This is a genomic window from Paludibaculum fermentans (genome assembly GCF_015277775.1).
Taxonomy (GTDB): domain Bacteria; phylum Acidobacteriota; class Terriglobia; order Bryobacterales; family Bryobacteraceae; genus Paludibaculum; species Paludibaculum fermentans.
Genome location: NZ_CP063849.1, coordinates 2,881,942 through 3,343,314 on the forward strand (window position 1 = coordinate 2,881,942; position 461,373 = coordinate 3,343,314).

At 63.1% G+C, this 461,373-nt stretch carries 346 protein-coding genes and 5 pseudogenes (1 of these 351 only partly in view); 171 read left to right on the forward strand and 180 right to left on the reverse strand.

The genetic code is table 11. The features are described from left to right. The 6 genes from IRI77_RS11295 to IRI77_RS11320 all read right to left on the reverse strand — a co-directional run. A protein-coding gene (locus tag IRI77_RS11295) for an MFS transporter (RefSeq protein WP_194452169.1) crosses the window boundary here: on the reverse strand, positions 1 to 920 show its 5' portion. Its footprint begins 367 nt before the window's first position; only the first 920 of its 1,287 coding nucleotides appear in the window; it begins with the start codon at positions 918 to 920; its stop codon lies off the left edge, out of view. Continuing rightward, a complete protein-coding gene (locus IRI77_RS11300) occupies positions 907 to 1,242 on the reverse strand; it encodes a carboxymuconolactone decarboxylase family protein (RefSeq protein ID WP_228486684.1) in 336 nt (111 codons plus the stop codon). Before IRI77_RS11300 ends, IRI77_RS11295 begins: the two co-directional genes overlap by 14 nt. Before the next feature lie 30 nt (positions 1,243 to 1,272). Next, positions 1,273 to 1,554 carry a peroxidase gene (locus IRI77_RS11305; protein ID WP_228486685.1) on the reverse strand — a complete coding sequence of 94 codons (282 nt, stop codon included), beginning with the start codon at positions 1,552 to 1,554 and terminating at the stop codon, positions 1,273 to 1,275. Positions 1,555 to 1,569: 15 nt separating this feature from the next. Continuing rightward, the gene (locus IRI77_RS11310; RefSeq protein ID WP_228486686.1) at positions 1,570 to 4,833 is read right to left on the reverse strand and encodes a TonB-dependent receptor; all 3,264 of its coding nucleotides are present in this window, start codon (positions 4,831 to 4,833) and stop codon (positions 1,570 to 1,572) included. A gap of 173 nt (positions 4,834 to 5,006) precedes the next feature. Then, on the reverse strand, positions 5,007 to 5,741 hold the full coding sequence (locus IRI77_RS37980; RefSeq protein WP_228486687.1) for a PEP-CTERM sorting domain-containing protein: 735 nt from the start codon (positions 5,739 to 5,741) through the stop codon (positions 5,007 to 5,009). A gap of 239 nt (positions 5,742 to 5,980) precedes the next feature. Beyond that, positions 5,981 to 7,948, reverse strand: a complete 1,968-nt coding sequence (locus tag IRI77_RS11320; protein WP_194452171.1) for an arginine--tRNA ligase — start codon at positions 7,946 to 7,948, stop codon at positions 5,981 to 5,983. An 89-nt stretch (positions 7,949 to 8,037) separates the two neighbouring features. Between IRI77_RS11320 and IRI77_RS11325 the strand changes: the two genes are divergently transcribed. After that, entirely contained in the window at positions 8,038 to 8,433 is a 396-nt protein-coding gene (locus tag IRI77_RS11325) for a 2Fe-2S iron-sulfur cluster-binding protein (protein WP_194452172.1), read from the forward strand. Between the two features lie 3 nt (positions 8,434 to 8,436). Here the strand turns inward: IRI77_RS11325 and IRI77_RS11330 are convergent, their stop codons facing one another. From IRI77_RS11330 to IRI77_RS11355, 6 genes are read right to left on the reverse strand one after another with little or no spacing between them, the layout of a single operon-like run. Then, complete coding sequence (locus IRI77_RS11330; protein WP_194452173.1) at positions 8,437 to 9,369, reverse strand: hypothetical protein; 933 nt, start codon at positions 9,367 to 9,369, stop codon at positions 8,437 to 8,439. Between the two features lie 36 nt (positions 9,370 to 9,405). Continuing rightward, positions 9,406 to 10,032, reverse strand: coding sequence for a 3-keto-disaccharide hydrolase (locus IRI77_RS11335; protein ID WP_194452174.1), 627 nt, complete (start codon positions 10,030 to 10,032; stop codon positions 9,406 to 9,408). Continuing rightward, complete coding sequence (locus IRI77_RS11340) at positions 10,029 to 11,174, reverse strand: S1C family serine protease (protein ID WP_194452175.1); 1,146 nt, start codon at positions 11,172 to 11,174, stop codon at positions 10,029 to 10,031. Before IRI77_RS11340 ends, IRI77_RS11335 begins: the two co-directional genes overlap by 4 nt. Next, entirely contained in the window at positions 11,171 to 11,776 is a 606-nt protein-coding gene (coaE, locus tag IRI77_RS11345) for a dephospho-CoA kinase (protein ID WP_194452176.1), read from the reverse strand. The genes IRI77_RS11340 and coaE overlap by 4 nt, the downstream gene beginning before the upstream one ends. Before the next feature lie 5 nt (positions 11,777 to 11,781). Then, positions 11,782 to 13,371, reverse strand: coding sequence for a bifunctional methylenetetrahydrofolate dehydrogenase/methenyltetrahydrofolate cyclohydrolase FolD (gene folD, locus IRI77_RS38345; RefSeq protein ID WP_267239378.1), 1,590 nt, complete (start codon positions 13,369 to 13,371; stop codon positions 11,782 to 11,784). Between the two features lie 37 nt (positions 13,372 to 13,408). Then, positions 13,409 to 13,888: a hypothetical protein gene (locus IRI77_RS11355; protein ID WP_194452177.1), complete on the reverse strand. Its 480-nt coding sequence runs from the start codon at positions 13,886 to 13,888 to the stop codon at positions 13,409 to 13,411. Between the two features lie 1,076 nt (positions 13,889 to 14,964). Here IRI77_RS11355 and IRI77_RS11360 point away from each other — a divergent pair. The 3 genes from IRI77_RS11360 to IRI77_RS11370 all read left to right on the forward strand — a co-directional run bounded on the left by IRI77_RS11360 (position 14,965) and on the right by IRI77_RS11370 (position 22,714). Then, positions 14,965 to 18,246, forward strand: coding sequence for an InlB B-repeat-containing protein (locus IRI77_RS11360; RefSeq protein ID WP_194452178.1), 3,282 nt, complete (start codon positions 14,965 to 14,967; stop codon positions 18,244 to 18,246). Further along, entirely contained in the window at positions 18,246 to 19,019 is a 774-nt protein-coding gene (locus IRI77_RS11365) for an InlB B-repeat-containing protein (RefSeq protein WP_194452179.1), read from the forward strand. The genes IRI77_RS11360 and IRI77_RS11365 overlap by 1 nt, the downstream gene beginning before the upstream one ends. A gap of 245 nt (positions 19,020 to 19,264) precedes the next feature. Further along, complete coding sequence (locus IRI77_RS11370) at positions 19,265 to 22,714, forward strand: InlB B-repeat-containing protein (protein WP_194452180.1); 3,450 nt, start codon at positions 19,265 to 19,267, stop codon at positions 22,712 to 22,714. Between the two features lie 408 nt (positions 22,715 to 23,122). Here the strand turns inward: IRI77_RS11370 and IRI77_RS11375 are convergent, their stop codons facing one another. The 3 genes from IRI77_RS11375 to IRI77_RS11385 form a co-directional block, all read right to left on the reverse strand. Continuing rightward, a complete protein-coding gene (locus tag IRI77_RS11375) occupies positions 23,123 to 23,347 on the reverse strand; it encodes a cytochrome c3 family protein (protein WP_194452181.1) in 225 nt (74 codons plus the stop codon). A 597-nt stretch (positions 23,348 to 23,944) separates the two neighbouring features. After that, a complete protein-coding gene (locus IRI77_RS11380; RefSeq protein ID WP_228486229.1) occupies positions 23,945 to 25,126 on the reverse strand; it encodes an IS481 family transposase in 1,182 nt (393 codons plus the stop codon). A 108-nt stretch (positions 25,127 to 25,234) separates the two neighbouring features. Then, positions 25,235 to 25,462 carry an InlB B-repeat-containing protein gene (locus IRI77_RS11385; protein WP_194452182.1) on the reverse strand — a complete coding sequence of 76 codons (228 nt, stop codon included), beginning with the start codon at positions 25,460 to 25,462 and terminating at the stop codon, positions 25,235 to 25,237. A gap of 637 nt (positions 25,463 to 26,099) precedes the next feature. Between IRI77_RS11385 and IRI77_RS11390 the strand changes: the two genes are divergently transcribed. Continuing rightward, positions 26,100 to 26,486, forward strand: coding sequence for a M24 family metallopeptidase (locus tag IRI77_RS11390; RefSeq protein ID WP_228486688.1), 387 nt, complete (start codon positions 26,100 to 26,102; stop codon positions 26,484 to 26,486). 288 nt (positions 26,487 to 26,774) lie between these two features. On the opposite strand, the gene IRI77_RS11395 is transcribed toward IRI77_RS11390, so the two are convergent. The 6 genes from IRI77_RS11395 to IRI77_RS11420 form a co-directional block, all read right to left on the reverse strand. Next, on the reverse strand, positions 26,775 to 30,110 hold the full coding sequence (locus IRI77_RS11395; RefSeq protein WP_194452184.1) for a TonB-dependent receptor: 3,336 nt from the start codon (positions 30,108 to 30,110) through the stop codon (positions 26,775 to 26,777). 80 nt (positions 30,111 to 30,190) lie between these two features. Then, a complete protein-coding gene (locus tag IRI77_RS11400) occupies positions 30,191 to 31,342 on the reverse strand; it encodes an MBL fold metallo-hydrolase (protein WP_194452185.1) in 1,152 nt (383 codons plus the stop codon). 161 nt (positions 31,343 to 31,503) lie between these two features. Beyond that, entirely contained in the window at positions 31,504 to 32,868 is a 1,365-nt protein-coding gene (locus tag IRI77_RS11405) for a cytochrome B6 (protein WP_407674113.1), read from the reverse strand. Positions 32,869 to 32,973: 105 nt separating this feature from the next. Continuing rightward, positions 32,974 to 33,714, reverse strand: a complete 741-nt coding sequence (locus tag IRI77_RS11410) for a ferredoxin--NADP reductase (RefSeq protein ID WP_194452186.1) — start codon at positions 33,712 to 33,714, stop codon at positions 32,974 to 32,976. Between the two features lie 19 nt (positions 33,715 to 33,733). Then, a complete protein-coding gene (locus IRI77_RS11415; RefSeq protein ID WP_194452187.1) occupies positions 33,734 to 34,171 on the reverse strand; it encodes a hypothetical protein in 438 nt (145 codons plus the stop codon). Between the two features lie 495 nt (positions 34,172 to 34,666). Further along, positions 34,667 to 35,503 (reverse strand): helix-turn-helix domain-containing protein, encoded by an 837-nt coding sequence (locus IRI77_RS11420; RefSeq protein ID WP_194452188.1) that lies wholly within the window; start codon positions 35,501 to 35,503, stop codon positions 34,667 to 34,669. Between the two features lie 248 nt (positions 35,504 to 35,751). Here IRI77_RS11420 and IRI77_RS11425 point away from each other — a divergent pair, with 248 nt between their 5' ends. Then, the gene (locus IRI77_RS11425; RefSeq protein ID WP_194452189.1) at positions 35,752 to 36,708 is read left to right on the forward strand and encodes a rhodanese-like domain-containing protein; all 957 of its coding nucleotides are present in this window, start codon (positions 35,752 to 35,754) and stop codon (positions 36,706 to 36,708) included. Between the two features lie 87 nt (positions 36,709 to 36,795). Here the strand turns inward: IRI77_RS11425 and IRI77_RS11430 are convergent, their stop codons facing one another. Continuing rightward, entirely contained in the window at positions 36,796 to 37,602 is an 807-nt protein-coding gene (locus IRI77_RS11430) for a hypothetical protein (RefSeq protein ID WP_194452190.1), read from the reverse strand. A gap of 1,148 nt (positions 37,603 to 38,750) precedes the next feature. Here IRI77_RS11430 and IRI77_RS11435 point away from each other — a divergent pair. Continuing rightward, positions 38,751 to 39,248, forward strand: a complete 498-nt coding sequence (locus IRI77_RS11435) for a PEP-CTERM sorting domain-containing protein (protein WP_194452191.1) — start codon at positions 38,751 to 38,753, stop codon at positions 39,246 to 39,248. Positions 39,249 to 39,296: 48 nt separating this feature from the next. Here the strand turns inward: IRI77_RS11435 and IRI77_RS11440 are convergent, their stop codons facing one another. From IRI77_RS11440 to IRI77_RS11450, 3 genes are all read right to left on the reverse strand, one after another. Then, positions 39,297 to 39,773 carry a DinB family protein gene (locus IRI77_RS11440; RefSeq protein WP_194452192.1) on the reverse strand — a complete coding sequence of 159 codons (477 nt, stop codon included), beginning with the start codon at positions 39,771 to 39,773 and terminating at the stop codon, positions 39,297 to 39,299. Positions 39,774 to 39,940: 167 nt separating this feature from the next. Next, complete coding sequence (locus IRI77_RS11445) at positions 39,941 to 40,957, reverse strand: alcohol dehydrogenase (RefSeq protein WP_194452193.1); 1,017 nt, start codon at positions 40,955 to 40,957, stop codon at positions 39,941 to 39,943. A gap of 132 nt (positions 40,958 to 41,089) precedes the next feature. Next, positions 41,090 to 42,700 carry a tetratricopeptide repeat protein gene (locus IRI77_RS11450; RefSeq protein WP_194452194.1) on the reverse strand — a complete coding sequence of 537 codons (1,611 nt, stop codon included), beginning with the start codon at positions 42,698 to 42,700 and terminating at the stop codon, positions 41,090 to 41,092. A 449-nt stretch (positions 42,701 to 43,149) separates the two neighbouring features. On the opposite strand from IRI77_RS11450, the gene IRI77_RS11455 reads away from it, so the two are divergent. From IRI77_RS11455 to IRI77_RS11485, 7 genes are all read left to right on the forward strand, one after another. Next, entirely contained in the window at positions 43,150 to 43,608 is a 459-nt protein-coding gene (locus IRI77_RS11455; RefSeq protein ID WP_194452195.1) for a MarR family winged helix-turn-helix transcriptional regulator, read from the forward strand. A 102-nt stretch (positions 43,609 to 43,710) separates the two neighbouring features. Beyond that, on the forward strand, positions 43,711 to 44,862 hold the full coding sequence (locus IRI77_RS11460) for an ABC transporter permease (RefSeq protein ID WP_194452196.1): 1,152 nt from the start codon (positions 43,711 to 43,713) through the stop codon (positions 44,860 to 44,862). Positions 44,863 to 44,864: 2 nt separating this feature from the next. Next, positions 44,865 to 45,596 carry an ABC transporter ATP-binding protein gene (locus IRI77_RS11465; protein ID WP_194452197.1) on the forward strand — a complete coding sequence of 244 codons (732 nt, stop codon included), beginning with the start codon at positions 44,865 to 44,867 and terminating at the stop codon, positions 45,594 to 45,596. Then, positions 45,593 to 46,708: an HlyD family secretion protein gene (locus IRI77_RS11470; protein WP_194452198.1), complete on the forward strand. Its 1,116-nt coding sequence runs from the start codon at positions 45,593 to 45,595 to the stop codon at positions 46,706 to 46,708. Before IRI77_RS11465 ends, IRI77_RS11470 begins: the two co-directional genes overlap by 4 nt. Continuing rightward, the gene (locus IRI77_RS11475) at positions 46,705 to 48,183 is read left to right on the forward strand and encodes an efflux transporter outer membrane subunit (protein WP_194452199.1); all 1,479 of its coding nucleotides are present in this window, start codon (positions 46,705 to 46,707) and stop codon (positions 48,181 to 48,183) included. Before IRI77_RS11470 ends, IRI77_RS11475 begins: the two co-directional genes overlap by 4 nt. 165 nt (positions 48,184 to 48,348) lie before the next feature. Next, positions 48,349 to 48,693 (forward strand): hypothetical protein, encoded by a 345-nt coding sequence (locus tag IRI77_RS11480; protein WP_194452200.1) that lies wholly within the window; start codon positions 48,349 to 48,351, stop codon positions 48,691 to 48,693. Positions 48,694 to 48,706: 13 nt separating this feature from the next. Then, the gene (locus tag IRI77_RS11485; RefSeq protein WP_194452201.1) at positions 48,707 to 50,281 is read left to right on the forward strand and encodes a glycoside hydrolase family 27 protein; all 1,575 of its coding nucleotides are present in this window, start codon (positions 48,707 to 48,709) and stop codon (positions 50,279 to 50,281) included. Between the two features lie 134 nt (positions 50,282 to 50,415). On the opposite strand, the gene IRI77_RS11490 is transcribed toward IRI77_RS11485, so the two are convergent. Further along, positions 50,416 to 51,138 carry a zinc-binding dehydrogenase gene (locus tag IRI77_RS11490; protein ID WP_194452202.1) on the reverse strand — a complete coding sequence of 241 codons (723 nt, stop codon included), beginning with the start codon at positions 51,136 to 51,138 and terminating at the stop codon, positions 50,416 to 50,418. 27 nt (positions 51,139 to 51,165) lie between these two features. Beyond that, on the reverse strand, positions 51,166 to 54,012 hold the full coding sequence (locus tag IRI77_RS11495) for a vitamin B12-dependent ribonucleotide reductase (RefSeq protein ID WP_194452203.1): 2,847 nt from the start codon (positions 54,010 to 54,012) through the stop codon (positions 51,166 to 51,168). Positions 54,013 to 54,568: 556 nt separating this feature from the next. On the opposite strand from IRI77_RS11495, the gene IRI77_RS11500 reads away from it, so the two are divergent. Both IRI77_RS11500 and IRI77_RS11505 read left to right on the forward strand, forming a co-directional pair. After that, the gene (locus tag IRI77_RS11500; protein WP_194452204.1) at positions 54,569 to 55,198 is read left to right on the forward strand and encodes a response regulator transcription factor; all 630 of its coding nucleotides are present in this window, start codon (positions 54,569 to 54,571) and stop codon (positions 55,196 to 55,198) included. Between the two features lie 92 nt (positions 55,199 to 55,290). Next, positions 55,291 to 58,335 (forward strand): sensor histidine kinase, encoded by a 3,045-nt coding sequence (locus IRI77_RS11505; protein ID WP_194452205.1) that lies wholly within the window; start codon positions 55,291 to 55,293, stop codon positions 58,333 to 58,335. A 12-nt stretch (positions 58,336 to 58,347) separates the two neighbouring features. On the opposite strand, the gene IRI77_RS11510 is transcribed toward IRI77_RS11505, so the two are convergent. The 3 genes from IRI77_RS11510 to IRI77_RS11520 are packed head-to-tail and all read right to left on the reverse strand — an operon-like array spanning position 58,348 to position 63,129. Continuing rightward, entirely contained in the window at positions 58,348 to 59,412 is a 1,065-nt protein-coding gene (locus tag IRI77_RS11510) for a nucleoside hydrolase (RefSeq protein WP_194452206.1), read from the reverse strand. A 7-nt stretch (positions 59,413 to 59,419) separates the two neighbouring features. Further along, positions 59,420 to 60,772 (reverse strand): DUF1552 domain-containing protein, encoded by a 1,353-nt coding sequence (locus IRI77_RS11515; protein ID WP_228486690.1) that lies wholly within the window; start codon positions 60,770 to 60,772, stop codon positions 59,420 to 59,422. Beyond that, the gene (locus tag IRI77_RS11520; protein WP_194452207.1) at positions 60,769 to 63,129 is read right to left on the reverse strand and encodes a DUF1592 domain-containing protein; all 2,361 of its coding nucleotides are present in this window, start codon (positions 63,127 to 63,129) and stop codon (positions 60,769 to 60,771) included. Before IRI77_RS11520 ends, IRI77_RS11515 begins: the two co-directional genes overlap by 4 nt. Before the next feature lie 110 nt (positions 63,130 to 63,239). On the opposite strand from IRI77_RS11520, the gene IRI77_RS11525 reads away from it, so the two are divergent. Both IRI77_RS11525 and IRI77_RS11530 read left to right on the forward strand, forming a co-directional pair. Further along, the gene (locus IRI77_RS11525; RefSeq protein ID WP_194452208.1) at positions 63,240 to 64,262 is read left to right on the forward strand and encodes an alpha/beta hydrolase; all 1,023 of its coding nucleotides are present in this window, start codon (positions 63,240 to 63,242) and stop codon (positions 64,260 to 64,262) included. A 63-nt stretch (positions 64,263 to 64,325) separates the two neighbouring features. Beyond that, a complete protein-coding gene (locus tag IRI77_RS11530) occupies positions 64,326 to 65,261 on the forward strand; it encodes a hypothetical protein (RefSeq protein WP_194452209.1) in 936 nt (311 codons plus the stop codon). Positions 65,262 to 65,273: 12 nt separating this feature from the next. Here the strand turns inward: IRI77_RS11530 and IRI77_RS11535 are convergent, their stop codons facing one another. From IRI77_RS11535 to IRI77_RS11550, 4 genes are read right to left on the reverse strand one after another with little or no spacing between them, the layout of a single operon-like run. Next, positions 65,274 to 66,524, reverse strand: coding sequence for an ABC transporter permease (locus tag IRI77_RS11535; RefSeq protein ID WP_194452210.1), 1,251 nt, complete (start codon positions 66,522 to 66,524; stop codon positions 65,274 to 65,276). Further along, the gene (locus tag IRI77_RS11540) at positions 66,521 to 67,846 is read right to left on the reverse strand and encodes an efflux RND transporter periplasmic adaptor subunit (protein WP_228486691.1); all 1,326 of its coding nucleotides are present in this window, start codon (positions 67,844 to 67,846) and stop codon (positions 66,521 to 66,523) included. Before IRI77_RS11540 ends, IRI77_RS11535 begins: the two co-directional genes overlap by 4 nt. Next, entirely contained in the window at positions 67,843 to 69,108 is a 1,266-nt protein-coding gene (locus tag IRI77_RS11545) for an efflux RND transporter periplasmic adaptor subunit (RefSeq protein ID WP_194452211.1), read from the reverse strand. The genes IRI77_RS11540 and IRI77_RS11545 overlap by 4 nt, the downstream gene beginning before the upstream one ends. Next, positions 69,105 to 69,992, reverse strand: a complete 888-nt coding sequence (locus IRI77_RS11550) for an HlyD family secretion protein (protein ID WP_228486692.1) — start codon at positions 69,990 to 69,992, stop codon at positions 69,105 to 69,107. The genes IRI77_RS11545 and IRI77_RS11550 overlap by 4 nt, the downstream gene beginning before the upstream one ends. 386 nt (positions 69,993 to 70,378) lie before the next feature. Here IRI77_RS11550 and IRI77_RS11555 point away from each other — a divergent pair, with 386 nt between their 5' ends. Beyond that, positions 70,379 to 71,215, forward strand: a complete 837-nt coding sequence (locus IRI77_RS11555; protein WP_194452213.1) for an alpha/beta hydrolase — start codon at positions 70,379 to 70,381, stop codon at positions 71,213 to 71,215. Between the two features lie 2 nt (positions 71,216 to 71,217). After that, on the forward strand, positions 71,218 to 72,117 hold the full coding sequence (locus IRI77_RS11560) for a formylglycine-generating enzyme family protein (RefSeq protein WP_194452214.1): 900 nt from the start codon (positions 71,218 to 71,220) through the stop codon (positions 72,115 to 72,117). A 3-nt stretch (positions 72,118 to 72,120) separates the two neighbouring features. Here the strand turns inward: IRI77_RS11560 and IRI77_RS11565 are convergent, their stop codons facing one another. Together IRI77_RS11565 and soxR are read right to left on the reverse strand one after the other, a co-directional pair. Then, positions 72,121 to 72,687: a J domain-containing protein gene (locus IRI77_RS11565; RefSeq protein ID WP_194452215.1), complete on the reverse strand. Its 567-nt coding sequence runs from the start codon at positions 72,685 to 72,687 to the stop codon at positions 72,121 to 72,123. A 68-nt stretch (positions 72,688 to 72,755) separates the two neighbouring features. Then, on the reverse strand, positions 72,756 to 73,196 hold the full coding sequence (soxR, locus tag IRI77_RS11570) for a redox-sensitive transcriptional activator SoxR (RefSeq protein WP_194452216.1): 441 nt from the start codon (positions 73,194 to 73,196) through the stop codon (positions 72,756 to 72,758). A 50-nt stretch (positions 73,197 to 73,246) separates the two neighbouring features. On the opposite strand from soxR, the gene IRI77_RS11575 reads away from it, so the two are divergent. From IRI77_RS11575 to IRI77_RS11590, 4 genes are all read left to right on the forward strand, one after another. Then, positions 73,247 to 73,819, forward strand: a complete 573-nt coding sequence (locus IRI77_RS11575; RefSeq protein WP_194452217.1) for an NADPH-dependent FMN reductase — start codon at positions 73,247 to 73,249, stop codon at positions 73,817 to 73,819. A gap of 66 nt (positions 73,820 to 73,885) precedes the next feature. Beyond that, positions 73,886 to 74,530 (forward strand): hypothetical protein, encoded by a 645-nt coding sequence (locus tag IRI77_RS11580; protein WP_194452218.1) that lies wholly within the window; start codon positions 73,886 to 73,888, stop codon positions 74,528 to 74,530. A 31-nt stretch (positions 74,531 to 74,561) separates the two neighbouring features. Next, the gene (locus IRI77_RS11585; RefSeq protein ID WP_194452219.1) at positions 74,562 to 75,164 is read left to right on the forward strand and encodes an ArsR/SmtB family transcription factor; all 603 of its coding nucleotides are present in this window, start codon (positions 74,562 to 74,564) and stop codon (positions 75,162 to 75,164) included. A gap of 62 nt (positions 75,165 to 75,226) precedes the next feature. Then, on the forward strand, positions 75,227 to 76,048 hold the full coding sequence (locus IRI77_RS11590) for an SRPBCC family protein (RefSeq protein WP_194452220.1): 822 nt from the start codon (positions 75,227 to 75,229) through the stop codon (positions 76,046 to 76,048). A 213-nt stretch (positions 76,049 to 76,261) separates the two neighbouring features. Here the strand turns inward: IRI77_RS11590 and IRI77_RS38615 are convergent. Next, positions 76,262 to 76,540, reverse strand: a pseudogene (locus IRI77_RS38615) (IS4 family transposase); the annotation flags it as partial. A gap of 38 nt (positions 76,541 to 76,578) precedes the next feature. Here IRI77_RS38615 and IRI77_RS38620 point away from each other — a divergent pair. From IRI77_RS38620 to IRI77_RS11605, 3 genes and pseudogenes are all read left to right on the forward strand, one after another. Next, positions 76,579 to 76,755: pseudogene (locus IRI77_RS38620) on the forward strand (DUF5372 family protein); the annotation flags it as partial. Between the two features lie 85 nt (positions 76,756 to 76,840). Then, positions 76,841 to 77,008: a hypothetical protein gene (locus tag IRI77_RS11600; RefSeq protein WP_194448468.1), complete on the forward strand. Its 168-nt coding sequence runs from the start codon at positions 76,841 to 76,843 to the stop codon at positions 77,006 to 77,008. After that, positions 77,001 to 79,055: a recombinase family protein gene (locus tag IRI77_RS11605; protein ID WP_194448469.1), complete on the forward strand. Its 2,055-nt coding sequence runs from the start codon at positions 77,001 to 77,003 to the stop codon at positions 79,053 to 79,055. The genes IRI77_RS11600 and IRI77_RS11605 overlap by 8 nt, the downstream gene beginning before the upstream one ends. A 40-nt stretch (positions 79,056 to 79,095) precedes the next feature. Here IRI77_RS11605 and IRI77_RS37990 read toward each other — a convergent pair. Next, positions 79,096 to 79,986, reverse strand: a pseudogene (locus tag IRI77_RS37990) (IS4 family transposase); the annotation flags it as partial. Positions 79,987 to 80,289: 303 nt separating this feature from the next. Here IRI77_RS37990 and IRI77_RS11610 point away from each other — a divergent pair. Continuing rightward, a complete protein-coding gene (locus IRI77_RS11610; RefSeq protein ID WP_194452222.1) occupies positions 80,290 to 86,238 on the forward strand; it encodes an Ig-like domain-containing protein in 5,949 nt (1,982 codons plus the stop codon). 41 nt (positions 86,239 to 86,279) lie between these two features. Next, positions 86,280 to 86,723: a DUF5990 family protein gene (locus IRI77_RS11615; RefSeq protein ID WP_194452223.1), complete on the forward strand. Its 444-nt coding sequence runs from the start codon at positions 86,280 to 86,282 to the stop codon at positions 86,721 to 86,723. 6 nt (positions 86,724 to 86,729) lie between these two features. Here IRI77_RS11615 and IRI77_RS11620 read toward each other — a convergent pair whose 3' ends face one another. Further along, positions 86,730 to 87,374, reverse strand: coding sequence for a class I SAM-dependent methyltransferase (locus IRI77_RS11620; RefSeq protein ID WP_228486693.1), 645 nt, complete (start codon positions 87,372 to 87,374; stop codon positions 86,730 to 86,732). A gap of 99 nt (positions 87,375 to 87,473) precedes the next feature. On the opposite strand from IRI77_RS11620, the gene IRI77_RS11625 reads away from it, so the two are divergent. Together IRI77_RS11625 and IRI77_RS11630 are read left to right on the forward strand one after the other, a co-directional pair. Beyond that, entirely contained in the window at positions 87,474 to 87,848 is a 375-nt protein-coding gene (locus tag IRI77_RS11625) for a VOC family protein (RefSeq protein ID WP_194452224.1), read from the forward strand. Positions 87,849 to 87,856: 8 nt separating this feature from the next. Further along, complete coding sequence (locus tag IRI77_RS11630) at positions 87,857 to 88,537, forward strand: helix-turn-helix transcriptional regulator (protein ID WP_194452225.1); 681 nt, start codon at positions 87,857 to 87,859, stop codon at positions 88,535 to 88,537. Between the two features lie 58 nt (positions 88,538 to 88,595). Here the strand turns inward: IRI77_RS11630 and IRI77_RS11635 are convergent, their stop codons facing one another. Both IRI77_RS11635 and IRI77_RS11640 read right to left on the reverse strand, forming a co-directional pair. After that, positions 88,596 to 89,987 (reverse strand): ROK family protein, encoded by a 1,392-nt coding sequence (locus tag IRI77_RS11635; RefSeq protein ID WP_194452226.1) that lies wholly within the window; start codon positions 89,985 to 89,987, stop codon positions 88,596 to 88,598. Positions 89,988 to 90,000: 13 nt separating this feature from the next. Continuing rightward, positions 90,001 to 91,023 carry a hypothetical protein gene (locus IRI77_RS11640; protein ID WP_194452227.1) on the reverse strand — a complete coding sequence of 341 codons (1,023 nt, stop codon included), beginning with the start codon at positions 91,021 to 91,023 and terminating at the stop codon, positions 90,001 to 90,003. A gap of 186 nt (positions 91,024 to 91,209) precedes the next feature. On the opposite strand from IRI77_RS11640, the gene IRI77_RS11645 reads away from it, so the two are divergent. The 3 genes from IRI77_RS11645 (at position 91,210) to IRI77_RS11655 (ending at position 93,919) form a co-directional block, all read left to right on the forward strand. Further along, entirely contained in the window at positions 91,210 to 92,307 is a 1,098-nt protein-coding gene (locus tag IRI77_RS11645; protein ID WP_194452228.1) for an NAD(P)H-dependent flavin oxidoreductase, read from the forward strand. Between the two features lie 104 nt (positions 92,308 to 92,411). Beyond that, positions 92,412 to 93,164 carry a cytochrome b/b6 domain-containing protein gene (locus IRI77_RS11650; RefSeq protein WP_228486694.1) on the forward strand — a complete coding sequence of 251 codons (753 nt, stop codon included), beginning with the start codon at positions 92,412 to 92,414 and terminating at the stop codon, positions 93,162 to 93,164. Further along, complete coding sequence (locus tag IRI77_RS11655) at positions 93,161 to 93,919, forward strand: molybdopterin-dependent oxidoreductase (protein WP_194452229.1); 759 nt, start codon at positions 93,161 to 93,163, stop codon at positions 93,917 to 93,919. Before IRI77_RS11650 ends, IRI77_RS11655 begins: the two co-directional genes overlap by 4 nt. 33 nt (positions 93,920 to 93,952) lie before the next feature. Here IRI77_RS11655 and IRI77_RS11660 read toward each other — a convergent pair whose 3' ends face one another. The 3 genes from IRI77_RS11660 to IRI77_RS11670 form a co-directional block, all read right to left on the reverse strand. Continuing rightward, positions 93,953 to 95,764 (reverse strand): outer membrane protein assembly factor BamB family protein, encoded by a 1,812-nt coding sequence (locus tag IRI77_RS11660; RefSeq protein WP_228486695.1) that lies wholly within the window; start codon positions 95,762 to 95,764, stop codon positions 93,953 to 93,955. Positions 95,765 to 95,817: 53 nt separating this feature from the next. After that, positions 95,818 to 97,125 (reverse strand): Gfo/Idh/MocA family protein, encoded by a 1,308-nt coding sequence (locus IRI77_RS11665; RefSeq protein WP_194452230.1) that lies wholly within the window; start codon positions 97,123 to 97,125, stop codon positions 95,818 to 95,820. Positions 97,126 to 98,110: 985 nt separating this feature from the next. Next, positions 98,111 to 98,818, reverse strand: coding sequence for a hypothetical protein (locus tag IRI77_RS11670; protein ID WP_194452231.1), 708 nt, complete (start codon positions 98,816 to 98,818; stop codon positions 98,111 to 98,113). 556 nt (positions 98,819 to 99,374) lie between these two features. Here IRI77_RS11670 and IRI77_RS37995 point away from each other — a divergent pair. After that, the gene (locus tag IRI77_RS37995; protein WP_228486696.1) at positions 99,375 to 99,623 is read left to right on the forward strand and encodes a DUF503 family protein; all 249 of its coding nucleotides are present in this window, start codon (positions 99,375 to 99,377) and stop codon (positions 99,621 to 99,623) included. Here IRI77_RS37995 and IRI77_RS11680 read toward each other — a convergent pair. Further along, positions 99,595 to 99,993: a transposase gene (locus IRI77_RS11680; RefSeq protein WP_194452232.1), complete on the reverse strand. Its 399-nt coding sequence runs from the start codon at positions 99,991 to 99,993 to the stop codon at positions 99,595 to 99,597. The genes IRI77_RS37995 and IRI77_RS11680 overlap by 29 nt on opposite strands. A gap of 338 nt (positions 99,994 to 100,331) precedes the next feature. After that, positions 100,332 to 102,776, reverse strand: a complete 2,445-nt coding sequence (locus IRI77_RS11685) for an ABC transporter permease (RefSeq protein ID WP_194452233.1) — start codon at positions 102,774 to 102,776, stop codon at positions 100,332 to 100,334. A 300-nt stretch (positions 102,777 to 103,076) separates the two neighbouring features. Here IRI77_RS11685 and IRI77_RS11690 point away from each other — a divergent pair, with 300 nt between their 5' ends. The 4 genes and pseudogenes from IRI77_RS11690 to IRI77_RS38625 form a co-directional block, all read left to right on the forward strand. Beyond that, positions 103,077 to 103,421: a PadR family transcriptional regulator gene (locus IRI77_RS11690; protein WP_194452234.1), complete on the forward strand. Its 345-nt coding sequence runs from the start codon at positions 103,077 to 103,079 to the stop codon at positions 103,419 to 103,421. Next, the gene (locus tag IRI77_RS11695) at positions 103,418 to 106,084 is read left to right on the forward strand and encodes an ABC transporter permease (protein ID WP_194452235.1); all 2,667 of its coding nucleotides are present in this window, start codon (positions 103,418 to 103,420) and stop codon (positions 106,082 to 106,084) included. Before IRI77_RS11690 ends, IRI77_RS11695 begins: the two co-directional genes overlap by 4 nt. Before the next feature lie 297 nt (positions 106,085 to 106,381). Beyond that, a complete protein-coding gene (locus tag IRI77_RS11700) occupies positions 106,382 to 107,158 on the forward strand; it encodes a BPL-N domain-containing protein (protein ID WP_228486697.1) in 777 nt (258 codons plus the stop codon). A 28-nt stretch (positions 107,159 to 107,186) separates the two neighbouring features. Next, a pseudogene (locus tag IRI77_RS38625) lies at positions 107,187 to 107,523 on the forward strand (alpha/beta fold hydrolase); the annotation flags it as partial. A 260-nt stretch (positions 107,524 to 107,783) separates the two neighbouring features. Here the strand turns inward: IRI77_RS38625 and IRI77_RS11705 are convergent. The 5 genes from IRI77_RS11705 to IRI77_RS11725 form a co-directional block, all read right to left on the reverse strand. Continuing rightward, positions 107,784 to 108,425 carry a methyltransferase domain-containing protein gene (locus tag IRI77_RS11705; protein ID WP_194452237.1) on the reverse strand — a complete coding sequence of 214 codons (642 nt, stop codon included), beginning with the start codon at positions 108,423 to 108,425 and terminating at the stop codon, positions 107,784 to 107,786. A gap of 99 nt (positions 108,426 to 108,524) precedes the next feature. Further along, positions 108,525 to 111,158: an ABC transporter permease gene (locus IRI77_RS11710; RefSeq protein WP_194452238.1), complete on the reverse strand. Its 2,634-nt coding sequence runs from the start codon at positions 111,156 to 111,158 to the stop codon at positions 108,525 to 108,527. A gap of 227 nt (positions 111,159 to 111,385) precedes the next feature. Continuing rightward, on the reverse strand, positions 111,386 to 112,621 hold the full coding sequence (locus IRI77_RS11715) for an ABC transporter permease (RefSeq protein ID WP_194452239.1): 1,236 nt from the start codon (positions 112,619 to 112,621) through the stop codon (positions 111,386 to 111,388). After that, positions 112,618 to 113,376: an ABC transporter ATP-binding protein gene (locus IRI77_RS11720; RefSeq protein WP_194452240.1), complete on the reverse strand. Its 759-nt coding sequence runs from the start codon at positions 113,374 to 113,376 to the stop codon at positions 112,618 to 112,620. The genes IRI77_RS11715 and IRI77_RS11720 overlap by 4 nt, the downstream gene beginning before the upstream one ends. An 8-nt stretch (positions 113,377 to 113,384) precedes the next feature. Further along, a complete protein-coding gene (locus IRI77_RS11725) occupies positions 113,385 to 114,926 on the reverse strand; it encodes an efflux RND transporter periplasmic adaptor subunit (protein WP_194452241.1) in 1,542 nt (513 codons plus the stop codon). A 563-nt stretch (positions 114,927 to 115,489) separates the two neighbouring features. On the opposite strand from IRI77_RS11725, the gene glgP reads away from it, so the two are divergent. From glgP to IRI77_RS11740, 3 genes are all read left to right on the forward strand, one after another. After that, the gene (gene glgP / locus IRI77_RS11730; RefSeq protein ID WP_194452242.1) at positions 115,490 to 117,193 is read left to right on the forward strand and encodes an alpha-glucan family phosphorylase; all 1,704 of its coding nucleotides are present in this window, start codon (positions 115,490 to 115,492) and stop codon (positions 117,191 to 117,193) included. A 105-nt stretch (positions 117,194 to 117,298) separates the two neighbouring features. Next, positions 117,299 to 119,842 (forward strand): magnesium-translocating P-type ATPase, encoded by a 2,544-nt coding sequence (mgtA, locus tag IRI77_RS11735; RefSeq protein ID WP_194452243.1) that lies wholly within the window; start codon positions 117,299 to 117,301, stop codon positions 119,840 to 119,842. A gap of 7 nt (positions 119,843 to 119,849) precedes the next feature. Next, positions 119,850 to 122,684 (forward strand): cation-translocating P-type ATPase, encoded by a 2,835-nt coding sequence (locus tag IRI77_RS11740; RefSeq protein ID WP_194452244.1) that lies wholly within the window; start codon positions 119,850 to 119,852, stop codon positions 122,682 to 122,684. A gap of 95 nt (positions 122,685 to 122,779) precedes the next feature. On the opposite strand, the gene IRI77_RS11745 is transcribed toward IRI77_RS11740, so the two are convergent. Further along, entirely contained in the window at positions 122,780 to 123,658 is an 879-nt protein-coding gene (locus IRI77_RS11745; RefSeq protein WP_194452245.1) for an alpha/beta hydrolase, read from the reverse strand. 134 nt (positions 123,659 to 123,792) lie between these two features. Here IRI77_RS11745 and IRI77_RS11750 point away from each other — a divergent pair, with 134 nt between their 5' ends. The 5 genes from IRI77_RS11750 to IRI77_RS11770 all read left to right on the forward strand — a co-directional run bounded on the left by IRI77_RS11750 (position 123,793) and on the right by IRI77_RS11770 (position 130,997). After that, positions 123,793 to 124,083: a hypothetical protein gene (locus tag IRI77_RS11750; RefSeq protein ID WP_194452246.1), complete on the forward strand. Its 291-nt coding sequence runs from the start codon at positions 123,793 to 123,795 to the stop codon at positions 124,081 to 124,083. Between the two features lie 158 nt (positions 124,084 to 124,241). Beyond that, on the forward strand, positions 124,242 to 125,534 hold the full coding sequence (locus IRI77_RS11755; RefSeq protein WP_194452247.1) for a TolC family protein: 1,293 nt from the start codon (positions 124,242 to 124,244) through the stop codon (positions 125,532 to 125,534). Then, entirely contained in the window at positions 125,531 to 126,703 is a 1,173-nt protein-coding gene (locus tag IRI77_RS11760) for an efflux RND transporter periplasmic adaptor subunit (protein WP_194452248.1), read from the forward strand. Before IRI77_RS11755 ends, IRI77_RS11760 begins: the two co-directional genes overlap by 4 nt. A 1-nt stretch (position 126,704) precedes the next feature. After that, entirely contained in the window at positions 126,705 to 129,806 is a 3,102-nt protein-coding gene (locus IRI77_RS11765) for an efflux RND transporter permease subunit (protein ID WP_194452249.1), read from the forward strand. A 171-nt stretch (positions 129,807 to 129,977) separates the two neighbouring features. After that, a complete protein-coding gene (locus tag IRI77_RS11770; RefSeq protein WP_194452250.1) occupies positions 129,978 to 130,997 on the forward strand; it encodes a hypothetical protein in 1,020 nt (339 codons plus the stop codon). Between the two features lie 56 nt (positions 130,998 to 131,053). On the opposite strand, the gene IRI77_RS11775 is transcribed toward IRI77_RS11770, so the two are convergent. From IRI77_RS11775 to IRI77_RS11805, 7 genes are all read right to left on the reverse strand, one after another. Beyond that, positions 131,054 to 133,654 carry a TonB-dependent receptor gene (locus IRI77_RS11775; RefSeq protein WP_194452251.1) on the reverse strand — a complete coding sequence of 867 codons (2,601 nt, stop codon included), beginning with the start codon at positions 133,652 to 133,654 and terminating at the stop codon, positions 131,054 to 131,056. Positions 133,655 to 133,998: 344 nt separating this feature from the next. Continuing rightward, positions 133,999 to 137,493 (reverse strand): TonB-dependent receptor, encoded by a 3,495-nt coding sequence (locus tag IRI77_RS11780; RefSeq protein ID WP_194452252.1) that lies wholly within the window; start codon positions 137,491 to 137,493, stop codon positions 133,999 to 134,001. Between the two features lie 275 nt (positions 137,494 to 137,768). Next, complete coding sequence (locus IRI77_RS11785) at positions 137,769 to 140,258, reverse strand: ADOP family duplicated permease (protein ID WP_194452253.1); 2,490 nt, start codon at positions 140,256 to 140,258, stop codon at positions 137,769 to 137,771. A gap of 23 nt (positions 140,259 to 140,281) precedes the next feature. Next, positions 140,282 to 141,142 carry a hypothetical protein gene (locus tag IRI77_RS11790; RefSeq protein WP_194452254.1) on the reverse strand — a complete coding sequence of 287 codons (861 nt, stop codon included), beginning with the start codon at positions 141,140 to 141,142 and terminating at the stop codon, positions 140,282 to 140,284. A 153-nt stretch (positions 141,143 to 141,295) separates the two neighbouring features. Then, the gene (locus IRI77_RS11795; protein WP_194452255.1) at positions 141,296 to 142,693 is read right to left on the reverse strand and encodes a TolC family protein; all 1,398 of its coding nucleotides are present in this window, start codon (positions 142,691 to 142,693) and stop codon (positions 141,296 to 141,298) included. Continuing rightward, positions 142,690 to 143,994: an HlyD family secretion protein gene (locus IRI77_RS11800; protein ID WP_194452256.1), complete on the reverse strand. Its 1,305-nt coding sequence runs from the start codon at positions 143,992 to 143,994 to the stop codon at positions 142,690 to 142,692. Before IRI77_RS11800 ends, IRI77_RS11795 begins: the two co-directional genes overlap by 4 nt. Continuing rightward, positions 143,994 to 145,616: a peptidase domain-containing ABC transporter gene (locus tag IRI77_RS11805; RefSeq protein ID WP_194452257.1), complete on the reverse strand. Its 1,623-nt coding sequence runs from the start codon at positions 145,614 to 145,616 to the stop codon at positions 143,994 to 143,996. The genes IRI77_RS11800 and IRI77_RS11805 overlap by 1 nt, the downstream gene beginning before the upstream one ends. A 151-nt stretch (positions 145,617 to 145,767) precedes the next feature. Here IRI77_RS11805 and IRI77_RS11810 point away from each other — a divergent pair, with 151 nt between their 5' ends. Both IRI77_RS11810 and IRI77_RS11815 read left to right on the forward strand, forming a co-directional pair. Further along, complete coding sequence (locus tag IRI77_RS11810) at positions 145,768 to 146,100, forward strand: ArsR/SmtB family transcription factor (protein WP_228486698.1); 333 nt, start codon at positions 145,768 to 145,770, stop codon at positions 146,098 to 146,100. A gap of 138 nt (positions 146,101 to 146,238) precedes the next feature. After that, complete coding sequence (locus tag IRI77_RS11815; protein ID WP_194452259.1) at positions 146,239 to 147,243, forward strand: tetratricopeptide repeat protein; 1,005 nt, start codon at positions 146,239 to 146,241, stop codon at positions 147,241 to 147,243. Between the two features lie 6 nt (positions 147,244 to 147,249). Here the strand turns inward: IRI77_RS11815 and IRI77_RS11820 are convergent, their stop codons facing one another. Next, on the reverse strand, positions 147,250 to 149,085 hold the full coding sequence (locus IRI77_RS11820; protein WP_194452260.1) for a CocE/NonD family hydrolase: 1,836 nt from the start codon (positions 149,083 to 149,085) through the stop codon (positions 147,250 to 147,252). A gap of 244 nt (positions 149,086 to 149,329) precedes the next feature. Here IRI77_RS11820 and IRI77_RS11825 point away from each other — a divergent pair, with 244 nt between their 5' ends. Next, positions 149,330 to 150,676 carry a tryptophanase gene (locus IRI77_RS11825; RefSeq protein ID WP_194452261.1) on the forward strand — a complete coding sequence of 449 codons (1,347 nt, stop codon included), beginning with the start codon at positions 149,330 to 149,332 and terminating at the stop codon, positions 150,674 to 150,676. Here IRI77_RS11825 and IRI77_RS11830 read toward each other — a convergent pair whose 3' ends face one another. The 9 genes from IRI77_RS11830 to IRI77_RS11870 all read right to left on the reverse strand — a co-directional run bounded on the left by IRI77_RS11830 (position 150,677) and on the right by IRI77_RS11870 (position 162,599). Continuing rightward, positions 150,677 to 151,609: a VOC family protein gene (locus IRI77_RS11830; protein WP_194452262.1), complete on the reverse strand. Its 933-nt coding sequence runs from the start codon at positions 151,607 to 151,609 to the stop codon at positions 150,677 to 150,679. A gap of 95 nt (positions 151,610 to 151,704) precedes the next feature. Beyond that, complete coding sequence (locus IRI77_RS11835; protein ID WP_194452263.1) at positions 151,705 to 154,350, reverse strand: ABC transporter permease; 2,646 nt, start codon at positions 154,348 to 154,350, stop codon at positions 151,705 to 151,707. Between the two features lie 9 nt (positions 154,351 to 154,359). Continuing rightward, positions 154,360 to 154,689: a PadR family transcriptional regulator gene (locus tag IRI77_RS11840; protein WP_194452264.1), complete on the reverse strand. Its 330-nt coding sequence runs from the start codon at positions 154,687 to 154,689 to the stop codon at positions 154,360 to 154,362. A gap of 106 nt (positions 154,690 to 154,795) precedes the next feature. Further along, positions 154,796 to 155,398, reverse strand: coding sequence for a DNA-3-methyladenine glycosylase I (locus IRI77_RS11845; protein ID WP_228486699.1), 603 nt, complete (start codon positions 155,396 to 155,398; stop codon positions 154,796 to 154,798). 24 nt (positions 155,399 to 155,422) lie between these two features. Next, positions 155,423 to 158,098, reverse strand: a complete 2,676-nt coding sequence (locus IRI77_RS11850; RefSeq protein WP_194452265.1) for an ABC transporter permease — start codon at positions 158,096 to 158,098, stop codon at positions 155,423 to 155,425. Next, a complete protein-coding gene (locus IRI77_RS11855; protein WP_194452266.1) occupies positions 158,098 to 158,454 on the reverse strand; it encodes a PadR family transcriptional regulator in 357 nt (118 codons plus the stop codon). Before IRI77_RS11855 ends, IRI77_RS11850 begins: the two co-directional genes overlap by 1 nt. Positions 158,455 to 158,535: 81 nt before the next feature. Next, entirely contained in the window at positions 158,536 to 158,934 is a 399-nt protein-coding gene (locus IRI77_RS11860) for an ester cyclase (protein ID WP_194452267.1), read from the reverse strand. 178 nt (positions 158,935 to 159,112) lie between these two features. Next, positions 159,113 to 161,845, reverse strand: a complete 2,733-nt coding sequence (locus tag IRI77_RS11865; RefSeq protein ID WP_194452268.1) for a serine/threonine protein kinase — start codon at positions 161,843 to 161,845, stop codon at positions 159,113 to 159,115. A gap of 175 nt (positions 161,846 to 162,020) precedes the next feature. Then, complete coding sequence (locus IRI77_RS11870) at positions 162,021 to 162,599, reverse strand: sigma-70 family RNA polymerase sigma factor (protein WP_228486700.1); 579 nt, start codon at positions 162,597 to 162,599, stop codon at positions 162,021 to 162,023. Between the two features lie 228 nt (positions 162,600 to 162,827). On the opposite strand from IRI77_RS11870, the gene IRI77_RS11875 reads away from it, so the two are divergent. Beyond that, positions 162,828 to 164,885 (forward strand): zinc metalloprotease, encoded by a 2,058-nt coding sequence (locus tag IRI77_RS11875; protein ID WP_194452270.1) that lies wholly within the window; start codon positions 162,828 to 162,830, stop codon positions 164,883 to 164,885. A 6-nt stretch (positions 164,886 to 164,891) separates the two neighbouring features. Then, positions 164,892 to 165,701: a tetratricopeptide repeat protein gene (locus tag IRI77_RS11880; protein WP_194452271.1), complete on the forward strand. Its 810-nt coding sequence runs from the start codon at positions 164,892 to 164,894 to the stop codon at positions 165,699 to 165,701. A gap of 43 nt (positions 165,702 to 165,744) precedes the next feature. On the opposite strand, the gene IRI77_RS11885 is transcribed toward IRI77_RS11880, so the two are convergent. From IRI77_RS11885 to IRI77_RS11895, 3 genes are all read right to left on the reverse strand, one after another. After that, positions 165,745 to 166,515 carry an SGNH/GDSL hydrolase family protein gene (locus IRI77_RS11885; protein ID WP_194452272.1) on the reverse strand — a complete coding sequence of 257 codons (771 nt, stop codon included), beginning with the start codon at positions 166,513 to 166,515 and terminating at the stop codon, positions 165,745 to 165,747. Positions 166,516 to 166,619: 104 nt separating this feature from the next. Continuing rightward, on the reverse strand, positions 166,620 to 167,612 hold the full coding sequence (locus tag IRI77_RS11890) for an NAD-dependent epimerase/dehydratase family protein (protein WP_194452273.1): 993 nt from the start codon (positions 167,610 to 167,612) through the stop codon (positions 166,620 to 166,622). A 21-nt stretch (positions 167,613 to 167,633) separates the two neighbouring features. After that, positions 167,634 to 168,956, reverse strand: a complete 1,323-nt coding sequence (locus IRI77_RS11895; RefSeq protein WP_407674114.1) for an inositol-3-phosphate synthase — start codon at positions 168,954 to 168,956, stop codon at positions 167,634 to 167,636. Positions 168,957 to 169,326: 370 nt separating this feature from the next. Between IRI77_RS11895 and IRI77_RS11900 the strand changes: the two genes are divergently transcribed. Together IRI77_RS11900 and IRI77_RS11905 are read left to right on the forward strand one after the other, a co-directional pair. Then, positions 169,327 to 170,973: a hypothetical protein gene (locus tag IRI77_RS11900; protein ID WP_194452275.1), complete on the forward strand. Its 1,647-nt coding sequence runs from the start codon at positions 169,327 to 169,329 to the stop codon at positions 170,971 to 170,973. A gap of 7 nt (positions 170,974 to 170,980) precedes the next feature. Then, on the forward strand, positions 170,981 to 171,796 hold the full coding sequence (locus tag IRI77_RS11905) for a LytR/AlgR family response regulator transcription factor (protein WP_194452276.1): 816 nt from the start codon (positions 170,981 to 170,983) through the stop codon (positions 171,794 to 171,796). Positions 171,797 to 171,864: 68 nt separating this feature from the next. Here the strand turns inward: IRI77_RS11905 and dgoD are convergent, their stop codons facing one another. Continuing rightward, on the reverse strand, positions 171,865 to 173,091 hold the full coding sequence (dgoD, locus tag IRI77_RS11910) for a galactonate dehydratase (protein ID WP_194452277.1): 1,227 nt from the start codon (positions 173,089 to 173,091) through the stop codon (positions 171,865 to 171,867). Positions 173,092 to 173,191: 100 nt separating this feature from the next. Here dgoD and IRI77_RS11915 point away from each other — a divergent pair, with 100 nt between their 5' ends. Together IRI77_RS11915 and IRI77_RS11920 are read left to right on the forward strand one after the other, a co-directional pair. Then, complete coding sequence (locus IRI77_RS11915; RefSeq protein ID WP_194452278.1) at positions 173,192 to 175,573, forward strand: ABC transporter permease; 2,382 nt, start codon at positions 173,192 to 173,194, stop codon at positions 175,571 to 175,573. 66 nt (positions 175,574 to 175,639) lie between these two features. Then, positions 175,640 to 176,458 carry a tyrosine-protein phosphatase gene (locus IRI77_RS11920; protein WP_194452279.1) on the forward strand — a complete coding sequence of 273 codons (819 nt, stop codon included), beginning with the start codon at positions 175,640 to 175,642 and terminating at the stop codon, positions 176,456 to 176,458. On the opposite strand, the gene IRI77_RS11925 is transcribed toward IRI77_RS11920, so the two are convergent. Beyond that, positions 176,421 to 179,945, reverse strand: a complete 3,525-nt coding sequence (locus IRI77_RS11925) for an ATP-binding protein (protein ID WP_194452280.1) — start codon at positions 179,943 to 179,945, stop codon at positions 176,421 to 176,423. The two genes, IRI77_RS11920 and IRI77_RS11925, sit on opposite strands and share 38 nt — an antisense overlap. Beyond that, a complete protein-coding gene (locus tag IRI77_RS11930; protein WP_194452281.1) occupies positions 179,942 to 181,195 on the reverse strand; it encodes a metallophosphoesterase family protein in 1,254 nt (417 codons plus the stop codon). The genes IRI77_RS11925 and IRI77_RS11930 overlap by 4 nt, the downstream gene beginning before the upstream one ends. Before the next feature lie 105 nt (positions 181,196 to 181,300). Here IRI77_RS11930 and IRI77_RS11935 point away from each other — a divergent pair, with 105 nt between their 5' ends. Further along, entirely contained in the window at positions 181,301 to 182,443 is a 1,143-nt protein-coding gene (locus IRI77_RS11935; RefSeq protein WP_194452282.1) for a uroporphyrinogen decarboxylase family protein, read from the forward strand. A gap of 21 nt (positions 182,444 to 182,464) precedes the next feature. Here IRI77_RS11935 and IRI77_RS11940 read toward each other — a convergent pair whose 3' ends face one another. Beyond that, entirely contained in the window at positions 182,465 to 183,568 is a 1,104-nt protein-coding gene (locus tag IRI77_RS11940) for a mechanosensitive ion channel family protein (protein ID WP_194452283.1), read from the reverse strand. A gap of 275 nt (positions 183,569 to 183,843) precedes the next feature. On the opposite strand from IRI77_RS11940, the gene IRI77_RS11945 reads away from it, so the two are divergent. The 6 genes from IRI77_RS11945 to IRI77_RS11970 all read left to right on the forward strand — a co-directional run bounded on the left by IRI77_RS11945 (position 183,844) and on the right by IRI77_RS11970 (position 189,351). Then, positions 183,844 to 184,221: an MmcQ/YjbR family DNA-binding protein gene (locus IRI77_RS11945; RefSeq protein ID WP_194452284.1), complete on the forward strand. Its 378-nt coding sequence runs from the start codon at positions 183,844 to 183,846 to the stop codon at positions 184,219 to 184,221. A 154-nt stretch (positions 184,222 to 184,375) separates the two neighbouring features. Beyond that, positions 184,376 to 185,944: a thiamine pyrophosphate-dependent enzyme gene (locus IRI77_RS11950; protein WP_228486702.1), complete on the forward strand. Its 1,569-nt coding sequence runs from the start codon at positions 184,376 to 184,378 to the stop codon at positions 185,942 to 185,944. Beyond that, positions 185,934 to 186,407 (forward strand): indolepyruvate oxidoreductase subunit beta, encoded by a 474-nt coding sequence (locus IRI77_RS11955; protein ID WP_194452286.1) that lies wholly within the window; start codon positions 185,934 to 185,936, stop codon positions 186,405 to 186,407. The genes IRI77_RS11950 and IRI77_RS11955 overlap by 11 nt, the downstream gene beginning before the upstream one ends. Then, positions 186,404 to 187,735 carry a phenylacetate--CoA ligase family protein gene (locus tag IRI77_RS11960; protein WP_194452287.1) on the forward strand — a complete coding sequence of 444 codons (1,332 nt, stop codon included), beginning with the start codon at positions 186,404 to 186,406 and terminating at the stop codon, positions 187,733 to 187,735. Before IRI77_RS11955 ends, IRI77_RS11960 begins: the two co-directional genes overlap by 4 nt. After that, complete coding sequence (locus IRI77_RS11965; protein WP_194452288.1) at positions 187,732 to 188,163, forward strand: amino acid-binding protein; 432 nt, start codon at positions 187,732 to 187,734, stop codon at positions 188,161 to 188,163. The genes IRI77_RS11960 and IRI77_RS11965 overlap by 4 nt, the downstream gene beginning before the upstream one ends. 9 nt (positions 188,164 to 188,172) lie before the next feature. Continuing rightward, a complete protein-coding gene (locus tag IRI77_RS11970; protein ID WP_194452289.1) occupies positions 188,173 to 189,351 on the forward strand; it encodes a pyridoxal phosphate-dependent aminotransferase in 1,179 nt (392 codons plus the stop codon). On the opposite strand, the gene IRI77_RS11975 is transcribed toward IRI77_RS11970, so the two are convergent. Together IRI77_RS11975 and IRI77_RS11980 are read right to left on the reverse strand one after the other, a co-directional pair. Continuing rightward, positions 189,348 to 190,655 carry an alginate export family protein gene (locus IRI77_RS11975; RefSeq protein WP_194452290.1) on the reverse strand — a complete coding sequence of 436 codons (1,308 nt, stop codon included), beginning with the start codon at positions 190,653 to 190,655 and terminating at the stop codon, positions 189,348 to 189,350. The two genes, IRI77_RS11970 and IRI77_RS11975, sit on opposite strands and share 4 nt — an antisense overlap. A 186-nt stretch (positions 190,656 to 190,841) precedes the next feature. Further along, positions 190,842 to 191,726: an SDR family oxidoreductase gene (locus IRI77_RS11980; protein ID WP_194452291.1), complete on the reverse strand. Its 885-nt coding sequence runs from the start codon at positions 191,724 to 191,726 to the stop codon at positions 190,842 to 190,844. 49 nt (positions 191,727 to 191,775) lie between these two features. Between IRI77_RS11980 and IRI77_RS11985 the strand changes: the two genes are divergently transcribed. Continuing rightward, the gene (locus IRI77_RS11985; RefSeq protein WP_194452292.1) at positions 191,776 to 192,999 is read left to right on the forward strand and encodes a uroporphyrinogen decarboxylase family protein; all 1,224 of its coding nucleotides are present in this window, start codon (positions 191,776 to 191,778) and stop codon (positions 192,997 to 192,999) included. Here IRI77_RS11985 and IRI77_RS11990 read toward each other — a convergent pair. From IRI77_RS11990 to IRI77_RS12015, 6 genes are all read right to left on the reverse strand, one after another. After that, positions 192,990 to 193,658, reverse strand: a complete 669-nt coding sequence (locus tag IRI77_RS11990) for an RraA family protein (protein WP_194452293.1) — start codon at positions 193,656 to 193,658, stop codon at positions 192,990 to 192,992. The genes IRI77_RS11985 and IRI77_RS11990 overlap by 10 nt on opposite strands. 14 nt (positions 193,659 to 193,672) lie before the next feature. After that, entirely contained in the window at positions 193,673 to 195,298 is a 1,626-nt protein-coding gene (locus IRI77_RS11995) for a hypothetical protein (RefSeq protein ID WP_194452294.1), read from the reverse strand. A gap of 14 nt (positions 195,299 to 195,312) precedes the next feature. Then, positions 195,313 to 196,449: a 3-keto-disaccharide hydrolase gene (locus IRI77_RS12000; RefSeq protein WP_194452295.1), complete on the reverse strand. Its 1,137-nt coding sequence runs from the start codon at positions 196,447 to 196,449 to the stop codon at positions 195,313 to 195,315. A 45-nt stretch (positions 196,450 to 196,494) separates the two neighbouring features. After that, on the reverse strand, positions 196,495 to 197,019 hold the full coding sequence (locus IRI77_RS12005) for a carboxymuconolactone decarboxylase family protein (RefSeq protein WP_194452296.1): 525 nt from the start codon (positions 197,017 to 197,019) through the stop codon (positions 196,495 to 196,497). Between the two features lie 136 nt (positions 197,020 to 197,155). Continuing rightward, complete coding sequence (locus tag IRI77_RS12010; protein ID WP_194452297.1) at positions 197,156 to 197,692, reverse strand: peroxiredoxin; 537 nt, start codon at positions 197,690 to 197,692, stop codon at positions 197,156 to 197,158. Between the two features lie 24 nt (positions 197,693 to 197,716). After that, positions 197,717 to 198,166 (reverse strand): Fur family transcriptional regulator, encoded by a 450-nt coding sequence (locus IRI77_RS12015; protein ID WP_194452298.1) that lies wholly within the window; start codon positions 198,164 to 198,166, stop codon positions 197,717 to 197,719. A gap of 202 nt (positions 198,167 to 198,368) precedes the next feature. On the opposite strand from IRI77_RS12015, the gene IRI77_RS12020 reads away from it, so the two are divergent. Both IRI77_RS12020 and IRI77_RS12025 read left to right on the forward strand, forming a co-directional pair. Beyond that, positions 198,369 to 199,337, forward strand: coding sequence for an alpha/beta hydrolase (locus IRI77_RS12020; RefSeq protein WP_194452299.1), 969 nt, complete (start codon positions 198,369 to 198,371; stop codon positions 199,335 to 199,337). Between the two features lie 12 nt (positions 199,338 to 199,349). Continuing rightward, the gene (locus tag IRI77_RS12025; RefSeq protein WP_194452300.1) at positions 199,350 to 200,102 is read left to right on the forward strand and encodes an SDR family NAD(P)-dependent oxidoreductase; all 753 of its coding nucleotides are present in this window, start codon (positions 199,350 to 199,352) and stop codon (positions 200,100 to 200,102) included. Between the two features lie 132 nt (positions 200,103 to 200,234). Here IRI77_RS12025 and IRI77_RS12030 read toward each other — a convergent pair whose 3' ends face one another. The 3 genes from IRI77_RS12030 to IRI77_RS12040 form a co-directional block, all read right to left on the reverse strand. Further along, on the reverse strand, positions 200,235 to 200,837 hold the full coding sequence (locus tag IRI77_RS12030) for an HD domain-containing protein (RefSeq protein ID WP_194452301.1): 603 nt from the start codon (positions 200,835 to 200,837) through the stop codon (positions 200,235 to 200,237). A 9-nt stretch (positions 200,838 to 200,846) separates the two neighbouring features. Next, the gene (locus IRI77_RS12035) at positions 200,847 to 202,496 is read right to left on the reverse strand and encodes an OmpA family protein (RefSeq protein WP_194452302.1); all 1,650 of its coding nucleotides are present in this window, start codon (positions 202,494 to 202,496) and stop codon (positions 200,847 to 200,849) included. A gap of 141 nt (positions 202,497 to 202,637) precedes the next feature. Next, complete coding sequence (locus IRI77_RS12040; RefSeq protein WP_194452303.1) at positions 202,638 to 204,047, reverse strand: hypothetical protein; 1,410 nt, start codon at positions 204,045 to 204,047, stop codon at positions 202,638 to 202,640. Between the two features lie 119 nt (positions 204,048 to 204,166). On the opposite strand from IRI77_RS12040, the gene IRI77_RS12045 reads away from it, so the two are divergent. After that, entirely contained in the window at positions 204,167 to 204,475 is a 309-nt protein-coding gene (locus IRI77_RS12045; protein ID WP_194452304.1) for a hypothetical protein, read from the forward strand. Between the two features lie 11 nt (positions 204,476 to 204,486). Continuing rightward, on the forward strand, positions 204,487 to 205,020 hold the full coding sequence (locus IRI77_RS12050) for a TlpA family protein disulfide reductase (RefSeq protein ID WP_194452305.1): 534 nt from the start codon (positions 204,487 to 204,489) through the stop codon (positions 205,018 to 205,020). A 4-nt stretch (positions 205,021 to 205,024) separates the two neighbouring features. Here the strand turns inward: IRI77_RS12050 and IRI77_RS12055 are convergent, their stop codons facing one another. After that, positions 205,025 to 205,933 (reverse strand): hypothetical protein, encoded by a 909-nt coding sequence (locus IRI77_RS12055; protein WP_194452306.1) that lies wholly within the window; start codon positions 205,931 to 205,933, stop codon positions 205,025 to 205,027. 26 nt (positions 205,934 to 205,959) lie between these two features. Continuing rightward, complete coding sequence (gene aroF, locus IRI77_RS12060) at positions 205,960 to 206,997, reverse strand: 3-deoxy-7-phosphoheptulonate synthase (protein ID WP_194452307.1); 1,038 nt, start codon at positions 206,995 to 206,997, stop codon at positions 205,960 to 205,962. 169 nt (positions 206,998 to 207,166) lie between these two features. On the opposite strand from aroF, the gene IRI77_RS12065 reads away from it, so the two are divergent. Both IRI77_RS12065 and IRI77_RS12070 read left to right on the forward strand, forming a co-directional pair. Next, positions 207,167 to 207,982, forward strand: coding sequence for a C40 family peptidase (locus tag IRI77_RS12065; RefSeq protein WP_194452308.1), 816 nt, complete (start codon positions 207,167 to 207,169; stop codon positions 207,980 to 207,982). Next, positions 207,979 to 209,064, forward strand: a complete 1,086-nt coding sequence (locus IRI77_RS12070) for a dipeptide epimerase (RefSeq protein WP_228486703.1) — start codon at positions 207,979 to 207,981, stop codon at positions 209,062 to 209,064. Before IRI77_RS12065 ends, IRI77_RS12070 begins: the two co-directional genes overlap by 4 nt. 168 nt (positions 209,065 to 209,232) lie before the next feature. Here the strand turns inward: IRI77_RS12070 and IRI77_RS12075 are convergent, their stop codons facing one another. The 14 genes from IRI77_RS12075 to IRI77_RS12140 form a co-directional block, all read right to left on the reverse strand. Next, positions 209,233 to 211,854: an ADOP family duplicated permease gene (locus tag IRI77_RS12075; RefSeq protein ID WP_194452309.1), complete on the reverse strand. Its 2,622-nt coding sequence runs from the start codon at positions 211,852 to 211,854 to the stop codon at positions 209,233 to 209,235. Between the two features lie 12 nt (positions 211,855 to 211,866). Beyond that, positions 211,867 to 212,208, reverse strand: coding sequence for a PadR family transcriptional regulator (locus IRI77_RS12080; RefSeq protein ID WP_228486704.1), 342 nt, complete (start codon positions 212,206 to 212,208; stop codon positions 211,867 to 211,869). Between the two features lie 350 nt (positions 212,209 to 212,558). After that, entirely contained in the window at positions 212,559 to 215,009 is a 2,451-nt protein-coding gene (locus tag IRI77_RS12085) for an ABC transporter permease (RefSeq protein WP_194452310.1), read from the reverse strand. 467 nt (positions 215,010 to 215,476) lie between these two features. Continuing rightward, positions 215,477 to 216,658 carry an IS481 family transposase gene (locus IRI77_RS12090; RefSeq protein WP_228486229.1) on the reverse strand — a complete coding sequence of 394 codons (1,182 nt, stop codon included), beginning with the start codon at positions 216,656 to 216,658 and terminating at the stop codon, positions 215,477 to 215,479. A 1,901-nt stretch (positions 216,659 to 218,559) separates the two neighbouring features. Then, the gene (locus IRI77_RS12095) at positions 218,560 to 219,018 is read right to left on the reverse strand and encodes a hypothetical protein (RefSeq protein WP_194452311.1); all 459 of its coding nucleotides are present in this window, start codon (positions 219,016 to 219,018) and stop codon (positions 218,560 to 218,562) included. Next, positions 219,015 to 220,826 (reverse strand): RHS repeat domain-containing protein, encoded by a 1,812-nt coding sequence (locus IRI77_RS12100; protein WP_194452312.1) that lies wholly within the window; start codon positions 220,824 to 220,826, stop codon positions 219,015 to 219,017. The genes IRI77_RS12095 and IRI77_RS12100 overlap by 4 nt, the downstream gene beginning before the upstream one ends. A gap of 987 nt (positions 220,827 to 221,813) precedes the next feature. Continuing rightward, a complete protein-coding gene (locus IRI77_RS12105) occupies positions 221,814 to 222,134 on the reverse strand; it encodes a hypothetical protein (protein WP_194452313.1) in 321 nt (106 codons plus the stop codon). 601 nt (positions 222,135 to 222,735) lie between these two features. Then, a complete protein-coding gene (locus IRI77_RS12110) occupies positions 222,736 to 223,638 on the reverse strand; it encodes an RHS repeat-associated core domain-containing protein (RefSeq protein WP_194452314.1) in 903 nt (300 codons plus the stop codon). A gap of 289 nt (positions 223,639 to 223,927) precedes the next feature. After that, positions 223,928 to 224,437 carry a GyrI-like domain-containing protein gene (locus tag IRI77_RS12115; protein ID WP_194452315.1) on the reverse strand — a complete coding sequence of 170 codons (510 nt, stop codon included), beginning with the start codon at positions 224,435 to 224,437 and terminating at the stop codon, positions 223,928 to 223,930. Positions 224,438 to 224,841: 404 nt separating this feature from the next. Further along, entirely contained in the window at positions 224,842 to 225,303 is a 462-nt protein-coding gene (locus IRI77_RS12120) for a type II secretion system protein GspG (protein ID WP_194452316.1), read from the reverse strand. 254 nt (positions 225,304 to 225,557) lie between these two features. Beyond that, positions 225,558 to 226,181: a hypothetical protein gene (locus IRI77_RS12125; protein ID WP_194452317.1), complete on the reverse strand. Its 624-nt coding sequence runs from the start codon at positions 226,179 to 226,181 to the stop codon at positions 225,558 to 225,560. A gap of 120 nt (positions 226,182 to 226,301) precedes the next feature. Continuing rightward, positions 226,302 to 227,117 (reverse strand): hypothetical protein, encoded by an 816-nt coding sequence (locus IRI77_RS12130; protein WP_194452318.1) that lies wholly within the window; start codon positions 227,115 to 227,117, stop codon positions 226,302 to 226,304. A gap of 463 nt (positions 227,118 to 227,580) precedes the next feature. After that, positions 227,581 to 228,720 carry a carboxypeptidase-like regulatory domain-containing protein gene (locus tag IRI77_RS12135; RefSeq protein ID WP_194452319.1) on the reverse strand — a complete coding sequence of 380 codons (1,140 nt, stop codon included), beginning with the start codon at positions 228,718 to 228,720 and terminating at the stop codon, positions 227,581 to 227,583. 377 nt (positions 228,721 to 229,097) lie between these two features. Continuing rightward, entirely contained in the window at positions 229,098 to 230,549 is a 1,452-nt protein-coding gene (locus IRI77_RS12140; protein WP_194452320.1) for a hypothetical protein, read from the reverse strand. A 429-nt stretch (positions 230,550 to 230,978) separates the two neighbouring features. On the opposite strand from IRI77_RS12140, the gene IRI77_RS12145 reads away from it, so the two are divergent. Together IRI77_RS12145 and IRI77_RS12150 are read left to right on the forward strand one after the other, a co-directional pair. Beyond that, a complete protein-coding gene (locus IRI77_RS12145; RefSeq protein WP_194452321.1) occupies positions 230,979 to 231,314 on the forward strand; it encodes a PadR family transcriptional regulator in 336 nt (111 codons plus the stop codon). Beyond that, positions 231,311 to 233,950, forward strand: a complete 2,640-nt coding sequence (locus IRI77_RS12150) for an ABC transporter permease (RefSeq protein ID WP_194452322.1) — start codon at positions 231,311 to 231,313, stop codon at positions 233,948 to 233,950. The genes IRI77_RS12145 and IRI77_RS12150 overlap by 4 nt, the downstream gene beginning before the upstream one ends. Positions 233,951 to 233,973: 23 nt before the next feature. Here the strand turns inward: IRI77_RS12150 and IRI77_RS12155 are convergent, their stop codons facing one another. From IRI77_RS12155 to IRI77_RS12175, 5 genes are all read right to left on the reverse strand, one after another. After that, the gene (locus IRI77_RS12155; protein ID WP_228486705.1) at positions 233,974 to 235,227 is read right to left on the reverse strand and encodes an MFS transporter; all 1,254 of its coding nucleotides are present in this window, start codon (positions 235,225 to 235,227) and stop codon (positions 233,974 to 233,976) included. Between the two features lie 358 nt (positions 235,228 to 235,585). After that, on the reverse strand, positions 235,586 to 236,098 hold the full coding sequence (locus IRI77_RS12160; RefSeq protein ID WP_194452323.1) for a PEP-CTERM sorting domain-containing protein: 513 nt from the start codon (positions 236,096 to 236,098) through the stop codon (positions 235,586 to 235,588). A gap of 565 nt (positions 236,099 to 236,663) precedes the next feature. Next, positions 236,664 to 237,704: a 4Fe-4S dicluster domain-containing protein gene (locus IRI77_RS12165; protein ID WP_194452324.1), complete on the reverse strand. Its 1,041-nt coding sequence runs from the start codon at positions 237,702 to 237,704 to the stop codon at positions 236,664 to 236,666. 89 nt (positions 237,705 to 237,793) lie between these two features. After that, positions 237,794 to 238,372, reverse strand: coding sequence for a carboxymuconolactone decarboxylase family protein (locus IRI77_RS12170; protein ID WP_194452325.1), 579 nt, complete (start codon positions 238,370 to 238,372; stop codon positions 237,794 to 237,796). 11 nt (positions 238,373 to 238,383) lie between these two features. Continuing rightward, complete coding sequence (locus IRI77_RS12175; protein ID WP_194452326.1) at positions 238,384 to 238,944, reverse strand: carboxymuconolactone decarboxylase family protein; 561 nt, start codon at positions 238,942 to 238,944, stop codon at positions 238,384 to 238,386. Between the two features lie 261 nt (positions 238,945 to 239,205). On the opposite strand from IRI77_RS12175, the gene IRI77_RS12180 reads away from it, so the two are divergent. Together IRI77_RS12180 and IRI77_RS38000 are read left to right on the forward strand one after the other, a co-directional pair. Beyond that, entirely contained in the window at positions 239,206 to 240,789 is a 1,584-nt protein-coding gene (locus IRI77_RS12180; RefSeq protein ID WP_194452327.1) for a Gfo/Idh/MocA family protein, read from the forward strand. 448 nt (positions 240,790 to 241,237) lie between these two features. Next, positions 241,238 to 241,843: a sugar phosphate isomerase/epimerase family protein gene (locus IRI77_RS38000; RefSeq protein ID WP_228486706.1), complete on the forward strand. Its 606-nt coding sequence runs from the start codon at positions 241,238 to 241,240 to the stop codon at positions 241,841 to 241,843. A gap of 63 nt (positions 241,844 to 241,906) precedes the next feature. On the opposite strand, the gene IRI77_RS12190 is transcribed toward IRI77_RS38000, so the two are convergent. The 3 genes from IRI77_RS12190 to IRI77_RS12200 form a co-directional block, all read right to left on the reverse strand. Continuing rightward, on the reverse strand, positions 241,907 to 242,521 hold the full coding sequence (locus IRI77_RS12190) for a YybH family protein (protein ID WP_194452328.1): 615 nt from the start codon (positions 242,519 to 242,521) through the stop codon (positions 241,907 to 241,909). A gap of 234 nt (positions 242,522 to 242,755) precedes the next feature. Further along, positions 242,756 to 244,114 (reverse strand): hypothetical protein, encoded by a 1,359-nt coding sequence (locus IRI77_RS12195; RefSeq protein ID WP_194452329.1) that lies wholly within the window; start codon positions 244,112 to 244,114, stop codon positions 242,756 to 242,758. 30 nt (positions 244,115 to 244,144) lie between these two features. Then, positions 244,145 to 245,056 (reverse strand): VOC family protein, encoded by a 912-nt coding sequence (locus tag IRI77_RS12200; RefSeq protein ID WP_194452330.1) that lies wholly within the window; start codon positions 245,054 to 245,056, stop codon positions 244,145 to 244,147. A 58-nt stretch (positions 245,057 to 245,114) separates the two neighbouring features. Between IRI77_RS12200 and IRI77_RS38005 the strand changes: the two genes are divergently transcribed. The 4 genes from IRI77_RS38005 (at position 245,115) to IRI77_RS12220 (ending at position 251,940) form a co-directional block, all read left to right on the forward strand. Beyond that, the gene (locus tag IRI77_RS38005; protein WP_228486707.1) at positions 245,115 to 245,888 is read left to right on the forward strand and encodes a hypothetical protein; all 774 of its coding nucleotides are present in this window, start codon (positions 245,115 to 245,117) and stop codon (positions 245,886 to 245,888) included. Positions 245,889 to 246,001: 113 nt separating this feature from the next. Further along, on the forward strand, positions 246,002 to 246,847 hold the full coding sequence (locus IRI77_RS12210; RefSeq protein ID WP_228486708.1) for a dienelactone hydrolase family protein: 846 nt from the start codon (positions 246,002 to 246,004) through the stop codon (positions 246,845 to 246,847). A gap of 198 nt (positions 246,848 to 247,045) precedes the next feature. After that, positions 247,046 to 247,810 (forward strand): ABC transporter ATP-binding protein, encoded by a 765-nt coding sequence (locus IRI77_RS12215; protein WP_194452331.1) that lies wholly within the window; start codon positions 247,046 to 247,048, stop codon positions 247,808 to 247,810. Then, complete coding sequence (locus tag IRI77_RS12220; protein WP_194452332.1) at positions 247,807 to 251,940, forward strand: ABC transporter permease; 4,134 nt, start codon at positions 247,807 to 247,809, stop codon at positions 251,938 to 251,940. The genes IRI77_RS12215 and IRI77_RS12220 overlap by 4 nt, the downstream gene beginning before the upstream one ends. A 101-nt stretch (positions 251,941 to 252,041) precedes the next feature. On the opposite strand, the gene ltrA is transcribed toward IRI77_RS12220, so the two are convergent. Next, positions 252,042 to 253,487 carry a group II intron reverse transcriptase/maturase gene (gene ltrA, locus IRI77_RS12225; protein WP_228486824.1) on the reverse strand — a complete coding sequence of 482 codons (1,446 nt, stop codon included), beginning with the start codon at positions 253,485 to 253,487 and terminating at the stop codon, positions 252,042 to 252,044. Positions 253,488 to 254,018: 531 nt separating this feature from the next. On the opposite strand from ltrA, the gene IRI77_RS12230 reads away from it, so the two are divergent. Then, a complete protein-coding gene (locus IRI77_RS12230) occupies positions 254,019 to 254,861 on the forward strand; it encodes a hypothetical protein (RefSeq protein WP_194452333.1) in 843 nt (280 codons plus the stop codon). A 107-nt stretch (positions 254,862 to 254,968) separates the two neighbouring features. On the opposite strand, the gene IRI77_RS12235 is transcribed toward IRI77_RS12230, so the two are convergent. Both IRI77_RS12235 and IRI77_RS12240 read right to left on the reverse strand, forming a co-directional pair. Beyond that, positions 254,969 to 255,547 (reverse strand): hypothetical protein, encoded by a 579-nt coding sequence (locus tag IRI77_RS12235; RefSeq protein WP_228486709.1) that lies wholly within the window; start codon positions 255,545 to 255,547, stop codon positions 254,969 to 254,971. A 506-nt stretch (positions 255,548 to 256,053) separates the two neighbouring features. Beyond that, entirely contained in the window at positions 256,054 to 256,572 is a 519-nt protein-coding gene (locus IRI77_RS12240; protein WP_194452334.1) for an ECF-type sigma factor, read from the reverse strand. A 100-nt stretch (positions 256,573 to 256,672) separates the two neighbouring features. Here IRI77_RS12240 and IRI77_RS12245 point away from each other — a divergent pair, with 100 nt between their 5' ends. Then, complete coding sequence (locus tag IRI77_RS12245; protein WP_194452335.1) at positions 256,673 to 259,309, forward strand: serine/threonine-protein kinase; 2,637 nt, start codon at positions 256,673 to 256,675, stop codon at positions 259,307 to 259,309. Positions 259,310 to 259,492: 183 nt separating this feature from the next. On the opposite strand, the gene IRI77_RS12250 is transcribed toward IRI77_RS12245, so the two are convergent. The 3 genes from IRI77_RS12250 to IRI77_RS12260 form a co-directional block, all read right to left on the reverse strand. Then, positions 259,493 to 260,383, reverse strand: a complete 891-nt coding sequence (locus IRI77_RS12250) for an ice-binding family protein (RefSeq protein ID WP_194452336.1) — start codon at positions 260,381 to 260,383, stop codon at positions 259,493 to 259,495. 182 nt (positions 260,384 to 260,565) lie between these two features. After that, complete coding sequence (locus tag IRI77_RS12255; protein WP_194452337.1) at positions 260,566 to 260,937, reverse strand: hypothetical protein; 372 nt, start codon at positions 260,935 to 260,937, stop codon at positions 260,566 to 260,568. A gap of 35 nt (positions 260,938 to 260,972) precedes the next feature. Further along, positions 260,973 to 261,980, reverse strand: coding sequence for an isocitrate dehydrogenase (NAD(+)) (locus IRI77_RS12260; RefSeq protein WP_194452338.1), 1,008 nt, complete (start codon positions 261,978 to 261,980; stop codon positions 260,973 to 260,975). A 45-nt stretch (positions 261,981 to 262,025) separates the two neighbouring features. Between IRI77_RS12260 and purH the strand changes: the two genes are divergently transcribed. The 5 genes from purH (at position 262,026) to IRI77_RS12285 (ending at position 270,969) form a co-directional block, all read left to right on the forward strand. Further along, positions 262,026 to 263,582 (forward strand): bifunctional phosphoribosylaminoimidazolecarboxamide formyltransferase/IMP cyclohydrolase, encoded by a 1,557-nt coding sequence (gene purH, locus IRI77_RS12265; protein ID WP_194452339.1) that lies wholly within the window; start codon positions 262,026 to 262,028, stop codon positions 263,580 to 263,582. A 194-nt stretch (positions 263,583 to 263,776) separates the two neighbouring features. Further along, positions 263,777 to 265,015 (forward strand): helix-turn-helix domain-containing protein, encoded by a 1,239-nt coding sequence (locus IRI77_RS12270; protein WP_194452340.1) that lies wholly within the window; start codon positions 263,777 to 263,779, stop codon positions 265,013 to 265,015. A gap of 444 nt (positions 265,016 to 265,459) precedes the next feature. Further along, positions 265,460 to 268,708: a TonB-dependent receptor gene (locus IRI77_RS12275; protein WP_228486710.1), complete on the forward strand. Its 3,249-nt coding sequence runs from the start codon at positions 265,460 to 265,462 to the stop codon at positions 268,706 to 268,708. A 185-nt stretch (positions 268,709 to 268,893) separates the two neighbouring features. Continuing rightward, positions 268,894 to 270,111, forward strand: coding sequence for a hypothetical protein (locus tag IRI77_RS12280; RefSeq protein ID WP_194452342.1), 1,218 nt, complete (start codon positions 268,894 to 268,896; stop codon positions 270,109 to 270,111). A 24-nt stretch (positions 270,112 to 270,135) separates the two neighbouring features. Continuing rightward, complete coding sequence (locus IRI77_RS12285) at positions 270,136 to 270,969, forward strand: PIG-L deacetylase family protein (protein ID WP_194452343.1); 834 nt, start codon at positions 270,136 to 270,138, stop codon at positions 270,967 to 270,969. Positions 270,970 to 271,032: 63 nt separating this feature from the next. Here IRI77_RS12285 and IRI77_RS12290 read toward each other — a convergent pair whose 3' ends face one another. The 7 genes from IRI77_RS12290 to IRI77_RS12320 all read right to left on the reverse strand — a co-directional run bounded on the left by IRI77_RS12290 (position 271,033) and on the right by IRI77_RS12320 (position 280,185). Then, the gene (locus tag IRI77_RS12290) at positions 271,033 to 273,504 is read right to left on the reverse strand and encodes a DUF4838 domain-containing protein (RefSeq protein ID WP_194452344.1); all 2,472 of its coding nucleotides are present in this window, start codon (positions 273,502 to 273,504) and stop codon (positions 271,033 to 271,035) included. Next, positions 273,501 to 274,769 carry a neutral/alkaline non-lysosomal ceramidase N-terminal domain-containing protein gene (locus IRI77_RS12295; protein ID WP_194452345.1) on the reverse strand — a complete coding sequence of 423 codons (1,269 nt, stop codon included), beginning with the start codon at positions 274,767 to 274,769 and terminating at the stop codon, positions 273,501 to 273,503. The genes IRI77_RS12290 and IRI77_RS12295 overlap by 4 nt, the downstream gene beginning before the upstream one ends. A 63-nt stretch (positions 274,770 to 274,832) precedes the next feature. Further along, the gene (locus IRI77_RS12300) at positions 274,833 to 275,741 is read right to left on the reverse strand and encodes an ATP-grasp domain-containing protein (protein ID WP_194452346.1); all 909 of its coding nucleotides are present in this window, start codon (positions 275,739 to 275,741) and stop codon (positions 274,833 to 274,835) included. Further along, positions 275,741 to 276,457, reverse strand: a complete 717-nt coding sequence (locus IRI77_RS12305; RefSeq protein WP_194452347.1) for an ABC transporter ATP-binding protein — start codon at positions 276,455 to 276,457, stop codon at positions 275,741 to 275,743. Before IRI77_RS12305 ends, IRI77_RS12300 begins: the two co-directional genes overlap by 1 nt. 12 nt (positions 276,458 to 276,469) lie before the next feature. Next, positions 276,470 to 277,816, reverse strand: a complete 1,347-nt coding sequence (locus IRI77_RS12310) for an efflux RND transporter periplasmic adaptor subunit (RefSeq protein WP_194452348.1) — start codon at positions 277,814 to 277,816, stop codon at positions 276,470 to 276,472. A 26-nt stretch (positions 277,817 to 277,842) separates the two neighbouring features. Continuing rightward, complete coding sequence (locus IRI77_RS12315) at positions 277,843 to 279,009, reverse strand: ABC transporter permease (RefSeq protein WP_194452349.1); 1,167 nt, start codon at positions 279,007 to 279,009, stop codon at positions 277,843 to 277,845. A 15-nt stretch (positions 279,010 to 279,024) separates the two neighbouring features. After that, a complete protein-coding gene (locus IRI77_RS12320) occupies positions 279,025 to 280,185 on the reverse strand; it encodes an ABC transporter permease (protein ID WP_194452350.1) in 1,161 nt (386 codons plus the stop codon). Between the two features lie 67 nt (positions 280,186 to 280,252). On the opposite strand from IRI77_RS12320, the gene tadA reads away from it, so the two are divergent. After that, positions 280,253 to 280,717: a tRNA adenosine(34) deaminase TadA gene (gene tadA, locus IRI77_RS12325; RefSeq protein WP_194452351.1), complete on the forward strand. Its 465-nt coding sequence runs from the start codon at positions 280,253 to 280,255 to the stop codon at positions 280,715 to 280,717. On the opposite strand, the gene IRI77_RS12330 is transcribed toward tadA, so the two are convergent. Both IRI77_RS12330 and IRI77_RS12335 read right to left on the reverse strand, forming a co-directional pair. Next, positions 280,714 to 282,699 (reverse strand): glycoside hydrolase family 65, encoded by a 1,986-nt coding sequence (locus IRI77_RS12330; protein ID WP_228486711.1) that lies wholly within the window; start codon positions 282,697 to 282,699, stop codon positions 280,714 to 280,716. The two genes, tadA and IRI77_RS12330, sit on opposite strands and share 4 nt — an antisense overlap. Before the next feature lie 199 nt (positions 282,700 to 282,898). After that, positions 282,899 to 283,480, reverse strand: a complete 582-nt coding sequence (locus IRI77_RS12335; RefSeq protein WP_194452352.1) for a hypothetical protein — start codon at positions 283,478 to 283,480, stop codon at positions 282,899 to 282,901. Between the two features lie 394 nt (positions 283,481 to 283,874). Here IRI77_RS12335 and IRI77_RS12340 point away from each other — a divergent pair, with 394 nt between their 5' ends. Next, positions 283,875 to 284,468, forward strand: coding sequence for a hypothetical protein (locus tag IRI77_RS12340; protein WP_194452353.1), 594 nt, complete (start codon positions 283,875 to 283,877; stop codon positions 284,466 to 284,468). On the opposite strand, the gene IRI77_RS12345 is transcribed toward IRI77_RS12340, so the two are convergent. From IRI77_RS12345 to rpiB, 3 genes are read right to left on the reverse strand one after another with little or no spacing between them, the layout of a single operon-like run. After that, a complete protein-coding gene (locus tag IRI77_RS12345) occupies positions 284,465 to 285,640 on the reverse strand; it encodes a glycosyltransferase family 4 protein (protein ID WP_194452354.1) in 1,176 nt (391 codons plus the stop codon). The genes IRI77_RS12340 and IRI77_RS12345 overlap by 4 nt on opposite strands. Before the next feature lie 23 nt (positions 285,641 to 285,663). After that, on the reverse strand, positions 285,664 to 286,944 hold the full coding sequence (gene glyA, locus IRI77_RS12350) for a serine hydroxymethyltransferase (protein ID WP_323745346.1): 1,281 nt from the start codon (positions 286,942 to 286,944) through the stop codon (positions 285,664 to 285,666). Then, a complete protein-coding gene (rpiB, locus tag IRI77_RS12355; RefSeq protein WP_194452355.1) occupies positions 286,941 to 287,405 on the reverse strand; it encodes a ribose 5-phosphate isomerase B in 465 nt (154 codons plus the stop codon). The genes glyA and rpiB overlap by 4 nt, the downstream gene beginning before the upstream one ends. Positions 287,406 to 287,609: 204 nt before the next feature. On the opposite strand from rpiB, the gene IRI77_RS12360 reads away from it, so the two are divergent. After that, a complete protein-coding gene (locus IRI77_RS12360; RefSeq protein ID WP_194452356.1) occupies positions 287,610 to 288,671 on the forward strand; it encodes a photosynthetic reaction center cytochrome c subunit family protein in 1,062 nt (353 codons plus the stop codon). 74 nt (positions 288,672 to 288,745) lie between these two features. On the opposite strand, the gene IRI77_RS12365 is transcribed toward IRI77_RS12360, so the two are convergent. Further along, a complete protein-coding gene (locus IRI77_RS12365; RefSeq protein ID WP_194452357.1) occupies positions 288,746 to 290,680 on the reverse strand; it encodes an ankyrin repeat domain-containing protein in 1,935 nt (644 codons plus the stop codon). Positions 290,681 to 291,085: 405 nt separating this feature from the next. Here IRI77_RS12365 and IRI77_RS12370 point away from each other — a divergent pair, with 405 nt between their 5' ends. Further along, positions 291,086 to 292,750: a S8 family peptidase gene (locus IRI77_RS12370; protein WP_194452358.1), complete on the forward strand. Its 1,665-nt coding sequence runs from the start codon at positions 291,086 to 291,088 to the stop codon at positions 292,748 to 292,750. 32 nt (positions 292,751 to 292,782) lie between these two features. Next, positions 292,783 to 293,463, forward strand: a complete 681-nt coding sequence (locus IRI77_RS12375) for a hypothetical protein (protein WP_194452359.1) — start codon at positions 292,783 to 292,785, stop codon at positions 293,461 to 293,463. A gap of 176 nt (positions 293,464 to 293,639) precedes the next feature. Here IRI77_RS12375 and IRI77_RS12380 read toward each other — a convergent pair whose 3' ends face one another. After that, a complete protein-coding gene (locus IRI77_RS12380; protein ID WP_194452360.1) occupies positions 293,640 to 294,656 on the reverse strand; it encodes a cytochrome-c peroxidase in 1,017 nt (338 codons plus the stop codon). A 586-nt stretch (positions 294,657 to 295,242) separates the two neighbouring features. Between IRI77_RS12380 and IRI77_RS12385 the strand changes: the two genes are divergently transcribed. Both IRI77_RS12385 and IRI77_RS12390 read left to right on the forward strand, forming a co-directional pair. Further along, positions 295,243 to 298,842, forward strand: a complete 3,600-nt coding sequence (locus tag IRI77_RS12385; RefSeq protein ID WP_194452361.1) for a hybrid sensor histidine kinase/response regulator — start codon at positions 295,243 to 295,245, stop codon at positions 298,840 to 298,842. Positions 298,843 to 299,118: 276 nt separating this feature from the next. After that, positions 299,119 to 300,435 carry a zinc dependent phospholipase C family protein gene (locus IRI77_RS12390; protein ID WP_194452362.1) on the forward strand — a complete coding sequence of 439 codons (1,317 nt, stop codon included), beginning with the start codon at positions 299,119 to 299,121 and terminating at the stop codon, positions 300,433 to 300,435. A 56-nt stretch (positions 300,436 to 300,491) separates the two neighbouring features. On the opposite strand, the gene IRI77_RS12395 is transcribed toward IRI77_RS12390, so the two are convergent. Continuing rightward, entirely contained in the window at positions 300,492 to 302,165 is a 1,674-nt protein-coding gene (locus IRI77_RS12395; RefSeq protein ID WP_194452363.1) for a S8 family peptidase, read from the reverse strand. A gap of 249 nt (positions 302,166 to 302,414) precedes the next feature. On the opposite strand from IRI77_RS12395, the gene IRI77_RS12400 reads away from it, so the two are divergent. After that, on the forward strand, positions 302,415 to 304,370 hold the full coding sequence (locus IRI77_RS12400) for an HD domain-containing phosphohydrolase (protein ID WP_194452364.1): 1,956 nt from the start codon (positions 302,415 to 302,417) through the stop codon (positions 304,368 to 304,370). On the opposite strand, the gene IRI77_RS12405 is transcribed toward IRI77_RS12400, so the two are convergent. The 4 genes from IRI77_RS12405 to IRI77_RS12420 are packed head-to-tail and all read right to left on the reverse strand — an operon-like array spanning position 304,350 to position 308,477. After that, positions 304,350 to 305,216 (reverse strand): ATP-binding cassette domain-containing protein, encoded by an 867-nt coding sequence (locus IRI77_RS12405; RefSeq protein ID WP_194452365.1) that lies wholly within the window; start codon positions 305,214 to 305,216, stop codon positions 304,350 to 304,352. The two genes, IRI77_RS12400 and IRI77_RS12405, sit on opposite strands and share 21 nt — an antisense overlap. A gap of 8 nt (positions 305,217 to 305,224) precedes the next feature. Beyond that, a complete protein-coding gene (locus IRI77_RS12410) occupies positions 305,225 to 306,817 on the reverse strand; it encodes an ABC transporter substrate-binding protein (protein ID WP_194452366.1) in 1,593 nt (530 codons plus the stop codon). Continuing rightward, positions 306,814 to 307,617 (reverse strand): ABC transporter permease, encoded by an 804-nt coding sequence (locus IRI77_RS12415; protein ID WP_194452367.1) that lies wholly within the window; start codon positions 307,615 to 307,617, stop codon positions 306,814 to 306,816. Before IRI77_RS12415 ends, IRI77_RS12410 begins: the two co-directional genes overlap by 4 nt. Continuing rightward, positions 307,614 to 308,477, reverse strand: a complete 864-nt coding sequence (locus tag IRI77_RS12420) for an ABC transporter permease subunit (RefSeq protein ID WP_194452368.1) — start codon at positions 308,475 to 308,477, stop codon at positions 307,614 to 307,616. The genes IRI77_RS12415 and IRI77_RS12420 overlap by 4 nt, the downstream gene beginning before the upstream one ends. Positions 308,478 to 308,674: 197 nt before the next feature. On the opposite strand from IRI77_RS12420, the gene IRI77_RS38350 reads away from it, so the two are divergent. The 3 genes from IRI77_RS38350 to IRI77_RS12435 all read left to right on the forward strand — a co-directional run bounded on the left by IRI77_RS38350 (position 308,675) and on the right by IRI77_RS12435 (position 312,679). Further along, complete coding sequence (locus tag IRI77_RS38350) at positions 308,675 to 309,658, forward strand: sigma-54 interaction domain-containing protein (RefSeq protein WP_194452369.1); 984 nt, start codon at positions 308,675 to 308,677, stop codon at positions 309,656 to 309,658. Then, on the forward strand, positions 309,648 to 309,917 hold the full coding sequence (locus tag IRI77_RS12430) for a PilZ domain-containing protein (RefSeq protein WP_194452370.1): 270 nt from the start codon (positions 309,648 to 309,650) through the stop codon (positions 309,915 to 309,917). The genes IRI77_RS38350 and IRI77_RS12430 overlap by 11 nt, the downstream gene beginning before the upstream one ends. Before the next feature lie 146 nt (positions 309,918 to 310,063). After that, complete coding sequence (locus IRI77_RS12435) at positions 310,064 to 312,679, forward strand: glycoside hydrolase family 2 TIM barrel-domain containing protein (RefSeq protein ID WP_194452371.1); 2,616 nt, start codon at positions 310,064 to 310,066, stop codon at positions 312,677 to 312,679. Here the strand turns inward: IRI77_RS12435 and IRI77_RS12440 are convergent. The 3 genes from IRI77_RS12440 to IRI77_RS12450 all read right to left on the reverse strand — a co-directional run bounded on the left by IRI77_RS12440 (position 312,662) and on the right by IRI77_RS12450 (position 314,760). Continuing rightward, a complete protein-coding gene (locus IRI77_RS12440) occupies positions 312,662 to 313,966 on the reverse strand; it encodes an RNA polymerase sigma factor (protein WP_194452372.1) in 1,305 nt (434 codons plus the stop codon). The two genes, IRI77_RS12435 and IRI77_RS12440, sit on opposite strands and share 18 nt — an antisense overlap. Next, complete coding sequence (locus IRI77_RS12445; protein ID WP_194452373.1) at positions 313,966 to 314,367, reverse strand: YciI family protein; 402 nt, start codon at positions 314,365 to 314,367, stop codon at positions 313,966 to 313,968. The genes IRI77_RS12440 and IRI77_RS12445 overlap by 1 nt, the downstream gene beginning before the upstream one ends. 183 nt (positions 314,368 to 314,550) lie before the next feature. Further along, positions 314,551 to 314,760 (reverse strand): hypothetical protein, encoded by a 210-nt coding sequence (locus IRI77_RS12450; RefSeq protein WP_194452374.1) that lies wholly within the window; start codon positions 314,758 to 314,760, stop codon positions 314,551 to 314,553. A gap of 126 nt (positions 314,761 to 314,886) precedes the next feature. Between IRI77_RS12450 and IRI77_RS12455 the strand changes: the two genes are divergently transcribed. From IRI77_RS12455 to IRI77_RS12495, 9 genes are all read left to right on the forward strand, one after another. Continuing rightward, positions 314,887 to 315,990, forward strand: coding sequence for a glycoside hydrolase family 130 protein (locus tag IRI77_RS12455; protein WP_194452375.1), 1,104 nt, complete (start codon positions 314,887 to 314,889; stop codon positions 315,988 to 315,990). Positions 315,991 to 316,188: 198 nt separating this feature from the next. Continuing rightward, positions 316,189 to 316,515 (forward strand): RNA recognition motif domain-containing protein, encoded by a 327-nt coding sequence (locus IRI77_RS12460; protein ID WP_194452376.1) that lies wholly within the window; start codon positions 316,189 to 316,191, stop codon positions 316,513 to 316,515. Between the two features lie 153 nt (positions 316,516 to 316,668). After that, complete coding sequence (locus tag IRI77_RS12465) at positions 316,669 to 319,710, forward strand: sensor histidine kinase (RefSeq protein ID WP_194452377.1); 3,042 nt, start codon at positions 316,669 to 316,671, stop codon at positions 319,708 to 319,710. Positions 319,711 to 319,760: 50 nt separating this feature from the next. Next, positions 319,761 to 320,411, forward strand: coding sequence for a response regulator transcription factor (locus tag IRI77_RS12470; protein WP_194452378.1), 651 nt, complete (start codon positions 319,761 to 319,763; stop codon positions 320,409 to 320,411). 102 nt (positions 320,412 to 320,513) lie between these two features. Continuing rightward, positions 320,514 to 322,034: a di-heme oxidoredictase family protein gene (locus tag IRI77_RS12475; protein WP_194452379.1), complete on the forward strand. Its 1,521-nt coding sequence runs from the start codon at positions 320,514 to 320,516 to the stop codon at positions 322,032 to 322,034. A 101-nt stretch (positions 322,035 to 322,135) separates the two neighbouring features. After that, positions 322,136 to 323,848, forward strand: a complete 1,713-nt coding sequence (locus tag IRI77_RS12480) for a proline--tRNA ligase (protein WP_194452380.1) — start codon at positions 322,136 to 322,138, stop codon at positions 323,846 to 323,848. Then, the gene (locus IRI77_RS12485) at positions 323,845 to 324,957 is read left to right on the forward strand and encodes an aminotransferase class V-fold PLP-dependent enzyme (RefSeq protein ID WP_194452381.1); all 1,113 of its coding nucleotides are present in this window, start codon (positions 323,845 to 323,847) and stop codon (positions 324,955 to 324,957) included. The genes IRI77_RS12480 and IRI77_RS12485 overlap by 4 nt, the downstream gene beginning before the upstream one ends. Positions 324,958 to 324,999: 42 nt before the next feature. Then, a complete protein-coding gene (locus IRI77_RS12490) occupies positions 325,000 to 325,731 on the forward strand; it encodes a DUF6454 family protein (protein ID WP_194452382.1) in 732 nt (243 codons plus the stop codon). A 192-nt stretch (positions 325,732 to 325,923) separates the two neighbouring features. Continuing rightward, positions 325,924 to 326,451, forward strand: a complete 528-nt coding sequence (locus IRI77_RS12495) for a hypothetical protein (RefSeq protein WP_194452383.1) — start codon at positions 325,924 to 325,926, stop codon at positions 326,449 to 326,451. 632 nt (positions 326,452 to 327,083) lie between these two features. Here IRI77_RS12495 and IRI77_RS12500 read toward each other — a convergent pair. The 5 genes and pseudogenes from IRI77_RS12500 to IRI77_RS12520 all read right to left on the reverse strand — a co-directional run bounded on the left by IRI77_RS12500 (position 327,084) and on the right by IRI77_RS12520 (position 332,833). Continuing rightward, positions 327,084 to 328,265 (reverse strand): IS481 family transposase, encoded by a 1,182-nt coding sequence (locus IRI77_RS12500; RefSeq protein ID WP_228486229.1) that lies wholly within the window; start codon positions 328,263 to 328,265, stop codon positions 327,084 to 327,086. 1,347 nt (positions 328,266 to 329,612) lie between these two features. Continuing rightward, on the reverse strand, positions 329,613 to 329,894 hold the full coding sequence (locus IRI77_RS12505; protein WP_194452384.1) for a helix-turn-helix domain-containing protein: 282 nt from the start codon (positions 329,892 to 329,894) through the stop codon (positions 329,613 to 329,615). Beyond that, positions 329,891 to 330,217 (reverse strand): annotated as a pseudogene (locus IRI77_RS12510) (type II toxin-antitoxin system RelE/ParE family toxin). The gene IRI77_RS12505 and the pseudogene IRI77_RS12510 overlap by 4 nt, the downstream one beginning before the upstream one ends. Positions 330,218 to 330,716: 499 nt before the next feature. After that, positions 330,717 to 331,124 carry a hypothetical protein gene (locus IRI77_RS12515; protein WP_194452385.1) on the reverse strand — a complete coding sequence of 136 codons (408 nt, stop codon included), beginning with the start codon at positions 331,122 to 331,124 and terminating at the stop codon, positions 330,717 to 330,719. Next, positions 331,121 to 332,833 (reverse strand): RHS repeat domain-containing protein, encoded by a 1,713-nt coding sequence (locus IRI77_RS12520; protein WP_194452386.1) that lies wholly within the window; start codon positions 332,831 to 332,833, stop codon positions 331,121 to 331,123. Before IRI77_RS12520 ends, IRI77_RS12515 begins: the two co-directional genes overlap by 4 nt. A 422-nt stretch (positions 332,834 to 333,255) precedes the next feature. On the opposite strand from IRI77_RS12520, the gene IRI77_RS12525 reads away from it, so the two are divergent. Together IRI77_RS12525 and IRI77_RS12530 are read left to right on the forward strand one after the other, a co-directional pair. After that, positions 333,256 to 334,326 carry an IS110 family RNA-guided transposase gene (locus IRI77_RS12525; protein WP_194452387.1) on the forward strand — a complete coding sequence of 357 codons (1,071 nt, stop codon included), beginning with the start codon at positions 333,256 to 333,258 and terminating at the stop codon, positions 334,324 to 334,326. Between the two features lie 712 nt (positions 334,327 to 335,038). Continuing rightward, on the forward strand, positions 335,039 to 337,099 hold the full coding sequence (locus IRI77_RS12530; protein ID WP_194452388.1) for a hypothetical protein: 2,061 nt from the start codon (positions 335,039 to 335,041) through the stop codon (positions 337,097 to 337,099). A gap of 91 nt (positions 337,100 to 337,190) precedes the next feature. Here IRI77_RS12530 and IRI77_RS12535 read toward each other — a convergent pair whose 3' ends face one another. Next, entirely contained in the window at positions 337,191 to 337,943 is a 753-nt protein-coding gene (locus IRI77_RS12535; protein ID WP_194452389.1) for an SDR family oxidoreductase, read from the reverse strand. Between the two features lie 390 nt (positions 337,944 to 338,333). On the opposite strand from IRI77_RS12535, the gene IRI77_RS12540 reads away from it, so the two are divergent. Continuing rightward, positions 338,334 to 338,636: a type II toxin-antitoxin system RelE/ParE family toxin gene (locus IRI77_RS12540; protein ID WP_194452390.1), complete on the forward strand. Its 303-nt coding sequence runs from the start codon at positions 338,334 to 338,336 to the stop codon at positions 338,634 to 338,636. 1 nt (position 338,637) lies between these two features. Next, a complete protein-coding gene (locus IRI77_RS12545; RefSeq protein WP_194452391.1) occupies positions 338,638 to 339,747 on the forward strand; it encodes a HigA family addiction module antitoxin in 1,110 nt (369 codons plus the stop codon). A 90-nt stretch (positions 339,748 to 339,837) separates the two neighbouring features. Here the strand turns inward: IRI77_RS12545 and IRI77_RS12550 are convergent, their stop codons facing one another. Together IRI77_RS12550 and IRI77_RS12555 are read right to left on the reverse strand one after the other, a co-directional pair. Further along, the gene (locus IRI77_RS12550) at positions 339,838 to 340,911 is read right to left on the reverse strand and encodes a TonB family protein (RefSeq protein ID WP_194452392.1); all 1,074 of its coding nucleotides are present in this window, start codon (positions 340,909 to 340,911) and stop codon (positions 339,838 to 339,840) included. Then, positions 340,889 to 342,175: a POTRA domain-containing protein gene (locus IRI77_RS12555; RefSeq protein WP_194452393.1), complete on the reverse strand. Its 1,287-nt coding sequence runs from the start codon at positions 342,173 to 342,175 to the stop codon at positions 340,889 to 340,891. Before IRI77_RS12555 ends, IRI77_RS12550 begins: the two co-directional genes overlap by 23 nt. A gap of 273 nt (positions 342,176 to 342,448) precedes the next feature. Here IRI77_RS12555 and IRI77_RS12560 point away from each other — a divergent pair, with 273 nt between their 5' ends. From IRI77_RS12560 to IRI77_RS12570, 3 genes are all read left to right on the forward strand, one after another. Next, entirely contained in the window at positions 342,449 to 342,835 is a 387-nt protein-coding gene (locus IRI77_RS12560; RefSeq protein WP_194452394.1) for a YciI family protein, read from the forward strand. Positions 342,836 to 342,840: 5 nt separating this feature from the next. After that, the gene (locus tag IRI77_RS12565; protein ID WP_228486712.1) at positions 342,841 to 343,728 is read left to right on the forward strand and encodes an alpha/beta fold hydrolase; all 888 of its coding nucleotides are present in this window, start codon (positions 342,841 to 342,843) and stop codon (positions 343,726 to 343,728) included. Positions 343,729 to 344,004: 276 nt separating this feature from the next. After that, positions 344,005 to 345,504: an amidase gene (locus IRI77_RS12570; protein WP_194452395.1), complete on the forward strand. Its 1,500-nt coding sequence runs from the start codon at positions 344,005 to 344,007 to the stop codon at positions 345,502 to 345,504. A gap of 75 nt (positions 345,505 to 345,579) precedes the next feature. Here the strand turns inward: IRI77_RS12570 and IRI77_RS12575 are convergent, their stop codons facing one another. Continuing rightward, complete coding sequence (locus IRI77_RS12575; protein WP_194452396.1) at positions 345,580 to 348,609, reverse strand: PKD domain-containing protein; 3,030 nt, start codon at positions 348,607 to 348,609, stop codon at positions 345,580 to 345,582. A gap of 177 nt (positions 348,610 to 348,786) precedes the next feature. On the opposite strand from IRI77_RS12575, the gene IRI77_RS12580 reads away from it, so the two are divergent. From IRI77_RS12580 to IRI77_RS12650, 15 genes are all read left to right on the forward strand, one after another. Next, the gene (locus tag IRI77_RS12580; protein WP_194452397.1) at positions 348,787 to 349,209 is read left to right on the forward strand and encodes a hypothetical protein; all 423 of its coding nucleotides are present in this window, start codon (positions 348,787 to 348,789) and stop codon (positions 349,207 to 349,209) included. Positions 349,210 to 349,506: 297 nt separating this feature from the next. After that, positions 349,507 to 350,214 (forward strand): hypothetical protein, encoded by a 708-nt coding sequence (locus IRI77_RS12585; RefSeq protein WP_194452398.1) that lies wholly within the window; start codon positions 349,507 to 349,509, stop codon positions 350,212 to 350,214. A 20-nt stretch (positions 350,215 to 350,234) separates the two neighbouring features. Next, entirely contained in the window at positions 350,235 to 350,966 is a 732-nt protein-coding gene (locus IRI77_RS12590; RefSeq protein WP_194452399.1) for a PspA/IM30 family protein, read from the forward strand. A 27-nt stretch (positions 350,967 to 350,993) separates the two neighbouring features. Further along, positions 350,994 to 352,562 (forward strand): phosphate ABC transporter substrate-binding/OmpA family protein, encoded by a 1,569-nt coding sequence (locus IRI77_RS12595; protein ID WP_194452400.1) that lies wholly within the window; start codon positions 350,994 to 350,996, stop codon positions 352,560 to 352,562. After that, positions 352,562 to 353,395, forward strand: coding sequence for an ABC transporter permease (locus IRI77_RS12600; RefSeq protein WP_194452401.1), 834 nt, complete (start codon positions 352,562 to 352,564; stop codon positions 353,393 to 353,395). Before IRI77_RS12595 ends, IRI77_RS12600 begins: the two co-directional genes overlap by 1 nt. Beyond that, the gene (locus IRI77_RS12605) at positions 353,379 to 354,203 is read left to right on the forward strand and encodes an ABC transporter ATP-binding protein (RefSeq protein WP_194452402.1); all 825 of its coding nucleotides are present in this window, start codon (positions 353,379 to 353,381) and stop codon (positions 354,201 to 354,203) included. The genes IRI77_RS12600 and IRI77_RS12605 overlap by 17 nt, the downstream gene beginning before the upstream one ends. A gap of 61 nt (positions 354,204 to 354,264) precedes the next feature. After that, complete coding sequence (locus tag IRI77_RS12610; protein ID WP_194452403.1) at positions 354,265 to 355,170, forward strand: hypothetical protein; 906 nt, start codon at positions 354,265 to 354,267, stop codon at positions 355,168 to 355,170. A 2-nt stretch (positions 355,171 to 355,172) separates the two neighbouring features. Continuing rightward, a complete protein-coding gene (locus IRI77_RS12615; protein WP_194452404.1) occupies positions 355,173 to 356,909 on the forward strand; it encodes an ATP-binding protein in 1,737 nt (578 codons plus the stop codon). Positions 356,910 to 357,138: 229 nt separating this feature from the next. Continuing rightward, positions 357,139 to 357,870: an aquaporin Z gene (gene aqpZ / locus IRI77_RS12620; RefSeq protein WP_194452405.1), complete on the forward strand. Its 732-nt coding sequence runs from the start codon at positions 357,139 to 357,141 to the stop codon at positions 357,868 to 357,870. Positions 357,871 to 357,911: 41 nt separating this feature from the next. Continuing rightward, complete coding sequence (locus IRI77_RS12625; protein ID WP_194452406.1) at positions 357,912 to 358,229, forward strand: ComEA family DNA-binding protein; 318 nt, start codon at positions 357,912 to 357,914, stop codon at positions 358,227 to 358,229. Between the two features lie 58 nt (positions 358,230 to 358,287). After that, positions 358,288 to 358,722: a large conductance mechanosensitive channel protein MscL gene (gene mscL, locus IRI77_RS12630; protein WP_194452407.1), complete on the forward strand. Its 435-nt coding sequence runs from the start codon at positions 358,288 to 358,290 to the stop codon at positions 358,720 to 358,722. Between the two features lie 20 nt (positions 358,723 to 358,742). Beyond that, positions 358,743 to 359,816 carry a DUF481 domain-containing protein gene (locus IRI77_RS12635; RefSeq protein ID WP_194452408.1) on the forward strand — a complete coding sequence of 358 codons (1,074 nt, stop codon included), beginning with the start codon at positions 358,743 to 358,745 and terminating at the stop codon, positions 359,814 to 359,816. Positions 359,817 to 360,028: 212 nt separating this feature from the next. Beyond that, positions 360,029 to 360,643 (forward strand): RNA polymerase sigma factor, encoded by a 615-nt coding sequence (locus tag IRI77_RS12640; protein WP_194452409.1) that lies wholly within the window; start codon positions 360,029 to 360,031, stop codon positions 360,641 to 360,643. Further along, entirely contained in the window at positions 360,640 to 360,894 is a 255-nt protein-coding gene (locus IRI77_RS12645) for a hypothetical protein (RefSeq protein ID WP_194452410.1), read from the forward strand. Before IRI77_RS12640 ends, IRI77_RS12645 begins: the two co-directional genes overlap by 4 nt. 5 nt (positions 360,895 to 360,899) lie before the next feature. Further along, on the forward strand, positions 360,900 to 361,703 hold the full coding sequence (locus IRI77_RS12650; protein WP_194452411.1) for a mechanosensitive ion channel family protein: 804 nt from the start codon (positions 360,900 to 360,902) through the stop codon (positions 361,701 to 361,703). A gap of 105 nt (positions 361,704 to 361,808) precedes the next feature. Here the strand turns inward: IRI77_RS12650 and IRI77_RS12655 are convergent, their stop codons facing one another. Continuing rightward, positions 361,809 to 362,201 (reverse strand): hypothetical protein, encoded by a 393-nt coding sequence (locus tag IRI77_RS12655; RefSeq protein WP_194452412.1) that lies wholly within the window; start codon positions 362,199 to 362,201, stop codon positions 361,809 to 361,811. Here IRI77_RS12655 and IRI77_RS12660 point away from each other — a divergent pair. From IRI77_RS12660 to IRI77_RS12680, 5 genes are all read left to right on the forward strand, one after another. Then, positions 362,166 to 362,756: a hypothetical protein gene (locus IRI77_RS12660; protein WP_194452413.1), complete on the forward strand. Its 591-nt coding sequence runs from the start codon at positions 362,166 to 362,168 to the stop codon at positions 362,754 to 362,756. The genes IRI77_RS12655 and IRI77_RS12660 overlap by 36 nt on opposite strands. A gap of 703 nt (positions 362,757 to 363,459) precedes the next feature. Continuing rightward, entirely contained in the window at positions 363,460 to 363,639 is a 180-nt protein-coding gene (locus IRI77_RS12665; protein ID WP_194452414.1) for a CsbD family protein, read from the forward strand. 99 nt (positions 363,640 to 363,738) lie between these two features. Next, a complete protein-coding gene (locus IRI77_RS12670; protein WP_194452415.1) occupies positions 363,739 to 363,951 on the forward strand; it encodes a DUF3185 domain-containing protein in 213 nt (70 codons plus the stop codon). Between the two features lie 45 nt (positions 363,952 to 363,996). Next, on the forward strand, positions 363,997 to 364,152 hold the full coding sequence (locus IRI77_RS12675; protein ID WP_194452416.1) for a DUF3309 family protein: 156 nt from the start codon (positions 363,997 to 363,999) through the stop codon (positions 364,150 to 364,152). Positions 364,153 to 364,245: 93 nt separating this feature from the next. Further along, positions 364,246 to 365,253, forward strand: a complete 1,008-nt coding sequence (locus tag IRI77_RS12680) for an NADP-dependent oxidoreductase (protein ID WP_194452417.1) — start codon at positions 364,246 to 364,248, stop codon at positions 365,251 to 365,253. Positions 365,254 to 365,281: 28 nt separating this feature from the next. Here the strand turns inward: IRI77_RS12680 and IRI77_RS12685 are convergent, their stop codons facing one another. Then, entirely contained in the window at positions 365,282 to 366,184 is a 903-nt protein-coding gene (locus IRI77_RS12685) for a hypothetical protein (RefSeq protein WP_194452418.1), read from the reverse strand. A 148-nt stretch (positions 366,185 to 366,332) separates the two neighbouring features. On the opposite strand from IRI77_RS12685, the gene IRI77_RS12690 reads away from it, so the two are divergent. Continuing rightward, positions 366,333 to 366,902: a YeeE/YedE thiosulfate transporter family protein gene (locus IRI77_RS12690; protein WP_407674115.1), complete on the forward strand. Its 570-nt coding sequence runs from the start codon at positions 366,333 to 366,335 to the stop codon at positions 366,900 to 366,902. Beyond that, positions 366,895 to 367,431 (forward strand): YeeE/YedE thiosulfate transporter family protein, encoded by a 537-nt coding sequence (locus IRI77_RS12695; RefSeq protein ID WP_194452420.1) that lies wholly within the window; start codon positions 366,895 to 366,897, stop codon positions 367,429 to 367,431. The genes IRI77_RS12690 and IRI77_RS12695 overlap by 8 nt, the downstream gene beginning before the upstream one ends. 55 nt (positions 367,432 to 367,486) lie before the next feature. On the opposite strand, the gene msrA is transcribed toward IRI77_RS12695, so the two are convergent. Next, positions 367,487 to 368,158: a peptide-methionine (S)-S-oxide reductase MsrA gene (gene msrA / locus IRI77_RS12700; RefSeq protein WP_194452421.1), complete on the reverse strand. Its 672-nt coding sequence runs from the start codon at positions 368,156 to 368,158 to the stop codon at positions 367,487 to 367,489. 163 nt (positions 368,159 to 368,321) lie between these two features. Here msrA and IRI77_RS12705 point away from each other — a divergent pair, with 163 nt between their 5' ends. Next, positions 368,322 to 371,087, forward strand: a complete 2,766-nt coding sequence (locus IRI77_RS12705) for a glycoside hydrolase family 2 protein (protein ID WP_194452422.1) — start codon at positions 368,322 to 368,324, stop codon at positions 371,085 to 371,087. Positions 371,088 to 371,097: 10 nt separating this feature from the next. On the opposite strand, the gene IRI77_RS12710 is transcribed toward IRI77_RS12705, so the two are convergent. Continuing rightward, positions 371,098 to 371,721, reverse strand: coding sequence for a GNAT family N-acetyltransferase (locus tag IRI77_RS12710; RefSeq protein WP_194452423.1), 624 nt, complete (start codon positions 371,719 to 371,721; stop codon positions 371,098 to 371,100). 64 nt (positions 371,722 to 371,785) lie between these two features. Then, positions 371,786 to 372,472 (reverse strand): adenylate kinase family protein, encoded by a 687-nt coding sequence (locus tag IRI77_RS12715; protein ID WP_194452424.1) that lies wholly within the window; start codon positions 372,470 to 372,472, stop codon positions 371,786 to 371,788. A gap of 134 nt (positions 372,473 to 372,606) precedes the next feature. On the opposite strand from IRI77_RS12715, the gene IRI77_RS12720 reads away from it, so the two are divergent. Continuing rightward, positions 372,607 to 372,936 carry a PadR family transcriptional regulator gene (locus IRI77_RS12720; RefSeq protein ID WP_194452425.1) on the forward strand — a complete coding sequence of 110 codons (330 nt, stop codon included), beginning with the start codon at positions 372,607 to 372,609 and terminating at the stop codon, positions 372,934 to 372,936. 11 nt (positions 372,937 to 372,947) lie between these two features. Next, a complete protein-coding gene (locus IRI77_RS12725; protein ID WP_194452426.1) occupies positions 372,948 to 375,533 on the forward strand; it encodes an ADOP family duplicated permease in 2,586 nt (861 codons plus the stop codon). Between the two features lie 100 nt (positions 375,534 to 375,633). Here the strand turns inward: IRI77_RS12725 and IRI77_RS12730 are convergent, their stop codons facing one another. Continuing rightward, a complete protein-coding gene (locus tag IRI77_RS12730) occupies positions 375,634 to 375,825 on the reverse strand; it encodes a hypothetical protein (protein ID WP_194452427.1) in 192 nt (63 codons plus the stop codon). A gap of 288 nt (positions 375,826 to 376,113) precedes the next feature. On the opposite strand from IRI77_RS12730, the gene IRI77_RS12735 reads away from it, so the two are divergent. Together IRI77_RS12735 and IRI77_RS12740 are read left to right on the forward strand one after the other, a co-directional pair. Next, on the forward strand, positions 376,114 to 379,551 hold the full coding sequence (locus IRI77_RS12735) for a glycosyl hydrolase 2 galactose-binding domain-containing protein (RefSeq protein WP_228486713.1): 3,438 nt from the start codon (positions 376,114 to 376,116) through the stop codon (positions 379,549 to 379,551). Between the two features lie 140 nt (positions 379,552 to 379,691). Further along, positions 379,692 to 379,967 carry a CCHC-type zinc finger protein gene (locus IRI77_RS12740; protein WP_194452429.1) on the forward strand — a complete coding sequence of 92 codons (276 nt, stop codon included), beginning with the start codon at positions 379,692 to 379,694 and terminating at the stop codon, positions 379,965 to 379,967. 766 nt (positions 379,968 to 380,733) lie between these two features. Here the strand turns inward: IRI77_RS12740 and IRI77_RS12745 are convergent. Continuing rightward, positions 380,734 to 384,966 carry a beta strand repeat-containing protein gene (locus tag IRI77_RS12745; RefSeq protein ID WP_194452430.1) on the reverse strand — a complete coding sequence of 1,411 codons (4,233 nt, stop codon included), beginning with the start codon at positions 384,964 to 384,966 and terminating at the stop codon, positions 380,734 to 380,736. A 237-nt stretch (positions 384,967 to 385,203) separates the two neighbouring features. On the opposite strand from IRI77_RS12745, the gene IRI77_RS12750 reads away from it, so the two are divergent. Further along, positions 385,204 to 385,818, forward strand: a complete 615-nt coding sequence (locus IRI77_RS12750; RefSeq protein ID WP_194452431.1) for a hypothetical protein — start codon at positions 385,204 to 385,206, stop codon at positions 385,816 to 385,818. Here IRI77_RS12750 and pckA read toward each other — a convergent pair whose 3' ends face one another. From pckA to IRI77_RS12765, 3 genes are all read right to left on the reverse strand, one after another. Continuing rightward, positions 385,819 to 387,468, reverse strand: a complete 1,650-nt coding sequence (gene pckA / locus IRI77_RS12755; protein WP_194452432.1) for a phosphoenolpyruvate carboxykinase (ATP) — start codon at positions 387,466 to 387,468, stop codon at positions 385,819 to 385,821. A 10-nt stretch (positions 387,469 to 387,478) separates the two neighbouring features. Next, entirely contained in the window at positions 387,479 to 388,696 is a 1,218-nt protein-coding gene (locus IRI77_RS12760; RefSeq protein WP_194452433.1) for a pyridoxal phosphate-dependent aminotransferase, read from the reverse strand. 140 nt (positions 388,697 to 388,836) lie between these two features. Beyond that, entirely contained in the window at positions 388,837 to 389,616 is a 780-nt protein-coding gene (locus IRI77_RS12765; RefSeq protein WP_194452434.1) for an ABC transporter ATP-binding protein, read from the reverse strand. A 55-nt stretch (positions 389,617 to 389,671) separates the two neighbouring features. On the opposite strand from IRI77_RS12765, the gene IRI77_RS12770 reads away from it, so the two are divergent. Next, positions 389,672 to 391,120 carry a glycosyltransferase family 39 protein gene (locus IRI77_RS12770; RefSeq protein ID WP_194452435.1) on the forward strand — a complete coding sequence of 483 codons (1,449 nt, stop codon included), beginning with the start codon at positions 389,672 to 389,674 and terminating at the stop codon, positions 391,118 to 391,120. A gap of 7 nt (positions 391,121 to 391,127) precedes the next feature. Here the strand turns inward: IRI77_RS12770 and IRI77_RS12775 are convergent, their stop codons facing one another. Further along, positions 391,128 to 393,851: a serine/threonine-protein kinase gene (locus IRI77_RS12775; protein ID WP_194452436.1), complete on the reverse strand. Its 2,724-nt coding sequence runs from the start codon at positions 393,849 to 393,851 to the stop codon at positions 391,128 to 391,130. Between the two features lie 18 nt (positions 393,852 to 393,869). Between IRI77_RS12775 and IRI77_RS12780 the strand changes: the two genes are divergently transcribed. Beyond that, the gene (locus IRI77_RS12780; RefSeq protein ID WP_194452437.1) at positions 393,870 to 394,514 is read left to right on the forward strand and encodes a sigma-70 family RNA polymerase sigma factor; all 645 of its coding nucleotides are present in this window, start codon (positions 393,870 to 393,872) and stop codon (positions 394,512 to 394,514) included. A 4-nt stretch (positions 394,515 to 394,518) separates the two neighbouring features. Here the strand turns inward: IRI77_RS12780 and IRI77_RS12785 are convergent, their stop codons facing one another. Further along, positions 394,519 to 397,848 (reverse strand): M4 family metallopeptidase, encoded by a 3,330-nt coding sequence (locus IRI77_RS12785; RefSeq protein WP_194452438.1) that lies wholly within the window; start codon positions 397,846 to 397,848, stop codon positions 394,519 to 394,521. A gap of 198 nt (positions 397,849 to 398,046) precedes the next feature. Here IRI77_RS12785 and IRI77_RS12790 point away from each other — a divergent pair, with 198 nt between their 5' ends. From IRI77_RS12790 to IRI77_RS12830, 9 genes are all read left to right on the forward strand, one after another. Beyond that, a complete protein-coding gene (locus IRI77_RS12790) occupies positions 398,047 to 399,309 on the forward strand; it encodes a M24 family metallopeptidase (protein ID WP_228486714.1) in 1,263 nt (420 codons plus the stop codon). A gap of 1,768 nt (positions 399,310 to 401,077) precedes the next feature. After that, a complete protein-coding gene (locus IRI77_RS12795) occupies positions 401,078 to 401,689 on the forward strand; it encodes a hypothetical protein (protein WP_194452439.1) in 612 nt (203 codons plus the stop codon). Between the two features lie 2 nt (positions 401,690 to 401,691). Further along, positions 401,692 to 402,771 carry an ImmA/IrrE family metallo-endopeptidase gene (locus tag IRI77_RS12800; RefSeq protein ID WP_194452440.1) on the forward strand — a complete coding sequence of 360 codons (1,080 nt, stop codon included), beginning with the start codon at positions 401,692 to 401,694 and terminating at the stop codon, positions 402,769 to 402,771. A gap of 833 nt (positions 402,772 to 403,604) precedes the next feature. Then, entirely contained in the window at positions 403,605 to 404,126 is a 522-nt protein-coding gene (locus IRI77_RS12805; protein WP_194452441.1) for a hypothetical protein, read from the forward strand. A 221-nt stretch (positions 404,127 to 404,347) separates the two neighbouring features. Continuing rightward, complete coding sequence (locus IRI77_RS12810; protein WP_194452442.1) at positions 404,348 to 407,287, forward strand: caspase family protein; 2,940 nt, start codon at positions 404,348 to 404,350, stop codon at positions 407,285 to 407,287. Between the two features lie 979 nt (positions 407,288 to 408,266). Next, positions 408,267 to 408,437: a hypothetical protein gene (locus tag IRI77_RS12815; protein WP_194452443.1), complete on the forward strand. Its 171-nt coding sequence runs from the start codon at positions 408,267 to 408,269 to the stop codon at positions 408,435 to 408,437. 812 nt (positions 408,438 to 409,249) lie between these two features. Next, positions 409,250 to 410,974, forward strand: coding sequence for a reverse transcriptase domain-containing protein (locus IRI77_RS12820; protein WP_194452444.1), 1,725 nt, complete (start codon positions 409,250 to 409,252; stop codon positions 410,972 to 410,974). A gap of 64 nt (positions 410,975 to 411,038) precedes the next feature. Then, positions 411,039 to 411,335: a hypothetical protein gene (locus IRI77_RS12825; RefSeq protein ID WP_194452445.1), complete on the forward strand. Its 297-nt coding sequence runs from the start codon at positions 411,039 to 411,041 to the stop codon at positions 411,333 to 411,335. Between the two features lie 490 nt (positions 411,336 to 411,825). After that, a complete protein-coding gene (locus tag IRI77_RS12830; protein WP_194452446.1) occupies positions 411,826 to 413,280 on the forward strand; it encodes a serine hydrolase domain-containing protein in 1,455 nt (484 codons plus the stop codon). 379 nt (positions 413,281 to 413,659) lie between these two features. Here the strand turns inward: IRI77_RS12830 and IRI77_RS12835 are convergent, their stop codons facing one another. From IRI77_RS12835 to IRI77_RS12850, 4 genes are all read right to left on the reverse strand, one after another. Then, on the reverse strand, positions 413,660 to 414,877 hold the full coding sequence (locus IRI77_RS12835) for an alpha/beta hydrolase family protein (RefSeq protein ID WP_194452447.1): 1,218 nt from the start codon (positions 414,875 to 414,877) through the stop codon (positions 413,660 to 413,662). A 554-nt stretch (positions 414,878 to 415,431) separates the two neighbouring features. Then, positions 415,432 to 415,989, reverse strand: coding sequence for a dihydrofolate reductase family protein (locus tag IRI77_RS12840; RefSeq protein ID WP_194452448.1), 558 nt, complete (start codon positions 415,987 to 415,989; stop codon positions 415,432 to 415,434). A gap of 196 nt (positions 415,990 to 416,185) precedes the next feature. After that, positions 416,186 to 417,448 (reverse strand): RNA polymerase sigma factor, encoded by a 1,263-nt coding sequence (locus IRI77_RS12845; RefSeq protein WP_194452449.1) that lies wholly within the window; start codon positions 417,446 to 417,448, stop codon positions 416,186 to 416,188. Positions 417,449 to 417,557: 109 nt separating this feature from the next. Beyond that, positions 417,558 to 417,905, reverse strand: coding sequence for a YciI family protein (locus IRI77_RS12850; RefSeq protein WP_194452450.1), 348 nt, complete (start codon positions 417,903 to 417,905; stop codon positions 417,558 to 417,560). 425 nt (positions 417,906 to 418,330) lie between these two features. Here IRI77_RS12850 and IRI77_RS12855 point away from each other — a divergent pair, with 425 nt between their 5' ends. The 3 genes from IRI77_RS12855 to IRI77_RS12865 all read left to right on the forward strand — a co-directional run bounded on the left by IRI77_RS12855 (position 418,331) and on the right by IRI77_RS12865 (position 420,594). After that, positions 418,331 to 418,765, forward strand: a complete 435-nt coding sequence (locus tag IRI77_RS12855) for a type II toxin-antitoxin system HicB family antitoxin (RefSeq protein WP_194452451.1) — start codon at positions 418,331 to 418,333, stop codon at positions 418,763 to 418,765. A gap of 103 nt (positions 418,766 to 418,868) precedes the next feature. Then, entirely contained in the window at positions 418,869 to 419,150 is a 282-nt protein-coding gene (locus IRI77_RS12860; RefSeq protein ID WP_194452452.1) for a helix-turn-helix domain-containing protein, read from the forward strand. A 754-nt stretch (positions 419,151 to 419,904) separates the two neighbouring features. Continuing rightward, the gene (locus IRI77_RS12865) at positions 419,905 to 420,594 is read left to right on the forward strand and encodes a hypothetical protein (RefSeq protein ID WP_194452453.1); all 690 of its coding nucleotides are present in this window, start codon (positions 419,905 to 419,907) and stop codon (positions 420,592 to 420,594) included. Between the two features lie 35 nt (positions 420,595 to 420,629). Here the strand turns inward: IRI77_RS12865 and IRI77_RS12870 are convergent, their stop codons facing one another. The 3 genes from IRI77_RS12870 to IRI77_RS12880 all read right to left on the reverse strand — a co-directional run bounded on the left by IRI77_RS12870 (position 420,630) and on the right by IRI77_RS12880 (position 424,850). After that, positions 420,630 to 421,382 (reverse strand): hypothetical protein, encoded by a 753-nt coding sequence (locus tag IRI77_RS12870; protein ID WP_194452454.1) that lies wholly within the window; start codon positions 421,380 to 421,382, stop codon positions 420,630 to 420,632. A 345-nt stretch (positions 421,383 to 421,727) separates the two neighbouring features. Continuing rightward, positions 421,728 to 423,218 (reverse strand): alpha-L-fucosidase, encoded by a 1,491-nt coding sequence (locus IRI77_RS12875; protein WP_194452455.1) that lies wholly within the window; start codon positions 423,216 to 423,218, stop codon positions 421,728 to 421,730. 12 nt (positions 423,219 to 423,230) lie between these two features. Then, positions 423,231 to 424,850 (reverse strand): alpha-L-fucosidase, encoded by a 1,620-nt coding sequence (locus tag IRI77_RS12880; RefSeq protein ID WP_194452456.1) that lies wholly within the window; start codon positions 424,848 to 424,850, stop codon positions 423,231 to 423,233. A gap of 122 nt (positions 424,851 to 424,972) precedes the next feature. Here IRI77_RS12880 and IRI77_RS12885 point away from each other — a divergent pair, with 122 nt between their 5' ends. Continuing rightward, positions 424,973 to 427,294, forward strand: a complete 2,322-nt coding sequence (locus IRI77_RS12885; RefSeq protein ID WP_194452457.1) for a tetratricopeptide repeat protein — start codon at positions 424,973 to 424,975, stop codon at positions 427,292 to 427,294. 73 nt (positions 427,295 to 427,367) lie between these two features. Here the strand turns inward: IRI77_RS12885 and IRI77_RS12890 are convergent, their stop codons facing one another. Beyond that, positions 427,368 to 429,422, reverse strand: coding sequence for a glutaminase family protein (locus tag IRI77_RS12890; protein ID WP_194452458.1), 2,055 nt, complete (start codon positions 429,420 to 429,422; stop codon positions 427,368 to 427,370). A 163-nt stretch (positions 429,423 to 429,585) separates the two neighbouring features. Here IRI77_RS12890 and IRI77_RS12895 point away from each other — a divergent pair, with 163 nt between their 5' ends. Both IRI77_RS12895 and IRI77_RS12900 read left to right on the forward strand, forming a co-directional pair. Then, positions 429,586 to 431,718, forward strand: coding sequence for a hypothetical protein (locus IRI77_RS12895; RefSeq protein WP_194452459.1), 2,133 nt, complete (start codon positions 429,586 to 429,588; stop codon positions 431,716 to 431,718). 66 nt (positions 431,719 to 431,784) lie between these two features. Then, positions 431,785 to 432,417 carry a hypothetical protein gene (locus IRI77_RS12900; RefSeq protein ID WP_194452460.1) on the forward strand — a complete coding sequence of 211 codons (633 nt, stop codon included), beginning with the start codon at positions 431,785 to 431,787 and terminating at the stop codon, positions 432,415 to 432,417. A gap of 71 nt (positions 432,418 to 432,488) precedes the next feature. Here IRI77_RS12900 and IRI77_RS12905 read toward each other — a convergent pair whose 3' ends face one another. After that, entirely contained in the window at positions 432,489 to 432,908 is a 420-nt protein-coding gene (locus IRI77_RS12905) for an iron chaperone (RefSeq protein ID WP_194452461.1), read from the reverse strand. A gap of 10 nt (positions 432,909 to 432,918) precedes the next feature. After that, positions 432,919 to 433,998 carry a mannonate dehydratase gene (locus tag IRI77_RS12910; protein WP_228486716.1) on the reverse strand — a complete coding sequence of 360 codons (1,080 nt, stop codon included), beginning with the start codon at positions 433,996 to 433,998 and terminating at the stop codon, positions 432,919 to 432,921. 567 nt (positions 433,999 to 434,565) lie between these two features. Here IRI77_RS12910 and IRI77_RS12915 point away from each other — a divergent pair. Both IRI77_RS12915 and IRI77_RS12920 read left to right on the forward strand, forming a co-directional pair. After that, entirely contained in the window at positions 434,566 to 434,808 is a 243-nt protein-coding gene (locus IRI77_RS12915; protein ID WP_194452462.1) for a hypothetical protein, read from the forward strand. 118 nt (positions 434,809 to 434,926) lie between these two features. Then, entirely contained in the window at positions 434,927 to 437,068 is a 2,142-nt protein-coding gene (locus IRI77_RS12920; protein ID WP_194452463.1) for a carboxypeptidase-like regulatory domain-containing protein, read from the forward strand. A 62-nt stretch (positions 437,069 to 437,130) separates the two neighbouring features. Here IRI77_RS12920 and IRI77_RS12925 read toward each other — a convergent pair whose 3' ends face one another. Further along, positions 437,131 to 437,757: a TetR/AcrR family transcriptional regulator gene (locus tag IRI77_RS12925; RefSeq protein ID WP_194452464.1), complete on the reverse strand. Its 627-nt coding sequence runs from the start codon at positions 437,755 to 437,757 to the stop codon at positions 437,131 to 437,133. 81 nt (positions 437,758 to 437,838) lie between these two features. On the opposite strand from IRI77_RS12925, the gene hpnH reads away from it, so the two are divergent. From hpnH to IRI77_RS12945, 4 genes are all read left to right on the forward strand, one after another. Beyond that, entirely contained in the window at positions 437,839 to 438,933 is a 1,095-nt protein-coding gene (hpnH, locus tag IRI77_RS12930; RefSeq protein WP_194452465.1) for an adenosyl-hopene transferase HpnH, read from the forward strand. Between the two features lie 23 nt (positions 438,934 to 438,956). Then, positions 438,957 to 439,286 (forward strand): hypothetical protein, encoded by a 330-nt coding sequence (locus IRI77_RS12935; RefSeq protein ID WP_228486717.1) that lies wholly within the window; start codon positions 438,957 to 438,959, stop codon positions 439,284 to 439,286. Between the two features lie 66 nt (positions 439,287 to 439,352). Next, positions 439,353 to 439,634 carry a BrnT family toxin gene (locus IRI77_RS12940; protein WP_228486718.1) on the forward strand — a complete coding sequence of 94 codons (282 nt, stop codon included), beginning with the start codon at positions 439,353 to 439,355 and terminating at the stop codon, positions 439,632 to 439,634. Beyond that, positions 439,618 to 439,872, forward strand: coding sequence for a BrnA antitoxin family protein (locus IRI77_RS12945; protein WP_194452467.1), 255 nt, complete (start codon positions 439,618 to 439,620; stop codon positions 439,870 to 439,872). The genes IRI77_RS12940 and IRI77_RS12945 overlap by 17 nt, the downstream gene beginning before the upstream one ends. Positions 439,873 to 440,049: 177 nt before the next feature. On the opposite strand, the gene IRI77_RS12950 is transcribed toward IRI77_RS12945, so the two are convergent. Next, complete coding sequence (locus tag IRI77_RS12950; protein ID WP_194452468.1) at positions 440,050 to 440,823, reverse strand: hypothetical protein; 774 nt, start codon at positions 440,821 to 440,823, stop codon at positions 440,050 to 440,052. Between the two features lie 352 nt (positions 440,824 to 441,175). Beyond that, positions 441,176 to 441,934, reverse strand: coding sequence for a class I SAM-dependent methyltransferase (locus IRI77_RS12955; protein ID WP_194452469.1), 759 nt, complete (start codon positions 441,932 to 441,934; stop codon positions 441,176 to 441,178). Between the two features lie 92 nt (positions 441,935 to 442,026). Here IRI77_RS12955 and IRI77_RS12960 point away from each other — a divergent pair, with 92 nt between their 5' ends. Together IRI77_RS12960 and IRI77_RS12965 are read left to right on the forward strand one after the other, a co-directional pair. Then, positions 442,027 to 442,686 (forward strand): response regulator, encoded by a 660-nt coding sequence (locus IRI77_RS12960; protein WP_194452470.1) that lies wholly within the window; start codon positions 442,027 to 442,029, stop codon positions 442,684 to 442,686. Positions 442,687 to 442,688: 2 nt separating this feature from the next. Next, positions 442,689 to 443,663, forward strand: coding sequence for an ATP-binding protein (locus IRI77_RS12965; protein WP_194452471.1), 975 nt, complete (start codon positions 442,689 to 442,691; stop codon positions 443,661 to 443,663). Positions 443,664 to 443,746: 83 nt separating this feature from the next. Here IRI77_RS12965 and IRI77_RS38630 read toward each other — a convergent pair whose 3' ends face one another. The 7 genes from IRI77_RS38630 to IRI77_RS12995 form a co-directional block, all read right to left on the reverse strand. Next, complete coding sequence (locus IRI77_RS38630) at positions 443,747 to 443,983, reverse strand: hypothetical protein (protein WP_407674059.1); 237 nt, start codon at positions 443,981 to 443,983, stop codon at positions 443,747 to 443,749. 53 nt (positions 443,984 to 444,036) lie between these two features. Beyond that, entirely contained in the window at positions 444,037 to 446,739 is a 2,703-nt protein-coding gene (locus IRI77_RS12970) for an ABC transporter permease (protein ID WP_194452472.1), read from the reverse strand. Beyond that, entirely contained in the window at positions 446,736 to 447,077 is a 342-nt protein-coding gene (locus IRI77_RS12975; protein WP_194452473.1) for a PadR family transcriptional regulator, read from the reverse strand. Before IRI77_RS12975 ends, IRI77_RS12970 begins: the two co-directional genes overlap by 4 nt. 66 nt (positions 447,078 to 447,143) lie before the next feature. Continuing rightward, entirely contained in the window at positions 447,144 to 447,785 is a 642-nt protein-coding gene (locus IRI77_RS12980) for a class I SAM-dependent methyltransferase (protein WP_194452474.1), read from the reverse strand. Then, positions 447,782 to 448,522, reverse strand: coding sequence for a hypothetical protein (locus IRI77_RS12985; protein ID WP_194452475.1), 741 nt, complete (start codon positions 448,520 to 448,522; stop codon positions 447,782 to 447,784). The genes IRI77_RS12980 and IRI77_RS12985 overlap by 4 nt, the downstream gene beginning before the upstream one ends. Positions 448,523 to 448,594: 72 nt before the next feature. Continuing rightward, entirely contained in the window at positions 448,595 to 448,798 is a 204-nt protein-coding gene (locus IRI77_RS12990) for a hypothetical protein (RefSeq protein ID WP_194452476.1), read from the reverse strand. A 63-nt stretch (positions 448,799 to 448,861) separates the two neighbouring features. Continuing rightward, positions 448,862 to 451,948 (reverse strand): efflux RND transporter permease subunit, encoded by a 3,087-nt coding sequence (locus IRI77_RS12995; RefSeq protein WP_194452477.1) that lies wholly within the window; start codon positions 451,946 to 451,948, stop codon positions 448,862 to 448,864. Between the two features lie 304 nt (positions 451,949 to 452,252). On the opposite strand from IRI77_RS12995, the gene IRI77_RS13000 reads away from it, so the two are divergent. The 6 genes from IRI77_RS13000 to IRI77_RS13025 all read left to right on the forward strand — a co-directional run bounded on the left by IRI77_RS13000 (position 452,253) and on the right by IRI77_RS13025 (position 461,364). Then, complete coding sequence (locus IRI77_RS13000) at positions 452,253 to 456,149, forward strand: two-component regulator propeller domain-containing protein (protein ID WP_194452478.1); 3,897 nt, start codon at positions 452,253 to 452,255, stop codon at positions 456,147 to 456,149. Positions 456,150 to 456,251: 102 nt separating this feature from the next. Then, on the forward strand, positions 456,252 to 457,184 hold the full coding sequence (fabD, locus tag IRI77_RS13005; RefSeq protein ID WP_194452479.1) for an ACP S-malonyltransferase: 933 nt from the start codon (positions 456,252 to 456,254) through the stop codon (positions 457,182 to 457,184). Continuing rightward, entirely contained in the window at positions 457,168 to 457,836 is a 669-nt protein-coding gene (locus IRI77_RS13010; protein ID WP_194452480.1) for a 3-keto-disaccharide hydrolase, read from the forward strand. Before fabD ends, IRI77_RS13010 begins: the two co-directional genes overlap by 17 nt. Before the next feature lie 8 nt (positions 457,837 to 457,844). Beyond that, positions 457,845 to 458,873, forward strand: coding sequence for a peptidylprolyl isomerase (locus IRI77_RS13015; protein ID WP_194452481.1), 1,029 nt, complete (start codon positions 457,845 to 457,847; stop codon positions 458,871 to 458,873). Positions 458,874 to 458,927: 54 nt separating this feature from the next. After that, complete coding sequence (locus IRI77_RS13020) at positions 458,928 to 460,220, forward strand: hypothetical protein (protein WP_194452482.1); 1,293 nt, start codon at positions 458,928 to 458,930, stop codon at positions 460,218 to 460,220. Next, positions 460,213 to 461,364: a DUF362 domain-containing protein gene (locus IRI77_RS13025; RefSeq protein WP_194452483.1), complete on the forward strand. Its 1,152-nt coding sequence runs from the start codon at positions 460,213 to 460,215 to the stop codon at positions 461,362 to 461,364. Before IRI77_RS13020 ends, IRI77_RS13025 begins: the two co-directional genes overlap by 8 nt. Positions 461,365 to 461,373 lie beyond the last annotated feature (9 nt).

The following is a 461,373-nucleotide window of genomic DNA, read 5'->3' on the forward strand; positions in this document are numbered from 1 at the left end:
CTCGCCATCACAAACACGCCGCCCGCTGCCAGGGCCAGCAGGACAAACCCCACGCGCGGCGCGGGAAAGCGGTCCAGCAGCCATCCTGTAATCATGCGGCCCAGGAAGGCAGCCACGCCCATCGCGGACACCGCCAGCGCGGCCCGGCTCGAATCCACGCCCCGGTCCGTCAACAGCGCGGGCAGATGCGTAATCGTCCCGTTCTGGCTGATCGACGCCAGGAACAACACCACCGCCAGGATCCAGAACGCCCTCGACTTCAAGCCCTCGGCCCACTCGACGCCGGTCTGGGCGTCTCCACTTGGCTTGCGCGAAGCCGGATTCTCGCGCACCATGGTCGCCACCGTCGGCAGCCCCACCAGCAGCACCAGGCCCCCCAGCACCGCAAACGCCCACCGCCAGCCGAAGTGCAGGATCAACGCCTGGGCCGCCGGAGGCCACGCCACGGCGCCCACCGTTCCGCCCGTCAGCATCAACGCCAGCGCGAGGCCGCGCCGCTGGTCGAACCAGCTGCTGATCGCTCGAGCGTACGAAAGCATGGCCGTGCCGTTGCCCACGGCGCCAATCAACACAAACATCGCGTAGAGGTGCCACAGGTGCGAGCTCAGCAGGGACAACGCGCCGAAGGCCAGCGCGAACACGGTCACGCAGGGCACAATCACACGCCGCGGCCCATACCGGTCCAACAGCCGACCCAGCACCGGCGAGCAGACTGCCACCGTCAGCGCCGCAAAGCCGAACGCCATCGACACCGCCTCCCTGGACCAGCCAAACTCCGCGCTCAACGGCTTCAGGAAGATCCCGAACGTATACACCAGCAGCGACGCGAAACCCGTCAGCACCCCGACGGATGACGCAAACACCACCCGCCAGCCAGGATAGCCGGCCGAGCCTTCGCCGCTCATTCTACTTTCTGACATAGCCCATTCCAGCCGACCTCTTTCCGCCCATGCGGTGCGCTTCGTCCGACAACGCGTGCACCCCGCTGGCATCGATCCAGCGGTTATAGAAGTTGAACAGCGCGCATACCGTGATGGCGTAGTAGATCGCTTCGTCGTCGTAGCCCACCGCGTGCAGCGGCGCCATATCCGCCGCCGTGATGTGCGGCGATTGATGGTTCACCTTGTCGACGAAACGGAACAACTCCTTCTCCCTGGCATCCAGCTGCGACGTCTCGAGGTCACGAATCAGACTCTCGACGAACGCCTCGCCCTGCAGCCCCGGGCGTTCCTGCTCCAGCAAAACCGCCGCGACCGCGGCGTGCGACTTCAGTCAAAACGGGCAGTGATTGCGCGCCGACGTATAGGCCGCAATCAGCTCGCGCACGCCCGGGCTCAGCGGGCCCGGCTCGCGCAGCATCTCCTGCGTGAAGCGCGCCAGGTGCGTCGTTGCCTCCGCCCTGAACGCGAACATGTGCCAGATCTGCGGATACTCCGCGCCCGACGCCTGCATCATGCGGATGCTGTCCAGGTAGGCGCTCGGCTGGGGGTTGTTCTCCACCCCAGGCAGGAACATCGGCTCCATTGGAGACTTCGGCTTCTCGGAATCGCTCATCGCTCGCCCCTCACTCTAGAAGTTCAGCTTCAGCGCAAACTGCATCAGCCTCGGCGGAGCCGCGCTGAAGATGCGCCCGAAATTCGTCGAATTCAGATCCGATACCGGCAGGCCGAAGTTGGCATGATTCGCCACGTTGAACGACTCCGCACGGAACTGCAGCCGCATCGCCTCAGTCAGCCGGAAATTGCGCACCAGCGATACGTCGAAGTTCGTCACCGCCGGGCCCCGGCCCGTATTGCGGCCCGCATTCCCAAACTGGCCTGCCTGCGTCACCGGGTTCAGCCGCGCAAACGCCGACCGGCTCATCCACTCATCCACCGTGTGCGGACCCGCATTCGGATCGCTCACCGCGTCCGGACGGCTCGCCGCGAACCCGGAGATCGGCGGGCTGTTCGCCTGCAGCGACACGTTGGTCGAGTCGGAAATGGTGAACGGCGTCGCCGTATTGTGAATCGCGATCAGGTTCAACTGCCAGCCGTTCACGGCATGCCGCATGGCGGCCGGAGCGCTCTTGCGGACCTTCGGCTCCCAGCTTCCGCTGGCGACGAACCGCTGCCGGGCATCGAACAGCGACGGCCCGTGCTCCGCCGCCAGGTTGAACGGATTCTGCGCCAGGTCGTTCTCGCCCGAAAGCGGCTTGGCCGCGGCACCCGACAGATTCATCGCCGACAGGTAATCCAGCGACTTCGAATACCAGTAGGAGACGTTGAACCCGAAGCCGCCGTTGTAGCGCCGCGAGAGGCTCGCCTGCGCCGCATGATAGGTCGAATTCGTGATGTTGGAAAGCATCGCGATGGTCGAGAAGTCGCACGAACCGCCATCGGCCGGGCAGTTCGCATATACCCGCCGTCGGTCGGCATTCTGGGCCGTAGCCCCGGGTCCATACACCGCCGGGTTCGCTTCGATGTTGCGCGGCAGCCGGGTGCCCTTCGAACCCACATACCGCACCTCCACCAGGTACTGCGACCACAGCGACCTCTGCACGCTCAGGTTCCAGTTCTGCGCATAAGGCGGACGCGCCGTCGGGTCAATCGCAAACACGGTGGACGGCCGGACAAACGTGTCAGCCGGAGGGTAAACCCGCCCGGCATACGGATCCGCGAAGTTCAGGCCGGTTCCGCTGTATTGATTGAACTGCGCCCACGGCAGCGAACTCACCGGCCCCTGCGAGGCCGTGCCCGAGCCGTTCTGGAACTGGTCATAGAACAACCCGTAACTGGAACGCACCGACCACACGCCCTGCCCCGTCGGATCCCAGGCAAAACCCACTCGCGGCATCCAGCCGTTGTAGCTCTGCGCAATCCCTTCCGCAATGCCGCGATCGCCCGGGAACAGCAGCCCCTTCGGAGCGTCCGGCCGTACCGTCGACTGCACGCCCGGCACAAACGCGTTCACCCGCTGCCGCAATTCCCTGATCGGGTTCAGCCGCTCGTAGCGCACGCCGTAGTTCAACGTGAAGTGCCGCGAGAGCCGCCACTCGTCCTGCGCGTAGAGGTTCGTGCCCCACATGCGCAGCCCGCGATGGAAGTCGCCCAGGCCCTGGTAGAACGTCACAGGCCCGCCCAGCAGCAGGTTCGCGATGGCATTGTTCGTCGGGAAGGTCGAGGCAAAGACGTAAAACGCGTTCGGAGCAATAGCCTGGAACATGTTCAATTGGGTCCGGACAAACCCGCCGCCGAACTTCAGCGAGTGGGCGCCGCGGAACCAGGACAGCCCCTCCTGCACCTCATAGCTGTTCTGCACGGAATCGCGCGGCCCCGTGATGGCGCCGCCGATGGGCGAGTAGCCGCTGATGTTGAAGAACGGCGGCCCCTGCCCCAGGTCGGAAGCCGAGTTGTATTTGAACCCCAAAGCGCTGGGTGGCGTCCGGTTCAGGCGCGTATCGAAATCGAAGCTGTAGCGGAAGAAGGTCAGGCGCAGGGAGTTGCTCAGCGCCGGCGTGAACACGTGCGTGCTGGCCAGTGCCGCCGAGTGCGTGGTGATGTCATTGCGCGTCGGGAAGCCCGGCACCTCTGACCCGCGCACCGAGATCGGATTGATGTCGTAGCCGCCCGAGAAAGAATACCGGACCGAAAGCTGGTCCTTCGCCGTGGCCACCAGGTCCACGCGCCCACCCGCCTGGTCGAAGAAGTTCGTAGCCACCACCGTCGCCCGGTAGATCGACGGCGAGATGTTCCCAATGGGATAGAGATTGACCACATTCAGGGCCACCGGATTCAGGGCCTGCACCGGAATCTTGTTGCCCGGAATGGGCACGCCGCCCGCCGCGAAATTGATCAGTTGCACGCCCAGGTCGGAGAAGTCGCCGTTGTGCTGCTGCGCCGTCGGTACCGTGGCCGAGTTCGTAAAGCCCTGCTTGTTCCGGAACCCTTCGTAGTAGCCGAAGAAGAACAGCTTGTCCTTCTTCAAAGGACCACCCACCGTCCCGCCGAACTGGTTCTGCTTCAGCGGCTCCACGTCCTGGGAGAAGAAGTTGCGGGCGTCCAGCCTGTCGTTGCGCAGGAACTCATACACGCCACCATGAAACTGATTCCCGCCGGACCGAGTTACGACACTTGTGGTCGCTCCGCTCGTGCCGCCGTACTCCGGCGGAGCGCTTTGCGTCAGGATCCGGAACTCCGCAATCGCGTCCACTGGGATCTTCAGCGCATACCCGCCGTCCATGCGGTTGATGTTCTGTGCCCCATCCAGCAGGTAGAGATTCGACTCCGGACGCATGCCGTTCACGGCGTAGGCCTGCCCCTGCCGCAGCGAGCCGCCCGCGGTCGCCACACCGGCGGTTAGCGGAGCCACGCCGGTCTGCAGCAGTCCCAACTGCGTGAAGTTGCGGCCGTTCAAAGGCAGGTCCAGCACTTCCCGTCCGCTCACCACCTTGCCCAGTGTGTTGGTGGTGGTGTCTACCACCTGCGCATCGCCGGTCACCGTCACCGTTTCGTGTACGCTGGCCAGATCCAGCTCGATGTCCACGCGCAGCGTGCTGCTAACGTTTACCTGGACCGGCGTCTGTGTATACTTCGAGAACTGTGGAGCCTCGGCCGTCAGCGTGTAAGTCCCCACCGGCAGCGGCGGAAACCGGAACAGCCCGCCTTGCGACGAGATCGTCTCCTGGACGAGGCCCGTCGTCAGGTTCCTCACGGCAACGTGCGCGTTGCCCAGCATACTCCCGGACCGGTCCATGACGCGGCCCTCCACCACTCCGGTAGGGTCTTGCCCCCACGCGGCAGTGAACAGGGAGAGACAAATGAAATAAGCAGACCTGGACCAGAAGGATGTCATTGATGGAACCCAGCGAAGCAATGGGTCTGATACTACACGGGATGGATCAGAATCAGCAATATGCGGTTTCTACTAGTGTGTAGTGGGGATGGCGGGCGACAGGACCCAAAAGAAAACGAGCCGTGGCGGGGCAGCCACGGCTCGTTTATATGAGGTTTGGAGTTGGCGGCAGACTAGCTGCGGCGACGGCGGCGAGCCGCCCAGAGCAACCCGAGGAGACCAGTGCCCATCAGGCCGTAGGTGCCGGGTTCGGGAACCATCGTCCCGCTGAACGAGCCCTGGGCCGTGAGGGTACCGGTCCTCGACAGAACAGTGTGGAGCGTCAGGGGATTCAGGCCGGGCCGGCCGAAGGTTGCGGCAATGGTTGTGCCGGCAATCTCCGTGCCATCCACGAGCGAGGCGGCGGTGGAAGCGATGAGATTCGCGGCGTTGATCGGAACGTTTGACGCGATGCACTGGGCCAGCGCGATGCCGCTTTTGCCGGCGCAATTGTTGGTGGGCTGCAGTGTCGTTGTTCCGTCCACGTCGATATCAAAAGTGAACGCGCCGGAGGCGGTGTTGAAGCCGGAGAAAACGATTGTGAGGGCACCGGAACCGTCGCGGCTCGCCGCGGTGTTCGGCGTCAGCCCTGTGGCGGTGGCCCCACCAGTGAGCTTCACGAAATCCTGGGACAGCAAGTACCCAAATCCGCCACCCTGTGTGTCGAACTTATAGGTAGCAGGCAGTGTAATAACCAGCTGTTCCAGTGTGACAGCGGGGTCACCGGAGTTGAACTGCACGGACCAGGTGCCCAGCGCACCACCCAGAAAGCCCGCTTGACCGGTGATGCTCGCGCCCTGCGCGACCGATGCAAGCGCAAACGCTGTAACGCAAAGAGCAGAGACTCTTCGCAGACCATTAGATTTCATTTACTTCCCCTCCATGAGGTAGTGTCTTTGTTTGCCCCAATAGGGCTGACGATATCACATTAAGACGTCAAGTAGGAAGGAGAAGTGACTACCCAGAACAAATTTTGTGTACTTTGCGCGAGTTCCCGGCTACTTATGCCAGGCAATGGGCTTACGGGCGGCGAAGGCGCCTAAATGGAAGCGCTTGCTGTATGACTTACGTCGGACGCTGCCGGGTGCGGCGGAGAATTCCTCGCCGCTTACATGTATTCCGGCACCGGGATTCCCAGCACGTTCGCCAGGGTGTGGTGCAGCTGTTTCTGGAAATAGACCGCCAGCCAGAGCAGGACATTTCGCTTTTCCGGGTCTTTCTCCGCGAGGATCGGGTAGTCCTGGTAGAAGGTGTTGAAGGCCTGCGCCAGTTGGAACGCGTAGCGCGCCATCTGGGCAGGTTCTCCGGAACTGAGTGCCGCATTCAAGGCGGAACCGGACTTCGAGGCCGCCAGCAGGAGTTGCCAGATCGGTTCTGAACTCAGCTGGCGGGCCATCTTCTCCGCGTCCAGCACTTCAGTGAACTCAGGGATCTGCTCGCCACGTTCAACCAGCTTGGCCAGAATCTTGCCGGCCCGCACGGCCGCGTATTGGATGTACGGTCCGGTCTCGCCTTCAAAGCTCAGCGCTTCCTGGAGGTCAAAGGCGATCACCGTGTTCCGGGTGAACTTCAACAGGAAGTAGCGGAGGGCTCCGATGGCGATCTGGGTGGCTACGCGCCTGCGTTCGGCTTCGGGCTTCTCCGCGTGGCGGGCGTCCACCTCGACCTGGGCCTTCTCGATCAGTTTGTCGATCAGGTCGTCGGCTTTCACGCCCAGGCCTTTGCGGCCGGAGACTTCGACGTACGACTTCTTCTTGTCTTCCTCGGAGAGGGGGATGTCCAGTTCAACGCAGGTGCGCGGCGACAGGGCCACCATCTCATAGGAGAAGTGGATGGAGTGGTCGGCCTGCTGTTCGTAGCCGAGCGCGCGGAGGCCGGCGACGACGACGTCCTGTAAATAGGACTGCCGCGAGTCGATGACGTTGTAGACCTCGGTGCCGCCACCGAACGCGGGGCGATCCGCCACGGCTTCGGAGGCATCAGCCGTCGCGACCCACGCGACATGGCCGTCGGGGTAGGTCCGCATGGGCATGTAATGGAAGTCCTTGCCGAGGATGCCGAACTTCCACATCTGATAGGCGATGTCCTTGCCGACGTAGGTCACGGTGCCGTTGGAGCGGACGATCACCTTGGCGTCGTCGTCGCCCGACTCCTCGCCGGCCGAGTCGCGGAAGTGCGTGGCAGCCATCACCCAGCAGCCCTTGTTCTTCCCTTCCTCGACAAAGTAGATGGCCTTGCGCTGCTTGAGCTGCTCGAAGGCGGTGGCCCAGAACTGGAGGTGCAGGATCTCGCTCTCGCGCGGCAGGACGTCGTAGCTGATGCCCAGGCGCCACATGGTGGTGAGGTGGCACTCGACGATCGCGTCGGCGATCAGGTGGCCGAGCTCCGCGATGACGCCTTCGCCGTGTTCGATGGCATGCAGGGCATCGCGCCGCCACTGGATCGCTTCGGGATGGTCGCCGTAGTAAGCCGAAGTCCGGGCGTAGAGGTCCCAGCAATAGTAGTCGAACTTGGGCGCGGCCAGCAAAGCCTTCACCTCGTCGACCGACTTCTTCTCCAGATGGTGGAAGCCGACCACCACGTCGGCGACCTGAACGCCCGTATTGTCGATATAGTTCTGGACCTCGACGGCACGGCCGGAGGCGCGCAGCATGCGGACGAAGGTATCGCCCAGGACGGAGTTCCGCAGGTGGCCGATGTGGGCCGCCTTGTTCGGATTGATGTTCGTGTGCTCGACGATGGTCTTGCCCGGAAGTGCGTCGGGAGCCTGGCTGGCGGCTGCGAGCAGCAGGGCGCCGTACGCACCGCGGTCGAGGCGCGCATTCAGGAAGCCATTGCCCGCCACTTCGAGGCTGGCGATGCCGGCGACAGGCGGCAGCGCAGCGACAATCTCGGCAGCGATCACCTTAGGAGCCTTCTTCAACTGGCGCGCCAGCGCGAACGCCACGGGCGCCGCCAGCTCGCCCAGGTCGCTCTGCTTGGGCTGCTCAATAACTACAGGAATATCAACGCCGTAGCGTTCCTTCAGGAGGGTGGTAAGGGCTTCGCGCAGACGCTGTTCGGCCAAATGAAACACGACGGGTGGGACCTCAGGTTCCAGTGTAGCAACGACCTCCAAGGGCTATATGAGACCACTTTGGTCCTAGATTGAGGTATACTTAGATCGTGGCGAAAGTAACCTTCCTCCCGGCCAACAAGACTTTTGAAATTGACCTGGAAAACCTTCCTTATCATGAACATGGCAAGCCGAAATCTTTTCTCGACATCGCGATCAATGTCGGCATGCACATCGAACACGCCTGCGGTGGAAACTGCGCTTGCACCACCTGCCACGTGGTGGTGAAAGAGGGCGCCGAGTTCCTTAGCGAGATGGACGACGACGAAGCCGACAAGCTCGACATGGCCGCCGATCTGCAACTCGGTTCGAGGCTGGGGTGCCAGGTTTTCTTCGAACGCGACGGCGACGCCGTGATCGAGATTCCGTCCTGGAACCGCAACTACGTGAGCGAAGGCGGCGGCTCAATCAACCTCGGCGACGCTATTCCCGCCGCGAAGAAGTAGCGGTTACTCCGCTTTGGCGCCTTCCGGGTGTCTCATGGGAAACGCCTTGACCGCCTGGTCGATTATATCAAAGGGCGCCACGACGCTAATGTTGATCTGCTTATCCTTGGCATTGACCTGGATGCCGTCGTAGATCCGCATGAGTTCCTTCTCGGTGTCCGGCGTCCTCAATCTCAAAATCCCGACCGCGGCGCGGATGGTCTCCTGCACCTGTTTGGCCAGCTCGGCGTCGGGGTAGTCGCCCTCGGCCTGGAGGTTCACTCCGCTGCTGAGGTCGGCGTGCACCTTGACCTCACCCAGCGACGTGGCCAGGCGGGCGAAGTTCGCCATATTCCCCTTCAGGGGGATATCGGGCACCATGGCTCCGCCGTGTAGCGAGACGAGCCAGGCGTGGTCGAGCGGCAGCTCCGTCACCATCTCGATGAGATCGTGCGGCGGGTTCTCGCCGGGCTTGTCGCGGTTGTCGATGATCTGCTTCAGATCCTTCACCGCTCCAGCGACGGCGACGCCGCTGGTGATGAACAGGACCCCGGCCTCACCCTGCGACAGGATGTAGTAAGTCTTGTAGCTCTGGCGCTCGATGCCAGGCACGCGGAAGTCCGGCTCCTGGCCGAACTGGCCGCCAAACTTGCCGCGGATGAAGACCATGCTCCGCTTGTTGTTGCCGGCATAGACCAGTTCCCAGATGTCGCGCGTGGGGTCGAGCCCGGTCTTGGCCTGGAAGTCGTCCAGAACCTTGATCTTGTGACCTTCGACGTAAGTCTTGAAGAAGGGCGTGGCCTTCAGCTTGTCCAACCGCAGCCCGGCGAGGACGACGGTGTCGGAAGGAATCAGGGGGGCGATGGCGGCGTCGATGCGCGCGCCTTTCGACCCGGCTCCGCAACCTGCGGCGAAGACAGCGGCCAGAACAACGGTGGCGGGCTTCCTTAAATCCATATGCTCCCCAACCTATTGACGGGGCCCGGCATGGATCTATTTCAGCGACTTGACGCTTATCTCCTTAAAGAAGACCGTCGAGGACTTGTCGTGATTCTGTACGCCGATGTAGCCGGAGTCCGGACGAGGGCCGCGGACGGGTTCGTACCACATCTTGCGCTCGGGGACAGGCTGGTCGCCCTTGAACTCGTTGACGACGACGCCGTTGAGGGAGATCTTCGTGACCTGGCCCTTGATCTCGATGTCCATGGTGTTCCACTCGCCGGCCGGCTTCTGCTGGCGCGAGGTGACCTTGGAGAGGGAGTAGATGGCGCCGGTGGAGTGCCAGTCGTCGCCGGCGGCGTCGATCTGGACTTCGTAGCCGTTGTGGACGCCGTACCACGGGTCTGGCGGCGCTTCCGGCAGGCGGATGATGACGCCGGAGTTGGCGTGGTCGCCGACGGTCTTGAAGACGACGCGGACGACGCAGTTGCCGAACTTCTCCTTGGTGAAGTACAGCAGGCCCATGCCGCCTTCGGTCTTCATGAGCCCGTCCTCGATGACGAACTGTCCGGGGCCGGTCATCTTCCAGCCGGTGAGATCCTTGCCGTTGTAGAGCGGCTTGAACTCAGCGGCGGGCAACAGGGCCGCGGCGGACAGAAGGGTGAGCATGAGTAGTTTCATAGATCCTGCGAAGCCTCTCCAAGGGTCACGGTCATCTTCACTTTGCGGCCGCCCCGATAGAGCGTCAGTTCCACTTTATCGCCCGGGTGCTTGCGTGCCAAGACGCGGGACAAAGAATCGATGCGGTCGACCTTGGCGCCGTCGAGGGCCATGATGAGGTCGCCGCCGACGCCGATCTGATAGTTGCCGATGACGACGAGGTCGCGCGCGCCGCGCAGGCCGACCTGGGCGGCAGCGGAGCCCTGGGCCACCTGCTGGACGAGCAGGCCGCCCTCTTCGGGCAGGCCGAGCTCAGTGGCGAGGTCGCCATAGACGTAGATGACGTCGACACCCAGGCGGGGCCGTCCATAGGGCTTGTTCGACTGGTAGGACTCGATCATCGTCTTGGCGCGGTTGATGGGCATGGCGAAGCCGATGCCGATGTTGCCGCCGGGGCCATAGATGGCGGTATTGATGCCGATGACGTTGCCGTTGGAGTCGAGCAGCGGGCCGCCGGAGTTGCCGGGGTTGATGGCGGCATCGGTCTGGATCATGCCTTCGAGTTTGCGGCCGCTCTCATCGGCGATATCGCGGCCGAGGGAGGAGACGATGCCGGTGGTGAGGGTGCCGTCGAGGCCGAAGGGGTTGCCGATGGCGAGGACCTTCTGGCCGACCTGAAGGTGTTCGGAGTCGCCCAGCGGCAGGTATTTGGCTTCGCGGCGGGGCTGCACCTTGAGCAGGGCGAGGTCGTTCACGGGATCCTTATAGACCACGGTGGCCTTGTACTTCTCGCCGTTGGAGAGGGTGACCTGGACCTCGGGCGCGCGGCCGCTGACGACGTGGTTGTTGGTGAGGATCCGCCCGGTCTTATCGATGAAGAAGCCGGAACCGGACTCCTTGGACGGGTAGATCTCCAGGAACCAGTTCTGCCGGTAGACCGTGGACGTGATGTTCACGGTGGCATCGTGGGCCTGTTTATAGACCTCGATATTGTTGTTCTCGTCGACGCTGAGCCCGGCGCCGCGGGCCACCGAGGGCCCGGACCAGATGGGCGAGTCGATGCCGGTGGCGAGGCGCGCGGCGGGACTCCAGCGCTTATAAGTGGTTCCGGCGACAAATCCGCCCACCAGCAGGGCGGCGATGATCCAAATCCGTGCTTTCATACTCTGAGACTCCGCAGGTCAGTATAGAGACGGCCGACCTGTGCAAGGGTTCCATCCTTCTCCCCTGAGGTATCGATGACGTAGTCAGCGTACCTTCGTTTCTCTTCCAGCGGCATCTGCCGTTTGAGGCGGTCGAGCACTTCCTGCCGCGTGAGGCCATCGCGCTTGATGGCGCGGGCGATCTGCTGCTCGTCCGTGCAAACGGTGAGTACCAACTTGTCGAACCGCCGGTAACTCCCAGTCTCTATCAGGATAGCGGCTTCCACCACGGCGATTGAGAGGGGGTCTTCGGCCTGGACCGACTTCATCCATTGCTCTTCGGCCGCGATGACGGCCGGGTGAACGAAAGAGTTGAGCAGTTCGAGCTTTTCGGGGTCGCCGAAGACGACGGCTCCGAGTTTGCGGCGATCGATGCGGCCGTGGGCGTCGAGGATCCCGCCGCCGAAGGCCTCGACGGCCTGGAGGTAAGCGGGGGCGCCGGGCAGGAGCGCCTGATGGCCGAGTTCATCGGCCGAGAGCAGACGGCAGCCGAGATCGGCCAAAGCCCTGCCGACGAAAGTCTTACCGGTGGCAAGCCCGCCCGTGAGGCCGACGCGTAGCATGGATCCTATTTTAGGCGGTGTTCGGCGCTTTGCACGGTGTTGGACATCAACATGGCGATGGTGAGCAGGCCGACCCCTCCGGGAACGGGGGTATAGGCCTCAGAGAGTTCAGCCATGTCGAGGGGGTGGACGTCGCCGACGAGCAGGCTGCCGCGTTTCTCAAAGCGGGCGAGCTTCTCGGCGTCGCCGCGGGTGATGCGCTCGGCTTCGGGGCGGCTGGAGACGCGGTTCATGCCGACGTCGATGACGACGGCTCCGGGGCGGATGTATTCGGCGGTGAGCATGGCGGGCCGGCCGATGGCGGCGACGAGGATCTGGGCCCGTTTGCAGACCTCGGGCAGGTTCTGGGTCTTGGAGTGGCAGATGGTGACGGTGGCGTGGGCGTGGAGGAGCAGCATGGCCATGGGCTTGCCGACGATGTCGGAGCGGCCGACGACAACGGCGTCGCTGCCGGCGGGGTCGATGCCGGAGCGGCGGAGGATCTCCATGACGCCGGCCGGCGTGCAGGAGCGGGGGGCGGGGGCGTTGGCGACGAGCTGGCCCACATTAAAAGGATGGAAGCCGTCGACGTCCTTATCGGGGCGGATGGCGAGGAGGACGGCGCGGGAGTCGACCTGTTTGGGCAGGGGCATCTGGACGAGGATGCCGTCGATAGCGGGGCGCTGATTGAGGGTCTCGATGTGGGCGAGGAGCTCGGCCGTGGTGGTGGTATCGGGCAGGCGGATCTCTTCGCTGTGGACGCCTAACTCCAGGCAGGTTTTGACCTTATTGCGGACGTAGATCTCGCTGGCGGGGTCGTTGCCGACGAGGATGACGACGAGTCCGGGGGCGCGCCGCGCGGAGGTGAGGTGCGCGATGCGGGGTTTGAGCTCATCGAGGATCTGCTGGTTGATTACTTTGCCGTCGAGGATACGCGCCATGCTTCCTTCACGGTAGCAAGGGGGGGCGGCGGTACTCAAGGAATCGGAGGAGATGGGGGCCGGCCGGTTGGGTTTGGGCGGGCTGGGCGGTGGGGGTGGCGGTGGGTTCGTTCCCTCAAAAACTGGAATGGGGTTGTGGGGGGCGGCGGGTTCGCCGTTTTCGTGAGGTGGGTTTGTTCCCTCAAAAATTGGAGTGGGTTGAGCAGGCAGGGCGGCTGGGACGGGTTCGGCGGGCAGAGCGTCGAGGGCGCGCTGGAGGCGGCGGGTGTTGGCTTCGATCCAGCCGGCGTAGCGGTTGAGGGCCTGGATGAAGCCGACCTGGCGGAGGACCCATTGAGTGGCGACGGCTTCGTCGCCGCGGCCGAATTCGAGGCCGGCGTTGAAGAGGGCGCGTTCGAGGCTTTCGTGGAGGCGGGCGTGGCCCTGGAGCATGTGGAGTTCGAAGGTGAGGGCGCGGCGGTTGGGATCGGAGATGGAGGTGGTGGCGGCTTCGGCGAGGGCTCGGAAGTGGGCTTCGATGCGAGCAGGCATCTGGTGGTTGGCGGAGTAGGCTCCGGTGCGGCGGGCGTTGCCGGAGGAGGCGGCTTTGCCGGCGGCGGTGCGGGGGCCGGTGGATTTGCGGGCATTGGCGCGATTGGCGGCAAGGCGCTTTTCCGAGATGGCGGCTGCTGGCATGGGGTGGTCCTTTCTTCGTGCTTGTCCTGGTGAGCGATCAGTTGGGATACAGCCGTTGGACGAGGCGCAGTTCGGCGGCCAGGACGCGATGGCGGCGCCAGTAGCGTTCCTCGAGTTTGAGGGCTTCCTGGAGGGATTTGCGTTGGGCGGGGTCCATGGTGAGCCAGCCCTGCAGGGCGTGGACTCCGGAGCTGGCTTTGGGGACGAGTTCGTTGGTGTTGTCCCATTGGCGCTGGATCTGGAAGTTCAGAGCAGCGGCTTCGAAGAAGGCGTAGCGTTCGGCGCGCCAGATGCAGTCGGCCATGCGGTCGGCGAGGATGTGCTGGTAGACGTTGGCGGGTTTGTACTGTTCGTGGACGGCGGCACGAAGTTTCTTGTAGTAAGCCTTGCGTTCGCAGAAGGTGAGGGCTCCGGTGGCTTTAGGGCCGGTGAGGATGCCGTCTTCTTCGACCTCGGTGTGACGGGTGAGCAGGTCGATGTCGGGGAAGGCGCAGTCGGTTGGTTCGGTGGTGTACATATGAAATGTCCTCTATAACCAGTTTGGTGGGGGTGGACCTAGGATTTAGGACAACGAAGTCTGCAATGTGTTGATTGTAGGGGAGAAGATTTTTCTTGAAGTTGTGTGATCAAAGAAGCTTAATGTGGGGGAAGGGGACCTGAGGGGGCGGACTTCCAGTGAAGGGGTGACGGCGGCGTCCGGGTTGCGGGATGAAGCGGGTGATGTTTACCGGCTTGCTTGCAGGATGCGCGTCGTGAAGAAGGGCCACCTCGACTGGAAGACGAAGCGAACCCGCTGCATCCCACCTTAGCTCTCAGAGACGCCCTCCCTTGAGGGATTACAGCCCGTCCTGGTGGCCAATTCGATCGATTGAACACGTATTGTCCCAGGCAGAATTCCGCTTCAGGAGTGGGCCACTGGGTGTGCAGTAGTGCGCCGAGACTGCCGGACGTCGATGCCTTGTCGTCATTTCGGAAGCCGCTGGGCTCACGCCGCGGGGACCATCCGCTCGAAGCCCCACTGAGACCACCGCCGCCGCAAGACTTGACACTCGGGCTGTGCTGAATTGGACAGGCTCAACCCCTCTTGAGCGGAGAGAGCCCACGGTAAAACCAGGAACCGCCGACCTGGAACATTTTGAATTAAACTCCAGATGCGACGGCTGCAACTTGTCCTGGAGAGCAGTGAGGCACACAAATCACTCATATTTAGTATTATTTAATCACCTCGTTTATTATGGAACGATAAAAACCGGACCAAGAGAGACCGGAACAGCCATCAGTATTATTAGGTCTATTTGGGATCCGCCAAGTCATCGTAGTGACCCAAATGGCCCCCCTCATTAACTACCAAGTGTGGACCTTGGAACCATTACCAACAAGGCAAACTAAAGCTTCATTGCTCCACACGGGCCGATCTGATATCATCCGACTCCAACAAGGACAAAAAAAGGCATATAGTCTCAGCCCCCCGAAACGTTGCGTCCGGAGTGGGCTGTTCAACACTGTTGAAAGTTGAGAACGATGATAAACAGAGAAACCGTCGCTACCTACACAGAGCAATTCACCCAAATGGGTACTATCTTGCGAGGAACAGTGCGGCAACTCCGCCTTTTCTTATATTTGGTCGTGGCTGCCGCGTGCGCGCAAACGATCAGCGTAACAGGCAACACGAACTCATCCACTCAACAGACGCTGGTGAGCGTACCGCTCGAGGACATTCTGGAGCGGTCGAACGTGAGGCCGGTGCCGGCCATCGTCGCCAATGGAATCTCCTACGCAGTGGGTGAGGTCGCGGGCGTTCCGTTCGCCACCGCAATCCGCCCTGGCGTTACGGAGGCATTCGGCATCGCAAATGGGACGCTGGCCTTCTCCGAAGCGGGCCAACTGCTGCTGTCGAAGACTGGACACAGAGGCGTCGTGAAGGTTGCGGCTGAAGGGAAAGTGTTGCGGGCGGCGTGGCGACCGGGATCACGGAGTTTGGCGGCCATCTTTCTAAACCAATCGGGTGCGTACCTCGCCCTGTATGATACTGCTGCCCAATCGCTCACAAAAGTACCCGCAGCGGGGCTTACGACCGATGTCCTGACTTGGGAAGAGCGAGGCAACGTGCTGTATTTTGTGTGCAGGACGGAGGCAGGATACAGCCTCGTGCAGTGGTCGCCAGGCTCTGGGGAGACCAAGGAGTCTCCAATCTCCGCGCGGGATGTACCTTTCGTGAGCGCCTGGACGGCAGATGAACTCCGTGAAGGCAACGGGTTCACTCGACTGCGCGAGCAAACGGCCTTCACGCAGGCGTTTCAAGACACTGCCGGTGCAGGATCAGCATTTTACTTAAAGGCCGGCCCTGAGGCGACGCCAGTTGCCGACGCGCTCCCTGTTTTACTGCTAGATCGTCACCTTCTTGTGGCTCAAATCGTTGAGGGCAGGAGACAGTATTGGTTTCTGCCTACGGATCTGGCTGCAGGATCTGTGGCCGGACCTCAAGACCCGCTGATTTACGCTCCGCTCCCCACAGATGCCTACCCCGCGGGAGAAAGCGCGCTTGATCTGCCGGCACCGTCCTCCTGTAAGGCGGCAGTGGTGAATCGCTCTACGGTTGCCTCGCTTTTCCAGACTGTGGACTGGTATCGAACGAGTTGCGGCCTGAAGGCGAATGAGCGTGAAATCCCACCGCCGGTGTTGAGAGGTCCGGGTGCGACGACCTCCTCGGGCACAGAGATTGCTGGAGACCCAATCCTTGAATGGGAACCCGTGCCTGATGCAGTGGAGTACGAACTCTACGTGACTCGTTATAAGGTGGCACCGTCGGTGGGCGAGGAGGTCTACGCGACGAATGTCTACGAGAATCGAAAGATCTCCGGGAGCAACACGACCTGGCTGCTACCTGGAGGAGTGCTGGAGCGAGGCGGCAATTATCGTTGGAATGTTCGAGCGAAGTTTGCCGCGGGGGCGACGGGACACTTCTCTTCGCAAAGCTTATCGTTCTTCGTGAGAGGCAAGGCTCCAGCACCGGTGGCTCCTGGGAAAGCAGGCATTACCGAGCCGATCAAGGTTTTGGCTCCAGTACTCACCTGGCTTGAAACGAAGGACTCAGCCACCTACGAGATTGAAGTCGAGAATACGCGGAATGTAGGTGAAAACTCTCGCAGTCCCGTCTACCAGGGCTCAGCTGATGATATCTTTTTAAGACTTTCAGATGGTATTCTACGTAATAATCAAACTTACAGTTGGCGGGTCAGGGGTGTGAGCTCAGACGGCATCATGTCGGAGCAGGCCCCGCCACTGGAGTTCGCGGTTGGCGATGGGACGAGTTTTGCGATGGAACTCGCACCGACGAGCCAGACATGGAATGTCAATGCTGGCCATTACTGGAATTCTGCGACAAGACGCCTTTGGATTTCCAACAGATATAACAGCACATGCTGGCAGACGTACATCGTTGCATATACAGGGGGTGTCCAAGCTGGGGAACTCGGTTTTATCGACCCGTATATTGAAATAACACCCACGCCCTCGGGGTGGCCCGTGGGAGTTGCCTCTGGGAGCACCAACGGCCCGGCAACTTGCACAACAAACACAAGCACGGCTCCCATTGATGAAATGGACTCGTTCCATGCCGCCTATGCCGGAATTGTCAGCGCACCGATTTCAGCAACGACAGGCTTGACGTCGGTCACCTTAAACCTCATGGACGATGACGTGTGGCCGAATGGCGATGACCTGATGAATTCGGTCAGCTTGAGCATCGGCGCCGACGTGACCGGTCCCTCACTTCCCTCCCTGACTAATGTATCTGCAACAGCGTCAGCGATTTTGTTCAGCGCATCCAGCACGGATGCAAACAGCGGCCTGTATGGATACGAGGTGAAGCTCACGACGAATGGCCAAGACTATTATTGTGTAAACGGGGCGTCCCCGTTGAAATCCATATGGGGCTGCTATCTTTTCCCGAGCGGCACGCCCTTATCGGTCTCCGGCTTGGCGCCTGGAACGTCGTATTCGCTCACGATTACCGGATACGACAATGTCGGGAATCCTGGCAGCACGAGTGTGCTGAACCAAACAACGAAGCAGTCTGTCACGATCAGGACCAGCCCGTCGGGCCTCAGTTATACAGTAGACGGACAGGCGTACTCTTCCACCCAAGTGTTCAGCTGGACACCGGGCTCCCCGCACTCGATTAGCACAACAACGCCCCAATCCGGCGGCACGGGGATCCGATACGTGTGGTCAGGATGGAATGATGGGGGGGGCATTTCCCACAGCGTGTCCGCCCCGAATTCCGCGACAACGTACACCGCCAGCTTTACGACACAGTATTATCTGACGACATCCGCCGGCGGCGGCGGCGGCACGGTGAGCCCGGCAAGCCAATGGTACGACGCGGGGCAGAACGCGGGTATTTCGGCGTCAGCTTACCAGGGCTATCAGTTCGTCTCCTGGTCAGGCACCGGTTCCGGCAGCTATTCCGGCTCCAATGCCAGCACCAATGTGACGATGAACGGCCCAATCAGTGAGACAGCGTCCTTCAGCCAGCAAGTCTCAATGACTGTCACGACCAATCCGTCGGGCCGTTCGTTCACAGTTGACGGCCAGACCTACTTTGCCGCGCAGGCATTCAACTGGTCGCCAGGCTCCCAACACTCAATCGGCACGACTACTCCCCAATCCGGTGGAACCGGTATCCAATACGTGTGGTCCAACTGGAACGACGGGGGCGCCATTTCGCACGCCGTCACCGCACCCGGCTCCGCGACAACCTACACCGCCAACTTTACCTACCCAGTATTATCTGACAACATCCGCCGGCAACGGCGGCGGCACAGTGAGTCCGGCGAATCGGGCCCCTCCGTCACCACCAGCGAATGTTCATAATGCGCCGCCAGGCTGCGGTCGCGAGTCCGGTACGTCCACGCAGCGGCTCCGGCAGCTATTCCGGGCCCAACGCCAGCGCCAGTGTGAACATGAACGCCCCTATCAATGAAACTGCTTCCTTCAGCCAGCAAGTTTCAGTGACGGTCACGACCAATCCGGTGGGCCGGTCCTTCACAGTTGACGGCCAGACCTATTTTTCCGCGCAGGCCTTCAGTTGGTCGCCGGGCTCGCAACACACAATTGGTACAACCACCCCTCAATCCGGCGGCACGGGAGTGCAGTTCGTTTGGTCCGGGTGGAACGACGGGGGCGCCATTTCGCACGCCGTCACCGCACCTGGCTCCACGACAACCTACACCGCCAACTTTACGACCCAGTATTATCTGACGACATCCGCCGGCAACGGCGGCGGCACAGTGAGTCCGGCAAGTCAGTGGTACAACGCGGGACAGAATGTGGGCATTTCGGCGTCAGCGAACCAGGGTTATCAGTTTGTCTCCTGGGCCGGCAGCGGCTCCGGCAGCTATTCCGGGTCCAACGCCAGCGCCAGTGTGAACATGAACGCCCCTATCAATGAGACTGCTTCCTTCAGCCAGCAAGTCTCAGTGACGGTGACAACGAACCCCGTGGGCCGTTCCTTCACGGTAGACGGTCAGAGTTACTCGGCCACTCATATATTCAGGTTGGTCGCCGGGCACGCAGCACACAATTGGTACGACCACCCCTCAATCCGGCGGCACGGGAGTGCAGTTCGTTTGGTCCGGGTGGAATGATGGGGGCGCGATCTCCCACACGGTGACCGCACCTGGCTCAGCAACAACCTACACCGCAAACTTCACGACCCAATACTACCTGACGACGTCTGCCGGTAGCGGCGGCACTGTGAGTCCGGCCAGCCAGTGGTACAACGCGGGGCAGAGTGTAGGTACCGCAACGGTTCCTGCTACAAGTGCGAGAACTGCGGCGGCACCTCCGGCTGCTCTTAGTCCGAATCTGATTGGGGAGTCGGCCGGTAGCGATGAACGCCCCGATTAGCGAGGCGGCCTCCTTCAGCCAACAGGTCTCGGTGACCGTGACAACGAACCCAGTGGGCCGCGCCTACACCGTCGACGGCCAGACCTACTCTGCAGCGCAGGCATTCAATTGGTCTCCTGGCTCCCAGCACTCGATCGGCACGACCACCCCTCAGTCCGGAGGCACGGGCGTCCAATACGTGTGGTCCGGCTGGAGCGATGGCGGCGCCATTTCCCACAATGTGACCGCACCCGGCTCCACGGCAACATACACTGCAAGCTTCACGACCCGATACTACCTGACGACCTCTGCCGGCAACGGCGGCACCGTGAGTCCGGCCAGCCAGTGGTACAACGCGGGCCAGAACGTGGGTATATCGGCGTCAGCTAACCAGGGGTATCAGTTTACTTCCTGGGCCGGCAGCGGCTCCGGCAGCTATTCCGGGTCCAACGCCAGCGCCAACGTGACGATGAACGCCCCGATCAGCGAAGCGGCAGCCTTCAGCGCAGCGGGCCAGGTAACGGTGATGACCAATCCGGCGGGACGATCGTTCACGGTGGATGGTCAAACCTACACGGCGGCGCAATCATTCAATTGGACGGCGGGCTCGCAGCATTCGATTGGAACGGCCACACCACAATCCGGTGGGACGGGCATCCAGTTCGTTTGGTCCGGGTGGAACGACGGGGGCGCCATTTCGCACGCCGTCACCGCACCTGGCTCCACGACAACCTACACCGCCAACTTTACGACCCAGTATTATCTGACAACATCCGCCGGCAACGGCGGCGGCACAGTGAGTCCGGCAAGTCAGTGGTACAACGCGGGACAGAATGTGGGCATTTCGGCGTCAGCGAACCAGGGTTATCAGTTTGTCTCCTGGGCCGGCAGCGGCTCCGGCAGCTATTCCGGGTCCAACGCCAGCGCCAGTGTGAACATGAACGCCCCTATCAATGAGACTGCTTCCTTCAGCCAGCAAGTCTCAGTGACGGTGACAACGAACCCCGTGGGCCGTTCCTTCACGGTAGACGGTCAGAGTTACTCGGCCACTCATATATTCAGTTGGTCGCCGGGCACGCAGCACACAATTGGTACGACCACCCCTCAATCCGGCGGCACGGGAGTGCAGTTCGTTTGGTCCGGGTGGAATGATGGGGGCGCGATCTCCCACACGGTGACCGCACCTGGCTCAGCAACAACCTACACCGCAAACTTCACGACCCAATACTACCTGACGACGTCTGCCGGTAGCGGCGGCACTGTGAGTCCGGCCAGCCAGTGGTACAACGCGGGGCAGAGTGTAGGTATTTCGGCGTCAGCGAACCAGGGTTATCAGTTTGTCTCCTGGGCCGGCAGCGGCTCCGGCAGCTATTCCGGGTCCAACGCCAGCGCCAGTGTGAACATGAACGCCCCTATCAATGAGACTGCTTCCTTCAGCCAGCAAGTCTCAGTGACGGTGACAACGAACCCCGTGGGCCGTTCCTTCACGGTAGACGGTCAGAGTTACTCGGCCACTCATATATTCAGTTGGTCGCCGGGCACGCAGCACACAATTGGTACGACCACCCCTCAATCCGGCGGCACGGGAGTGCAGTTCGTTTGGTCCGGGTGGAATGATGGGGGCGCGATCTCCCACACGGTGACAGCAAGCGGCTCCGCGGCCACCTATACTGCGAATTTCGCCACGCAATATTACCTGACAACCTCCGCAGGAAGTGGCGGAACGGTGAGCCCGGCCAGCCAGTGGTATAACGCAGGACAAAGTGTGAGCATCTCGGCGACGGCCAATCAAGGCTATCAATTTGTCGCCTGGACGGGCACGGGCTCGGGCAGTTACTCAGGCACGAATTCGAGTGCCAGCGTTACGATGAACGCGCCAATTACGGAAGTTTCCACATTTTCCATCGTGACGACGTTACCGCCCGCCCCCCCAAATCTTATATCTCCTGCGAATGGCGCGATCGCCCAAGCTTCGAACGTGAACTTCCAATGGTCAGCAAGTGCGAGGGCAGTGAACTATGACTTGTACCTGAGCACAACGAACCCACCCGCGCTCCGCCAAGCAGACGCCAGTGGCACATCGTTCCCGGTCAATGGCTTGGGATGCGGACTGACCTACTACTGGGCAGTCACGGCGAAGAATCCGAGTGGAAAGGCCGCGTCCCAGACATGGACGTTCCAAACATCCGCATGCGGCAATAACGACGAACCGGCCGCGGCGAAAGTCGTTTCCAGCCTGCCTTCGACGAATGAGCAGGACACCATGACGGCCACCTCCAATGCCGCGGACCCCCTCCACTCGTGCACGGGTACCACGGATTCCAACACGGTCTGGTACCGATACGTTGCGACCTTCACGGGCGTCCTCCAGATCAGCAGTGCGGGCAGCAACTATGACACAGTGCTGTCAGCTTACCCAGGCACTGCGGCTCCTGGCGCCGAGATGGCGTGTAACGACGATAGCGGCAACTACCAGTCTTCGATCAGCATAAACGTCACCTCCGGGCAGTCCTATCTCATTGAAGTCAGCGACTATGGCCAGACAGGCGGCGGCTCACTCGTCCTTTCCCTGACGGGGGGGCCACAAACCTTGAATACGGTTTCGCCCAACAGCGGTTCAGGGTCTTCGCAAATGTTCTCAGCGGTGTACCCGAGCGGGATCCAGTGGGGACAGTTGCTATTCGCCCAGACCCCGTCCGGGAACGGCCAATCGTATTGCTTTGTCCACTACGATCGAACAGGAAACGGGTTGTGGCTGTACGGTTCAGGCGGTTTCTTTGTCGGCCCGGTCACACCAGGTGTTTCATCCAACTTGCTGCAGAACACTCTCTGCGCAGTAAACACGGCGGCTTCCAGCATCCAAAGTCAGGGCGGGTCGTTGACCGTCAATGCTTCTCTGGTATTCAAGGGAAGCACGGCGCGCAATATCTACACGCGCTCACTTGATGCTTCCGGAATCGACTCCGGCTGGGTCCAGCGCGGAACCTGGACCTTGCAGGCAGCCTCGCTTCCTTCCCCGACAACCCTTCCGTCCAGCGGCGCGGGCAGCAGCCCGACCTTCAAACTGACCTACCCTGAGCCTCCGGGTTTCGGCGGAATCCCCTCCGGCTGGGCGCAGTTCCTCATTGGCGCGGCGACGGATGGAGGAGGCCAGCCGTTCTGCTTTGCACACTACGACCGCGCCGGCAACGGGCTTTGGATGTACTCATCGGACGCCGGCTTCTTCCTTGGGCCGATCTCGCCGGGCACGCCTTCCAATGCACTGAGCAGTTCCGCATGCACTGTCAGTACAGGGACCGTGAGCATACAGAACACGGGGGGCGGTCTGGTGGTGACATTGCCGCTAACGTTGAATGCACCCATTAACGGCGCGAAGAAGATCTACATGCGTGCACTTGACGCTTTGAATCGCGACACCGGCTGGCTGGAGATGGGCGCTTGGACAGTTCAATAGGGAGGGCTGATTCACGGGAGTTGCGGTCCGGCAGTTCCTTGGAGAGCGGGCCGCGAGCTCGTGTGGCTCTGCATTGAGGTGCTCTACAGTATTGGCGCCATTTTGTGAACCAACTCCAAACTGGAGAGAAGGGACCGGGCTGGAAGCGGTGACGCCGCTTTCGCAATCCTGGTTAAGAGACGAATCGCTGATTTGGGTGAGTGGGCAGTCGAGAGGTATTACGGCATAGGCCAAGGATTCGGACGAATGTGATTGCGGTGATTGATTGTGGTGAAGAGGCGGAGCCGAAGCTCCGCGCAGCATGAATGCCACCCCACAAGAGGTTGGCGGCGGGCTAGTGGTTTGGGTGGGAACGGGTGGAGGAGAGAGGGGGCGGGCCGGTTGGGCCGCGCCCCCTGTGGGGTTCGATTAGTCGCCGTTGGGGCCGTTGTGGCAGCTGTGGCAGCCGATGACGGTGCCCTTGGTGAAGGTTCGGCCGGCCATGGTCCGGTCGGCTTGCATCTTGGACAGGATGGTTCCACGGTAGTCGGTGCCGTGGCAGGCCTGACAGGCGGCGCGGTTGCGGGCGGCGTCTTCGTGCCGGTTGACCCAGGAGGCACCGATGGGGTGGAGACCGTGGGGTCCACCGTTCACGGTGTTGGGTGTGGTGCTGTGGCAGGTGGAGCATTCGGCCAGCGTGCCGGAGTGGCCTTGCAGGGCGTTGCTCTGGACGTTGTCGTTGACGATGGGCGAGGTGTATTCGGCGTGGGTGGAGCCGTGGCAGGCCTCGCATTGCAGGCCGCCGTGGCCGGAAGAACAGCGGTAGAGCGAAGTAGCGGCCGGGGGGGGTATTGGGGTTGGTGGCGAAGGTCTGGTCTGTGACGCCGCGGAGATTGGGCCGAGTTGGCAGAGCGGCGGGATTTGCGGGCCTTCGATGGAGATGGGCGGGCTGCGCGCTTCCCTGCTGGGTTGGTTGGGGACTTTCGGTTGCTCCCCCGCTCCTTGCAGTCGCGGCTCTGCTTGCGGTTGCCTTGGTTTTGTGTACGGCCGCGGACATGGGTGACAATCTGGTCTACCGACATGGGTAACAGTCGTCGCGGGGGCTTGTCTGATCGCCTTTCGCGATTCTAGCCGGATTCGTACGCCTGTGGAAATGTGGGAATCGCGTAGCGATTTCCAAGCGCGGTGGGAAGCGAGGGAATCCTGTTTTTGGATTTCCTCGCTTTCCACGGTGCGTCATTTCCATGGGCCTTACTCAGCGGCCGGCACCGCCGCGGATTCGTCGTCCTGTTGCTCCAGCGCCTTCGGCTTCTTCCTCATAAACCGATTACGCTCTATGTCCAGCCAGCCGAGCAACAGCATGCCGTAGAACACTTCGAAATAGCGATCGTCAACCTGCCGCAGTCCAAGCAACTGACGCGCAAAGATCTCGCTGATGAAAATCCTCTGATCCTTGTAGTAGAGATCTCCGTGATTCTGGATCCGTCGTAGCACGAGCCCTGCCGGGTACTCCACCTCCGGGATCCGACGTGGCATCGGGCGCAACGACGGCTGATAGTGTTTTGCCGGCGTATCGTAGTCCAGGGCTTCATGGGGCCGCTGCTCGTTGTAGATCCTTTGAAAGTCGTGAAATCGCTTCTGCTGCTGGCGCGGGTTGGCCGCCGGCGGATTCAGCGTGTCCTGTTTCAACGTCCGATGCATGCGCTCGTGGCGGCCGTTTTCCTGCGGTGAGGCCGGTGCTGTGCGCTCCGGCAGAATGCCCAGCCGAACCCAGCGCATCGACAACCGACTGAGTCCGCCAGGCGCCCGCGTCGAAAACGGCGTGCCATTGTCCGTACGAATCACCTCCGGCAGACCGTACTCTCGAAACGCCGCCTCGAAGATCGCAGCCGCATGCTTTCCATCCGTCTTCGGCGTAATTTGGCAGCGCAGCAAGTACCTGCTGTGGGCGTCCGTGATGGTCAATGGATCGCAACGCACGCCATCACCTGTACGGAACCAACCCTTGAAGTCCGCGCACCACGTCCGATTGGGTCCATCCACGGACGCAAAGGGCTGCCCGAAGGGCGGCGTCCGCAAGCGTCGCTTTCGTGTGACACTCAGACCCGCTCTTTTCAGGATCATGGCGATGGTGCTGGGCGCCGGCCAGTGCTTCCTCTCCGGCTCCGCCTCGGCCAACTTCCTCAATAGCTTGCGCGGGCCCCAGTTCCACTTCCGCCGCTCAGCCAGGATGCGCTCTATGACTTCCTGACTGACTTCCTGCGGGCTGGTATGAGGCGCCCGGCTGCGGTCCTGCAAACCGGCCACGCCTTCCTCCTCTCGACGCTTGATCCACTTGTGGACCGTCTTTCTCGATACGCCATAGGCTTCCGCCAGTGCGGTCACGGTCTCGCCTTCGTCGTACTCCTGCAATAGTTGAACCCGTTGGTCCATTGCTCTGGTCTCCTTCCACGGCATCGACACTCATCGTGCCGTACCGATAAGGCGGATCAGATCTCTTGCGCCGCTGATCTGTGTTACCGATGTCGCCGGTCCAATTCGTTAGGTCTGGCCGTCGACGGTGTAGGCGCGGCCCACTGGGTTCGTTGTCACGGTCACCGAGACCTGTTGGCTGAAGGAGGCCGCCTCGCTAATCGGGGCGTTCATCGCTACGTTGGCGCTGGTGTTGGACCCGGAATAGCTGCCGGAACCGCTGCCGGCCCAGGAAACAAACTGATACCCCTGGTTGGCTGATGCCGAAATACCTACACTCTGCCCGCGTTGTACCACTGGCTGGCCGGACTCACAGTGCCGCCGCTACCGGCAGACGTCGTCAGGTAGTATTGGGTCGTGAAGTTTGCGGTGTAGGTTGTTGCTGAGCCAGGTGCGGTCACCGTGTGGGATCGCGCCCCATCATTCCACCAGATGGCCGGCATGAGTGCGGCCCGCCAGCCTTGGGGGCTTGCCCCACAGAAGACGGTTTGACTGGAGATGGGACCGAGTTGGCGGAACGGTGGGATCTGCGGGCCTTCGATGGAGATGGGCGGGCTGCGCGCTTGCCTGCCGGGTTGGTTGGGGACTTTCGGTTGCTCCCACGCTCCTTGCAGTCGCGGCTCTGCTTGCGGTTGCCTTGGTTTTGGGGGTGGAACTGGTCGGCGGGGCAGCCTTTCCGGATCGCGGGTGGCCGGGGTGGGCTCGTCGGGGCTGCCTGCAGATGGCCGGCATGAGTGCCGGCCCGCAAGCATGGGGGCTTGCCCCACTGATGACGGTTGACCGAGATGGGGCCGGGGGCCGGGCGACTTTCCGTATGTTGAACATAGAGAGGTGGCGGGACGCGACCGGGTTGATTTGCATGGTCGAGGGGCCCTCCTTCTGATTGCGGGAAGAGACGCTGGGATTTTTGATTGCCCAGGGCCGGATGACTCGCGTGACGCAAGCCCTTGCCGCGCGGCTTGCGGGACTTCCGCCACAGACTGCTCGGGCCGGAAACCGGGTGTACGAGATTGGACGGACGGTGGAACGGGCTGTGCGGAGCCGCGGGTTCAGTGTCCTGAAGGAACTGTGCGGTCACGGGGTGGGGCGGACGATCCACGAGGAACCGACCGTGCCGAACCACTTTGACAGGCGGTTCCGGTCGAAGCTGACGCACGGGCTGGTGATTACCATTGAACCGATCATCTCGGCCGGCGATGGATCGCTGCGGTTGGATGCGGATGGGTGGACGTACCGGACTCGCGACCGCAGCCTGGCGGCGCATTATGAACATTCGCTGGTGGTGACGGAGGGGGCTCCGATTCTGTTGACGGTGGCTTGAGGGGGTGGGACGGGGGGCTGGCGGGTTGGCGGTGGGTGGGGGGACGTTCGCGCCCTGTCCACCCGCGGCTGCCGTTGGAGTTTCGAGCAGCCTGCGTTTTGGGACAGGGGACGAACGTCCCCGCTGCCGTTGGAGTTTCGAACAGCCTGCATTTTGGGACAGGGGACGAACGTCCCCGCTGCCGTTGGGATTCGCGGAATGTTCCCGCTGGCGTTTTGACTCGAGGAACGTTCCCGCTGCCGTTGGGCCTCGAGGAACGCTCCCCACTGGCGTTGGCTACGGCTGACTCTAGAACGTCAGGCGCAGCGCGAATTGCAGTTGGCGGGGCCCCGTGTTCGTGCGGAGGCTGGTGATGGCTCCGAAGGAATTCGAGTTGATGTTCGAGTTGGGGTTGCCCAGGGTGGTTTTGTTGGCGAGGTTGAAGGCTTCGGCGCGGAACTGGAGCTTGTAGCGCTCGCGGACCGGGATCTCCTTGAAGAGGGAGGTGTCGAAGTTGATCAGCGCCTGGGAGAGGGTGCGCGGCAGGTTGCGCGGACCGTTGCCGAGGGTGTAGGCCGCGATGTTGGTGAAGGCGTCGCGGTTGAGCCAGCGGTCCACGGTGGGATTGTCGAGCGAGGGGTCGCCCGCGATGTTGGGCCGATCGCCGCCATAGGTGGGGGCGTTGGCCGTCACGGAGATGACGTTGCCGCTCATGAGGGAGGCGATCACATTCGCCTGCCAGCCTCCGACGACGGCGCGGTAGAGGCGATTGCCGCTCTTGCCGAACGGCAGCAGGTAGCTGGCGGCGGCGGTGAAGCGGTGCGGCTGGAAGGTGGTGGAGACGCCCTTCTCGGCGCGGCGGTTCTCCCAATTCTGGACGGAATTGCTGCCGGAGTCAGTGAACCCATTGCCGCCATTGCCCAGATTGTCATCCAGCAATTTTGAGAACGTGTAGGACAGCAGCGCGGAGAAGCCGCTGGAGAAGCGACGCTCCAGGCGGACGGTGGCGGCGTGGTAGCTGGAGCCGGCCCAGCTATCGAGGACGTCGACGGCCGTGTATTGAGGGCTGGTGGTGAGCAGGGTGGCGAGGGGCACCTTGGCCTGGGCGAGCGGTCCGGAGCGAACGAGGGCCGCGTAGGGGTTGGCGACCTGGTTGAGGAGACTGCTGCCGAGGGCTCGGGCGGAGGCGGGCAGGTAGTGGAACGAGGCGGAGGCAGGCAGGCCGGAGCCGCGGTTGCCCATGTAGCCGAGCTCGAGGGCCCAGGAGCCGAGCTGCTGCTGGATGTTGAAATCCCACTGCTGGGAGTAGCCGGTCTTGAGGGAGCGGAGCGTGGCGGCGGCGTTGGTGCCGATGCCGGTGGCCGCGCCGAGGGTGGTGCCGGAGGGCATGACGATGCCATTGGGGAACGGATTCGTGATGGAGCCGGAGGGCGTGATGCCGCCGTCGGTGGAGCCGACGTAGGGGGTCTGGCTTTCGAAGCCGGTGGAGCCGAGGCGCACGTAGATGCCGGTGGTGGGCAGGTAGTAGATGCCGTAGGAGGCGCGAATCACGGTGTGGGGCAGGAGCTGATAAGCCAAGCCGACGCGCGGGCCGAAGTTGTCCTTCTGCGCGTCGCGATCGCCGCGGCCCAGGCCGCCGGTGCCAGGGAAGATGATGGAGCCGGTGAGGGGCACTCCGTTGACGGTGTTGGTGGCGTAGGGGTCGAAGTTGGCGATGGCGTTGTAGCGATCTGTGCCGGGCCCCTCGTATTCATAGCGCAGGCCGAGATTCAGGGTGAGTTTGGGCGAGGCCTTCCAGTCGTCCTGGACGTAGACGGCGAAGTTCTTCGTCGTGTAGGTGGGGTAGTTGTAGCGATAGAGGGTGCCACTGGCGGCGTAGCCGAGCAGGAAGCTGGCGTAGCCGTAGCCATTGGTGGCGGCCACGGTGGGGCTGGGGCCCTTGGTGAAGTTGCGGTCGAAGTTCAGTTGGAACTGACCGGGTCCCTGGACGCTGTTCCATTGGTAGATGCGCTGCTCGGCTCCGAACTTGAGGGTGTGATTGCCCTTGAGCCAGGTGAGGGCGCCGCCGGCGGTCCAGGTGTTGTTGCGCTGGGCGGAGATGTCGCCCTGGTTCTGGCCGATGGGGGAGACGTCGGACATGGAGAAGTAGGGGAAGAGCGGGATCTGGATCTGGCTATTGACGGAGGGGTCCATGCCGATTTTGGTGACGTCGAAGCCGAGGCTGAGCGGGGTGCGGTCGATGCCGAAGCGGTTGAGGCCGGCGCGCAGCTCGAGGATGAGCGTGGGGCTGAGGGTATCGGTGTAGGTGAGAACGGCGCTGTTGCGGGGGTAGACGGCGGGCGCGCCGGAGGGGTCGGCCACGGTGCCGCCGAAGTAGGTGGGATAGACGTTTTCGGTGCGATCCCAGGTGTAGCGGCCGGCGAGGCGGCGGGCCGGTGTGAAGTAGTGATCGAACTTGCCGCCGAGGATGTCCTTATTGATGGCCTGGGAGCCGACGCCGAAGAAGTTGTTGGCTCCGGTGTAGAGGTCGCCGTCGCCGGTGGGGTTGGGGTAATAGGCGGAAGCGGCGCGGGCGACGGCATTGAGCTGGTTGCGCGGGATGACGTTGCCGGCGAAGGGGACGCGGGCGGTGGAGCTGCTGAGCGGGTCGTAGATGGGGATGAGGACGCCTTTGGCGTCGCGGGTCTGGGAGAAGTCGCCGTCGCGCTGAAGGGCGGTGGGTACGGTGCGGAAGGCACGGGAGCCGGTGCGCTGGCGGACGGCCTCCCAGTTGACGAAGAAGAAGGTGCGATTGCGGATGACGGGTCCGCCGAGGGTGGCTCCGAACTGGTTGAAGGTGAAGGGGGACTTGGGGCTGCCGCTGCGGTTGTTGAAGAAATCGTTGGCGTTGAGCGATTTGTTGCGGAGGTACTCGAAGACGGAGCCATGGAACTCGTTGGTGCCGCTTTTGGAGATGAAGTTGATGATGCCGCCGCCGGTGCGGCCATATTCGGCCGAGGCGTTGCGGGTGATGATGCGGAACTCCTGGGTGGCGTCGGGGGACAGGGCGATCTGGATGCCGCCGGAGGTGTGATTCTCGGCGGCGACACCGTCGACCATGCCGTTGTTGACGGAGGGCGAGCCGCCGCCGATGGAGATGCGGCCATCGCCGTAGGCGGAGTTGCTGAGTCCGCCGAAGCCTCCGAGGGGCCGGACGCCGGGGACGAGGGCGGCGAAGGCGAAGGGGTTGCGGCCGTTGAGGGGGAGGTCGACGATGCGCTGGGAGGTGACGACGGTGCTTTGGGCGGAGGTTTCGGTCTCGAGGGCGGGCGGGGCTCCGGAGACGACGATCTGTTCGACGGTGACGCCGAGTTCCAGCTTGATGTCGACGCGGAGGACCTGGCCTTCGTCGAGGTGGAGGCCGGAGCGGAGGACGGGCCGGAAGCCGGCGACGGTGATGCCGAGGGAGTAGTCGCCGTAGGGCAGCGAAGGCGCGGTGAAGTAGCCCTGGCCGTTGGTGGGGACGCGGCGGGCTACGCCGGTGGCGGTGTTGGTGATGGTGACTGGCGCCTCGGGGATGTTGGCGCCATTGGGGTCAGTGATGAGGCCGGTGATGGTGGACGATTGCGCAAACAGGGCGGGTCCGCCGGCGGTGCAGAGGAGCACGAGGGAGTGTCTGAGAAGGGCAGACACACGTGTGGTGTTATGAGCCATAGAGGTTGTCCTTTGGAGAAGCCGGTTACGAGTTAGCGAAGTGGACGCTGATAGAAGAAGCTTTCGCCCCAGGTCATGACAACGGCTGGATAACGGAGGGGAAAGAGCCGCGTGTAGGTCTGGGTGTAGTCTTCGCGGTGGTCGACCTTGTGTCCCATTTCGTTCTCGTGACCGGTGATGACGAGGGCGGGATTGATGCCGCGGACCATGCGGCCGAGGCCGTTGGCCCAGCAGTTGGGCATGAGGATGTCGACCTTTTGATCGCGGCCGATCTGGGCGATCCAGTCGAAGTCGCTGCCGGCGGCCTCGGAGCCGGATTGGTCGCCGGTCTGGACGAGGGTGAAGCCCTCGGGTGTGGTGACGAGGGTGATGTTGACGAGGATGCGCGGGCCCTGGTGGCCGGGATAGGGCACGACGGAGAGGCTGCGGCCATTGGCGAGGGTGAGGGTTTGCGCGGGTCCGGTATTGCGGGGGAGATGGGTGACGGCTTTGGCGAGGGTGGGTTCGGCGGTCCAGACGTCTTCAGGGGCGACGACGGGTTTGTGGAGGGCGAGGAAGGCGCGCGCGACGTCGGGGTTGGCATGGTCGCCGTGCTGGTGGCTGATGAAGAGAGCGTCGGCCTGGGCGGCGAGACGGTCGATCCATTCCTGGGGCATGGCAAAGCCGGGTTCGCGAGTGCCGGGCACGATGTCGAAGGCGACGGAGACGCTGGCGGTGCGGACGAGGAAGCCGTGGTTGTAGAGCTTCCAGATGCGGAGTCCGGTGGTGACGCGGGTGGTTTCGATTTCGCGGAGGGCTGCTTCGAGGCGGGCCTTGTAGTATTGCTGGACGATGGGTTTGCGGGGCGCGGATTCGATGTGGAGGACGTCGTCGAGGCGGATCATGGCCGCGCGGCGGACGGGTGTCTCGACGAGAGAAGGCTGGTAGTTGGCGAGGATGAAGTTGACCCAGTCGAGGGAGTTGGCGATCCATTCGTCGGGCGCGTCCTTGAGTTCCGGCGCCGTGAGCAGGCGGCGGGCGGAAGAGACGAAGGGCGGCTTGGGGGCGTTATCGGCGACGGATTCGCGGGGATCGGCGGGGTCGAACGGAAAGGGCTGGGTTTGCGCGCGGGTACTGGGCGCGGCGGCGCAGGCGAGCAGGACCAGGGCGAAGAGGGGCGTGCGATAAGACTGCCGTGAGTGCATGGGATTAGACTGTCGTGACCAGTCTATGCGTTGCGCGTATCGTTGGCGTTACGACGGTGCGGCTTTCCCGTGAATCTACGGCAAATGGCGGCGGGCGGGACGGCCCAATGAACGGCCCCGCCGTTTGCGGCGCTGGCGCCCGCCACGAGCAGTGCGTTGTGCTACAGCGCCCGCATGAAGGCGACCAGGTCCGATTTCTCGGCCGGGGTCAGTTGCAGCTCCAGGGCGAGATTGAAGAACTCCACTGTATCTTCGAGGGTCAGCAACCGGCCGTCATGCAGATAGGGCGGTGAATCCTTCACCCCGCGGAGCGGGAACGTCTTGATGGGCCCGTCGCCGTAGGACATCATGTTGTTGACCATGCGCGGCTTGAAGAAGCGCTCCGTCTGGAGGTTGTGCATGCTGTTGTCGGTGTAATAGGGCGCCTGATGGCATGAGGCGCACTGGCCCTTGCCAAAGAATACGGCCTGGCCGCGCAGTTCCGCCGCATCCGCCTTCTTCGGATTCAACTTGCCGTCGACGCCGAGTTTGGGCGCGGGTGGGAAGTCGAGAATCTCCTGAAACTCCGCCATGGCATGGACCTGGCTGCCGCGGTCGAGTATGTTCACGCCCTTCTTCTGCGCGATCACCGGGTCTCCGTCAAAGTACGCGGCGCGCTGCTCAAACTCGGTGAAGTCCTCGATGGTCTTCAACGCCCGCTGGGAACCGAAGAGGCGTTGAATATTGGCTCCGCGCAGGGTCGGCGTGTTGATGCGATGCCGGAACTCCTGCGGCCGCGCGTCGCCGGCCAGATGCGTGGCGCGGTTGGTGTGGCCGTTGGCATGGCAATCGAAGCAGGTGACGCCGCGGCTGACACGCTCAGAGCGGCGGTCTTCGGTGGCGTTGAACTGCTGCTGCGGGAAGGGTGTCACCAGCAGGCGAAGTCCCTCCAACTGCTTGGGATTCAGGAGTCCGTTGAACACCTCATAGAAATTGTCGATGGTGATGAGCTTGCCTTTGGAGACATCGCCCAGATCGGTGCGGGTGGTCAGAAAGATGGGTGGAGGAAAGTCGGGTAGGAAGTGGTCTGGAATGTCGTAATCCAGGTCGAAGCGGGTGAGGTCCCGGCTCTCCTGCTTCTTCACCTCATCGATTTCGAACTTTGGGAAGATCATCCCGCCCTCAGGGTGATTGGGATGAGGCAGAGGCTCAAAGCCGGCGGGGTAGAGGCTGCGCTCCCTGATCTGGTCCGGGGTCAATTTGGAGAGCTGGTCCCAGGTTGTGCCCGCGGCGAGTTTGACGCGCACACCCTGCTGCACGGCCTTGCCTCCGGACATGCGGACGCCTTGGGCCGGGCGATTGCTGAGATCGTAGCGCTGCTCGAGTAGGGCCAGGTGCCGCCGCATGATCTCGGGCTTGGCCGCGACCATGCGGGTCATGATGGTCGAGAAAGTCTCGTGAATGTCGACCGGCGCGTAACTGGAAGGTTTCTTGCCGTCGTCCTGCGCGCGCAGCGTGCCAACGGACAGCAACAAGCAGGCAGTCATGAATAAGCCGGCGGTCAACAGCGCCCATTCGAGTTTGCGAAGAATCGTTGTCATCGGACCTCCCGCGGATCCTTATGCACTTCGCGCGCCATCGCCGCAGGCCTTTCAATACCCGGCAAACTCCTCCGCGCGGATGTCGTCCTCGCGGATTCCGGCCTGACTGAGCATCGTGTGGAGCGCCTGCACCATTTGGGGCGGGCCGGCTACGTAGTAGAGCGGGGCTACGGCGTTCCGGAGATACCTGGACAGCATCGCCCGGTCAATTTTTCCGGTTTCGCCGTTCCAGCGCCGCTGCGATTTTGCCATTCCGGTCATCGTCGCAATCAGTTTGTAGTTCGGATTTTCCCGCTCGAGCGCCTGGAGTTCCTCGAGAAAGGGAGCGTCCTCGGGCCGTCGGTTCGAATAGAAGAGGAAGATGCGGCGAGGGAGTTCTTCTTCGGCCGCGCGCAGCACCATGCTCCGGAAGGGTGTGATGCCGATGCCGCCCGCCAAAAGGACGGCGGGTCGCGGCGAGGCGCCGTCGAGTGTCAGGTCACCCGCGGGACCAGTCAGATGAACCGACGTACCGACCCGTAGAGACTGCAACGTGCGTTTGAAGGCCGAATCCCGCAGGCGTGTAGCGATCATCAGGCTCGCCTCGTGGGGGCTGCTCGCGATAGAGAATGTTCGCGTGTTCCCTTCCCCATCCGTTTGCTTGGGATCGATCAGAGTCATGTCCAGATACTGGCCTGCCTGGAAGGACCAGTGCGACGGCCTTTCAAAACGGAGGGCCAGCGTGCGCTCGGCGACTTCCTGCCGGCTCAACAGCTTGGACAGAGGGCTGGGCGCGACTGCAGCGGCGCTCATGCCGGCACCACTTCGCGGTTCATAGCTCCCCCACCATGTGTTCGATCCCGCTGGAGGTGTAGTAGCGGGCGACCAACGGGCGCCGGGTCTCGAGAACTTTCCAAGCCTCGACTTTCCTCGACTCGGTGGGACAGTGTACGGCGACGAACGCCTCGCCCCGTTTCGCCGCGGCCAGATCCCTGTCGGCGTAGGCGGCCTCGGTGCCGATGGTTCGAGACAGTTCCGTCATCAGCAAGCCCCACAGACCGTCCTGGTACAGGTGTTCCTCGGCGAACTGGACCACCTCTTCGCCGGTTGCCGCGATGACGTCTTCCTCGACCTGGCCGGCGAGACGGAGCTCCGCCAGGGCGGCATTGGCATCAGCGAAGTTCGGAAAAACGGCCAGTACATGGCGTTCCGGAAAGAACACCCCGAACGCGTTGTCTGCCCCTTTGAAGAATGTGGCCAAGCGGCTCATCCGGAATCTGCCTCCTTTTCCGTACGTTGGATTACGCCTCGCGGAGACGGCCTGGTCCGCTGCGGCGCCAGTCCGCGGAGCGGGGGCACCGCCCCGTCTCCGGAGAGGACTACCTGCTCTCAGAGCACGTAGAGGCCCAGCTCGCGGGTAGGGGGACGACTGCCCAATTGCGAGGGACGACATCGACCAGATTCAATCCGGGCGGCTATTCGTGGAAGGCCTCCCGATTGCCGCGGAGTTGGCCTGGATTGCGGTGGGCCGACGTGCGAGGGGACTGGTCATGACGCCATATGGTCACGTGACCAAACTGCGCCGCCAGTGGGGGGTCCTCGTTGGAAGCAGGTTCTTGGAAGGCTGGAGGGGTGCTGCACGCGCGACTGCTGATTCCGGGGCGGAAGGGGCGGAGCTGAAGATCCGCGCAGCATGAATGCCGCCCCACAAGATGAGTGCTGCCCCATCAGCGGCTGTAGCAGATTCGGATTGACCGCGGGTTGGCTACTGCGGGGTCGTGTTGAACGGGGAGGGGATTTCGGTGAAAGTGCCGCGCATTAAGACGGATGGGGCCATGCCCACCATCTGATTGAAGGTGCGCGTCAGGTGGGCGGCGTCGGCGAAGTCCGCGGCCTGGGCGGCGTCCGCGATCGTGCGCTGGGAGCCTATGGCCAGCATCGCGCGGGTCAGCTTGCGCCACAGCATGTAGCGGCTGAAGGGAAGGCCCACCTGCTGCCGGAAGAGGTGGGCGAACCGGCTGGGCGAGAGGAAGGCCAGCGCGGCGGCGGCCTCCAGGGAGATGCGCAGGTCATCAGAGACCTGGATGTGGTGCAAGACTTTGGTGACCCGCGGGTCCAGGCGGCGGCGCGGCGGGGGGCCGGAGCTTAGGGCTTGGGCGCAGTGGCGGATGAGCGCGCAGGCTTCCGGGGGTGGGCAGGGTTGCTCCCCTGAAGACGCGCGGGTCGCGGGCCGCACTGCTGGGTGGGTTGGAGCGTTTCGGCGGGTTATCCGCTCACTTGCGTTCGCGGCTCCGTTTGCCGCGGGGGGCATGGGGACATCCGTGAAGCTGCGCAGTTCTGATACGGGGGCCGCGAGACGGGCCTCGGAGAGAGTGGTGATGTCCTCGGTGAGCACGGCGCGCAGCCAGGCTCCTTCGCTGGCTTCCGGATCGACGAAGAGCATGGCGCCGAAGGCTCCGCTGCAGTCGAAGGAGTGGACGGCGTCGGGCTGGACGATGATGCCGTGCGCCTGGCGCCATTGCCCGTCCCGGCCCGCTACCGCGATGGGGTCATCGAGCGAGATGACGATCTGGATGGCGTGGTGCGCGTGCGGCGGGACCACGCCCCGGGCGCGGCCGATGAGGAGAAAGCCACCGTCCCAGAGGTACCAGCGGGGTTCGCTCAGCCAGCGGTAGGCTGCGTCGTTGGGCGGTGCGGTCAGGGGGGCCTCCGGCTCTTACTGTAGCTGCTTTGTCGAAGAAGTTTAGCTGATGTGTTCAAGCCCTGGGAAGGATCCCCAGGCTATCTTCTATTCGTGGTCAAGAATAAACAAGCAAGCCGGCAGGCCGGTTCCGGCCGGTATGACGCAAGATGTTCCAGCGAGCGGGGGTGGACGGCATGAGTGGAATGGTCGCGTTTCTCGGGCATTACGGTTACGCCGCGCTGTTCGGGTGCGTTCTGCTGGAGCAGCTCGGGTTGCCCTTGCCGGCCGCTCCGCTGCTGCTGGCCGCCGGCGCCCTGGCCGGATTGGGCGAACTGAACCTGGCGGCGGCGTGGCTGCTGGCGGTGGGAGCTTCGCTGATTGGGGATTCGCTCTGGTATTACCTGGGAAAGACGCGCGGGCTGCCGGTGCTGCGACTGCTGTGCAGGATCTCGCTGGAGCCGGATGCGTGCGTGCGGCGGACCAACCTGGCGTATTCCAAACACGGGACACGCTGGCTGCTGTTCGCCAAGTTTGTGCCGGGATTGGGGACGGTGGCTCCTCCGATGGCGGGCGTGTATGGGCTGGGTATTGGGTGGTTCCTCGCCATGGATGGCGCGGGTGCGGGGTTATGGGCTGGAGTCTTTCTGTTGGCCGGCTGGTGCTTTCGCGGCCAGATGGATGCGATTGCCTTCCAGACGGAGCGGCTGGGCGGATGGGTGGGCCTCGCCGCGGCAGGCGCGCTCGTGGTGTATCTCCTATTTAAGTACTTCGAGAGAAGACGGGTGCACCGTGCACTGCGGGTGGCGCGGATTGCACCGATGGAGTTGAAACGACGACTGGAGTTGGGCGAAGCGGTGACGATTGTCGACCTGCGGAATTCATTCGAGTGGGAGGCCGGGCGGATTCCCGGGTCCTTTGTGCTGACAGAGGAGGAGTTGGACGCGTTTGTACCGGCTTTCCCGGAAGCAGAGATGATTCTCTATTGCTCGTGCCCGAATGAGGTGTCCAGTGCGGCGGCGGCGGCGATCCGGCTGCAGCGGAGAGGGGTGCGGCTGGTCCGGCCGCTGGAGGGCGGGTTCCCACTGTGGACGGAGCTGGGGTTTCCGGTGGAAGTGGCGAGGTAGGCGAGGGGAAGGTACGCCAAATTCCGGCCACGCGGGAGCTGGCTATGGATTGCGGTTTTCGTGCGGTTTGGGACGGATGTGAGCGATTTAGACGCGGGGGTGGCGCTTGCGGTGCGCCCACGCCAGCAGGGCCGCGGCCAAGGCGACGCCCGCTGCGTAGGACGGCTCGGGAATTCCGGTGGGCGTCACGGATTCGAAGGTCGAGCCGATGCGGAGCTCATCCATTGTGAAGCCGCCGTAGTTGTTGATCGTCAGAAAGTCGATCAGGCCCACGTCCAGGTTTGTTTTCGTTGCGTCCGCGACGCCTGGTTCCGGTAGACCCGGGGTGGGATTCAGGTACAACGAGAGGGAATCGTTGCCAGGATGGAAGTCGGCCCTGAGGACGAAGAGAACAGTCTGCCCGGCGACCACGGGCACGGACGAGAGGCTGAGGTCGTTGACCGGGCCTTCCAGGCCGTAGAAGGACTGGTTGCCGGACAGGCCGGCGAATACCGAGCCGATGTTCAGGCCGCCGTAGTAGCCGAAGCCGGCATCGGGCCGCAGCAGAAAGCTGAGGTAGACCGTGGTGTTGTCGGCGCCTTGTTGCGTGCCCAGGTAGCGGACCCAGGTGGCGACCGACGAACCCTGATTGGGCGGTTGCGAGCCGGGCGTGGAGAGTGAGCCGCCGGAGACCGCCAAGGCTCCGGAGGTGAGCGAAGCGGCTCCAATGGTTGCGTCGAGGCCGCCGGGCGTGCCCCAGGTTCCGGACCAGCCGGAGCCGCCGTTCTGCAGGAAGAGGCTCGAGCCGGACGGGTAGGAGAAGCTTTCGTATTGGTAGAGCGTGCCGCCACTGGCCAGGGCGCCGGTCCAGAGGCAGGCTGCGCAGAGCTTGTGCATCCACGGATTCTTGGGCATGTGGTCCCTCCAGGGTGTTCTGATCATTCTACGCGTTGTCACGGGGCGGCGCAGGAGGGGTTGGTGGTGGAGCGGCGGAGGATGCGCCCGGGATCGGTTGTGGACTTGGCTGAACACGCTCGGATGGGGAGGCTGGCTCGCTCGGCCGTTGGGTGGCGGCTGTTTGTTGTCTCCCCGCTGCTTCCAGTCGCGGCTCGGAACACGGATCGCCGCTTTGTGGACACAGGGGCCGTGCGGCCGGGTTGGTGGGGACTTTCCGCGAGTTATGCACTGACTCACGTTTGCGACTCCATGCGCTTGGGCGGCCCGGCGAACCTTGAGAGTCGCGAGGGTCACTCTCTGCGTCGTGGCGCTCTCACTGAGGCCCAGCATCCAGTTAGTCCTGGGGGCGATTACCGGATTCGTGGTCCAAGGAATGTTCTCGTTGGTCTGAATCGCGCTGAATTAACTCGGGTTGGTGACCGCCATCAATTGGGGTGGGAAGCCGGTCCTACTACTGGAGAAATGGGGAAAATATAATTACGGCGGTCCCTTGTCCCTTGAAGGCTCACGGACCGAACCCAAACGGCAATCTAACGAAGAGTCCTTGGCGGGCCGTTCCGTGTTATCGGGGGCCGTCTCCATTTAGCTGGTGCGCGTTGCGGCTTGCGATATCGCTACCGGCCTTGGATTTGTAATTCTCCACGACGAAACCAAGAAACATGAGCGCGCCTAGTTCGCCTGCGGCCAGTTGACGCCTATTACCTGCCCAACAATTGCTCGACACAGCCTCCGTCATCGCCAACTGGCGGTTGGACCTGGCATGAGGAATCTTGTCAGTGCATCTTGTGTGAGCAAACTTCGGAGGCAGTGTCCAAACAGACAGATGACGTGGCATGCCTGAAACATTCACTCTCAACTTGTTTTGGACAGCAGAGAAACTATTTGCACAATCCGCAAGTCTTGTGATAGTCTTTCTCACCATGCAACTGGGAAGCCTTACTATTATCAGTCTGCTCTCTGTGTCTTTCGCCTCGGGAGCCACACTTTACACACAACCCCTAGTTTGGACTTCGGGCAACAATGTGGGCAGCGTCTGGACATCCCACGTGGACGCCGCGGTCAACGGATGGCGGACTTACGATAATTTTTCGCTGGCATCCTCGGCCGTGATAGGCCAGGCAACCTGGTATGGCATCTACCTCGATTCTGCCCTCGCAAACGGAACTCCGAATACATCCTCCTGGCAGGTGTCGTTTTACGCCGACGCTGCCGGAGTACCTGGAGCACAGCTTTCCAACACCACGCTGAATCTGGCTGACGTGACGGTGCAGAATCTCGGGACCGGGTTTTTCGGAGCGGAAGCCGTCACCGTTTACCAATTCTCGGCGAACCTTTCTCCGTTCGCCGCTACCGCGGCCACTACTTACTGGTTCTCCCCGTGGAGCAACGGGCCCACCTTCTTTAACCTCCTTGGGTTGGTGGCCGGAACCGGCGGGGACAACGCAACTTACCAGGAAAGCTTGAGCGCCGGCAGCGTGTCGGGCACATTCGTCCGCGGCAGCGACAGGGCTTTCTCCCTGGCGGAAGTCCCCGAGCCCTCCACCAACCTGCTGATCCTCTCCGGCATCGGCGTCCTGGCTCTTCTCCGCCGCCGTCGCGCGTAGCTGAATGAGGCAGGGGCCGTGCAGCCGCGAGAAGCCGGCCACCGGCTGTCAGCCTTCCAGTAATTTGCGGAGAAAGACCAGTTGTCCCAGGTGGTATGAGTTGTGGTCCGCCACCAGCAAGGCTTCCCGCAGCAGGGTCTGGCCTGTGCCGTGGGGCAAAGGTGCGTAGAGGTCGTGCGCGGCATCCGCTATGAGCGCGCGCATCTCCGCCAGGTCCTGCTGAAACTGGCTTACCGATCGCTGCCACGCCTCGTCGCTGGGTGGTTCCGCGCTCGCCGGCCAATAGTCATCGGGGAACGTCCTGTCGACATACGCGGGATTGCGGCTGAAGTCGAGAATATCTTCCTGCGCGAGGCGTAAATGCTCGAGCAGTTCCCAGGCCGAATGAGGTGCACCTGGCGGCTTTACCCCGCGCAGGGCCGAGGGAAAGTCAGCCAACGCGTCCTCGAAGGAGAGGTGCGCGCCTTCCATTCGCAGCAGGTTGTCGAGATGCGCGCGGAGGGAGGAATTGTCCTGGTGGCCCATGGCTCAGTTTCGCAGATTGGGGGAGTGAGGTCCGAACCTCACGCCGCGCCGCCACGCCGGTGTTTTCGCGTGTCGCTGGGAGCAAGGCCGGGAGAGGAGAGTGCCTCCCCCGGACCAGCAGTACCGGGCGCGACAGGTTCGATGGGTTCGGCCCCCCTACGCCCGGATCAGGAGCCGGTTTCCAGGACGACCCGGAAGCGCGCCTTGCCGCTCATCATGCGGTCGTAGGCCGCCGAGGCCTTCTCCAGCGGATACTTTTCGATCAACGGCAGCACGCCGCTAATCTCACTGAACTTGAGCGTGTCTTCAGAGTCGATGGACGTGCCGCTGGGCCAACCGCGAATCGACTGGCGCTGCAGGACGAGACCGAGCACAGAGGCCTGGACCGGCTTGCCGGGCACGCCGAGGATCACAAATTCACCCTTGTACCCGAGGCCGCCCATCGCGGCGGACATGGCATCGGCGTCGGTCACCGTAGCCAGAATCACGCGGGCGCCCCCGAGTTTCTGGAGGGCCGCGGACACATCGGAGGTAGTGCTGTCGATGTAGTGACGCGCGCCCAATTCGCGAGCGAACTTCTCTTTGTCCGCTCCGCGGGCAATGGCGACGGTGTTGAAGCCCATCTTCGCGGCGAACTGGACACCCAGGTGGCCCAAGCCGCCCATGCCCAGGATGGCGACGGTATCAGGAGGCCGCGCTCCGGTGTTGCGCAGTGAATTGAAGGTTGTGATGCCCGCACAGAGCAGCGGGGCAGCCTCGGCGCTGGCCAGGGAATCGGGGATCGCCGCGAGCGCTTCGGCGGGCGCTACAACATAGTCGGCATAGCCGCCGTCGTAGGTGAGGCCCGGGATCGAGGCATTCTGGCAGGCGACATGGTCGCCGCGCCGGCAGGGTTCACAGCGTCCGCAATGGCCGCCATACCAGCCGATGCCGACGCGTTGACCGATGCTCCACTGGGGCACGTCCGGGCCAACGGCGTCGACGACACCCACGATCTCGTGGCCGGGCACGCGAGGGTATTTGATCGTGGGCAGCAGGCCGCCGACCGTCAGGGCATCGCTGTGACAGACGCCACACGCCTGGACGCGCACCCTCACCTCGCGGGCCGCCGGATCCGGCACTTCCCGGCTGACTACGGTGAGGGGCCCGCCAGCATTCTGCACCTCTACGTATCTTGCTTTCATTCGTACGATTCCTTCCACTGGGTTGCTTTGCGCACGGCGAAGCATCCCAGATTTCGTTGAGAGGTTGGATGCGCGGGTGTGGTGATTGGCGACAGGAAATCGGCCTTGAGGCGAGGCGACTGGTTGCGGGCGCTACATCTGCCCCAGTTGGATGGCCGGAGCCGGGGCTTTCCATTCGCGCTCGTATTCGCGGCGGACGAATTCGGCTGCTTCCAGTTTCTGCTGGGCTTCCAGGGATTTCATCAGGCCGAACAACATGCGGCCGTTGCGGACGGAGCGGCGGGCGCCTTCCCGGAAGACGGCTTCGGCTGCGGCCGCATCGCCTGACCGCAGCAGGGCGGCGCCCAGCGATTCCCTGAGAGGCATGTACCACGGGGGCGGCTCGTCGTAATTCAGGGCATCCTGCAGTTCGACCGCGTTGCGCCATTGGGGGATGGCCGCGGCTGCGTCCGCGGCGAACCGGGCTTGCAGGATGGCCTCCGCCATCGCCAGTACTTTGACAGACTTGCTGGTCATCCAGGGCCACTGCGGCGGGACCTTGGCGCGTGCGTCCTGGAACAGCGCGGCTTCGCGGGCCGCTGCCGGCTTGTCGCCCTTGCTTGAGAAGGACAGAGCCCGGGCCCAGTGCCAGAGCGCAGTGGTCGCCAGCAGTTTCGCCGGTGGCTTGGGGAGTGTCAGCAGGTCGTCCCACCGCTGGAAACGGAGCCGCATGAAGATGGCGTAGGGCGCAAACGCGTCCAGCATCTCGGGCATGGATTCCACCATGGGGGCGGACTCCTTCACCATCAGGTCCGCGGCGTTGATGGCCTGCTGGGCGCTCCCCTGCATGCCCCGGGCATAGGCAATGAAGTGCAGGTTGTGGAGATAGTAGCCGAGGTAACCGCTCTGGACCCCGGTGCGGGCGAAGTATTCCCGGTCGACCTGGGCCGCACGCTCGTTCACATCGGCCGCGGTTTCCCATTCACCGAGGATGACCCAGATGTGGCCGGGCATATGGACCATGTGGCCGGCGGCGGGCATGATGGCCATCAGGCGCTGGGCGGAGGGCACGGCGCGCTCCGGTGAAGGGGACATCTCCACCGCGTGGATGTAGAAGTGATTCGCTCCAGGATGGTTCGGGTTGCGGCGCATCACCTGCTCCAGCACTTCGACGGCCCGGGCCATTCCGTCCGCCGGCGTACCATCGGCGCGCCACCAATTCCAGCGGAATTTGACCATGACGCTCTCCGCGTAGAGGGCAGCCGCGTCGGGATCGTCGGGGTACTGCTCGTGCAGTTTTCGGAACGCATCGATCGCCCGGTCGGGCTCGTAGTCCGGACATCGGCTGGCCGCCGCGGACAGATAGTCTTTCTCGTAAGGAGAGGCGGCCAGGGTGGCGGCCGTGGAGAGTGCGGCGCAACCATCCTTCAAATTGGTGTCGGCGTCCATATCCATATTGATGTGGGGGCCGAGGGCCATGGCGATGCCCCACAGCGGCATGGGCGCCCGGGGGTCGAGTTCGGCGGCCTTGCGGAAGGAGCGCAGCGCCTCATAACGGTTGAAGCCGTACATCAGGTTGAGACCCTGGTCGAAGAACTTCTGGGCATCCGAATTGGCGGTGGCAATGCGGTGGGAGTACGGTCCGAGGTGGCCCAGGAGTTCGACCGGTTTCTCGCCGGGAGGCGCGGCCGGATGGGCGTGCTGGGCAGAGAGTACGGCGGAGCCGAGCAGGATGGTGGAGAGAAGCAGTGATGACCAGGTCATGCGAATTTCCTCTTGAGATACGGCAGCAACCGTGGAAGCGGATTCATCTTGCGGCGGCGAGGGGTTGGCAGCCTGCCCCCAAATAGGGTGTAAACTCCAGCGGGCCGATCTGGGCCTCGGTCGCCTGCGGCGGAGCAAGACTCCGGCCGCAAGGATTTTCACTCAGGTATCCCAATTGCCCTCCAGGCATAATAATCTACCGTAATTTGCGGCTTGGGCGCCCCCCTTTTCCCGCCACCCACGTTCTCGCCATCGCGTGAAATCTCCGCGCATCCTGCTTCTGGCGGGTGGCGGCAGTTACCAGCAATCCTGGAACGCTGGCGGCGCGCCGGGTGCGTTCGTCTGTCCCGGAGCCTATCAACCTTCTGCTTGCATACGGAATCGGCGCTTTACAAATCCTTGCAGAAGGCCGGTTGACTCTGAACCTTAATGATTGCAGAATGCAACTAGTGGCACGAACTGAGACAGGGAAGGCCGACTCCAAGGTAAAGCGTCAGGCGCGGACATTACAAGCCTGCCTGGCGAAGCTGTTGGAGCCTCCGATGGAGCTATTGGACGGCCACCCGCTGCCGGATGTCGAGCTGTCGCCTAGGGAAATCAGAGTCCTGTTTCTGCTCGGGGAGCGGGGCGAGATGATCATGACCGATCTCGCGGCTGCCTTGCCGGCCCCGCTGAGCACGGTTACCAGGATCATCGACCGCATGGAAACCAAGGAGTTAGTCCAAAGGGCCCGTTCGACAGAAGACCGGCGCATCGTGGTCGTCCAGCAGGCCCCCAAGGGCAGACTGATGCACGATCGTTTCCTGAGCTCGCAGCTACAGGTAGCGGAACGGATGCTCGAGCCCCTGAGCAACGGCGAGCGTGAGATCCTCCTCGAGCTGCTGGGCAAGCTCAGCCGCCAGATCTAGGGCGAAGACGAACAAACAACGGCCGGGAATGCTCCCGAGGTGGGAGCATCCAATTACTTGCACGGTGCAATAATTTCAGAATGGTGAAGACATGGAGACCTGATGAGAAGAATCGCGCTGCATATGTTGATGGGCGACACCGGAAAGTACTTCGGCATCGTCGCCGGCGTGATGTTCGCATCCCTCCTGCTGGTTCAACAACTGGCCATGTTCGCCGGCATCATGCAGCAGATGTATTCGGGCATCAGCGCCGTGAACGCGGACATCTGGGTGATGGACCAGAAGGTGCGTTACATCGATGACTCCCAACCGATGACGGATGGTCAGTTGGGGCGGGTGCGTAGCGTCGAGGGCGTTGCCTGGGCCGTCCAGTTATACAAGGGCAGCGTTCAGGCAAAGCTGGAGGACGGAACGAACGTCGGTGTGGCGTTGTACGGACTCGACGATACGACATTCATTGGCGGTCCTGCGCGCATGGTCGAAGGCAAACTGAGTGACCTCCGGCAGGGCGAGGCAGTGGTTGTCGATGTGATGAGCGCAATGGACAAGCTAGCTCATGTCAACAAAGATGGCACGAAGACGCCGCTGAAAGCCGGAGAGACGCTCGAACTCAACGATCACCGGGTAATCGTGGCCGGTTTCTGCGAGGTGGAGCGCGGCTTCCAATCGATGCCTGTCGTTTACACGACCTACAACCGGGCGTTGTCCATTGTGCCGGCGCAGCGGAAGAACCTGTCCTATATATTGGCGGCGCCTCAAAGAGGACAGTCGGCCGAGGCGGTGGCAGCACGGGTGGGCCGCGTGACTGGACTGGCCGCCTACACCTCCGACCAGTTCATTGCCAAGACCCTGAACTACTTCATCACCGAAACCAGCATTGTGATCAATTTCGGACTGTCGGCATTCATCGCCTTCCTGATCGGAACGCTCATCGCCGGGCAGACCTTTTACAACTTCACGATGGACAATCTTCGCCACTTTGGCGCGTTGAAGGCCATGGGCGCGGGTAACGGCACTCTGCTCTCAATGATCCTGATGCAGGCGGCACTGGTGGGCGCGCTCGGATTCGGGACCGGCACGGGGCTTGCGTGCCTGATGGGGCTGGCAATGCAGGACAGCATGATCAGCTTCACACTGCCCTGGTACGTGCTGGTAGCAACCGGAGTTGTGGTTGTCGGAATCGTGACGATTGCCGCGGCCGTGAGTTTGAGGAAGGTGATCCGGCTGGAGCCGGGCATCGTGTTCAGAGGCTAGTCATGGAAACAAATGGCGAAAATGCGGTGATGTGCCGCGGGCTAAAGAAGGTATTCGGCGCCGGAACCGCCGAAGTGCAGGCGTTGCGCGGAGTCGACCTTGACGTGCGGCAGGGTGAGGTAATGATGCTGGTTGGTCCGTCGGGCTGCGGCAAGACGACGTTGATCTCGACGGTGGCGGGCGTCCTGGATCCGAGCGAAGGCGAGTGCCTCGTGTTCGGGAGGAACCTCAACGCCCTGAGTGACCGCAAACGCACGCGTTACCGGGGCGAACACATCGGATTTGTGTTCCAGCAGTTCAACCTGATCGGATCCTTGTCGCTGCGTGAAAACGTCGCCATCCCCCTGCTGCTGAACGGTGCCGGATATGGGGAGGCTCTGCGCAAAGCGGACGAAGCACTCAAGAAAGTGGAGTTGGGCGACCGCACGGACGCCCGGCCGGCGAGCCTGTCCGGCGGACAGCAACAGCGGGTGGCCATCGCGCGGGCGATCGTCCATGGTCCCAACCTGATCGTTTGCGACGAGCCGACCAGCGCGTTGGACCACATCACCGGACAGCATGTCGTGGAACTGCTGCGGTCAGTGGCAACGGGCGAAGGGCGGGCGCTCATCATTGTGACGCATGACAGCCGCATTTATCGGTATGCCGATCGCATCGCGCAGATGGACGATGGCAGGGTCCAGAGGGTTTTCAACTCACACCAGGAGTTTCTGGCGTCGGAGAGGGTTCAATGATTCGCAAATATGCACTTCCGGTTTTGGCCTTGGCAGGGCTGGCCCTGGGCCTGTTCATGGTCAGGGCGACGTCCAAGCCGCCCATGAAGGCGAAGCCCGTGGCCGAGCCGTCCCAGGCACCGTTTCCAGCTTACGTGTCGGGCGCCGGCCTCATCGAGGCATCGACTGAAAACGTCAAGGTGGGCAGTTCGAGCGGCGGCCTGGTGGCGCGGGTGTTTGTGAAAGTCGGCGACGCCGTTCGCAAGGGCCAACCCCTGTGGCAACTGGACGAGGGGCCTAAGCGGGCTGAGATCGCGCGCTACCAGGCGGCGGTGGAATCGGCCGCGGCGACGCTCGAGAAGTTGCGCGCGGGCAATCGTCAGGAAGAGATCACCAAGCAGGAGCAACAGGTGGCGCAGAGCAAGGCTCAACTGGACGACGCCCGCACTCAGTTGGCACTACGAGAGTCTGCCTATGGAGATGACAACCGCGCCGTCAGCCTGGATGAAGTGAATCAGGCACGGAACGCGGTGAGGCAGCGCGAGGCGGCATCCGCTTACCAGCAGGCGGAATTGGATCGGTTGAAGAGAGGCACATGGGCCCCCGAGATCCGTGTGCAGCAGGCTGCGGTGGAGCAGGCCCGTGCGCAGGTGATGCAAGCCCAGGAGGAGTTGGAGCGACTGACCGTACGGTCGCCGCTCGATGGGGAAGTGATGCAGTTGAAGATCCACGCCGGTGAGTACGCACCCGCCGGCCAGACCGACGATGCGCTAATGCTGGTGGGCAACAACGTCGTCCTGAATGTCCGGGTGGACGTAGATGAACAGGACGCGTGGCGTGTGGAACGCGGACAACCGGCGGCCGCCTATCCGCGCGGACGGGCGGATCTCAAGGTGCCGCTGACTTTTGTTCGTGTCGAGCCCTATGTGGTGCCCAAGAAATCGCTGACTGGCGCGGCGACTGAGCGCGTGGATACGCGCGTGTTGCAGGTGGTCTATTCGCTCCGGCAACCCGAGGCCTTCCGTCTGTATGCAGGACAGCAGATGGATGTGTACATCCAGGCAAAGCCGCTGCCCGACCCCGGCGCGCGGCAGTCGCAGAGCAATGGTCCAGTGACGGGAGGCAGGCCATGACGCGGCGGTATGCGGTTCCGGCGGTCGCGGCTCTCTTCCTGCTGGCGGGATGCGCCGTGGGACCGAAGTATCGCGCTCCCGTCGTGAAGACCCCGGAAGCATTCTCGGAGATGCAAGGGCAGAAGCCCGCGGCGGACGTGGCAGCACTGGCCGACTGGTGGCGGACGTTTCATGACCAGAAGCTCTCTTCGCTGGTTGAGCGCGCAATCGGCAGCAACCTCGATGTGAAGGTGGCGAAGGCGCGTCTGCTGGAGGCACGCGCAACATTCAAGAACACGCAGGCCAGCAAGCGACTGCCCGCCGGCAATGCGAACTTCAACTACTCGCGCAGCCGGACGAGCTCGGACAATCCGCAGATTCCGAAACTCGGCGGAGGGACGCTGATCCCCACGACGTACAGTTCTTACCAATCGTATCTGGACGCAAGCTATGAGCTGGACCTCTTTGGCGGCGTCAGGCACCAGATCGAGGCAGCAAGCGCGGACGCGCAATCGTATGAGGACAGCTTGCGCAACACGCTGGTAAGCGCCGTGGCCGAAGTCTCGAGGGACTATCTGCAGCTCCGCCAGTACCAGGAGCAACTGGCTGTGGCGCGGCGAACAGAAGCCACGCGCAAGGATACCCTGAGGATCACCGAAGTGCGCTACAAAGCCGGCCTGGTGACCGATCTGGACGTAGCCAATGCGGCGGCCAGCCTTTCGCAGACTCAGGCGTCGATTCCGACTCTGGAGGCGAGCGCTGCCCAGATGATCCACGCAATTTCTGTCCTCCTGGGCGAGAATCCGGCCACTCTCACACCCGAACTGAACGAGGCAGGCGGTATTCCAGCCTCACCGAGCGAGATCCCGGTGGGATTACCCTCGGACCTGTTACGCCGGCGTCCCGACATCCGGCAGGCAGAGCGGAACCTTGCCGCGGCCACTGCGAGAGTGGGCGTTCAGGTGGCAAGCCTCTTTCCGTCCATCAGCCTGACGGCGCAGTATGGAGGCCAGACGGGCGACGCCCTGCATCTCGCGAACGCGGCGGCCCGGTTCTACACACTAGGTCCCCAGATCAAGTGGGGGCTGCTCAACTACCCCGCGACCAAAGCCAACATCCGAACATACGAGGCCAGGCGCGACCAGCAGTATCTGACGTACCAAAAGTCAGTATTGACCGCGTTCCAGGATGTCGAGAATGCCCTTACCTCGCATCGGGCGGACCAGCAGCGGCTGGCCGCATTGGAGCAACAGGTGAGTCAGTTGCAAAAGGCGGCAACACTGGCGTTGAATCGCTATACGCACGGGCTCACGAACTTTCTCGATGTATTGGACGCGCAGCGCTCGTTAAACACCGCGGAGGATTCTGTGGTTCAGAGCAGGGCGGCGGTGAATATTGATCTCGTGTCTGTCTACAAGGCGCTTGGCGGAGGTTGGGAACAGAACGATCCCGTGGCCGACAGCCGGATTGGAAGGAGACAAGACGTCAGCCGATAACCATCCAAGATTCACCGGGCTGAGTCCCGCAGGGCCCGTGGCCCCTCGTCCGCATCGCCCGCCAGGGCATTGAAGCAACTCACGGAAAGATAACGCGGTGACCGCAGGAGTCACCACGAATGCCGGTTTTCCTGTTATGTGACACCGATCGAAAGGAAGAAAACAATGCGAATCACAGCGGTCATTCTGATGCTCACGATGGCGGTCTCAGCTTTTGCGGCCGATGTCGCCGGTAAATGGAAGGCAACCATGGAAGGCCCCAACGGGTCGATGCAGCTCACGTTCGACCTGAAGGTGGACGGGAACAAGATCACGGGGAAGGCCTCCGGAGAGATGGGCGAGATGAAGATCACCGACGGCACAATCGACGGCGATCGCATCAGCTTCGCCATCGAAACCGATCAGATGAAGGTCGTGCACAAGGGGACCGTTTCGGGCGATGAGATGAAGCTAAAGGTGGAGGTGGGCGACAACAGCATGGAAATGGTGGCGAAGCGCGTCAAGCCGTAACTGGGGGCCCATCATGAGGACAGCGATCACAGTATTGCTGGCAGCCTGGATCTCTCTTGGCGCGCAGAACAAAGACATCTCGGGAACATGGGTCGCCAAGCAGAACAGCCCCATGGGCGAAATGGAAATCGTCTATGAGTTGAAGGTCGAAAAGGGCAGGATCACCGGAACGCAGCGGATGCCCTTCGGCGACTTCCCGATTACCGGAGGAAAACTGGAAGGCGACCGCTTCGAGATGACTGTCGAAACGGAATTCTTCGGAAACGTGCAGAAGCGGGTGGTGAAAGGCAAAATCGCAGGGGATGCCTTGGAGGTGGAACTGGCCATGCCGGCGCCGCCTCCGGGCATGGCCCAGGGCGGGCCGGGCGGCGGTCCTCAGGGTGCACCGTTCGGAAGCGCCACGGTGACTGCGCGCCGGGGAACGCCCACGCCATCCAACCGGGCGCCTGGCATCGATTACAATTCCCTCCCCAAGATTGCCCTGCCCTCTATCACAGAACTTCCGCGGAACGGCCTCTCGCCAACACCACCCATGGGCTGGAGCAGTTGGAACAAGTTTGGAGCGAAGATCGACGATAAAACGATCCGCTCGGTAGCGGACGCCATGGTGGCCAGTGGGATGGGGGATGCCGGCTACACCTACGTGAATATCGACGATGGCTGGCAGGGGAAACGGGACGAGAGCGGCGTTCTGCAGCCGAATTCCGGCTTCCCCGACATGAAGGCTCTCGCCGACTACGTGCATTCCAAGGGGCTGAAGCTGGGGATCTATTCTTCTCCGGGACCTCGGACTTGCGGCGGCTTCGAGGGCAGCTATGCTCACGAGGAGCTCGATGCCAGAACCTGGGCCACCTGGGGTATTGATTATCTCAAGTACGACTGGTGCAGCGCCTCACGGATCTGGAAGAACGAAGATATGCGGGCTGTGTACCAGAAGATGGGTGAGGCCCTCCGCGCCACAGGCCGCCCGATGGTATATGGCCTCTGCCAGTATGGGCTGGCGGAAGTGCAGAAGTGGGGTCCATCCGTGGGCGCAAACCTGTGGCGGACGACGATGGACATCCAGGACCGCTGGACATCCATGGCGGAGATTGGATTCTCGCAAAGCGCACTGGCTGCCTTCGGCGGACCGGGGCATTGGAACGATCCCGACATGCTCGAAGTCGGTAACACGCATATGACGACGCTGGAGTACCGAACCCACTTCAGCCTGTGGGCGATGCTCGCCGCGCCGCTCATCGCGGGGAATGACGTGCGCAACATGTCGTCCGAGACCAAAGAGATTCTGCTGAATCGCGAAGTAATCGCGATCAACCAGGACAGCCTGGGTCAGCCGGCCAGGAGACTGCGCAAGGACGGCGATACAGAGGTCTGGTCCAGGCCGCTAGCAGGCGGGGCGTATGCAATCGCTCTGTTCAATCGTGGCCAGGAGGACGCCGAAGTCTCGGTGCGATGGAGCGACCTTGATCGGAACAGGCCAAGGCACTTGCGTGACGTGTGGAGGCACGAGGACCTGGGTCAAATCACCGAACAATTCACGGCCACTGTGCGATCGCATGGGACGGTGCTCATTCGCATCGCGCCCTGACTCACGCACGCATAGGCATGGAAGAGCCACGTTGAGAGAGAGGCCGGCGGAAGCGCTGCTGGGGGGAGCGAGCCGCACCCTACCAGCAGTGCGCCCTGCACTGGGCCTGACCGGCCCGTCCCTCTATTTCTGGATCAGAACTCCGTTTCCCGGAATACCCGGAAGCGCGCGTAGCCACTGATTATGCGGTCGTCGGCGTCCGAGGTCTGCTCCAGCGGATACTTTTCGATCAACGGGAGCACGCCGCTGATCTCACTGAACTTGAGCGTGTCTTCAGAGTCGATCGACGTACCAGTGGGCCAACCGCGAATCGACTGGCGCTGCAGGACGAGGCCGAGCACGGCGGCCTGGACCGGCTTGCCGGGCACACCGAGGATCACAAATTCACCCTTGTACCCGAGGCCGCCCATCGCGGCGGACATGGCATCGGCGTCGGTCACCGTGGCCAGAATCACGCGGGCTCCCCCGAGTTTCTGGAGGGCGGCGGACACATCGGAGGTGGTGCTGTCGATGTAGTGACGCGCGCCCAATTCCCGCGTGAACTTCTCTGTGTCCGCCCCGCGGGCGATGCGGACGGGATCGGAAGGCCGCGCTCCGGTATTGCACACCGAAGGGAAGGTCGTGACGGCGACAGGAACCGAGTCGGGCGGGCTGATTCGACGGATGGATTCGGGGCCTGGTGCGGGGTGGATTCCGCGGCTGAACTCGCGGCAGTCGCTCCGGCCGGCCTGGCTTTGTTGCGGAGCAGGGTTGAGCCCGTCGCTTACGCTCTGGGACTGGGGCGGGGCAAAACGGGTAAGGTGCGAGGCGACCAGCGGAGGAGACGGCAGGATCAGAAAAGGGGAGTCGTCCGGCACCGGCCGACTCCCCCAATCAGATTCGGACTAAGAGCAGCCGGAGGTGCCGCCGCAGTTCTCGCACTTGTAGCAGGAACCGTTGCGGGTCATCAGGCCGCCGCATTCGGAACAGGCGGGCGCGTCCTGCATGCCGTCGGCCGGAGAGAATTGCAGCTTCTGCTGCGGCTCCGGCTCAGTCGGGCGCAGCTTGGTGCTGAGGCCGGCTTCATTCTCCACCGTGTTCGGCCCGATGAACTTCAGGGCGAGCCAGCGGAAGATGTAGTCCATGATGGACTTGGCATACGGGATGTTCGGGTTGCCGGTGTAGCCGGAGGGCTCGAACCGGACGTGGCTGAACTTGTCCACAAAGAACTGGACCGGCACACCGTACTGCAGGGCATAGCTCACCGTGGTGGCGAAACTGTCCATGAGCCCCGAGATGGTGGAGCCTTCCTTCGCCATCGTGATGAACAGTTCGCCGGGCGTCCCGTCCTCGAACATGCCCACCGTGATGTAGCCTTCGTGCCCCGCGATGGAGAACTTGTGGGTGATCGACTGCCGCTCATCGGGCAGCTTCCGGCGCAGCGGACGGTAGACGATGCGCTCCTCGATGCGGGCCGGGGCCGGTGCGGGCACCGCCGCCTGGGAGGCGATGGACTTCTTCTCGCCCTTGCCGCTGCCGGAACTGAGCGGCTGGACGCGCTTCGAACCGTCGCGGTAGATGGCCACCGCTTTCAGGCCGAGTTTCCAGCTCTCGATGTAGGCGCCCATGACGTCCTCGACGGAGGACTCCTCGGGCATGTTGATGGTCTTCGAAATGGCACCGGAGATGAACGGCTGAACCGCGGCCATCATCCGGATGTGGCCCATATGGTGGATATAGCGGGTACCCTTGGGCGACTTGAAGGAGCAATCGAACACCGGCAGGTGCTCGGCCTTCAATTCGGGCGCGCCTTCGATGGAGCCCGTGGTGTCGATGTGGGCGACGATCTTCTCCACCTGTTCCGGCGAGTAGCCGAGACGGATCAGCGCGGCCGGGACGGTGTTGTTGACGATCTTGATGACGCCGCCGCCGACGAGCTTCTTGTACTTCACCAGGGCCAGGTCGGGTTCGACGCCGGTGGTGTCGCAATCCATCATGAAACCGATGGTGCCGGTGGGCGCGATGACCGTGGTCTGGGCGTTGCGGTAGCCGGTCTTCTGGCCGAGCTCGTAGGCCTGTTTCCAGGTTTCGTGAGCGGCCTGGAAGAGGGCCGGGGGCACCAGTTTGGAGTCGATGCCGTTCACCTGGTCGCCATGCATCTTGATGACGTCGAGGAAGGGCTCCTCATTGATGGGGTAGCCGGGACACGGCCCGACGACTTCAGCAATACGGGCGCTGGTGAGGTAGGACTGGCCGCACATCACCGCGCTGATGGCGCCGGCCCAGGCACGGCCCTGGTCGCTGTCGTAGGGCACGCCCATGGACATCAGCAGGGAGCCAAGATTGGCGAAACCGAGGCCCAGCGGGCGGTAGTCGTGCGAGTTCCGCGCGATCCGCTCAGTGGGATAGCTGGCGCTGTCGACCAGGATCTCCTGGGCGAGAATCACGGTGTCCACGGCGTGGCGGAAGGCTTCCACATCAAACGTGCCGCCGGCGCTGACGAACCGCATCAGGTTCAGCGAGGCCAGGTTGCAGGCCGAGTCGTCCAGGAACATGTACTCCGAACAGGGGTTCGAAGCGTTGATGCGGGCGGTGTTCTTGGAGGTATGCCACTTGTTGATGGTGGTATCGAACTGCATGCCCGGATCGCCGCACTGCCAGGTGGCTTCGGCGATGGAGCGCATCAGGTCGCGGCCGCGGAACTTGCGGACGTTCTCGCCGGTGACGACCGACTTGGTCCACCAATCGGTGTCGTCGATCACGGACTGCATGAATGCGTCGGTGGCGCGCACACTGTTGTTGGCGTTCTGGAAGAAGATGGAGGCGTAGGCCTCGCCATCGAGCGACTGGTCGTAGCCTGCGTCGATCAGCGTGTGGGCTTTGCGCTCTTCCTTCGCCTTGCACCAGATGAACTGCTCGACGTCGGGGTGTTCGGCGTTCAGGATGACCATCTTGGCCGCGCGGCGCGTCTTGCCGCCCGACTTGATGACGCCGGCGAAGGCGTCGAAGCCCTTCATGAAGCTGAGGGGACCGGAGGCGCGGCCGCCGCCCCACAGCAAGCCGTTCTCTTCGCGCAGGGTGGACAGGTTCGTACCGGTGCCGGAACCCCACTTGAAGAGCATGCCTTCCGTCTTCGCGAGATCGAGAATCGACTCGAGCGAATCCTGAACGGAGTTGATGAAGCAGGCCGAGCACTGGGGTCGGTGGTTCGATTTGTCGAGTTTGTTGATCGAGTCGGTAGACTCGTCGTAATACCAGCCGTAACCGCGATTCTCTTCCTTGACGCCGACGTTGAACCAGACCGGGGAATTGAAGCAGGCCTTCTGGGTCAGCATCAGATGCGCCAGTTCGTTCCGGAAATTGGCGGCGTCCTCGAGGGAGCGGAAGTAGCGGCCCTCGATGCCCCACTCGCTGATGGTGTCGACCACACGGTGGATCAACTGGGCGACCGAGCGCTCCCGCTCAGGCGTGCCCATCTTGCCATGAAAGTACTTGGAAGCAACGATGTTGGTGGCGGTCTGCGACCAATCCGAGGGCACTTCGAGATCCTTCTGTTCGAAGATCATCGCACCCTTGTCGTTGCCGATCGAAGCAGTCCGCAGCTCCCACCTTACTTCATCGTAAGGTGTTTTACCCGCCTCCAACCTGGCAGTGAAATAACGGGGGAAACTGAGACCATTCCGTTCCTCCTTCCGCAAATTGCGGCGAAAAGTTTTGATGTGAGCGCTCAAGTCCACACTTAGCTGGCCCATCGGTGGCTCCTTGGTTTTTTAGAGAACAATACGCCCAGACAGGGGGTTCAGGATACGCTGAATATGTCAGGGGGCACTCGAAACAATACCCCAATATGTTGTGGGCGGTCAATACTCCAATCCATAGATCGTGTGCATGTGCTTGATAGCGCTGGTGATCGAATTTCATGAAAGTGTGACAATCGGCGGCAAGGGGAGTCGGGGTTTCCGCGTAGTACTCCCTAGGGCAAATCTTCACATCGAACGATAGCTCCAATCCGGATTATTACCGCCAAAACGGCCCATTCTTAAAGTAAAGGATACGAGGTGGGCGGATAGCTGTTCAGAGCATACCGGGTTGGCCGAGCAGCCTCGCCAGCGGGGTGGCAGACCGCCGGAGTCCGGCTGCTTCCGAGTCGGTCTTCGGCCTTTGCGCGCCCCTTCCCCCATTCTGCACCCTTTGGTAGGTTAAAATAATCTTCATCAGGAGAGGCTGGCATTCGATAGCAGTCTCCAAGCCGGGCTTGTGCCCCGGGATTACACCACCAACACCCCAATCCAGCAGTTCAACCGCCCTATGGAAGCAGAGAAGCCAATCCGCATCCTGAGCGTGGAGGATCATCCGATCTTTCGCGAAGGACTGGCCACGATCCTGGCCTCCCAGCCGGACATGATGCTGGTCGCCAACGCGGCGGACGCCCAGGAGGCCTTGACCCTGTTCCGGCTGCACAAGCCAGCCATTACCCTGATGGACGTCCGGCTGCCGGGGGAAACCGGCATCGATGCGCTGATCGCCATCCGCGCGGAGTTTCCCCAAGCGCGCATCATCATGCTGAGCACGTCGGAAGGGGACGGCGAGATTGGACGCGCCTTGCGGGCGGGCGCCGCCGCCTACCTGCTGAAGAGTTCGCACAAGAACGAACTGCTGGCCGCCATCCGGACGGTCCACTCCGGCCAGAGGCATGTGCCGCCGGACGTGGCGGCCCGGCTGGCGGAGTATCTGGGAGACGAACACCTCACCGAGCGGGAGCTCGAGGTGCTGGGCCTGATCCGGGATGGCAACCGGAACAAGGAGATCGCCGCGCTGCTGTTCATCTCGGAAACGACGGTCAATTATCACATCAGGAATCTGGTGGAGAAGCTCAGCGCGAACGACAGGACGCATGCCGTCGCCATCGCACTGAAACGTGGACTGCTGACGGACTGAGCCGGGAACCGCATATGGCACCGCGCGCGAGCGGGAGAGCTGGACGCTTCAGGGGTGGCAGGACGCCGCTTGGCGGGTGGACGTGCGCCCGTTTGGCTCTATGGACCGTGCTGGCCGTGGCGCCGTGTCTGGCGCTGAACCCGGCGCGCCGCCTGACCCAATACGCGCACACGGCCTGGCGCATCGAGGATGGCGCATTCGGCGCGACGCCCAATGCACTGGCGCAGACCGCCGATGGGTATCTGTGGATCGGAACCGACGCCGGCTTGGTGCGGTTTGACGGGGTCCGGTTCGTGCCCTGGGAGCCGCCGGCCGGGCAACAACTGCCGAATCCCACCATCAACTCCCTGCGCGGGACGCGGGATGGCAGTCTTTGGATCGGCACGCCCTCGGGCCTGGCGCGCTGGCGGAACGGTGTTCTGTGGAACTACACGACGGGGCGAGGCTACATCAATGCCATCGTGGAGGATCCAGACGGCAATGTGTGGTTTTCACGGTCTCGACCAGCCGAGGCGAGCGGCCCCATCTGCAAGGTCGAGGGCGACAAGGCCCACTGTTACGGCAAGCCGGAAGGAGTACCGTTCGCGCTAGTGGGCCCCTTGCGGCGCGACGGGAACGGGGATTTCTGGGGTGGATCGCCGGAGGGCCTGTTCCGCTGGCGGCCGGGTTTCTCAGAGGTCCATCTCACTGACCGGTTGGCGGTGGCGGCGGGCCTGCCCGGAGTGTCGGCCCTGGCCACCGGGCCGGACGGCGCCGTCTGGGCTGGAATCGAGCGCCGCGGAGGGGGGCCAATCCTGCAGCAGCGCGCGCACGGCGTGTGGCGGGGCATCCCCCTGGCCGCGGCGCCTGGCGGGAAGTTGGAAGTCATCGCACTGGCGGTGGATCACGCCGGCATGACCTGGGTGGGCACTGCCGCTCACGGCCTCTACCGCCTGCACGACGGGACCTTCGAACATTTCCGCGCGGAGGACGGCCTGTCGAGCGCCGGGGTCAATGACCTGTTTGAGGACCGGGAGGGCAACGTTTGGGTGGCCACTTCCAATGGACTTGACCGCTTCCGAGACCTCCACATCACCACCTATTCCATGCGAGAGGGCCTGACGGCGGACAAGGCAAGTTCGATCCTGGGGACGAGGGACGGCAAGGTCTGGAGCGGCAATGGCAGCGCCCTCGAGTACATCCAGGATGGGGTGGCGCATGCGATTCAGGCCCCCAACGGCCTGCCGGGCCGCCGGGTCACCGCGCTGCTGGAGGACGCGGCAGGGCGGCTGTGGGTGGGTGTCGACGGCGATTTGCTGATTCTGGACAAAGGCCGCTTCCGTCGGATTCCGGGCCTGCATGGTCCGTCCCTGGGAACCGTCTGGACCATGATCTCGGTCGACGGCGGCGATATCTGGGCTGAAGTCATCACCCCGCCGCGGCGCCTGGTGCGCATCCGGAACGAGCGGGTCGTGGAGGAGTTCGAATCCGGCCGTGTGCCGACCGGGCGAGGACTGGCCGATGCGGGCGGCGGCGCGCTCTGGCTGGGCTTGCGGTCTGGGGATCTGGCTCGCTACAAAGACGGCCGGATCGAGCGGTTCTCGCTGAGGGGCGGCGGCAAGGGTGATCCAGCGGCGATCCGGGAGATCCACACAGATCCGGACGGTGCAGTGTGGATTTCACACCGGCAAGGCCTGATCCGATGGAAGGATGGAGTCGCGAAAAGGCTGGGGAAGGAAAATGGCCTGCCCTGCGCCGCCGTCTTCGGCCAGTTGCGGGATCGCCAGGGCCGGTTGTGGATCCTTTCCGAATGCGGGCTGTTGACGCTCCCGCGCGAAGAGGTCGACCGATGGTGGGCGCATCCGGAAGTGACGGTGCAGGTGAGGGCCTTCGACGCACTGGATGGCGCCCGCCCCGGTCCGTCGTCCTTCACCCCCTCCATCACCCAGTCGGTCGACGGCCGCATCTGGTTCGTATCGGACAAGGTTGTACAGGTGTTCGACCCCGGGGAATTGAGCGCAACGGGGCCGCCGCCCCCGGTTCACATCGAGCAGGCGGTCGCCGACCGACGGGCCTACGCCCCCAAGCCGGGCCTGGAACTACCGGCTCTGACAAAGGAGGTGCAGATCGACTATGCGGCCACCAGCCTGGCGCTGCCGCAGAAGGTCAGATTTCGCTACCTGTTGGAGGGACACGACAGCGCCTGGCAGGAACCAGGCACGCGGCGGCAGGCGTTCTACAGCCGCCTGGACCCGGGATCGTACCGCTTCCGGCTGATTGCCAGCGGCCCGGATGGCGCCTGGAACGAGGCGGGCGACTCGTTGAGCTTCTCCGTCCGGCCGGCATACTACCAGACCCTTCGGTTCCAATTCGTGTGCGCGGCGCTGCTGCTGGGCGCCATCTGGCTGGGCTACCGCATCCGCATTCACCAGGTCGCGGCGGGCTTGAACGCGCGCTTCGACGAACGGCTGGCGGAACGGACACGGCTGGCCCGCGAACTGCACGACACCCTGCTGCAGACGATCCAAGGCAGCCGCATGGTGGCCGACGATGCGCTGGGCGCCCCGGAGGATCCGGTGCGGATGCGGCATGCGCTGGGGCGGTTGTCCGAATGGATGGCGCAGGCCACGGAGGAGGGCCGCGCGGCGGTGAACGCGCTGCGCGCCTCCACGACACAAACCAACGATCTGGCCGAAGGGCTACGGCAGGCCGCTGAAGATGCACAGGTCCCGGAGTCGATGCAGGTGGTGCTCTCTGTGTTTGGCGAGCCCAAGCAGATGCATCCGATCCTGCGCGACGAGTTGTACCGCATCGGCTGCGAGGCGATTCGCAACGCGGTGCATCACTCCAGCGGCAGCAAGGTGGAAGTGGAGCTCCATTACGCACACGATCTGGCGCTGAGGATCCGCGATAACGGGAAGGGCATACCGCCCGAGATATCAGAGCGAGGCCGGCAGGGACATTTCGGCCTGGCCACGATGCAGGAGCGCGCGGAACGGATCGGCGGCAAGCTGAGGATCTTCAGCAGTCCCGGAGCCGGCTCGGAAGTGGAACTGGTGGTCCCTGGCCGGCTTCTCTATGTGGAACGGACGCAGGCGCGGAGCAGCCTGGCTACCAGGCTCAAGCAGCTCGTCAAACCGCCGGGCAGCCTCTCGTGATCGCCAACGGGCTTAGTTGGGCGGCTCCGAGGGCTTGACCGGGGCCGGGAGGACCTCGTCCTTCTTCTCCTGGGTGCGGCGGCGCATGGGCCGCGCCACCGGTTTGGCGCTCACCAGTTCGACATAGGTCCGCTGGATCTCCGCCTTGCGCGCCGGATCGGCGACGAGGTAACTGTGCTTTCCTCCGGCCGCCGCCGCAAAACGGAGCCGGCCATCGTCGAGCAGGGTGATGGCTCCAGGAGCAGACAGGGTGAAGCCGCAATCCGGACGGATGGAATACAAGGCGGCAGCCAGGGCCGGGGCGGGGGCGTCAAAGGGCTGCGCGTGGTAAGCGGTGTAGGCATCGACGACGGGGTGGCTCGGAGCCCAGGCAAAGTCCGTCCCTAGGCTCTCACCCGGAAACGGAATGGCGCTGCCCACCTCGGCGCCGGCCGCGACGATGGGGGTCGGCCAGGTGGCCAGAAGTTGACGGGCCGCGGCCAGGTCCGCTGTCACCTTGGGATCGGCGGAGCCTTCGGGGTAACCGCCCCAGGCCAGCATCAGCACCTTCACCTTGGCGCGGATGAGCTCCATGGAGCCGGGCAGCGCCATCATGGCCACAAGATTGGTGGCCGGCCCGGCGAGCAATACCAGGCAGTTTTCATCGTTCTGCGCCGTGAGGGCGTTGCGGATCAGCGCAGCTGGATCAGCGGTATCGTTCAGCTTGGCGATGGCCCGCGGATACAACGGCTCGCCCTGGTCGTTCTTCTTGTCGAGCACGGCCTGAAGAACGGGGGTGTCCTGGGCGAGCTTGCCGTTGTCGGCCATGCCGATGGCGGGCACCGGCCGCTGAAAGCCGGCGAAGACACCGGAGGTGGGCCTGGGCGGAGGTGGACCCATGAGGAACTTCGTCAGCGCCTCGGCGAACATCGCCGACCGGAGCGAGGACTTCGTGGTGCTGGTGGAAATAACACGGGTCTCGCTCTTGCCTTCCAGGGCATAGAGCAAGGCCAGCGCCAGTACATCGTCGATCCCATCGCCCAGCGCGGAGTCGACCACGACCCCGATGGGCGGTTTCGCTAGACCTGAGAACTGCATAGCCGCCCTAGGAAAGTTCAGCCAGATTCAACTGCCCGGTGGCGTCGCCGAAGTGCTCCATGTGGACACCCATGCGCTCCATCAGCGCCAGGTGCATGTTGCACATCGGGGTTTCGCGGCGAAAGACCACGCGGCGGCCCGGTTTGATGGTATTGCCGCCCTTGCCAATCAGAATGGTGGGCAGATCCTCGTGCAGGTGGCGGTTGCCGTCCGAGAGACCGGCACCGTAGACAAGCATCATGTTGTCCAGCAGGCTGCCCGTGGACTCCTTCGTCGTCTTCAACTTCTCCACCCAGCCGGCCATCTGCGCGACGTGGTAGGTGTTGATGCGCACCACCTTCTCGATGAGGTCGGGTTTGTTCATGTGGTGCGTGCACGGGTGGTGCCCGTCGGCGATGTCGAGCTCGCGATAGGGGCGAGAGGTGCCTTCGCGCGTCATGAGGAACGTCACCACGCGCGTCAGGTCGGCCTGGAACGCGATGGTGATCATGTCGGTCATGAGCTTGAAGTGCTCCGAGAAGTCGGCCGGTACGCCGTAGGGCTTCTCCATCTTGGGATCGATCTGGGCGTTGGTCTTCTCGGCCCGGTCGATCTGGCGCTCCACTTCGCGGATGGAGGTGAGGTACTCGTCCAGCTTGCGATTGTCTGAGGGGCCCAGGGCCGATTTGAGCTTGCCGGTCTCGGAGTTGACGAAGTCGAGAATGCTGCGTCGGTAGTCGGCCTGGCGCGCCTTGGCTTCGGGGCTGCGCACGGCTCCGGTACCAAACAGCCGCTCGAACATCGCGCGCGGATCGAGCAGCGGCGGCAGCGGCTGGGTCTCGCTCTTCCAGGCAAGGTTGTTCGTATAGGCGCAGGAGTAGCCGGAGTCGCAGTCGCCGGCCTGGCGCGCATCTTCCATGCCCACTTCCAGCGAGGGGAACCGCGTCTGCTCGCCCAGGTGTTTGGCCACGATCTGGTCGCACGAGACGCCGGCCTTGATGTCGACCATCGTCTTCTTCACTTGGATGCCGGTGAGGTACGAGCCGGAACAACGCCCGTGATCGCCTGCTCCGTCCAGCAGCGCACGGCCGGTGTTGTGGGTCAGGTTGCCCAGCATCAGGATGTCGTCCCGGTGCGGCTCCATCGCCTTCAGGATGCGCGGCAGCTCGCCCAACTGGCCCTCATATGAAGGGTTCCAGTGGTTCATGATGATGCCGTTCGGCACGTAGGCAAAGGCCAGGCGCAGAGGAGTCTTGGCGACAGCGGCCTGCGCCGGCGTGGCCATCGCCGGCAGCATGGCATCCAGGAAGGGCAAGCCGACGGCGGCGCCCATACCGCGCAGGATCGTTCTTCTCGGAAGGGCTTTCCGCGTGATCTTCATCTCTGGGCAACCTCCTTGGGTTTCGCCTGCTTGTCGCTGCTCACCAGTTCACCGCGCCGCATCTGGAACGGCATGCTCTTCACCACTTCAAAGATCGCCGTCTGGAAGGGGTAGCCGTCCGCGGCCAGCTTCTTGCCGATCTCGTCGATCACCCGCCGGTCCGGCGTCGCCATGCCGCGCCCCAACCCATAGATCATCAATTTCTCGATGACGCAGCGGGCGAACTGCGGAAGCTGGGACTTCAGCACGGCTCGCATTTCGGCCGGGGTCGTGAACGACTGGCCGTTCGGCAGGATCCCGCTGGAATCCACCGGGAACTTGCCGTCCATGGTGCGCCATTTGCCGATGCCGTCGTAGTTCTCCAGGCCGAAGCCGAGCGGATCCATTTTGGAGTGGCACGACGCGCAGACCGCGTTGGAGCGGTGCTTCTCCATCTGCTGGCGCAGGGAGAGCGAGGTTCCGACAGCGGCTTCGTCTAATGGCGGAACGTCGGGCGGAGGCGGAGGCGGAGGAGCGCCGAGAATCTCCTGCAGGACATACTTGCCGCGGATCACGACGGAGGTCCGCGTCGGGTAGCTGGAGACGGTGAGGACGCTTGCCTGGCTCAGAATGCCGCCGCGCTGGTCGCTGGTCAGTTCGACGCGGCGGAACTCAGGACCGGAGACACCGGCAATCCCGTAGTGCTTCGCCAGGCGTTCGTTGAGGAACGTGTACTTGGCGTCCAGGAAGTCGGCCATCGGGCGGTTCTGCCGCAGAACATGGTCGAAGAACAGGCTGGTCTCCATGCGCATGGCGTCGCGCAGTTCCGGATTCCAGTCGGGGAACTTCTGCGGATCGGGCTTCACCACATCCAGGTTGCGGATCTCCAGCCACTGGGCCGCGAAACTGTCCGCCAGGGCTGCCGAGCGTGGATCGGCCAGCAGGCGCTTGACCTGGGCATCCAGGACGCCAGGCGCCCTCAGCTTGCCAGATTCTCCGAGCGCCAGGAGTTCGTCGTCCGGCATGGAACTCCAGAGGAAGTAGCTCAGCCGCGAGGCGAGTTCGACACCGGAAACAGGATGCACGGCGCCGGGGTCAGCCGGGTTGGGATCGCGCTCGATGTGGAAGAGGAAGTTCGGCGACACCAGGATCGCCTGGAGCGCCAGTTGGATCCCCTGCTCGGTGGACTGGCCATGCTCTTTCGCGAGGGCGACGAACTTGAGCAGCGACGCCACTTCGGTCCGGGTGACCGGGCGGCGGTAGGCCCGGCGAGCCAGGTTCGTTACGATCCTGTCCTGGCAGGCCGGTCCCGAATTCGGGTCGCAGATGAGTACCTTGGCGCGGCTGGGCGGAGGATTGGCGGGCTTGAACGGCCCGATGAAGAGCATGCCGTCGAGGTATTTGTTCGACTTCCGCTTGTAGAGTTCCTTGGCCTCAAGACCCTTCACAAAGTCGTCGTTCAGAAAGCCGGCGCGGAAGAGGTGGTCGCCTTCCGGCAGGAACAGCCGCAGCTCCTCTTCGGAATAGGGGTCGAAGTAGACCAGACCCGATGGCTTCGTTTCGATCAGCTTGGTGGCCAGCAGCTTGCCGTCCATCCAGAACGCGAGTTGGACCGGCTTGGCATCCTTGGGCCGCTCGCCCGGCAGCGCGAACCGGACGGTGTAGTCGCCGTCGAACTCGACGCGGTGGGTGGCTTCGATGGTGCTGGGGTCGACGCGGCGGATGCGTTTGTCCTTGTTGGCGTAGTCCACCTGGATGGGCTTGGGCAGCGGGTCGGCCGCCAACGCGCGGGACGCAATGCGTTCGGCGGCGGACAGGTACTTCTCCATCAGCACCGGCGAGATGGTGAGGATGTCGGCGATGTTGTCGAAGCCTTCGCCGGAGTCGTCGGTGGGGAAGTCCTTCTGCGCGCGGAACTCCAGGCCCAGCAGGTCGCGGATCGTGTTCGAATACTCAGTGCGATTCAGGCGGTGGGCGACGACACGGCCGGGGTCTGGCTTGGCGTTGCGGTCGATCTTGTCGACTTCGCCCTGGACATAGTGAACGAGCGAATCGATCGCCGCCTGGGATTTCGGGGTCCCCTTGGGCGGCATCTCGCCGTTGCGCAGCTTCATCAGGATGCGGTCCCAGCCGTCGCGCTGGGTGGAGACGGAGGCAGGGTTCAGGAAGTGGTCGGTGTCGAAGCCGCCGGAGGCCATCTGGCTGTTGTGGCAGGGGGCGCAGGTCTTGTTGAGCACCGGAGCAACCGTCTTCTCGAACGTGGGCGCCGCCGCGGCAGCCGGTGCCGCGGGTTTCTTCGCAGGCGCGGGCATCTGCTCCGCTACAAGCAGGCCGGCGACAGAGACGGCAATAGCCAGACGACGAGTGGTGATACGCATACCCCCTCTGGTAGGCGGATTACATCCTTGACAAGTTACTACGGATACGATTGCGGGGCATGATAATCTTGACACGCGAGTAATTCAATTTCAATCACTCACCCGTCCCTATGCACCGAACACCTGCCTTTGTTTTCTCCCTCCTCGTAGTGGGGCTTCCTGGAATCGCGTCGGCGCAAGGCAACGCACCCGCCGCGAACCAGGCGCCGAACCCCGATATCTACTACCATCTGGGCCCCGATTCCCTGCCCCAGGAAGGCGTGCCCAAGGGTGAGATTCGCGGGCCGTTCACGCTGCCCAGCGAGGCCTATCCGGGCACGCAGCACACCTACTGGGTGTACGTCCCGGCGCAATATGACCCGGCCGTGCCGGCCAGTTTGATGGTGTTCAATGACGGGCAGGCGTTCATGAACGCCGAGGGGGATGCGCGTGCGCAAAACGTCATGGACAATCTGATATTTCGTCGTGAAATACCGGTAATGCTCGGCGTGTTCATCAATCCGGGCCGCCGTCCTGATCAACCGGAGCCCAATGCCAAGGAGTGGGGCGACCGCACCACCAACCGTCCGACGGAGTACAACACGCTGGATGACAAGTACGCGCGGGTGATCGTCGACGAACTGCTGCCCGTGCTGAACAAAAGCTACAACATCTCGAAGGACCCCGAGCAGCGCGGCATCGGCGGAGCGAGTTCCGGCGCCATCGCCGCCTTCACCGTCGCCTGGGAGCGGCCCAACGAGTTCCACAAGGTGCTAAGCGTCGTGGGCAGCTTCGTCAACCTGCGCGGCGGCCATGTGTATCCGGACCTGATCCTCAAGGCGGAGAAGAAACCGATCCGCATTTTCCTGCAGGATGGGCGGAACGACAATCGCGGCCTGCGCCAGGACGGCACCTACGACGAGAAGCGCGACTGGTTCTATCAGAACGTCCGCATGATGAAGGCGCTCACCGCCAAGGGCTATGACGTGAACTACACCTGGGGCGTCAACCGGCACGGGCAGAAGATGGGCGGGCCCATCCTGCCGGAGATGATGCGCTGGCTGTGGCGCGACCAGGCGGTTTCAACCGACGTGCACGACATGGTCGAGCGCTCCGTCCGCGAGGCCAAGAAGCCTTCCGCGCCGGCGAACTGAACCGCCTTCGTCTTGTGTTCTGAGGTGGGGGTGTAGTCATCAAGTACTCGGAGGAGTACCGCCATGTCCCTGGAGCACCTGGATACGCTCATCGCCTTTGCCACCGTCATGCTGGGCGTGAGCCTGCTGATCACGACTTTCACACAGATGGTCTCGGCCTTCCTCGGCCTGCGGGGCACCAACTTGAGGTGGGGCCTGAAGGCGCTGATCGAGAACATCTACCCGGATTCGAAGCAGCACGCGCATGACATCGCGGAGGCCGTGCTGCGGCACCCGCTGATCTCCGACTCGTCCCTGTCGATCATCCGCCGGAAAGTCCCGCTACTGCAGCGGTGGCAACTGGCCAACCACGTCACCGTGGCCGAGTTCGTGCGGATCCTGGAGAAGATCACGGCGCAGACCAGCGCCGGAGATCTGAAGACGGCGATGCAGAACATCGTGCAGAACGCCCAGCCGCACCCAGGAGACAACGGGGCGCCCAGTGCGGTGGTGGACGTCGCCGAAGAGTTTCAGTTCTGGTTTGAAACCGCGATGGGCCGCACGGCGCAGCGGTTCCGGCTACACATGCGCGTCTGGACGATCCTCTTCGCGGTAGGGCTCTGCCTGGCGCTCCATCTGGACAGCCTGCAGCTCTACACGCAGCTTTCCTCCGATGCGGAGTTGCGCGCCGGGCTGGCGGCGGCCTCGTCGACGTTGAGCGCGAAGGCGCAGCAGCCCGCAGCAGCAGCCGACGAGAAGGCGGCCCTCGAGAATCTGGCGAAGCAGGCCCGGGAGATCAAATCGAGCCTGGACGCCACCAGGCTGAACCTGATCCCGTCGCCGTATCCCAACCCGTGGTACTCCACCTATGAAGGCCGGCGCCACCTGCTGGGCGTGCTGTTCACCATCGCACTGCTCAGCCTGGGGGCCCCGTTCTGGTTCAACGTGCTGAAGTCGCTCAGCAGTCTCAAACCACTCCTGGCGAGCAAACAGGAGAATACCGGCGGCGCCGCCGGTTGAGTGGGAGCCGGGCTACTCGTACCGCAGCGCTTCAATCGGATTGATCCGCGCCGCCTTCATGGCCGGATAGATCCCAAACACGACGCCCACCGCGACGGAGACCCCGAAGGCGATCACCACCGACGCGCTGGTGACGATGGTCTTCCATTCGGCGAACCGCGCAATGGAATGCGATAGCCCGAAGCCGAAGGCGATCCCCAGCAGGCCGCCGCCCACTGAGATCAGCACGGACTCCATCAGGAACTGCCGCACAATGTCCACCCGGCGGGCGCCGGTCGCGCGGCGGATCCCGATTTCCCTGGTACGCTCCAGCACGGTGGCCAGCACGATGTTCATGATGCCGATGCCGCCCACCAGCAGGGAGATGGCGGCGATGGCGACCATCACGTAAGTAAAGATCCGCTGCGTCTGCTGCTGCTGCGCCAGCAGGGCCGCCGGAATCGTCACGGTGAAGTCCTGTGTGTTGTGGTGGGTGGAGTTCAGGATCGCGTTCACGATCTTGGAAGACTCGATGCTGTCCGCGCCCAGCTTCAACCGGATGTCGATGCCGTCCAGGTCGTCGCGCATGTTGCTGGTGCGATCCCAATAGCGGTACTGGAACGTATTCAGCGGAATGTAGACGACGTTGTTGATGTCGTGGGCTCCGGCGCCGCCGGCCTGTGAAGCGGCCACGCGTTCGCCGATGACGCCCACCACCTCCAGCCATGTGTCGTTCACTTTGACGAACTGGCCCACGGCCTTGCCGTAACCCAGCAGGCTCACTTTGGCCTTTTCGCCCAGGACGCAAACGGCCGCGCTCTGATCGTCGTGGGCCGCCGAGAAGAACTTACCCTCCATCAGCTTGAGGCTGTGGATCGGTGCATAGGCCGCGCGGACGCCGTAGAGCTCCGGCACGTCGCCGGACGGCTTCGGCACGACGCGCTGCGGATGCAGCGTGCGCCGCGGCGACAGCGTCTCCAAAGACTCCAGATTCGTCTCCACAATCCGCACATCGCGTTCCGTCAAACCCGGAGAGTTGCGTCTCCGCTGCTGGAACTCCTCGGCGCTCATGGCCGGCCGCGACTCGATGAGGATGTTGCGGACGCCCAACTGTTCAATGAAGCGCAGGGACTCTTCCTTCGCACCCTCGCCGATCGCGAGCATGCCGATGACGGAACCCACGCCAAACACGATGCCAAGCGCCGTAAGGAATGTACGAGTCTTCTGTGCCCGCAGGTTCGAGAAGGAAACGGCGATGTCGGAGAAGATCCTCGGAATTCTCATGAGCCCTTCAACGCTTTCAGTGCCCCGGTCCCGGCGCCCTCGCCCTTCTTCTTCTGCATGGATTCGGGGCTGGCCATCGCCACCACCTGGCCTTCCTTCAGGCCGGTGATGACCACTCGGCTCTCGCTGCGCTGCACCAGCTTCACGTCTTTCGGCGAAAAGCTCTGGCCGGACTGCACGTAGACGAAGGTGCGGCCGTCGCTCTCGAACAGCGCCTGCGACGGCAGCCACAGGGCATCCTTGATCGTATCGGTGGTCACCGTAATACGGGCGCTCATGCCAGGCCGGAGCGCCGGCAGCGGATCGTCCAGGGCAAAGACGCACTCGAAGCGCCGCTCCCACGGAGACCCATTCGTCCCGCCGATGCTCTTGATGTGAGCCTTGAACCTCTTCTGCGACATGGCGACCACGACTACTTCCGCGGGCTGCCCTGGCGCCAGGTGGCCCCGATCGAGTTCGGCGATCTGGGCCCGGATCTCCCATGAGTTCAAATCGGGAATCTGCGCCACCGCCATGCCGGCGCGCGCCGTATCCCCTAGCTTGAACGCCGGCAGTTGCATGCCCCAGAACATGAAGTTGCCGTTCGTGTTCTGCTGCACGTTCACATAGCCGCCCGACTTCGCCGTCAGCTTCATCGAGTCGATGTTCTTCTTCGCCGTCTGGGCCTTCACCTGCGCCTTGTTGCGGGCCGCTTCCTGGATCATGATCGCCGCCCGGGAGGAGGCTCCCCGGTTCGCGATGTCCTGCTCCAACTGCCGCAACCGGTCGCGCGCCGCTTCCACGGCCAGCGTATTCTGCCGCGCCAGGATGGACGCCAGCAGCGGGTTCTTCCGGGCTTCCAACTCCGCCACCTTCAGGTCGGACTTCGCCTGCAACAGCAGCGCCTGCGTCTCTTCTTCCTTGGCGGCGGTCTCGGCCTCGGCCTGCGCCACCTGCTGCTCGGCCTCCGCCAGGTCCGCCTCCGCTTCCGCCAGGGCGAACTCCTGCTCCGTGGTATCGAACTCGACGACGGTGTCGCCCTGCTTCACCAGTTCGCCGGGCTCTCGCAGGAAGGTGATGATCAGTTCGCGCGCCCCTGTCATGGGCGCCACCATCATCTCGGAATTGCTGCCCTGCAACTCGCCGCGGGCGCTGACGGTGAACTGGACCTCTCCGCGCTTCACGCTCGTGCTGGGCAGATTCAAAGCAGCAGCCGCCGCGCCCGCCGGCTCCGGCTTCGACCACGCCGGCCAGTTGGACGCCGCGCCGCTGGTCACTGCGATCAGGACGCCGAGAGCCGGCACCGTCATGACAGCCCCGGTCAGCCATGCCGAACGCTTCACTTTTTGGCCTCTTTCTTAGCCCCGGCAGCCGGGCTGGTCTCGTCCGCTTCCGGTTCCACCAGCGTCACTTCGGAACCCGCGGCCAAGCCCTTCAGCGCCACCTCATCCGGATTCCGCGCCAGCACTTCCACCTCATGCGGCCGGTAGCCGCCCGCCGAAGCGAGGTACACGATCGGCTTGCCGTCTTTCGTGAATACCGCCTTGGCCGGAACGCTGATGGCATCCTTGAGCCGATTGACGATCACGTCCATCGAGCCGTTCATCTCCGGCCGCAGCCGCGTGTCCGGTTTATCGATCTTCGCGTAGGCCCGGAAGCTGTAACTGGGCGGCCAGTCGAAGGAAACCTGGGCCATGGTGGACATCTCCGCCAGCTTGCCCGGCACCGTGAGTTCCGGCAGCGAGTCCAGCCGGATCTTCACGTCGTTGCCCGCCTCGATGCGGCCGCGGTCGATCTCCTCCACCTTGCCTTCCATCTCGAGCGTCCCCAGATCCGGGATCACCGCGATGGTGGCGCCCGGCCACGCCTGGTCGCCCACCTTGAACGGTTTCGCATTCATCCAGCCCTGCGAGTAGTTCGGCTGGCACACGATGACTCCGCTGAGCGGGGAACGGACTTCCATCTTCGCCAGGCGGCTCTTGGTGAGATCCACTTCGTACTGCGCCTGCTCCAGCACACGCGTCAGCGAGGAGGTCTTCGATTTCGCGGAGGCCTCGTGCAGGCCCACCGTGGCCTTCTGCGTATTCTCCTGCTGCTGCGCGGATTCGAGATTCACCTTGGCCGTCTCGGCGTCCAGGACGCTCAACAGCTCCTGCCGGCTCACCTCCAGCTTTGCCTTCTCCACCGCATACTTCGCAGCCGACAACGCCAACCGGTCCGCCTCAGCCGTGATGCGGGCTTCGGCTACGGCTTGGTCCAGCGTCGCCTGCGCCTGCCGCTGCGCGGCTTCCTTCTCCTGCAACTGCTGCTTCGCGCTGCTCTGGTCAAAGCGGATGACGACGTCGCCTTCCTTGACCAGCGAGTTCTGCGGAGCCAGCCAGACAATGCGCAGGTCCGGCACGTTCTGGGGCGCCGTGATCGATACCGATCGGCGCGCCCGCAATTCCCCCCGGCAGCGCGTAATCACCAGGAACTCGCCCTGGCGGACCTGCGCCGTCGGCAGCGCCGTGGCCGCCCGTACTTCCCGCAGGCGGAGCACCGCTACGACAGCCGTGGCGCTGAACAGCAGCGCGCCGGCCCACTTCAGCAGGCGTTTCAGTTTCATGGATTCGTTCCTGGTTTCCGGCCCGTGATGACAACCGCCGCCGACAGATCCGGCAGCAGGTGAGCGTCGCCCTTCTCAATGAGGAACCGCGCGGTAAAGCGCTTGATGGGGCTGCCCAGGTCCGCTGTCGCCACGGGGCTGGCCGTGAGGAAACGCGCGGGAAAGACTAGATCCGGATAGGCGTCCAGCCGGACGTACGCCCGGGCGCCCGGCCCGAGCACGGCACCATCCGGCTCGCCCACTGACGTGTGAACTTCCATTTCCGTGGGGTCGAAGAGCCGGACCAGCGGTTGGCCCGGATAGACTTGATCGCCCTCTTGTGCCGGCCCGCGGGAGTCGCCGCGCCAAATTGCCTCCAGGGCAACCATCCCGGCATGCGGCGCTTTAATCGCTAATTTGTTTACATTTGTTTCAGCGCGTTTCAGGGAAACCGCCTGGCGATCCCGCTTCAATTCAAGAATGCGGACCGCCGCTACATCCGCCTTCGCTCTAAACTCATGCGACTTCTTCAGCGATCCGATCTTGAGCAGCGCCGCGGCGGCCTTTTCTTCATTCTTGGCACGCTCAATGTCGCTTAGCGTCTCGTTCCTGCGAAGCTGAATCTGCGCTTTAGCCAGGTCGGCGGAAGCTTGCTGCTTTTCTGAAGCGCGTGTCTCGGCATTCGCGCGGTTCTCCGCCTGCTTCTGTGCGATCTGGTGATTCAAGTCGTCGAGCTTCGCCTGGGCCTCGCGGGCATTGTCCAACTGCTGTGTCTGGTCAAACTCCGCCAGTATGTCGCCGGCCTCCACTTTGCTCCCGCTGGCAATGATCTTCGTCACGGTGAGGCGGCTGGACTGGCCGGTCAAACCGGCAATCTGGGGCACCTGCACGGTGAATTCGCGCACCGCCTTTACTTTCCCGGTGGCGCGGATTTCGCCAGGCGCAATCGCAGTTTCCGGAGGAACTGGAGATGAGGACGCCGCGGCAACGGTCGGGGCCACCGTTTGCCGGCTGCACGCGGCCAAAATTAGTGAGGCGGCTAGTGCCGTCAGAATTCGAAACATCTGGACCTGTGCTCTCTCGTTAGACGCCGTGACGGATAAAAGTGTTGATCGGTTTCGCGAATTATTTGTATTTACTGCGCCGCGTCTCCACCGTTACTGATTTGGCCCACCGGCGGCAGGAATATAAACCGCGGCTTGCGGCCGGCTGGACAAGGTGATACCCCTATCCAGACAGGACTCCAAACCGCAAACGGTCCAATGGAGCTCCGGTCCTGGGGATGCCCACTATGCGCTTGCACCGTTTTGTCAGGATCTTTGCCGCCGCCACGGCCGCCCTCTGCGCCTCCGCCGCGGATTTGAAGCCACCCGCCGGCCGCTGGGCCGACAACTTCAACATCCCGCTCTGGGAGGACGGGAAAGTCCCGCTCGCCCTCGGCACCGGCCCGCTCGACAAGCCGCTGCTCACCGTCTTTCTCCCCCCGCCCGGCAAGGGCAACGGCGCGGCGGTCGTCGTCGCTCCGGGCGGCGCCAACATCATGCTGATGTACGGAGCCGAAGGGATGGAGATCGCTGAGCGCTTCAATGAGTGGGGCTACGCGGCGTTCGTGCTGACTTACCGGCTGTCGCCCCGCTACAATGACGCCGCGCGCATCGCCGACGCGCATCGGGCCGTGCAGATCATCCGGGCGCGCGCCGCGGAATGGAAACTCGACCCGCACCGGATCGGCTTCGCCGGCTTCTCCGCCGGTTCCATGTTAGGCCGGATCATGGCCGCCTCCGCCGGTCCCGGCATGCCCCAGGACCCGGACCCGAATGCCCGCCAGGGCACCAGGCCCGACTTCCTGGTGCTGGTCTACGGACCCGGCCGCGCGACTCCGGGCGAGCAACTGAAGGACTTCCCGCCCACCTATCTCACCGCCGCCGCAGCCGACCGCATGGCAGCCGACGCCTCCGCCCAACTCTTCATCGATCTCAACAAAGCCGGCGCCGTCGCCGAGTTGCACCTATACCAGAAAGGCCGTCACGGCTTTGGCGCCGCCTACCGAAGTCCTGAATTCTCCCTGTGGATGGATACCCTGCGCCATTTCCTGAAACAGGGCGGCTTTGAACAGGAGGTTCATTGAGCATGCGGAGGATCCTCATCCTCAGTGGGCTGTTTGCAGCGGCTGGTGCGGCCTTGCTGTCCAGCTCGACGGCGAGTCCCGGCGTCGCGCCACCCGCCACGGTCAACGACGGTTACGGCGACTTCGTGCTGGTTCCTGCCGGCAACTTTTCCATGGGTGACAACTTCGGTGACGGTGAGGCGCGCGAACGCCCGGTCCATACGGTCTTCCTGGAAGCCTATTACATCGGCAAGCTGGAGGTGACCAACGCGCAATGGACCCGCTTCCGCGACGACCCCGGCTATGATGACCCCAAGTACTGGCCGGGCGGCGTGGTTGTGCCCAGGGATCAGGTGCCCTTCTGGACGCAGGCGCAGAATCACGGCGGCGGTACTCCAGACAGCGGCGCCTACCCGGTCATTGGCGTCAACTGGGACTCAGCCACTGCATACTGTAATTGGCTCACTGCGAAGACCGGTCACAAATACCGCCTGCCCACCGAGGCCGAATGGGAGAAGGCTGCCCGTGGAAACCGCCAGACCCGCTACCCATGGGGCAATGACATCGGTCGCGACCGGGCCAACTATGTCGGCGCCCAGAAGTACGACACCGTCCAGATCGCGGGCTTCTACGACGGCAGCCAGCGCGGCGGGCTGAAAACACAGAGCAATGCTTCGCCATACGGAGCGCTGGATATGGCAGGCAATGTGATGGAGTGGTGCAGCGACTGGTACGGCCGCACCTATTACTCGGAATCACCGCGCAGGAACCCGCAGGGGCCGGCGAATGGCGCTTACCGCGTGGTCAGGGGCGGGTCGTTTTTCATCGAAGCGCCGGAGCTACACTCCTACGCCCGCTCGGCGGCATGGCCGTCATTTCAGGCCCACCGCATGATCGGCTTTCGCGCAGTCCGCGAGCCGTAACCGTCAGGCTTTCTTCGACAAGTGAAGGAGCGGAAGAATCGTCTCCGGCGTCGGCGTGTGGGTCTCCAGGTAATCCATGCCATCGACCGTGATCTGGATGTTGCTCTTGTCGTCGGAGATGATGAGGTTGCGCTGTTTCAGGTACCAGATGCAGAAGAACATCTCGTCTGTGGTGATGGCCGCCGTGCGTTCGATCTCACGGACCGAAACGCCAGGCACAGCCGGCCGGAGCCGCCTACGGTCATAGAGCAGGCAAAGAATGGCCATCCGCCGCGCGTTTTCTCCCAGGATCGCCCGGAAGAAATCGTCGCTATTGAACTCAGGGTTGTCCAGCACCTGCCCTTGCGGCAGGCTCGCTTCGAACTCCTTGCGCCGCACCGGATCCGACAGAACCTCGTAGGCCGAGGTGACGGCGTTGAACTTCTCCTGGTCCCTCGTCTCCCGATTCGAAGGGTGGTACTTTGCCGCCAGCTTGCTGTAGGACTGGAAGACTTCTTCAGCCGTTGACTTCCGCTGGACACCCAGCACCAAGTAGTGGTCCTGAAATCTTGTCGGCGTAGGCGTGCTCATTACTAGTCCTATCGGACACTTTGACCAGAGACTACATGGGGCCGGTGGGGCAAACGCCCCGCCAGGGGTTACGAGGTCCTGGCCGGCTCCACCCAATAACGAGGGCCGGGGCCTCGCGTGCCCGCACGATCGCCGGGGTTGGCGAACCGGCAGTGGTCGAACGAAAGGCACCCGCAGCCGATGCACTGGGACATCCCGGCCCGGAGTTTCTGCAACTCAGCGATGCGGTCGTCGATCCGCGCCGTCCAGGTTCCGGAAAGTTGGGCCCAATCCGCACGCTCCGGCACACGATTGTTCGGCAGCTTCTCCAACTCCCGGCCCACTTCGCCCAACGTCAGGCCCACCTTCTGGGCAAACACGATGAACGCGACGCGGCGCAGCGTGGCCTGCAGATACCGGCGGTGACCGGATTTGTTTCGCTCCGATTGGATCAATCCGAGGTCTTCGTAGTAGCGCAGCGCTGAGGCAGCCACACCGCTCCGCTTCGCCAGATCGCCGATCGTCAGCATCCATTTTCCTCTTGACTTAAAGTGTACTTGAACTTCTACGCTGGGCACACATGCCAGAGAATCCGCTTCACCTCGCCATCGTGGTGGGCAGCACCCGCCAGGGACGCTTCGCTCCGACCATCGCCCAGTGGTTTGCAGCCCAGGCCGCCAAACGCGAGGACCTCACGGTCGATGTGATTGACCTGGCCAAGGCCCGGCTGCCCGATGTCCTTTCGGATCAGCGCAGCGAGGCCGTCGCAGCGGTCTCCCCACGGCTCTCGAGGGCTGACGCCTTCGTTGTGATCACTCCGGAGTACAACCACAGCTTCCCTGCCCCGCTCAAGACGCTCATCGACTGGCACTCCCAGGAGTGGCATGCCAAACCCATTGGCTTCGTTTCCTACGGCGGCGTCTCCGGAGGACTCAGGGCCGTGGAACAACTGCGCCAGATCTTCGCCGAAATGCACGCAATGACCGTGCGGGATAGCGTCAGCTTCGCGGGGGTCTGGACGCATTTCGAACCGGACGGCCAGCTCAAAAACGCCGATCGATCCAATCGCTCCGCCACAAAGATGCTGAATCAGTTGGTCTGGTGGGGCAAGGCGCTGCGGGACGCAAAGTCGAAGCAGCCATACGCGGCATAGACTGCCGCGGGCCCCTCAGATTCCACTTGATTAGTGTACTAGTTAAATAGTACACTAAGTCAGCTCATGGAACTGGGGCGCATCACCCGCCGGGCTTTTTGCAGCCTGGCTCCCGCGGTTCTGGCCGCGGCGGCGGGGCCGGTCGTCGTACCGGTCTCCCTGGTGATGGACAGCAAGGCCAAACTGACCCCGGAGGTGGTGCGGCACTTCTGGTCGAGCTTGTGGCCGCAAGCCGTGCAGGAGTTCGCGGCCGGTGGCATCCGCCTGGAATGCAGGAATCGGACGGGCGAGGTGTTGCGCCCTCCGGGCCGCCCGCCCGTGGTATCGGGCCTGGATCCGGCCACCCTGAATGTCGTGCTGACCGGCACCATTCCCATGGAGTGGGACAGCGGCCGATCCTTGAGCGGCGTCACGCTGCGCTACCGCGGCCGGCACCTCTGCATGATCTCGCTCTATCGGGCGCACGGGCACCTGATCCCGCTGGTGTCCGTGAATACCTGTGTCCACGAGATTCTCCACGCGCTCATGCTGGACATCTTCGAGCAGAATCCGCAGGGCGTCGCAGGAGCCGGCCGCGAGTTCCGCATCGACTACCTCGCGACCCGCCTTTGGCTGTTCCACGATGGCGCGGATATCCGCCGTTCAGCAGAGACATACGTGCGAAAACTACGGTCGGATGCGGCCGCTTGGGCGACTGAACCTGGGTATTGACAAAGAAAATTGTCAATGCTTCAATGTCCTCATGCTCGACGTGGCTGTCATCGACGATCCGGCTGCCGCCGCCGTGGCCCTGGGCCCGGTGCGCAGCCGCCTTTTGGCCGAATTGGCCGAACCGGCCTCCGCCGCCACCTTGGCCCACCGCATGGGCATTGCCCGCCAGAAGATCAACTACCACCTGCACGCGCTGGAAGCACACAACCTGATCGAGGTCGCCGATAAACGGCAGTGGGGCGGGTTGACGGAACGGCGCATGGTGGCTACGGCTGCCAGCTATGTGGTTTCACCCGCGGCGATGGGCCCGGTGGCGGCGGATCCGGCCAAATCGGCCGACCGGCTCTCCGCCTCTTACCTCATCGCCCTCGCCGCCCGGGCGATTCGCGAAGTCAGCAACCTCCTCCGCCGGTCCCAGGAGGTAGACAAGCGGCTCGCCAGCCTCTCGGTGGACACCGAGATCCACTTCAAATCGGCCAGCGACCGCGCTGATTTCACCCGGGAACTGACCACCTTTGTCGCGGGCTTGGCCGCTCGCTATCACGACCCGGTCTCCCCTGGCGCACGCCCGCACAGGGTGCTGATCCTGGCCCACCCGCTACCCGCGGAACAGCCCGCGTCAAAGCCATCCTGACACCCCCGCCCAGATCCAGATTCAGTTGTTCCAGATGTAGAATCCCCCCGACAGGAGCCAACATGAGCGTGAAGAAAGATTCCACCGGACGCCGCTATGTGCAGGCGGAAGTAGAAGTTCCAGGATCAGTCGAAGAGGTCTGGGCGGCGATTGCCACGGGGCCCGGAGTGGCCTCCTGGTTTGTCCCGTGCGAGGGCGGTGGAGAAGTGGGAGCCACGGTGACCACCCACTTCGGGCCCGGCATGGATTCGGTCGCCACCGTGACGGCCTGGGAGCCGATGCACCGCTTCGCCGCCGAGAGCGGCGACCTGGGTCCGAACGCCCCGTCGCTCGCCACGGAATGGACGGTAGAGGCAAAGGCCGGCGGGACCTGCATCGTCCGGGTCGTACATAGCCTGTTTGCCGACGACGATGATTGGGACAACCAGCTCAACAGCGTCGAGTCCGGCTGGCCGGCGTTCTTCCGCATTCTGAAGCTGTACATGACCTACTTCCGCGGTCAGCATGGCTCGATGTTCCGCGCCATGGGCATGGCCCAGGAACCGGCCGATGCGGTGTGGACCAAGGTAGCGGGCGGTCTGGGCCTCACGGACGCGGCGCCCGGAGACCGTCGCACCGCGCCGCCGGAAGCTCCCGCGCTGGCGGGCATCCTGGAAGAGACCGCGGGCGGAGGGCATCCGCACCAGGTGCTGCTGCGGCTGGATCAGCCCGCGCCGGGCATCGCCCACCTCTTCACCATGCCGATGGGCGGCATGGTCGTCGTTTGCCTGAGCATGTACCTCTACGGCGAGGCTTCACCGGCCCAGGCGGCGGCCAACGAACCACGCTGGCAGCAGTGGCTGGCAGGCCTCTTTCCACCACCCGGCGGCAGCCCGATGTGCTGAGCGGCACTGCTGTGCAAATTAGCCTCTCCGGCCCTCCTCCCACATTGCAGGCATTGAACATAGCAATAGCTTTGGCTTCCTGACGGAATCCTGGTTGCCGTGCCACTGCTGCGAGGTGTTACTGGGGTGGGCTCCTCCTGCTGTCCAAATTCGAGCCCACGTTCACCGGCATTCCTACGACTTTCTGGTTCTCACCGCGTTGTGCTGTCCAATTTATAGGCCGAGGGGCAACTGCTCGGCCAGCACCAGAGACGGCGGAGCTTGGAATGGGTCATTCAGCCACGTCCAAAGGTCGCGGTGCACGAATAGCTGCTGCCGTAGCAAGGCGATCAGATTGGACAGGCTCCAACCGAAGGTGCTTTTCAGCTGCAGGTACTTCAGGATCAGTATCGCGATCAGCGCCGTCCAGATCTGGATCTGTACGGCATTCTCGCTGGTGCCAACAAAGGTTTTCACCTTCAGTCCCTGCTTCAGCGCCTTGAACAACTCAACCACATAATGCCCATCAACAGCGCCCTGAGGAGGTTACGATCCACTATGGCTTTCATCCCCTCCGAGGGCAAAGCCTACCAGTAGTCAGGAAGTACGAGTTTCTCGACGAGGTCCACTTCGTCGTTCGCCGCCTCGATGGCAGGCCGCTCGCGGTGGCAGCCTGGATGACGCAGCCTGAGTCAGCCAGCCCACGGATCGTCTCTGCCGGGCGTCTGCCAATTCGGACTATGCTCGAGATGCTGCGCGTCACCGAGGCCTGTTTGTCCTCTCGTGTGCACAATGTGCTCGAGGAGGATCACGATGCTGCAGAATTGGGCAAGCCGCCAACGCCAACTCTTCGAAGAACAGCCGCCAGCTTTGGGCGTTCGCCTTCCGCCGGAAGTGCAGGAACAACTACGCCAAGCTGTGGTGCACTGGCTACGGGCGCTGGCCAAGGCGCTCCGCGAGGAGGAAAAAGGCGATGAGTAAAATCACCGCCGATCACCTGGCCCGGCGAGCCTGCATATACATTCGCCAGTCCACACCCGACCAGGTGCGGCACAACCTCGAGAGCCAGCGCCTGCAGTATTCTCTCGCCGACCGCGCGCGCGGCTTGGGCTGGCAGGACGTCGACGTTATCGACGAAGATCTCGGCATCTCAGGGGCGGGCACACGCCGTCCTGGATTTGAGCGCCTGCTTCGTGCTCTCTGCAATGGGCAAGTGGGCGCGGTGTTCAGCGTTGAGGCGTCGCGACTCGCGCGTAACGGCCGGGACTGGCACACCTTGCTCGAATTCTGCAGCATCGTCGGAGCGCTGTTGATCGATGCTGATACCACATACGACCCCAGGCTTACCAACGATCGATTGTTGTTGGGGATGAAGGGCACGATCAGCGAAATGGAAATCGCGACGTTTCGGGAGCGCGCGCAATCAGCCTTGCGGCAGAAGGCCGAGCGTGGCGCTTTGGTACGGCGCGTCCCAATTGGGTATGTCAAAGGCACCGACGATCAGATCGAGAAAGATCCCGACGTCAGGATCGCCTCCACGGTGGAATTGATCTTCCGCAAGTTCACCGAGTTGGGCAGTGCGAGGCAGGTCTTCTTCTGGTTGGACCGAAACCAGATTCAGATGCCCGTTGCTCGCGGGCCGGAGACTTCGCGAGAAGTAGTCTGGCAGCCGGCTCGATACCACGCGGTGCACAGCATACTGAAGAACCCTGTCTACGCCGGAGCGTACACCTATGGGCAAAGCAAAACGACAGTACGGTTGGAGGACGGCCAGAAGCGGGTCTGCCGGAGCAAACAACCCCGGCAAGAAGACTGGGCTGTATTGATCACGGAGCATCACGAGGGTTACATTGACTGGGATGCCTATCGGAGCAATCAGGCGGTGATTGCCGACAACGAAAATGCGAAAAGCGCGTCGGTGCGAGGATCAGTACGGCAAGGTGGAGCGATTCTTGCGGGACTGCTGCGTTGCGGCCATTGCGGCGCCAAGCTGCTCGCACAGTCTCCGCGGCCTGGCGTGATTCGCTACCAATGTTCGGGGTATGTTCTCAATCGCGATCATCCCTGTTGTGTCATGTTCGGCGGTCTGCGCGCCGACCGTCTGGTGTCGGAGCAACTGCTAGGATGCCTTGCGCCGCTCGGCACCGAAGCGGCCATAGAGGCAATGGAGTCGCTACAGGGAGGAAGCGACGAGCGGGTCAGGCAGAAAGCCCTGGCATTGGAGCAGGCACGCTACGATGTGACGCGTGCCCGGCGCCAATACGATGCGGTTGATCCGGCGAACCGCCTTGTGGCGGCGGAACTCGAACGGCGTTGGAATCTGGCGTTGGCTGAGGAAGCGCGGGTGGAGGCAGAACTTGCGGCCCTACAGCAACGCCGAGAGAGCCCCCTCACCGACGAGCAGAAACGAAAACTGCTGGACTTTGCACGAGATCTCCCCTCGCTGTGGGACGATGCGCTCACTTCGCCGGAGCATAAGAAGCGGCTCCTTCGAATTGCGCTAAAGGAGATCGTCGTTACCAGCGAGGGAGAGACGATTCGCTTTGTCCTGCATTGGCAAGGCGGCGATCATACGCAGACGGAGTTCTCCAAGATTCGCGCCGGTCGGCACAGGTATGTGACCGACGACGAGGTAGTGGAAACGGTCCGCGCATTGGCAAGGATCGAACCGGACGCCCGGATCGCGGCGCTACTCAACCGCAACCGAAAGCCGACGGCGCACGGTAAGACCTGGACGGCACGACATGTCTGCTCGTTGCGCTGCAATCACAAAATTGAGGTCTACCGCGAGGGAGAGCGGCAGAGCCGCGGCGAAGTATCGGTCAGCGAAACGGCAGACATTCTCGGCGTCACACAAACCACTGTCCTACGGCTGATCCGGCTGAAACGGCTGAAGGCCACGCAGATCTGTCCAAATGCCCCGTGGATTCTACGGCGGGTAGACGTGGAGCAATGGGTGGCTGATCGAAACGAGCCGACAACCCCACCAACGGAAACTTCAGGGCAGATGAGCCTTGAAATTCCTTAACATCCGAAGGAGTGCAACATGTCGAGCTTTCGAAAAATAGCTCAATTTTCCAGCGTTCCTTGTAGATTCTGGCGATGGTTCGGGCCGACAGCTTCAGGTTGTTGGTGACGAAGACCAGGGTCGCCTGCTTCTCCTCCACCCAAACTTCAATGCGCCGCAGGCAAGCCTCCGGGCCGATCTCCTGCTGGCTGGTGAGGAGAATCACCTCATCTCGCACAACGTCGGACCCGGCCGGTATCGGGCGGCTTTCGACCACCCCATAACTGGCGCTGTCCTTCAGCCGCGTGACGAAGCTCACATGACTTCTGGTGAGTGCCAGCCACCAGTTGTAATCGGCGTAACCGCGGTCGAAGACGACCAGCGTGCCCGGGGCGAACTCCATCTGCCGGGCCTCCCGCACGTCGGCCCGCTTGCCTTCGGTGACGACGGCAAAACAAGGCAGGCAGCCGTCGTGGTCGAGTACCAGATGCAGTTTGAGCGCACCCTTGGTTCGCCCGTAACGCGCCCAGTCGAAGGTCTCGGCGCACAATTCGATCATGCTGGCGTCGAGGCTCAGGAGCTTGTGCTTGAACCTGAACTTGTGCCGCGTGCGATGAGCGACTTCGGCTTGGCAGCGGGAAAGGGTTTGATAGAAGATCGCCTCATAGAGTTGCCATGGACGATGCGCATTGGCATAGGAAAGAGTGGTGGTTTTCGGGCAGTTCGTCACGCCCAAGTGGAGGAGTTTGCCTTCCAGTGCGGCCAGGCCGCCGCAGATTTCACGCAGGCTCTGCGCGTGGGCGAGCTGACAGAAGAGCATGGCGACGAACTGTTGCCAGCAGGTGAAACCGCGAGCGTGGCGTTCTGCCTTGAACTCGCGGACGAGGGCGGCGAACTCGAGGCGGGGGAAGGTGTGCAAAATCTGGCTGAAGATGCTGGATACTCGAATCATGGCGGAGGGCTCCTTTGCGGTCGGTTTCAGTTTCTTGCGGAAACCTGAGCCAACCTATCAAAGCGAGTGCTCCGCCGTGCTGCTACACCTCATGCCGGTGGCTGCGGGCTAATTTGCACGGGAGTGGCTGAGCGGCGGTAGCGCTCCGCACGCCGTGATTTTCCCGGCAATGGCACGCAATCGAGCCAGGATAATCCGCATACCTTTCGCAGCTCTATTCCTCAGCCATTAGCGCCGCGGAAAGGGGAGATTCCGATAGTCGAATCCCCCCCCTTTTCGCCAGGGAAGGAATAGGATAAGTGCATGGTCGTCTCGCGCGTCGGGTTATTGCGTACTTATCTTGCCTTATTGTTCCTGGCCACGACGGCATTCGGCCAGACGGAGCCAATGGTAGCCGGATTCTTCCCGGCGGATGGCTCTGTCAATGTGCCGCTCAACGCTCGGATTGTCATCCCTTTGAACTTTTCCAACGGGATGCGGACCGAGGCGGTGTTGTTGCGGAATGGCACCGCTGTGGCGGGAAAAACGGAGTACTTCGACCAGTGGGCAGTATACACGCCCGCCACGCAATTCGAGGCAAACACCCCGTACGAAATCCGGCTCGCCAATACTCTGACCGGCCAGACATTTGCCTCGAAGTTCACCACCGGCGCGGCGCCGGATCTCAGTGCGCCGCTGCTGGCCTCGTCTGAACCGGCCGACGGGCAGGATGCGGCGCATCTCACCCGTCCGCTCAGGCTGCACTTCAGCAAGGTCCTGAATCCGGCCTCCGTGCAGAATGCCAAGTTTCAACTCTGGGACCTCACATCCGGCTACAGCATAGATTTGACCGGCACCTTGATGAACGATGCCACCACGATCCAGCTAAATGCGCAGTATGGACTCGCGCTGGGGCGTGCCTACCGGATCTACCTTCCGGAGACACCCATCCTGGATTGGACAGGCCAGGCACTGCCGAAGCGCGGGCCAGTGACGTTTACAACGTTTACCAGGCCACTGAAGGGCGGGCCCATGTTGACCGGATCGGCTCCGTTCGACGGAGAGACCGCCGTACCCACCAACTCCACCGTGATCCTGGTGTTCGACCGCCCCATCGCCCCAAAGTCCCCAACCGAACACTTCGAGCTGAAAGCCGGAACCACACTCCTGCCGGTGGAAGTGCGACGCGTCGGGGAGCGGGCAATCGCACTGCAGCCTACTCTGCTGCTGTCGAGCAATAAGGACTATACCCTGAGCATTTCGGGAGTAACCAATATTTATGGCGGCTCGATGGAGGCAGCCCAGACCATCCGGTTCCAAACCCAGTTGCTCCCCGATTCCACCACGCTCAACCTGCGCACCCAGGCGGACGTCCTGCCGTTGAATGCGACCCCCGTGATTTCGTTCACCAGGCCTCTGGATGCCGTGGCGTTGGCGCTGGGCATGGTGGGCGAGAATTCGAACTCCTCGACAGTGCCGGTGCGGTACAAGCTTTCAGAAGACCGCCGCTCGATCTACTTGATCCCGGAGCAGCCATTCCTGCCCGGTACTCACGCAATCACGATCCAGATCCCGTTCGATCGCTTTCAGAAGACTCAGCTGGGCTTTTCGTCCTCATTCACCATGACCGGGGACGTGGATTCGACGCCCGCCCGGGTGCTCGCCGTGTCCCCGCCGGATGGTTCCAGCGAAGTGCCGACTGCCGCTTTTATCGAGGTCTGGTTCGACAAGTATTTCGACAACGTCAACGTCGCCCAGGATGGCCTCCGGCTGAGCAGCGACGCGGGTCCCGTTGCCGGCGACTGGTCGTTTGTTAAGGCCAACGGACAAGCCGGGCTGCAGTTCCGGCAGAAGAGCCCACTCTCTCCGTCCACGACCTATCATCTCGAGGTCAGTGGCCTGGCCGACCTGACGGGCGGCCCCGTGCCTCCGGTCTCCACCACGTTCACGACCGGGGCGGCGAATCCTTCCGACCCGTTCCGCATGTTGACCGTCACCCCAGGGAACAAGGCAATAGTGACCGATCCGCTCGCACCGATCCGCGTCACATTCAACCGTGCCGTCAGTCCCGTCGGACCGGCGAGTCCCTTCTTCAGCCTGATTTCCCGCGGCAGTGTAGGCGAATTCACACCACCCCCTGGCAAGGTGGAAGTGCAGGGCTCGGACATCACCTTCACGCCCCTCGCCCCCTTGCCACCCGGAGAGTACTTCGTGGATGGCACCGGGGCGTCCGACCTCTCAGGATCTCCCCCACTCCGGCTCGCCTCCACGTTCACAATTGCGCCGGCCTCGCCGGCAGTTCCGGACAGGACGCGGGTGATTCGGGTCTCGCCCGGGGAGGGCGGCATGGTGGATTCGGTCCAGCCCGTGGTGCTCCTGACATTCTCGAACCCCGTCGTCAGATCGACGGCCACGACCAGCAATATCGTGGCGACGGGCCGGCGAGCCGGAGTCCTTAGCGTACAACTGGTCACGCCAACCCTGGCGATGGTGGTACTGAACGCCGAACCTGGATCCCTGGTCACACTGTTCGTAACGGAAGGCGTCCAGGACTTCAGTTATCAGCCGGTAGTGCCGTTTCGGACCACCATCCAGTTGCGCCCCGAGCCCAAGCCAGCGGCCAAAGTGGTGCAGATTCGTCCCTACAGCCCCAGCGGGGTGGTGAGCACCACCACCAGCCTGGGGCTGGTATTTGACGCGCCGGCTGATCATGCCTCCGTGGAAAACAGTGCATTGATCACGGCCGACGGCCAGTTCGTGAACGGGCGGTTCGAGTGGACCGCGGATTCGCGCGGAGTCACCTTCCTGTCCGACACTCCGTACCCTGCCGGCGCCAAGATATACGCAGAGTGGGGCGGCACCTCGTTCCAAAGATACGTGCAGGAGGCTCCACCAGGCGGCGCGGTGGCTTCGAGCCTGACCGGCTCATTCCCGAGCCTGCCTACCGATGGAGTAGTGGACTTGCAACCGGCGCAGGACGTAACGGATGAGTTGCTGGCGTCGGCCTTGTGCACCTGGAGCGAAGGGAGTGCGCCCACGCCCAGTCCCTGTACGGCGTCGCGACTCCGCCCGGGCATCATCCGGCTTCGGCCTGGCAGCCCGATGAAGCCGAATGGCTTTTATGTCACGAGATTCACGGCCGGCGGGATCAACTGGAGCAGCTTTATCACGGCTCTGCCGTCAGCTTCCTCCGCTGATCCGCATCTCTTCGGCGGTACGCCAGTGGCCCAACCAGAGGGCGTTCCCTTGAATGCGACGCTGAGTGTGGTGTTCTCGACACCCGTGAGCAGTTTGTCCATTCAGACTGCAGTCAAGCTGAGCGAGGGCGGCAGCGATGTGCCCGTGCAGAGTCTTCGGGCCGGCGATCAGGGCATCCGGGTGTCTCCCTCAACCTTCCTGAAGGAGAACACTGAATACACGGTCACGGTGAGCGGCGTGGAAGACCAGGCCGGCCGCACAATACCTCCGCAAAGCTGGACGTTCACAACGGACCCCGCCGTGGACACCACACGCCTCGACATCCTGCGAGTGGAACCGCCGGTGGGCGGTGGCGCCCCGGATAGCGTCATCTCAATGGCCTTCAACAAACAAATCGCGGCCGACTCAGCACTCCGAACGGTCTCTCCGCTCTCCGGGACTCTCGGCTTCAGCGAGGACCGCCGCTCGTTCACCCTTACGCCGGACAAGCCCCGCTCCATGGGGACCAGCTATTACCTCTGGATCTCGAACCTCCAGGACATCGCCGAAAATTCCATTTCCGACTCTTCCGCCAATGCCTTCACTACCAGCGACGGCTTTGGACATGCGCGGCCAGGCGGCGCGCCCGCGCCGGTGTCTTCGACGCCCCGCAATGGCTTGGAGGGAGTACCTCTCAATGCCAGAATCCAGGTGAAGTTCGACCGGCGTGTGCTGCTCGCCCAGGCCACCTCGACCCTAACCGAGGATGGCGTCGCGATCCGCACATCGCTTCAAATTGAACGAGACGGACAGACGGTAACGCTGGTGCCGCAACGCCTGCCCAGGGCGGGAGCGCTGTGCGAGGTTCGTCTCGCCAACGTCACCTCGGCCGACGGCTCGGCGGTGGCGGATGAGTACGCATGGTCTTTCCGCATGGGCGCCGACCTCGACCTGACCAGTCCGACCTACCGGTTCTTCCCCGTGGACGGCTCCACGGTGCCCGCGGACACGACGCCTCGGATCCGTTTCAACGAGAGAATCAACCCAGTTCTGCTAGATCAGAACCATGTTTCCCTCTATACCGCGGAAGGCTTCCCCCTAGCTGCCAACCTCAGCCTCGAGGATGACGACAGGACTGTAGTAGTTCGACCCGAAATTCCGCTGGCGCCCGCGAAGTCCTACCGGCTGGGGGTTTCCGGGCTGACAGACCTGGCCGGAGGGCCGGCCGTAGTCTCCGGTTCCGGGCTTTCCGCAACCTCGTTCTATATCGGTGAGAGCGGGCCCCTGCCCGCTCTCCGGGCTGTGAATCCGCCGAATGGCAGCACCTCTGTCGCACCGGATGTGGTCGTACAAGCCTACTTCGATGGCCCGGTCGACCTTCCGCTGGGCGACGCCAACTTCCGGCTGCTGCTTGGCGATCAGCCGGTGCCTGGCAAGATCGTCTATCAGTCTGGCAAGATGTTCCTCCTTACACCGGCCCGCCCCTTGAGTCCGGGCTCCGTCTACACCATGGAACTCAAGGGCATCACTGGCATGGATGGGCGGATGTTGCCGGATTACTCCTCCACCTTCACAGTCCAACCGGGCGGAGCGTACGCTGCCTATCCTCGAATCACGTCCTCGACGCCGGCCCAGAATGCCACCGGCGTCCCAGTCGACTCCAAGGTGGTTCTGAACTTCGCCGCCCCCGCGAACCCGGCATGGGTCAGCAACGCCGGGATTGTGGAAGCAAACGGCTACCGCGTGGCTGGCTCCTGGAGCGTGGAAGGAGCTACCGCAACCTTCCAGCCAACCTTCGGCTTCCCGCCCCAGCGCAGGGTGATGGTCGGCAAGTACTTGGGCCCATATTCGAGCGGGATGGCGCTGAGCGACTTCCTGTTCTTCACCACCGGTGACGCCGTCAATGCGCCGGGCTCTGAACTGGAGGCCACCTTCCCGGCGAACGACAGTCTGGTCCCTGCACTGACCACGCATGTGGTGGTGCGCTTCACCCGGCCGGTCATCACGCCGACCGGCGTCCCTCCCATTAGCCTGATCGCCGGCTCAACCGGGATCAACGCGCCATTCTCTACGGGGGAGGACGGACGGACACTGGCCGCGGACATCAATCTGCCCGCGGACAATCAGATCACCCTGGTGTTGAGCTCGCAGTTGAAAGACATGGCCGGGAATCCCGTCAAGGGCGGACCCGTCACCTTCCGCACCATGACCGCGGATGAATCCGCCCGGCCTTCCGTCAGGAAAGTCACCCCCGCGAACTGGGCCCAGAATGTGTCCCCGTCGACACCTGTGGTGGTGGAGTTTAACCACGCCATGGACCCGGCCTCCGTTGTGCAGTCTTTGTTTGTGGCCGATTCGGGCACCCTGCTCGCGGGCCATGTCGAGAACGACGAAACAGCGCGCCTGTTTCAATTCACACCCGACTTGCCGTTTCTGCCAGGCACGCAAATCGAAGTCGCGGTGGATGCTACGGCTCACGACCGCAATGGCTGGTACGCTTCCGCGTTCTCGTCTGTCTTCCAAACCGAGTCGCCCGACCAGCCGGCGGCCCTGGTGTCGTACTTTGCCTCCAGCGAGGCAGTTGACCTGAAGTTCAGCCAACCGGTGACGGTCGCCACGGCGGCGATCTCGCTGCGCCACAATCAACAGGCCGTGCCGGTCCGGGTGGAGCAGGGCGGACCCGACTGGCTGCGCCTCATTCCGGAACAAACGCTGATCCCGGGCGAGACTTATCAGGTCACCGCCGGGCAGGACCAGGCAGCAGCCGTCACCATTGAGGAACACGCAGATCGCGGCCGGCTGGCCACGGAGTCCGTGGTCCGCGACGACGACGGCATCGTGGTGCGGTTCAACCAGCCGGTGAATCCGGTCACGTTCGACCGCCAGCGGATCCGCCTCCGCCGGACCGATGGTTCCAGCGCGCCATTTCACATCTGGACCGGCTCGGACCGGCAGAGCCTGCGGCTGGTCCCTGCCTCCAGCGAAGGCAACCTGGACCTGGAGCTGGAGGGGATCGAATCGGCACCGCGGCGGCGACTGGAGTTTCAGCGCACGCGCGGTCTCGCGGGGCGCGGCGCCTTCCGGCCCGCGCGGTAGGCTGACGGCGAAGGCGCTTGCCATGCTACGTTGGGCCTACCATGGACCAGAGTTTGAATTTGCGGATTGTGCTGCTGAACCCGCCGCCGGGTGTGGATTACGGGATACAGAAGGGCCGCGGCGGCGCGTATGAAACCATCGCAAAACAGCGCTCGATCGGCGGGGATCTCGTGTTCGATTTCACCGTTGGGCTGAAGCCAGTACCCACGGGGGCCGAGCCCGACTTCACCGGCCCGATCGTCCAAGGTCCGCCCGGGGCGCGCTTTCTCTACCTGGACATCGGAACCTACGCCGGACAGCGGGACTCCGTGTGGAGCCGCCGCCTGAAGGTCCCGTTGCGCGGCTTCACGAAGGTCGCGCTGGACCGCTGCGCGGCCAATCCGGCTACCGTGCTGGAAACCAGGATTGCCGGCACCGCCCGCGACGGTGAGCCCGCCTGCGGTTCGGTGAAGACGTTCCTAGGTTGGGTGCCGGTTCTGAAATGAGCCAACTCAGCCCGGGCCGGCGCCGTTCTTCCGCACCACCCAGGTGGTCATGCAGCGCTGGTTCTGGACCACCGTCGTCTTGATGGGATCCAGCAACTGCCCGCCCAGCTCGGCGGTGAGTTGAACCAGCATCGGCTCGTCGACCAGAAATCGCTCCGAGCCGTCGGGCAGGAGGAATCGGCGGCCGCCCAGGGATCGGACTTCGGATTCCATCCCGATGGAGGATGCCAGTCGGCAGAACAGCATCCCGCCGGGTTTCAGCGCCTGCCAGGTGCCATGGAGCATGGCTCGAAAATGCTGCTCTTCGCGGGCGAAATGCAGCACCGCGCTGCTGATGACGACGTCGGCGAAGCCCGCGGGCCAGGTTGTGCGCTCCAGATCGCCCACTCGGAAGTTCTCGGGCGGCAGGTGCGGCGCCAGATGCGCGGCCAACCGGCGCACGCTCTCGATCACCGCCGCATCGGCGTCCATGCCGAAGACCTCATAGCCTGCCCGCAGCAGGTAGTAGATGTTGCGGCCCCCGCCGCAGCCGGCGTCGAAGATCACGTCGCCGGGGGGGATGCGGCCGCGCAGCAACTGGTCGAAGAGGTAGATATCGATCTGCCCAAACTGCTCGGGCAGGCTGGACATGGGACGCGGCGCAACGGTCATGAATCGAGAATGACACGGGCGGGGTGAGGCCGTTCAAGTGAGCGGCCGGCAAACACTCCTGACACCACGCTGTCAGGAGCACTGCCGCATTCTAGACCCATGACGCAACCAATCACCTGGTTTGAGATTCCCGCCCTGGACCTGAAGCGCGCCAAGGCGTTCTATGAACATGTCCTGGGGATCCAGTTCAAAGACGACACCATGGACGGGACGAACCTCGCCATCTTCCCGTGCGACCGCGAGCACGCGACCGGCGGCTGCGTGGTGCAGGGTCCCGGCTACGCGCCTTCCCGCGATGGAGCCGTGCTGTATGTGAACGCGGGTGAATCGCTGGATGCGGCGCTGAGCCGGGTTCCGGCGGCCGGAGGGGAGATCACGCTGCCCAAGACCGCCCTGCCGCCCGGCATGGGGGCTTACGCGCACATCATCGACTCGGAGGGCAATCGCGTGGGCCTGCACTCGGCACGCGGATAATAGTGTCTGTGCGACGCGCCGACCGGCTCTTCCAGATTGTCCAGCACCTGCGGGCGCGGCGGTTGACTACCGCCGCGCACCTGGCGGAGTTTCTGGGTGTTTCGGAGCGCACGGTCTACCGCGATATCCGCGACATCTCGCTCTCCGGGATTCCCGTCAAAGGGGAGGCCGGAGTCGGCTACTGCATTGATCCTTCGTTTGAGCTGACCGCTCTCATGTTCACGCCCGAGGAGTTGGAAGCCGTAGTGGTGGGCCTGCGGATGGTGCGGGCGTTCGGCGGTCCGGGCCTGCGTTCGGCTGTGATTCCCGCGCTGGACAAGGTGGTGCTCGCCCTGCCGAAAGGACGCCGCGCGGAGATCGACAAGCCGCAGATCTACGCCCCGGCGGTCCACGCGCACCGGAGCATTGACGACCTCATCGAGACGCTTCGGATCGCGGTGGACAACCGTTCGATTCTGGAACTGCGGTACACGGACAACAGCGGCTCCGCCACTCTGCGGCCGGTGCGGCCGCTGGCACTGCATTTCTGGGGGTCGACCTGGACGCTGGCCGCGTGGTGCGAGTTGAGGAACGACTTCCGCAGCTTCCGGCTGGATCGAATGAACGGGTGCCGGCCGACGGGCGCGACGTTTGAGGAGGAAGAGGGGAAGACCCTGGCGGACTACTTGAAGTGTGTTCGAGCGGAGTGAAAGGGCGATGCGGCCACCGCCGTATTGGGCAGAGGCCGCACCTGTGTTGGAAGACGGGTTACGCGGCGCCGATCTGGGGCAGCGAGGCGGCCGCGGCGGCCTGGCCCACGCGCCGGCTGGCTTCATCGGGGAGGCGGACGTCGATGCTGAGATGCGGGAACTCCCGCGCCAGCACCTCGTTCGCGACCTGGAGGATGATGTCGCCACCCTCGCCCGTGGTGACGCGGCCCATGACCAGCACGGTGCCGATGTCGTAGTAGTTGGCGTAGTGGGCCAACGCGTAGCCGAAGTAGGCGCCCACGGTCTGGTAGATCTTGGGCGGACGCGGATCGCCCTTCTTCATGAGGGCCTGGACATGCTCCAACCGCTCCGGCACGCCCATATCGGCGGGGACGTCGATGCCGGCCGGACCGAGGAGGCGGTTCACAGCCTGCTGGGAAAGGTATTGCACGCCACAGCCGCGATCGCCGGACCATTCGTCGGCCGGCGCCAGCGGATTCATATCCACGGGCACGAACGCGAGTTCGTCGAGCCACGTGGTGATGTTGCCGGTGCCGTCGACATAGCCGGCCGCCAGGCTGCTGCCGAAGGCCACGCCGAGCACTCGATTGCGGTTGAGCGACATTGACCCGGCCAGGGCAGAGACGGATCCGTCGTTGGCCACGACCACGGGGATGCCGCCAAACTCCTTCTTAATGCGGTGGTACAGCGGCACAATGTCGCTCTGGAACTTGTCGCGCGGCACGCCGCGGAACAGGGAGGCGACACGGGCTTCGTTGTCGACGTAGACGCCGGCGGAACTCACGCCGATGGCATCGACGCGTGGCAAGGTGGCCGCCGCGGCGCGCAAAGCATGGAGGATGTGTTCGTAGTGGTAGGCCGGATCGCTCTGCGGCTTGGGGTCCCACTTGAACTCGGAGGCAAAGGTCTTCTGGCCGTCCATCTCGGCGTACGCCTTAATGTCGGAGGCGCCCTTGTCGATGGCTACGCGGCAGCCGCCTTGGTGGCGGCCGAGAGGCAGCGTGACATGCGAGGCCTTGGGGAACGCGCTGCCGGAGGCATGCAGGATTTCAAAAGGCTTGCCGTAGATGAGCGGCCCCATGATGTCGACATCAAACAGCCGGTTGGGCGAGTAGCGGTAGATGTAATCGCGCAGCAGCCCTACGAGCAATTCCGGCGCATCGAGGTGGATGCGGCAGCCGCCCACGGCCCAAAGCAGGAACTTCAATTCCCGCTCCAGGAAGCGCAGGTTTACGGCGGTGGCGGCGCTGCTGGTATCGCGGTCGATGGCACGCTCGAAGACATAGGTAGAGCCGTTGCCCTGTTCGACGGCGATGCGGATGGGCAGGGACTGGCCGGCGATGCGGTTCGCAAAGGCGCGCCAAGCCAGGGCGGCCGGACGGAATTCCGCATCCAGAACCGGTTTCACTTCCGGAACGATGAGTTCCATTCACTCCTCCAAACTATTGAGCAGGTATGTAGGCGCCGTCCTCGAAGACTACGCCGGGGCAGTGCGTTGGAGCTTCGTCCAGACGGATGCCCAATCGATCGAGCGCGGGCCGGAGGAACGCCGCCGCATTGGTGGTGACGGCGCGCTCGACTGTGTCGCGCGGGATGCCCCAGCCGAGGGCAAGGTTCATGCACTCAATCAGAGAGGTGCAGGAACCACTGAGATCGTAGGAGCGGACGCGGCCCGCTTCGTCCCGCCGCACTTCGAACGTGCGGCCCCAGAATTCCGCCGTCGAGGGCACGGGCGAGCCGATGAGGGGGCTTTCATCGGCCACGAAGATGACCTTGTCGGGTCCCTTGGCCTGGCTCATCAACTGGACGGCGTACTCCGGCACATGGATGGCGTCGGGGATGATCATGGACCAGGCGCGGCGGTCTGTAAACTGGGCGACTATGCGCAGATCCTTGGCGCCGAACTTGTCGCGGGTGGCGGCGTTCAGCACGTGCGTAAAGCCGGTGGCGCCGGCCGCGAGCCCGGCCTGAATGTGTTCGACACCCGGATTCTGGTGGCCCAGGCTCACGCTGACGCCGTGATCGGCCAGATAGCGGATGACTTCGGGCGCGCCGGGGCGCTCCGAGGCCATGGTGAGCCAGCCGATGAAGCCGCCGGACCACTCGAGGAGCTTGGCGGCAAACTCTACCGTCGGGTCCTGGCGCAGCGCCAGATTGTGAGCGCCCATACACTCCGGCGCAAGGAACGGCCCTTCCAGGTGAGGCGGCAGGATCCCCTGACCCCATTCGAAATCACGCGCCGCGCGCAGCACCGGCAAGTTGGTCTGGTACGCTTCAGCGCTCGCGGTCACCAGGGTGGGACAGACGTAGCCGTAGCCCAGGCTGTAGTAGTATTCCGCGACTGTCTTGACTTGTTCGAGTGTCAGGCCGGGTGTGTCGAAAGCCACAAATCCAGACCAGACACCGTTGTGGAAAATCGGCCCCCCGTTCACTTGCAGGGACGCGGGGTAGCAGCGAGCATTCACAGATCCATTTCTCCCTTGGGTTGACCCCAAATTCCACGATACACCCCGGTACGAGCACACCACAATCACTGTTTCGGCCGTGCGCGCCGCAGGGAACTCCATCGTGCGGAAGCAGGCCAGGACGCGAAGCTGCCGGACGCGTCCAGGGAGTGGCAATTCCCAGGGCAACTACCGGAGAATGTCCGTATGGAAGAGTGGCCCGACCGCCGTCTCTTGGATCTGCTGGGGATCCAGACTCCGATCATCCAGGCACCCATGGCCGGTTCGGACTCGGTCGCGCTGGCCCGGGCCGTTGCCTCGGCTGGAGGGCTGGGTTCGCTGGCCTGCGCGCTGCTGAGCCCGGACGAGGCACTCGAAGGCGTAGGCGCGTTTCGCGTGGGGCTGGCGCGCCCGATCAACCTGAACTTCTTCTGCCACCGGATGGAGGCTCCGGATGCAGCGGCGATGGAGCGCTGGAAGGAGTTCCTGAGGCCGCACTATGAGCGATTGGGATTGGATATCGAGAAGGTTGCACCGGCCAAGCTGCGCATGCCGTTTGATGCGGAGTACTGCGAGGTGGTCGAGGAGGCCGCACCCGAGATCGTGAGCTTTCACTTCGGGCTGCCGGAACCGGGACTGGTGGACCGGCTGAAACGGCGCGGGATCAGGATCCTGTCGACTGCGACGAGCGTCGCGGAAGCTCGATGGCTGGCGGATCGCGGCTGCGACGCGATAATCGCGCAAGGGGCCGAGGCAGGCGGCCATCGCGGCATGTTCCTGGAGACAAACACGGCGACGCAGGCGGGACTGTTTGCCTTGCTCCCGCAGGTGGTGGATGCGGTGCCGGTGCCAGTGATCGCCGCCGGCGGTATTGCCGACGGGCGCGGAGTGGCTGCGGCCTTGGCCCTTGGAGCGGCAGGCGTACAAGTGGGCACCGCCTATCTGCTGTGCCCCGAAGCGAAGGTTTCGCCGTTGCACCGCCGCGCCATTGAGCAACTGGCCGATAACGGAACGGCATTGACGAATCTGTTCAGCGGCCGGCCGGCGCGGGGCATAGTCAACCGGTATCTGCGGGAGTCCGGGCCCATGAATGACGCGGCCGCAGCGTTCCCCTATGCGGCCAGCTATGTTGCTCCGCTGCGGGCGGCATCCGAGAAAGCCGGATCGCTGGATTACCTGCAGATGTGGTCCGGGCAGGCGGGCGGGCTGGCCAAGGCGATGGGGGCGGAGGAGTTTACGCGGAAGTTGGCGGCCGAGGCGCTGCGACGCCTGCAGGAGTTAGGGCGAAAGCAAGGCGGCGGCTGAGGATTGGCCCGCGAACCATCGCTGAATTTGCCAGGCACTCGGGCCGGCCGAAGTTGCATTGGCGCATCGGAAGAGCGGCCTGTATGGTGCCCTGTGCGGCTGGAATGTCGTGCTATGCTTCCGGGATGCTCGATGCCGCCTCGCTGGGAAATCCGGGTTCGCCCAGGCACTCGGCCTTCGTACGCGTGACGCACTGGATCACCGTCCTTTCCTTCGCCGCCCTGCTTGTCAGTGGAGTGGAGATCCTGATCTCGCACCCTCGTTTCTACTGGGGCGAGACCGGGAACGCGCTGACACCGCCGCTGTTCCGGATTCCCATTCCGGCCTCGAGGGGCACGGTGCCCACCGGCTACGGATACGTCCTGCCCGACCAGAACGGCTGGAGCCGGTATCTCCACTTTCAGTCGGCCTGGGCGGTGGTCCTGACCGGCCTTGGCTACCTCCTGTATGGGTTGTGGACGAGACACTTCCGGAAGAACCTGTTGCCTGCCGCGGAGGACCGCTCGTTGCGGGCTTACGTAGACATCATCGCCATGCACTTGCGGCGAGGGCCGGCCGCGGAGGACGACGGACGCTCGTATAACGTGCTGCAGCGGACCGCCTATCTTAGTGTCATCTTCGTCCTGTTCCCGCTGGTGATCTGGACCGGGCTGGCGATGTCGCCGGCCTTCAATTCCGCCGTGCCCGCCACCGTCAACCTGCTGGGCGGGCGGCAATCCGCGCGCACATTGCATTTCTTCGTCTCGGTGTTGCTGTTGACCTTTCTGCTAGTCCATGTAGCGATGGTGGCCCTGACCGGATTCCGCAGCCGGATGGGGGCGATGATTACCGGTTCCGTGCCAAAGGAGCAGGCATGAGTAGACTCTCACGACGAAAGCTCTTCACCGCCGGCCTTTCCACAGCCGCGGGCCTCGGCGGCCTGGCGGCGGCGGCCAGGATTGCCGATCGCTATGGACTGGTGCCCCCGGACAGCGGCGGCTTGTATGGTCCTGGAGCGACGCTGACGTATGCCGCGCAACGGCTGCTGACCACAAGCTCATTGGCGCGCGAGTTCCCGCGCAGCCTGATTTCGAAGGAGCCTTTTCCGAACCCGGTTGCCCCGCTGGGTAAGGAATTCGCCCGACTGCAAGCCGGCGGCTTCGCGGATTGGCTGCTGGTGCTGGATGGAATGATCGCCCGGCCCATTTCCTTTTCGCTGTCCGACCTCAAGCACCTGCCGGTCCGGCGCCAGATTACGGAAGTGGCGTGCGAGGAGGGCTGGTCGTATATCGCCGAGTGGGTCGGAACGCCCCTGGTGGAGGTGCTGAACGCCGCCGGGGTCCTGCCACAAGCGCGCTATGTGGTCTATTACAGCTTCGACGGCGAGTGGTGGGACAGCCTCGATATGGCGGACGCCTTGCATCCACAGACGCTGCTGACCTGGGCCATGAACGACGGGGCCCTGCCGGTGTCGTTCGGGGGGCCATTGCGCATGCGCGTGCCGCGCCAACTGGGCTACAAGAGCGTGAAGTTCATTCACAGGATGACGGTCACAGATTCCCTGAAGGGATTCGGCAAGGGGTTGGGATCTGCCTCGCCGGAGGCCGGCTATTCCTGGTACGCCGGGATCTAGGAACGCTGCTCGATTCGGCACCGGGGCCGCGGATCAAAGGCCAAAGCAGAGGATGTTCGGACCTGCGGCCACGGCCACATACTGCTTGCCCCCCACGGTGAAGGTCATCGGTGAGGCTTTCATGCGGACGTTGGTGGGGAAGTTCCAAAGCGTGTTGCCATTGCGTTGATCCACGGCCGCGAAGCCGCCGTTGGGCCGGCCATAGAAGAGCAGGCCTCCGGCGGTGGCGAGGACTCCGGTCCAGGTCTTGGCGCGGGCGGCTCCCGGTTGCGGCAGCTCCCAGACGATGGCGCCGGTCTCGATGTTGAGCGCGCGCAGGTAGCGCTGGCCGGTCTGGTCCGGATAGCCGGTGGGCTTGCCGGTGCACTCCTCCAGCGCGATGAGGTAGTACAGGCCGGTGAGCGGGGAGAAGGCGGTGGAGTCCCAGTTGGCGGCATCGCTGGGGCAGCCGCGCGGATCCACTACGACGGGCCGGCCCTGGGCATCGATGGAGGAGGCCCAGTCCACGCGGCGCAGGAAGGGCTTGGCCAGGAGGACCTTGCCGTTGGTGCGGTCCAGGACATAGAAGAAGCCGTTGCGGTCCGCATGGAGCAGCAGCTTCGAGGGCTTGCCCTGGTAGACGGTATCGACCAGGACATTGGGCTCAGTTGCGTCGCGATCCTTCACGTCGTGGGGGGTGAACTGGTAGTGCCATTTCAGCGCGCCGGTGGTTGCGTCGAGGGCGAGGACGCAGTTGGTGTAGAGGTTATCACCGGGGCGGTCGCGATCGTCGCCGTCGGGCCAGGGATTGCCGGTGGCCCAGTAGAGGGTGTCTGAGGCCTTGTCGTAGGATCCGGTGAGCCAGGTGGAGCCGCCGCCGTAGAGGGGTTCTTTTCCCTGCCAGGTTTCGATGCCGGGCTCGCCCCGGCGGGGAATGGTCCAGTGGCGCCAGACGAGCGCTCCGGTATCGGGCCGGAAGGCGGCGACGAAGCCGCGGATGCCTTCGTCACCTCCGGCTACGCCAGCGATCACGGTGCCGTTGACGATGAGGGGCACGATGGTGCCGCCGTAGTGGTGTTTCTCGTCCGAAGCAGGCGCCATGGGGCTGTCCCAGAGAAGCTGGCCGGTGGCGCGGTCGAGCGCGAGGAGGTGGGCGTTGTCGGTGACGAAGAAGAGACGGCCCTCCAGCAGGGCGACTCCGCGGTTGGTGCCGAGACGGGCATCGCCGACCATGCCGGGGCTCAGCGGCCGGGAGTAGCTCCAGAGAGGATTGCCGGTGAGCGCGTCGAGGGCGTAGACCTGATTGGGGCCGGTAACGTAGAGGACGCCGTCGGCGGCAAGGGGCGTCACTTCCAGCCCGAAGTACTGGAGGGGGAAGACCCACTTCAGTTTGAGCGACTGCACGTTGGCCGTGGTGATCTGTTTGAGAGGGCTGTAGCGGTTGGCCGAATCGTCTCCGTTGTAGCTACGCCAGTCGCCGGGCTGGGGCGGGCCCCAGGTTGTCTTACGGGCCGCATCGGCGGCCGGAGCGGGCGGCACGATGGTTTCCACATTGAGGCGGAGCAGATGGCGGGCCAGGGCCTGGAGGTCGGCCGGCGACAGGTCAGCGAAAGAGGGCATGCCGGCGCTGAGGTTGCCCCGTTGCAGGTAAGCGCGGAGTTGCTCGGCGGACTGGACGGCGATGCGCGGGTTCATGGCGAGTCCGGGGCCCTTGGCTGTGCCCCGGCCGTCGCCGCCGTGGCAGCCGGCGCAGTGAGTGGCGAAGGGCTGCTGCGCGAGCATCGGCTGGGGGGCCAGGCACAGGAACAGCAGGAGCAGGCCCGGGCTTCCGAGGACGCGGATGGGGGGTGGGATCGGGATCAGCACGGGTGAGTAACAATATCACCGTGGCGGCCGGGCAGCAAGTTTCCGCGATAACGCTACAGGGTCCAGGGCGCCCGATGCGGGCGGTCGAGCATGGCGTTGGCGCCGGGGTCGTCCAGGATCTGCTCCGTGCGCGGGTTCCAGAGGAGGCTGCGTCCGGTGCGGAGAGCGATGTTGCCCAGGTGGGCGATGGTGACGGAGCGGTGCGCGACCTCGATGGGGGCGGCGGTGGGTTTGCGGCTGAGGACGCAGTCGATGAAGTTGCGGTTGTGGTTGCGGCTCTCGTAGAGGTGCAACTCGCGCTCACCGATCGTTGAGTTGTAGATCTCCGGCGTGCTGGCCTGGTGCTTGCCGCGATCCCCCCAGACCCAACCGTCCGTGCCTTCAAAGGTGATGCCGCGCTTCTCCTTGTCGGAGACGATGAGCTTCACACCGTTCTCGTAGACGGCTTCGAAGTAGAACTCAGTGGCGGTGTTGTAGACCGGATGCTGCGCGAAGACGGCGCGCGGGTTGCGGATGGCGATGGGGCCGCTGTAGTCCATGCCCAAGCCCCACTGGGCGATGTCGATGTGGTGGGCGCCCCAGTCTGTGAGTTGGCCGCCGGAGTAATCGAAGTTCCAGCGGAAGTTGACGCCGACGCGCGCGGGGCAGTAGGGGGCGGCCGGCGCGGCTCCGAGCCAGAAGGGGAAGTCGAAGCCTTCGGGTACGGGGCCGGTGGCGGTCTGGCTGGCGACCTTGCCGAAGTCGGGCGTTCCGCCGGGCAGTCCGACGCGCACGGTGTGCACCTTGCCGATGCGCCCGTTGCGGACGAGTTCGCAGGCGCGGCGGAAGCTGGGGTCGGAGCGCTGCTGGCTGCCGGTCTGCCAGCCGACGCCGGCTTTCTGAACTTCATCGGACATGAGCCGGCCCTCGTGGATTGTGAGGGAGAGCGGTTTCTGGCAGAAGATCTGTTTGCCGGCGCGGGCGGCGTCGATGGCGATGCGGGCGTGCCAGTGGTCGGGGACGGAGATGCAGACGGCGTCGATATCGGCGCGGCGCAGCACCTCGCGGTAGTCGGTGAACGTGGCGCAGCCCTTCCGGCCGGACTTCTCCTCCACCAACCGCTGAGCGGGCGCCCAGCCGCGCACGGAGCCGTCCCAGTAGCCGGGTCCTTCCTTGTTCACATCGCAGACGGCGACGATCTGGACGCGCTCGTCTTTCAGGAACTCCTCGAGCATGCCGTAGCCGTTGTTGCCGGTACCGATGACGGCGAGGGTGATCCTGTTGGACGGTGAGGCTTGGCCGAAGACGGCGGCGGGCACGATGGCTGGGGCGAGGGCAGCGCCCAGAGATTTCAGAGCGTTGCGGCGGGTGGGGTGGTCCATGGTTCTCGTGCCTCTCGTTTGTGTGCGGTACGGCTTGCGGAGTGATTGTATCGTGCGGGGGTGGGCTTTGGCGGACTTGCGGCGGGTAGGGTCCGCGTTGTCTTCCGTTTCTAGGCTGGTCGGGAGGTTCGCGAGCAGGAGTGGCGCGGCTGGGGAATGTGTTGCTCTGCGGGTTCGGCACAGCCAGGCTGAAGACGAGTTCTCCATTGCTGAGTATGCTGGACCGGGGGGGTGGCTCGAATCGGCTAAGGGCGTTAATGGGTGTTTGGGTTCGAATGGACGGGTGGGTTGGGGCGGTGGCTTCCTTTCGTTTTGAAGAGATGAAGATGGCCGGCCAGGGGGCCGGCTGCCGACGAGGGCGTCCGCCCTCCCAGCGATGGCTTCGGGGTGGCTGGTGGCTTTGATTTGTCGGGTTGCGGAACCGGGGGGCTCCGGGCGGCTCTGGGGGCACCCTTTGCTTGTGCTTTCGGGACTCAGGACAGGTGGGGCTGGGGGAGCGGGCACGCTATCCATCGTCGGGTGTGCTGGACCGGGCTGGTTGGCGGGGCCGGCTGGCATCGGGCGAAGGGCGCTAATGGGTGTTTGGGTTCGAATGGCCGGGTGGGTTGGGGCGGCGGCTTCCTTTCGTTTTGATGTGAGAAGAGAGCCGGCCAGGGGGCCGGCTGCCGACGAGGGCGTCCGCCCTCCCAGCGATGGCTTCGGGGTGGCTGGTGGCTTTGATTCGTCGAGTTGCGGAACGGGGGGCTCCGAGTGGCTTGGGGGGCTCCCGTCGCTGCGGCTTCCGGGACTGAGTGCGCGTGGGGGTGGAGGAGCGGGCACACGGAGGGCGCGGTGGTTGCTGGCTTCGGCTCCCCTGAGAGGGGCTTACAGGTGAGATTGTCAAAGAACGAGGCCGGATGGGGTCCGGCTGGGGGTGCTAACAGCGGAAGTGATTGTCAGCGGCTTCGTTTCGTCCAGTCGCGGTGACGTTGCCGGGATGGGCTGCTCAGAGGCCTGAGAACTTGTAGTTCAGGTTGGGTAGCCCGTCTTCGCACATCGGGTTGGTTTCGGTTCGCGGAATGCGGAGCGACTGGAGGTCGGCGATCAGGTCCTGGTTGTCGGGGTGGTTCGTTTCGATGCCGGTGGTGAGGTGTTCGAGGGCGCGGCGGGGCCGGCCATAGCCTTCGTAGAAGAAGAGCTCGTCGGTGTTGCTGGTCAGACGGGTGACTTCGGCTAAGGGAACGTTTTCGCGGACGGCTTTGACGACGTCGGGGTGCTGCTGGGCGAGGGCGGCTCGTTCTGTTTGGAGTTTGCTGAGCTCCTTGATGGCGCGATAGAGGCCGCGTTCGAGGTCGCGGCGGTAGCGGGCGTAGCGTTCGAGCTGGCCGTCGTGGGTGTTGGTTTCGGCGAGTGGGTCCGTTTCGGCGAGGATCAAACACTCGAAGGATTCGATGCGGCGCATGTTCCAGGTGTGGGTGAGGATGCGGTGGAAGATCTCCTCCTCGATGCAGTTCGCAGGCCGGGTGTCGAGGCGGAGGGAGGCTTCGAGCGCGGTGAAGGCGGCGCGGTCTTCGGGCGTGATAGTGAGGTGCTTGGCCGTGAAGCCGTGGCTGCGGGCGTTCTGGGATGAGCGGGCTTTGCCCTCGATGGTGACGGGTCCGGTGGACTTCCTGGCGTTGGCCTGGTGGGCGTTGATCTGGGCTGCGGTAGCCATGATGAGAATCTCCTTGTAAATAAAAATGGCCGGCGTGGGTGCCGGCGCGATTCCAGGGTAAGGGGGGTGTCAAGGGGAAAAGGGCTGCTTTGGGGAGGGTCGCGTTGAAAATAAACGGAAAAAAGAGTTTCGGATGCGGTGATAAAGGAAACCTCATTGTGGGAATTGGGGGAGAAGTGGGGTTGAGACGAGTGGCTTGGCGCCGATGAGGGCTTTCGCGGGAAGATCGGGACGAGCCTTCGCGGAGCGCTTCTGGGCGTTTCGAGGGGGAATGTCCGGTGTGCGCGCGCCGCTGAGCACGGCTGGTGCGATCACTGGAAAGTCGGGGACAGGTGCACCCGTCCCAACGGGGTCTTCCCTCTGCTGATTGGAGACTGCCTTGTCCTGTTTGTGGGATATGGCACAGAGTTGGAATTTTCGGGCGGTCTGGGGCCGCCTTGCTGGGCTCGGTGTCTGGCGGAAAGGCCGAGCGGCAGCGGGGATCCGGCGCCTTTCGGACAGTTCCCGGGTGATTTGCCCCGATTGGGGCTCGGATTTTGGTGATTCGCGGTGGGACGTGTCAGGCTGTCGCCATTCGTCTGTCGCCATTCGTCGCCTTTCTGTCGCCATTCTGAAAGACCGGCTGCGGGCGGGGCTCAACGTGACGGTGGCCGAGGTGCAGGATCAGAACCGGCTGAACCGGTCGGTGGTGACGGTGTCGGGGTCGCGCGCTAATGCGATGAAGGTGCTGGACTCGGCGGAGCGGGCGGCGGCGGCGTTTCTGGGGCCGAATCTGGTTAGCAGTTGTATTGAGTGGGTGGAGTGAGGGGTTCGTCCCGATAGATGTCCATTGGAGCTCCTTGTCCGTTGAGAATGTAGTTGATTGCTTGGGTGAGGGCGTAGGGTGATCTCAGGGGCCGGATGTGGCCGTAGTCGGCCCAGATGCGGTCCTCCGCGTCGGCTAGATTCGCGGCTTTGAGGGCCATCGTGCAGGCGAGTTTGAGATCGCCCATTGATTGTTCCGGGGTTGATGGTGTGTCCAGAATGATGTGGAGATGGGTGGTGCGGATGTGGGCAGCCAGGAGTTCGTAGTTCGTTGCCGCGCTTGTCTTCCGGATGGTCTCCAGGATTAGCTCACGGTGCGGCTTCTCCAAGAGGAAGGGACGGGATTTGGCTTGCCGCTGCCTCCATCGCACCAGATTTTCGCTTTTGTGCGTTGTGGGGTGGAGGGCGTAGCCTCTCCAAGTCAGTAGAACCACCACGCTATGTTTGTCAGGGCTTCGGGTGATTCCTCTCAGGATTTTGATGCGGAAGTTGTGGGTGGTGGTGGGGACGCTGTCTGGGTTGCGGCGGGCCCCCGGCTGGCGCCGGGGGTAATGCTGGGGGGGAGCAGTTGGGTTTGTTGGGGCAGCCGCGGACGGAATGAGCGGGCACGACCGAAGGGCTTCTACTCACGCCGCCGCCGGCCCGAGGATGCCTATTCCCGGGGGGCGGGCTCCATTCGGCGCGCCCCACTCAGCCAGAGCCGGGCCGGTCACTCATAGCGCAGGCAGATCATGGGATCCACTTTCGCCGCCCGGCGGGCCGGCAGGTAGCTCGCCAGCAGGGCTACGAAGGCCAGCACCGCGGCCACGGCGCCTAGCGTCAGCGGATCGCGCGCGCCCACACCGAACAGCAGGGTCGCGAGCAGGTGCGTGAGCGCCAGCGCCCCCAGGAGCCCTATGCCCAGCCCGAGTGCCGCCATCACGACACCACGCTTCAGGATCAGCCCCACCACGTCCCCGGCGCGGGCACCCATCGCGGCGCGAATTCCGATTTCGTGCGTCCGCTGCACAACTGAATAGGAGATCACACCGTAGATCCCGATGGCCGACAGCAGCAGCGCCACCATCGCGAAACCACCCAGCATGATCGAGTTCAGCCGGTTGTCCGCCATCGATTCCGCCTTGATCTGCTCCAGCGTTTTGAAGTCGGTGAGGGCCTGGTCTTTGTTCACCTGATGCACCGCATCGGTGATCGCGTTCTGCAGCCGCCGCGGATCCATCGCCGCCCGAATCACCAGTGCCTGCCCAAACGTCGGGCTCTGCTCTTTGCTCACATACATCCCCGGACTGCTATCGGTCTCATCAAGACTGCCCACCTTCTCATCCTTCACGACGCCTACCACTTCCCACGGGATCTCGGGGCCCAGCGCCGTCTTGCCCGGAACGATCTCCTGGATCAGGATTCGCTTGCCGACCGGTTCTTCATTCGGGAAGTGCTTGCGGGCCATTGTCTCGTTGATGACCGTCACCGGCGGAGCGCCTTTGCCATCGCCCTCGGCCAGGCCCCGGCCCTTCACGAACGTCATGCCGATCGTCCGGAAATAAGAGGGGGTCACCATCTTGAAGAAGCACGCCTTGCGGTTCGCCCGGTCCACGATGGGCTTGTCCGCGATCTGGAACGGCATGCCATAACCCCAGCCCTGCATCGGCAAGGCCGACGTCAATGCCACATCCCGCACACCCGGGAGGCTCTCCAGGTTCGCCACCACCTGCCGCAGATAGGTATTCAGCGCCTCGGGCGTGGCAAAGCGCTTCTCGGAGGTGGGCAGTCCCGCGGTGATCACATTTTCCGTATTGAATCCGGTCGCCACCTGCTGCATGGCGAAGAAGCTGCGGATCAGCAGCCCCGAGCCGGCCAGGAGCAGGAACGCCAGCGCCACTTCCGTCACCACCAGCGCCGACCGCAGCCGATGCTTGGCGCCACCGGTGCTCGACCCGCGGCTGCCTTCCTTCATGCTGCCCGCGAGGTCTGACCGTGTGGCCTGGATCGCCGGCGCCAGCCCGAAGACCAGCCCGGTGAGAATCGACAGACCGATCGCAAACAGCAGGACCCGCGAATCGAGGGTGATGGTCGCCTCCGACGGCAGGGAGAAGGGAGGCAGCGCAGCCTTCAACCCGGCGATCAGCGCATAGCCCAGCGCTACACCCAGCACTCCGCCGAGGTACGACAACAGGACGCTTTCCGTGAGGAATTGCTGGATCAGGCGCCAGCGGCTGGCACCTACCGACACGCGGATCGCCACCTCGCGCTCCCGCACCGTGCCCCGCGCCAGGGTCAGGTTCGCCAGGTTCGCGCAGCCGATGAGCAGCACCATGCCGACCGCCGCCAGCAGTACATACAACGACTTGCGAAGCTGCGGCCCCACCACCACCTCCGCCAGTGGGTCCACCGCCACGCTCCAGCCTTTGTTGGAATCGGGATAGTCGCGCGCGATGCGCTGGCCGATCGCGTCCATCTCCGCTTTGGCCTTTTCCACGGTTACGCCCGGCTTGAGCAGCCCCATCGCGCCGAACCAGTGGAAGTTGCGCGTCATGTTCTGCGGCTCGAAAACCAGCGGCCGGAAGATCTGGGCAAACGTGCGGTCGAACGCGCTGCCGGCGGGTAGCACTCCGATCACCACGTGCGGTTCGTTATCCAACTGGATCACACGCCCGACGACCGCCGGATCCGAGCCGAACTGCGACGCCCAGAGCGCGTTGCTCAGGACGGCCACCTTGCTCTTGCCCGGCTGATCCTCGTCGGCAGCGAAGGTACGGCCCAGCACGGCCTGTACGCCCAGGATGTCGAACCCGTGGGCCGACATGCGCTGTCCGCGCAGTTGCACAGGATTGCCGCTGCCGGTCAATGTGACGGAGCCGCCGGTCCGCGCCGCCATGTACTGGAACACCGAGTTCTGGCGCTGCCAGTCGAGGAAGTTCAGCGTCGAAATCCCGTTCCGCGCATCCGGAGAGCCCGGCGGCTTCTCCAGCACTCGCATGATCCTGTCCGCGTTCGCATACGGCAGCGGCTTCAACAGCACCCCGTCCACAAAGCTGAAAATGGCCGTGTTGGCGCCGATGCCGATGGCCAGTGTGAGCAAAGCAACCGCGGTGAAGCCAGGACTCTTGCGCAGAGTCCTCAACCCGTATTGAACGTCCTGCCAGAAATCGCGCACGCGAACCTCCAGATGTAGTTACGTTCCATCCGGCGGGCTGTGCGTGTAAACTTTCGATCCGGCGCAAGATTAATCCAGGCAGGCGCCAGGTCTGGCCGCCGGTGCTGGTTTCGCCTGGTCTTCGCCCTGCGTCACAACACCGCTGCCTGCAGTGCCACCGGCAGTACCGGCGACCGTTCCCTGCCCTGCCCAAGTTCACAATTCACAAAGTGGAATCGAAATACCCGGGTACCGCGCGGGTGAAAGCATTGTAGATTAATTAGGTATTCGATTGTAGAACACTTAGGGGTAGGCAAGGCCATGTCCAAATCGTCCGATCTCATCCACGGAACGCTGGATCTGCTGATCCTGAACACGATCTCGGTCACGCCGCAGCACGGCTGGGCGATTGCCAAACGCATCCAGATGGTCTCGAACGAAGTGCTGCAGATCAGCCAGGGCGCGCTGTACCCCGCGCTCCACCGCCTGGAACAGCAGGGCTGGATCGAGGCTGACTGGCGCACCACGGAAGGCGGGCGCGACGCCAAGTTCTACACGCTCACGAAGGCCGGCCGCACGCAACTGAGCAAGGAATTGGAACAGTGGGAGCGCCTTTCGCAGGCCGTCGGCCTCGCCATCCGGCTCGCCCCTGGAGCCGCTGTATGAGCCTCCGGCGCAGGCTGTACATCCTGCTGCATCGCGCGCGTTCGCTGTTTCGCCGCGACACCGTTGAGCGCGACCTCGACCGGGAACTGGACTTCCATCTCCACCAGCAGATGGAGGAAAACATGGAGAGCGGCATGGATCCCCAGGAAGCCCGGGCAGCGGCGCAGCGTGTGCTCGGGGGCGTGGCGCAGATTCAGGAGGAGTGCCGCGACATGCGCCGCACGCATCACATCGAGACGCTGGTTTCCGACATCCGCTATGCCGCGCGTGTGCTGCGGCGCGCGCCGGGCTTCACCATCACCATCGTGCTGACGCTGGCCATCGCCATTGGAGCGAACAGCGCCATCTTCAGTGTGGTGCAGGGCGTTCTGCTGAAGCCGTTGCCGTTCGCAAATGCCGGGCGCCTGGTCCGCATTTACTACAACAGCGACACGCAGCCGAAGTTCCCGCTGAACCCCAATGACTTCCACGACTACCGCGCCCGCAACCGGAGCTTCACTTCGATGGCGGCGATCACCCGGAGCGACGCCCAACTGGCGGGCGCGGGCGAAACCGTGCGGCTGCGTGCCTTCTCGGTCACCGCCGGCTATTTCGAACTGCTGGGCTTCCGCCCCGCGATGGGCCGCGAGTTCACAAGCGACGATGAGCAGACAGGGCGCGGCCGCACCGCCGTGCTCAGCGACCGCCTCTGGCGGACCCGCTTTCACGCGGACCCCGCGATTCTTGGAAAGACCCTGACGCTCGACGCCCAACCCGTCACCGTCGTCGGCGTCATGCCGCCCGACACCAGCCACCCCGGCAACAACTTCCACGCCGTGGCCGACGGCGACACCGTCGACCTCTGGTTTCCCTTTGTCTTCGAGGACCGCCAGGGCCGGGGGTCCCACTATATGGACGGACTGGGCCTGCTCAAGGAAGGCGTCACGCCGGCGCAAGCCCAGGCCGATCTCGTTTCGGTGCTGGAAGGGATCCGGCGGGAAACAGGATCCGAGCAAGGCTGGCGCGTCCACCTGATCCCGCTGTTTCAGGAGATGGTGGGGCGCACGCGCCGCATCCTGCTCGTCCTGTTCGGCGCCGTGGGCCTGCTGCTGCTCATCGCCTGCGTGAACGCCGCCAACCTTCTGCTGGCCCGTTCCACGGCGCGTGCCCGCGAGATAGCGGTCCGCTCCGCGCTGGGCGCCGCGCGGGGCCGCATCCTGCGCCAGTTGCTGACCGAAAGCCTGGTCCTCGCCGGAGCCGGGGCCCTGCTGGGTACGGCGCTCGCCCATGCCGGCCTCCGAGTTATCGTCGCTTTCCTGCCCGCCGGCTTCCCGCGCGCCGCCGCCATCCGCCTGGATACCGGCGTCCTCCTCTTCACCGTGATCACGGCCATGCTGACCGGTCTTCTGTTCGGGCTTGCACCAGCTCTCTCCGCGGCGCGCGCTGATGTCCAGCAGGGCTTGCGGGAAGGCGCCCGCGGCTCCACCGGCGGCCGCCGCAAGGCAAGGCTGCGCGATTTGCTGGTGGTGGCGGAGACCGGCCTGGCGGGCGTGCTGCTCATCGCCGCCGGGCTCCTGTTGCACGGTTTCGTGAACCTGCTGCGGAGCGACCCCGGCTTCCGGCCCCAGCAGGTGCTCACGGCCTCGGTGGTTCTCCCGGCCAAGCGCTATCCGAAGGACGAACAGCGGGCGCGGTTCTACGAACAGTTGATGGACCACCTGGAGGCGCTGCCGGGCGTGAAGGCCGCCGGCGCCGGGTCGGATCTCCCCTGGACCGGCTACGACGGCAATGCCGACGGTTTCCGGGTGGAAGGCCGGCGGGACTCCTATAGCGACCACACCACGGCCCGCTATCACATCGCCACGGCGCACTATTTTGAGGCCTTGGGCATTCCGCTGCGCGACGGCCGTTTCTTCGACGCTCGCGACACCGCCAAAGGGCCGTTCGTCCTGATCGTCAACGAGACCATGGCCCGCCGCTACTGGCCCGGTGAAACGGCCATAGGCAAACGCATCACCTTTCGCGGCATGCCGAAGGAATCGGACTGGATGCGCATTGTGGGCGTGGTGGGCGACATCCGGGACGATCCGGGCAGCAACAGCGTGCGTCCTGCATTCTGGCTGCCGTTGACGCAGGAGACAGACCGGGCGCTTTCCGTGGCGGTACGGGCCACTTCCGATCCCGGGCCATTGACCCGCCAGTTGCGCGAAGCCGTGGCGCGCCTGGATCCGGAACTTGCGGTTTCCGACTTCCGCTTCATGACCCGAGTGGCTGAGGAATCGGTGGCGACACAGCGCTTTGTGTTGTTCCTGGTGGGATTATTCGCGGGCATCGCGCTGATCCTGGCGGCCATCGGCATTTACGGCGTGATCTCCTATTCGGTGAGCCGGCGCATGCCGGAGTTCGGGATGCGGATGGCTCTGGGCGCGACAAGGTCCGACCTGATGCGGCTGATCCTGGGCCAGAGCACCCGATTGTCGCTGGCCGGTGCCGCCGCCGGACTGGTGTGTGCGGCCCTGTCGGCGCAACTGCTGGAGAGCCTGCTGTATGAAGTGCGGGGGCTGGACCCGATTACGTTTGGGGCGGTGGGGGCGCTGATTCTGGTTACGGCGGCCGCGGCAGCCTACCAGCCGGCGCGCCGGGCGGCGAGGGCGGATCCTATGACGTCGCTGCGGGCGGAGTGAGGAGGGGGCGTTCCGTGTGTGGCTATCATACTGCTGGTTCGCTCATGCGCTTACCCGACTGAGGTAGAGGCCGCGGCCTCGTTCGGACCGCCGACGACGACGGAGCGGAAACTCAATTACCACTTTGCATCTGGTTCGACCGGAGAAGGCAGCCGGATCGCGGAGAGATGGGTCGCTCTGATGTAATGAGGGGCGGCTGGCTCGGAACATGGGCGTTTGCGGGAATTGCTACCATCCGACTGTGGGGGCTGGGGCAGTTCGGAATCCATTTCCATTCCTTGGCTGGGTTTGCCTTCTATGCGCGCTGTTACCAAGCGATACCTCGTGGCGACATCGTGCGCTGTCCTACTTGGTGCGCAGTTGACCGCCTGCCGACGCGGTGGCGAGCAGGGCCGGGCGACCGCGCCGGACGGCCTCGCGCCCATTCTTCTTTTTAGTGGAACTGGCACTTCCGCAGGCGACGTGGCAGCGCTTGAGCGGATTCTGACTCGGGAGCGTCTTGCGTACTCGACTGTCAATTCGCAGCAACTGAACGGCATGACCGAAGCTCAGATGGGGCAGTCCCGGCTGCTGATCGTGCCTGGGGGGAATTTCGAACAGATTGGACTCAACCTGACGGCGGACACGACTGCGAATGTTCGCAGCGCGGTGCGGAAGGGTTTGCACTATCTCGGAATCTGCGCGGGTGCATTCTTCGCCGGTGATTCTCCCTACAACGGATTGAACCTGACATCGGGCCGGCGCTTCGGTTTTTATGCCCTTGAAGCGCAGGGGATCCGCAAGGCGCCTGTCGCGATCACGGATGCCGGAGGACAGACGCTGGACCAGTACTGGGAGGATGGGCCGCAGCTCACGGGCTGGGGCTCAGTTGCCGCCAGGTACCCCGATGGGATGCCCGCCGTCGTAGAGGGGCAATTCGGAGAGGGATTGGTCATTCTCAGCGGGGTGCACCCCGAGGCGCCGGAGAGCTGGCGAGGCGGCATGACCTTCAGGACGCCGGCACGTGTCGACAATGACTATGCGGCGATGCTGATCCGCGCAGCCCTGAAGGGAGAGGAGTTGCGGCACTTCTGACGGGACCATCAAACCAATCCGCCTGTGGCGGCAGTCGCGCAGCGGAACTTCGGCCAAGTTCTGCAAGGAACTTGCCAGCGGACCGTTCTTTGGCTTCCACCGGCCCGGCGCGAAGATCTAACGGGGCATGATCGACTGGTTCTGGCTGCAGGGTATGCAGGCGGGGCACAAGAATACGTTTGACTGCAGCCAGGAATTCTCGGAGACGGACTTCACAGAAGGCTTCAAGAGATTCGACGTCCCAACACGGATCGTTCACGGCGACGACGGCAACTCTGAAGGTCTCTGCCGGCGCACCCCACGGCCTGACTGAGACGCACAAGGAGCAACTCAATCGCGACCTGCTGTCATTCCCCAAGACCTGAGGTCCAGGGGGAGTGGCGTTCCAGCAGCGTGCTGACTTGCACGGAAGCAATGAATCGCGGCAGAGCCCATGGGGCGATGCCGCGGCTACGGGCTGAGGCCACTGAACGATAGCGGCACAACAAGAGTGGAAGAGGATGATGAAGGCGTCCCGGGTTCTGCCGGCCCGGCGAGCCCCGGTCCGGTGAAAGGGCGCTGGTTACCGCCACTGCACAGAGCGCACACCATTGCAGCCCCGCCGTGCCGCCCCAGCGATGAGAAGTCAGTATCGGATGTCGGCCATCTGCCGAATCCAGAAGGGGGCCACCGTGTGTTGAAAGGTCCCGCCGGTGCCCGCGATCGCCCGCGCGATCAAGGCTCGGAATTCCCCGGGGGTGTATGCGCGCCGGATGGACTGACTTCCATCCAGGACGTTCACTCTTGGCAAGCAGAGCGGAGCGAGCGCGGTGAAGATTGACAGAGGCAAACGGTGCCGCACGAGGTCCAGAATCACGAACCGCCGGCAAGCCCGACCGACGTTCCGGATCATCTCGATAAACTCCTCATCGCGCAGGTGATGAACCAGGCAAACGCTGACGGCCACATCGGCCCGCGGCAGCGGCTCCCGTACGGCGTTCAGCTTGAGGATTGGAAACTCGCCCGCAGCACTTTCCGGCGGCTGCAGATCGACACCCAGCACCTCCACGCCCATTTTCCGCCGCACCTTTTTCAGCAATCCGCCGTGCCCGCACCCAATATCCAGAACTCGCCGCGTCGCAGCCGCCTCACAACGCAATGCCCGGAGGATCGCCGCATGGTTACCCAGGAGGCTGTGTGTCTGGGAGAGCCGGCGGTGAGCCAGTTCCTGCACCTCGGGCAGCACTCCGCCGCCATCCAGAATCTCTTCCTTAAAGGAGCGCTGCATGTCTGTGTATGATGAAACTGCAGTGGAGCGCCGATTCAGGGACTTGCGTTTTCGGCGGAGGGCCGCGAATTCTGATTGCCAGCGCGGTGGCTCCGGCGATCAGTTCGAACGCAGGGCCAGGATTGGATCGATGCGCGAGGCGCGCCAGGCCGGGAGGTAGCCGGCGGCCGCGGCGACCGCGAGCAGCAAGGTGCCCACGCCCGCATAAGTGGCCGCATCGCCCGCTGTCACTCCGAAGAGCAGGCTCCCCAGGGTGTTGGACAATGCTCGCGAAGCCGCCATGCCCACGACGAGCCCCAGCACGGCCAGGCCGAAGGTGCGCAGGAGGATGAGCCGCTGCAAACCGGACGGAGTTGCGCCGAGCGCCATCCGAATCCCGATTTCCTGTACCCGCTGCGTCACCGAGTAAGAGATCACGGCATAGATGCCGAGCGAGGCGAGAAGCAGGGCGAAGGCCGCGAAGCCGCCCAGCAGCAGGACGAGGAACCTGCGCGGCGACACCGCCTTCTCGACCAGGTCCTGCAGGCCGTGCAGTTCAGCGACGGGCAGATTCGGGTCGAGGGGGCGGAGTGCCGTCCGGATTGCGGAGGCGAGCACCGCAGGCGGGAGGAAAGATCGCACCACCAGTTCCATGGCCGGATAGTCTCTCGTCTGCCGCAACGGCAGATACATCTCAGAGCCGCCCGCGGTTTCCAGCGACTCGTGACGGACGTCGGACACAACGCCGATCACCCGCCGGCCACCGTCCTGAGTCATTACCTGTCCGACCGCGTCCTGTCCGGGCCAGAGGGTCCGGGCCAGGGTCTGGTTCACCATCACTACAAGTTCGGTGGAGTCGCGATCGCGATCAGTGAACTCGCGGCCCGCCTGTAGACGAATGCCGGCAGCGGCGAAGTAACCGTCGCTCACGACTCGGATGAAGGACTCGGGATGTTGGCCTTTTGGGTAGACCTGTCCTTTCCCGGAGACCTGCCAGGCGCGGTCGCCGGCAAACGGCAGGATGTCGATCACGCCCGCCGCCCGCACGCCAGGGATCGCCCGCGTGCGCTGCAGCATGTCATCGAGAAATGCGTTTTGTTGAACGAGATTTGCCAGGCGGGAGCCCGGGTCGATGCGCAGGACGGCGGTCCTTGCGGGTTCGAAGCCCAGGTTGACATCGAGTACGCGGACAAAGCTACGGACGAGGAGTCCGGCGCTGACCAACAGGATGGAGGCGAAGGCGATTTCGGAAACGACAAGGCCGTTGCGCAGCCAGGCGCGGTGGCGGCCGGCGCTGAGACCCCGACCGCCCTCCCGCAGGGTATCCTGCACCTTGCCGGCGGGCGTATGCAGGGCGGGCAGCAACCCGAACAGGATGCCCGTCAGCACCGCAGCCAGAAGAGTGAAGCCGAGCACGTAGCCGTCGACGCGGACGCTGGAGAGAAGGGGCAGATTGAAGCCGTCGAGTTGTGACACAGCGCGTGCGCCGGCCAGGGCGAGTCCAAGCCCGAGCACCGCTCCGCAGCAGGAGAGCGCGATGCTTTCGGTCAACATCTGCCGGAGCAGGCGGAACCGGCCTGCTCCCAGCGCCGCCCGCAAGGCCAGTTCCCGCTGCCTCGCGCCGAGGCGGGCCAACTGCAAATTGGAGAGGTTCGCGCAGACTATCAGCATCAGTACGCCGACCGCGCAGGCCAGCACGAGCAGCGCCGGCCGCACGCGGCCATTGATGCGCTTCTCGAGGGAGACCAGCCGCGGCGCTACGGGATTTCGTTCAGGATGCTGGTTTTCCATTTGTTTCCCCAAGACAGTGAACTCGGCCTGCGCGGCCGCGACTGTGGCGCCCGGCTTGAGGCGGCCGACCATCGTCATGGTGTTGCCGCGCTGGTTCGTTTCGCTGGTCAACGGCCAGGGGATGAAGATATCGACAGGAGTACCAGGAGAGAAGAGGGCTGCGAAGTCGAAAGAGGAGGGCAGTACGCCGACGACGATGACAGAGCGGTTGTTGAGCAGCAACCTGCGCCCCACGACTGAAGCATCCGCGGCGAACCGCCTTTGCCAGAAGCCATGGCTGAGCAGCACGGCCGGCGGCTCGCCGACTTTCGCCTCGCATTCGTCCGGAGTGAACGAACGCCCCAGCGCCGGTTCCACGCCCAGCAGGGGGAAGAAGTTCTGGGTTACCGGCACGCCGGTCACTCGTTCAGGCTCGCCCGTACCCGTCATTTGCCAGTCTCCGACGCCATAGCCGCCGAACCAGCCGGCCATGTCCACGAGGGCACCATTCCGCGCCCGGAGGTCCTTGAAGTTGTCCACCTGTGTGGACCACTCCACGTTCGAGATCCAGACCAGGCGACCCGGGTCGCGGAAGGGGAGGGGCCGCAACAGCAGCGCATTCACCACGCTGAATACGGTGGAACTGGCGCCGATGCCGAGACCGGCGATGAGGATCACAAATAAGGTGAAGCCGGCATCGCGGCGCATTCCCCGAAACGAGTAGCGCAGATCCTGGGCCAGATCGCTCCACCAACGAAGCAGCCAAACGCCGCGTGAATCTTCAGCCTGCTGTGTCATATTGCCGAACTTTCTCCTTGCCGCCGCGCGGGCATCGTCCTCAGACATGCCCTGCGCGGCGAGGTCTTCCGCCATTGCTTCGATGTGAAAATCCATCTCTTCCCACAGGAGCCGCTGCCGCTCAGCTCGAGAGAGAACGAACCGCAAACGGCGCCGAAAACGCGCCCAACTGGAACCGGCTTCCATGCAACCTCCCTGGCGCCCGCCAGGCGAACCTCATCCGCCGCGGAACAGCGGCCGTTGACTGCCCGGCAGCGGGCTGCGTTTGTGATTTCCGCTCCCATAGACAGTCTGAGCATGGGACGACTCAATTGGCGTCTTGTTTGGGAGAATTGCGGATTATTTTTGTGCGTCGGTGGGCCGGGGCAAGGCTGGCCCTTCCCTGCCCCGCTGGGCGGCCTGGTTCTGGCGCGCTACTCGTAGCGGAGCGCGTCGATGGGATCGAGGAGGGCTGCTTTGCGCGCAGGGTAGTAACCGAAGAAGACGCCTACCAGCGCGGAGAACAGGAAGGCCATCAGGACCGACAGGAGGCTGACCTGGGTCGACCACCCGGCAAAGTAGGAGATGAGCATGGAGGCCGTCAACCCCACGACGATGCCCACGAGGCCGCCTAAGAGCGAGAGGGTTACGGCCTCGACGAGGAACTGGGAGAGGATGTCGCGGGTCTTGGCTCCGACAGAGAGGCGAAGACCGATCTCGCGGGTCCTTTCGGTGACGGAAACCAGCATGATGTTCATGATGCCGATGCCGCCCACGATCAGGGAGACCGAGGCGATGGCGCCAAGCAGGATCGACATGACCTGAGCGGAGGTCTCCTGGGCGGCGAAGACCTCAGTCAGGTTGCGCACCGTGAAGTCGTCGTCCAAGCCGGGCAGGATCCGGTGCCGCTCCCGCAGCAGGGCGGTCATCTCCTCCAGCGCCTGGGTCATGGCCTGGGGTCCGATGGCTTGCACCATGAGGGAACCGACCGCCTTGGCGTTCGCCTTGTTGGCCCCGATGACCTTCTGCTTCGCGGTGGAGATGGGGAGGAGGATGACGTCGTCCTGATCCTGCCCGGAAGGGGACTGGCCCTTGGGGGTGAGGACGCCGACTACGGTGAAGGGTACGTTCTTAATGATGATGACCTGACCGGTGGGGTCACTGGCGCCGAAGAGATTGGTGGCGACTGTCTGCCCCAGGACCGCCGACTTGGCCGCGGCGTCGACGTCCTGATCTGTAAAGAACTGGCCGGACATCATCGTCAGATCGCGGATCGTCATGTAGTCGGGGGTCACGCCTTGGGCGGTGGTCGCCCAATTGCTGCTGCCGTAGACCACCTGGACGCCGCCGCGGACGGCTGGCGCGACGGCTGCAATGGACGGGCACTCCGCGGCGATGGCCTTGGCGTCATCCTCGGTGAGTGTGACTACTCCGCCGGAGCCCATCCGCACGCCGTTCGTGCTGATGCTGCCGGGCAGGACGATGATCAGATTGCTGCCGATGCTCTGGATCTGCTGCTGGATTCTGGCCGTAGCGCCCGCGCCGATGCCTACCATGGCGATGACCGCCGCCACGCCGATGATGATGCCGAGCATGGTGAGGGCCGAGCGCGTGCGATTGACCTTGAGCGCCCGCAAGGCGATCCGGACGCTGGCGAGGAGTTTGTTCATACGGCGGCTGCCTCTTCGGCGGTTTCGACAGGGAGTGATTCCAGGTCTGTGCGGGCTTCGCGGGGTTTGGCGACGAGTTCGTCCTGGTGCAAGCGGCCGTCCTTGAAATGAAGGATACGGTTGGAGTAGCTGGCGACATCTGGATCGTGCGTCACCACGATCAAGGTGATGCCGTCTTCGCGATTGAGCCGCTGGAAGATTGCCATGATCTCGACGCTGGTTCTGGAGTCCAGGGCTCCGGTGGGTTCATCGGCGAGGATGATGCCGGGGTCGTTCACCAGCGACCGCGCGATGGCCACGCGCTGTTGCTGACCTCCGGATAGCTGGCTGGGCTGGTGCTCTTCGCGGCCTTCCAGGCCTACGGCGTGCAGCGCTTTCATGGCCCTTTCGCGGCGCTGGGGTGCCGGCGCCTCGGTGTACATGAGGGGGAGTTCCACATTTTCCACGGCGCTGGTGCGGGCCAGGAGATTGAACTGCTGGAAGACGAAGCCGATCTTATTGCTGCGGATCTCCGCCAGGTGGTCGCGGTCGAGTTCGCCGACGTTGATGCCATCGAGCGTGTAGGTACCGCGGGTGGGTTTGTCCAGACAGCCGAGGATATTCATGAGAGTGGACTTGCCGGAACCGGAAGGCCCCATGATCGAGACGAAATCCCCGCGTTCGATTTCGAAGGAGATGCCCTTCAGCACATGGACCAGCACCTCCCCCAGCTTGTAATCCTTCACGAGGTCCTTGATTACGATGAGCGCAGCCATGCTGTTGCCTAGAAGCCCGGACCGCGGCCGCCCTTGCTGCCGCTGGAAACGGGGCTGCCGCTGGAGGCAGGCGCGGACTTGGCCAGTTCCGCCACGATGACGAGGTCTCCGTCCTTCAGTTCGCCCTTAGTGATCTCCGTATAGGTTCCATCGCTCTCGCCCGTCGTGACGGGGATACGCTGTTGTTTACCTTTGGAGTCGAGGACCCAAACAGCCTGTTGCACCTGGACTCCCTTGCGTCCTGACTTGCCGGCACGAGGCTGCACCGTTTGCTCGGATGACGGATGGTACCTGAGCGCCGCATTGAGAACCTTCAACACGTTGGGGCGCTGGTTCACGAGAATCCTGACGTTGGCCGTCATGCCCGGGAAGAGCTTCAAGTCGGGGTTTGAGACTCCGATGACGACGTCATAGGTGATGACGTTCTGCACGTTGATGGGGGCCTTTCGAATCTCAGTCACCGCGCCTTTGAAGACTTGGCCGGGATAGGCGTCCACGGTGAAGGTTCCTGGCTGGCCCACGCGCACGCGGCCGACATCGGCTTCCGACACGTTGGTATCGACCTGCATCTTGGTGAGGTCCTGCGCAATTTCGAACAGGGTAGGAGTGGCGAGGCTGGCCGCAACGGTTTGACCGACGTCGACTTTCCTGGACACGACTACTCCGTCGACAGGCGCCTTGATGAAGGTGTGGTCCAGATCGATCTGGGTGGAACGCAGCGCGGCCTGGAACTGATTCACTTGCGCCTGGCTGGCCGCGAGCTGCGTATTCGACACTTTCAACTCGGCCTGGGCGACCTTGACGTTGTCGCCCGCCTCGCTTTGCTGGGCGGTGGTGGCGTCGTGCTCGGCGACGGCCGTGCTGTAGGCGGCCTGGGCGGTATCTACGTCTTCCTTGGATAGAAGGCCCTGTTCCGCCAACTGCACGCGCCGGCCGGCCTTGATTTTCGCGTCCTGTGCGGCGACTTGTGTTTTGATGCCATTGGCGACAGAGGCGGCCGCGGACGACCTTGCGGCCTGGATGCCTGCCTGTGCTTTCAGGATGCCGGCCTCGGCGTTGGCCACACCGGCACGGGCGGAATCGAGGCTCGCCTGGCCCTGATCGACCCTGGCCTGGAGGGCCGCGGGATCGATGCGGGCGATCAACTGGCCTTTCGTCACCTTCGTGTTGAAGTCGGCGTAGAGAGATTGGATTGTGCCTGAGACCTGCGATCCGATTTGTACGGTGACGACCGCGTTGGGACTGCCGGTGGCGGAGATGGCGACGTTGATATCGCCATGTTCGACCGCGGCCGTGCGGAACTGAGTGCTGCCGCTCCCGCGGAGATACGCCCAGGCGCCCAAGCCGGCCAGGACGCAGGAGCCGAGCGCGAGCAACACAACTGATTTCCTCTGCATGCTGATGGATTGATGGGCACGTTCGAGGCCAATGACGGGGGTGTGCCGGGGGTCCTTGCGGGTGGAGGCGCGAGTGACGGCCGGCGGCAGCGCGGTGGGGGAATGGAGGCGGGCAGTTACCGCATGGGGCAGACTGACAAACAAGCGAATCACTTCGACCGTATTTGGTCAATTGACCGGTTGAGGTCGAGGCCTCCAGGAGTGTGGCTGGCGGGCCAGGTGGCAGTGGAGATGGCTGGCCTGGATGCGTCCCTGCCGGGCGGCAAGGTGGATTGAGCTGAGAAGCCCCTTGCGGGGCTTCCCTTCGTTTCCTGCAAAAGGCACGCCGAATGGAAGGCTTTGTGCCGAGGAGACGAGTCTACCCCTCCTCCTGGCTGCCCGATCAGTGCATTGTGTTCGTGACCGGCTGTCAACTGAGGTAGATGCCTGCGCTGTCCAGAGCACGCGAGTGGCCGCAGGCAAGGTCGAGATTGGTGGCCGAGCCTCAAGGTGCCAGTGTACCTTCGACGGGGGCCACGCGCATCAACGCCCAGTCGCACAGGAGTGGAGAGAGAATTGCATCTCTCCAACGCTTAGAAAGCCGGGTGTACAGATGCACCGATTGGAGGATCCAGGCGCCCAGGCAGCGCACCGGCGGCCGTGGATCGACGTTCCAGTTGGCGCCTGGCGATGCGCGAGCACTGGACAGACAGAAATGGATTTGAGGTTAACTCGACATGACAACGGACTGTTCCAGCGTGGCCTACTTCTCGATGGAAATTGCGCTGGACCCCGCCCTGCCGACATACAGCGGCGGACTGGGCGTGCTGGCTGGAGACATGCTGCGCGCCGCCGCCGATCTTGGCGTTTCGATGGTGGGCATCGCGCTGGTGCAACGCAAAGGCTATTTCGACCAACACCTGGATGACCTGGGGAACCAATCAGAGAGCCCCACTGCCTGGGAGCCCGAAAAGGTAGTGGAGCCGATGCTGCCAGTCGTCACTGTGCGCATTGAAGGGCGGGACGTGCGGGTTCGAGCGTGGCGGTTCCTGATCAAAGGGCTGGGCGGGCATGTCGTGCCGGTTTACCTGCTGGACACTGCACTGCCTGAGAACTCGCCCTGGGAGCAGAAGCTAACAGATAGCCTGTATGGCGGCGATGCCCACTACCGGCTGTGCCAGGAGATGGTGCTGGGCCTGGGCGGAGTTGCGATTCTCCCCGAGCTGGGACACAGCCTGATCTCGAGCTACCACATGAATGAAGGGCACTCTGCCCTGCTGACCCTGGGCCTGCTGGAGGAGCGACTGGAGGGGCGAGCGCTGTCATCGGCGACGGAGGAAGACATTCACGCGATTCGCGCCAAATGTGTGTTTACGACGCACACTCCTGTGCCGGCGGGCCAGGATCAGTTCCCGCACGACCTGGTGAGCCGTGTGCTGGGAGAAGAGCGAACCGCCGCACTGGAAGTGACTGGGGCATGCCCGGCCGGTTCGTTGAATATGACGTACCTGGCGCTGTTTGGATCCCGCTATATCAACGGGGTGGCGATGCAGCATGGCGAGGTGTCGCGCGGCATGTTTCCGAACTATCCGATCCGGGCCATTACGAACGGGGTCCATGCGGTGACGTGGATGTCGCCCGCATTCGGCGATCTGTTCGACCGGCACATTCCGGAGTGGCGGCACGACAACCTGTACTTGCGGTATGCGATTGGGATCGGTACGAGCGAGATCCGGGAGGCTCATGTGCAAGCCAAGCGCAGGATGGTGGCTGAGCTCAAGCAGCGGACGGGCGTGCAATTGGACGAGAAGGTGCTCACGATCGGATTCGCGCGAAGGGCCGCCACCTACAAACGGGCCGATCTGATCTTCAGGAACCTGGACCGGCTGCGCTGGATTGCAACTCATTGCGGCCCGATCCAAATTGTCTTCGGAGGCAAAGCCCATCCCAGCGACGTAGGGGGCAAGGACCTGATCCGGCGCATTTTCGAATCGGCCGCCGCTTTGAAGGACGTGATCAAAGTGGTCTATATCGAAAACTACGACTGGCGGGTGGCTCCGCTGCTGTATGCCGGCGCCGACTTGTGGCTGAATACGCCGCAACGCCCGCAGGAAGCCTCGGGCACCAGCGGCATGAAGGCGGCGCTGAACGGTGTGCCGAGCTTCAGCGTGATGGACGGGTGGTGGGTGGAAGGGTGCCTGGAAGGGATCACAGGCTGGGCGATTGGACATGGTCCGGAGTCGCCCGACGACGAGGTCTTCGAGATTGCGGCGTTGTACGACAAGCTGGAGATGATCATCCTGCCGATGTTCTACGGTCGCCCCACCGCCTATGCGGAGGTGATGCGGTCGGCAATTGCCATTAACGGTTCCTTCTTCAACACCCAGCGCATGCTCTCGCAGTATCTGGCGAACGCCTATTTCCGGCCGGCCGTGGCATGATCGCGGTCCTGACGCAGGGGCGGCGCGAGGGTAATGGGCGAGACCAGCGGATCCGTATGAGGCGGGCCAAAGAGGGGCGTCCTGATAATCCAGGGCAGAACAGACATGGCAAAAGAAGCGACTCCATTTGACGGATTCTGGGATCGACCCCTGGCGGAGCTGCTGCAGCAGCTTCAAGCTACGCCCGTTGGGCTGAATTCAACGGAGGCGCAGCAGCGGCTCCAACAGCACGGCGCCAACTCGCTGACGGGGGAGTCGCGTTTCGCCACGCTGATCGGGTTCCTGCGGAGTTTTGCCAATCCCCTGGTGATCATCCTTATTGTGGCGAGTTCCGTCTCGGTGGTAATGGGCGACCCGGTAAGCGGCCTGATTATCATCGCCATGGTGCTATTGAGCGTGCTGCTGAACTTCTATATGGAGTTCCAGGCGCGGCACGCGGTGGAGGAGATCCGGAAGCAGGTGGCGACGACAGCGGCCGTCCTGCGCGACGGCACGGAGCAGGAACTGCCGGTGGCGGATCTGGTTCCCGGCGACATCATCCGGCTGAACGCGGGGGACCTTGTGCCAGCGGACTGCCGGCTGCTGGATGTGAGGGATCTGCATGTCCGGGAGTCGGCGCTGACCGGGGAATCGCTGCCGGTGGAGAAGATCGCGGATGATCTTCCCACCGGGAAGCACAGCGCCGTGGAAGCGAGGAACAGTGTATTCCTGAGCACGGCGGTTCAAACCGGGATGGGTACGGCGGTGGTGGTCTGCACGGGGCGCGACACCGCGCTGGGCGAGATTGCGCAACGGTTGGCGGCCCGGCCGCCGGAGACAGAGTTTGGACGGGGCATCCGCCAGTTCGGGCTGATGATCACACGCGTGATCATGGCGCTCGTATTGTTCGTGCTGCTGGTGAATGTGGTGCTGCACCGGCCGCTGTTGGAGTCGTTCCTGTTCTCAGTCGCGCTGGCCGTTGGCATGACTCCGGAGATGATGCCTCTGATCATTACGGTGACGCTGGCCCAGGGGGCGAGGCGCATGGCGAAGAAGAAGGTCCTGGTCAAACAGCTCTCCGCGATTGAGGACTTTGGCAGCGTGACGATCCTGTGCAGCGACAAGACGGGCACGCTCACCGAGGGAGAGATTGTGCTGGACCGACACGTGGACGTGGACGGCAAGGACGACGACAATGTCCTGCGACTGGTCTACCTAAATAGTTACTTTGAGGCCGGAATCAAGAGTCCCCTGGACGAGGCGGTGCTGAAGCACGAGCGTCCGTTGATTGTGGAGTATGAGAAGCTCGACGAGATTCCATTTGACTTCAGCCGCAAGCGGCTTTCCGTGGTGGTGCGGCGTGGTGAGGAGATTCAGCTGGTCACCAAGGGCGAGGCCGAGAGCATTTTCGGCATCTGCCAATCAGTGACGGTGGATGGCGCTACCCAACCATTCGACGCCGCGCGGCAGGCGAAGGCCGCGGAGACTTTTCAGAAGCTGAGCGCCGACGGATACCGGGTGCTGGGCGTGGCAGCGAGAAGAGTGGAGCAGGCGGCCAGCTATGCTCCGGCTGCCGAGAAGGAGATGACCCTGGCCGGGTTCGCGGCGTTCCTGGACCCGCCCAAAGAGGGAATTCACACCGTCCTGGAAGCACTGAAGCAGAATGGTGTTTCGATCGTCGTCATGACAGGGGACAACCAGTATGTGACGCAGAAGGTCGCACGCGATGTGGGACTGCCGGCTGAGCGCATCGTCACCGGCGGACAAGTGGACACGATGGACGATGCCGCCCTGGCCTATCAGGCGGAGAATAGCGCGATTTTCGCGCGGGTCTCTCCGGAACAGAAGAACAGGGTGATTCTCGCGCTGAAGGCGCGCGGACACGTCGTCGGGTATATGGGGGACGGGATCAACGATGCGCCGTCGCTACACACAGCGGACGTTGGGATCTCCGTGATGAACGGTGTCGACGTTGCGAAGGACTCGGCGAAGATCATCCTGTTGGAGAAGGATCTGGCGGTACTGAATGAAGGGGTAGTGGAAGGCCGGCGCTGTTTCGCCAACATCATGAAGTACATTGTGATGGGCACGAGCTCCAACTTCGGCAACATGTTCAGCATGGCGGGCGCGTCGCTGTTCCTGCCATTTCTGCCGATGCTGCCGACGCAAGTCCTGCTGAACAATTTCCTTTACGACATCTCGCAGATCAGTATCCCCAGCGACAATGTGGATCCGGCGCTGCTGCGCCAACCCAAACGGTGGCGAATTGATTTCATTCGCCAGTTCATGACGATTATCGGACCGATCAGCTCGGTCTACGATTTCCTTACTTTCGGACTGCTGCTATGGGGATTCCAGGCTTACGCGAACGCTCCGCTCTTCCGGACCGCCTGGTTCGTGGAGTCGCTGGCGACGCAGACGCTGGTGGTATTTGTCATCCGGACGGCCGGCAACCCGCTGAAGAGCCGGCCCGGCAGACCGCTGCTGATCGCCGTATTCTCGATTGTCGCGATTGCCGTCGCGCTGCCATACACGCCGCTGGGCAAGCTGTTGAGCTTCATTCCCCTGCCCCTGCCATTGCTGGGAGCGATCGCAGTCCTGGCCGTTACTTACCTTCTGGTCGTGCAGGTTGTGAAGACCTGGTTCTACCGGAAGCACGCCCTGCTGTAGCCTCCCAATGCCGGAAAATATCAAAGTTGAACAGATTGCACCTCATGCGAGGCCCGCAGCAGACGTCGCCGCCGAACTCGGAACCGACATAGCGACGGGGCTCAGCTCATCCGAAGCGCAAGTGCGCCTGGAGCGAAGCGGCGCAAACGAACTAGAGAGCGAAGTGGCCGTGCCTGCCTGGCGGCGATTTCTGGCACAGTTCAAGGACGCCCTGGTCCTGCTGCTGGTGGCAGCAGCAGCCATCTCGTGTATTGTGTGGGCGGTGGAGAGGGAAACCAGCCTGCCCTATGAGGGCCTGGTCATCATCACGATTCTGCTGCTGAATGCGATTCTCGGATTCGTGCAGGAGGGACGGGCGGAGAAGGCCCTGGCCTCGTTGCGCGCCATGGCGGCACCCGAGGCGAGCGTGGTGAGAGACGGCGAGCAACGCCGGGTGGCCACTCGCGACCTGGTGCCCGGCGACCTGCTCATCATCAACGAAGGCGACACTGTCTCCGCCGACGCACGCCTGGTCGAAGTGGTTGAGCTTCAGACCCTGGAGGCTTCCCTCACGGGCGAAAGCTCTCCAGTCCTGAAGAGTGCTGAACCTGTGGAAAGCGAGGCCGGAATCGGGGACCGGCTCAACATGGTCTTCGCGGGCACCACGGCCAGTTTCGGGCATGGCCGCGCCGTGGTGACAGCCACGGGCATGAGCACGGAACTGGGCCGGATCGCCGGCATGTTGAAAACGACCAAGTCCCCCACGACGCCGTTGCAGCGCGAGCTCGACCACACGGGCAAGCAACTGGGCGTCGCAGTGGTGGTGATCGCGGCAGTCGTCGTGGCGACCCTGCTTGTGCTCTACGGCGCACGCGACGCAGCAACGGTCGTACGGGTGTTGATGTTCGGCGTTGCCCTGGCCGTGGCGGCGGCGCCCGAGGGGTTAGCGGCCGTGGTGACCGTGGTGCTGGCGATGGGTGTGCAGCGAATGGCCCGGCGCGGTGCGATTGTGCGCAAGCTGCCAGCGGTGGAGACGCTGGGTTCGGCCACAGTGATTGCTTCCGACAAGACCGGCACGCTCACTCGGAACGAGATGACGGTGCGGGTATTGGTCACCGCCACCGGCCGTGTGGAACTCACGGGCACAGGCAATTCGCCCGAAGGTGAGTTGAGACCGAAGGACCAGCAAAAACTTGAGGGGCCATGGAAGAACGAAACGGATGAACTGCTGCGAGCCGCTGTCCTGGCCAACAATGCCGAGCTCATCGAGAAGGACGGGGTCTGGAGCATACAAGGAGATCCGACCGAGGGTTCGCTTCTTCCGGCAGCGAAAAAGGCTGGGTTGGACTTAGGCGAAGTTCACGAGCGATACCCTCGCGTGGCGGAAGCACCGTTCTCGTCGGAACGAAAACTGATGAGCACCGTGAATGAGGACGGCGGTTCACCGGGGCACCGCATCCTGTTCACAAAGGGAGCACCGGGCATGCTGCTGGAACGCTGCACCCACGAACTATCCGGCGAGCAGAAGGTGCTGTTGACTCCGGAACGCAGGGCGCAGATTCTGCAGGTCACGGAGTCGCTCGCGGCTGAAGCGTTGCGCACGCTTGGGGTTGCCTCCCGATCGCTGGATACGGGAGGACCAGAGGAGGAGGCGGGAGGGCGGGCCACGGAGCTCGAGCGTGACCTGGTTTTTCTCGGGTTGATTGGAATGATCGATCCACCGCGTCCGGAGGCCCGCGCGGCTGTTGAACGAGCCAGGGCCGCAGGGATCCGGCCCATTCTCATTACGGGCGACCACCCAGGTACGGCGGTGGCGATTGCGAAGGAGTTGGGGATATCAGCAGACGATCGGGTTGTCACAGGCGCGCAACTCGAATCGATGTCCGAGCAGGAGTTGGCCGCGGCTGCAAGGGACATCGCTGTCTACGCGCGCGTCAATCCCCAGCACAAGTTGCGGATCGTGAAGGCGCTGCAGGGCAATGGTGAGATTGTCGCAATGACCGGCGATGGCGTGAATGACGCTCCGGCCCTGAAGTCTGCCGACATTGGGGTGGCCATGGGCATCACGGGCACCGATGTTTCAAAAGAGGCAGCGGATCTTGTTTTGACCGATGACAACTTCGCCACCATTGTCGCGGCGGTGGAAGAGGGGCGGGCGGTGTTCTCCAACATCCGCAAGTTTCTCGGATACCTGTTGTCATCCAACGCCGGTGAGGTACTGACGGTCTTCTTTTCGGTCGTGCTGGCGCGTCCGCTGGGGCTTGGAGACAGGGGCATGTTGGTGTTGCCGCTACTGGCCACACAGATTCTATGGATCAATCTCCTGACGGACGGGGCTCCAGCCCTGGCACTGGGCGTCGATCCGCCAGATCCCGACCTGATGCGACGGCCGCCCCGTCCCAGCGGCGAGGGTGTCATCAGCCGCAAGATGCGCTGGAACATCGGGATTGTCGGCGTGGTGATGGCAGTGGGGACGCTGTTCATTTTTGATGCATCGCTGCCTGGCGGATTCATCGATGGCCCGGGCGGTATCGAGTACGGGCGGACGATGGCTTTCACGACATTGATGCTGTTTCAATTGTTCAACGCCTTCAATGCAAGGTCGTATGTGCACAGCGCTTTTCGCGGAGTATTCCGGAATGGCTGGCTGTGGGCGGCCGTTGGGCTTTCGATTGCCCTCCATATCCCAGTGATCTACGTTCCGTTCCTGCAGGCGGCTTTTGGGACAGTGAGATTGAGCGGCGGGGATTGGGTGCTGTCGATTGCCGTGGCCAGCAGCGTGTTGTGGATTGTGGAGGGGGTGAAGTTTCTCTCCAGGATCCGGCAGCAACCCGCAACGGCTGAAGGCCCTTTGACGAAATGAGAGCGCCCCGCACCATTGTCGAGCCCCAGTGAGGGCCAGTCCGGGCGGCTGATTCGAGCGGCGATGACTCGGCTCTCAATAGGGATTGGCGGACGCTACTTGCGCGCCTGATCGCAGGCCTGGGGCGTGGAGCGTGCGACCCAGTCCAGGACAAAGCGCGCGACGGGTTGCCATTCCGGCTCGTTGTGAAGCTCGTGAAAGTATCCGTCACAACTTTTGAACATGGCCTTGCCCCCCGAGCCGGCCACAAACTCCTGGGATGCAGCCGAACTGGTGATGCGGTCCGCGCTGCCGTGCATCACCAGGACAGGCAGGGCGAGTTCCGCGGCATGGTCGAGAGCGGACTGGCCCGCCCCCTGGATTTCCGTGAAGAACGAGACGCTGATGCGGTCGTGGACCAGCGGGTCCTCGCGATAGCGGCGGACCACATCGGGATCCCGCGACAGCCAGGAGGCGTCGAGGCCGGAGGGGAAGGTCATGGCGGGCAGAATCGGGCGGAGGAGCCGCGCCAGGAGCAGCTTGAACTTCGGGGGCTCGAAGGCCAGACGTAGGTAGGGCGCGGAGGCGATGCCAGCCACAAAGGCAGGATGCCGCCGGATGAGGAAGTTCAGGGCCAGGTTACCGCCCATGCTGTGGCCGTAGAGGTACCGTGGGTTCGCCGGAAACTCCTCCGCCACATGTGCAGTGAAGAGGGCGATATCGTCCATGAGGTGCTCGAAGGAAGGAGTGTGCCCTCGCCGTCCTTGAGACCGTCCGTGGCCGCGAAGATCGAAGCCCGCGGAGGCGTAGCCATTCGTAGCCCAGAAGCCGGTGAGGTGATCGTAGCGGCGGCTATGTTCGCCCATGCCGTGGATGTGCGCGATGACGCCCTGGATGGGACCGAACGGGAGGCGCACCCAGGCATACAGACGCAGTCCATCCCGCGTCGAGAGGGTGAAATCCCTGATCGTGCCTGCGGTCCCTTTAGGCTGCATTTGCGAGTACCGTCCTCCTGCCGGAGTTTATCGAAGAACAGGGTGCGGGGTCCGGGCGAGCGCCGGGAGACGGCCTGAATTTAACGCGACGGAATGGAAGATCGCAGGAATTGCGTGGGATAATGGATTTGCCGGTGTCGCGCACTACCTTAATTCGGCTGATTGCCGTGCTACTGCTGCTGATTGCAGGGGCAGAGGTTTTTGCGTGCGACATTACGGATCCCTGCATCACCAGTGCCGCCAGCCCCAGCGCCGGCTGCGACCAGCCGCTGGGTGACAACTGCCTGTGCTGCTGCCACCATATTGTTCCGGCCGCAACTGTGACTTTGGATGCGAGCGAGTATGTGGCCGATGCGGTCCCTCCGCGGCCCACTGCTCATGCAGCTTCCATGTCGCTGCCGATTGAGCACCCTCCGCAACTCTAGTCCCTCCTGCCCTTTAAATCCGGCTCTGGCCACTGACGAACCGTACGGTCTGCCCGCGGGTGAGCCCATGGAGGCATGGCTGGCGCACCTCCAGCCATAGTCAGCCAGACCGGAAACTCCAATTTGATGTAGACCTCGAGACCGATTGGGAGAGTGCAATGTTGCGAAGCTACCCTTCCCTGCTGGCGCTGCTATTTGGCGCGAGTTGGGCATTGGGCCAGACGCCCGACGCTATAACGAGCGTCGACCAGCTGATTCAACAATCCTTGGCGCAGAACCGCGAGATCCAGGCGGTTCAGCAGCGGCTAGCCGAGGCGCGCGGAAGACTGAGACAAGCCGGGAACCGTCCGGTACCCACGCTGGAATTGAATGCAGGCAGCGGCCGCCCGCTGGGCACGACGGGGGAGGAGGAGTACAGCATCGGGTACTTCCAGCCCATCGAAACCGGAGGCAAGCGGCCCAAGCGGCTGCTGGTCGCCGAGAAGGAGGTGGAACTGGCGGACGCGGAGCTGGCCGAGCGGAAGCGGCAGCTCTCATACGAGATCAAGGCGCGGTATATCGATGCGGTGGCGAGCCTGCACAAGGTGGAAGCCATTGACCGGATCGTGGCGGTCAACCGGGAGGCGTACCGGCTGGTGGACGCGCGGGTGCAGCGGGATGACGCGGCTCCGCTCGACCGGCAGTTGCTGCTGGTGGAAGTAAATCGAACGGAGGCGCAACGGTCGATGGTCGCAGGCCAGGCGCAATCGGCGGAGGTGGAACTCCGGCGGGCCGCAGCCCTCCCATCGAGCGAGCCGCTGAAGCTGCCCACGGCTCCGGTGGCACCGTCCGCCCCGGGGGTGACGCTGGAGGAGCTGCGAAGGCGGGCTCTGGAGGTGCGTCCCGACCTGCGGGTGGCCCGCACGCTTTCCGCGCAATCGACAGCCGAACTGGATCTCGTCCAGGCCCAGGGACGGCCCGACGTGACGGTGTCGGCGCAGTATGCGCGAAGGTATTCGCAGTTCGAAGATCCAATCCGGGTGACGGGGCGCGGCTCGCCGCTACTGCTGCAGGACCGGGACAACGTACTGACACTGGGGGTTTCCATCCCCCTGCAGACGCGCAAGCGCAACCAGGGCAATGTCGAAGCGGCAGCAGCCCGCCAGAGCGCGGCGCAGTTGAGAGGCCGGCACCTTGAGGTGACCGCCGGACTGGAAGTGGAAGCGGCATGGGCACGCTACGAGGCAGCACGGAAGACGGTGGCGATCTTCCAGCGCGGGGTTGTGGACGAATCGAACAGGAACCTCGCGATCATTCGCCAAGCTTACGAACTGGGCCAGCTTCGGCTGTTGGACGTCCTGAATGAGCAGCGCAGGCAACTGGAGACGCAGCTGAGCGCAATCGATGCGGAGGCGGAACTGGCGCGCAGCGCAGCCGAGTTGGAACGGGCCGCGGGAGGAGAACTCAAGTGAAGAAGTCAATGTTCCTACTGGCGGCCACACTCGTGCTGGCCGGGTGCTCACAACCGAAGCCTGAGCCCACGCCCAATGAAGAGAAGCGCGAGGGCGGGCTCGTGCAGATCAGCGCGGAGGCCCAGTCGCACTTCGGAATGCAGGTGGAAGCGGCCCAGGTGCATTCGCTGCACGAGCTGCTGCAGGTGCCCGGAACGGTGCAGCCCATCGACAGCCGGGTGAACACGATCCGGCCGCTGGCGCGCGGGCGGCTGCACGAGGTGCTCGTGAAGGTGGGCGATCGTGTAAGCAAAGGGCAGCCGCTGGCCACGTACGACAACATGGAGGCGGGTGAACTGGTGGCACAACTGTCGGGGGCGCGGGCCGACCTGGAGCGACTACGCGGGCAGGAGCGCCAACTCGGCCGCCAGGTGGAGAGGGCCCGAGCCCTGGCTGAGATTGGGGCTGTGCCGAAGAAGGAGTTCGAGCTGGCGACGGCCGATCAAAGGGCCGCCGGACAGAGTGTGAAGTCGCAGGAGAGCGTGGTCGAGGGAATCGTGGCACGCCTGCGGCGCTTTGGCCTGACTGGTGCGGAGACGCAGACGACGCCCATCACCACCATCACGGCACCGTTGGCGGGAGTGATTACGAAGCAGGAGGCATCGCCGGGCGAGGTGGTGGAGTCCACGACGGCGTTGTTCACCATCGCGGACCTGAGCGCTGTGTGGGTCCAGGCCGAGGTTTATGAGAAGGACCTGGGGCGGCTGCGGATTGGGCAGGACGCGTTGATCACCGTGGACACTTACCCTGACCAGGGTTTCACAGGCAGGGTCACGTATGTGAGCGATTTCCTGGACCCGCGGACACGAACCGCGCGGGTCCGCTGCGAAGTACCGAACGGATCCATGCAACTCAAGCTCGACATGTACACCAACGTGCAGTTGCCGACGACCTTCAGCCGCAAGACGCTGGCCGTGCCTTCGGGCGCGATCCAGGAGGTGGGGGACAAGACGGTGGTTTTCGTGAGGAAGTCAGCCACGGAATTTGAGCCACGGGTGGTCACTGCCGGGAAGACCGTTCGCGAGCTGGTGGAGATCGTAACCGGGCTGACGGCAGGCGAGATGGTGGTGAAGACAGGAGCGTTCCATCTCAAGTCCATCCTGGTGGGCAAGGAACTGGGCGAGGAATAGCATGCACTCCTTCATAGACTGGGCGCTCCGTTATCGAGCCATCGTCCTGCTGGGCATTCTGCTGACGATCGTGTTCGGGGTCTATTCGCTGCAGCAGCTGCCGATCGACGCCGTACCCGACATCACACCGAACCAGGTTCTGGTGCTGACCCGCGCTCCGAGCCTTTCCCCGATCGAGGTGGAACAGTTTCTAACTTTTCCGATTGAGAATGCCATGACCGGATTGCCGGGCGTGGAGCGAATCCAGTCGGTCTCGAAGAACGGCCTCTCGTATGTCGCCGTGTACTTCAGAGAGAACGTGGAGACATACTTCGCGCGGCGGCTGGTGATGGAGCGGCTGCCGCAGGCGCGCGAGAACATTCCGGCCGGAATGGGCTCACCGGAGATGGGTCCGATTGCCACCGGGCTGGGTGAGGTCTACCAGTTCAAGGTGAGCGGCGCGGGCCGATCGCTGATGGAACTGCGGAGCATCCTGGACTGGGAGATCGCGCCCAAGCTGCGATCTGTGCCTGGGATCGTGGAGGTCAACACGCATGGCGGAGCACTGAAAGCGTACGAAGTACAGGTCGACAGCGAAAAACTGGTGGCTTACCACGTCTCACTGGAGAAGCTGATCTCCTCCCTGGAGAAGAACAACGCCAACGCGGGCGGAGCTTACCTGGAGCGGATGGAGCAGCAATCGCTGGTGCGGGGCGAGGCCTTGATCACCAGCCTGGCGGACATCGAGAGGATCGTCGTGGGGGTGTCACCGACGGGCACTCCGATCCTGGTGAGCAACCTGGGTGAAGTCCGGTTTGCGCCCATGGTGCGCCAGGGCTTCGCGACGCAGGATGGCAAGGGGGAGATTGTTGTCGGTGTAGCGATGATGCTCATCGGCGAGAACTCGCGCGTGGTGGTGGACCGGGTCAAACAGAAATTGATCACCATCCAGAAGTCGCTGCCCCCGGGCGTGCGGGTGGAGCCGCTTTACGACAGAACCGAACTGGTGCGCCGCACGATTGGGACGGTGAGCCGCAACCTGCTGGAGGGCGGATTGCTGGTGGTGGCGGTGCTGCTGCTTCTGCTGGGGAGCTTCAAGGGCGGCGTGATGGTCTCCCTGGCGATTCCGTTATCGATGCTGGCAGCGTTCACGGGAATGGTGCAGGCCAACATCTCAGGCAACCTGATGAGTCTGGGCGCCATCGATTTCGGCCTGGTGGTGGACGGGTCCGTGGTGATGGTAGAGAACATCCTGCGGCGGCTGGGTCATCGAAAGCCCGGAGAGGAATCGTTGGACGTGATCCGCCATGCGGCGCAAGAGGTGGCGAGACCCACGTTCTTCGGCATCCTCATCATCGTACTGGTCTACATCCCCATCCTGACCCTGCGGGGCGTGGAGGGGAAGATGTTCCGGCCGATGGCGATCACGCTGTTGTTTGCCCTGGCGGCGTCGCTGGTGATTGCCCTGGCCGTGATGCCGGTGCTGAGCTCCTATGTATTCCGGAAGCAAGTGGTGGAGAAAGAGACGTGGCTGATGCGGAAGGCGGGCGCAGCCTATGGACCGATGCTGCGCCGAACGCTCCGGTTTCCGCTGGTCACCGCTGGACTGGCGGCCCTGGCCTTCGTGGTGACGCTGGCGATTGTGCCGCGGCTCGGCGCGGAGTTCATCCCGACATTGGACGAGGGTTCGATTGTGGTGATGATGTACCGGGTTCCGGGCATCTCCGTAGCGGAATCGCTACACGGCAACGAGATCATCGAGAACGTGCTGCGGGAGTTCCCCGAGGTGCAGACAGTTTACTGCCGGACCGGCCGGCCGGAGGTGGCGACGGACCCAATGGCGATCGACCAGAGCGATGTCTATGTGTTCCTGAAGCCCGCTTCCGAGTGGCCTCGCAAGCGCACCAAGGAGGATCTGATCTCCAGCATGAAAGCGAAGCTGGAGGAGCATGCGCCCGGCGCCGGGTACAGCTTCTCGCAGCCGATTCAGATGCGGATGCAGGAGTTGATGGAGGCCGGTGTTCGCTCCGATATCGCCGTAAAACTGTATGGCGACGACCTGAACATCCTGCGTCAGAAGGCGGACCAGATTGCCGCCGTCGTGCAACGAGTCCCCGGCGCGGCCGATGTGCGCGCGGAGCGGGTGGCGGGCCTGCCCTATCTGCGGATCCGGATCAAGCGGGACGCGCTGGCCCGGCACGACCTGGATGCGGCCGATGTGCTGAATACGGTCGAGGCGATTGGCGGCAAGGCCGTGGGACAAGTAGTGGAGGGGAACAAGCGATTCGTGATGCAGATCCGGTTTGACGAGGCACATCGGAGCAGCATTGATGCGATCAGGAATCTCATGGTGGGGGACAATGAGGGCCACTTCATCCCGATGGCTCAACTGGCCGACGTGTTTGAAGAGAGCGGCCCCGCGCAGATCAGCCGGGAGAACGCGCAGCGCAGGATCTCAGTGGAGGTGAATGTCCGGGGCCGGGATCTGGCGGGCTTTGTCTCAGAGGCAAGCCGGCTTGTGGCAGCGAAGGTGAAGCTGCCCGCGGGGTACTCGATCGAATGGGGTGGCAAGTTCGAGCAACTGGACAGCGCGTCGCGGCGGCTGGCGATCACGGTACCGATCGTCCTGCTGTTGATCTTTGTCCTGCTGTATCTCAACTTCGGATCCGCCGTGCCCGCGCTCCTGATTTCGCTGAATGTGCCGCTGGCCGCGGTGGGCGGCATTCTCGCGCTGTACCTGCGGCAGATGCCGTTCAGTATTTCCGCGGGCGTCGGGTTCATCGCGTTGTTCGGAATTGCGGTGCTGAACGGCATCGTGCTGCTGACAAATGTGATTGCGATGCGAAAGGGCGGAGCCCCGTTGGCGGAGGCTGTCGAGGCAGGAGCGAGGGCGAGGTTGCGCCCGGTGATGATGACGGCGCTGGTGGCGAGCCTGGGGTTCTTTCCGATGGCGTTTTCGCACGGAGCAGGAGCGGAAGTGCAACGGCCGCTGGCAACGGTGGTGATTGGCGGCCTGGTCTCCTCCACGGCGTTGACACTGCTGGTGCTGCCGGCCATCTACATGATGTCGGAGAAGAGACGCGAAGCGAGGGGCAAAGGAGCCGCGGAGACCGTGCAGGGGTGAGGCTCCCTGATTGGGGCAGCGGACAGAGCCGGGAGCGGACAACCGCCCACGGCGGCTGCCTGCTTGTTTCAGGTGCCGCGGCCATCTACGATTGGGGACTGAGTTGCGGGCACCGGGCTTGGCCGTTGGGTTCCGGGTTCGGGACGGGTTGCCCAGCAGGAAGGATGATCGATGCACAAGAGTCTGTTGAGCGTGATAGCCCTTGGATTGACAGCGGGTGCGGGCCTTGCGGCGGAGGCGCCCGCGGCAGAGATCTCGAATGGCCTGGTTCGCGCGAAGGTCCATTTGCCGGATGGGCGGACGGGCTTCTACCGGGGCACACGGTTCGACTGGTCCGGCGTCATCTCGGACTTGCAGTTCTCCGGGCACAACTATTACCCGCAGTGGTTCGACCGGATGGACCCCAAGGTCAAGGATTTTGTCTACGAAGGCGCCGCCATCGCGGCCAGCCCCTGTACCGCGGCGACCGGCCCGGCCGACGAGTTCCGGACGCCCCTGGGGTATGAAGAGGCCAAGCCGGGAGGAACGTTTGTGAAGATCGGAGTCGGCGTCCTGCGGAAGACCGACTCCGCCGCATACGATTCCTTCCACCTCTATGAGATTGTGGATGGCGGGCAATGGAAGGTCAGCAAAACGGGGAGTTCCGTCGAGTTCGTGCAGCGGCTGAATGACCGGGCCACGGGCTATGCCTACCTGTACAAAAAGACGGTGTCGTTGACGAAGGGGCAGCCGCAGATGGTGCTGAGTCACAGCCTGAAGAACACGGGCAAAGCCGCGATCCGGAGTGCCGTCTACAACCACAACTTCCTGTATCTCGACCGGCAGCCGCCCGGTCCGGATTTCGTGATCACGTTCCCATTCGACGTCCACACGCCCCAGGTCCCGCCGATGGCCGAAGTGCGCGGCAACCAGGTGCGGTACACGAAGATCCTGGCGGGGGAGGAGCATGTGCAGATGCCCGTAAGCGGCTACGGTGCGGAGGCTAAGGATTATGACATCCGTGTGGAGAACCAGGCTGTGGGTGCGGGTGTGAGGATCACGGGCGACCGGCCGATTACCCGGATATACCTGTGGTCCATTCGCGCTCCACTTTCGGTGGAGCCGTATGTGAATGTGGAGATTCAGCCCGGGGCGGAGTTCACCTGGAAGATTGTATACGACTACTACACGATGCCAACGGGCGGGCGATGACACAGGTCAATGCAGGCCCGTGCGGATTTGCCGAGTGAGCGGCTGGCGCGGTGCGCTCAATATTCAAACTGCATGAACAACTGGACCTGACGCGGCGGGCCGCTCTCAATCAATGATCCCCAATTGCTGAGGCGGCCGGCGGGGGTGGCATAGGCTTCGCTGAGGCGCACGGCGTTGGCGTGATTCAGGAGGTTGAAGCTCTCCGCTCCGAACTGGAGGCGCATGCGGTTGTCGTGGAACGGGATCGTTCTCATGAGGCGGGCATCTAGGCTAACGGAGGCCGGTCCAAGTCCAGTGTTGCGCAGCATGCCGGTGGGCCGGGCCGTGACGGGATAGGCTCCCGTGGCGGCGGGATCGTAAGTGAGCAGCGTGTTGACGGGCCGCCCGCTGCCGGCGACCATGCCCGGGGCCAGGGTCCAGTTCTCCAGGGCGGCCTGAAGCCAGGGTGGTCCAACCCAGGGGCCGAAGGGCAGCTCAAAGATGGAACTGATGCTGAGGCGGCGCGCCTGATAAAGGCGGCTGCGGCCCCAGTCGGCGTGCAGGTTGGCGGGCTGGGAAGGATGCTCGTCAAAGTCGGAGGCGTCATCCCAGGCGCGGCCGAGGTCGAAACTGGCAAGCAGGGTGATGCCTTCGAGGACGCGCCGGTTGTAGGAGAACGACAGCCCGCGGTAAGACGACCTGGCTGTCTGTTCCAGCAGGTAAACAGGAGGCAAAGTGAGGGCTGCGTTGCGGACCCGGGGCAGGTGCAGGGCCCGGACCAGGTTTAGTTCCACATGGAAGGTCGACGACGAGCCAAAGCCGCGCTCCCAGCCGATGGAGAGCTTGCGCGCCCGCGCGGCGGGAAAACTGGCGGAGGCGGCCCAACGCGCCGCAACTTCGGGACCGAGGCCGTATCGAACATACTCGGTTGCCTGGCCGCTGCCCTTCTGCAGGACGTCGTTGAGATAGGCGAGTGGATAGCGGTCAGTGAAGAGGCCGAAACCCGCGCGGAGGATCCAGGGCGTCTTGACGCCGGGCCGCCAGGCGAGGCCGAGACGCGGACTCCAGTTGCCGGGCGGCTGTGGGAGCCCGGAGGGGAGGCTCTGTTTGTCGTAGCGGAGGCCGGCTTCCAGAAGGAGATGGTCGAGCACCTGCCAGCGCTCCTGCAGCCAGAGGCCCACCGGCACTGTGGTCATGCGGGTACGCGGGTCGCCGCGCACGATCCACGACATGGCAGGCGAGCGTTGCTCGAAGGCCTCCAACGTCGGGAATAGCTCCACGCCGCCAAAACGATTCGCTATTCGACCGTCGAAGTGGACGGCGTGGACGCTGGCTCCGGCGCTGAGGCGATGGCGGCCGGCCGTGAGGTTCCACTGCTCGACGAGTTCGGTGTGGGTTTCGAGGCGGCTGGCGTTCAGGCGCGGAGATTCGCCGAAACTCACAATGCCGGGGATTTCCACAAGTGGGCCGGAGCCATTCGGCCAAAGCCGCTGTTCGCGGCGGCCGTACTGAGTGCGGATCTCGTTGACCATGGCCGGCGTGATGACACGCAGCCAGGTGGCGGCGAGGGAGTGGTCGGCGGTGAGGCTGTTGCCGGCTGCCGACCGGTCCAGAAAGTTCTCGGCCCCCTGGACATCGCCCAGGGCGCGGCCGTGGGACCAGGCGTAGCGGAAGGCCAGGGCATCCCGCTCAGTCACCTGATGGTTGAGTTTGAAGGTGCTGTCGAGCCCGTGCTGGGAGGTGGGGTAGAGCCCCGAAGAGACGGTGCGGTCCTGAGCGAGGACGCGATTGATGCGGTCGACGGCCCAAGAGGGAGTTTCGGACCATTCCTGCGCGGACTCCTCCTCCATTTCGGCGGCGACAGCCCAAAAGGTTCGGTCCCTGCGGAGGGGCCCCATGACGGACACTCCAGGTTGGCGGCGGCGGAAGCGCGGCCGGCGCTCCGAATCGACTTCCGTTTTACGGGCGTTCAGAAGCTCGTTCTGGAAGAACCAGGTGGCATCGCCGTGCCACTGGTTGACCCCGGTGCGGGTGATGACGTTGATGAGTCCTCCGGCAGCGCCGCCGAATTCGGCTCCGGCGCTGACACCGGCCACGCGGAACTCCTGCACCATCTCGAGGCCGACAGCGACGCGGTTGCCGCCGGTGGTTTCGTCGCGATTGTCGAGCCCGTCAATCGTCATGCTGTTGCTGCGGGCACGGACACCGGAGAAGCTGAAGCCACTGTCGGCGAGCGGGCTGCGGATGCCGGTCATGGAGCGCTGTTGGCCTCCCGTGGCGGTCTGGGTGAGGCCGGGCACGAGGGCGACGAAGCCGAGGTAGTTGCGGCCCAGGGCAGGGGCCTCTTCGATTCGATCTCCGCCCAGCGCCAGGCTAGCCGTGGTGGCTGCCGCTTCGAGGGCGTCGGGCTGCTCGTTGACCTCGACCGTGGTGGCTACGCCTTTCAGAGAGAGGGTCAAACGCTGGATCAGTACCTGGCCGATGGAGAGCGGGAAGGTGGCGGTGCCGAGTGGGGTGAAGCCGTCATGCTCGACGTGGAGGGTCCATTCGCCAGGAGGCACCGCGTCCAGCGAGAAACGGCCTTCCCAGTTCGTCTCAGCGGTGCGCCTAAACCCGCGCGTGGCGTCAAGAGCGGTGACTCGGGCAGCCGGCACCGGAGTGCCGCTTGCGTCGGACACAGTGCCTTGGATGGCTCCGACTGGTGCGCCGTGCTGGGCTTGCAGGACGGAGGCGAAGACAAGGAACACGAAGAGTGGGAGCAGCCTGCAAAGGTGGGGGCTGAGTGCGTTGGCCGGCTGGGAGGCCATCTGAGACTGCCGGGGCGCCGGGGTTCGTAGCGCGATTTCATTCAAAACGGGCGGCTTGGCTTGCGAATTGTGATCGGGGCCTCGCCTCTCCGTCATTCCACTAGGCTATCAAGCATTGTGTGCCTAGCCGCGAAAGGCCGGCCCGCCTCCTTCTGGAACCGGGCCGGCCTTGATTTCTGGATGAGACCAGGCCGATTGGGCCGGGTCTCTGGCGGCTAGAAGTAGAACTTCAGGCCGAGCACGAGACGCCGCGAGAGGGCGGCGTTGGTGTAGCGGCCCAGGTTGGCATTGATCTGGTCACCAGCGGCGTTGAAGCGCGCAGTGGTGTCCATGCTGCTGTACTGGGTGTGATTGAAGGTGTTATAGCTCTCCATGCGGAACTGCATGCTGCGGCCTTCACGGGCGCCGAGCTTGAAGTTCTTGAAGAGGGAGATGTCCCAGTTGTTCAAACCGGGATTCGTGACGGTCGTCTTGGGGGCATTGCCGATGCCGTTGACGGAGTAGGCTGTGGTGGGTGGCTTGAAGGCATCCACGTTGAAGGCCTGGCCGGCGGGCGCCGATCCGTTGGGATTGCCAACCAGGACGACGCGGCTGTCAACACCATTGCCGGTCGCGCCGGTGAGATCTGCCGAGTAGGACAGACTGTAGCCGACGCCGGTGGGCGAGCCGGTATTGAACTGGCTGACACCCGAGAGTTCCCATCCGTTGAGAGCGATGCGGCTGAACTTGTTGTCCCAACTCTTGCTGAAGTCGGGCAGGTTGTAGGTATAGTTCAGCATCAGGGTATGACGGCGATCGAAGCCGGCAAGACCGTAGTTCCGCATGCGGTAGTTGAGAGTGGGGCTGAGAACGCCACCCTGGCCGTCCACGAGGTCGAGAGACTTCGACCAGGAGTAAGCCGTGTGGAAGGTGAAGCGATCAGAGAACCGCTTGGTGAGTTGCACCTGCATCGCGTTGTAGTTGCCGTAACCGGAGAACTCCAGGTAGTTAACGCTGGAGTAACCGAGATAGGGCCGCAGGAAGTTGGCGGGCAGCGCGGTGCCGGTGGTGGAGTCGATGCTGGACGCGAGCCGGTTGGTGCCGTACTGCGTGGCGTTCAGATCGCGGTAGACCAATAGATGCTTCTGCGTATTGCCGACGTAGGCCACATCGAGCACGGCGCCGAAGCCGATGCTTTGCTGGACGCCGAAGCTCCAGTTGTAGACGGCCGGCGGGCTGTAGCTGCGCTGGAAGCCGTAGACCGACGCGGGTCCAATGGTGGTGCCGGTGGTGGAAGAGGTGAGGTTGGCGAGCGTGGTGTAGTTCGCCGTTCCGGTGGTTACCAGCGGGGGCATCTGGACGAGTTGCAGAACCTGATCGTCGTTGAAACGATCGTAGAAGATGCCGAAACCGGAGCGAATGGCCGTCTTGCCATTGCCGAAGACATCCCAGGCGAGGCCGACGCGGGGCGCTGCCTGGATGGACGGCGAGTTGAGAACCTTTTCCTTGTATGTGGTCATGCCCTGATAGGGCGTGCCGGTAACTGGCGAGAATGCCCCGATCTTGACGGCCGGGTAGAGCGTGCCCGTGGAAGGATCGCGCGCCATGCGGGTCTTGGAAACGGGGTCGAGGTAGGGCGACAGGAGTGGCGGCTGATTCGCACTGCTGTAGACAGAAGAGTCGAAGATGGCCAGCGTGTCGTTGGCGCTGTAGCTGGGCTGGATGGAGTAGAAACGGACGCCGGCATCGATCGCCAGGCGGCGGTTCACCTTCCAGCTGTCCTGCACGTACCACTCCGCGTTGAAGAAGCGGCCGTGGGCGGAGGGATGGCCGCTAGCTTCAGAGTAGGAGTCGACGACGCCGAGAATCGCGTTGGAGTACGGATTGTTCGTGTCGTAGGGGTTGTTGGCGTCGCGGTCGAACGCCAGCGCGCCATTGAAGGAGGTGGAGCGGGCGGCGTTGCGCGTCGTGCGCTCGAGGTAAACACCCATTTTAAAGTTGTGCTTGCCCCAGATCTTCGACAGGTTGTCGGAATAGTTCCAGATGTTGTTTGTACCGAAGAAGGGATAGCGGCCCTCGATGGAGAGGGAGGCGGCGCCGGTGACGCCGGAGAACGTGGCGTTGGGGATGAGGTTCAGCGGGTTGGCCGCGGGATAGAACTGCCCGAGGGTAATGCCGATTTTGCTGCGCACGTTGGCGTTAAGGCGGTCCTGGGTGAGCGCGTCGACGGTCTGCTTGGCGCGGTTGACGCCGAAGGTGAACTCGTTGACCATGGTGGGACTGAAGGTGTGGATCAATGTCGCGACGGCGCCGGCGCTGTGGATCTCGTAGGAGATGGGCAGTTGGGGCCAGGCGTTGTTGCCACCGAGACCAACCGAGAGTCCGTACTCACCACGAACGGCCTGGAAGTCCTGAATCAGGCGGACGTAAAAGGTCGTGTTGGAGGTGATGTTGTAATCGGAGCGCAGAATGGAATCGCGGCGGGGCTGCTTGTTAACGCTAACGCCTGTCCAGTTATATGTATTGCTCGGCCCTTTTGTATTCGGCGTGGGGAAGAGACTAAGCAGCTTCTGCCCATTCGCGTCGATGCGGCTGGACGGGATGGTGTTGTTCGGGAACGCCGCGTTGTTGTTGTAAGGATCCCTGATTGCAATCAGTGTATTGTTGGTGTCGTAAGACTGTGAGAAGTCACCGTTGCGCTCGAGGGTGGTGGGGAAGGTCTGGGTCTGGGTGCTTGAGGGCGCCTGGATGGGCAGGAACTCCTGCGACCAGAAAAAGAAGAGCTTGTCGCGGTTCTTGTTGAAGTTCGTCCCGGGCAGAAGCACGGGCCCGCCCAGGGTGTAACCGGGGTAGTTGTAGCGATAGCGCGGACGAGGAAGCCCGCTCTTATTATTCAGCCACTCGTTGGCGTTTAGCGCTTCATTCCGCAGGAAATAATACGCGCTGCCATGAAAATCGTGGGTGCCGCTCTTGATCACGGTGAGGATGGTGGCGCCGGAACTGCGGCCATACTCGGCCTGATAGTTGCTGAGCAGGACTTTGACCTCGCCCACGGCGTCGATGCTGGGTGCGAGGTACGGCCCGGTGAGCGAGCCGGTATCCAAACTGGAAACACCATCCAGCGTCAGGTTGATGGAGCCTGCGCGGGTGCCGTTGATGTTGATGCCCGTGAGATCGTTCCAACCGGGAGACTCACGGTTGGCGGTGTCAATTACGCCAGGCAACAGTTTGGCCGTGCCCATGTAGGAGCGGCCCTTCAGAGGAAGTTCGGCCATCTGGCGCGCGGAGATAAGACCGGAGCGCTCCGCGCTCTCCGTCTGGAGGCGGGCCGCTTCCGCGGTGACAGTCACAGTATCTGTTAAAGCGCCCACTTCGAGGGAGATGGGCTGCAGATTCACGCGTTCGGTCGCCGTAATGGAGATCTTCGACTGTTCGTACTTTTTAAAGCCCTTCGCGTTGATCCGAAGGGAATATGTACCTGGAAGTAGTTCCGTAAAGAGGTAGTAGCCTTCCGCGGTCGACTGAGCCGTGCGGGTTTGGCCGGTTAGTGCGTTGGCGATGGTGACTTCGGCGTCGGCAACACTGCCTCCGCTTGCGTCAAGGATGGTTCCAGACAATTGACCCGTGAGTCCCTGACCCACGAGCGGTGCGGGCAGCGTGGCCGCGACAACAAACAGCGCAGCAGCCAGCAGCCCTGAGCGGTTAAATACGGGAAGTTTGGGTTTTTTCATTGTTAACTCCCAATGACGGCAGGCTTCCCAGCGAGTAAGCGAGCCCACACACACTTCGCTCCTTGGTCATTTGTGCGTTCGGGGGCTTACCCCTGTGAAGCATTCAGCTGCGGCGATATTATCACCCTAAATTGCGGGTGGCAATGGGGGGAGAATGCAAAGAAGTGTCAAGAGACTGACACAATAATCTATGCTAATACCTTACAAACTAGCCAAGTATATGAAATGACTAAGCAAGGGAGGCGAACGGCATTCCGGACACTTATCGATAGATACTACTCTTCGCGCAGCACGGCCGCTGGAGGGGTGGTGAGGGCGGCCCGGACGGCGATCCAAGTGGCGGCAGCCGAGGTGGTGCTGACGAGCAGGATCGAGGCCGCGATGGCGCCGGGATTCACCGCGGGCAACCCATAGACGAGGCTGCGAAAGAAGGGAGAAGCCGCCAGGAATGTGGCGGCGCCCAGAACGGCGCCGAAAAGGACGAAGAGCAGCGGCCGGGCGGAGAGCAGCCAGAGGATGTCGGCGGACTGGGCACCCAGAGCCATGCGAATGCCCACCTCGCGGCGAGCCTGGGCGACGGCGAAGGCCAAGGTGGCATAGATCCCCATGAGCACCAGGGCCATCGCCGCAATGCCAAAAGACGAAGACAGCCAGGCGAGGACGCGCTCGGCCCAAAGCGAATCGTCAACTTCAGCGCGCAGCGTGTGGATCTCGTAGAAGGGGAGCAGCGGCTCAAGTTCCGCGAGGGTACGACGAACCGGCTCAATGATCTCATCCGGCGCACTGAAAGTGCGCACGTGAAGCACAAACGAACCGCCGGTCTTCAGGGTGACTGGCGAAAAACCGTAGATTGTAGGCGGCACGGGTTCGCGCAACGAGCGATACTTGGCGTCGCTAACGACGCCGAGAATGCGCTTTTCCGGTTTGGCGACGATATCCAAACCCGTACCGAAGAGTTTGCCGATGGGATCCTGGCCGGGGAAGAAGCGGCGGGCAAAGACCTGGTTCACCACCACAGGCTGGGGAGACTTCTCGTTGATGTCGGACGGCTGATAGTCTCGTCCGGCGAGGATCTTCAGGCCAAGCGCATCGAAATAGCCTTCCGAGATACTGTTCAGGCTGGTATTGAGGAATTCAGAACGAGGCGCGCGGCGGCCGGCCGGGCTGACAGTCGTTTTGATGCCGGTGCCACGCATGAGGCCGCGGGAGGAGAAACCGGCGGCTTGAACTCCAGGAAGACGGCGCACGGCCTGCAGGAGCCTTGCGCGCAGCAGGCCGCCCTGCTCATCCGAGTAGCCGGCCATGGAGGGATCGAGGGTAAAAGTGACGATGCGCGCGGCGTCGAACCCGGGATGGATGCCGCGGAGGTTCTTCAGGGTCGCCGTCAGCAGTCCGGCACCACTGAGGAGCAGCGTGCAGAGAGCGGCCTGAACGATCACGAGGGCCCAGCGGAGGCGCTGGCGGCGGGTTGTCCGGACAGACCGCAGGGCGCCGATCAAATCCACCCCGGCGGACTGGACGGCCGCAGGCAAGGCAGCCATGAGGGCCGCAACAAGGCAAAGCGCCATTGAGAGGGCAAGCACAGGCGGAGACAAACGCAGATCGAGGGAGACCGTGAGAGTGGCCGCCGTGAGGTCGCGTAGCGGCGGCAAGACACGAGCGAGCAGCGGCGTGGCGAACAGGGAGAGCGCGAGTCCCGCCAGGCAACCCAGGCCGGTGAGCAGCAGGCTCTCGGTGAGCAGTTGCGCGGTAAGGCGGCGGCCGGTCGCACCGAGGGCAAGACGGACGGCGAATTCTCCACGCCTGGCATAGCTGGCGGCAAGGAGCAGACCGCCGGCATTCGCGCAGATGATGAGCAGCAGGGCGGCGACCCCACTCATGAGAATCAGCAACCCGCCCTTCAGCTTGGGGCGCAGCAGGGAGACACCAGTTTCGAGCGATTCCAGCCGCAGGGGCCGGTCGCGCCAGTAAGCAGGCTCACCGGTCCTGCCTGCCTCTTCCGCCAATGTCGCATCCAGAAGACTATAGGCCTCATCGCGAGCAGCAGCCGGCGAAACTCCGGCCTTCAGGCGCATGAAGAGGAGGAAGTCGAGTTTGCGGTAGGAGGCGTAGTCCGGATCGGTGGCGAGCACGGAGGCGGCGCGCAGCGGGACGCGGAGGTCGGGCGTCGTCTCCACCTGAATGCCATTGTCGTGCTCCCGAAGGACACCGACTACCGTAAATGGGTGCCGATTGATCGTAAGGGGGCGCCCGATGACGGAAGGGTCGGAGCCAAAATGGCTGCGCCAGAAGGGATAGCTGAGGACCACGGGTATTTCGGCGGCACCCTCAGCATCGTCGCGGGCATTCAGCATGCGCCCCAGCAACGGCGTGGTACCGAGGATCTCAAAGAAGTTTCCGGTGACCACGTGAGCGCGGACGCGGGCCGGGCCGATCGGGGTGCGGCAAGCGGTGTCGAGTTCGGCGTAGCCAGCCACCTGGGAGAAGCTGGCCGCCCGCTGCTGCAAGGCCTCGAGAACGGAGTAGGGCTGTTCGCTGCGCGGTCCCAGGTTGAGGACGTCCTGGGTGAGGATATACAGTCCCGAGGGATTCTGAACGGGCAGGGGGCGGAGGATGAGGGCGTGGACGAGGGCGAAGACGGTGCTGTTCAGGGCGATGCCCAGGGCCAGCAGGATGACGATGAGGGAGGAGAGGCCGAGCGAAGCGCGAATGCGCCGCATGGCCACCCTCAGGTCCAGTATGAAATTCGGGCCCAGGTGGCTCATGCGGCTATTTTACTGAGGAATTGCTACTCCTTGGGGAGCTTCTTATCGGCCTCGGCGATCTTCTTTAGAAGCGCGTCGGCATCTTTGTTGCCCTTCACCAGCCCCAGTGCCTGGGTGGCGGCGTCATAGGCTGCGTGCGTGAAGCGAGCGGGCTGATTCAGCTTCTTCGGGGCGAACATCTCGCCCACATTCCACAGCTGTTTGGCGGTCATGTAGAGGAACGCCTGGCCGGCGGCGGTGGCGGCACCGTCCTTGTAGGCGGCGCGGGCCTTCGCGGGGTCCTTGGGCGAGCCCAGCGCGATGCTGGCCTGGTTGGCGATTTCCCGGCGGACGACTTCCTGCTCGACGCTGACGATCTCAGCGGCGGGCACCATCAGGCCGGTGGTGATCTTCTTGTACTGGCCGGGCTCGGCGGCGGACGATTCGGGCATCTCGAAGACAAACTTGGCATCGGCCGCTTTGCTCTCGGCAACGTAGGCGCGGGCGAGTTCAACGAACTGCATGGCGGCGGCGGAAGCCTTGCCTTTGTACTCGTTGTTGTAGCGGCGGAAGGGCACCGCATCGCCGCGGGTTTTCTTGGTTCCCTCGGCAAACTTGTCGGCCAATTCCATGTAAGCGTTGGACATGCCACCGGTCATCACCATCGCCCAGGGGCGGGCCTGTTCGGTGAACTCACCCTTCTTTTCGGCGAGTTCAACCAGGACCCCGCTGACCTTGATGTATTCGCCCTTCTTGTAGGACTCCTTGGCCGAGTTCCACTTGAATGCGGGGCTCCCGGGCTTGGGCGGTTCGGGGCCCTTGTTCTCCGCGCAGCCCGCGAGGAACAAAGCCACGCCGCAGACCATCGCGATCTTCATCCTGCTACCAACTCGCATGTCCTTCATGACCTCCCAAATCACCTATACAGGTCTTCTACTCGGCAAAAGTATACAGTTATTGCGGGCCGGGGGGAACCCCGCAGGAAGAGACACTGAAGGCGGTCTGGGAGTCGAAGCGGAATCAGGCGGAGGAGCCTGGGCAATTCTCAGCTCATTCCGTCAGTTTTCCTCCATCTTTTCGCCCAGGGCGAACTCGTACTGGGCCCGCGCGCGGAAGTATTCATTGGTGGCCGCCACTTCGCGGAGGGCGGTGTCGAAGGTGGCCTGCTCCCTGAGATTCACCAGGAACAGCGTGCCTTCCCCGAGTTCGAAGCGCACCCGTTCCGCCGCCTCCAGTTCGCGGGCGACCGCCAACTCCTCCAGGAGCACCTTCGACTTCTGGTAAGCCGCCCGCAGGGCCGAGTGGGCGTCACGGACCTCAGCCACGATCTGGTCGCGGGTGAAGCGCTCGCGGAGGTCCAGTTGTTCCCATTTCGCCGTTGCCACGGATTCGCGGCCCTTGGCCGCTCTCCTTTGCAGCGGCAGGTCGAACGTCAGGGTCGCCGCCAGTTCATCCGTTCCGCGCCGGACGAGGCGCTCGCCGGATTCGCGCGTGTAGTTGACGCTGAAGTCCAGGCCCGGCAGCTTCTGGTTGCGAGCGAGCCTGCGGTCGATATCCAACTGGCCTTTCTGGACCTCGATGCGCTTGGCGTCGGGCCGCAGAAGCAGGGCGCGCTCGATGTCTTCGAGCAGGCGGTTCTCGCCCACCTCCACCGCGGCCGGGAAAGAGGGGGGCAACTGGTCCGGCTGGGGCAGCACAGGCTCACCTTTCTGGTTGCGCCAGAACAGGGAAAGCTCGATCGACGCCGCTTCCAGTCCTCTCTGGGCTTCAATCCAGAGGGCACGGCGCGTGAGGATGGCCCGCTGGTTGTCGGTGACGTCGATCTGCGGGATCTGGCCGAGACCTGCGGCTTCCTTCAGTTGTTTGTCGCGCTGTTCGGCGGCGAGCAGGACCTCGCGCGTGATGCGATAGCGGATGCCGACGGCAACCCAATCGTAGTAGCGCCGGGTGGCCAGTTGAATGATGGCCAGGCGCTGTTGAGCCACCCCAAGATCGGCGATGCGGCGGCCCAACCACGCCTTGCGCAGGTCGGCACGGCGGGCGTCGATGCCGCGGTCGCGCAGAAGCGGCATCTTCAGCCCCATCTTGTATTCGCCGGCCGAATCGGTCTGCAGCTTCCCGTCGTAGGTAGCGAAGGAGCCTCGTCCCAGGCCATATCCACCCTGCAGGCTCATGCCCTGAAACTCGAGCGGCTGCTCCACCCCCAGCCGATAGAGGTCGTTGCGGTAGTAAGTGAGGTAGTCGCCCTCGAAGCCGCCCTTCACATTCAGATCGAACTTGCCTTCGGCGATGGTCAGATCGCCGTCGGCAATAACGCGGTCCCGCAAGGCCGCGAGCAGCGGTGGATACTGGTCTGTCACTGATTGCAGGACATCCTCCAACCGCAGCCCACCGGACTGGGCGGGGAGGCTGCCCGCGGATGCGATTAATAGCACTAGCAAAGCCAGGCGCTTCACGGCTTTTTCTCCTTCGCTCCGGGCGCACCAGCTCCGGGCTCGTTCTCGGCAATGACCGGCGGGAAGCCGTTCAACCGGCGCCACAGCTCCCATCCCAGCGGCACCTGTCTCAGCAGCACCCAGCCTTTCGCCTGGACGCCCTGCCGCAGGTAATTCGCGGAGGGCCAGGGCTCATCGGCGGAATCCGGCGAGACGAGAATGCGGAACTTTCCCTCCTTGTTGCCGGTGGCATCCACCAGGCGGACACGCCCGCCGAAGGTACCGACGGCCACGGACGGCCAGCCGACGAACTGAATGGCGGGCCAGCCGTTGAACTGGAGGCGCACCGCATCGCCCGGCTGGACAAGCGGCAGGTCAACGCCGCTCAACCAGAGCTCGACGGTGGGCTCCTCGACGTCGGGGACGAACTGGGCCAGCGGCTCCCCGGCCTTGAAGACCAAGCTCTCGGGCTGGGCGAGGAGCCGCAGCACGGTTCCGTCGCGGGGAGCTACCAGCGTCTGTGTCTGCTGCCGCGCCACGCGGACGTCAATGCGCTGCAGTTCGGCGCGGATATTGGCGACCTCGCCGCGGGCGAGTTGCATGCTGGCGCGCTCGGCTTCAATCGCAGCATCGCCATCGGCGCGTACCTTGCGCAGGTCATCATCCAGGGCGCGCTTCTCGCTCTGCGCAGCACTCAGGGCGGCTTCCGCCCGGCGGACTTCCGCCTCAGCCGTGGCCGACTCCTGCCGGGCGAGTTCGAGCGACCGTTGACTGGCGAGCCCCGATTTGAGCAGCCCGCCGTGCCGGTCCAGGTTGAGCCTGGCGGCTGTCACTCGTTCCTGGGCCACAGTGAGGGCCTGGCGGGCCTGGCCGATACGTTCCTCGGCCATCGTCACCCGGTTTTGCGCGGCGGAGATCGCGCTGGTCCGGGACTCCTCCAACCTGCCGATGCGCAACAGGTGGGCCGAGACGCGGCCTTCCGCATTGCCCCGGCGGTCGTCCACCGCTGACCGCTCATTGCGGATGCGGTCGAGCATCTGCGTGTCGTTGTCGGCAAGCTCCACGATGACCGCGCCCTTCTTCACGCGGGAGCCTTCGCCCACGTGCCAGCGGAGGACGCGCCCCTCGACGGGGGCGCTCAAGACCTGGGTGCGCTCCAGCGGGCTGAAGGCGGATACCTGTCCGAGGCCGGAGACGCTTTGCTGCCACGGCGTGAACACCAAGGCCACGGCTGTCAGCAGGAACATCACAACGAGGATCGCGGCCAGGGTCCTCACAATACGAGGCGTGGCGACCAGTTCCATGGCAGCGAGTGAGTTCATCACGCCACCTCCGACACGATGTGTTCGCGCACATTCAGCTGGCGGCCGCAGCGTTCAGCGATTTCCGCGCTCTGGGTCACGGCTACGATTGTCCAGGGAGCGTCCTTCCGGAAGAGAAAGTCGAGCAGGTCTCTCCGCTGGGGCAGGTCGTCGAGACGATCCAGGCACTCGTCCAGGATCAGCAGCCTCGGCTGCTGGGCGATGGCGCGCGCGAGCTCCAGTTGAACCCGCTGCCCGTGGGATAGAGGGGCGCCACCGGTGGAGAGAGTCGTCTCCAGGCCCTTCGGGAAAGCGGTCACGCGCTCCAGCAGGCCTACCGCGTCGAGGACGCGGCGTGCTTCCAGGACAGGCAACTCTTCATTTCCGAGGCGCAGGTTCTCGAGTACGCTGCCTTCGAAGATTTCGGGCATTCGGACCAGCGCGACCTGCGAACGCAGATCGCCGAGGTGGATCTCCCGCAGGTCCAGTCCATCGATTTCGACACGCTGCGCATCCGCGGGCGCCATGCCGTAGAAGGTATCGACGAGGGTGCTCTTGCCCGAGCCGGTCTGCCCTGTCAGCGCGACACGTTCGCCGGCTGGGATCCGGATGCCGGCGATGCGCAACTCGGCCGGCTTGCCGGACTTTGGCAGTAACGCGCCGCCGGCACGCTCGACCGGCAGATCCGTCAGGTAGCCCAGTTTGTCCACGGCCGCCATCAGGTCGTAGAAGCTTTCCAGGTGCTTGCCGAATTTCGTGAAGCCGCTCACGACCAGCGCTACGACGATCTCGGCCGCGACCAGTTGCCCCAGGGTGAGTTGGCGTTGGATCACCAGCCAGCCGCCGACGCCCAGCAGCGCGGAACTGGCGATGGCCTGCAACATGAACGAGCCGGTCACCTGGCGCATTAGAATCCGGAAATGCGCGCTACGAAAACCCAGATACTGTACGACCAGGTCGTTCGTCCGGCCAATGGCGAGCGCCTCGCCGGCGCGTGTCTTGAAGCCCAGGGGATGGCGGGCCACCTCCTCCATCCAGGCAACCAGCGCGTATTTCGCTCCTGACTCTTTCATGCTGGTTGCCACCGCGCCCGCACCTACGGGAAACAGGATGAATCCGATGGCCGCCAGCAGCAGGACATCGAAGGCAAGCAGCCAGGGATGGTAGACGGCCAGCAGTACCATGCCGATGACGGACTGCATCAGGACGGACAGCCCGTCGATGAGGAGGCTGGCGCCGGCCTTTTGTACCGTGACGACGTCGAGGAACCGGTTGACCAGTTCAGGTCCATGGTGTGACTGCAGCGCGGCCGGGGACACGTGAACGAGCTTGCTGGTGACCTCTCCGGCCAGCCGCACAAAGACGCGGCGTTGAATCAACTCCACCACCCACATCCTTCCGGCATGCAAAACCACCGAGAAGCAGAGGGCGGCGAAGGCCAGCAGGGTGAGCACCACCAGGGGCTGGAGCAGGGTTCCAAAGGCGACTGTGTTCACCACGGCCTGCACGGCGACAGGCACGGCGAGGGAAATGAGTCCAATCGAGGCGGAATAGACTACCGTAACCCAGAGTTCCCGGGATTCCAGCCGGAGCATGGAGCGGAGCCGCTGAAAGGGCGGAGTCGTAGTTTGCAGTTGATGCATGAGGTTACGAGTGAATGATGCAACTCAATAGATCCTCGTTTCAAAATGTTCGCATGTTTGAACATATGGATCTATTGAAACTGTAGTACATCTGAAGAGGTAGTTGGAGGGACGGATCACCATGCCGGCAAGGTCGATGATCGCCAAAGAAATGGCTGAGTTTCTGGGAGTGCTGTCCCATCCGCAACGTGTGCGGATCGTGGTGGAACTGCGTGAAAAGGAACTGGATGTGAACTCGCTCCAGACCATTTTGGGGACCAGCCACTCGGCCGTTTCGCAGCATTTGGCGTTGCTGAGGGCGCATAGGATCGTGAAGGAGCGGCGAGACGGGCGGCATGTGAACTACAGCCTCCAGGACCCTGAGCTGGCGGCCTGGCTCCTGCAGGGACTGCGTTTTCTGGAGGAGAGCGCCCGGGTTGGTGACGAAGTCCTTGATGCGCTGGTCTCTGCTCGCCAGAGTTGGAGTGAGACAGACGAGAAGTAGAGGCCTGCGGAGTGGTGTGCCCGGTGTCGTCGCAAGTCCGCGATACAATAGTGTGCGGTGGGGTTAATTTTCCGTTCAATCACTGTGCTCCTCGTGTGCCTGAGCGCGCTGCCCGCAAGGGCAGAGACGCCGGCGCAGGTGGAATCCCTGTTAGAGCTAGGGCACTACAAACGCGCCAGGGCAATTATTGAGACGCAATTGAAAGCCAACGCCAACGACGCCCAGGCGCATGCCTGGATGGCGAAGATCCTCATCAATTTCAACGACATGGAAGGCGCGCTGGCGGCGGCCGAGCGAGCCGTGGCATTGAATCCCAAGGTTGCGGCGTTCCAGGGACAGCTGGCCGAAGCCTGCGCCATGATGGCCGACAAATCGAACCCGCTCAAAGGCTATGCCTATGTGCGGCGGATGAAAAAGGCGATCGAGACGGCGCTGGCATTGGATCCGAAGAATACGGACACGATGCTGGTGGAGATGATGTTCAGCTGGAAAGCGCCCAGCATCGCGGGGGGCGACCGGAAGCAGGCTGTGCGCATTGCGGACCGAATCACGGCGATTTCACCTGTTTGGGGCTATCTTGCGCACGCACGCCTGCTGCAGGACCAAGGCCAGGACGCCGTGACGGAGAACTGGTTGCGCAAAGCGGTGCAGGCGGATCCGGGATTCTACCGGGCGCGCGCCTCGCTGGCGCGGTTCTACTGCTGTACCGCCACCAACAAGCGGCTGGATCTGGCCGAGAAAGCCGCGAACGAAGCCATCGCGGTGGATCCTTCGGCATCCGCCGGATACGAACTGCTGGCGCACGTCTTTGCCACCCAGCAGCGGTGGGCCGATCTGGAGAATGTGCTGGCGCGCGCCGAGAAAGCCGTTCCGGACGACCTGGGTGCTTACGAGGCCGCGGCTCGGGCGCTGATGGAGATCGGACAGGACTTTCGACGGGCAGAGCGGTATCTGACCAAGTACTTGGGCCAGCCGGCCGAAGGCCGCCAGCCATCGCACGCCGAGGCGCGCTGGGTGCTGGCGAACCTGTACATCAAAGAAGGCCGCAAGAGCGACGCGATCCGCGAACTGCGGGCCGCGCTCAGGATCCAGACCGACTACGAACCGGCCAAAGCAGACCTGAAGCGCATCCTGAACTCCTAACGGCGCTCAGCGAATCACCAATACATCCAGACCGCTGGCCATGCCCGCCTGACGGGCTATGCGCTGCGTCGCCTTGATGAAATCGTCCGCGTGCGCGTCCGGGATGTTGGGCACGAACTTCTGGGGATTGCGGTCGACCAGCGGGAACCACGAACTCTGCACCTGCACCATGATGCGATGGCCGCGTTTGAAGGTGTGCAGGATGTCGGGCATTACGTACTCAATCTTGACGAACTGGTTGGCCGGCAGCGCCTCGGGCTTCTCCATGGACTTGTAGAAACGGCCCCGGAAGGGTTCGCCGCGGACCAGTTGCTGGTATCCACCCATGCGAATGTTGGTCGGATTGGGGGTGGGATCGGGCGCGTCGGCGGGGTAGACATCGATCAACTTCACGACGAAATCGGAGTCGGTACCGGAAGTGGAGGCGAAGAGGTGCACATCCAGGGGGCCGCCCAGCGTGATGGCCTCTTCCAGCGGCTCGGACTGGTAGGTGAGCACGTCGGGCCGGGAGGAAGCGTGGCGCTGGTCGTCCACCATATACGTCTGGGGGACGCCGGAGGCGACGAAACTGGTGAAGGGCACGGGCTTGGCCGGGTCGCTGATGTAGGCGTCGAAGGCGGCCGGATCGGCCGGAGGTTCGAAGCCGAGTTTGCCGCCAGCCTGGAAGTAGAGCGTCTTCTTCTCGGCTCCGCGCGGCGGCCACACATCATAGCTATGCCATTCATTGCTGCCGGTGGCGAAGGCCCAGGCGGCGGGCGGCTTCCATTCCCCCTTCCCTTTCAGGAAGTACTCGAAGAACGGAAACTGGATTTTCTCGCGGAAGAACTCACCGGTCTTGACATCAAAGCGGACGGGACCGAGCGACGAACCGTCGCCGCGGGCCCAGCCGCCGTGTACCCAGGGGCCCATGACGAGAGTGACGGGGGCCTTGGGCTGATGCGCAGTGGCGGTGCGGGCCAGGCGCAAGGGTCCCTGCAGATCCTCGGCATCAAACCAGCCGCCGACCGCAAGGATGGCGGGGGTGGTGTCGTGGATGTGGGGCTCCAGGCTGCGGGTCTTCCAGAACTCGTCGTACGATGTGTGCTTCAGGTTGGCGGTCCAGTAAGGATTCTCGAAGCGGAAGTACTTTTCGTTGCTATTGGCTAGCGGGCCGAGGCCGAGGTAGTAGGCATAGTGGTCGGAGGTGCCGAACTGGAAACCCGCGTTGCGCTCAGCGGCGGGGCGCTGGGGTTCCTTATGTTCGTAGAAGAAGCGATAGAAACCGAAGTTGGCGGCCAGCATGAAGGCGCCGTTGTGGAACGAGTCGTCGCCGCGGAAGAGGTCGATCATGGGAGCCTGGGGCGAGGCGGCGACCAGGGCGGGATGGGCCCCTGGGATGGCAGCGGCGGCATAGAAGCCAGGGTAGGAGATCCCCAGAATGCCCGCCTTGCCGTTGTTGCCCTTCACATTCTTCAGCAGCCACTCGACAGTGTCATAGGTGTCGGTGCTCTCGCTCAATGTGCCGCCGTGCGGGCGCATTTCCAGAAAGACGCCTTCGCTCTCATAACGGCCCCGCACGTCCTGACATACGAAGATATATCCGGACTTCGTGAACTGCTCGCTGGGGCCGAGGCGCTCCGGATAATTCTCGATGCCGTAAGGCGAACAACTGTAAGGAGTTCTCTGCATCAGGAAGGGGTAGGTGCGAGAGGAGTCCTTGGGCACGTAGACGGCGGTGTGGAGGCGCTTGCCATCCCGCATGGGGACCTTGAACTCGTACTTGGTATACGACTCGCGGAGAGTGGCCACACCCTGGGCGGAGAGCGTAAGGGCGGCGAAGAGGAGACAGATGAAAGTACGCATCGAAGACCTGAGTCTTCTTCCAGTGTATCTACTTGTCGACACCGGTCCATCTGTAACGGTTTGGAAACCAACGGCGAGTGTGCGGAATCTAACCGGGTGTAGAGAGCCGGCACACCCCCCCAAAGACGTGCTGCTCACTCGGCAGTGCGTTGGCTGGTTCTCTCGTTAGGGCGGTCGCTCCTCCTCCGACGACCGCCCTTTTTTCGCCTTTCCCCCGGCGGAGCTACACTGAGGGCGGAGTCGAATGCAAACCATCATCGAGCCGTTTCGCATCAAGAGCGTGGAGCCTTTAAGGAGAACCACTCCAGAGGAGCGCGCCAAATACCTGGAGCAGGCCGGTTATAACCTGTTCCTGTTGCGTGCCGACGATATCCTCATCGATCTGTTGACGGATTCGGGCACGTCCGCGATGTCCACCGGACAGTGGGCCGCCATGATGCGCGGCGACGAGTCGTATGCCGGCAGCGCGAGCTATTTCCGCCTGAAGACCACGGTGGAGGATCTGACGGGGTTCCAGCACGTGATCCCGACCCACCAGGGCCGCGCCGCCGAGCGCATCCTGTTCTCCGTGCTGTGTAAGCCAGGCCACGTCGTACCAAACAACACGCACTTCGATACCACCCGCGCCAATATCGAATTCACCGGAGCCGAGGCACGCGACCTGCCACTGGCGTCGAGTGCGGATACCCAGTCGACCGGGCCATTCAAGGGCGGCATGGATGTGGAGGCGCTGGAGCGGCTGATTGAGGAATGCGGGCCCGAACGAATCCCGCTGATTATGCTAACCGTCACGAACAATTCAGGCGGTGGGCAGCCGGTTTCGATGGCGAATATCGAAGCCGTGAGCGGCGTTGCGCGGCGGCACGGCATCCGCTTCTATCTGGACGCCTGCAGGTTTGCCGAGAACGCCTGGTTCATCCGTGAGCGAGAGGAAGGGTACGCCGACTGGACGCCCAAGCAGATCGCGCAGAAGATGTTCTCGCTGGCGGACGGTTGCACGTTCTCCGCGAAGAAAGACGCCTTCGCCAATATCGGCGGTCTGCTGTGCACGAACGACCCGGCGCTGGCGCAGCAGGAAAAAGACCTGTTGATCCTGACGGAAGGGTTCCCTACCTACGGCGGCCTGGCGGGCCGCGACCTGGACGCGATCGCCGTCGGCCTGCAGGAGATCCTGGAACCGGACTACCTGGAATACCGCATCGCCTCCACCGGCTACCTGGGCCGCCACATCGCCGATCACGGAGTGCCGATCGTCGAGCCGCCGGGCGGCCACGCCATTTATATCGATGCAGGCAGGATGCTGCCGCACATTCCGACCGGTGAGTTTCCGGCGCAGTCGCTGGCCGTCGAACTCTACCGGCATGCCGGAATTCGCGGTGTGGAGATCGGCTCCGTAATGTTTGGCGAACACGCGCGGTACGAACTGCTGCGCCTGGCGATTCCGCGCCGTGTCTATACGCAGAGCCACATCGACTATGTGGTGGAAGCCATTCTGGAAGTGAACGAACGCAAGAACGAGCTGCGCGGCTACGAGATCACGCAGCAGCCTGAATTCCTGCGGCACTTCTCGTGCCGGTTCCGGCCGCTGTAATCAAGGCTGGCCGACGGGCGGCGGCGCCTTCGAAGACGGCGTCGGCTTGCCGTCAATGGTATTGGGTTCCATGAGCTCGACACGCGTGCCGTCTGGATCGTAGAGGTTCAACTGGCGTTTGCGGTTGATGCCTGTTTTCGACTCCAGGGGCCTGATATAGGCAGCCTTGCCGGGCATGAGCTCGAGCGCGGCCTTCGCCTTCTCGATATCCGGGACAAACAGGCATAGATGGTGGGCCGTGCCGCGCTTGGTGGGCTCAGCGATGGGGCCGCTGTAGAGCATGAACTCGACATAGTCGTCGCCGTCGGGCACCTTGGCGTTCACCCAACTGAGAACTTTCTCAGTACTGCTGCCGCGCCAGATCTCCTCGAAGCCCAGGATGCGGCCATAGAAATCCATGGCCTTGTCGAGTGAGCCCACGAGGATTCCGACGTGTGCGGCGCGGTCCGAGATTCGGTTGGCAGGCAGCGACTTGCCACGAGCCCTGGAACTGGCGCTATCGGATTCGTATTGCACGATCTCCACGGAGTGACCGTCTGGGTCCTGGATCATGAAATTCGAATTCCCGGTGCGGCCTTTGGGCGTGCGTTCGGGCACTTTCACGCCCTGGGACGCGAGATAAGTGCGCATCGCCTCGGCGTTGTCTACCTCCAGGGCAATGTGATTGAGCCGGTCAGTATTCGGGGCACGTTCCGGGAAGAGCTCGATGTATTGCCGCTCGTTGATCTTGAAGAAGGTCAGGGAGAGGGATCCGTCAGGCTGGGTCAGCCAGTAAGCTTCCTCATAGCCGAGCAGCCCATGATAGAAGGCTCTCGACGCCTCTACGTCCTTAGCGTAGACGGCGATATGGGCGACGCCGGTGATCTTTGGCCGTTTTACGCCCTGAGCGGAACAGACCGTGGCGAGCAGCGCGAGAAACAACGCGGATTTCATGGCTCCCGCATCATATCGCGACTGGCAGAGGAGGTATGAGCCGAATCGGTGAGGCTCGCGAACAGAAGAGCCACTCGCACGAGTCCGGCCCGCCCTCACTCATGCCGCAACGCGATCAGCGGATCCACGCGCAACGCTCGCCGCGCCGGCACGTAACACGCCAGCATCGTGATGGCCGCCAGGACAAATGCCACTGCAGCAAACGTGGGCGGATCCACGGCGCTCACGCCAAACAGCAGCTTCGTCATGAGCCGCGTCAGCCAGAGTGAGGCCGCACTCCCTACGACGATGCCTGCTCCGGCAATTCGCGCGCCTTGCGCAAACACCAGGCGCAGCACGGACCCGCGCTCAGCACCCAATGCCAACCGGATTCCGATCTCCTTCGCCCGCTGCGCCACGGAGTATGACACCACCCCGTAGATGCCGATCGCCGCCAGCACCAGCGCCAAGCCGCTGAACAGCCCTAACAGGGTCAAAGTCACGCGGCTCGTGGAAATGGACGCGTTGACCACTTCCTCCATCGTCGCGACGCCAAACACAGGCTGGTCTTTGTCGATGGAAGCGACAGCCCGTCGAATCGCCGCAACCAGCGCCGCCGGCTCCTGCTTGGATTTCACGAGCACTGTCATCGCATCGCTGGGTTTCTGACGGAACGGCAGGTACACTTCGAGTCGCGCCGGATTCGCCAGGCCATACAGCCTGGTGTCGGCCACTACGCCGACAATCGTGACCCACTCCTGTGCACGGTCCGGCCTGGGCCGGCCAAAGGCGAACCGCTTCCCCACCGGGTCCACTCCCGGGAAAAGCCGTTCCGCCACGCTCGCATTCACCATCGCCACACGTTGCGCATTCTCCCTGTCCTGTTCGAGGAAATCGCGGCCCCGCAGCAGACGGATACCGAGCGTCTTTACATAAGAGGGGCTCACGAGGTGCATGTCCGGGTGGGGAAAGCTGCCGGGTTCCGGCAAGGGCATGCCTTCAACAGTGATATCCGTGCGCCAATGGTCCTCCGTGAGAGGCACCGACGTCCCCAGCGCCGCCGATTCCACGCCGGGCAGTTCGCCTACATGGGCGAGCACCTGCTGCCAGAAGGCGATCAGAGCCGGGTCCTTCTGGTACCGCTCCGTGCGCAGATTGATCTCAAGCTTCACGACATGGTCCCCGCGGAAACCGGAATCCACTGAGAGCAGCCGGTAGAGGCTCTTCATCATCAGGCCGGCGCCGACCAGCAGGACCAGCGCCAGCGCTACCTCACTAGCCGCCAAAAGACCGCGCCACCGGTTCCGCCCGCCGGATCCGGTCGTCTTGCCGCCCTCTTTCAACTCCGACTGGACCTCGCCCCTGGCCGAGCTCAATGCCGGAGCCAGGCCGAAAACGAACATCGAGAGCACGACCAGGCCGAACGAAAATACAAGCACCGCTCCATTCATCTCTACGTTGGCGCCGGCCAGGGTCTCCGGCGGAATCAGACGCGCGATCACGGGAATCCCGGCCATGGCCAGGCTGACGCCCGCCAGTCCACCCAGCACGGCGACCAGAAAGCTCTCCGTCAGCATCTGGCGTACAATCCGGCCGCTGCTTGCCCCGATTGCGATCCGCAGCGCCATCTCCCTTGCCCGCACCGCGCCGCGCATCAGGAACAGGTTCGCCACATTCGCGCAGGCCACCAACAGCACAAAGAGCGCCGCACCGAGCAGCAGCAGCATCGATGGCCGCGCGTCTCCTGAAAACAGTTCACGCAACGGCTGCAACCGGATCCCGAACTGGGCGTTCACCTCTGGATACGCGCGCTCCAGCCGCGCGGCCAGCCCCGTCATCTCCGCCCGCGCCTGCACAGGACTGATGCCCTCGCCCAGCCGGCCCACCACCACCATTTCGCCGCGCTCGCCTCGTTCACTCACACTGCCGTTGTTGGTTGCCCAAACACCCGCGGGCTCCAGCACATCGCAGCGCTCCGACCAGCGGAATTCGGGTGGCAATACGCCGATGATCGTGTAGGCCCGGCTATCGAGGCGGATCGTGCGGCCCACTGCACCCAGGTCCGCGCCGAAATGCGACTGCCACAATGAGTAGCTCAGCAGCACGACCGGCGCTGTCCCGGCCTTTTCCTCTTCGGGCCTGAAGTCTCGCCCAGCCAGGGGCCGCACACCCATCATGGAAAGAAAGTTGGTGGAAACCGCCAGACCGGAGATGTTCTCCGGCTGTCCGCTGCCGCTCATGTTGAAGTGAACTCCGGCAACCTGCGACATCTCAGCGAAGCTGCGGCTCTGTGCGCGCCAGTCCTGGAAGTTCGGATAGGAGACGCTCACATCGCCGACGCGCGGAGTGGTCTCGTTCATCACGATCAGGCGGGCCGGGTCGCGGAACGGCAGGGGCCTCAGCACTACGCCATAAACCACGGAGAAGATCGACGTGTTTGCCCCTATGCCCAAGGCGAGGGTGAACAACGCCGCCGTCGTGAAGCCGGGCGATCTCCGCAGGGTCCGCCAGCCGTAGCGCAGATCCTGTGCCAGCGTCTCCACCAGCGCCACGCCCCGCGCGTCCCGGCACTCCTCCCGGACCTGCTCCCATCCGCCAAACTCAAGCCGGACGCGCCGCAGGGCCGCATCGCGCTCCATGCCCGACTGGATATACTTCTCCAACTGCCGGTCCATGTGAAACCGAAGCTCGTCATCCATCTGGGACTCGACGGTCTTCCGGCGGAAGAGGGAGAGAAATCGAAGGCGCAGATCAGCCCACATGACAGCCTCCTAAGCCGGCCCCAGCACTTGGGCCACCGCGGCCGTCATCCGCTGCCATGAGTCCGTTTCCGCCGCCAATTGCTGGCGGCCGCTCTTGGTGAGTTCGTAATACTTGGCCTTCCGATTGTTCTCGGAAGTGCCCCATTGCGCCTTGATCCACCCGCGCCGCTCCAGCCGGTGCAGTGCGGGATACAACGACCCCTGCTGGATCCGCAGAACATCGCTGGACATCTGCTGCACCCGCTCAGAGATCCCCCAGCCGTGTTGCGGCTCCAGTTCCAGAGTCCGGAGGATCAGCAAGTCCAAAGTGCCCTGCGGCAGTTCAATCCGATCGTTCATGGGTTCTCCCTTTCCACTTCTACAGGAACCATAACAGACGCCCCTGTAGAAGTGCAAGAGGAAGGGCTGGAGAATTGACGTGGAATGCCCGCCTGAGTGACTTCCGCTAAGCCCCGGGCTTCACTTTGCGCCGGGCGCTTTCGCAGAGCTTTCTGGCGTGGCAACCCTCGAGGTGATCGTTGACCAGCCCCATGGCCTGCATGAAGGCGTATACCGTCGTGGGCCCGACAAAGCTCCAGCCGCGTTTCTTCAGATCCTTGGACATGGCGATGGACTCCGGCGAAGTGGGCAGGATCGACTCCGGCATGCGGCGTTTGGGTTCGTATTTCCAGACATAGCTGGCAATGGAGCCAAACTCGTCGACCAATTCACACGCACGGGCGGCGTTGTTGATGGTGGACTCGATCTTGCCGCGATGGCGCACGATGCCGGCATCGGCCAGGAGCCGCTCCACATCGGCCGGCCCGAAGCGCGCCACCTTGCGGAAGTCGAAGCCGGCAAAGCCCTTGCGGAAGTCCTCGCGCTTGCGCAGGATGGTGAGCCAGCTCAGCCCGGACTGAAAGCCTTCAAGGCAGAGCTTCTCGAAGAGCCGGTGGTCGTCGAGCATCGGCATGCCCCATTCGTTGTCGTGATAGGCGACATATTCCGAGGTGGAGCCGCACCACCAGCAGCGTTGCTTCTTGTCTTCTCCGAGAGTGAGTCCAGGCACTATTTCAAACTAACATTGCGCGGCTCAATCGGCCCTGAGTGCGACCACCGGATCGATGCGGGCCGCCCGCCGCGAGGGCAAGTAGCCTGCCAAGGCGGAGACGGCCAGCAACAGGCCGATAATGCCGCCGTAGGTGGCTGCGTCGGCGGGCTTCACTTCGTAAAGCAGGGCGGCAAAGAGGCGAGTGAGGATGAGCGCTCCGATGACGCCCACCAGGAGCCCCCCCGCGGTGAGGGCCAGGGCTTCGCGCAGGACGTTCCATTGCACATGGGCAGGCTGCGCACCCAGGGCCATGCGGATTCCAATCTCGATGCCCCGTTGGGAGACGCCATACGAAATGACTCCGTAGATGCCCAGGGAAGCGAGGATGAGGGCCAGGCCGGCAAAGGCGCCCAGCAGGAGCAGCAGGAACCGGCGCGGCGAGGCGGCGCGGGCCACCAGGTCGTCCATCAGGCGGAACTCACCCAGCGGCTGGGTGGGGTCCACTGCCCAGACAGCCTGGCGTATAGCCGCAGAAGCAGCGGCTGGAGGCAGCAGGGTGCGCACCACCACATCCAGCGAAGTGATCGACCGTTGACCGGAGACAAGGTAGAACTCCCCGCCTGCCTCTTCTTCCAGCGAAGTGTGGCGAACATCCTTGACGATGCCTACGACGCGCGTGCCCGTTGGGGGGCCTATGGCGATCATTTGCCCCACCGCGTCGTTCTTTCCGAAGAGCGTGCGCGCCAGAGACTGATTCAGGATGATGACCGGCTCCCGGCCTCGAATGTCACCGCCATTGAACAGGCGGCCTGCGATCAAGGGGATATGCATCGCCTCGAAGTACCCGGGGCTGACCATGCGGACAAAACCGCCGGGCATCTCACCGGGGCCGTAGCTTTTGCCCAGGGCACCGATGCCCCAACTGCGGTCACGGTCGAAGGGCAGGGCGTCTGTGAGGCCGATTGCGGTGATGCCAGGCGCCGCGGCGATCTTCTCCCGGACGCCCAGAAAGAAAGCGTCAAGCTTTTCCGGAGCGGGGTAGCGCCCTCCCGGATCCACCCGCACCACGATGACATGCTCGGACTGGAATCCGCGATCCGCTTCCATGAGTTTGATAAAGCTCCGCATGAGAAGACCGGCACCGATCAGGAGCACGGAAGCCAATGCCACTTCGGTCGCGACCAGCCCTTTGCGAGTCCACTGGCGATTGCTCCCATCCGTCCCGCGGCCCGCCTGTTTCAAGGTTTCGAAGAGCGAACCGTTAAACAGGCTGAGCGCCGGCGCGAGGCCGAAAAGTATACCGGATGACGCTCCAACCACCGCACTGAAGAGTAGAGCCCAAAGGTTCACTTCCACCTGGCTCAGCAGGGGAACACGGCTTCCCTGCAGGCGGGCAACCATGGCGGTCGCGCCGACGGCCAGCGGCAGGCTCAACAGTACACCGGCGGCCGAGAGTAGCAGGCTCTCCGTCAGCAACTGGCGGACGACACGCAGCCGGCCGGCTCCCAGAGCTACTCGCACCGACATCTCTCGCTGGCGGGACATGGTGCGCGCCAGCATCAGATTCGCGAGGTTCACGCACATCAGCAGCAACAACAGCCCGACCGCCGCGGACATCACCGCCAGCGGCCTCTTGACCTGTCCTGAGACATGCTCCCGCAAGGTTGAAAGAGATCCCTGATAGGAACCGCCCCGTTCGGGATGAAGCTGCTTGATCGTCTTTGTGGCTTGGTCGATCTCAGCTTGCGCAGCAGAGAGCGATACCCCGGGCTTCAGGCGTCCAACGATTGCCAGAATATTTCCATAATTGCGATCGATGGTGTCGTTCATGGGAAACGGCTCCCACAGGTCGACCTTCGATCCCGGGGTAAATGTGGAAGCAAAGTCGAACCAGGCAGGCATCACCCCCGCTACGACAACGGGCACGTCGTTGATCGACACCGTGGCGCCAATCACCGCTGGATCGGCCGCGAACAACCGCCGCCAAAGCCCGTCACTGAGGAGGACCGCCTTGCGGCCATTGGCGACATACTCTTCTGGCGTGAACAGCCGCCCCAGAACAGGTTGAACACCCAGCGTTTCAAAGAAGCTGTCGGTCACGCCCAGGCCGTTCAGGCGCTCCGGAGTACCACCCGGGCGAGAGAAGTTGTAGGTGAAGTAGCCGAAGAATGCGTTGTAACCCGCCAGCTTTTCGAATGAGGTGGTGGTTTCGCGCCAGGACATGAGCGTGCCGATGCGGCTGGTGATCGAACTGGGGTCTGACGCGTCCCGGCCTTTCCCGGCATTGGCGATCCAGACCAGGCGCTCCGGTTCATGGAAAGGCAGCGGCCTGATCACCAAGGCATGGACGATGGTAAAAACCGTGGTGCTGGCAGCGATACCCAAGGCGAGGATCACGACGGCCACAGCCGTAAAGCCCATGTCACCTTTGAGCCGCCGCGCTGCATAGCGCAGGTCCTGCATCCAGCCGGCGAAGTACTCTCTGCGATCCATGCGGTGCTCCCTTTGTGTGCGTTGTTGCCGGCACATCCGGCGGAATTCCTTCAGGTCTCCGAACTGGCGGACGGCCTCGGCGCGGGCCCGATCGCGCGGCAGACCCTGCTGCATGAGCTGGCTGGTCTTCTCTTCCAGGTGGAAGCGCAGCTCATCATCCACATCGGCTGTGGGGTTGGCGCCGAAAAACCGCAGATAGCGGCGCCACATGGGCTCTTCGCGCATCAGTGGCCCACCGCCTGTGCTCCTCGGGTCGCGCTGAGGATCTTGGCGATGGCCGCGGCGTAGTGTTCCCAGGTCCGTGTTTCGCTGGCCAGGCGTTCATGGCCCGCCGGCGTCAGATGATAGTACTTCGCGCGGCGGTTGTTCTCGGAGAGGCCCCATTCGGCTTCGATCCAGCCTTTATCCTCCATGCGGTAAAGGGCCGGATATAGCGCACCCTCCTCGACCAGGATGGCTTCGTCCGTCTGCTGGCGGATCCACTGGGCGATGGCGTAGCCGTGCAAGGCTCCCCAGCTCAATGTTTTCAAGATGATAACATCCAGCGTGCCGCGTACGACGTCGAGCGATTGCTTCTGCATGCTTCCCTTAAGAACCTAAGGGGAGTATGGCGTGACCATCCCTCAGGTTTCAAGGGGAGGGAAAGTAAACTTATCGGTGAACTAAGCGACGCCCAATTGCTTCATCATCGATGCGGAGTCACGAGCGCCCCAGCGGGCCGCGATCTTGCCATTGCGAAGGTGAAACCACTCCATCGCCACCAGCGAGTAAGCCTTTCCGGTCGGCTGAATGCCTCGAAACGCCTTGGTGAAGGTGCCCTGCTCGTTGAAACGCACGGCGACGATGGAACCTTCGCCCACCATGTCCTCAATTTCCAATTGAGGGCGGTAGGCCTCATGCAATTCGCGCCAAATCCTCAAGGCAACGTCCAGTCCGCCTTGGCCGAGAACGCCATGGATTTCCACATCCTCGGTGCACAGGCCGGCGATGGCTTCGAAGTCGCCGCGGTTGAACGCTTCGACATAGGCTTTCACCGTGGTTGTGTTAACTCGAGGACTCATGACCGTGGATCTCCACGCTGTCATCTTACCCAGTCAACTTGTCGTTGAGACGCCTCGGAATCGAAAGAGAAGCAGTCTTCGGCAGGAACATCGCCCAACGGCTGGGACTGAGCCGCACGCCGCGCGATAAACCGGCGAGGCTTGCTTGTAAATGTTGATTGTAAGGTACTTATACAGATCAACGCGCAACGGCGGTGACTGACGCGCCCACCCGAGCTTCCGCCATCGCCGCTTCCAGTTCCGGGAAGTGGATGCCCGCCCGATTCAGATCTTCCCAGGCCTGGATGGTCTGCTGGAACCAGGAGCGCGCCTCCTCTGAACGACCCAGGATCCGGCAGACCTCTCCCATCTCCAACAGCGACAAAGGAACCTCCCGCCGGGTAAAAGACTGGCCGGCGGTAGCCTGCGCCGCGACCTGGCGTGCGCGGTTCACCACCTCGGATGCGATCGCCAGCGCCTCGGAAGCGCGGCCCTGCCCGGCAAGTTGCTTAGCCAAGGCGCGCTGCACTTTGAACAGTTCAAGCAGGTCAGTCGTGTTTTTGGGATCACGAGACACCAGCATGCGCATGCGCTCCAGGCCGCGGCGCAGATACTGGACGCCCTCTGCGCGCTGGCCGTGGTCCCCCAGGCGCTCTCCCAGGGCAGCCTCGGTCAACGCCATGTAGAGCTGATCGACGCCGTTGTCGGGCATCCGCTTCAAGCGGGCCTGGAAGATGTCCTTCGCACGCCGGAGGTAACTCACTGACTCAGCCCACTGGCCGGGCGCCGACAATTCCTCGCCCGCGGTGGTGAGGTACTGCCCCAGATTGCTCTCCGATGTCGCATCGCCGGAGTCCTGCGCAGCCAGGCGCTCGCCGATGCGCACGGCGGCTCGGAGGTGACTGGCTGCTTCCGCCTCGCGGCCGGAGGTGCTGCGTAGCATGTCGCCCACAATTTGGTGCGACCGGGCCAATTTACGCTGGCCGACGACACTGCCCGGGTTGGCCGCGGCGCTCCTTTCCGCATCGGCCAGGATGCTTTGGTACAGTTCGAGACTAAGCTGCCAGCGGCCCTGCCGGCGATAGATCGCCGCTAGGCCGTTGCGGACCCCAGTCTCGATTTCGTCCAGCTCCTGATTCCGGATCCCTCGCGACTTCAGGGACTGGCAGCCCTCCAGAGCCACTTGGGCGTGCTCCTCCGCACTGGCCAGGCGGTATTCCGTGCGATACAACTGCGCCAGCCGCCACTGGACCAGGGCCTTCACCTGCTCGGCATCCGGATTCGGACCACGGGTATCGATGAGCCGTTGGGTAAGCCCCGCCGCCGACAGCAGATGTTCCTGGACTTGCGCCGGATTGCCCAACTCGCCTTGCACACCGGCGATACGCTCGTGGAGGCGGGCGAGCAGGACGGCATCCTCCGGTTCAGGTTCCCCCCGGCCGCGCTTCCGTTCCAGCAGCATCCTCCCACTTTCGAGGTCGGATAACGCCTTGGCGCTCGAGTCGGCAATCTCTCCGAGGCGCAGGTACGTGGTCGCAAACTCGTTGGCCAGGGACGCGTCGTCGGCTGCCCCTTGTGCTACGAGATTCCGCAGGTAGTTCTCGACATGCGAGATGATGGCGCGGCGCGCCGGAGCGGTCCCGGGGATGTCGCGCAACTGGCTGTGCAGGTCGACGAGCACCGTTCGTGCAAAGCCACGGAGCTCCGCGAAGCGCTGTTCCGCCCGGCGCGCCTGCCGGACGGCTACCACCGTGCCCGTAATCAGCGAGGCAGCCACCAGCAAGCCCGCCGTGACCGGCCATCGATGCCGAGAGAGGAACTTCCCCAGGCTATAGAGCGGCGTGTCCGCGCGAGCCCGCACCGGCTGGCCTTCCATGTGGCGGCGCAGATCCTCGCTGAACTGTTCGACGGAACCGTAGCGGCGCTCGGCGTGTTTCCGCATCGCCATCTGCACGATGTTGTCGAGGTCTCCGGACAGGCGCCGGCGCAGGCGGGGTGGCAGATTGGGCAGTTCGCTCAGCTTCCGCGGCTCGGTCTGGCAGACGACCCGCTCCGCTTCGTGCAAACCGGGTCCGGTGACGCGATAGGGCCGTTCGCCGGCCAGAAGCTCGAAGAGCACCACCCCAAGCGAGTAGACATCGCTAGCCGTGGTGACGGCCGCGCCCTGAATCTGCTCGGGACTCGCATAGTCCGGCGTCATCATGTGGGAAGACGTCTGGACAAGATCCGTCTCGGACGGCGCGATCATCTTGGCCACGCCGAAGTCGAGCAACTTCACGCTACCGTCGGGGGTGACCAGGATGTTGGCTGGTTTGAGGTCGCGGTGGACCACAAGCTTCTGATGGGCCGATTGGACGGCCGCACAGACACTGCGCATCAGGCGCAGGCGGTCCGGCACAGATAGGTTGCGCTCCCTGACGTACTGCGTGATGGGGACGCCCTCAACGAACTCCATCACCAGGTAGGGAACGCCGTCGCTCGTGCCGCCGTCGAGCAGGCGGGCGATGTTGGGGTGGTCGAGGTCCGCGAGAATCTGACGCTCCGACCGGAACCGGCTGACAGCTTCCGGCCCGGCCAGCATGCGCGGGATTACCTTGATGGCGACTTCCTTGTGGTACTGGTCGTCGTCGCGGACGGCCCGGTAAACCACACCCATGCCACCCCGCCCAATCAGCGAGATGACACGGTAAGCGCCCAGGAGCGAACCGACCAAAGGATCCTGATCCGCCTCCGCCGCCATCGAGTCCGAAGTACTCTCAATGACATCCCGGATCAGGTCCAGAGTTGAGGCCGCGAGCATCTCCTCCACCTCGCGCCTCAACTCCTGATCGTCGCCGCAAGCCTCTTTCAGATAGCCCGGCCGCCGCTCCTCCGGCAGGTCGGCCGCAGTCTGAAAGACCTCCTCCAGCTTGTTCCAGCGCTCTGGGAGCATGCTTGCCATTCTAGCGGCGCAGCCAGCCTCCCTAGATTCTCAATCGATTCAAGACGGGCACACGGCTTGCTCTCCGTGCGCCGCCCTCGCATCCGTCGCTTACACCCTTACAAGCGGCAACGGAGGCGCCGATCGATCACGCCCGGCGGATTATTTTCGTCCCGGCTGGAAATTTTCAGGCCCTGGGCGGACCGGAGGTCATCTGCCGCTGCAGCCAGGCCTCGGCCATGCGCTGTTCGCGCCCCACTGTGGCTGTGGAGATCCCCAGAACTTCAGCCGTCTCCTCCACGCTGAGCCCGCCGAAATAGCGCAATTCAACGACTCGGCCCTTGCGCGGATCCAGCTTCTCCAATTCGCTGAGTGCGTCATCGAGGGTGGCCAGCAGCGCCGGCCGTTCGGCGCTCGAGGAGATGGCCTCGTTCCATTCGACTCTCTGCACTTCGCCGCCGCGCTTCAACCTTGCTTTCGAGCGGGCGTAGTCGACCAGGATCAACCGCATGAGATGAGCCGCCACGCCGTAGAAGTGGGCACGGCTCTTCCAGTCCTTTTCCCGCTGGTCCACCAGGCGCAGGTAGGCTTCGTGCAGCAATGCCGTGGGCTGCAGCGTATGGCCCTCGCGCTCACGGCGCAGGAAGCCGGAGGCGATACGCCGCAGTTCGTGGTAAACGAGTGGGGTAAGTTCTTCCAGGGCATTGGCTTCCCCGCTCTGCCATTGACGCAGGAGACGAGTAACGGCCTCGCTATCGGGAGTCACAGGCGATCTCCCGCCAGACATCCGTCCATCCGCCGGTCGCAGGGCGTAACCATGAAAGAATCAATAGCTTAGCCTGAATCGGCAGCCTCTCGCAATCAGGCGGATCAGGCGCACGCCAGGCGTGACTCCAGGCGGCGGCACCCGCTGCCGGTGATCCCGGATGGACGGATCCCGCGCGTTCTGGTTATGGGCCTCTTCGTCAAATCACGTCTCCTGCCTGCCGCCGTCATGCTTTTGTCTGGAATTGACCTCCCCGCGCAGATCTTTGGACCCGCCGGCAACGTGAAGGCATGGGAAGGCACGATTCGAGTTCGGGGCAATACGTCGGGATCCCACTCGCATCCGGTGATGGGGCAGGACGACTGGAATGTGAGCTATTCCGGCGATCTGAAAGTGCGGCTCGACACCAAGTCGCCCTACGGACCCATCTGGACCGGCACCGTGACCGGCACGGCCGCCATTGATGCGACTCAGTCGCATACCCTGGTGGGCTGCACCACCACCAACACACTGAAAGGCTCCGGGCCGCCGACAGTTCCCTACAAGAAAGAACAGGTCGTACTGCAACTGACGTCCACGGGGGAATACCACCTCATTCTGGGCGCCGATGTGATCCAGGCGCACTGGTCGGAGCGGACACAATGTGCAATTCTGCCCAAGCCGCCGCAGGACGGGGACGATCTCTACACATATTTCTCCGATGAAACACAGATGGTCGGCCCCCTGCCGGTTTCCGATGCAATCCTGCGAGGCAGCGCGGACTTTACCAGGAACACCCCTTTTGAACGCCCTACCTTTATGGACGGTGAGCCTCCGGTCTCCATGCAGGTGGAATGGGAACTTCATCCCGCGGGGGCGGCCGAGGAAGATGAGGTAATCATCCTGCTGACGGATGAGTACAGACAGTTCCGGCCGGAGGCGGCGGCTGGGGGCGGTGCCGGCAGCGGCCTGCGCCTGACAGCCCGCCTCCAGAAGAAGGGCGGCGGCGCGCCGTCGGCGAGGGCGGCTCTCTTTGAGTGGAAGTTTGTCCAATGCTCCCGAGAACCCGGATTCGCGCTGAACGCACCCTTCAAGGATGCCTCTGTCGACCCCGACCTGAGGTTCGAAGCGGCCTCGAACTTCATCGTGACGGATCAGGAGGGACAGCAGGGGTCCACGCCACCCGGCCAGTGGGAGACCTCGACCGCGGCGATCTCAGCTCACGACTGGGGCGCCTGGGGCAGCATCCAGGTATCGGCGATTCTACTCGACGGGCGGCGGATCCTTGGCCACCTGGAGGGCGACACCGCGCAGACCGATGTCCGCCTGCCAAAACGGGCGGACGGTGACCTGATCGCGGAGATCTGGCGCGCGCAGAAGGGCGTGGGTGGACGATCCGACACCAGCGACGACGAGGCCGATCCGGTGGGCGACGGGACGGCGGGCGACGGTCTCACGCTTTATGAGGAGTACCGCGGCTTCATCGAGAACGGCCAACACATAGAAGGGAATCCGTTCAAGAAGGACTATTTCATCCACAACCGCGCCGGCGGAGTCTATCTCTCCGGTATCCGCCTGTTCCGGCGTTTGAGCGGATTGGATGTGCACTACGAAATGACGGCCGACGAACTCAGCATGGATCGCGTGGTGAATTTCAATCGCGCAATGGGTCCGCACCGCGTGGACCAGCATGGGGTGGAGATCTTCCTCTTTGCCAACAACCCGGGGTATGCCATCGCGTCGGGTGGTCCCGGAAATCCGGTGAAGATCACAGGCGTGTTTGTCCCTGCCTTGACGCCACCGGTCCAGCCGGGTACGGCGCGCTACTTCAACTCGACCCTGGCACACGAGTTATTCCACGCATGCAATGTCTATCACCACGGTGACGGAGGTGACCGTGATGTGACCTGGCGCCGTGTGCCCGGCACCGACACCGTCCTGGAGAAAGCCGGCGGCAACGAACAGCAGGTCTCGATCCTGCGCGAGGACGGCACCCTGATCAACTCACTGATGCCCGAGGCGCCGCTTGCAGTGACGCTGGGCATGAAGGACGGCCCGCACTGCGGCGAGGACGATTGCGTGATGCGCTACGACGTGTCGGGCGGGTACATCGCGGACACGGATCCCACGCTGCGCTATCGCGTGCAGGAGGCAACCGGCATGAAGTTGTGTTCCTCCGGCGCGGGCACGGGCGTCAACGATGCCAACCGCACGCCGCAGTCGAGATATGGCCCCGCTGCCGCCGGGCGCGGGACCTGCAGCAGCCAGATTCTCGTGAATGACGCCGTCAAGGCCCCCGAAAGGTAGACCAACATGAAGATGCTGATTTTGTCCGCGGCCTTGACCGCCTGCGCGCTGGCACAGCCCCCGGCACGCCCGCTGATTGGAGTGACGGTGAATGGAGGTGCCCAGGCGCGCATCGATCCCGGCTGGCCGGTGGTGGTTTCGGTCTCGATGGCCGCTGGAGACGAACCGGTCAAGCTGGGCCTGAAGGAAGGCTCCTGGCTGGAGGCGGTCAGCGTGATTCTGGAGTCGCCCGATGGCACTTCGCCGGCTCTGACAAGATCGGCTCGTGTTCAGCCGGATTCAGTGGAACTGCAGGATCTGGACATGGTCACCGCCGAGTTCGTGCTCAGCCCTGAGGTGACGAGCCAACTCGCGCTCGGCGCCTATCGGGTGCGCGCAGTCTACGATCCGCAGGAGCAACAGGCCGAGGGCGCCTGGGCTGAGCAGATCGCCTCGGGCTCCGCCAGCTTTGAGATCAGCCAGGACCCGCCGCAGGACGAGGCGGCGCACCAGGCGGCCAGGCTGCTGATCCTCTCGAACTGGAGTGAGATCCAGGGCGATGCGGAGCAGGCAATGGCGTGGGTGGACGAGTTGCTCACCGCCCAGCCGTCACACTACACGGCAAAGGTGAGGAAGGCGGAGTTGCTGGAGTCGGCAGGCCGATTCACAGAGGCACTCAGCCTGCTGGATGACGTGGAGGTTCAGCTACGCGCCAATTTCCCCGACGCCACCCATCCGCCCACGCTAATTCACAAGCGCCAGGCGGACCTGCTGGAGAAGATCCTGGGCGGAGAGAACCAGGCGGAGCGGGCCAAACCCGCTCCCGGCAGAATCTAGAAACATCACCGCCTGTGCCGTTTTCGGCTTGGCCGGCTCAAGCCTACTTGAGGGCGGCCTGGATCCCGGCCTCTGCCAGCGGCGCCATCATGTCGTAGCCCTTCTGATTGGGGTGCAGGCCGTCGCCGGAGATACCGTCCTTCAACAGGCCCTGTCCGTCCACCATGGCCGAAAAATAATCGACATAGATCAGGCCCTCGGCTGCCGCGAACTCCTTCATCCAGGCATTCAGCTTGAGGATGTCGGCGGGCGGCCGCTGGTCTGTCTGTTTGCGTTGCGTATAGTCGCTGACAGGCATCACGGAACACAGGATCACTTTGATCCGGCTGGCTTTGGCCAGAACGGTCATCGCGCGGATGTTGTCGGTGATCATGCTCATCGTGACAGGTCCGGTGTTGCGGGCGATGTCATTGGTGCCCGCCAGGACAATCATGGCGGCCGGTTTCAGGGCAACGACATCCGGGTACATCCGAACCAGCATCTGCTGCGTAGTCTGCCCGCTGATGCCGCGGTTCACGTACGGCTTGCCCGGGAACTGTTGCGCGAGCTTCCACCCGTCCGTAATCGAGTCGCCCATAAAGACGACGCGGCCGGCTTCGGGCGCCAGGGCCTTCAATCGCTCGTTGTCTGCGTAGTAACGGCCCAGTTGATTCCAGTCCTGCAACTGGTCGGCCAGGGCCTGCGCGGTGAACTGCAGGCAGCAGCCGGCCTTGGGCGGGTTGTACTGGTCCACGATCTGCCCCGAAGCAGGCCAGGAAGTGAGCAGGCACGCAAGCAAGGTACCGGCGGCGAAAGAAGCGAAACGCACAGTCATAGTTGTCAGCGATTTTAGCAGGCGGCGAAACGAGAGGGGGCCCGACGCACAAGAGCCAATCCGTCGTGGATGGGCTCTTGCAGGAAACCGAAGCGGTGAATGGTTCAGCTCGCCAACTGGGCGCGTTCCTTAGCCAGTAACTGGTTTTCGAAAGTGTAGTCGATGCCTTTTTTGGTGTGGTGCCGCAGGTACCATTTGTAGGTCTCCTGCAAGCCTTCCTGGAAGGGAGTCGGCTTGAAGCCCAAGACGCGTTGAGCCTTGCTGATCACCATGGTCACGGGAGGCAAATCGAAGTACATGCCAAAGTAAAGATTCGGTCCCAGCGGGTGGCCGCCTGCCCTGGCGATCCGTTCCCGGGGGACGCGAATCACCGGAGTATCCTTGCCGGCCGCGACGAACAGGGCGTCCAGCACCTCAGCCTGTGTCAACGGGCGCGCATTGGCGATGTTGAAGGCATGCCCCACCACATTGGCCGCGTCCATGGCCCGCAGACAGGACCAGACTACATCTTTCACAAACGCAAACTGCATCAGCCTGCGGCCATCGCCCGGCAGAATGATGGGCCGCTTGTCCCGAACCCGGTCCCAGAAGAACTGCTCCCGGTAGAACGGATTGCATGGGCCGTACACACAAGGCGGACGCAACGTGACAACAGGGGTGCCGTGCCGCTGGTGCAACCGGAACAGGGCGCGTTCGCTCTGCGCCTTGCAGCGGACATACCGGTCCCGATGGTCGTCCGGAGCCAGCGCGTCGCCTTCGTGGTGATTCAGGCCGTCACCGTAAGCCGAAACGCTGGACATGAAAATGTAGCGCCCAACATGCCCGGTCAACAGCTTGGCGGTGTCCTCCACCACCGTGGGTGGAGTGCCCTTTTCCCAGTCGTAGACCATGTCGAACACGACATCGTACGACTGTCCGCAGAGCACTGACTTGACCTGCGCAATATCGTTGCGATCGGCCTGTAGGTTGATAATCTTCTTGCCCAGTTCGTGAGTGGGCTTGCGGTGCAGGATCGCCACCTCGTGACCCTCTTTGCAGAGGGCCGCTACAAGGTGCTTGCCGATAAATTGGGTACCACCGATGACTAAGACTCTCATCGTTCTTGCCAGATCCCCGTCCTAGTCGTAATACTCAAGGCCGAGGTGCGTGATGAGGTCTTCTCCCCGCATCCACCTAAGTGTGTTCTTCAGCTTCATCAGCTGGATGAAAATGTCGTGCTCCGGATAGAGCCCTGGCGCATGCATGGGCGCCTTGAAATAGAAGGAGAGCCATTCCTGGATGCCCCGCATTCCAGCGCGATGGGCCAGGTCGAGGAAGAGTACCAGGTCGAGAACCAGCGGAGCGGCCAGGATGGAGTCGCGGCAGAGGAAGTCGACCTTGATCTGCATCGGGTAGCCGAGCCAACCAAAGATGTCGATGTTGTCCCAGCCTTCCTTGGCGTCGCCTCGCGGCGGGTAGTAGTTGATCCGGACTGCGTGGTAAAGATCCTTGTACAGAATGGGATAGAGCTCGGGCTGCAGGATGTGATCCAGCACGCTGAGCTTGGTCTCTTCCTTCGTCTTGAAGCTGCCGGGATCGTGCAGCACTTCACCGTCGCGGTTGCCCAGGATATTGGTGGAGAACCAACCGGCGATGCCCAGCATGCGAGCCTTAAAGCCCGGAGCCAGCAGCGTCTTCAGAAACGTCTGGCCGGTCTTGAAGTCCTTGCCGCAGACGGGCAGATTGCGTTCCTTCGCCAGGTCGAGCAGTGCGGGAATGTCGTGGGTGAGGTTCGGAGCGCCGTTGGCGAACGGCACGCCGCTCATGAGGGCAGCGTAAGCGTAGATCTGGGAGGGCGCGATCTCCGGATCGTTGTTCTTCATCCCCTCTTCGAACGAGGCCAGCGTCTCATGCACGGCCGACGGCCTGTGGAAAACTTCGGTCGATCCGCACCAGATCATGACGGTGCGCGCTACGTTGTTGTCCTTCTGGAAGTTCTTGATATCTTCCATCAGGGCCAGGGCCTTGTCGTACTTCGTTCCACCGGTCTTGACGTTGGGCCCGTGGATCAGCTTGACGTATTCCTGTTCGAATACGGCCTTCATCGGCTTGATCGCCTGCAGCGGCTCCTTCACCTGTTCCAGCAGCGAGGATTCCAGTACTTTAGCGTTAGAGGCGGCTTCGTACGCTGTGTCTTCGTAGATGTCCCACCCGCCGAAAACCAGGTCGTCCAGATTCGCCAGGGGTACAAAGTCCTTGATGTAGGGGGAACGGCCTTCCGTGCGCTTGCCCAACCGAACCGTGGCCATCTGCGTGAGCGAACCAATGGGATGCCCCAGACCGCGCTTGACGGCTTCCACACCTGCGATGAAGGTTGTGGAAACCGCGCCAATGCCGGGGATGAGAACACCGAGCTTACCCTCTGCCGGCGCGATCTTGACACTTTCATTAATTGACAACAGAGTACACTCCTTGCTGGAACCGCTTGATAAAAGCGTATCTATCCACTTGCTATAGTAACAGCCGTAGAAGCGTTTGCGCCTCATCGGCCCGCCTCCGAAGCCAATGTCCTGGATCCTTCTCACGGCCTCATTGCTGCTTGCATTTTTCCCCGCAGTGTGGGCCGCTCGACATTTCGCCAGCGATTTCTCCTCGCGATTTTTCGTTTTTGCCGTGGTATTCGGCGCCCAACCCGGATTGCTCGCGCAAGTGCTTTCATCGGGCGGCTGGATCACTCCCTTGGCTTGGCTGGGGGTGCAGGCTGTGCTCTGCGCAGCACTGTTCTACTGGCTTGCGCCGGAACGCCCCGAGTGGCGGATGCCAAAGCTGGAAATGCCAATAGTTGGCCTGGCCGTGCTCACCGCCGCCGGCCTGATTGCAGTCCTGACCGTTTCGAATCTCTGCCTTACGGCGTTGGCGCCCATCCACACCTGGGACGAGAAGATGTACCACGCGTCGCGGGCGGCCTACTGGCTGCAGCACCAGTCCATCGCATTCTGGGAGACACAGAACGAACGGCAGACCGCGCTGAGCTTTGAAGGGGAGCTGTTCTTCTTCTGGCCGCTGTTGTTCACGCGCCTGGAGGCCCCAGGCCGGGTGCTGTTCGGGCTGGGCTTCCCGCTCGCAATCGGCGCCGTGTGGCTGCTGGCTCTGCGGCTGAAGGCTCCACCGGCGGTGGCTGCGGCGGGAGCGGCCCTCTATGCCTCCGCACCCGTCGGATTATTCCTGGCTCGATACCTGAAAGCGGATCATTGGGCCGTACTGTTCGCGTGCGGCACTGCCTACTGGCTCGTGGAGGGGCAGCAGGACGCAGAGGATTCTCATCCTGGCGCCGCCTATTTCTGGGCCGGCGTTTCGCTGGCGCTGTGCGTCCATGCACGGCTATATGCTTTGGCACTGATTCCCGCGGTACTTCTGCTCTCAAGGAAACGATTGATCGCCGCCGCCGGCGGTTTCCTATCCGGGGCCGCGGCCTGCGGCCTGCTGTTTCTCTTCCTGTCGAATTGGAGTTGGTATGGTTCCCCGCTTGGCCCCTCGGACATGCGCGGCTTCTACGCCAGCCAACCGCCGGAGTGGACCACCATCCTGAAGCGCGCGCCGGGCATCTTCATGGACCTGCCCGGATCGTCCGCCATCGCCAAAGTTTGGGTTCGTTCGACAGGCGCCGGCCAGCCACTGCGCGCCGAAACCGCCGATACCCGCTGGCCTGCGCTGTATCAGCCGCCGCCGGCGTGGCCGCCCTCGCGCTTCGCTGTGGCCGGACTACTGGCCGTGGCCGGACTTCTGCTGGCCTGGCGAGGCTCGAGCAGAACCGTCTGGCTGTGTGGCGCGACATTGCTGGCCGGGCCGATTCTGACGCTACGCTGGATTACGGCCGACCAGATTCCCGACCGGTTCCTGTTGCCGGCCGTCGCTCTTCTCCTTGTCGCGGCATTGCCGCTCTGCCGGAACTGGATGGCGTGGCCGATGCTCGCCCTGGCGGCATTCAGCGCCTGGTATCCCGGCCGGGAGACCGCGATGTTCGTGCGGATGTGGTGGCTGATGCCGACGGCCATGAGCGTGGACAACACTCCGTTCCAGGAGGTGTGCCAGGTGGTACCGGCCGATGCCACGCTGCTGCTGATCGGCACACAGATTACTCCGGATTACCCCCTGTTCGGAACACAAACCGGATACCGCAGAAAAGTGTACAGTTGGGGCCGCGCACCGTGGGATGCCACCCGCTTCCACCAGTTGGCCGCCGTCCACGGCATCACGCATATTCTTCTGGAAGACGACAGGGAACTTGCGTTTCACTGGTCTCCGCCAGTGGATGCAAGACCGATCGCGGCCGGGCTCGACGGCGAACCTGCGCTGCAGCGGCTCCCGCTGCACACCCGCCGCCAACGGCTCTACGTCTGGCGGTCGCAGGCGCCGGTGGAGGCGCGGGCCGCAGCCCTGGTGCCCACAGCCCGTGCGGCGTGTTCAAATTGTCAGTAGGAGATTCATGGCCGGCCCCGTCTCATTCAAACCGCCCGCCGGACGATCCGGAACGGCGATACCCACCGTCCTGGCGGACGACGAAGCCCTGGCGCTGGACGAACTCGCGTTCCTGCTGCGTGAGTTTCCCGAGATCGAGATTGTCGGCACGGCCCGCAACGGCATCGAGGCCGTGCAGTGCATCGAGGAATGTGAGCCGGATCTGGTGTTCCTCGACGTGCAGATGCCAGGCCTGGACGGCCTGGGCGTCATCCACAAGCTGAAGGTGGATAAGGCACCCATGCCGGCGTTTGTCCTTTGTACAGCTTACGAGCAGTATGCCCTGGAGGCCTTCCGCCTGGAGGCCATGGATTACCTGCTGAAACCCGTCGACCGCGACCGTCTGGCGCAGACCGTCGAACGCGTGAAGCGGAGCCTGCTGGAACCGGAACTGGCGATCACATCCGCCACTGTGAACACCGGAACAGCGGCATCGGGGCCGGTTGCCCGGGCCAAACTACTGGTCAAGGCCAACGGCCGGAACCTGATTGTGGACGCATCGGACCTGATTTACGCCACGATCGAGGACGGTCTCATCACCGTGGTGACCACGGCAGTGGAAGGCCAAACGAACTACAAGACAATTGAAGAATTGCAGTCGAGCCTGGATCCGGCTACGTTCTGGCGCGCCCACCGCGGCTATGTGGTGAACATCAACCACATCCGGGAAGTGATTCCGTGGTTCAAGTCGAGCTATCAATTGCGGATGGACGACAAGAAGGGGACGGAGATTCCGGTCAGCCGGGTCCAGACAAAGCGCCTGCGCGAGCTCTTCAAGCTGTAACCTGCACAAAAGAAAAGCCCCCAGGCGCCGCGGCAGGCACCCGGGGGCTCGGTTTCTGAAGGCGATGGCTACCAGTCGACAACGCTGCCGTCGTCGGCGTCGTACGCTTCCTGATTCTTCCAGTCGTGGCCCAGTTTATCGGCCATGGCGTTCTCGTCCAACTCAATCCCAAGACCCGGCGCAGTGGGCAGGTCCAGATAGCCTGCGCGTACCTTGAAAGGCGTTTTGATGTAGCCCTCGCCGAGCGACACTTGTTCCTGGATGAGGAAGTTCGGAATCGAAGCCGCAATCTGTACCCCGGCCGCCAGGGAAATGGGCCCGAGCGGATTGTGCGGGGCGATGGAGGCATAGTAGGCCTCCGCCATACCTGCAATCAGGCGAACTTCAGTGATGCCGCCAGCGTGGCAAAGATCCGGCTGAAGGATCGTAGCCGCTTTCTTTTCCAGCACTTCGCGGAAACCCCATTTCGTAAAGACGCGCTCGCCCGTGGCGATGGGCAGGTGCGTGGAGCGAGCAATCTCGGCCATCACGTCGTGGTTTTGGGCCTGGCAGGGTTCCTCAATGAACATCGGGTTATAGGGCTCCAGCGCCTTGATCAGCATCTTGGCGTGAGCCGGGCTCACCGCGCCGTGGAAATCGACACCGATGTCGACGTCCTCCCCCACCAGTTTGCGGAATTCCGCAAAGCGTTCGGCAGCGTAGTGGACCTCGGACGGAGTCTCGATGTAGCGCGGGAAATTGCGCCGGCGGGGTGGGCCGGACTTGAAGGCGGTAAAGCCCTGCGCCAGGGCCTCTTTGACGCGGGCGGGATTCGAGATACTGGCGTGGGCATAGACGCGGACACGGTTCCGGGTGGGTCCGCCGAGCAGTTCGTACACCGGCACGCCCAGTGCCTTGCCCTTGATATCCCACAACGCCTGATCGATGCCGCTGAGGGCGGATGTGAGAATCGGCCCGCCGCGATAGAAGGCATGGCGGTAGATCGCCTGCCAATGCTGCACGACGGCGCGCGGATCCTTGCCAATCAGGTAAGGTTCGATCTCCTTCACTGCCTCCTGGCACGTCAGCGCGCGCCCTTCAGTGATGGGTTCGCCTAAGCCGGTGATGCCGGCATTGGTGTGGATCTTGAGGAAAAGCCAGCGCGGCTTGACCAGGAAGGTCTCAAGTTTCGTGATCTTGAGCGGGTCTTTGGCCTGAATGGGAGCGGCCTTCAGGACCTCCGCGCTCAGGGCGGTGCCGAAGATCGCGCCCAGTGCGCCCCGGCGGGAGAATGCGGTGTTCTGCTCGGAACTCATGCTGAAATATTGTATTCCTTTCGCCGCCGGGGTGGATCGGGGCCCGCCGGCTTCATTTTGTGGAAACTCTGGGGCGATTAATTCGTACAGAATATACGATATGCTCTCCACCGACCTCAAACAGGCCATCCGCTGGCTTCGCAAGAGCCCTGGATTCACGCTGGTGGCGGTTGCCACCCTGGGCGCGGGCATCGGACTGAACACCGCGATCTTCAGCGTGGTGCACGGAGTCCTGCTGGCGCCGCTATCGTTCCCGGACGAGCAGCGCATCGTCAGCATCTCGACGCGTTCGCTGGAAACCGGGCGCGAGACCCCGCGCATGACCGGCGGCGACCTGGAAGATGTACGCAAACAGGCGGGTTCGTTTGAGGCACTCAGCCGCTACTACGGTGGGGAGATGGGGGTCCAGGTGAATGGCCGGGCGGAGTTCACCGGCGTCTCCTTTGTGGAAGACGGATTCTACCGGGTTTTCGGCACGGCGCCCGTGGCGGGCCACGCTCCGGCGGAAGGCCAGGTGGCGGTGAGCGAGTCGTTCGCGCTGCGCAACTTCGGAAGGGCCGGCGACGCCCTGGGCCGGACGGTCAGCGTGGAGGGCAAGTCGTACGAGATCGCGGCGGTCATGCCGTTCACCTATCAGTTCCCGCGCAAATCGAACTTGTGGTTGACGATGCCGTCCAGGCCCGAGAACCTGAACCGCACGGCATATAACTACCGCGTGGCCGCGAAGCTGAAACCGGACGTGAGCGTAGACCAGGCACGGGCCGACCTCAGCGCCATTGGTGCCAGGCTGGCGGCGTCCTACCCCGAGAATCGGAAAAAGACCTTCACCACCGCGCCAATGCGCGATCAATTGGTAGGCCCCGTGCGCACCATGCTGCTGGTACTGATGGGCGCCGTCGCCCTGGTCCTCCTCATCGCCTGCGCCAACGTGGCGAATCTGCTACTGGCGCGCGCCACGACGCGGGTCCGGGAAATGGCAGTGCGAGCCGCGCTGGGCGCGGGCCGCGGCCGGATCATCCGCCAACTGCTGACGGAGAGCTTGGTGCTGGGCCTGTTGGGCGGACTCGCCGGCTGCGCCCTGGCCTATCTCGGCACCGACACGATGCTACGCCTGGCCCCCGAGAATCTGCCCCGCCTGAACGAGGTGCGCGTCGACACCACCACCCTGGTCTTCGCCACCCTGATCTCGATGGTCTCAGCGGTCCTGTTCAGCCTGGCGCCGGCATGGCAGGCGTCGCGAGTGGACCTGAACGAAGCCTTGAAGCGGAGTGGCGGACGGGGCGTGGGCAATCGCGGCTCTCACCGCTTGCGCGGAGCGCTCGCCTCGGCGGAGATCGCACTCGCCTTTGTCCTGGCGCTGGGCGCCGGCCTGCTGATGAAGAGCTTCCTCGGACTCACCTCCGCCGATCTCGGCTTCCGCCCCGACGGCGTGCTGGTGATGTATGCCCACGTGCCTGCGAATGAAGAAGCCGAGTACAAACGCGCTACCGGCACCTTTGAGAAAATCCTGCGGGACGTGAGCGTGCTGCCGGGTGTGAAATCGGCCTCCGCGGCAATGGGCATGCCCGCCGGACAGTATGGCTCGAACGGATCCTACGCAGTGGAAGGCAAGCATGTCTTCGCTCCCGGCGCAAAGTTGCCCGAGGCGGGCTTCCGGCTGGCCAGCCCGGGCTACTTCTCCACGCTCGGCATTCCCCTGCTGCGCGGCCGCGACTTCAGCGAACGCGATCAATACAGCGCACCCCTGGTGGCCATCATCAGCCAGGCACTGGCACGCGAAACCTTCCCCAATGAAGATCCACTCGGGAAGCGGATGAAGTGCGGCCTGGACCGTGACGAGTGGATGACCGTCGTTGGCGTGGTGGGCGATATTCGCAGCGATTCGCCAGCCGCCAAACTCGCGCCCGAGATCTACATGGCGTTCCAGCAGCATCCCTATTTTGCGAACGAACTCCAGGTGGCCATCCGGACGTCCATCGCGCCCGCCTCGCTGACAGAGGCGGTTCGCTCGACCGTGGCCCGCACGAATCCCGGCATCGCCATGAAGTTCACCACCCTGAGCGACATGGTCTCTGAATCGATCTCCGCGCCGCGCTTCCGCACCTTCCTCGTCGGCATCTTCGCCGCGCTGGCACTGCTCCTGGCGATGGCGGGGATCCACGGCGTGATGTCCTATGCCGTGGCGCAGCGCACCCCGGAACTGGGCCTGCGCATGGCCCTGGGCGCCCCTGTTTCCAGCGTCGCGGGCCTGGTGCTGGGCAAGGCGCTGATGCTGGCGGGGGCCGGAATTGCCGTCGGCCTCGCGCTCTCGCTGGCCTCGGGCAAAGTCATGCAGAGCCTGCTGGTCGGGGTGAAACCCGCGGATGCGTTCACCTACGCGGCAGCCGTGGTGGGGGTGATTCTGGCCGTGCTCACCGCCACCGCCGTGCCCGTCTGGCGCGCCACGCGCATCGATCCGGTCGTCGCCTTGCGGGACGAGTAGCATAAGCAGCGGAAACGCGGCGGGTGGCCGGGGTGCTCCATGACGTATTCTGGCAACGCAGACGTCATGGAACCACGCCGCATCCCGCTGGAGGGAACCTTCAACTTCCGAGACTTGGGCGGCTATGCCGCGGCGGATGGCCGCGTGGTGCGGCCCGGGATGCTGTACCGCTCGGACAACTTCGCCAAAGTGCCGCCCCGCGCACATCCGCAATTCAGCGCCCTGGGGCTGCGCCTGCTGGTGGATCTGCGCACCGGACTGGAGAGCCGCGAGCGTCCCAATTCATTGCCCGGCGGCACCTTGAGAGTGGAACACCTGCCCATCTCGTTCGCACCCGAGCTGGAGAAAAAATGGTCAACCAGGGAGCAGTTCGCTTTCTTCGCTGGAGGCGGCATCCAGCGCTGTGACCGGCGCTATGTCCTCGACTGCTATACCCGGCTACCACAGCGGGCCGCCCTATCGCTGCGCCGTTTGCTGGCCCTGCTGCAGGACCCCGGCAACTACCCGGCCGTGTTCCATTGCATGGGTGGACGCGACCGGACGGGCTTCAGTGCGGCCATGATCCTTACCATCCTGGGCGTGCCTCGGCCAGCGATCCTGGCCGACTACCACCTGACAGAAAAGTACGCGAGTCCGGAAGTGGATCGTCGCATCGGCTTCATCCGTGCGATGTCTCTGTTCCGGGTCTCCCGGGAGACGCTTCACGAGTTCCTGGGAGCCCGCGAAGAGTACCTGCAAACAGCCTTCTCGGTGATCGAGCAGCAATACGGCACTGTCCCGGACTACCTGCGCCAGGAAGCTGGATTTTCCGAGGCTGCGGCGGAGATCCTCCGCTCACTGCTGCTCGTCAACCGGCCGATTCCAGCTTCTCCAGACGGTAGGTGACGAAGTCCGCCGGCTCCAGGTGTTGCCCCGCCAGCTCGACCATATGCCGGTGATGTGTGAAGAGCAGCACCTGCGTGTGCCGCGCGAGCCCTGACAGCGCGCCCAGCGCGGCGGCGGCGCGCGCGTCGTCGAAGTTCACCAGGATATCGTCGGCGATCAGCGGGATCGCCTGATTCTTCTCGAAGTAGACCTCCAGGCTGGCAATGCGCAAGGCCAGGTAAAGCTGGTCGCGCGTACCTTCACTCATGCCCCCCACGGGCACCGTTCGGCGATCGGGCCGCACGCCCACGAGAATCACGCTGCCCTTGGCATCGGAACCGTACTCCAGCTTCAGTCCCTCGAACGAATCCAGGGTCAGGGCCGCGAAGATCTGGGACGAGCGCTCCAGCAGCTTACCCGTGGACTTCCGGCGGAACTCGTCAATCGCACTCCGCAGCAGCTGTTCAGCCAGCCGCAACCGCACGTAGTTTTCCGACTCCTCCAGCAGCGCCGCCCGTGTACTCTGCAGATCGGCCGCCGCATCCCGGGCCTCGGTACGCCCCTCGAATCCGACCAGCTTCTGACTCAGCGCGGAGTCTTCGCGAATCAGCTCGTCGCGCTCCTGCTCCAGAGCGGTACGCGTCTGCTCCACGCTCTCCAGGCGGCCTGGAATCTCATCCGTCTCCACGCCCCGCGCCTCCTCCGCCAGGGCTTCCAGTGTGCGCCCGGCGGCGATCGCGGCCAGCGCCTGCTGGATCTGCGCGAGCTTCGCCTGCCCTGCCTGCTTCGCGCTCCATTCCGCCATCCGCGTGGGGACCTCGCTGTCAGACGCGCAGCCGGCTTCGGCCACCATGGACGTCAGCACAGCTTGCAACCGTACAAGTTCGTTATCCAGCGCCTCCAGCTTCGCCTTCTCCGCCGCCAGATCCTCCTGCTTCGAAGCCGCCAAGTCGCGGGCCTTGCGATGCACAGCCAGCTGCCGGTACATCTCCCGTACAGCGTCCATGGCCCCCGAGCCGGCTAGGGCGGGCGCCGCGAGCTCCACCACCGCACGGGTATCGGACTCGAACTTCGCGCTATCGCGCAGGATGCCGTCAATGCGCGTCCTGGTCTGGGTGTATTCGCTATGCCTGGTCGTGATCTGGCTCCGCAGTTGTAGCAGTTCCTGGACCGACGCGGGCTCGGCGGCCCCGTTCAACTTCAACCGCTCGACCAGTTGGGACCAGCGATCCTGCCATGCGGCCAGCTCCTCCCGGGCCGTGCTTTCCTTTCGCTGGACGGTGGCCAACTTCCTCCGGGCAGCGGACAACTGGCCTTCCAGATTCTGGCGGGCCGCAGCCAGCTTCTTCTGTTCTTCCAGAAGGGTGACCGCCTGACCGCGAAGCATGGCCAACGTGGAGCCCTGCTCCGGCGTCGCTCCCGTCACCAACCCAATCGCCTGCCGCAGTTCCTCGGCCGCCGCCTCCTCCTGCGCAGTGGACCTCTCCAGCTCCGACCGCATCAGATCCAGTTCGCGAGCCCGCTCCGCCAACGCGGCACGCCGCCGCAGCCATTCGGCCATCTGTGACGGCTCTGAGGCCGGCACCCCCCAGGGTGCCCACAGTGCGGACCACTCCGCCTGCAGCGCCTGTTTCGCCGCATCCTTCCGAGCGAGTTCCTCGGAACACGCCGCAAGCTTCTCCCTGGCGAACCCGGCTTCCTGCTCGGCCTGCGCCACCTGCGCCACTTCGTCGGCATGCTCGCGCAACTCGTCCGCTACGGCATCGGCCTTCGACACAGCCTCTTCATATGCCTGGGCAAGCCGTGCCGGCTCGGCGCCAGTCTCGCCGAGGAACTCCGCGGCAGCCTGGCCGGATCTCTCCAGCCAGGACTGGCGCACGGCCTGCCAGCCCTGTGCCCGATGTTCGCGCCTATCCGCCAACCCGCTCAGTGTCGCCATCGCGCGGCGGCCCTCCAGCCTGCGCAGACTGGTCTCCTGTCGAGCCAGATCGCGGGCGGCCTCCTCCTGCGCCTTCTCCGCCTCGCGCCCGTCCACGGCAGCGGCATCCAGCCGCCGTCGCCAGTCTGCCACCGTGGCTTCCGACGGCACTGCGGCTGCCAACAGTTCCTCAATGGAGCCCGGCCAGGGCAGCAGCCGCACCTCGTCCGCCATGCGGACCTCCGCGGCCTTCGCCCGCTTGTCCAGATCCCGCCGCCGCGCGTCCGGCAGCGTCTCAATCCGCAGCGCCTGCTCCAGCCCCGCCATGGGCCTTGCGGGAGCCAGGCCCCCCAGCCGCTCGGCATCCTGCTCCACTTCCACAGCCAGTTCACCAGCCAGTGCGCTCGCGTTCCGCAGGTTCGCACTCAACTCGGCATGCTCGGTCGTCAGGTTTGCGGCCAGCTTCGACTCCGCCGCAGGCACCCGCAGGCGGGCAACATCCTCCAGGCCCGGCGGCTCTCCCAGATCGCTCAACAGAGCCGACAACTCGGCCTCCATCGCGCTGGCGTTGCCACGCAACTTTGGCAGGTCCGCTTGCGCCTTCTGCTCCGCACCCAGGCGCTGGTAGCGCGCTTCAATCGACGGCTCATGCGCCAGCAGCGGCTCGGAGTATTGGATCTCCGCAACCTCCGCCTCCAGCCGTGCCACCCTCTGCCGTAAACCCAGCCGCCCCGCCTCGTTCATCGACAGGTCCTGCCGCGCCCCGGCATACTCATCGGCGAATCGCTCGCGCAAGGGCGCCACTCCGGCCAATGGCTCCAGTTGGCTCAATACCAGCCGCTGCTCGCCCAGCAGGCCAAGGGAAGTGCGGATGCGGTTGAGCCGTTCCTTTTCTGAGGACGCTGCCGCGGTGTCGCGACGGACCTCCCCCAGTCTTCGCTGCACCAGCTCTTTCCGCTCACGCAGCTCCCCCAGTTCGTGCGGAGTCACCTGTGCATCCCGCGCTCGCTTACGTTGTCCGTCGTAGTCGGTGAGCAATCTGGATATCCTGGCTGTGGAACTCCTCGGCCTGAACAGCTCCGCCGCTTCGCCATCCAGTCCCGCAAGAATCGAGTGCAGACCCTCGATACCGGCCGCGGCCGAGAAAAGCAGTTGTCCAAACTCACCATGCCCGGCAAGCAGTTCGTCGCCACCCCGCTTCAGCCGCTCCGCGTCGAGCCCAAACATCACCTCGAACACCTGCTGGTTCGCAATGGGCGCCACCGCCAGCAGATCATCTTCGGCCACCAGTACCGCGTCTGCTCCATCGCGCAGAGTGTTTTTGTTGCCCTTTCGTCGCAGACAGGTCAGCAACCGGCCCTCGTGCTCGATCGTCGCACCCACGCGGAGCTCGCCATACGGATGCAGGAAGTCGTCCGTGGTTCTGCTGCCGAAGCCGAACAGCAAGGTCGAGATCGCCCGCAGCAAAGACGACTTCCCTGCCTCGTTCGCCCCGTAAATGATCTCCAACTTGCCCGCGCCCGCGGAGAGGTCCAGATGCTTGCCCGTGAACGGACCAAAGGCCGGGATGTTCAAAGCCTGGAATCTCACTCCGCTCCTCCCTGCCCCGTGAGCTTCAGCACCAGCATCGATTCCACCTCATCCAGCAGCCTTCGGTATCGCGGCCCGGCAGGATCCAACCAGCCGGAAACCTCGCCGCGGATGTCATCCGGAAGCTTCTGCAGCATCGGCTGCAGGTCGGCTTTAGCCGCGATCTCCGGATCGACGGCGGCCCGCTGGAGCGCCTCCGTCAGCTCCGCCATGGGTCCGGTCAGATCCACAGTCCTGCCCTCCGGCACGAGGTCCAGTTCGATCTTCTCCAACCACATCCGCCCTGAGCTCACGTCCGTAGTCAACGCCCGCAAGTCGTTCTTCCAGTCGGACTGCCCGGGCAATGTGGCATGCAGCGCAGTGGCGCCCGTGAATCGCACACGCACAATCACCTGCGAATCGTCACCCCCCGCCTCCGCCACAGCTCTCAGCCCTGCTTCGAATCGCCGATGCAGCTCCGCCACATCCCCGCAGCCGGCCAGGTCCACCTCCACGCGCTGCCACTGGAACGAACCCATCGCGACGAACGCGCACTCCTCCACACGAAGCCCATCATCCACGCTCACCACAAAGGCGCCCTTCGGACCGGTCTCCCGAATGTTGCGGCCCTGCAGATTGCCCGGAAACACGACATGCGGGTTCCGGCTCAGGATCTGCGCGTTGTGCACGTGGCCGAGCGCCCAATAGTCGTACCCCTTCGCCGCCAGATCATCCAGCGAGCAGGGCGCATACGGAGCATGCCCCTCAAAGCCCGACAGCGATGTGTGCAGTACTCCGATGTTGAACCGGCCTTCCACTCGCGCCGGATACTGCGCCGCCAGATTCGCTTCGGTCGCCCGGTTGACGAAGCTCTGGCCATGAACCACCACCGGCACATCCGGCACCTCGACGCTGCCCGCCTTCCGTCCGGAAAAGGCATGGACATTGTCCGGCAGCCGGATGGATTTCGCCATCACACTTTCCGCATCGTGGTTGCCCTGAATCAGGTAGACGGGAATCCCGGCCTGGCGCAGCCTTGCCATCTGCCCGGCGAAGAACAGGCCCGTCGCCGCATCGCGCCACGACCCGTCGTAGATATCTCCAGCCAGGATCACGAACCGCACGCGCCGCTCCACCGCACACTCCACAAGCCGCACCAGCGCCTGCCGCGAGGCATTCCGGATCTCCTCCGCCGGCAGCCCCTCATAGCGGGCCAGTCCGGTGAGCGGGCTATCCAGGTGCAAATCGGCGGCGTGCAGAAATTGGAACATGCAAACTCCCCTACCAGAGCGATTGTAGATAATCGGCCACCGCCAGGTCTGCAATAACCCGGAATGCGTGCGCCTCTGCAATACTCACCACAGAGGAATTACCGCATGACCCCGCGAGAGCGACTGCTCACCACGCTGCAAGGCGATACAGCAGATCGAGTCCCAGTCTCCCCCTTCATCCAAGAGCAATACCTGTCCTGGTATTATCCAGACCGTCCTACGGTGGACCGTGTTGTCGACGCCGTCGAGCTCGCCAACGAACTGGACTTTGACCTGATGGCCAAGCACAACCAGTTCCAACGTCCGCACTTCCTCCGCCGGAGCTACCCGAACTGGCAGCTCTCCAGCAGCAGCGAATTCGATGGACGCCTCATCCGCTACCGCACCCAAATCGCAACGCCCGGCAGAACCCTGGTCCAGGAGGAGGCCGTGGAAGAGATCGGCGTCGCGACCAAAGGCGCGATGCGCGTGACGACGAAACATCTCCTCGAAACACCGGAAGACCTGAGGGCGTTTCTGGAGCACCTCCCTCCCCTGGATGACGAAGAACGTGCGGTGATGCGCCAGACCATCGCCTGTTGGCACGCGCTGCTGGGCGACCGCGGCGTCCTGGCGCCCTGGGGCTTCGCGGGCGTCTTCAACTACGCCTCCGACCTGCGCGGTAGCGAGGCGCTATTCATGGAACCCATCGAGGACGAGACCAGCTACCGCGCCTTAATGGATCGCATGGCGGACGCCCAGTGCGAGTACTGCCAGGCCCTTGTCGAGGCGGGCGCGGACTGCATCGGCATCCAGGGTCACATCGCGAACGCCGGCACCGTGAGCTCAGCCTTCTTTCGCGCGTACATCCAGGAATACGAAAAGCGCCTGATCGACTCCATCCACTCCGCCGGAGCCTTCACCGTCTTCCACAACTGCGGCCGCGCAAAGCGTCTCTACCCTAATTACCGCGAGCTCGGCATGACACTCTGGGAGACTGTCTCGGAACCGCCGGCCGGAGACAACAATCTCGCGCAAGCCAAGGCCGCGCTGGGCGACACGATCTGCCTGCTGGGCAACCTGGATCAGATCCAGTTCCTGAAGACGGCCACACCCGCCGAAGTCGCTGAGCGAGCCCGTCAGATCATGTCGATCGGGAAGCCCGGCGGCCGGTACATCTTCGCCGCCTCGGATTTCCTGGAGCCCGGCACGCCGCGCGAGAATGTCGTGGCAATGCTCGAAGCCGCACGCGAGTCCGGTGTCTATTGAAGCCGCGCGTTCCGGCCCGGACTACGCCGAAGCAGCGTTACGGTGCGAGTTCGCACTCGGTGGCGCCATGAAGCCCTCCTGCTCGCGCATGAACACCGTGCGGGCCGGGTAAGGAATAAGAATCCCATCGCGGCGGAACCGCCGGAAGATCCGCTTGCGCAGTTCATGCTGGACGAAGTACTGGTCGACGAATTCGCCCACCTGGCAGATCAGTGTGAAATCGAGGGAGGACGGACCGAAGCCCGGGATGAATCTCACGAACGGCACGGGTTCAGCCAGCAAGCCCGGGATCTCCCCCGCCGCCGCCTTGGCTTCGTCCACCAGCACCTGCTCGATGACATCCGGGTCGGCATCAAAACCGACACTCACCGGGATCGACAGCGACATCCGCGTCTCCGGCAGATGGTAGTTGGTGAGAATGGCCCGCGCCAGGTGTGCATTGGGAACCACGATGTAGTTATTGGCCAGGGCCCGCAGCGTGGTGCTGCGCCAATCCATGTCGGCGACATAGCCTTCTTCACCGGAGCTCAGTTTGATGTAGTCCCCGGCACGCACCTGTCCCGCGATGCTCAGATAGAAACCCGCGAACAGATTGGAAAGAGTATCCTGTAGCGCCAGGGCAACCGCCAGGCCCCCAACACCCAGGGCCGTCAGGATGGGCGTGATGGAGATCCCCAACGTGTTCAACAGCACCAATGCGCCGCAGCTGACGACGAACAGGCGGGCCAGTGTCTGCGTAAGCGTAGTCACCGGCAGAGCGCCGTACAGTTTATTGCCCTTGTGTTTGATCGCCAGCACCGCCAGCCGCGAGCAGACGATTGTCAGCGACAGGATCCACAGGATCAGGAAGATCTTCGCCAGCAGGGCGGAAGCCTTTGGAGGCAGCTCCACCGACTGTGTGGCCAAGTGCAGTCCGAGGATCGCGATCCAGAACAGGAACGGCCCATGAAGTGACTGCAGCGTAATGTCGTCGACATGGCCTTTCGTTCGCCCGGCCCACCGATGCAATCGGCTGAACAGCAACCGTCTGGCGAAAATGCCGGCCACCATCACCACACCGAATACGGCAGTCGGCAGAACCAGCACCTGCCAATTCTCGATGAGGAAGTGGGTAATCTCCTTCATAGTCTCCTTTCTTCGGATCCGGCAAACGCGGCAACGTTGTGTTCGCCGGATCAGCTCCGTGAAAATACGGTGGAGCCATGAAACAGGGGAGGCGGGAAGCCGCGCCCATGCAATATTCTGCGCCCGATAGGAGCTGAACCGGAATCCCAGGAATAGGTGATGGCCGTGCCGAAAACTGATTACGGCCGCGAAGGCGCCGCGCGAAGGTCGATGAGTAGTGCGCGCCCCGTCCTCGATTTCGCGCGACAATCACCACAGAGGGGCCCCTTCACCGCATGCCGAAATCCGCCAAACCCGTCGACTCCGAAGCCCACCTGCAACGAGTCCGCCGCATCTGCCTCAGCCTGCCCGGCACCATGGAGAAGCTCTCTCACGGCGAACCCACCTTCTTCGTCAACAGGAAGGTCTTCACCATGTTCTCCAACAACCACCACAACGACGGGCACATCGCAGTCTGGATCCCCGTACCGCCCGGCGCCCAGGCCACCATGCTCGCCACCTGGCCGGAGACGTTCTACTACCCGCCCTATGTCGGCGTCAGCGGCTGGGTCGGCGTGGAGCTCGACCGCATCAGCGACGACGACCTCGCCTCACACATCCTGGAGGCCTGGCGCCTGCGTGCACCCGCGAAACTCCTCAAGCCGAAGCTCTAGCCGGACCTCACCCGCCACCGCCCCGCCAGCCGCCCGTTTGCTCCCCGCGTCATATTTAACATAAACTTCTCTTTTACTCCTCTTTGTGCGAGGCGAGCTCGTTTTGAACCATCCAACCGCACCATTCCGGCGCATCCTCAGTGGCGATGAAGCAGTGGCGCTTGCAGCCCATGACGCGCAACTCACCTTGGGCACCGGCTATCCCGGCACTCCTTCCACCGAAATCCTGGAGTCCCTCCACTCTCTCGGCGGCCGGGCCCAGTGGTCGCCCAACGAGAAGGTCGCCCTCGAAGTTGGCATTGGCGTGGCCTTCGGCGGAGGACGCGCGCTCGTCACCATGAAGCACGTGGGCCTGAACGTAGCAGCCGACCCGCTGTTCACCGTGGCGTACACCGGAGTTCGCGGCGCCCTCGTCATCGTCTCCGCCGACGATCCCGGCATGGCTTCCAGCCAGAACGAACAGGACAACCGCCGCTACGCGATCGCGGCCGGCATCCCGATGCTCGAGCCCGGCGATTCACAGGAAGCCTACAACTTCACGCTCCTCGCCATCGAACTCTCAGAGCGTTGGAACATCCCGGTCCTGCTCCGCATGACCACCCGCGTGTGCCACTCGAAGACCATCGTCGAGACGCCCGGCTACCCGGTGCCGCCCGCGCCGCCCGCCGGCTACGTGCGCGACGTCCCGGCCCGCGTGATGATCCCAGCCTATGCCCGGCCCGCGCATCACAAGCTGCGCGCAAAACTGGCGCAGATCGCCGCATGGAACGAACGCGAGGGCCCGCTCGCCGTAGTGCCAGGCAGTGACACCCTCGGCGTCATCACCTCCGGAGTCTCCTTCCAATATGTTCGCGAGGCCCTGCCGCAGGCGAGCGTCCTGAAACTGGGGCTGACCTACCCACTGCCGCTGGAGCTCATGCGCACCTTCGCGATTGCCCATACGCGGACTCTTGTCATCGAGGAAGGCGATCCCTACCTGGCCGATTCGGCTCGCGCCGCCGGTATCCCCGTGGAAGCCAATGCGGAGATCTTCCGCTTTGGAGAATTGAACGTAGCTCGTGTCCGCCGCATGGAAGCGGGCGACCTCACTCCTGAACCCAAACCAGTACCGGGCAAGCCGCCAGAACTCTGCCACGGCTGCCCGCATCGCACCGTCTTCACGGCCCTCCGCGATCTCGGCTGCATCGTCTCGGGCGATATCGGCTGCTACTCGCTCGGCGTCCTGCCGCCTTTCCTGGCCATGGACACCCTTGTCTGCATGGGCGCCTCCATCGGTGTCGGACTCGGGCTCCGCCATACCCTGCCCGTCGAGGAAGCCCGCCGTGTCGTCAGCGTCATCGGCGACAGCACCTTCGTCCACAGCGGCATCACGGGCCTGGTCGAGATGGTCTACAACCCGCCGCCCACCGGACACCTGCTGCTGATCCTCGACAACGGCACCACCGCCATGACCGGCCTGCAGGAACATCCCGGCACCGGCCGCACCCTCGACCACGCCAGCACCGGCAAGTTCGTCTTCGAGAACGTCATCCGCGCCATGGGCATCCCGGATGTGCACGTCGTCGACCCCACCCGCGATCCCGCCGCCTTCACTGAACTCGTGAAGACCAGCCTCGACTCCGGCCGGCTTTCCGTCATCATCGCGCGCCGAAACTGCCTGCTGGCCGCCGGAGCCATCAAGCAGTACGAGAAATGCCCGGAGGGCAGCACCCATGAGCAATAACGTCAGGAACATTGTCATCGCCGGCCTTGGCGGACAGGGCGTTCTGAAGGCCTCGGACATCGTGGCCGATGTCGCCTTCGCCTCGGGCCTGGACGTCAAAAAGAGCGAGATTCACGGCATGAGCCAGCGCGGCGGCTCAGTCTCCAGTGATGTCCGCTTCGGCTCCAAGGTCTTCAGCCCCATGGTGCCGGACGGCGAAGCGGACTTCCTGGTGGTCCTGGATCCTACCCAGATCGAGGTCAACCGCGCAGCGCTCAAGCCGACCGGCATCCTGATCGACCCCTCCATCCTGGCCGGCTACAAACTGAAAAGCGAAAAGAGCATCAACGTGGCGCTGCTGGGCGCCTTGAGCCGCCACCTCGACTTTCCTGAGTCCGCCTGGATCACCGCCATCAGCGGACACCTCGCACCCAAACTGCATGCCATGAACTTCGCCGCCTTTGAAACCGGGAGGAATGCATGATCGCGGTCAAGGAATCCTGCGCTACGTTTCATCCGGACAGCGCACAGGACTACGTCCCCTCCGCCCTTCTGGCGGAACTCCAGTTCAGCCGCCTGAAGAACATCGTGGCCCGCGCCTTCGATCGCGTGCCCTTGTTCCGGTCCCGCATGAGCGATCGGGACCTGACGCCCGACTCCATCACCTCACTGGCGGACATCTCGCTCCTGCCCTTCACGACGAAGACCGACCTCCGCGACACCTATCCCTTCGGTTTGTTCGCCAGTCCCATGGAGGAGATCGTGCGCCTGCACGCCTCCAGCGGCACCACTGGCAAGCCCATCGTCGTCGCCTACACACAGCAGGATGTCGACGTCTGGACCTCCGTCATGATGCGCAGCTTCGCGGCCTGCGGCCTGCACCATGGCGACATCATCCAGAACGCCTACGGCTACGGCCTCTTCACTGGCGGCCTCGGTGCCCACTATGGAGCCGAAGGCCTGGGCGCCACCGTCATCCCCATCTCCGGCGGCAACACCGACCGCCAGATCATGGTCATGAAGGACTTCGGCGTCACCGCCATCTGCTGCACCCCCAGCTACTTCCTTCACATGATCGAGCGCGCCGCCGAGATGGACATCGACATCCGCGACCTCCCCCTCCGCGTAGGCGTCTTCGGAGCCGAGCCCTGGACCCCCTCCATGCGCAAGCGCATCGAAACCCTCTCCGGCATCCGCGCCATCGACATCTACGGACTCTCCGAGATCATCGGCCCCGGCGTCGCCATCGAGTGCCCGGAGCAGAACGGCCTCCACATCTTCGAGGATCACTTCTACCCCGAGATCATCGACCCCGAAACCGGAGCCGTCCTACCCGAAGGCGAGGAGGGCGAACTCGTCCTCACCACTCTCAGCAAACACGCCATGCCGATGATCCGTTACCGCACGCGCGACATCACGGCCCTCCTGCCTGGCCGCTGCCCCTGCGGCCGGTCTCTCCGCCGCATGCGCCGCATCGGCCGCCGCAGCGACGACATGCTCATCATCCGCGGCGTCAACGTGTTCCCGTCCCAGGTGGAAGCGGCCCTGCTCGACGTCGAAGGCACGCTGCCCCACTACCAGATCGTCCTCACCCGCATGCATGGCCTCGACCAGATGGAGGTCCTGGTGGAAGTCACCCCCGAGACCTTCAGCGACAAAATCGGAGCCCTGGAAGAACTCAGCACCAAGATCGCCGACGCGCTGGAACACGTGCTCGGCCTGCGCGTCCAGGTCCGCCTCGTCGAACCCCACACCATCCAGCGCAGTGAAGGAAAGGCCAAACGCGTCCTCGACAGGCGGTTGCCCTCATGAAGATTCAACAGCTCTCGATCTTTTCTGAAAACAAACCCGGCCACCTCATCGCCCCATGCCGCCTGCTGGCCCGCGAGGGCATCAACATGCAGGCGATGTCCCTGGCCGACTCGCAGCGCTTCGGGATTCTCCGCATCGTCGTCTCAGACTGGCAGCGCGCCAAGAGCCTGCTCGAAGCCGAGGGTTTCGTGGTTCGCGTCACTGAGGTGGTCGCCATCGAAGTGCCCGATCATCCGGGCGGTCTGTCCGCCGTGCTCGACCTGTTTGAAGGCTCCACCATCAACATCGAGTACATGTACGCCTTCCCCTTCGTACATGCCGGCAAGGCCGCGTTGATCTTTCGCTTTGACCACCCGGATGCCGCCATCGAAAGGCTCCGCGCCGGCGGAATGACCGTTCTCGATGCCGATGCGCTCACCAACAGGTAACCCGCCCGCATGAACATCTCGCAAACCATCGCAGCCCAGCTGGAAAACGCCTCCTGGATCCGCCGCATGTTCGAGGAAGGCGCCCGCATGAAGCAGGAGCGCGGCGCGGACAACGTCTACGACTACACCCTCGGCAACCCCGACGTGGAGCCCCCGCCCCAGGTCCTGCAAGCCCTGGCCCGCGTAGTGTCTGCTGGGCTGCCGAACTCCCACGGCTACATGCCGAATCCCGGCTTCCTTCCGGTCCGCCAGGCCGTCGCCCGGCAACTGCGTCGCGACACCGGCCTGCCCTTCGAACCCGAAGACATCTTCATGACCGTCGGCTCCGCCGGAGCCTGCAACGTCATCCTCAAGTCGATCCTCGATCCGGGCGACGAAGTCATAGTCCTGATGCCCTGCTTCTCGGAGTACCGCTTCTACATCAGTAATCACGCGGGCCGCCTGGTGCCTGTCGAAACCAGCGAAGACTTTCTGCCCGACATCGGGCGCATCGCCGCCGCCCTCACGCCCCGCACGCGGGCCATCATCCTCAACACCCCCAACAACCCCACCGGCCGCGTCTATCCCGAACAGGTCCTGCGCGATCTCAACTCGTTGCTGGCCGGTTGTGATCACGAGATCCTGGTCATCAGCGACGAGCCCTACAAACACCTCGTCTTCGATGGAAACAAGCAGCCCGAGGTGGCTTCGCTCATCGCCAACACCGCCATCTGCAACTCCTGGTCAAAATCGCAGGCTCTGCCCGGCGAACGCATCGGCTACCTCGCCCTCTCGCCCCAGGTTAGGAATCGCGCCGCCCTGCGTGCTGCCTGCGCCTTCACCAACCGGATCCTCGGTTTCATCAACGCTCCGGCCCTGTGGCAACTCGTGGAACTCGAGGCGATGGACAGCACGGTGGACGTCTCCGGCTACGAGCGGAAGCGCGACCTCCTCTGCGACTCGCTCACCCGCGCCGGCTACGACGTCAGCAAGCCCGAAGGCACGTTCTACGTCTTTATGAAGACGCCCATCCCGGACGACATCGCCTTTGTCAGGATCCTCGCGAAGGAAGGAGTCCTGGGCGTACCCGGCGCGGGCTTCGGCCGGTCCGGCTACATCCGCCTCTCGCTCACCGTGCCGGAACAGATGATCCGCAAGTCGATCCCCGGCTTCGCCGCCGCCTTGCAGGCCGTCTCGGCCACCGTCTAGAACGGCACCTGTCCCGTGAACAGATACGACACTTCCAGCCGGAAGAAGTAGCCCGGATCCTTCCCCGCGTAGAACGAGCCCGGCACATGCCCTTCATACAGGACATGTCCGCGCCAGTTCTTGTTCACCGTCAGATCGGCCCGCAGTTGGTACTCCTCCCCACGGCCCGTACCGGTCGAGTAAAGCGCCTTGCTGCCCGGATACGGATGATAAGCCCGCATCTCATAGAACGTGCCCCGCAGGCTCAACGGCTTCCAGGGCACATACACGCCCTCGCCCTGCCACATGCCGGTGTTCGTCCAGTAGGCCACGCCGTTCTCCTTGAACTGCGTATAGATGTACCCCTCACTCCATTTCGGCCATCGCGAAAACAGCGGATCCCAGTTCCCAATCGTGCCCGGCTTCGCCGGATCGCTGCCCGACATGCCCCAATAGCCGAAACTGGCCGAGTGGCGCTGCTTCGCCCCGAAAGTCCGTTTCAGGTACCCGTAGCCGCCCCACGCCCGGATATCCCGGTTCGTCCGCTGATGCCCCCACTGCCACGCGAACTCGCCGGTGAGGCTGAACGAGTTCGGCAGCTTGCGAACGGTCCGCCCGCCGGCCGTGTACACATACCGGTCCGCCTGAAACTGCAGGTTCGACGCCGGCCGCGGATCGCCAAACTCCCGCTTGTAGAAGCAGTACGCCTCCACCGACGTCTTCTTCCAGCGGTTGTCCGTGTAGTACGCCCCCAGCGCCGACTCGTTCCACTCCACCAGTTGCCTGGCCTTGTCATTCAGCCTGGGCAGAAACCGGTCCGTGCGCGGATCGAAGATTCCAATCAGTTCGATCTTCGCCTTCCCTCGCTCATAACCCAACACCGCCGCATTGTGGTAAATCGATCGCGACCCATCCCACGGATTCCCTTCCAGGATCAGGAACCCTTCGCCCTTGGTGAGATTCTGCCGTCCAATCCGCAGGCTCAGCCCCTTGACGAACAGCTTCTTGAAGTCGAGATACGCCGTCTCGAAGATGCCTTCATCGATATGCGTCGCCGTGTGCAACTGGAAGATCTCGTTGGTCTCCTGCGCCAGCCCCACGCTGATGTCGATGTTCGACGTAACCGGAGCCTTCAGCCACAGTCGCGTCCGGTAGCGAACCTGCCCCCGCTCATCGTCGGTCGCGTCGTTGAAGTCGAAGGTGTTGTTCCAGTTCTCGTTCCGGACCCGTTGCTCAAACCCGTATTCGAGGTGCCGTTCCGTCTTCTGGGCGGCCAGCGGCAGAACTGTGGCCAGCAATGCCAGCGTTGTGGAGTATCGGCGCACAGGCGGCCCTCGCTTCCGTGTCGGTGCTTCGACCGGGACGTCTTGGTCCTAACCGGCGCACAACGGGCGGCCTGGGTGCGCGGGACGATCTCCACAATTGTACTGAGGTTGTTTCGGTTTTGTAAGACCTTAAACTCTTTTATTGACAAAAGACGGGCCTCGCCCGCCAGCTTCTACCCAGCACCGTCAGGCCGCGAACATTTCGCGCGCAAACTCCTCAAACGACCGCGGTGCCCGCCCCAACAGCCCAACCAGCGTCGACACCTCCGCCTGCGTAGCGCGTAACCCGTGCCGCAGAAAGTGGTCGTACATCATCTTCAGGTCCAGCACCTGCCACGCCGGCATCGTACCAGCCGCGGCCGCCGCCCACCCTTCCAGGTCCGCGCCGACGTACTGCACCGGTCGCCCCAGCACGTCGCTATAGATCTCCGCCGTCCGTTCACCCGTCAGGGCATCAGCACCCACCAGCGAGTAGGTCTGCCCCGCATGCCCCGGAGCCGTCAGGCTGATCGCCACCGCTTCCGCAATATCCCGCACGTCCACACGGTTCAAACCCAGTTCACTCAGCGGTTGCGGGTACACGCCATACTGCGCGATCACATCCTTGAACCAGTAATCGTTCTGGAAGAAGTTGTTGGGCCGGATGATGGTCCAGTCGATGCCGGAGTTCTTCACCGCATACTCGACCGGGAACTTCGTGGCAAAGTGCGGGATGTGAGGCCCGGTCTCCAGCTTGTGAATACTCAAGTACACGATGTACTTTATTCCGGCCTGTTTCGCCGCCTCTACGGCCGCCAGCCCCTGATTGATCTCATCGGGAACCAGCGGGGTCACCAGGAACAAGGCATCCGCCCCAGCCATCGCCGCGGGCAGTGTCTCCAGATCCGCCATGTCACCCACCACGCCTTCCACACCTGCCGGAAGCGAGGCGGCCTTTTCCGCTGAACGCGTCATCACCCGGACTCCGGCGCCGCGCTGCAACAGCTCTTTCACCACCTGGCTGCCGACCGTCCCAGTACCGCCAATGATTAGTGTCGTCACAACGCCAGCATAGAGGTCATGCCACTTCATCGCAACCCTGCGCCATCAACGGGTTTTCAGACCTGTATAGTGGAATCCGATGACTTCCCGCGAACGTGTCCTCAGCGCCTTCCAGCACCGCCCGGCGGATCGCCTCCCCATCGACTTCTCCGGCCACCGCTCCTCCGGCATCGCCGCCCGCGCCTACCCCGCCCTCCGCGCTGCCCTTGGCCTGCCGTCCCGTCCCGCCTACGTCTACGACCCCATCCAGCAACTCGCCATCGTTCACGACGACGTGCTCGACCGCTTCCACGTCGACACCCTCGAGCTCGGCCGCGGCTTCTGCCAGGACGAGCGCTGGTGGGCCGATTGGACCCTGCCCGGCGGCCAGCCTTGCAAAATGCCCATCTGGGCCCTGCCCGAACCGCACGGCGCCGAGTGGGTGATCCGCGCCCCTTCCGGCCGCATCATCGCCCGCATGCCCGAAGGCTCCGAACACTTCGACCAGACCTGGTGGCCCTTCCTCGACGGCCCGGAAGACCTCACCCGCATCGAGGAACTCTACGCCGAACACATGTGGACCGGCATCGCCTCGCCGCCCGGCCCCTCCGTCCAGTCACCCGCGGAACTCGCCGCCGGCGCCGCCCGTCTCCGCGCCTCCACCCCGCGCGCCATCATCGGCCTGTTTGGCGGCAATCTGCTGGAAATGGGCCAGTTCTACTACCGCATGGACCAGTTCCTCATGTTGCTCGCCGAGGACCCCGTCCGCGTCCACCGCTTCCTCGACGCCCTCGTCGAAATCCATCTCAGGAACCTGGAACGCTTCCTGGGCGCCGTCGGCCCCTACATCGACATCATCAGCTTCGGAGACGACCTCGGAGCCCAACACGGCCCGCAGATCTCGCCCCGCATGTACAAGGAGTTCTTCCAGCCCCGCCACCAACTCATGTGGACTCGCGCCCGCCAACTCGCGCCCGTGAAAGTGATGCTGCACTGCTGCGGAGGAGTGAAACCGCTGCTGCCCCTGTTAGTCGACGCCGGACTCGACGCCATCAACCCCGTCCAGATCAGCGCCCGCGGCATGGAAGCCCACGCGCTCAAACGCGAGTTCGGCCGCGACCTCGTCTTCTGGGGCGGAGGCTGCGACACGCAACGCATGCTGCCTTTAGGGGCGCCGGAGGAGATCCGCACCCACGTCCGCCAGCAGTGCCAGGCCTTGGCGCCGGACGGCGGCTTCGTCTTCCAGCAGGTTCACAACATCCTGGGCAACGTTCCGCCGGCCAATATCATCGCCATGTATGAGGCCGTGGCATCCTACTCGTAGATCTTGCCTTCAAAGCCGTCGATCGTGAAGTTCGGTCCGCGGACATAATCCATGATCTTGCGCTCGCGGTCGCGCACTGAATCCACCGCCGCCTTGATCCGGGCCGGATCCACGAACGGCACCGTGATCAGCCCATTCTCGTCGCCATGCAGTAACTCACCCTGCGTCACCGGCATGCCGCAAACCGTCACAGGCATCCCGCACCGCACAATCCGGAAATTCGCATGCGACGCGCACACACCCCGCGCAAAGTAGTGGAACCTCATCGCCCGCACTTCTGGAATGTCGCGCACCGCCGAATCCGACACCAGCCCCACCGCGCCCAGCTTCGTGAAGAACGTCGCCATCACCTCGCCGCAGTGCGCGGCATAGTCCGGAAACCCGCCGATCTCCTGCAGTACGATCACCGCCGGCTTCGGCATCTGTTCCAACTGCCGGTACAGCTCGATGTGACCCTCAGGACCGCCCGGCCCCGTCTGCGTCACCGTCTCCACCTGCGCCGTCACGGCATAGCCCACCATCCGGCCGAACTCCGGAAACAGGCAGCGCATCTGCAGCGGCGTGAATCCCTGCGCCCGCGGCCGTACGTCCAGAACCTCAATCGCATTCGAGAGCGTGGGCGTATCCACGGTCTTCAGATACTCAATCCAATCCTGCATGTGCCTCTTTCCTCTTATTCAGAATACCTGCGGATCGTCCAGTCGCCGGCGCTCAGCTCGATCCCCGCAATCAGTTCGGATCCCAGCCTGACAAGCTCCGCTCCGCCACCCGCAGGAACCAGTGTATACAGGCTGTTCTCGTCCACCGTGAACCACTCCGGAAACTCGTTCAGCCGCACGTAGTTCTTCTGGAAGTTCAGCACCCGGCGATGCCGCGCGAAATCGAATTCAATACGGGCCGGCTTGCTCAGGAACAGCGCCACCACCCCGTCCCGCTCCGCCGCCCCCACCTGGAGCCCCGCCGTCCATTGCGATGCCCGCACACCCCTCGACTTCATCAGCGCGTGCAGCAACACCGTCCGGTTGAAGTTCCCTTCCCCATACCAGTCCTCCACATGCCCGTCCGGCCTCTGCATCGCCAGCATCACCTTCATCTCCGAATCGATCCACTCCAGCGCCGCCGGCACCGGCTCCCGGTTCACCAGATAAATCGCGCTCTCGATGCTGTCCGCATAGCCATCAAACGAACCCAGCTTCGCGTCCTTGGCCACGCCCGATGGCTCCCAGCACCAGTTCCGATACTTGCCCAGGTTCGACAGCACACGCCGCACGGCCTCGCGATACTTCGTCTCACCCGTGATCTGGTAGTAGTCGTACACCGCCCCGTACACATAGCCCCAGTTGTCGCTCAGCTTCCGATCAGTCGGCTCGAGTGTCTTCGTGTCGATGGCGTTGTACAACAGCCCGTCTTCATTCGCGGAAGCCAGAACCCGGTCCAGCATCCGCGCCAGCACCGGTTGATACCGCGAAGCCCTCGCGGCCCCCAACTGCGTCTCCAGCGCGAACTGCAGCAGCAGCCCGACAATCATCTCGTTGCCGTGATCCCGCAGCTTCAGCTTGCTATCCCCCGTGTGCTTCTGAAAGTTCCAATCCATGCTCGGCAGGCCGTGGTTGCCCGGCAGCACTTCGTGGACATAGGCATCGGCAATCCGCCGCCCCCACTCCAGAAACCGCACATCCCCGGTCATCAGATAGAGCCGCGGCATCACCTGCAGGTAGTCGCCGTTCAACTCGCTATCCGACGCGGGCAACAACCCGAAATCGGAAACCACCGGAGCCTGCTCCATGGCATCGGCGACCATATCGATCATCCGGTCCGTCCACGGAGTCCGCCCCAGATACTCCGTCACCGTAATCAGCCCGTCCTTCGCATACTCACCTGCCCCGAACAAACTCGGAGCACCCAGCTTCCCGGTATTCAGATCCAGGTTGGCCGGTACGGCCGCTTTCGCATTCGTGTAGCGGACCTCATTCCGCAGCATCTCCATCATCCGGCCCCGGTACAGCGCAGGATCGGTCAGCCGCGAAGTCAAGATGAGATAGGGATACAGATCCGCCCCGGAATTATGCGGCGTATACAGCCGCTCGGGCCGGTTGAGGCGATCAGGCAGCAGTAGTGTCTTGGGATCCGCGTGCTTCAGCCAGGCATGCAGCAGTCGCTGCGCGGCCGCCAGGTCCGCATCATAATGGACTGCGTTTCCGCGCGCCTGCCTCCTCAACTCCGTCAGGTCTTTGCCCGCATCGGCACCAAACAGCAACTCCGGCAATACCAGCAACAGCAAACCAACCGCGTACCGCATAGCCTAATGGCATATCACAACGGCCGCACGCGCAGGTCCCGCACCTCCACTCGCGTGTCTTCCATGTGGATCTGCACGCCAATACGGCCCGCACCCCGCAACTCCGCCGGCAGCTTGTCATATTCCGCCACCTGCTCGCCGTTCACCCAGACCGTGCAGCGCGCACCCTCCACCAGGATCTGCAGCAGGAACCACTGCTCCTCTAGGTCAGCCGAAAGACTACTCCGCGCGCGTCCGTAGATGCTGCCGGTCTGATACACCGCATCCACCGGCGAATAGATCTGCACCTCAAAGCCGCGATTGGCGCCCGCCGGTTGGCCGCGCAGAAAGATCCCGGCATTCACCCTGTCATGCGAACGCACCACCGCCGTCAGTTCAAAGTCTCGAAACGCCGGCGGAGCATACAGGATCGAGTGCCCGTTCATCCCCTCCAGCACGCCGCCATGCACGCGCCACTGACCGCTGTCGCCGCGCCGTCCCCAGGCTTTCAACCCCAGCGCAGACGACTCCGTGCCATCAAGACCCGCCAGCAGTTCGACGAACTCCGACCGGCCTGCCAGCTCTTCAATCGTCAGGTTCCGCAGCGCGTAGCCATGGCCCATATCGGGGAACCCGATCACGCCCTTTCGCAGGCGATGGCGCACGGCAGGAACGGTGCTCATGTCGACTTCCTGCATGGAATCGCCGTCGATGGTCACCATGAGCGAGTCGCCTCGCAACTCCACAACGACGCTGTGCCAGACCTGAAATGACGCAGGCAACGCCTTTCTGGGTGGCAGCACACCCATCACGGCGCCTGTGATAAACGGAGTGGTTTCGTTGTGAAAGTCGTGCGCGAGAACGATCGCGACGCCAGTGTGTTGCGGCCGGTCGCTACGGGCCGCCCGCAGCAGCACCGCCGCTTCGGCCCACTGATTCAGCTTGTACTCGAACCGCAACCGGAAATTTTCAAACTCCTGTTCGGTATGGATCCAGTTCCCGGCATGGCCTCGTCCGGTGGTTCGGATCTCGCCTGCGGTGCTGGTGAAAGAAGGGTGTGGCCCCTGCTGCTGCCAGCCAGCCAGGTCCTTGCCATTGAACAGAGGCTGGACCGCTCCAAAGGCCGCTACCGGCAGCAACAGAGCCAGAATCACTCGCGAGACACCAGGCATTTGCCTATGCTATCCCACCAAACGGTCATACCCGGCTGGAGCCTATTAAGAAAGCGGGGCTTCAATCACGGACGCCGCGGCATGCAGCGTGGAAGCGATCCGCACACTGGCCACCACAGCCTCCGCGGAAACGCCCTTTTCACGCACCACCGCCTCGTGCGACCGCACACACGCCTCGCAGCCATTGATCGTCGACACAGCCAGGCACGCCAGCTCAAAGTCCACCGGATCCCCGCCATGCGTCCGGATCGATTGCATCCTCAGCCGCGCCGGAATGTTCGCGTAGTCGTCCTTGCCCACCATGTGGCGGAAGCGATAGAAGATGTTGTTCATCTGCATAATCGCAAACGCGGCTTTGGCCGAACTCAACTGCGCGGGCGAGAGCTTCGTCGCTGCTTCGGCCAGAATCGCCTGGCTCAGCGTCTCATTGCGGCTCGCCAGCGCACACGCCACCGCATTGGTCCAGGTCTGCTGCTCAGTCAGTTCCGACTGGGCCAGCACGCTCTGCACGTTCAACTTGATATCCCGGGCGTAGTCCGGGAAAGCATCGAGAATTTCAGGGATAGTCATAAGGTAGCAGTCAGCTTTCAGCGATCAGCTATCAGCCGCAAAGCCAGGAGCGGATTGCTCAAAACTCTTCCGCGCGGCCCGCCGCCGGCCCTCAGCCCGAAAGCGGAAAGCCGGCAGCTGGCCACTGAAAACCCTCTTAGACGTGAATCGTTTCCTGTCCCTTGTTCCAGTTGCAGGGGCACAGCTCGTCGGTCTGCAGCGCATCCAGTACGCGCAGCACTTCCGTGCTGTTGCGGCCCACCGACAGGTCGGTCACCATCACAAAGCGGATCACGTTCTCCGGATCCACAATGTACACCGCACGCTGGCTCACACCGGCGCCCGGATCGATGATGCCAAGCGCCGAGCTCAACTCGCGCTTCACATCGGCCAGCATCGGGATCGGCAGATCCTTCAGGTCGGCATGGTTCTGCCGCCAGGCCAGGTGCACGAACTCGCTGTCGATGCTCGCGCCCATCAGCACGGCGTCCCGGTCAGCGAAGTCCTTGTTCAACTTGCCGAAGGCCACAATCTCCGTCGGGCAGACGAAGGTGAAATCCTTCGGCCAGAAGAAGAGGACCTTCCACTTGCCAGGATGAGAATCGCTGCCGATCTCCTGGAACGCGGTCTTGATGTCGTTGCTGACCGTGGCGGTCACTTTGTATTCGGGGAACTTCTGTCCAACTCCAAGCATGAGCTATGGTCTCCTTTTGAGATATTAAGGCGTTTTGATATCGGAAGCGCAATCAGGACATAACCCCTGGAACTCTACGCTGTAGCGCAGCACCCGGAAGCCCGACGGCAGCTCTCGCTTCAAATGCACCGGTTCGATGTCGGTCTCCGCCAGGTCCACGATCGCCTTGCAGCGCGTGCAGACCAGATGATGGTGATCGATGAGGTTCGCTTCCAGCCGCAACGACCCGTGATGCGGGCTCACCTCGCGCAGCAACCCTGCTTCGAGAAACGTGCGGATGTTCTTATACACCGTCGCCAGCGAAATCGAAGGAATCTGCCGGCGCACTTCGTCATAGATCGATTCCGGCGAAGGATGCCCCTTCGAGGCCGACACCGCCAGGAAGATCACTTCCCGCTGATGCGTCAACGACAGACCCGCGGCCCGGCATTGCTGCCGGAAGTCGCTGAGCATGTGTTCCTGGCCGGATTGCATTTGATAATAACTATTAAACGAGAATCATTATCCAAATGTCAACCGTCTCATGGCCATGGTCAGGAATTCTCTTACCAGATCGAGTGATCTGCCGCCAGTGAGGGATGGGGGTAGCCCGCCCAGGCCCTTTCCAACCACAATCGCTGTGTAACCAGACTCCGCCGTCCAGGTGGACTCGAATCTTCAAGGAGCTCAAACCGCAATGACGGGAACCAGGACTAAGCGATCCCTCGAACCAGGCACGCAGAAGTTCATCGATGCTGTGACGGCCCAAGGCGGCCCGCCGCTGTATACCCTCACCAAGGAAGATGCGCGCAAGGTGTTGGAGGATGCGCAAGCCATTCCGGTGACTAAACTTGACGCCGACGTCGAAGATCTCGTCCTCCCCACCGGCCCCTCCGGCCAGGTCTCCGTACGCATCTACCGGCCGGTGGGCGCGAAAGGTCCGCTGCCCGCGGTCATGTACTTTCACGGCGGCGGCTGGATCCTGGGCAGCAAGAACACCCACGACCGTCTCCTCCGCGACATGGTCAACCTCGCCCCCGCGGCCTTCGTCTTCGTCAACTACACGCCCTCGCCGGAGGCCCAATACCCGGTCCCGCTCGAGGAATGCTACGCGGCGGCACGCTACATCGCCGAACATGGGCCCGACTTCAACATCGACTCCACCCGTCTCGCCGTCATGGGCGACAGCGTCGGCGGCTATCTCGCCGCCGCGGTCACGCTCCTCGCCAAACAGCGAAGCGCCCCCTCCATCACCTTCCAGGTGCTGTGTTACCCCGTGACCGACACCGACTTTTCCCGCGAGTCCTACCTGACGTTCGCCAACGGCCCCTGGCTGACCCGGCCCGCCATGCAGTGGTTCTGGGATAACTACGCCCCCAACCTGCAGGACCGCAAGCAGATCACAGCCGCCCCGGTGCAAGCCACCAAGGCCGAACTGGCGGGACTCCCGCCCGCCCTCGTCATCGTGGACGAGAACGACGTCCTCCGCGACGAGGGCGAGGAATACGCGATGAAGCTCAGCGAAGCCGGCGTCGAGGTCATCGCCGTCCGCTATTTGGCCACCATTCACGACTTCATGATGTTGAACGGCCTGGCCGCTACCCCCGCAACCCGCAGCGCCATTGAACTGGCGGCAGGCACACTCCGCCAGGCACTCAGCCTCTAAAGGACCCCTATCATGAGCAAACTAAAAGGCAAGGTCGCCGTCGTCACCGGCGCATCCAAAGGCATCGGAGCCTCCGTCGCGGAATACCTCGCCGCCGAAGGCGCCTCCGTTGTGGTGAACTACTCCAGCAGTAAAGCGGGCGCCGACGCCGTCGTCGAGCGCATCCGCAAGGCCGGCGGCACCGCCGTGGCCGTCCAGGCAAATGTGTCGCAGGAAGCCGGCGTCCTGCAACTGTTCGAGGAGACGAAGAAGGCCTTCCAGCGCCTCGACATCCTCGTCAACAACGCCGGCATCTACTCCTTCGCGGAACTGGCCGCCATCACGCCGGAGCACTTCCACCAGCAGTTCGACCTCAACGTGCTCGGCCTCCTGCTGGCAACCAGGGAGGCCGTGAAACTGATCGGGCCGGAGGGCGGCTCCATCATCAACATCAGTTCGATCGTGGCCCCCATGCCGGTTGCCAACGCAGCCGTCTACTCGGCCACAAAGGCGGCGGTCGACGCGATCACCGTTTCCCTTTCCCTCGAGCTGGGTCCGCGCAGGATCCGCGTGAACTCGGTGAACCCGGGTATGGTGGAAACGGAAGGCCTCCATTCCACCGGAATCGCCGCCAGCGACTTCAGGAAACAATTGGAAGGCTCGACGCCGCTCGGCCGCATCGCCCAACCGGACGACATCGCCAAAGTGGTGTCCTTCTTCGCAACCGACGACGCAGGCTGGGTCACCGGCCAAACCCTGCTGGTCACCGGAGGCCAGCGCCAATAGCAGCGCGTCAATGGCGGCCCAGATGACCCTCCGGGCCGCCATTGACGTCAGCACAAACAGAGCCGCGACTGCAAGGAGCGGGGGAGCAAGTAGTAGACGCCAATCCACCGGACCCGGCCCGGCCACCGAAAGCTAGTACAGCGATCCCTGGTCCTCAACCGCCAGGGACTCCAGAAACACCTCAATCGTCCGCACCTTGCCCTCGGCCAATCGCTTCGACCGCTCCAGCCGCAGCTTCGAGGGCAGCGTCTTCACCGCCTTCTCCAGCACCGCCCGGACGCTCGTAAAGGTCGAATACCGGGTGTCCCGTCCGACCTTGGCGGCAGCCCGCAGAATCCCAATCGAACCCAACTGTTCCAGAATATCGGCGTCCCGCACGATCACCGCCTCCAGCGAAACCGGCTCGTCCATCGGCTGGTGCGTCCGGATCACCTCGAGCACGGCCGGAATCTTGGCCGCCTCGAAGCCCGCCGCGCTGAGAATCCCCGGCACCCGCTCCACCGTATACGCCACATGATCCCATTGCGCCAACGCGGCGGGATCTTCCGGCCTGTGACCCACGAACACCCCAAGATCATGCAGCCAGGCGGCCGCATAGACAACATCGTCATCAAAAGCCAAACCGCGGCCCACCTCGCAGGCGAGGCTGTAGAGCCGCGGTTGATGGCCGTATTTGTCTTCCGGACGGGCTTCCCGCCGGATGTATTCAACTAGTTCTTCACGATAGGACGGCAAGACCCCAGCTTACCTGCTGCCGATCTTCGTTCCAATCACTTCACCCGACACGATGATCTCCACCCGCCGGTTCTTCTGCCGGCCGGCCGCCGTATCGTTCGGAGCCACAGGCATGCTGAACCCCTTGCCCGTCGACGTCACGTTCGCATCCGGTATGCCCTGCGAAACCAGGTAATCGCGCACCGTCTGCGCCCGCTGCTCGGAGAGCTTCTGGTTGAACTGCTCGCCGCCGACGTTGTCCGTATGGCCTTCCGACTCCAACTTCAGGCCCGGATACGCCAGCACGATGCCCGACAGCCGCGCCAGCTTCTCGCGCGCCAGCGGACGGATCGTGTACTTGCCCGTGTCGAACAACACGTCGCCTAGATTCACCACCAGGCCGCGGTCGGAGTCCTTCGTCTCCAGAATCTGGTTGAACTGCTGCAGCAGCTTGGCCCGCAACTCAGCCTTCTCCCGTTCCGCCTGCTCGGCCGCCTTCTGGGCCTTCTCCTGCTCAGCCAGCGCGGCCGCCTGGGCCGCCTGGGCCTGCGCCTGCGCGGCCTCCGCCGCTGCCTTGGCCTGCTCGGCCTTGGCCCGGTCGGAATCCGACTGCCGCTGGGCCGCTTCCGCCGCCAACCTGGCCGCCTCCGCCTCAGCCCGCCGCGCTGCTTCCCTGGTCGCGGCCAATTCGGCTTCCATCCGCTGTTTGTCGGCCAGCGCCCGTCGCGCCTCTTCCGCCTGGCGAGCCGTCTCGGCCTGCATCTTCTGCCGCTCCTGCTCATCGGCCCGCGCCTTGGCCTCGGACTCCCGCTTGGCCGCGGCCGACCGCTCGTTCGCCAGCGCCTCTTCCTGCTGCCGCTTGATCGCCAACTCCCGGGCATCTTCCGCAAACTGCACGGCTTGCCGGGCCGAAGTGGCGATGTCGCCGCGACTCAGTTTGCGCTGCACGGCGTTGTCCGCCATCTGCAGTGCGCCCTTCGCCTTGGAGTAGACATCCGCCGCGTACTTGTCCGCCCCGAACTCCTGCGCGATGAACAGCGCATTCCGGGCTTCGTACAGCTCCAACGGATAGGTCTTGGTGTCCACACTCAGCGCCAGCGGATTCGGCAGCCGCGAGTACTGCCCCTTCTGCAGCAACTCGTACTTGGTGTCGACGATGAAGACCTGGCCCTTGGTGTCCTTCCGTAGCTCGTTTTCCAGCACAATCAAGTCGCTCGGCTGGCGGACGGCAAAGTACGGTTCCGCCGTCACAATCAGTGCGAACACCTGCAAATCCGTGGAAACAGAGAGCTTGCCCTTGCCCTTATCCAGCAGCACCTCACCCAGGTTCGCGGCCCGGCCTTCCGGCGAGATAGACCACAGCACATAGGTTAGATACTCCGACCCAAACTTCGAGGGCGGCTCCAGGTTCTCCACGTTCGCATCGATGTCGATGCGGCTCTGCTTACTCTCGACCTTCGCCTTGCCGGATGCGCCCTGCATAATCGCGGTGCCCGTCAGGTCCACCCGCGTCGCCCCGCCAAGGACTTTGTAATTGATTGCCTTTGTGTTCTTGGAGACGACTGAGACCTTGAATACCGGTTCAGACCCCGCCTCCTGGGCCCACACCGGCGAAATCGCCGCGTTAAATGACAGCAGGACGATCCCCGCTAAGAACGAAGAGTATCCGCCTCTGACCATGCCCGCATGTTAGCAATTTTTAACGCCCCAGGAATAGAGCGGCCGGCTCCCCCGGGGCATTCCAATGGAGGCAAAAGCGAAGGGGCAGCGCCACTGCCTGCGCTGCCCTTGGGTTCCAACCGCTGGAGTTCCGATTCCGGCTTAGTTCTTGGTGCCGCCGGTCATATACGTGATCTCTTTCGGCCCGTCTTCCATGCCGCTGATGCGGATCGTCCGCTTCTGCGGAACAGCCGGCACCGCCGGAACGGCCATCGTCATCGGCGCCATGGCCGCGCTCTCGGGCAGGCCCTTCACCGCCGGACGCAATCCGGGCGGCATCTGCCCGCTCGGCTGCATGCCCAGGAACGACTCGAGGGTCCGTTTCCCGGTCCCCGTCGTCGACGCGCGCATCTGCACCATGCCCCGTTCCAGTTGGGCCAGCGGGACATCCAGTTGGATGTGGACTTTCGTCCCTTCGCTCTTCACCATCAGGCTGCGCGCCACGCTGGCCAGGTCCGGCGAATCTTTCGATTGCTGGCTGGCCATCGAAGCGATCAACTGCGTCATCGTCGCCAGGCTCTTGGCCGATTCTTCATTCTTCGTGACAAGATTCGCCCGGATGCCCAGGCCCTTCTGCAGGGCAATGCCGAAATCCATCGACTCCACGTCGTCCCACTGCTTCATGCCCGGCATCGAGCCGCCCGCCGCCACCGACGGGGATACGGCCGAGACCAGCCAGATCTCGCACTGCGCCGACAGGGCCGTCGCCCGCTCCAGCAGTTCCACGTTCCGCGTTCCGGAACCAGCTTCCAACACCCGGCCCAGGGAGTCCCGGTCGCCAATCAGTACCAGGTGATCGTTCACCAGGGCCGCCAGCATCTCCGGCTCCTTGCTGGTCGGCGGGACCAGCAGGTCCGCCCCCTTGAAGCGCTCCAGCGCCGTGCCCGCAGGCATCATTTTCTTCAGTTGCGCCCGGTCCACGCGGCCTTCCAGGGCCACCACAACCGGTGGCTGGCCGGACTCGGAAGCCGCTTGTCCGTTCGTTGAGATCAGGATCCGGTCGACATTGTCCAGCAAAGCCATCGCCTGGCCTGCGCCCTGCAACTGCCCTGCCTGCGCCGCGAACTGGCGCGCGAACATGCGGCCCGTCGGTGACGATTTGGCTTTCTGCCAGTCCATCCCGGCCAACATATTGGTGGCGGGATGCACATACAGCCACAGGTTCAAATCAGCAACCTTGGCGGCCGGTGTCAGCGGCACGGACGCCTGGGGCTTGGCCATCGGAGCAACCGGTTTCGGGGTAACCGCCGCAGTCTTCACCGGGGCGGCCGGCGTCACGGGAGCCTTTGCGGGAACCGCCGCCGGTTTCGCGGTAACAGCCGTGGATTTGACGGCAGCGGCAGGAGCCGTGGCTGCTGGTTTTGCCGCGGTCGCGGCAGGTTTCACCGGCGTAGCCGGAGTCTTTGATTCAGCCGCCGGTGTCTTGGGCACATCGGCTGCCTCCACCGGGACACAGCAGACCAGCAATGCCAGCAGACTGCCGGCGCCAATGACGATCGTGGAAACGCGCATATAGGATCCCAGGAAACTATCGGCCGAAACTTTGCATCCAATTAGAGTCCGCCCGAGCTTTACAGCGCTCTTGCCCACAGAGGCGCACCCCGTTTATACTCGGGTTTTCTTTGAGAGGGATGAAACCAGCCGTGGAAAGTGCGCCGCTCCAACCTCCGGTGCTCCAGTGGTACGAGGACCTCGATCCGCTCGCCGTCCAGCGCGAAGCCGCGATGTTCTACGGACTCTTTCTGCGCGGTCACTCTCCCGAGCAATTGCGGCGCGACATCGAAATCCCGAAATCCACCTTTGAGAAGTGGCTGTCCCACCCTCACTATGACGGCGAATTCCGCGAAAACATCAAGCGGGTGTACCACTTCCGGCGGCAGGTCCTGGCTGTGTTCGACGAACTCGTGGATCAGGAACGGCTCAAGGCGCGACTGCAGTAAAGGACGCCCTGGTGACTCAGCTTGAACCGCAACCCATTTCCCCCAGATTCTGGGCGGCCGCCATTATCATCCCCTCCATCGTGGTAATAGGGCTCATCTGGGCGCTCATGAACCCCCAGAGCCTGATGTTCCTGAATTCCAAGGAACCCATCGAGATCAGCTTTCAGGTGCCAGGGGAGCCCGTCACCCGCTCGCTCTCTCAATTCAGGGGCCGTGTCCTGGCCGTTACCATTTGGTCTCCGGATTGTACGGAATGCCTGTCCCAGATCGGCGTTCTCAACGAGTTAGCCACCCGTTTCGGCCGCGACGGCATGATGAGCATTGCCGTCACGCCCGCCGATGCCGCCGCCATCCGGCGCTTCGCCTCGCTGCAGAGCATGAACGTCATGCCGGGCCAACTGGAACGCGGACAGGCGGATGTCCTCCCCGCCGATCGCCCTTACACCTATCTGGTTGACCGGGAAGGTTTTGCCCGTCTCAAATTCAAGGGGTTCCGCGAAGCGTCCAAGCTGGAAGGCACCGTCCAGAAATTGCTGGAACAGTAGCCGGCTACTTGCCCAGCATCGAGGTCAGCAGGATCTTCGACAAAGGCCACTTGCCCCGCACCGTCAGCCCGTCCGCGGCGAACTCACCGCCGGCCAGCAGGCCGCTCAGGTCCGCCGGATTGGGCTTCTGATTCTCGCGCGCCAGCAACTTCCGGAACATGTCGGTCATCTGCATGAGCCGCCCCGCGATCTCCTTCGCCTTGGCCGGTTCCGGGCAGGTAGCCTTCATTTCCAACGCGAAACCCACCCCGTCCACGCCAGCGGTCAGCACAGCCCGGTCCGCTCCATCCAGGCTCGACAGCAGGGCGCTCAAACCCGGAGGCAGGCCCGGCCCCCCGTGCAATTGCGAGCCCGGCACCTCCAGCCACACGGGCGATTCAGGCAGCGGCCGCGAGACACTGCGAGGCGCCGGATTGATCAGCGCCACGGCCAGCGGATCCTGCGCCACGGCCAGGGCCAACATCTGCCGTTTCATGGGGATCCAGGAGATCTGCCGTTCCGGGGCGGAGCCCTGTATGGTACACACATCCGGCGTACACCGCCCGCCGTTCGCCTTTGCATAAGCAGCCAACCGGGCAGCGTCAAACCGGCCCTTCAGCACCAGCAGCGTATCGGTGCTGCGCACCCGCATGGCCACGGCATCCAGGTCGCGCCGGTAGTCGAAGCCGCTTGCTTCCACGAACTTGCGGTACTCCGGCTCCTCCACGCCGGCCTTGCCGGCCAGCATTTCCAGCAGACCCGTCGCCCGCAGCGCAGCCACATCCACATAAAGGGTCGGCGCTTCCCCGTCTGGAAACAGCCCGATGAGGTCCGTCGCGGTGGCCGGCCGCAACAGCATCCACCAGCCGGCGAGACACGCAATCGCAAGAAGGGCGCCGAGCGAGGCCCAGCGCCCAGGTGTGAGTTTCAGCACTCCTTGCAGGTTACACTGCCGTACGGCTAGACTGCCACCGTCGACATCCGCTCAGCCTTCCACAACTCGATGTAAGGTTGCAGGCTCTTCATCATGTCCAGCCACTGTGCCGGCTCCAGCGATTGCGCGCCGTCGCTGATCGCCTTCTGCGGATTCGGGTGGATCTCGACGATCAGGCCGTCGGCCCCAATCGCCACGCCCGCGCGGGACAATGCCGGAACCAGGCTGCGTTTGCCGGTCGCATGACTCGGATCCAGGATCACCGGCAGGTGCGTCAGTTCCCGCAGCACGGCACAGGCGACGATGTCGCAGGTGTTGCGGGTGGCCGTCTCGAAGGTACGGATGCCGCGCTCGCACAGCATGACGTCGTTGTTGCCGTGCGCCACGATGTACTCCGCCGACATCAGTAGTTCCTTAATGGTCGAGCTCAAACCGCGCTTCAGCAGCACCGGCTTGCCGCACTTGCCCAAAGCCTTGAGCAGCGCGAAGTTCTGCATGTTGCGGGCGCCCACCTGCATCACATCGGCATAGGAGGCCACCAGCGAAACGTCGTTGTCCGACATCACTTCCGTGACGATCGCCAGACCGGTGTGCTCGCGCGCCTTGGCCAGCAGCTTCAAGCCCTCTTCTTCCATGCCCTGGAAGTCGTAAGGGGACGTACGCGGCTTAAAGGCGCCGCCGCGCAGGATCTTCGCTCCGCCTTTGGCCGCCAGTTCGGCCGACTCGAGAATCTGCTTCTCGCTCTCGACGGAGCACGGACCCGCCATCACCACAAACTCGGAGTTGCCCACATGGACATTGCCACCGACCGTGATGGTGGTCCGGCCGGGCTTGAACTCCCGCGAAACAAACTTGTAAGGCGCCGAGATGCGCACTGCCTTCTCGACACAATTCATCGCCTCCAGCGCCTCCAGACAGGCACTGGTGTCGCCCACCCCGATGGCACCGATCACGACACGCTCTTCACCCTCGATCGTGTGGATCTTGTACCCGAAGTCCTCGATGCGCTGGATGACCGAATCGATCTCCGCCCGGGCGGCGTTCTTGCGCATGGAAATAATCATGGCTTCATCATACACCTCGGCGCTATGACAGGCAACTTCTCCAATCCAATAAAGTATTGTATTTGTATCACTTGAAAGCACCACTGATAAATGGTGTATGCCTCTGTGGGAGTATACTGATCAGGTGGTTCGAACGCTTCTATCCCTCCTATTGACTGCGGGTTGTCTCATGGCGGAAACACGGGCGGTGATTGTCCAGCCGGTCCTTGATATGTACTCCAAGCCGTCGCTGGATGCCGACGTGGTGTCCCAGGCGCTCCACGGCATGACGGTCCAGGTCACCGCCGAACAGGAGGGCTGGCTCAGCATCACCACCCCGGGCGACGACTATCCAGGCTGGATCGAGCGGGCTGGTGTCCGAATCCTCAAGGACGGCGAGGCGTACCCCAATGGCCGCACGGTCACGGTCCAGGCGTTGCTGGCCCATGTCTACCGCGAAGCTTCGGTGACCAAACACCGGCCGCTGATCAGCCTGCCCTTCGAGACCAGGCTGGAGGTGGTGGCCGACCAGACCGCGCGCGGCGACCGCTGGCTGCAGGTCCGACTGCCGGATGGCCGCACCGGCTCCATCCAGAGCGGCGACGTCATTGAATCCCCCAAGACCCTGGAAGTCCCGGAGATCATCGAACTAGCCCACCGCTTCCTGGGCCGGCCCTATACGTGGGGCGGGCGCTCCGCCGCGGGCTACGACTGTTCGGGCTTCGTGCAGATGCTGGTGCGGCGCGGCGGCGTGGACCTGCCTCGCGACGCAAAGCCGCAGGCGCTGTGGGAGAAGGCCGCCACCATCGAGCGCAAGGACCTGCGCCCCGGGGATCTCGTCTACTTCGGACCGTCGGTGCAGAAGATCAACCATACCGGCTTCTATGTGGGCCATGGCGAGTTTATCCACTCCACCACCAACACGCAGCCGGTGATCCAGATCAGTAAGTTGGACGACCAGCCCTGGACGAAGCTGCTGGTTGCCTGCAGGAGGTGGAAGCAGTGAAGCGCAGAACGTTCCTTGGCACCAGCGCCGCCATGGCCGCTCCGGTCCCCACGAAGAAGAACGGCCTCGTCCTCAAGACGCGCCGGTTGAAGCTGAAGCACACATGGACCACGGTGATGTCCTCCAGCGACTACCGGGACACGTTCTACGTCGAGTTCACCAACGGCGGCGTGACGGGCATCGGCGAAGGCGCTCCCATCATCCGCTACAAGGAGAGTGCCGAGACCTGCACGGCAGCCTTGGAGGCGATCCGGCCGTGGCTCGAAAGCGCCGATCCGTGGGCGTTCGCGAAGTTCATGCAGGGCGCGTTCCAGAAGATCGAGGGCAACTGGGCCGGCAAGGCCGCGCTGGACATCGCGCTGCTCGACTGGGTGGGCAAGAAGCTGAACATCCCGCTGTGGCGGCACTTTGGGCTCGACCGCAACGATGCTCCGGTGACGACGTTCTCCATCGGCATCGACAAGGCGGAGGTCGTCCGGCAGAAGGTGCTGGAGGCCGAGGCGTTCCCGGTGCTCAAGGTGAAGGTCGGCCTGGCTAACGACGAGGAGATGATCGCCTCGGTGCGGGCCGCTACGAAGAAGCCCTTGCGCGTGGATGCCAACGAGGGCTTCAAGAGCAAGGAAGAGGCGGTGGAGAAGATCAACTGGCTGGAGAAGCAGGGCGTGGAGTTCATCGAGCAACCCCTGCCGGCGGCCAACCTGGAAGACATGAACTGGATCCGCAAGCGGGTCCACATGCCCATCATCGCCGACGAGGCGTGCCTGCACCCTTCGGACATCCCGAAGCTGGCGCCCCACTTCGATGGAGTGAACATCAAGATCGACAAGTGCGGCGGCCTGCTGGAGGGCTGGCGAATGATCCAGTTGGCGCGGTCGCTGAACCTGAAGGTGATGCTGGGCTGCATGGTGAGTTCCTCGGTCGCCGTCACGGCGGCGGCGCAACTGTCTCCGCTGGTCGACTATGCGGATCTCGACGGCTTCCTGCTGATCTCGAACGACCCCTATGACGGTGTAAAGGTCGAGAAGGGCAAGCTCGTGCTGCCCACGGGTCCCGGTCTTGGGCTGAAGGCGCGGCCAGCATAGCGCTCCGTATGGCTCCCGACCTCTCGCTGGCCGAGGCGCGGCGACTTCGCCAAGCCTCTGGCAGCAGCAGTGCAGAGGGGGACGTTCACCTCCGTCCACGGAGGGACGGAGGAATGAACGTCCCCATGGGAGCGTCTTCCTCTGTTCGGCCGTAGCGCTATCCGTCGGTCATTCGTAGCGCAGGGCGGTAGTGGGGTCTACTCTTACGGCTCTCACGGCTGGACCGGCGGTGGCCAGGATGGCTACGGCCAGGAGGATGCCTACTACGGTGACGTAGGTGGACACGTCGGTTGGGTGGACTCCCGGGACCAGGAACATCGTCAGCGGCTGCGTTGCCAACAGGGCCAGAGCCAGACCGATTGCAGAGCCTACTCCGACCAGCAACAGGCTTTGGCCGAAGACCATGCGCAGCACTTGGCGGGGGCTGGCGCCCAGGGCCATGCGGATGCCGATCTCCCGGACACGGCGGTTGACCGCATAGACGAGGACTCCGTAGAGACCGAGTGAGGCCAGCAACAGGCCCAGGGCGCCCATTGTGCCGAGGAGAGCGGCCCCCACTCGGCTCGGCAGGAAGGCCAGGCCAAGGGCCGAACTCATGGGCTTCACTTCGATGGCCGCTGAGGAGTCGATCGCGGCCAACGTGCGGTCAATCTCACGCAGCAGGCCCTCGGGCTTGCGGGTGGCCCGGATGAGGAAGGCGACGCTGGGCTCCAGCTCGGCGTTCTGGAAGTAGGGGCGATAGAGGGCGCTGCGGTCTTCTTCGCCCAGGCTGCGGTACTTGCTGGCGGCGACGACCCCCACGATCTGGAAGCGCCGGATGGTTTGGCCGCCGGGATCGCGCCAGCCGATGGTGTGGCCGACGGCCCGGCCTTGGCCGAAGAGGGAGCGGGCCAGTTCGTCATTGATGATGGCGACGGGATTGGAGCCGGCGCGGTCGGCGTCATTGAACTCGCGGCCATCGAGGAGCGGGATGGCCAGGGTTCGGAAGTAGTCCGGAGCCACGTTGTTGAGGTTGATGTAGAGCAGGGGTTCCTTGTCACTGGCATCGGTAATGATGGGCGCCCGCATGTCGCTGCTGTCGTTCAGCGGCACCACTCGTGTGACGGTGGCGGCCTGCACGCCCGGCACAGCGCGGAGCTGGGCGAGCGCATGTTGGACGGCGATTGCCTGGCGGCCTGGTTCGGCGTAACGCTCCGGCACAAGGCGCATATTGGCCCAGATGGTGGAGTTGACGTCGAAGCCGGGGTTCATGCTGGTGGCCTGGTTGAGGTTGCGGAGGAAGAGCAGGCCCGTGGCCAGCAGGACCACCGTGATGGCCAACTGGCCGGCGACCAGGATGTTGCGCAGGTTCCAGCGGCCGCCGGAGGCCTGGCGGGCATCCTCCTTGAGACCGGTATGAACATCGGCCCTGGTGGCGGCCAGGGCGGGCATGACTCCGGAGACCAGCGCGCAACCGGCGGCGACCACAACCGAGTAGACGAGCAGGTGCCAATCGGGCGTGATGTAGATGCGGATGGGAAAGGGCAGCGGGAGGGCCATACCACTCACCGCGCTGGTGAGCATCAGGTTCAAGCCGACGCCGGCGGCCGTGCTGAGACCGGCCAGCAGCAGGCTCTCCGCCAGGAGCTGGCGGACGACTCGGCCGCGGCTGGCTCCGATGGCGAGGCGGATGGAGAGCTCCTGGCGGCGGCTGGCCGAGCGCGCCAGGGAGAGGCTGGCGACGTTGGCGCAGGCGACCAGCAGGACAAGGCCGACCACGACGAGGAGCAGGCCGAAGAAGGCAACCACCGGCATGAACTTCTCACCCGTCAGACGGTCGAGACCATGGACTCCGTAGATGCTGAGGTAGCGGCTGCGAGGCTCATTGCCCTCGCGCGGATAGACGCGGTCGAGTTCATCGGCGGCGTGGCGCAGGCGTTCCAGCGCGTCGGGATGAGTCATGCCCGGGTGCAGGCGTGCGATGAACTTCACGTCTGTGCTGTCGCGCAGCACGGGCATGCTGAGGTCGGGGGAGAAGCCGAAGCCGATGAGGCTGCGATGGACCTGGGTGAGGACTCCGGTGACGAGGAAGGGCTGGCCATCCAGGACGAGCGTGCGGCCGAGGACATCCGGGTTGCCATTGAGGCGTGTCTGCCAGAAGTGATGGCTAATGACGACAGTGTTGCGTTCGCCGGGCTGGATGGGCCGGCCCATGAGGAGGGGCGTGCCCGTGACCTGATAGTAGTTGTCGGTCACCTGAAGGACGTGGATGCGGTTAGTGTCGTTGCCGTTGCGCCAGTTGGCTTCGGACTCCCGCAAGCCGGCGAGGCCCGCGAAGATCTTGGCATCCCGCACGAAGCGGTACTCGGGGAAGGGAGAATGGCTGCGGCCTCCGATGCGGGCGATGGCCAGGGTGTCCGGGTCGGCGACGGAGGGTTCGCTGAAGAGGAACTCCATGGTGAAGCTGAAGACCGAGGTGTTGGCGCCGGTGCCCAGGGCGAGGGAGAAGATGGCCGCCAGGGCGAAGGTCTTGTTGCGGATGAGAGCTCGGGACCCGTAGCGCAGGTCCGACAGGAGGTCTTCCAGCCACTGGAAGTGCCAGAAGGAGCGCGAGTCTTCCTGGATGCGTGCCTGCGAGCCGAACTCGCGGCGGGCCTGGAGGAGGGCGTTTTTGCGGGTCATGCCTTCGGCCTCGAGTTCGTCGGCGCGGGCTTCCAGGTGGAAGAGGATCTCGTCCTCGAGCTCGGCATCGAAGCGGTTGCGGCGCAGCAGGTAGCGGAAGCGGTTGGATAGCTCGTTGGTCCAGCTCATGGGGCGGCTCCTCTAAACGGTCTTCAACACGAGTCGGATGGCGTCGACCATGCGATCGAAGTCATGGGTTTCCTGTTCCATCTGGCGGCGGCCTTCGTCGGTGAGGCGATAGAACCGGGCCTTGCGGTTGTTGTCGGAGAGGCCCCAGTCGGCGGTGAGCCAGCCTTTGACGAGCAGGCGATTGAGGGCCGGATAGAGCGAGCCTTCTTCGATGGCCAGGACGTCGGAGGAGGCGTCCTTGATGCGCTTGGCGATGGCGTAGCCGTGGAGGGGTCCGCGGGCGAGCGTGCGGAGGATGAGCATGGAGAGGGTTCCGGGTAGGAACTCGCCGTGGATGGGGTCAGGTTTGGACATTCGCTTCCCTTGTCGTGTCTATGCATTGGTAGAACGAGGGAGCGGGCGGGAATGTTCGGGCGGGGTGGGATTTATTTACAGTTGCGGCGGGAGGGCGGTAGAAGATGAGGGACCAGGGGGTCCCTCGCGGACCTGGGGGTCCGCCCTCCCAGTGGATTGCGATTGGCTTCCTTGCTGGGAAAGCCGATGGTGTTGCGGTGGTTAGGACCCCGACGGTGGAAGCTGCTCACAGAACGGGGGCGCACTGCGTTCCGGACACACGGGTAGCCCGTCGCTCACGCTCCGGGACTGGCGGTGGTCGCGGCTAGGGGCGGAGGACTACTCCCTTACGGTCGTAGTTCGTTGCGCGGCTAGTCGGCCCGGAGGGCGGTTAGCGGGTCTACTTTGGCGGCCTGGCGGGCCGGGATCAGGCTGGCCGCCGTGGCCACCAATAGGATTAGGGCGGTGACGGAGGAAAAGACCAGGGGGTCGGAGGCCTTTACTCCATATAAGAGGCTGCCGATGAAGCGGGCCAGGATCAGGGCGGCGGCCAGGCCGGCGGCGGCGCCTATTGCTACCGGCGGGAGGGCTTGCTGGAGGATCAGGCGGACGACCTGGAGCGGTTGGGCTCCCAGGGCCATGCGGATGCCGAGTTCCTGGGTGCGGCCACGGACCAGGAACGAGAGGACTGCGTAGATGCCGAGGGCGGCCATAAGGACTGATACGGCGGCGAAGACGGCCAGGAGGGACATGGCGGCGCGCTGGGCCCAGACTGAGTCGGCTACGGCGTCGTCGAGGGCGACGATGCTCGGGATGGCCACGTCGCGGTCGAGGCTCCAGACCTGCGGCGGGATGAGCGCGGCGAGGGCGGCCCGGTCGCCGCTGTAGCGCAGGGCGAGGGTCATGGTGCGGAAGCCTCCGTCACCGTGCTGGTAGCCGGCATCCTGGAGAAAGGGGACATAGAACTCGTTGTCCGGGGTGGCGCCCCACTCGTTCTGCGTGGTGTCGCGGATGATGCCGACGACGGTCATCCAGGCGGCATCGGACTGGGCGTCGCCGGCCTTGAAGCGCTTACCGAGGGCGTTCTCTGCGGGCCAGAGGCGGCGGGCCATGGTGCGGTTGATGACCGCGACGGCGGGCGCGTGTTCGGAGTCGGTCATCGCGAAATCGCGGCCGGCGTCGAAGCGGATGCCGAGGGTGGAGAAGTACTCCGGCAGGGCGACGCGGTAGACGGCGGTGAGGGTCTGGCCGGGTGCGGCCGGCCGGCCTTCGGGGGTGATGTCGCTGCCCCAGGTGTCGCCGATGAGGGGGACGTGGTTGACGGCGCTGGCGGACTTGACGCCGGGGAGGGTCCGGAGGCGTTCGAGAAGTTGCTGGTAGTAGATGCTGCGGAGTTCAGCCTTGGCGTGGCCGGAACTGGAGAGGGAGAGGTTGAGGGCCAGGACGTTGGCGGGCTGGAAGCCGGGGTCGAGCGAGCGGAGGTTCTGGAAGGTGCGGAGGAGGAGTCCAGCGCCGACGAGAAGGACCAGGGCGAGGGCGACCTCGGCGGAGATGAGCGCATTGCGGAAGCGCTTGGCGGAGCCGCCGGCGGTGGTTCCGCGGGAGCCGTCCTTGAGGGCGATCTGAATATCGCAGCGGGAGGCGCTGAGGGCGGGCGCGATGCCGAAGAGGAGTCCGGTGATGAGGCAGACCGCGAAGTTGAAGACGACGACGGCGGCTCCGACGCCGACCTCCTCGCTGCGGGGGAGCTGGAAGACGCCGGATTCCGGCAGGTGAGCCAGGAGGGCGGGCACGGCCCAGATGGCGAACAGGAGTCCGATGGCTCCTCCGGCGCAGGCCAGGAGGACGCTTTCCGAGAGGAACTGGCGGACGAGGTGGCCGCGCTGGGCTCCGAGGGATTGGCGGACGGCGATCTCACGGGCCCGGCCGGCGGCGCGGGCCAGCAGCAGGTTGGCGAGGTTGGCGCAGGCGATGAGCAGGGTGGCGGCGACGGCGGCGAACATGACGATGAGGAGGAGGCGGACCTTGCCGGTGGAGATCTCGCTGAGCGGGGTGAGGGCGGCAGAGCGGCCCTGGTTGGAGCGGGGGAACTCTTCGGCGAGGCTGGCGGCGATGCGGGCGGCCTCGGAGCGGGCCTGTTCGAGGGAGACTCCGGGCTTGAGGCGGGTGAAGACGCGGAGGGTGGAGAAGGTGTGGGAGCCTGCGCGGTCGGGTCCGAAGGCCGGGGCGGCGTAGAGCTCGGCCTTGTTGGCCCAGAAAGGCGGGAAGTAGAAGCCCTTGGGCATGACGCCGATGACGGTATGGGGCTCGTTGCTGAGGCGGATAGTGCGGCCGAGGATGGCGGGATCGGCGCCAAAGCGGCGCTGCCAGAGCTGGTGGCTGAGGACGACGACTTTGGGGGCTCCGGGGCGGTCGTCGTCGGGGGCGAAGGTGCGACCGAGGGCGGCGGGGACTCCGAGGACGTCAAAGAGGGAGGCGGAGGTATGGAGGCCGTGGAGTTCCTCGGCCTGATCGACTCCGGTGAGGGTGGGGGACCAGAGTTCGGCGGCGGCGAGGTTCGAGAAGGACTGGCCGCGGGAGCGGAAGGCGTTGAAGTCGCCGGGCGGGACGGGCATGCGGTCGCCGCGTCCCTGGGTGGCGCCGAGGAGCACCATGAGGCGGCTGGGGTCCTGATAAGGGAGCGGGCGCCAGAGGACGGAGTAGACGACGGAGAACATGGCCGAAGTGGCTCCGATGCCGAGGGCGAGGACGGCGATGGCGAGGAAGGTGAAGCGCGGATTGCGCAGGAGGGTCCGAAGGGAGTGACGCAGGTCGGCCAGCATGGACGTTAGACCGGGTGGGGGCGGCCGTGTTTGGTCGGGGATGTAACAAAAAGTTCAGATTGTTGAGGGTGGTGGGTGGTTGGTGGGGGCGGCCGTTGGGTGGCAGCGGGCCCTGGGCGATGCCAGGGGGGAGGGTCCGGGTTGTTGTTGGTTTGGCTTAGGACGACCTGCTCCAAATGGGTTTGTTTGCTCAGAGGCGGTGGGTGAACGGCGGTTGGTGGGGGATGCCGTTGGGTTGCGGTACGGACCCTGGGCAATGCCCAGGGGAATGCTGGGTGACAATCTGGTCTACCGACATGGGTAACAGTCGTCGCGGGGGCTTGTCTGATCGCCTTTCGCGATTCTAGCCGGATTCGTACGCCTGTGGAAATGTGGGAATCGCGTAGCGATTTCCAAGCGCGGTGGGAAGCGAGGGAATCCTGTTTTTGGATTTCCTCGCTTTCCACGGTGCGTCATTTCCATGGGCCTTACTCAGCGGCCGGCACCGCCGCGGATTCGTCGTCCTGTTGCTCCAGCGCCTTCGGCTTCTTCCTCATAAACCGATTACGCTCTATGTCCAGCCAGCCGAGCAACAGCATGCCGTAGAACACTTCGAAATAGCGATCGTCAACCTGCCGCAGTCCAAGCAACTGACGCGCAAAGATCTCGCTGATGAAAATCCTCTGATCCTTGTAGTAGAGATCTCCGTGATTCTGGATCCGTCGTAGCACGAGCCCTGCCGGGTACTCCACCTCCGGGATCCGACGTGGCATCGGGCGCAACGACGGCTGATAGTGTTTTGCCGGCGTATCGTAGTCCAGGGCTTCATGGGGCCGCTGCTCGTTGTAGATCCTTTGAAAGTCGTGAAATCGCTTCTGCTGCTGGCGCGGGTTGGCCGCCGGCGGATTCAGCGTGTCCTGTTTCAACGTCCGATGCATGCGCTCGTGGCGGCCGTTTTCCTGCGGTGAGGCCGGTGCTGTGCGCTCCGGCAGAATGCCCAGCCGAACCCAGCGCATCGACAACCGACTGAGTCCGCCAGGCGCCCGCGTCGAAAACGGCGTGCCATTGTCCGTACGAATCACCTCCGGCAGACCGTACTCTCGAAACGCCGCCTCGAAGATCGCAGCCGCATGCTTTCCATCCGTCTTCGGCGTAATTTGGCAGCGCAGCAAGTACCTGCTGTGGGCGTCCGTGATGGTCAATGGATCGCAACGCACGCCATCACCTGTACGGAACCAACCCTTGAAGTCCGCGCACCACGTCCGATTGGGTCCATCCACGGACGCAAAGGGCTGCCCGAAGGGCGGCGTCCGCAAGCGTCGCTTTCGTGTGACACTCAGACCCGCTCTTTTCAGGATCATGGCGATGGTGCTGGGCGCCGGCCAGTGCTTCCTCTCCGGCTCCGCCTCGGCCAACTTCCTCAATAGCTTGCGCGGGCCCCAGTTCCACTTCCGCCGCTCAGCCAGGATGCGCTCTATGACTTCCTGACTGACTTCCTGCGGGCTGGTATGAGGCGCCCGGCTGCGGTCCTGCAAACCGGCCACGCCTTCCTCCTCTCGACGCTTGATCCACTTGTGGACCGTCTTTCTCGATACGCCATAGGCTTCCGCCAGTGCGGTCACGGTCTCGCCTTCGTCGTACTCCTGCAATAGTTGAACCCGTTGGTCCATTGCTCTGGTCTCCTTCCACGGCATCGACACTCATCGTGCCGTACCGATAAGGCGGATCAGATCTCTTGCGCCGCTGATCTGTGTTACCGATGTCGCCGGTCCAATTCGTTACCTATGTCCGCGGACCGTACCTTGCGGCGGGCCCTGGGCAATGCCCAGGGGAATGCTGGGGGAGAGAGTCCGGTTTGTGGTTGGCTGGCGTTGAGGATCCCAGCCTAAAGTGGGTTTGTTTGCTCAGGAGCGACGGGTGAAGGGCGGTTGTTGGGCGTGGCCGTTGGGTTGCAGCGGGTCCTGGGCAATGCCCAGGGAATGCTGGGGGGAGAGTCCGGTTTGTTGTTGGCTGTCGTTGAGGATTCCAGCTCCAGATGGGTTTGTTCACTCAAAAGCGTTGAATTGAGGGTGGCTGGGGACTGATGAGGGTGGGCTGGCGTCGAGAATTCCGGCTGTAGGTGGCTTTGTTCCCTCAAATTCGGCGGATCGCGGAAGCTGTGCGGCGGACGAGTCTGGGCGAGCATCCTTGATTTCCATCCAAGGTGGCTTTGTTCCCTCAAAACCGGGGGAATGGCGGTCCGACCGGCTTTGGGCGCCCAGTCCAAGTGGCTTTGTTCCACCAGCGGCGATGGGCATGCGGGTTCCGATGCCGGCGCTCCAATTCCTGAAATTGGAGGAACTGGAGCTAGCAGCCTGTGGCGGAAGCCGCGCAGCGGGACTTCCGCCACAGACTGCTAGGGCTGGGTTGGGGGGAGTGCGGTTCGGCTGTCAAAGATCTTGCGGATGGCCGCCTGGGGTGGCTGACCGATCCGGCCGACAGGGTTCCAGACCAGTCGCGCCAAGATGATGGCACACCGATGGGCCGGTTTCCGAGGCCGGAGTTGGGAAGTTGCTGAATTGACAAGGAAAATTTAGTGATTTCCGCGGGCACCGCACATGTCCGCCGGGGTTGGACGGGGCAGAAATGCGGCGATGGGGCCAAATTTTGCCTCGTCCCTGGGGATGAGGACGTTCGAGCAAGGACGGGCGCAGGCTGGGATCGGAGGCCGAGGACAGGAGGGGACCTAAGACGTTATATATGCATGAACGCGCGTGATCGGCCCCCATCGAAGGAGTGCCGGAGTTGGAGGCGCAGCCGGAAGCGGAGGCCACCAGAATAGGAACCGGCTGACGATGACGGCCGATTGTGTAGATCTTCCCCACCTTGCGCCGCAGGCCAACTCCTACCCAGATGAAGATGTCCAAGCGGCCGCCGGCGTGCCCTCGCCGTCAGTTCTGGCGGCTGCACGACGGCGGCCGCAGGGTCCTGTCGCAGCACGGCGCCCCGGCTTCGGCCGCAGGCCGAGGAGGGGGTCGGGGGGAGGAGGTCAAGAGACGCTCCATTTGCACGGACGAGACGGCCGCAGGGCGGCGAAGGACGTGCGGGTCCTTGTTGCCCCCCCGGTGGGTCGCGGAGTGGGTCCGGGCGGGGGCGCACAGATCCTGCCCGTCAGTCTGTCTCAGCCTCGGAGCGGTTCAGATCAAGGGGCTTGCGGTGGCCGGCATTGCGTTCGACTTGATGCGTCCCAGCGGCAATTGTGGTGGCTGGAATCAGGATGGCGTGGGTCGAATTACTTGCTCATTGAGGCGCGGCGTGTACTGCATGCCGTTGACGCTGTGTCACTTATGCGTCTGGCGAGGCGACCAGACGGATCCCGTCAATAGATGCCAAAACCCAGGCGAAGCGCTTGGAGCTCCTAATAACCTTTGTTCTTTCAGTTACTTACGAAGCGGGACGGGCTAGGCTGTCGCCTTTCCGTCATCTACAGGCGTGCCGTCGAACACGCCGAAGCGCAGTTGCAAGAACCGCAGGACTCGTGCAGATCACAGCGCCGCCGTCATGTTGCGTGGCGGCGCAGTTTCGGGGCACGCTACTGCTTCGGTTTACCAGGGCTGTTCTTCAACGGAGAAATACGAAGCTCCGAGACACCTTCGATCTCCAGGATGCGCTTCGAGGGCGGCTTCCAAAGAAAACGGCCAGTGAAGATCGCAGCAACAGACTTATCCGTCGTGCCTGGCGCACCCGCTTCAATAGCTTTGTCAAGTGCCTCTACATCAGGTCTCTTTTCGCCGTCTGCCGCAGGGTACGGTATGATCCCTACCTTACAGCCGGAATGGTTGAGAATAGAATGCTCAAGGCCATCACTTTCAAACGAGGCTTTGAACATCACTCGTTTATTGGCGAACTTCTCGGGATGAGCAACGATCTCGCACAACGTCGTTGCGATAGGCTGCACGTCATGGCTTGTGGGCTGCTGACCAAGTGCCGATACCGCAAACGTCGGCACAAGCCACAATACGGATCGGCGAATTTGACGAGCAGGGTTCACTTGCAGTTGCCCCCATTCTGGCACCAGATTCGCGTTGACTTCTGGGCGTTATTCTGGATGGCCTTCTGTCTATCAGCATCGCTGATCCCAGGACTCCACACTCCCCACGGTGACGCAACTCCTAAGCCCTTCGCCACGTTCGACTGGTTAGAGTACGCATTCATCTCCGTCTGCATTTCCGCAGCCTTGGTCATCGGATTGTGGCCAAGTGGAAAGTCGTCAACTCCGTGCGTCCCCTCGTGTATCAGAGTCTCAGAAAGCGTCCTGGCATCGACACGAGCGAGGTTCTTCGGATCGAAAGTAATCGTCGTGATCGTGGAGCCAAATGACTTCGTAGTGTCAGTGACGGCGGTTGCGCCCTTTGCAGCTGCTCCGAAGACAACAACAACACCATTGACCTCCCCCGGTTTTCCGAGGAACTTCAGCGTCTTGTTGATCGCCGCTCGTTCATCTTTCGATAGGTCCTTATTCGCGGCTGCTGCCTTCGCCTGATTGTAGGCCGCTTCCACCTTTTTGCAATCAGCATCGCTCCCGTTGCAGTAATACGTGCCCGTCGGATCGGTATATTTCAGCGGGTTATTTCGGACGTAGGCATACAGGTTGAAGTTTTGCGGGTCACTGATGAACTCCTGGAACTTCGCCCTATCATCGTCCGACCCGTATTGCCAAACCTGCCACGTCAGCGGGTCCGGGCTTGTAAACCGCCCTTGAGCAGAACTGAAGTACCTCGCTTCAAAAAAGTCCAACCCAGTTTCCGCATCCCGTTCTTTGCCGGTAAAGAGCGTCGAGAGTGAAGCGAGAGCCTCGTCGACACCATATCCCAATGTGGTTGTTCGACCGTTCTGCGTGGAGAGCAGCGATCCGCCAAACGGCATGTAATCGTGCCTCTGCCCAGGCACCACGGTCTTGTTCTGATCTGTTACCACTCGCGTCGACCCGAGAGCGTCCACTGTCAGATATTGCCGCCCGCTCGCCGCCACACTACTACCATACTCCGCGGCCAATTGCCCCGCCGCGTCGTAAACGTAGTATGTCGTCACCCCGGAACTCGTCCTCTGCACCCGCCGACCTTCTCCGTCGTACCCGTAGCTCGCATTCGCGCTTCCGGTCGCGCCCGTTACCGCAGTTGCAACTCTCCCTTCGGCGTCATAGCTCAGCGTCGGATATGCGTCCGACTTCGGCTTGGTTACATACCCATTCACCACCGTCGATTGGCTCCATTGGTTCGACGGGAAGATGGTGGCCACATCGCTCGGCTGGTCGTTTGTCACTTCCGCCCCGGAGGGCCAAGGCGGCATCGTCGACCCAGTCAGCAGGGCCCGGTTGCCATATTGGTCGTAGACGTAGGTCTGCTGAAAGGTCTCCGTTTCGGAAAACCTCTTCAGCCGGTTCATCCCGTCGTATGTGTATGTCTGTACCGCGCCCAGGGGCCCAATCGTCTGACTCATAACGTTCCCGTTGTTTGTCGCACACTCGTCCGCATAGCTCTTACCTGCACAATAGCTGTATTGCCAGCTCCCCACCGAATTCGGGCTCGCCGGCATGCCCAGCGTCACCTGCCGAACCTGCCCTCGAGTGCTGCTATACGTCCAATTCTCTTCCAACCCGCTGCCCAGCGAAAGCTTGCTAAGCCCGCCCATCATGTCGTACTTCACGGCCGTCGCGAACGCCGTTCCACCTGCGCCGTCCAGCACGGTGTCTGGCCGCCCCGCAATGTCGTAGCTCCAACTCACCACCCGGCCTGAGGGGTACGTCGTGGATGACAGCCCCGCCGGAAGATAACTGTACTTGAAGATCTTTTCGGGCAAGCCACTCGTTGTCTGCACGCTGGCCAACGGCCGGCCCAATCCGTCGTATTGGTAACTGGTCGTACTCACCGAGCTGTCACGCCGGTAGGACGTCCTGCTGCGTCAAAACCGCTCGTGGTCACCTGACGGTTCGAAGGATAGGTCTCGCGATACAGTCCCGCTGGTTTGTATCCGTAACAGAACCTGTAATCAACCCCAGCCACGGTCTGGCGGCTCCCGATGGCGCGACCCAAGCCATCGTATCGGGTTGCGTTCGACTTGATGCGTCCCAGCGGCAATTGTGATGGCTGGAATCAGGATGGGGTGCATCAGATTACTTGCGGGTTGAGCCGCAGGGCAGGCCGCACGCTATTGAGGCTGTGTTACTTATGCGCCTGGCGAAGCTGCCAGACGGATCCCGGCGATAAATACCAAAACCGAGGCAAAGCGCTCGCAGTTCCCAATAAACCCTGTCCGTTCCAATACTTACGAACTGGGACGGGTCAGGCCGTCGCCTTTCTTGGCGCTGCGGGGAGAATATTGGGGACAGGTGCACCCGTCCCAATGGAGTTTTCCCCTTCCTGATTGCAGACTTCCTTGTCCTATTTGTGGGATATGGCACAGCGCTGGGCCTTCTCGGCGGATTGGGGAGCCGTTCTGGAGTCGGTGGATGTTCGAACGGCGGCATCTTAGGGAAAAAGATGGCTGCATCGGCTGAGTTTCTGGGAGATTGGCCCCAGCTGGATGCCAGGTTTTGGTGATTCGAGGCGGGACGGGTCAGGCTGACCCCGTTCCCCTGGCGCGGCCCCCAGAGGGGGCCTTGCCTGCGGCCGTTATGTCGCAGCCGGCGCCGGGCGGGTGCGCATTGGTTCCATCAGGAATAGTGGCGGCGCCGGCAGCTCCGCACGGCCGCTTGGTTCCTTCGCCGCCGCACTACTGCTCAGCGACGCTCTACTGCGGGGTGCGTTGCTTCGACTGTGCTCCCCAGCGGTATCAGAACGGCCGCGACTATTGCCTTGCCTCTTCGATCTTCACCCCTTCCGGCTTCGCAAAGAGCTTGGGTTCAAACGGGAGTTCCTCGTACGTTCCGTACCAGAAAACCTCGCGCTTGTCTCCGCGTTGCCTTGCAACCACCCATGGCCGCTCGGGTGTTCCGATCGTGAACAGAAAGAGTTGAGAATCGCCAACCTGCACCATAAAGGCAATAGTCGACTTACCCTGAAGGACTGGCCCTTCTTTGGGTGCTGCTCCCTTATGTCGGAAGTGCACAAGCTCCCGCCCGAACTCCAACTCAGGAAGCGGGTTCTTCAGTTCGGCGGCTGACTTCACCTGGTCACCTTGGAATATGGGCATCCTGCAGTTGAATGTTGGGCAATAATCTACAGATATTTTTTGAGCTGAAATGTACGCGTCCGGAGCTCAAGCACCGGGGATCACTTAACATTTCCTTCCGGAAGTACTGCGGATCGAGCGCCCCCTGCACATTGGGCAGATATCGCACTCCGAAGTATTCAAATTACATGAATCTCTTCGACTTGCAAGACCCGTAAAGATCATGTGCGCTTCTTGTCGTTAATGCAATACTCGCAAACGAATATAATGATCGGCAACTCGATAGGGTACATCACCAAAAACCATACAGCTCTCCAATGCGCGGCATAGCTAAGGAGTAACGAGAAAATTAAACAATGAATGCAAAGGACTCCAAAGAAAGGCGCCCAAAATCTCCAATGACGCACATGATGCGAGTATGCCCAGACTATATATCCATATAGAAGTAGCGTGTTCGCCGCCAGGCCGCCCCATCTTCCAAGGCGATCCCCTGCGCCAGGTTCGCTATACAGCCAATAGCAGTAAAGACCCGCCACTAGCCCGACTCCTATTCCAACGTACAGCACAAAATCCCAAATTCGGCCGCGCGAGCCCCCACTCATTGACAGCCCCCAGACCGCATGAGGTCGCACTCGGACAAGAGTCCGTGTCCCTCAGCGAAAACTACGCCAAGCAACGGTGCACTGGTTTCTAACTTCGTTGATATCCCGAGTAGCCGTTGGAAGCGCCCGTCCTTGAAGACTCCTTTTGCCGTACGTTGCGACATCTGCGCCGCGCACCTCAGGGCCTTATTCCACGCTATCGCACTCCCTATTTCACCAGAAGCGCTACCTGCTGTAGACGCCCCGGGGGAGAACGGCATCAGATCGTCGCCCGTCGCGGAAAGGAACTTGCCAAAACACGATGGGAGTGGGACATTTTGGTCGTAGCCAAAGATGGAATAGAGATCATTAATCATGTCAGGACGGTTTCCACGCTCGAGCAGTGTTGGCAAGTCGCGCGCTACTTGTCGGTAGTACTCATAGGTATAGGGGGCCGGACTTGAATCGTCGGTGACTACCGCGCTCGGCTTATCGTTATTTTCCTGCTTGTGGACATCCTCGCAGGATTGCCCCGGATTGTCGTCGTTATGTTCAGTTCCATCCTCTTCAACCACGCAAGCTTCGCCTGTCGCATCGGTGTACCGGAGTGGATTGCTTCGAACATAACCATAAAGATTCCACGACTGCGGGTCTTTCGGGCGTTGGTCGACAAGTGGCAGGTCCGGGCTCGTAAACCTTCCCTGGGCGCTCGACATGTACCTCGCCCCGAAGTAATCGAGGCCCGTCTCCGCATCTCGTTCTTTGCCGGTAAAGAGCGTCGAGAGTGAAGCGAGAGCCTCGTCGACACCATATCCCAATGTGGTTGTTCGACCGTTCTGCGTGGAGAGCAGCGATCCGCCAAACGGCATGTAGTCGTGCCTCTGCCCAGGCACCACGGTCTTGTTCTGATCTGTTACCACTCGCGTCGACCCGAGAGCGTCCACTGTCAGATATTGCCGCCCGCTCGCCGCCACACTATTACCATACTCCGCCGCCAGTTGCCCCGCCGCGTCATACGTAGCATGTCGTCACCCCGGAACTCGTCCTCTGCACCCGCCGACCTTCTCCGTCGTACCCGTAGCTCGCATTCGCGCTTTCGTTCGCGCCCGTTACCGCATTTGCAACTCTCACTTCGGGGGTGGCGCGGTGTTCGGCGCCGGCTACACTGCGCTCGGTCTCCAGCCCGGGAAGGATCGGGGCGGTTGTCCCTTAGTCTGCGACCGGGAGATAGATGTAGGTCCTCAATTCAGCGGGGGGCGTGGTTTCAGGATCATTCAAGTACTCTTCCCACATCGGCATGTAGCGCATCCAATCCGCTTCGGATTTCATCCAGCCCTTCTCCTGCATGAATCCAGAGATGTGGTGGTAGGTCTGCGCGAGGTCCGGATAGGGGCCTCTATGGATGAAGCGATAGGCCTTGACCGCCGGGAGGAGTTCAACGCGAACTGAAGAGTCTTCCCCGACGGGTCCCGGTCCGGCGGCCACTGGGAATGCGACAGTGAAGGCGACACCCGTAGCTCCGTAGGCGGTGTAGATGCATCGTGGATTCCCATTCACCGTGAGTTGTTGGCGACGGATGAAGCCCATCAGTGACTCGAAAGCGTTGCGAATGGCGGCGCTGATGGAGGCGGGATCCGGTCCGCACTTACAGGCTAATTGAGCGGCGAGGGCCGGCTCGACCTGAACTTCCGCAAATTCGAGATTCAAAGCCGTTGGCATACAATACCTCTTTATCCGAAACAGGTTAGCCCATGCGGGCGATGAAAGAAAGGATGGGTGCGCGACAGGATGGGTGCGCGACCTCGACCTGGAGCAATTTCGCGCAGTTTGCGGAGGCGGAGCGCCCCCGCACCAAAGAACCTGGCCGCAGGCAGGCGCATGGCGGGATCGGATAGGGAGCAAAAAGGGCGTTCAGAGCCTGCCGCTTCGGCCCGGAGCTGCAGCTGGATCTGCACCCACAGCCACTTGGGCGGCACGGAGGGTGAGGGGTCAGGTGTTGCCGTTCGCGATTCTCCAGGGCCTGGAGGCCCGGCAGTCTTCCGCAAGATCAGCGGCGGCGGAGCAGCCAGTGCCCTGCTGAGCCGGCTGTTCCGTTGGGGCTGGAGGCGGCGACCGCAGCGGAATCAAGCGGGATCCAGTGCTCCTCTTGTGACTCGGACAGGGTGTAGCAGGGTTGACGAGGTCAGCCGAGAGACCGATTCCTCCGGGTTGTCCGTCTTCGCCGTAGGAACGGAGTTGCGGCGGGCAGCCGGACTCTCGGGGGTGGTGTATTCGTAGGCGTGGCCCCAGGGGTCCAGGGGAATGTCCTGTGGAAGGTACGGGCCCCGCCACATGGCTTCGCCGGAAGGCCGGGTTACCAGAGCCTGGAGGCCCAGCGGTTGGGTTGGAAAGTGGCCGACATCCTCCTGGTAAGCACCGAGGGCGGTTTGGAAGACCGCGAGTTGAGTGTGGATTGCGCTGACTCGGAAATGCTCGGGCCGATGGCCCCAATTCACGCACACCATGCAGAAGAAGGGGAGGAATACGAGAATGGAGAATCCGATTTCGTCGTAAGGAACGCGGCGGCGTTGAATTGGGGCGGACATGGAGTGAGAGTTCCTGTCCACAAAGACGTTGCAGGGCAGAGGAAAGTTGGACGGAAGGCGAAGCGGCCGGGATGCCGCGGCGGGGCGGTCGGGCATGCCGGTCCGCTGATGACACGCCGGTGCTTCCAGCGCCTTTCCTACGCGTGTGGAATCGCCGGGGTCCGGAAACCGTCATCCGTAGCCTGGAGCGAGTCCGGCAGGATGGGCCGCGGGTTGCATTTCGGAGTGGTGGAACCTGGAAGGGGCCGAATCAGCTAAAGGACCTTGGCCAGTTCAGCCAGGACCAGGTCGCCGTATTCGGGGTCTTTTATGGAGAACTGGCCTTTGCGGAGCTTTGGATTGAGGTTCAGGAAGACCTCGCTCTCCTGCTCCCCTTTACCGAGGAAGAGTTTCATGGCGGTCCAGTGGCCGTTGCTTTTCTCTCCGAAGCCACCGCCCGGGAGTTGGGCCAAGTGCGCTCCCAGGTTGACGTACTCGAAGGGGAGCGCCGATTTGTGCTTGACCGGCTTGGGCGGTGCTTTCGCTTCGAGGGTCTTCTGCAAAGCGGCCAGCAGCGCAGCGGGCTCCGAACCGGGCTGAGGTACTAAGCGCCCCTTGCCGAACTTGAACTCCGAGGCGGCTTTGTTGTTTGGATCAGCGGCCAGAGCTTCCGCCGGACCCAGTTCGATCCGGAATTTTGCGGTCTTTCCATCAGCAGTGTAGGTAGCGAGCCAGCATTGCTGCCCGACGCTCCCGGTGATGGGCTCCAGGTCGAAGGGCACCGAGGCTTCGTCAGGGATGTATGGGTCGAGTATTTCGGCTGCCGATCCCTTCCCTTTGCAGCCCCCGAGAAGGAACAGCAGGACCAGGGATGCCACAATCACTGTGCGGCGAGACATAAACGAGAATTGCCTGAACCCTCCCTGAGTTTTGACGAGAGGAGCCGGCACCTTATTCTTACCCTACCTGACTCTGGTTGGCGTGCTGCGCTCGAGGAGCCGGCCCTGGACGAAGGGGGATTACTGCAAGGAGGCCAGGATCTCCGCGCGTTCCGGCGAGGTCAGGGCGATCGCGCGATTCAGAAAGCGGCGAAGGCGCCGGAGGTCTTGCGTCAATTCCGCGTCGCCGAGAGGAAACTTCGAGAAGTAGTCGATGTTGAAGCCAAGGGCGTCCTGAACCTGGGAGGGCGGGGGCAACCCACGACCACCGCGTTGCAGGGCCTTGAGAATGATCATCTGTGCAAACTGATCCATCACCCAAACATCAATCAGCGTGAACTCACCAGGCACAAGGTTATCGCGCTCGTCGGTTGTAAAGACGACCAACTTCTGGCCCAGGTTGAAGGTGCTGGCTCCGATGCCCATCATGGATCGCTGGATGTCCTGAGCCACCACCTCCCCGCCGGTGTGCGCGCCGCCCGAAGTTACCCAAGATGAGGCTTGAACATCGAGAAGGCTCTGTTGCGGGACCACTTCGAAGAGCTGGCGCACATAGCGGCTGGAGCCTTGCCCCCAGGTTGAGGAACCGATGATCATCGCCCGAGGCGAGCCGCTGAACAGTTCCGCCAGGCTTGTGGGGTTGTCGAGCCGCTTCACTGCGTCGAAGTATCCGACGGTCAAGGGAAGACCGAGCTGCCGGATGCGAGTCTCCAGCGCGATCTTCAGCCCATAGCCAGCGCGGATGGAATCCATCCGGTTGGTGTAGGGACTTGGGGCAACGGCAATCAGACGTATGTCGGCGGTAGCCGAAGGCGCCGATGGCGCCGAGCGCAGTGGCGCGGGCAAGAGGATGGCGCCAGGCAGCCTGTGGCGGAAGTCGCGCAGCCGCGTTCGCACCGCCGCCGGCACCAGAATGCCAGCTCAAGTGCAATTTCAAAGCCGCTCCGAAGAGAGTCGCCTTTTCTGGGAGGCAGGCCGGCGGCGGGGCGAACCCAAAGGGCGACAAGGGGTTGCGGCCCATGGCAGTGTCGAGCCAGCCTCCGAGTGGCCGGCACTAGTTCGGCCGGCTCTTCGCGCCCTGGGCTCGCGAGCCCTTGCCGCGCGGCTAGCGGGACTTCCGCCGCAGGCTGCTAAGCCGCGCTGGCCGCCAGGAGTTTCCTCCGATTGAGCTCCAGATTCCATTGCTTCATCGATGTGATCCGCCTCCTTCTCCATAGGGGGGCGAATGCCTGGAATAATTTGTCACCCTTTCGCGATGACCGCGAAAAACGCTGAAGGAGGGGGTGCGCGGGCCAAGCCAGCCGGGCAACTCCTCGGATGGACAGTAGGAATCCGGCCCATGGGCAACTTCGATATAGGGCTACCGGGGATCGTCGAGAAACGAGTTTCCAGGTTGAGTCAGAGTCAAACGCACGCTCAACGGAGTAGCGGCTGGCGCGATGTCCATGGGAACCGCTGAAGTTGCGGCGACTGACGTGCTGCCCGGCCAGACTGTGTGCAGGCGATATGCGGTTCCGGCGAACACCCGCGCCGAGAAGCGCCCGCCCTGGTCCGCGAACGCCTGGGCCACCACCGTGCGGGTAGCATCGAGGATTGTCACAACAGCTCTTGGCATTGGCTGCCCATCGGCGCGGGAGACCGTGCCGTCGATGGAGCGTTCGGGCTGGCGGTCCGGCAGGGTGAAGTCATAACTTCGCGTTTCCGGACGCCCCGAAAAGACGATGGTTGTCGCGGATGCCGGATCATCCGTTCCGGGATAGAACCAGCGGGGGTAGGGCGTGTCCTGCGTCGGTGAATGGTTCAGGTTGATGCCCAAATGATATTGGCCGGCCTTGATGACGCGCAGTTGGTAGCGGCCATCCGGATCCGTCATGGCACTTTCCCAGGGCGCTCCGCCGACGGAGCGAAGTTGTACCTCGATGCGCGCGGCCGGCTCGCCGTCGCGCGCCGTGACGAGGCCGCTGATGCGCAGAACCCGAAGAAGGGTCACGTCGAGGCACCCCTTGGCATTTAGCTGCACGCTGGGATCCTCCGGCAAATCGCCGTCCAGTTGTGCGTGAATTGTGTAGGCGCCTGGCGGCAAGCCGCCGAACACGGCGTCACCCACGGCGTTGGTCAGCGCAGAGGAACGAGATCCTTCCCGGTCGGCGATGATTTGGACACCAGGTGTTCCGGGCGTGTCTCCGACAGCGGTGCGGACACGAATCTCGCCAGTGCGGGGGGCATTGGCCATCGAGCGGATGTATTCCACGTCCTCCGCCGCCTGAGATAAGAGGCGTGTGCGCGAGCAGATGCCGGTCTCAAGACGGCCTTCCGAGTTTCTGTAGGCATAGACGACGTAATCCGCGCCTACCTGAAAGGCAAATCCGCAGTCCCCTCCGCCCAGGCCGGTTGCGATCTCGACCTCCTGCTGTCCGGGGCCGACGCCATTTAGCACTTCCCTGACCTGCATGCGGACCACGCGCAAAGGCCGCGGATGGGGACGTCGAAAATCAGCCATACGGCGGCCGGCCGGCTGCGCCGAGTTGGATGGGGGAACGGACTGGGGCCACACTGGATCGGTAACAGAGAGCACGGTTCCGGTAAACACGGCCGCAGCGCTTCCGGCGGCTGAACACGGAGTGCCCGGGCCTGCGCAGGAGCACGCGAGGAGTTGGCTGAGCGATAGCGTCATCAACACGATCCCCAGGAATATCCGCATGCCCAAATTCTCGCAGAAGCCGGAAGGGTGGTGGGCATTGGCGGAGAAAGGTTGTTCCTTTATGCCGAATGATGGAGAGATGTCCAGCGCAGCCGTCCAACCCACGATCCTTTCCATTCGGCGAAAAGGCAGGATTCTCGCGCATCCGCTGGTGTGATTCCAGCGAACCTCCGGCATCATTGGGTCCAAGTCGCGCGCACTAAATGGCCGTGCTGGAAGCCGAAGACCGCATCGTAGTGGCCGTGCTGGATGAGCGGGCCCTGCCCCAGGGGCGCCCTCTCGACGATGATGCTCATATCCCGGTAAAGAAGGCGCGTCAGGAAGAGCAGGAAGTAGTCGTCCCGGGCGAACGGATCTCTTAGAAACAGCACCCGCCCACCGTGGGGCAGGCCGGGTTGGAGAGCAGTCATTTCCCCAGCGAGTTGGCGCGACGGAGGCTGAACACTGATGAAGGTACGAAGTGTCTTCATACTTTCGCGCCGATGGCAGGGAGCAAGGCACGAGACGAGCAGGAGGGGTAGTACCGCTACAGATATCATCCGCAACCGCTCAGCCCGCGTGCCGCCGACCCTTACCACGCGGACCAGCAGGCTCGCCAGAAGTCTTCTCACCATGACCAGCAGCACGGCCGCGTACAGTGCCCAGCCGGCCATTGGGAGGTAGAGGAAGAACGCCGCATAGTGGGCGATGAAGGCCACGGGCAGCAGGCTTGCCAGCAGGAAGCACCACGCAAACAACAACGGCCGGCTGCGTCTCCATAAGGCGAGCGCCAGCATCCCCGACAGGAGTTGTACGGTATTCGGGTCTCGGAAGACGTGGTCCTGGTAGAGCAGCGGATTCAGGTATAGATGGAAGGTGTCCAGGTAGCGGCCAGGCGAGATCGTCAACCGGTAGGCCGGGTTCTCCACCAGGCTGCCCGCGCCCAGAAGCTTGCCGGCGACATAGGGCAGGGTGAGGAGCCCGGTCACCAGAACGCCCCGGCCCTCCGCGTGGAGCCAACGGTGAACGCCCTGCCGAAGCGCCGGCGCGTGGTAGACCGCCTCATAGGCAGCCAGCAACACGGGCAAGCTCACGGCCATCTCCTTGGCATTGAGCGCGCACACGTACAGGGCGGAGACGGTCCCCAACTGACGCCACGACAGGTTGGGGCGTTGTGCACGGGCATTCAAGTAGAGGTTGAACGCTGCGAGGTAGAAGGAATAGCAGAGGAGGTCAAAGATGGTTCCGGTGCTGTAGTAGAGGTCGACGAACCAAGCGTGGTAGCCGGCAAGCAAGAGGGTGAGGAAGGCGACCTCGCGAGAGCCTGACAGCCGGAGGGTGAACCGCCAGAGCAAGCCGAGGTTGAGCGCCAGAAGCCCGAAGCACGCCACGCGGAACGGCAGCGGATCGAAGCCGAACCAACTGTAGAACAGGACGTAGAAGAGCCCGCCCAACGGCCGGTAGGACGTGGACCAGTAGCACAGGTTATCGACGATCAACGAGACAGGCGAGTGACAGAGATAGCCGTGCAGATTCATCAGATCGTCGCCGGAGAACGGCGCCGCGAGCCCCTTATGCGCAAATAGCAGGAACCAGCCAAAGGCGATGAGAACGAGAAGTGTATTGACCGGCGAAATGTGCAGGCGCATCTGGGGTATTCAGTTCGCAGCCCTGGAACTGGCGAGACTTCGGTTTACCTGATAGGAGCGGCCCGAATACCTGACCTGACAGCCGGGATCACCAGATGGCGTCCGACGCCGCCGGGCAAATCAGCCTTGCACGGAAGACACTCGAAGCCGCGGAATTGGCCACGCGCCCGCGTTTGCCGCCCCGACATGACTGCGCGATCACACGCGCCCGCCGTCGAGGGCCACGATCAGCGCGCCCGGCTCTCACTTATATAGAGTCCCAACGACCCGCATCCAGCTACACCGCCGGCAGGTATCTCTCCCGATTCGTCCTGGAAGTGCGAACCGGACCCGAAGGCCCCTGGCATCCGGCAGCAGGTGAAAAGGTTACAGCTTTGCCGGTTGACACCCGGGCGGCCCTGCTTCATCCTGAAGCTGTCGAGAGTCGACATGTCGAAACAACAATCAGAAGTACCGTATGGGACTTTGGATCTGCTGGTGTTAAGAACGCTGGCGGTGATGGGGCCCTTGCACGGCTATGCCGTTGCGCGGCGCATCGAGCAGGTCTCAGGTGACACGCTGCAGTTGAGCCAGGGGTCCGTTCACCCCGCGTTGATCCGGCTGGAGCAGGAGGGCTGGATCCAGACGGAGTGGGGCATCTCCGAGACCAACCGCAAGGTGAAGGTCTACTCGATCACCAAGGCCGGGCGGAAACAACTGCTGGTGGAGGTGGCGAACTGGGAGAAGGCCACGTCGCTGGTGGCGCGCTTTCTGGAGGAGTCATGACACTGAGGCGGACGGCCCACAATCTGCTGGCGCTGCTGCGCAAGCGGCGGCTGGAGCGGGAACTCGAAGGGGAGATTGAGGCGCATCTGGAATTGGCCGAGCGGGACGCGCTGGCCCGCGGGCTTTCGCCGGAAGACGCCCGGAGGGAGGCCCGGCTGCGATTTGGAGGGGTGGAGCAGGTGAAGGAGCTGCATCGCGAGCGGCGCAGCTTCGTGTGGCTGGAAGCACTCCTGCGGGATCTTCGATACGGGCTGTCGTCCCTGGCCCGGTCGCCTGGTTTCACGGCCTCGGTGGTGGGCGTGCTGGCGCTGGGCATAGGCGCCAATGTAGCGATGTTCAGCATAGTGGACGCGGTGATGTTGAAGCCGCTGCCGTTCGCGGAGCCGGACCGGATTGTGCGTGTGTGGGAGGCGCCGCGGCCCGGAGTGTCGAACGCCACGAGCGCCGCGAATTTTCTGGAATGGAAGCGGCTGGCCACCGATTTTGAGGCTTTGTCGGCCGAGCAGTCCATCTCGGTGGCGCTGCAGAACGGCGGTGAACCGGCGCGGCTGAATGGCAAGGCGGTAACCTCCGAGTACTTCCGGGTGTTCGGCACGCAGGCCAGGCTGGGCCGGACGTTCTCCGCCGAGGAGGACCAGGGGACGGCAGCGCGGGTGATTGTCCTGAGTCACGCCACATGGCAGAACGATTTCGGAGCCGACCCGGACATCCTCACCCGCCGGCCGATGCTGGACGGTGAACCGTACCAGGTGATTGGCGTCCTGGCGCCGGGCGCGTTCGACCGCGACGAGACCAAGTTCTGGAAACCGCTGGCGTTCACGCCCGTCGAGCGAGAGAGCAAGAGCCATTGGCTGATGGTTTACGGCCGTCTGCGGGAGGGGGCGGAGCTGACCCAGGTGAATGGTCGAATGCAGGCCGTCTATGCGGCCACGATGGAGAAGGCATCGGAGGAGGACCGGCAGGGCGCCATCGTAGTGGAGCGGTTGGCCCGCCTGCTGGTGGGGGATAACCTGCAGCGATCGATCTCGATCGCTTTTGGCGCGGTGGCGCTGGTGTTGCTGATCGCCTGCGCCAACGTGGCGAACCTACTGCTGGCCAAGGGTGCGGCGCGGTCGAAGGAACTGGCGGTCCGATCCGCGCTCGGCGCGAGCCGGGGCCGGCTGGTGGCTCAACTGCTTACGGAGACGTTGGTACTCTGCCTGTTGGGCGGCGCGGCCGGAGTGGTGCTGGCCTGGACGCTGATTCGAGTGGCGACGCCGGCATTGAAAGAGGCGCTGCCTTTCACGGCGGAGGTCACGTTGGATCCGCGCGTGCTGGGTTTCGCCGGCCTGGTTGCGCTGGCCGTGGCGCTGCTGACGGGTACGTTTCCGGCGTTGCAGACCTCGTTTGGAAGCCTGGCGCAGACATTGAACCGGGCGGCCCGCGGATCGTCGGGCTCGCACGCCCTGGTGCGGCGGGCCATCGTGATCGGCGAAGTGGGCTTGTCGCTGGTGCTGGTGTGCGGCGCCCTACTGCTGTTGAAGAGCCTGTTGAAGCTGCAGCAGATAGAGACAGGGATCCGCGTCGAACACGTGATCACGACGTCGGTGGATCTGCCGAAGTCGTCGTATCCGACACCGGAGAAGGCGGCTCAGTTCTACGAGGCCGTGGCGGAGCGCCTGCGGTCCGTGCCCGGTGTCAGCCGGGTGGGGATGACTTCGCACATGCCGCTGCAGTGGATTGGCAATGGCGAGGCACTGCAGGAGCCGGGCGAACGGAATCTGGTGCGGGTGCGGCTGAAGCGCGTGGATCCGGGGTATTTCCAGACACTCGGGATTCCGCTGCTGGCCGGTCGCGGGATTACGGCCCGGGACACGGCCAGCGCGCCACGAGTGGTGGTGATCAACGAGGCGCTGGCGGCGCGATTGAAGGATGTGAGCCGGGTGCAAGAGGCCGTCGGCCGCAAAGTGCGCGTCTCGATGCCGCCCTTCGGGGAGCCCACCATGTCCATGCCCGAGGTGGAGATCGCGGGCGTGATTCGGGGAGAGAGGGTGGGGCCGCCGGGCATGCCCGATCCGGCGGTGGTCTATGTGCCGCTGGCCCAGACGCCGGCCACACACGTCAAACTGATCGTCCTGGCCCAGACCGACGTGGCGGCGGCGGTCACGGCCCTGCGCGAAGCCGTGCGCGGCGTGGATGCGAAGCTTCCGCTGGGTGAGGTGGTGACGCTAGAGCAGGTAAGAGAGCGCACGCTGTCCGGCGCCAGCCGTCCGGCCTGGTTGATTGGCGTCTTCGCGGTGATTGCCGCATTGTTGGCGGGCATCGGCCTTTACGGCGTCATCTCGCACACGGTGTCGCAGCGGCGGAGGGAGATCGGGATCCGCATGGCGCTGGGCGCGCGTTCGCGCGACGTGCTTTCGCAGGTGCTGAGAAACGCGGTGTCGCTGGTATGTATCGGGCTGGGCATCGGCCTGCTGGGCGCCCTGGCGTTGACCAGGGTGATGAAGAGCCTGCTGTACGAAGTGTCGCCCCTGGATCCGCTGGCCTTCGCGGCCAGTTGCCTGGCGATGGTCCTGGTTGGGTTGCTGGCAGGCTGGCTACCGGCGCATCGGGCGGCTGGGGTGGATCCGGTGACCACGCTGCGCGACGAGGGGTGATGCCGGTTGAGGCCGCGCTCCGGTCACTCGCTGAGGTCGCGGCCCTTGCGCTCCTGGCCCAGGCAGGAAGCGATGGTGGCCAGAACCAGTGCGGTGCCCGCGGTGATGGCCATGGCGTTGGAATAGGGCATGTGTTCCGCCGCCAGGGCCTGGATGTAGACGATCGCGCTGGAAACCAATGCCCCCATCTGGTAGGCAAAGCCGGGCAGCGAGCCTCGGACCGAACTGGGCGCGAGTTCCGCCAGATGAGCGGGAATCACACCCCAGGCGCCCTGCACCAGGAATTGCATCACCCACGCGGCGGCAATGGTGAGGGCGAGAGTTGGCGCGAAAGCCCACAGGGGGACGACGAGGACGGCAAGTCCAAAGGCCACGGCCATGGAACGGCGGCGGCCGATGCGATCTGAGAGGTAGCCGATCAACAGGGCGCCGATCAAGGTTCCGGTCAAGGCCAAGGCGGAGACCGCGGACCTTGTAGTGGGCAGGAGATTCCATTTTCGCTGCAGGAAGGTCGGGTACATATCCACGGTGGCATGCCCTGCCAGGTTCAAAGCCGCGAGCAGGCCTATCATCGAGAACAGCAGCGTCCGGTGGCGATAGAGTTCCGCCAGGATCTCCCGGACGGTCCGCTTCTTCTGGACCTGCCAAACCTCCGATTCGGACACGCGCAGGCGAATCACGAGGCAGAGGAGCGCCGGCAGCCCTCCGATGAAGAAGAGCGGGCGCCAGCCCCACTTGTCAAAGAAGAAGTAGTAACAGCCGGCGGCGAGCAGATTGCCCATGGCATAGCCCTGCTGCAACAAGCCCGAGACCAGGCCGCGGCGCGCCGTAGGCGTCTTTTCCATGACGAGCGAGGCGCCGACGCCCCACTCCCCGCCCAACCCAATCCCGAACAAGGCGCGCAGCGCGAGGAAGGCTGCGTAGTTCGGGGCGAAGGCGGTGAGGATTTCCACGACGGAATAGAAGATGAGGTCGATCATCAACGGCAACCGGCGCCCGAACCGGTCAGCGAGCAGACCAAAAAGGATTGCCCCCAGAGGCCGGAAGGCGAGCGTCAGGGTGATGGCCAGAGCTATATCAGAGTCCTTCCGGTGGAACTCTGCGGCGATGGCGGTCAGGCAATACACCACCAGGAAGAAGTCGAAGGAATCGAGAGCCCAACCGAGGTACCCGGTGAGGACGGAGAACCGATAGCCGGCTGGCGGGGTAGAGGCTCGCGGGGACTCGGCCGGGGCGGCAGAGTCCGGAGCGATGAGACCGGACACGTTCTGGGACAAGATGTTTTCCTCTCTGTTTTCGGGGGGAGATGAGGCCTGGCCTTTATCAGTGCAACCGGAAAAATGTGGCGCCAGAGTGTATGGGGCGCGGCCGGGCGATTCGGAGAATGATCAGAAGCGCGAGCAAGCCGCCTCAATAGAGAGACTTGCGTCGAGCTATACGGGCCGCACTGGTCGCTGTCCCGGATGTTCGGCTCCAACCCGGAACCGCGCCAGCGGCGGCAGACCGGGCACCCCCTGGGCGGTGCCCGGTCCGGCGGGCCTGGGCGCGAGGGTGGCGCCATGGGCCCGCGCGGTGGGCGAGAAGGGCTCGAACCTGGGACCTGGCGCGGCCAGCGGTTGAGGGAATTCCCTGGATTCAGACCAGCGGCTGAGACCGGCCGGGAGAACCGGGTTCACGTTCATGGCCTGAAGGGTCCGCCGTCTTGCGCTTTCCGCGGAGCAGCCCGACTAACCCAAGGCCTGTGGCCATTGCGGTCCAGGTGGCCGGCTCGGGTACTGGCGCTTCTGATGGCTCAATGATGGTCCAGGTTCCGGGTACATTGCTGCGCCCGTGAAGCGCCCCGTGTGTGCCGTCGTTGAGGATCAGCAGGTCGGAGCCCCCGGTGGCGGAATTCCTCGTCAGGACACTGCTGGGCGGATTCTGGTTGGACTGGCCATCGAGATAGACGAGCCAATAGGAGCCGGAGGGAGAGAGTTGAAGGGTAGCGAGGTTGTTGGGGTTGCCCACGATTTGGAATTGAGTTGCGCCATTTCGGACGGACGCCAAGCCGACGGCGAGGCAACTGCCGGAGGTGCTCCCGAGCGAGTTGAGGTCCAGACAGAACGGGGTGGAAGGGGCGGGTACCGCACCCAGGACGTTAAACTCCATGATGAGGCTTCCCGACAGGCATTGGCCTGAGCTGCAGTCCAGGTCGTTGTTTGAAAAAGTTGCGCCGTTGTACTGGAGGATGAAACTCGCTTTCGCGGTGGGCGTAGTGAGGCTGATGGCCAGCAAGCATACGAGCAGTGGGATCCAATTCCACAGTCTCCGCGTGATTCCTGGTCTCTGGATGTGTTCGGCAAGGGCAGGCATTGTCTTGGTCCTTTCTGGTCTGTTCAGGTTTAAAGTGGTTTGAGCTCGTCGTGGTGACGGCGCCGTCAGGAACGACTTTCGCCGATCCAATTGCGGCGCTACATGGTTGGGGCCTGATTCCTGGCTGCTTTCTCCATGCGCGGCTAAACCATACGTGGAACGGAAGTTAGGGTGTTGTATGCGCGTGCCGGGCGGCGCTGAGGGCGGCGGGGTTCGGGCCAAAATCGCCGGGCGGCGAGGGGTGGAGAGCTTTACGCGGAGGACATTTTGCGGGCAGCCGACCGGTTCGCGGCGAGATGGGCCGGCCCGAGAGGGATCCTGTTTCGCCGGAAGGGCATCCGGGTGCGGACAGTGCCTTGCGCTACGACTCGAGTGCTGGGGCGGAGAGTTCCGAAGCGCCCGGATGGCTTGTTGCCTGGTCGAGCCGGCGCGCCATGGTGGCGAGCAGTTTTGGCCTTACCCGAGGGCGGGTCCAGGGGCAGACGGCAATGCAGATTCCGCACGATGCAGCCTCAGCGAAGTAGGGGATGCACTTGTCGAAATCCACGTACCAGCGTTCGACGCCGCGAACCATCTGCTTCTGTTCGACGATGGCGCCCGGAGGGCATTCCCGGGTACAGATCTGGCAGGTTTGGCAGAAGTCGTCGGCGCCGAACCGGTCGGGTCCGGTGGGCGTCAGCGGCATGTCGGTGGTGACGGCGGCGAGCCTCACGCCGGATCCGAAATGACGGCTGATGATGGACCCGTGTTTTCCGAGTTCGCCCAGGCCGGAGGCAATGGCGGGCGGAATGAGAAGCAAGGCGTCCGCCGAGGGGCCGGGATACGGGTGGGCGTTGTAGCCTTGCGAGCGGATCCAGTTGGCCAGCGCGTAGGAAGCCCTGGTGCCGCGGGCGTACTGGTCGCCCACGTCGCAAACACCGGCTCCGTTGGTCTCGTCGGAAGGGACCTGTTTGAGGCGTTCGTAGTCGTGTGCGAGTGCGAGCACGATCACCCAGGGCTCATCAATCCTGTACCCCTCGAAGACGTAGAGGGGGTCCATGGCGGCGATGCCGACGTCATCCGCTTCGTGTGCGAGAGCGAATTGGGTGGCGGCGGCGGACAGCTCGGCGGCCGGTGCGGCGTTGCGTTGTGTGGCAACGGGAAGGAGTTCCCGGCGCTCATACGCCGCCGCGAAGGCCTCCGCCGAGCCTGGGCATTTGCGCGAATTTGTTCGCGCGACAAGCTGCAACTCACCCCACGGGTGCAGGTCGGGCGGATGCCAGAAGTGGGGCGAGGGCCGGCGGATGTCCTTTTCGCCCAGTCCATTGACCGGATTGCCCGAAACCTTGAGCAGTGAAACGATCTCCGGCTTGGGCGTGTAGCGACGGCGATCGCGCCGCCCCGTAGTAGCTTGATCCGACATAGCTCTCCTAGCTTCGTTGGACTGGGTTGGACGGCGCGGTCCGGCCGGTTTCTCGATCTCGAGTTTCCCGTCGAGAATTGCTGGTGCCCCTACTCGCCTTTCGAAGCAGCCGCCTGGGCCGCCACGGCCGCAAGGGCGCCCATATAGCCATTTTCCGCGACAGCCGCCGCCCGCCGGCGGTACGATTCGGTGTCGGCCGGCGCCCAGGTGGCGAGACCGTCGACATACCGGTTGTACATGCAGAAGGCCGCGGCGATGAGCACGGTGTCGTGGATCTCAAGATCGGTAGCGCCGTGACCGCGGGCCCGCCCGACGTCCTCCGCCCGGACCAGTTTGCCGCCCTGCTGGACCCTGCCTGCGATGTTCAGCAAGGCCTTGAGCTTCTCCGAGATGCCGGCACTCTCGAAGTCGTGTTTCACATCGAGCACGAGTTGCTCATCTCCGCCGAGGTGGTAAGCGGCGATGGCGCCGTGCGAGGTCTGGCAGTAGTGGCAATCGTTGCGGGATGAAACGTAGGTCGCGATCAGCTCCGAATCGGCCATGGAGAGGGAGCCTGGGGTGTGCAGCAATACTTCCGCCAGTTCGGACATGGGCTTTGCCGTTTCGGGACGAAAGGCGAAGGGGCCACGGATGCCCGGCAGGTCTTCAGGGAGTTTGATGTGTGCCATGTTGAGAACTCTTATCGAGCCGCGGTTTGTCTGGCTGTAGAGGCCGCGTAGCCCTCGGCGGCCAGGCGCGCGCCTGACTCACGGTAAACCTGGGGATCCGCCGGAGCCCAGGTGGCGAGGCCGTCGACGTAGCGGTTGTACATGCAGAACGCGGCGGCGATCAGCACGGTGTCATGAAGCTCGAGGTCAGTGGCGCCGAGTTCGCGAGCCCGCTCGACATCCTCTGCGGTGACGTTCTTCCCGCCGCGCTGCACTTTGCCGGCGATCGCGAGCAGAGCCTTCATCTTTTCGGATACACCGGCGGCGGAGGGGTTCTGCTTGACGTCGAGGACGAGCTGTTCATTCCCGCCCAGGTGATGAGCGGCGACAGCGCCATGAACGGTCTGGCAGAAGAAGCAGTCGTTCCGGGAGGAGACGTAGGTCGCGATGAGTTCGCGCTCGCCCGGCGTGAGAGAACCTGGCCCGCGCAGGAGGACGTCGGCCAGTTCATTCATCGGCCTGGCGGTCTCGGGCCGAAAGGTCATGGGGCCGAGAATGCCCGGCAGGCCTTCGGGTAGCGAAATGTGGGGCATGCGTAAAAACTCCTCTCCGTAGACTCGGTCATTCGGCGAATTCAATCAATACTCGAAAGTAATTAGTGAGCGATCCCATTGGCAACGCGGCGAGACCTGACGCCTCTGATCTTGCCAGACTTTTTGACGTCATCGGCTAAGCTACTACCGGAGAACGGCAGGCGCCGGTACAAGTTTCAGAGGAGTGATAGGATTTACGCAGCCAGCGAAAGGGCAGCCTACTTCGAGCCCTGGGCCGGCGAAGCGAGAGGTTGGTGATTCATGAGTGATGGTGTTTCCAGAAGGTACTTCTTCTATGGCTCCCTGCTCGCGGGGGCCGTACCCGCCGGCGGGTTCGGCAGTGTACCGTCGTTGCGCGCACTTGGATACAAGCCGTTCTACGACAAGCTCAACGTGGCTGCCATCGGATGTGGCGGACAAGGTGGAGTGGACCTCAACGACGCCGCGGCGACCGAGAACATCGCAGCGCTGTGCGACGTGGACGAGGCGCGTGCGGCCGACGCGTTCAACCGCCATGGCAAAGCCCCGAAGTACAAAGACTACCGGGCGATGTTGGACAAGGAAGGCAAGAACATCGATGCGTGCATCGTCGCCGTCCCCGATTTCATGCACGCAACGATCGCCCTCGCCTGCATGCAGCAGGGCAAGCATGTTTATGTCGAGAAGCCGCTGACCAGGACTCCGTGGGAGGCCCGGCTGCTGCGCGATGCGGCAGCGAAGTACAAGGTCGCGACGCAGATGGGCAACCAGGGCTTTTCTCACGAATGCCACCGGGTGGCCGCTGAGATTGTCTGGTCCGGCGAGATCGGCGAGGTTCGGGAAGCGCACGTCGCGACCTCACCGAGCACGTATCCTACCGAACTGGCGCAGTTGCCGCCGTCAAAGGACGTTCCCAAGACGCTGGATTGGAATCTGTGGCTGGGCAATGCAGCGGCGCGCCCGTTCAGTGATTGGTATGTGCCCTACAATTGGCGCGGTTTTTACGATTTCGGAACAGGACAGATCGGCAATTGGGCGACGCATACGGCCGGGCCCGTGCATACCGCACTGCAATTGGGCGCGCCGGAAAGCGTGGAGTGCGTCAGCCAGACAGGAAAGAGCAAGTACACCTACCCGACACGGGGTGTGGTGCGGCTGGACTTCCCGGCACGGGGACCGATGCCACCGGTGTCGGTCTACTACCACGAGGCTGTCCGGGCATCCGACCCCGAGGCCTTCCGGGTACCGGGGATGGAGGATGAGGCGATTCTGCCTCCGCCCGACAATCTGGCCGACAAAGGCCGGCCGACAGCTATTGGCCGAGGCGGACCCGGGGGCATGCGAGGTCCCGGAGGAGGTCCGGCGGGCGCCGGCGGACGAGGAGCCTCGGCGGATGGTCCGCCCAGGGGCGCCGGCGGTCCTGGAGTCCTGGTTTTCCAAGGGACTCAAATCCTGACCTCGGCCTCGCAGCAACCCCCGCGAGGAGCGTCCCCGCGCGGCGTGTTGGCGGGAAACGGATCGGTGCTCGTGGGGAGCAAAGGCGTCCTGGCCACCAGCAATCGCGGCGAGGGCGTGTGGCTGCTGCCTTCGGCAAGATGGAAGGAGTACAAGCTGCCGCCGCAACTTCTCACGCGCTCTCCGGGTCACATGCTGGACTGGGTTCGCGCGTGTAAGGGCGGTGATGCGTCCTGTTCCAATTTCGGCATTACAGCGCCCTACGCGGAGTGGCTGGCACTGGTCTGCATTGCCTGGCGCGTCCCCGGGAAACTGCTTTGGGACAGCAAGAACACGCGGTTCACGAACAGCGAGGAAGCGAACCAACTGGTCAAGCCGATGTTCCGGCGAGGATCGGAATTGAAGCTGTAGTGTCGGATGAGAAAAGGGAAGTTATGAAGCTGACAAGGCGTGAAGTGGGAGTGCTCGGGCTGGGAGCACTTTCCACGGGTAGATCGTTCGGCGCGGCCAAGCCAAACTCCAATTTCGGCGGCGTACAGGTTGGAGCCAATGTGCCGTATATTTTTCGCGGCATGCCGGGCGGAGCGGACGACATTCTCAAGTACTGTCTGGAGCCAACCATCAGCCTGAGCGCGCTGGAACTGCGGTCGCGCCCGGTGGAGGACTCGCTGGGCGCGCCGGCGCCCGCGGGCAGGCCGGGTTTTTCCGGCGCACCTTCGGCTGGCGGCAGAGGCGCGGCGCCCGGCGGAGCCCCGAATGGCGCCCCACCGCCAGGCGGACGAGCTCCGCTCACGCCGGAACAGCAGGCGGAGCGGAAAGCTGCGACCGAAGCCCTTAGAAATGGAGGCTCTCCCAGTCGATGAGCGGGTTCCGCGACTTCCGCCGCAAGTACGAGGACGCTGGAGTCCTCATCCAGATCGTGAAGTTCGATGGAGTGGACGGGTTCACGGACGATGAACTCGATTACGCCTTCCAATTAGCCCGCGAACTGGGCGCGAACGCGATTTCCTGCGAGATCCCCGTCAGCACGACGAAGCGAATGGGAGCCTTCGCGGAGAAGCACAAGATGATGGTGGGCTACCATGGGCACGGCAACCTGACAGACCCGGAGGCATTCGGCCGCCTCGAGTCGTGGGAACAGGCGTTCTCCTATTCCAAGTACAACGGCGCCAACGTGGACATTGGCCACTTTTTCGCCGCGAATGGCTTTTCGCCAGCCAAGTGGATCAAGCAGAACCACGCTCGGGTGACTCACGTGCATCTGAAGGACCGGAAGGCGAATAACGGCCCCAACGTGCCATGGGGTGAGGGCGATACCCCGCTGAAGGAGATTCTCCAGATGATGAGAGCGGAGAAGTACGCCTTCCAGGCCACCATCGAGATGGAGCATCCGGTTCCGCAGGGATCTTCCACCCTGGCCGAGCTGGCAAAATGCGTGCAATATTGCCGGAGTGTACTGGCTTAGCCGCTTTTTGGAGCGAGAGGACCTGGAAGATCGCCCTGGCCGCGCGGCTAGCTACGCAGAAGGCTATGGGTTGAGGCGCTGCCGTCCGCGGCGGCCCAGGAGCCAGCCGGCCAGCCCGCCAATCAGGAGGCCCGCGCCGCCCGCGTACCATAAGGCCCGCGTCAGCTCGGTAATCAGTTGGTTGGTGAAAACGTTGGAGGACAGGTGCAATGAGGCGACTTTCCACTCGCCGCCGGTCTTCGCCACGGTCGTGCTCCAGCGCGAATTCAAACGGAACGGACCGCGGATGACCGGAAAGAATTCGTCTTCCATACTGCCATCGGCTACCGCGACGTCGCCGCCCGACCCCAGGAAGAGCGCGTGCTCGCCGAGTTTCGCCCGGGTCGTGTATTTGGTGATGTAGCGGCCCGGATCCTTGACCATCTTCCGGTAGTAGGCACGAATTTCGTCATGGCCGCGGGAGACTTCCGCATTCCACCACGTCACAGTGCAGTCGGGGCGCATCTGGGCGATCATGCCCTCGATATCCTGCGCATTGATGGCCTTTTCGATTTCGTTCAGGATCTTCAGAAGAGCCTGGCGGTCTTCCTGGTGTAATTCGTTTTGGGCAGTCATAGGTAGCGACCAAAGCAGTGAGGCCAGCGTCAAGGAACGCATCAGCCTGGATGGAGTCGTCATGAGCGTGTTCCATGGTACTACAGGTCCGTGCAAGTGCAAGGGTAACCAGGCGTTCCGGTGGCAGGGAGGAACGGCAGGAAACGAGTGAGCGGCGGCTACGCGCGCCAGCTTGAACAGGTTGCCGGGGGATGGCCTGCGATCGGCGACTTTGCCTTGGTAATGCGAAGTGAGACGGTTCCCGCTGAAGGGCATCATTCATTCGGTTTCAGCCATCCAGTACGGGCGCAGGGCTGATCAGCGAGGCCATGCGCCTGAATGGATGCGGCGCAGGAGCGCGTCCGCCAGTGGATTGGACTTCTGCGCTGTGGCTGCGTTTGCCAGAGTGATCGCGTCGTGGTTCGCAGCTCCCACCCGGCCTATTTTCCCGGCGGCGTTGACGAAGTGCCGGTAGGCATCGAGAACATCCAGCGGCGTCACCTCGTACCCGTAGCCTTGCAGAAACCGTTCCAGGGCCAACTTTCCCACTTTGTACGCGAATGCCGGATTCTTCTCCGCGAGATCTCGCGCGGCGCGACTCAACGTTCGCGGATCGGTGCGGCCCGCTTCCGCGAAGCCCAGCGCCAAGTCATGGAATCCAGCATCTTTCGCGGCGGCGAAGTAGCGACCGGTTTCCCCGGAGGATCTCGCGAGATCGATGAGAATGCCCGCTGGATCGCGTTTCGGATACTTCCTGGCGATCTCCCGAAACGTTGCGACGCCCGTGGATCTTTCGCCCGAGGTGAGCGCATAGCGTGCGTAAGCTTCGTCGACACGGCCGGCATTGAGCAGGATGAGTTCGCACGCCGCGTCAATCTCGTGATCCGGTTGATTCAGCCCCCGGCTTGCCTCGGCGTAGGCCAACGCCTCTTCGACCCTGCCGTCCTTTAGCAAGGCATCGACTCCATATTTCCGATGGTGCCAGAAGGGAAAACGGGCGAGAGCAAGAATGCCCCAGAGATCCTGATGCCGTCCAGCCGCGAGCAAACTGGAGAAGCAAAGACTGGTGCCCCTGAAGTAGCCGCTCCGCTGTGGGTCGGACCAAGCCATCCGGATGATACCGGTGAATTGATCGGCCCACTGCGAGGCGACGGCGGGCGATGCGCACAGGGCGCCCCAGTTGTCCTGGACGGGCCAGAGGTAATCGACACCGTCGTCCTGGATCGCCTGCCATAGCCTGTCGAGCCATTTGTCGCGCGTTTTCCGATCGGCCGGGGCCTCGATGACCAGCGGAAGCAGTTGCTCCTGTGTACAGTTGACGGCGGAGCCCAGCGCTCCGGAGGACGTATCAATATGCTCAAGGGATGGCCAGAATCGCTCGAAGAGGTTCACGGCTCCATCGGCTGCCGTGACGGCATCCGTGCGTGATACCTTCCTGATCTCGGAGACCGCCTCCTTCAGCCGCTTGATCGCGAGGTTCGATCCCTTCCAGCTGTATGCTTTGGATCGGAAGCGAGACTTGAAGGTCCAGGTGTGTTTGACCGTCATTTGTTGAGTGCGATTGTGACATGAGTGCCCCGTGACCTGATGGCCGACGGATGAGCACCCAACAAACAGACCAGTTCGAGCAGCACCGAATGTGCGGCCACTTGAAACACCCAACGTTGTCGCCGGCATCCAGTTCTGCGAGTTCTCCCTGGAGAGCCGTTAAGGAGCCAGAATCGGCGAGCAACAAGGCGGCTGAACCGGCGCCGGCTCCATCAACTCCGCGCGTGTGAAGTTCGGATCGTAGAGATTTAACTGCCACTTCCCGTCGCGGCCGATTTTTGGCTTATCCGGCTGATTCATGCCGCGTTCGACTACTGTCTTATATCCCTGTTCCGTGCTTGGGACGCCTAGCGCCAGATGGTTCATGACACCGAGAGTTTTCGGCGATGGATGGGGCTGGTTCAGCATGTATTCGAGCCAGTCCGTGCCATCGGGCACGCGCATCGAGACCCAGTCGGTGCGCTCGTCGGTCATGCCCCCGTACCACTGCAGGCGAAAGCCCAGGATGTCCCGGTACAGCTTGTCCGCCGCGGCGCGATCCTGGATGGTGAAACCCACGTGAATCATGCGTTCGGAGATGCGGGTGCGCGGCAGCGCCTTGCCGAAGTTCCGGCTGTGCAGCGAACCTTTCGAATACTCGACGAACTCCACGCTGTGCCCATCGGCGTCTTTGATGAAGAAGCTCAGGTTGCCGTCCGCATCCGGCTTAACGGCGAGCGGAACCTCCACGAGGCGGCTGGCCAGGTAATCGCGCAACCGGCGGGCATCGCCGGTCTCGAACGCGATGTGGACCAGCCGGTCTTCCGATTCCTGCTTCAGCGTCGGCTCCACTTCGATGTACTGGCGGTCGTTCACCTTGAACACGGCGAGCGAGTCGAGTTCGAACGGCTCCTGATAGCCCAGGTAGCGGCCGTAGAAATTGCGCGCCGCGGCCAAATCGGCGGTCTTCAGCCTGATGTGGGCGACGCCCAAAATCGGCGGGCGGACCGGAGCACTCGACGCCTGGGCCATCAGGGCGGGAGCGGCGGCGGCCGCGACCAGAGCCGCGAGGAGAAGAGGTCCGGAATGCATACCGACATTGTATATGCCGCCACCCGCGACTGCCTGCTGTATGGTAATTCTCGTATCCATGAAGACCCTGCCGCTGCTGCTGATGCTCGCCGCCGCTTCGCCACTGTGCGCGCAGGCGCCGGGCCCGGAGGCCCCCGTCCCCAGCGTGCCCGACTGGGCGTTGCCCGGCACCGCTACCCACAAGCAGGTTCCGCCGCCCGCGGATTTTCACCGGCCCGGCAGGAATTTCGATATCCCGATCGGCATTTTTGAGGGGCAATCCGATGTCGGCGCGGCGCTGGTGCCCGGCAGCGCCAGCTTCGATCCAACCACCGCGCGATACACGATCCACTCGGCTGGTTACAACATCTGGTATCAGCGCGACGAGTTCCGTTTCCTGTGGAAGAAGATGTCCGGCGACCTCTCGCTGGCGGCCGCGGTCTCGTTTCCGAAGCCCGAGGGCTATGGCGATCGGAAGGCGGTCCTTGTGATTCGCCAGACTCTCGACGACGACTCCCAACAGATCATGGCGGGCCAGCACGGCACAGGAATGATCCACATCGCCTGGCGCGCCACGCGAGGCGGGCAGATGAAGGATGCCGAGTACCGCTTCGGCGGCACGCTGGCCAAACTCCAGGCGCGGCGCATCGGAATTGAGAAGCATGGCGACTCGTTCACGCTCCTGGTGAGCATCGAGGGCGAACCGCTGCACCAATTCGGCCCGCCCATTCAGCTCCACTTCGACGGACCCTTCTATGCCGGCATCGGCTTCTGTTCGCACCTGCCAACGACCCTGGATACCGGCGTGATTTCCAATGTGATGCTGGAGAATGCCGCGGGGCAGGCGCGATAGGATCGCCGAGCAGCCCGTGGCAGAAGTCCCGCCTGGCGGCGGACGAAACACAACTTTCGTCAGCCATCTTTGGTTGTCTTGACGGATTCCGGGTGTCGTCTACGCTTGTACGAATGAAGAAAACTGCCGTATTGACCCTGGCCGCGGCGAGCGCGCTGATGGCGGCGGATGCTATCCCCGAGACGGTCCACTTTCCCAGCGCGGATGGGAAGACGCAGTTGATCGGGTATCTGTACCGGCCTGACGGCGCAGGTCCGCATCCAGCCGTCGTGCTGATGCATGGACGCGCCGGTGCGTACTCGTCCCTGGCCAAGGGCGTGTATGAAGCCAAGACGCTGTCGAAACGGCACAAGTTCTGGGGATCCTTCTGGGCGGAACGGGGCTATGTCACGCTGCTGGTGGACAGTTTCGGACCACGCGGATACTGGGAGGGCTTCGGACGCGGGAGCTACGATGAGCGGCCGTCGGAGGTGAGTGAGCAGACCGTGCGTCCGCTGGATGCTTACGGCGCACTGGAGTATTTGCGCAAGCGGAGAGACGTGGTGGCGGACCGGATCGGGCTGCAGGGGTGGTCGAACGGGGGCATGACTGCGCTGGTGACGATGTCGTCGCAGGCACCGGGGATCAGCATTCCCACCCCCGCAACGGGCTTCCGGGCCGCGCTGGCGTTCTACCCTGGTTGCGGCATGGCCGCGGTGCAGGACTCGTATGTGCCGTACGCGCCGCTGCACTTGTTTGTCGGGACTGCCGATGAAGAGGTGTCCCCCAAACGATGCCAGAAGTGGGAGAGCGATGTTCGGACACGGTCGAAGCTGATTGGCCTGACCACGTATGAGGGCGCGGAGCATAACTTCGACGATCCCAGTGCGAGCAAGCAGAAGAATGCGGCGAATGTCGAGGCAACCGAGGATGCGCGCAAGCGGGCCGAGGAGTATTTCGGTCGGCATTTGAAGCCTTGAGCTGGCGCGGGACATTGCCATCAGGTGTCCGCGCCGGCCGGTTTTCCAATGAAGTTGGGTCGTGCGTGTGCGGAGCCGCGACGAGATGCGATCGTGCTGAAGTTACGCATCCAGCGCCCGTAATGGCGAGTGGACCATAATCCGTACTTTTCAATACAGACGGGAACGAGCGACAGCCTGCCGGCGTCTAATGGGGCCATGCTGGAGATTCGCGCTCTCACCAAACGTTACGCCGGAGTGCCCGTCGTGAACCGGGTCAGTTTTCGGGTTGGGCCGGGAGAAATCCTGGGGTATCTGGGACCGAACGGGGCCGGCAAGAGCACCACGGTCAAGATGCTGATCGGCCTCATTGAGCCTTCCGAAGGGGAGATCCTGTTCCAGGGTGTGAACGTGGTTCGCGACATGAGGGCGTTCCAGCGGCGCATCGGCTACGTCGCCGAAGAAGCCCATCTGTACCCTCATCTTTCAGGGCGCGAATACCTGCGGCTCTCCGGACGATTGCAGGGCATGCGGCGCAATGTCCTCGACTCCAAGGCGGACGAACTGCTGAACCTGTTCGGACTTTGGGAGGAGCGCCACTCGCTGCTGGCATCCTACTCCAAGGGAATGCGGCAGAAGATCCTGCTTTCGTCGGCGCTCCTGCACGACCCGGAACTCCTGATCCTGGACGAACCGTTTTCAGGTCTCGACGTCGGCGCGGCGATGATCCTGCGCAGCCTGCTGCGCGCCCTGGCCGAGCGCAAGAAGATCGTGCTGTACAGTTCACACGTTCTGGAGGTGGTGGAAAAGGTAGCCACCTCCGTACTGATCCTGCGGAAGGGTGAGGTCGCCGCCCATGATTCCGTGGCCAATCTACGACTGCTGATGGCCCAGGCCTCGCTTGAAGGCGTTTTCGCCCAGCTCACGCGGGCCGAGGATACGGATTCGATCGCTCAACGCATCCTGGAGACGGTGGCGCGATGAGACAGAATTGGCGCGACTGGTTCGCCGAGACGCACGGGCCGCGTTTTGAACTGCTGCGTCATTTTCTGCCGCGCTTCTTTGACAGCGACCTCACCGGCTCCTCAGGCGACTGGACCCGCACCGCCGCCGGGGCGCTGGCAATTCTCGCTTCCAGTTGGATTCTGCTGTTCGCAACGCTGCTGCTCAAATACAACCAGCTCACCGGCAGCGGACAGCTGCAGAGGATCCCGGCGGAGATGGCGGCCGACTTAAACGCGCTGACCTGCCTGGCCGTGTGCATCACCACCTTGCTGGTGGCGGCGCTCTGGCAATCGTTCTACCCCAGTTTGCTCGACTGCCTGGCGCTGGCCGCCCGCCCAGTGAGCTTCGCCGATCTCTTTGTGGCGAAATTCTCGGCCGTGGTTATCGTTTACGGCGCATTTGTGCTGCTGCTCACTTTGCCGGCGGCCCTCGTCTTCCACATCGTCGCGGGGGCCGGAGCCGTCCACAGTTTCGTGGTCCTGGCCGCGGCCTGCACCGTGGCGTTCTTTACACCTGTCGCGCTGCAGGGCGTGCTGCTCAACCTGCTGCCCGCCCGGATCTTTGAGCGTGTGACGAACTGGCTGCAGGCCGCCCTCGCCGCGATCTCCATCGCAGGCTTCCCTCTGGCGGCCGGACCCGCGGCGGCGGTGTATGGCGGTTTAGGGATCTCTACCGGGCAGCTGTATCCGGCGGCATTTATCGCTCCGGGCCTGGCAGTGGCCGCCTTTCTGATCAGTTTCCAGCGCTATCGCAGCTTACTGCTGGAAGCACCACGCGTGCGGGCGCCGCGACAGTTCGATCTCCTGGTTCGCCTGCTGGATCTCTGCGTGCCTGACCCGCGCGAGCAGGCGGCTCTCTTCTTTATCTGCAAGACCATGTACCGCAGCCGCATCCACCGGCTGGCGGGCATCGCATATTCGGCCGTGGCCATTGCCTGGATGGCAAAGTCCGCCGCCGACGTTGCGGATGCCACCGGACCAGAGAAGGGCGCTGGAGGAATGGTGATGACGGCCTGCGCCCTGACTCTCACTCTCTTCATCCTGGTTGGGCTGCGCTACCTCTTTTCCCTGCCCGCGGATCTGCGATCGAATTGGATCTTCCAGATAACTGACCGCGACGGTCGCCGTGCCTGGCTGAGAGCGGTGGAGCGCTTCGTCCTCGCCTGCGCCGCGGCCCCCATCGGCATTGCGGCCGCCATCCTACTCGTTCGCGCGGAAGGGTTGTTTACCGTAGTAGCCTGGCCGGTCATCATGTGCTTTCTGGCTGCCGCCTGCTTCGAGTACCTCTTTCGCGACTGGCGCAAGATGCCGTTCACCTGTTCCTACCTGCCCGGTAAGCGGCCATTGATCCTCGCCTGCGCGAGCTACGCCGGCATGGCGCTGCTGCTGGCGCCAATTACGTGGATCGTGTATCACAGCGCAATCAATCCTTTCGGATTTCTTGTATTGCTGGCGATCGAAGTCGTGGTGTGGTGGAGCCTGCGGCGCGCACGCCTTAGCCGCTGGGGCCTGTCGCCCCTGCGCTATGAGGAGCGGCTGGATCCCGAACTCGAAGCCTTCAGCCTCAGTGATGAGGGCACAACGCTCGCCCAGGAGGAGTTCCACCGGGAATGGGCCGACTATACGAGCGGAGGTCCGGAAGCGCCCCTGGTGCGGGCATTGGGTGAGGGCGAGACGCGCGCGGGCCGGGTGCTGGAGTGGCTGCGCGACCTGCCAAGAGATCTCCGCTTCGGGCTGCGCTCAGTGGGCAGGAGCCCGGGTTTTGCCCTGGCCGCCGTGCTCACCCTGAGTCTCGGCCTGGGCTTGAACGCCACCTTCTTCACTGTATTCAATGCCTTCCTGCTAAAGCCGCTGGCCGTCCGGGATCCCGCCAGCCTGGTCTCGGCGGAATTCGAGACCCGCTACGGCTCAACGGTCCACCTGTCTTTGCGCGATGTCGAATCGGTCGCACAGCATATTGGGGCGTTCTCTGGCGTGGCCGTCAGCACGGTGGAGGGCGTCGGACTGGGCGGGCAGCCCGCTCGCGCCGGCATGGTGAGCGCAAACTACCTGTCGTTGTTAGGGGCGGGCACGCAGCTAGGCCACCCGTTTCAGGCCGGCGAGCAGGAACCCGTGCTGGTACTCAGCCATGCGGCCTGGAAGAGCCGCTTCGGAAGCGATCACGGTATCCTCGGTCGACGGCTGTCGATCAAGGGAGTCCCGTTCGAAGTGATCGGGGTGACGGTCCCGGGATTCACCGGAGCCCCGGTGGGCACGGTCGAAGTGGCGGATCCGAAGCTCGCCCGCTATGGAGTGGGCGCGCCCGATTTCTGGATCCCCATTGAGGCCTGGAACCGGCTATCCGGCCTGGCTGAGGTGCCCGCGCGCGGCGTGGTTGCGCGCCTGCGGACGGAGGTGAGTTCGCAGCAGGCCGAGGCGATGCTGACCGCTTACGCGCGGAGACTCACAGCGGGCCGCCCCGAATGGGATCACATTTCCCGCGCCAAGCTCGACGAACTGGACATCCCCGTCACCTGGACGGCGCTCACCTACTCGCTGCCCCTGCTCATCGCGTTCGGCCTCACCATGCTGATCCCCTGTGCGAATGCAGCCAATCTGATGCTTTCCCGGGCCATGGCGCGCCAGCGCGAGTTCGGTGTGCGGCTTTCCCTGGGAGCAGGCCGCGGACGTCTGGTGCGGCAACTCCTGACAGAGAGCCTGATTACGGCAGCGGCCGCCTCGGCCGCCGGGCTGATGCTCGCCCGGGTGGCCCTCCATTTCCTGCTGCAGCTGATTTATGCGACGGCTCCGCCCACGATCCTGTTCCGCATTCGGATCCCGGAACTTGCGCTCGACGGACACGTTTTCTTCTACATGCTCCTGGTGTCGATATTGACCACTGTCCTGTTCGCCCTGGCGCCGGCTGCACAGGCGACCCGAATCGCAGTGGCTACCGCACTGAGGGGCGAACTGGCCAGCCTGCGTGTGTCCCGGCTCCGCGACGCGCTCGTTGTGGGCCAGATCTCAGCCTGCGTGATGTTGATGGTCACCGCAAGCGTTCTGCTGCGCGGCGCCCGGCAGATGACGCTCATCGATCGCGGCTATCTGGCAGAGGGCGTGTTCGGCGTCGCCAATCAGAGCGTGGAGGACGCCCGTCAACTGCTTGCCATTCTCGACAAGGAACCCTGGATCGACACGCTCGCCTTCATGGGGCGGCCGTTGAACGACATGGATACGATCCAGGTGCGCGATGCCTCGCAACCGGGTTGGCAGAGGGTCTATCTGAACCGGATTTCCAGCGAGGGCTTCCGGCTGCTGCGCATCCCCATTGTTCGCGGACGTGCGTTCAGCCGGGTGGAGGCGGAGAACCGCGCACCGGTGGTGGTGGTCAGCGAACTGTCAGCTAAACAACTTTGGCCGGGAGAAGACCCGCTGGGCAAAACCATCCGGATTGAGCCGGACCAGCTGGACAATTCGCGGATGCCGCCATTCCGGGAGGCGATGGTGATCGGTGTGAGCGCGGATGTGGTGTCCAAAGCGAAGGACGCCGCGCCGCGGGCCTGCATTCACTTTCCCGACGTGCTGCGGACCGGCACGCTGGTGGTGGTGCGCGGCCAGGGGCCGGCTGAACATACCCGGCGGCAGTTGGCGCAGGCCCTTGGCCGCGCGCCAGGCTCCGCGCACGGCGCCCGGGTCGTCGCGCTGCAGGAGACGCTGGATTGGGAGGTCTATCCCCAACAGGCCGCTTCGTGGCTGTCCGCGTTGCTGGGCCTCATCGCCCTGCTTCTGTCCGTCTCCGGACTCTACGGAGTGATGTCCTATCTCGTCAGCCAGCGAACCAGGGAGATTGGGATCCGCATGGCCCTGGGCGCCACGAATGGTCAGATAGCCTCCTTCATCCTCGGGTATTCGGGACGCCTGGCCGCGGCGGGGCTGGCCTGCGGGACCATCCTGGCGGCGGGCGCTTTGCGCTACGTCGCGTCGGAGATCGATGTGATGATCAACCTGCACGATGTAGTGGGTTACGGGACGAGTCTGGCGGTGATGCTGCTGGCCATCCTGGCGGCTTCGTTCGGGCCCACGAACCGAGCTTGCCGGGTCGACCCGCAGGAGGTGTTGCGGCTGGAGTGAGGGCGAGGGGGCGGTAGATGACTGGCGAGTCGCGGTAGGGACGGCCATCACTGGCTGCCCCCCGCACAGATCCGTACGGGCGGTATTACCGCATACGGCTCCTACCTCGGATGCCTGTCGTCAAAGCGAACCTCGGGATAGGGATGGTACAACCGGGGCCGGGGCAACCAGCGTTGGAAGAGTCGAGTCATCCGGTCTGCGCCCAGTCGGCCTTTTTGGCTGCGCCGTTTCAGAACGTGCCACCACAGGCGCCCGATTCGTTCGCGAAACCGGTGCAGGCTCGCCCAGTTGCCCGGGACCGCGTGGTATTGGTTGAACCCTTCGACTACACGCTCCAGCCACTCGCCGACGTGCGGCACCGGCTCGTGCATCCGCGCTCGAAGCGTCTGCTTGATTTGCTGCAGCTTCGCTTCCAGCCGCTTCCTCACCGTCTGCCGCCAGATCGTATAGTGGCCGCGACTGGACCGCCCGCAGCGATGCGTGAAGCCCAGGAACGCGAAGCTCTCTGGTTCGCCCTCCCCCCGTTGTCGCCGGTTCGCCTGAGCAAACCTGCCAAACTCGATCAGCCTCGTTTTCTCCTTATGGAGTTCCAGCCCAAACTTTGCCAGCCGCTCCTCAAACTGCCTGAGAAATTGCTCGGCTTCCGTCCGATGCTCAAACCCCACCACGAGATCGTCGGCGTAGCGGACCACGATCATCTCGCCGGTCGCTGCCTTCTTCCGCCAGGCCTCTACCCACAAGTCAAAGACATAGTGCAGATACACGTTCGCCAGCAGCGGTGAAATCACCGAACCTTGCGGAGTACCCACTGCCGTCTCCGACCACTCGCCGTCCTCGCTTACTCCCGCCTTCAACCATTTCTGGATCAGGCGCAGAATGCGCTTATCGGCGACCCGGTGTTGCACAAACTTCATCGTCCATTCGTGGCTCATCCGGTCGAAAAAGCCCTGAATGTCGGCGTCCAAAATCCAGTTCACCTTCTTCCGCAGAATCCCCACACTCAGCGCATCCAGCGCCATGTGTGGGCTCCGCCCTGGCCGGAACCCGTAGCTGAATCCCCGAAAGTCCTCCTCGTAAATCTCGTTGAGGATGATCACCACCGCCTGTTGGACGACTTTGTCCTCCACGGCTGCGATGCCGATTGGACGCTGCCGCCCGTCGGCCTTCGGAATGTAGATCCGTCTTGAGGGTTGTGCCCGGTACGTTCCACGATGGATCCGGTCCTTCAGATCGGCGAGCCGCTCCTCCAGTCCCTCTCCGTACTGCTGCCACGTCGTCCCATCCACGCCCGGTGCCGCTTTCTTCTGCAGTTGCAGATAGCTTTGCCTCAGCAGATCGATGGTCAGATGGTGCAGCAGCGTGGTGAACTGTTCCTGTTTCCTCCCCTTCGCCACTTTGCGCACACCAGCCAGGCCCTGTGACACACCGTACCCGTCCTGTGCCGGTGGTATGTGGTCCTGCCCGGTGTTCTCCTTGGTTGGCGTCCTTCCCTCCACCCTCTCCGCCGCTTCAGCCTGTTGCTCCGTCGCTTTGTTCGAAGGTTTCATCGGTACTACGACACCATCCGACTCCTCACCGCCGTTCACGCCGGTCTCGTGGCTATCGCCTTTCCCGGCCGGACTGCTCCGATGCCGTGCAGCCGGCGATGAGGTCTCCCGGTTCTCGTGCATGCAGTTTCTCAGCGTGCCTGGGGTCTGCGACTACGTGGGATCCGGAGACGGACTCGCGATTTGCGCCCGCTCCGGCATGGCCTTCCCCTTCTGTCCACAGGGTCGGCATCCCAGAGGGTCATTCTCGAAGCTCAATACCCAGCCCACTGATCCCTCTGTCTACGCTTCGGTCCGCGCCTCGCGACGCGCCCCGCAAGACTCGAGGCCAGGTGGTTCGCTACTCCCTTCCTGTAGGACTCTTGCATTCCCTACTGCATGCCGGTTTATCCCGGCGCTCGGACAGACTGGCTTGCTCGAGCACGGAAGTCAGTGACTCCACCGGCACACGGCGGACTCCGGCGGATTCCCTGCGGTTGGTTCCGGAGAGTGCTGGAACCTCCTATACTCGGGGGTGAAGCGGAAGAATCTATGACTCGAGCGCAGTGGTATCGCGCGGCGGCCGTGATTGTGGTTGCGGCTGGCGGATTGCTTTTGATGAGTTCAATGGGGCGGCTGCAGTGGCCTTCCGTCCTGGTTTACTCCGGACTGGTGACCTTTGCCTGCGGACTTTTCTCGATTCTCGTGCCCGCGCGATGGCTGGGCTTCGCCCGGCGTCTCCACAGCCTGGCAGCCGGAGCCGGTGTGGGCGCTGTGCTCCTCGCGGCTGGCATGTTTTGGCCTCTCAGCGCCTACGATACGCCTTCTCCGACGAGCCGGATCGATGCCTTCCTGCCTGCGTATCACTTCCAGGAACGTCATGAACTCGTGGTGAATGCGCCCGTTGAACGCGTACGAGAGGCGCTGCGCCAGGTCACTTTTTCGGATATCGGCGCAATGCAGACGCTCGGACGAATCCGCGGGTTCGTGATGGGCGGCCCGCGGCGGCAGGCTCCCGCACAGGCTGGGGCGGCCCCGATGCCGGTGCTCGATGTGGTGAAGCGGCCAGAGTCCGGTTTCTTCACTTTGGACGATACGCCGCATGAGTTTGTCTTTGGACTCGCGGGCCAACCTTGGAACAACAAGCCCGTGCGGGTGACAGCGGAGGAGTTTCGAAGCTGGAGGCCGCCCGGGCAGGTCAAAGTCGCCGCGAATTTCCTGATGGAGGATGCCGGCGGCGGACGGACGCGGTTGATTACGGAGACTCGGATCGCCGCCACCGACGAAGCGGCCCAGCGCACGATGGCCCGCTACTGGGCGCTGGTTTATCCGGGCAGCGGGATGATCCGGTGGGGCCTGCTGCATGCGATCCAGGCGCGAGCGGAACGGCCGTGATCCGGGCACCGGGCAGAGGGGCTACCCACGCGAACTCCTCCGAGCCACCATACCTGCCATGACTGGCGGGCCTGGCGCTATCGCGTGAGTAGCCGCCCTGTTGCGGGCTACTGGCCTTCGCAGCTCACTTTATTGTTCCAGTCGACGAAAGCGCCGTTGGGGTTGTCGCGCCAGGCCCAGACGTGGAGTTCAAAGAAGGCTGGGATGCCGTAGCGGTTGGGGCTGTTCACGAATTGAAACGCCTGGCCTTCCAGCATCGGGGGGCTGGTGTGATTCTTCATCCACGTGGCGGCGTCGACGATAAACTCGACGCCAACCAGACGCATGCCGCCGCTGGACGGTTCGTAGATGAGCGCTTCGGGCCTGGTGGCGTCGACCTCGCCGTCGCCGACCAGATCGCCGTTGATGTAGTGGATGCCCATGGCTCCGTGATCGGGACCGCTGACACAGCCGAAGGCGGGCATGTAGCCGGCGCCGGCGGTGGCGTTGACGTCAAGGAAGGGCCGGGTGGCCAGGCGTACGATATCCACCAATTTGGCGGACACTTTGACGTTGTGGCCTGCGTGCATGCCGCCCATGTCGTCGGTGGCGGCGAAGAGGGCGACTGACCCGAGCAGCGCGGGCGCCAGCGCCAGCACCATCTGGCGCGTCGTTGCGCTGCAGATAAAAGTTCTCAATTTCCTCATTATGGTTTTTCCTTGAATAGAGATATGGAGGCTTTGGGGGCGCCTTTGAGCCAGCCTTGCCAGCCTCCCCACTCATGCAAGCGAGAGGCCCGCGAAGAATTAGCGGAGTTTCTGAGAAAAAATGTGAGCTTGATTTTGGTGGCGCCTGGGCGGGGCTCGATCGAAGGAAAGTCGAGTTGCAGTGACCTCGGTGGCGGGCCAGGAGCCGGGCTGAAGAGAGTGGGCGCGGTTACCTTGGCCCGGTCCGTTGAAGATGCGTGGGTGACCGTGGCCCGCTCGTTGCCAGTCGCGGTTCGCACCTATGTCCCCGAATGGACCAACGCGGCGGGGCCCCCTCCTTAACGGTCGGGGTTCGTAGCGGCCTGGTTCGATTGGCTTGCCAATTCTGCTTCCGGATCTCGCTTATTGAACAGGGAAGATGGAGAGTCGGATGACATTGACGGATGCTTGGGTGCCGCGGCGGGCACCCGATGGGGCGGACTTCCGCCAAATGCGCCGCAACACGGCTATTGCGCGAGACTGCGGCGGAGCCAGGCCTGCGCCAGGCGGAGATCGTGACGCACGACATGGACGGATTGCCCCGTGGCTTGGGCCGTTTCCTCCGCCGTCATGCCCCCGAAGTAGCGCATTTCGATCAACTGGGCCAGGGACGCGTCCTCTTGCGCCAGTTGTTCCAGCGCGCGGTTCAAGTGCAGCAGGTCGACGGGCTCCACACCGCCATTGCTGGCTACGGCCAGTCCGGTGGTCAAGGGAACCGCATCGCTGGCGCGCTTGTGGGCCGCTCGCGCGCGTGCATAATCCACCAGCACCTGGCGCATCACGCGGGACGCCACGGCCAGGAAATGGGCGCGGTCCTCGAAATGACGCTCCTGCCCGGCAACGAGTTTTACGTACACCTCGTTTATCAACGCAGTGGGCTGCAAGGTGTGGCCCGCGCGCTCGCCCCGCAGCTTCGCCGACGCGATGCGGTGCAGCTCTCCGTACAGCAGATCAACGAATTCGCTTAAAGCATTATCGCTACTCACGGGAAGGCCTTCCATGCTTCCGAGGCAAGCCAGATGACGTATCCTTAATCGTACAACTCTCTACTGTATCTCCTCAAGCTGGCTCACTCCTGGACGCGCAATGAATCACGAACTGCGAGAGCTGTTTCACGAGCTGGTTGGACTGACGCCTCGGGAGCGGGAAAAGGTCTTCCGGACTCGAGAGATTTCCGCCGAACTGAGGGCGGAAGTTGTGTCGCTGCTGAGTTACGAGTCGGAAAGTTTTGACGACCTTACCGGCGTGGTCGCGGCAGCCGCGGGGGAGTGGCTGCGCAACGCGGAGGGCGGCGACCCAAGCCATTGTGGGCCGTACCGCCTGTTGAAGCCGATTGGCGCCGGCGGCATGGGTGTGGTCTACCTGGCCGAGCGAGCCGACGGGGAGATCCATCAGACAGTCGCGGTGAAGCTGCTGCGCCAGTTCCAACGGCAGGAGTGGCACGACCGGTTCCTGAGGGAACGGCAACTGCTGGCGTCGCTCCAGCACCCCTCCATTGTCCATGTGGTGGACGCGGGCCATACGACGGACGGACGTCCGTATCTCGTGATGGAGTACGTAGACGGAGTTCCGATCGATGTGTATACAGCCGGGATCAGGGTGGAGCAACGGCTGAGGCTTTTCCTGAAGGTGTGCGAGGGCGTCTCGCACGCGCACCGGCGGCTGATCATCCATCGCGACCTGAAGCCTTCCAATATTCTGGTGACTCCGGCGGGTTCACCGAAGTTGCTGGATTTCGGGATCGCCCGGCTGGTGGACGAGACTGGCGAAGCGACACAGACGATCGAGCGGTTGCTGACACCGAACTACGCGAGTCCGGAACAGTTCGCGGGCGAAGCGCAGACGACGGCGACCGACGTGTATTCCCTGGGCGCCGTGCTGTACAAACTGCTCACGGGCGTGGCGCCACCCAGAAACCACCAGACAGGCGAGGCGGCCGCGCTGGCAGCGCCCAGCCGGATCAACCCGGAGGTCCCCAAGGATTTGGATTTCGTCCTGCGCAAGGCACTGCGCACGGAGCCGGAGGAGCGCTACAGTTCGGTGGATGAAATGGCGGGCGACATCAGGGCGGTGCTGGCGTGGAGGCCGGTGCAGGCCCGATCGGGTGACATCTGGTATCGCACCCGGCGCTTCCTGCGCCGCTACTGGGTGCCGGTGGCGGCCACGGCGGCGGTGGTGGCCAGTCTCTCCGCGGGGGTCTACTTCGCCAACCGGGAGCGAGCGATCGCGGAGCGGCGTTTCCAGGATGTGCGCCAACTGGCCGGGAAGCTGCTGGATGTCGATGTGGAAGTCGCGCAACTGGCGGGCGGCGCAAAGGCCAGGCAGCTGATTGTGGACATGGCGCTGGAGTATCTGCGGCGCGTGAGCGTGGATGCGCGGATGGATCCTGAATTGAGCCTGGAGGTGGCCACGGCCTACATGCGCGTGGCGCGGGTGCAGGGCGTCAGCATCTCGGCGAACCTGGGGCAGACGGACAAGTCCGAGCAGAACGAACGCAAGGCCGAGGAGTTGATCCAGGCGGTGCTGGCGGCGCGGCCACAGAGTCGCGTGGCCATTCTGCGATCGGCCCAGATAGCGCACGACCGGATGATCCTGGCCGGGGACGGAGGCCGTGACGAGGAAGCATTGCAGCTCGCCCGAAGGTCGGCTGGGGCCCTCAAGCGCTATCTGGGTTTGGCGCGGGCGGGCGCCTTGCCGGAACGGCTGGAAGCACAGCAGGCAATCATTACCGGGATCAACGTCGCGAACCGGTACCGTCTGGCAGGACAACAGGACGAGGCCCTGCAGCTCTGCGCCAGCACCATCGACTTCGCGAAAGCAACAAACTGGCCGAGCCAGACCGGCGCCACGCTGATGATTGTGGCCTTAATTCACCGGGAGCGTGGGGAACTCGACCAGGCGCTCCAGGCGATTCGGGAGTCGGTCAGGATCCTGGATCCGGGTACGCAGGAGAAGCGCCCAGGCCGTTTGCTGACGCTCTCCCTGGCGCTGGTGAGGGAAGGCCAAATCCTGGGAGAAGCCGACGCCATCAGCCTGGACCGGCCCAGGGAGGCCGAGGCCAGCCTGACGCGCGCGTTCACCATCGCGGACGAATTTGCCAGGCGCGATCCGAAGGATTTTCTCAGTGGACACCGTGCCTATTTCGCGGAAGCCAGGCTGGCGGACATCGTGCGGCATTCGGATCCGCGCCGAGCATTAGGACTGTACAACGACGCGCTGAAGCGTCTGGAGGGCACGACCGAGAATGCGGGCTGGCGCCGGAATATGGCCAGCACCCTGGCGGCATCCGTCTTTCCGCTGCTGGAACTCGGACAGAACGCCGAGGCGCGCCAACGTCTGGATGCTGCCTTTGGCCAACTGAGCACGTTGAAGCAGTATCCCGCGGAGACGATCGAACTGGGCTCAGAGGCGGTGCAGGGACTGCAGGCGCGGGCAGAGTATGAATCCAGGACGGGCAACGCCCGGCGTGGCGCCGAGATCTACCAGGAACTACTGGAGCGGGTGATGGCCTCGAGGCCGAAACCGGCATCGAATCTGCCGGAGGCCGTGGAGATGTCCAATCTCTACCGGAGTGCAGCCCGCATCCACAGGCTCGCCGGACAGGCCGGCAAGGCCTCCGCGCTGGACGCGGAGCGCCAAGCGCTCTGGCAGTCATGGCTTGTGAGGCTCCCGAAGAACGCGTTCGTGATGCGGCAACTCGAAGCCGCGAAGGCGGGGCGCTAGCCGGAGAGTTGCTGACGGCCCTGCAAGACCGCTTCCCGTGGTGGGCAGCCGGGCAATCCTGTCACGATTTGAGGGCCCGCGAGTTCTGAGTGCGCCGATGGCCTGCCCCACCGGCGTCACGGCACAAACGGAATCACGGCCAAACGCAAATCAGACCACAGGACGTCATTCGACGAATTGCGGTCACACCCGCGACTTGAGTCGCCTGAGCAGATTCATCAGTCCCGACCTTGGCCGCAACAGCGCGCTGGCGGTCAAACCGAACAGCAGCAGGGATGCGGTGCCTGGTTCCGGAATCTCGGCAAGCGGGGCTCGTCCGCTGAAGCCATAGCTGCCGAAATCCTGGCTGGCCGAATCGCTGGCGATGAAGTTATCAATCAGCGTTACCGCTCCCGACCGGGCAAAAACCCGGCCGCCCATCAGGTGAGCATTTGCGCCCAGACTGACACTCGCGTAGGCCAGGATATTGCCAGCAAACGCCGATCCAGCACCCAAGGTCGCGCTCGAGCCCAGCACCCAGTAGACCTGGGTCCCGGGACCACCATGGATCACCTGGACCTCAGAGGCGGCGGCGGTCGTCAGGGCATGATCCAACTGGAAGACGAAGTGAGCATTGGGATCGCCCTCCGCATCCAGCACCAGCTTGCCAGTCAGCAACGCCGTCGGATCCGACATATGGTACACACCCGCGGTCAGCGTCCGGTTGCCCAGATCGCTGAGCGAGAGATCGCTCGTCATAGAGAGGCCCAGCAGATAACCCGCCGCTGAGTTGGCATCGGCCAAGGCCTGGTCCGCTGACGAACCCGGACCCAGCATAGCCCCATCGGTCAAAGTACCGGGCGGAAAGCCCGTGATAGCGGCAAGAGAAATCGAAACGCCCAGATCTCCCGAGATCAGTGTATTCGCATTGGGCGCGACATGGGCGTTGGTCACCCCGGCGTAGCCAAAAACAGCGAAGGTCTGGGCGGATCCCAGGATAGGGGCGCCACTGGCGACGTATGGACAAAGCAGCAGTGCGGCGATCGGCAGAATGCCTGCCAATTTGGCCGCAGGGCGGGTAAACGGGAATTGCATAATCTCAGAACTGGCAATCCGATGGCCATGCCATCCGGAGCGCCCTGGCCAGAATCCGCCGTGCCTGCAGTCGCGCGCAGGGGCGGCCCACCGACAGGCTGGTGGGCAGGCGAAACAGCCCGCGGCAGAAGTCGCGCAGCCAGCGGGACTTCCGCCACAAACTACACAGGAAGAGACGTTGATTACGGAGCCGCCACCACAAGGGGCCGCTTGAGCAGGATGGTGAGCTGTCCGGGCTTCAGCGTGGAAGTCCCGACCACTTCCCAGCCCACCATACCCGCCCGATTCAACTCCTCCACCAGCAGGCCGCCGCTGATGGGTTCGACGGCACGCGGAGGGAAGATCTGGGTGGGCTTGCCGGCTTCGGCGATCATCATCGCGTATTCCCACCGGCTGGCCGTCGCCCAGGTGACTCCATTCAGGCCGCCCGGCCAGGGCGACGTATCCAGGTGCTCCACGGTGAGCGGGGGTTTGGGCGGCAACGGAGGCCGCTTCAGCGTCTGGGCAAACCCTGGCGACAGGGAGAAGGCCACCGCGAGAGCGGCGAGTTTCATGGAGGCTCCTTTGCCGGACTGGCCCGCCGGCCGGTTTAATCCAGGTTGTGAATCACAGAGTCTGTGAAGTCGTTAGTGCCGCAGGAGCCGCCCAGGTCCCGCGTCAGATGCGTTCCCTCGCGGAAGGTCTTGGCGAGTGCCCTCTGCAACCGGTCCGCCGCGGCGCCCTCGCCAAGATGGCGCAACATGAGGATCGAGGAAGACATGAGTGCCGTGGGGTTGGCGATGCCGTGACCGGCGATGTCCGGCGCGGAGCCGTGCACCGCTTCAAAGACCGCGTGATTCTCGCCCATATTGGCGCCGGGGACCACGCCGAGGCCGCCCACCAGGCCGGCCGCGAGATCGGACACGATGTCGCCGTAGAGGTTCGGCAGCAGCAACACATCGAACGTTTCGGGCCGCATCACCAACTGCATCGACGCGTTATCGACGATGAGTTCGTTGTAGGCGATTTCGGGATACTCGGTGGCGATTTCACGGCAGCAGCGGATGAACAGGCCATCCGACAGCTTCATGATGTTCGCCTTGTGGACCGCTGTGATCTTGCGGCGGCCATTCTTCTTGGAGTATTCGAAGGCGTAGCGCGCGATGCGGATGGACGCGTAGCGCGTGATGATCTTGAGGCTCTCGACGACGTCCTTGACGACCTCGTGCTCGAGGCCCGAGTAAAGGTCTTCCGTGTTTTCACGGAAGATCACCATGTCGATGTTGACATCCTGGAAACGCGTCTTGAGGCCGGGCAGCGTGAAGACGGGGCGAACGTTGGCAAACAGGTCCAACTGCTTGCGGATGGCTACGTTGACGCTCTTGAAGCCGCCCGCGATGGGTGTGGTGACAGGCCCCTTCAGGGCGATGCCTGTGCGTTCGATCGACTCCAACACGTGCGGAGGCAGGCTGGTGCCGGACTTCTCGATGATCGAGGCCGAAAGCTCGACCTTCTCCCAATCGATCGCGACACCTGTCGCTTCCAGCACTCGCACGGTCGCATCGGCAACTTCCGGCCCGATGCCATCGCCGGGGATCAGAGTGATTTTGTAGGCCACGTCAACATGGTAGCAATGCCGCCGATAGTGGGAGAATAGACGTTTATGCCCGCAGTCAAACGTGTACTCCTCAGTGTCACCGACAAGTCTGGACTCCTGCCCTTCGCGAAGGGGCTGGCCGCTCTGGGCTGTGAGCTCATTTCCACCGGCGGCACCGCTAAGATGCTGCGTGACGGCGGCTTAGCCGTCAGGGACGTCAGCGAGGTCACCGGTTTTCCCGAGATGCTGGATGGGCGGGTGAAGACGATTCACCCGCGAGTGGCCGCCGGGATTCTGGCCCGCAGGTCGGTGCCGGAACACATGGCGGCGCTGGCCGAGCACGAGATCGCGACGATCGACATGGTCGTTGTGAATCTGTATGAATTCGAGAAGGTTGCAGCGAAGCAAGGGGCACCGGTCGAGGAGCTGATCGAGAACATCGATATCGGCGGGCCGACCATGATTCGCGCCGCCGCGAAGAACTTCGAGGATGTGGCCGTGGTCACCGCCGCGGACGATTACGAACCCATCCTGGCCGAGCTCAGCGCAAATGCGGGTGTACTGTCCAAGAAGACGCACTGGAACCTGGCGCGGAAGGCCTATGCGACCACGGCCAGATATGATGCCGCCATCACGGCGCGGCTGGCCTCGATCGATGTCGTCGAGGACAACTGGTCGGATGAGAACGAATCCACGCCGCCCGTGTTGAACATTCATATGCCGCGGCGCCAGGCTCTGCGGTATGGCGAGAATCCGCATCAGGCGGCCGCCCTGTATGCTTCCGGGACCACGGGCATCGCGGGCTGCAAGCAACTGCACGGCAAGGAGCTTTCCTACAACAACCTGGTGGACCTGGACGCCGCGTGGCAACTGATCTGCGAATTCTCCGAGCCGGCCGCGGCCATCATCAAGCACACGAACCCCTGCGGCTGCGCCGAGCAAGCCACGCTGGTGGAAGCCTACAGGAAGGCATACGAAGCGGATCCGGTGTCCGCTTACGGCGGCGTGCTGGCCTTCAACCGGACGCTGGACGAAGAAACGGCGTTGGAGGTCTCCAGCCTGTTTGTCGAAGCCATCGCGGCGCCGGGCTATAGCGAGAAGGCGCTTTCCATCCTGACCGCCAAGAAGAACCTGCGGCTGGTCACGGTGGACGGCGGAGTGCCGGACGAACTGGTGGTGAAGTCCATTACGGGCGGATTCCTGGCCCAGTCTCCAGACTTGGCCACATTCGATCCCGCCACCGCGCGTGTGGTGACGGAACGGCAGCCCACCGAGGCCGAATGGGTCGCGCTGAAATTCGGCTGGAAGGTGTGTAAGCACGTAAAGTCGAACGCGATCGTTTATGCCAATGCCGGGCAGTTACTGAGTTCCGGCGCTGGACAGATGAGCCGTGTGTTCTCGGTGGAGATCGGGGCTCGCAAGTCTGTACTTCCATTGGCCGGGTGCGTGGTGGCTTCCGACGCGTTCTTCCCGTTCGCCGACGGTCCGGAAGGGGCGGTGGCGAATGGCGCCACGGCCATCATCCAGCCGGGCGGATCTGTCAGGGACGCCGACGTGATTGCGGCGGCGAACCGCCTGGGCATCGCCATGGTGTTTACGGGTGTAAGGCATTTCCGCCACTAATCCGGGGCTCATGGCGTAGCGGACCTCCAGGATTCGCGCTCAAACGACTGGCTATTTCGAGCTAATCAATTAGCCACTTTTCTGCTAAGTGCTGGCAATCAACGGCGTTGCGCCCAATGACCAGGGCCAACGCCGTTTTTCTCGTGGTGTCGAAAGCTGTTACCGGGCACCTAAGAGTAGCGTCTGAACTATTCATGGACGGTCCGGCTCCCGAAGAGGTACTTGCCCAAGTAAAGCGAATCCTGGCCGACCCGGGCTTCTCCACGTCCGATCCGATGCGGAACGTGCTGCTATACCTCGCTACGCATGGGGTAGAGCAGCCGGGCAAATCGGTGAAGGAATTTGAGATCGCCACGAATGCGCTGGGCCGCGGGGATGATTATGACCCGCGCAGCGATTCCACGGTGCGGGTGGTTGCCAGCCGATTACGCAGCAAACTGGCGGAGTATTACACCCAGGAAGGTGCGGCGGATCCGGTCATCATCTCCATTCCCAAAGGTGCTTATTTTGTTTCGGGCAGCTACCGGCACAACGGCCACTCGAACGGAAACGGCAATGGCAATGGCAACGGGCATGGCGAACAGGACACGGCGGAAAAACCCGCTTCGCCGACGCGGCGGACGGTGCTGGCGGCGGCGCTGGCGGCGATCGCCGGCGCAGCGGGCGGGTTCTGGTTCGGCCGGCGGAGTACGCAACCTGACCTCCCGTGGCAGCTCACTACTTTCTGGCACGAGTTCCTGGAACCGGATCCGCCGATTGTCGTGTACTCGAATCCGGCGTTTCACGGCACGACGGCCACTGGACTGAAGCTGCCGGCCTTCGCACGCCCCTCCGATGGACCTGTCAACGACTTGTACAGCGGTTCGGGGGAGGTGATGGCAGTCCGCGACATCTCCCGCCAACTCAGCCGGTTGGGTGTAGACGCGAGGGTGAAGCGGGCGCAGTTGTTCACCTGGGATGACGCCGAGTCGAGCGATCTCATCTTTGTTGGCGGCCAGGAGCAGAACGAGCCGATGGCGCAACTGCCGAAGCTGGAGAAGTTCAATCTCAAGCCGGAGTCGCAGGGCCCGATTGGATCGCCCGGAGCCGTGCAGAATGAGCAACCGGGACCGAACGAGGCGCGCTACTACGTCGCGAGCGAAGATCAGGAGAACGGCACGGAGTTTGCGATCGCGGCTTTGACGAGAGGCGTGACGCCGGATAAGCGGATCCTGGTTCTGGCGGGAGTCAGGACGTTGGGGACGGAGGGCGTGGCGGCCGCGATGTGCAACCCCACCATCCTAGCTGAGATTCTTCAAAAGCTGGGTGTGGCGCCAGGAAAGCCCGTGCCATCCTTTGAGGCTCTCTTTGAATTCCGGATTCGCGGAGGGGCTCCATTGGACCCCAAGCTATGTATTCTGTATCGCCGGAAAGACTCTCCGGCGGGGGCGTAACTGAGCCTCTCGATTTCTGGCAACCCTTTTATTATCAAACTTGTAACGTCCATGCAACGTGTTGCAACGGGATAACAACAGCGTTGCAACAGGTTCTGACTTCCGGTGCCCATCCGAGGACGCCTAGACTCGGCCCATGGAGGTGGAAGACTTGCTTCCGTCAGGCAGGGGTACATCGAGGGAGCGGAGTGATCCGAGTCCCGCCGCCGGCGTGAATCCGCGTCCGGCGCTTCCCAGCATGGAGTCCACTCCGGATTGCCAGGCGTCTCTCCTGCCAACGGTTCGCTGGGACACTTACTCCTCCTCTTCATCAGGGTCTGCAGACCGGTTTTTCGATGGCGCAGCCCGCCAAAACCGCGAGCGGACAGTGTTCGAGATGCAAAGACACACAACAAGTGAGGTTGTCTCGTGAATATGAACAGCAAAGCGTTAGCTTTGATTTGTTTGTGTATTTTGTTTGCCGTCAGCCCGTTCACGGCGGACGGTCAGGTTCTGTATGGGTCTGTGGTGGGACTGGTGCAGGACTCGTCCAGCGCAGCGATGCCGGGCGCCAGCGTCACGCTGACCAACAAGGGTACCAGCCAGGTTTATGAAACCAAATCGGATGAAGGCGGCCGTTTCACGGTAGCCAACATCGTGCCAGGCAGCTACGATTTGAAGATTTCGGCCCAGGGCTTCCGCCCCTATACGCGCACGGACGTTGCGGTCACCGCGAATACGATTACGCGTAGTGACGTGACGATGGAAGTCGGCTCCACGACGGAGCAGATCACCGTAGAGGCGTCAGCCACGGCCCTGCAGACCGATAAGGCCGACACGCACACGGAACTGAACTCCAAGCAGGTCTCCTCGCTGCCCTTGACGGGCTACAGGAACTATCAGTCGCTGATCAACCTGGTGCCGGGCGCCACGCCCTCGTCGCTCCAGAACTCAGTAACCGACACGCCGGGCCGTTCCCTGCGCACCAACATCAATGGCACGAATGCCAACAACAACATGACCCGTATCGACGGCGCGAGCAGCGTGAACTTGTGGCTGCCGCACCACACCGGCTATGTGATGCCGGCCGAGATGGTGGACACGGTGAACGTCACCACGTCCGCCGGTGATGCCGAACAGGGCATGGCGGGTGGCGCCTCGATCACGCTGATCACCAAATCGGGCACCAACCAGTTCCATGGCAGTGCCTTTGAGTATCACGACGACCAGCACCTGAAAGCCCGCAACTACTTCCAGGCGGCCGGCATCGACAAGCCGCTGAGCATTTACAACAACTACGGCGGCACCATTGGCGGACCGATCAAGAAAAACAAGCTGTTCTTCTTCTATAGCTTTGACGGCACCCGGCAGCGGCAGGGCGCGGTGGGAACCTATTCGGTGCCCACGGCCGACATCCGCAACGGCAATTTCTCGGCCATCGGCACGACCATCTATGATCCGGCCACCGGCAAAGCGGACGGCAGCGGGCGCACCCCGTTCGCCGGCAACATCATCCCGGCCAACCGGATCAGTCCGATCGCGAACCTGATCCAGGCCTACTATCCCAGCCCCACGGCCTCGGGCGCTTTGAACAACTGGTTCGGGTCGCAGGTTCCGTTGTTCAATCGCGACTACAACGACGCCAAGATCAACTGGACACGCAACGAAAAGCACCAGATCTTCGGCCACTACGGCATCATGAAGGCGCTCTCGGGCGGCCAAGGCCTCTTTGGAGACGGCATTGGGCCGTCGCCCGGATCGGACCCCGGCACCGGCGACACCCGCGTGATGAACATGTCGATAGGCCATACCTACACCTTCTCGCCCACGCTGCTGCTGGATGGAGTCATCGGCTACCAGCGCATGGACCAGACGGTGAAGGGCAGCGACTACGGCAAGGACTTTTCGACCACGCTGGGCATCCCCGGCCTGGGCGGACCTGAATTGGCCCAGAAGGGCTTCCCGAACGTGTCGATCAGCGGCTACCAGGGATTCGGCGTGCCGAACTGGATGCCGGCGTTCCGTACCGAAGAGTCCTACACGATGAGCCACAACCTCACGTGGACGAAGGGTGCGCACATCTTCCGGTTTGGCTTTGACGGCGTGAACCACCGCATGACCCACTACCAGCCTGAACTGGGTGCGGGTCCGCGCGGCTCGTTCTCCTTCAACGGCGGACCGACGGCCATCGCCGGCGGTGCGAGTCCGGACAATTTCAACGCTTACGCGGAGTTCCTGCTGGGCGCGACGGACAACATCCAGAAGAGCCTGCAGTACATCCTGATGACCCCGCGCGAATGGCAGTTCGGCTGGTTTGCGCAGGACCGCTGGCAGATCAACCAGAAGCTGACGCTTTCCCTGGGCTTGCGTTATGAGCTCTATCCGCTGATGACCCGCGCGCATGACAAGGGTATCGAGCGGCTGGATCCCGCGACCAACCTCGTGTACCTGGGTGGTCGCGGCGGCGTCCCGAACGACGTCGGCGTCACCGTCAGCCATAAGCTGTTTGCCCCGAAGGTCGGCCTGGCCTACCGCCTGGACGACAAGACCGTGATCCGCACCGGCTACGGCATCAACTTCGATCCGCTGCCGTTCTCGCGGCCGTTGCGCGGCTTCTATCCGCTGACGGTCAACTTCAACTTCCAGGCTCCCAACGGATACGCCTCGGCCGGCACCCTGGCCAGCGGCGTTCCGCCGGTGGTCGGCCCGGATCTCTCCACCGGCATCGTCACGCTGCCTGGAGTCGCCGACATGCGCAGCCCGTATGCCGGACAGATCCACCGCGGCTACACGCAGAGCTGGAACTTCACCATCGAGCGCAAACTGCCGCAGGATGCGATCGCTTCCGTGGCCTATGTCGGCACGGAGAGCACGCACATGCTGGCCGATTACGACATCAACTCGGGCGTCCCCGGCGGCGGCCAGGCCAGCCAGCCTTACTACCAGTTGTTCGGACGCACCGCCGCCACTAATATGTGGGACGGCTACCTGAGCGCCAACTATCATTCACTGCAGACCAGCCTGAGAAAGCAGTTCTCGAAGGGCCTGATGCTGCAGGGCGCCTACACGTGGTCAAAGGCCATCAACATGACCGACGACGACGGCTGGGCCTCAGTGGGTTGGAACTACGCTCCGGTCTTCCGGCGCAATCGCGCCGTGGCCGGCTATGACCGCACGCACGTCCTCCAGATGGGCTGGGTCTACGAACTGCCGGTGGGCAAGGGCAAGCAGTTCGCCAGCACGGGCCTGATCTCGCAGATCATCGGCGGCTGGGCAGTGAATGGTGTGATGTCCGCCTACACGGGCACGCCGTTCACGGTGGGCGCGTCGGGCAGCTCGCTCAACGCTCCCAACAACACACAGACTGCGAACCAGATCAACACCACCGTGGCGTATCCGCATGGAATCGGACCGGGCGCGACTTGGTTTGACGTCACCGCCTTCGCTCCTGTCACCGCGGCAGCCGCCTTCGGCACTTCCGGCCGAAACCTGCTGCGCAACCCGGGTGTGTGGAACACCGACCTGATGATCAACCGCAAGTTCCAGATCACAGAGCGGATCAACACGGACTTCCGTGCTGAGTTCTACAACCTGCCGAATACTTCGCACTTCAATGGACCGGGCACCAGCGTCAGCAGCCCGGCTTCGTTTGGTGTGATCTCCAGTTCGTTCGGCGAACGCCAGATCCGGTTCGGGCTCCGGCTCGGCTTCTAGATCGCGTTCGCAGCCTGAACAGCCCGCGCGGCCACCTGAACCCCCTGCTCCGCGCGGGCTTATTTCTCCGGAAAGCGCCGGCCAAGACGGAACCACCGTCGGCCGGCGCTTTTGTTTTGCCGGGCAACAGATTCTCCCCACGCCGGGCCGCGGCTCCACTATCCTGGTTCAGATCAGCTATGCACATGAGTACACGCCCTGCCTGGTTCTGGTGCCTGTTCTGCGCCGTTACGATGTCGTTGGGTTGGGGTCTGCGGGGATCCATCGGCGGAGGGTCCCTGGGGGCCATGATCCCTGGCGCCATGATCGGGCTGGCGCTGTGTTTCTTCCTGGGCCGGGAGCGGGATGCGGGCCTGATCGCCGCCCTGGGCGCGGTGGGAGTCGGTTTCGGCGGGCAGGAGACCTACGGGCAGACGGTGGGGCTCAGCCAGCATCCGGAGACGTTCTGGTGGGCGATCCTCGGCTTCGGATTGAAGGGTGCGGCCTGGGGCCTGCTGGGCGGGGCATTCCTGGGAATGGCATTGGACCGTGACAAACTGCCGAACCGGCGGATGCTGATCGGGCTGGCGGCGATGGTGCTGGGGACCTGGGCCGGCTGGGCCTGGATCGACCATCCCAAGCTGATGTACTTCTCGAACCGCCTGGAAAAGCCGCGCGAAGAGATGTGGGCGGGGCTCTGGGTGGGCGGGCTGTGCCTGCTGGCCGTGCTGCGTGCCCGTGTGCCGGCATGGTTCGCCTTCGTCGGCTGCATTGGCGGAGGCATCGGGTTCGCCTTCGGTGCCTCGCTGCAACCCTGGGGCAAGGGCATCTGGCGGGAGATGCCATTGGGCTGGTGGAAAGCGATGGAGCTCTCGTTCGGAGCGATCCTGGGGGCGTCGTACGCCTGGTGTGCGTGGCGCCTGCGGAAGGATCTGATGCAGGAGGGTTCGCAACCGGAGCCGGCGGCGCCAGTGTGGGCGGCGATCCTGAGCGCGGCCATTGCCATTGGATTGGCGATCTATGCCGGCGAAGAGCTGAAGGTCCGCTTCAGCTATACCGTAGCCGGAGCCGTGCTGGCGGCCTTGATCCTGTTCTCAAGGACGCTGGCGTGGCAGACCGCGATCACGACGACCTACGCTGCCTTCACGTGGGACCTGCGCGATCACCTGAAATGGGCTCCGCAGGAAGCGATCTGGGCGTTTCTGGTGATCACGACAATCATTGTGGCTGTGTTGGTGGCACGCTACGCCCGGGCCCGGACGATGTTCCTGCTGCTCACCTGGACGGCCATCGCAAACTCGTTCCGCTATCTGCAGCCGCCGCTGCGGCCGGAACCGATGACGATGATCCCGCTGTTTGTCGTCTTCGCGATCCTGATCTCCTGGATGAGGGCGGAGCCCCAACCTGAGCCACGCTCGGCCTGATCTCTGTATACGGTGGAAACCAATATGCTTTCTCGAATTTCGACCTACTTCCCCGCCCTGCTGTTGTCGTTGCTGCCGGCTATTGGCGCCGAGACGCCACCGCGGATTGAAGACATCAAGGGCAAGACGATCCTGCTCTTCACTCCGCATCCGGACGACGACGCGTTCTGCTGCGGCGGCACGCTGGCGCTGCTGGCGAAGAATGGCAACACGATCCGGATCGTGATCTACACCAACGATGACAAAGGTTCGTACGATCTGGAGATGACGGGCGAGCGGCTGGCTCGCATCCGGAAGGCGGAAGAGGAAGAGGGCAACCGCATCCTGGGGATCCCCAAGGAGAACCTGCTGTGGCTTGGCCACCACGACGGGCTGCTGGAGTATGTCGACAGCCGCCGCCTGGTGGAGCAGGCCACGGAGGTGATCCGGCGCTACCGGCCCGACATTGTGATGACGGTGGATCCGGGCTCCGATTACGTCCGCTGGCACAAGACCGACCATCGGATGGCGGCCATGAATACGCTGGATGCGATCCGCGCGGCGGAGTTCCACCTGTACTTTCCGAACCAGCGGCTGCAGCTGGGCTTGGAGCCCTGGAAGGTGCCGGCCATGATGTTCTTCTACGTCACCGAGAAGGACGCCAACATGTGGGTGAACATCGATCCGGTGAAGCAGCAGAAGGAAGCAGCGGGCCTGGCGCACGTCAGCCAGTGGGAGCCGGCGATGCACAAGTACCGGCCGGATTGGACGCCCGAGGACAAGGAGAAGGCGCGCGCCGAGTTGCACACGATCATCCTGAAGAAGGGCGGCCACTGGATGGAGGCGTTCCGCTGGGCGACGGAGTTCAATCAGTACTGATTGCGGTGCCAGCAAACGGCTCGCGCTGAGGCCCACGCCTGTTTCGAGCGATGACTTACTGGGCTACGGGCGGACCGCGCCGTAGTCCGCATCCAGCTTTAGGGTCTCACCGGGCTTGAGCGTCTTCTCCGGCGACCAGAGCAGGAATTGCGCCCCGGCGCGCGATTTGGCGGTCCAGCTCAGATAGGTCCGGCCCACCTGCTCGTCCTGAAAACGAACGAAGAGCGGCTGTCCTCCGCCCTGCAGCAGTTTCCATTCGCGGCTTGGTTTTTCCCCGCCGTTCCAGGTGTACTTGTCGGTGGGCTCGTGGTTGGGCGTGATGAATGCCTGCTCCACACGCTGGCCATTGATCCGGGTGAACGACATGGAGGCCTTGTCGATGTCGCCTGGGGTGTACTCGGCTCGCACCTGCAGCGCGGCAGACACCGGCGTCTGACCGGCGTTCTCCACGACGGTCGATGTGTGAAGGCCGGCGGCGTTCAGCTCGAAGATACGGCGGATGCGCAGGCCGTTCGCACACTGGCCCAGCAGGACCAGGCGTTCCGAGGACTGAGTGTCCACATTCCAGGTCACATCGAGCGCTTTGGCGTAGTAGTCGGTGTGAACGCTGGCTACCTGGCCGCCGACGAAGGGATAGGCGCCCTCGCCCGGCGGGAAGCGGCGCATGGTGTCGCGGCCGGTCGACTTGTCGATCAGCCGCACTACCCGCGCGTTGAGCTCCGGCACGACGTCCGCGCGCCATTGCCCGTTCTCGATGGTGAACAGGGGCACGGAGGTCATCTCGTTGTAGCGTTTCTCATCGCGCGCCAGCTCCTGTCCTTCGTGGATGCTCTGGATCCCGAAGGTGCGCATGCGGGCGATCAGGTCCAAGGCACGCGGCTTCAGGCTCGCCAGATCGGCCGGTCCCCATTGCGAGCCATGCACGTCGAACTCTGTGTCGCGCAGGACACCGTAGTATTCCAGCGGCAACTTTGCTTTCCGGACGCGGCGCAGGGTGGCGTCATCGCCGGCCGCCGCTTCCGCTTTCGCGAAGAGTTCGGCGGCCTTCGACCGGAAGCCGGCCGAGTAGTCGGGCACATTGAAAATCCAGAGATGCCGGCCACCCGGGCCGCGCACTTCGCCGTGCAGCAGGTCAAAGTAGGCGCGCATCGGTCCAGCCGCCGGGCCATACACACCCTCCAAAAACTCCTGGACGGCCTGCTCAACTTTGGTTGAGGCGTCCCACAACTGCCGGGCGATGACGTAAGCCCGCAGCTCTGACGCTTCCCCACCGCCGCCCGCGGCATACGCGCCCTGCATGAACAGGCCCACCACACCATGCTGCTTGTAGAGCGGGATGTCCGCTGCCAGTTCGTCGAAGTCGGGAAATGGCATCGGATAGTGCGAGAAGTTCGTATTGTAGTGCCAGATGTAGAGCTGATTGGTGATCTTCGACCAAGCCTGCAGATTCTTGTAGAAATAGGCGCTGCGCGGGCATTGCCCGAAGCTGTGCGACACACAGATGCCGATGGGGCAGAGGCGGATGCGGACGTTCTTTACCGGCCGGACCCTCAGCGGCGGATTCTCGGTGTACCAGTAAGCCAGCGTATCGATCAGCTTGTCCGGGTGCCGCTGGCCGATCGACTCCGCGACAGCGTTGACGAAGCGCAGTAGCGGGCCGGAGTGCTGGCCGCCTTCCTCCATTTCCACGCGCCGGCATCTGTCGCACTCGCACCAGCCTTCCCAGTCGTTTTGTGACACGGAAAAGATGGTGGCATCAGGATGTTCCTTGATCCAGGCCTCGACGCGCGCAATCACAACGCGGAGGACGTCCGGATTCGTCAGGCAGAGTTGGCCACGTTCCGTGCGGCGCTTGCCGTCGATGAGCGAGAAGTATTCGGGGTGCTCAGGGAAGTACTCCTTGGGCGGCACCAGTTCGTAGAAGGAGTGAACGAACGGGTAGTACTGCAGCTTGCCGCCGGTGGAGGCGTCGAGCTGCGCATGGTTGCCGTTGGTGCGGTTTCGAGCGGCCCAGTCCTTGTCCCAGGCCTCAAAGAAGAACGGCTCGCGGTACTCGAAGGCAGGTTTGTGGATCTCCGGCTGAGCGTAGCGGGTGACCGCAATCGTCGGGAGCTTGGGGATGCGGCTCACCTCGCGGGTAAACCAGCGGCAGCCGAGTTGATCTAGAAACGTATAGACACCGTACATCGTGCCGCGCTGCCGTCCTCCGGCGATGACCAGGTGGTTGCCCGAAGCTTGGAGAACGAAGCCTTCCGGCCCCAGTTTGTCGAACGGCACCTGCAGCTTCTGCTGCCGCAAGGCCGCGCTGTCGCCCACCAGCACCATCGGTCCGCGCACGGGCTTGTCGTCAGCGGAAACCGGGAGCCGCGCGCCGGACATCTCCTCGACAAACCGCTGCAGCTCCTGTGCGGCCCGCTGCTCGGAGGGCGAGGCCTGCGCCGAGACCACGATCGTATACTTCGACGCGCCTTTGTCGACCAGGGTGAGCGCCTGCGCCGCCGAGAGCGCAAGCAGGAATACCACGAACCTCTTCACAGCCGGAGCCTCCCCAACATCTGATAGATCCACACCAGCGCCGTATTCATGAGTTGCTCGCCGGCGCCTACAGCTACAGGCGACACCGTCGGATCGGCTCCATAGCCGCCCTCAGCCACCGCTTCAATGGTGGGGAAGTACTGGTGGTAGCCGTTGCAATAGCCGAAGAAAAACAACTGCTTCACGCGGGCCCGCTCTTTCAAACGGATGGCGTGATTCGAGAAGAACTCGCCGCTGGCACCCACCAGCGCGATGTCGCCATTCAGCAGCGCCACGGTGAGGCGGGGCTGAACACCGCCGACGTACTCGTCTTCAAAGTTCGTGATCAGCTCGGGGAAGAATGCTTTGGCGTACATCCCGTGAACCATGGGGTTCGAGAGATCCACGCGCGCCTTGAAGGGGAAGCGTTCTTCCTTCAGGATCAGGGCAGGCTTCTCCACGTCCTTGGCCTGCAGGCCCTGGGCCAGCTTCCAGACCTCCGCGCCGATCGCCTCGCCGTACTCCTTGTAGCCGCCCTTCTCCCGGTTGACCGACTGGTCGCCGGAGGCGCCCTGCATGAACATCACGGGTGCGCCGGCTTGCGCGCCGACCCAGTTCTTCATCTGGCCTACCCAATCGGCCGAGAACTTCATCGTTTTGTCGGGCAGGGTCGTGGGATGGGCGGCAAAGTTCGCCAGGATCACAATGGGTTTGCCATCCAACCCGTCGACGCGAAGCACCGCCAGTTCCCGGTCGCTGGGCTTGGGTTCCAGCTTCGTGTGGCGGTTCACATTGAACCCGGGCAATTGCACGGAGCCCGTGGCCATCCGCGCCGGAGCCAGCTTGGAATTCGCTTCGACAATGGCGTCGACCACGGCCTCTTCCATCTGCGCATAGTAGCGAATTGCCGCGTCGAACTTACCCTTGCCGCGGCCCTCCTTGTCCGTCAACTCCAGCACCGGTCCGTGATGCGTATGCGAGCCGGCGATGAACGAGTTCTCGATGCCGGTCTGCTCCTTCACGCGCTGGCGGATGCGCTGCAGCGAACCTTCCGCCGGAGCCCGGCCCAGATCCATGCCCACAATCGCCAGCTTCTGGCCGCCAGTCTGGAGAACCAGCGCCACGGCGTACAGCGGGTCCATGACGCCTTCGGAGAGCATGTCGTGGCGGGAGCCATAGCCCCACATCGGGACGGGCTCCTTGGGCGTAATCTCGCGGCGGGCGGTGCCGGCCTGGAAGAGTTGCCCGCATAGGGTCAGCGGCAGGAGAAAGAGGAGATAGCGCATGGAGGATTCGAGGTACCGCTATCCAGTGTATGCGCGACGACGGTCGCAGCGGTTCAGGGGAGGCTAGTAACGGGCGCGGCCGGCCGCATACAGCCGGCGAGTCAGATACTCGACGAACCGCTTGGTGGGATTGAAGCCGACGATGGACTCCGCGTTCACCACGAAGTTGGAGAGCGCGTTGAGGTCATAGAACACGGGATCGCCGCTGCGGTGATCCACCATATACTCGACGCCGCAGACATCCATCTTGCCGAGCCGGGCCACAGCCAGGGCGGTCACGGCCGCCTCTGGTAAAGGCTCGCAGCGGGTGAAGACGGGCTTCGCCGCCGACTGGCAGACATCAGCCGGGCACAGGTTGAACCCCTGCCCCTCGCGTTGGATCCGCACGCAGTAGAGAACCTCGCCGTCCAGCACTTCAATGCGATAGCAACTGCCGTCGCGGGTGGGGATGAACTCCTGCACCAGCGCGGTGTGATCGCAGCCAAAGGTGAACTCGCCTGTCGCCAGGTCCCGTTCGGAATCGACGCGCCGGATCCCGCCGCCCGCTCCGCCGCAGTTCGGCTTCACCAGCAGCGGGTATGTCAGCCCCTCGGCCGCCTTGGGCAGCAAGGAAGGGTGATTGACGGCCCGCGTTCGCGGCGTCCGTGCGCCGCAACGGCGAAACAGGTCGTGCTGGCGGATCTTCGATACTTCGTACTCGTACGCCTGGGCGCCATTCACCAGAGCCACCCGGCGCGCCTCCAGGTGCGTGAGGAAATCGCGTACCGCAAACTGCCCGTGCCCATGACCGCGAAAGGCGGCCGACGGGCTCATGCGGTTCAGGACCAGGTCAGGAAATTCCTGCTCGTCGAGGTCGAAGACCAGCTCATCCGCGCGCCATTCCTCATAGGGAACGCCCTGCTTGGACAGCTCCGCAAACAGCGGACGGAACCACTCAGGGTGTTCGTAAAGGATGGCTAGGCGCGCAGGCATCAGGCTGAAATGGATTTCCAGTCCTCGGGCATGGTGCCCTCGGTCAGGAGCTCTCCCTTGTCAATGTACCGAACCTTGGAGGCATAATGCGCGGCGTGCGGATCGTGCGTCACCATGACGATGGTCTTTCCGTGCTCTTTGTTGAGCGTGGAGAGCAGCGACAGGACCTCGGAAGCGGACTTGGAATCGAGGTTGCCGGTGGGCTCGTCGCACAGCAGGATGTCCGGATCCGTCACAATCGCGCGGGCGATGGCGACACGCTGCTCCTGGCCGCCGGAGAGCTGCCGTGGATAGTGGCCCAGGCGATCGCCGAGGCCCACCAGCTTCAATGCCGTGGTGGCGTGCGCCAGCCGCTCCGCCTTCTTCAGGTGTGTGAGCTTCAGGGGCAGCTCGACATTCTCCAGCGCCGTCAGCACGGGGATCAGGTTGAAGCTCTGGAAGACGAACCCGACGTGGCGGTTGCGCCAGCGGGCGATGTCGCCGTCGGACAGGGTATTCAGCTTGGATCCGAGAACTTCGATCTCACCGCTGGTGGGCCGGTCCATCGCTGCCGCCAGGTGCAACAGGGTGGACTTACCCGAGCCCGACGGACCCATCAGCGCGACAAACTCGCCACGGTGGATTTCGATATCAGCATCCCGGAGGGCCACGACATGAAACTCGTCGCGGACGTATTCCTTCGTCAGCTTGCGGGTTTTGATGACAACTTCACTCATGGCTCAACTCCTTCACTTCTTCCTTTGGACTTTCATGCCGTCTTTCAGTTCGGCGGGCGGATCGACCACCAGGTCCTCCCCACCGATCAGCCCGTCTTCCACGCGCAGGCCCTGCTGCGTATTGCCGCTGGTCTTGATCGCGCGATCGACCACCTTCTCGCCCACCACAATGAACACGTGGTCGTTCCGGACGGTCGACGGCGGAATGAAGACCACCGGTTTGCCGGCTGTAGCCGGCGCGGCCGACGCTTGCGGCTTCTCATCGGAGAGGAACGCCACGGAAGCGTTCATCTCCGGCCGCAGAAACTCATCCGGGTTCAGGACTTTGACCTTCACCTGTACAGTCGCCTTCTGCCGGTTCGCCTCAGGCGAGATCTCGTCGATGCGGCCCTCCCACTTTTTGTCAGGATAGGCGTCCACCGTGATCACGCCGTTTTGCCGCGAACCCAGCTTGTTGAAATCGTTCTGCGAAATGTCGAGCTCCACCCGAAGATCATTCAAGTCCGCCAGTGACACCACGAAACCCTTGGCTCCGCGATCTCCGACAAAGCTGGTGGTGACGAACTCGCCGCGCTCGACCACGCGTTCCAGAATCGTACCCGTCACAGGGGCCCGGATGATCGTGTTGTTCAACTGCGTCTGCATGAACGCCACCACGCCCTTGGCCTGCTCGATCTGGCCCTTCACCGCGTCGATCTGTTCCTTGCGAGGTCCGATGTGCACCAGTTCATAGTTCTTCTGGAGCGAGTTCACGCGGGCTACCGCCGAGTCGTAGCGCGCCACGGCGTCATCCAGGCTCGACTTCGACATCACGCCTTCGCTCTGCAACTGCCTCGTCCGCGCTAGCGTGATGCGGGCGTTCTCCTGGTCGGCCTTGCCCTGCTCCACATTGGCCCTGGCCGCGGCAACCTCTTCCGGCCGCGAGCCATTCTGCAACTCATCCAGCCGGGCCTGGAGGTTCATCAATTGCCCCGAAGCCTGCTGGAGCTGGGCCTTGTACTCGTCGTCCTCGAGACGAACGATAATCTGCCCTTCCTTGACGCGGTCGCCCTTCTCCACGCCAATCCAGGCCACTTTGCCGACAACCTTCGAGGCCACCTGGATTTTATGCGCGGCAATGATGTAGCCAGTCGCATTCAAGATGACCGCCTGATTGGAGCCGCCGCCCGTCTGCTGCGACTGCGCCCGCGCGGTGGTCACCTCCAGCGCGGAGTTCATGTTTTTGTACACGGTGGCGCCGCCGCCCAGCAGGACCAGTAGCGCGATGCCGATGAGGATCCACCGGGTCGCCCCCCTGGGGCCGCCTGAGTGCGTTTCCGCCGAACGGTCGATACGAAGACTTTTAATTTCCGAGTCCATGTGTTTTGTTAGAAATCTGAATGAAGCTAGATCTGCCGCAGAGCAACGAGGATCTGCTTACGAGCGGCGCTGAAGGCGGGCAGGAGCCCTCCAATCGCACCCATGAAGAGCGCGAAAACCAATCCGCGCAGCATAATCTGAGGGGAAACCCTCAACTGGAAGGTGACTTCCGAAAACGTGACATTGCTGCCAATTCCGGTAGAAACCCAGTTCAGCGGCACAACCAGCAGGATGCCCAGAATGCCACCTAACGTGGCGAGCATCAGGGACTCCGCCAGGAAACTGGTCATGATGGCAACCCGCGAGAAGCCGAGGATGCGGAGCGTGCCGATCTCCTTGGAACGCCGGGCGACAGCCGCGTACATGGTGTTCATGGCCGCGAAGCAACTGCCCACCGCCATGATGAATGCCACGAACGTGCCCAGGTACTTCACCAGGTCGCCGGAAGACGTCTGCATCGCATAATATTCCTTCTCCGTCTTGGCCTGGACATTCAGCTTCGAGTCGTAGCTGAGGTCGTTCACCAGGGCTTGCCGCGCCACCTCGTCCGTCGCCCGGATGAGCGCCGAACTCAGCACCTCGGTGCGTTCAAAGTCGCCCGCCGCCTGATTCAGGTCGGTGAGAATTTCCGACTTCCGCGCCATCTGCGGCGTATCGAAGACGCCGACCACATCCCATTCGCCACGGCCAAACTTCAGCTTGCCGCCCAGGTGTGCCGCAGGATAGCGTTTCGCCACGGAACTGCCCACGGTCACTTCGCGGCGCCCCGGCGTGAACCAACGGCCCTCAACGATCTTTGAGTCGTCGCGGATCTCAATACCGGTGGGCGTCACGCCACGGACGTTCACATTCGTGCCTTCGGGGAACTCCTCGCTGGCCAGCGTGATCACGGTGACCATCTCCAGCGAAGCCAGCGGATCGCCCTTCTTGTCCTTCGCGATGCCCTGCTTGAACTTCATGTCGTTGAAGACGGAACGCTGGAAGTTCGAGCTCAACTCAGAATCGGAGCCCTTGCGCGTCACCAGCACGTTCAGCGGATGGCCAGAGCCTTCAAACGCGGTCTTCAGTCCTTCCACCAGCGAGAATGCGGCCAGCAGCACCGCCACCGTCAGCGCGATGCCAAGCGCGGTCATTACCGTCGTGGTCTTGCGAACCGCCAGGTTCCGGATGTTGTAGGTAATTGGAATCGCCATGGTCTCTTTCTCCGCTTAGTCGGTGAACCGCAGTGCATCGATGATGTTCGTCCGCGCCGCATTCCAGGCCGGGACCACCGCGCTCGCCATCCCGATCACCATCGCGATGCCCAGTAGTAGAGCAACCACAGGCGGCTGCAGAGTCAAAGTCTTGGTTTGATCGACGATGGCCGGTCCCTGCCGGATCCCAATGCAAAGGAGTTGGGCGATTGCCAACCCAAAGGCGCCGCCGATGAGCGCAATCACCGCCGATTCGCCCAGAATCATGCCGAGGATGGTGGACTGCTGGAAGCCCAAGGTCTTGAGGACGCCCACCTCGCGGACCCTTTCCCTGACGCTCATCGCCATTGTGTTGGCGCTGATGAGAAGGATCGTAAAGGTGACGGCTCCGCAGATGCTCATCAGAATCACCTTGATGTTGCCCAGGAACGAGAGGAACGAAACGCCGAACGCGAATTCCGACTCAGTGTGAGTGGGCGTCGGGGCGTTCGCGAACAGGGCATCGATCTCGCGGGCGATGCGCGGCACTTCCGCCGGATCGTTAGCCAGCATCGTGAACGTGCCAGCGGCCAGCCGCGACGAGTTGCGCAGCGCGTTCTCCAGATACTTGAAGTTGAACCATAGCGTCTCGTCCGAGGTCTCGGACGAGCTGTAAATTCCACGAATGGTCAAGTCCAGATCGAACGGGAAAATGTCGCCTTTGATCAGGATCTTGTCGCCGACCTTGAAGCCGAAGCGGTTGGCCAACGCCTTCCCCACCACGCAACTGGCCGGATCCTGGATGAAGGCCTTCTTCTGGTCTTCCGGGATGGAATACTCGCCGTAGACCTTGAAGAGCTTGTCAGCCTCCACGCCGATGCGGGGGAAGAAGTTACGCTGGTCGCGCGAGTCCTTGTAGACACCGCCGTACCATTGCCAGATGGCGACCTCTTCCACGCCCTTCACATTGCGGATCTGATTCCGGTAGTAGATGGGCATCTGGAAGACAATGGACACTTTGTTTCGCGTGACCAGGCGCCGCGCCTGCGACTTCGCCGGCGCACCCAGGAACAACGCGTAGTAGAGCGCCATCATGACGCCCAGCAGGCACAGCGAGATCGCCAGACTGATGATCGTCAGGACACTGCGCCTGCTGTTCCGCAAGCAGTTCTTTACAATCAAGGGCAGGTATCTCATGGCTCAGTCCATTCTACGAGCAACTCTTTGCAGTAGTTCGCCGGGAATGGATGAATTGGCGCGCAACATGGACAAATGGTCAGAAACGGACGATGAAAAGTGGATGGCGCGGGCTTTGGCGCTCGCCGGACAGGCCGCCGCAGCGGGCGAGGTGCCTGTCGGAGCCGTGATTGTCGTCGAGAATGCCGTAATCGGCGAAGGCTGGAACAGCCCCATCGCCCTGCACGATCCCACGGCTCACGCCGAGATCCAGGCGATTCGCCAGGCGGCAGTCCACACGGGGAACTACCGGCTTGAAAATGCAACGCTCTACGCCACGTTGGAGCCGTGCGCGATGTGCGCCGGGGCGCTGGTGAACGCCCGGATCGCACGACTCGTCTTCGGCGGCCGGGACCTGCGCTTCGGCGGCGTACGAAGCAAGTTCCGCATCGCCGACAGCGAGTTGCTGAACCACCGCGTACAAGTGGTGGAAGGTGTGATGGCTGCGGATTGCGTCGCTCTGCTGGAGCAGTTCTTTCGGGCCCGCCGCTAAATCACCCTCTTCAGCCCTTCCATCCGCACATTCCAGCCTTGTTTCGGAAAGCCCGGCGCGGCTTCGGCCGGGCCGTTCTCCCAACCGGCGGCCATCAGCGCCACAGCGGTGAGCAAGCCACCATTACCTGGCAGATACAGATGTAAACCCGGCCGCTGGTAGTTGTGCCCGTTCGGCAGATACTTGTTCTTCTGCGTCTCAAGCAGCAGCGCATCCACGGCGATTCCGGGCTCGCCCAATCGCGCCGCGGTCATGGCGGTCATCGGGTAATCCCACCCCCAGGTATCCGCCCACTTCCACGAACTCATCACCTTCTTGAGGGTGTTGCGCATCGTCTCCGGGTCGACACCCGGACCGGGCAGCACTCCGAGGGCGGCCAGCATGGAAGGATGATCGCGGTTTCTCTCCGTGAAGGTCTGCGGGCAATTCTCATGCGCGAGGTAAAGACCATCCTTCACCGGCAGCGGAGCCAGCTTGGCGCGAACCTCTTCCCACTTCGGCTCCCGAGTCAGGCCGGCGCGGATCCTCCACTGCTGGGCGACTTCGAGGGCCCAACGGAAATAGGCCAGTTCATACGTGGGGTTCCAGGTTTCGCGCGGCGGGTGGTTCTCCTGGGCGGGAATCACCGGCGGCCCCAACACATACTCGCCGCGTTTGGCATCCAGCCAGGCGAAGGAGGAGAGGAACTCGGCGGTCTGGTAGACGATATCGCGGTACTTGGCCAGGGTCGCCGCAACCGGCCTGGCTCGATAGCAGAGCTCCGCGTAATAGATGGGATGCGGCTGCTGCCAGATGAGCAGGGGACCAATCGGGGACGGACTATCCTGAGCATCTGGCCCCACCATCTTCGGCCAGCGGGCACCGCGATACCCCTGCCGCGCCGCGAGGCTCTGCGCCACCGGCAGATTCTTCCGGTAAAAGTCGAGGCTGCGTTCCAGCAGCGGCAGGCGATCCCAATAGGCGAAGTGAACCGAGTGCCACCAGTGCATCTCCAAGTGGAACTTGCCGTACCAGCTATTGCAGGTGAGTCCGGTCTCCTGGGGCGGCAGCGAACCGGCGCACTGGATCGCCGTCAGGTATTGAGAGAGCACGATACGGCGCTCCAACTCCCGTGCACGAGGGTCAGTGCTCCCTTCCAGTTCCACGGCGGCGCCGGAGCCCCAGAACTTCGCCCAATGCTGCCTGCTGGCCTCGAAAACGGCGGGGATCGGCGGGGTAGCGGCGGGTGGCTGCTTCACACTGAACAGGCAGCGAAAGGCCAGCTTGGCCGAGCCGGACCGCGCCTTCAGGACGTAGACATGGGGCGCGTCATCCACCAGTTCCCCGCCCTCATACGCCGCCCTCACGTAGTATTGGCTGCCATCCAGTTTGCGCAGCAGTTCACATTCGGCGGGGGTCACCAGGCGGCGCGTGGTCTCATGCGCCTCCGGCCTCTTCCAATTGGATGCATTCACATCGGGCGACCCATACGGGAAGGACAGGACGACCTCCAGCCGTTTCTGGGTCACCAGCGGCGATTCCACCACGATGGCCAGCAGGTCCAGTTCCGGATGGCAGGCAACGTCTACTTTGACGGCAATGCCTTCCAGCGAAAACCGGCTGGTCATCAGCCCGGACCACAGATCAAGCGTCTGTTCGACACCCTGCAGATCTTCAGCAACCGCATCCGAGCCATCACTCTTGCGCAACCGCAAGCCGATCCGGCCCAGATTCAGCCGGTGAGGATTCTCGCGCATCCAATCGAAAAGCAGCTTCTGCCCCTCTGAGCTGGTGGGATAGCCCACCAACCGCCCGTGGGTGTCGAATTTTGTGGTGCGAAAGTCCCGAACGGAGACGCCGCCGGGCGCCGGGAAGCTGTGCCAACCCCACTGAGACTGCGTACAAAGCGGAATCCCCTTCTCGTAAGCGTCTGAAAAGGTCTGCAAACCGGTGATGTCGCCCGTGAATGCGAACTCTCCGTTACCGACGGAGAGCGGGCTCATGGGATCAAGAATGTGGAGCACCGGATTGTGCCGGCGCACCAGACCGCGGCGGTCGATGAGCGAACTGGGAGCTTGGGGAAGGAGTCCGAGCAGGGGGGTCTTTAATGCTTGCCGCCGAGTGAATGCCACGAACGGCATTGTATGTCCATTTGAGGGGTCCATGGGGGAAGACGGCGGGTCTCCCCCCAATGGTGGAGAGTCAGGCCGCCTTGCGAACCGGCACCTTCAGCCGCTGATGCTTCGATTTGCCCGGTATTCGAACGACTTGCGGGACTGGAGCTCCGTTCTCACTCCCAGTCGCCCCCTGGAAGTACTCATCCGTGGGGAATAGCGGGTAAGGCTCAAGGGTCTTGTACGCCAGTCCGAGCTTGGCCTCAATGCGGTAGATGGCATGAAAGAGTAAACCGCGCTCCAGCTTCAACTGCCTGGCACACAGGCGCCATTCCGCCCCGAGCAGGTAGTGGGCGGAGAAGATCTGCCACTCCGCCGCATTCAGCGCTCTGCGTGAGACCAGGTAGAAATCGGCAAGAAACTCCTCATTCTTCCGGCCCCAGGTATTGCGGCATCCTCCGCGATGAGTCCCGTCGATGGAAGTGAGACTGAGGTTAGTCTGCTTCTCCAGGCAAAATCGGAATCGCGCGTAGCAGGCGCGAAAGATCGAACGCAGAACGCAACTGCACGGTCTCACATGGCCCCCGCGGACCAGGCGAACGCCCGTGCCGAAGCACTGGGAGCACGCGTTGGGCGCCAAAGCGAGGGTTTCAGATCGAGTCCACTCCATGATTCTCATTTCCTTCAATTGATACGCGGTGGTGTACCTGATGCAAACCATCCGCGGTGCCATGATTCGAATAGTACGTCTATATCCGAGATCGTCAACCCGGTGCGTGGAATCGATTTGAAGGGGCCGGGGAGAATGTGAGCTAGAAAGCTGACTACAGGCGACTTACCGGCAATGCAACTGGCGGAAAAAGGAGGCATTCCGCAGTGGATTTCGAGCTGCGATGGAGTACCAGTACTATCCTATTTCTAACAGAAATATGCCACTGTCACCCACGCGACTTACCCTCGCGACGCTGCAGCATCGGCTGCTCACTGCGGTGAAGCACCGTTTGAACAATGGCGAGTATACAGAGCGGAGTTTGTCGCGTCAGATTGGGGTCTCGCAACCCCACATGCATAATGTGCTGAAAGGAGTGAGGGGGTTCTCAACTGATTTCGGGGATGCGCTGCTCACCGGGCTGGATTTCAGCGTTGTCGACCTGATCGAAACGGATGAGCTGGGCTTCGCGTTGGAGCAAAGAAGATGCCGCAGCCTGCACTCCCGAATGGTGCCGGTATTGCGTGGACGGTTGGGCCCGGACGCTCCCTTTCCCAGCTGGGAAGACGTGATCGAGTGGTTTCCCCTCCCACGGACGTCCTTCGAGAATTCGGGCCGCCTGGCCATGGTCGAGGTGGGCGAAGACGCCGCACTGGCGCGAGCGTTCGGCCGTGCGGAGTTTGCCTTGCTGAGCCGCGATGAACCCGGCCGCATCACGCTGAGCGGGCGGCACTGGTACGCCATCCAGTGGGGCGGAGCGGGGCTGATCCGTCAGTTGCGCAGGGAGAATCAGCGCTTGATCGTGTTAGGCCAGTCCATGCTCACCGGCTATGAAGGGCCGACGCACTTGGAACTGCAGGATATCCCGCAGTTGCGCATTGTCAGGGCTCAGGTCGTTTGGGCAGGCAAGGACCCGCGCGCAGTCCGCGGCCTCAGCCGCTGGATCTAGACCGTGCCGCGCCCGGTGGCGGCAGCGACATACGTTTCCAGCACTTCCCGCGCGGTATCTTCCCAGCGGAAGAAGCGCGAGCGCTCCGCGCCACGCCGGACCAGTTCGGCCCGCAGGGCTTTGTCCAAAAGGACTTCCTTCATCCCGCGAGCTATGTCGAACACGTTGTCGGGGCTGACGATCATGGCGGCGTCGCCGACCACCTCCGGCAACGAAGTGGCATTGGAGCAGACGACCGGGGTACCCGAAGCCATGGCCTCCAACGGTGGAAGCCCGAATCCTTCATACAGGGAAGGAAAAACAAAAGCGGAGGCGGCCTCGTAGAAGACACGCAGCGTATCCAACGGAACGAAGCCAAGGAACCGGACTTGCTGCTCGATGCGCGACTGAATCACCGCCTGCCGGACGGCAGGATAGCGTGAAATCTCATCTCCGATGATGATGAGCCGCAGGTCACGCCACTGCGGCAGATCCTGGAGTTCGCCGCGCAGCAGGGAAAATGCCTCCACCAGGCGGGGAATGTTCTTCTGGGCACGAATCGTACCGGCGTACAACAGAAAGGGATAGTGGATCCCATAGCGCTCGAGAATGCGGCGGCGCTCGTGGGCCCAGGCCTCAGGACCGGCGGCACGGGCTCCAGGGCCAGGAATGTGATGTGTGAAGCGCGGATCGGCCCCGCCGTAAATGCGGCGGACGCGTTCAGCCGGGATGCCGAGAAGCTGGATCACGTCGTGACGGGTGGACTCACTGACCGCCATCACGCATTCCGCCCGCAGCAAGCCGCGGCGGATCTGCAGTTGGCGCAGCTCGTGTTTCCAGCCGGATGGAGCATCCCAGACCAGGCTGGACAGATCGTGCACCGTCACTACGTAGGGACGGGGCATGGCGATCGGTACGGCGTTCAGCGGAATGTGGGCGAGGTCCACCTGCTGGGAACGAACGAACCACGGGAAAGCTGCCTGATCCAGCGGCTCAGAGTCCTTCCGCTCATAGAACAACAGCTCGAAGTTGGCGGGCAGGCCGTCAAATTCGTGCTGATCTGCCTTGTGCGCAACTAAAAGGAAGTGGTGCGGAGCCCCGATTGCCACAAGGCCCCGCACCAGGTTCCGGATATAAGTGCCGAATCCGAAATCCCTGACGTGGCGGGCGTCGAGAAGGATGCGGAGCGGCATGGCTCGGTTCGTGTTGCCTGCGATCAGGCGTTCACGGTGGGCAGCTTCCAGGAATAGAGCGGGAAACGCTCCGTCAAAGCTGCCACGCGCTGGCGCACGGCAGCCAGGTTATCGAGGGAAGCCGGCGCATCCAGTACCTGGGCGATGAGCGCGGCCACCTCTTTCATTTCGGTCTCGCCGAAACCCCGCGTCGTAACGGCCGGGCTGCCCAGGCGTACGCCACTGGGGTTCAGCGGCGGATTGACATCAAACGGGATGGAGTTCTTGTTGACCGTGATGTAGGCCTCGTCCAGCGCCTTTTCGGCCTCCTTGCCGCGCAGGCCTTTGGAGAAGATGTCGACCAGCATCACATGCGAGTCGGTGCCACCCGAAACCACCCGGTAACCGTGCTCGATCATGCCGGCGGCCAGGGCCTTGGCATTCGCAACCACCTGGGTCTGGTACTGGACGAACTCAGGGCTCATCGCTTCCAGGAAGCAGACGGCCTTGGCTGCGATGACGTGGACCAGGGGTCCTCCCTGGAGACCCGGGAACACCACCTTATCGATGGCCGGACCAAACTGGGCCTGGGCCAGAATCATGCCGGAGCGGGGTCCGCGCAGGGTCTTATGGGTGGTGGAAGTGACGATATGGGCGTGTTCGCAGGGATTCGGGTAGATGCCCGCGGCGACCAGGCCCGAAAAGTGGGCCATGTCCACCATGAACAGCGCCCCGACCGAGTCGGCAATCTCGCGGAAGCGCTTGAAATCGATGATGCGGGAGTAAGCGCTGGCGCCCCCAACGATCATCTTCGGCTTATGTTCCTCGGCGAGACGGGCCAATTCGTCGTAATCGATGGTCTCATCGCCTTGTTTCACGCCGTAGGAGACCACGTGATACGTCTTGCCCGAGAAGTTCAGCGGATGGCCGTGTGTGAGGTGTCCGCCATGGGCCAGGCTCATGCCGAGAATGGTGTCGCCCGGCTGGAGCACCGCGGTATAGGCGGCCTGGTTGGCCTGCGAACCGGAGTGCGGCTGGACATTGGCGTATTCCGCCTTGAAAAGCTGCTTGGCGCGGTCGCGAGCCAGGTTTTCGACGATGTCGGCGTATTCGCAGCCACCGTAGTAGCGTTTCGCCGGATAGCCCTCAGCGTACTTATTGGTGAAGACACTGGAGGTGGCCTCGAGGATCGCCTCCGAGGTGAAGTTCTCGCTGGCGATGAGTTCCAACCGCGAGTTTTGCCGTTCGGTTTCGTGCCGGATCGCCTGGGCGACTTCGGGATCGACTTCGGCCAGGGTGCGGCTCATGCGCTGCTGTTCATTCATGCGGGATGGTCCTCCTGGGCTGTTTGGTTTTCCAAATCCATAATCTTGTCCACGCGACGCTGGTGGCGGCCTCCCAGGAACTCGGTATTGAGGAACACATCAATCAGGTGTTCGGCCTGCTGCCGGTTCATGTAGCGGGCCCCCAATGCGAGCACATTGGCGTCGTTGTGCTGCCGGGTGAGTGCCACTTCGTCGTCGTTAAATGCGAGAGCGCAGCGGATGCCGTGGATCTTGTTGGCCGCCATGGACATGCCGACTCCGGTGGAGCAGACCAGGATGCCGCGGTCAAACGCACCCTGGGCCACGGATCCGGCAACTGCGGAGGCATAGTCCGGGTAGTCTGTGGAATCCGGGGTGTTGGTCCCGAAGTCCTTGACTTCGAGTCCTTTACCCAGCAGAGCAACGCGCAATTCCTCTTTTAGAGCGAATCCGGCGTGGTCGGCTCCAATCGCGATTTTCATGAGGAAATAACGAGTTTAGCACGTGGAGTTCCGGAAGCCCGGTTTTGAGCCGAGGCACGCCGAAAGTGGCCTGGATCTCCCTGATTCAAGGGATGGTCCACGACTGCGGGGCATGCTACTCTGGGTGCCGGCTGGCCGGGCGGCTGGGGCTGCGTTAGCCGTTGGATGGTCTAGAGGGATGGCTGGACTGAGAGGGGTAACACTATGAAAACGCAAGTTCGTTTGGCATGCGTCGCAATTGCGGTCGTGCTGGGACAGGTGCAGGCGCAGACGGCTGAACCAAAGAAGGCCGAAGAGGTCTATAAGAACATCACGGAGCTGAAGGGCACACCCGCCGATCAGTTGCTGCCGGCGATGCAGTTCATCTCAGCCTCACTGGGGGTCCAGTGCTCGTTCTGCCACGTACAAGGCAAGAACGAGGCAGACGACAAAAAGGCGAAGCTCGACGCGCGCGAGATGATTGCCATGACCAATGCGATGAACAAGACCCACTTCAAGGGTCAGCGTGAGTTGACGTGCAATTCCTGCCATCACGGAGCCACTCACCCGGCGTCGATGCCTCCCGTGCAGACGTCCGACGAGGTGCATGCCGAGGCGCCTCGGCCCAGCGGTCCAACCCCCACCGCGGAGCAGATCCTCGACAAGTATGTGGAAGCCCTGGGCGGAGAACAGGCGATCCAGAAGGTGACCAGCCGCGTGATAAAGGGTGTGATTCTGGCCGGCGGCCAGGAATCGCCCATCGAAATCACGGCCAAGGCGCCGAACAAGCGCATTTCGGCGATGACGATGCCGAACGGGCAGAGCCTGACGGCGTTCGACGGGACCTCCGGCTGGCTGGGCAATACCGGCCGCCCGGCACGGGTGATGTCGGCAGCGGAATCCGATGCGGCCCGCATGGATGCCGAAATGTACATGGCCGTCAAGATAAAGTCGTTCTTCGAGTCGATCCGGCCCGGCCGTCCGGAGAAGATCGGGGACGTAGCCTGTGTGGCCTTGATGGGGATGCGTCCGGGGCAGCCGCCCGTGCGGATGTTCTTTGACCGCGGCACCGGCCTGCTGGTGCGGACCATCCGGTACACCGAGACGCCTCTCGGACGGAATCCGACCCAGATCGACTACGCTGACTATAAGGAAGTCGACGGTGTGAAGCTGCCGATGAAATGGACGCTGGCGCGGCCGAACGGCCGGTTCACCATCCAGATCAAGGAAGTCCAGCAGAACGTGCCGGTTGAGGATTCGAAGTTCGCGAAGCCGGCCGGCGAATAGCAGCTCTCACGATCCTCGCAGGGGAGGGAGGGCTCAGAATTCGGATGTCCTCCCTCCGAGCAGGCCCCCGGCCGCTATCCTCCGTGGCCAGCCAGCAGTTGCACGAGGCTGGCATGACCCATCTTCTCTGCCCAGGCCCTCGGCCTCGCCCACGGTTCACCGCCGGATTCCATCGGGTCTGCCCCGTGCTCCAGGAGGATCCTGGCCACCTGGAAACGGCCCCAGCGGCAGGCCCAGCCCAGGGGTGTACTGCGTAAGATCTCGTCACGGATACCCGTTTGAGCTCCGGCTTCCAGCAGGGCCTGCGCGAAGGGCGCCGCTTCTTCCTCCGTGACGTGGTCATCCATGGCGGCCACTTCGTGGAGCACCGTGCGGCCAAAGCCCCCCACCACGTTGGGATTGCAGCGGGCCAGCACCAGCCGGAAACACTCTATATAGGTGCCGCGATCCAGCTCCTGGTTGGCCGCATAGAGCCAGGGGATGTGGTTCCAGAAATCCAGCGATCGAGCCAGGTAACGGAACCAGCGAGGATCATCGCGTGGCCAGTCGATGCGCGGTAGAGCCATCCGCACGATCTCGGGAGCACCCCCGCTGCATCCGAACTCCACAAGATCCTCAGCGACCGAATGGCCCGGAGAGACAACGCCCTCGGGCAAGGCTCCGCTGGATTCGCCCTCGAGCAGTTTCCGCGCGAGGTCGGTCTGGCGGTAGATGGCCGCCGTATCCGGGCCGACGATCCCTCCGTGCCGGGTGAGCAGTTCCACCATTTCCCACTGCCGGTGGCTGAAGGCGCTGTACACAGGCGAACCGCTGGAGTCGACATGCTGGTTCAGGCTGGCGCCCCGGGCAATGAGGATCTCCGCCATCTCTCGCCGCCCCAGCGCGGCGCAGTGCCACAGAGGAAATGCCTGCGAGATAGCCGCCTGCTCGCCCTCCCCGAGGCGGATCCGTTCGTCGGGATCAAAGCCGAAATCCAGCAACTGGGTGAGGACTTCGGGCTGGTTGTGGCGGACGGCGATGGTGAGAAGACCGCCGGAGCCCCAGGTGATGGGATTCGCGAGACGGCCCTCGGCGTGGCGGGCCCGTAGCCATTCCACCTCTCCCAGGGCAGCGGCGGCGCAAGGAGTGAGAGCTGCTCCGGCCTGGCGCAACAGGCGGGCAACGGCGGCAAACTGCTCCGGGTCCACCCTACGCCGGCCCATGGCGGCCAGATCGAAGGGAGTGCGGCCCTCCTTGCCTGGCTGATTGGGGGCAGCGCCGTGTTGGAGCAGCCAGTTGACGAGAGCCGGATGCCGGACTGCGCACGCAATGTGGAGCGGCGTGTTGCCATCGCGGTCGAAAGCCGCGGCAAGCGCCGGATCGGCCTGCAGCATCGAGAGGGCCACCGCTTCATCACCCGCGGCGATGACGCCACTAAGATCGTCCTGAATGCTGCTCACCGGTGCTTCCGGAGCGCTCAGGGCTTCGCGGCGCTTCTGTTCCTCCGTTTCGATAATCTCGACTATCTCGTCAAATCCGCGTTCGGCGGCGAGTGTCGCTGCAGTGGTCGCATCCCGATGCGGGTCAATTCCGGCCCGGGCGTCGGCCCCGTGCTGCATGAGGAGCCTGGTCATTTCCGGTAGACGGTTCATGACCGCGAAATGGATGGGCCGGTGCTCGTCACCATAGGACATCGCCATGTTGGCGAGTTCCGGCCGGAGCTTCAGCAGCGCCTGGGCCCGCGGAATGTCGCCGGCACGCACAAACCCGGCGAGCCGGTGGACGGTGATCCCGTCCACGTGCGACTTGAGTTTCGGCCAGCTCTCGAAACCGTGGCTCCGCGCAAAGACCAATTGAGCCTGGTGGAGGGCAAAGCTGCGGGGATCGGCCCCGTGGTAGTAGGCGTTGACCTCAGCCACGGCAACGGGGTCGCCGTCGAGGAACGACTGAAGTAGTTCCTTAGCCTGGCGTTTCAGTTGATCGAGATCCGGCTGCGGCCGCAGTTTGCGAACCGGTGGATGATGGGACATGGTGAGCTCCTTCCGTGGCGGCGATGGCGCGCCGGCCGCTGCGCCCGGTGTCCGCTCGCTCGGGCAGAAAAGAGTTCATCCGCGGGATGGAAGTTAGAAGGAAACCAGGGGACGCAGTCCTTTCCGCGGACACGGAGGCCTCCTGGTGGCCCTGCCCGTAGTGTAACAACGGGGACGGGCGCTGTGGCGGTGGCACCGCGCGGCCCACCCGACAAGCCTGGTTGGCTGTTGTCCTCCCCCCCTCAGGAACCGGACAAGTTGGCAGGTTCCGTACATTTATTTGGGTGAGTCTCGGCTGACAACATGTCCGGCACAGCTTCCGCGAACTACAGGAATCCACAACAAATCAATCACTTACGAATGGCCACCGGACTGCAACAGCTGCGGTGCCCGGAGGAGACCGTGATGAAATCAACCCTAAGATCCCTGTTCGCCCTAGTCCTGACGATCGCTTCCCTGCCCGCGATCGACCTGCAGAAGATCTCACCGGACCTCAGGGATCGCAAGGACGACGCCACGGTGGAAGTGATCGTCCAGTTGGCGAACAAGGTGTCGACGACGGACGCGAGCAAGGTACAGGTTCTCGGCGGTCTCGTCCAGAAGCTACACACCTCATTGAATGGGATGACGATCTCGGTTCCGGCCAGCCTGGTCGCGAAACTCTCTGACGACCCCAACGTCGTATTCGTGACGCCCAACCGCAAGGTGGGCCGGATGCTCGACACGACCGTGGCCACCGTGGGCGGCGACCTGGCCCGGACCTGGGGCTACACCGGAGAGGGGGTGGGCGTCGCCGTGATCGACAGTGGCGTGACGAGTGTGAACGACCTCACCGGCAAGCTGGTCTCCCGTGTCGTCTATAGCGAGAGTTTTGTCGGCGGAACCACGACTGACGGGTATGGGCATGGCACCCACGTCGCCGGAATCATCGCAGGCGACGGCGACGACTCCCTGTACAACGGGGTACGCAAACTCACCGGTGTGGCTCCCGGCGTAAGGATCATCAGCCTCAAAGTCCTGGACGACACCGGGGTCGGCACCGATAGTGCGGTGCTGGCCGCCCTGGACCGCGTGCTCACGCTGAAAACCAAGTACAACATCCGTGTAGTCAACCTGTCGCTGGGCCGGCGGATCTACGAGTCATATGCGACGGACCCCCTCTGCAAGGCCGTGGAGGAGCTTTGGAAAGCGGGCATCGTAGTGGTAGTGGCGGCCGGCAATAACGGCCGGGATAACTCGATGGGCACCAAGGGCTACGGCACGATCAACTCGCCGGCAAACGACCCCTTCGTGATCACAGTGGGCGCGATGAAGGCCAACGGAACAACGTCTCGCGGAGACGATGCCATCGCCAGCTATAGCTCGAAGGGTCCGACGATGGTCGATCACATCGTGAAGCCCGACCTCGTGGCGCCGGGCAACAAGATTGTTTCCCTGCTCTCCTCACCGCTGGCTCAACTGCCGGCAAACAATCCCAGCACGCGCATTCCGGTTTCCTACTACCGCAATGACGGCACCAAGGGCCTCTCCAGCAGCTATTACATGATCAGCGGCACCAGCATGGCCACGCCAGTCGTCACCGGTGCGGTGGCGTTGATGCTGCAGAAGGAACCGGCACTCACTCCGGACCAGGTGAAGGCCCGGCTGATGAAAACAGCCTACAAATCGTTCCCCAGCTCCAGCGTCGCCGTTGAGCCCACGACGGGCGAGAAGTATCTCAGCTACTACGACATCTTTACCGTAGGGGCCGGCTACCTCGATATAGCAGCTGCGCTTTCGAACACTGAAGTCGCGCTGGGATCCGCTGCCTCGCCGGCTGCGACATTCAATAGCGCCAACGGAACCGTCTCGCTCGTCCTGCCCTCGGGTGTTGTCTGGGGCAGCGGGGTGGTGTGGGGTACGGGCGTCGTGTGGGGCACGGGTGTGGTTTGGGGCACCGGGGTCGTGTGGGGTACTGGGGTGGTCTGGGGCACCGGCAATCCTCAAGGGACAGGAGTGGTCTGGGGTACAGGTGTCGTCTGGGGCACAAGCCAGATTGTTGGCGAGAGCACCGTGGTGGGCGAGAACTAGGCCGTAGAGAGTCGTCCATTGGGGATACCCGCATGCCTAGAAGAGCGAGCTTCCTGATAGGCCTTGTCGCATCCGCCGGTGCCGGCGCTGTGCTGCACTCAGCCTGGACGTGGAATACTCACGATCCGCTGCTGTTTGCGGGACTGCTGGCCCTGGCGGTATGCCTGTCGACCTTGAAAATACCGTTGCCGCGGATGACAGGCACGGTCGCGGGGGGATTTGTCCCGGTACTGGCCAGCATCGCCTTGCTCTCCGCCAGCGAAACCGTGATCATCGCCCTGGCCACCGGGATCGTCCAGACGGTTTGGCGGCCGCGCGTGCGGCCCGCCTTCGTTCAGGTTGTCTTCAATGCGGCTGTACTCAGCCTGAGCGGGCTGGCCGCCTACCATGTAGCCCACTGGCCTGGGACCGGCATCACGGCCGCGGGCTCCGCCGCGATTCTGGGCTTGGCTGCCGCTACGGATTACCTGGTGGATAGCCTGCTGGTGTCGGCTGTACTCTGCCTGATCGAGGAGGGGCCGCTGTTCGGGATCTTCAGAAACTGCAACTTCTGGGCGCTGCCGTACTATCTGGTCGGCGTTATCGTGGTGAGCGGGGTAGTGAGCCTCGGAATCCTGCCCGGCTGGCGCATGGTGATCCCGACACTGCCATTGATGTGGTCGATCCACGACTGCTACCGGCGCTTTGTGGTCGTGCTGGCGCGCAGTGAATAACCGGATCCGTCGAAGAGCGGCGTTCCTGCACCGATGCTGTCTGTGCAATTCCCGACTCCGTCGCGAGCGGAATGGAGGCACGGCTGGGCGTCCGTCGTGCGGCCAACAGCGGGCAGCCGCCCGCCCATCTGGTCACCTCCCGACGCCCGCAGGCACGCGCCCCAACGGATCCGCCATCACTCGATGAAGGGATTGAAGAACGGCTTCTGGTCGGTCAACGCTTCCAGGAAGCTGACGATTGCATCTTCTTCGTCGTTGGTCAGCCCGAGATGACCCAGTTCGTCCCGGTTCACATTGTCCTCCACCTCGGGCGCGGGCCATTTCTCACTCTCCACATCCCGGGTGTTGTAGAAGTGGACCAACTCCTTCAGGGTCTGGAAATAGCCATTGTGTCCATAAGGCGGCGAGATGGCGATATTGCGGAGGGTCGAGACCTTGAACCGGCCGTTCTCCTGCGGACCCAGCAGTGCGCCCAAGCCGTAATCGACAGGCGCGGCCTTTGTCGCCTCGTGGATCAGATTCTTGGGGATGCCGAGATTGTCGTAAGTGAAATCGGTAAAAGGCGACCGGCGGCCCGACGGGTGGCACCCCGCACACTTAGCCTTGCCTTCAAAGAGCTGCAGTCCGGCCAGTTCCTTCTCGGTCAATTCGAGCTTTCCGGCCAGGTACCTGTCGTAGCGCGAACTGAAGGAATTCATCTCAGTGGAGCGCTCGAAAACCGCGATGGCATCCGCAATGGCGTCATAGGCGTCCGGCACAGCCGACGAACCGCCGCAGAGGCGGAAGCCGTAGGCCAATTTGAACAGGAGGCCGTAGTTGGAGCCGCAGACCTTCCGCACAACCGCGGCGCGGTCCGGATTGTTCATCTCCACCGGGTTTAAGAACGGCGCCTTGGCCTGGTCGGCCAGGCTCGCTGCGCGGCCATCCCAGAACTGCCCGCCGACATAGACCTGCTCGTCGTCGATGACCTGGTAGCCGGGTTCGGGACTGCCGAAGGCATAGGCCGCCGAAGGTGGATTCCGGTTCCCGGCGCGCCCGGCGACGGCCCCGCCCACGACCGCTACGAGCGGGTCGCCGTTTCCTTTGAAACCGTGCTTAGGGTCATGGCAGGAGGCGCAGGCTTGCCCGGCCGGCTCCGAAAGATTGGTATCCAGGAAGATGGCCTTCCCAACGAACTCTTTCAGGACTCTCATGCCTCCGTTCTGCTGACCCCATGTGACCGGACAGAAACCCAGGATGAGGGCTGATGTAATAAGAAGCTTCACGCGAGACTCTCCGACTGCTTGTTTTGGAATTTAGGCAGAATAGCAGTACTGCAAATGGTTTGCAAGAGCTAATAAGAGGGAGTCATGAAGAGAGGCATCCACGGGTATTTGCCAGGGGCTGGACGAGGGAACCAGGCGGTCGAATTCGAACCTGGAGCCTTTGCGGGACAACGACGGCGACTGGAATCTGGAGATTGCCGGACGCGCGGCCCGAAGGCTGCCGCGGATGGGCCCCGCTGTGTCTTTCACTTCGCAAATGGCTTGCAGCAGCGGCGGCCGCGCACCTGCTGGAGCCGCCAGCCGAGGCCGGTCACCGCCTTTGAAGCCCAGCGGTCCTCCGAATTCAGTAGAAAAATCACGCTGATCGAGGCGAACCTGTTCAAAAGAAGCCGGCACCGAATCAGATTCCCACTAATCAATCGTCAAGATTCAGCCGATGTCCTAATGTAGGTATCACTGCGACCTTCTCGCGTTGGGCGGGGTGGCGGGTGCAATTCCGCTTCAGGAGAAGATTTTGGCGCGAGCGCCAAAGCTCAGAGACTCGATACTCATCGCCGCGTTGTTGGTGCCCTCGTTACAGGCTCAAAGGTATAGCTTCAAAACCTATGGCCAGGAGCAGGGGCTGAGCAATCTGGCGACGGAATGCCTGTTCCAGGACCGGACCGGATATCTCTGGGTCGGCACCCAAAACGGCTTGTTCCGCTATGATGGCGCAGTATTTGCGCGTTTTGGCGAGGCTGACGGGCTGCCCAGTTCCACCGTGGACAGCATCGTGGAATCCTCCGACGGTGTGCTTTGGGTGGCTACCTCTCATGGGCTGGCACGGCGCCGCGGTTCGCGGTTCGAGGCCTTCGCTTTCAAGCAGTCCGTCGAGAGTGCGGGGCGCTTCGGATTGGCCAGCGATGCGACGGGGCGGTTATACCTCACCACCAATGCCGGGATTCTGCAGTCCTCTCAGCCCGCAGGCGGTGCGGAGCCGAAATTCGAGCCGATCCCCGGTCAACCCTCCGGTCATGCCTACGGAGTGCATGTGGAACAGGGCGGCGTCATCTGGTATGGCTGCGGCTCGGGTGTTTGCCGGATCGAGAACGGCCGGACGGAGTCGTTTGGCCAGGACCAGGGCGTGCCGGCCGACCGCTGGGACGCGCTGCTGACAGACCGGGAAGGCACGGTTTGGATCCGAAGCTCAAAGCGTTTGCTGCTGAAACAGAAAGCCGGCACCCGGTTTTCCGCGCCACTACGCAATATACCGTCGAACGGTGATTTTGCCACGCTGGCGGCGGGCAAGGATGGGGAACTCTTCGTCCCGACGGATGACGGCGTCTGGGAGTTCGCACACGGTCAATGGCGAGTAACCGGGCAGGAGCAGGGCCTGATCGCGGCGGCAACCAGCGCGGTGTTGCAGGATCGTGAAGGTTCCCTCTGGATTGGATTGTGGGGCACGGGCCTGTCCCGTTGGGTGGGCCGGAACGAATGGGAGGGCTGGACCCGGGCTGAGGGATTGAGCGGAGAACACGTCTGGAAGATGGCGCGCGACCTCCAGGGCCAGTTGTGGGTGGCGACCGACAATGGGCTGAACCAGATGCGCATGGATGCTCGCACGGGAAAGGTGGGATGGCGCCTCTGGACCGAGGCGAACGGTCTGGCCGCCAACAAAACAAGATCCCTAGCTCTGGGACCGGACGGCGCGCTTTGGGCCGGCAGTTCTCCGGGCGGTATTTCGCGGATTCAGCCGGTGACGGGGCAGGTCCAGACTTTCGCACTGCCGCGCGTACCCGGCAGCGATCGCATCTGGACGCTCACCTTCGACAAGTCGGGCAGGCTGTGGGCAGCGACGCGTGGCGGCCTGTTCTCTGCGGTTCCACTGAGTGGAAAGACTGAGTTTCAGAAGCAGGAACTACCGAACGGAGATGCCGGCGAAACAGTCTCCACCGTCCTCGAAGACCGGCAGGGGCGGTTCTGGGCGGCTGGCACCAGGGGCTTGGCGCGCCGCGAAAACGGCGTTTGGCGAAGGTTCACCAAACAGGACGGATTGGCCTCCACCGCGGCCGGTTTCCTCGCCGAGGGAGCAGACGGAAGCATCTGGGTAGGCTACCGGGATAGAAGCGGTGTCTCGCAGGTGAAGGTGGACGGCGAACGCCTGTCGGTCAAGACGTTCACCCCGCAATCCGGCCTGCATTCCGGACAGGCGATTTTTGTCAAAGTCGACCGGCGCGGGTGGGTTTGGTTTGGTACCGATCAGGGCATCGACGTTCTCATCGGGAAACGCTGGCATCACTTCGGGCGGCAGGACGGGCTGATCTGGGACGACTGCAATACGGATGCCTTCTTCGAGGACAATGACGGCAGCGTCTGGATCGGCACGAGCCGGGGCATGGCCCACTATCGCGTGCCTGTCTCCAGGCCGGCGCTGGACGGGCCGCGCGTGGAATTCACGCGATTTCAATTGGGCGATCGCACCCCGGACCTCGACCAGCCCATCGTGGAACCCTACCGCAATCGCACGCTTTCCGCGCAACTTTCCGTCCTGACGTTTCTGGCCGAGGGAGATGTCCTCTGCAGGTACCGCCTGGTCGGCCTGGATGACGATTGGCTCGAAACAAAACAGCGCGAGGTGCGCTTCCCCAACCTGCCACCCGGCAGGTACGTATTGGAAGCCACGGCCCGCAATGCCGCCGGGATTTGGAGCAAGGTGACCGCCCAGGTCCGCTTCACCATCCAGCCGCCGTGGTGGGGGACCTGGTGGTTCCGCACCGTCATCGTCCTCACCATCCTCCTGGTGCTCGCCGCCGTCATTCTCTGGAGAACGCGGCGCCTGCTCTCCCAGAGCGCCCGCTTGGAAGCGGCGGTCAAGGAACGTACCCAGCAGTTAAGAATCGAGCAGGACCGCATCGTAGGCCAGAATGCCGAGATCGAACGGCTGCTCGAACAAGCCCGCCAGGCGAATCTGCTGAAGGATGAGTTCCTGGCCAACATGAGTCACGAAATCCGAACGCCCATGAACGGCATCATCGGCATGATCAATGTGACCCTGGCCCAGGCCGTCAACGCGGAGCAGCAGGAATCGCTTCACATGGTGAAATCCTGTGCCCAGTCGCTGCTGCACATCCTGAACGACATCCTGGACTTCTCGAAGATCGAGGCGGGCAAACTGGAGATCGCGGCGGCTCCGTTCCGGCTGAGGGAACTGATGGAGGGCGCTTGCGCGACATTCCTCGCCGTCGCACGGGAAAAAGGCATCCGCCTGACGTGGGACATCGCGCGGGATGTTCCAGAGTGGCTGGAGTGCGACGAACGCCGCATCCGGCAGGTCCTGCTGAATCTCATTGGGAATGCGCTCAAGTTCACCCACGAGGGCGAAGTACACGTTGCCGCTAGCGCCGAAGCCTCGGACGGCGGCTCGCTCGAGTTGCATTTTGCCGTCAGCGATACGGGGATCGGCATCCCGGAAGCAGCACGCGCTTTGATCTTCGAAGCCTTCCGGCAGGCGGATGGAACCACGTCCCGAAACTACGGCGGCACCGGCTTGGGCCTGACCATTTCCTCGCGGCTGGTCCACCTCATGGGCGGCCGGATTCAGGTCGACAGCGATCCCGGCAGGGGGAGCACTTTCCGTTTCTGGGTGCATGCCAACGCGGTCGCGGCTCGGCCTGAGCCGGTGCCAGCCAGCTCCTCGGAAACCGAGGGCGTTACCTCGTCTCCACTTCACATCCTGCTGGCCGAAGACAATGTCGTGAATCAAAGGGTGGCTGTGGCGCTATTGAAGAAGCGCGGCCACGCCGTGGAGGTCGTCAACAATGGGCGCCAGGCGGTGGAGCGATCGGAATCCAGAAGCTTCGACCGGATTCTGATGGACCTCCAAATGCCAGAGATGGACGGCTGGACCGCGACACAGTTGATTCGCGAACGGGAGCGCATCACAGGTTGCCGGGTGCCCATTCTCGCGCTCACCGCCCACGCGATGAACCACGTTCAACAGCGCTGCCTGGAGATCGGCATGGATGCGGTCATCGTAAAGCCGTTTGACCCGGTGCAGTTTTATCGAACGCTGGAACAGGAGCCGCCCCGGCCCCTCTCCACCGGGAGTCCGGAGTGCGTGCAGTCGTCCTCCTGACGCTGGCGCCCGCGCCCAACGTTTCTATCCGGCGGCTAACCGGCTGACCGAATGCGGTCGAATGACGTGTGGAGGGCACTCCTCCAGCTGCGGCGCCAGACTCCCGATAGCCCGCCAGGTCGGGCGCAGTGAGCGCGCAACCACCACCCAACGCCGGTACGAAAGTGGGCCTTTGGTTGCTACCAGATACTAGGATGGCACGGGCGTGTGCCGGCCTCTTGTGCCCGAATGTGGATTGATTGGACAATCGTGCAAGGTTCTGGATCGGAGGGATTCATGCGAGGGATTCGGATCGGGCATAGTGTACTGGGCCTGGCGCTGGCGGTGCTGTTGTCAGCGCCCAATGCGTCCGCTTATTCGGTCCTGGCCCACGAAGCGATTATCGACTCCGCCTGGGATATCTCCCTCAAACCCCTGTTGCTGCAACGCTTTCCGAACTCCACACCGGAGCAGTTAAAAGAAGCCCATGCCTATGCCTACGGAGGCAGCATTCTGCAGGACATGGGCTATTACCCGTTCGGCTCGAAGCTGTTCACTGACCTGCTGCACTACGTCCGAAGCGGCGATTTCGTACTCAACCTGCTGCGCGATTCCGAGGATCTGAACGAATATGCCTTCGCTCTGGGCGCCCTGTCCCACTACGCTTCAGACAACAACGGCCACCGCATTGCCACCAACGTCGCCATCCCCATGCTGTACCCGAAACTGCGCCTGAAGTTCGGGAATCGAGTCACTTACGCGGATGATGCGTTGTCCCACGTGAAGACGGAACTGGCCTTTGACGTCCTGCAGGTGGCGCAGGGGCACTACGCCCCGGACAGCTACCACGGCTTTATCGGATTCCAGGTAGCGCGGCCTGTGCTGGAGCGCGCCTTTTTCGATACTTACGGCCTGAAACTGGGTGACGTCTTCACCAGCACCGGCCTCGCCATCGGCTCCTACCGCCACGCCGTCAGTTCGACGATTCCTGCGATGACACGAGTCGCGTGGCAGATGAAGAAGAAGGAGATCGTCCGGGATGCGCCAGGCACCACGCGCCGGAAGTTTCTCTACAACCTGTCCCGCGCCAGCTACCGCAAGGAATGGGGCAAGGAGTATCAGAAGCCGGGAATCCGGTCGAGAATTCTGGCGTTCTTCTTCAACATCCTGCCGCGCATCGGCAGGGCTCGCGCGCTGCGCTTCGAGACACCCACCCCCGCCGTCGAAAAGCTGTTCATGAAGAGTTTCAACGCAACGCTCGACCGTTACCGCGAGCTACTGGCCGCCACCCGCGCAGGCCGGCTGACGCTGCCGAACGAGAATTTTGATGTCGGCGAACCGACGGAGGCCGGCAAATACACCTTGGCCGACCGGACGTATGCCCAACTGCTGCTAAAACTCGACGGCCACTACGCGGACATGACTCCCGATCTGCGGCAGGACGTCCTTGCGTTCTACGGGGACCTCCACGCGCCCATATCCACCAAAACCGACACCACGGAATGGGCCAGGGTGATCAAAGCCGTCGACGAACTGAAGGCCCTGGAATCGGGTCCGAAGGCCGCGCCCGCCGCGCCCCGCAGCATCCCCAACAGCCCCCGAAGCCCCGAGTGACGGACGGCGGCGCACTCACCACTCTGTTGCGAGCACCCGGTCTTTACCCCCGGCCGCTATTCGCCCTTACCATTCGTACTGCTGCCCCAGGCAGCCGACGAACCCCAGGCGGCCGCACTCCCCCAAGCCGCGGAACTGCCCCAAGCCGCGGTGCTGCCCCACGCGGCGCTGCTACCCCAGGGCGAGGTGGAACCCCAGGCGGCCGAACTACCCCAGGCCGCGGCGGAGCCCCAGGCCGCAGTCGAACCCCAGGCGGCCGCACTCCCCCAAGCCGCGGCGGAGCCCCATGCTGCCGTCAAAGGCTCCAGTGAACGAGTGCCCCACACGTTGGCCAGGCTCCACAGGTTGTTGTCCCACACGGTCTGCGTCGCGGCGGTGAGCAGGGCTTGGCCGGCGGCCAGATTGTACGCAACCGCGGGCGAAGCAGCCGAACGGCTGGTGCTGTCGTAGATGTTCAACGCGCCCAACAGGTTCAAATAGCCGGCGCCCACGGTGTACATGTCGTAAGTTGCCGGGTAAACGGCCTGAGTCGTCGGATCCACGGTCACGCTGGCCACGGGGAAACTCTTCGACGCCGTCTTCATCAGCCGGGCCTTCACCGTATCGGGCGTCAGGCCGGGGGTGCGCTGCAGCATCAGTGCCGCCGCGCCACTCACCATCGGGGCCGCCATGCTCGTGCCGCTGAGACGCGCGTAACTGTCGTCCACTACGCTGGCAGGATAGGCGCGATCCAGCGTTGACCCGGGCGTTCGCAAAGACATGATCAGGTTGCCCGGCGCCACGAGATCCGGCTTCACAATCAGGTCGCCCCAGGTAGGGCCTTTGGAACTGTAACTCGCAATCTGATCATCGGACGTCGACTGCGTGTCGAGCGTCTTCATCGCCCCCACGGTGATAGCCAGCGGCGAATTCCCGGGCGACAGAATCGTGGAATAGCCATTGCGGCCGAAGTTGCCAGCGGCCACCACCACCACGATTCCCTTCTTCCAGGCCGCTTCCACAGCCTGCACCAACGGGTCATTCTTGTAACTCTCGTAGACGGGGCGGCCCACCGAGAGGTTGATGATCCGGATGTTGTACTTGCCGCTGAGCTGGACGGCCCGGTCGATCGCGGCGATGATCACGCTGTCGCTGCTCATCCCGTTGGCGTCCAGCACCCGCAAGTCGATCAGCTTGACACCCGGAGCAATGCCGGTGACGCCGGACTTCGACGAAGCTCCGTTGCCGGCAACGATCCCGGCTACGTGGCTGCCATGCCCGTAGTCATCGGCGTTCTTAGAGGCGACGAAGCTCTCCCGGTACACCACCCGTCCGGCGAGATCAGGGTGATTGGCGATCCCACTGTCCAGAACAGCCACGCCAATCCCGTCACCGGTGAGGCCATAGGAGGCTGCGAAGCTGGCGCCAATCGCGGCATGTGAGTAGTCGGTGGCACTCGCCAGGGTGGCGCCCACAGGGCGATCCAGCGAGATGTACTTCACGCTGGAGAGGTTCGCCAGCGACAGGATCGAGGCGACGGGCAGGGTCTGGGTGACTGCCGGGATAAGGGAGTAGAGCAGCCGGTTCACACCAGGCAACAAACCCACCAACCCCGTGACGGTCTGCAACAGGCCTGGCGGATTGAGCTGAACAATGACATCCACCTGCCTCTGGGAGTTGCCGGGGGTGTTCAGCAACGCGGCCAAGTCAGGCGCCAGCTTGGAATTCTGTCCGAACAGTCCAGTACTCATCGTTAGCAGGAGAGCAAGGGAGAGAATTGAGCTGGTGAATCGCATGGGATGCCTAATCGCACGTCCCGGACCATACTCGCCCAGCGAGGTAATCCGCTCAGAACACAATACTTAATGCGATCTTCCAGATCAGCGGAGCCAGCGGCGGCGTCAGTCGTGGCGCTGCCTGCGCCAATCCTGACGCAAACTCGTACCTAAAGCACAGGAATCCGTACGCCGATGTACGACTTGGGCCACCACGGAACTACTATGCCTACTCCCATCGAGTCGACCGAACCGGCGCCGCCCCAGACGCCCCGACTCGCGCAAGCCTACATCGTACTCGTGACCTTAGGAGGCGCCGCTGTCCTCGGCTACGGTCTATGGAACTGGCAGTCCCACGATTGGGGCCGCTTCCTCTTCTACCTCGGAATCTCGGCCATCGCCTCCGGCATGAAGGTCACGCTTTCGGCGGGCTCGGGCACGATGTCGATGAACTTCCTCTTCATCCTGATCGGGATTGCGTCACTGAGCCTGGGCGAGACCCTGGTGATGGGGTGCGGCGGCATCCTGTTCCAGCGGTTCTTTCTGGCCAAGCGGCCGCCGCGCGCGGTGCAGTCCATCTTTAATGTCGCCAGCATCGCCTGCTCCATTGGTGCGTCTTACTTCGCCTATCACGCGGGCCTGCGGCTGGAGAGCTGGTTTGAAGCTCCGTTGCTGCTCATGTTCGCGGCCGGCGCCTTCTTCCTGACGAACACCTTCTCGGTGGCGCTAGTCATCGCCCTCACTGAAGAAAAGTCGGCCTGGGCAGTGTGGCGCGAATCGTACTTCTGGTCGTTCCCGAACTACCTGGTCGGCGCGGCTGTCGCCTTGGGTTTGAACGCATTCAGCAAGGCCTTCGGCTGGCAGTCGTCCTTATTGGTGCTGCCCGTGCTCTACGTGGTCTATCGCTCCCACCGCCTCTATGTCGAACGCCTGGAGGAAGACAAACTGCACGCGGAGCAGCAGAGACGCCACGCCGAGGAACTCGCCTCGCTGCATCGCCGGACCATTCAGACCCTGGCCGTCGCGGTGGAGGCCAAGGACCAGACCACCCGCGATCACCTGGCGCGGGTCGAAGTCTACGCCATGGAGATCGGACGCGAACTCGGGCTGAGCGAGAACGAACTCAAGGCGTTGGAAGCCGCCTCTCTCTTGCACGACATCGGCAAACTGGCCGTCCCGGAGTACATCATCTCGAAGCCGGGCAAGCTGACACCGGAAGAGTTCGAGAAGATGAAGATCCACCCCATCGTCGGGGCCGAGTTGATTGAACAGGTGGAATTCCCTTACCCCGTAGCCCCCATGGTGCGCGGCCATCACGAGAAATGGGATGGCAGCGGCTACCCCGACGGTCTCGCCGGCGAGGGGATCCCCATCGGCGCCCGCATCCTCGCCGCGGTGGACTGCCTCGACGCCCTGGCGTCCGACCGGCAGTATCGCCGCGCCTTGCCGCTGGACGAGGCGCTGGCCATGGTGCGGCGCGAAGCCGGCCGGAGCTTCGATCCCCGCATCGTGGAGGTCCTTTCCCGCCGCTACAAAGAACTCGAGCGGATGGCCAAGGCCAGCGTCGTCGCGCAGAAGACGAAGCTATCCACGGAACTCAAAGTGGAGCGCGGGGCCGCGCCCGCCGCCGGCTTCGAGGCGTCCGCGGACACCACCGCCAACGACCTGACGAGTATTCACAACTCCATGCAGGCTGCCGAGACCCAGAGAATCCTGCTGGATCGTGTGGACCGCGAACTCAGCAACTGCGTCAGCCAGCCCGAAATCTTCACCCTGGCGAGTGAGATCCTGCGAAGCGAAATCCCCTACGATGTCCTCGCCGTCTACCAGTGCGAGGGCGAGCGCCTGTTACCCGTCTTCCTGGACGGCGAGGCCCAGCGCCAGTTCTCCTCGCTCGAGATCCCCATGGGCATGGGGCTGGCCGGCTGGGTCGCCGAGAACAATAAGGCCATCATGAACGGGAACCCTTCCGTCGAGCCGGGCTACCTGAACGACCCGTCCCGCTTCAGCACCCTGGGTTCCGCCCTGGCCGTGCCGCTGGAGACAGCCTCCGGGGTGACCCACGTGCTCTCCCTCTATCGCCAGGGGCGGGACGCCTTCCGCACCAGGGAGTTGAACACCCTGCTGCCGATCTCCGCCAGGCTGGCCCGCCGGCTGGAGCTAGCTCCTCAGCCGAGATAGGTCGTCCGTCGTCTCCGCAGCAGCCGGGGTCCGGTGCACCGAATCCAGCGCCGCCAGGCCGCCGGTCTGAACGGCCGGTGGAGCCTCGTTCATAACCCTCGGCAGCGAAGGAATAGCCGCCAGCAGTTGCCGAGTGTACGGGTGCTGGGGCGTGCGGAAGATCTCTTCCGTCGGCGCATTCTCCACCAACTCGCCCCTGTGCAGGATCGCCACCCGCTGGCAGATCGCGGCGACTGAGGCGAGGTCGTGGGAGATATAGAGGATACTCACGCCGGTTTCCTGGTTGAGGCGCCGGAACAGCGCCAGGATCTCGGCCTGCGTAATGGTGTCGAGCGCGCTGGTCGGCTCGTCGGCCAGCAACAGGGCCGGCCGGTGCAGCAGGGCCAGCGCGATCAGGAATCGTTGCGCCATGCCGACACTGAGGTTCCGCGGATACAGCCGCAGAAACGCCGGCTCCGTAGGGAGACTCACGCTGGCCAGCAGAGGCTGCCATTCTGGCTTCCCTGATCGATGCGCTCGCCAGCACTCCTCGAGCTGCGCCCCCAACCGGAGATTCGGATTCAGGGCGGAGAGCGGACTTTGCGGCACCAGGGCGATCTGCAGCCCTCGCAGCTTGCGCATCTCCTTCTCTTTCAGGCGCAGCAGATCACGTCCCTGAAACTCGATTCCACCCGTGCAGGTCCCGTTCTTGAGCCCGAGCAGCCCCAGGATGGAAAGAATGAGCGTGCTCTTCCCTTCCCCGCTGCGGCCCACAAGTCCGACGATCTCGCCCGGTGCAATCTCGAGGGCGACGTCCCGCAGGACTCCCGGCTTGCCAGGGTAGCCGGCCGAAATCTTGAGCCTCAACAGTGGGTTCATTTGCCCTGGACCAACGTCAGACGCTCGGCATCCCAGAAAGTACGGGGATAGAACGGGACAGGCTTGGCGCCACGCACCTGGCTCGAGACCGCCGAGAGCGAGTTCGGATGCAGCAGGAACACAGCCGGAGACTGCTCCAGCAGGATCTCCTGCACGCGGTCGAAGCTCTTCTTCCGGGCCGCTATATCACTGCTCGCGGCCTGCGCCAGCATCAGCTTGTCCACCTCCGCTTCCCAGGGAGTCGCGGGTGTCTTCTGCGAGGGATTCCAGGGATGGTTGGCCGCCGAACTCAGCAGGATATTCATGATTCCGTTGGGGTCGATGTCGATGTTCACGAACCCCAACAGGCAGGTCTCGTAATCCAGAGTGCGGGTAATGCGCTGGATCAGCGAGGGGAAGTCCAGCGTCACGATATTCACCTTGATCCCAATCTTGCCCAGGTCCTGCTGGATCATCGCCGCCATCGGCTCTCGCGTCTTGCTGCCCGCGTTCGTGATCAGCGAAAACTCCACCGGATGGCCGCCCGCATCCTGCAGGACAGCTCCCTTGAGAACGAACCCACCCTGCGCCAGCCGTTTCGCGGCAGCCCCGGCATCAAAGCGATGCGGAGCCAGGCGGGCGTTGAACCACTGCTTGTTGGCCGGAGAGACATAGCCCGCCGACAGGCTGGCATGCCCGCGATAAACCACACGGCTCATATCAGCCCGCGAGATCGCCTCCGAGACGGCCCGCCGGAAAGCTTGCGATTGAAACCATGCCTTCTTGTAGGCCGGCAGCGGCGACTGCGGAGCCATGTTGAACCACAGGAACTCGACATCCGTCGTGGGGCCGGCATCGATCGCCTGTCCAGCCGCCTCTTTCGCCAGGCGCTCATAGAGATCCGGCGTCAGTGAGTCAATGAGGTGCAGCTCTCCGCGGCGAAACCGCAGCAATTCCAGATCCCGGTTCTGCTGGAACTCGATCCGGATGCCGTCGAGCACCGGCAGCGGCTTGCCGTCCGCCTGCCGCTTCCAGTACGCCGGGTTCCGCTTCAGCAGCAGATGAGCGCCCGGAGAATTCTCCGCGATGACAAACGGACCCAGGCCCGGAGCCGGCCGCTGTTTCGCCGAGGCGGAAAGGATCGGCACCTGGTCGAACAGCCGTTCAAACGCGCCGGCCGACGCTGGAAAGTCGGCCACCACCGTGTAGTCGTCCTGGGCGCTCACCCGGACCTCGCCCTTGTCCGTCTTGAACGTGTCCGCCAGCGGCGAGTGCAGCGCGGGGTCAAAAAGCTTCTGGAACGTCGCCGCAACATCCTTGGCCGTGAAACTGGACCCATCGGGAAACTTCACTCCTCGCCGCAGCGTGAACACCACGCGCTTGCCGCCATTCGTCACCTGCCACGAAACCGCGAGCTCTCCCTCCGGCTTCTGCGTGAGCCGGTTGACGCGAATCAGCACGCCCTCGGTGAGATAGCGGATCGCCTCCGCGGAGTCATCGGCCACAAGCAGCGGGTCCAACTGCTTGGGCTCGCTGTGGAGCGCAAAGCGCAACTCGGCCGCGGACAGGCTAAGAACTAACAGGAGAGTCAGTGTGAGCAGACGCATCATACGGAGTAATCCTCCCTGGGCATCACAAGTTGAAATCCGCCAATCACCAGGGCCAGCAGCAGCACCGGCGTGGCGATCCAGGGTTGAGACCGCAGGTCTCCGCTTTGGAGCTCACGCAGGATTCCGCCCCAGGACGGCAGCGGCTCGGATACGCCCAGACCAAGCATTCCAAGTGTGGCCTCGGCCAGGATGAACAAGGGCACTGAGGTCCAGAACTGGGCAAGCAGGACCGGCATCACATTCGGCACCAGATGCCGGGAAACCAGCCGCCACGGTGTGCAGCCCGAGGCCCGCGCCTGCAGGATGAAGTCCGCCTCGCGCAGCCGGGTGACGGCGGCCCGCACGACGCGCGCCGACGAGGGCCAGCCCAGCAGCCCCAGGATCAGAAAAGTGATGGCCATGGACGCCAGCGGAGACACGTTCAGCGGCAGGCAAGCGCGCACCATCAGCAGCAGCAACAGCCAGGGCAGCGAAAGGAAGAGGTCCACCGCGCCCAGCACCAGGCGCTCGGTCCATCCGCCGGCCAGTCCGGCAATTCCGCCAATCAACGCGGCCAGGATGCACGACAGCAGCGCGGCGGCCGGAGCCAGTGCCAGCGAGACCCGGGTTCCGTAGAGCAGCCGAGCCAGGCGATCGCGTCCCAGCGAATCGGTGCCCAGAGGAGCCTGGCGCGACGGCGGTGAATCCGGATTCTCGCGCATCTGCGTGGCGTAATCGGCGGTCGTCCACAATCTAGGTAGCAGGGCCGATACGGCCACCAGGCCAAGCAGGAAGAGGGCCAGGATCCGTGCGGCCTTCATTGCGCGGCCTCCATCGGACGGCGCGCAATCAACTCCGCGAAGGTCATGGCGGCCGTGGTCGCCAGCGCGATCAGCATGGTCAGGTTCAGCAGCAGCGGCAGGTCCCGGGCGGTGGCCGCCTGCCAGGCGAGCCGTCCCAACCCGGCCGCATCGCAGATCGCTTCGATGGGAATGATCGAGCCGATCGCCAGGCTCAACGACGTGGCCAGCAGCGCGAACAACTGCGGAGCGGCGCCGGTAAATACATAGGCGGAGAGGATCCGCCACTCGCCGATGCCGCGCGCCCGGGCCATATCAATGCACGGAGCCCCGTAGGCCTGCGCCAGCACGTTGCGCGAATAGCGGAAGATGCGCGGCGTCAACACGAGCAGGAGCACGATCTCCACCGGAGCCCCGAACGTCAGGCACAGCAAAGCCAACACCCCGGCCGGCAGGCTCAGCAAAAAGCCCGCGAACAGAGCGGTGGCGGTATCAAGCACCCACGCTCGTCGAAAGGCAGCCACTGGGATCGCCAGTGCGAGCCCGAACAGCCACGCCCCGGCCAGGCCAGCGCCTACGCGTTTCAGCGTGGCTGCGGCATTGGACTTCAGGAGGCCCGCGATGGGCGCATTGTTCGCTTGGGACTTCCCCAAATCGCCATGCAACGCGCTCCAAAGATATCGGAAAAACCCATTGCCCAGGCTGTTCTCCGCCTCGCGCTGCGCCCGCATCGCCGCCAAAGTGGAGGCACTCAGGCGCGGATCCAGCTCGCGCTCGTCCACCAACGCGCCCGGCGAAAACCTTACCAGGACGGCGGAGCCGAAAGCGGCCAGCAACACCAGAACCAGCATGCGCACAAGCTGTGTGCCAACTATCTTCATCTGAGCCTGATAGAGTCATCGGCGGTTGTGGGCGCCGTCTACACCCAGAGTGAGATGCCCTAGGGTAATCTCCTCATTTCGACGGTCTTTTCCCGCCAACACCTAGTGCGATGCTCCTATGGCTGGTGAACCTCGATTTCTCAATACTTGACCATAGAGGAGAGATTCCCGCACGCAGTCACGCGGTCTCAAATGCCATGAACGTCGAATGCGACAGACGCGCGTACCTCGGCTTGGACGTTGTGTTCGCCAGCCCACGCATTCGCGCCCTGCTGAAACAGGCTGAGCAGGTGGCCGCCACCAACGCGGTTGTCCTCATCACGGGCGAAAGCGGCAGCGGCAAGGAAGTCATCGCCCGGGCCATCCACCACCACTCCCAGCGCAGGTCGAAGTCCTGGGTGGATATCAACTGTACGGCCCTGCCGGAGCACCTGGTGGAAAGCGAGCTCTTCGGCTACGAGCGCGGAGCCTTCAGTGGCGCCGAAGCCTCCAAGGCCGGCCTGTTTGAAATCGCCCACGAGGGCACTCTCTTCCTGGACGAAATCGGGGACCTCGACCCGCGTGTCCAGGTGAAACTGCTACGGATCCTCGACGGCGCGCCCTACTACCGGCTCGGCGGCGTGAAGAAGGTGAATGTGGATGTCCGCCTCGTGACGGCAACCAACCAGGACCTGAAAGCCGCGGCCGGCCAGGGCCGGTTCCGCCTGGATCTCTACCACCGGCTCTCGCAGATCCGCCTCTCCGTCCCGCCCCTCCGGGAACGGCGCGAGGACATCCTCCCCCTGGCTGCGCATTTCATCCAGACGCAGAGAGCCGGCCTCGGCATCTCCCGCGGAGCAGCCCTTGCCCTGGAAGGCTACGAATGGCCGGGCAACATCCGCGAATTGCGCAACGTCATGATCCGCGCCGCCGTCTTCGCACAGGGCGGTGAGATCACCGTCGACGACCTCCCCGAGGAGTTTCAGCAGGACGGGTTCTCGGCGAGCCTGGTGAACCTGTCCATGCTGGGCGAGGCTGAGCGCGACGTGATCGCCCAGGTACTCGAGAAGACGGGCGGCCATCAGCAATTGGCGGCCAAGACCTTGGGCATCTCGCGCAGAACCTTGCAGCGCCGCATCAAGTCCTACGGGTTGTGCGTGGAACGCAACGCCTTGGTGAGGGTGGGCTCACATGCCGGCTGACATCGCGAACCGCAGAAGTTCACCGCGCTTCCCGGCCTCCGGGCCAGTGGAGATCCTCTTTGAGGACCCGCTGCCCACCATAGTGGAAGCCCAACTGCAGGAGACCAGCGAGCAGGGCTTCCGCATCTCGCATGCGAGCCGGCAGGTAGTCCCCGGTCTGGAAGTCAGCCTGCGGCGGGACGGCGCCACACAACGCGCTCGCGTGATCTGGACCCACATCCTGGAAGGCCGGCTGGTCAGCGGCTGCCTGCTGCTCTAGTTCGCTCTCCACTTCGCAATTGCCGGTGGAGCACCTATTCCATACAATAAGATCTTCTGATGTGCAGGAGGCTACTGCTGTACCCCTTGGAACATTGACACTCCCAGGAGCCCGGCAGGGCCCACCATATCCGCAGGGAGTTGTCCATGGAACCGAAGCAGCCGGATGAAGCGCGTGAATCGCGCGAGACCCCTACTGGATTTCCTAGGAGGAGCGCTCTGCAGGCCGCGGCAGCCCTCTTTTCCGCGTCCTTCCTGACTCCGCCAGCCGCAGCCGCGCCAACGGCCGTCGCGCCTCCAAAGCGGAATCAGGGCTTCGACGAAGACTGGCGCTTCCTGCGCGCCGATGCGCCCGGAGCCGAACAGCCCGCGTTCAACGACTCTGCCTGGCGGACACTGAGCCTTCCGCACGACTGGAGCGTGGAGGATCTTCCGCCGCGCCCAGCCCACGGCAATGGAGAAGGCGTCCTGTGGGGCACCGCCGGCTTACCCACACGCGTGGGACCGTTCGACACCGACCTCAGCGCCGGCGGCCGCGACACTGGCTGGTTCGTTGGCGGCACCGGCTGGTATCGCAAGCACTTTCGGGTCGACGCCTTGCCGCCTGGCGGCCAGGTCGAGATTGTCTTTGACGGCGTCTACATGAACAGCGACGTCTGGCTGAATGGCCAGCTCCTCGGCAACCAGCCCTACGGCTACACCACCTTCGCCTACGACCTGACGCCGCACCTGAGCCGTAACGGCGCCAACATCCTCGCCGTGCGCGTTCGCAACGAAGGCCGCAACAGCCGTTGGTACTCCGGCTCGGGCATCTACCGCCACGTCTGGCTGAATACGACGGCAGGCGTCCGCATCCCCACCTGGAGCCTGTTCGTCACGACCCCCGAAGTCTCCCCGCAAAGGGCGGCGGTCAAGGTCTCAGCCTTTGTCGAGAACCGCACCAACGCGGCCGTCGAAGCCTCTGTCCGCATTCAGCTACTCGATGGCAAGACCGTGGCGGCAACCCAGACCGTGACGCTCTCCGTCGCACCCGGCTCAACTGGCCTAGCCGAGCATACCTTCACACTCGACACTCCGAAGCTCTGGTCGTTGGCCACCCCGCACCTCTACCGCGCAGAGGCAACCCTCGTCGCAGCAGGCACCCCGGCGGATTCCGCCACCACCTCCTTCGGCATCCGGCGCATCGAGATCGACGCCGCCAACGGACTACGCCTCAACGGCGCATCGATCAAGCTCAAAGGCGGCTGCCTCCATCACGACAACGGCCTGCTGGGCGCCTGCGCCATCGATCGCGCGGAGGAGCGCCGCATCGAACTGATGAAGGCCAACGGCTTCAACGCCATCCGCACCAGCCACAATCCGCCTTCGCCCGCCTTCCTCGACGCCTGCGACCGCCTGGGCATGCTGGTGCTGGACGAAGCCTTCGACCAGTGGGGCCGCCAGAAGAACCCGCAGGACTATCACCTTTACTTCGACAAGTGGTGGCAGCACGACCTCGACGCCATGATCCTGCGCGATCGCAACCACCCCTGCGTCTTCCTGTGGAGCATCGGCAACGAGATCCCCGAGCGCGCCGAACCCGCCGGCGTTGAGATTGCCAAGAGACTGGTGGAACGGATCCGCCGGCTCGATCCCACCCGGCTCGTGACCTCCGCCATCAGCGGCGCCTTTGCCGGCAGCGAAAGCCTGGATCCGGCCTTCGTGCATCTGGATGTCGGCGGGTACAACTACATGTGGGGCTTCTACGAGAAGGACCACGCGCGCCATCCCGAACGCATCATCCTGGGCACGGAGTCGTTCCCCCAGCATGCCTTCCAGAACTGGCAACTGGTCGAGAAACACCCCTATGTTCTGGGTGACTTCGTCTGGACCGGCATGGATCACCTGGGCGAGTCGTCCATCGGGAACGCCCAGCTTTCCTCGCCGGGACGCGGCGGCCCACCCGACCAGCGGCCGGCGCAACCCAGCGGACTCGGCAACATCTTCACCGGTTTGACCAGCTTCGGCAACATCAGCCTGCCCTTCCCCTGGTTCAACTGCTACTGCGGCGACATCGACCTCATCGGGCAGCTCAAACCACAGGGCTACTACCGCCGCATCCTGTGGGGTCTCAGCAAGTTAGAAATGGCCGTGCAGCGGCCCGTGCCCGCCGGCCAGATCGAGAGCATCAGCGCCTGGGGCTGGTCGGACGAATTGCGCAGTTGGACGTGGCCTGGATCCGAAGGCAGAACCTTAAAGGTCCGCGTCTACACCACTGGTGACCAGGTGCGGCTGCTGCTCAACAGCGAAGAGATCGGCAGCAAACCCGTCTCCGCCGCCACCCAACTGACCGCGGAATTCGATGTACCCTACCGCCCCGGTGTGCTCAAGGCCATCGCGTATCAAGCTGGCCAACCCATCTCGGAACTGGCGTTCCAGACCACTGGCAAGCCGGCCAGGGTCAAACTCACAGCCGACCGGCTGGAGATCCGGCGGGATCGCAACGACCTGTCGTTTGTCACCGTCGAAATCGTGGACGCCGCCGGCCTCCGCGTTCCGGACACGGTGATTCCCGTTGCCTTCACGGTGAACGGCGCTGGGGAACTGGCCGCCGCCGGCTCAGCCAATCCCAAGGACCCGTTCAGTTTCCGCAAGCCGCGCCCGAAGACCTTCCATGGCCAATGCCTGGCGATTCTGCGGTCCAAGGGAGTCGCCGGCACGCTGCAGCTCGAGGCCCAAGCCGAAGGCTTGGCCGCGGGGGCCATCTCAATCCGAGTGGTCTAGCCGCGGGAGTCTCCGCATCGCGGGGCCCGGGTCGCGCGCCGCTACTGCATCCCTCAACCGCGCCGCCCGGGTCAGCAGGTAGTTTCGCTCCGGCTGGCTCGTGGTTCGACCCGCGGCGAGCAGATACTCCTCGATGGCGCCGGGACCCTCCCCAGCCGTCTCCAGCAGGTGCGCGCGAACGGCATGCAAACGGTGGTGCCCCGCCAACCGGCCGCCCTGGTCCAAGGCCCCGACCAGCGCAAGTCCCCTGGCCGTCCCGTGCACCATGGCCACGGCAACCGCGTAGTTGAGCTCGACCATCGGATTGTCGGACATTCGCCGCAGCACTTCGTACAGCGCCAGGATTTGCGGCCAGTCGGTATCCTCCACGCGCACCGCTTCGTCGTGCACCGCGGCCACGGCCGCCTGCAGTTGATAGGGACCCACGGCTCCCTTGGGCAAGGCCGTGCTAATAAGGCGGACGCCCTCCACAATGCGGCCCTGGTCCCACAAGCTCCGATCCTGCTCCGCCAGCGGGATCAACTCCCCGTTCGGGCCCGTGCGAGCTGCCCGCCGCGCATCCGTCAGCAGCATCAGCGCCAGCAGCCCCAGCACTTCCGCATTCTCGGGCAGCAGCGAATGCACCGCCCGTGTGAGCCGGATCGCCTCCAGAGAGAGTTCGCACCGCTGCAACTCGAGCCCATCACTGCTGGTGTAGCCCTCATTGAAGATGAGGTAAAGCACATGCAGCGCGCTCCGCAGCCGTTCTGCCCGCTCCTGCTGGGTCGGCAGGCGAAAGGGGACGCCGGACGACCGGATGCTCTGTTTTGCGCGGCTGATGCGCTGGGCCATGGTCGCCTCCGGCACCAGGAAGGCGCGCGCGATCTCCGCGGTAGTGAGGCCGCCCACGGCGCGCAGGGTCAACGCAATCGCCGAGGAGGGCGTCAAAGCGGGATGGCAGCACATGAACAGCAGGATCAGCGTGTCATCCTGCATCGAATCGGGTTCGAAATCCGGAGCAGGCGCCAGATACCCGTAGTGCATGGCCGCATCGGTCTCGCGCCGCCTGCGAGCCGATTCGCTGCGCTGGTGGTCGGTCATGCGCCGTGCGGCCACCTGGATCAGCCAGGCGCGCGGATTCTCCGGCACCCCATCCCGGGGCCACTGCACCACCGCCGCAATGAGCGCCTCCTGCACCGCGTCTTCGGCGGCGGCGAAGTCGCGGAAGCGGCGGATGACAGCACCCAGTACCTGCGGCGCGAGTTCGCGCAGCATAGGCTCGGCGCCGTCATCCCAACTGCCGGCCATCACACAAATTCTTCAGGCGGGCCGCTCATCACCTGCCGCACTTCGATGGGCATGTTCAAGGGAATCCCACCCGGCCCGGGCGCCGCTGATGCGCGGGCCGCGATGGCATACGCCTGCCCGGTCGTCTCCACATCGACAATCCAGTAGCCGGCCAGGAACTCCTTCGACTCCGGGAACACGCCGTCCGTAACCGGTGCGCCATCCTGCCCGGCGCGCACGATGACGGCCTGCTCCGGGCCCGCCAGCCCTTCGGCCGAGACGAGGTTTCCTGATGCGCGCAGTTCCCGGTTCAGGTTCATCATGAAGCCGATATGCGCCTGGATGTCCTCGTGGGGCCAGGAGGTGATGGGATCGGCCTTCATGTTGTCCTTGCTCATCATCATCATGAGTATGTATTTCATGTTGTGCTTCCGCTCCTCTCGATTCTCGCACTCAGTTGTGCGGATTCATTCGTAAGTCGGAGCGGGTTGCGGCTTCTCGACATCTCCACGAAAAAAAGTCGGGAATCCGGCGCGTGTAGCTGCAGGCAAACCACAGGCGTGCGCTCTCTCAGGAACAGGCAGTGCACCGGATTGGAGGGACGCTCAGCGCTGGATGCTCACCGCGCTGTCCTCGAGTTCATAGCCCTCGTCCTGGGCCGTCTGGTGGGCCAGCGATCGCAGCGCCGTTTCATCGGCATCATGCCCGGTGCCCTTGCAGGTCCGCCGGACCGCTTCTGCTCCTACATGGATCCGAACAACCCAGACACTCTTGCTGGCATCCCAGAACACCTCGGCGGCATTTGCTCGTACCATGTTCAAAACAGTAACCCCGCCCGGCGCCGGATTCAAGCGAAATCCCGCCGGATTGGCTCTGCCCTGCCCCGCTGAGCGAGCAGCCGTGATTCAATCGAGGGAGGCACGGCGCCCCGGCTGAACCTGATGCACCAAAACACCTTCCGTCCCCTGAAGTACGGCCTCCCCCTCGTAGCGGCCGCGCTCCTGCTGTCCGCGGACACCAGCACCTGGCAATTCGGCCAGTTCCGCCGCCCCGCGAACGCCAATCCGGTCATCTCGCCGCGCAAGGATTCGACGTTCCTTTGCCCCATGCGCAAGGAAACCGTGCATTGGGAAGCGCTCCACACCTTCAATCCGGCCGCCATCGTGCGCAACGGTAAGGTCTTTGTTCTCTATCGCGCCGAGGACGATTCCGGCGAAATGAAGATCGGCATGCACACCTCCCGCCTCGGCCTGGCCGAGAGCGACGACGGGCTCCATTTCAAACGCTGGCCGGATCCGGTCTTCTTCCCCGCAGAAGACGGGGAGAAGGAGCGCGAATGGGACGGCGGCGTCGAGGATCCGCGGATCGTCGAAGCCGGGGACGGACGCTACGTCCTTACTTACACCCAGTGGAACCACAAGAAGACGGCAGCCGCCATCGCCACCTCCACCGACCTCGTTCACTGGACCAAGCACGGCCCCGCGCTCGGCAGTGAAATGTCCTACAAATCCGCCGGCATCGTCACCAGCCTCACCGGCGGCCGGCTGATCGCGAAGAAAGTCAACGGCAAGTATTGGATGTACTGGGGCGAAGGCACCGTTCGCCTCGCCACTTCAGACGACCTTGTGCACTGGACTCCGCTGGCCGGACCGGATGGCCAACCGCTGGCGGTCCTGGCCAAACGCGAAGGCCGCTTCGATAGTTCGTTCCCCGAGGTGGGGCCGCCGCCCATCTGGACGCCCAGGGGCATCGTGGTCCTCTACAACGGCAAAAATGCGCCCGAGGGAGGCAGCCCCAGTCTGGCACCGGAGACTTACGCGGTAGGCGAGGCCCTGTTCGCCCTGGACGATCCATCAAAACTATTGGAACGGCTGGACGATCCGATCTTCAAACCGGAACTGGCCTTCGAGCGCAGCGGGCAGTACGCCGCGGGCACCACCTTCGCCGAGGGCCTGGTCTACTTCAAAAAGAAGTGGTTCCTATACTATGGATGCGCCGATTCGCTGGTCGGCGTAGCCGTGGCCGGCCGTGGACCAAACCACTAAGTGTCAGCGTTCTCAGACGCCCCCCGGCTGACATGAAAATAGTTCAACTTATTCGCAACAGATCGGCAGAGCCGTGATATGCTTAAAAGTGAAGTTTGACAGTCTGGCTGATTTAGGCATATTTCGCAACGTCCGGTTCATCCGCCTTTCCGATCCTGCCCCGATTCGCTGTCCTGCCAGTTCAGCAAGGAAAATCAAATGAGAAACATTTTTGTTGGCAACCTCACCTTCGGCGCGACCGAAAGTGAAGTCCGTTCACTGTTCGAGGCGCACGGTACCGTTGACCGCGTCAGCATCGTCACCGACCGTGACACGGGCCGGTCCAAGGGGTTTGGATTCGTCGAGATGAGCAACGATGGGGAAGGCGACCGCGCCATTGATGCCCTGAACGGCATTGATCTAGGCGGCCGTAACCTGACCATCAACGAAGCTCGCCCGAAGGAAGATCGCGGCTTCGGCGGCGGCGGCGGCGGGCGTGGCAACAGCGGTGGCGGCGGTGGCCGTGGCCGCAGCAATCGCTACTAGTCAGCACAGCTAAGTTCTGAGAGAAGGGCCGGCGCTCACAAGGCGCTGGCCCTTTCTGCATTTGCCGGATCATCTCCAAAGCCAGATCTTTCGTCCGGCAGCGTTGTAGCGCTCGCCCTCGCGGTTACACTATCTGGAATGCCGCGCCGGGCCATGAGCTCGCGATTGCCTGTCCTCCTGCTCGTCGCCTTCACCGTTGGCCAAGCCGAGAAACTCCCTCTCAAGATCTACACCGCGGCCGACGGCCTGGCTCACAACTCCATCAACCGGATCGTCCGGGACTCGCGCGGCTACCTTTGGTTCTGCACCAGCGAAGGGTTGTCCCGCTTCGATGGCTATGAGTTTCACAGCTACGGCCGACGCGACGGACTACCCCACCGGCTGGTGAACGACCTGTTGGAGACAAAGGACGGAGAATTGTGGATCGCCACGGCGGGCGGCCTCTGCCACTACCTACCCAAAGGGCGTGAACACCAGCGCTTCCGCGTGTGCCGGCCAGGCAACGACGATCGGGCCGCTCAAATCAACACCCTCAAGGAAGGCCCCAACGGCCAGATCTGGTGCGGCACCGACGCCGGACTGTTTGTCCTGGAACGGGATCCCCACCGGGCCGAACCGCACTGGAGGAGCGTCGACCTGGGGATGCCGGCCGGCGGCTGGGGCGATCAGGTAATCTCCAGTCTCCTATTGGACCGCGCCGGTTCCCTCTGGATTGGGGCCGGCAGTGGTCTCTACCGGTTACAGCCTGACGGCGTCCTGGACCGCTTCGCGGAAGAGAATGGGCTACCGCAAACTTCCGTCACGGCCCTCTTTCAGGATCAGGACAGGCGTATCTGGGTTGGCACCTACGGCGGGTTGAGCCGGTTAGCCAGCCACCCCGGCGCGGGAGCCAAAGTGGTGGAGGCGACCTACGGCAGAAGGGATGGCCTCAGCTCCGATTCAGTGGAGGTCATCTATCAACTGGCCGACGGCACCATGTGCGTGGGCACGCGAATGGGCCTCAGCATCATGCGGACAGGCGGCGCCAAAAACCAGCCGATCTTCGCACGCTATTCGGCGGCAGAGGGACTGCCGGCTTCCGGCGTTGAGACGCTGGTGGAAGACACCGCGGGCAATCTCTGGATCGGCACGGACGGCAGCGGCGCCGCCAAGCTCACCTGGAAGGCATTTCTCAGTTTCACAGCCAGCGACGGCCTGCGGGGAACCAGCGTCGATGCCATCCTGGAGGACTCAGCCGGGAGACTCTGCGTGTTGGCGCGGGAGGGCACTGCCGAACTCTTCCTGAACGAGTTCGACGGCCGCCGGTTCCAGGCCCGCCGGCTGGCTCTGCCGCCACACTCCACGCTGCTCGACTGGGGCTCCCGGGCCCAGACTATCGGCCAGGATCGCGATGGCGCCTGGTGGATCGCTACGAACGAAGGCGTGGTCCGCTATGAGAGCCTTACAGGACTGGGGCCCGCACCCAATACACATCGGGAGAACCTGCGGCAGGGGCCGGTGGTCGCGGTCTTCCCCACCGCCGATGGCGGCCTCTGGGTGAGCACCACAGGCCGGTCCAACGGTCTCACCAACCGGGATGCGCGCAACCGCGCCTTCCATCCCAGCTTCGAAAACCTGGCCTGGCTCCGCTCGTCCGGCGTCGCCCTGTTCGCGCAGGATGGAGCCAACAACCTCTGGCTGGGACTTCTTCGCTTCGGCAGGGATCAGGCCGAGGTGGCCCGGTTGCGGGGCCCGACAATTGAGCGCTTCGGCGGCGGAGACAACGCGCCATCCGGCGGAGTGCGGGCCCTCTATCGCGACCGGCACGGACGGTTGTGGGTCGGCACCAATCAGAACGGACTCATGGTATTCGACCACCCGGAGGCGGACCCGCCCGAGTTCCGGCGTTATACGACCTTGAACGGCCTTTCCAGCGATCTCATCATGGCGCTGACGGAGGACCGGGCCGGCCGAATCTATGCCGGCAATGGAAGCGGTGTCGACCGCCTGGATGTCGCCACCGGAGAAGTGAAGCGCTACACCAGCTCCGACGGCCTGGCGCCCGGAGAGGTCCGCGCGGCCTTCCACGATCGCAGCGGCGCACTCTGGTTCGGTACCGCCGGCGGCCTATCACGGCTCTCGCCCGCGCCTACGGCCCAACCCGCGCCGCCCAGGATCGTAGTGACTCTTCTGCGCGTGGGCGGAGTGCTGCAGCCCACCTCTGAACTCGGTGAGACCCGCATCGCGGGGATGGAGTACGCCTCGAACCAGAACGATCTGGAGATTGGGTACGCCAGCCTGGCCTTCGCGCCCGGCGAGACGGTCCGCTACCAGTACAGGCTGGAAGGGGCCGATTCGGAGTGGGGTCTTCCGTCGCGCCAACGCAGTGTCCACTATGCGAACCTGCCGCCCGGCTCCTACCGGTTCCTCGTGCGGGCCCTACTGTCGGAAGGAATAGCCAGCGCGCAACCCGCCTCCATCCTGTTCGTAATCCTGCCCCCGTTCTGGATGCGCTGGTGGTTTCAGCTTCTGACGGTGGGCACCGCGGCCGGGATGGCGTTCTGGCTGCACCGCCATCAGGTGAAACGGCTGGTGGAGCTCGAACGGGTTCGGACACGCATTGCCACGGACCTCCACGACGACATCGGCTCCAGCCTCTCCCAGATCGCCATTCTGAGCGAGGTGGCCAGCCGCCGCGTGGATCCTTCCAGTCCGGGCCTGGTGGAACCGCTGGCCGACATCGCCGGCATTTCCCGCGAGCTCGTCGACTCCATGAGCGATATCGTGTGGGCCATCGACCCGGAGCGGGATCACCTGGACGACCTCACCCATCGCATGAGGCGCTTCGCCAGCGACGTTCTCTCGCAACGCAATATCCGCCTCACGTTCCACGCTCCGGCCGCGGAGCCGGACCTCCCCATGGGCGCCGATCTCCGGCGGCAGATCTTCCTCATTTTCAAGGAAGCGGTCCACAACATCCTGAAGCATTCCGGCGCTTCCGCCGTTCAGATCCAGTTCGAGGTGGACCACCGCTGGCTCACGCTCGACATTGTGGATGACGGCAGAGGCTTCGATACCAGCCAGTGCCGCGATGGCCATGGACTGGGCAACATGCGAGCCAGGGCGGGCGAAGCCGGAGGGACGGTCAACATCCGCTCAGGCCCCGGAGGCACCCGGGTGACCCTCCGCATCCCTGCCGGCGCTAATCCCGCATGAACGAGCGGGGGCCTGGGCAGGCCTGTCCGATAGAATGGCAGTGCAATTCCATGGGCGAAGCCGCAGAGCTCAAAGTGGGCATTATTGAGGATCAGCCGCGCATCCGTGAGGGCCTGAAATCCCTTATCGATGGGACGGCCGGTTACCGCTGCGTCGGCGCGTTCGGCTCCATGGAGGAAGCCCTCGCCCAACTCAGCCGCGAAGTGCCCCAGGTGATGCTGGTGGACATCGGGCTGCCCGGGATGTCGGGCATCGACGGGACCCGCCGGTTGACCGCGCTGCACCCAGGCCTCTCCGTATTGATGCTGAGCGTCTATGAAGACGACCGGCGGATCTTCGAGGCGCTCTGCGCGGGCGCCTGCGGCTACCTGCTGAAGAAGACTCCGCCCGCCCGCCTGCTGGAAAGCCTGACGGAGGCGGTGGGCGGCGGCTCGCCGATGTCGCCGGAGGTGGCGCGCCGGGTGGTCAGCCTGTTCCGGGAGTTCCGCCCGCCGGACAAGGCCGACTACCAGCTCACGCCGCATGAGGTGAGGATCCTCGCCCTGCTGGTGGAAGGGCACAACTACAAGACCGCGGCGGACGAGCTGAACGTCAGCATCAATACCATCCGCTTCCACATGCGCAGCATCTACGACAAGCTGCAGGTGCATTCCAAGTCAGAAGCCGTGTCCAAGGCCCTGCGCAATCGCCTGGTGCGCTGACCCTGGCATCGATACCTACCCATTCATGCGGTGACGGTTCCTCCGGTTTGCCGTTAACTGGACCGCTGAAGGGCTGTTTCACTTCTACCTGGGAGGAATCGAATGTCAGTCAAATTACGCTCCTCGCGGCTTGCCGCGATGCTCGCACTCTCGTTCACCGTGCTCTGCCTGGCCCAGAAGGATTCGGGTGTCCGGGGCGGGCCGCCGGGCGCAGGCGGACCCATTCCCGGGCTGCAGGCCAACGAACAGGCGCTTTTCGTGGAGGGAAAAGCGCGCATGGTTCAGTTGGAAGCGGTCTGCGACAACTGCAACGATGTCATCCTCGGGTCGAACACCGGAGAAGATCCGAACCTGGCGACCCTGACAAACTCATCGGGCCTGGGCGCGCGGTTCAATGGAGACCAATGCTCGGTATGCCACCAGCAGCCGGCCATCGGAGGGTCCGGCGGCTTCCTGGTGCCCAACCCGCAGGACGCGCCCAACCGCTACAGGAAGCCGGAGAACCCGATGTTCGACCTGATTCCGCATCGCAAGGGCGCCCAGAACTACGTCCCCTCATTCATCACGCGCTACGGTCCGATTAGGGAGGTGCGATTCCAGAGGCGGCCGGACGGCACACCGGACGGCGGTGTGCACCAGTTGTTCACCGTGGTCGGCCGTTCGGACGTGGGCGCACCCGGCTGCACCGCGCCGGTCCTGGCTCAGCCTGATTTCGAAACGCAATACCGGAACGGCAACCTTTCGTTCCGCATCCCGCTCCAGTTGTTCGGGCTGGGCCTGATCGAGGCGATCCAGGATGCGACCATTCTGAGCAATTCCGCCTCCACGAAGGCGCTGCGCGGGCCGCTGGGGATCGGCGGCATGCCGAACCGGAGTGGCAACGACGGCACCATCGCCCGCTTCGGCTGGAAGGCGCAGAACAAGTCGTTGACCATCTTCGCGTCGGAAGCCTATAACGTCGAGATGGGGGTCACCAACGACCTGTTTCCCACCAGCACGGACGAGACACCGGAGTGCAGCCACGGCAAGAACGAGCCGAACGACATCACTCGCGTCGATCCGGACGACTCGCGGAACCAGGGCATGAACAACCCGATGCACATGCTGCCGGACTGGCTGGAGTTTGCGATCTTCATGCGGCAGCTCGCTCCGCCAGACCCGGCCCCTCTGTCGGCCAGTGCCCAGCGCGGCCAGCGGCTGTTCGGCACCGGACTCAACAGCCCGGGCATCGGCTGCTTCCTGTGCCACACGCCCACCATGATGACCGGTCCGAGGCACGAGACCGAGGCCCTGCAGAACCGGCCGGCCAACCTCTACTCCGACCTGCTCATCCACCACATGGGCCCGGGCCTGGCGGACAATGTGACCCAGGGCCTGGCCCAGGGCGACATGTTCCGCACGACGCCGCTGTGGGGCATCGGCAAGCGCCTGTTCTTCCTGCATGACGGCCGGACCAGCGATCTGCTGGCCGCCATCACCGCGCACGCCGGGGCCCAGAGCGAGGACCACGGGCACGACGGAGGCAGCTATCCGCCTTCGGAGGCAACCGCCGTGATCCAGCGCTTCAGCGCGCTGGCACCGGGCGACAAGCAGGCGATTCTCGACTTCCTGCGCTCCCTATAGGGTCCGGCGGAGGAATGCGAGCAGGGTGGGGACCGGAGGAGATGCACCGACCCCGGATGGACGGCTTGGCCGCAACCCCATGATAAACTTACTGGTTTACCATGTTGTGGTCCAAACTGTTCATCCCCACCCTGCGCGAGAGCCCGGCTGAAGCGGAGGTGGTGAGCCACCAGCTACTGCTGCGCGCGGGCTACATCCGGCAGCTCGGCGCCGGTATCTACAACTACCTCTACCTGGCCCAGCGGTCGCTGCTCAAGATCCAGCGGATTGTGCGAGAAGAGATGGACGCCATCGGGGCCCAGGAGTTCCTGTTGCCAGCGCTGAATCCGGCCGAAGTTTGGCAGGAGTCGGGCCGCTACGAGGCGATGGGCGACAACATGTTCCGGCTGAAGGACCGTTTCGGACGGCAGCTTTGCCTGGGCATGACCCACGAAGAGGTGATGACGGTCATCGCGCGGGGCGAGGTGCGCAGCTACAAGCAACTGCCGCAGATCTGGTACCAGATCCAGACCAAGTTCCGCGACGAGCCGCGGCCCAAGTCCGGCCTGTTGCGCGTGCGCCAGTTCATCATGAAGGACAGCTATTCGTTCGACCTCGCTCCGGCGGGCCTGGACGAGAGCTATGAGAAGCACCGGCTGGCCTACTGCCGGATCTTCGACCGCTGCGGCCTGCAGTATGTAGCCGTCGAGGCGCACTCGGGCGCGATGGGCGGCAGCCAGTCGCAGGAGTTCATGGTCGCCACGGACGCAGGCGAAGACTACGTGGTGGTCTGCAAAGAGACCGGCTATGCCGCCAACCTGGAGAAGGCCGTGTCGCGGCCAGTGCCTCCGGCGGCGCCTGATGCCGAAGGCGACCTGAGCCCCGAGGAAGTCCACACGCCCGGACAGAAGTCGATTGACGAAGTCTCCGCGTTCCTCAAGGTGCCGGCCACGTCGATTATCAAGTCGCTGGTGCTGATTGCGGACGGCAAGCCCGTGGTTGCCCTGATGCGCGGCGACCACCAGTTGAGCGAGACCAAGTTCCAGAGCGCGACCGGGTGCGCCGAGTTCCGGCCGGCCTTTCCGGAGGAGATGCGCACGCTGATGGGCGCGGAGGCCGGCTCGCTGGGCCCGGTGGGCCTGACGGGCGTGACCGTCATAGCCGACCTCTCCCTGCAAGGCCGCCGCAACATGGTGGCGGGCGCGAACAAGGACGACTACCACCTGCTGAACGTCACTCCGGGGGAGGACTTCGCGGCGGTTTATCACGACCTGCGCCAGGTGACCGAGGGCGACACGGAGCTCGAAACCGGGGCTCCGCTGCAGATCCTGAAGACGATGGAGATCGGCCACATCTTCAAACTCGGGTACAAGTACTCGCACTCGATGGGGCTGAACGTGCTGGACCAGAACGGTGTCGAGACGCCGGTGATCATGGGCAGCTACGGCATCGGCATCGAGCGGGTGCTGTGCGGCGTGGTGGAGCTGTATGCCGATGCGAACGGCATCAGCATGCCGGTTTCCATTGCGCCCTTCGAAGCAGTGGTGACGCCGGTGAAGTCGGCCGACCCGGCCCTGGCCGCGGCGGGCCAGCAGGTATACGAGGAGTTGAAGAAGCTCGGCGTGGATGTGCTGTATGACGACCGTGAACTGAGCCCCGGAGTGAAGTTCAAGGATGCGGACCTGGTGGGCATCCCGTATCGCGTGGTGATCGGGAAGAAGCTGCCCCAGGGCATTGTGGAACTGGCGGAGCGGCGCACCGGCGCCAAGAGCGAGGTACCGCTGGCCGAGGTGGCCGGCATGGTCGCGGAGAAGGTGAGAGCGGCGAAGCAATGAGCATCGATTGGCCTTCGATCCGCGCATTGTATCCGGCGCTGCAGAACCGGACGTTCCTGAATACGGCCACCTTTGGCCAGTTGTCGCGGCTTACAGTGGAAGCGATGGACCGGCACTTCGCGCACCGGGACGAGCTCGCCTGCTCAGACTTCCTGGGGTGGTTTGCCGAACACGACGGGCTGCGGAGCAAGCTCGCCACGCTGATCCAGGCCGAGGCGTCCGACATTGCGTTCCTGCCCAATTCGAACGCGGGTCTCGCGATCCTGATGCACAGCATCGACTGGCACGCGGGCGATGAGATCCTGACGCTGGAAGGCGAGTTCCCGAACAACATCTATGCGCCGGCCTACCTTGCCGAGCGCGGGGTGAAGCTGATCGAGGCGCCGTGGCCCCGGCTGCTGGAGTCGATCCACGAACGGACGCGGCTGGTGGCCGTGAGTAGCGTGAATTACACTACCGGTTTCCGCGTGCCGCTGGCGGAGCTGGCCTCCGCGTTGGAGGGTCGCGACATCCGGTTCTATGTAGACGCCACGCAGATGCTGGGCGCGGTGCGTTTCGACTTCGGGGCGATCGAGCCCGATATGCTGGCAGTGAACTGCTACAAGTGGATGCTGGCGCCGAACGGCGTGGGCTTCATGGCGGTCTCCGCCCGGCAGCGCGCCCGCATGGAGCCGCTGAGTATCGGGTGGCGCAGCCATCACGACTGGCGGAACGTGGACAACCTGCATCTGGGCACGCCGGTGCTGGTGGATACGGCGGAGAAGTATGAAGGCGGGATGTTGCCGTCTTCCCTGCTCTACGGCCTGGAAGCGAGCGTGGATCTCATGCTGGAGCTGGGCCCGGCGGCGATTGAGCAGCGCGTGCTCGACCTGGCGTCGAAGACACGGGCGGCGCTACGCGGCATCGGCGGCGAGCCGCTGCCTTTCGACAATACGGCCATCATCGCAGCGCATCTTCCGGGCCGCGACGCCAGCGCCGTGGCCCGTGCCCTCAAGCAGGAGGGGGTCATGGTGTCGGCCCGGCACGGCCTGCTGCGGGTCTCGACGCACTTCTACAACGACGAGCAGGACATCGAGCGGCTGATCGCAGCCCTGCGAACCTCCAATTAAGGCCGCCCACCGGGCGCCGAGTCGAGGGAGAATAGACCTGTCATGCTGCCTCTCGCTCTCTACGCCCTGTGGATGGCTGCTCCGCCGCAGCCCATCTCCGTGACTCCGCTGGAAGGCGCCACGCACCACGTGCAGGGCATCGTCGTGGACGGGACCTCGCTATGGGTGACGAGCGTCGACCGGCTGGCGAAGAAGGGCTACCTGTATGAGTTTGAACTCGCGACGGGGAAGCGCCTGCGGTGGGTGGAGGTGCAGCAGGGCAGCATGTTCCATCCGGGCGGCTTCGACATGGATGAGGACAGCCTGTGGATTCCTGTGGCCGAGTATAAGAAGGACGGGCACACGGTGATCCAGCGCCGGTCCAAGGCTACGCTGGCTGTCCTTTCGAGCTTCACAGTGGACGACCACATCGGGTGCCTGACGCTGATGGAGGGTCACCTGGCCGGCGGCAACTGGGATGCGCGCAAGTTCTACGAGTGGACTTTCGACGGCCGCTTCGTCAGCGTGCGGAACAACCCCAACGCCAGCCACTACCAGGAGATCAAGTACCGCTATGGGGCGTTGATGGCGTCGGGCGGCGTGGTGCACTGGCTGGATCCGGAGGAACTGGAGCCGCTCCGCACCTACACGCTGGGGAAGACCGACCGGAACGTGCCGTACACGAATGAGGGCATGGACTTCCGCGACGGGAAGCTCTACCTGCTGCCGGAAGACGGGCCCAGCCGGCTGTTTGTGTTTGATCCGGAACAGGTTTACGAACCCGCCAAGCCCTGATTCTCAGCGTCTACCAACTCCGGGCCGGCCAGAATACCGGGCGGAGGGTAGCAACGGAAGGCCGCGCTCACGCACCTATACGTATGTAGGAAGCGAAACTGAGAAGCGCGGAGAGACTCCGAGCCACCCGGCCGGGTAGAAGATAGACACCCGGCCGAAGCCTCCCCGTGGCGCTGAAGAAAGGCATCTCGCATGAAACTCAATTACTCGTGGTGCGTCTGCGCGCTGTCCGCGGCGATGGCGGTTGTGCCGGCCACGGCGGCGACCCTCCACAATTCGGCCGAAGTGCTGATGAAAGACGCGGGCGCGAAGGCATTCAACATCAGCGACAACGCCCAGGCGATCTTCCTGTCCGAGCCCGAGTCGAACATCAGCTGGCAGGGCCAGGCGATGCGACTGGAGGCGATCAAGAACGCCGTGCAGCAGATCTCCGGCGATGTGGGGCACCTGAATCTCTGGGGCGAGATGGAGTCGCCCGCCGAACGCAAGGCGGTGGAAGAGGCGAACCCGCTGCTGAAGGATCTCGCCGCCCAGACGTCGGACGCCATCCGATTCCTCAACGACAACACCAACCATCTCTTCCTGCCGGAATACCGCCAGCATCTGCAGAAGATCGCGCAGGATGCGAACCAACTGCGGGCGCTGTTCCGGGAGTCGACGAAGCTGAACTCGCTCAGCCGCAAGGCGGAGCACCTTCGTGAAGAGCTGAGCCACTCCTAACCGATTTGACCCAATAGCACACTAATCTCCCCGGCAGATTCCGGAAACCATCCGGAATCTGCCTCTTTTTGGTGGGGGGCGTGTGTGGGTGCTGTCGGTGGCCCGGGTTTGGCGGTGGCCGGGATGGCGGGTGGGGCGGTTGCGGAGCTTCGGTTGGCTATGTGATTCCCAATGGCGTGAGTCCGTTTCGGGCGGGGCACAGCTCGAAATGGCTTTGTTTGCTCAGAGGCGGTGGTTTGAGGGGGCTTGTCGGCGGAGGGGGGCGGGCGGGCCGCCGTGGGTCCAGTGCAAAATGGCTTTGTTCCCACAAAACTGGTGGATCGGGGTTCTATGTGGCAGGTCGTGCCGGCTGGGTCACAGGCACGCAGTCTGTGGTGGCTTTGTTCACTCAGAGGCGGCGGGGGAAGGGCGGTTGGGTTGCTGTACGGCCGCGGACATGGGTGACAATCTGGTCTACCGACATGGGTAACAGTCGTCGCGGGGGCTTGTCTGATCGCCTTTCGCGATTCTAGCCGGATTCGTACGCCTGTGGAAATGTGGGAATCGCGTAGCGATTTCCAAGCGCGGTGGGAAGCGAGGGAATCCTGTTTTTGGATTTCCTCGCTTTCCACGGTGCGTCATTTCCATGGGCCTTACTCAGCGGCCGGCACCGCCGCGGATTCGTCGTCCTGTTGCTCCAGCGCCTTCGGCTTCTTCCTCATAAACCGATTACGCTCTATGTCCAGCCAGCCGAGCAACAGCATGCCGTAGAACACTTCGAAATAGCGATCGTCAACCTGCCGCAGTCCAAGCAACTGACGCGCAAAGATCTCGCTGATGAAAATCCTCTGATCCTTGTAGTAGAGATCTCCGTGATTCTGGATCCGTCGTAGCACGAGCCCTGCCGGGTACTCCACCTCCGGGATCCGACGTGGCATCGGGCGCAACGACGGCTGATAGTGTTTTGCCGGCGTATCGTAGTCCAGGGCTTCATGGGGCCGCTGCTCGTTGTAGATCCTTTGAAAGTCGTGAAATCGCTTCTGCTGCTGGCGCGGGTTGGCCGCCGGCGGATTCAGCGTGTCCTGTTTCAACGTCCGATGCATGCGCTCGTGGCGGCCGTTTTCCTGCGGTGAGGCCGGTGCTGTGCGCTCCGGCAGAATGCCCAGCCGAACCCAGCGCATCGACAACCGACTGAGTCCGCCAGGCGCCCGCGTCGAAAACGGCGTGCCATTGTCCGTACGAATCACCTCCGGCAGACCGTACTCTCGAAACGCCGCCTCGAAGATCGCAGCCGCATGCTTTCCATCCGTCTTCGGCGTAATTTGGCAGCGCAGCAAGTACCTGCTGTGGGCGTCCGTGATGGTCAATGGATCGCAACGCACGCCATCACCTGTACGGAACCAACCCTTGAAGTCCGCGCACCACGTCCGATTGGGTCCATCCACGGACGCAAAGGGCTGCCCGAAGGGCGGCGTCCGCAAGCGTCGCTTTCGTGTGACACTCAGACCCGCTCTTTTCAGGATCATGGCGATGGTGCTGGGCGCCGGCCAGTGCTTCCTCTCCGGCTCCGCCTCGGCCAACTTCCTCAATAGCTTGCGCGGGCCCCAGTTCCACTTCCGCCGCTCAGCCAGGATGCGCTCTATGACTTCCTGACTGACTTCCTGCGGGCTGGTATGAGGCGCCCGGCTGCGGTCCTGCAAACCGGCCACGCCTTCCTCCTCTCGACGCTTGATCCACTTGTGGACCGTCTTTCTCGATACGCCATAGGCTTCCGCCAGTGCGGTCACGGTCTCGCCTTCGTCGTACTCCTGCAATAGTTGAACCCGTTGGTCCATTGCTCTGGTCTCCTTCCACGGCATCGACACTCATCGTGCCGTACCGATAAGGCGGATCAGATCTCTTGCGCCGCTGATCTGTGTTACCGATGTCGCCGGTCCAATTCGTTACTGAAACTCCGTACCGTTCGGTAACTGGCCCAGGAACTCTCCAAGGGAATGCTGGAGGAGAGCGTCCGGTTTGCTGTTGGCTGGCGTTGAGGATCCCAGCTTAAAGTGGGTTTGTTTGCTCAGGAGCGACGGGTGAAGGGCGGTTGGTGGGCGTGGCCGTTGGGTTGCAGCGGGCCCTGGGCAATGACCAGGGGAATGCTGGGGGGAGAGTCCGGTTTGTTGTTGGCTGGCGTTGAGGATTCCAGCTCCAGATGGGTTTGTTCACTCAAAAGCGTTGAATTGAGGGTGGCTGGGGACCGATGAGGCTGGGCTGGCGTCGCGAATTCCGGCTGTAGGTGGCTTTGTTCCCTCAAATTCGGCGGATCCGGAAGCTGTGCGGCGGACGAGTCTGGGCGAGCATCCTTGATTTCCATCCAAGGTGGCTTTGTTCCCTCAAAACCGGGGGAATGGCGGTCCGACCGGCTTTGGGCGCCCAGTCCAAATGGCGTTGTTCCACCAGCGGCGATGGACATGCGGCTCCGAGGCCGGCGCTCCAATTCCTGAAGTTGCAGGAACTGGAGCGAGGGCGTGGGTTGGGAGGAGTGCGGTTCGGCTGTCAAAGATCATGCGGATGGCCGCCTGCGGTGGCTGCCGATCCGGCCGACCGGGTTCTCGACCAGTCGCGACAAGATGATGGCACACCGATGGGCCGGTTTCCGGAGCAGGAGCTCGGAAGTCGCTGAATTGACAAGGAAAATATAGTAATTTCCGCGGGCACCGCACATGTCCGCAGGGGCGGGACGGGGCAGAAATGCGGCGATGGGGGACGAACTTTGCCTTGTCGCGGGGATGAGAACGTTGGATTGAAGACGGGCGCACGCTGAAATTGGGGGGCCGAGGACTGGGGGGCGACCAAAGACGGGAAGTTTGCATAAACGCGCGTTATCGGCCGCCGCTGAAGGAGTGCCGGAGCTGGAGGCGCAGCCGGAAGCGGAGGCCACCAAAACAGGAACCGGCTGACGATCACGGCCGATTCTGTAAACCTTCCCCACCTTGCGCCGCAGGCTGGCTTACACCTTGATGAAGACGTCCAGGCGACCCACCCGTCCGCACTTGGCGGCGTCCCGTCCGCTTAGCCTGACCTCGTATCAACCTATCAACCTGCTTTTCGGCGGTGGCCGTAGGCTCAGCGTGCCATCCGTCCACCGGCGGCGAGGGTCCCCCATAGAGTCCCAGCGCCGGTGGGTAGGGCGTGTCTCAGGCCGCTTCGAGATCGACCCGGACACGGCAGCCCAGCGCAGTGGAAATGTTCACCAGGGCGTCCAGTGAGAAGCGCGAAACCCGGCCGCGGAGCAGGTCATTGATCCGTGGCTGGGTCACTCCGCAGTGTTGTGCCGCCTCGACCTGCGTCCATCCCTGCTTCTTCACGAAGGCCGCAATCTGCTGCATCAGTTCGGCTCGCGCCCGCAGGTTGGCGGCCTGCCCGGGCGTGTCCGCAATGGCATCCCAAACACTGGCGTAGCTCTCGGATTTCTTCATTTCCCACCTCCTGACAGTTGCGCGAATCGTCGCTTTGCGGTTTCGATATCACGCCGTGAAGTCGCTTGCGTCTTCTTCTGGAAAGCGTGCAAGACCTACACGGCCTCCGCGCGCCGGGCCACGTAGATCACGCGATAGGCACCGCTGTCGTCTGCCACGCGAATCTCCTCGACTCCCTTGCCGATGGCGGCCATGGGCTTGAAGTCGGCAGGCTGTTCGCCGCGCTGCACTTTGTCCAGTTGGTAGCCCGCATCGTGCCGTGCATCCTCGGGAAACTCCCGCAAGCACTCAAGCGAGTCACCAAGGAACCGCACTGGCCGCATGGCTCGATTATATCCGATTGGATATAGCGGGAGGTAGTAAGTCTTGTCTCACACAAGATGAGCCTGAAGCTCCCATCAGAGGCGCAATAGAAGTTCTCGAGTTTCCACAGCGACCCGTTCTTCGCGGCCTCGATCGATTTGATTTGGAGCGGTTGTTAAACCCTGTCGCCCCCCATTACCTGAGGTGATCTGGCTCCGCGAGCCACTCGGATCATGCTTCACGCCGCTGGCGCAACCGGTCACGCCGGAAGGACGGCCTGCTGCGACGAAACCGCTCGTGGTCCCCTGACGGTTCGAAGGATAGGTCTCGCGATGCAATCCCGCTGGTTTGTACCTGTAACAGAACCTGTAGTCAACCCCAGCCACGGTCTGTCGGCTCCCGATGGCGCGACCCAAGCAATCGTATCAGGTTGCGTTCGACTTGATGCGTCCCAGCGGCAATTCTGATCGCTGGAATCAGGATAGAGCTGTCGCCTTTCTGTCGCCTTATAAGCGGTATTCACCAAGTCGTCTGAATCACGCGGCTCTCATTGTCGACGAAAGTTATGGATCTCTTCGCCAGCTCGATCCGCGGGTCCTTGGAATCATTCTTCGCTGAGCGCATATCGACTATTGGGACCAGGCTGTCCTTGGCAAGAACAAAGAGTGCGGTAATAGCCCAGAAGCCACCGCTAGGGACTCCGACCGTTCTCTCTGCAGGGCGAACGAGGTACATGTCTCGTAGATCCCCGCTGAAGGTGATCATCACCTCGCCATGGTGACGGAAAACACGAGCAGTTGATGCAGGTCGTCCGTTGACCGTGACCTCCGTTGAGAATGCACGAAACCACATCAGTTTCCAGCCTCCGACCAGGACGAGGATGGCGACGATGGAGCCGCATAGTGCTGTCAATATCCGTGCTTTCATGGCTTATACTGCCGATACGTCACAGCTGTATGGCCAGGCATGTTCGCCTGAACTGTACCGACTTTGACAGCGCCCGCCCCGGCATACACCAGAGCACCGTTACCGAGGTTGATCGTAGAATAACCAATATATCCAGGTGGTGCCTGAAAGGCTGCGATGTCTCCAACACCCGGAGAGGTCGTCATTGGGAAATGGGGCACGTTGATCGATGGGTTCGCCAATTGATCTGCCGAGACAGCACTCATGCTTCCCCACAGTCCACCCACTCCTCCGTACCGTCCGCTCACCGGATACCCGTTTCCACCCAAGCCGATCCCACCACCCTTGGCGTAGGATTCAGGCACGAAGACGTTGCACTTCCAGCCACCGGTACCGACCGCGATTGTGAGTCCGTTACTCGTAAATGACACGTCTCCCCTACAGCCGAACGAAGTATTGCCGATTTGTCCTGCCGCCCAAAGTGCCGCGCCTAATCCTGATGGGTCCTCTTGCCCGTCAGGAACGTTCTGAATTGCCGTCCGCAGGTTATTCTGGCCGTTGAATATAGCGTTCGCGAGTTCCGCATCGCCCGACTTCAATGCTTGCCGTCCGGCCTCGTGCAGTTTCCTCAGTGCCTGCCTGTCCTCATCGGTGAGGTCGCGACGTCCATCAGGGTCTGTGTGGCTAAGCGGATTGTTTACTACGTGTGCATACTTGTTCCATATCTGCGGGTTTGAGATGTACGCGAGTAAGATCTGCCGGCGCTCCGAATCCGGCCGTCCTTTCTCCATTTCAAAGATAATGTTGTACGAATCCGGGCTCGTGAATCGTCCCTGGGCGGAAGACATGTAACGGGTCTCGAAGAAATCGAGGCCCAGCCCTGACTCATAATCCCTAATCTTCTCAGTGAACTTCGGCTGCACCGCGTCGGACGTCACATAGCCGGAGATCTGGGGCCGCCGTCCGTAGCTGCCGTTGATCTCCCACCCGAACGGCGTGTAGTCCCACAGCCGCACAGATGTGCCCTGTTCGTTCGTCAGCAGCCTCGTAGACCCCAGATGGTCCGTCGTCATATAACACGTAGAGCAGGCGGGTGCGTTTGCCGTCGATCCCCCGAACTCCGCCGCCAACTGACCCATGGCATCGTACGTGGTCGTTTGCCCGCTGCTCACCTTCCGCATCCGCCGGCCTTCCGCGTCGTACCCAAATCCCGCCGCGTTGCACCGGTTCGTCGCCGAGTCATAGGAATCACACTTCAAATCGGACGGCACCACGCCGACGGAGTCCACGAGCGTCGTATTTCCATGCTGGTTCCCATATGTGTACGTGTGAGACCAACCCGTGGCGCCGCTGGGTGTCTCTGTCGCCCCGGTCAACCGGTTCACTGCGTCATACGTGTACGCCGTTGGCCCGGAAATCGCGCCGATCGTCTGCCGCTGCGACACCACGTTGCCATTATTGCTCGCGCACGATGTCGCTTCAGAGGCGCAATAGAAGTTCTCGAGTTTCCACAGCGACCCGTTCTTTGCGGCCTCGATCGATTTCGGCTGGAGGCGGTTGTTGAACACCGTCGTCTCTACTACCCCATTGCCTAAGGTGATCTGGCTCCGCGAGCCACTGGGATCATACTTCACGCCGCTGGCGTAACCGGTCACTCCGGTAGGACGCCCTGCTGCGTCGAAACCGCTCGTGGTCACCTGACGGTTTGAAGGATAGGTCTCGCGATGCAATCCCGCTGGTTTGTATCCGTAACAGAACCTGTAATCAACCCCAGCAACGGTCTGGCGGCTCCCGATGGCGCGACCCAAGCCATCGTATCAGGTTGCGTTCGACTTGATGCGTCCCAGCGGGAATTGTGCTGGCTGGAATCAGGATGGGGTGGGGCGAATTATTTACTGGTTGAGCCGCAGGGCAGGCCGCAAGCTGTTGAGACTGTGTTACTTATGCGCCTGGCGAGGCTGCTAGACGGATCCCGGCGATAAATACCAAAACCGAGGCAGAGCGCCCGCAGTTCCCAATAAACCATTTCCGTTCAAATACTTACGAACTGGGACAGGTCAGGCTGTTTGAATGAATAAGTAGGGGGCTTCCTGCGGCAAAATGCTGAGACCGGCGTGAAGCCGGCTCAGAAACCGAAACGAGGAGAACCCCCATGAATAGCTTGTACTATCTCGGCCTCGATGTGCACAAGAAGACCATCAGCTACTGCCTCAAACTTGTCGACGGCTCCATCGTCGCCGAGGGCACGGTGAGCACACAACGGAAATCCCTGGAGGCTTGGCTGCGCCAACTCCCCAAACCTTGGTGTGGGGCGATGGAGGCAACCTTGTTTACGGGCTGGATCTACGACTTCCTGCTGCCTCATGCCAAGTCGCTTCAGGTCGCGCACCCGGCCATGCTGAAGGCGATTTCTGCTTCCAAGAAGAAGAACGACAAAGTCGATGCCCGCATGCTGGCGGACCTGCTGCGATGCAACCTCCTGCCGGTATGCTACATGGCGCCACCGGAGTTGCGGGAACTGCGCCGTCTGCTCCGCTACCGGAGTTTGATGGTGCGCCAGGCGGTCCGCATGAAGAACAAGACGGCGGGCCTGCTGATGGAAGTGGGGGCCGAGTACAACAAAGAAAAGCTCCATCAAGCCGGCTATTTCCGAGACTTGTTGGAGACTGTCGAAGAAGTGCCCGATTCCGTGAAAGACCTGCTGAAGATCAGTCGCGGGGCTGCCGAGCTATTCGATGAGGCGCAACGGCGGCTGGTGCAAGGCCTTTTGCGCAATCCGCTTCTCAAGCAACGAGTCGAGCGGCTGAGGAGCATCCGCGGCGTCGGAGAGATTCTGGCATTGACCTGGGCGGTGGAGGTCGGGGAACCGAGCCGGTTCCCGACGGTGGGGCATGCTCTCAGTTACTGCGGGCTGACGAGCGCACAGATCAGCTCAGCTGGGAAAGAGCAGCGGGCTCCGATTTCGAAACAGCGCAACAAACATTTACAGACAATTCTGATTGAAGCCTCCAAGGTGGCCCCGCTGTGGAACCCGCAGCTCAAACTGGTGCACGAACGGGAAAAGAACCGGGGCAATCCCAACCGAGCCACGTTGGCCGTGGCTCGGAAGCTGGTGGCCTACCTGTTGGCGGTGGATCGCAGCGGCCAGGAATTCCAGCCGCGCGCGATCGCGGAGAAAGAAACCGGATGCCTGGAGGAGCAGGTTGCAATGCCAGCGCAATAACAACCATTGAAGAACGAACAAAGAATCTGCTGTTGATGAGAGCCAGCACCGGCCGTTCCTCCCGAAACTCGGGACTGCGCGAAGGACCGCAAGGTCCGGATGCGCCACACAGGCTGTTTGAGGCCGGCCGGTAGTCCAAACTCAAACTTCCGCGAAGGCCCGAGACGGGCACGGATGCGGCCAATGGATGTCTGGCCACGCCGGCATTCGGCGATGGTCCAACCTGAAGCTGGGGACGTCGACAGGGAGATCGGCAGGGCGAAGGAAGTTCCACCAACGGGAGCGCAGCGATTAGTGTGTTTTCCCTTGACAACTACTTATCATGGATGTCCCGCGTCCGAAGTGGGGCTGAGATCCGTGGCCTCGCCGGAGAAGGACTGAAATTCCCACTGGACCGGGAGCCGGCGGCCAGCGAGATCCGCCGGACCCTTCACGACACGGAGCACTTCGATATCCGCCTGGCACGCGGAAGGGGGCGGCAGGTCCGGCCGGCGAGGCGCACTCGGATCCGGGGCGCAGGACGCGGAAGCCAAGACGCCGACGATGATGAGATCGGACAGGACTATGGCGTCCTGTAAAGAATTGCGCAGCGGCATTCCGTCACAGGCGCCGATGGTTGACACAAGCAGCAAGAATAAGTCGGTCCGCACAAGCCCAGGACGAAATGGAACGCGATTTGGTTCCATTTCCGTCTAACCGCAGGAGGATTGTGATGCGAATTGCTTGGGTGGTGCTGCTGTCGGGCTGTGCGCTGGCTCAGCAACCGGACGTCCGGCTGCATTTGGAAGTGGCCGGAGGGGCGCGCACTTTTCGAGTGGGGGAGCCGATTCCGGTGACACTGGACTTCACGACGACAGGTGCTGGCGTGCTGCGAATGGACACGGACGTCCGGCTGAGGCATCTGCAACGACATGGCGCTGACGTGTTTGCGGCTACGCCCGTGGAGGGTTGGCGCGATCCGCTGGATCATCTGCCGTGGAAGTGGGACGACGGAACAAGCATCGGTTCGGGCCCGCCGCGAGCAAATCTGGATGCCTTGCATCCGGTGCGGATCGAGCGCGATCTGAATGAATTCCTGGTCTTCAGCCAGCCGGGCCACTACACGGTGAAGGTGTTGTCCACCCGGGTGGAACGGCTCAGTTTAGAATCGAACACCATCCCACTGGTGATTGCCGCCCGGGATGAAGCCTGGACCGCCCGGCAGTTCGCGGAGGCGAAGGCCTTATTGGAAAAAGCTGCCATACAGAGGCCACCAGACGGGATGGGTGACCCCGCCCAAGAGGACGCGCAGGCGGATGCGGTGCGGAAGTTGCGGTATCTGGATACACAGGCGGCGGCCGAGTATCTGGCTGCGCTTTCCGGTAGGATCCGCCGTAACGATTCCGAGATTGATATGGCGCTGCACGCTTCGGCGGTTCCGGCGGCGGCCGCGGCCGTAATGACCCGGCAGATGGACGAGCCGGAGTTGGGCCTCACACAGAGCTACCTGAGCCTGCTGGAAATGCTCACAGCGCGGGCCCTCCAACAGCAACAAGGCCGAGAGCCGACGCAAGAAGAACGAGCAGCTCTGTGGAGTTCGCTGCGGACACGTGCATTGGAGATGGGCGCACTGAAGTCGCCGCGCGCCAAAGCGGAGACCTATTTCTATTTGTACGAGACAGAGAGACCAGCCACGGCCGGCTCGATCAGAGACCGGTTGATTGAGGCGCTGCCTGGCGCTCCGGAGTTTGTCCTGTGGGTGATGCTGGATTCGAATTGGCGGAAGATCCGGGATGCCCGTGAGAAGTTGGAGCCGATTCTGGAGGCGGTCGCGCGGCGCTCGTCGACTCCGGCCGGACTGAGGGTGCCAGGGCTGGCGCTGCGGCGCTTGGCGGAGCTGAACGCGGCCGCGGCAGAGGAGATCGTGCGAAGCAAATTGCAGGCTGGTGATTCGTATTCCGATGATGCGCGGCTGCTGGAGTTTTCCCTAACGCCTTCTCCGGCGCTGGACCGCTTACTGCTGGAGCAATATCGGAAAGGCGAACCGGTGGAGGCGCGGCTTGCGCGTTTTGCGAGCGCTGCCGTGAAGGACGAAGTATGGCGGGCATTTGAGGCGCGATTCGCGGCACGCACCGAGGGGGCGTCCGCGTGCCCGACCTCCGTGTTCGCCTATTTCTTCCGGGTGGATGCGGAAGGCGCCACGCGCAGGCTGGCCGAGTTGCGAAAGGACGGGCAGGCGCGGTGCATTGCGCCGGAAGTCCCCGGATTGGAGCAACCGCTCATGAGCCCAGGCCTGGAGCGGCAGTTGCTGTTGGACGCGCGCTCGACCGACGGGTGGGTCCGGGCCAAGGCCTACCGCACATTGAGTGAGGCGGGGTCGGCTGAGGCATTGGGCCCGCTGGTGGAGGCGCTCTCCGTGGGTGCCGGGCGAGGGGATGAGGCAGTGTTCGCGATTCTGAACGGGAAGCGGTGGTTCCTCACCGACGCTACGTACGCGCGGCTCAAGGCCGTGTGTTCCCCCGACCACTCGTGCCGGGAGGTGGAACGGCTGCAGCAGGAGTCGAAGCAACCCTACCTGTTGAATTCGTGGGATGCGCATGGAACGGAGGGCGTGTTTCTGGTGAACCACCAATTTGTGACCCTGGCTGCGTTTGGAGAGTTCCTGGGCCAGTTACCGAACGGTACGGAGTTTCAGTGGAGGAGCGGGGGCCCACCCATGCGGACGGAGGAAGCGGAGCGAAGGCGGGCGGTGGTGCAGTTGCTGGCAGAACACGGAATGCGCCTGGTGGAGTAAGGCGATCGCCGGGTAGGCCGGGCCTGCCGGGGTGCACCGGAGGACCGGACTGGTGGCGCAGGAGCAGGCTCGGTGAGTCCCGCGCTTGTGACTACCGGCCTCCCGCGACATCGAGGATGGCTCCCGTAACGTAGGAGGCTTCATCCGAGAGGAGCCAGAGGATGGCGTTGGCGACTTCTTCCGGTTGGCCGCCGCGCTGCATGGGGACGAGGGTTTTGACGCGGTCGACGCGGGCGGGCTCGCCACCTTTGGCGTGCATGCCGGTGTAGATGAAGCCGGGGCGCACGGCGTTAACGCGGATTCCCTCCTCCGCTACTTCTTTCGCCAGGCCGACGGTGAAGGTTTCGAGAGCACCCTTGCTGGCCGCATAGTCGACGTATTCGCCGGGAGAGCCGTATTTGGCTGCTCCGGAGGAGACGTTGACGATGGCTCCGCCTCGGCCGCCTTGGCGGGTGGACATGCGGCGTACGGCTTCGCGGGCACAGAGCATGGGTCCGATGACGTTGGTGGAGAAGATGCGTTCCATGCGGGCGGCGTCCATGGCGTCGAGACGCATCTGCGTTTCCAGGGTGGCCGCGTTGTTGACCAGGGCGGAGATTGCTCCGGCCTGCTCGTCGATCTGCTGGAACAGAGCCATGATGCCGGGCTCGGAGCGCATGTCAGCCTGGAGGGCGATGGCTTGGCCTCCGGCGGCGGTGATCTCGCCAGTGACTTTCGCGGCTTCCTCGTTTCCTGTCAGGTAAGTGAGGCAGACGGTGTAGCCTTTGGCGGCGGCGAGACGGGCGGTGGCGGCTCCGATGCCGCGACTGCCTCCGGTGATGAGGATGACGGGTGGTGCGCTCATGGGTGGTGTTGGGGTTTGAGGGTAGGTTGGTTTTGTCTGGAGGCCGGGCTCGCGATTTGATCGAGGATTGATGGTGCTTTCGGAGCCCAATCAGGTCCACAGCCTCGCGCTTAGGCCCTAGTATCGCAAAGGATGGCCCGGCTGCTGATTTTGGATCGATGAACTGTCGACTGGGCCCCGAAACGAAGGGGCAGGGGTAGCTGGGAAACAACGACCGAACCTCCATGATCCCTGGAGTGCTGGATGATTGAGGGATAGAAGAGCGGTGACCTTCTGGACTGGCGACAGGGTTTGGTGTTCGGGCTTGCAGGTCAGAGACTGACATTCACCCTTTGGGTGATTGCACGACTCCAGGCCACGTGGCAGAGTTGCTGTGGGCGAGGCCTGTCGTTGGATTTTCACTTTGCGGATCGAGCGCTGGAACGGCTTTACACCCACAACGAGGGAGCCTCAAAGTACCCGGCAGAGGTCGTGCGGCTCTTCCTGCGACGCGTGCGCCACATCGAGAGCGCGCAGGATATTCGGGATTTGCGTACACCGCGAAGCCTTCACTTTGAGAAGCTCAGCGGCAAACTGGCGGGCTTGTGCTCCTTGCGTCTCAATGATCAATGTCGACTGATCTTCTCGGAAGAAGAGACAAAAGCAGGCAAGGGCATTGCAATTCGGGAGATTTCGAAGCACTACGGAGACTAAGATGGGCACTTCACTTCGACCATTTACTCCGGTATCGCCGGGCGAGATCCTGGCTGAAGAGATCGAGGCGCTCGGTTGGTCTCAAAGCGACATGGCGGCCGTGGTCGGGCGCCCTGTCCAAGCTATCAATGAGATTATCGCGGGCCGAAAGGCAATCACCCCGGAAACGGCCGTAGCGCTGTCCCAAGCGTTGGGGACCAGCGCGGAGTACTGGCTCACTCTGGAAGCAAGCTATCGGTTGGATCTGTTGCATGCTCGCGGCGGCTCTCCCACCGGGGACGTTGAGAGGCGAGCCCGGCTCTTTTCGAAGGTCCCAATTAAAGAACTGATCCGCCTGGGCTGGATCCAAGCCGATTTGAATGACCTGGAGCAAGCCGAGAAGGCGGTCTGCCGGTTTCTGGAGATTGGCTCTATTGGGGAAGAACCCAAGCTGCCGTTTGCCGCGCGCAAGGCAGCGATCCAGGCACCGCACACCGCGCCACAAATAGCTTGGGTTTGCCAAGTCCGCCACACGGCGAGAACGATTAAGGTCGCGAAATACACACGCGACAGGCTTGCAGCTACTGCCCCTACCTTGGCCAGACTCTCGGCCTCCGAGGTCGAGACTCGACGCGTGCCAGCCGTTCTGGCCGATCTAGGTGTCCGGTTTGTCGCAGTGCCTCCGTTGGCAGGAACGAAGGTGGATGGAGCCACAGTCTGGCTAGATGGCGAATCCCCGGTGGTGGCGGTGTCGTTCCGTTACGACCGGGCGGACTGGTTCTGGTTCACACTGATGCATGAACTGGCGCATGTCCTGGCCGGAGACGGACACCGACTACCGTTGATTGATCTTTCATTGGTCGGAGTGGACGCTGTAGATGGAGACGTTTCCGCCATGGAGGCACGGGCCAACCGAACCGCCGCCAACTGGCTGGTGCCCGCGGATGAGATGAAAGCATTCCTTCGGGAGACAAAGCCATATCTCGGACGCGATGCAATTATGCGGTTCGCTGCACGGATGGGTGTGAACCCGGCAATTGTTGTCGGGCAGTTGCAGAAGCGTGGTGAGATTCCATATACGCACCATCGGAGCATGCTGGCTAAGGTCCGGCACCTGTTCAGTGGCATGTAGTACCCCTTGAGCAGTGCGATCGGAAGTCCGATTTGCGCGATGTGGATGCCATGCGGGTTCGGGCGTTCCCGGTTTGACTTTGGGGCTTCCTCACGGCTTCTGCTGGAGCTGCGGTTTCAGCCGGCGCACCCGGACGGCCTGTTCCGCTGTGAGGCTGGAGGTCTCCTGTTTGAGGAGAGCGACTGCATCCGGCTGTCCCTGATCAGCAGCCAGTTGCAACCAGGCAACGGCCTGGAGCAAGTTGCGCTCCTGTTTCGGAGCCTGGTCGAGCAGCAGTTTGCCCAGGCGGTATTGGCAATCGGAATGCCCGGTGGTCGCGCAGAGACGAAAGACACGGCTGGCGCGCTCGAGGTCAGGCGGGCCGTGCGTTCCCCTCTCGCTGGTGTCACCCAGGTAGAACTGCGCGTTGTAGCTGCCGCGGGTGGAGGCATCGGCGATCAAGCGGAGTGCTGCCTCTTTCTCCGCCGGATGAGCCGCGCTGTTCAGGCGGGAGAACCCGATGACGAACAGGGCCGGGCCATATTTCCCGTTCGCGGACTCCTGGATCAATTCCTGCGCCCGGGGCAGGTCGACGTCCATCCCATCTCCCTTCTGAAGGAAGGTCCCCAAGACGTACAGGGCGGGCGCAAACTTTGCCTGGGCCAGATCGCGAATCGATTTGATGGACTGTTCGCGCTGGGGGCCTTGCCTGGCCGCCAAGCCTTTGAGGGCGAGGTTGAATTTCGTGCGCTTCTCCTCGGCCCCGCTGTCAAATTTCCTGCCGTTCAGTACGAAGTTCACTCTCGCGTTGGCCAGGGTGCTCACGGGCTGTCCGTCTTTGCGGGCCGGTTCGAATCTCCATTGCTGCAGGGAGCGCAAGGCCGCTTCGTCGAGGCCGAAGCCCAGAGGACTGAGGAGTTGGATGTTGACCGGCACACCTTGTTCGTTCACCACCATTTCGAAGACGACGGTGCCCTGCACCCCGGCCTCGGCGGCTTCGCGGGTGTAGTCGGGCTCTACCTGGTGAAGCAGCTTTGGGGGCGTGCCAGATCTTCGGGTGGGACCAGGACTGGTCGCGGGAGCCCTCCCGGCCTCCTCATCCTGAGCGGAGGCTGCGGGCCCCAGGAGTACCAGAACCAGGACGCCGCAGGCGATGCTGAATCTATTTAAAAGTAATAGCGACATCGATCACCTCACTCCCATGTCGTGCTTTGAGCTCCCGAGTCAGTGAATGGGCCTGGCGGGCCGGCCCCTCCTTTGCCGCCGCTAGGAACTCGGCCAGGTAGTCTGTGTTCATCGGGTCACCCTCCTTCAGCTTCCAGATCGAGCGGGCCTGCTTTTCAGCCTGCAGACTCAACCCATGCAATTGCAGGGAGCCGAAGTGGAACTGTTTGCCGCGATCGACCTGAATCACGAGGTCGACCTGGCCGGCTTCGGCCCGGTAATGGCGCTGCGCCACGGCATGAACCGCCAGGTAGCCATCGCGTTGGAGGACCCGCTCCATCTCATTAATGCCGGCGGCGATCCGTTTCCAGTTGGCGATTTGCCCGACTGGAAAATCAGCTGCTTTGCGGAGTGCAGCCAGCGGCAGGTCCGCGCCCTGGATCTCCGCCATGCCTAGACGCCACTGGGCGCCTTCGTCCACGAGAACGGACACGTTCACCGCTTGCTCGCCCGAGTTTTCGATCCCGACAGAGTGCACAGCGAATTTCAGGTATCCCATCTCTTCGTAGCGCGGCTTCCCGTTTAGATCGATGAGATGCCGCACTTCGCGTTCCGAGTAGTTCCGCCCCACAAGCACGGGATCGAGGGCTTTGGAGAGGGAGCCCGCGGAGATCTTCCGGCTCCCTTCAAAGCGAATGGATGAGATCAGCGGCCGGTGGGCTGACTGAAAGACTGTGGCCATGCGGCCGGTGGCGGGATCGACCTCGTTCTTCGCCGAGACCGCGTCTTTGCGGCCGAGTCGCGCGAGTGCGGCTTCGATGGCCTGCCGGTAGTAAGCCAGGGCCTGCTCATTCTGAGGCATCGCTTTGTCGATCAAGAGATTGGCGGAGCGAACAGTTTCCCAGAGCCGAGCGGACTCCAGACCATATAAGTCCAGGATGGCGAGGCCTTCCGCTGGGTCTTCCTTGAGGAGAAAGGTGACGACATAGCCGGTGGTCCCGTTGATGGACTTGGGCTGAAACTGGTAGTTCACGGATTGAAACAAACCCGTGGCAAACAGCACTTCGGCTGCGTTGTCGAGCTCGGTTCTAGTCGCCATCCAGCCGAGCTTGAGCCTGGAGGCTGCGATCACCGCGTCGGACGGCAGGCGGGTAGTGCCCTCGGTGTGCAGTTCGAGAATGGGGGTCTGGGCTGAGGCGCCGGCAGGTGGGCACAGCGAATAAACGGCCAGCAGGAAGCAACGAATACCGGTGAAAATGGACGGGCTCGAACTGGAATTCCGCACAAGCCGTCAGTATAAACGATGCGAAAGGAGGGCAAGTTGGAGGAAAGGGCTCGGGCAGGAAGTGCTGAATCTGCGGGTGGGAGGGCGGCGGGCCCAGGTGAGTGAATGCGCCAGTGATGGCGGCGGCGCTCGACTTGAACCAAGGCAGAAGAAAAACTGGCGTGCGTGTCGAATTGCGGCCGGCTGGAGCGACGACCTAGTGTGAGGGAATGACGGCGCGGTGAACGGGGCGAACGGCACCGTCCGAGGCCAAGCCATTGAAAGGAAAGCGTCATGAAATTCATATGCCTGGGCTACATTGAGCCGAACAAGCTTGAATCCCTGAGCGACAACGATCGGAATGCGATGGTGGACGAGTGCTTCACCTACGACGATGAATTGAGGAAGGCCGGGCATTTCGCAGGCGGCGAGGCGTTGCAGGGTCCCGATGCGGCTCGGACATTGTGGTGGCAGAACGGCAAGGTAGTGGTGAAGGACGGCCCCTACGCTGAGACAAAGGAACAATTGGGTGGGATTCTGGTGCTGGAAGCGCGGGACTTGGCGCACGCCGTCGAACTGATGTCGAAGCATCCGGGGGTGAAGGCCGGGCCTTTCGAGATCCGCCCGGCGGCCGACCTGACCGGGATGGTCCAGGAGAGCGAAGGGCGGAGGGCTCAGTAGACGCCATGAGAACGATGACCGCCTCCGTTCTGGCAAAGCTGATTCTGCTCGCCCCGCCTGGCACGGCTGCTGAGGACACAGGGGCGCCCGGGTTCACGGAAGAGACGCCGCCGGGCATGCAGAGCGGCTACGCTCCGGTGAACGGGCTGCGGATCTACTACGAGATTCACGGGACAGCGCGGGACGGGCATCCGCCGCTCGCGCTGCTGCATGGCGGCGGCGATACGATCCAGACCAGCTTCGGAAAGATCCTTCCGCTGCTGGCGCGGGGCCGGCAGGTGATCGCGTTCGAGCAACAGGGGTATGGGCACACGGCGGATGTCGCCGGACGCCCTTTCGGTTTCGAGCAGTCGGCGGACGATACCGCGGCGCTGCTGGAACATCTGCATGTGGGCCAGGCGGACCTGTTCGGCTTCAGCAATGGCGGGACCATCGCGCTGCAGGTGGCGATCCGCCATCCGAAGGTGGTTCGGCGGCTAGTGGTCGCTTCCGGACTGTTCCGGCGCAGTGGGGCCGATGCCTGGCTCTGGGCGGCGATGGCCAACGCCCAACTGGAGAACATGCCGAAAGAGTTGCAGGAGGAGTATCTGAAGGTGGCTCCGCATCCGGAGAATCTGCGGAGCTCCCATGACAAGGCGGCACAGCGGATGCGGGCGTTCAAAGACATTCCGGATGCGGCGATTCGGGGGATTGCGGCGCCGACGCTGGTGGTGGTGGGCGACTCGGATGTGGTGCGGCCGGAGCACGCGGTGGAGTTGTTCCGGTTGCTGCCGCGCGGGCGGCTGGCCGTGCTGCCGGGGACAGACCATATGGCCGTGATGGGGCGGGCAGGGTGGCTGGTGCCTATGGTGGAGGAGTGGCTGGGTATGGCGGATGAGGGGGCCGGTCGCTGACGCGTCTCCGGGACTGGGTGGAGCGGCTTCGTTCGATTTGGTGGGGGTCGCCGGGCCGTGCCGCCGCGGTGGATGGGGAGTATCGCGGGTTCCCCCGCTCCTTGCAGTCGCGGCTGCTTGTTCGGCGATGCCGGGAACCAGGGAATGACTGCTGACGATGGGTTGGGAGCTTTCGGGGGCTCCTCCGCTCGTTGACACTCGCGGCTCAATTTCCGGCGGCTCGTCGGGCCGCGGCGGGTTGGGTGGGCGGGTGGGATCGATGGTAGAGTCAGCTAAATGAGTGAGGATCTTTCCACCCGCCGGGATGCGCTACGGGGGCTGGCCGCGGCCTCATTGCTGCCGAGCTCCGTGTCGGCTGCGGCGGCGGGCCCGGAGCTGTGTTTTCTGAGTGCGATCGAAATGGCGCGGCTGATCCGCGCAAAGAAGCTCTCGGCTCGCGAGGTGCTGGCTGCTCATCTGAAACAGATCGAGCGCGTGAATCCCAAGGTCAACGCGATTGTCAGCCTGGCTCCGGAGATGGCCGCGGAGGCCGCCGCGCAGGCCGATGAGAGGCAGGCGCACGGCGAGAAGCTGGGGCCGCTGCATGGGCTGCCGGTGGCTCACAAGGACCTGATGGAGACGCGTGGGTTGCGGACGACCTACGGGTCTCCGCTCTTCAAGGATTTCGTGCCTACGGAAGACGACATCGTCGTGGAGCGCATGCGGCGGGCAGGCGCCGTCATTCTGGGCAAAACGAATACTCCAGAGTTTGGTGCTGGTTCGCAGACATTCAACAAAGTCTTTGGCGCGACCCTGAACCCCTACGATTTGACGAAGACTTGTGGCGGATCTTCGGGTGGGGCGGCGGTGGCGCTGGCTTGCGGGCTGGTGCCGGTGGCCAGCGGCTCGGATGCCGGCGGATCCCTGCGGAATCCGGCTGCGTTCTGCAATGTGGTGGGCTTCCGGCCTTCGGTCGGCCGCGTGCCGGCACCGAAGGCTGCGTTTGCGTGGTCGACATTCGCGACCTCGGGGTGCCTGGGGCGCACGGTGGCGGACCTCGCGTTTGCGTTCAGCACGATCGCGGGTCCGGATTCGCGCGCGCCGTTGTCGATCGAGGAGCCGGGCGAGCGCTTTGCGGCTCCACTGGGGCGCAGTCTCAAGGGGGTGCGCGTGGCGTTGTTCAAGGATCTAGGCGGCGTGCCGTTTGATCCGCGCGTGCGGAGCATCGTCGATGGCCATCGTAAGACGTTCGAATCCCTGGGCTGCATCGTCGAGCAGGCGGAGCCGGATTTCGCTCCGTGCGAGGTGGCGTTTCGTGTCCTGCGGGCGTGGAATTCCGCGGCAGGTAACGCCGACCGGCTGAAGCAGCACCCGGAGGCGTTCAAGGATACGCTGCGGGGCGAGATCGAAGAAGGATTGCGGCTGACGGGGCAGGATCTGGCGCGGGCCGAGACCGCGCATGGTGTGATGTGGCGGCGATTCCAGGCGTTCCTGGAGAAGTATGAGTATTTCGTGCTGCCGACGACGCAGTTGCCGCCGTTCGACGTGAACACGCCGTACCCGACGGAGATCGAGGGTGTGCGGTTCACAAACTACATCGACTGGATGAAAGCATGCTGGTACATCTCGGTGACCGGGAACCCGGCGGCCTCGGTGCCGGGCGGGTTTACGGCGGAGGGGCTGCCAGTGGGCGTGCAGATTGTCGGGCGGCACCACCAGGACTTTGCGGTGCTGCAGATGGCGCATGCGTTTGAGCAGTCTACGGGGTTTGGGAAGAAGCGGCCGGGCGTAGTGTAGGCGCATGGGCTCGCGATCGAGGAGCAGTCGTGGGAGGGCGGGCCGGGCACTCCGCGGCTCCGGCGGAACCACCCGCTACGGAACGGGCAGAGCGGGGATCGTCGTAAATGCGGACGAGGCGTTGAAGCGCAGGCCCAGCAGGACGAGTTGGCCAGGCTCGGCGGTGGAGACCCGCACGGTTCCAATGGCTCCCGCGGCGGCGGGGATGCCCAGTTGCTGATCGTCCAGCGCCATGTCGGCATGACCGAGCGGCGGAATCGAAAAGGAACGTTCACCCAGGGTGGCAGCGCCCGTGGAGTCGAGCACGGTCAGCGTGACCGCGGCCGCCGCGCCGGACAGATTTGCCATCGCGATGCCAGTGGATGCGCCGTTCGTGTTGTCGAAGGGCATCAGGTAGGCCGCACCTTCCGGCAGGCCCAATGGGACGAGGCTTTCGGATAGTGGTCCGCTGTCAGGCTGGTGGGAGAATGTGGCATAAGCGACAACACTGGCGTTTGAGCGGAGTTGCAGCCAACCGCGCAGGACGGAGGCTCCGGCACCCGGTGATTTCAGGGTGAGAGTCGCTCCCGGAGCGAGGGTTCTTTCGAGAACGGAGCCTGAGAGCAGGTACTCGCCGAAGCGGTAGGAGAGGACGAGCGGCACGGGCATCGGCGCGCCGGCTCCATCGAAGAAACTGAGCAGGACGCGAGCGGCGTCTGCTCCCGGGTTGGCGATGGTGACGGCGGTCTGCCAGCCTCCGCCCGTGACCCAGTGCGGCAGTGCGGCGGCGACGCTCCACTGCGCGGCGGCCGCTGAAGCCTGCTCCAACGTCCACGAAATGCCGGCCACCGTGATGGCGCCCGAGCGCGCGGCGCCGGAGTTCCCGGACACCTGGAAGGTCACTGAGCCGCTGCCCGTGACGGAGGCCGGGCCCACGAGGGTCACCCAATCGAGCAAGGTGGAGGCCACCCAGTTGCAACCGGACTGTGTCGCGACGTTGACCACGCCGATGCCTCCGGAGGCCGGGAATGACTGCCCGGCGGAATCGACCGAGAACGTGCAGGGGCCGCCGCTGGTGGGTGAGGAGAGGGCCACGGCCAGGATGGAAGGGGCGCTGGTAAGGATCCCATTACCGGCGGTCAGGGAGAGCCGGTAGACGCCGGGCTGATTCGCGGAGAACGCGGGGTGCAGGGTCTTGGAGTCGCTGAAGTGGGCGTCCGCACCGGCAGGCTGGCTAATAATGCGCCACTCGAGGACGGGTTCCGGTTCAAAGACGGCCACTTCCGCGGCGTCGAGGGTCACCGCGTCGTTGACGGTGGCCTGGCGGTCCGGACCGGCATAGGCAACAGGGTCCCGTTGAGCGGCCAGGAGGGCGACGGCGGGATAGATCTGTTCGTAGTAAGCGTTGTCGAGCGGGAAGCCCCAGGCGGCGAAACGGGGGCGGAGGTCGGAATGCAACGCGGCGCTGACGGCCGCGACAAAGAAGGTGGCTTGCTGGGTGTCACCGGAGAGGGCGAAGGGATATACAGCTTCGCTTTGCGGCAGGAAGGTAGAAAAGAAACGATAGAGCCAGGCGGAGCCGTAATCGTTCATCAACGCGGCAAGCATTTCATCGAGAATGTTGGCGTCCAGGGTCGTGTAGTCCGCGCCTTTCGCCAGGTAAGCCTTCAACAGCGTGCCGCCATTGAAGCGCATTTGACTGGCGATCTCTTGCACCCGGGTGGCACTGACGCCCGACACTTCCGGCGGCAATTCGTTCAGCCGTGCGGATACGGCCATGGCGGCCAGGCTGGCCAGCCCTTCGACAAAGGCGACGTTGTTGTTCTGGTTGGCGCCGGAGAAGGTGAAACGGGAGAAGCGCTGCGAACCCAGGGTGAAATTGTGGCCCATTTCGTGGAGAATGACGAACCACTGGGTAGAGACGGGCGTGACATCCACCCACAGGCAGCTACCGTCGTGGGATTTCGAGATGTCGGTGCCGAGACCGACAGGATTGCCGGAGCCACCGCAGGGCAGAGTCTCCTTGGCGGAATCAGGGTTGCCGGGACCGGCGACGTTGGCCAGGAATTGGGTGTCGCCGCGCCAGGGGATCACCCCGGTGATCTGCCGCTCCAGCAGGTAGCCGGCGTCGGTGGTCTCGGGCACCTGGAACTGGGGCAGCAGCGCGTTGTTGTCCAGATGGCCCGCCTGCTTCGGGGCGTAGTAAGTGATGTTGGGCTGAACCCAATAGGCGAGGTCGGGATCGAAGGGCGGATCGTTGACGCGGAGGGTCGCGTTATCCGAGGAGGGGACACCGTCGATGGAGGCGCTGAACGAGACGCCTTCGCTGCGGTCCTGTGGCGCGCGGAAGGCCGTGATCCAGCCATCTGAGGCCATGGTGGCGACGGCGGAGGGGCCATGGAGTTCCGTGACGATTTTGTGTTTCGAGAGGTCGAGCGGGGTACCGTCGGCGTTCGCGGCATCGAATTCGAAACGACCGGCAGGGTGGGTGCCGGGTGACAGATAGAGCAGGGGCGGCAGGACGCGGAAGTGGCCGGCGGAGACCTGCGCCGAACCGGTCTGCGGCAGCCCTTCCACTTGAGCGACCACGTCGGCCAGGCCGAAGCCGGTGGCGGAGACTCGGCCGGCGGAGTCGACCTGAACAACCGCGGGATTGGAACTGGTGAACGAGAGCTTTCGACTGCGGGTGGGCACCAGGCGGCCCTGGGTATCCCGGAGTTCGACACGTAGGGTGCCGGTGGTCGTGCCTCCGCGCAGGGCGACTACCGCCGGCAGGACCCGGACGGAGTAGCCGCAGGCGGGGTCCTCGGCTGAGGTGATGGTGGCGGTGACCGTGCGATCTGACGACTCGCCGGCCTGGGAGGTGGCGGTGGCCCGGATGGTATACACCCCATTCGCCGTGTACTGGTGGACGGAGGGGAACATCGAGTTATTCCGGGTGCCGTCGCCCCAATCCCAAGCGATGTTGGCGATGACATCACCGGTGGAGGGGGAGACGCCTCCATTCACCGAGACCTGGCCACAAGCAGCGACGGCCGGCGGGGTAAGGCTGAGGGAGATGGCGGAGAAAGCAGACGGCGCAAATGCAATGAGGAGAAGAATGGCGAAGCGAGCAACGGGCCACATCAGATTTGTCTATCCTATTCCCTTTTATCTTACGGCAAGGAAGAAACCGGATCCGGCGTAGCAGGGCCGGGCGTACAGCCAGGGCAGATCGGATTCGCAGGAGATTCACATCCCAATATTCATTGCAGCGTTTGAGAGCTTTTTGTATACAATTAATGCGGAATCGAGATCTCCAAAATGGACAAAGAACAAGAATCGCCAAGCGCGGCCGTGACTCTGGATCAAGTCCTGAAGAAATACGGAAAGATCTGGATCTGGTCGATCCTGATGACATTCAGCGCCGCCGAGTTCATGCGAACGTTGGGCGGGGTGAATGTGTTGACATACAACATCCGCAATGGCCAGATAGGGGGCATTGCCGGCGAAGCGGCCATCCGTTGCATTTACGGAGGGATTGAGTGTGTCGCCTGTTTCCTGTCCCTCTTCTGGCTGTTCCAATTCATGGTGAGTGAGATACTCCCGATCTTCTTCGAGGTCACGGGCGAAGCGGAGATCTCAGACGGCGCCCGGTTGCTCTACTGGGCTTTCGGCGCAACCCTGATTGGCGTTGGGGCGGAACTGGGCGGCATGCTCCTGCTGGGCTTGATGCAATTGCGCTAACGGCGGGTTCGAGCGGCGGCGGGAGACCCTTCCTGAAGTCCTCCGCAAGAATCCACGCAGAATCCTCCGGATCATGGAACATTCGTGAGAGATGTTACGTTTTCCCTGGTGTGGAGGACGTTTGTGACCGATCCCAGAGAGCTGGTGATGTTGCCGACGCATAAAGTCACGTACCCGGGGCGGAAGGTCGCTGTGACCCTCGATTAGCCCGGCATGGCCCTGGACCTGTCCAGGGCAGGGTATGGTTTGACTTTAATCCATTCATAGTCCTACGCTTACCGTGAGGGAAAAGCTGCGATGAGCAAGAAGTGGTACAACTACTTCGTTTCGGTGGACTCTGTGACGGGGGAGCCGGCTTCTGGCGGCGAATCCGGCGAGAGCGCTTCGGGACCGGGTGCGCCCGCTCCGATGAGCGCGGCCGATGAGATCGCCGGCCTGGCCCACTCCATTCAACCAACACCCGCGCCGAAGTTTGCCAACCCGGTGGCCGATCCGGCCTCGTTTGCCCAGATTTACGAAGCGGCCGAAGTGCGCGTGCCTGCGCACGGGTTCACCATCTTCAAGATCGCCGAGATGCTCAAGAGCGAGCATATCCGCAGCCTGCCGGTGGAGATCAAGCGGAGTTCAGTCCTGCTGGCGCTGGATGCGGCCGGAGTGAAACTGCAGGAAGTGATCGAAGACGCGGTGCATCGCGACCGGGCGCTCGACACGTTTGAGGCGGTGCAGCAACGTTCGCTGGATCAACTGGAAGCCCGCAAGGCGGACGAGAACAAGCAACTGCAGGCGGAAGCCGACCGGGTGCTGAACGAGCTGCGGGCCAAGATCCAGGCCAACAACGACGAGGTTACAAAGGAACGGGAGCGCCTGCAGGGCTGGCGGTTCCAGAAGCAGCAGGAGGAGCGCCGGATCTTCGATGCGGTGGCTCCGTTTGTCCCGGAAAACCCAATCACCACGGGGCCCGCCGTGACGCCCAAAGCAGAGTCCGGTAAAGTACCCGGCAATTAGCCGGGAAGGAGCAGTGATTCATGATGAACCGCCTGTCGCGGATCTTTCGTTCGTTTTTCGGTTTCTTCATCTCCATTGCCGAGGATCCCGAACTCATCCTCGAGCAGAACATTCGCGACATGAACGATCAGGTTCCGCGAATGAACGAGAGCATCGCGATGGTGAAGGCCAACGTGACGCTGCTGGAGAAGGAAGAGTCGAAGTACCAGGCCCAGTTGAACGACCTCGGCGCCAAGGTGAAGGCCAGCATTCAGGCGGGCCGGGACGACCTGGCCGGGCAGTTCGCCATCCAACTGGAGCAGTTGCGCGGGGCGCTGGCACGCACGCAGGGCCAGTTGACGACGGCGCGGTCGGCTTACGACAAGGCCCTGAACGTCAAGAAGGCTTTCCTGCGCGAGAAGGAACGCAAGACGAACGAGGCGATGAATGCGATTCGCGATTACCGCCGTTCGAAGTGGCAGAAGCAGGTGGCCGATGCCATGGAGCAGTTCGAGGTGGCCGGTATCAGCCAGACGCACGATGAGATGGTGCGGAAGATCGAAGAGACCACGGCGGTGAACGAGGCACGGATGGAGATGGCGATCGGCAATGTGGACCAGCAGCGGTTCCAGATTGAAGAAGACGCCGAGAAGTTGCGCGCGGCCGAACTGGTGAAGCAATTCAAGGCGGAGATGGGACTGATGACGCCTTCGGCGTCGACACCGGCGCCGGAGAAGACGATCGGCGGCCGCGAGCAGGATCGCACCACGTAGTAACAGGAGGCGACCTAAGAGGCAATCATGGCAATACGAATTGAAAAAGGCGGGTGGGCTTTCATCTTTGTGCTGGGCTTGGGCCTGGTGGGCTACAGCCTGGACCGGTATGGGGTGGTGAACCTGTCAGGTCTGCTCGGCAAGGGCGGCGACAAGGCGGCGAGCAAGTCGGCTGTGGACACGTCGAAGCCGCTGCCCACGACGGGCGACAAGGAATCGAACGAAGTCCGGGTGAGAGTGAATATCTGGGTGGGCTGCGTGGGCGGCCTGGTGGCCAACGGCGGCCTGGACACCGCGGCGGGCTCTATCTACGACAAGAAGGGCATCAAGGTTTCGTTCAAGATCATTGACGACTGGACGGAAGGCACGGCCGCGCTGGCATCGAACAATGTCGATGTGATGCTGACTACGGCCGACGTCTGGGCCAAGGACTACGCGCAACTGGCCGAGAAGGGTTTCCATGCCCGGGCGGTCTATATGGTGGACTGGTCGCGCGGCGCGGATGGTGTAATCGGCAAGCAGGGCGTGAACAGTATTGAGGATCTGGCGGGCAAGAGCGTGGCCTTCGCGCCTTACACTCCGTCGCACTTCCTGCTGTGGAACGGCCTGAAGACCTCCGGCCTGACGACCGAGCAGCGGACTGAGATCTTCGCCAAGGCCGTGCATACGAAAGACGGCATCGAGCCGGCGACCCTCTTCGCGCAGCAGAAGGTGGACGCGGCCGTGGCGTGGGATCCGGACATGAGCGACGCGGTGGCGAAGCGCAAGGGATCGAAGAAGATCTACGACACGCGCGTGGCGAACCGGTTGATCGCGGACATCCTGGTGGTGAGCGACCGGTTCTCGAATGCCTCCCCGCAGACGCTGCGGAAGTTCCTGGAAGGCTGGCTGGAAGGCGTGGAGTTCATCAAGCAGCAGCCGTCGCGGGCGCACACGCTGATCGGGACGATCAAGGATTTCAACATCCCGGCCGATCTGGCGAAGACGATGCTGGAAGGCGTCAGGCTGAGCGATTACGCCGACAACAAGGCGTTCTTCGGCCAGGGCGCGGGCAGCGATTACCACAACATCATGGGCATGGCGCAGGACATGTACCGCGAGATGCGACTGGTGAAGGGCGTACCGGATCTCGAGGGCAGCGTGGACCGGCGGTATGTGGCCGGCATGGAAGGCAAGTTCTCGTCGACGTCGACCGAGGCGCCGATTGAGTACAAGGCTCCGCCGAAGGGCGCGACGCCCATCGCGACGCAGCGCCGGGCGATCTACTTCGAGACGAACTCGGCGGCGATGAGCATGGACTCGCGAGCGGTGGTGGATGAAATTGGCGGCATGATGCGCGCGTACGAGAATACGGTGGTGGATATCGATGGGAACTCGGATGCCACCGGGTCGCGTGAGATCAATATGTCGCTCTCCCGGGAGCGTGCTGAGACGGTGAAGAGCTATCTGATGAAGAAGTACGGCTACCCGGCCAACCGCATGCGGACGGCTGGCAACGGGCCGGATAAGCCGATCGACAACAACGACACGCCGGAAGGCCGCGAGAAAAACCGCCGCACGGATATCAAGATCTACGCGAATCCGGCGGGGCAATAATGGCACATCCGTCCACTATCCGCAGGCCCATTGCAAAGCAGTGGCAATTGGGGCTCGGCGTGGCTGCCTGGACGCTGGTGGTGGTGGTGTGGTTCGTGCTGACGCGCGGCGACCTGCTGCCACCGCTGGCGCTGCCGGATCCGGCGGGCGTCGTGACGGCCATGGTGCGGCTGTGGACCGAATACGACCTACTGGGTAACGTCTTCCAGAGCTGGTGGCGCATCGCCCAGGCATTCGGCTGGTGTGTGGTGGTGGCGATCCCGCTGGGCCTGGTCATGGGCAGCTTCCCGTGGGTCTACCACTTTGTGAATCCGGTGGCGGCGCCGATGCGGTCGATGCCGATCACCGCCTTTCTGCCCGCGTTCATCGCCCTGTTCGGGATGGACGAGGGGATGAAGGTGGGGTTCCTGTTCTTTGGGATGTTCTTCTACCTGCTGTCGCTGGTGGTGGAAGAAGTGAACAAGGTGGACAACGCGCTGCTGGAGACGGCCTATACGCTGGGCGCGAACGTGCCGCAGGCGGTGTGGCTGCTGTTCCGGGCCTCGTTCCCGGCGATCTTCGGTTCGTTCCGGATCCTCTACGACATCGGCTGGACCTACGTGATTCTGGCCGAGATGGTGAATTCGCGGCGCGGCGTGGGCTACATGGTGGAAGCGGCGCGCAAGGTGCTGGATTTCGAGCGTGTATATGCAGGCATCATCGCCATCGGCGTGGCCGCATTTCTGTTCCGATGGCTGTTGACGGCTCTGGAGAGCCGGCTATTCCCCTGGCAACAACCGGCGCTGCGGCAAGCGGCTCCGCCCGTCCCCACTGGCCATGCAACCAAAGAATAAGATCGCCCTCCGCAACGTATCGCGGGTCTTCACCAACGCCGCCGGCGAGAAGATCGAGGCGTTGCGCGACGTAAATCTGGAGGTGGAGGACGAGTTCGCTCCGGACGGCCGGGACATCGGCGAGTTCCGGGTGCTGCTGGGTCCGTCGGGCTGCGGCAAGTCGACGATCCTGCGGCTGATCGCCGGGCTGGACTTCCCTACGAAGGGCGAAGTTCTGATGAACGGCCAGCCGGTGACCGGACCGGGATCGGACCGCGGCATGGTGTTCCAGAAGTACACGTCGTTTGCCTGGCTGACGGTATCGAAGAATATCGAGTACGGGCTGTCGATCAAGGGCACGCCTCCGGCGGAGCGAAAGGAGATCGTGTCGCACCTGATCGACGCTGTCGGGTTGCGCGGGTTTGAGAACGCCTATCCGCACACGTTGTCAGGCGGCATGCAGCAGAGAGTGGCGATCGCGCGTTCGCTGGCCGTGCGGCCGCAGGTGCTGCTGATGGACGAGCCGTTCGGGGCGCTGGACGCGCAGACGCGCAACGAGATGCAGGACCTGCTGCTGCGGATCTGGGACGAGACGGCGGCCACGGTGCTGTTCGTCACGCACGACGTGGCGGAGGCGGTGTTCCTGGCGGACCGGATGTATATCGTGAGTTCGCGCCCGGGCACGATCGTGGAGGAAATCCCGGTCCCGTTCGGGCGGCCGCGCGACCAGGGACTGAAGGAGCAGCGCGAATTCCAGGAAGTTGAGGCGCACGCCCTGGCCCGGTTGCGCAGAGCCGGCGGCGCCGGACAGGTGCGGGTCAGCGTTTAGAAGCCGTGGCGGTTGCCGGGCGCACCCTTATACAATCGATTAGCAGACATACGCGTCGCACATGCCCAACGACAAGCCCAATTTCGGTACCGAGTTGAAGGGCGCTATCAACCACAAACTGGACGAAGCGGGCCTTTCGCAGCAGGACTACGTCAAGGCGGCGCTGAAGTGGCAGTACAACTGGATCGGCCTGGCCGGGGCGGCGGCATTCGCCGTGGTCTCGGGTACAGGCCTGCCGCTGGTGCTGGCCGCGGGGCTGGAGTTGATGTACGTCGCCCTGGTGCCGCAGAGCAGCCGGTTCCGGCGGCTGGTGCGGTCGTGGAAGTACGCCGGCGAGAAACGCGAGCACGACAAGCGGCTGGAAGAGATGTACAAGAACCTGCCGCCGGAGATGCGCAGCCGGTATGCGTTCGTCCAGCAGGTGGCGCAGGCGATCCGCACAAACTACCAGCAGCTTTCGGCCAGTTCGCAGATCTTTGCGCGGCAGATGGCGGAGCGGCTGGATGGGCTTCTGGAAGGCTATGTCCGGCTGCTGTTCACGGCCAATACGCATCGTGAGTACCTGAAATCGTTGAATCCGGACCAGGTGCGGAGCGAAGTGGCGTTCCTGGAGAAGTCGCTGGAGAAGAATGCGCCGAAGGTGCAGGAGATCAACCGGCGGCGCATCGAGATCCTGCGCAAGCGGGTGACGAAGTTCGAGAAGATCCAGGAGAACCGCCAGGTGATCGACGCGCAGTGTGCGGCGATCGAGGACGTGCTGCAGCTGATCCGCGACCAGTCGGTGACGATGCGCGATCCGCAGGAAGTGAGCGCGCAACTCGAGAACCTGGTGCAGGACGTGGAGCAGACCGAGCAGAGCGTGCGCGAGATGGAAGAGATTTACGCCCTGACCGCGCAGGAGAGCGATGAACTGCGCCTGCCCGAAGCCGGCGGGGAGCCCCCGCAACAGAACCGTGTCCGGAACTGAATATGAGCTCGACCACACCGCCCTCCCCGCTGGAGCCGCTGCCCGCATGGGCGCGCCGGCTCTCTGAGAAGTACTATTCGCGGACGCTCGCCATGTTCGTGCTGCACGGCAATGTGCACGACCTGGTGCCGTGGAGGCGCGGCGACCGCACGGATTACGTGCCTTTGTCGAAATTCCTGAACGAGGGACTGTTCGGACGCCGGGACCTGGTGCTGAGTTACGACCGGGGCGGCGGCATCACGTTTGCGAACAGTGACGTGCAGGCCGACTTCCAGCGCGCGCTGGTGGGTTACGACTCATTCCATGGCACGAAGTATTCGCAGGGACTGCCGCGCAATCCAGACGCCGTCCTGACCCTGATCGAGAGCTATCTGCGGCTGCGGGTGATGGACGGCAAGAAGATCGCGTTGATGCTGGATTTCGCAGACTCGATTGTCCCGGCCAGCGATTCGGCGTCGATGGGGTCTGAAGATCGCAACTGCCTGGTGATGCTGAAGCGCTGGGCCCAGAACCAGCACTTCCTGCGGGCCGACGTCACTGTTTGCCTCATCGCGGAGAGCCTCTCGGCCGTGAATTCCGGGCTGGTGCAGAATCCAGGCGTCTCCGCGATCGAGATCCCGCTGCCGGACGAGGCGGAGCGCATCGAGTTCGTCAAATGGCAGATGGCGCTGACGCCGCTGCCGGAGGGCTCGGAAGTGACAGCGGAGACGCTGGCCAAGCTGGGCGCGGGGCTGAAGCGGGTTCAACTGCAGAACCTGATCTCGCACGCCAGCGAGAACCGGCAACCGCTGACGCTCGCGTTCCTGACGCGGTTGAAGAAGGAACTGATCGAAGCCGAATCAGGTGGACTGTTGGAGTTCGTGCAGAGCCGGTTTGACCTGTCGATGGTGGCGGGCCTGGAGCAGGCCAAGAAGAAGTTACAGGACGCGGCCACGGCGCTGCGGGTTGGACGCTTCGACGTGCTGCCGATGGGTTATGTGATCTCCGGTCCGGTGGGCACGGGCAAGACGTTCCTGACGACCTGTTTCGCCGGCGAAGTGGGGATCCCGGCCGTCATGCTGAAGAACTTCCGCAGCATGTGGCAGGGTGTGACGGAAGCCAACCTGGAACGGGTATTGACGTTGCTGAAGGCGATGAGCCCGATCGCGGTGGTCGTGGATGAGGCCGACGCGCAACTGGGCGACCGGTCGAGTTCCGGCGACAGTGGTGTCGGCAACCGGGTTTTCGCGCAGATCGCGCAGTTCATGGGCAATACGGAGTTGCGCGGCAAGGTGATCTGGTTCCTGCTGACGTGCCGGCCCGACCTGCTGCCGGTGGACTTGAAGCGCCAGGGCCGTGCGGAAGAGCACATCGCCCTGTTTTACCCGCGCAGCGACGCCGAGCGGCTGGCGATGCTGCGGGCGATGCAGCGGAAGACGGGGACGCGCGTCGCTTCCGAGGAAGCGGAGCAGTTCTTCCTGGCCAACGCAGGGATGCTCTCGGGCGCTGACACGGAAGCCGTCCTGGTGCGGGCTCGGATGAAGAGCGCCCTGGAAGGCGATGCGGCCGTCGACGTCGAGGACCTGAAGGCGGCCATCGCCGACTTCATTCCGCCCAGCTATCCGGACGAGATCGAATTGCAGAATCTGGTGGCGGTGCTGGAGTGCACTTCGCGCAGCCTGCTGCCGGAGGAGTACCGGACGATGGACCGCGGCGAGATCCAGCGACGCGTGGCCGAGCTGCTGGCACTGGCGCGCTAAACCGCTCCTCCTGACAGTCGCTTCCCTTCCCTAATCCCGTCCCACGGGAGACACGCGGACATTTTCGACGGCCCCTATATTTTTCTTTGCCTGATGTGACTTCCGCGAGGGATCCCTTGTCAGAGGGAGTGGAAGGGAACACCGCGAATCTAAGATGGCCATCCCAGGCGCGCCGGCCCCACGTGTGCGCTGACGGGCCCGCCAGATCGCAGCAGTAGAACAGATCCACATGAAACAACCAGTCCGTCTCCTCAATCGTTGCTCGGCTGAATTCCTCGGCACATTCTGGCTTGTGTTCGGAGGGTGCGGCAGCGCCGTCCTGGCAGCCGCATTTCCAGGCCTCGGAATCGGCTTCGCCGGCGTGGCGCTCGCGTTCGGCCTCACCGTCCTGACCATGGCATACGCCATTGGCCATATCTCAGGGTGTCATTTGAATCCGGCTGTCTCCATCGGTCTCGTGGCGGCCAAGCGGTTTCCGCTTGAGGAACTGCCGGCCTATGTCGCGTCGCAGACAGCGGGCGCCATCGCCGGAGCCGGGGTTCTGTATGTGATCGCCAGCGGCAAGGCCGGATTCGACGCCAGCGGCGGCTTTGCCTCCAATGGGTTTGGCTTGCACTCGCCTGGCGGCTACTCGATGCTGGCTTGTCTGCTGGCCGAGATCGTGCTCACCTTTTTCTTTCTGTTCATCATTCTGGGGGCGACAGACCGCAGGGCGCCGCAAGGGTTCGCGCCGGTGGCCATCGGCCTCGGACTCACGCTGATTCACCTAATCGGAATCCCGGTGACGAACCTCTCAGTCAATCCCGCGCGCAGCACTGGTCCGGCATTCTTCGTAGGTGGGTGGGCCATTGAGCAACTTTGGCTGTTCTGGGTTGCGCCGATCGCCGGCGCGATTCTGGCCGGTCTTCTGTACCCGGCGCTGGCGGGCAATTCGCTCCCGGCGGAAGACGAACTCCGCTAGTGTCCGGCGACAACCTTTCGATTCAAGGAGAATTTGACCCCATGAGAATCATTCAACTGGCTCCGGCTTTGCTGGTTGCGGCATCGCTATTCGCGGCTCCACAGGCCGCCACCAAAGCCGCGGCTGCAAAATCGGCGGCGTCCCAGACGGCCAAAGCGGCGCCGGCGGCGGCACTTCTGGACCTCAACTCGGCCACGACGGAACAACTGGAGGCGCTGCCGGGCATCGGCAAAGCCTACGGCGAAAGAATCATCAAGGGCCGGCCGTACAAGGGCAAGAACGAACTGGTGGATAAGCAGATTGTGCCCGCGTCGGTCTACTCCAAGATCAAGGACAAAGTGATCGCGAAACAGAAGTAGCGGCGGCCGGCAGAGTATCAGGTTCGGACCAAAGCAGTAGAAGAAGTAAGGAACCAAGATGTTAAAAGACTTCAGAGCCTTCGTGATGAAAGGCAATGTATTGGACCTGGCGGTCGCGGTCATCATCGGCGCGGCGTTCGGCGCGATTGTCACCTCGATGGTGAATGACATTATCATGCCGCCGATCGGCATGCTGTTGAGCGGGATCGACTTTAAGGAACTGTTCCTGGCCTTGAACGGGCAGCACTACGCCTCGCTGGCGGCGGCGAAAGCGGCAGCGGCCCCGGTGATCGCCTATGGCGTGTTCCTGAACGCGGTGATCAATTTCCTGATCGTCGCGTTCGTGATCTTCGTCGTGGTGCGGGCAGCCAGCAAGCTGCAGAAGCCGGCACCCGCGACAGCGCCGACCACAAAGGACTGCGCGTTCTGTTTCACCGCGATTCCGATTCCGGCCAAGCGGTGTCCGCACTGCACCTCGCAGTTGACAGCCTAATCAGACCATCCATCAAGACCATGTCAATTCTCAAACTCAATGGACTGCCCGCAGTGTGCCTGCTTGCGTCCGTGATGCTCGCCACAGCGATGGGCGACCAGATCGTACTCAAGGATGGCGACCGGGTAACTGGCAGCATCGTCAAGAAGGACGGCCAGACCGTCACCATCCTCAGCAAGAATTTCGGCGCGGTGACCCTGAAATGGGATGACATCGCGACGGTGAAGACCGACCAGCCGCTGAACGTCGTGCTGGCCGGCGACCAGACGGTGAAGGCGAACATCCAGACCCAGGATGGCCGCATTGAAGTCGCCGCGCCTGGCGCCCCGCGCGTGGTGGATGCGACCGGCATTGTCGCGCTGCGGAACGACGCGGAGCAGAAGGTCTATGAGCGGCTGCGGCATCCGGGCCTGCTGGATCTTTGGACCATCAACGGGAGCCTGAGCCTGGCCGGCACCAAAGGCAACGCGGAGACGCTGGTCATCACCACCCCGCTGAACTTCGCGCGGGTTTCCAGCACCAGCAAGACGACCGCGTACTTCAACTCCATCCGCTCGTCCGCCACGATCAATGGAGTCAATTCGCAAACGGCGAGCGCCATCCGCGGTGGCTGGGGTTACAGCCGGAACCTCAACAGCAAGCTGTTCCTGAACGGCTTCAACGATTATGAGTACGACAAGTTCCAGTCTCTGGACCTGCGCGTCGTGCTGGGCGGAGGCGCCGGGTTTCACGCCTGGAAGGGCGCGCACGGCAGCCTGGATCTGGTGGGCGGCGGCGCGTGGAACCGTGAGAAGTTCGATCCAGCCCCGCAGGCCGCATTCACGCGGAGTTCGGCCGAGGCGTACTGGGGCGACGACCTGGCCTACAAGCTGAGCGCCCGGACCAGCCTGGTGCAGGGCTTCCGCATGTTCAACAATCTCACGACCACCGGCCAGTACCGCATGAACTTCGACGTGGGCGCCACCACGTCGTTGACCAAGTGGCTGACCTGGAATGTTTCCATCAGCGACCGGTACCTGAGCAATCCGGTGCAGGGGCGCAGGGCCAACGATCTGCTTTACACTACCGGGCTCGGATTTACCTTCGCCCGTTAGCAGGAATCGGAGGCGACGGGATCGGGGCCGGAGGATTGCCCCGATCCCTTTTTTCCCATGGGAGTGACAGTCAAAACAATAAGATAGCATGTTGTTTCAGCGAGTTGAAGCGCCCCGGAGCCGCCAAAGACAGGGCATGCGAGCAATTCCGGGCACGAAGACAGCGCCTTCGCTGTGAGCCGCGGCGCCCGAAGTTGTGAGATGCTCATCGCATGGCGGATGAGTCCAGGCAGGAGACGGAAGACCGCGATGAGGAGCTGTTGCGGGCTGTACGGGCAGCGCCCGAGGGGGATTTGCGGGCATTCGAGCAGTTGATCGAGCTGTACCAGAAGCGGATCCTGGCGGACTGCCGGTTTTTGACGCGCGATGAGAACAATTCAGAAGATCTCGCGCAGGAAGTATTCGTGAAGGCCTTCTTCGCACTGCGGACCTTTGAGGGGCGCTCGACCTTCCGTCACTGGCTGCAGCGAATCAAGGTTCATCACTGCCTGAATCACCTGAAGAAGCGCGGCGGCAAAGATTCGCTCTCCATCGATGACGAGGTCATGGAGGCGCATGAGAAGCTGCAGGTTCCGGCGGACGCCGAACGGAAATTGGAAGAGGAAGGGCAGCGGCAGCGGATTGGAGAGATCCTGAACTCCCTGCCAGCTACGCTTCGAATCCCGTTGGTGATGTGCGATATGGACGAACTCTCCTATGAGGAGATAGCGGCTTCGCTTGGCATCGGACTTTCCGCCGTGAAGATGCGCATCAAGCGCGCGCGGGAGTTGTTCCGGTTCCGGTATGCGGTGGAAGAGGCCGCGGCGGCAGGGAGGGGAAAACAATGAATCCGGAAGACGGAAACCAGGCCGGCGGCACACCCATCGATCAGGAGACAGGGGAGCCAATCCAGGCGCTGAGGGATCAGGAAATGGAGACCTCCCCGGCCTTCACCGCCAAGGTCCGCAGGAGCATCCACCGCAGGACCACGGCCGCGCAAGTGGCGGGTTACTCGTGGCACCTGCCGAAGGTGACACTGCTCGAGATGGCACGATTGCTGGGCTACGTCGTGAAGACGGCGGGCAAGGACAAGGAGTAGTTGCCGTGAAGGATAAGCTGGTACAGGCTTTTGGCGGACTGTTGGATTCCATCATCGCCGCGGCGCCCAAGGTCGTCGTGGGCATTCTTCTGGCCGCCGCCGCGCTGCTCGTCGCGAAGCTGATCGAGCGCATCCTGCGCAAGGCCCTGGTGCGGATGCGGCTGGACGACCTGGTAGCCAAGGCGGGCATCGACCAGGCGATCCACAGAATTGGGATCCGCCAGGAGCTGACGATCCTCCTGCCCCGGCTCACTTACTTTCTGATCCTGCTGGTGCTGGCCCGTACGGCGGGCGATGCCCTGGGCCTGGATGCGATCTCCGGCGCGATCGGGGCATTCTTCGCTTACCTGCCGAATATCTTCGCGGCCCTGGTGCTGCTGATCCTCGGCAGCACCGTGGGGCAGTTCGTGGGCCAGATGGTGAGCCAGTCGGCTGAGAGTTCGGGCATCGAATTTGCACCGGCACTGGGCAAGCTGGTTTCGGGCGCAATCCTATTCGTGTGCGCCATGATGGCGATCGCGCAGTTGAAGATCGACACCGACATTGTGCGCATCGTCACCGGGCTGGTACTGGGCGGCGCGTCGCTGGCCTTCGGCCTTTCTTTTGGGTTGGGGACACGCGATATCATTCGCAACATCACCGCCGGGTTCTATGCGCGCAAAGTGCTGACAATGGGGAAACCCTTGGAGATCGCCGGCCAGCAAGGCGTGCTGCGCGCGATCACGGCCACCCACATCGTCCTGCAATCGGAAAGCGGCGAGACTACAATCTCGAACTCGAACATTCTGGATCACGTGACAAAGCAGTAGGCTTCGCACCGGCAGCGGCGCTCCGGCTTGCCTGCGCCTGCAACCTCACAACCGCCGCCCGCCGCGCCAAATGGCGGCGGGATTCCGGCTCCCTCGGTCAATCGGTTACAGAACCACGGTGATGGCCAGCCGGACACGTGGATACCGCCGGTTATACAGGTAGTACCCGTCGTCGTAGTCAATGTACACGTCGTCATCGTCGTACCAGTTCTCGGCCCAATACTCCGGATACCGGTCCAGCATCATGAATGAGAACCCACCGTATTGGAATCGCGGGTAGCCCATGTACATGACGGGGCGCTGGCGTATGCGGAAGTAATGTTGGCTGCCGAAGCTGAGGGTGAAGCGATCCTGCGGAATGTAGTAGCCGCCATAGCCTCCGCGCTGCCCCCACTCACGATGCTCGTTCGCCCAGTTCTGCGCACGCCCCTGCTGCCAGGTGGCCTGCCCCTGCCAGGCGCCTTGCCTCTGCCAGCCGCGCTGCTGTTGCCAGGACATGGCCTGCTGCTGAGTCCGCTGCTGCTGTTGATACTGCTGGGCTCGTTGTTGCTGCTGGCGCTGTTCGCCGATGCGCTGTTGTTGCTGCTGCTGTTGCCGCTGCTCCTGGCCCCGTTGCTGTTGCTGGCGTTGTTCGCCGGCCCGATCCTGCTGTTGTTGCCGCTGCTGCTCCTGGGCCCGCTGCTGCTGCTGGCGCTGTTCCCCGCCGCGCTGCTGAGGCTCCGGGGCTCGCTGTTGCCGCTGCTCCTGGGCCCGGGGCGCCTGCGCCGGCTGATCCGGTCTACGCGCCGGCTGGCCCTGCTCCCGCCCCTGGGGCGGCTCTTTCCCCCTCTGCTGCTGTGCTGGAGGCCCACCACGCTGCTGCTTGTCCTGCTGCCTCTCCGGCTTTGCTTCTTTTTCCTGCTGCCCTGGCTGCGCCTGGGCCGGATGGCAGCAGCCCAGCGCCAGAATCAATCCGGCAATGACCGTGACTCGTTCGAATTGCATTGTCCGTGTCTCCGTTACAACGTTCGTTCACCTTTGGGGAAGGCACGTCGAGGGCCGAAGAGGGGGTAGACGTCGAGCCGACAGCAGGCCATGGGTTTAGCGAACGGTGGATTGTTCCCGCCAAGGGCGGCAGGAGGGCGGTTAACGCCGGACGGTCAGTTGACCATATGCGGTCAACACCGGCGATTCCATGAATCTGGCTGGCGTTGGGAAGCCCAATCGCACCAGCCGATTGCCCTTCACGCCCCTGCCTCCGATTGGATGGACACGCGCCATGCTGGCGTGGGCCCGCTCGTGATGACCTGCAGAACCCGCCTCCTGAGGGGGCAGAAGGCGAGTGAGCGGTCAAAGTTTCTGGCCGCCGCGGCCCTGGAGCGGCCGGAATTGCGGAGTGGGTAGAATTTGCCGCGCAGCATTGTCCGCTATGGCCCGGTTTCCCCTCCATTTCGCGCCGGTTGCGGCCATTGCGAGGCCTGTTTGACTGCCTTGGCGGCCTGGACCTCGAAGTGCAAAGAAGAGCGCAGACGCGGTGTGCTGGAGCGATACCGGTGACCGCGTTGCCCACTGGGGCTGATTGCTCATTGAGCCTTCGCCGCGCCTGTTTGAGGCGGCCGGGCAGCGAACGCCGCGCCGATGTCAGACCAGCCAACAACTGGCTGATTCCGGAGGACCGGCATAGTCAGCATCCGCTTCCGGTGCATGTATTGACCCTTCACGGCCAGCCGCTGGGAACACGGCGGAGCCAGAAGGCAAACCTCATAAGGAGAACGCCATGAATTCGAGCACGAAGAACGAGATTGAAGGAAAATTCCACGAGGTCAAAGGCAAGGTCAAGGAGAAGGTCGGCGAACTCACCGACAACCCTAAGTTGAAGGGGGAGGGCCAAGGCGAAAAGGTCGCCGGAAAGATCCAGAAGAAGGCCGGCCAGATCCAGAAGGTATTCGAGAAGTAGGCTGCTGAGACCAGTGCAGCGGACGGCGACGTAGCCTGGAGTCCGCTCCAGGCAGAAGGGCGCCGCCGCTGCACAACACCGCCGCAAAAGGAGACCACTATGCAGAGAACTCTGGGAGCCGTTCTGATTGTGCTTGGCCTGATCGGCCTCGCGTGGGGAGGCTTCAGTTATACGACGAAAGAAAAGGTAGTTGATCTCGGCCCAATTGAGGCAACACGAGAGAAGACCCACAGCGTCCCACTGCCCCCGATTGCCGGCGCCGCGGCCTTGATCGGCGGTATTGCTCTGGTAGTCGTATCGAAGCCCAAGTGAAAAATCCGGCCGAGCGCCGGTGATTGTTGGAAAGGAAACTGCCGTATGTTGATCCTGCTGATTCTCTTGATACTGGTCCTCGGTGGAGGGGGCGGATACTATGGCCACAGCCGCTGGGGCTATGGCGGAGGAGCCGGCATCGGGCTGGGCACCATCCTCCTGCTGGTTCTGATTCTCTACCTTCTCGGCATGCTCAGGTAACGGGTGACTGCGCCCTGGCCGCCACTCTCTTCAGGACGGCGGCCACCCCGCCCGCGGGCTTGCGCCACGCGTCGATCAGAGTAGTGTGGACTTATGCCTCTACCTGACCGCAATCGACGAATTGTCCTGGCCGCCGTACCGGTGGGGCTGCCGCTGGAATCGGATTTCCTGCTGGAGGAGGCGGCACTGCCCACCTGCCCCACCGGCGGCCTGCTGGTCCGCTCCGTCTGGATCTCCGTCGACCCCTATTTGCGTGGCCGCATCACCGGCCGGCGGTCCTATGTGGATCCCATCCTGACTGGATCCGTCATGGAAAGCGGAGCCGTGGGTGAGGTGATCGAGTCCCGGCATCCGGCGATCGGCGTGGGTGCCTTCGTCACCGGCATGTGGGGCTGGCAGGATTACGCGGCAGTGGAAGCGGAGAAGGTCCTCCGGCTCGATCCGGCAGAGGCCCCGATTCAGACTGCCCTTGGGGTTCTGGGCATGCCGGGCATGACCGCCTATTTCGGCCTCACCGAACTGTGCGCCCCGAAGGCCGGCGAAACCGTACTGGTATCCGGCGCGGCCGGCGCCGTCGGTTCAGCGGTAGGACAAATCGCGAAGATTCTCGGGTGCAAGGTAGTGGGCACCACGGGGACCGACAGCAAGGTGCAATACATCCGGTCGCTCGGCTTTGACGGTGCGCTGAACTACCGCACCGACCAACCGTATCCCGAAGCGTTGGCGCGGCTGTGCCCGAACGGCATCGACTGCTACTTCGACAACGTCGGCGGAGAATTGACCGACGCCGCAATGACACTGATGAACTTCCGGGGCCGCGTAGCGGTGTGCGGTCAGATTTCCCAATATAACGACAGGTCGAAGGACGTGGGACAGCGCCCCTTCACCGAGATTCTGGTGAAGCAACTCAGGGTGGAAGGCTTCATCGTGACGCGCTGGGCCGCCCGGTTCCCCGAAGGCCGGAAACAGATGGCGACCTGGTGGAAAGAAGGCCGCCTGCGGAACGAGGAAACAATTACCGACGGGCTGGAGAACGCGCCGAAGGCGTTCATCGGGTTGTTCCGTGGCGAGAACACCGGCAAGGCATTAGTGCGGCTCTGAGGAGCCGACACAGCTGGATTTTCCCGGATCACGGTTTGGCCGCAAGCAAGCGGGCGGCCCTCTCTTCCTCGCCCGCGGCCTGGCAGATGGCGGCCAGGATCTTCGCAAGAGTCTGGAATTCCGGCGGCGGAACCTGGGCACCGAGAGCGGCGAGAGCCTCCTGCCATCCCCCATCCAACAAGGCATCGATCCAAGCCGGGCAGTCGATCTCCGAGGTGCGGATTCCGAGGGCTGACACCGCCTCCTGAACCTCCATAATCTCCTGTCCCCCGTCGGAATCCCAGCGGGAGGCCGGCAGATTGGCGCTCCAGGCCGCGTTGTAAAGCTCGAAGTAGTGCTGGCTCCAGGTGTAGGCACTGCGCGCTTCGTCGGGCAGGTCCACAGCCAGTGCGTGGCCCGCATCGCTCCACATCTGGCCCAACAGGTGATGCTGCCAATGCCCGGCGTCGCGAAACAGCGCGGCGGCGGGCAACTCCTGCCGCTTCCTCTCGGCGCGGGCTCTCAGCACGGCCGCGCGCCGTTCTACGATCTCCGGAGCTTCAGCTACCGTCACGCGCCGCGGCGGCGGGCTGGCGAGCTTGGCATTGGGATGCGGCACGCCATCGTTGCCAGGCCGCGGCAGGCCCGAACCGTCGACGGCATAGAGCTTGTTCATCACCCGGCCATGCGCCTCCATGCGGCGGTCGTTCTCCTCGAGAGAGGTGAACATCATGCCTTGCGGGACTAGGGCACCCAGGGCGGCGTGGAAGTGAGCCGAGGCGCCCGCCTGTCGTGCAAAGAAGAACGAATCGCCCCAGCGTTCTTCGATCTCGGCTCGCGCCCAGGTGGCTTCCAGCGAATCGGCGGAGGCGGCGAAACCGGCCCGCCATGCATCGAGCGCCGCCGAGAACTCCCCCTGGTCGAGTAGCGCTGCCCAGTCAGTGGATGCCATGAATCCAGTTTCCACCGAAAGGGAACCTCCGGCACGGGCCAACCGCAATTCAGCGTCAACCCCAGCAATGCCGGCGCGCTAGACCCCAAATCAGGGCACCGCCTGTCACCAGGCCGCATCATCTGCATCTCTCCCTGCAGGCCGGAGAATTCCGCCCGGATCCCGCCTTTACCCGGAGGAAAGAGAACTGATGAGCTTCCTGAGCCGGCGCCGCTGGTCGCCCTACGCCGTTGGCAGCCTGATCGGCATGCTGTCCTGGTTTGCCTTCGTTACGGCCGACCGTCCGCTAGGAGTCTCCACGGCCCTGGCCAAAACCGCCGGCATGGTGGAACAGACCATCGCCCCTGGCTACGTCGCGGCGAACCCCTACTTCAGGAAATTCGCTCCGGCCGTGGATTGGGAGTGGATGCTCGTCGCAGGCATTTTCCTGGGCGCATTCGTGAGTGCCCGCCTGTCCGGCGACAAGCCGGAGGCGCAGGTCCCACGGCTCTGGCAGCGCCGCTTCGGGCCGTCCCGGGCCTTGCGCTATGCGGCAGCCTTTGTGGGCGGAGTAATCCTCGCCGTGGGCGCCCGGCTCGCCGGCGGCTGCACCAGCGGCAACGGCATCAGCGGGTCGCTCCAACTGGCTGTCTCTGGCTGGCTCTTCTTCGCCTGCCTGTTTGCCTCCGGCCTCGCGACGGCGTTCCTGCTCTACGGGAAGGAGGCCGAGCTTGACTGAATCCGCGCCACGGCTGCTGCTGGGGCTGTTCACCGGCTTCCTCTTCGGTTTCTTCCTCCAGAAGGGCCACGTCGCCAAGTTCCGCGTCATCGCCGGACAGTTCCTGCTGCGCGACTTCACCGTACTGAAGACGATGCTCACCGCCATAGTCGTGGGCGGCATCGGGGTCTACGCCCTCAAGGCAATGGGCCTGGCAACCCTCCACGTAAAGCCGGCGCAACTCGTGGCAGTCACCATCGGCGGACTCGTGTTTGGAGTGGGGATGGTCCTGCTCGGCTACTGTCCGGGCACGGGCGTGGCCGCCGCCGCCGAAGGGCAGCGGGATGCCCTGTTTGGCATTCTCGGGATGATCCTGGGCTCCGCCGTCTTCGCTGAGTTCTACGGAATCATCTCCACTTCCATCATGAAGTGGTACGATCTGGGCCCCGTAACAATACCGGACCTGCTGGGCGTGCCCACCTGGACGGTGCTCGCGGCATTGACCGTCGCCGCCCTGGCGCTGTTCCACCAGTTGGACCGATCGCGGTAGCGGCGCGAAGCCCGTTCGCGCCGCCGCATCATACCTGCCCGGGCGCTGCCCGCCCTTACTTCCGCTTGCGCACGCAGCCCGGGTACATCTTCTTGAGCTTCTCCACCTTCGGGTCGGAGACGTTCACGATGTACGGGTTCTCGTGGTTCAGCGTCGCGTAGTTCTGGTGGTAGTTCTCGGCCGTGTAGAACTTGTCCAGCGGCACAACCTGCGTCACGATAGGCTTCTTCAGCGCCTGCGCGTCGTTGAGTTGCTTGATATAGGCCTCCGCCACGTGCTTCTGCTCTTCGTTGGCGTAGAAGATGGCGCTGCGGTACTGAGTGCCGATATCGGCGCCCTGCCGGTTGAGCGAAGTGGGATCGTGCGCCACGCTGAAGAAGATCTTCAGCAACTGGCCGTACGAGATCTTCGCCGGTTCGAACGTGATGAGAATCGACTCGGCGTGGCCGGTGCGGCCCGTGGAGACGATGTCGTACTTGGCTGTGTCCTTCGTGCCGCCGGCGTACCCGGAGATCACGTCGTCCACGCCTTCCACCATCTCGAACACCGCCTCGGTACACCAGAAGCAGCCGCCGGCCAGCACCGCGGTCTGCTTGCCCTGGGCGGGCTTGGCGTCCACCACGGGATCAGGGAAATTGCCGGTCGCCGCGGTTACCATTGCACCACCGCCTGCGAGCGTCGCGAAAAGGAGAGCCGGAAGCCGGCTGAGGATCGGTTTGATCGCCATGCGCACATTTATCACCCAAGGGTATAGATGAATTCCCGCCCTCTCGGGAATGGAATATTTTAGTACCCGGCGGCGGCCGGCCGATTCCAGCCCATTGGATTGAACGCCGTGCGCCGGCAGCCGCGGCGTTGTGCCGGGTCCCTCAAACCAGTCATAAATAGGCATGGAAGGTCTTCGTTCCGGATATCTGGCCGCGATTCTGACAGCCTTGGCCGTGGCTCCCTGCGCGGCGGCCGCCGAGCCGGCCCGGCAGCAGTTGGACCTGAATGGAACCTGGCAGTTCCGGCTCGACCCGGCCAACTCCGGTCTGCAGGAAAAGTGGTTTGCCGCCCCGGATCCGTTCCCTGAAAAGATCGCCGTACCCGGCGCCTGGCAGGCCCAGGGCTTCGGCAACGCCTCTCCGCAGTTGCGCCACAGCTTCGAAGGAACCGCCTGGTACCGCCGCACCGTGAACGTCCCCGCCAACTGGGCCGGCCAGCGGACCGTCCTGCGCCTGGGCGGCGCTCATCGCCGGGTGACGCTCTTCGTCAACGGTGTGGAACTCGGCGGCCACGACGGCTTCAGCGCGCCGTTCGAGTTCGACATCAGCAGCGCCCTCCGTCCCGGCGGCGACAACTCCATCGTGCTGAGGATCGAGAATCCGCCCGTCGCCATTGAGGCCTCACCCGACCTCCAGAAGCCGCTGATGCCCACGGGCATGCTGAACTACATCGGCAACTGGGGCGGCATCTTCGGCTCTGTCGAACTCGCGTCGGAACCGCGCCTCCGCCTCTCGTCGGTTCTCGTCACCTCCGACGTAAGCCGCCGCCGCGTGTCGTTCCGGATCCGCGTGGACGCCCCCGGCCAGGCCAGGCCGCTCACCGTCAGGGTGACGGTGCCTGGTGCGCCGGCAGCCACCCAACCCGTCCCCTCATCCGCAGCGGAGCCGGAGGCGGTGGTCGACATCGATGCCGCGCGGCTCCCCTTGTGGTCCCCCGACAGTCCAGAGCTGCTCACCGCCTCGATTCAACTGCTGGACCAAAACCGCGCCATCGATCGCCTGGAGCAGCGCTTCGGCTACCGGGAAGTGACCACCAGCGGCGGCACAATCCTGCTAAATGGAAAGCCGCTCTATCTGCGCGGTTACGGCGATGACAACGTCGAAGTGCTCACCGGCTTTCCGCCTTCTTCGAAGGCCATCTTCCTGGAGCGCCTGAAGCTCTCCAGGAGTTTCGGCTTCAACGCCGTCCGGTTCCATTCCATGACGCCGCCGGCCGCCTATTTCGAGGCCGCCGACGAGGTAGGCATGCTGGTCATGGCCGAACTGCCCGCCGCGTACACGCAATACTTCTTCGCGCATCGCGACTTCCTCAAACGCGAATTGAACAGCGTACTGCTGGCCTACCGCAACCATCCCTCCCTGCTCAGCCTGGCCTTCGGCAACGAATTCAACCTCGAATGGCTCAAAACCGAACCCGAGCGCGCGGAGTTCCTTGCCTCCATCGCCGATTTCTACAAGTCGGCCAAGCAACTGGCCCCCGCCACTCTCATCCTTTCCAACGACGGCCTGGACATGCGCCCCTCCGACATGGTCAGCATCTACCATGGCGCGCCGGGCGACCGGCCCACCGTGCGCCACGAGTTCGGGCAATACTACTGCTCCCTGCCGGATATCAGCCTGAAGCAGCAGTTCACCGGAGTCCTGCTGCCCACATGGCTCGACGCCAAGTCGAAGTGGGTGGCGGACAACCACCTGGAAGCCATCTACCCCGCCTACGTGCACAACTCCCAGCGCTTGCAGCAGTTGGGCCGCAAATACCAGATCGAAAAGGTGCGCCTGAATGGCGGCGTCAGCGGCTACCACTACTGGCTGATCGTCGACTACCCGGGCGGTACCGGCGAAGGCGACTCCTGGGAGGAGGGTTGGTTCGATTACTTCTGGAAACCCAAGGGCATCACCCCGGAAGAGGGCCGCGCGCTGAACACGCCCGTCCTGCTCATGCTGGATGCCGGCGTCGACAACCGTACGCTGTGGGCGGGCGAACCGAAGCAGGTGGGCATTCAGGTGTCGAACTATGGCGCGGAGGCCGTGCACGATGGCCGCCTCACCTGGGAACTGCGCGACGGCAGCCAGCGCATCGCGGGCGCCGCGCTCTCCGGCGTGGAGGCGGAACTCGGCAAGGTGTCGAAACTCGGTTCCATCCTGCTCGACGCCGGCGCCGCCTCGGCCGCGAGAAAGCTGGAATTGCGAATCACCCTCGACACCCGCCACGGCGAGTACACGAACACCTGGCAATTCTGGGCCTACCCCAAGCCCAGCCGGGCGGCCGCGCCGGCAGTCCCCGTGGTCTCGAACCTCCGCCTGGCCGCGCTCAACCGCCAGTATCCGTGGCTGCAGTCCGGATCCTCAAAGCTCACACCGGAGAGCCTGCTGATCACAGAGGATCTGGACGCCGCGGCCCTGGCCCATCTCAACGCCGGCGGCCGCGTGTGGCTGATGCTGCGGCAGACGCTGGATCGACGCGGCGTGGAGTTCTTTCCCGCCTCCGGCGGCGCGGCGGGCACCATGATTCAGGAACACCCGGCCCTCTCCGGCTTCCCTCACGACGGACTGGCCGATCTGCAGTTCTACAATCTGATCAACGGGGCGTTCCCCCTGCCCATCGACAACTGGCCGGCGCGGATCCAGCCCTTCGTGGGCGGCATCCGGACCACGTCGTCATTCCTGAGCAAAACCAAGAACCTCTCCCGCATGGCGTATGCGGTGGAAGGCAAAGTGGGGCCGGGCCGCCTGCTGGTCACCACCCTGCGGCTGCGCGAGCACTTCGACGAGGCCTATCCGGAAGCAATTGCGCTCTTCGATTCGCTGCTGCGCTACACCACCGGCCCGCAGTTCGACCCGAAGGAAACGATCCCGGATTCCGGCATCCGCCGGTTGACGGTCGATTAACCGGGGCTCGCTACTCAGAAGCGGCAAACGGCCGGCGCACCCGCCTGCCCGCTGCGGCCCCGATCAGAGACAGTACCCGCCACCCGTGTCCGGCTCGCGGAGCCTCTGAAACGTAGATCTCTTCCAGCCCGTCGACGGGGTCCATCCGGACACCCACGCGGGAGAAGCCGAGTTTCCTGGCCACGGCCGCCGAAGGCGTATTCGCGGCCGCAATCGAAACCACAAACTTCTTCACACCCTGCTGCCGGCCGGCCCAGCGCATCAAACCCTGCGCTGCTTCCGTGGCAAACCCCTTGTTGCGGAAACCCGGGAAGACTGTGTAGCCAAACTCCACCGCCTCGGTAGCCCACGACTCCAGGTACGGCGGATTCGGCGCCGTATGAAACCCGCAGAAGCCCACCATTACCTTGGTCTCGCGGTGCATCATGGCCCGCAGCGACCACGGCTGATACCGCGCATCAGCCCGCAGATCGGCCAGGCGTAGCGCCACCAGATCCCGTTCCAGCCACCACTCCGGCGGAATGGTGCCCCCAAGAATTCTGGCGGCCTCAATCCACTGGCCGGCCGCCGAGGCTTCCAGAAACTCCTCCGGCATGAGGCTGAGATTCAGACGCCGGGTACGAATCGAGGTCACCCATCTATCCTACCTAGACACAGGGAATGGATGCCTTAGGACCTTCCCACCGGCGGCAGCGGGTCTAGCGCGGCGCGGCTTCCCTGTCTTTGAACTCCTTGCGGTCAAACACTTTCACCAGGCCCTCTTCGATCTCCACGAAGACCTGCTTCGGCGGCTTCGTTCCATCCACCCGCAGCGTGTTGCGCGGCGTGTACCAGGAGTTCAGGAAGCTCTCTTCCCTGTGGTAGTCCGCCAACCGGCGGTCGATGTTACCAGGTGTGTCGTCCACGCTCTTGCGCTTCAACATGCGCGCTCGTACGATCTCCTCCGACACTTCCAAAACGACAACCTTCGGCGGCTGCAATGCACGCGTGTTCAGGAAGGAATCGAGGAACTTCGCCTGCGCTTCCGAATTAGGGTACCCGTCCAGGATGAAGCCCTTGGCCGTATCCGCCTGGCCGGCTCGCGCGCTGATCAGCTCGATCGCGGCCTCGTCGCTCAGTAATTCCCCGGAGTTCGCCACCCTCGCTTTGCTGCCCGGCACCGGCCCCTGGCCGCGCATCGCTTGTTGTGCCAGCTCCGCGACAGAGATGACAGGCACCTTGTACTTCCTGCCAAGATTCCGCGCCTGCACGCTCTTGCCGCTGCCCGGGGGCCCCACCAGAATTACCACCTGGCCCAATCCCAAAGGAGCCGGCGCGCCCTCGGCCGCAGGCAGAATCAACCCGGCGATCACCGCCAGCAGGCACCCGACTGACAGTCGCAGCATGATCCCAGTCTAGCGATCCATTAGACATTCTTCACCTGATCATCCAAATTGCGACGTGAGGCAGAACCCATCGCCCCTCTTGACTCCAAAGCCGGGCCGGGACATACTCAGTTGCGTAGGTAAGCAAACTAGGTATGGCCAAGGCTACTTTCCCGCAAGGCTCACTGCCGCTTCTGGTCCTCAAGATCCTCGCCCAGACCGGCCCCCAGCACGGTTACGCCATCACGCTGAAGATCGAGCACCTGTCCGACGAGGCGCTCAGTGTCGAGGAAGGCTCGCTCTATCCGGCCCTCCACCGGCTGGAAGAGGCCGGCTGGATCCAGGCGGAATGGACCGTCACGGGCAATAAGCGCCGCGCCCGCATCTACGAGATCACTGAGGCGGGACGCCGCCAGCTATTGGAAGAAGAGCAGCGCTGGCGCACCTCCACTGCGGCCGTCGACCGCATTCTCCGGCACGCCTGAAGGGGGCTCACATGTCCTGGATTACCAGACTCCGCAACGTTTTTCGCAAGGACGACCTGGATCGCGACCTCGACGATGAGCTGCAATTCCACGCCGAGCAGCGCGCCGCGGATCTCGGCCTGACGCCAGCCGAAGCCCAACGCCGCCTGGGCCACACCGCCCGCATCCTGGAGGAAAGCCGCGACGTGAAACTGGCCCGCTGGCTCGAGACCGTCCTGCAGGATCTTCGCCTCGCCTTCCGCATCTGGCGCAAACGGCCGCTGGTGGCCGTCACGGCCATCCTCACCATCGCTCTCGGGGCCGGCATGAATGTCGCCGTCTTCCGCGTGATCTGGAACGTGATGCTCAAGCCGTTGCCCTACGCGGAGCCCGCCCGCCTGATGCAGGTCTGGGTCGAGGAGAAAGAGCCCCGAACTCCGCCCGAGAACGTCCTGATCGACAAGTGGCAGCACAGCAGCCTGACCTTCTCCGCCTTCGCCGCCTACCGGCCATGGAGCATCACCATCATCGGTCAAGGCAACCCCGAGCAGGTCTTCACCGGAATGGTCTCCCGGAATTTCTTCGAAACGCTGGGAACCCCGTTGCTGGCGGGCCGCGCCTTCACCCCGGACGAGATGAGCAGCGGATCCGACAATGCGATCCTGCTGCGCGAAGGCTACTGGCGGCGCCGCTTTGCCGGCGACCCGGGCCTTGTGGGCTCCGAGATCGAAGCCGACGGCACACTATGCCGCGTGATCGGCATTGTCCCCGACTCCTTCCTTGCAACACCCCTGATCCAGGTAGCGCGCGGCGGCTCCACCGCGTTGGGTGGAGCCCGGGCGGAACCGGACGCGTTCATGCCGCTATCCAGGGCACGCGTAGGAGGAATGCGCCTCCCCACCCACACCAGCTTCCTGATTGGCCGTCTCAACCCGGGCATCCCGGCTGGCCAGGCGGCCAACGAACTGGCCGCCATCGCCGGTCCGGGCGAGCGCCGCCGCATCTGGCTCTCGCCACTGGAAGAGGAAGTCGGCTACCAGTTGCGGCCGGCCCTGCTGGCCCTGATTGCCGCCACCGGCTGCGTCCTGCTCATCGCCTGTGCGAATCTGGCCAATCTGATGCTCGCGCAGGTCGTGCTGCGCCGCCGTGAACTGGCCGTGCGCGCCGCCCTCGGCGCGGGCATGTCACGGGTCATGCGGCAACTGGTCACCGAGGCCATGGCTCTCTCGCTCGCCGGCGGAGCCGCGGGCCTGCTGCTCTCCCAGTTACTCTATGGTGTCATCGTCGGCCTCTATCCGGACACGATTCCGCGCACGGCCAACTCCGCGCCCGATTGGATCATCTACCTCTTCGCGCTCGGCCTCACCATCCTCACCGGCCTGCTGTTCGGTGTACTGCCCGCCTGGCGCGCGGCCAGTGAAGCGAAGGAGGAAGCCCTGCGTGTCGGCAATCCCTGGATGAGCCGAGGCAGCCGCCGCTGGTCCAGCGCCATGGTGGCCCTCCAGGCGGGCCTGACTACTGTTGTCTTGATCGCCGCGGGCCTGCTGGCGCGAACCTTCCTCACCTTGCGAGACATCGATATCGGCATCGATCGCGACCACATCCTCACGGCCAGCATCGACCTGCCCGCAACTCGCTACAAAACCAGGGACGACCGCGCCCGCTTCGGCCGCGCCTGGCTCGACCGCCTGAATGCGATTCCCGGCGTTGCCTCCGCGGGCATCTCCAATTCCCTGCCCTTGCGCTACACGATGCTGCTGGATCTGCGCATCTTCGTCCCGGGCTCCGACCAGGAGCAACTCGTCGGTGGACGCGCCGTGGGCGGCGACTATTTCAAAGCCCTCGGCATGCGCTGGGCGGCGGGCGGCCCCTTCGACCCCGCGGTCAAGGGACAAGTGGCCGTGAACGAAGCCTTCGTCCGCAAGTTCCTCAAGGACAAACAGCCGGTCGGCTTCCAGTTGCCCCAAGGCAAGACGTCGATGCTGATCACAGGCGTCATCAAGGACGTCCGCCACCGCGGCCTGCGCGAAGCGCCGCAACCGGAACTCTATCTTTCCTATGACAGCTTTCCGCTGAACCCGGTCGATACTGTGATTCGTTCCAACCTGCCTACGGCGCAAATCATCGCGGCCATGCGCCGGGAGTTGAAGGCACTGGACGATCAGGTGGTGCTGGCGAGACCCCTGGCGATGGAGGAAGTGGTGAACGGTGAACTGGCGCGGCCGCGCTTTCAGGTGGTGCTGCTGGGCCTCTTTGCCGGTGTTGCCCTGGCTTTGGCGGCCATTGGCACCTACGGCGTGATCGCTTATAACGTACGGAGCCGTACGCCGGAACTGGGCCTGCGGAGGGCGCTCGGCGCCAGCACGCTGAACATACAGCAGTTGATCCTGGCAGGAGGCTTGAAGGCTCCGATGGTCGGTTTGGCGGCGGGACTCCTGCTCGGCTGGCTCGTCATCGGCCGGTTATTGGAAGCGATGCTCTACGGCGTAACCGCCCGGGACCCGAAAGTGCTGATATTCACGGCAGTCACGCTGGCAGCCACCAGCTTATCGGCCTGCCTGCTGCCAGGACGGGCGGCAGCCCGCATCGACCCCGGCGTCGCGCTGCGTCAGGAGTAGCAGCAACGTCCGCCGGGGCCCGCGCAGGCACACGGCGACCTTCCGGTCCGCATCTCAAACAATTCGATTGTCAGGATTCAAGTACTACAAAACAGGCCGCTTAGCTCTGCTTCCGGCGGCGCACCAGGACGTGCTCCGGCTCGGTCTCGACTTGCTCTTCGAGTTCAGCGAGCTCGCGCTCGATGATCGCGCGTTCCAGCGCTTCGTAATCTTCCTCGGCGGAGCCTTCCCGGCTCTGCTCAATCTTCTCGAGAATCTCGCGTTCTAGTTCTAAACGGTCTTTGAGGCTCATATCGCCCTCCTGGGAGTGCCAGATAGCACCCTCACTTAACAAGACGCTTTTGAACGCATTTTGTTTCGGAAAAGTGAAGGCAAGGCGCACTTTCCTGACTTTCCACACCGGGATGCCGGTTTGCCCGTTCGCCCGCAAGTCCGGCTGGAAGCAGATAATCAGGTATAAAGGTAATCGATGAGACCTACGATTATGGCCGTTTTCGCGCTGGGGCTGTCGCTCCAGGCTCAGGATTTTACCAGGGGCGTTGGCATCTACCCTGGCGACCCAAAACAGGATTTCGGGCCAATGCTTCGGCCCGATTCCGGTCCGGCGCGCAATCTGGCCCTGCGGCGGCCCGCCTTCCACTCCAGCAGCTACGATTACAACCTGACCGCCCAGCTCGTCACGGATGGCATCAAGGACACTCGCGTCCCCCGCTGGGTCTCCGTCTCGACCAGCCAGCAGGGCGCCCTCAAAAAGAATGAACGCGAGTGGCTGCTCGACGGCAATTGGGTCAGCGGCGTAACCCTGCACGGCAAACAGGCATGGGTCCAGTTCGAGATCGGCGGCGACGATCCGCCGGAGATCGACCGCATCGAAGTCGACGCCCGCCTGGTGGCCCACGGCGAACCGGAGAACTGGAACTGCCGCGTGACCGGTTCCGACGATGGCCAGAGCTGGAAAGAGCTCGGCCAGGCCAGCCAGATGTCCCGGCCGACAGGCGAAATCCTGCGCTCGGTCCACTTCCGGCAGCCGGCCCGCGCCCGCTTCTACCGGATCGTGTTCCAGGACGCCCGCGCCGCCAGCTGGCAGGCGAATGAGGTCACGTTCTACCGCGGCAACGTCCAGGTTCACCTGGGTGGCCCCTGGAACTTCACCAGCGCCTGGAAACCCGCCGGCGCCGGCCCGGAGTGGGTCTCTGTCGATCTCGGGGCGGAAGCGAAGCTTCAGCGGGTCGTCCTCACCTGGATCCGCCGCGCCGCCGAGGGCGCCCTGCAGACTTCCTCCGATGGGACGAGCTGGAAAACCGTGCAGCCCCTGCCCGCCGGCACGGGGCCCTCCGACTCCATCGACCTGCCGCAGCCTCTTCAGGCACGCTACGTGCGCCTCCAGCTCACGAAACCCGCCTCCCCCGAGGGTTACCTGCTGAGCGAGCTTGAAGTCTTCGGTACGGGCGGCCTGGTGCCGCAGCCCAAACCCGCGCCGGCCCTCCGCGCCGACGGCAGGCTCGACCTGGCGGGCGGCGGCTGGCGCGTACAGCGCGATTCCCTGGTCCCCTCCGGCGGGCAGGAGCTCTCCCAGCCCGGTTACCGCGACGCGGATTGGGTGGTGGCCACTGTCCCCGGCACCGTACTCTCCAGCTACTACAACGCCGGCGCCCTGCCCGACCCGAACTTCGGTGACAACCAGTTGATGATCTCGGATTCGTTCTTCCACGCCGACTTCTGGTACCGCGACGAGTTCACTGCCCCGCCCGCCCAATCTCCAGACCAGCACTTCTGGCTCAATCTCGACGGCATCAACTGGAAGGCGGAGATCTATCTCAACGGCTCGCGCCTGGGCCGCGTCGAAGGCGGCTTCCTGCGCGGCCGTTTCGACGTCACCAAACTCCTCAAACCGGGCGGCCGCAACGCCATCGCCATTCGCATCGAGAAACTGGCCCACCCTGGCAGCATCAAGGAAAAGACCTACGAGAGCCCCGACAAGAACGGCGGCGTCCCCGGAGCCGACAACCCCACCTACCACGCCGCCATCGGCTGGGACTGGATCCCCACCATCCGAGGCCGCGATACAGGCATCTGGAACGATGTCTACCTCACCTCCACCGGTGCGGTCACCCTGGAAGATCCGCGGGTCGTCACGGCCCTGCCCCTGCCCGATACTTCCCAGGCCGATGTGACGCTTGAGGTCACCCTCAGGAACAACTCCACCGCCCCCGTAAGCGGTGTCCTGACCGGCCGCTTCGGCGACGCCACGGTGGCAGCCAAAGTCACCCTGCCCGGCGGCGGGGAACAAACGGTAAAGCTGGATCCATCCAACAATCCTGTCTTACATCTTCGGAATCCGAAGCTATGGTGGCCGGCGGGTTACGGCCAGCCCGACCTCTATGACGTGGAGCTGCATTTCGAGACCGCCGCCAACCAGGTCTCCGACCGCAAGTCGTTCCGGGCCGGCGTCCGGCAGTTCACCTACAGCGAAGAGGGCGGCGCCCTGCGCATGTGGATCAACGGCCGCCGGTTCGTCCCGCGCGGGGGTAACTGGGGCTTCGGGGAATCCATGCTCCGCTATCGCGCCCGCGAGTACGACGCGGCCATCCGCTACCACCGCGACATGAACTTCACCATGATCCGGAACTGGGTGGGTCAGATCGGCGAGGACGCGTTTTATGAGGCCTGCGACCGCCACGGCATCGTCGTCTGGCAGGATTTCTGGCTGGCCAACCCCTGGGACGGCCCCGATCCGGATGACAACGAAATGTTCATGGGGAACGTCAAAGACACCATCCGGCGCATCCGCAACCATGCCTCCATTGGCCTGTACTGCGGTAGAAATGAAGGGTTTCCGCCCAAACCCATCGACGATGGCATCCGCGAGGCACTCGCCGCCCTGCACCCCGGCATCCACTACATCTCCAGCTCCGCCGACGATGTCGTCAGCGGTCATGGGCCCTATCAGGCGATGCCCCTCAAGACCTATTTCACTGAGCGGGCCACCCCCAAGTTCCATAGCGAGATGGGCATGCCCAACATCGTCAGCATGGACAGCCTCAAGCAGATGATGCCGGAGTCCGCCATGTGGCCCCAGGGCCGGATGTGGGGGCTTCATGATTTCTGCCTCACCGGTGCGCAGGGCGGCGCCTCATTCCTCGAACGCATTGAGAAGAGCTATGGGGGAGCGAAGAATATCGCTGATTGGGTCGAACTTGCTCAATTCGTGAACTACGAAGGTCATCGGGCAATGTTTGAATCGCAGAGTAAATTCCGGATGGGTCTCCTGATTTGGATGAGCCATCCCACTTGGCCGTCGTTTGTCTGGCAGACGTACGACTATTTCCTCGAACCGGGCTCAGGTTATTTTGGAAGTAAGAAAGCCTCCGAGCCGCTTCACATCCAATGGAATCCTTCCACCGATGCGATCGAGGTCGTCAACTACAGCGCGGGCGACCAGGTGGGTCTGTCAGCCCAGCTACAGATTCTGAACCTGGACGGGGCAATCAAGCGGGAAGTTTCCTATACCTTGGATTCAAGGGAGGACAGCACCGTGATCCCCGGCAGGATCGAGTATCCCTCCGGCCTCTCTTCCGTACATTTCTTACGGCTGAAACTTTCTAAGAACGGCCGGTTGATCTCTGACAACTTCTACTGGCGCGGGCTCCAGGAAGCCAATTTCCAGGCCCTTCGGCAATTGTCCAGGGCACGGGTATCGGCATCGACCCAGGTTCGGCGCCAGGCCGGATCCTGGCTTCTGACCACCGAGTTGAGAAACGTCTCCCCCACCCCGGCCCTCATGGTGCGGGCCAAGGCAGTCCGGTCCGGCAGCGGCGATCGGATTCTGCCCGCCCTGTATAGCGATAATTACATCGCGCTCATGCCCGGCGAGGTGCGCACCATTGTTACCGAGATACGGGAAGCCGACACCCGCGGCGAGGCGCCCCGCGTCTCCATTGCCGGTTATAACCTCGAGGAAGTTGACCAGAGTGCGGCGGGAGCAAAACAGGCCGCGCCTCCAGTCAGGCCGGAATAATATCCTGATTGCGGCCAAGAGTAGGGCCAGCCGGCCCATTACTCTCTTAACAATAATGTCTAGTCTGAGGGGGTGGTTATTCACCGCGCCGGGGCCACCTCCTTGACCCGTTGTTTGCATCTATGATATGTAGTAATGCAATGGCGGATCCAAAACCAACCAAAATTGAGAAGGCCCTTGACTTCAAGGCCAAGTATCAGACCCTGATGAACGAAGCCCGTGACGAAGCTATCGCTTCGATCCAGGGCCAAATTGGGACTCTCAAAGAGCTCGGCTTCACATTCGAACTCGTGGAGTCGGGCAGCCGGTTCAGCGCCAAGGCCCCCAAGGCCGGCGAGAAGAAACAACGCACTTGCAAGATTTGTGGCAAGACCGGCCATAATGCAAGAACCTGCCCTCAAAGACCGAACGCCTAATACGTCGTCAAGATTGAGTAGACCCGCCACCCGCTCTCACGCGAGTGGCGGGTTTTTCGTTTCCAGCGGACCCACCGCCGGCGTCCGGGCGGCTCCAACGCCAGGGCACGGCCGCCGGCTGAATCGGTCCAAAACTACACCAATTTGAGTGCAATTTACGCGTAAAAGCCACTCATTCAAGTGACGATTTCTATCTAAAGATAGCTAACGTCTGACTCATGCCAGGCGAACGCACTCGCTCACGCACCGCCTTGCCGCCGCTGGCTCAGCTGCCGCATGGCAGGCTGCGGCCAAGTCAGATCGGACGCCATGTTCCTCACTCCAGAGGATTTCCCCATGCTCCAGCCTCGCGGCCTCCCCCGCCCCACGGTTCCCACCAGGCTCAATAAGCCCCATCATCGCCCAGCCGCCCTGAACTTCGGAATCCGAATTTCTTCTTTTCAATAACTATAAATCTCTCCACATACAATCACTATTATTCCGAATAACCAATCCTCGATCTTGGGCGCGGCAGGGTAGTACCCCCATCGATAAGCTGGCCGTCTTGCGCCCATGACGGCTCATCAATGAATACCTGCGCTATTCCGGAGTGATGATAACCACCTCCGGGAAGAGCGGCGGCAGGCACCTGTGACCCCCTGCTTCTCCAGGCAGGCCGTCCGCGCTCTCTACCGGCTCTACGCCTTCCCACAAATAGGAAACGGCCCGGCCGCACCCTTCTGGGGCACAGCCGGGCCGTCTCTTCAACGGACTCGCTCGAGGGCCGCTAACGGCCAGTGACCGGTAGCGACGTGAAACTCAGCGTTGGGCTGAATCGCAGGCCCAGGGCCACGGTTCCGGAGTTTTGGTTGTTCACGAACTCAACCGTTCCGCGCCGCCCGCTGAGGACGGGGAAACGATCCGTCATCGAGAACGAGGTGTGCCCGCCGGCGCCGATGGCGATGGCATCACGGCCCAACTCATTCCCGCTGTCGTCCCGCATGATCGCGGTGAGTGTACCCGTACTGTCGAGGTTCACCAGGGCCACACCAGTGGAGAATCCGTTCGTGTGGTCATAGGAAACCAGAACATTCGTGGGGAACTTCGTTTCCAGGGGAGAGGTGCCCTCGGAATCGCTGCCCGACCCGCTGCGCTGCCGGAATATCGCGTACCCCGAGAGCGCCGCCGAACTCCGCACATCCGCCCAGCCCACCGATGTGGTCGAGATCAGGGCTTCTGTATCGATCTGCAGCAGCCCGTTGGAGGCGATCGTGCGATCCACGACAGCCGCCGAGACCGTCACCGAACTGCCTGCCTGCGAGACGGTCAGGGGCAGCACCAGCGGAGTGCCATCCTCGGCCATCAGGTTCACCCGCACCTGGGCGGGCGAGGAGGTGGGATTGAGCAGGACGATGCTGGTCTTCCAGCCTCCACCGGAGGCCAGTTGGGCGATGACACCGGCTCGCGGCTGCGTTGTGCCCGAACCGATCGTGATCGTGAATGGAGTCGAGGAGGAAAGGCCCGTCCCGTCGACAATCCTCACCACAAACTGGAACTGGCCCTGGAGCGTAGGAATGCCCGTCAGCGTGCCGGCATTGGAAAGCGTCAGCCCATTCGGCAGGGCGCCGGAAGTGACACTCCAGTTGTAGGGGCCCGTGCCGCCGTTCGCGCCAAACGTCAGGAAGTAGCTGGAGCCGACGCTGCCGTCGGGCAGCGGCGAGGTCGTCGTGATCGTGACGCCGCCGGTGATCGTCAGCGAGAACGACTGTGTCGTGCTGGCGCCGCTGGCATCCACCACGCGGACGACGAATTGATAGGTGCCGCCGGAGGTCGGCGTCCCGCTGATGATGCCCTGCGTCGAGAACAGCATCCCTGTGGGCAGCGTCCCCGAGCTGATCGACCAGGTGTAAGGAGCCGTGCCGCCCGTCGCCGAGAAGGTCTGCGAATAGAAGAAATTCGCTGTGCCGCCCGGCAGCGGGGAGACATTCGTGATGTGCAGCACCGAGCCCACCGAGAGCGTGTATAGCTGATTCACAGCCGCGCCCTGGCTATCGCTGGCCCGGATCGTGAAAGAGAAGGTCCCGCTGGAAGTGGGTGTTCCGCTCAGCACTCCACCCGTCGAGATGTTGAGCCCAGGCGGCAGCGCGCCCGAGAAGAGCGAGAAGATGTACGGCGCTACGCCGCCCGATGCGGTCAGGGTCTGCGAATAGGTCACGCCGACCGAACCGCCAGGCACCGTCGAGGGTGAGATCACAATGCCCGAAACCACAGACCCGACGGCCAGCGTAAACGTGCCCGTCACCGAAGCGCCGGCCGCATCCTGCGCGCGGACTGTGAACGACGAGGTCGCCGCACCCAGGGGCGTGCCGGAAATCAGGCCGCTGGTGTTCAGGGTGAGCCCGGCAGGCAGTGTCCCGCCCTGCAGCGAGAAGATGTACGGCGGCGTGCCGCCCGTGGCGGCGATCGTCTGTGAATAGGCTACTCCGACCGAACCATTGGGCAGCGTGGCCGGCGTCGTGAGCGTCAGGCCCGACCCGACGGTGAGGGAGAACACCCCCTGCACCGAGGCGCCGGTGTTGTCTGTCAGCAGGATGCTGAACGAGTACGTGCCGGCCGTCGTCGGGGTGCCGCTCAGCGAGCCGTTGGTGCTGAGTTGGAGCCCCGGAGGAATCGAGCCGCCCGAGAACGTCCAGATGTAGGGAGGCGTCCCGCCGCTGCCGGCCATCGTGGCCGTGTACGCCTGGTTCAGCGGCGCAACAGGGAGCGGAGACGGTGTCGTGATCGCCAGCGTGCTGCCCGCAAGCGTCACAGTGAGATTCATCGTCTTCGTCGTGACGACGCTCTGCCCATCGGTGACACGCAGCAGGAAGATATAGGACCCGACGGTGGTGGGTGTGCCGGAGATGAGGCCGCTGGGCGACAGGCCCAGCCCGGGCGGAATCGAACCTTCCGTCTGGATCCAGGTGTACGGCTGTGTGCCGCCGCTGGCCGTCATGGTTTGCGAATACGGCACGTTCACAGTCGCGCCGGGTAGCGTCGACGGTGTGTCGATGTTGAAACCGGCGGCGCCGACCGTCAACACGAAGTCCTTGGTGGTCGTCAATCCGGTCGCATCGCTGACCAGGACCGTGAAGGTGTACGAACCGGCGACGGTCGGTGTCCCGGACAGTTGGCCGCTGGCAGCGAGGCTGATCCCGGCCGGCAGGGAGCCACCCGGGACGCTGAACGTGTAAGGCGCCGTGCCGCCCACCGCCGTCAGAGTCTGCGAATAGGCAGCGCCCGTCGGTGCGTTCGGTAGCGGTGAGGCGGTCACGAAGCTCAGCGTGCTGCCCACGGTGACGTTGAACGACTGCAGCGTGAAGGCTCCAGACGAGTCGGTCACTCGAGCAACGAAGTTATACGTGCCGTTCGCAGTCGGGGTGCCGTTGACGACACCAATGGACAACAGCGTGAGCCCTGCCGGCAGCGAACCGCCCGCCTGGCTCCAGGTATACGGGCCGGATCCGCCGGTGACGGCAAGCGCTTGGCTATACACGGCGCCCAGCGATCCGGACGGCAGCGGGTTGGCCGTGGTGATCTGCAGCGACGGACTAATGGAGATCACCAGCGGGACAGTCGCCGAGGTGGAACTTGCGTCGGTGACCCTGGCAAAGAAGGTGGTGGTGCCCGCCGTAGTCGGCACGCCGGAAATCACACCCAATGGCGAGAGGCTCAATCCGGCCGGCAGCACGCCGCTGAAGTTGTTCCAGGTGTACGGCGGAGTGCCGCCAACGCTGCTTAACGAGTATTGATAGGCGGCCCCGATACTCCCCGAAGGCAGGGGCGATACCGTCGTCACCGCCAGGCCAACGCCGATGGTCAGCGTGAACGGCTGGGTGGCCAGGTTCAAGCCGTTGTCCTGGACCTTCGCGGTGAAGCTCACCGTGACTGGCCCGGTCGGCGTACCGCTCAGCAGGCCCGCCGGTGAGAGCGTGAGACCGGCCGGCAGTTGGCCCGACGTGAGCGACCATGTGTAGGGAGCCGCGCCGCCCACCACGTTCAGAGCGGTGCTGTAGAACGACGCCACCGATCCGATCGGCAGGCTCGAGTTCGTCGTAATGGTCAGCACCGATGAGATGCTGATGGAGAACAACTGCGTCGCAAACGCCGAAGTCGTATCGGTCACACGGGCGGTAAAGGTAAAGGTTCCGCCGGAGAAGGGTGTACCGGTCAAAGCGCCGCCGGGTGAGAGCTGCACGCCGGGCGGCAGTGTGCCCGAATCCAGGCTCCAGGTATAACTCGGACTTCCTCCGGTCGCCGTCAGGTTGGTGTTGTAGGGCAGCCCCAGCGTGCCGCTCGGCAGTGGGCTCAGCGAACTGATCGCCAGCCCCTGCGCAATCACCAGTGAGAAATTGCGGGTAGACGACACCTGCGAGGAGTCGGTGACCCGGACGGTCACCTGCGACGTACCCGACACCGTGGGCGTTCCGCCCAGTACTCCACTGGTATTCAAGGTCAGGCCCGCGGGCAGCGAGCCGCCGGATACCGCGTAACTCAGCGTGCCGGTGCCGCCTTGGCCCGTGATCACGGTGGAATAAGGGATGCCGACGGAGCCGCGCGGCAGCGCCGCGGTCGTCACCACCGGACTGCCGGTCGATTGCACGGTCAACGATCCCGTGTTTGATCCGCCGGCCGTTGTCAGCGTCTTGTAACCGCCAGGCGCGGCAAACGAACCGGCCGGAAAATAGAAAGTGAAGGCAGTGGGCGCTCCGATGGCATTGTGGACGTCGACCACCAATAAGTCATAGTTCAGCTGCGCATTGGGAAAGAACCCAATATCATCGCAGGCGGGAGAGCAGGACGCCTGCGAGGAAGCCACAACCGTGGCGGAGGAAACGAGGGCGGGGGCGGTGTACTGAAAATTGAGAGTGCGTCCGTCTGACGCAACGCCGGTGAAACTGTACACAGCGGTGGCGGCAAACGACGGTGTAATTGCTCCGATCATCAGCAACAAAGCAAGGAGGATCTTTGATGTGGGCATACGTTTCATAATTTCTGAGGCAATTGAACGGCCAGCATCTCCAATGGCCCGAAAACCCCGGGTTCAGGCGGAGGGGCGGGCCCTGCGTGTGGCAATTTCCGCCTCAGTATAAGCTCCTCCAATAGGCCATGTCCAAACAATTCTCTCGCTAATGTTTTGGGACAGCCGCCTGAAATCCGCATGTCAGGTCTAAGGTATCTGGCTGAGATGGACGATAGAGAGCTGGAGAGGCCGAGTATGCAGATCAGCAGTGACGCAAGAATTGAAATCCTGAAGGACTCCGAAGAGCGCCCCCTACTCGTTCTGGAAAGCCGCCAGATGACCGCCATCGCCTTCGGCGTGGTCCTGGTCATCGGCATCGTGGCCTGCACGGCCTACCTGGTCGGGCGCAGGCTCCCTGAACGTGCGGCGGCGGCAAGTCCGGCCCCGGCCGTGCATACCCGCCGGGCCAGGACGGTTGCGAGGCCCGCCGTCAGCGCTCCGCCCCCGGCGGCCAGCGTAGCCGCCGCCACGCCGGCCCCCGCCCCAACACCGGTCCAGGCGCAGGCCGTCAAGCCACCCGCCCCACCCCAACCGGCGCCCGTCCAGAATCCCGCGCCCGCCGTTTCCAGCACGGGCCTGATCCAGCCGGTGAAGGGCCAGAACTTCCTCCAGGTCGGCAACCTGACCCCTGACACGGTGCAGCCCTTTGTGGAAAGCCTGAATGCCAAGGGCTTCCGGGCCAAACTCGCGGCAGGCGCCGACAGGAATAGCGTGCGCATCCTCATCGGCCCCCTCAAGAATGCGGAGATTGCTCCGGTCTCGGCGGACCTGACGAAGGCCGGCTTCGCCAACTTCCCCAAGTTCTATTGATCAGTGCCGGTGCGGCCCATGGGCCTCCAACCCGGCCGGGATTCCTTCCTGTCCGGTCAGCAACCGGAAGTTCTCAATGAACCGGGAGGCCAGTGTGTCGTACTTCCGCTGGTACTCCTCGCGGCTGGGCCAGGTGTTTGCAGGATCCAGGATTGAGTCCGGAACGCCTTCGCAGCGCTTCGGAACCTGCAGCCCGAACACCTCGTCCCGCCAGTACTCCACCTGATCTAGCGCCCCGCCCAACGCCGCATTGAGCAGCGCGCGGGTGTACCGGATGCTGATGCGCTTCCCTACCCCAAACGGCCCACCAGTCCAGCCCGTATTGACAAGCCATACCTGGACCCCGTGCGACAGCAGCTTCGCTTTCAGCATCATGGCGTACTTATATGGGTGGTGCACCATGAACGGAGCGCCGAAGCAGGCGCTGAACGTGATCTCCGGTTCCGTGCCTAAACCGATCTCCGTCCCGGCGATCTTGCTCGTGTATCCGCTCATGAAGTGGTAGACCGCCTGATCAGGTGTTAACCGGGCAATTGGCGGCAATACACCTGAGGCGTCGCATGTCAGGAACACCACGTTGCGGGGATGGCCAGCCCGCTTCTCCGGCAACGCGTTGTCGATGTACCGCAGCGGGTACGCAGCGCGGGTGTTCTCGGTCAATCGGTCGTCATTCAAGTCGAGCCTGCGCGTCCGGGGATCGAATACGACATTTTCCAGAATCGTACCGAAGCGCCGCGTACAGGCATGAATCTGCGGTTCAGCCGACTCCGACAAACGGATGACCTTGGCATAACAGCCGTCTTCGAAGTTGAACACACCGTCATCCGACCAGCCGTGTTCGTCATCGCCAATCAGCCTGCGCCCCGGATCGGCCGAAAGGGTCGTTTTACCCGTCCCCGAAAGACCAAAGAAGATGGCGGAGTCGCCCCCGCCGCCAACATTGGCCGAACAGTGCATCGGCAAAACCCCATCCAGGGGCAATAAGGCGTTCAATACCGTGAAGACTGTCTTCTTGATCTCCCCGCCATAACACGTGCCTCCAATGATCGCCAGGCGGGCCGCCAGATTCAGCACGATAAAGGTCTCGGTCCTGGTTGAGTCAATCAATGGGCTGGCGTTGAAGCCCGGCGCGGCGATCACCGTGAACTCCGGAATGTGGCTCCGGTAGCCCTCCAGGTTCTCCGGCTTCAGAAACATGGTTCGTGCGAACAGGCTGTGCCAGGCGGTCTCGGTAATGATTCGCACCGGCAGGCGGTAAGCCGGATCCGCGCCGCCGAAGCAGTCCTGCACAAACACGTCGCGCCCCTGCAGGTAAGCCTGGATGCGCGCCAGCAGCGAATGGAAGCTTTCCGGCGGAAACGGACGGTTGTGCTGGCCCCACCAGATGTAGTCCTCCGACGAGGCTTCGCGGACTACGAACTTGTCCGCGGCCGCCCGCGCGGTGTGTTTACCGGTATGCACCACCAGCGGACCTTCGTGGCACAGGAAGCCTTCTCCGCGGACGATCGATTCCTCATAGAGTGCCGGTTCGGTCAGATTCCAATAGACCCGGTTCAACCCGGTAAGACCATGGTTCTGAAGACCATAGGCGCTCGCGGCGGCTCCGGCTTGAGGCGCCGCGGGCGTAGGAGTGTCGGGATATCGGCTCATGGCGTTCTCCTTACATCCAGTCGCGCACCAGCCGGCGGTCGCCGAGGTACAGTTCATTGGGAGCAGTGGGGTCCAGAGCCCACCGGATCCGCTCCACCCCCTGCGTGATCTCCTTGGCGGTCCCGCAGAAGCTCAACCGCAGGTGCCCCTCCATCCCAAACTCGCGGCCCGGCACGGTCACAACCCGGACCTTTTGGAGCAGAAACTCCGACAGCTTCTGGGTGTTCTTCTCGTAGTTGCTGAAGTCCGGGAAGCAATAGAACGCCCCATCCGGCCGTGTCACATGGACACCGGGGAACGCATTCAACTGGTCCATCAGGATGTTGCGGTTGTTCTCCAGGGTCAGCCGGAGGGCTTCGATGGAGTTCTGGATCCCGTTGAGAGCGCCAACCGCCGCCCATTGGGAAGGAGTAGCCGGTCCGGAAGTCTGTTGCGACTGGATGGTCGCCATGGCCTGCACCAACTCCCGGCTGCCGACCGCCCAACCGATCCGGAAGCCGGTCATGGCATACATCTTGGAGACACAGTTGATCACCAGCAGCTTCGACTGCTCCAGGTCTTCAGTGGAGAAGTCGTAGCAGTTGATGGGCGCCCGGCCATCGAACACCAGCCGGTTGTAGGTGTCGTCCATGATCAGGTACAACGACTTACGAGCGGCAAGCTCCACCACCTGGCCGATGAAATCGCGGCTGTACATCACGCCCGACGGGTTATTTGGACTATTGAGAATGATGGCTTTGGTATAGCTGCCCACCGCGTCTTCGATCTCGCGCAGGGTGGGGTAGAAACTGCCGTCCTCCGGAACGATGGGCACCGGCACGCCGCCGGCGAGCTTCACCATTTCCGGGTAGCTCACCCAGTAAGGCGCCGGAAAGATGACTTCATCCTTCGGATCCAGGATGGCGATCAGGGCGGCCATGATGGCCTGCTTGGCGCCGCACGAGGCGACCACGTTTTCCGGCCGTACCTGCCGGCCGTAGTGCTCCTCGGTGTAGCGGATGATCGCCTTCTTCAGGGCAGGGATTCCATCCGGAGGGGTATATTTAATGTCCCCGGAGTTGAGCACCCCCGTGCAGGCGATGATCGCGTCGATGGGCGTCTTGCTTTTCGGTTCTCCGCCACCCAAATGGATCACCGGCTCGCCCTTCTCCCGAAGCAGCGCGGCGGTCTGGTTCAACTTGAGCGTGACGGACTCGTGAATCGAGCGGGCCATCTGGCTGAGGCTCATCGTTCCTCTCCCGCCCAGAGATTTCCCGTTGAGCCCTCTGACTCGTCCCGCCCGCCAAGATTTGGCTGGCGGAGATTAGGGATATCATGACCGCGCCCCCGCTTGGGACGCAAGCGAAATCGCAGCCGGAACCGGCGAAGCTACCACATGTGGTAGTAGCCGTCTTCACTGCCGACTTTGACGTCTACCCCGAACAGGGCGCTGAGCGAGTCCGCCCGCAGGCCCTGTTCCTTCGATCCGTCCGAGTGCATCCGGCCTTCGCGCAGCGTGATCACGCGGCCGATCTCCGGGATGATGTCGGGCAGATGGTGGGTCACCAGAATCACCGTCACGCCCCCTTCAGCCAGCTTCCGCATGGAGTCCCGCACCTCGCGCTGGGCGCGAACATCCAGGCTGTTGGTGGGCTCATCCAGGATCAGGGCTTTGGGTCCGTGGACGAGCGCCCGCGCAAAGACGGCCCGCCGCTGTTCACCGCTGGACATCTCAGTGAGCTTGCGCTCGGCCAGATGCTCAATATCGAAGAAAGCCAGGGCTTTGCGGGCTTCCTCCTCCATGCGGGGCGTCACTTCGTGATTGGGCCAGATGCCGATGCTGCCGAAGAACCCGCTGAGCGCCGTCTCCATGGCCGAGTAAGGTTTGACGCAAGTCTCCACCAGGTCGTTGGTCACGATCCCCAGCAGGCTGCGCAACTCGAACAAGTGCCAGACCTCTTTGCCCCAGATCCGCAGGCGGCAGACCGGCGGAGCGTAGCGCGGGTAGCACTCGCGGGTGATGGCCTTGATCAGCGTGGATTTGCCGCTGCCGTTCGGGCCCAGGATGGCGGTGTGCTCCCCGGTTTCGATGGAGAAAGTCACTTCCCGCAATGCCGGGTACCCCTCGCGGTGGATGGTGACGTTCTCGAATTCGATCAGTTTGGGCATGAACCCGTCATTTTAGCGGACCCCTTTGGCAGCCGTGAAATGCTAGCCTCAAGGTTTGAAGCGCGTCCTTCCGATCGTAGTCATTCTCCTCCTGCAGGCCGTTTTGCTATTCGCAAACCTGGACCTGCTGCCCATCTGGACCGATGAGCTGTTCACGTTCAGCACCGTGCCGCATCCGCTGAACGAGATCGTCCCCATCCTGCAGAAGGACATCCACCCGCCGCTCTACTACTTCCTGCTGCACGGGTGGCCCTGGCACTCGCTGGCCGGGATGCGCGCGTTCTCCGGCGTCTGGACGCTGATCGCCACCTTCCTGCTGGACCTGCTCTGGACCCGGCGCTGGCGGCCATCGCGCCGCTGGCTGGCGCTGGGCATTTTCGCGTTTTCGCCTTGCGTTCTACTGTATGGCCGGATGGCCCGGTCATACTCCATGCAGACCGCGCTGATGATCGCCGCGGTCTACTTCGTCTGGCGCTGGATCCGGACCAAAGACGGCTATTGGCCGGCCCTAGTCTCCGTCTTGCTGCTGCTCTACACCCACTACGTGCCGGGCTTCGCGGTGCTGGCCGCCTGCTCGCTGCCTGCCTTGGCCTTCCTCGGCTTCCGCCGGACCGCGCTGCTGATGGTAGGCGCTTTGGTGGGCTACCTGCCGTGGCTGTTCAAGTTCGCCGATGCCCTGAGCCGCTGGGGCCAGGCGGCGGGTTTCTCGTCGCGTTACACGCTGACGGGCTCGTCGTGGCTGGAGCAGCCTATCAAGATCGGCTTCGGCGTGGTGTCCCTGACCATCGGCGAGAGCTTCCCCTTCGTGGCATTACTGCTGGTCCCGCTGGTGCTATGGCTCGCCAGGCGCGGCTCCAGGATCAGCCCCAAACCGCTGGTCGTCTTCCTGTCGGCGCTCACGATTGTGGGCTACCTGGGGGTCTCGCGCTGGGTGAGCTATCCGTTCATTCCGGCGCGGCTGCTCTGGCTGATCCCCTTTCTCGCCATGGCCGTGGCAATTGGATTGACCCCCATCGGCCGGGTGCGCTGGTGGGCGGCGGCGCTGCTGCTGGTCACCACGGCGGTGTCGATCACCTTCTACTTCACCCGGCAGAACTACCTGAACCCGGGCTACGCGGCACCGCTGCGGGAGATCGCCGAACGGCTGAACCAACAGGCGACGCCAGCCGACCTGATCCTGATCGATGCCTTCAATACCGACGGAGTCGCGCTGCAGCACTACCTGTCGGGCCGCACTCCCTCGGTCGTGCTGACCCATGAGGGACAGCCGGAAGCCGACCGCCTGCTGCCGGCGGCGCAGACGGTCTGGGTGGTCCGCAACCAGCGCGACATTTCGCCGGACCACGTGACCACCAACCGCGAGAATGCGGCCTGCTCGACCCGCCATCGGGAAGTGAGCCTCTATGAACCCTACGCCGAGTGGCAGCAGGTGCTGCTGCAGCGGTTCATGAAGCCCGCGCCCACGCACTTCTACCAGTTGACCACCTGCGCACCGGCGCACTAAGGCCCGGTTAGCGGATCTCCTCCAGCCGCCGCCGGTCATAGTGGGACGATGCGCCATGCTTGGGCCACTCGGCCCAGAGCTGGCGAGCCTTTTTGGTATATGAGGAATCGAACCACGCGGCGGACTCGTAAAGCAGGCTGAGGTGGTGGATCATCTCCAGGCTGTCGGAGTGGTCGAGCAGGTACTTCTCCACGCGGTCCAGTGCCTGCTGGGTGAGTCGGCGCGCCTCGTCCGGCTGTGCCTGCCGGAAGATCGCGGCCAATTCCCGGCGCGCCTCGGCGCCGATGAGCTCATAACCCGCGCTGGGTGTATCGACCCCCTCCAGGTCCGCGGTGACGGTCTTGAGGATCGCCGCGGACTCCGAAGTATTGCGGGTGGCGGCGAGGGCTACGCCGAGGTCTGTCCTGTACCGCAGGACGTGCCGCAGATAGACACGGTCGGCCGGTGAGGTGGAGAGCACGTCGCCCGCCAGGGCCACGGCGCGGCGGAGATGCCTGACCGCCATGGCAGGCTGCGTGCCACGGAGTACGCGTCCATATTGAGCGGCCGTGTAGGCGAGATCGAGCTTGGCGGTGCGGTTGGCGGGATCGGCCTGCTCCAGATGCTCGGCGATGGTCAGGGCGGCGCCAGTGTGCTCGATTGCGTCGGAGCTGAGGCGCAGATTGGGGATGAGCGGGTCGCCCAGCAGCGCTCCCAGCGAGAGGTGCGCCGCCATCAAGCTACGGCGTTCGGTCTGCCCGGCCTTGGGTGTCCTGGCCATCGCCGCGAAGCCGTCAAACGAGGTCCGGTACAGTTTCAAGGCAGTGTCCAGGTCGCCGCGCATGACCTTGGCGTCGGCGAGGCGCTGGGTGACGAGCGCGACGCCACGGTCAGACCGGGTTCCAGGAGCCAACTGCCGCACCTTCTCATAGATGGGCAATGCCTGGGTGTAGCGTTGTTCGGCGAGGGTGGCCCGGTTGGAGTCGGCATAGCGCTCGCCCAGTTCGCGATAGAGGGACGCGAGGGTGCGCAGGTTGTCGAGCTCGGGCCGCGCCTGCACCAGGGTTTCCGCGAGAGCGGTGGAGTCCGTGAGGCGCTGCTCATACTTGGCGTCTCCATCCTTCTTGTGGAGGCGGTGCTCCAGCAGGCCGAGCATCCGTTCGGCCTCGATGATCTGCTTCAACAGGCTGGGGTCGCGCACCCCGGCGGCGAAGAGGCCGCGCCCAATCTCGACGGACTTCTGGTAGCTCTTGAGGGCATCCTCGCTGCGCCCGAGGCTGGCGGCGCGAGGCCCGCCCTGGACGTCACCCAGCTTGCGGTAAGCGGCCGCCAGTTCTGCCCGCAGTTCCATGTCGTTGCCGGCCTCGGAGGCGAGGCTGTCCAGGTACTCGCTGGCGGTCTTGACCAGCGACTCGCGGGCCGGCGTGGAGCCTTCGAGGTTGCGGATCTGCTCATCGAAGTCGAGCAGGAAGCGGTTGGCGAGCTGGCGCACCTGGCGGAAGCGCATCTCAGCGCGGCGTGCCTGCTGGCGCGCCACGGAGGCCTGCCACGAGGTGACTCCGGCAGCGCCGGCAAGCGTGATGACGAAGAGGGCCGCGGCCGCACTGGCGACCCGGTGGCGCCGCAGGAACTTGCGGGCGCGGTAGGCACGCGAATCGCGCCGGGCCTGGATGGGCAACCCCGTGAGGAAGCGGCGGATGTCGTCGGCGAGGTGCTCCACCGAACCGTACCGGCGTGCCGGATCCTTGTGCATGGCCTCGAGAACGATGACATCAAGCTCGGGGTCGATCTGGTGAAAGGTGCCGGTGCGGGCGGCGGCCGCACTGGGGCGCTCCGTCTCCGTCTCACATACGGCGCGGTCGATCTCGAGCGGCGTGTAGTCCTTGAGCCGGTGGGGCTTGACGCCGCTGAGCATCTCGTAGAGCACGACGCCGAGGGAGTAGACGTCGGAGGCCGTGGTGACCGGTTCGCCGCGCACCTGCTCGGGGCTGGCATAGTCGGGCGTGAGCAGGCGCATGCCGGTGGAGGTGTGCATGATCGCCTCGTTCAGCGCGCCCGGCTCCAGCAATTTAGCGATACCGAAGTCGAGCAGTTTGGGCTCGCCGGCGGCGGTGACGAGGATGTTGCTGGGCTTCAGGTCGCGATGGATGACGAGGAAGCGGTGGGCGTACTGGACGGCAGCCGCGATCTTGAGGAAGAGCTGGAGGCGGGCGCGAATGCCGAGGGCGTGCTGCTCGATGTAGCTGGTCACCGGCAGGCCTTCGACATACTCCATGACGATGTAAGGCATGCCGTCCCCGGTCTCACCGCCATCGAGAAGGCGCGCGATGTTCTGGTGCTCCAGCGAGGCGAGGATCTGGCGCTCGTGGCGGAAGCGTTCGTGGATGAAGTCGCCGTAGCCGGAGAAGCGCGCCAGCTTGATGGCGACCCGCTTGTGGTACTGCTGGTCGGCTCGTTCAGCCAGATAGACGGCGCCCATGCCTCCGCGCCCGATCTCCTTGAGGATGCGGTAGGCGCCTACGGTGCGCGGCGCGGACTCAGTTCCGGCCGCAGCCATGGACGAGGCAGCACGTCCGATGGCGCTTTCGACGAAGGTGCCCGAGCCTTCGTCGGCTTCCAGCAGGGATTCGACTTCAGAGCGCAGGGCGATGTCGCCGCCGCAGGCGCCGGCAAGAAAGGCGCCGCGTTCGGCTGGAGGCAGGGCGGCGGCCTCGAAGAAGAGATCCTGTATTCGTTCCCAGCGGTCGTCCATCTGAGCTATTGATATATCATGTCCGGAAATACGGAGCACTCTGGGGCGGATGTCACGCAACTGTTGGCGGCCTGGCAGATTGGGGACTCCAGCGCCCTGGAGGCCTTAACACCGCTGGTGTTTGATGAGCTGAGAAAGCTGGCTGCCTCGTACATGCGCCGAGAGAGGCCGGGGCACACGCTGCAGGCGACGGCTCTGGTCAATGAGGCGTATCTGAAGCTGGCGGGCATCGAGAACAAAGACTGGCGCAGCCGGGCCCATTTCTTCGCAATCGCGGCCCATATCATGAGGCAACTCCTGATGGAACATGCGCGGGGACGGAACGCCCAGAAGCGGGGCGGCGGACTGGCTCCGGTGCAGTTGGACGAAGCCCTGCTGGTAGGCGTGCAGCGCGACGAGGACCTGCTGCACCTGGACGACGGGTTGACCGCGCTGGCGGCCCAGGATGAACGGAAGAGCCGGATCATCGAGATGCGCTACTTCGGCGGGCTGGAGGTGGCGGAGATCGCGGAGGTGACCGGCGTGTCGGTGGCCACCGTGGGACGGGAACTGCGGATCGGGTTGGCGTGGCTGCATCGCTATTTGAAAGACGGGACCGGCCGGACGGCGGATGACGGCCGGACGTCAGGTGACGCCCGGCCGTCAAGTGGATCGTCAACTTGAGTGGTTAGCTCCCCAAGCCAAGGCCCAGGACGGGAGCGTAGACGGACACGTCGTCCACAAAGAAGCTGGTGACGGTGGAGGCGTTCTGGTCGACGCTGAACTCCAGGTAGACCGTCGTGCCGCGGAGAGCCTGCAGTTGAGCCTGATTCAGGCTATAGACGACCCGGGTGTAGCCGGCGACGGCGTCCTGCGGAGGGAGGGTTGTGCCGCCGTTCACGCTGGTGATGGGCAGCAGCACCTGATTGTTGATGGAGACCAGCGCCGCCTTGAAGACATCGCCGGGGTCCTTCGTGGTCACGCGCAGCTTCAGGTAGAAGGAGATGGTGACGGACTGGGGGTTCTGCGGGATGGCGATCAACTGCCGGAGCTTGGAAGTGCCGGCGGCGCCCGAGGTGGTGAAGCGCGCGTAGCGCACGCCGGTCTGCGAGTAGTTCAGCTGGTTCTCGGCGTCATTGGTACCGATGGAGGAGTTCAGGCCAGGCAGGGTCCAGCCGGACTGGCCGTTTTCGAAGCCGCCGTTGGTGACGATGTTCTTCTTGCCGGTGAAGGTGATGGGCACGATGTTGGAGCCGAACTCCGAGTCATCGTAGCGGACGAGGAAGGCCTGGACGTTGTAGGTCCCGGGCGGCACCTGGCCGGTGTTGAAGACGGCGCCATCGAGCGTGTTTCCGTCGATACCCACGGTCTGGCCGTTGATGCGGTATTGGACCAGCTTGATGGTATCCGCACTGACACCGCTGGTGGCGGCGCGCATGCGGAGGACGTCGCCGGGTTCATCCAGCTCGGCCTTGAGGGTGATCGCCTGGGGGAGCGTGTAGGTGAGGCTGACTGCGTCGATGACGAAGCGGGTGGTATTGGACTTGATGAGCGACGCCTTCAGACGGAGGAGCATGTCCTTGTCCTTGAACGGGGTGACATTGAACTCCAGGCGCTTGTAATGGTGCAGCGGGTCGCTAATGGTCACTTCCTCGCTGGAGATGTCGGCCAGGGGCGTGGTCTTGTTGATGCCGGCGTCGTAGAGGTCGACGAACAGGTTCTCGCCGGGCAGGTACTCGACGCCGACGACGCGGTAGCGGATGCTGAGCTTCGCGTTCAAGGCTTCCTTGGGCAGCTTGAACTTGCGGCTGGCGGTCTGTCCGTCGTCGCGGAAGCGCAGGTAGTTCTGGCCGAGGTAGGCGCTGGCGGCGTTGGTCCAGATCATCTCGCCGGTGGAGATGCCCCAACCGTCCGGACCGTCTTCAAAGCTGCCGTTGTCGAGCGCGCGGTTGACGCCGGTGATGGTGAACTGGGCGGATTTGAGGGTGGACTTGCCCATGAAGTCGACCGCGCGGGCGAAGGCGGTGTAGGTGCCGGGCTTCAGCGCGGAGATATCGATGACGGCCTGGTAAGGCGGCATCATGCGGGTGGCCCGGACTGAGTTGCCGAGGCCGAACTCCACCATGGGGAAGGTGTCGTCGCTGGCCGAAGCGGTGACGAGGAGGCTGCCCTCGGTCTCGTCGAGGACGAGAGAGGTGACGGACACCTGGGGCTGCGCGGTGTCCTTCACGGCCTTGCCGACATTGATGGCGGCCCAGGCATTGGTGACGGCGCGTACTTCGGCTGAATCGGCGCCATAGGCGTATTCGGCGGCGTCGACCCAGGCATCGCGCATGGTGGCGAAGGTAGGGTCGTTGTCCGGCGGGAAGACGGTGGTGGCCAGGAACCAGATGCGCGCCGCTTTGGCGAGGCCGATGCCGGCCATGCCCTTGGGGAAGTAGTTGGAGTAAGTGGGGGAGTCCGGGTCAGTGGAGGCGCCTTCCACGAGCATCACGAACATGTGGCCGTAGGCGCAGCCCTGGACGTGTTCCTCGAAGGTGCCCATTCCAGACTGCCAGTAGCGGCGGCCGGTCTGGTTGTAAAACGGGGGCTTCGAGGGGTCTGGCGGGTAGCTGCCGGGGTTGTACATGCGGCTGTGGAAGTAGTTGTTGTCGTTGGCGTAGACCAGGGAACTGCCCTTCCCCAGGCTGACGTTGGTGTAGAAGTTCGTGATCGCCCCCAGGATGTCGCCATGGCCCTCATTCAGACCGGAGGCCTCGCTGGGCCGGTCGTAGTCGGTGGTCATGTGATAGCCCCAGACGCCATGGCCGAGTTCGTGGGCGATGGTGGGCAGGGAGATGTTGGGGAAGACCGCCTTCTCCGGATCCGGGTCAACGATGCCGTCGCCGAAGAAGGCGGCCTGGGCGCCGTAGTTGTAGTGGGCGTCGGTGTAGTTGACGTCGTAGTGGGCGCGGGTGCTGATGGGCGTATTGTTGCCGTCGAGGCCCTTGTAGTTGAAGACCTTGGCCAGCACATCGTAGGTGCGGGCGACAGCCCAGAAAATGTCGACAGCGGGCGACTGCGCGGTCTGCCCGTTGAGGGGCATGTTGGAGCCGTAGCGCTGGTTGTCGCCCCAACTGTTGGAGCCGTCGGTGATGGTGCTGGTCTTCTTGAACTTGTGGGAGTCGGAGTTGTTGTTGCTGCGCGTGGCGTTGCCGGGCGACTTGCCGCGGGTGATGTCGTAGAGCTGGTACTCGCCATTCACCTTGGTGGTATTGACCTGGACCTTGCGGCGGTAGATGGGAAAGCCATTGCCGACGGCGGGTTCGCGGACGTCCTCGTTGGCCTCGGCCGAGGTCTTGCGGACAATGCGGCCGGTGGCGGCGTCGAGGAAGTAGTAAGTGGCGGGGAAGTGGAACTCATCGGCGGCTTCCTCCTCCGGCATGGCGAGGACGCGGTAGACGAGGCGGAAGCCGGCCACGCGCCGCGATTCGTCGTCGGCATTCGGGGCCGGGCCGCTTGCGGGCGCGGGGAGGGCGAGGGTCTCGACGACCGGATCGATATAAAGCTCCGGGATGCCTGCGATGGCCGAAGCAGGCATGCTGGCGAGGGCACGGTTGCCGGCGGCGAGATCCAGGCGAATGGTCTCGATGGCCTGCTGGGCGGTGGTGGCCGCCTTGGTGTCCACGTCGATGCGGCGATGGAGCCGGTTGGTGGGTGGGAGCATCTGGCCGTCCACGGTGAGGTGGGTGACCAATTGGCCGGTCCGGACCGGGATGCCCTGGAAGAACTGGAGGAAGCGGACGTGCAGCGTGCCGAACTCGTCGAGCACGGGGTTGGCCGCGGGCTGCAGGGTTGTGCCGGCATCCAGGCCCAGGCGGGTTTGCTGGGCTTCGACATAGGCGCGGCTGGTTTCGACGCGGGTGGACTGCTGCAGTTCCAACCGGGCCAATTCGTCCTCCGAGAGAGTCCGCCTTTCGGCGAATAAGAGACCACCGGTGAAGGCGGCCAAGATCAACATGGATGATGTGAGTCGCATCTCTGATTTCCTCACTGACTCAGTGTGGAAGGCGGGGTCCAGATCGATCACGAGGGATTAAGAAATTCTGGTTCGTGGTGGACGGCGCCAGGATGGGGGCTTCCCGCGCGAGGCCGGCTTCCGTGGCAACATAGAAAGACGAACTCGCCCGCGTCGGCGAAGCGATCCACAATCAAAAGCCTTCCGAGGGAGACCTGCTTGCTAACCAGACGCGCGCTTATGGCCACCGCCGCTTCCGCGGCCGCCGCGCCACTCCTGTCCGCCCAGACGAAACCGCTGCCACCTTCGATTGCCGCTCTCAAGAGCCGCCGCGGCGAGATGAAGCCCATCACGAACGAGGAGCGCCAGGCCCGCCTGGACCGCGCCCAGCGGCTGATGGCCGAGAAAAAGGTCGATGCCATCTGCATGGCCGGCGGCACGTCGCTGCAGTACTTCGCCAACGTGCGATGGGGCAACAGCGAGCGGATGCTGATGATGGTGCTGCCCGCCAAGGGGGAGCCCTTCTTCGTGGTCCCGAGCTTTGAAGAGGACCGCGCGCGGGAGCAGATCGCGTTGGGTCCGGCCGGGACGAAGGCGCAGGTGACGCGCTGGGAAGAGGACGAGAGTCCTTATGAGAAGGTGGCGCTGGGGTTGAAGGAGCGAGGGATCCGCACGGGCACGCTCGGCGTGGAGGAGACCACCAAGTTCGTCTTCAGCGAGGGCATCGGCAAGGCCGCGACGCAGGTGAAGATCGCGAATGGGACGGAGATCACGGCGGGCTGCCGCATGATCAAGAGCCCGGCGGAGCTGGCGCTGATGCGTCTGGCCAACAGCGTCACCATGGAAGCCTATGAAGCGGCCTGGAAGGCGATTACGCCGGGGATGACGCATCGTGAGTTCGGAGAGCTGATCACGGCGGCGCATGCACAACTGGGTTTCCAGGGGGGCGCGATGGTGCTGACGGCCGAGTACTCCGCGCTGCCGCATGGGACCATCAAGCCGCAGATCATTCGTGAGGGGACGATTGTGCTGATCGACGGGGAGTGCCGGGCGGACGGGTATCCATCCGACATCACGCGCACGTTCGTTATCGGCAAGCCCACGGACAAGATGAAGAAGGTCTTCGACATCGTGCGAAAGGCACAGGATGCGGCGCTGAAGACGGCGCGGCCCGGGGTGGCCTGCGAGGCGGTGGATGCGGCCGCCCGCAAGGTGATCGCGGACGCGGGCTACGGGCCGGACTACAAGTACTTCACGCACCGCCTGGGCCATGGCATGGGCATGGACGGGCACGAGTGGCCTTACCTGGTGCGCGGCAACAAGCTGCCGCTGGCGAAGGACATGACGTTCAGCGACGAACCGGGCATCTATATCAAAGGCGAGTTCGGGGTCCGGCTGGAGGACGACATGCACATTACGGAGAGCGGAGCGGAGCTGTTCACGCCGCAGAGTTCGTCGCTGGAGCAGCCGTTCGCCGTGTAGCCGGGCAGCCCTGGATGGGCGGAGCCGGCATCGTTCCGGGGCACCTTCCCAGCGTTGGCGGTGGGAGCGGGTTCGCACGGCCGCGGGTGACGGCGTGAAGCTTCCACGGCGGCTTCGCCGGTTCCCTGGAGAGATTGGCTTGTTGGGCGTGGATGGCCGGTGGCGGAGCGACCCCCCGGGCCGGTGAGGGGTTGCGTCACGATGCAGTGTCGAGATGAGCTCCGGGTTGCTGGCAGTAGTTTGGCTGGGTCCTCGCGGCGTGGACTCGCAGGGGCTTTGCGGGCGGTTCGCGGGCCATGCGCCGGGAACTGCCAGGGTGGGCCGGAGACAGGAAAGTGGGTTTGTTCCCTCAAATTCCGGGGTGGGTTCCGGGGTGACGGGTTGGCTGGCCGGCGGTTCCGGAGTAGATGGGTTTGTTCCCTCAAATTCCGCGGTGGGTAGGGTGGTTGCGGGCTCGGCCTGCTCGCAGGAGGCCAGGAGTTGCGTGAGGTGGTCCAGGCCGGCTGGAGTGGCGAGGATGGCGGCCTCAACCCGGCGGAGGCGCATTTGGATCCAACCGGCGTAGCGATTGAGAGCCTGGATGTAGCCGTGCTGGCGGAGGACCCATTCCCGTGCGGTGTCTTCGTTGCCGCGGCCATATTCGAGTCCGGCGTTGAAGAGGGCGCGTTCGCGGCTGTCGTGGAGGGTGAGGTGGCCCTGGAGCATGTGCCAGTCGTACGTGAGGCCGCGCAGAGTCGGATCGGCCAGGTTTTGCGTGCGGGCCTCGGCGATGGCTCGGAAGTGGGCTTCGATGCGGGGCGGCATGCGGTGGTCTTCGCTGTAGGCTCCCGTGCGGCGGGCATTGTCGGCGACTTTGGCTTTGCCCTGTACGGTGCGCGGGCCAGTGGATTTACGGGCGTTGGCTCGGTTGGCAGCGAGGCGCTTTTCGGAGATTTGGGTCAGGGGCATGGGTCGGGTCCTTTCCGGGTTCCTGTTCGTGAGGGCCTTGGGTTCAGAGCACCTGCGGGATGGGGCGGATGGTCAGCAGGCCGGTGTCCGGGAAGGCGCAAGCGGGTGGTTCGGGTCTGTTCATGTGAAATGTCCTCTATACCCATTCTTAGGGGGGCATGGACCAAGTATTCAGGAGAGGGATGTCTGTAATTGGTTGATTATAGGGGAGAAGATTTTTTTGATCTTCGTGTGATGAAAGAAGCTCAATGTGGCAAAACGGGGGAATACTGCGGGGGAGGCGGAGTTTCGTGAGGAGGGGGTGGGGGTTGGCTGGGTTGCGGCGTGGCACGCGCGGGTGCTCGTTCGTGAAGTCCACTGTCCGGACTCGTGGATCTGAAGGATGGCGACCCGTCCCAGTGGCCATTTCGATGAGTTAAATACGTACCCTGGAGTACTTTATGGTCGAGGGATGGGCGTCATTGCGCCATGTAAGTTATTGCATTCAGGCCAGTTGCTGGACCAGTAGAGCCAGGCGGGTTTCCGGACTTCGAGTGGGCAAACGTCGAATGGCGCGGAGACTGAGGCTGTAAGGCCTTCCTTTTCAATGGCTTGTTGAAGGGTGCACGCCAGGCTGTCCCTGCTCCCTGTCCCCGCCCCCACAAGTCCCCAGTGCCTTCTGGGCGGACGAAGAGGGGCCTTGGCGGCTGAACCATGACGCGCCACCATTCCTCCTCCTGTAGTCCAGAATATTTTGGGAATATTTTCTATTGCTTTTTTGGAATCCGAGACCTAAGATAGAGGTGTCCGGGTCCGAAACGTGGCCCGGCAGGAGAACTGATTGTCAAACCTCCTATCTGTCGATGAGATCTCTCAGATTCTACGACCGCATACCAATCGCCTAGCCCAGTCTGTTTGGCCTACATGGCAACGATACGAGGCCATTCCAATTGCTGATCGGCTGACATACGACCTGGGAGCGGAAGCGAAGATCCTGAATCGATATATCATTCACAACATAAAACGTGAATTCGCTGGGGTCCCAGGAGTGCACTTTAGTGAGCAGTGCGGGTTCTTTTTGGGAATCGAAGGCCTTGGCATTGGTATTGACGGGACCGTGGCATGTCGATTCAAAAAGCTGAATGAAATTGGCGAATCTAGGTCATATCCTACGGACCGGGCGATCGCAATAAGAAACAATGACACAGACGACCTAGAGGGGATCCCGGCCCGAGCAACAATCATTGACATAGGCTATGTGTTAACTCCACATAGGACAGGCTTTCGCGATGTTCAAGCTATTCGAGTGGTGGATACTCGTTTTATTATGAGTTTTCCCCAGCAAGAAGGCGGAACTGTATTGGCTCCGATGCCGCTCTTTACCAATCCACCCGCTCCACGGTTTCAGATTGTGCAAGGCAGGAGAGAATCCAAGGATATCGGAAGTAAATAGCGATGAAGTACAATCCGGCGATGGTCACGCTTGCACGCGAGTCCAGAGGACTCACGCAAAGTGAACTCGCAGAGAAGGCCGGATTACCGCAAGGCACACTCTCAAAACTGGAGTCCGGCGCCCTTGTACTTAGCGACGATGTTGTTAAGAGTTTCTCTCGTGTTCTTCTGTATCCCTCCAGTTTCTTTCAACAAACGGATCCCGTTTACCCATTTGGCTCAAGCACCTTCTACCATCGAAAGCAACAGAGCGTTCCCGCTTCCATACTTAAGCGCATTGAAGCCAAGATCAACATTTACCGCGGGCATATCGTCCGGCTACTTCGAGCAACGAACGTCAGTGCTCAATGCAGATTTCGGCGATCGGATCCTGATGAGTACGGTGGCCGCATTGAGGAGATCGCGGGTCTGACGCGTGCGGCGTGGCGGCTTCAACCGGGGCCGATTGCTAATCTTGTCCGCGTAGTTGAGGGCGCAGGTGGTATTATCGTGCGCTTTAACTTCGAGACATCTAAGATGTTCGGATTGAGCGAATGGGTCCCCCCCGCCCCCCCACTCTTTTTTATAAACAGCAATCCGGAGATTTCGGCTGATCGTGACCGCTTTACTCTTGCTCACGAGATTGGCCACGTTCTACTTCATGATCTTCCTAATCCAAACATGGAAAACGAGGCCAATCGTTTTGCAGGTGAGCTCCTCATGCCAGAGACAGATATTCGCGCTCATTTGATTCCACCTATTAAACTTCATACAGTCGCACGCCTTAAACCTTTCTGGAAAGTCTCAATGGCCGCTCTGATAGAACGTGCGCGCGAGCTTGACGTGGTAAACCATAATCAGTATGTCTATCTTCGAATGCAGTTACAGCAGAAGGGATACAGACACAGGGAGCCCGTAGAGCTGGACATACAGCGCGAGCAGCCATCATTGCTGTCTGAAATCATCGAAGCTCACCTAGGACAACTTGGATACTCAATTGATGAACTTGCTGAGATGGTCAATATCCACACGGACGAATTCAAGGAATACCACGGAATCGCTCCACAGGGCCGTCACGGGCTGCGTGTGATCCGGAAGTCATAGCAGACTGACCTTTTGGACTTCCCAACCGCCACTGTCGGGATGAGCCATCCACATTGGATCTGATGTAAGGGAACTTCCAAGATCTTTCGACCTGTGCCAATCGGCCTCATGCGGGTATACCCTACCCTACCCCTCCGGCCCCTCTCCGGACACAAGCGTGACGAGGCTCCAATGACGCAAGCGCTCGTGTCACCCAATCGCGGAACCTCACATTGTGCAGGATTGCAGTTTCGGTCGGACGTTTGAGTCAGCAGTGGAAACCTCGAATACGGATTGGACCGCCACAATCTGTGCAGCCACCCCGGGATTAATCTGCTTCAAAGATGGTCCAACGCACTTGGATGAAGTCAGCAATCGAAAACAGGTTCAGTTGCCCACTCGCGCCTGTGCCCCCGAAACCTACCTTCCAGTTGTGCCTGCCTCATCCCCAGGTTTGGGATTCCCGAAGCGGCATTGATCGGTGCGCGCAGGCTGGGGTGCGGTGGAGTGGTAGTCTTCCTTCAGCCTGAGCGTCAATGCAGTCTCCGAGCCCCGTTTTAGAAGCGCCTGCTGGATGCCACGCCGGCATTCGGCGATGGTCCAACCTGAAGCTTGGGAAGTCGACAGGGAGATCGGCAGGGCGAAGGAAGTTCCACCGACGGGAGTGCAGGGAAAGTGTGTTTTCCCTTGCCAACTACTTATCATGGATGTCCCCCTCCCCCCCTCCCTTCGTGGGTGATTGCAACCGATTGGCGGCTTGGTTCTGGCGAATAGCTGGGACGGGTCAGACTGAAGAGCTCTGAGGCGGCCAACACGAGCCACCCCGTGGGTATAGAGTATTTCTTGGACACTCCATGAGTTTCTTTTCAACGGTCATAGTCTCAATGTCATCATTGTTGCTGGCAATACGGCTCATCTGGCGACATCGCCGAGAACCGAGCGTCTTCGCTCTCTCCATTGGCCTGGGGATGATCAGCCTGTACCTGCTCTTGCTCCATGTGCTGTTCGGGTTTCCGGCAGCTCAGGAAGTGCAAGCAAAGTCAGGTTCAGACTATGGATTTTTGACCATGGTCCTCGCACTGTACATCTGTATGCTGCTAGGCATGATGGCTGAATATGGCTATCATCACTTCTCATTGCCGGTTGGCAGTAGGCAACGCTTCGACTTCGGCAGCATTGCGAGACCAATCTTGGTATCTCCCCTAGTATTCATACCCCTAGTATCCTCTATCCAAAACTCAGGCTTAGACCTCGTCCACATGGATGGTATGCGCTTTATGGTCTTTGTTGTTGCCTTCGAAAACGGCTTCCTTTGGCGCGGCTACTCCGGCGTTGCGCTATCCCGCTTTGGACCCAAGCCACCCACCGGGGGGTAAGGTAGATGAAACCACTTTCTGTTGCCACAGCTCTGTTCGCGAGCTCCGTCGCCCTCGCGCTCCCACCAGGAACCTCCCAGCGATCACTCCCAGATGGCGTGGTCCTGTATGAAAGAATGCTCTCCCGGTCACCCCTTCCTGGGTTCTGGGAATCATTCTTCAGTCTGTTCGAGATTCGGAACGATCCCAAGACTGCAATGCCCTTCAAACGGAGTGTCGCATTGCTGGTCGGCATCGGTGACTACTCGGGGCTACAAAAACTTAAATCTGTATCAAAGGACCTCGCAGAGATGCGTGACTTCCTCCTCGCGGAAGGCAGCTTCGACAAGGTGTACGTGATGGGCGACACCACCACCCCTCAATTAGTGGATCAATACATGATGGAGAGGTTTGTGTCCGAACTGACAGAAGATGACCGCTTACTCTTCTACTATTCCGGGCACGGAACTGATACGGGCCATGGTGATGCGTTCCTACAATTTCGAGATGCAGTACCGGATGTCTGGAGTCGTGGCGTCCTGCGCGCAGACCAATATCTCATCTGGAGTCGAATGCTGAAGGCCAAGCACGTGCTGTTCATCTACGATGCGTGCTTCGCTGGTGAGGCAATTGCCAAGGCAGGTATGGCCGAACCCCGGAGTTCCATTTCCGAGCTCAGCGGAAACGGCAGCCGGATCGTCGTCACGGCAGGAACTGGAAGCCAGCGTTCCTGGGTGTTGAAGGCCTCTGCAGACAGGCAGTACAGTATCTTTACAGAAGCGTTGCTGAAAGCACTCCGGGGGGGCTCCGCAGATAGCCATAATCGTGGCTTTGTCACCATCAATGAGGCGGTAGCCGAAACGCACGTCGTGCTTGCAGAGGTCACAAACCGGCTAGGGCCTGGCCACGAGATGAAGCCCGAACTGGCCACGCTTGATTCAGGACGGAGCGGCACATTTGTTTTCCTGAACCCCCACGCCAGGAAGCCAGTGATAGCAAGAGGTGATGCAACCTTCATGGGGATGGCTGGGTCGAAAGGCAATAGTCCGGATACGGATTGGCAACTCGAATTGGCACATTGGAGGAGTATTGATAGTCTGAACGACCCTGACCTTTACAACAGGCACTGCGAAATGTTCCCTAAGGGTGTATTTTGCCCGATTGCACAGCGAATAATGGTGTTGCGCGGCCAATCAACGCCCGGAGTCCCTACGGAAAACATCGCTGTGGTCGGGCCTTTTACCACAAATGGGACCCGCGAAGCAATGATGCGACTGGCCAAAGCCTATGAATCCGGCACAGGCGGTTCCGCCTTGAATACAGCGGCGGCAGTCTCGCATTATGAGCAAGCTGCTCAAATGGGTGATCCAGTTGCCGCTCGTCGCCTGGGCAATATCTTTTACTGGGGTCGTAAAGGTATTTCCGCAGATATGACGAAAGCCGCCTTTTGGTACCGGCAGGGAACGTACCTTGGTGATGCGGATTCCTTTGCGTTTCTTGGCGCAATGCACCTCTCAGGTAAGGGCGGCGTGGTCCGAGGCGAACGGGAGGCGCTGGAGTGCTTTCAAAGAGCGGCCGACCTTGGCAGCTTTCGTGGCACCTCCTACTTGGGGTTAATGTTCGAACGCGGAATTGCGGGACTGCAACGAGACGAAGCTAAGGCAGTCGCCCTTTACCAAAAGGCTGCGGACTTGGGCGATCCTCGGGCGATGGCGTATTTGGCGGAGATGTATGAATTTGGAAGGGGGGGGCTACTTAAGGATGCAGACAGGGCATCTGCATTGTACAGTCGATCTGCTGAGCTTGGAGACTCTCGCGGGCTCAGTTGCCTAGGCACAGCCTATCTTAGAGGTCGCAGTTGGTTACCTAAAGATGAGAACAAGGCCCTCGATCTGTTTAAACGTGCTGCGGACATGGGTGATGCTATTGGGCTTATCAACTTGGGCGTGATGTACGCGCATGGATTTGGTGGATTACCGAAGGATCAACGCAAAGCGGTCGAATTATTCAGTCAGGCAGTCGAGCTTGATGAGCCAATTGGTATGGCCTTTCTCGGCGCGGAGTTCGAGTATGGGAGAGGGGGACTGCTGCGCGATGAGCACAAAGCCGTCGCCCTATATCAAAAGGCGGCCGATCGCGGAGATGGTTTCGGTCTCGCGTATCTAGGCAGCATGCACCTGACGGGCAAAGGTGGTTTGGCGCGCGACGAGAAGAAAGCATTGGAGTTGCTAAGGAAGGCTGCTGATCTCGATGTCCCTTTTGGGATTGCTCTCCTTGGGGTCATGTACGATGAGGGTCGAGGGGGGCTCGCCCCAGATACCACGCAGGCGCTCCAGCTATTCTCGCGCGCTGCCGAGCAGGGTGATTCATTGGGCCTCGTCAGGCTTGGACTCATGCAGATGCGCGGTGCTGAGTCCCCATCAAGGGACGAGCATAAGGCCGCTGCGCTTTTCAAAAAAGCAGCAGACCTGGGTGACCCCTCAGGTATGGCTTACCTCGGCGAAATGTACCTCTTGGGCCAAGGCGGATTGTCAAGAGATGCACATAAAGCAGGAGAGCTGATTAGAGATGCCGCCGCTGCCGGTGATTCTCGCGGGATGATTCTGCTCGCCAACCTGTATAGCAGCGGCAATGGCGGATTCCAAAGAGATGAGGGAAAAGCCCATGACCTGTACACAAAAGCCCTAAACTTGGGCGATTCCGATGCAATGCTCATGGTGGGATTGATGCACTTATCAGGTAACAATGGATTTCAATTAGACGAGCAAAAAGCCGAGAGTCTCTTTGGCAAAGCGAAAGATCTTGGTAACTACAGGGCCATGGTGATGCTGGGTATTGTTCGGCTGGCTGGCTCCGGGGGACGAAAGAACGAGCAGATCGCTGTTGAGATGTTCACTCGGGCCACCGACGCCGGCGACCCTTCCGGCATGGCGATGCTCGGCTATGTACACGAGATGGGAATAGGCGGAGTAGTGAAGGACCTGCGGAAAGCTGTGGACTTATACCAGCGCTCGGCAGCCTTTCGTCATCCGACAGGCATGATGTTGTTGGCAAGGATGTATGAGATGGGCAAGGGCGGGCTCCGACGAGATACTCACAAGGCCAACTCACTGTACACAGAGGCACAACAAGCAATCACCGTCGCCGCGCCTTGGCCCCTGTCGGTTAAAATCGGTCAATAAATCATCTTTCCTTATGGGCATTTCTGTCGACATCCGCAAGTTTCTCCACCGACGTGAGGCTGTACACTCGTGAGCTAAATCCGTTCCATAGCCCTATCGCTGGCTTCGAGGCTCATACGGTCGAGCACGACAAGCATTTTCAGCGAAAGGCGAATACCGCACAGTCAGAAGATACCACCCCGGTATTGACACGTCGGCCCCATCGAAGACGTTCTCCAGTTCATCATCTGGCCTCCAATGCCTGACGTCAACTCTTCCTCGCCACTCCCGTGCAAACTAGCCCGCAGCCACTGGCATGAGGTGTAGCAGCACGGCGGAGCACTCGCTTTGATAGGCTGGCTCAGGTTTCCGGCAAGAAACTGAAACCGACAGCAAAGGAGCCCTCCGCCATGATTCGAGAATCCAGCATCTTTAGCCAGATTTTGCAGACCTTCCCCCGCCTTGAGTGAGCCGCCCTCGTCCGCGATTACAAGGCAGAATGCCACGTTCGCGGGTTCACCCGCTGTCGACAGTTCGTCGCCATGATCTTCTGTCAACTCGAAAAGGGGACACCCGTCCCACTGGGGTTTTCTCTGAGAATTCAACATCTCCATCTGCACTTTACCATCAGACTGCCCGGGATTGACCGATGCGTTGCGCCAGGCGCGGCCTACCTCATCACGCAGCGCGGAACCGCGTCAACTCGTCATTCGTACTCGAGCCGATCGCCTGGTTTATCTGGATCTCATGCGCGCGCAGGCGGCCTTTTCGGACGCCGCAGTCCTTACTTACTGCTTGATGCCCAACCAATTCGCCTGATCGCTGCCACTCCGGGAGAGGACTCCCTGGCAGCCCTCTTCCGGAGTGTCCATCGGCGGTCCGCACAGTATTCAATGCCCGGCGCTCGCGCTGCGGGCATTTCTGGCAGAATCGTTTCTACTCCTGCCCGATGGGGCCCGCGGATCTTTGGACTGCAATCCGTTATGTCGAATCAAATCCCATGCGGGCAGGACTGGCGGAACAACCAGTGGACTACGAGTGGTCGAGCGCGGTGGCGCACTTCAGCGGTCACGACCGTCGGCGGCTCCTGGATCTGGAGTTCTTCCGAGGGTCTGGAGGAGTCGAGAATGGGCGCCCGCTGTTTCATATGCCGGTGCCGGAAGCCGAGTAGCGCGCCGTCGAAAGTCGATACACGCCGGGCAACCTTTTTGGGGATGAGCTATTCCGGGGGGGAGTATTCACTTTCAGCAGCAGGCTCGCAAACCGATGACTGGCGCGGTGGCCAGCGACCATCCAGGGGAGGAGTTGACCTTGGCTGCCGCCGGTTGATGGGGCCGGGCGATGGTCATTTGCGATCTCCCTTGCTGAGCCTCCAGTTGTGCGATGATGTGATGAATCTCGGGAGTCCTATTTGCGGTGGGTCGGGATGCCCCTCTTTGCCCCTCCTCCTGTGCCCGGTCGAGAATGACCCAGGCAACTGCTGCCCGTGAAACCGCACCTCCGAGGATGAATGCATTCGGGACAAAATGGGGAGTGACACGCCAGTAACCTCCCCGTGCCCAGCTCAGTCTGGCACGCACTACATTACTGAGAGCAGTGCGCTAATACTGCCCGGCACTGTGAATTGGCAGGCGCCCATGACAGGGGCTAATCACCCAGCAACATAGCAATTTTTACTAGTACCAAGCCATCGACAATCCGCCTTGCAGTTGTCATGGCTTCTGGTATAAACTGAGCACCGCGAACTAGTTCGCAGTTAGTGACTGATGTCGTGCGGGGCAGGTTGAGGCATGTACCTCTTCATGTGCTCCATTTCGGCGGACCGATGGTGCTCAGTGCATCTCGGCGTGGCATTAAATCGGCGTGCAAGCGCACGACAATAGGCCCCCGCTACTGAACGTTTGGCATGTCCAGCATACCATGTTGGCAATAAGCTGCAGCATATTTTTCCCGCGGCAACGGTCCTAACAACTGACAGTGAGTATGAGTTCTTTTCGAAGTTATTTCTCGGACGAGCGCATCATTCGTGAGCTGTGCAAGGCACGTGTCAAGCTTGCGGCCAAGCGCCATGACGCACTGTTTCTGTGCCGCATCTCAAGAGACGCGCAAGAACGAGCAGCAAGCAGCATTAGTCCCGTTCTTCAATCAATATTCCCGTCGAGGAGGCAATGGCACAGTTTTCGCCCAAGCAGACGACCGAATCCACCTAGTCAGAACCTTGTTCTCCACGCGCTGGTCCGTGCCGTGCTTACCCTACGGAAGAGACAACCTCAGGTGGCTTGGGCACAAGAGCTACAAAAGAAGATTGAGCAAATCAGAGAGCGAGTCTTCGAAGGCACGACATTCTCTTTCCAACCGCCAAGAATACACGCTGCACTGAAAGACAAAAAAGCACATGAATACCGCCCCATTGCAGTCTTTGAGCTCGAAGACAGAATCATCGACAGCCTCACTGCACGATACTTTCGTGACAATCTAGATCATGCGCTCCATGACTCCTGCGTCGCTTTCCGCACTGGACGGGACGGCACACCCCCGCCAACAATTCATGATGTAGCCAATCAGATATTGGCGATGAATCGTCGCCACAGATCAAAGGGAATCTATGTTGCGGAGTGTGACATTAGGGGATTTTTTGATTGTGTCGCTCATCCGGTTGCACTTTCTTCTCTTTCCGAATTGATTGCCGACGCAAAACGCAAGCAACCATCCCTAGCAATAGAACCACGGGCAATAGACGTTTTCAACGCCTACCTACGCGTCTATTCATTTTCTGTCAATGTTGCCGGCGAGGCGACAACAGCACTCCGCAGAAGGGACATCAATGGGGCTTTCAAATGGCACGAGAAGGAACTTCAATTGCTGCACAAAACAACTTCGCTACCACCCATTGGCGTCCCTCAAGGAGGTGCACTCTCCTGCCTAATTGCAAACGCGGTTCTTCACAAGGCCGACAAGGAATTGAATCGCCTAAAAAGGAGAATCAGAAAGAGTTTTAGATACCTTCGCTATTGTGACGACATGATCCTCTTGGCTCAAGATCAGGCGGTATGCAATCAGGCTTATGATTTATATCAATCGACTCTTTCCGATCTCAAGCTACCGGCCCATCCTCCAAAATCAATTAACCACTATTCGAAGACCTTTTGGAGCGGGAAATCACATCTACCCTATAAATGGTGCCGCCCATCCATACCGAGCCATGTACCATGGATCCAGTTTGTTGGGTACCAAATACGCCACGACGGCACAATCAGAATCAGACTCAAATCACTCAAAAAACAATTCAAGAAGATGACTTCATTAGCCGACAGCTTACTTGGCACTTTGAATCCCGACAGAAGCAGACCTGGAGAGATCACCCCGTTCGCAAGAGGAATCAGGAAGAATGGCCGCCAGATCCTCTATAGACTCCGTCAACGACTCAATTCGCAAGCCGTGGGGCGCAGAGAGTTGAGCCAGAGCCTCAGCGAGCCTCTCCCTTTATGCTGGGCAAGCGGGTTCAGGGGGCTTCTTGACAAGAAGATCGTCCTCACACATTTTAAAGCCCTAGACCGCCATCGAGAGCGCCAACTGAAGCGAGTTGCCAAGCGACTAGCTTCGCTGCCCGCGATTCAACAAACCAAAACCGGGGAACTGGCAGAAGCACTGCCTTACTACGGATTTCCGTTTAGTTATTTCGGGCAATTCAAGAACCGGGCAAAGTAATTAGCGAATTCATCTCAGCACATTAAGTCACATCATTCGACAGTCCCAGAAGGCAAACAGTCTAGTGGACTACCCCGCCATGATGGAGTCGTCAGAGCACCGCTACTGCGGACAGGCGTTGCTGGATCTCAATATGAGCAATGCCTGCGGTTTCATAAAAAGTCAAATCGCCCAGTACGCTACTCGAAATAGAGCGCATCGCGACAAAGTAGCTGCACCGGCTGAGATTCGCTGGGAGCGTTTCCCGCGCAAGTTCTCCATAACAGGGGAAGGGATCGCATTTGATCGAGCCATTGGCCTGAACCGGTCTGCCGCGACAGGCTTGGCAGTGATCGTCGCGACAGAGTTTGTGGGCGGGTGAGGCAGCGGTTTCCGTTGCGAGGCGCCGTTCCGATACTGGCCGGCTGTGGCCCGGGTGACCTCGCGGCCAATCACTGAAGGGTGAGCAGAGTTCTGAAGAAGAATGTGCGCTGGCAACAGAAGGCCCGCCGTGGCAGTTGGTTCGTAGAATGTGTCCTTCGGAATACTCCGCAGATGAAGGTTGAGCTGGGGCGGTGTTTATCTGTCGCCGTAGCCTAGGCGGTTCCAAGATGCGGCGGGGGCCGGCGGCCACCGGTATTTCGAGGTATCGCAGGGCGCTTTGTGAGACGGGTTCGTTGGCGTCCCGCGAATCGCGGCCTGAGGGGGCGCGCGGATGCGGACCGCAGGCTTTGTCCCGATCTCTTTCTCGCCGCTTGCCGGCCGGAGTCCACCGGGCGGGGCGCGTTTCACTCACGTTTTTGTGTGGAATTCGTCATATATCGTTGGGGCTTTCCTCGGAAGGCCGAGCAGATGCGCCTCCAGGAGATACCATGCCCGACCGCCGCCACCGAACGCTACGATTGCTTCCCGCTGTCCTCTGTGCCGTGATCTGCGGCAGCCTGGGTTTCGGGCAGCAAGACGCGGCCATGGAGAAGCAGATGGATTCGCTGTTCTCGAAGTATGGCGCATCCACGCCTGGGGTAGCAGTAGGGATCGTCCGCGATGGCAAAGTCGTCCTTTTGAAGGGCTACGGCACGGCGAGCCTCGAGCATGGAGTCCCGGTGACGGCCACTACGGTCTTTCAGGCCGCCTCCGTGTCCAAGCAGTTCACGGCTTTCGCCGTCTATCTCCTCGAGAAGCAGGGAAAGCTGTCGCTTGAGGACGACATCCGAACGTACCTGCCGGAGCTGCCTGATTTCGGCAAGAGCATTCGTATCAAACACCTGCTGGCGCACACGAGCGGGATTCGAGATCAGGCCGCCCTGCTCACCCTGGCCGGGTGGCGGATGGACGATGTGATGACCACGGAGCAGGCCCTGCGGGTGATCCGGCGGCAGCGGGCACTGAACTTCGAACCGGGCAGTGCTTATCTGTACAGCAACTCGGGCTACCTGCTGCTGGCGGAGATCGTCAGGCACGTGAGCGGCCGGACGTTTGCGGAGTTTACCCGGCAGAACATCTTCGACCCGCTCCACATGAGCAATACCCGGTTCTCCGATGATCACGAAACGATCATCAAAAACCGGGCGGACTCGTACTTCAGAGAGAAGGGCGCCTACAAGCGGGTGAATCTGAACGATTCGATCGTGGGTCCTTCGAATCTTTATACTACGGCCGAGGACATGGCGAAGTGGGCGCTGAATCTTGAGAAGCCCATCGCCGGCGATCGGGAACTGATCGCCAAGTTCAATGAGCCGTCCCTTCTCGACAATGGCGATCGCGTGGTTTACTACTCGTTGCCAGGAGATGTCGGCTACTACGCGAAAGGGCAGGTGCGGAGGACGTACCGGGGGTTGGAGGTGCTGAGCCACGGCGGACATTCGGGCGGGTTTCGCAGTTCTTTCTGGCGCTTTCCCGGGCAGCACTTTGCGTTCGTGCTGCTGAGCAACGACGAGCACTTTGCCCAACTGGACCATGCGGAGGCCGTCACCGATTTCAGCCTGACGGACCTGTTGCAGCCGAAGAAGAACGCCGAGGGCAGCACCGGGGGCACGAGCCAGGCTCTCCCGGCCGCTAAGGCCAGCCTGAGTGATTTCGAAGGCAGGTTCTACAGCCCGGAGCTGGATGCCACCTACACGGCGAGAGTCCTGAACGGAAAACTATCGCTGACGCACCTGAGGCACGGCGATATCCAACTGACCGAGGTGAACAAGGATTCGTTTACGGGAAGAATCGAATTTCCCGCCCAGTTTGAGTTCCAACGGGATTCCGCGGGGCAGGTCGTCGAGCTGAGGATTTCCAATTTTGGCGCGAAGAACGTGAAGTTCAGGAAATTGCCGAGGTAGGACGGGTTTCCCAGGGGAGAGGAGAGTAGAGGCTGGACGTCCCCCGGACTTCTCGCTGTGTGCTGAATTGAACAGGCTCAATCCCTCTAGAACGGAGACCACTCCCAAGAAGACCACTAACCACCGCCAGGGACCCTTTGAACACAACACCAGATGCGGCAGGTGTGCCGCGTGCTGGACGGCTGTGGTTGACATTGGCCCAGCAGCCTGTGGGGGAAGTCGCTCAGCGGGACTTCCGCCACAGACTGCTCGGCCTTTCTATTTAGCGCCTTGCGGAATGGCGCACACCAGGATATCCATTTCCCTTCGCCTTCCCCTTCCCCGCTCGCTTCCCCTCCCCTTTGCTGAAGCGTCGCGCCCGTTCATTCCCGGCAGGACGCTAGGCACGAAGGAATAACTCGTCGAGCCAGTCGAGCACCTTCCGGTTCAGCAAAGTCCGATTCATCATTTCGCAATGATCCCCGGCCCCCTCGCTGGCACTGAACCGCAGGAGCGTTTTCGGGCAGCGGAGGGCGCCGAAGAACGCCGGAGTGCCGGACGCGAGTGGGTCATGCTCGGGCATGGTGAGCAAGGCCGGACATCGAATGAGTTCCGCGCGGCCATCCATCGTGAAACGTTCCGCCGAGATCAGGTAGTCGCGCAGGTTGTTTACCCCGTGCACCCAGTAGCCTCGTTGAACGACCTTCCAGTGGAGGGCGGGCTCATTGTTGATGATTGCGTCCATGCGATCGATCAGGGACTGTTCCAGCGAGCCCAGATTAGACGCGGCCTCGCGGGTGACGCCGAGGGTACGAACGGCAAAGTCCCGAAACATCCCGCAGATGCTCCAGATACCCGGATCGGCGATCAAGGCGGCGATGCGGTGTTCTCCCGAGGCAGCTCGCGGTGCGAGGTGGCCGCCGAGGCTCCATCCACTCAGGACGATCTCCTCTGTCCGGACATTGGGCAAGGCCAGCGCAAAGTCCAGCACCGCGGAGATGACATTTTCCCAATCCGGACGCAGGCGAATACCGTGCTCGTAGAGCATTTCTCCCTGGCCCGGTCCGTCGAACAGCAGGCAGTGATAGCCGCGCCTGGAGGCCGCCACGGCGGAGGCGAAGTACATGTCGGTCATCGTCCCGTCATAGCCGTTGGTGAAGATGATCAAGGGGCGTGCTTCCCGCTCCAGACCCTCTGCAGGGATCAGATAGGCGGGCAGGGCTGTCTGCTCAAACGGAATGCGCATCGACGCGACGGGGTGCGCCAGGAGCCCAAGCCCCTTATCCAGCGTTTCCACCTGTTTGCGGAAAGCCGTGAGCAGCCGTGGATCGACCGGCTCGCCATAGATCGGGTGGTAGGAAGTTGCGTAGAAAGCGCTGGCTTTCAGATACAGCTCCCTTGCGCTGTGGAGGCGCCCCTTGTGTTCGGCCTCGGAGGCATCCGCCTCCAAGCGCGCCGCAACGGAAGTCCACGCAGCGTAATAGGCGTCCTCGCCGCCCGCTCCGGTCGCCTCTGCCACCGACTGCAACTCGCCGAAATCGGCACCACCGTAAGGGATGTAGGCAATCGGCCAGGTGCCGAAGCCGTCGTAGAGATCATTTCCGAAGAGGTAACCCAAAGCTCTGTCCTTTGTCGAGGCAATGCCCACATTGACTCAGGGGCGGGAGTGGGTGGAAAACTGATCACGCAGATTGGGGCGTCGGTGGCGTTGCCTGCGTGCGGCCGCTGTCAGAAGGTCGTTCGGGCGGTTTTACGGGCTGCGGGCTGCGGGATGGCGGGGCAATGCTCGGAGGCTTGTGGCGCGCCTGGGATTCCTTCGAGGAAGACGCGTGGGTTTCCGTCGCCCGCTGCTTGCCAGTCACGGTTCGCTACGCGGTGGGGACTCGACTGCTGAAGATGCGCGGCTCAGGGTCGCGGTAGTGCCGGAGTGGAGTCTTTCGGTGGCTATCCGCTCACTCATGTTCGCGGCTCCGTTTGCGGGTTCGTTACGCGGTGGGGACCCCTCCCTGGCGATCGGGGTTCGTTGCGAAGGATGCTGGCGTTATGGTTTGGGTTGTCCTGGCTGGCCGTTGATGCTCCGGGCGGGACGCGGGTGTCCGCCCTGGCGGCGGGGTGTGGGCCTTCGGGTTGGGCGGGCCGGCAGTGGTTCAGGCCGCGCGGCGACGGGCTCCGTCAGGACTGGGCTTGATAGCGGAGATAGACCGCTCCGTTGGCGAAACGACGCTCGTCCAGGAGTTCCAGCTTTTGCTTTACGTTGGCGGACAAGACCGGAATGCCTGCGCCCAGGAGAGCGGGGAGGACAAGAAGTTGGTACTCGTCGACCAGGCCGGCCTGGATGGCTTCGGCGGCGAGGGTCGGACCGGCTATCGACAGGTCGAGGGACGCTTGCGCCTTTAGCTCGCGAACTGCTGCGGGGTCGAAGGTCCGCTCCAGACGCGTCCTTGGAGCGGAAAGGGACTCCCAGGTTCGGGAGTAGACGATCTTTTCGGCCTGCTGCCAGATGTTCGCGAAGTCCTGCATGGCTGGCGTCAGGCCCGGCAGGACCTCGGGCGTCGCCCAGACCGCCATGGTTTCGTACTCCTTGCGTCCGTAAAGGTACGTGCCCATGGGACGGATGAGCTCGGTCATGAAGGAGAAGGTCTCCTCGCTGGGCGCCGACCAATCGAAGTTGCCATCGCCGGCGATGTAGCCATCCAGCGAGGTGGGCATGAAGTAGATCAGTTTCGCCATGGGGTTACCTTCCCAGCCTAGCAGCGGGCGGCGGGCTGACAGATTCGCCGATCTCGCTGTGGTTCGCGGGGGAGGGTGTCGGTTGAGGGTTGGCGTTGCAGCAGCGCCGCGGTTTCCGGATTTTGGAAGGGGCGGAGCTGAAGCTCCGCGCAGCATGAATGCCGCCCCACATGGGGTGGCTGTTTTGGCGGCGGAACTACGTCGGAGGGGCGGACTCCTGCATGTGCTTCAATCTTTCCGCCAGCAGTTCCCGTTCCCGCAGGTTTTGCGTCAAGGCGATGGCGCGCCGGGTCTCTTCGCACGCCTCGGCGAATCGGCCCAGTTTCTTCAGCAGGTCTGCGCGTACGCTGTGAAAGAGATGATGGCCCGACAGGGCGGCGGCGGCGTTGAGGGCGTCGAGTCCCGCGTCCGGGCCTTGGGCCATGCCGACGGCAACGGCCCGATTCAGGGAGACGACAGGCGAGGGCGCGGTTTGGGCGAGGGTATCGTAAAGCAGAACGATGCGGGGCCAGTCGGTCTCGGCCGAGGTGCGGGCGCGCATGTGACAGGCGGCGATGGCGGCCTGCAACGCGTAGGGTTTCGCGCCACCGCCGAGCGTTTGCGCCAGTTCGAGCGCGGCCATGCCCCGCTGAATCCGTGTGGCGTCCCACAACGAGCGATCCTGGTCGGGCAACAGGACCGCCTCGCCGTTGCTGCCTCGGCGGGCCGCGGTGCGCGACTCGTTGAATTCCATGAGGGCCAGCAGCGCGTGCACCTCGGACTCGCCGGGCAGAAGCTGCGCCAGCAGGCGCCCGAGCCGCAGGGCTTCCTCGCAGAGCGAGGCCCGCATCCATTCGTCGCCCGTGGTGGCGGTATGGCCTTCGTTGAAGATCAGATAGATGACGGACAGCACGGATTGCACGCGGCCGTGCAAGTCCTCGCCGCGAGGCGTCTCGAAGGACACCTGGGCCTCGGAGAGAGTCTTCTTGGCGCGAAAGATGCGCTGCCCGATCGTCTTCTCGGGGGCAAGAAAGGCGCGGGCGATCTCCGCGGTGGAGAGGCCGCCGATGAGACGCAGGGTCAGCGCGACGCGACCTTCCACCGTGAGCACGGGATGGCAGGCGGTGAAGATGAGCCGCAGCACGTCGTCGTCGATGACCTGATCCAGAGCGCGGTCCATGGCGTCTCCGAGCCGTTGTTGTTGGCCTTGCAGTTCACGGGCAATTTCCGCGTGCTTGTGCTGAAGCATTTGCCCACGGCGCAGATTGTCGATGGCGCGCCGCTTGGCCACGGTCATTAACCAGGGGGCAGGATTTTCGGGGATTCCTTCTTCGGGCCACCGCTCGAGAGCGGCCACGAGAGCGTCCTGGGCGAGTTCCTCGGCTACGCCGATGTCGCGAGTGACACGGGCAATGGCAGCGATGAGGCGCGTGGACTCGAGTTTCCAGACCGTTTCGATTGCCCTGCCGACATCGCTCATGTTCGCCTGACTCCATCATAGTTGTCAGGCGAACACGCTCACGATGTGTGGAAGAGCCGTTGATGGCGGAATAGCGACGGCACGCCTTCGCTGCCGCGGCAGGGGCGTCCTATTCGGGGGCAGGCATGAAGAAGATCTCGCGGACCTCGACCTGGCCGCGAGTGGCGACGAGACCTTTGCGCGCCCAGGCCACCGCCTCGTCCATGTCGGCGCATTCCAGGATCCAGAGGCCGCCGATGTGTTCCTTGGCCTCCAGGTAGGGCCCGTCCGTGACGAGGATTTCGCCGCCGGCCTGCGCACGCAGCGACTTGGTGGCTCCGAGGCCACAGGCGAATTTCCTGACGCCGGCAGCGATCATCTCCTTGTTGAGCGCGTGGATGTCATTGATCATCGCTTCGTCGACGGTGGACGGGTCGAAGTCGTCGGGGAGGTACCCAGCAACCAAGTATTGCGGCATTGTCTTCTCCTGAGGTGGTTTTCAGCTGGGCTAGGTGCCCCGCCTTCACTATAACGACGAGTGGGGGATGGGGATTTCTACCGGGGGGTTGGAGAAGTTTTTGGATGGAGGTTGCGGGTGGGGGGGCTATTGCCCAGGCCGGTGCATGACGCCGCGCAACCGGACGTTTGACACTCGGACAGAACTGTCCGAGACTGAAATCGTGAAAGGCAGTGACTTTCAGCGGCGCGTGCGGTAGCTGGCGCGGAACCGGAACCTCAATTGCCAGTCCGTGGCCGACAAGGGAAAGGGGAGCCACGGCCGCCTCTACGTGGGCGACGAGTTCACGACTCTCAAGGCCGCAAGAAAGAGATTGGCCGCGACCTGCTGGCCAAGATGTGCGCGGATTTGAAGATCGACCCGCATGACCTGTAGGAGGTAAGGACGTGTCCCTATTCAGGTATCCGGCGAAGTTCACGGCCGGCAGTGATGGCCGCGTTCTGGTCGAGTTTGTCGACCTTGCCCGCGTCGCGACAGACGGCAAGGACGACCGTGAGGCGATGGAAGAAGCCATGGACGCTCTCGGCTCCGATCTCTCGATCCGCTTGTCCCGCCGGGAGGAGATCCCAACGCCATCAGCACCCAAGCGGAAACAGCGCCTGGTGCCGGTGCCGCTCTGGCTGGCGCCGAAGCTGGCGCTCTACCTGGCTATGCGCGATCAGGGTGTCAGCAACTCCGAGTTGGCGCGTCGGCTGGGACTCCACGAGCGAGTGATCCGCCGCATGCTCGATCCGGAACACGCCACCAAGTCCGAGAAGATCCAGGCCGCCCTCGCGGTTCTTGGGAAGCAGTTGGCGGTTGAAGTCCGCGACGCCGCGTGAGGCGAAATGTGACCTGCCGGGGCCGGCGGATTGCCAGAGATACAACATCTCGTATGCTGCATGCCGCCAAACGTTAACGCGAGTTGTTGAAGGAGCTAGGGCAATGACTAAGCAAGTTTTTACCAATGTGTGGGACGCAATCGAAGACACGCCCGAGCAGGCTGCCAACGTGAAACTGCGCTCGGTCCTGATGATCTCCCTGAAGGATCACATCAGCCGTACTGGGATGAGTCAGGTGCAAGCGGCCCAACTTTTCGGCGTCACGGAGCCGCGCGTCTCCGACCTGATGCGTGGCAAGATCAACTTGTTCGCCCTGGATGCGCTGGTGAACATGGCGACTGCTGCGGGCTTGCGGATCGAAATGCACGTGCTGGAGACCGCCTAGCCTCGCCGCTACGGTAAGCCGGCGGAAATGGGGCCAGACACGCGACCAGTTCGAAAGCACTCGTTTCTGTTCCTGAGTGGACTGCACACCCGTCACTGCTTTTCGCCTCAGGAAACCAATTATTTACTCATCCAGATGGACTCCGCCCGGTCCCTTGCATCACAGACTGCCGCTCTCGGTCTGCCGGAGGGCGGCCCGTCCCAGTGGGCTTCCATTTGATTGAATGCGTGCTTTGGAGTTCGCGTGGCCGGTGGACCGCTAATCGCAAGCGGTGGGCAGGGCTGAACGGCGCGTTTCCAACCTCCCTTCCCTGGGTGCCTTCTCCTGGGCCCGGGCTGACCCGTCCCAGTGGCCGTTTCGATTGATTAATTGTGTACTTCGGAGTACGGAGTAGGCTGAGGGCGGAGGTCGTGGAATCCGCTAAGTTCTGGCAATGCGGGAAGTTACCGGGCTTGGAGAAGGGTGGAGGGTTAGCGGATACCGGGTGCTTTAGGGTCGAATATTGAAGAGCTTGCGGCAGTAAGTGTTTTGCTTTCTGTGGGTTCTGGGAAGGTGCACGTAAGGCCGCCCCCGTTCTGAAGGGCTGGGAGCCAGAGCTCGAACTGGGCAGATCCCCGGTGATCGTGAATCCCGGCCCAAGGTAGAATACTGGGTATGTCGCCTGGAAGAAGGATAGAGATAGGGCCGAAGTAACAGGCGATCCCCTTTTCCGCTAGAGTCGAGAAGACCTAATGCTTCGAGGGCCATTTCTGGGATGAAAACTAAGACTTCCAGCGCATCGCAAATGAGTACGGCCGAACGCCCGGTCTGGCGCTACCTCGATTTCGCGAAATTTGTGGACTTGCTTCAAACTAGCGAGTTGCATTTCACAAGAGTTGACCACCTACAGGATCCCTTTGAACATGCTTTGTCCAGGGCCAGGGCTTGCAAGGATAAACGGCAATTTGGGCTCCGAGTGGAGTACGTAAACTGCTGGTTCCAGAGTCAATTCGAATCGGCCGCGATGTGGAGCATTTACGCCACCGCTGGGATAGCGGTACGCTCAGGCGTTGATCGGCTGACGAGGGCACTCCCAGAGGTCTCGCAACGCATGCAGGGATTTGAGATCGGCGAGTTGTCGTTTGGCAGTATCGAGTACCTTGAGGAAGACGAGATTGCCGCTCAACTCCGGGATCCCAATCGTCGAGACGGCTTGACATTCGCCAAACGCAAGAGTTTCAGCCACGAGCAGGAACTCCGGCTTCTCATTGGCATAAAATGTAAACTTAGAGATTCGCCTCCATCCTTGCGGCTAAAGGTCAATCTGCAATCACTGATCGACGCAGTGCATATCTCGCCAACTGCTCCAAAATGGATGGGCCAAGTAGTGCAGCGTGAAATTCGAAATTACGGACTGGACATAGATCCGATTCAATCGTCGCTTTACAGTCGAAATCTCGGCTGATCCCGACTCAGGCATGATCTTGGCAGGAGAAAGAACTAAAGGCCGCCTGAGGCTTGTTGGCCAACAATCGTTCCGATGTAAGCGATGAACCTTCGCCCACGTGGCAGTATTGCAAAGGAATCAGTGTCTCCGGTCATCCCTTGGATTCGCGATGCAAGGCCAAAGCTCTGAAGCTTAGCGCCGATACTTGCTAGTTCGTCTCCGGCGATTCCGCCTGTTTGATGCCCCACGGCCATCCAGGCTCGGGCGGAGATGCTGTTGCGCGCCTCCGATTTGGCCGTCGTTTCCTGATCGAATAGCTGGATAGCAGCCTTTAGAATAAGAACGTCTGCATCACTCAAGCTCATCGCTACTCTCATCATCTCCTCGACTTCGTCCTCATTGATGGATTTGGATTCGATGGCTGACGTTGCGAGTATCATTCCAATTCGCCTGACACGTTCAAGACTACGCGTCGCTTCGGCCTTGCGCGAAGCATCAAGCATCAGATCCTTCAGCGCCGCCTCTCGTCTGGCAACCTCTTCAGCAGACACGGTCTCCCGTAGGAACTGTAGCTCCGCGGCATGCTTACGAACTTCATCCATGCAGGTCTTTAGCATGATGCCTATTCGGTCCGAGGAATCGGCGCTATGGTGCGCCTTGAACTTTTGCACAACCTTGTCCAAGGGCCAGGGAAGCGGCGCAATCGACAAAAGCTCCGTAATCGCAACCTTGACCGGGGATGACGAGGAGTCCTCTAGCGCGAAAAGTTGCTCCAGAGCGTCAACGGGATGGGCGTCGGCAGGCATATCTACAAGTGTAGCAAGCTGTGTTTCGAGTAGACCAGCGCGAAATTAGTACGATTGCCCGAACGGCCAAGTGGTGGAGTTGCCAATCCGCCTCAGCATGATTGGGCCGCGCCAGGACTGACACAAGGCCCAGATGGATGACTGGTTCGTGTAATGCAGCTGCCTGACGCGACCTAACGATAGGCAAATCCGTTGGGACCAAGCCGCCATTGCGAATTTCCCCATGTCCATCGGCACTCCATCACCATGACTACGCCGCGTGCAAACTGCGAGGAGTTCGGCGCATCTCACCTCCTCAGAGAGCGGAGACCAGCGCCAACTTGTCTCTTGAGGCTCAGGCGCTCTCTAGCTCACCTTGAAAACCACGGCCAGATCCGGGCTCATCCCTTCCGGCATCTCGACCGTCAGGCCCTGCCCGCTGCGTTGGAACTTCAGCGCCTGCTTGCGCCCGAGCAGTTCCACGCGCTGGACCTTCTGCGGCGCATTCTCGGCTAACGACTGGATCACTGCCTGCTTCGCGGGCACGCCCAGGCAGATCGCGTAGAGCACTTCGCCCTTCTTCGTGAAGCGGAAGTCCTGGGCGGTGTACTGCTTCAACGAACGCTCGCTGAACATCCCGCCCGAGGCCTGCGTCGGACCTTCTCCAAACTTCGTCCAGGGGCGCGTGTCGTGAATCGCTTCGCCGTGCGCGGACATCCACTTCGTGATGCCGTCCAGGACGGCGCTCTCTTCCGCGTCCAGCGTGCCGTCGGGCAGCAGCGGGAAGTTCAGCAGCAGGTTGCCGTTCTTGCTGACGATGTCGGCCAGCATGTGAACCACGGTCTGCGCCGATTTGTATTGCATGCCGGCCTTGTAGAACCAGTCGCCGATGCAGGTGTCGGTCTGCCAGGGGAGGTCGAGGATCTTGTCGGCGTAGCCGCGTTCCAGATCATAGATGCAGCAGCGCGGATCGAACTCGCCGTGCACGTTGTCGTGCACGTTCTTGATGTTGTACACCGCTTCCAGCTTGCCCTTATTGCGCTTGATGCTCTGGTTGTAGAAGTGCGCCACCAGGGATTTGCCCACTTCTCCGAACGGGATGCCGCCGTCGGTATACAGCAGGTCCGGCTCGTGCTGATCGATGAGATCGGTGATGCGGGCCTGCCACTCCTTTTTCCAGGAATCCGGCGGATTCAGCGGGAAGGCTCGGGAGTTGTCTTCGTGCGGCGGCAGATAGAAGTCGGCGTACTTGGGATCGTTGCCATCATACGGCACCCCCTTGTAAGGCCCTTCCTTGTCAGCGCCTTTGTTGACGTTGAACCAGGACCAGGTGCGCTCCAGGTGCTCCGTCACGCCGAAGCGCAGGCCGGCTTTGCGCGCGGCTTTGGCCCACATTCCGACGATGTCCTTCTTCGGGCCCATCTGGGCGGCATTCCACTTGTGATGCTTCGAATTCCAAATGTCGAAGTTGTCGTGGTGGATACCCATGGAGACGAAGTAGCGCGCTCCGGCGGCCTTGTAGCGCGTGATGAGCGCCTCGGGATCGAACTTCTCGGCCTTCCACTGCGTGACGATATCCTTGAAGCCGACCTTGGACGGATGGCCGTAGTGTTCGACGTGGTACTTGTACTGGGGCGACCCTTCGATGTACATGTTGCGCGCGTACCAGTCGCCAGTCTTGGGCACGCACTGCGGACCCCAGTGGGCCCAGATGCCGAACTTTCCGTTCCGGAACCAGTCCGGGCACTTGTACTGGGCGAGGGACTCGAAGTGCCCTTCGAAGACCGGCTTGGCGCCCTGCGCCAGGACGGGCGCGGCGGCGGCCATCTGCAACAGGTTTCGTCGGCTGACTTGCATGGTGATACTTCCTTACTTCATGGGCAGGCGTTTGTCGACGCCGTAGATCGTCAGGACCGGATGCTTGGCGTACGCGCGGAACTCGTAGACACCTTCGGGATTCAGGTTGGGCACCGTGAGGGTGAAGGCGCCGGTGGCGCTCACGGTCTGCGAGGGCCCGTTCTGCCAGGGGATGGAGCGGTCACTGGCATCCAGGCCGATGATGCTGCGGTATTGGAAGCCCACTTCCAGGGATGGGGCCTTGCCCAGGTCCACCAGGTTTCCGGAGAGGGTGGCGGTCTTCGTGGCCTTGTCGAACTTCGCGCTGCTCGTCTCCACCTTGGGCGGCGTAAAGGCCGGCTTGACGTTCGTGATCTTCAGGACGATGGGATTGGGCCACTTGCTGTTGTCCTGCAGACGGTGGGTGAACATGGCACGGATGTGCAGGCCATCGGATTCCTGTTTGAGGGAGGGCTTGGGGTTCACTTCCGGCCGGTATTCGAGGACGCGGTCGTTCTGACCGAGCACGGTGACAACGGATTGCGGAGTGGCCTGCACGCTCTTCAGGACGAAGTCGCGCCACTGCGCGCGTACCCAGCGCGGCTCCTGCTTGACCACGGCATAGACCGTGTCCTCGTTCTTCGCCTTGGTAAACCAGATGTTCTGCTCGTTGGTGATCACCCAGGGGCGGACATTGTAGATGCACTCCTGATTCACCTGCATCCACAGCGCCACCTCGCGGAGGCGCTCTTCCTGCTCGATGGGGAGTTCGCCGTCGGGCTTGGGACCGATATTGAGCAGGAGGTTGCCGCCCTTGGCGCGTGTCTCTACCAGGATGTCGATGACGCGGCCGCCGGACTTGTAGTCCTCGTTCTGCGGCTGATACTGCCAGGCCGTGCCCATGGTGAAGTTGGCTTCCCACGCGCCTTCCAGCGGGACGCCGGGGACGTACAGCTCAGGCGTCTGGATGGCGCCGCGAGTCACAACCGTATTCGGCTGGAGCTTCCAGGCCAGGTCGCGCAACTCCTGCGGTTCACCGTCGAAGAAGACCACGTCGATGGGTCCATAGTTGGTCATCAACTCCTGCATCTGGGCCAAGTCCAGCTTCATGAGGCCCGGATTGTTGCGGGGCTGCACACCAGGGATGCCTCGCTGGATGTCGATCTTGTTTTTCCACAGCCACCAGAAGTCGTCGGGCGAGAAGTAGATGCCGGGGGCAATGCCCTGCCCCCGAAAGGCGTCCAGGATTTCACGCGTCAGGTCGTGCTTGAACGGCGTGTGCATGATGCCGAAATCGTTGGTCTTCGTGTCCCACATGGTGAAGCCGGAGTGGTGCTTCGTGGTGAAGACGACGTACTTGATGCCGGCCAACTTGGCGAGGGCGGCCCAGTCCTGGGGGTAGAACTTGCGCGGGTTGAAGGTCTTGGGCAGGTCGTCGAAGAAGCGCTTGGTATAGGCCTCATCGGCGCCGGCGAGCGAGTGCGAGATCACCACACCGGTCTGGCTGTCCACCGACCAGTGGATGAACATGCCGAAGCCCTGGTCGCGGAACCATTCCAGCCGTTCGGGTTTGTTGAGGGACCCGGGTGGAATGTCGCGTTGAGCCGACAGGAGTCCGGTGAAGAGGAGGAGGGCGGTCAGCAGGCGTCGCATGATCACGCCCATTATAGTTAGCGTTAACGGGCCTGTCCACCAGGGAAATGGAAAGAGCCCCTGAGCCAGCCAGTAACCCTCTTAGTGCTCCGGTTCCGGGTATCGTAGAGGAAACCGCTTCCATGAGGGACTTCACGGCAACCATACCCGCCCTGCTCGCGTTGCTTCTGGCTCCACTGGCGGCCCAGCCACGTGTGGGGGCCCAGCCCGCGGCCGCCTCGACCATCCGGATCGAGTATCCCCGCGACGGCTCCGTCTTCCCGCCTGACATGGAGGCTCCTTCCATCGAATGGTTCGAGGCCGGAGAAGCATCCGGCGCTTGGAAGGTCCAGATCACCTTTGCCGATGGCGCGGCGCCGATCGAGGTCAAAGCCGCAGGGGAGCGCATCCGGCTTGGCGAGATCGACCCGCGCTGTGTCTCCAACACCAACCGCCTGCCGGAACTGACTCCGCACCAGGCCGCGCTGCGCACCTGGAAGCCTGACGCGGCGACGTGGACGACGATCCAACAGCACTCGGTCGAGAAGCCCGCGACCCTGACGGTCCTGCGCTACAGCGGGGCTACTGTGGCCGCACAAGGTACGGTCCGGATCCACACCTCCCGCGACCCGGTGGGCGCGCCCATCTTCTATCGCGACGTCCCGCTGATGCCCTCGGAACTGCAGCCGGGCATCATCAAACCGCTGGAGCCGAAGCTGCTGCCCTATCTCGCCTGGCGGCTGCGCTTTGTGGACGAGCCCGCCAGCCGGCTGGTGCTGACGGGGATGCACACCTGCGCCAACTGCCACTCGTTTTCGCGGGACGGCAAGACGCTGGGCCTGGACCTCGACGGCCCGCACAACGACAAGGGCCTCTATGCCATCGTGCCGGTCCGTCAGCAGACCTCGATCCGCAACGAGGATGTGATCTCGTGGAAGACGTTCCGGAAGCAGATGGAGCCGGGCAAGAGGATCGGCTTCATGTCGCAGGTTTCGCCGGACGGCCGCTATGTCGCGACTACGACCGAGGTCCAGTATTACGTTGCGAACTTCACCGACTACCGGTTCCTGCAGGTGTTCTATCCGACGCGCGGCATCCTGGCCTGGTACAACCGCGCCGATGGCAAGGTGCAGGCCTTGCCCGGCGCCGACGATCCGAGGTTCGTGCAGTCCAACGCCGTGTGGAGTCCCGACGGGCAGTCGCTCATCTTCGTGCGTGCCCCAGCCACGGAATCGTATCCAAAGGGCCGGAAGATGGCGGAGTATTCGAACGACCCGAACGAGGTGCAAATCCAGTACGACCTCTACCGCATTCCCTTCCGCAACGGCGCGGGCGGCACAGCGGAGCCGATTCCCGGCGCCTCGCGGAATGGCATGAGCAACTCCTTCCCGAAGGTCTCGCCGGACGGGCGGTGGCTGGTCTTTGTGCAGAGCCGGAACGGCCAGTTGATGCGGCCTGACGGGAAGCTCTATATCGTGCCCGCCGCGGGGGGCGAGGCACGGCTGATGAACTGCAACACGGAGCTGATGAACTCCTGGCACAGCTTCTCACCCAACGGCCGGTGGATGGTCTTCTCGTCCAAGAGCCGGTCACCGTATACGCAGATGTTCCTCACGCACATCGACGAGAACGGCAACGACAGTCCGCCCATCCTGATCGAGAACTCCACCGCCGCCAACCGAGCGGTGAACATTCCGGAGTTCGCCAACATCCCGAAGGGCGGCCTCGACCATATCGACGCGCCAGCCGCCGAGTTCTACCGCCTCTACGACCTCGCCTTCGAGCTGACGGAGAAGGGCCAGAGTGAGGCCGCCATCGCCGAGTGGCAGCATGCCCTGGAGTTGGATCCCACCGACGCGCGCGCCCGCACCAATCTCGGGGGCATCTATCTTCGGCAGGGACGCTTGGAACCGGCGGCCGTCGAGTTCCGCCGGGCGTTGGAGGCGAAGCCCGAGTCCATCGAAGCCCGCAACAACCTGGGTCTGGTGCTGCTGCAGACGGGGCAGCTCAACGAAGCGGCCAGGCAGTTCCAGCAGTCGCTGGAGCTGGATCCGCAGTCGATGGAGGCGCTGGTCAACCTGGGCGGAGTCTACCTCATGCAGCGCAATTACAGCGGAGCCATCAGCACGCTACGCGAAGCGATGCGGCTGGAGCCGGGCCGCCTGCCAGTGCTGGGCAACCTGGCGTGGCTCCTGGCTACGTGTCCTGACAAGGCCGCGCGGAATGGAGCCGAGGCAGTAGCGCTGGCCGAGAAGGCAGCGGAGCTTTCGCATCGCAGCGACCCGATCCTGCTTGACGGGCTGGGCGCGGCTTTCGCCGAAGCGGGCCGGTTTGAGGAGGCGATCCGCGCCGGGAGCGAGGCGCTTAAGCTGGCCGAGATGCGGAACGACAAAGAAATGGCCGCCGCGGTGAGGGCTCGTCTCGCACTCTACCGCAGCGGCCAGGCGTACCGGGAATCAAACTAAACGGACCTGAGGCGGGACCGAAGTCCCATGTAGCTAAAGGCCGCCCCACCAGGTCCAATCAATCGGGCACCCTCTAGCGGGTTCTCCACTTCTTCCACACGTCCGGCTGCGCCAGCAGCGGAATCATGACTCCGCCCACGACGCTGCGGGCCTGGAAGCCGCGCTGCTTGCCATCGAGGGTCCAATACCAGTCGGTCATCGGGACCCGGCTGCTGGTCTCGTTCAGCATCTGGAAGACAGGGTGGATGAACGCATCGAAGTCGCTGCGTTTCTCGGTCATCGTCGCGGTCCAGACGATCCAGTCGAGCTTCGTGTAGGTCTCGCGATTGTCCAGCGGCAGCCCGTAGATGTTCTGCTTCGTTTTATAGTAGGCGATCTCCGTCCGCGCGATCGACGGATCGAACAGGTTCAGGCCCAGCAGCTTGTCCCAGACCAGGTTGTACTTCTGGCTCCAGGTGCCTGCCTTGTCGAAGGCCAGCTTGTAGTGGTCGCCGTCCTTGGCCATCGCCGGCCACTTGCGAGCCATCTCTTCCGCCGCCTGCCGGAATTCCCTGGCGTTCTTGGCATCCCCCAGCTTCTCGGCGACTTGAGCATACGCGCCCAAGGCGACAATCGCCTTGATCGAGAGATTCGTGTTGTGCGCCAGGTGCCCCGCGAAATCGTCGGTGGAAAGCTGGTTCTCCGGATCCAGGCCCTTCTCCCGCAGGTAGACGGCCCACTTCGTCAGCACCGGCCAGTATTTCCGCGCAAACTCGGCGCTGCCTTCCGCCTGTGCCTGGGCAGCCACCAGAATCAGCATGTTGCCGCTCTCTTCCACCGGCATCTGATTCTCTTCCGTCCGTTCGCCGCCGCCATACACCTGACCGTTTGCCAGCGGATACTGCCCCAGGTCGTGCGGAGCAAACGGCCACCGCCAGCGCGGCAACAGGCCGTAATCCAGAATCGGCCGGATGAGCGCCATGTGCAGCTTGGGGTTCAGCAACAGGAACATCGGCGCCGAGGGGTAAGTCACATCGACGGTCCCGATGCAGCCGTTCGAGAAGTTCTCCTTGGAGAAGAACAGCGGGGTCCCATCGAGATCCGCCACCAGCTTGTGCGCCGCCAGGGCCTGCCGGTAGGCCAGTACGGCGATGGCCGCATATTCCGGTCCGCCCGCCTTCACCAGATCCGCGGTGAACTCCTCATCGAATTTCTTCGAGTCGGCCAGCAGCCGCGGATACTCACGCCCGGCTGTCGACAGCAGTTCCGCCACGCCCATGCCATTCCGCCGCCAGTAGGGCCGCAGATTGCGCTGGAAGTACTGCAGGGCGTAGACGTCGTCATAGGCGAACATCGCCCAGCCCGTCGTTTCCTGGGCCTGCACCTGGGGCACGCTCCACGCCGCCGCCAGTACGTAGGGATCGCGCGCCGGACGCCCCGGCTGTTCTACTTCATCCGACTGCGGCAGCTTGCCCGACTTCGCAAACTCGCCCCGCATCCTGGGCAGACCCACTGCCAGGTCCGCGCTCGAGCCTGCCGGCAGCGCGAGATAGAAATGGCCCCACTCGATGCGCAGATCGTCGCCGCTGCGCGCCAGCATCTCCTGCTGCGTGCTGCCCACGCGGAGCGCCTGCACGCCATCGGCCCGCACGCGCGACCACTGTGTCCGCTGCTCCGGCGCATTCACCGCCAGGGCCGAGGTCGCATCCAGATAGACTTCCACGGCATGACGGCCGCCGTCCGTGCTCGACACACTCCACGTCACATACGTCACGGGCCTCGAAAGCAGATCGAGGTTAGAAGCGAGCGCCGGAGTGAGGAACGTGAGTCCCAGCTTCACACCTGCGGCCGCGAATTCATACTCGGTCCGAGTCGGAGTCACCGTGCGCTTTGTCTGTTTCATCGCCTCCGCTTCCCGCGGAGCCGTGCCCATAAACCGGAAGGCCTTGCCATCGATGCGAGCCAGGCCGCCCAGCGGCTGATCGCTACCGGTCCAATGCTTCGTACTTTGAGCGGTCAACTCATCCGAGGCCGACCAGACGCTGAAATAGGGGTCGTGTGTGATCAGGGGGGTCGCCGGAGGACGCAGCGGCGTCTGAGCCGACAGGGAGATGGTAAGAAGACAGAGAATCGGAGTAAAAATACGCATGGCGAGGTTATCATTTCACACTCGGCGAGTGCACGCGCGGACGCCTCCCGGTAATGGGGGTACCAGGACCAAAGAAGTCGAAATTGCTACGGATTGTTAAGGATCTTGCTTCAGAATGGTAGGGAAGCCGCCATCAGTGCGGCACTGCCCGGGAGGAGCCCAAATGAGGACTTTGACACGAAGTATCCTGACTCTGGCGGCGTGTGCCGCCGGCCTGCTGGCGCAGGACTCACCCGGCCTTTGGACCAGCGATCAGGTTCGCGCAGCAGTCACCGCCACCCTGGCCGAATCGCCCACTCTATCGGCCATCAAACTGAACAGTGCCCAGATCGACGGCGACCGCATTACGCTCGATCTTTCCCGCCAGCTTCTGGATCTCAGCCGGCCCTCCGCCATCGACAACGCCATCCGCCGCCTGGCCGCTTCCATTGCGACCCTGCCCGCCGATTCCACGGGCTTCCGGCTTTCCGTCCTGGTGGACGGCACGCCGCTGCGCGATGTCCGTGGAGATACCCTGGCCGCTCGGAGCCAGGCGAAGTTGCCGGTCCGGCGGGCCTCTGCCGCCGCCGACAACAATGCACCCGCCGCCAGCGTTGTCGTCCTCAACCCCGACTCCGGCGAGCTCGACCTGGATGGCGCCCGCAGCGCTGAACTCGCCATGACCATCCGGGAATCGCTGTCTTCCCGCGGCATGGAAGTCCTGGGCGCGCGCAATCTCGACAAATACGCCGGCACCGGCGATTCCGGCGCGGACAAGTGGCGGGAATCCGCCTTAGCCTATTTGAAGGAACTCGGCCTGCCGGCGGAGATCCTGGAGCAAGGCGACGACACCAGCCGCCCGTTGTTCGCCAACTGGGCCGGCGCCTCGGCCATGATCACGCTGCGCGGATCCAGTTCGCGCGTGCCTTTGATCTATTACTCGCCCGAGGGACCGCAGTCCGGCGCCTCAGAAGCGCTGGCGCTGGGCCTGCAGACCGGCCTTACTGGGGCCAAGGTCATCGCCTGTGACGACTGCGGCCTGGAGATGCGACTCGCCTCCATGGCCAGCGTCGTGCTCGACCTGGGCGAAGCCATCGCGCAACCGGCCATCCAACTCGCCGCGGCAGGTTCTGTCGGCGAATCGTTCCAGGCGCTCTCCACGCATGTCCTGGCCGCCTCGCAGGCCGAGATGACCAGTCCCGCGCCCGGTTCCCAGTTGACAGGCACCAGTGCCACCTTCCAATGGAACCCCGGCCAGGACGCCACAAGCTACTGGCTGATGGTGGGCTCGTGGCTGGGCGGCAATACGCTCTACAGCCAGTCGCAAGGCAATCTCACGTCGGCCAGCGTCACCGGCCTGCCCACCAGCGGCAGCACCATCTACGTGCGCCTCTGGTCCTATGTGAACTCCCAGTGGGTCTCGAACGACTACCAGTACCGGGCCTTCTCCCCGAACGGGTCGACGCCCACCAAGGCCGTCCTGACCGCACCCGCGCCCGGGTCCAAGCTGAGCGGCTCCAGCGCCACCTTCCAATGGACCGCCGGTGTCGGCGTCAATCGCTACTACCTGTTCATCGGCCAGTGGGCGGGCGGCAACACGATTTACAGCCAGGACATGGTGGATTCGGTCCAAGCCTCGGTCAGCGGCCTGCCCTCCGACGGCAGCACGCTCTACGTCCGGCTGTGGTCTTACATCGACGGCGTCTGGCAGTTCAACGACTACACTCTGACGGCTGCCGGCACGCTGAACCCCGTGAAGGCCCAGATCACTTCGCCGGCCCAGGGTTCGACGCTTTCCGGGTCTGCCGTCACTTTCCAGTGGGACGCCGGGTCGGGCGTCACTCATTACTACCTGCACGTCGGCCTGTGGCAGGGTGGCAATTCAATTTTCAGCCAGGACATGAACACGAGCCAGAGCGTGCAGGTCACCGGCCTGCCCACTGACGCGAGCACGGTCTACGTCCGCCTGTGGTCCTACATTGGCGGAGCCTGGCAGTACAACGATTACACCTACAAAGCCTCCGGCACCGCCCCCACGGCCGCCAAGGCCGCCATCACGGCACCGGCGCCCGGCAGCACCCTCACCGGATCCAGTGTCACCTTCACCTGGACCGCCGGCACGGCCGTCCAGCGCTACTGGCTGTTCATCGGGACTTCGGTCGGCAACAACGACATCTATGGCGCCGATCAGAATCTGAACCAGTCCGCCACAGCCACCGTGCCGGTCAACGGCAAGGCGCTCTACGCCCGGCTGTGGTCGTATATCAACGGCGCCTGGCAGTTCAACGACTACCAATACAAGGCTGCTGGAAACTGAGCGGAAGCACATCGGCCGGGACGGCGCACCGCCATCCCGGCTCCACATGAGCTACCCTCGAATCGAATGCCAAGACAAGAACGCAGCGCAGCCACGCCGGTCCAGGAGCTCTCGACGCTCCTCGAACTCTGGCAGTGGTGGTTGAAGGAAGACTACTCGCTGGACCTGATCGTCACCGATCCATCGGCGCAGGAGGGCGCTCCGCCCATCCGGCATCACTTCGTCTTCGGCCCCTGTGATCGGCGAGAACCGGCGGCGGAAGAGTCCTTCCACTTCGACTGCAAGCTGGAAGCGCTGATGGATTCGCTTCATCGCGGCGAAGCCCTGCCCGGCTGCAACAAACCCACCCGCATCGCCGGCCTGCGCATCGTCCTCTTCAATCAGGACCTCGCCTACCAGGCATCGCTGGAGACCGGCCCCAACAAAGTGGAGATCGTCTTCGACCTTTCGTCCGTTGCTTTCGGCAAAGGCCGCATCCCCGCCTATGTCCGGGCCGTGCGCATGGGCCGCAAGTGGCTCATCCGCCCGAGGCATCCCGAGATCGTCTCCCTGGCCGGCTTCGAAGGCGACATCGACGAGTGCCTGCGGGAGATCTTCCTGGCCGCGTCCGTGGCGCCGCACCCCTACCAGGAGTACATCGACGCCAACAAAGCGCAGTACGACGAAGCTATGGCCATGGGCCGGCGAATTCCCGAGTAGTCAAGAGAGAGCAACTCCGGATTCAGCGATTCACCAAAGGGACGGCGGCTCCGCTGGTCCGCGGCCGGCCTCTATTTCTTCCTGGCCTCGTTTTCCGCCACCTTAGCCTTCACCAGTTTCTTCACCAGGGCCGTGGACAGCGGCTTGTCGAGCGGGAACTGAAGAGTTCCCTTGGAAGTCTGGAACGGCTTCAGCTCATCCTCGAACTGCGCGATGACGGCCAGACTCATCGGAAACAGGCTGCAGTGGTTCTTGAACGCCGCATAGGCTACCAGCCCGCCTTTGTACTTGAAGGCAGGCATCCCATAGCTGATCGCTTCAGTTGCCTCGGCCGGAGCCGTTAACCGGATTACGGCCCGGATCTTCTCCAGCGTGCCGCGGCCCGGTTCCGGCACCGCCGCCAGATAGGCCTCCACCGCCGCCAGCCCTTCCTCCGCCTTGGCCACGGACCCGCCCGTCGCCGCTTTCTTCCCTGTCGCCGCTTTCTTCATCGGATCCCACCTATCCCTTCTTCTCCGCCAGAGCCGCCTGGTACAAAGCCCGGATGTACCCCATGCTGTACGCCCAGCCCGACTGCCGCGCCCCGCTCATTGCAGGCACGTGGTCGGCAATCAGGTTCCCCCGGAAGTCCACATCCACCAGGGTTCGCATGAGCTTGTACATGTCCGTGTACCCGCCATCGATGTATGTCTCGACGAAGTACGGTTGGGGAGCGGTCACATTCCGGAAGTGGATCTTCCACAGCTTGCCCATCTTCGCGAATCCGCGAGCAGCCTCGAAGACATCCTTGCCCATGCTCTTGCCGCCCTCCATCCAGGTCCCGCAGCACAGGCACACGCCGATATTGGGAGAATTCGCGATCTCCAGAGCCTTCACATAGCCGTCATAGGTCCCGAAAATATGCCGCGGAATCCCGCCCAGCTCCGGCACCGGCGGATCGTCGGGATGGATCCCGATGCGCACGCCCGCCTCCTCCGCTACCGGGGCGATCTCCCGGATGAAATAGGTGTAGTTGTCCCAGAGCTCTTCCTTCGAGTATTTCCGGCCGTGGGTCAGCGCCCCCTCGTAGGTCTTGCCGTTCCAGGTGCCCTTGGCCGTTTCCAGCCGGAACGCCCGGGCCGTCCCACCCCCGCGCGTCTTCTCCGTGGCGCTCGACCAGATGCCGTTCGCCATGTGCGCGTAGGTGATGTAGCCGATGCCAGCTTTGCCGGTGTCGCGGATGTACTGCTTCAACCAGGCGATCTTGGCGTCGCGGCCCGGCAGGTTCAGCGTCACCTCTTCGATATTCCGATTGTCGTTGTTCGAGATGTTCCACACCTGCAAGCCGGCCGACGCGGCCCGCGCCTTGATCGCCTGGAAGTTATCCAGGGTGGCCCGGCCTTTGCCTGTCTGCACGTTGAGGTAGTCGATGCCCATCTGCCGGATCCAGGCCAGGTCGTCATCGGTCACTTCCTCGCCCACCTGCATGGAAATCTTGATACCCGGTGTCAGCGGAGCCAGCGGCTTCGCAGCCGCCGCCGTCGCACTCAACCCCGCGGCCAATCCCGCCATGGCCAGTTCGCGTCGTGTCAGTTCGCTCATCTCGTCCTCCTGCGAGATCAATCATATGACTAGACGGTGGCCTCCGGGGGCAAGTCCCCTGGAATGGCCACTTGAAGCTCGTCATCGTCTTCCCCGCCCCGCCAAACAAAGTTGAGATCTTTTCACCTTGCGCTGAAACGGAGCCGCCTCGTCCCTCACTATTGCCATGGAGGACGGAGAACGTCGTGCTCGCCGCGCTGCCACCCACCTGGTTGATCGTGTCTGTCCTGGCAGTCTGGCGCGTTACCCATCTGCTCTGCGAGGAGGACGGTCCGGGCGATCTCTTCGCCCGGCTGCGCAGGGCTCTCGGGAACGGCTTCTTCGGACGAATGCTGGACTGTTTCTACTGCCTCAGCCTATGGGTGGCAGCACCGGCCGCCTGGTTTCTGGGAAGCAACTGGCTCGACCGGTCTCTACTTTGGCTGGGCCTCTCGGGTGGCGCGATTCTCATCGAACGCGCCACCGTCCGACCCCCGGCTGCCCCCGCCCCGCCACCTGCTCTCTGGCACGTAGAACCCTTACCGGATCACTCTGATCCGCCTGGCGACTCAAAGGAGGAACATCACCATGTCCTGTTGCGGTAGTCAGCGGGCCGCCGCCCGCCCCGCCCAAACCGGCCCCTCGGGCGAAACGCGGCACTGGAGCACCGGCGCCGTGCAATTCGAGTACTCGGGCCAAGGTCAAATGGTGGTCACTGGACCGCTCACAGGCATGGTCTACCGGTTCGGAGGAGGCGTGGGACGGGTCGACGTCCACGGTTCCGACGCGCCCTCGCTCGTCTCCGTGCCTGGTCTCAGACTCGTGCGCTAGCTCCGCTCGATTCAGAGCAATCGAAACAGTCAATGAAGGCGCGATGCCGCTCGCGCTATTCGTGTGTCAACAAAAAAACAAATAACAAAACAAACTACTTTTCCGGAGGCACAAGACCGTGAGTACACTCAGGATCCCCATCGATGCGTCGCAGATCGCCGACGCCGATCGCAAGCAGCAAAAGGTAAAAGTCGCCGTTCAGGACAGGAAGGGCATCAAGTCCCAGGTCATCGCGTTGGACGCAGGCAAGGGAGAGGTAAAGCTCGACGTCGACCCCAAGCAGACGCTGAACATCGCCATCGGCCCGGCCACCGCCAGCGACGAAGACATCTTCCACCTGCAGACCCTCACCAGCAAGGTGTCCCCCACGCAGTGGGCGAATGCGGACACCCTCGCCATTCCAGCGCTGGTCATCACCCCGCAATGGTGGATCTGGTGGCTGCGCTGGTGCCGCACGTTCACCATCCACGGCCGCGTCGTTTGCGCCGACGGCAGCCCGGTCCCCGGAGCGGAAGTCCGCGCCTACGACGTCGACTTCTTCTGGTGGTGGTCGTCCAGCCAACAGGTTGGACCCGCGGCCGTCACCGACGGAGCCGGCAACTTCACCATCAGCTTCCGCTGGTGCTGCGGCTGGTGGCCCTGGTGGTGGTGGCGGCTGCGTCAATGGCGCCTGGACGACGATCTCATTGAGAAGATCCGCCCTGTCCTCAAGTTGAACCCGGCCATCCGCTTCCCGGAACCGGACCCCATCCCGCGCCTCGACATCGCGTCGCTGAATCCCCAGCCATTGCCGCCGCTCGGCCCGCTGACGCCGACCCGGCCGACCGTCGCCGGCCCCGTGCTGAATCCCGGCCTGCTGGCCTCGAAGGTTCTGGACCCCAGCACCATCCCCGCCGTGCGCGACAAGCTGGTCTCCATCCTGCCGCATGTGCCGGAGCTCGAAAAGCTCCGCATCTGGCCCTGGTGGCCCTGGAACCCCTGGTTTGACTGCAATCCGGACATCATCTTCCGCGTCACGCAGCCCTGCGGCAGCGGTCCGGCCAAGGTGGTCTTCGCTGAGAACGTCTTCCAGACCCGCTGGGACATCCCCACCAACCTCAACGTGACCCTCGTCGCCAACAGCCAGGCCTGCTGCCTGCCTCACGACGACGGCCAACCGGAAGGCGACTGCTCGCTCTTCACCAGCGTCTGCGGCGACCCCGGCATCCCCGTCACCACCATCGGCAAGACGGGGGTCACCGCCGGCTACTTCGATCCCGGCGGCCGCGACCGTCCCTTCTCGGAGTCGGTCAGCTTCTACGGACTCTTCGGAAGCTCCGCGCAAGCCGACTTCTACGAGATCGAGTCCACGCCGCACGGCTCCGCCGCCTGGGCGCCCGTACCCGCGGGTAGCCTGATCGACCTCTGGCGCGGCTACTTTGATGCCACTCTTCCGTGGCCGAACCAGTTCGTCTTCCCCACCTTCCCGGTGATCGACTTCGGCGGAATCCACGTCTACGAGAGCCGCCACCACTACGAACTCACCCACCCCGCCGCCTGGGGGAACGCCATCGCGGGCCGGGTCTGGTCGAACAACATCAACGTGATGGCGAACATTCAGACCAAGGGCTTCTTCTCCGACGGAGCCTACGACTTCCGGGTCATCGGCTACCGGGCCGATGCCGCCGGCAACCCCGATCTCGCCACGCGCAAGGTGATGGACGGCTGCGGCGGCCACGCCGAGAACAATCTGCTCACGCTGCGGCTCGACAACCGCGTCGTCGGTCCGCAAGTGCCGAACACCGTCCACGTCGATACCACCGAGCCCGATTGCGGCATCAACTCGGTCCGCATTGGCGGCGCCGCGGTGCTGCCCTGCGGAGCCCAACAGCTCCAGCACGGAGTTCCGCTCGAGATCGATTTCTTCGTCACCGATCCCGACGGCCACCTCGACCACTACGACCTGGTGGTCAAGTACGACCTGGGTTCGATCAAGAACCTGCTCAGCGTGGCCGACGTCGGAGCCTTCAGCCTGACGCCTCTCGTAGGTGGTCCGCAGGGCCCCGACTACGCAAATGCTATCGCGGCTCCGCAATCCGCCGTCCGGCCCACCTGGAAGGGTGGCACCATGCGGCTCCACGTCAACGACGCGTCATTGGTCTTCCCCAAGACCTGCTGCTATCTGCTTGAGCTCACGGTTTGGAAACGCAATATCGCCAATTGCGACGGCCACCTGAGCTATTTCAACCAGATGCACTACTCGTTCACCGTAACGGTGTAGCGCAAGCTGGTGCTAACAGGGCCGGGCACGCTTCCCACAGGGCGTGTCCGGCCCCCTTTTGCTTAGAAGAGGTAGGCCGCCAACAGACCCTTCAGCTCGGACAGAACCGCCGCCCGCTCTTCCTGCGTTGGCTGCTCATAGGCGTACCCGATCAGCCGCTCCCCCGCCTCAATCGCAATCCGCAGCTTCAAATCGAGCAGCGCTGGCTCCTTCACCCCTAACCGCCACATAATGAACCACTTCACCAGGCTCGCCGGACCCGCGTCCGGACCCGCCTGCACCTGCCGCGTCACGGCGCTGATGTGCCGGCCCAGGGCCAGGGTGCGGAAGTCGGGATGCGCGTCGAGATATGCGATGTAGGCATCAATCACCCGGTTGAGAAACCCCGGCCCGTCGGAAAGGACCGACTTCGCCACCGCCCCCACCAAACTGGACCGGAAGTCGTCCATGTGCCGGACCGCGATCGCGTCCAGAATCGTCTGCTTGTCCGGAAAGAAGCGGTACAACCCGCCAATCGAGATACCCGCCTCGGCCGCGATCCGGCTGGTCGTGATCTCTTCCAACGGCACTTTGGTCAGCAGCGCCGAAGCCGAGGACAGGATGTGATTCACCGTGTCGGTGCTGCGTTCCTGCACCGGACGCCGTCGAACTTGTACCGCGGGCGGATCGTTGGAAATCGGGCCGGACATAAAGACTCATTGACAGTATGCCAGCTTTCCTGGTAAAACGCGAAAGAGAGTTCGCGTTCGCGATCAGAGGCCGACTAACCTATGCCCGTACCGATTTCCCAGATGTGGACCGTCGCCACCTACGTGCTGAAACAGCGCATCCAGGGGCGCCGCCAGTACCCCCTCGTGCTCATGCTCGAGCCGCTCTTTCGCTGCAACCTGGCCTGTGCCGGCTGCGGCAAAATCCAGTACCCGGCCCACATCCTGAAGTCGCAACTCACCCCGGAAGAGTGCTTTAAGGCCGTCGACGAGTGCGGAGCCCCGATGGTCTCCATCCCCGGTGGCGAACCGCTGATGCACCCCCAGATTGCCGAGATCGTCGCCGGCCTGGTGGCCCGTAAGAAGTACATCTATCTCTGCACCAACGCCCTGCTCCTGAAGGAAAAGATAGATCTCTTCACCCCGAGCAAGTATCTGACCTTTTCCGTCCACATGGACGGCCAGAAGGAACATCACGATTTCTCGGTCTGCAAAGAGGGTGGCTACGAACTCGCCGCCGAAGGCATCCGCGAAGCGGTGAAGCGCGGCTTCCGCGTCACCACCAACACGACCCTGTTCGATGGCGCCGATCCGAACAGCGTCCGCGGCTTCTTCGACGAAATGATGGACCTGGGCGTCGAGGGCATGATGCTCTCGCCCGGCTACTCCTACGACAAGGCGCCCGACCAGCAGCATTTCCTGGGCAAGGACAGCACCCGCTCGCTCTTCAGGACCTTCCTGTCCAATCGCAAGAACCGCTGGGTCTTCAACCAGTCGCCGCTCTTCCTGGAATACCTGATGGGCCTGCGCGAATACTCCTGTACCCCGTGGGGCATGCCGACTTACAACCTGTTCGGCTGGCAGAAGCCCTGCTACCTCCTGCAGGACGGCTACGCCGACACGTTTGCCGAACTGATGGAATCGACGCAGTGGGAGAAGTACGGTACGGAATCGGGCAATCCCAAGTGCGCCAACTGCATGGTGCACAGCGGCTACGAAGCGTCGGCGGTGCACGACACGTTCCACACCTGGCAAGGCTTCTGGAGCACGGTCAAGGCGACCTTCTCCTCTTCGTACGCCAACCCTCAGGCGCTGGCGGACCTGGCGAAACCGGCCCCGGCGAAGCACGAACTGGTGCAGATCGGCGGTGGAAAGTGAGCGTCCAGGGCACGGAATGGCCGATGGCCACGGAAGCAGAGGTCCTGGAAGGTCTCGAGCAGGCCTTTGACTACCGGGGTGACGTCACCATCACCCGTCGCGACGGTGCGGTGCTGGAGGGCTACATCTTCGACCGCCGCACCGGCAAGACGCTGGCGGATTCGGTAGTGAGAGTGATCCCGAAGGATGCCCGGGATCGGGTCTCGATCCCTTACGCCGAAATCGCAGCCCTGACCTTCAGCGGCCGTGACACAGCGGCCGGCAAAAGCTGGGAAGCCTGGGTCCGGAAGTATTACGAAAAGAAGGCTGCCGGCGAGAAGAATATCGAGATTAAGCCGGAAAGCCTGGACTGACCACGCCGAAACCCTTGAGACGGCACAAGTGCGCCTTTTCAGACGCACGAGCTGACTCGGTGTACAATGGTACACAAAGTGGAAGCCGAATGGGATCCTTCGAAAGCACGGGCGAATCTCCGCAAACACCGGGTTCACTTCGCCGATGCGGTGACCGCCCTCGAGGATGTGATGGCGATGTCTATCAGCGACGAAGGTGCGGACGAAGAGCGCTGGGTAACCATTGGTATGGATTCACTGGGTCGCATTCTCGTGGTGGTATACACGTGGCGCAATGATCGGGTGCGATTGATTTCGGCCCGCCCTGCAACTCTGAGAGAGGTGCATCAATATGAAGAAAGAATATGACTTCAGCAAGGGCCAGCGCGGACCAGTGCTGAAGGTGCCGCCAGGCAAGACCCGGGTCACGATCCGCCTGGATGATGACGTTCTGGACTGGTTTCGCCAGCAGGTAGATGACGCGGGCAGTGGAAACTACCAAACACTCATCAACGAGGCGTTGCGCAGTTTCATGCACCGGAAACAGGAGTCCCTGGAGTCGACCCTGCGGCGAGTGATTCGGGATGAGCTCAGGCGCACCGGGTAACGGGCGCAGCTTGATTCAACTGCCGGGCAGGAGCTTCAGCTGCGTGTGGTCCTTTCGTGCCGCCGATTCGCCAGCCTGTCATACAAAGCCCGACCCAAGCCGCCGAGCTGTTTTGCGCAGCCACCGCCTGAGCAATCAAGGGCCCCGCAAGGCCTCCTATGGTGCATTGCCCTGCTGCTAGGATGGACTTACCTGATCGTTTGCGAAGGCCACCTTCCATTGTTTGTCGAGCGCGTTAAACACGCGTGCGAATTCTGTGTCGGGGTTGGTGCATGCGAAATTGAAACAATTCAGATACAGCAGGCCGCAGGCTTCTGGCGTGGTAATTGCCTCACTATTCTGCCCGCGGCTGAGCTCCTCCAAGAACTTCCGCAGTAGGACGGCTTCCTGCGAAGGCGAGCGGAGGAGATTTTCCCCAACGCTTATGACGACGCGCTCAGCGGCCTGTTTCTTGTTCGCTTCCAATTGCTCCTGAATCTGGACTGGAGGAATCGAACGATCGAGCAGTGCACGCATAGCAGGCTTCACTTTCTCCATTCCGGGATCGGCCGTGAGCTCGTCCAGCAGGCGCAGAGCTTCTGCCGTCGATTCCTCATGGAACCTGGCACAAGCCGCCTCGAAATCGGGCCCGGCCCCTGAGGCGGCGAATGTGCGGCGCATGGACTCAATATTCAGCTGAAGCGTGCCAGACTGTTCCCACATTCGGAAGTTGTCAACATGCCCTTTTATCCAGGACGCGTGCTCGGTGACGCCCGACGCGCCGAAAACGTCCCGTACGGTTATGGAAAGGGCGTCCTCGGCCTCTTCGGCCGATTCGTGTGGCCCAACGGCAGCCCAGACCCTCATCGCAAGTTCTCGTTTATTGGAGATGGAGCCACCACGACCGCGTAGCCAGACCAGCACAAATACGACGAGAACTGCTCCTGCAACGCTAATGACAATCTGGCCCACGTCATTTCTCCGAGGACGATACTCTCACACACTCATCTCCATCTTCGTGAATAAACACTTCGTCGAACGGTTTCCGCGCGTCGGGGAGGCCCGATGTCGGCGGAGGCTCCCGAAATAGCCATCCGTGGGCTGTGGCCAACCCCTTCCCGCAATGTGGGCACAACTTCGCCGTCCACGACGACTCATATTTGACGTAAGCAGCTGCATTCATGTTTAACCTTCTCCCGCTCGATCTTGGGCTTAATGTCCTGCCCTCAGCCCCCGAATGCATGATTATCGCACCACGGGAGATCGTCCTGAACTAATAACGAAAACTGCAGTCGCAACGCCGTGACGGATAGAATCCCCCCCCCTACCTCCGCCCCACCAGATAGAACGATGCCCGGACCGTCCCCGACTCCACCACCTGCAGCCCGGACTCCTTCACCCGCTCCGCCCACCACTCTTTCCCGCGGAATCCGCCATGCGCCAGCAGCGGCCCAAACGCATACCGCAGCCACGGATCCCGCCCGTTAATAATCATCATCAGGAACTCCCCGCCCGGCTTCAAAACCCGGTACGATTCCGCCAGGCTCTCCTTGATCCCATCCCGCCCCAGATGATCAATCGCATAGCAGGTAATGATCCCGTCGAAGCTCGCATCCTCGAACGGCAGCTTCCGCATGTCGCCCTTCACAATTCGAGCCCGCTGCTCTACCCCGGCCACCCGTAGATTCCCCTCCAGGATCTCTTCCGGCGAATGCGTATGCCCGAAGTGCTGGTCAAACGACGCCCCAAACAAATCCAGCGCCACGACCGTCGCCTTCGGACGCGAGGTCAAAACCATGATGGTTGACCGCCCCGTCCCCGCCCCCAAGTCCAACACCTTCCCTGCCCCGGCCCGCAGAAAATTCTCGGTCGGCAGCGGAGCCACGGAATCGATGTTCACCCCAAAACGGACCATCAGAAAGACACTCGCCGCCCAAAGCGCGAACACCCCCAGGACGAGCAGCAGCCACTTCGACCACTTCCTGAGAAACCCCAGCAGGAAAACGGCTCCGGCCGACGCGGCCAAGGCCAAATGTCCGTAGCTCAGCCACCACGGGTATCCAAAATCGAGAGATGCGTGCATATCGGTAGAACCCATCATCCACCCGTCTACCTGAACGGATGCTGAACAGCTTGTTCAGGTGCCGTTCATCTGCCTGGGTTATAACAGGGGGATTGCGAGTTCTGATTGTCGAGGACGAAACGCTGATCGCCGAGCGGTTGGCAAAGGAACTGACCCAGGCCGGCTACGCCGTCGACACGGCCGCCGACGGCGAGCGCGCCGACTTCCTGGCCTACTCCGGCGACTATGACGTCGTCCTGCTCGATCTCGGCATCCCCAGGATCGACGGACTCACCCTCCTCCGCCGTTGGCGCGGCGCTGGCCTCCGCTGGCCCGTCCTCATCCTCACCGCTCGCGGAAGCTGGCACGAGAAAGTGGAAGGCATCGACAGCGGAGCCGACGACTACGTCGCCAAGCCCTTCCGCATCGAAGAGGTGCTCGCCCGCGTCCGCGCCCTCATCCGCCGCGCCACCGGAGCCGCCTCCGTCGAACTCCACTCCGGAGCCCTCACCCTCGACGTCCGCACCGCTCGCGTCACCCTCGCCGGAGACCCCGTCAAACTCACCAGCTACGAGTTCCGCATCCTGTCTTACCTGCTGCATCACCGCGACCGAGTCGTCCCCCGCACCGAACTCATCGATCACATCTACGCCCAGGACTTCGACCGCGACTCCAACACCGTCGAAGTCTTCATCGCCCGCCTCCGCCGCAAGCTCGGGCCCGCCTGCGTCGAAACGGTTCGCGGACTCGGCTACCGCATCGGAGCCGTTTAACCATGCTCCGCTCCCTGCGTACCCGCCTGATCGTCGCCTCCGTCCTGTGGACAGCCGGACTGCTGATGATCATGCACATGCTGTCGATCCTGGTGATCCACGTCTTCCCCTCCGTCCGAGGCAGGGCTTCGCTCGAGGCTGTCCTGATCGGCTTTGCCCTCATGGCGGCCGGCGTCCTGGTGGCGCGCCGCGGCCTGACGCCCTTCCGGCTCCTGCAGGCGCGGCTCGCAGCCGTGCGAACCGGCCAGGAAGCACGAGTCCAGGGAATCTACCCCACCGAGATCCGCCCCTTGATCGAAGAGATGAACGGGCTCCTGGAAAACCGAGAAGCCTCCATTCGCCGCGCCCTGGCGACAGCAGGCGATCTCGCCCATGGCCTCAAAACACCGCTGGCGCTGCTCACGCAGGAAGCCGACCGCCTGCGCGCCGAAGGCCACGCCGATACCGCGGAAGCCATCACCCAGCAGGTGGAGAAGATGGCCCGCCAGGTAGACTACCATCTGGCGCGGGCGCGAGCCGCCTCCTCCGGAGCCGCGGGCAGCGCGCGGACGCTGGTGGCGGATTCGGCGGAAGGCCTGATCCGGACGCTTCGCAAGCTGCACGCCGCGCGCACCCTGGAGATCACCGCCGACCTGCCCCCCGGCCTGACAGCCCGCATGCAGCGCGAGGACCTGGACGAGATCCTGGGCAATCTCCTGGACAATGCGTGTACGTGGGCCGCATCCACCATCCGCCTCTCGGGCAATCAATCGAACGAAGTGCTGACGCTGACAGTGGACGACGATGGCCCCGGCCTCCCACCGGAGCTGCGCGCCGCAGTCCTGGAGCGAGGAGTCCGAGCGGACGAAGCCGCACCCGGCTCCGGCCTCGGCTTGGCGATCGTCAGAGATCTAGCGGAACTCTACGGCGGCAACGTAGCCCTGGAGGAATCGCCTCAACGCGGCCTGCGGGCGCGGCTGACGCTGCCGGTTGGTTAGTTTCCTAAGCCAGGACCTTCGAATGAGAATGCAAATCCAGATCCGGCCACGACGCTAAAAGTCACAAATCTCCGCAGGCAAGTTCAACTTCTCCGATACGCAGCGCGGGCGAGCTTCTCGCCAAACCGCAGGCACGCGATTTGAAAAGCGAGTTCTTCTTCGCTCGCCCCCGGGTACTTCCGGCGGGCCGCCGCCCACTGCAGCGCGTTGCCCGCTTCCCACAACTGGACGCCAATTCGCACTCTTTCCGAAGGAGACAACTCTCGCAGCCGGCTGAAGTAGACCTCGCGAGCTGCAGCTGATGTGTCGTCTGGCGCCACGGCACATCAAGTATGTCTCATGCAGACCCCGATATAGAACCTCATCGGGTGCTCTACTCCAGCCGCAGCGCTTCCACCGGATTCACCGTCGACGCCCGGTACGCCGGCACCATCGCCGCGCCCAGGGCCGCCGTCGCCAGCAACAACGCCGATAGCCCAATCGTCCACGGATCCGTCGCCTTCACTCCAAACAACTGTGACTCCACCAGCCGTCCCAGGCCCGCCACGCACGGCAACGCGATCGCCATCCCCGCCCCCACCATCACCAGCGCGTCCCGCAGCACCAGCCAGATCGCCGAGCCGCCCGTCGCGCCCAACGCCAGCCGGATCCCTATCTCCCTCGTCCGCTGGGTCACCACAAACGACATCACGCCATACAACCCTACCAGCGACAACAGCAGCGCCAGCGTCCCGAACGCGCCCGAAAGCGTGGCCAGCATCCGCTCCGTATTCAATGACCGGTTCACCTGCTCATCCAGGGTTCGAAACGACGAGATGGGCAGGGCCGGATCCGCATTCCGGACGATGGACCTCAGCGACGCGGAAGCCTGCTCCGGAGTGCCGCGCACCTTCACATAGAAAGTACCGCCCGAGTCGTTTCCCTCCAGCATCGCGAAAAACGCCTGCTCTGCATTGTCCCGGATCCCCCGGTAGCTGAAGTCGGCCACTACACCGATTACTTCGAGATCCGGCTTGGCGTCAGGACCCGTGCATTCGCAAACCCGCATGCCCAGGGGGCTGCGCCCACCGAGGTAGCGTTTCACAAACGACTCGCTTACGATGGCCGTTCGCTGACCGAACTCGCCCACCGGACGCGTATCCCGCTCGTCGAAATCCCTGCCTGCAATCAGCCGGACACCCATGGTCGAGAAGAACCCCGGCGTCACCGCGTTCAGGTTCACGTCCCGATCGGTGCTGATCCGTTCGTTACCCTGAATCGTCATCAGGTCGTTCCAACTCCCGCCGGTCAACAGGGCATACCGCGCCACCGCCGAGGCCTGCGTGCCCGGAGCCGTGCGAATCTCCTCATGCAGCCGCCGGATCAATTGACTCGACTGCTGCGGCGTATACCCATTGCGGCGTGGGTCCAGTTGGAACGACACCAGGCTGGTGGTGTCGAAACCGGGGCCTTTCTCCAGCAGACCGGTCAATGTCCGCATGAATAACATCGCGCCAACGACCAGGATCAGGGAGAACGCAATCTGCACGGTGACGATCACTTTTCGCAGACGCACCCCGCCCGAGGCGGATCCCCCGCGTTCCCGCAGCGAGGTCATCAACGACTTCCGGCCGGCCTGCAGGGCCGGAGCAAAGCCACTCAACAGGCCCGCTGCCAGGCTCACCAGAAACGCGAAGAACAGCAGCCGTTTGTCGACAGCCGCATGCAGGTCGTTGTTCGTCACCTGGCTCGGCAGAAACGCGATCAACGTCTTCATGGCGGAAGGGGCGATCGCCAGGCCCAACAGGCCTCCGGCCAGGGCCAGCAGGACACTATCGGCCAGCAACTGCCGCCCGATCCGGCTCCTCGAAGCACCCAGGGCCAGGCGCGTGCTGATCTCCCGCTCCCGCGCCGAGCCCCGTGCCAGGAACAAACCAGCCACATTCAGGCAAGCCAAGCCGAGCAGCACACCGGTAGCCGCCAGCAGAACCCACAACGGCTGCGCCAACCTGCGCCGCAAGGGGGCATGGCCCTGCGGCGCCGGAGTCACTTCCAGCCACGAGGACAAATACTGCTTCCGGCGTTCCGCCGTGATCCGCGGAAACCCGGGCCGACCCATGTCTTCCAGCCGCATCGCCTGGAACCACGGCTCCAGCCCCGACCTGGCGCGTTCCAGCGTCATCCCCGGTTTCAGCCGGCCCAGAATCTGCATCCAACGCATCCGGCGGTTCTTCAGGCCCTTGAATCCGGGCAAGGCCTGCGACGACATCGACGCGGGGATCCACAGGGAAGGAACCTCGCCCACATCCACACCGCGAAACTGCGGCGCAGCCACGCCGACCACCGTCATCGGATACTGGTTGACCAGGACCTTCCGCCCCAACACATCGGCGGCGCCGTCCATCTGCGTCTTCCAGAAGTCGTAGGAAAGCACCACCACCGGACTCGCCTCAGCGGTCTGGTCGTCTTCCGGGCCCAGCACCCGCCCCATCGCCGCACCTACACCAAGCACCGCGAAGTAGCTGCCCGAGACGATCTCTGCGCCCGCCGGCTTCGGCTCCGACCCTGTCGACAGGTTCACGGTCGTGGCCGCGCGGCACAGCACACCGTCAAAGATCTGGGTCTGCCCCTGCAGGTCGCCGCAGATCGGATACGACATCAGGTTGTAGCTGCCGAACCCGTTCGCCAGTTGCTCGCCCCGCCAGTCCACCAGCACCAGTTGCTCCGGCTGCCGCACCGGCAGTGCATGCAGCATCACCTGATCCACCAGCGAATAGATCGCCGTCGTGGCGCCAATCCCCAGCGCCAGCGAGAGCATGGTCGTCGCCGTGAAGGAAGGATTTCGCAGGAACGATCGAGCCGAAAACCGCAGGTCATAGAGGAAGTCCCGCAGCCAGCGGCTCAGCCAGACGTCCCGCACTTCTTCCCGCACCTGCGCCAGCCCGCCCATCTCCAAAGTCGCCTGCCGTTTCGCCTCTGCCTCGGCTACGCCGGACTGAATCAGATCATTTACCCGGCGCTCGAAATGGTAGCGGAGCTCCCTGTCCAGGCCAGTCTCCAGATCCCCGCGCCGGAACCAGTTCAGAATCTTCTTCATTGCGCGGTCCCCTCATCGAAGATCAACTGCACGGCGCCCGAGAGCTTCGCCCAGCTATCCCGCTCCACCGCCAGTTGCGCCAAACCGGCCGGAGTCAGGGCGTAGAACTTGGCCTCGCGGCCCGTCTCCGATTGCTTCCATTCCGCCTGCAGCCAACCCTTCTGCTCCAACCGGTGCAGCGCCGGATACAGTGAGCCCTGGTTCACCTGCACAACCGAGCGCGAAATCTGCTCCAGCCGTTGCGCGATGCCGTAGCCGTGCGCCGGCTCCAGGGAGAGGATCTGGAGAATCAGCATGTCGAGCGTGCCTTGCGGGATGGGAAATCTGGACGGGGGCATGAATACCTCAAGCTTCTACCATTCAGCTTAAGAGCCGATAGGTCGAAGGTCAAGGCATATGGCGCGTTACAACTGCGAACCCTTGTGATCGAGCCGCCAGAGTTGGGAGACGATCAGGCCGAGCCGCTCCTCGTCGTTGGCAACGAGCTCGAAACCGGCGCCGTGCAACGCGCGGTCAATCTGCGGCAGTTTTGCGGTGCGCAGGCCGGTAAAAACGCGAAAAAAACCGTACATTACCCGGAGCCAAATCCAGGAGTGCCAGCTGGCAGGCCAAAACGACACTTGTTGGAAATCGCTGACGAGCCAAAGCGCGCTAAACGACAAGTGTTGTTTAGCCCCTTGGATGAACCGGACGGTCTCCTCATCGGACAGGCAATCCAGGAAGAAGTGGGTCACCACCAGGTCATACGGCCCGCCTGGCGGTGTTTGCAGCGCGTCTCCCTGGTGAAAGGTGACTTGCGCATCCTGAGGCAATCGCTGCCGCGCCAACCGGATCATCTCCGCGCTCGATTCCAGCACGTCCACCCGGACACCTGGGTTTTGCTCGACCAACCGGGCTGCAAACCGGCCGTCGCCCTCCCCTGCAATCAATACGTTACGGGCCCCTCGGACCAGCGGGAGGAACGCAAACCGGCGCCGCTCCAAAGCCTTGCCGAACGCGCAGTATTCGATCCAGCGGTACAGGGCGGCAATGCGGTCGGCGTTCATAACCAATAGAAAATAAAAGGAGTGAGCAGTGCGGCATCAACCAGAACGCGGCGCAGGTCCAGGCTGATACGGTGCTCGTACAGGGAGATTGCCGTGATGCCCGCCGCACTGGCCGCAACTGCTTGAAAATACCGCTGGCCGGCAAATCCCAAAGCCACCACGCCCGCCGCTGGCATCCACAGCCTGAGCCACTCCTGAAGCACCCGGGTGACGGCCTGTGGCGGTTCGCCGGCATTCAGATCGCGCCACTCCCAACCCTCGATCGCGACCAGGTTCCCGAGGCACAAGACCACAAAGAACAGCCATGGAATCAGCAGCCTGCGTGGATCCGGGCTCAAAGCCCAGGGTGCGACAAACGTCCCCAAACCAAACAGTATGGCTGCCACAAACTGTTTAGGAAAAAGAGCTTGCAGGTGAAAGAGATGCACCAAGCCCAGGTACAACAGTACGCCGGCCAACGCCAACCAGCCGGCATGCCGCACCGCGGGCCGTAACTCGAACAAACAAAGGGCGGAGTCGAAGACGAGGACAAGCACCAGCAACACCAGGCCGAAGCTGCGGTGCCGGCGGTAGAAGAGATGGCGGGGCGACTCGGGGGAGGTGGCAGGCTTCCGGACATCCAGCAGGCGATCACTCAAGTAAATCGCCCAAACTGTCAGGAATAGGACAACATGCGCGACCGGACGGAGGGGTAAAGAATAATAGCGTGCCACCAACGCTTGCCATAGCACGGCCACAACGGGGGCATCCAAACTCAGCAGGTTTGGCCACAACCAGAGGGGATCGCGGCTGCGAACTTGCGTGATGGGCTATTCCTGAATCGCGGTTTGACCTTCCACATCGCGCCAGGCGCTGATTTTGAGGCGGCGGCACACCCAGCACAGCTCTTCGGTCGAGAACGGAGCGACATCGGCGCCGCAGACCACGCAGCGGGCGCCTTTCTTGGCTCCCTTGGCCCGCACAGGTTGCCGGGGCGTCGCCGGAGACTTCGCGCGGGTACTTGGTTTTTTCATCTACTTTCAGCTAATCACGGGTGCTACCGGAATAGCAATCCCTAGATCCTCCTATAAGTTCCATCAATCGCCAGTAACGGGCACGTGAGCCGCCTCGCTACGCCGCCGGGCCCAGCGAAGCCGCGCACCCTCAACAAACGAATAGCCTACCGGCACCACCAGCAGCGTCAGCATCAGGCACAAAGTCTGTCCGCCGATGATCGTCACGGCAATAGCGGAGCGGGTCGCCGCCCCGGTGCCTACTGCAATCGCCGTGGGAATCAGACCGGCGATGATTGAAAACGTCGTCATCAGGATGGGCCGCAGGCGGATCCGGTTGGCCTCCAGAATGGCCTCTTTCAGCGGCATGCCCTCTCGAAGCAGCCGGTTCATACAGTCAATTTGGAGAATGCCGTTCTTCTTCACGATGCCTAATAGCAGGAGGATCCCCAAAGCACTGAAAAGATTCAGTGAACGGCCCGTGGCAATGAGGCTGATCAGGGCGAACGGAATGGACAGCGGCAAAGTCAGCAGGATGATGAACGGGTGGACCAGGCTCTCAAACTGGGCAGCCAGCACCATATACATGAAGATCGAGGCCAAGCCAATGGCCAGGATCATGTTGGTCGTGGTCTCTTCGAGAATCTTGACCTGTCCCGCAAAGAGCATGCGGTATCCGACCGGCAGATCGACCTGATCCACCACACGGTTTACCGCGTTGGCCGCCGCATCCAGCGTCACGCCCGGAGCGGGGTTGCCGTAGAAGCCGATGCCGTATTGCCGGGCGACACGGTCGATGCGGCTCGGGCCGAGGCCGCGTTCGAGTTTGGCGATGGAGTCGAGCCGGATCAGGCCCAGGCGGGCCGATGGCACCAGCAGGCGGCTAAGGACTTCCGGATCATCGCGCTGGCCCGGCATGAGGCGTACGGTCACCAGGTACTGCTCGCCCAATTCCTTGTAGGTAGAGATCTCGTCTTCACCGGACATCAGCAGGCGTACCGCGGTGGCCACATCGGAGACGCGGACACCCAGGTCGCTGGCCAGTTGGCGGTCAATTTGCACCTGCAATTCCGGATTGTTGAAGTTGAGATTGGCACGCATGTCGGCCAACTCCGGCTGTTTCAACAACTCAGTGAGCATGCTGCGCGCGATGGGCGCCAGTTTGGCGAAATCGGCGCCGAGCAGGGTCGCGCGAATGGGTGAGAAGGTATCGCGGCCACCCAGCACGTTGGGGAAGCTCACAGCCGGCCGGGCGTAGGCATAGTCCTTCATGATGGCGCGGATGGATTGAGCCGTATCGTTCAACGGACCGCGCTGGCCGGGCGGGACCAGCAGGATGGTAAAGCGGGCCATGGTGACGCGGTCGATAAACCCGGCACTCGACGGCACGACAGTCATCACACCGGGCACCTTTTCCACCTTCCGGGTGACTTCCATGGCCAGGCGTTCCGTGGCTTCGAGCGACGAACCTTCCGGCAGTTCCATCTGCAGGCCCAGTTCACTCTGGTCTTCCTGCGGCATCCAGTCGCGACCGATGTAGCGGTTCAGCACAAACGTCGACCCGAAGGTGACGATGCAAAGCAGGACGATGGCCCAGCGGTGGCCCAGCGACCAGTCGAGCAAGCGAACATAGCCGCGCTCCAAAGCGTTCGACTGGTGTCCGTGGGGCGCGTCGCCGGGTTTCTTGTGCTTTTTAATCTTGAGGATACGGGCACTGAGGGTGGGCGTCAGGGTGAAGGCCACCAGCATCGACACCAGGATCGAGACCGACATGGTCCAGCCGAACTGGTTCAGGTAGCGCTTCGCGTAGCCTGTCACGAAGGCGATGGGCACGAAGATGATGACCAGAGAGATCGTGGTGGCCACCACGGCCATCGAGATCTCCTTGGTGGCATCGATAGCCGCCCGCTTCGGGTCGATGTCGGGATCGGCCTCCATGAAGCGGTAGATGTTCTCAAGGACGATGATGGCGTCATCGATGACGATACCGACGGCTAGTGTTAAGGCCAATAGCGTCATCGAGTTGAGGGTGTAGTCGAGATACCGCATCACCGTGAACGTGGTGATGATCGACGTCGGGATGGCGATCGAACTGATGAGAACCGTGCGCCAGTCGCGAATGAACAGCCAGATGATGAACGAGGCCAGCAGGCTGCCGAGGACCAGGTGCTCTTCCAGGCTCTCCACCGATTTCTTGATGTAGGTAGCGGTTTCCTTAATGACGCTGAGCTTTAGCCCTGGAGGCAGCCGCTTACCGAGCAACTCGATGCGGTCCAGGGCGGAATCCACCACCTTCACCGTGTTGGTGCCGGTCTGGCGTTTGATGTCGATGAGCACGGCGGGCTTGCCCTGGTAGTAGGCGAAGGTGCGCTTCTCGGCCATGCCATCCTCGGCGTAACCGACATCCTTGAGGCGAATCGGGACGCCGTTGGCGTTCTTGATGATGATGTTATTGAACTGCTCGACGGTCTCGACACGGCCCATGGTGCGGACGCCCAGTTCGCTGGGTCCGCGGACGATGCGGCCGCCGGGCGACTCGACGTTCTCCGTCTGAATGGCGCGTTCCACTTCCTGGGCGGTCAGGTTGTAGCCATTCAGCTTGTTCAGGTCGAGCATCATGTTGATCTGGCGGTTGCGGCCGCCGTAGATGTCGGCGGAAGCCACGCCGTCGACCGTCTCGATGTCGCGGCGAACGATCTTGTCGGCCACTTCGGTGAGCTCGCGCAGGCTGACATCACCGCTGAGTGCGACGGTGACCACGGGATCGGAATCCGGATCTGCCTTGCGGACCACGGGCGGCAGCACGTTCTGCGGCATCTGGCGGACGGCGGAGGAGACCTTTTCGCGCACGTCGTCGACCGCTTCGTTGATGTCCTTTTCCAGTGTGAAGGTGACGATGACGAAGCCGCCGCCTTCGCTGACCACGGCGCGGAGTTCGTCAATACCGCTGACGGACGAAACCGCTTCTTCCAGCGGCATCACCACCTGCGAGACAACCTCTTCCGGACTGGCGCCGGGCAGCTTGAAGTTCACATAGACCGTGGCGGGGTCGGTACGCGGAAAAAGATCGACGCCGAGATCCACAAAACTGAAAAAGCCCATGACCACCAGGAACATGATGAGCATGAAGGCGAAGACGGGCCGCTGGACACAAATTTCACTTAACCGCACGACGACAGTGCTCCTGGAAGTAAATGGTGTTCCCAGGGTATCCGAAGTTACCCTCCCCAGGGCAATCCTGCTATCTTCGCGGCGAATCGTGTATGTTGAGGACTAGCGGGCGCCCCGTGTCGCGACGGCTACGTTCCGCCGATGAACTGTACATGAAGGTGCTGCGATTTCCAAGTCATTGAGAACTCGCCTGGTTTCTGCTGTCAGACTCGGCCTCGTCGTTGCCGTAGTGTGCACAACCGACCCATGTTGGGCGTTGACACCCTCAAAGCGGATCAGTCAGTACGTGTTGGAGCACTGGCACGTGAAGGAAGGACTGAGGCAGGGGACTATCCAGGCGATCGCGCAGACTCCGGACGGCTACCTGTGGCTGGGTACGCGGGATGGCATTGTCCGGTTCGACGGTGTGAGTTTCCGCACATTTCGATCCACTGATACTCCGGCCATCCGGCACAACAACATCTCCGACCTGGCGGTGGGCAAGGACGGCACGCTCTGGATTGGGCAGTCCGAAGGTGGGGTCACATCCTGGCGCAACGGGACGCTGCGGCATTTCGGCAAGCAGGAAGGGTTGGCCAGCGATTCAGTCCGATCCCTGTCACTGGGGCCGGACGGAACCTTGTGGATCGGCTTGTTTGGCGCCGGGGTAACGTCGCTGAAGGGCGGAAAAACCCAAAACTTTGCCAAGGCGGACGGGTTGCCCGACAACACTGTGCGCGCCATCTACAGTGGGTCGAACGGAGCGTGGGTGGGCACGGACCGGGGCGTCGCGCGGATTGAGAACGGACGGGTCACGCAACCTGCGTTCGCAGCGGAACTCGGGCCGGTGCTGATCAATGCCTTCCTGGAGGACCGGCGCGGGCAACTGTGGATTGGGACTGGCGGCAAGGGCCTGGCACGCTGGGCGGGAGGACGCCTGGAGTTCTTCGGGGAGGAGCAAGGCCTAAAGGGCACGGTGGTCCGCAGCATCGTGGAAGATCGCGACGGGATTCTCTGGGTAGGGACAGGGAATGCGCTCAACCGGCTGTCGGGCGGGCGCTTTGAGTCGTTCACCACGGTGAACGGGCTGGGCGACAACTACATCCGGAAGCTACTGGAAGATCGCGAAGGCAGCCTGTGGGTGGGCTTATTTGGGGGTGGACTGGACCGCCTCAAGGATGGCCTGTTTGTGAACTGGTCGAGGGAAGAGGGCCTGAGCGGCGATTTCGTCTTCTCCGTGCGGGAAATGAGCAACGGGGCCGTGTGGATGGCGACCAACGGCGGAGGCGTCAGCCGGCTGGCTGGTAGCGTGATCACACAATTTGGCGCGGCGGAAGGGATGCCCTCAGATGTTGCGCTTTCGATTGGGGAACTGAAGGACGGCACAGCGTTGTTCGGCTTCAAGGACAGGGGCCTCTGGACGTGGTCCGATGGCCGGTTCCGGGCGGTCCCGATCGATGCGGAGGCCGACAGATCCGACATCCTGGCGATCACGGAAGATGCCGCGGGCGCGCTCTGGCTGACCACGAACGCGGGCATGCGGGTGCGCCGCAACGGCGCCTGGAGCAGCCCGGTGACGCCCGCGGCGGACGACTCGCATCTGCACACCAGTGACCTGCTGGTGCGGCGCGATGGCAGTGTGTGGACCGCGGGGTCCGACGGCATCGCCAGGCTGGACGGATCGAAGCTGGTGTTTCAGCGGGATGCCTCGGGCGCCCGGCTACCGAAGGCTCATTCGCTCTTTGAGGACAGCGAGGGCATCCTGTGGGCCGCCACCAACGGACAGGGCCTGCGAATTCAGCGAAATGGGGCGTGGTTCAAGGTAGACGCGGCGAGCGGGATGCCGGTGGAGGTTCTCTACCAGGTGCTGGAAGACGGCCGGGGTGGCCTATGGATGACCAGCGATCGCGGAGTGCTGATGGCATCACGGCAGGAGTTGCTGGACGCAGCGGGGGATCCTCGAAAACGTGTGCAGTTCCGCCTCTACGGTTTAGCCGACGGCCTGCGCAGCAGTGAGTGCAATGGTGGAGGAGGAGGCCATCCGATGGGCTGGCGGGGCCGGGATGGCCGTCTCTGGATTCCCACCGTGCGTGGTGTGGCGATGGTGGATCCCAGCAGCCTGCAAGCCCACAGCGCGCCGCCTCCGGCTGTCGTGGAGGAGGTCCGGACCGGCCAGCGCAGCTACCAGTTTGGCGAACAACTGAGCCTGGGGCCCGGCATCGGCGAGCTTGAATTCCGCTACCATTCGCTGAGCCTGCGGGCTCCGGAGGGCCTGCGGTTCCGCTACCGCCTGGACGGCTTCGACAGCGAGTGGGTGGAAGCCGGCAATCGCAGGTCAGCGTTCTACACCAATCTTCCTCCGGGGCGGTACAACTTCCGGGTGGAAGTGGCCAGCAGCGAAAGCGATTGGGTGGGCGGCGGACCAGTCACGCAGGTAGAACTGCGGCCTCGCTTCCACCAGACGACGCTGTTCCGGGGCCTGGCGGTGCTGGGTCTGATCCTGCTGCTCGTCTGGCTCTCCCGCATCCGGGCAGCCCGCAGCCTGGCCGCGGGCCATGCGGCGGCGATGCGAGCTGCCTATGCGGAGATGGAGCAGAGTGTCGTTGAACGTACGTCGGAACTGGACCAGGCGAATCACATCCTGAAGGCGGAAATTGCGGAGCGGCGCGAGATCGAGGAGAAACTGCGGCGCCAGAAGGATGATTACGAGACGATCTTCAACCTGGCGCCCACGCAGATCTGGATCAAAGACACGCAGAACCGCTGCCTGCGCATCAACCGCCAGGTGACCTTGGACCTGGGGCTCTCTCCGGAGGCGGTGGAAGGGCGAACCCTGGAGGAGTTGTTCCCGCAATTCGCGGGGCAGTACTTCCAGGACGATCTGGAGGTGATCCGCACAGGCACGCCGAAGCTGGGGATCGTGGAGAAGATTAACGCCGCTAACGGCGAGGTGCGACTGCTGTTCACGGACAAGGTGCCGCGGCGCGATGCCAGTGGCGAGACGATCGGGGTCGTGTCGTTCTCCCAGGACGTCACGGACCGGCACCGCCTGGAGGAGCAACTGCGGCAGGCCCAGCGGCTGGAGAGCCTGGGGCGGCTGGCCGGCGGCATCGCCCACGACTTCAACAATCTGCTCACCGTGATCAACGGCTATGCCGAAGTGCTGGAACGCGGCGGCCAGTTGGACCCGCGGCGCATGGAGATGCTGTCGGAGATCGGCCGGGCCGGACAGCAGGCGGCGCTGCTCACCCAGCAACTGCTGGCGTTCAGCCGCTCGCAGCAATTGCGGATGGAGGTGCTGGACCTGAATGAGACGCTCACCTCCCTGGAGACGATCCTGCGCCGCCTGATCGGCGAAAGTATCGTCCTCGTGATTGAGCCGGGCGTGGACCTGAGACGCATCGAGGGCGACGCCGGCCAAGCCCAGCAGGTGTTGATGAACCTGACGCTCAACGCGCGTGATGCGATGCCGATGGGCGGAGCCTTGCGCATCGCCACACGGAATGTCGATGTGAATGCCGCGCTGGCCCAAAGCTACCCCAACGTGCCGCACGGGGCGTATGTCGAACTGAATGTGGCCGACACGGGCGAGGGGATGGACGAAGAGACGCAGCGGCGCCTGTTCGAGCCGTTCTTTTCCACCAAGGAGCAGGGCCGCGGTACAGGCCTGGGGCTGGCAACGGTCTACGGCGTGGTGACGCAGAGCGGCGGGCACATTCTGGTGCAGTCCGTACCCCGGCTGGGGACGACATTCCGAATCCTGTTCCCGGCTGTGGCAGCCGCACCCGAGGGGAAAGCCAAGACCGAGCCGGCCGCGCCCATTCCGCTTCCGGTGGCTGCGTGTGGAGGGCGGATCCTGCTGGTGGAGGATCAGCGCGATGTCCGGTCCCTGGTGCGGACGATCCTCGAGCAGGCGGGCTACACCGTGCTGGAGGCCAGCGACGTGGACCAGGCGGAAAAGATCTGGAACGAGCAACAGGAGCCGATCGACCTGCTGCTGACGGACGTCGTGATGCCGGGACGCAGCGGCATTGAACTGGCCGCCTGGGTGAGGCAGCAGAAGGGTGATTGCCCGATCCTGCTGATGTCGGGCTTTGTCGATCAGGAGTCGATGGGAGAAGAGGCGGAAGCGGTGGCGGCGAGGGCCCTGCCGATGATCCAGAAGCCGTTCAATCCCAGCGACCTGGTGGCGTCGGTCCGGCGCATGCTGGCTGGAGTTTAGGATGTCCGGGTGTGGGCCAGGCGGCGCCAAGTCATTTGCCTGCAACGCAGCGTATGGATTCGTGATGCGCGCATACTCCATCGGCTAGAATAAAAGGTTCGTATGTCCAAAATCGCATTCCTCTTCCCGGGCCAAGGCTCACAAGCCACCGGCATGGGCAAAGCGCTGGCTGATGCCTACCCTGCCGCGAAAGCGGTGTTCCAGGAAGCCGACGACGCGCTGGCCTTTCCCATCTCCAAGCTTTGCTTCGAAGGCCCTGACGATCAGCTCAAACTGACTCAGAACACACAGCCGGCGCTGTTGACGGTCTCGATTGCGGCACTGGCGGTGCTGCGCGAGAGCGGCTACGCTCCGGCGATTGTGGCGGGCCACAGCCTGGGCGAGTATTCGGCCCTGGTGGCGGCGGGCTCGCTGAAGTTCGCCGACGCGGTCCGGCTGGTCCGCCAGCGCGGGCTCTATATGCAGGAAGCCGTCCCGGCCGGGGTGGGCGCGATGGCGGCCATTCTGAGACCACCGCTGGACAAGCTGGATGCGATTCTGGCCGAGGCGGCGCAGGGGGAAGTGGTTTCGGCCGCGAACTTCAATTCGCCAGACCAGTTGGTGATCGCCGGCCATGCCGGAGCCGTGGCTCGCGCCTGTGAAGCCCTCAAGGCGGCCGGGGCGAAGCGCACAGTGCCGCTGCCGGTGAGCGCGCCCTTCCATTGCTCGCTCATGCAGCCGGCGCAACAGCGGCTGAAGTGCGACCTGGACAGCTGTGAGTTCTCCTACCTGACCGTGCCGCTGATCAACAACGTGGAAGCGCGTGAGATTTCGGCCGGCGACGACGCCCGCCAGGGGTTGTACCTGCAGGTGCCCGGCGCGGTGCGCTGGACAGACGCGATGCGCAAACTGGCCGCTTTCGGCGTGGACCGGGCCGTGGAAGTGGGCGCCGGCGCTGTCCTGTGCGGCCTGCTGAAGCAGATAGAACCGGGCATCAGGACGGCCAAGTTCGGCGATCCCGCCGATCTGGGAAAAGTCAGTGAGTTACTCGCATAGTTTCTTGATCTTCGCCTACAGCGTGCTTCTCCTGCCCGCACAGGAGCAGAGCGCGTTGCAGCGCGAACCAAAGGGCTGGGTGGATGTTTCGCCCGGCCCTCAATTGCAGGGCTGGACGCGGTTGGGCATCGCGCCCGATCCGCGGGCCGAGGCGTCGCAGTGGAAGCTGCGCCCGGACGGCGTCCTGGAATGCGAAGGCAACCGCGGGCACGACTGGCTGCGGTACGACCAGGAACAGGGCGATTTTGTGTTCCACGTCGAGTTTCGCTATGTCCCGGTAGAGGGCAACCCGCGGTATAACAGCGGGATCTTCGTGCGGACGTTGGCGGATTACAGCCTGTGGTACCAGGATCAGATCGGCAGCAGGCAGGGCGGCTACTTTTTCGGCTACATCCATGTGGATGGGCTGAAGCGGCGGTTTGACCTGAGCGGCCAACTGGCGGAACAGAGGGTGAAGGCGGCAGGCGAATGGAATACCCTGGAAGTCACCGCCCAGGGGCCGGTGCTCACCTCGTGGGTGAACGGCGCGGTGGTCAACCAGTACAAATACTGCCAGTTGGAACGCGGCTACATTGGGTTGGAAGGCGAAGGGTATCGGATTGAGTTTCGGAATCTGAAACTGAAACCACTGACGGCGGCTCGGCTACAATGAGACAGTTCATGAATACGAGAAGAAACGCGTCTTTACTCCTGCTGACACTCGGGTTGGTAGGGGCGGCCTGTAAATCGAGAGTCCCGCCGAACGTGGCCGCCACGGTGAACGGCCGGGCCATCACCTTCGCGGATCTGGACCGGCAGTTCAAGCGGCAATTCCCCCAACAGCCGGAGGGGGCCTCACCGGACCAGGTGCAGTTCCAGAAGCTGGAATTGCTGCGGACGATGATCGACGAGGAGATCTTCCTCCAGCGTGCTGAGAAGCTGTCGCTGCTGGCCAAGGACGACGAAGTGGATTCGCGCCTCAGCCAGTTGAAGGCGCCCTACACGCAGGAAGAGTTCCAGAAGCAGCTCGATGCCCAGGGCATGAACATGGAAGAGCTGAAGTCGCAGATCCGGCGGCGGCTCACCATTGAAAAGCTGGTGAACCGCGAGATCGGCAACCAGATCAACATCAGCGACAAGGACGTCAGCGAGTTCTATAACGCCAACAAGGCGAGCTTCCGGTTCCCTGAGACGATGTATCACGTGGCCAGGATCGTGGTGACGCCCGGTCCGGACCCGAACGTGCGGAACCTCTCCGGCAACAAGGCCCAGAACGAAGACCAGGCGCGCAAGAAGATCCTCATGATTGAGGCGCGGCTGAAGCAGGGCGAGGACTTTTCGACGCTGGCGCAGGCGTTCAGCGAAGATCCGCAGAGCGCGGCCAATGGCGGCGACGTGGGTTATGTCCAGGAATCAAGCCTGGCGCAGGCCGACACCGACACGCGCAAGGCGATCATGACGCTGCTGCCCGGCCAGGTCTCGACGCCCATCCGCAATGCGGGCGGCTATCACATCCTGAAAATGGTGGCGAGGGAACCCGCGGGCCAGCGGGAACTGGACGATCCGCGCGTGCAGCAGAACATTCGTGAGACGCTGCGGACCCGCAAGGAACAACTGCTGCGCAACGCCTATCTCGACGCCTGCCGCAATGAGAGCCCGGTGATGAATTACCTGGCCCTCTCCATCGCGCCCGGCTTTGAAAAGAAGTAACAACCTAACCCAAGCACAAAATACGGTACCGCAATACAATTATTGCGGTACCAGATGTCTTTATCCTCCTCCATACCGTTCGAGTGGCCAGCATCGTGGCGCAGCCCGGATCTGCTGAGACTGCTGGACGGCAGCCCCATCAATACTCTGCTTCTGCCCGAAGGGACGCCTCCGGAAATCCGTACGGCGGCGGAGGGACGTAAGCTGGAATGCCCGGCGCAGATCCAGTGGAGTTCGCTGAAGGAAGTGGACTGGCGGTCCAACGCCCCCGTCATCGCAATTAACGACGGAGTATGGCCTGACCTTTCGATCAAGACACAATCCAACTCGCCCGATGGCGTGCAGGGCGGACCCACCGGAGCTCCGTGGCTGGATGCGAATGGCTGGATGCTGCAACTGGCGCGCTGCCGCGCGGCGGGCCGGCCGGTCTGGATCAAGGCTCCGCCGCCGGAGAAGCCCGAGACTCTCAACTTCTCCACCTATTTGCTGGCTGCCTGCGAGGCGGCCGCGTATGGAGCGCGGCGGCCCATCTGGCTGCCTCCGCTGATGGCCGAAGGGCTGGCGAAGGGGAATGCGGCGGCGCTGTCGGATTGGCGGAAGCTGGTAGAGATCGAGCGCTGGCTGGAGTCGCAGAACGCATGGAGCAACTGGCCGGCGCTGGCGCGGCTGGCGATCGTCTCCGATTTCTCGGGACCGAATGAGTACAATTCGAGCGAAGTCCTGAATCTGTCCGCGCGGCGCAATCTGGCGTTCGTTCCGGTGGAGAAGGCGAAACTCGCCGCAGCCGACCTGGCCGGGAAGCGGGCCATCCTCTACGCCGATGGAGACGCGATGCCTGCGTCGATGGCGCCCCTGGTGCAGAAGTTCGTCGAGGCCGGGGGCCTGCTGTTGTGTATGAAGGCTCCCTCGGCGGCGATCCGGAATACGCGTCCGTCGCGCGAAGTGCATCCGCGCTATACGCTGCTGGAGTGCGGGAAGGGCCGCGTGGCGGTGAGCAAGGCTGACTGGGACGACCAGTTTGTCGTGGCCCAGGACACCCACCTGCTGATGAGCCGCCGGTACGATGCCATCCGGTTGTTCAACGCCGGCTCCATCACGTGCTACCAGACGCATTCGGCCGATGGCGGGAAGTGGCTGGCGCATCTGCTGAACTACGCCGGCCGCCTGCCGGCCCATCAGGTGAGCCTGCAGACGTGGCAGGCGATCAAGGCAGCGAAGGCGTATATGCCGGAAAAGGCCCAGCCGGTCGCCTTGGAAATCCACCGGGAACCCGGCCAGCAGGAAGTCTACCTGCCGAGCTTTTCTGTGTACTGTGCCGTAGAATTGGAGCTAACTCACCATGCATAGACACATGGCCCCTGGGATTTCGCGCCGCCATTTCTTTGCCGCGGCGTCCGCTACCGCACTTCCGCTGTTCGCGGCTGCGCCCGCGCCGGCGGCTCCTGTCAGCATCGCGCGCTGTCCCGACTACGGCACGGCGCTCACACCGACCTTGAAGACCATGTTCGACCAACTGGGCGGCCTGGGCCGGCTGGTGGCCGGCAAGACGGTGGGCATCAAGATCAACCTGACGGGCTCGCCCCGGCAGAGGCTGGGCAACACCCCGGCGGAGTTGGCGCAGTACACGCATCCGGCGGTGGTCGGGTCAGTGGTCCGATTGATGGGCCAGGCCGGCGCGCGGCGCATCCGCATCCTGGAAGGGTGCTTTGCCTGCGACGATCCGATGGAAGAGTTCCTGATCGAGGTGGGCTGGGATCCGTCGCCGCTGCTGAACGCGGCCACGATGGTCGACATGGAGAATACCAACACGTTGGGCAAGGGCCGCAAGTATGCGCGGTTCAAGACCCCCAACGGCGGCCACATCTTCCCGTCGATCATGATGAACCACTCCTATGAGGAGGTCGACGTACTGGTGTCGCTGGCCAAGTTGAAGGAGCACGCGACCTGCGGCGTCACGCTGTCGATGAAGAACATGTTCGGCGCCACGCCGCTGACCATCTACGGAGATCACGCCGGCAAGGACGACGCGGATGAGGCCACGGCGCGCGGCGGACGGGGCACCATCATGCATGCCGGCGCGCGGCAACCCGCCGCGATCGCCGAGCCGGAGCGGGATCCGAGGTCTCCTCGAGAGGACAAATACCGCATGCCGCGCATTGTGGCCGACATCGCGGCCGCGCGGCCCATTCACCTGGCGATCATCGACGGCATCTCCACAATGACCGGCGGCGAAGGACCCTGGAATGGCGGACGGCTGCGCGCGGTGAATCCGGGGATTCTCATTGCCGGGACGAACGCGGTCTGCACGGATGCGGTGGGGACGGCGGTGATGGGCTTCGATCCGATGGCCGACCGCGGCACGCCGCCTTTTGAGTACTGCGACAGCTCACTGAAGTTGGCGGAGATGCACGGCGTCGGGACACGCGATCTCTCGAGGATCGAAATCGCCGGTTTGCCGATCAAGGACGCCGTGTTCAAGTTCCGGGTGTAGCGGCCTGGC

What these genes read in the sequence shown, in the direction of transcription:
- IRI77_RS11305 (WP_228486685.1), bottom strand. Translation starts at nt 1,554, where the DNA reads ATGAGCGATTCCGAGAAGCCGAAGTCTCCAATGGAGCCGATGTTCCTG.
- IRI77_RS11310 (WP_228486686.1), bottom strand. Translation starts at nt 4,833, where the DNA reads ATGACATCCTTCTGGTCCAGGTCTGCTTATTTCATTTGTCTCTCCCTG.
- IRI77_RS37980 (WP_228486687.1), bottom strand. Translation starts at nt 5,741, where the DNA reads ATGAAATCTAATGGTCTGCGAAGAGTCTCTGCTCTTTGCGTTACAGCG.
- IRI77_RS11330 (WP_194452173.1), bottom strand. Translation starts at nt 9,369, where the DNA reads ATGGATTTAAGGAAGCCCGCCACCGTTGTTCTGGCCGCTGTCTTCGCC.
- IRI77_RS11335 (WP_194452174.1), bottom strand. Translation starts at nt 10,032, where the DNA reads ATGAAACTACTCATGCTCACCCTTCTGTCCGCCGCGGCCCTGTTGCCC.
- IRI77_RS11340 (WP_194452175.1), bottom strand. Translation starts at nt 11,174, where the DNA reads ATGAAAGCACGGATTTGGATCATCGCCGCCCTGCTGGTGGGCGGATTT.
- coaE (WP_194452176.1), bottom strand. Translation starts at nt 11,776, where the DNA reads ATGCTACGCGTCGGCCTCACGGGCGGGCTTGCCACCGGTAAGACTTTC.
- folD (WP_267239378.1), bottom strand. Translation starts at nt 13,371, where the DNA reads ATGCCAGCAGCCGCCATCTCGGAAAAGCGCCTTGCCGCCAATCGCGCC.
- IRI77_RS11355 (WP_194452177.1), bottom strand. Translation starts at nt 13,888, where the DNA reads ATGTACACCACCGAACCAACCGACTGCGCCTTCCCCGACATCGACCTG.
- IRI77_RS11365 (WP_194452179.1), top strand. Translation starts at nt 18,246, where the DNA reads ATGCGCCGCCAGGCTGCGGTCGCGAGTCCGGTACGTCCACGCAGCGGC.
- IRI77_RS11370 (WP_194452180.1), top strand. Translation starts at nt 19,265, where the DNA reads ATGAACGCCCCGATTAGCGAGGCGGCCTCCTTCAGCCAACAGGTCTCG.
- IRI77_RS11380 (WP_228486229.1), bottom strand. Translation starts at nt 25,126, where the DNA reads ATGGACCAACGGGTTCAACTATTGCAGGAGTACGACGAAGGCGAGACC.
- IRI77_RS11400 (WP_194452185.1), bottom strand. Translation starts at nt 31,342, where the DNA reads ATGCACTCACGGCAGTCTTATCGCACGCCCCTCTTCGCCCTGGTCCTG.
- IRI77_RS11405 (WP_407674113.1), bottom strand. Translation starts at nt 32,868, where the DNA reads ATGACTGCCTGCTTGTTGCTGTCCGTTGGCACGCTGCGCGCGCAGGAC.
- IRI77_RS11410 (WP_194452186.1), bottom strand. Translation starts at nt 33,714, where the DNA reads ATGAGCGCCGCTGCAGTCGCGCCCAGCCCTCTGTCCAAGCTGTTGAGC.
- IRI77_RS11415 (WP_194452187.1), bottom strand. Translation starts at nt 34,171, where the DNA reads ATGAGCCGCTTGGCCACATTCTTCAAAGGGGCAGACAACGCGTTCGGG.
- IRI77_RS11425 (WP_194452189.1), top strand. Translation starts at nt 35,752, where the DNA reads ATGTTCCAGCGAGCGGGGGTGGACGGCATGAGTGGAATGGTCGCGTTT.
- IRI77_RS11430 (WP_194452190.1), bottom strand. Translation starts at nt 37,602, where the DNA reads ATGCCCAAGAATCCGTGGATGCACAAGCTCTGCGCAGCCTGCCTCTGG.
- IRI77_RS11440 (WP_194452192.1), bottom strand. Translation starts at nt 39,773, where the DNA reads ATGGGCCACCAGGACAATTCCTCCCTCCGCGCGCATCTCGACAACCTG.
- IRI77_RS11445 (WP_194452193.1), bottom strand. Translation starts at nt 40,957, where the DNA reads ATGAAAGCAAGATACGTAGAGGTGCAGAATGCTGGCGGGCCCCTCACC.
- IRI77_RS11450 (WP_194452194.1), bottom strand. Translation starts at nt 42,700, where the DNA reads ATGACCTGGTCATCACTGCTTCTCTCCACCATCCTGCTCGGCTCCGCC.
- IRI77_RS11460 (WP_194452196.1), top strand. Translation starts at nt 43,711, where the DNA reads ATGAGAAGAATCGCGCTGCATATGTTGATGGGCGACACCGGAAAGTAC.
- IRI77_RS11465 (WP_194452197.1), top strand. Translation starts at nt 44,865, where the DNA reads ATGGAAACAAATGGCGAAAATGCGGTGATGTGCCGCGGGCTAAAGAAG.
- IRI77_RS11470 (WP_194452198.1), top strand. Translation starts at nt 45,593, where the DNA reads ATGATTCGCAAATATGCACTTCCGGTTTTGGCCTTGGCAGGGCTGGCC.
- IRI77_RS11475 (WP_194452199.1), top strand. Translation starts at nt 46,705, where the DNA reads ATGACGCGGCGGTATGCGGTTCCGGCGGTCGCGGCTCTCTTCCTGCTG.
- IRI77_RS11480 (WP_194452200.1), top strand. Translation starts at nt 48,349, where the DNA reads ATGCGAATCACAGCGGTCATTCTGATGCTCACGATGGCGGTCTCAGCT.
- IRI77_RS11485 (WP_194452201.1), top strand. Translation starts at nt 48,707, where the DNA reads ATGAGGACAGCGATCACAGTATTGCTGGCAGCCTGGATCTCTCTTGGC.
- IRI77_RS11495 (WP_194452203.1), bottom strand. Translation starts at nt 54,012, where the DNA reads ATGGGCCAGCTAAGTGTGGACTTGAGCGCTCACATCAAAACTTTTCGC.
- IRI77_RS11500 (WP_194452204.1), top strand. Translation starts at nt 54,569, where the DNA reads ATGGAAGCAGAGAAGCCAATCCGCATCCTGAGCGTGGAGGATCATCCG.
- IRI77_RS11510 (WP_194452206.1), bottom strand. Translation starts at nt 59,412, where the DNA reads ATGCAGTTCTCAGGTCTAGCGAAACCGCCCATCGGGGTCGTGGTCGAC.
- IRI77_RS11515 (WP_228486690.1), bottom strand. Translation starts at nt 60,772, where the DNA reads ATGAAGATCACGCGGAAAGCCCTTCCGAGAAGAACGATCCTGCGCGGT.
- IRI77_RS11520 (WP_194452207.1), bottom strand. Translation starts at nt 63,129, where the DNA reads ATGCGTATCACCACTCGTCGTCTGGCTATTGCCGTCTCTGTCGCCGGC.
- IRI77_RS11525 (WP_194452208.1), top strand. Translation starts at nt 63,240, where the DNA reads ATGCACCGAACACCTGCCTTTGTTTTCTCCCTCCTCGTAGTGGGGCTT.
- IRI77_RS11530 (WP_194452209.1), top strand. Translation starts at nt 64,326, where the DNA reads ATGTCCCTGGAGCACCTGGATACGCTCATCGCCTTTGCCACCGTCATG.
- IRI77_RS11535 (WP_194452210.1), bottom strand. Translation starts at nt 66,524, where the DNA reads ATGAGAATTCCGAGGATCTTCTCCGACATCGCCGTTTCCTTCTCGAAC.
- IRI77_RS11545 (WP_194452211.1), bottom strand. Translation starts at nt 69,108, where the DNA reads ATGAAACTGAAACGCCTGCTGAAGTGGGCCGGCGCGCTGCTGTTCAGC.
- IRI77_RS11555 (WP_194452213.1), top strand. Translation starts at nt 70,379, where the DNA reads ATGCGCTTGCACCGTTTTGTCAGGATCTTTGCCGCCGCCACGGCCGCC.
- IRI77_RS11560 (WP_194452214.1), top strand. Translation starts at nt 71,218, where the DNA reads ATGCGGAGGATCCTCATCCTCAGTGGGCTGTTTGCAGCGGCTGGTGCG.
- IRI77_RS11565 (WP_194452215.1), bottom strand. Translation starts at nt 72,687, where the DNA reads ATGAGCACGCCTACGCCGACAAGATTTCAGGACCACTACTTGGTGCTG.
- soxR (WP_194452216.1), bottom strand. Translation starts at nt 73,196, where the DNA reads ATGCTGACGATCGGCGATCTGGCGAAGCGGAGCGGTGTGGCTGCCTCA.
- IRI77_RS11575 (WP_194452217.1), top strand. Translation starts at nt 73,247, where the DNA reads ATGCCAGAGAATCCGCTTCACCTCGCCATCGTGGTGGGCAGCACCCGC.
- IRI77_RS11580 (WP_194452218.1), top strand. Translation starts at nt 73,886, where the DNA reads ATGGAACTGGGGCGCATCACCCGCCGGGCTTTTTGCAGCCTGGCTCCC.
- IRI77_RS11585 (WP_194452219.1), top strand. Translation starts at nt 74,562, where the DNA reads ATGCTCGACGTGGCTGTCATCGACGATCCGGCTGCCGCCGCCGTGGCC.
- IRI77_RS11590 (WP_194452220.1), top strand. Translation starts at nt 75,227, where the DNA reads ATGAGCGTGAAGAAAGATTCCACCGGACGCCGCTATGTGCAGGCGGAA.
- IRI77_RS11600 (WP_194448468.1), top strand. Translation starts at nt 76,841, where the DNA reads ATGCTGCAGAATTGGGCAAGCCGCCAACGCCAACTCTTCGAAGAACAG.
- IRI77_RS11605 (WP_194448469.1), top strand. Translation starts at nt 77,001, where the DNA reads ATGAGTAAAATCACCGCCGATCACCTGGCCCGGCGAGCCTGCATATAC.
- IRI77_RS11610 (WP_194452222.1), top strand. Translation starts at nt 80,290, where the DNA reads ATGGTCGTCTCGCGCGTCGGGTTATTGCGTACTTATCTTGCCTTATTG.
- IRI77_RS11615 (WP_194452223.1), top strand. Translation starts at nt 86,280, where the DNA reads ATGGACCAGAGTTTGAATTTGCGGATTGTGCTGCTGAACCCGCCGCCG.
- IRI77_RS11620 (WP_228486693.1), bottom strand. Translation starts at nt 87,374, where the DNA reads ATGACCGTTGCGCCGCGTCCCATGTCCAGCCTGCCCGAGCAGTTTGGG.
- IRI77_RS11625 (WP_194452224.1), top strand. Translation starts at nt 87,474, where the DNA reads ATGACGCAACCAATCACCTGGTTTGAGATTCCCGCCCTGGACCTGAAG.
- IRI77_RS11635 (WP_194452226.1), bottom strand. Translation starts at nt 89,987, where the DNA reads ATGGAACTCATCGTTCCGGAAGTGAAACCGGTTCTGGATGCGGAATTC.
- IRI77_RS11645 (WP_194452228.1), top strand. Translation starts at nt 91,210, where the DNA reads ATGGAAGAGTGGCCCGACCGCCGTCTCTTGGATCTGCTGGGGATCCAG.
- IRI77_RS11650 (WP_228486694.1), top strand. Translation starts at nt 92,412, where the DNA reads ATGTCGTGCTATGCTTCCGGGATGCTCGATGCCGCCTCGCTGGGAAAT.
- IRI77_RS11655 (WP_194452229.1), top strand. Translation starts at nt 93,161, where the DNA reads ATGAGTAGACTCTCACGACGAAAGCTCTTCACCGCCGGCCTTTCCACA.
- IRI77_RS11665 (WP_194452230.1), bottom strand. Translation starts at nt 97,125, where the DNA reads ATGGACCACCCCACCCGCCGCAACGCTCTGAAATCTCTGGGCGCTGCC.
- IRI77_RS11670 (WP_194452231.1), bottom strand. Translation starts at nt 98,818, where the DNA reads ATGGCTACCGCAGCCCAGATCAACGCCCACCAGGCCAACGCCAGGAAG.
- IRI77_RS11690 (WP_194452234.1), top strand. Translation starts at nt 103,077, where the DNA reads ATGTCCAAATCGTCCGATCTCATCCACGGAACGCTGGATCTGCTGATC.
- IRI77_RS11695 (WP_194452235.1), top strand. Translation starts at nt 103,418, where the DNA reads ATGAGCCTCCGGCGCAGGCTGTACATCCTGCTGCATCGCGCGCGTTCG.
- IRI77_RS11700 (WP_228486697.1), top strand. Translation starts at nt 106,382, where the DNA reads ATGCGCGCTGTTACCAAGCGATACCTCGTGGCGACATCGTGCGCTGTC.
- IRI77_RS11705 (WP_194452237.1), bottom strand. Translation starts at nt 108,425, where the DNA reads ATGCAGCGCTCCTTTAAGGAAGAGATTCTGGATGGCGGCGGAGTGCTG.
- IRI77_RS11710 (WP_194452238.1), bottom strand. Translation starts at nt 111,158, where the DNA reads ATGGAAGCCGGTTCCAGTTGGGCGCGTTTTCGGCGCCGTTTGCGGTTC.
- IRI77_RS11715 (WP_194452239.1), bottom strand. Translation starts at nt 112,621, where the DNA reads ATGAACAAACTCCTCGCCAGCGTCCGGATCGCCTTGCGGGCGCTCAAG.
- IRI77_RS11720 (WP_194452240.1), bottom strand. Translation starts at nt 113,376, where the DNA reads ATGGCTGCGCTCATCGTAATCAAGGACCTCGTGAAGGATTACAAGCTG.
- glgP (WP_194452242.1), top strand. Translation starts at nt 115,490, where the DNA reads ATGACAACGGACTGTTCCAGCGTGGCCTACTTCTCGATGGAAATTGCG.
- mgtA (WP_194452243.1), top strand. Translation starts at nt 117,299, where the DNA reads ATGGCAAAAGAAGCGACTCCATTTGACGGATTCTGGGATCGACCCCTG.
- IRI77_RS11740 (WP_194452244.1), top strand. Translation starts at nt 119,850, where the DNA reads ATGCCGGAAAATATCAAAGTTGAACAGATTGCACCTCATGCGAGGCCC.
- IRI77_RS11745 (WP_194452245.1), bottom strand. Translation starts at nt 123,658, where the DNA reads ATGCAGCCTAAAGGGACCGCAGGCACGATCAGGGATTTCACCCTCTCG.
- IRI77_RS11755 (WP_194452247.1), top strand. Translation starts at nt 124,242, where the DNA reads ATGTTGCGAAGCTACCCTTCCCTGCTGGCGCTGCTATTTGGCGCGAGT.
- IRI77_RS11765 (WP_194452249.1), top strand. Translation starts at nt 126,705, where the DNA reads ATGCACTCCTTCATAGACTGGGCGCTCCGTTATCGAGCCATCGTCCTG.
- IRI77_RS11770 (WP_194452250.1), top strand. Translation starts at nt 129,978, where the DNA reads ATGCACAAGAGTCTGTTGAGCGTGATAGCCCTTGGATTGACAGCGGGT.
- IRI77_RS11780 (WP_194452252.1), bottom strand. Translation starts at nt 137,493, where the DNA reads ATGAAAAAACCCAAACTTCCCGTATTTAACCGCTCAGGGCTGCTGGCT.
- IRI77_RS11785 (WP_194452253.1), bottom strand. Translation starts at nt 140,258, where the DNA reads ATGAGCCACCTGGGCCCGAATTTCATACTGGACCTGAGGGTGGCCATG.
- IRI77_RS11790 (WP_194452254.1), bottom strand. Translation starts at nt 141,142, where the DNA reads ATGAAGGACATGCGAGTTGGTAGCAGGATGAAGATCGCGATGGTCTGC.
- IRI77_RS11800 (WP_194452256.1), bottom strand. Translation starts at nt 143,994, where the DNA reads ATGAACTCACTCGCTGCCATGGAACTGGTCGCCACGCCTCGTATTGTG.
- IRI77_RS11805 (WP_194452257.1), bottom strand. Translation starts at nt 145,616, where the DNA reads ATGCATCAACTGCAAACTACGACTCCGCCCTTTCAGCGGCTCCGCTCC.
- IRI77_RS11810 (WP_228486698.1), top strand. Translation starts at nt 145,768, where the DNA reads ATGGCTGAGTTTCTGGGAGTGCTGTCCCATCCGCAACGTGTGCGGATC.
- IRI77_RS11820 (WP_194452260.1), bottom strand. Translation starts at nt 149,085, where the DNA reads ATGCGTACTTTCATCTGTCTCCTCTTCGCCGCCCTTACGCTCTCCGCC.
- IRI77_RS11825 (WP_194452261.1), top strand. Translation starts at nt 149,330, where the DNA reads ATGCAAACCATCATCGAGCCGTTTCGCATCAAGAGCGTGGAGCCTTTA.
- IRI77_RS11830 (WP_194452262.1), bottom strand. Translation starts at nt 151,609, where the DNA reads ATGAAATCCGCGTTGTTTCTCGCGCTGCTCGCCACGGTCTGTTCCGCT.
- IRI77_RS11835 (WP_194452263.1), bottom strand. Translation starts at nt 154,350, where the DNA reads ATGTGGGCTGATCTGCGCCTTCGATTTCTCTCCCTCTTCCGCCGGAAG.
- IRI77_RS11840 (WP_194452264.1), bottom strand. Translation starts at nt 154,689, where the DNA reads ATGAACGATCGGATTGAACTGCCGCAGGGCACTTTGGACTTGCTGATC.
- IRI77_RS11850 (WP_194452265.1), bottom strand. Translation starts at nt 158,098, where the DNA reads ATGCGCGAAGAGCCCATGTGGCGCCGCTATCTGCGGTTTTTCGGCGCC.
- IRI77_RS11855 (WP_194452266.1), bottom strand. Translation starts at nt 158,454, where the DNA reads ATGCAGAAGCAATCGCTCGACGTCGTACGCGGCACGCTGGATGTTATC.
- IRI77_RS11860 (WP_194452267.1), bottom strand. Translation starts at nt 158,934, where the DNA reads ATGAGTCCTCGAGTTAACACAACCACGGTGAAAGCCTATGTCGAAGCG.
- IRI77_RS11865 (WP_194452268.1), bottom strand. Translation starts at nt 161,845, where the DNA reads ATGCTCCCAGAGCGCTGGAACAAGCTGGAGGAGGTCTTTCAGACTGCG.
- IRI77_RS11875 (WP_194452270.1), top strand. Translation starts at nt 162,828, where the DNA reads ATGCTTTTGTCTGGAATTGACCTCCCCGCGCAGATCTTTGGACCCGCC.
- IRI77_RS11880 (WP_194452271.1), top strand. Translation starts at nt 164,892, where the DNA reads ATGAAGATGCTGATTTTGTCCGCGGCCTTGACCGCCTGCGCGCTGGCA.
- IRI77_RS11885 (WP_194452272.1), bottom strand. Translation starts at nt 166,515, where the DNA reads ATGACTGTGCGTTTCGCTTCTTTCGCCGCCGGTACCTTGCTTGCGTGC.
- IRI77_RS11890 (WP_194452273.1), bottom strand. Translation starts at nt 167,612, where the DNA reads ATGAGAGTCTTAGTCATCGGTGGTACCCAATTTATCGGCAAGCACCTT.
- IRI77_RS11900 (WP_194452275.1), top strand. Translation starts at nt 169,327, where the DNA reads ATGCCAATAGTTGGCCTGGCCGTGCTCACCGCCGCCGGCCTGATTGCA.
- IRI77_RS11905 (WP_194452276.1), top strand. Translation starts at nt 170,981, where the DNA reads ATGGCCGGCCCCGTCTCATTCAAACCGCCCGCCGGACGATCCGGAACG.
- dgoD (WP_194452277.1), bottom strand. Translation starts at nt 173,091, where the DNA reads ATGAGTTCCGAGCAGAACACCGCATTCTCCCGCCGGGGCGCACTGGGC.
- IRI77_RS11915 (WP_194452278.1), top strand. Translation starts at nt 173,192, where the DNA reads ATGCTCTCCACCGACCTCAAACAGGCCATCCGCTGGCTTCGCAAGAGC.
- IRI77_RS11920 (WP_194452279.1), top strand. Translation starts at nt 175,640, where the DNA reads ATGGAACCACGCCGCATCCCGCTGGAGGGAACCTTCAACTTCCGAGAC.
- IRI77_RS11930 (WP_194452281.1), bottom strand. Translation starts at nt 181,195, where the DNA reads ATGTTCCAATTTCTGCACGCCGCCGATTTGCACCTGGATAGCCCGCTC.
- IRI77_RS11935 (WP_194452282.1), top strand. Translation starts at nt 181,301, where the DNA reads ATGACCCCGCGAGAGCGACTGCTCACCACGCTGCAAGGCGATACAGCA.
- IRI77_RS11940 (WP_194452283.1), bottom strand. Translation starts at nt 183,568, where the DNA reads ATGAAGGAGATTACCCACTTCCTCATCGAGAATTGGCAGGTGCTGGTT.
- IRI77_RS11945 (WP_194452284.1), top strand. Translation starts at nt 183,844, where the DNA reads ATGCCGAAATCCGCCAAACCCGTCGACTCCGAAGCCCACCTGCAACGA.
- IRI77_RS11955 (WP_194452286.1), top strand. Translation starts at nt 185,934, where the DNA reads ATGAGCAATAACGTCAGGAACATTGTCATCGCCGGCCTTGGCGGACAG.
- IRI77_RS11960 (WP_194452287.1), top strand. Translation starts at nt 186,404, where the DNA reads ATGATCGCGGTCAAGGAATCCTGCGCTACGTTTCATCCGGACAGCGCA.
- IRI77_RS11965 (WP_194452288.1), top strand. Translation starts at nt 187,732, where the DNA reads ATGAAGATTCAACAGCTCTCGATCTTTTCTGAAAACAAACCCGGCCAC.
- IRI77_RS11970 (WP_194452289.1), top strand. Translation starts at nt 188,173, where the DNA reads ATGAACATCTCGCAAACCATCGCAGCCCAGCTGGAAAACGCCTCCTGG.
- IRI77_RS11980 (WP_194452291.1), bottom strand. Translation starts at nt 191,726, where the DNA reads ATGAAGTGGCATGACCTCTATGCTGGCGTTGTGACGACACTAATCATT.
- IRI77_RS11985 (WP_194452292.1), top strand. Translation starts at nt 191,776, where the DNA reads ATGACTTCCCGCGAACGTGTCCTCAGCGCCTTCCAGCACCGCCCGGCG.
- IRI77_RS11990 (WP_194452293.1), bottom strand. Translation starts at nt 193,658, where the DNA reads ATGCAGGATTGGATTGAGTATCTGAAGACCGTGGATACGCCCACGCTC.
- IRI77_RS11995 (WP_194452294.1), bottom strand. Translation starts at nt 195,298, where the DNA reads ATGCGGTACGCGGTTGGTTTGCTGTTGCTGGTATTGCCGGAGTTGCTG.
- IRI77_RS12000 (WP_194452295.1), bottom strand. Translation starts at nt 196,449, where the DNA reads ATGCCTGGTGTCTCGCGAGTGATTCTGGCTCTGTTGCTGCCGGTAGCG.
- IRI77_RS12005 (WP_194452296.1), bottom strand. Translation starts at nt 197,019, where the DNA reads ATGACTATCCCTGAAATTCTCGATGCTTTCCCGGACTACGCCCGGGAT.
- IRI77_RS12010 (WP_194452297.1), bottom strand. Translation starts at nt 197,692, where the DNA reads ATGCTTGGAGTTGGACAGAAGTTCCCCGAATACAAAGTGACCGCCACG.
- IRI77_RS12015 (WP_194452298.1), bottom strand. Translation starts at nt 198,166, where the DNA reads ATGCAATCCGGCCAGGAACACATGCTCAGCGACTTCCGGCAGCAATGC.
- IRI77_RS12020 (WP_194452299.1), top strand. Translation starts at nt 198,369, where the DNA reads ATGACGGGAACCAGGACTAAGCGATCCCTCGAACCAGGCACGCAGAAG.
- IRI77_RS12025 (WP_194452300.1), top strand. Translation starts at nt 199,350, where the DNA reads ATGAGCAAACTAAAAGGCAAGGTCGCCGTCGTCACCGGCGCATCCAAA.
- IRI77_RS12035 (WP_194452302.1), bottom strand. Translation starts at nt 202,496, where the DNA reads ATGGTCAGAGGCGGATACTCTTCGTTCTTAGCGGGGATCGTCCTGCTG.
- IRI77_RS12040 (WP_194452303.1), bottom strand. Translation starts at nt 204,047, where the DNA reads ATGCGCGTTTCCACGATCGTCATTGGCGCCGGCAGTCTGCTGGCATTG.
- IRI77_RS12045 (WP_194452304.1), top strand. Translation starts at nt 204,167, where the DNA reads ATGAAACCAGCCGTGGAAAGTGCGCCGCTCCAACCTCCGGTGCTCCAG.
- aroF (WP_194452307.1), bottom strand. Translation starts at nt 206,997, where the DNA reads ATGATTATTTCCATGCGCAAGAACGCCGCCCGGGCGGAGATCGATTCG.
- IRI77_RS12065 (WP_194452308.1), top strand. Translation starts at nt 207,167, where the DNA reads ATGGCGGAAACACGGGCGGTGATTGTCCAGCCGGTCCTTGATATGTAC.
- IRI77_RS12075 (WP_194452309.1), bottom strand. Translation starts at nt 211,854, where the DNA reads ATGAGCTGGACCAACGAGCTATCCAACCGCTTCCGCTACCTGCTGCGC.
- IRI77_RS12080 (WP_228486704.1), bottom strand. Translation starts at nt 212,208, where the DNA reads ATGTCCAAACCTGACCCCATCCACGGCGAGTTCCTACCCGGAACCCTC.
- IRI77_RS12085 (WP_194452310.1), bottom strand. Translation starts at nt 215,009, where the DNA reads ATGCTGGCCGACCTGCGTCACTCCCTTCGGACCCTCCTGCGCAATCCG.
- IRI77_RS12090 (WP_228486229.1), bottom strand. Translation starts at nt 216,658, where the DNA reads ATGGACCAACGGGTTCAACTATTGCAGGAGTACGACGAAGGCGAGACC.
- IRI77_RS12115 (WP_194452315.1), bottom strand. Translation starts at nt 224,437, where the DNA reads ATGCCAACGGCTTTGAATCTCGAATTTGCGGAAGTTCAGGTCGAGCCG.
- IRI77_RS12120 (WP_194452316.1), bottom strand. Translation starts at nt 225,303, where the DNA reads ATGTCCGCCCCAATTCAACGCCGCCGCGTTCCTTACGACGAAATCGGA.
- IRI77_RS12125 (WP_194452317.1), bottom strand. Translation starts at nt 226,181, where the DNA reads ATGTCTCGCCGCACAGTGATTGTGGCATCCCTGGTCCTGCTGTTCCTT.
- IRI77_RS12135 (WP_194452319.1), bottom strand. Translation starts at nt 228,720, where the DNA reads ATGGCTGATTTTCGACGTCCCCATCCGCGGCCTTTGCGCGTGGTCCGC.
- IRI77_RS12140 (WP_194452320.1), bottom strand. Translation starts at nt 230,549, where the DNA reads ATGCGCCTGCACATTTCGCCGGTCAATACACTTCTCGTTCTCATCGCC.
- IRI77_RS12145 (WP_194452321.1), top strand. Translation starts at nt 230,979, where the DNA reads ATGTCGAAACAACAATCAGAAGTACCGTATGGGACTTTGGATCTGCTG.
- IRI77_RS12150 (WP_194452322.1), top strand. Translation starts at nt 231,311, where the DNA reads ATGACACTGAGGCGGACGGCCCACAATCTGCTGGCGCTGCTGCGCAAG.
- IRI77_RS12160 (WP_194452323.1), bottom strand. Translation starts at nt 236,098, where the DNA reads ATGGAGTTTAACGTCCTGGGTGCGGTACCCGCCCCTTCCACCCCGTTC.
- IRI77_RS12165 (WP_194452324.1), bottom strand. Translation starts at nt 237,704, where the DNA reads ATGTCGGATCAAGCTACTACGGGGCGGCGCGATCGCCGTCGCTACACG.
- IRI77_RS12170 (WP_194452325.1), bottom strand. Translation starts at nt 238,372, where the DNA reads ATGGCACACATCAAACTCCCTGAAGACCTGCCGGGCATCCGTGGCCCC.
- IRI77_RS12175 (WP_194452326.1), bottom strand. Translation starts at nt 238,944, where the DNA reads ATGCCCCACATTTCGCTACCCGAAGGCCTGCCGGGCATTCTCGGCCCC.
- IRI77_RS12180 (WP_194452327.1), top strand. Translation starts at nt 239,206, where the DNA reads ATGAGTGATGGTGTTTCCAGAAGGTACTTCTTCTATGGCTCCCTGCTC.
- IRI77_RS38000 (WP_228486706.1), top strand. Translation starts at nt 241,238, where the DNA reads ATGAGCGGGTTCCGCGACTTCCGCCGCAAGTACGAGGACGCTGGAGTC.
- IRI77_RS12190 (WP_194452328.1), bottom strand. Translation starts at nt 242,521, where the DNA reads ATGACGACTCCATCCAGGCTGATGCGTTCCTTGACGCTGGCCTCACTG.
- IRI77_RS12195 (WP_194452329.1), bottom strand. Translation starts at nt 244,114, where the DNA reads ATGCCGGCGACAACGTTGGGTGTTTCAAGTGGCCGCACATTCGGTGCT.
- IRI77_RS12200 (WP_194452330.1), bottom strand. Translation starts at nt 245,056, where the DNA reads ATGCATTCCGGACCTCTTCTCCTCGCGGCTCTGGTCGCGGCCGCCGCC.
- IRI77_RS38005 (WP_228486707.1), top strand. Translation starts at nt 245,115, where the DNA reads ATGAAGACCCTGCCGCTGCTGCTGATGCTCGCCGCCGCTTCGCCACTG.
- IRI77_RS12210 (WP_228486708.1), top strand. Translation starts at nt 246,002, where the DNA reads ATGAAGAAAACTGCCGTATTGACCCTGGCCGCGGCGAGCGCGCTGATG.
- IRI77_RS12215 (WP_194452331.1), top strand. Translation starts at nt 247,046, where the DNA reads ATGCTGGAGATTCGCGCTCTCACCAAACGTTACGCCGGAGTGCCCGTC.
- IRI77_RS12220 (WP_194452332.1), top strand. Translation starts at nt 247,807, where the DNA reads ATGAGACAGAATTGGCGCGACTGGTTCGCCGAGACGCACGGGCCGCGT.
- ltrA (WP_228486824.1), bottom strand. Translation starts at nt 253,487, where the DNA reads ATGAAACCTTCGAACAAAGCGACGGAGCAACAGGCTGAAGCGGCGGAG.
- IRI77_RS12230 (WP_194452333.1), top strand. Translation starts at nt 254,019, where the DNA reads ATGACTCGAGCGCAGTGGTATCGCGCGGCGGCCGTGATTGTGGTTGCG.
- IRI77_RS12235 (WP_228486709.1), bottom strand. Translation starts at nt 255,547, where the DNA reads ATGAGGAAATTGAGAACTTTTATCTGCAGCGCAACGACGCGCCAGATG.
- IRI77_RS12245 (WP_194452335.1), top strand. Translation starts at nt 256,673, where the DNA reads ATGAATCACGAACTGCGAGAGCTGTTTCACGAGCTGGTTGGACTGACG.
- IRI77_RS12250 (WP_194452336.1), bottom strand. Translation starts at nt 260,383, where the DNA reads ATGCAATTCCCGTTTACCCGCCCTGCGGCCAAATTGGCAGGCATTCTG.
- IRI77_RS12255 (WP_194452337.1), bottom strand. Translation starts at nt 260,937, where the DNA reads ATGAAACTCGCCGCTCTCGCGGTGGCCTTCTCCCTGTCGCCAGGGTTT.
- purH (WP_194452339.1), top strand. Translation starts at nt 262,026, where the DNA reads ATGCCCGCAGTCAAACGTGTACTCCTCAGTGTCACCGACAAGTCTGGA.
- IRI77_RS12270 (WP_194452340.1), top strand. Translation starts at nt 263,777, where the DNA reads ATGGACGGTCCGGCTCCCGAAGAGGTACTTGCCCAAGTAAAGCGAATC.
- IRI77_RS12280 (WP_194452342.1), top strand. Translation starts at nt 268,894, where the DNA reads ATGAGTACACGCCCTGCCTGGTTCTGGTGCCTGTTCTGCGCCGTTACG.
- IRI77_RS12285 (WP_194452343.1), top strand. Translation starts at nt 270,136, where the DNA reads ATGCTTTCTCGAATTTCGACCTACTTCCCCGCCCTGCTGTTGTCGTTG.
- IRI77_RS12295 (WP_194452345.1), bottom strand. Translation starts at nt 274,769, where the DNA reads ATGCGCTATCTCCTCTTTCTCCTGCCGCTGACCCTATGCGGGCAACTC.
- IRI77_RS12300 (WP_194452346.1), bottom strand. Translation starts at nt 275,741, where the DNA reads ATGCCTGCGCGCCTAGCCATCCTTTACGAACACCCTGAGTGGTTCCGT.
- IRI77_RS12305 (WP_194452347.1), bottom strand. Translation starts at nt 276,457, where the DNA reads ATGAGTGAAGTTGTCATCAAAACCCGCAAGCTGACGAAGGAATACGTC.
- IRI77_RS12310 (WP_194452348.1), bottom strand. Translation starts at nt 277,816, where the DNA reads ATGGACTCGGAAATTAAAAGTCTTCGTATCGACCGTTCGGCGGAAACG.
- IRI77_RS12315 (WP_194452349.1), bottom strand. Translation starts at nt 279,009, where the DNA reads ATGGCGATTCCAATTACCTACAACATCCGGAACCTGGCGGTTCGCAAG.
- IRI77_RS12320 (WP_194452350.1), bottom strand. Translation starts at nt 280,185, where the DNA reads ATGAGATACCTGCCCTTGATTGTAAAGAACTGCTTGCGGAACAGCAGG.
- tadA (WP_194452351.1), top strand. Translation starts at nt 280,253, where the DNA reads ATGGACAAATGGTCAGAAACGGACGATGAAAAGTGGATGGCGCGGGCT.
- IRI77_RS12330 (WP_228486711.1), bottom strand. Translation starts at nt 282,699, where the DNA reads ATGAGCCCGCTCTCCGTCGGTAACGGAGAGTTCGCATTCACGGGCGAC.
- IRI77_RS12335 (WP_194452352.1), bottom strand. Translation starts at nt 283,480, where the DNA reads ATGGAGTGGACTCGATCTGAAACCCTCGCTTTGGCGCCCAACGCGTGC.
- IRI77_RS12340 (WP_194452353.1), top strand. Translation starts at nt 283,875, where the DNA reads ATGCATAATGTGCTGAAAGGAGTGAGGGGGTTCTCAACTGATTTCGGG.
- IRI77_RS12345 (WP_194452354.1), bottom strand. Translation starts at nt 285,640, where the DNA reads ATGCCGCTCCGCATCCTTCTCGACGCCCGCCACGTCAGGGATTTCGGA.
- glyA (WP_323745346.1), bottom strand. Translation starts at nt 286,944, where the DNA reads ATGAATGAACAGCAGCGCATGAGCCGCACCCTGGCCGAAGTCGATCCC.
- rpiB (WP_194452355.1), bottom strand. Translation starts at nt 287,405, where the DNA reads ATGAAAATCGCGATTGGAGCCGACCACGCCGGATTCGCTCTAAAAGAG.
- IRI77_RS12360 (WP_194452356.1), top strand. Translation starts at nt 287,610, where the DNA reads ATGAAAACGCAAGTTCGTTTGGCATGCGTCGCAATTGCGGTCGTGCTG.
- IRI77_RS12365 (WP_194452357.1), bottom strand. Translation starts at nt 290,680, where the DNA reads ATGTCCCATCATCCACCGGTTCGCAAACTGCGGCCGCAGCCGGATCTC.
- IRI77_RS12370 (WP_194452358.1), top strand. Translation starts at nt 291,086, where the DNA reads ATGAAATCAACCCTAAGATCCCTGTTCGCCCTAGTCCTGACGATCGCT.
- IRI77_RS12375 (WP_194452359.1), top strand. Translation starts at nt 292,783, where the DNA reads ATGCCTAGAAGAGCGAGCTTCCTGATAGGCCTTGTCGCATCCGCCGGT.
- IRI77_RS12380 (WP_194452360.1), bottom strand. Translation starts at nt 294,656, where the DNA reads ATGAGAGTCCTGAAAGAGTTCGTTGGGAAGGCCATCTTCCTGGATACC.
- IRI77_RS12390 (WP_194452362.1), top strand. Translation starts at nt 299,119, where the DNA reads ATGCGAGGGATTCGGATCGGGCATAGTGTACTGGGCCTGGCGCTGGCG.
- IRI77_RS12395 (WP_194452363.1), bottom strand. Translation starts at nt 302,165, where the DNA reads ATGAGTACTGGACTGTTCGGACAGAATTCCAAGCTGGCGCCTGACTTG.
- IRI77_RS12400 (WP_194452364.1), top strand. Translation starts at nt 302,415, where the DNA reads ATGCCTACTCCCATCGAGTCGACCGAACCGGCGCCGCCCCAGACGCCC.
- IRI77_RS12410 (WP_194452366.1), bottom strand. Translation starts at nt 306,817, where the DNA reads ATGATGCGTCTGCTCACACTGACTCTCCTGTTAGTTCTTAGCCTGTCC.
- IRI77_RS12415 (WP_194452367.1), bottom strand. Translation starts at nt 307,617, where the DNA reads ATGAAGGCCGCACGGATCCTGGCCCTCTTCCTGCTTGGCCTGGTGGCC.
- IRI77_RS12420 (WP_194452368.1), bottom strand. Translation starts at nt 308,477, where the DNA reads ATGAAGATAGTTGGCACACAGCTTGTGCGCATGCTGGTTCTGGTGTTG.
- IRI77_RS38350 (WP_194452369.1), top strand. Translation starts at nt 308,675, where the DNA reads ATGAACGTCGAATGCGACAGACGCGCGTACCTCGGCTTGGACGTTGTG.
- IRI77_RS12430 (WP_194452370.1), top strand. Translation starts at nt 309,648, where the DNA reads ATGCCGGCTGACATCGCGAACCGCAGAAGTTCACCGCGCTTCCCGGCC.
- IRI77_RS12435 (WP_194452371.1), top strand. Translation starts at nt 310,064, where the DNA reads ATGGAACCGAAGCAGCCGGATGAAGCGCGTGAATCGCGCGAGACCCCT.
- IRI77_RS12440 (WP_194452372.1), bottom strand. Translation starts at nt 313,966, where the DNA reads ATGGCCGGCAGTTGGGATGACGGCGCCGAGCCTATGCTGCGCGAACTC.
- IRI77_RS12445 (WP_194452373.1), bottom strand. Translation starts at nt 314,367, where the DNA reads ATGAAATACATACTCATGATGATGATGAGCAAGGACAACATGAAGGCC.
- IRI77_RS12450 (WP_194452374.1), bottom strand. Translation starts at nt 314,760, where the DNA reads ATGGTACGAGCAAATGCCGCCGAGGTGTTCTGGGATGCCAGCAAGAGT.
- IRI77_RS12455 (WP_194452375.1), top strand. Translation starts at nt 314,887, where the DNA reads ATGCACCAAAACACCTTCCGTCCCCTGAAGTACGGCCTCCCCCTCGTA.
- IRI77_RS12460 (WP_194452376.1), top strand. Translation starts at nt 316,189, where the DNA reads ATGAGAAACATTTTTGTTGGCAACCTCACCTTCGGCGCGACCGAAAGT.
- IRI77_RS12465 (WP_194452377.1), top strand. Translation starts at nt 316,669, where the DNA reads ATGAGCTCGCGATTGCCTGTCCTCCTGCTCGTCGCCTTCACCGTTGGC.
- IRI77_RS12470 (WP_194452378.1), top strand. Translation starts at nt 319,761, where the DNA reads ATGGGCGAAGCCGCAGAGCTCAAAGTGGGCATTATTGAGGATCAGCCG.
- IRI77_RS12475 (WP_194452379.1), top strand. Translation starts at nt 320,514, where the DNA reads ATGTCAGTCAAATTACGCTCCTCGCGGCTTGCCGCGATGCTCGCACTC.
- IRI77_RS12480 (WP_194452380.1), top strand. Translation starts at nt 322,136, where the DNA reads ATGTTGTGGTCCAAACTGTTCATCCCCACCCTGCGCGAGAGCCCGGCT.
- IRI77_RS12485 (WP_194452381.1), top strand. Translation starts at nt 323,845, where the DNA reads ATGAGCATCGATTGGCCTTCGATCCGCGCATTGTATCCGGCGCTGCAG.
- IRI77_RS12490 (WP_194452382.1), top strand. Translation starts at nt 325,000, where the DNA reads ATGCTGCCTCTCGCTCTCTACGCCCTGTGGATGGCTGCTCCGCCGCAG.
- IRI77_RS12495 (WP_194452383.1), top strand. Translation starts at nt 325,924, where the DNA reads ATGAAACTCAATTACTCGTGGTGCGTCTGCGCGCTGTCCGCGGCGATG.
- IRI77_RS12500 (WP_228486229.1), bottom strand. Translation starts at nt 328,265, where the DNA reads ATGGACCAACGGGTTCAACTATTGCAGGAGTACGACGAAGGCGAGACC.
- IRI77_RS12505 (WP_194452384.1), bottom strand. Translation starts at nt 329,894, where the DNA reads ATGAAGAAATCCGAGAGCTACGCCAGTGTTTGGGATGCCATTGCGGAC.
- IRI77_RS12515 (WP_194452385.1), bottom strand. Translation starts at nt 331,124, where the DNA reads ATGAAAGCACGGATATTGACAGCACTATGCGGCTCCATCGTCGCCATC.
- IRI77_RS12525 (WP_194452387.1), top strand. Translation starts at nt 333,256, where the DNA reads ATGAATAGCTTGTACTATCTCGGCCTCGATGTGCACAAGAAGACCATC.
- IRI77_RS12530 (WP_194452388.1), top strand. Translation starts at nt 335,039, where the DNA reads ATGCGAATTGCTTGGGTGGTGCTGCTGTCGGGCTGTGCGCTGGCTCAG.
- IRI77_RS12535 (WP_194452389.1), bottom strand. Translation starts at nt 337,943, where the DNA reads ATGAGCGCACCACCCGTCATCCTCATCACCGGAGGCAGTCGCGGCATC.
- IRI77_RS12545 (WP_194452391.1), top strand. Translation starts at nt 338,638, where the DNA reads ATGGGCACTTCACTTCGACCATTTACTCCGGTATCGCCGGGCGAGATC.
- IRI77_RS12550 (WP_194452392.1), bottom strand. Translation starts at nt 340,911, where the DNA reads ATGTCGCTATTACTTTTAAATAGATTCAGCATCGCCTGCGGCGTCCTG.
- IRI77_RS12560 (WP_194452394.1), top strand. Translation starts at nt 342,449, where the DNA reads ATGAAATTCATATGCCTGGGCTACATTGAGCCGAACAAGCTTGAATCC.
- IRI77_RS12565 (WP_228486712.1), top strand. Translation starts at nt 342,841, where the DNA reads ATGAGAACGATGACCGCCTCCGTTCTGGCAAAGCTGATTCTGCTCGCC.
- IRI77_RS12570 (WP_194452395.1), top strand. Translation starts at nt 344,005, where the DNA reads ATGAGTGAGGATCTTTCCACCCGCCGGGATGCGCTACGGGGGCTGGCC.
- IRI77_RS12575 (WP_194452396.1), bottom strand. Translation starts at nt 348,609, where the DNA reads ATGTGGCCCGTTGCTCGCTTCGCCATTCTTCTCCTCATTGCATTTGCG.
- IRI77_RS12580 (WP_194452397.1), top strand. Translation starts at nt 348,787, where the DNA reads ATGGACAAAGAACAAGAATCGCCAAGCGCGGCCGTGACTCTGGATCAA.
- IRI77_RS12585 (WP_194452398.1), top strand. Translation starts at nt 349,507, where the DNA reads ATGAGCAAGAAGTGGTACAACTACTTCGTTTCGGTGGACTCTGTGACG.
- IRI77_RS12590 (WP_194452399.1), top strand. Translation starts at nt 350,235, where the DNA reads ATGATGAACCGCCTGTCGCGGATCTTTCGTTCGTTTTTCGGTTTCTTC.
- IRI77_RS12595 (WP_194452400.1), top strand. Translation starts at nt 350,994, where the DNA reads ATGGCAATACGAATTGAAAAAGGCGGGTGGGCTTTCATCTTTGTGCTG.
- IRI77_RS12600 (WP_194452401.1), top strand. Translation starts at nt 352,562, where the DNA reads ATGGCACATCCGTCCACTATCCGCAGGCCCATTGCAAAGCAGTGGCAA.
- IRI77_RS12605 (WP_194452402.1), top strand. Translation starts at nt 353,379, where the DNA reads ATGCAACCAAAGAATAAGATCGCCCTCCGCAACGTATCGCGGGTCTTC.
- IRI77_RS12610 (WP_194452403.1), top strand. Translation starts at nt 354,265, where the DNA reads ATGCCCAACGACAAGCCCAATTTCGGTACCGAGTTGAAGGGCGCTATC.
- IRI77_RS12615 (WP_194452404.1), top strand. Translation starts at nt 355,173, where the DNA reads ATGAGCTCGACCACACCGCCCTCCCCGCTGGAGCCGCTGCCCGCATGG.
- aqpZ (WP_194452405.1), top strand. Translation starts at nt 357,139, where the DNA reads ATGAAACAACCAGTCCGTCTCCTCAATCGTTGCTCGGCTGAATTCCTC.
- IRI77_RS12625 (WP_194452406.1), top strand. Translation starts at nt 357,912, where the DNA reads ATGAGAATCATTCAACTGGCTCCGGCTTTGCTGGTTGCGGCATCGCTA.
- mscL (WP_194452407.1), top strand. Translation starts at nt 358,288, where the DNA reads ATGTTAAAAGACTTCAGAGCCTTCGTGATGAAAGGCAATGTATTGGAC.
- IRI77_RS12635 (WP_194452408.1), top strand. Translation starts at nt 358,743, where the DNA reads ATGTCAATTCTCAAACTCAATGGACTGCCCGCAGTGTGCCTGCTTGCG.
- IRI77_RS12640 (WP_194452409.1), top strand. Translation starts at nt 360,029, where the DNA reads ATGGCGGATGAGTCCAGGCAGGAGACGGAAGACCGCGATGAGGAGCTG.
- IRI77_RS12645 (WP_194452410.1), top strand. Translation starts at nt 360,640, where the DNA reads ATGAATCCGGAAGACGGAAACCAGGCCGGCGGCACACCCATCGATCAG.
- IRI77_RS12655 (WP_194452412.1), bottom strand. Translation starts at nt 362,201, where the DNA reads ATGTCCTGGCAACAGCAGCGCGGCTGGCAGAGGCAAGGCGCCTGGCAG.
- IRI77_RS12665 (WP_194452414.1), top strand. Translation starts at nt 363,460, where the DNA reads ATGAATTCGAGCACGAAGAACGAGATTGAAGGAAAATTCCACGAGGTC.
- IRI77_RS12670 (WP_194452415.1), top strand. Translation starts at nt 363,739, where the DNA reads ATGCAGAGAACTCTGGGAGCCGTTCTGATTGTGCTTGGCCTGATCGGC.
- IRI77_RS12675 (WP_194452416.1), top strand. Translation starts at nt 363,997, where the DNA reads ATGTTGATCCTGCTGATTCTCTTGATACTGGTCCTCGGTGGAGGGGGC.
- IRI77_RS12680 (WP_194452417.1), top strand. Translation starts at nt 364,246, where the DNA reads ATGCCTCTACCTGACCGCAATCGACGAATTGTCCTGGCCGCCGTACCG.
- IRI77_RS12685 (WP_194452418.1), bottom strand. Translation starts at nt 366,184, where the DNA reads ATGGCATCCACTGACTGGGCAGCGCTACTCGACCAGGGGGAGTTCTCG.
- msrA (WP_194452421.1), bottom strand. Translation starts at nt 368,158, where the DNA reads ATGGCGATCAAACCGATCCTCAGCCGGCTTCCGGCTCTCCTTTTCGCG.
- IRI77_RS12705 (WP_194452422.1), top strand. Translation starts at nt 368,322, where the DNA reads ATGGAAGGTCTTCGTTCCGGATATCTGGCCGCGATTCTGACAGCCTTG.
- IRI77_RS12715 (WP_194452424.1), bottom strand. Translation starts at nt 372,472, where the DNA reads ATGCTGCGACTGTCAGTCGGGTGCCTGCTGGCGGTGATCGCCGGGTTG.
- IRI77_RS12720 (WP_194452425.1), top strand. Translation starts at nt 372,607, where the DNA reads ATGGCCAAGGCTACTTTCCCGCAAGGCTCACTGCCGCTTCTGGTCCTC.
- IRI77_RS12725 (WP_194452426.1), top strand. Translation starts at nt 372,948, where the DNA reads ATGTCCTGGATTACCAGACTCCGCAACGTTTTTCGCAAGGACGACCTG.
- IRI77_RS12730 (WP_194452427.1), bottom strand. Translation starts at nt 375,825, where the DNA reads ATGAGCCTCAAAGACCGTTTAGAACTAGAACGCGAGATTCTCGAGAAG.
- IRI77_RS12735 (WP_228486713.1), top strand. Translation starts at nt 376,114, where the DNA reads ATGCTTCGGCCCGATTCCGGTCCGGCGCGCAATCTGGCCCTGCGGCGG.
- IRI77_RS12740 (WP_194452429.1), top strand. Translation starts at nt 379,692, where the DNA reads ATGGCGGATCCAAAACCAACCAAAATTGAGAAGGCCCTTGACTTCAAG.
- IRI77_RS12745 (WP_194452430.1), bottom strand. Translation starts at nt 384,966, where the DNA reads ATGCCCACATCAAAGATCCTCCTTGCTTTGTTGCTGATGATCGGAGCA.
- IRI77_RS12750 (WP_194452431.1), top strand. Translation starts at nt 385,204, where the DNA reads ATGCAGATCAGCAGTGACGCAAGAATTGAAATCCTGAAGGACTCCGAA.
- pckA (WP_194452432.1), bottom strand. Translation starts at nt 387,468, where the DNA reads ATGAGCCGATATCCCGACACTCCTACGCCCGCGGCGCCTCAAGCCGGA.
- IRI77_RS12760 (WP_194452433.1), bottom strand. Translation starts at nt 388,696, where the DNA reads ATGAGCCTCAGCCAGATGGCCCGCTCGATTCACGAGTCCGTCACGCTC.
- IRI77_RS12765 (WP_194452434.1), bottom strand. Translation starts at nt 389,616, where the DNA reads ATGCCCAAACTGATCGAATTCGAGAACGTCACCATCCACCGCGAGGGG.
- IRI77_RS12775 (WP_194452436.1), bottom strand. Translation starts at nt 393,851, where the DNA reads ATGGACGACCGCTGGGAACGAATACAGGATCTCTTCTTCGAGGCCGCC.
- IRI77_RS12780 (WP_194452437.1), top strand. Translation starts at nt 393,870, where the DNA reads ATGTCCGGAAATACGGAGCACTCTGGGGCGGATGTCACGCAACTGTTG.
- IRI77_RS12785 (WP_194452438.1), bottom strand. Translation starts at nt 397,848, where the DNA reads ATGCGACTCACATCATCCATGTTGATCTTGGCCGCCTTCACCGGTGGT.
- IRI77_RS12800 (WP_194452440.1), top strand. Translation starts at nt 401,692, where the DNA reads ATGAAGTACAATCCGGCGATGGTCACGCTTGCACGCGAGTCCAGAGGA.
- IRI77_RS12805 (WP_194452441.1), top strand. Translation starts at nt 403,605, where the DNA reads ATGAGTTTCTTTTCAACGGTCATAGTCTCAATGTCATCATTGTTGCTG.
- IRI77_RS12815 (WP_194452443.1), top strand. Translation starts at nt 408,267, where the DNA reads ATGCGGGCAGGACTGGCGGAACAACCAGTGGACTACGAGTGGTCGAGC.
- IRI77_RS12820 (WP_194452444.1), top strand. Translation starts at nt 409,250, where the DNA reads ATGAGTTCTTTTCGAAGTTATTTCTCGGACGAGCGCATCATTCGTGAG.
- IRI77_RS12830 (WP_194452446.1), top strand. Translation starts at nt 411,826, where the DNA reads ATGCCCGACCGCCGCCACCGAACGCTACGATTGCTTCCCGCTGTCCTC.
- IRI77_RS12840 (WP_194452448.1), bottom strand. Translation starts at nt 415,989, where the DNA reads ATGGCGAAACTGATCTACTTCATGCCCACCTCGCTGGATGGCTACATC.
- IRI77_RS12845 (WP_194452449.1), bottom strand. Translation starts at nt 417,448, where the DNA reads ATGAGCGATGTCGGCAGGGCAATCGAAACGGTCTGGAAACTCGAGTCC.
- IRI77_RS12850 (WP_194452450.1), bottom strand. Translation starts at nt 417,905, where the DNA reads ATGCCGCAATACTTGGTTGCTGGGTACCTCCCCGACGACTTCGACCCG.
- IRI77_RS12860 (WP_194452452.1), top strand. Translation starts at nt 418,869, where the DNA reads ATGACTAAGCAAGTTTTTACCAATGTGTGGGACGCAATCGAAGACACG.
- IRI77_RS12865 (WP_194452453.1), top strand. Translation starts at nt 419,905, where the DNA reads ATGAAAACTAAGACTTCCAGCGCATCGCAAATGAGTACGGCCGAACGC.
- IRI77_RS12870 (WP_194452454.1), bottom strand. Translation starts at nt 421,382, where the DNA reads ATGCCTGCCGACGCCCATCCCGTTGACGCTCTGGAGCAACTTTTCGCG.
- IRI77_RS12875 (WP_194452455.1), bottom strand. Translation starts at nt 423,218, where the DNA reads ATGCAAGTCAGCCGACGAAACCTGTTGCAGATGGCCGCCGCCGCGCCC.
- IRI77_RS12880 (WP_194452456.1), bottom strand. Translation starts at nt 424,850, where the DNA reads ATGCGACGCCTGCTGACCGCCCTCCTCCTCTTCACCGGACTCCTGTCG.
- IRI77_RS12885 (WP_194452457.1), top strand. Translation starts at nt 424,973, where the DNA reads ATGAGGGACTTCACGGCAACCATACCCGCCCTGCTCGCGTTGCTTCTG.
- IRI77_RS12890 (WP_194452458.1), bottom strand. Translation starts at nt 429,422, where the DNA reads ATGCGTATTTTTACTCCGATTCTCTGTCTTCTTACCATCTCCCTGTCG.
- IRI77_RS12895 (WP_194452459.1), top strand. Translation starts at nt 429,586, where the DNA reads ATGAGGACTTTGACACGAAGTATCCTGACTCTGGCGGCGTGTGCCGCC.
- IRI77_RS12900 (WP_194452460.1), top strand. Translation starts at nt 431,785, where the DNA reads ATGCCAAGACAAGAACGCAGCGCAGCCACGCCGGTCCAGGAGCTCTCG.
- IRI77_RS12905 (WP_194452461.1), bottom strand. Translation starts at nt 432,908, where the DNA reads ATGAAGAAAGCGGCGACAGGGAAGAAAGCGGCGACGGGCGGGTCCGTG.
- IRI77_RS12910 (WP_228486716.1), bottom strand. Translation starts at nt 433,998, where the DNA reads ATGAGCGAACTGACACGACGCGAACTGGCCATGGCGGGATTGGCCGCG.
- IRI77_RS12915 (WP_194452462.1), top strand. Translation starts at nt 434,566, where the DNA reads ATGTCCTGTTGCGGTAGTCAGCGGGCCGCCGCCCGCCCCGCCCAAACC.
- IRI77_RS12925 (WP_194452464.1), bottom strand. Translation starts at nt 437,757, where the DNA reads ATGTCCGGCCCGATTTCCAACGATCCGCCCGCGGTACAAGTTCGACGG.
- hpnH (WP_194452465.1), top strand. Translation starts at nt 437,839, where the DNA reads ATGCCCGTACCGATTTCCCAGATGTGGACCGTCGCCACCTACGTGCTG.
- IRI77_RS12935 (WP_228486717.1), top strand. Translation starts at nt 438,957, where the DNA reads ATGGCCACGGAAGCAGAGGTCCTGGAAGGTCTCGAGCAGGCCTTTGAC.
- IRI77_RS12940 (WP_228486718.1), top strand. Translation starts at nt 439,353, where the DNA reads ATGGTACACAAAGTGGAAGCCGAATGGGATCCTTCGAAAGCACGGGCG.
- IRI77_RS12945 (WP_194452467.1), top strand. Translation starts at nt 439,618, where the DNA reads ATGAAGAAAGAATATGACTTCAGCAAGGGCCAGCGCGGACCAGTGCTG.
- IRI77_RS12955 (WP_194452469.1), bottom strand. Translation starts at nt 441,934, where the DNA reads ATGCACGCATCTCTCGATTTTGGATACCCGTGGTGGCTGAGCTACGGA.
- IRI77_RS12965 (WP_194452471.1), top strand. Translation starts at nt 442,689, where the DNA reads ATGCTCCGCTCCCTGCGTACCCGCCTGATCGTCGCCTCCGTCCTGTGG.
- IRI77_RS12970 (WP_194452472.1), bottom strand. Translation starts at nt 446,739, where the DNA reads ATGAAGAAGATTCTGAACTGGTTCCGGCGCGGGGATCTGGAGACTGGC.
- IRI77_RS12975 (WP_194452473.1), bottom strand. Translation starts at nt 447,077, where the DNA reads ATGCCCCCGTCCAGATTTCCCATCCCGCAAGGCACGCTCGACATGCTG.
- IRI77_RS12980 (WP_194452474.1), bottom strand. Translation starts at nt 447,785, where the DNA reads ATGAACGCCGACCGCATTGCCGCCCTGTACCGCTGGATCGAATACTGC.
- IRI77_RS12990 (WP_194452476.1), bottom strand. Translation starts at nt 448,798, where the DNA reads ATGAAAAAACCAAGTACCCGCGCGAAGTCTCCGGCGACGCCCCGGCAA.
- fabD (WP_194452479.1), top strand. Translation starts at nt 456,252, where the DNA reads ATGTCCAAAATCGCATTCCTCTTCCCGGGCCAAGGCTCACAAGCCACC.
- IRI77_RS13015 (WP_194452481.1), top strand. Translation starts at nt 457,845, where the DNA reads ATGAATACGAGAAGAAACGCGTCTTTACTCCTGCTGACACTCGGGTTG.
- IRI77_RS13020 (WP_194452482.1), top strand. Translation starts at nt 458,928, where the DNA reads ATGTCTTTATCCTCCTCCATACCGTTCGAGTGGCCAGCATCGTGGCGC.
- IRI77_RS13025 (WP_194452483.1), top strand. Translation starts at nt 460,213, where the DNA reads ATGCATAGACACATGGCCCCTGGGATTTCGCGCCGCCATTTCTTTGCC.